Raw genomic sequence first — 461,373 nt, forward strand, 5'->3', positions numbered from 1 at the left:
AGGCGCCGAAGTCGCGGCCCTGCCAGGTGAAGGTGCCGATGCGGCGCAGGGCGCGCAGGAACGTCTCGCTGGTGAGGTCCTCGGCCGTGGCCCGGCCGCCCACGCGGTAGTAGATGTAGCGGTAGACGGTGTCGGCGTACTGGTCGTAGAGCCTGCCGAACGCCTCGGCCTCCCCGGACTGGGCGCGCTCGACGAGATCCATCATGCGGCGGCTGTCGCTGTCGGCGCCGGGGCGCCGGGTGGTGGGGGTGGAGCCGCGGGAGCGTCTGCCGACCGCGGCGCCACCGTCCGCCAGGGCGTAGCACGGGCCGGCCTGGCCGGTCTGAGTGGCCGTGCCGACGGCTGGGCTGACGGGCAGGGGGGTGGCGAGGGCGGGGACGGCATACGCGGTGGGGACGAAGCCGCGCAGACAGTCGAGGACCGTTGCGCGCAGCGTAGCCAGGCCCGAGGCGTCAACCCCGACGTGTGGGTACACGGGACTCCCAGAGGCAGAGCTTCCATCACGTGCAGTACGGGACCGTCACCCGCCGTAGGGACGCGTGGGTACCGGTTTGCGTCTAAGGAGAATAACGCTTCGTACAGGCGGCACTACACCCAGTTGCTCAAATCATCGCTTCCGTTCGCTCCGTTATGGATTGATGACCCATCAAGTATCGAACGCGAGCAGCAGGTTGATCGGAATTATTCGTGAGTTGTGCGATTGTGTGGCGTGTTGTGACAAAGCGGCGGTAAGGGGACTGGCGGGGGCGCTGTGGGGTAGGAAGTGCGGAATGACTGAAACAGGGCGGGCGCGTTCGGTTGGTGACGCTGTGTATCGGCGCGTGCGCCGTCACGGAGCGCGATCAATGGTCAGCCTTGACCGTCCTCGGTCACGGTCGTGCGCAGATGGTCAGCGGGGCCGCCCGCGGCGGGCCCGAGGGAAGGGCTCGGCGCGAGGCCGGGCGGGTAGGGCGGCCGCCGGCGGTCAGGGGTGCGCGGGCGTTGGCGGTCAGGGGTGGGTGGCCGTTGGCGGTCAGGGGTGCGCGGGCGTTGGCGGTCAGGGGTGCGCGGGCGTCGGCGGTCAGGGGTGCGCGGGCGTTGGCGGCCAGGGGTGGGTGGCCGTCGGTGGTCAGGGGTGCGCGGGCGCCGGTGGCCAGTGGTGGGTGGCCGTTGGTGGTCAGCGGCGGCGGCGGTGCAGGGCCACGGCGGCCGCCGTGCCGCCCGCCACCGCGCCCACCCCGGCCGCCGCCGGGATGCCGATCTTGGCCGCCTTGCGGCCGGTGCGGTAGTCGCGCAGCCGCCAGCCGTGTTCCCGGGCGTGCTTGCGCAGCCGGGTGTCCGGGTTCACCGCGTACGGATGGCCCACGATCGAGAGCATCGGGATGTCGTTCGAGGAGTCGCTGTAGGCCGCGCAGCGGGAGAGGTCCAGGCCCTCGGCCGCCGCCAGCGCCCGTACGGCCTCGGCCTTGGCCGGGCCGTGCAGCGGCTCGCCGACCAGCCGGCCGGTGTAGACGCCGCCCACGGACTCGGCCACCGTCCCCAGGGCCCCGGTCAGGCCGAGCCGCCGGGCGATGATCGTCGCCGTCTCGACCGGGGCGGCGGTCACCAGCCAGACCCGCTGACCGGCGTCCAGATGGGCCTGGGCGAGAGCGCGGGTGCCGGGCCAGATGCGGTCGGCCATGTACTCGTCGTAGATCTCCTCGCCGATGGACATCAGCTCGGCGACCCGGTGGCCCTTGACGATGGACAGGGCGCTGCTGCGCACGTCCTCCATGTGCGCCGGGTCCTCGACACCGGCCATCCGGAACCAGGCCTGCTGCCAGGCGAAGCGGGCGAGTTCGCGCTTGCGGAAGAAGTGCCGCTTGTAGAGGCCGCGGCCGAAGTGGAAGAGCGCGGCGCCCTGCATGACCGTGTTGTCCAGGTCGAAGAAGGCGGCGGCCCGCTCGTCCCCGACGACGGGGAACTCCGGTTCGGCGGGGGCCTGCGGTGCGGGGGCCTCGGCCGACGACTTGCGCGCGGCCTCGGCCGATGCCTCTCCGGCGAGGACGCTCCGCTCGGTGGCGGGTCGTCGACGTCGGGTGAACCATCCCAGTGCGGCCATGGAGGGAGCATAGCCAGCGCTCCGGCGCATCCCATTACGCCCGGGTGTCGGGCCGATTCAGGTTACGCGAAAGGGAGGCGGCGAAGGAGGCGGCGAAGGGAGCGGCGCGGGGGGACGGCGAAGGGCCGGCGTCGGCCGCCGCGTCAGCCGCCGAGCGCGGTGCGCAGCCGCTTGGGGTCCACCCGCCAGAAGTCGTGCTGCTCGCCGTCGATGAGCACCACCGGGATCTGCTCCCAGTACGCGCGGTACAGCTCCGCGTCCTGGGTGATGTCCTTCTTCTCCCAGGGGGTGCCCAGCTCGCCGCAGACCTGCTCGATCACGGCCTCGGCGTTCTCGCAGAGGTGGCAGTCGGGCTTGCCGATCAGCGTGACCGTGCGTTCGGTGGGCTTCTTGCGCGGGGTGCGGCGCAGCAACGGACTCATGTCCTCAATTGTGCCCGCCGGTGTGGTCCGGCCGGCGCCCATGGAGGTGGGGCCGGGGCGTCCGGGTGCGGAATCCGACGGGTTCGGAAGTGGGTCCCCGGTCGATTACGATCGTGGGCGTTTTGTTGCTGTCCGGGGGTAAAAAGGTGAGGAGTGAGGGCCTGTGCTCCCGTCGGCGGCCCAGCGGTGCGAGCGTGCCTGCCGGGAACGGCGTGAGGCCGGTCGTGGTTCCGCGACCAGCCCGAAAAGAGGCGTGAGACCGGTCACTTTGCTCGGACAAAGCGGACACCATCTTTGTGCACGCGTTCACAAAGACATAGCCTGCTGTCGATGGGGCGGTCATGAAGCACCCGGCCGCCCGCAGCCTCGCTCTACCCGCAGGAGCACCGTGGCAACTGGCCGAACTCACCGACCGGCGACCCGAAGCCGAGGGATCCCCGAGGCCACCGTCGCCCGGCTACCGCTGTATCTGCGTGCCTTGACCGCGCTCTCGGAGCGCTCGGTGCCGACGGTGTCGTCCGAGGAACTGGCGACCGCGGCCGGCGTCAATTCGGCCAAGCTGCGCAAGGACTTCTCCTACCTCGGTTCGTACGGCACCCGTGGTGTCGGCTACGACGTGGAGTACCTCGTCTACCAGATCTCGCGGGAGCTCGGGCTCACCCAGGACTGGCCCGTCGTGATCGTCGGTATCGGTAATCTCGGCGCCGCGCTCGCCAACTACGGCGGCTTCGCCTCCCGTGGTTTCCGGGTCGCCGCGCTGATCGACGCCGACCCCACCATGGCCGGGAAGCCGGTCGCGGGCATCCCGGTGCAGCACACCGACGAGCTCGAGAAGATCATCACGGACAACGGCGTATCGATCGGCGTGATCGCCACCCCGGCGGGCGCGGCCCAGCAGGTCTGTGACCGGCTCGTCGCCGCCGGTATCACCTCGATCCTCAACTTCGCGCCCACCGTGCTGTCCGTTCCGGACGGGGTGGACGTGCGCAAGGTCGACCTCTCGATCGAGCTGCAGATCCTCGCCTTCCACGAGCAGCGCAAGGCGGGCGAGGACGTCGCCGTCCCGGAGGAGGGGGCCGCGGCGGCCGTTCCACCGCCTCCCGTGGCGCCCCATCGCGCGCCCCCCGGCGCCACCGCTGCCGACAGCGGCCGGCAAGGACCTGACGGGGATGTGCCCGCCGTGATGCCGGCATGAGTCTCCTCGTCGTCGGACTGAGCCACCGCAGCGCGCCCGTGAGCGTGCTGGAGCGCGCCGCCCTGGTGGGGGACGAGCAGGTGAAGCTGGTGCAGGACACCCTCGCCGCCGAGCCCGTCACCGAGGCCGCGGTGCTGGCCACCTGCAACCGCATCGAGCTCTACGCCGATGTGGACAAGTTCCACGCCGGGGTCGCCGAGCTGTCCACGCTGCTCGCCCAGCACACCGGCGTCGGACTGGACGAGCTCACCCCGTATCTCTACGTCCACTACGAGGACCGGGCCGTCCACCACCTCTTCTCGGTGGCCTGCGGGCTGGACTCGATGGTCGTCGGCGAGGGCCAGATCCTCGGCCAGATCAAGGACGCGCTGGCGCTGGGGCAGGAGCTGCACACCGCCGGGCGGCTGCTGAACGATCTCTTCCAGCAGGCGCTGCGGGTCGGCAAGCGGGCCCACAGCGAGACCGGTATCGACCGGGCGGGCCAGTCGCTGGTCACCTTCGGCCTGGAGCAGCTGGCCCAGGGCGCGCCGGTGGCGGAGTGGGCGCGGGGCAAGCGCGCCCTGGTGATCGGTGCCGGTTCGATGTCCTCGCTGGCCGCGGCGACGCTCGCGCGCGCCGGTGTGGCAGAACTGGTGATCGCCAACAGGACGTTGGAGCGGGCGCTGCGCCTGGCGGAGTCCCTGGCCCAGCAGCACGCGGCCACCCCGGCCGAGGCCACTTCCGCCGGTGCGGAAACGTTGCGCGCGGGTCTGGTGGCCCGCGCCGTACCGCGCGACCGGGTGGCCGCCGAGCTGCCGCACGCCGACATCGTGGTGTCCTGTACGGGCGCGACCGGCCTGGTCCTGACCGCCGAGCAGCTGCGCACCGCCCTCGCCCAGCGCGCCACCTGTCCGCCCGGGGCCCACTCCGGCCCGGGGACGGAGGTCTCGCTGCTGGACCTGGCGATGCCGCGGGACATCGACGCGGCGGCGCACCGGATCGAGGGGCTGCGCCTGGTGGACATCGAGTCCCTCGCCGAGGCCGCCGCCGATCCGTCCGGCGCGGCGGGCACCTCGGCCGGGGCGATGGCCGCCGACGTGGACAAGGTGCGGGCCATCGTCTCCGCCGAGGTGGCCGCCTTCGGGGCGGCCCAGCGCGCCGCGCACATCACGCCGACGGTGGTCGCGCTGCGTACCATGGCTGCGGACGTCGTCGCCAGCGAGATCGCCCGGCTCGACGGGCGCCTTCCCGATCTGGACGACAAGCAGCGGTCCGAGATCACGCAGACCGTGCGCAGGGTCGTCGACAAGCTGCTGCACGCGCCCACCGTGCGGGTCAAGGAGCTCGCGAGCACACCGGGAGGCGCCGGTTACGCGGACGCCCTCCGTGAGCTCTTCGACCTGGACCCGCAGGCGGTCGCCGCCGTCAGCCGCGCCGACGGCTCGGCCCGCACCGCCGAACCGCACGACCCGAAGGGAGGCCGGGCATGACCGCCACCCCCGCACCCGCCGACCCCACGCCGCTGCGGCTGGGCACCCGCCGCAGCGCGCTGGCCATGGCCCAGTCCGGCCTGGTGGCGGACCAGGTGCGCGAGGTCACCGGGCGCCCCGTGGAACTGGTCGAGATCACCACGTACGGCGACACCTCGCGGGAGCACCTGGCGCAGATCGGCGGCACCGGCGTCTTCGTCTCGGCGCTGCGCGAGGCGCTGCTGAGCGGTGAGATAGACCTGGCCGTGCATTCGCTGAAGGACCTTCCCACCGAGGAGCCGGAGGGGCTGACGCTCGCCGCGATCCCGCGCCGTGCGGACCCGCGCGACGCGCTGATCGCCCGGGACGGGCTCACCTTCGCCGGGCTTCCGCCCCGGGCCCGGATAGGCACCGGGTCCCCGCGCCGCGCGGCCCAGCTCAGCGCATGGGCCCGGTCCTTCGGCCTCGACATCGAGACCGTGCCGATCCGCGGCAACGTCGACACCCGCATCGGCTACGTCCGGTCGGGACGGCTGGACGCCGTGGTGCTCGCCGCCGCCGGTCTGATCCGTCTGGGACGGATCGGCGAGGCGACCGAGCTGCTCGATGTCGACCATGTTTTGCCCGCCCCCGGCCAGGGGGCCCTGGCGGTGGAGTGTGCCGCGTCCAGCGGGGCGCTCATCGCCCGGCTCGCCGAGATCGACGACCCGCACACCCGGGCCGCCGTGACCGCCGAGCGTTCCCTGCTCGCCGCCCTGGAGGCCGGCTGTAGCGCACCCGTGGGTGCTCTGGCCGACCTGTTGGCCGACGGTCAGGTTGTCACCGAAATGCGCCTGCGCGGCGTCGTCGGCACCACCGACGGCACGACGTTGGTGCAGCTGTCCACCACCGGTCCCGTACCGGCATCGCCCAGTGAGGCCGCGGACCTCGGTCGCGAACTCGCTGCCGAGATGCTTGCCAAGGGTGCGGCCGGTCTTATGGGGGAGCGAGCACTTTGAACCCCAACGCCCCTAACCACCCCGGCTGCGGACACGTCACCTTCCTCGGTGCGGGCCCCGGAGACCCGGGCCTGCTGACCTTGCGCGCCGTGGAGGCACTGGCCGCCGCGGACGTACTGATCGCCGACCCGCACGTGCTCGACGTGGTGCGTAAGCACGTCAGGCCGGGCGTGGCCGCGGACGCTCAGGGCACACCGCAGCAGGCGGACGCTGATGTGTCGTCAGGCACCGCCGCCGTCCCGGTACTCCGGGACAGCGCCAATCTTGTCATGACGGCCGCGCGCGGCGGCAAGCGGGTCGTCCGCGCGGTCGCGGGCGACCCCGGCCTCGACGGTTACGCCGCCGACGAGATGCTCGCCTGCGCCGCCGAGGGCATCGTCTTCGAGGTGGTGCCCGGTGTGGCCGCCGCGGTGGGCGTGCCCGCCTACGCGGGGGTGCCGCTGCGCGACGCCCACAGCGCGGACGTGCGTTTCGTGGACGCACTGACCGCCGATGAGCGCTGCTGGAGCGAGATCGGCTCGTCCGACGCGACCGCCGTGGTCTCCGCGACCCTGGAGACGGTGGCCGCCGCCGCCGGTGAGCTGGTGGCCGCGGGCCGCAAACCGGACACCCCGCTCACCGTCACCGTCGGCGGCACCACCACCCGCCAGCGGACCTGGACCGCGACGCTGGGGACCATCGCCCAGGTGCTGAAGTCGGCGAAGGTGCTGCCGTCGCCGCAGGGCGCCCAGCCGGTGATAGCCGTGGTCGGCGAGCAGAGCGAGGCCGGCCGGCGCGATCAGCTGTCCTGGTTCGAGTCCAAGCCGCTGTTCGGCTGGAAGGTCCTGGTGCCGCGCACCAAGGAGCAGGCCGCCTCGCTCTCCGACCAGCTGCGCAGCTACGGCGCGGTGCCCAGCGAGGTGCCGACCATCGCCGTGGAGCCGCCGCGCACCCCGCAGCAGATGGAGCGCGCGGTCAAGGGCCTGGTCACCGGGCGCTATGAGTGGATCGCCTTCACCTCGGTCAACGCGGTCAAGGCGGTACGGGAGAAGTTCGAGGAGTACGGGCTGGACGCCCGCGCGTTCGCCGGGATCAAGGTCGCGGCGGTGGGCGAGCAGACCGCCAAGTCGCTGATCGACTTCGGGGTGAAGCCGGATCTGGTGCCCAGCGGTGAGCAGTCCGCGGCCGGGCTGCTGGAGGACTGGCCGCCGTACGACCCGGTCTTCGACCCGATCGACCGCGTCTTCCTGCCGCGGGCCGACATCGCCACCGAGACCCTGGTCGCCGGGCTGATAGAGCTGGGCTGGGAGGTCGACGACGTGACGGCGTACCGCACGGTGCGCGCCTCGCCGCCGCCGGCCGAGACCCGTGAGGCCATCAAGGGCGGCGGGTTCGACGCGGTGCTGTTCACCTCGTCGTCCACGGTGCGGAACCTCGTCGGCATCGCGGGCAAGCCGCACAATGTCACTGTCATCGCCTGTATCGGCCCGGCCACCGCGAAGACCGCGGAGGAGCACGGACTGCGGGTGGATGTGCTGTCGCCCGAGCCCTCGGTGCTCAAGCTCGCCGAGGCGCTCGCGGACTTCGGGGCGGCGCGGCGGCAGGCCGCGATCGAGGCCGGGGAGCCGGTCACCCGTCCCAGCGAGCGACGGCCGGGATCACGTAGAAGGGCACGCTCTTGACCACCACGTACGGCAGCTTCCCCGGCGCACGGCCGCGCCGGCTGCGCACCACGCCCGCGATGCGGCGCATGGTCGCGGAGACCCGGCTGCATCCGGCGGACCTGATCCTGCCGGCCTTCCTGCGGGAGGACATCACCAAGCCGGTGCCGCTGGAGGCGATGCCGGGCGTCGTGCAGCACACCCGGCACAGCCTGCGGAAGGCGGCGGCCGAGGCGGTCGAGGCGGGCGTCGGCGGGATCATGCTCTACGGCGTCCCGGAGGAGTCCAAGAAGGACGCCACCGGCACGGCGGGCACCGACCCGGACGGCATTCTCCAGGTGGCCATCCGGGACGTGCGGTACGAGGTCGGCGACGATCTGGTGATCATGTCCGACCTGTGCCTGGACGAGTACACCGACCACGGCCACTGCGGGGTGCTGGACGCCGAGGGCCGGGTGGACAACGACGCCACGCTGGAGCGGTACGCCGAGATGGCCCGCGTCCAGGCCGACGCGGGCGTCCACACGGTGGGCCCCAGCGGGATGATGGACGGCCAGGTCCGGGTGATCCGCGAGGCGCTGGACGCCGCCGGGCACCAGGACGTGTCGATGCTCGCCTACACCGCGAAGTACGCCTCCGCCTTCTACGGCCCGTTCCGCGAGGCGGTGGGCTCGTCCCTCAAGGGCGACCGCAAGACGTACCAGCAGGACCCGGCCAACGTCCGGGAGTCCCTGCGCGAGCTGGAGCTGGACCTGGCCGAGGGCGCGGACATGGTCATGGTGAAGCCGGGCCTGCCGTACCTGGACATCCTGCGCCAGATCGCCGACGCCGTGGACGTGCCGGTGGCGGCGTACCAGGTCTCCGGCGAGTACGCGATGGTCGAGGCGGCCGCGGCCAGGGGCTGGATCGACCGCGACCGCGCGATCATGGAGTCGCTGACCTCCCTGCGGCGCGCGGGCGCGGGGATGATCCTCACGTACTGGGCGACGGAGGTCGCGCAGCGGCTGAACCGGGGGGAGTAGGTACGTCCCCGGTACGGGACCGGGCCGGACGCGCACCCCGCGCGTCCGGCCCGGTCCCGTTTCACTCGCGTCCCTGCGGCGCCAGCTTGGCCCAGGCCGCGAAGGCGACGGCGACGGCCAGCAGGCCCAGGCCGATCCACAGGTTGATGCGGATGCCGTCGGCCTTGGCCACCTCGGCGGGGCTGTCGGTGAGGCCGAGGACGGTCAGCACCGCGCCGTAGAGGCCGAGCAGCCCGGCGATGAGCCATCGCACGTCGAAGGTCTTTCCCGGGGTCATGGGGTTCTCTCCATTCATACGGCCACCACCAGCCAGACGCTCAAGCCCGCCGTCAGTGCCAGGATGATGCAGCCCAGCACCACCGGGGACTTCCACCACGGCTGGCGCACGGTCGCCTCATGGGCGTCCGGCGAGTCGGGGTCGGGCAGGCCCCAGACCAGGCCGGCCAGTTCGGACACCGGCTTGGGCTTGGTGACGAAGGTGACCGCGACGGTGACGACCACGTCCACGACGAAGGCGAAGAGCGCGCCGTAGAAGTTGGCCATCTGGGCGTTGATGGTGTCGTGGGAGCCGACCTGGCCGCCGGGGTAGAACCAGCCGATGTGGTAGGCGGAGAGGTGGGCCGCGGCCGCCGCGGCGGTGCCGGACAGCATGCCCCAGAAGCCCGCCCACGGGGTGACCCGCTTCCAGAACATCGCCAGCAGGAAGGTCGCGAACAGCGGCGAGTTGAAGAACGAGAACAGCAGCTGGATGTAGTTCTGGATGTTGTTGTACTCGGAGGCGACGAACGCGGCGGCGACGCTCACCGCGATGCCCGCGACCGTGGCGTAGCGCCCGGCCTTGAGGTAGTAGCGGTCGTCGCGGCCGCGCACCACGTACGGCTTCCAGATGTCGTAGGTGAAGACCGTGTTGAAGCCGGAGATGTTGGCCGCCATGCCCGCCATGAAGGCGGCGAGCAGTCCGGTGAGCGCGATGCCGAGCACGCCGTTGGGCAGGAAGCGCTGCATCATCTCGGGGATGACGTCGTTGTACGTGGGCCCGCCGGGCTTGCCCAGCTTGGGGATGATGGCCACCGCGATCATGCCGGGGACCACAGTGAACAGCGGGAGCGCCATCTTGGGGAAGGCCGCGATCAGCGGGGTGCGGCGGGCCGCGTTGAGGTCCTTGGCGGCCAGGGACCGCTGCACCTCGGCGAAGTTGGTGGTCCAGTAGCCGAAGGCGAGGACGAAGCCCTCGCCCATCGCGAGGCCGATCCAGTCGCCCAGCGGATTGGTCCAGTGGCCCGGGGTGGTGCCCTGCCAGGTGTGCAGCAGGCTGGGGTCCTGCACGGCCTCCTTGAGGCCGCTGAAGCCGCCCACGTAGTGCAGTCCGATGACAACGATCGGGATCAGCCCGGCGAGGATCACGAAGAACTGGAGCACCTCGCCGTAGATGGCGCCCGCGAGCCCGCCCAGGGTGATGTAGCCGAGCACGAAGACCGCCGACAGCAGGATGGACAGCCACAGCGGCCAGCCGATCAGCAGTTTGACGATCAGGGCCAGCGCGAAGAGGTTGACGCCCGCGAGGAGCATCTGGGCGACGGCGAAGACGACGCTGTTGAGCAGGTGCGTCTGGTTGTTGAAGCGGCGGCGCAGATACTCCGAGACGCTGTGCACCCGCGTCGAGTAGTAGAACGGCATCATCACGACGCCGAGGAAGACCATCGCGGGGATGGCGCCCAGCCAGTAGAAGTGCACCGCGGCGGCCCCGTACTGGGCGCCGTTGGCCGCGCCGCCGATGATCTCCAGGGCGCCGAGGTTGGCGGATATGAAGGCCAGGCCGGTGATCCAGGCGGGCATCGAGCGCCCGGCGAGGAAGAAGTCACCGGTGGTGTGGATGGCCCGCTTGGTGTAGACGCCGATGGCGATGATCGCGCCGAAGTAGACGGCGAGCAGGAACCAGTCGACGGCTCCGAGGTTCAGGGTGCCGGTCATCAGGCGCCCCTGACCACGAAGTCGGCCGCCGCCCGCCCGGGGGCGACCAGCCGGGCGTTGGCCTCGTCGGAGGTGAGGACGAAGCGCTCGGCCTCGTCGCGGGCCTTGCCGAACCGCTCATGGCGGTCGATGAGCCGGCGCACCCGCTCCTCGGTGTCCAGGTCGACCCACCAGCTCTCGTCCAGCAGCTCGCGGACCGGGCGCCAGGGGGCCTCGTCGAGCAGCAGGTAGTTCCCCTCGGTGATCACCAGGGGGACCTGCGGCGGTACCGGGATGGTGCCCGCGACCGGCTGCTCGAGTGCGCGGTCGAACCCCGGCGCGTACACCGTCTCCTCGGGGCGCGGCGCCCGCAGCCGCCGCAGCAGCGCGGTGTAGCCGTACGGGTCGAAGGTCTCCGGTGCGCCCTTGCGGCCGATCAGGCCGAGCCGGCGCAGTTCGACATCGGCGAGGTGGAAGCCGTCCATCGGCACCAGGACGGCCCGGTCGGAGCCGAGGGCGTCGACCAGGTACTCGGCCAGGGTGGTCTTGCCGGCCCCGGGCGGTCCGGCGATGCCGAGCAGGCGGCGGCCGCCTGCGTCGGCCAGGCGCTGAGCGCGCTCAAGGAGTTGCTGGGGAGTCATAGCGGGCGCTTTCGGCGGTTTCGGGGAGTTTACGGGACGGGGTGTGCGGACCGTCGTGCGGGAGGGGGCGCTCAGACCGTCGCGCGGGCGGCCTTGAGCTGGTCGGCGATGTACGAGCGGGCGTGGGCGGCGAGGTCGGCGCCGTCGGTCCACAGGTCGCGCCAGACGGCGAGGTCGTGGGAGAGGCCGGGGGCGACGACGGCGGAGGAGAAGGACTCGAAGGTGATCGGGCCCTGGTAGTCGATGTCCGCGAGAGCGTGGAAGAAGGCGGGGAAGTCCACGGTGCCGGAGCCGAGGTAGCCGCGGTTGGACTCGCCGATGTGGACGTAGCCCAGGCGGTCGCCGCAGGCCCGGACCGGGCGGGAGAAGTCCTGCTCCTCGATGTTCATGTGGTACGTGTCCAGGTGGACCAGCACATTGGCGGCGCCGATCTCGTCGATCAGCTCCAGGCCCTGCTGGGCGGTGTTGACCAGGTTGGACTCGTAGCGGTTGACGACCTCCAGGCCGAGGGTCACCCCGAGCCCGTCGGCCTCGGCGGCCAGCCTGCGCACGGCCTGGACGGCGTGCTCGCGGCCCTTGGCGGTCGGCGGGTGGCCGTACTTGCCGAGCGCGCTGTAGAGCACCCCGCCGAAGTAGTGGCCGCCGAGGTCATGGGTGAGGTGCAGGGCCTGGCGCAGCAGCGCCTCGCCGCGGGCGGCGGTCTCCGGGTCGTCGGAGGAGACGTCGGAGTCGAAGGCGAGGCCGCGGGAGCAGGCGACGCCGAGTCCGTGTGCGGCGAACGCCTCGCGGGTGGCCCGGACATCGACGATCTCGGGGTCGTGGAGGGAGATCTCGACCAGGTCGTACCCGGCCTCGCGGCTGCGGGCGGCCGCGGTCCGGGCGCCCTCGGGGGTCCAGTCGCCGGTCCACACGAGTGCGTGCACTCCGAGGTCGTTCATGGCGATCCCTTCTCCTGCCTGCCCTTCGGGCGTGTGCTGCGTCATTGCGTGCTCGATGTTACGCATCTTTTGCGTGAAGGCAATACATAAGTTTCTTGGGTCTCGGTCGTAAAGGGAGGTACCGTGTACGCGGCACCGAACAGAGCGTGAGCAGTGGAGGACAGGGCCCAGTGACGGAGGCGGTCTCGGCAGGTCAGCCACCCCAGGCGCATCCCACGGGCCCGGGGGCGGTGCTGGCGCTCATCCGCGGCGGCCGGGCCACCACCCGCGCCCAGCTGATGGCGGCCACCGGACTCTCCCGGTCCACCATGGCCACCCGGCTGGAGGCGCTCACCGAGGCGGGCTATCTGGAGATCTCCGGCGCGGCCGACTCCACCGGCGGCCGCCCCGCCGGCTCCTTCCGGCTGCGCCCCGACTCGGGGGTGCTGCTGGTCGCCGACATCGGCGGCAGCCATGTGCACACCGCGCTCGCCGACATGGCCTGTGACGTCCTCGCCGCGCACCGCCGCGACCTCGATGTGGCCGAGGGCCCGGAGGTGGTGCTCGGTCAGGTGGCCGCCGACTTCCAGCGGCTGCTGAAGGAGGCGGGCGAGTCCGCCGACCGGGTGCGCGGGATCGGCGTCGGGGTGCCGGGCCCGGTCGAGTCGGGCACCGGCCGGGTGGTCAGCCCGCCCATCATGACCGGCTGGGACGGCTATACGGTGCCGGACTTCTTCCGCGAGACCTACGACTGCCTGGTGCTGGCCGACAAGGACACCAATCTGATGGCGCTGGGCGAGCACCGGGTCAACTGGCCCGATGTCGAGCACCTGCTCTTCGTCAAGGCGGGCACCGGTATCGGCTCCGGCCTGGTCCTCGGCGGACGGCTCCACCACGGCTCCCAGGGCGCGGCCGGTGACATCGGCCACATCCCCGCCCCCGGCCTCGACGAGACCTCCCCGGACGCGCCCCTGTGCCGCTGCGGCAACTCCGGCTGCCTGGAGGCGCTGACCGGCGGCTGGGCGCTGGTGCGCGACCTCACCGCCGCCGGGCACGAGGTGGCCACCACCGACGACGTGGTGAATCTGGTCCGCTCCGGCAACGGCGACGCCGTACGGCTGCTGCGCCACGCCGGGCGCCTGCTCGGCCAGGGCGTCGCCGACGCGGTCAGCCTGCTCAACCCCTCGATCCTGGTGGTCGGCGGAGGGCTCGCGCACGCCCAGGAGCATCTGATCGCCGGTATCCGGGAGGTCACGTACCGCCGTTCGCTGCCCCTGGCCACCCGGGATCTGCGGGTCGTCCTCTCCCCGCTGGCCACCCGCGCGGGTGTCACGGGCGCGGCCCATATGGTCGCCGACGCCCTCTTCGACCCGGCGGCGGTGGACTCCCAGCTGCGGTGAGCTTCGGGGGCGCGGCCAGGCGCGCACCCGGGCGAATTTCCCGGAAATCTCGGCAGAAGGCACATCCATTGGGCGGCCTCGCGCGTCACATGAGGGAGCGGCCCTGTTATGTGGCCGCAGGCCAGGGGCATATGGAGATATTCACCTTGAAAACCGGCATGAAGGGTCTACGTCGCGTATCCGCGGTCGCGATCACCGCTGGAGCCGTGCTGACGGCGGGGGCGTTCACCGCCTCCGCGCAGGCCGCGACGACCGCTACTCCCACGATCACCGCCAAGGGCGGGTTCGTGATGAACAACGGCACCGGAAAGAGCCTGTTCACCAAGGCCGCGGACACCCGCCGTTCCACCGGCTCCACCACCAAGATCATGACCGCTCGGGTGGTGCTCGCGCAGCCGAACCTCAACCTGGACGCCAAGGTCACGGTCCAGAAGGCATACAGCGACTACATCGTCGACAACAACTGGGCCTCCTCGGCCAAGCTGATCGTCGGCGACAAGGTCACCGTCCGCCAGCTGCTCTACGGGCTGATGCTGCCGTCCGGCTGTGACGCGGCGTACGCCCTGGCGGACAAGTTCGGCACCGGCTCCACCCGGGCCGCGCGGGTGAAGTCGTTCATCGGCAAGATGAACACCACCGCCAAGTCGCTCGGGCTGACGAACACCCACTTCGACTCGTTCGACGGCATCGGGCACGGCGCGAACTACTCGACGCCGCGCGATCTGACCAAGCTCGCGAGCAGCGCGATGAAGTACTCCACGTTCCGCACGGTCGTGAAGACGAAGTCGACGAAGCAGAAGGTGACCACGAAGAACGGCGGCTACCGCTACATGTCGTGGACCAACACCAACCCCCTGCTGAGCGGCTACTCGGGCACCATCGGCGTCAAGACCGGCTCGGGCCCGGAGGCCAAGTACTGCCTGGTCTTCGCCGCCACCCGGAACGGCAAGACGGTCATCGGCACGGTCCTCGCCTCCTCCTCGGTGGACAACCGCACGGCGGACGCGAAGAAGCTGCTGAACTACGGCTTCAGCAAGTAGGCCCACGGGCTCGTCGCATGCCACGGGGCCTGTCCCCGCGACCGTCACCCAAGGTCGCGGGGACAGGCCCCGATCGTGCTTCCGGGGCGGCTCGGCTCACCGCGTTCCACTCACCGCGTTCCAGGAGTGCGCCACGTCCACCACGACATGCCCGTCCGTCTGGAAGACCCGGAACGGCAGCCGTGCGCGCACCCCGAGGCCGATCTGGGTCTCGCCCTCGAAGCTGGCACCGAAGCGGGTGTCCCGGAAGGTCTGGTAGCCGGTGACGTCCACCCCCGGCAGCGGCTCGCGGGCCCGCCCCGGGTACGACTCCGCACCGCTTCCCGGGTCATAGCTCGGCGCGGCCACGCGGATCTCCAGGATCGCCGCGCCGTCGACCGGGATCTCCTCGCCCGAGCCGTCCTGGTGCAGGGTGTCCACGTATCCCACGCGGTATCCGACGCGATCGGCGGCCGTGGCGCCCGGCACGTCGAACACGATGCGGTCGAAGCACGCGTGCCGGCCGGTCCTGATGTCCGCCAGCGGTGCGTGGCCGGCCGGCTCGACCGTCTTCTCGCCGCTGCCCCAGCCGGTCGCACAGGCCGCCGCCGTGGCCGTGGCGGTGGACGTGGCCGGTGTGACGGCCCCCGCCGTCCCCGCCGTCGCCGCCAGCGCGCCGCCCGCGAGCACCGTCGCCGCGAGTGCGGTTCCCCACCGTCGCATGGTCAAGCCCCCAATGTGTTCGTTGATGACGTTCCTTGATGACGTTCCTTGATGACAAGGGATGCACGGGGTTGGACGGGCTGGGACGGTGAGCGGTTGTCCCGGTCCGGGAAATGTGTCGTGAATGCTACGTGCGCGGCGGTACGCCTGGCGCGTGTCCGTGGGGTTATCCCCCGGACGGGGCGGCCGGTTGCCCGGATGGGAACGGCAGACCGGTGCGACAAGGCTTGTGCCCATGAGACTGACGACCGGCAGAACCGCCGCTCTGGCCATCGCCACCGCCGCCACCGCCTCCCTCCTCGGCACCGCCTCCGCCGCGGGCGCGACCCCGGGACCGCCGACCGACCCGACCGCCGCCACGCTCAGCTGGGGGGCCTGTGAGGGGACCGGACTCGACCCCCGGCAGGAGTGCGCCACGCTGAAGGTGCCGCTGGACTACCGCGACCCCGGCGGCAAGCGGATCTCCCTCGCCGTCTCCCGCATCCCCAGCGAGCGGCCGGGGGCCCGCCGGGGCACGCTGCTGCTGATCCCGGGCGGCCCGGGGTCGCCCGGCCTGGACCGGCCCACCACGTACGGCAAGCGGCTGCCGCGGTCGGTGCGGGATGCGTACGACATCGTCAGCTTCGACCCGCGCGGCCTGGGGCAGTCCACGCACGCCGGATGCGATCTGGACCCCGCCGATCTGTCGTTGCTCGCCTCCCGCCCCTGGCCCGCCCCCGGCGGGGACATCACCCAGAACGTCACCACCGGCCGCCGCATCGCCGACACCTGCGCCCGCAACGGCGGTGAGCTGCTGCGCAGCCTCAGCACCATCAACGAGGCGCGGGACATCGACAGCATCCGCCGGGCGCTCGGCGAGCGGAAGCTGTCCGCGTGGGGGGTCTCCTACGGGACGTACGTGGGCTCCGTCTACGCGCAGCTGTTCCCCGAGCACACCGACCGCTGGGTGCTGGACAGCAACGACGATCCGGACCCGGAGCGGGTGGAGCGCGGCTGGCTCGCGAACTACGCCGTCGGCGTCGAGGACACCTTCCCCGACTTCGCCGCCTGGGCCTCCGCCCCCGACAGCCCCGTCCGGCTCGCCGACACCCCCGACGGGGTGCGCCGCCGGGTCCTGGACCTCGCCGCCCGGCTGGACGCGAAGCCGCTGCCGTGGCCCGGCGCCAACCCGCCCGAGCTGAACGGCAATATGCTCCGCCAGAGCATGCTGAGCGCCCTGTACTCCCCGGAGAACTTCGAGGGCCTGGCCAAGCTGATCGTCGACGCGGACGCCGGCAAGGCGCCCGCCGCGGCACCGGCCGACCCCACCCAGGACGTGGCGGCCGTGTCCCTGGCGACCATCTGCAACGACGTGGAATGGCCCACGTCCCTGTCCCGGTACACGCGGGATGTCGCCGCCAGCCGCAAGAGCCACCCGCTGACCGCCGGCATGCCGGTGAACGTCACCCCCTGCGCGTTCTGGCACGACGCTCCGCGGGACAAGCCGGTGCGGATCACCGATCGGGGCCCGTCGAACGTTCTGCTGGTGCAGAACACCCGCGATGTGGCCACCCCGTACAGCGGGGCGCTCAACCTGCGGCGCGCCTTCGGCGACCGGGCCCGGATGGTCAGCGTGGACGCGATGGGGCACGGCGCGGCCTATGCGGTGAACAACGGCAGCGCCTGCGCGGACCGGCGGGTGACGGACTTCCTGCTGACCGGTGCGCGGCCCAAGCACGATGTGCTGTGCCGCTGACGCCGAGGTACGCCAAGCGCCCCGCCCCCTCTCGCGGGGGCGGGGCGCTTCGCATATGGAGGGCTCAGAGGCGCTCGGGGGTGCGGATGCCCAGCAGGGTCATGCCCTGCCGCAGCGTCCGCGCCGTGATGTCGCACAGGAAGAGGCGGTTCTCCACCTGGGCCGGGCCGCCCTCCGCCTTCAGGACCGGGCACTGGTCGTAGAAGGTCGTGTAGAGCGAGGCCAGCTGGTACAGATACCCGGCCAGCTTGTGCGGCTCGAACCCCGCGGCCACTTCCCGCAGCGTCTCCCCGAACTGGTCGAGGTGCAGGCCCAGCGCCCGCTCGGCCGGGGCCAGCGGCAGCTCGGGGTGGGCCAGCGGCCGCTGGTCCTCCCCGGCGCGGCGCAGGATCGACTGGATCCGGGCGTACGCGTACTGGAGGTAGACCGAGGTGTCGCCGTTGAGCGAGACCATCTGGTCGAGGTCGAACTTGTAGTCACGCGACGCGGAGGTGGACAGGTCCGCGTACTTCACCGCGCCGATGCCCACCTGGGCGCCGCGCTCGAGGATCTCCTCCTCGGTGAGGCCGAGCTTCTCGCTCTTCTCCCGGACCACGGCCGCCGCCCGCTCGGTCGCCTCGTCCAGCAGGTCCTCCAGCCGCACCGTCTCGCCCGCGCGGGTCTTGAACGGCTTGCCGTCCTTGCCCAGGACCGTGCCGAAGGCGAGCTGTACGGCGTGCACCCGGTCATTGAGCCAGCCGATCCGGCGGGCGGTCTCGAAGACCATCTTGAAGTGCAGCGACTGCCGGGCGTCCACGACATACAGCAGGGTGTCGGCCTCCAGGTTTCCCACCCGGTCGCGGATCGCGGACAGGTCGGTGGCGGCATAGCCGAAGCCGCCGTCGGACTTCTGGACGATCAGCGGCACCGGGTTGCCCTCGGGGCCCTTGATGTCGTCGAAGAAGACGCACAGGGCGCCCTCGGAGCGGACGGCGACGCCGGACTCCTCCAGCAGCCGGCAGGTCTCGGCCAGCATGTCGTTGTAACCCGACTCGCCGACCACGTCGGGGTCGTGGATCTCGATGTCGAGCTTGTCGAAGACCGAGTAGAAGTAGATCTTCGACTCGTCCACGAACTTCCGCCACAGGGCGATGGTCTCCTCGTCGCCCGCCTGGAGGTCCACCACCCGCCGCCGGGACCGCTCCTTGAAATCCGGGTCGGAGTCGAAGAGCGCCCGCGCCGCCTTGTAGAGCCGGTTCAGATTGGACATGGCCTCCTCACCGGAGGCGGCGTCCTTGTGGTCCAGCTCATGCGGGTGCTCGATCAGATACTGGATGAGCATCCCGAACTGGGTGCCCCAGTCGCCGATGTGGTGGCGGCGGATCACCTTCTCGCCCGCGAACTCCAGGATCCGCACCACCGCGTCGCCGATCACCGCCGAGCGCAGATGGCCGACGTGCATCTCCTTGGCCACGTTCGGCTGGGCGTAGTCGATCACCGTGGTGCCGGGCGCCTGCGCGTACGGCACGCCGAGGCGGTCGTCGGCGGCGCGAGCGGCGAGGGTCGCGGTGATCGCGGAGTCGGCGATCGTGATGTTGAGGAAGCCGGGGCCGGAGACCTCGATGTCCGCGATCACCGGATCGGGGTCGGCCGAGGTGGCGGCGACCGGCAGGTGCGCCACCACCTTCGAGGCCAGCTCGCGGGGGTTTCCCTTGAGCTTCTTGGCCAGCGCCAGCATCCCGTTGGCCTGGAAATCGGCCCGGTCGCTTCGTCGCAGCAGCGGGTCCGCGGAGCCGGCCTCCGGCAGGGCGGCCGAGAGGGCGTCCGCGAGGCGCTGGTGGACCGAAGCGGCGAGAGAGGGGACCGAAGCCATGGGTGAGGTGCCATTCCGATAGTGGTGGTATGGGCAAACCCAGTATTTCACGGCGGGTCCAACGCTTTTCCTGGCCTGTGGACAACCTGGGGGACCTGTGGGTAACTCCGGAGGAGCCCCTTCCGTCTGGGACAATGGGCGTGCCATGACCGCAAGGAAGGAAGTGCCGACCGTGGCTCAGAGCACCGAGACCGACTGGGTCTCCCGATTCGCCGACGAGGTCATTGCCGAGGCGGAGCGCCGCGCCCCCGGCAAACCGATCGTCTGCGCCTCGGGCCTCAGCCCGTCCGGCCCGATCCACCTCGGCAATCTGCGCGAGGTCATGACCCCGCACCTGGTCGCCGACGAGATCCGGCGCCGCGGCTATGAATGCGTCCACATCCTGTCCTGGGACGACTACGACCGGTATCGCAAGGTCCCGGCCGGTATCGACCCGTCCTGGTCCGAGCACATCGGCAAGCCGCTGACCTCGGTCCCCGCCCCGCCCGGATCCACGTACCCGAACTGGGCGGAGCACTTCAAGGCGCCGATGGTCGAGGCGCTGCGCCAGCTGGGCATCGAGTTCCACGGCATCAGCCAGACGGAGAAGTACACCTCGGGCGCGTACCGCGAGCAGATCCTGCACGCGATGCGCCACCGCCGGGAGATCGACGCCGTCCTGGACCGGTACCGCACCAAGGACAAGCCGGGCGCGAAGAAGCCGGCCAAGCAGCAGCAGAAGCCGGTCGACGAGGCCGAGCTGGCCGCCGCCGAGGGCTCGGGCGCGGCCGCCGAGGACGACGGCAGCGCGGGCGCCGCGGGCTACTACCCGTACAAGCCGTACTGCTCGGTCTGCGAGCGCGATCTGACCACGGTGACCTCGTACGACGACGAGACCACCGAGCTGGCCTACACGTGCGTGTGCGGCCACGGCGAGACGGTCCTGCTCAGCGAGCACGACCGGGGCAAGCTGGTCTGGAAGGTCGACTGGCCGATGCGCTGGGCGTACGAGGGCGTGGTCTTCGAGCCCTCGGGCGTCGACCACTCCTCGCCGGGCTCGTCCTATGTGGTCGGCGGCCAGATCGTCCGCGAGGTCTTCGGCGGGCAGCAGCCCATCGGCCCGATGTACGCCTTCGTGGGCATCAGCGGCATGGCCAAGATGTCCTCCTCCAAGGGCGGTGTGCCCACCCCGGCCGACGCCCTGGAGATCATGGAGGCGCCGCTGCTGCGCTGGCTGTACGCCCGCCGCCGGCCCAACCAGTCCTTCAAGATCGCCTTCGACCAGGAGATCCAGCGGACCTACGACGAGTGGGACGCGCTGGAGCGGAAGATCACCGAGTCCACGGCCCAGCCCGCGGACGCGGCCGCGTACAGCCGTGCCACCCGCACCGCCGCGGGCGAGCTGCCGAGCACCCCGCGCCCGCTGCCGTACCGCACGCTGGCCTCGGTGGTCGACATCACCACCGGCCATGACGAGCAGACGCTGCGCATCCTCAGCGAGCTCGACCCCGACAACCCGGTGAAGTCCCTGGAGGAGACCCGGCCCCGGCTCGACAAGGCCGAGCGCTGGATCACCACCCAGGTCCCGGCCGACCAGCGCACCCGGGTCCGGGACGAGCCGGACGCGGAGCGGCTGGCCGCGCTGGGCGAGACCGAGCGGGAGTCGCTGCGGCTGCTGCTCGACGGCCTGGACGACCACTGGTCGCTGGACGGGCTCACCACGCTGGTCTACGGGGTGCCCAAGATCCAGGCCGGGCTGTCGCCGGACGCCAAGCCGACGCCGGAGCTGAAGGTCGCCCAGCGGTCGTTCTTCGCGCTGCTCTACACCCTGCTGGTCGGGCGGGACACCGGCCCCCGGCTGCCCACGCTGCTGCTGGCGGTGGGGGCGGACCGGGTGCGCAAGCTGCTCGCGGCCTGACCCTGCCGCTCCCGGGCGCCGGGCGGGTGGCCTCACGGCCTCCGCCCGGCGTCCCGTTCCCGGTTCCTTACGTTCCTTACGGGATGGCTTCGGCTTCCCTCTCCAGGCGGACGCGCTCCTTGAAGTCATCGACGTATGCGGCCAGCTCGCTGTTGCTGAGGTCGTTCACGCCGTACGTCTCCCGCAGCCGCTGCCCGAACTGGTACGCCGAGGGGTACCGGCTGTGGTCGGCGAGGAACTGGCGGAAGGTGGCGTAGTAGACCTCCTCGCGCGGGACGTCGTCCGGCAGCTGGTTCAGCGGCTGCCCCGGCTGCTCCTCGTACGCGTACCGCTCGGGCTCGCGCTGTTCCGGTACGTACACGCCCTGCTGGCCTCCCACGCCCTCACCGCCGAGCGGTCGCACCCGGCCGCCGGGCCCGACCGGCACGGTCAGCTGATGCTGCTGGGCCTGCTGGGCCTGCTGAGACAGCTGGAGCTCGGACTGCGGCTCGGGCCGTTCCACCTGCTCCACGGCCTGCTGGTCCTGCTGCGGGTCCTGTGGCTCCTGCGGGGTCTGCTGCGGAGTCGGCTGCGGGGTCTGCTCGGGGTGGGCGGCGGCCGGCGCCGGGGTGAAGGGCACGGCGCTCCGGCCGTCATGGCCCTGTCCGGCGGGCTGCTGGTACACCGGCAGCGGCAGTGAGAGCGGCAGTTCCTGCGACTGGGGCTGCTGGGGCTGCTGCGGCGCGGCGGCGGGGCCGGTGCCGTTGACCCCGGCCGGGCCCCCGGGCGTGCCGTACGGGCCCGGCTGCGCCCCCGGATAGGCGCCCTGTGCCCCCGGCCCCGGATGGGCGCCCTGCGGCCCCGCCGCGTCCGCCGAGCCTTTCCGGCCCGAGGGAAGCGCGGCCGGCGACACCGCGGACGGCTCCAGACCGGCCGCCGCCAGCCCGGCCGGGGCGGTGTCCGCCAGCGGCACCCCGTAGCGCGCCAGCCGAAGCGGCATCAGGGACTCCACGGGCGCCTTACGGCGCCAGGACCGCCCGTAGCGGGCCCGCAGCCGGGCCTGGTAGACCAGCCGGTCCTGCTCCAGCCGGATGACCTCCTCGTAACTGCGCAGCTCCCACAGCTTCATCCGGCGCCACAGCCGGAAGGTGGGCACCGGCGCGAGCAGCCAGCGGGCGATGCGGACCGACTCCATGTGCCGGTCGGCGGTGATGTCGGCGATCCGGCCGACCGCGTGCCGGGCGGCCTCCACGGAGACGACGAAGAGGATCGGGATCACGGCGTGCATCCCGACACCGACCGGGTCCGGCCAGGCGGCCGCGCCGTTGAAGGCGATGGTGGCCGCGGTCAGCAGCCAGGCGGTCTGGCGCAGCAGCGGGAAGGGGATGCGGATCCAGGTGAGCAGCAGATCCAGCGCGAGCAGGACCACGATCCCCGCGTCGATGCCGATCGGGAAGACATTGGCGAATGCGCCGAATCCCTTGTCGAGGGCGAGATCGCGCACCGCGGCGTAGGAACCGGCGAAGCCGATCCCGGCGATCACCACCGCCCCGGTGACGACCACCCCGGCCAGTATTCGGTGCATCCGTGTCAGTTGCATCGCGGCCACCCGCGACCCCTCCCCGTCCTCGGCAACAGCCGCCACAGCGTCGCATACACGTCAAGGCCCGTGGGCGGGAAGGGGGTGCGTATCGGACGGTCAGGCGCCGCTCCCGGCGCCCTTCGCGACGGAGCCGACAACCTCCTTGGTGGCGGACTTGGCGTCCTTGAGCAGGTCGGCGGCGTCCGGCGTCTTGGCGGTCTCATAGCCGGCGCCGTCGTATTCGAGGGTGATGACGACATTGGCGGTGCGGGCCACGACCGTCTGGTCGCGGAAGTCGTCGCCGTCCTTCTTTTCCTTGGTGCTGACTGTGGTCGCCTCGTCGCCGATGCCCGCGACCTTCTCGGTCTTGGGGTCGGTCACCTTGCCGGCCGTGGCGGCCTTGCTCGCCTGCTGGGCGGCGTACTCCCCGGCGCGCCGGTCGCCGGAGCCGAGCTGCGCGTCGGAGTGGAACAGCTTGAGGGAGACGGTCAGCGAGCGGTAGTCGAACCCGTCCAGGCCGCTCCACAGGCAGCTGGCGGACGTGTTGGTGTCGGCCGAGGGAAGGGCCTTGCCCTTCTTGGCCTTCGCCTTGGGAACGATCTTGTCGATCGTCTTCCCGGAGAGCGTGGAGCACACATCGGGCAGCTTGCTGAACTTCGCGGCCGCGATGGTGGGTGAAGCGCTGGGCGAACTGGATCTCGCCGACCCCTCGGTGTTCTTCTTGTCCTCGCTGTCCGAGCCGGAGGAGCAGCCGGCGACGAGCACCACCGGTACGGTCGCGCAGGCGAGTATTCGGGCGAGTCGCGGGGCTGAACGGTGCATGGGTCCTTCGCTCATTCTCTGTCGTTGGGCGGACGTACCGCCCGCGTCATTAGTCGGCACGGTACGCGGCCCATGCGCGGGCGTCCCAATTTCCGAGGTCTTCGCGGGTTATGGACGGGGTGTTCGCGAGGGTGGCGAGGGACCGCTATTCGTTGAGGCGACCGGTCAGTTCATCGGCCAAGTCCTGTGCGTTTTCCTGGAGTTCCTGGCTGCTGGGAATGTGCTTCTTGTCGGTCGCCCACTGGTCGTACTCAATGGTGGCAATCACATTCGAGGACCGGAACACCAGCGTGATGTCGCGGTGGATCCCCGAGTCCTTGGTGATCAGCTGGTCGTTGAGAAAGGCGTCGTCACCGAGGTCGTCCAGCCGGCGCGGCGCGGTGTTCGCCGAGGCGGTGTCGCTTTGGTCACTTCCGCCGCTCGCATCGGACCCCGCCGACGGACTTCCGGGGCTCTTGTCGCCCTTGCCCCCGTTGTCTGCCTCATCTTCCTTGCCACCCTTGGGGCTTTTGCCGGGTTCGTCAGAGTTCGAACCGGGGGAGGAGGAGCCGTTGTCGCCTTCGCTCTGCGAGCTGGAGGAGGAGGACGAGGGGGTGTTCGTGGCGTCCGGGATGTGGGCGGCGGCGGCCTTCTTCTCGTAGGTCTCCGTGGCCTCGTCGTCATCGCTGACCGAGGGGTCGTACGAGACCACGCGCTGGAAGTCGATCGTCAGATAGCGCGTCCCGCTCGCCGTCTCCATCTTCCAGCGGCAGCCGTCCCGCCGGTCTATGTCATAGGTCACGGCGGCCTGGCCGTCATACGCCTTGTCGTCCTGGTCGGCGCCGGGCAGCAGGGTCTGGAGGGTTTTGCGGCTGACCGCGCCGCATGCCTCGGGCAGGGTGCGATAACGGCCGGGCTCGGCCGAGACGGCCGTCCCGGAGTCGCCGGAGGCGCCGTTGTCCGTGCCGGGTGATGCATCGGAGCCGGTGCATCCGCCGATTCCCGCGGCGGCGAGCACGGTGATGAGCACGGCGACGGCCGGGGTGGCCCGCCGTCCGTACGCCCTTCGCTGCGCTGGCTGCACTGTCCGTGTCCCTTCGAGCGACGGAAAACTGCTTGCCGCCCGCAGGCGGTGGCTGGACACAATGTCTACCGCACGTACTGCCGTGCCTGCCGGTCGCCCGCCATCTATGAGGCTTTGGCCCGGCTTTTGCGTTTTCTGTCTTTTACGGGGGAATGAGTACGTCATGTCGTATGTCGAGGTGCCTGGTGCCCAGGTGCCGATCCGGATGTGGACCGACCCTTCGACGGTCGAGGGCGTGGCCATGCAGCAGCTGCGGAATGTCGCCACGCTGCCGTGGATCAAGGGCCTCGCCGTGATGCCGGACGTGCACTACGGGAAGGGCGCCACGGTCGGCTCGGTGATCGCGATGGAGGGCGCGGTGTGCCCGGCGGCGGTCGGTGTGGACATCGGCTGCGGGATGTCGGCCGTCAAGACGTCGCTGACCGCCGACGACCTTCCGGGGGATCTCTCGCGGCTGCGGTCCCGGATCGAGCGGGCGATCCCGGTGGGGCGCGGGATGCACGACGACCCGGTGGACCCGGCGCGGCTGCACGCGTTTCCGACGGCCGGGTGGGACGACTTCTGGAGCCGGTTCGGGGGAGTGGCCGAAGCGGTCAGGTTCCGTCAGGAGCGGGCCGTCAAGCAGATGGGTTCGCTCGGATCCGGTAACCACTTCATCGAGTTCTGTCTCGATGACGAGGGTTCGGTCTGGCTGATGCTGCACTCCGGCTCCCGCAACATCGGTAAGGAGCTGGCCGAATACCACATCGGCGAGGCCCGGAGGCTGCCGCACAACCAGGACCTGATCGACCGCGACCTGGCCGTCTTCATCGCCGACACCCCGCAGATGGCGGCGTACCGGCACGATCTCTACTGGGCGCAGGAGTACGCGAAGTACAACCGCGCGATCATGATGGCGCTCTTCCAGGACGTGGTGCGCAAGGAGTTCGCCAAGGCCCGGCCGGTCTTCGAGCCTGTCATCAGCTGCCACCACAACTATGTCGCCGAGGAGCGCTACGAGGGCATGGACCTCCTCGTGACCCGTAAGGGCGCCATCCGCGCGGGGAGCGGGGACTACGGGATCATCCCCGGCTCGATGGGCACCGGCTCGTACATCGTGCGGGGTCTGGGGAACGAGGCGTCGTTCAACTCGGCTTCGCACGGCGCGGGCCGGAAGATGAGCCGTAACGCGGCGAAGAAGCGCTTCTCCACCCGGGATCTGGAGGAGCAGACGCGGGGTGTGGAGTGCCGTAAGGACTCCGGCGTCGTGGACGAGATCCCGGGGGCGTACAAGCCGATCGAGAAGGTCATCGACCAGCAGCGGGACCTCGTCGAGGTGGTGGCGAGGCTCAAGCAGGTCGTCTGCGTGAAGGGCTAGAAGACATGAAGGGCTGACCGACCGGCCCCGCTCTTGTGGCGGGGCCGGCCGGTCGGCCCTTGCCGTACCCGGACTCAGCGCTCGCGGTGGACCTTGTGCTGCGCGGCCTGGGCCCGCGGGCGGATGACCATCATGTCGATGTTCACATGCGAGGGGCGGGTGACCGCCCACTCGACCGTGTCGGCCACGTCGTCGGCCGTCAGCGGCTCGGCCACGCCCTCGTAGACGGCCGCGGCCTGGGACTCGTCGCCGCGGTAGCGGTTCACCGCGAACTCGTCGGTCTTGACCATGCCCGGGGCGATCTCGATCACCCGCACCGGTTCCCCGCACAGCTCCAGACGCAGGGTGGCCGCGATCGCGTGGGCGCCGTGCTTGGCCGCCACGTAACCGCCGCCGCCCTCGTACGCCACATGGCCCGCCGTGGAGGACAGCACGACGATCGTGCCGTCACCGGAGGCGGTGAGGGCGGGCAGCAGCGCCTGGGTCACTTGCAGCACGCCCACCACGTTGACCTCGTACATCGCCCGCCAGTCGGCCGGGTCGGCGGTGGCGACGCTCTCTGTGCCGATCGCGCCGCCCGCGTTGTTCACCAGGACGTCGCAGCGGTCCAGGCCGGCGGCGAAGCTCTCCACGGCGGCACGGTCGGTGACGTCCAGGACGTACGCCTCGGCTTCGTGCCCCGCCTCGGTCAGCTCCGCGGCAAGCGCTTCCACGCGATCCTTACGGCGGGCGGCGAGGACGACGCGGAATCCGGCGGCCGCCAGACGGCGCGCGGTCGCGGCTCCGATCCCGCTGCTCGCGCCGGTGATGACTGCGGTACGGGTGGTCATCGACCCTCCTAAGACGACGTGGCGCAGACGGTCCCGTGTGCGCGTGATCCATACGCAGGATATGACGGCCTGATTTACGTCCAACCGGGGGACTGAAGATAGGAATCCGCTAAGCGGACTTGGGCTCGGGGAAGGGTGCACTGCGTCCGGCGCGGCGCCGGTAGTTGGAGCACCCATGCCCAAGGAGTGAATTCAGGTAATGACCCAGCAGAACAGATTCCTTCAGCGGTCTCGTCGTTCTTTCCGGCGTTGGGGCGTGGCCTCAGCGGGCGCCATCGCGGCGGCGGCTCTGGTCACCGGTGCTCCGGGAACCGCATGGGCCGCGAGCAGCACCCCCGGTCCGCACACGGCCCCGAGCAACCCGTGCCACCAGGACCGGGCGCACGGTGACAACAAGGCGCACCAGGAGGACGGCCGCCACGACGAGAACAACGGCAAGGACGCTCACGGCCGCCAGGACGAGAAGGGTGGCAAGGACGCCCACGGTCGCCACGAGGAGAATGGCGGCAAGGACACGCACGGCCGCCAGGACGAGAATGGCGGCAAGGACACGCACGGCCGCCAGGACGAGAATGGCGGCAAGGACACGCACGGCCGCCAGGACGAGAATGGCGGCAAGGACACGCACGGCCGCCAGGACGAGAATGGCGGCAAGGACACGCACGGCCGCCACGAGGAAAACAGCGGCAAGGACACCCACGGCCGTTACGACGAGAACTCGCGCCAGGACGAGAACTCGCGCCAGGACGAGAACTCCCGTCAGGACGAGAACTCCCGTCAGGACGAGAACTCGCGCCAGGACGAGCACGGCAGCGACGACGAGAACAGCCGTCGTGACGACAACGGGAGCCAGGAGGACAACGCGCGCCAGGAGAACAACGACCGGCGCGATGACCACGGGCGCAAGGACAGCGCCAACAGCTACTCCAAGAACCAGCAGTACGGGCACGGCTACCAGCAGCGGGGCGTGGCACTCGCCGAGCAGGCCGTCCAGCCGTACGAGGCGGCCGTTTCCGCCGCGATCTCCGAGGGCGGCCGTGCCGTCCGGCCCGTCAGCGCTCCCGTCCACCAGGACGACCAGGCGCGCCACGACCAGGAGCACCAGGAGCGCCGCGACCAGGAGCGCCAGGAGCGCCACGACCAGGAGCGCCAGGAGCACAAGGAGCACAAGGAGTCCCAGCAGTCCAAGGCTCACCAGGACCAGAAGAAGAGGGGCCTGGTGACGATCGCCGAGGCGATCGAGATCGCCGAGTGCGAGGTCAGCGGCCAGGTCATCAGCGCTGAGCTGGAGGACTGCCCCGAGGACGACTCACAGCACGAGGGCAAGGGCAAGCACCAGGACGAGCGCAAGCAGGACCGCAAGGACGACCACCGCAAGGACGACCACCGCAAGGACGACGACCGCAAGAACCGGCACCAGCAGGAGGTCAAGCAGGTCTGGGTCGTGGAGGTCGAGTGTGACGGCACCGTCACGACGGTCTATATCGACCCGGAGACCGGCTGCGTCCTTGGCACGGAGCAGGAGCAGGACGACGACCACGGCAAGGGCGACCACGGCAAGGGCGACCACGGCAAGGGCGACCACGATAAGCACGGCAAGCAGAGCGGCTACGGCGACCGTGAGGGCAAGGGCGGCTACGGCCGGTCGGCGGTCACCGCCTAGGCATGTACATGATCACGGCGACGCCGGCCAGACAGATCAGCGCTCCGATGACATCGAAGCGGTCTGGCCGGTAGCCGTCGGCGACCATGCCCCAGGCGAGCGATCCGGCGACGAAAACGCCGCCGTACGCCGCGAGGATGCGGCCGAACTCCGCGTCCGGCTGGAGCGTGGCCACGAAGCCGTAGGCGCCCAGGGCGATGAGCCCGGCGCCGATCCAGACCCATCCCCTGTGCTCACGCACGCCCTGCCAGACGAGCCAGGCACCTCCGATCTCCAGGAGCGCGGCCACGGCGAACAGAGCGACGGAACGTGCGGTGAGCATGGGGGAAGGGTACGGCCCTGCCGCGCGCGAACGAGGGGCCTGCCCCCGGCGTTCAGCGCGGTGCTACGGCTCCGGCCGGCCAGGGCGTCCGCACCCGCGTGAGACGATCCGGCCTCACGGCCACACCAGGCAGTACGGCTGGTGCCCCGCCTCATGCAGCCGGTGGCTGAAGTCCTGCCATTCGTGCAGCAGTTGATACACCCTGAAGGCGTCCCGGGGGCCGCCGCGGTCGGGCACCGTGGACCAGATGAAGGCCGCGGCGCCCACGGCCTCCTCGCCCACGCCGCGCAGCGGATCGACGGCGGTCATCGGGAGTTTGACGACGGCGTAGTCCGGGTGGAGGACGACCAGTTCGAGCGGGGGCACCTTGTGGAGCGGGACGCCCTCGATGCCGGTGAGGACCATCGCCGCGACCGTCTCGGGCTTGATCTTGGTGAACATGCCGTGGCCGAGCTCATCGCCGCCGAGCTCCTCGGGGCGCATGGAGATGGGGACCCTGGCCGCGGTGGCGCCATCGGGCGCACCGAAGTACTTGTAGGTCACCCCCATGCGGCCCCCGCTCCTGCCTGCTCTGCCCGCCTCGTCCCGCCGATGGCGTCCGGGCCGGGCACGCTCGGGGCCTCGGTCGTCAGTCCCTTCACCCAGTTCGCCACCGCGATGCATATCTCCACCCGACCACTCGCGGCCATCACCGCGCAACCCGATCTCTGTGAGAGAGACCCTCCCCCGCGCTCGGGCTGTGAAACGCCCGGCCGCAGGACTCCGTCGGCCTCTGACAACATGGCTTGCGTGAGCTATCCGTACGCAGCCCCAGTTTCGCAGACGCTTTTCGATCGCGCGGCCGCCGTGACGCCCGGGGGCGTGAACTCTCCGGTGCGGGCGTTCCGCGCCGTGGGAGGTACGCCCCGGTTCATGGTGTCCGGTGACGGTCCGTACCTCACCGACGCCGACGGTCGCGAGTACGTGGACCTCGTGTGCTCATGGGGGCCGATGATCCTCGGCCACTCCCATCCCGAGGTCACCGCGGCCGTGCAGGCCGCCGTCGCTCGCGGTACCTCGTTCGGTACGCCGGGCGAGGGCGAGGTCGAGCTCGCCGAGGAGATCGTGGCGCGGGTCGCCCCCGTCGAGCAGGTGCGCCTGGTGTCGTCCGGCACCGAGGCGACGATGTCGGCGATCCGGCTGGCCCGCGGGTTCACCGGACGCTCGAAGGTGATCAAGTTCGCCGGTTGCTACCACGGGCATGTGGACGCCCTGCTGGCCGCGGCCGGGTCCGGGGTGGCGACCTTCGCGCTGCCGGACACTCCGGGGGTCACGGGGGCACAGGCGGGGGAGACCCTGGTGCTGCCGTACAACGACCTGGAGGCGGTCCGGGCGGCCTTCGCCGCACACCCAGGGGAGATCGCCTGTGTGATCACCGAGGCGTCACCGGGCAACATGGGCGTGGTGCCGCCGCTGCCCGGGTACAACGCGGGCCTCAAGCAGCTGTGCGCCGACCACGGCGCGCTCTACATCTCCGACGAGGTCATGACCGGCTTCCGGGTCTCCAAGGCCGGGTGGTACGGGCTGGACGGTGTCGAGCCGGACCTGATGACCTTCGGCAAGGTGATGGGCGGCGGCTTCCCGGCCGCGGCCTTCGGCGGGCGCGCGGACGTCATGGAGCGCCTGGCCCCGGCCGGGCCGGTCTACCAGGCGGGCACGCTCTCCGGGAACCCGGTCGCCACGGCCGCGGGCGTCGCGCAGCTGCGGCTGCTGGACGAGGCGGCGTACGCACAGGTCGACGCGGTCTCCGAGCGGCTGCGGGCGATGGTGACGGAGGCGCTGTCCAAGGAGGGCGTGGCGCACCGGGTGCAGAACGCGGGCAGCATGTTCTCGGTCTTCTTCACCGACGCCGAGGTCACCGACTACGAGCGGGCCAAGGCGCAGGAGGTGTTCCGGTTCACCGCCTTCTTCCACTCGATGCTGGCGCAGGGCGTCTACCTCCCGCCGTCCGCCTTCGAGACGTGGTTCGTCTCCACGGCGCATGACGAGCGGGCGCTGGAGCGGGTGGCGGCGGCTCTGCCGGGGGCGGCGCGGGCCGCCGCCGAGGCCACTGAATGATGGATGACATGACACAGAGCGAGAACGACATCACCGTCGTCCATGTGATGCGCCACGGCGAGGTGCACAACCCGGAGGGCGTGCTGTACGGCAGGCTGCCCGGCTATCACCTCTCCGACCTGGGGCGCCGGATGGCCGACCGGGTCGCCGAGCACCTCGCCGACCGTGACATCACCCATGTGGTCGCCTCCCCGCTGGAGCGGGCGCAGGAGACGGCGGCGCCGATCGCCAAGGCGCACGGCCTGGACGTGGCCTCGGACGAGCGGCTGATCGAGGCGGGGAACGTCTTCCAGGGCAAGACCTTCGGCGTTGGCGACGGCGCACTGCGCAAACCGGCCAACTGGCGCCATCTCACCAACCCCTTTCGCCCGTCCTGGGGGGAGCCCTACGTCGACCAGGTGGTGCGGATGATGGCGGCGCTGGGCCGGGCGCGGGACGCCGCGCGCGGGCACGAGGCGGTGTGTGTCAGCCATCAGCTGCCCATCTGGATCGTGCGCAGCTTCGTGGAGCGCCGGCGGCTGTGGCACGACCCGCGCAAGCGGCAGTGCACGCTGGCCAGCCTCACCAGCTTCACCTACCGCGGGGACAGGATCGTGTCGGTGGGCTACAGCGAACCGGCCTTTGATCTGGTCCCGGCCCATCTGCGCGCGGGCGCCCGGCCGGTGAAGGGGGCCGCCAAGGGCTACGGGGCATGACCGGCCCACGGCCGTGGCGCGTCTGAACGGACACGGTGCGTCTGAACGGCGCGCGGTGCCTCTGAACGGCGCGCGGTGCGTCTGAACGGCGCGTGACGGGGCGGCGAATGAGGGGGCGGAGGAAATGTCTCCACCGTGTAATTGACCTCGTTCCCGCGGAACCCCGCTATTCGCCTCGCCATCTCCAGGGTTGTCCGGACACCCCGGGCAATCGATACGGCGAGTGCGAATTGAGGACGTTATGCGTGAGGTCAGCCGGAGGGGGATCCTCGGTCTTGGTGCGGGAGCGGCGGCGTCACTGGCCGTGGCCGGCTGCTCCTCCGGCTCGGGCACGCCGAAGCCGGCGAAGACGACCCAGGCGAAGCCGATCGGTGACGGCTCCACTTCGCATGGCGTGCGGCGGCCGGAGGCCCCGAAGCCGGAGCGGCTGGAGCGGGGGCAGAAGCCGCCGCAGTTCGTGGTCTTTTCCTGGGACGGCGCGGGAGAGGTCGGCAACGGTCTCTTCCCGCGGTTCCGCAAGCTCGCCGCAGACCACGGCGCGGCCATGACCTTCTTCCTCTCCGGTATCTACTGCCTTCCGGAGTCGAAGAAGTCGCTGTACCGGCCGCCGAACAATCCGGTGGGCGCCTCCGACATCGGTTATCTCACCGATGAGCACATCAAGGAGACGCTGCGCAACGTACGCGAGGCGTGGCTCGAGGGCCATGAGATCGGAACCCACTTCAACGGCCACTTCTGCTCCGGGAGCGGTTCGGTGGAGCACTGGACGCCCGCCCAGTGGAAGTCCGAGATCGAGCAGGCTGTGTCCTTTGTCACAGAGTGGCGGACGAATACCCGTTTCACCGATGTGGAACCGCTGCCGTTCGACTACCGCAAGGAGCTCATCGGCGGCCGCACCCCATGCCTGAAGGGCCAGAGCAATCTGCTGCCGACCGCCCGGGAACTCGGCTGGCGCTATGACGCCAGTTCGCCGGGCGGGCGCCAGGTGTGGCCGTCGAAGCAGCAGGGGATATGGGACTTCCCGCTGCAACAGATTCCCTTCCCGGGCCACTCCTTCGAGGTGCTCTCGATGGACTACAACATCCTGGCGAACCAGTCGCGGAATTCCACGAACGCCCCGCCCGCGAACTACCCGGGCTGGCGCAAGCAGGCCACCGACTCCTATCTGGCCGGTTTCCAGCGGGCGTATGAGACCAACCGCGCCCCGTTCTTCATCGGAAACCACTTCGAGCAGTGGAACGGCGGAATCTACATGGACGCCGTCGAAGAAGCGCTCAAGCATATGGCCGACGAGAAGCGGAAGGACGTCCGGCTGGTCTCCTTCAAGCAGCTCACCGATTGGCTGGACGCACAGGACCCCGCGGTCCTGGCCGACCTGCGCGGGCTCGACGTGGGCCAGGCGTGGAGCGCGAACGGCCGCTGAGCCGCGCCGGGGACGGCGGGGCGGCGGGGGCCGTACGGCCCGCGGGCCCGGCGGGGTGCTCGGAGAGGGCGGTGAGGCCCCGGTGGGGTACCCGGAGGGGGGTGGCGAAGATCCGCAAAAGGGCCATGCGAAACTTTTCACATGAGTGCCTGCCGTGCCCCTCGGGGCCTCGCGACCCGTCGTCGCGCAACCGTGCTGGCCACCGGGGCCGCGGTTGCCGCGCTGTCCCTGACTGCCTGCAGCGGGGGCGGCACTTCGGGCGGCTCCGCCGACACCAAGTTCGTCCAGGGCAAGAGCGGTGTGGACACCGTCCCCGAGGGGGACCGCAAGGAGGCCCTCGAGCTCTCGGGGAAGACCCTGGAGGGCAAGCCGCTGGAGGTGGCGGACTACAAGGGCAAGGTCGTGGTCCTGAACGTCTGGGGTTCGTGGTGCGCCCCCTGTCGGGCCGAGGCGCCGAACCTGGCCAAGGTCGCCAAGGACACCAAGGCCAAGGGTGTGCAGTTCGTCGGGATCAACACCCGTGACTCCAACCGCGCCCCCGCGCTCAGCTTCGAGAAGGCATACGGCGTCGACTACCCGAGCCTGTACGACCCGATCGGGAAGCTCATGCTGCGCTTCCCCAAGGGCAGCCTCAACCCGCAGGCCATTCCGTCGACGATCGTCCTGGACCGGCAGGGCAGGATCGCGGCCCGCGCTCTGACGCCGCTCAGCGAGGAGCGCCTGCGCGAGATGCTGAACCCGCTGATCGCGGAGAAGTGACCTCTCGTGAGCACGCTGGCCGCCGCCACCGATCCCAACCAGACCGTCCTGACCGGGGCGCTGCTGCTGGCGCTTCCGGTCGCCCTGCTCGGCGGACTGGTCTCCTTCTTCTCCCCCTGTGTGCTGCCGCTGGTGCCCGGCTATATGTCGTATGTCACCGGCGTCACGGGGACGGATCTCGCCGAGGCCAAGCGCGGCCGGATGGTCGCGGGCGCCTCGCTCTTCGTGCTCGGCTTCACCGCGGTCTTCGTCTCCGGGGGCGCGCTCTTCGGCAACTTCGGCTGGACGCTCCAGGAGCACAAGGAGACCATCTCCAAGATCCTCGGGGTCATCACGATCGTGATGGGTCTCGCCTTCATGGGGCTGCTCAAGGGGTTCGGACAGCGGGAGTTCCGCTTCCACGTCAAGCCCACGCTGGGGCTTGCGGGGGCGCCGGTGCTGGGCGCCCTGTTCGGCGTCGGCTGGACTCCGTGCCTGGGGCCGACGCTCACCGCCGTCAACGCCCTGGCGTTCAATGAGGGGAGTGCGGCGCGCGGGGCGCTGCTCACCGCCGCGTACTGCGTGGGGCTGGGGCTGCCGTTCGTGGTGGTCGCCGTGGCCTACCGCCGGGCGCTCGGTGCCTTCGGCTGGGTCAAGCGGCACTACCTGTGGGTGATGCGTGCCGGGGGCGGCATGCTCGTCGCCCTGGGGGTGCTGCTGCTCACAGGTGTCTGGGACACCATGATGGCCTCCATGCAGACCTGGGCTCAGGGCTTCAACGTTGGGATCTGATCGATGTCCACCACCGATACCGACACCGCGGCCGGCGAGGAGGCCGGTACGGCGCCCGAGGGCGGCACCGCGCCCGAGGGCGGCGTGACCGCCGATGAGCGCGAGCTCGGCGCCGCGGGGTCGCAGCTGTCCACCGCCCCGGCCGAGGAGATCAACGTCCCCTCGCTGGGGCCGCTCGGCTGGGCCCGGTGGTTCTGGCGGCAGCTGACCTCGATGCGGGTCGCGCTGCTGCTGCTCCTGCTGCTCTCCCTCGCCACGATCCCCGGCTCCCTGATCCCGCAGACCAGCATCGACCAGCTCAAGGTGCAGGACTTCCAGGACCGGCACCCCACGCTCACGCCGATCTACGAGAAGCTCCAGCTGTTCCACGTCTACAGCTCGGTGTGGTTCTCGGCGATCTATCTGCTGCTGTTCATCTCCCTCATCGGCTGCATCGTGCCGCGCACCTGGCAGTTCATCGGCCAGCTGCGCGGCCGCCCGCCGGCCGCGCCGCGCCGGCTCACCCGGCTTCCCGCGTACACCACCTGGCGCAGCGAGGCCGAGCCGGAGCAGGTGCTCGATGCCGCCCGGAAGATCATGAAGGGGCGCCGCTTCCGCGTCCACGCCTCGGGCGACGCGGTGGCCGCGGAGAAGGGCTATCTGCGCGAGGTGGGCAATCTGCTCTTCCACATCGCGCTGATCGTGCTGCTGGTGTCCTTCGCCGCCGGCCAGCTGTGGAAGACCGAGGGCACCAGCCTGATCACCGAGGGCGGGGGCTTCTCCAACAGCCTCACCCAGTACGACGACATCAAGACCGGGCAGCTGTTCAACAGCGACGATCTTCCCCCCTTCGGCTTCCAGCTGGACCGCTTCACCGCGACCTATGAACGCAGCGGTCCGCAGATGCGCACCCCGCGCACCTTCCGTGCCGACATCACCTACTGGGACGGTGCGGACGGTGCCGCCCGCAAGACCTCCGTCAAGGTGAACGAGCCGCTGGAGATCTCGGGCTACAAGGTCTACCTCCTGAACCACGGCTACTCGCCGGTCGTCACCATCCGGGACGGCAAGGGCACCGTGGTGCACAAGGGCCCGGTGGTGGGGCTGCCGATCGACGGGGCCAACCTCACCGAGAGCATGGTCATCAAGGTCCCGGACTACCGGGACAAGAACGGCAAGAAGGATCAGATCGGCTTCCAGGGGCAGTTCCTGCCGACCTGGGTGCGCAGCCAGGGCATGTTCTCCGTCTTCCCGGCGCTGGACAACCCGACGCTGGTTCTGACCGCCTACCACGGCAGCCTCGGCGTCGACGGCGGTACGCCGCAGAGCGTGTACCAGCTGGACAAGTCGCGGATGAAGCAGTTCATGGAGTCCGACGGCAAGACCAAGTTCGCTCGGGCGCTCGCGGTCGGCGACACCATGAAGCTGCCGAACGGCGCCGGCACGCTGACGTTCGACGGCGTCAAGGAGTGGGCCAGCTTCCAGATCTCGCACAAGCCGGGTGACCAGGGGGCCCTCATCGGCGCCGTGGCCGCCCTGGTGGGTCTGGCCGGCTCCCTGTTCATCCAGCGCCGCCGGGTGTGGGTGCGCGCGGTGACGGGTGCCGACGGCACCACCGTCGTCGAGATGGCGGGGCTCGGCCGCAGCGAGTACGCCAAGCTCCCCGAAGAACTCGCCGACCTGGCCGTCCGTCTGCAGACGGACGCACCCCCGGCCCCGGAAGCGGACCCTGACCCGGAATCCGCATCCGCTACCGCAGATCCCGCAGATCCTGCCGAAGGAGCGCGCGCGTGAAACTCGCCGCCGAAGTCAACGAGAACCTGGCTCATTACAGCAACGTGCTGATCTACTCGGCGATGGCGGTCTACACCCTCGCCTTCCTCGCGCATATCGCCGAGTGGGTGTTCGGCAGCCGCAGCGCCGTCGGCCGCACCGCGGCCGCGATCACCGCCGACGCCGAGGCCGCCCAGCGCGCCAAGGTGGCCGTGCGGGTCGGCGGGCAGGGCGGCGCCACCGCCGTACTGGAGCGCCCGAAGATCGTCACCCGCTCGGCGGCCGGCAGCCGTGACATCCCGGACGGGCCGGGTGCCGCGGGCGGCACCGAACAGGGCGATGTGTACGGCCGGATCGCGGTGGGCCTGACCGTACTGGCCTTCCTCTTTCATGCCGTGGGCGTCCTCTTCCGCGCGCTGTCGGTGCGGCGGGCCCCGTGGGGCAACATGTACGAGTTCTCCACGACCTTCGCCATGGTCGCGGTGGCCGCGTACCTCGTCCTGCTGGTGCTGAAGAAGAATGTGCGCTGGATCGGGCTGCCCCTCGTCACCACGGTCCTCCTCGACCTCGGTCTCGCCGTCTCTGTCTTGTACACCGCGAGCGACCAGTTGGTTCCGGCCCTGCACTCGTACTGGCTGTGGATCCACGTCAGCTGCGCGATCATCTCCGGTGCGGCGCTCTACATCGGGGCCGTCTCCACGCTGCTCTACCTCTTCCGGGACCGCTACGAGGCGCAGCTGGAGAACCCGGAGGGCAAGCAGTACGGCCGGTTCGCCAAGTCCGTGCTGGCGCGGGTGCCGTCGGCGGCGTCGCTGGACAAGTTCGCGTACCGCATCAACGCCACGATCTTCCCGCTGTGGACCTTCACGATCATCGCGGGCGCGATCTGGGCCGAGGCGGCCTGGGGCCGCTACTGGGGCTGGGACCCCAAGGAGGTCTGGTCCTTCATCACCTGGGTCGCCTACGCCTGCTACCTGCACGCCCGCGCCACCGCAGGCTGGAAGGGCCGCAAGGCCGCCTACCTGGCGCTGTTCGCCTTCGGCTGCTACCTGTTCAACTACTACGGCGTCAACATCTTCATCACCGGCAAGCACTCCTACGCCGGGGTGTGACGACGCCGAAGTCCCATACCGCACGCCGAGCGGCCGGTTCCTGTGCCATGGTCACAGGAACCGGCCGCTCGGCGTTACGGATGACGCGGACAGGTGCCGCTCGTCCGACCCGTCCTCAGGACGCGGCCGGCGGCGGGGTGTCCTCGGGGCCGGAGCCGGGCCCCGAACCGGAACCCGAGCCGGGCTCCTCGTCGGCCGTCCCGCTCCCGTCGCCCTTACGGCCCTTGTCATTCAGGGACTTCAGGAACTCGGGGTTGTCGTCCGGTGCGACCCAGCCGCCCCCGCCCCCGGCCCCGCGCAGGCCACCGCCTCCGGGGAGGGCACGGTCACGGCCCACGATCAGCCAGGAGATGGAGCCCACGACGGGGAACAGCAGGACGAGGATCGCCCAGAGAGGCTTGGGGATATAGCGGATGTCCTGCTCGTCGGTGGTGATGCAGTCGATGAACGCGTAGATGCTCAGTGCCAGCGGCACCAGGATCATCAGCACCCGGAGCATGAGGCGATCCCCCTGCGTGTGGTGTTCGGGCCGGTGGCTCGGGCCCCAGTTACGGGACCAGGGTAGTGCGTACCGGATACTGGGGCGTATGGCTTATGACGATCTTCGTTCCTTTCTGCGGGCGCTCGACAGGGAAGGCGACCTCAAGCGGGTCAAGGCCGAAGTCGATCCCTATCTGGAGGTCGGGGAGATCGTCGACAGGGTCAACAAGGCGGGCGGCCCCGCGCTGCTCTTCGAGAACGTCAAGGGCTCGGCGATGCCGCTGGCCATGAACGTCTTCGGCACCGACCGACGCCTCCTCAAGGCCCTTGGGCTCAGCTCCTACGACGAGATCGCCGAGAAGATCGGCGGACTGGTCAAACCCGAGCTGCCGCAGGGGTTCGGCGGAATGCGTGAGGCGTTCGGGAAGCTCGGCTCGGTGGCCCACGTACCGCCGAAGAAGGTGAAGGAGGCGCCTGTCCAGGAGGTGGTGCGCACCGGCGAGGACGTCGATCTGGACGAGCTTCCGGCGCTGTTCACCTGGCCCGAGGACGGCGGGTCGTTCTTCAACCTCGGCCTCACCCACACCAAGCACCCCGAGACCGGGGTGCGCAACCTCGGCCTCTACCGCCTCCAGCGCCACGACCGCCGCACCATCGGCATGCACTGGCAGATCCACAAGGACAGCCGCAACCACTACCAAGTGGCCGCCCGGCGCGGGGAGAAGCTGCCGGTGGCGATCGCCTTCGGCGCGCCGCCCGCCGTGACCTACGCCGCGACCGCGCCGCTGCCCGGCGACATCGACGAGTACCTCTTCGCGGGGTTCGTGCAGGGCCGGCGGGTGGAGATGGTCGACTGCAAGACGGTGCCGCTCCAGGTCCCGGCGGCCGCCGAGGTCGTCATCGAGGGCTGGCTGGAGCCGGGCGAGATGCTGCCGGAGGGGCCGTTCGGCGACCACACGGGCTTCTACACGCCCCAGGAGCCGTTCCCGGCGCTCACCATCGACTGTGTGACCATGCGGCGGCGGCCCCTGCTCCAGTCGATCGTGGTGGGCCGTCCGCCGACCGAGGACGGACCGCTGGCGAGGGCGACCGAGCGGTTCTTCCTCCCGCTGCTCAAGATCATCATCCCGGACATCGTGGACTACCACCTCCCCGAGTCCGGCGGATTCCACAACTGTGCGATCGTCTCGATCGACAAGAAGTACCCGAAGCACGCGCAGAAGGTGATGCACGCCATCTGGGGCGCCCACATGATGTCGCTCACCAAGCTGATCGTCGTGGTCGACGCCGACTGCGATGTGCACGATCTGCACGAGGTCTCCTGGCGCGCCCTCGGGAACACCGACTACGCCCGCGACCTGACCGTGGTCGAAGGCCCCGTCGACCACCTCGACCACGCCTCGTACCAGCAGTTCTGGGGCGGCAAGGCGGGTATCGACGCCACCGCGAAATGGCCCGAGGAGGGCTATACGCGCGACGGCGGATGGCCACGCATGGTGATGTCCGACCCGGATACCGCCGATCGGGTGACAAAGCGATGGAAGGAGTACGGGCTGTGAGCGCCGATTCCGCGACCTCCGATCTCTTCGGCCCCGAACCGGCGCGGCCCGGACGGGTCCGCGCCTTTCTGCGGCTGGTGATGATCGAGCACTCGGTCTTCGCGCTGCCCTTCGCCTACACCGCGGCGCTGACCGCGATGCAGCTGTGGGACGGCACCGTGCACTGGACGCGGCTGTTGCTGATCACGATCGCCATGGTGGGCCTGCGCACCTTCGCGATGGCCTGCAACCGGATCATCGACCGCGAGATCGACGCCCGCAATCCGCGCACCGCCGGCCGTGAGCTGGTCACCGGCGCGATGTCGGTGCGCACCGCGTGGACCGGCGCGCTCATCGCGCTCGCCGTCTTCCTGGGCGCGGCGGGGCTGCTGGGGCCGCTGTGTCTGGTGCTGGCGCCGGTCGCGGTGGTGCCCATGGTGGTCTATCCGTACGGCAAGCGGTTCACCGACTTTCCGCACGCCATCCTGGGCCTGGCCCAGGCCATCGGCCCGGTCGGCGCCTGGATCGGGGTCACCGGCGAGTGGTCGTGGGACGCGGTGATCCTCGGGCTCGCGATCGGCATCTGGATCGGCGGCTTCGACCTGATCTACGCCTGCCAGGACGTGGCGGCCGACCGGGCGCACGGGGTGCGGTCGGTGCCGGCCCGCTTCGGCATCGCGGGCGCGCTGTACGGGGCGCGGGTCTGCCATGTGGTCACCACGGCCCTGCTGGTCTGGTACGCGCTGGCCACCGACGCCGGGGCGTTCTTCTGGGTGGGGCTGGTGATCGTCGCGGCGGCGTTCGCGTACGAGCACACGATCGTGCGGCCGGGCGATCTGTCCCGGCTGAACCGTGCCTTCTTCACGGTCAACGGCTTCATCGGGATCGCCCTCTTCTGCTGTGCGCTGCTCGACCTCGTGGTGCGGGGCCTCGGCCTGTGAGACCCGCCGGATAGGCTCGGTGGTGTGGAGCCGCCGCACGAGCCTTACGGACCGCATGAGCCGTATGGGCCGCACGAAGAAGTGAGCCGGCGCCGTCCCTGGGTGGTCGGTGTGTCCGGTGCGTCCGGGACGCCGTATGCCGCCTCGGTGCTGCGCGCGCTGCTGGCGGCGGGGGAGGCCGTCGACCTGGTGGTCAGCCGGGCGTCACGGCTGACGCTGCTGGACGAGACGGGGATCGCGTTCCGGGACGCCCACTGGCGCGAGGATCTGCGTCGCTGGCTGGCGCGCGGTGCGGACGGCACGCCGGACGCCTTCGAGGTGCCCTCGGCGGTCGCCGATGTGCGCCACTGGGCGGCCGGGGACCTGGCGGCCGGGCCGTCCTCCGGTTCGTACCCGACCAAGGGGATGCTGATCGTCCCGGCGAGCACCGCGTGTGTGGCCGGGGTGGCGCTCGGGCTGTCGAAGGATCTGCTCCAGCGGGCCGCGAGCGTCACGCTCAAGGAGCGGCGCACGCTCGTGGTGGCGGTGCGTGAGACGCCGCTGAACGGACAGACGCTGAAGGCTCTGGTGACGCTGGACGAGGCGGGCGCGGTGGTGCTGCCCGCCTCGCCGGCGTTCTACGCGGGGGCGACGCACATCCAGGATCTGGTGGACTTCGTCGCGGGGCGGGCGCTGGACGCGGCAGGGGTGCCGCACAAGCTGTACCGCCGGTGGGAGGGGGAACTCGGTGGGGACCGGGGTCGGGGAACGGCCTAGGGTCTGTCGCCCTAGCGGGTCCAGCGCCGCCTGGTGCGTGCGGCGCGGGCCGCGACGACGGCCGCGCGGCGGGCCGCACGGGAGGCGGGCCGGTCGGTGGTACGGGCTGCACGCGAGCGGTTGGCCAGGTCCCGCAGCTCGAGCATGCGGGCCTCAAGACCCTCGATCGTGTACACGGTGAGTCTCATCTCCTGAGGGATACAGGTCGATCGCCTAAAAGATTTACAGGGCTTGTGGCCCTGATGCCTTAGATTCTACATGTAATATCGCTCAAACTCTGAATAATGGAAGGCGTACGTGCTTATGGACGCGGTGGACAGGCAGCTCATCCAGGCCCTGCGGGAGAACGGCCGGGCCTCGTACGCGGAACTCGGCAGGCTGGTCGGCCTCTCCGGGCCCAGCGTCACGGACCGGATCAACCGCCTGGAGGCCGCCGGAGTGATCACCGGCTATCGCGCGACCGTCGACGCCGCCTCGCTCGGACTCGGGGTCACCGCCCTGATCGGCATTCAGCTCTCGGACGCCACCGACCACGAGGACGTGGCCCAGCGGCTGCGTGCGCTCGCCGAGATCGAGGACTGCTGGTTCATCGCGGGCGACGACTCCTACATGCTCAAGGTGCGCGCCTCCGACGTGGACGGTCTGGAGCGGACCATCCGCCGGCTCTCCGGCACCAAGGGCGTCTCCCGCACCCGCAGCACGATCGTGCTCTCCACCAAGTGGGAGAACCGGGTCGGCGAACTTCCCGAGGACATCGAGGCGTAGTCTCGGCGAAGGCTGACATCAGCAGACGTATGGGAGGTGACCGCGTGACGGCGACCACACACGACGCGGGTTTCAAACGGGAGTTGGAAGAGAAGGTCCGCGCGGGTGAGCGGCTCTCCCGGGAGGACGGCATCGCCCTCTACGAGTCCGACGACCTGGCCTGGCTCGGCGGTCTCGCCCACGAGGTGCGCACCCGTAAGAACGGCGACGTCGTGCACTTCAACGTCAACCGTCACCTCAACATGACGAACGTGTGCACCGCGTCCTGCGCGTACTGCTCCTTCCAGCGCAAGCCCGGCGAGAAGGACGCGTACACGATGCGCATCGAGGAGGCCGTCCGCCTCGCCAAGGCGATGGAGAACGAGAACCTCACCGAGCTCCACATCGTCAACGGCCTGCACCCCACCCTCCCCTGGCGCTACTACCCGCGGTCGCTCAGGGCGCTCAAGGAGGCCCTTCCGCAGGTCTCGCTGAAGGCCTTCACCGCCACCGAGATCCACCACTTCGAGAAGATCTCCGGACTGTCCGCCTCCGAGATCCTCGACGAGCTGATCGACGCCGGGCTGGAGTCGCTCACCGGCGGCGGCGCCGAGATCTTCGACTGGGAGGTCCGGCAGCACATCGTCGACCACGAGACCCACTGGGAGGACTGGTCGCGCATCCACCGGCTCGCGCACGAGAAGGGCCTCAAGACCCCGTGCACGATGCTCTACGGACATATCGAGGAGCCCCGCCACCGGGTGGACCACGTGCTGCGGCTGCGTGAGCTCCAGGACGAGACCGGCGGCTTCCAGGTCTTCATCCCGCTGCGCTACCAGCACGACTTCGTGGACATGAAGGACGGCAAGATCCGCAACCGGCTCCAGGCCCGCACCACCATGGCCACCGGCGCGGAGGCGCTGAAGACCTTCGCGGTCTCGCGGCTGCTGTTCGACAACGTGCCGCATGTGAAGGTCTTCTGGGTGATGCACGGCGTGCGGACCGCACAGCTCGCGCTCAACCACGGCGCGGACGACATGGACGGCTCGGTCGTCGAGTACAAGATCACCCACGACGCCGACAACTACGGGACGCCCAACAAGCTCACCCGTGACGATCTGCTCGAGCTGATCCAGGACGCCGGCTTCCGGCCGGTGGAGCGGAACACCCGCTACGAGATCATCCGCGAGTACCAGGGTCCGGACCCGGCCCGGCGCGAGGCCCCGCAGCCGATGCGGGTCTGACCCGTCCCGCCCGCCGCGGGTGTGGTCCGTCCCGCCCGCTGCGGGTCTGACCCGTCTCGCCCGCCGCGGGTGTGGCCCGCCCGCTGTGGGTATGGCCCGTCCCGCCCGCCGCCCGGCGGCCCGATGTCTGACGGCCGCCGAGCGGGGCACCCGGGGCCCATGGCCGGTACGAAGAGCCCCGAGGACGCGTACACCGCCGCCCCCTTCGTCCCGGAGGGCGCCGACCTGGGCGCGCTCCGGGAGGCGGCGGCCGGATGCCACGGCTGCCCGCTGCACCGCGCCGCCACCCGCACGGTCTTCGGCGCCGGAGACCCGGCCGCCCGGGTCCTGCTCGTCGGCGAGCAGCCGGGCGACCAGGAGGACCGGCAGGGCAAGCCCTTCGTGGGCCCGGCGGGCAAGGTCCTCGACCGGGCCCTGGACGAGGCCGGGATCGACCCGGACGAGACATACATCACCAACGCCGTCAAACACTTCAAGTTCACCCACGTCCCCGAACGCGGCAAGCGGCGCATCCACAAGCCGCCGAGCCTGCGCGAGATCTCCGCCTGCGGGCCGTGGCTCGAGGCCGAGGTGGAATTGATCGAGCCCGAGGTGATCGTGGCGCTCGGCGCCACGGCGGGGAAGGCGCTGCTGGGCCCGTCGTTCCGGGTGACCAAGCAGCGCGGGACGCGGCTGGAGAGCGACGCGTCGGGACCGGCGCGCGGTGGGCTGGTCGTCCCCACGATCCACCCGTCGGCGGTGCTGCGGGCCGATGACCGGGAGGCGGTCTACGGGGGCCTGGTGGCGGACCTGAGGGTCGCGGCGGAGGTGCTCGGCTAGCCGGCCACCGCCCCGTAAGGGGTTCGCGCGGCGAGGGCGCCGACCGCCCGTAGGTATCGTCGGCCGCATGTCCCTGCGCTTCGAACTCGACCCCGAGACCACCCCTGAGCTGCTCGACTCCATCTGCGCCCTGTGGGCCGACGTCTCGAACGCGGGGGGCGCCGTCGGCTTCCTGCCGCCCGTGGTCAAGGACGACGTACGGCCCGATCTGCTCAAGCACCTCGCCGCGATGGCGGAGGGCCGCAGCCGCCTGCTCATCGGCCGCGACCAGGGCGGCGCGGTGGCCGCCACCGCCTTCTTCACCTTCAACACCCACCGGCTGATGCGCCACTGGTGCTGGCTCTACACCGTGATGGTGCACCCCTCCCACCAGGGCAAGGGGCAGGGCCGCGCCCTTATGGCCGCCGCCGAGGGCGCCGCCCGCGGTATGGACGGCATCCAGGGCATCCGGCTCACCTGCCGCGGCGGCACCGGGGCAAACCGCTTCTACGAGGCGTGCGGCTACAAGGAGGTCGGGCGGGTGCCCGAGGCGATCAGGGTCGCGGACGACGACTTCCGGGACGACGTCACCATGTGGCTGCCGCTGAATTGATCGAAAACCGGGCGTGGTTCACTGGGAGGACAGGTTTTCCCAGCGGAAGCCCCAGCAGAAGCCCCAGCAGAGAGAGGACGACTCGTGTCCTTCACGCCGAGCGCCGCGTTCCGCTACACCCTCATGCGCCTGGGCATCTTCGTCGGCTCCTTCCTGGCCATCTGGGCCCTGGTCTACTTCCGGGTGCTGCCCTCCGGCCTCGGCGACTCCAACCTCTTCTGGGTGGCGCTGCTCGCGCTGGTCGTCTCCGCGCCGCTCAGCTGGGTCATGCTGCGCAAGCCACGGGAGGCCATGGCCGTCCAGGTCGCCGAGAAGGTGGACCGCGCCAAGGAGCGGCTGGCCGCGAACCAGAGCCAGGAGGACGGCGTCTGACCGGCGCGGGGCTGTAACGCTCCTCACACCCCCGGCACACCGCGCGGCGCCCCTTGTGTCAGCTTCCGCTGGCAGAAGGGGCGTTGATGCGTTTCCGTCCCTCAGAAGTCAAAGAAACCCTTTGGGTTCCCCAAAGCGGCAGTGTTAACGTACTTGTCATGAAGACAGCAGCCGCGCCCCTCATCTCCGCGAGCGTTCCGCTCGTGGCGCGCCTGCACATCGATCTTTGCCGCTGCCGGTCCGCGGCCTGTCGCCGCCGCTGACCCACCTCAATGTGCAGCGGCCGGAGATCCCGTACGGACTCCTGGCTCTCTCCCCGCTCTCCTACCTCCCCCGGAGTGTGTCCGTTGTCGTCCGCCCTCAAGGCGGCCCCCCAGGGGCCGTCGTCCTTCCGCCTGCCCAAGGTGCCGTTCTGGGCCCAGATCCTGCTGGGGCTCGTCCTCGGCGTGGTGCTCGGCTGGATCGCCCGCAGCGGTGATGTCGGCTGGCTGGTCACCACGCTCGACAAGATCGGATCGATCTTCGTCCAGCTGCTGAAGCTCGCCGTCGCCCCGCTGGTGTTCTTCGCGATCCTGATCTCGATCACCAATCTGCGGAACGTCAACAACGCCGCCCGGCTGGCGACCCGCACCCTGCTGTGGTTCATGGCCACCTCGCTCATAGCCGTGGCCATCGGCCTCGCGATCGGCCTGGTCACCAACCCCGGCGCCGGCACCGACCTGACCCCCAAGGACGGTGCCAAGCCCGACCACGCGGGCTCCTGGCTGGACTTCCTCACCGGCATCGTGCCGACCGACGTCATCACGCCGTTCACCGAGCTGAACGTCCTCCAGATCGTCTTCATCGCCGCCGTCGCGGGCGTGGCCGCCCTCCAGCTCGGCGAGAAGGCCCAGCCCATCCTCACCCTGAGCCAGTCGGTGCTCGAACTGCTCCAGAAGGCCCTGTGGTGGGTCATCCGCCTCGCCCCGCTGGGCACCCTCGGCCTGATCGGCACCGCCATCGCCGACTACGGCTGGAACCTGATCGGCAAGTACGCGACCTTCACCGCCGACATCTACATCGGCTGCGCGCTGGTGATGTTCGGCGTCTACCCGCTGCTCCTCGCGACGGTCGCCAAGGTCAACCCCCTGAGCTTCTTCAAGGGCGCCTGGCCCGCCATCCAGCTCGCCTTCGTCTCCCGCTCCTCGGTCGGCACCATGCCGCTGACCCAGAAGGTCACCGAGCGCCTCGGCGTCCCCAAGGAGTACGCCTCCTTCGCGGTGCCCTTCGGCTCGACGACGAAGATGGACGGCTGCGCCTCGATCTACCCGGCGATCGCCGCGATCTTCATCGCCCAGATCTTCGACGTCCACCTCGGTGTCGGCGACTACCTCCTGATCGCCTTCGTCTCCGTGATCGGCTCCGCCGCCACCGCCGGCCTTACGGGTGCCACAGTCATGCTGACCCTGACCCTCTCCACCCTGGGCCTCCCCCTGGAGGGCGTCGGCCTGCTGATGGCCATCGACCCGGTCCTGGACATGATGCGGACCGCCACCAACGTGGCCGGGCAGTCGCTGATCCCGGTGATCGTCTCGGCCCGCGAGAAGATCCTCGACCGCGACGCCTACGCCCACGCCAGCGCGTCCCCGCTGGACGACAGCGACGAGCCGGAGCCCCGACTGGCCGCCGCGTAACGCGCCTACCGGCCGACGGTGCCCCCGGACCCCTCGAGGTCCGGGGGCACCGCCGTTCACTCGCCTGCCGTGGCCTCCAGGCCCACGATGGCCACCACCAGCAGGAGCAGGAAGAAGACCCGGGCCGGGGTGACCGGTTCGTGGAAGAGGACCATGCCCAGCAGCGCGGTGCCGACCGCGCCGATGCCGACCCAGACGCCGTAGGCCGTGCCGATGGGCAGGCTCCGCACGGCCACGCTCAGCAGCCCCATGCTCACGATCAGACCGGCGACGGTGATCACGCTGGGCCACAGCCGGGTGAAGCCGTCGCTCAGCTTCATGCCGATCGACCAGCAGATCTCGAACAGCCCGGCCGTGAGCAGCAGGACCCATGCCATGACGGCACCTCCGTGAAGTCTCTCGTTACGGGGTGCGTCGTCTTTGCGGGTCCCGGTACGGCGCGTCTCGTCGGGTGTTCCCGACCGTAGCAAACCCCGGCGCGTCAGGTGAGCGGGGCGGTGAGGAGGGGGAGGGCGCGGGTGAGTTCGCGTTCCCAGTAGGGCCAGGTGTGGGTGCCGGGGCCGTAGAGGTGGGCGGTGACGGCCAGGCCGTGGCCGCGGGCGCGGCGCAGGTAAGCGCGGGCCATCTCGCCGAGGCCGCGCTCCAGGCCGTCCTCGGGACGGTCCGGCGGGTCGAGGGGGCCCGGGGCGCCGTTGCCGCAGGCGAGGTAGAGCGGGTAGCCGCGGGGGAGCCGGGGGATGAGGGCGTACGGGTTGTGGGCGTCCCAGAGCGCGGACTGGGCGGCGGGGTCTCCCCACAGGCCCGCCGGGTCGGCGCCGTAGCCGGTAAGGATGTCCTGAACGCCGCTGGGGTCCGAGGTGGTGTGGATGACGCCGCTGAAGGAGGCCGCCGCGCGGAAGAGGCGGGGATGGCGGGCGGCGTAGCAGAGGGCGCCGAAGCCGCCCATGGACAGACCGGCGATCGCGCGGCGGCCGTTGGACCGTAAGGCGCGCTCCAGGAGGGGGCGCAGCTCGGCCAGGTGGAAGGTCTCCCAGGCGGGCGGGCCGTAGTGGCCGCCGTTCCACCAGTTCGAGTAGAAGCCGACCGGGCCGCCCTCGGGGGAGACGATCAGGGCCGGGACGTCGGCGGTGATGCCCTCGACATCGGTGTTGAGGGTCCATGCCTCCCAGCCGGGGCCCGGGTCGCAGCAGCCGTGCAGGAGATAGAGGACGGGCCAGCGGCGGTGGGGGCTGCGGTCGTAGCCGGTGGGGAGGAGGACGCGGGCATGGCCCTCGCGGCCCAGGGCGGGGGAGTCGATGGTCAGGTCCAGGACGCGTTCGCTGACGCGGTCCGCGGCGAGCAGGCGCGCGCGGTCGGCCGTCCGGCGTCCGGCGAGGGCTTCCGGGGAACGGGCTTCCGCGGGGGCGGGGAGGAGCGGTACGGCGGCCAGCGCGGTCAGCGCGGTGACGGCTCGGCGGCGGTTCGGCATCGTTCGTTCTCCTTCGCGGCGCTGCGTTGCGGAGCTGAACGGGGCACGGTGCGTGGTCAGTTGAAACTTTGATGTCGACGGGCGGCGGTGGCAAGGGCGCTGACGGCGGACCCACGTAGGCTTACCCGCGATATGTGTGCGGGGGCACGATCGAAGGGGGCGGCCTGCGTGGGCGGGGCGACGAGGAGCAAGCGCGTACCACGGGCGGTGCGGGAGCAGCAGATGCTGGACGCGGGGGTGCGGGCCTTCGCGCGCAGCGGCTACCAGAACGCCTCGATGGACGAGATCGCCGAGCTGGCCGGGGTCTCCAAACCGCTGGTCTACCTCTATCTCAACTCCAAGGAAGAGCTGTTCACGGCCTGCATACGGCGCGAGGCCGCGGCACTGGTGACCGCAGTGCGGGCCGCCGTGGAGCGGGACGCGTCCGCCGACCGGCAGTTGTGGAGCGGGCTGAGCGGCTTCTTCGCGCATACGGCCGAACATCCCGACGGATGGACGCTGTTGCACCTCCAGGCGCGTACCCAGGGGCAGCCTTACGCGCGGGAAGTGGCCGCGATGCGGGCGGAGATCGTGGCGTTCGTGACGCAGCTGATCGGGGCGGCGGCGCGGGAGCACGCACGCGGGGCGGCGCGCCCTGGGACACTCGCGGGCACCGAGGTGGCCGGGCTCGCACACGCCCTGGTGGGCGCGGCCGAGTCGCTCGCGGACTGGGCGGGGGACAGGAGAGCGGGCGGTCCCTCGGCCAAGGAGGCCGCGGCCACCTTGATGAACTTCGCGTGGGCCGGGCTGGGCAACCTCCTGCGCGGGCAGGAGTGGACGCCCGAAAGGATCGGCTGACGCGCGGTCCGGCGGGGTGGGCGCGGCGTCAGGCGCAGGTGCCCCGCGTCGGCTCGTCCGCCAGCCGGGCGGCCAGCCAGTCCAGGGCGATCGGTATCCCGGCCAGCGCCGTGTCGACATGGTCGAGCGGATAGTGCCGCCACTCCACCGGTGCGCCCAGGGCGCACCATCGGTCCCGCAGCGCCGCGCCGACCTGGTACGGGATCAGTTCGTCCGCCACGCCCTGGTAGAGGTGGACGGGGCGGTCGGGGGAACGGGTGCCCAGAGAGGACTCGCGCAGCGCGAGTTGCCAGGCCGGGCCGGCCAGCGGGTCCCTTACGGTCACCTCGGACCTGTGCCGGAAGAGCCGGGCGACGGTGCTGAGGGGGACGCAGTTCCGCTTCATGAAGTCCACATGGCCGCGGCCCCGGTCGTTGAGGTACGAGTCGAGCCGCAGCTCGGGGAAGGCCGCGTCCTGTCCGGCGAGCGCCATAAGGGCGAGCCCGGCGCCGGCCCCGCCGTCGTTGTGGGCGAGCGTGGTGGGCAGATCGGCGGGCACGCCTCCGGCGACCGTGCCCTTCAGCCGCAGCTCGGGGGCGTACGAGGCGTGCAGCTCGGCGGCCCAGCCGGCCGCCTGGCCGCCCTGTGAGTAGCCCACGACGCCCACGGGCGCGTCGGGCGAGAGCCCGGCCCCGGGGAGGCGCTGGGCGGCGCGGGCCGCGTCCAGGACGGCATGGCCCGCGGACCGGCCGACCGTATACGTGTGGTCGCCCGGGGTGCCCAGGCCCTCGTAGTCGGTGACGGCGACGGCCCAGCCGCGGCGCAGTGCGAGGTGGATCAGCTGGGCCTCGCGCACGGTGCCCTGCGGGAACCGGCCGGACACCGCGCAGCCGTCGGCGAGGCCGACGGCGCCGATGCCCCAGGTGACGAGCGGCCGGGGGCCCTGTCGGCGGTCGTCGGGGACGATGACCGTGCCGGAGACGACGTCGGGGCGGCCGGTGGCGGTGGTCGAGCGGTAGGCGATGCGCCAGGCCTTGGTCGCGGTCGCCACACCGGGCTGGGTGCGGAAGGCGGTGGGGGCCGAGCTGACGACGTCGCCCGGTCTGCCGCCGGCGTCGGCTCCGGTGGCCCGGGCGGCGGGCGGGGCAGGGGTCAGGGCCAGGACGGCGAGGGCGGCGAGGGCGGCGAGCACGGTGGTGTGGATGCGCATACGGCTCTTCCCGGTGGTTCCGCTGGAAGGGGGAGCGGATTGACGGGCCGTTACCGCTCGCCCCTCGGACGACGGTAGCCCGATCGGGTGCATATGTCAGCGGTGCGTCGCCGAACGCGTACGGTGCGTGAGCGCCTTGTCGTCCTCCACGCCGCGGGCGCGAAAAGGCAGGAGCCCCGCTTCCCGGCGAGCGGGGAGCAGGGCTCCTTGGGTGGTGCTGCTGGATCAGACGGCGCTGACGTTCTCCGCCTGCGGGCCCTTCGGGCCCTGGGTGACGTCGAAGGTCACGGCCTGGTTCTCCTCAAGAGAACGGAAGCCGCTCGCGTTGATCGCGGAGTAGTGAACGAAGACATCGGGGCCGCCGCCGTCCTGGGCGATGAAGCCGAAGCCCTTCTCGGCGTTGAACCACTTGACGGTTCCGGTAGCCATAAGCCCTCCTTGGGCCAAAGGGTTGCCCTGCTCCAGAACCTGCAAGAAGTCTGAAAACTACAAAAGCCTGCGGTTACATGCTCCGCAGGCTCTGTACTGCAAGGAAACCAAACTGCAACTTGCGGCGAGCCTAGCACGCTGCGTGTGCGCGGGGAAAGAGCCGAAGATCACGAAAACGAGGGGTTTCCCTGGCTCTTGAGGTGGATAAGGCCGCAGGTCGTGCGCCTGGTGACCAGTGAAGACAAGGCTAACGGACCACCCCGCCGCCATTCCCCGGCGTCGGCGGGGCTAGCCTCCGAGACGTGGACAATTCACCGAGTTCCCCCTCACGGAGTACACAGGACGCCCCCGAAAGCATCAGCCCTCCTGTGGGTCATCGGCTCAGCCGACCGAAGGTGGGCCACATCCAGTACCTCAATTGCATGCCCTTGTACTGGGGCCTCGCCAGGACCGGATCGCTCCTGGATTTCGAGCTCACCAAGGCATCTCCCGACGAGCTCAGCGACCTGCTGGTCCGTGGTGATCTCGACATCGGCCCGATCAGCCTCGTGGAGTATCTGCGCAGTGCCGACGATCTCGTCGCGCTGCCCGACATCGCGGTGGGCTGCGACGGACCCGTGATGTCCTGTGTGATCGTCTCGCAGCAGCCGCTGGAACGGCTGGACGGGGCGCGCGTCGCACTCGGCTCCTCCTCGCGCACCTCCGTACGCCTGGCCGAGCTGCTGCTCGCCGAGCGGTACGGGATCACTCCCGACTACTACACCTGCCCGCCCGACCTCAGCCTGATGATGCAGGAGGCCGAGGCGGCGGTGCTGATCGGCGACGCCGCGCTGCGGGCCAATCTGCACGATGCGCCCGAGCTGGGCCTCCAGGTCCACGACCTGGGGCAGATGTGGAAGGAGTGGACGGGACTCCCCTTCGTCTTCGCGGTGTGGGCGGCCCGCCGCGACTATCTGGAGCGGGAGCCGGAGATCGTCCACGCGGTGCACCAGGCGTTCCTGTCCTCGCGGAACCTCTCCCTCGAGGAGGTCGGCAAGGTCGCCGAGCAGGCGGCGCGCTGGGAGCGGCTCGAGGCGTCGGTGCTGGAGCGCTACTTCACCACCCTCGACTTCAGCCTCGGCGAGGCGCAGCTGAAGGGCATCACCGAGTTCGCCCGCCTTACGGGGCCGACGACCGGCTACCCGGCGGACGTCCGGGTCGAGCTGCTGACCTGACCTCCCGGAGACCATGGGCCTGCACCCTCCCGGAGACCATGGACCTTCACATGGGCCTTCAGTGGACGGCGGGTACACCGCCTAAGCTGGACCGGCTCACGGAGGGGGAGGCAAACGCGATGGATCCGCTGGGAGCGGACGACCCGCAGGTCATCGGCGCGTACCGGCTGCTGGGACGGCTCGGTTCGGGCGGTATGGGCCGGGTCTTCGTGGGACGCAGCGCGGGCGGGCGCACGGTCGCGGTCAAGGTCGTGCACGCCCATTTCGCGCTGGACGAGGAGTTCCGCGCCCGCTTCCGGCGCGAGGTCGACGCCGCGCGCCGGGTCGGCGGCGCCTTCACCGCACCAGTGCTCGACGCCGACCCGGAGGCACGCGTTCCGTGGGTGGCCACCGGCTATGTGGCGGGCCCCCCGCTCAGCCAGGCCGTGGCCGACGAGGGCCCGCTGCCCGAGTCGTCGGTGCGGGCCCTGGGCGCGGGGCTCGCGGAGGCGCTGGCCGCGGTGCACGCCCTCGGCCTGGTCCACCGCGACGTCAAACCCTCCAATGTGCTGCTCGCGCTCGACGGTCCGCGTCTGATCGACTTCGGTATCGCGCGCGCCACCGAGGGCACCGTGTCGCTGACCTCGACCGGTGCCTCCATCGGCTCGCCCGGCTATATGGCGCCCGAGCAGATCCTGGGCGAGAACGTTGGCGGCCCCGCCGATGTCTTCTCCCTCGGCGCGGTGCTGGCGTACGCGGCGACCGGTGAGCCGCCGTTCCCGGGGGACAGCTCGGCCGCGCTGCTCTACAAGGTGGTGCACGACGAGCCCCGGTTCGGCCCTGAGCTGACCGGGGAGCTGCGCGATCTGGTGGCCGCGTGCCTCGCCAAGAGCCCGGCCGACCGCCCCACCCCCGAGCAGATCGTGCGGCGCCTCTCCCCGGCGGACGGCGCCTCGGCGCTCGCCCGGCCGGGCTGGCTGCCGGGGGCGCTGGTCGAGCGGGTGGGCCGGCAGGTGGTGGAGCTGCTCGACCTGGAGGCGGAGACCGTGGCTCCGGCGGACGACGCCGAGCCGTCCGCCGAGGTCGCCCCGACCCCGCCGCCCACCCCCGCCCCGCCCCTGCTGGGCGCCTTCGGCCCGCCCGATCCGTCGTACGCGAACGGGCGCCCGCCCGAGCCGTCGTACGGGAACGGACCGCGGTCCGACCCGTCGTACGGGAACGGGCTGCCGTCCGAGCCGTCGTACGGGAACGGACTGCCCGCGAACGACCAGCCGGGCAGACCTCCGCTCCCCGCACCGCCGTCGTCGAAACCGGGCGGCCGCAGGGTCGCGCTCTCCGCCGCCGTCGGCGGTAAGAACCGACCCAAGGCGCTGAGCTGCACACTCGTGCTGTCCGTCGCGGGCGCGCTGGCCGTCGCGACGACCGCCGCCGTGCTCTTCAGCGTGCTGCCCGGCGACGACGGCGGCCATGACGACCAGAGCGCCGGCCGGACCCGCCCGTCCGCCACGGGAAAGGCGCCGGGGGACGGCGACACCGACACCGGTTCCGGGAGCGGCGCCGTGCCCAAGGCGTTCCTCGGCACCTGGCAGGGCGATCTGACCTCCGACTCGGGTATCCCCGTGGGCACCCTGACGATCACCTTCCGGCAGGGCCGCACGGGGCAGGACGTCGCCAGCGGCCGGGTCAAGCTGTCGGTGCTGCGCTGCGACAGCACCTGGAAGCTGGTCTCGGCGACACCGAAACAACTCCACCTGGACGCGCGCCTCAAGGGCTCCGAGCCCCAGCAGGGGTGCAGCGACGCCTCGACCGACGAGCAGTTCACCCTCACCTCCGACGACACGCTCAGCTACAAGGCGAAGGACAAGCAGGCGGGTGACCCCACGGGCACCCTTCGCAAGCTCAAATGAGCGCGGAGGCGGGGGCTCGGACGCGCGGGACACGTACTCGTACAGGCGTACAGGAGCTGGCGTACGCTGGGTCGGTCCACCCATAAACCTCCGAAAGGTACGCCCCGGTGTCCGCAAACGCAGAGGTGCAGGCAGTCCTCGACCGCGCCGCCGAGGGGGGCCGCATCACCCCGCAAGAGGCGCTCGACCTTTACCGCTCGGCTCCGCTGCACGCCCTGGGGGCCGCGGCCGACGCGGTCCGGCGCCGTCGCTACGCGGGCACCGAGCACATCGCGACGTACATCATCGAGCGGAACATCAACTACACCAACGTCTGCGTGACGGCCTGCAAGTTCTGCGCCTTCTACGCCGCGCCCAAGGACACCGACAAGGGCTGGACCCGCGATCTCGACGACATCCTGCGGCGCTGCGCGGAGACCGTCGAGCTGGGCGGCACCCAGATCATGTTCCAGGGCGGCCACCACCCGGACTACGGCGTGGAGTACTACGAGAAGCACTTCTCGGCCATCAAGGCGGCGTTCCCGCAGCTGGTGATCCACTCGCTGGGGGCGTCCGAGGTCGAGCACATGTCGCGGATCTCGGGCGTCTCGGTCGAGGAGGCCATCCGCCGGATCCACGCGGCCGGGCTGGACTCCTTCGCGGGCGCCGGCGCCGAACTGCTGCCGGAGCGGCCGCGCAAGGCCATCGCACCGCTGAAGGAGTCCGGTGAGCGCTGGCTGGAGATCATGGAGACCGCCCACAACCTGGGCGTGGAGTCCACCACCACCATGCTGATGGGCACCGGCGAGACCAACGCCGAGCGGATCGAGCACCTCCGCATGATCCGGGACGTGCAGGATCGCACCGGCGGCTTCCGCGCCTTCATCCCGTACACCTACCAGCCCGAGAACAACCATCTGAAGGGCCGCACGCAGGCGACCGTCTTCGAGTACCTGCGGATGATCGCCATCGCCCGGCTCTTCCTCGACAACGTCGCCCATATCCAGGGTTCCTGGCTGACCGTCGGCAAGGAGGCCGGCCAGCTGGCGCTGCACTACGGGGCGGACGACCTCGGCTCGGTGATGCTGGAGGAGAACGTGGTCTCCTCGGCGGGCGCCCGCCACCGCTCCAACCGGATGGAGCTGCTCCATCTCATCCGCGCGGCCGGCCGGGTCCCCGCCCAGCGCGCGACGACGTACGAACACCTGGTGGTGCACGACGACCCGGCGAACGACCCGGTCGACGACCATGTCGTCTCGCATCTGTCCTCGACCGCGATCGACGGTGGCACCGCCCACCCCGAGCTGACGGTGATCCAGGCGTCCTGATGCTCACGCTCCACTCGGCGCCCGTCGTCCGGACCACCACCGATGACGCGGCGCCGCTGCACGACGCGGCCGTCGCGGTCGACGGAGACCGCGTCGCGGCCATCGGCCCCCTGGACGAGCTGCGACGCGCCTATCCGCGGGCCCGGGTGCGGGAGTGGCCCGGGGAGCTCGGCCCGGCCCTGGTCCACGAGGGCCCGGTGCCGGATGCGCCCAGCCCGCGGGAGCGGATCCACGCCCTGCTGCGGCAGGGGGCGACCGCCGTCCTCGCGCGGCACCTCGGCGACCCCGAGCTGCGCGCGGCCGCCCACCGGGGCGGTATCGCCGTCCTGGACCGGCCGCGGCCGCCCGTCCTCGCCCCGGCGGGCCGCGCGGATCTGGCCGTCTTCGACGCGGACGGCGCCTGCCTGGCCACGGTGGTGGCGGGGCGGCTGGTGCACCGGCGCCGCTGAACCCGGGCGGGCCCCAGGCGGGGGCGCGGGGCGCACGAGGTGAACAATGGGGGCGTGAGCCGAGCATCCCTGGACAAGCAGCCGCGTGAAGTCGCCGCCATGTTCGACGGCGTGGCGGCCAAATACGACCTCACCAATGATGTGCTGTCGCTCGGGCAGGCCCGGCTGTGGCGCAAGGCGGTCGCCCGCGCCGTGGACGCGCGCGCCGGTGAGCGGGTGCTCGACCTCGCCGCCGGTACGGGAACGTCCTCGCTGCCCTTCCGGACGGCGGGCGCCTACGTGGTGCCGTGCGACTTCTCGCTCGGGATGCTCCGGGAGGGCAAGAAGCGCCACCCGCGGCTGCCGCTGACGGCGGGCGACGCGACCCGGCTGCCCTTCGCGGACGGGGTCTTCGACGCCGTCACGATCTCCTTCGGGCTGCGCAACGTCCAGGACACCGAAGGGGCGCTGCGCGAGATGCTGCGGGTGACCCGGCCCGGCGGACGGCTCGTCATCTGCGAGTTCAGCCACCCGACATGGGAGCCGTTCCGCACGGTCTACACCGAGTACCTGATGCGCGCGCTGCCGCCGATCGCGAGGTCGGTCAGCAGCAACCCGGACGCGTACGTCTACCTCGCCGAGTCCATCCGCACCTGGCCCGACCAGCCCCGCCTCGCCGCCCGGCTGCGATCGGCCGGCTGGGAGCGGCCGGCCTGGCGCGACCTCACGAGCGGAGTGGTGGCCCTGCACCGGGCGTACAAGCCGTAAGGCGGCCGTGGCTGCCGTAAGGCGGCCATGCGCGCCGTAAGGCGGCGGGGGCGGCCCTTCGCGAGTGCCGGAACGCGCCCCCCATAGACTGCAACTGTCCAGTGCCCGGCGCGACCGGCACGCCGTTACCGAGGCATGGGGAGACCCCGCGTGAGCGAGACCGCACCCACCGAGAGCGCGTCCTCCGGGATCTCGGAGCGCAGCGCCGATGTCATCGTCGTCGGCGCCGGGCCGGCCGGCTCCACCACCGCGTACCACCTCGCCAAGGCGGGGCTGGACGTGCTGCTGCTGGAGAAGACGGCCTTCCCGCGCGAGAAGGTGTGCGGTGACGGTCTGACCCCGCGCGCCACCAAGCAGCTCGTGGCCATGGGCATCGACATCTCCGAGGAGGCGGGCTGGCTGCGCAACCGGGGCCTGCGGATCCTCGGCGGCGGGGTGCGGCTGCAGCTCGACTGGCCGGAGCTGGCCGCGTACCCGAACTACGGCCTGGTCCGTAAGCGCGACGACTTCGACGAGCAGCTGGCGCGGCAGGCACAGAAGGCCGGGGCGCGGCTGTACGAGCGCTGCAATGTGGGCGCCCCGATCGTCGACGAGCGGACCGGCCGGATCACCGGGGTCGAGGCGAAGCTGGGCGAGGAGAAGGCGCCCGTCAACTTCCACGCGCCGTTGGTCGTCGCCGCCGACGGCAACTCCACCCGGCTCTCGCTCGCCATGGGGCTGCACCGGCGCGAGGACCGGCCGATGGGCGTGGCCGTGCGGACGTACTTCACCTCGCCCCGCCATGACGACGACTATCTGGAGTCCTGGCTGGAGCTGTGGGACCGCCGGGGTCCCCAGGACCGGCTGCTGCCCGGCTACGGCTGGATCTTCGGCATGGGCGACGGCACGAGCAATGTGGGCCTCGGCGTCCTCAACACCTCCTCCTCCTTCAAGGAGCTCGACTGGCGCGAGATCCTCAAGGCGTGGTGCGCCTCGATGCCGGAGGACTGGGGCTACACCCCGGAGAACATGACCGGCCCGATCCGCGGCGCCGCGCTCCCGATGGCCTTCAACCGGCAGCCGCACTACACCCGCGGCCTGCTGCTCGTCGGTGACGCGGGCGGCATGGTCAACCCGTTCAACGGCGAGGGCATCGCCTATGCGATGGAATCCGGGCAGATCGCCGCGGACGTGATCGTCCAGGCCCATGCCCGCGCCACCGCCCCCCAGCGCGAACTGGCCCTCCAGCGCTACCCGAAGGTCCTCAAGGACACCTACGGCGGCTACTACACGCTGGGCCGGGCGTTCGTGAAGCTGATCGGCAACCCGAAGGTCATGAAGCTGGCGACGCAGCGCGGGCTGACGCATCCGATGCTGATGCGGTTCACCCTGAAACTGCTCGCGAACCTGACCGATCCGACCGGCGGCGACGCCATGGACCGCATCATCAACGCCCTCACCAAGGTGGCCCCGCGGGCCTGAGGGGGCCTGGGGGCCCGGCTGGGCCTTAAGAGGCCGGCTGACGGTCTGAGGGTCCCGCCCGCGCCCGACAGGCACGTCCGGCGGTCCGGGGGCTATGCGCCCGGCCCGCCGCTGGTGATGACGCCGAACGGTGCCCCGCCCACATCCGTCAGCCAGGCCATCCGGCCGACCCCCTCGGCCGACATGGCCGGCATCAGCACCGAACCGCCCAGATCCTGCCCCTTGGCGACCACCGCGTCGCAGTCCGCCACCTCGAAGTACGGCAGCCATTGCGGCGGTGTCGAACGCCCCTCCTGGAGCTGGGCGGCGCCGCCGAAGGCGCCCTCCCGGCCGGCGCCGGACGTCATCAGCACCGTGTACGCCCCGCCGGGGAAGGACATCTCCTCGGTGTCCCAGCCGAAGACCTTGCGGTAGAAGGCCAGGTCCCTGGTGGGCTCGGGGGAGTGCAGCTCGGTCCAGCACAGGGTGCCCGGGTCGGTGACCGCGTCCAGCCCCACCGTCCTGCCGGGCTGCCAGACGGCGAAGCGGGCGCCGCCCGGGTCGGTGAACTGGGCCATCCGCCCCTCCTCGAAGACGTCGAACGGGGCCAGCCGCACCTTGCCGCCCGCCTGCTCGACGGTCTTCGCGGTCGCCTCGGCGTCAGGGGTGTGGAAGTACGGCGTCCAGGCGGGCCGTGATCCCTCCTCGGTGAGCGGCCCGACGGCCGCGACGGTCTTGCGGTCCAGGGTGAAGAAGCCGTACCCGCCCGCCTCGGGGCCGGCCGACTCGAAGTGCCAGGCCATCAGTGAGCCGTAGAAGGCCGCGGCCGCTTCGATGTCGGAGGCGCCCAGATCGAGCCAGTTGGGGGCGCCGGGCACGTAGTCGGTGGTGAGCATGGGGCGCTCCTTCGACGGTCGGGCGCGAAGGCGCACAAACTTCTCGAAGTCCTCGGATTACCTCATTACTCAGTCTGGCACCGGCCACCGACGGCCGCCGCCGGGCTCGACATGACGGCGCCACGGGCCGGTGGTGACAATGAAGGCAGGGGCGCCGTGCGCGCCAGCCGCGGCGACGCCGGATCGATCGGGCCCACAGGGCCGGCTCCGCCACCGGTGGGCCTGTCAGGAGGTACACCATGACCAAGGCAGCGGACATCATGCACCCGGGCGCGCAGTGGATACCGGAGAACGAGACGGTGCTGCGGGCCGCCCAGCTGATGCGGGACCTGGAGGTGGGGGCCCTGCCGGTCAGCGACAGCAACGAGCGGCTGTGCGGCATCGTGACCGACCGCGACATCGTCATCGACTGCATCGCGGACAACTGCGACCCGTCCCAGACGCCGGTGAGCCGGCTCACCAAGGGCACCCCGCGCTGGATCCCCGCGGACGCCGATGTCAGGGACGTCCTGCGGGAGATGGAACAGCACAAGATCCGCAGGCTGCCGGTGATCGACAAGAACAAGCGGCTGGTCGGAATGATCTCCGAGGCGGATCTGGCCCATCACCTCAGCGACGACCTCCTCGGCGAGTTCGTGGAGAAGGTCTACGCGCAATAAGTCGTGAGGCCGCCGTCCGCGCTGGGGACGGCGGCCCCATGACGGGCGAAAGCCGTGCGGAACACGCTCGGCGAACGCCTTGTGGAACGCTCGGCGAGCGCCTTACAGGACGCGCACGGCCCCGGTGGGCATGTCGTAGTCCAGCGGGCGCTCGACGATGCCGGTGCTCGGGTTCTGGGCGCCGATGAACTTGCCGTCGCCGATGTAGACGCCGACGTGGTACGCGCTGCCCGCGCTGCCCCAGTAGAGCAGGTCGCCCGGCTGGAGGGAGTCCAGCGAGACCTGGGTGCCGGCGGTGGACTGGTCCTGGGAGACCCGCGGCAGGCTCACGCCGATCTGCTTGAAGGCGGCCTGGGTCAGCCCGGAGCAGTCGTAGGACGACGGACCGGTGGAGCCCATCACATACGCCTTGCCCAGCTGCGCCTTCAGGAAGCCGATCAGCGCGGCGACATTGCCCGAGGCGTTGCTGACACTGGCCGTGGACAGCGTGGTGCGCTCGGCGGACCGCGACGCCTTCGCCGCCTGGGCCTTCGCCTCGGCCGCGCGCTTGGCGGCCGCCTTACGGGCCGCCTCCCGGGCTTCCTTCGCCTTGCGGTCGGCCTCCGCCTTGGCCTTCTTGGCGGCGGTCTTGGCGTGCGCGGCTGCCTCGTCCTGCTGCGCCTGGAGCTCGTAGTCGGACGCGGCCTGCTGGGTGGCGTCGGCGGTCTGGGCGGCCGTGCTCGCCAGCGTGGCGCTGACGGTCGGCATCTCCACGGTCGAGTCGGCGGCAGCGGCGTTCGACTCCGTGGCGGAGGCGGGCACGGCGGCACCGGCCACCGCGAGGGTGAGGAAGCCACCGGTCACCCCTGCGCGGAGTGCGCGTGTGGACGCGGCACGGCGGGGCTTCCGGTGGCTGGGTATGTGTGCGACTGGGGACATAGGTCACTGGCTACCAGGGCCATTGGGCCCAGATCAACAAAAGTGGGGTCCGCCACATTTGGCGTGGACACGCTCAAAATCTGGGCTAAATGATCTTCATCGCACGGTCGGCCGGCATGCCCGAATTTCTCGATCATGTGTCTACGCACGGCATTTGACGGCCATGCGGTGCCCGCGTGCGGCTTACCACTGATGCGGCCCGCGTACAAAGGATTCCCGTGAATCCGAGATCCACAACCAGTTCGGGCGTGGGATACCTCACTCCCCCCGAACCCCTCCCGGCTCGCTCGTGAACGCGTGCGCGAACCGGTGATCAATCGGTGCCGGGACCAAGGTCACTCATGAGGATGGCGGCCAGATATCAGCTGACGCTGTCCATCGCAAATTTGCATGTATGTACCATGTCTTGGTAAGGGCGCGACGCGCTCACCTGTGATGACGTCTCCGAATGTCACGTCTCGTGGTCGTTCGGATGCTTCACGTACAAGATCGCCGCTCATCCGACTTCATGATCCTTCGTCAGGTGGTGGAGATCACAAAGACGTTGTCGTACCCCGTGTCGCAGATCACAGACCGACGGGCATAGGATGCAGGCGAAACGGGCTTGTGAACTGCCTCACATGTGCGCGATCTTCGTGGGGCGACGGCATGTCCGTGCGGTCCGCCAACCAGTCATCGTCGACTGAAGGGAGCGAGGACGGTGAACGCATACGCGCCCATCCTCGTACTGGGAGCCCTCGGGGCAGGATTTGCGATCTTCTCGGTGCTCATGGCCGCGATCATCGGCCCCAAGCGCTACAACCGGGCCAAGCTCGAAGCCTATGAGTGCGGCATCGAGCCGACTCCGCATCCGGCCGGCGGTGGGCGCTTCCCCATCAAGTACTACCTGACGGCGATGCTCTTCATCGTCTTCGACATCGAGATCGTCTTTCTCTACCCCTGGGCCGTCACCTTCGACGCCCTCGGCCTGTTCGGGCTCGTGGAGATGCTCCTCTTCGTGCTCACCGTCTTCGTCGCCTACGCCTACGTATGGCGACGCGGCGGCCTGGAGTGGGACTAAAGGGGCTCAAGAGGAGATAGGGGAAACATCGCATGGGTATCGAAGAGAAACTGCCGAGCGGGTTCCTGCTCACCACCGTGGAACAGGCCGCCGGTCTGGCTCGCAAGTCCTCCGTCTTCCCGGCCACCTTCGGCCTGGCCTGCTGCGCCATCGAAATGATGACCACCGGCGCCGGGCGCTATGACCTCGCGCGCTTCGGCATGGAGGTCTTCCGCGGCTCGCCCCGCCAGGCCGATCTGATGATCGTCGCCGGGCGCGTCAGCCAGAAGATGGCCCCGGTGCTGCGCCAGGTCTACGACCAGATGCCGAACCCGAAGTGGGTCATCTCCATGGGCGTCTGCGCCTCCTCCGGAGGCATGTTCAACAACTACGCGATCGTCCAGGGCGTCGACCACATCGTCCCGGTCGACATCTATCTGCCCGGCTGTCCGCCGCGTCCCGAGATGCTCATGGACTCGATCCTCAAGCTGCACCAGAAGATCCGCGAGGAGAAGCTCGGCGTCAACCGCGAGCGTGCGGCCCGTGAGGCGGAGGAAGCGGCGCTGAAAGCGGTGCCGACGATCGAGATGAAGGGGCTGCTTCGGTGAGCGACGCGCACGAGGCCGCCGGGCCGCAGACGACGACGAAGGCCGCACCTCTGCGCCTCGTGGGCGGAGAAGCGAACGGAGGGACACGGTGAGCGACGCGCACGAGGCCGCCGGGCCGCAGACGACGACGAAGGCCGCACCTCTGCGCCTCGTGGGCGGAGAAGCGAACGGAGGGACACGGTGAGCGACGCGCACGAGGCCGCCGGGCCGCAGACGACGACGAAGGCCGCACCTCTGCGCCTCGTGGGCGGAGAAGCGAACGGAGGGACACGTTGACTGAGGCCAATGGGGTCAACGGACCCAACGGGGTCAACCCGGACCAGGACCTCAATGCCGAGAACCTCCCCGGTCGCCGCGGCGACCAGGGCGAGCCCATCCGCGTCCAGCGCGGCATGTTCGGCGCCAACAACGGCGGCGACACCACCGGCTACGGCGGGCTGGTGCGCCCCGTACGGCTGCCCGGCCAGGCCACCCGGCCGTACGGGGGCTGGTTCGACGAGGTCGCCGACGAACTCGAGGGCGCGCTCGAGGAGCAGTCGCTGCTCCCGGAGAACGCCATCGAGAAGACCGTCGTGGACCGCGGTGAGCTGACCTTCCACATCGCCCGCGAGCACCTGCCGCGGGTCGCCCGGACCCTGCGCGACGACCCGGCGCTCCGCTTCGAACTGTGCACCGGCGTCAGCGGAGTGCACTTCCCCGGCGACAAGGGCCGTGAGCTGCACGCCGTCTACCACCTGCGGTCGATCACCCATAACCGGGTGATCCGGCTGGAGGTGAGCGCCCCCGACAGCGATCCGCACATCCCGTCGATCGTCGATGTCTATCCGACCAACGACTGGCACGAGCGCGAGACCTACGACTTCTTCGGCCTGATCTTCGACGGTCATCCCGCGCTGACGCGGATCATGATGCCCGACGACTGGCAGGGCTTCCCGCAACGCAAGGACTACCCGCTCGGCGGCATCCCCGTCGAGTACAAGGGCGCCCAGATCCCGGCTCCGGACCAGCGGAGGTCGTACAGCTGATGACTGCCCCCCACGCAACCCCCTCGGCGTCCGCGCGCGAGACGACCGAAGGCACCGTCTACACCGTCACCGGCGGTGACTGGGACGAGGTCGTGGCCGCCACGGCGAAGGCCGACGACGAGCGGATCATCGTCAACATGGGTCCGCAGCACCCCTCCACCCACGGGGTGCTCCGGCTGATCCTGGAGATCGACGGCGAGACGGTCACCGAGACCCGCTGCGGAATCGGTTATCTGCACACCGGAATCGAGAAGAACCTCGAATTCCGGAACTGGACGCAGGGCACCACCTTCGTGACGCGCATGGACTATCTGACGCCCTTCTACAACGAGGCGGTGTACTGCCTGGGCGTCGAGAAGCTGCTCGGCATCGAGGACCAGATCCCGGACCGGGCCTCGGTGATCCGGGTGCTGCTGATGGAGCTCAACCGGCTCTCCTCGCACCTGGTGGCCATCGCCACCGGCGGTATGGAGCTCGGCGCGACCACGATCATGATCTACGGCTTCCGTGACCGCGAGATGATCCTGGACATCTACGAGCTGATCACCGGTCTGCGGATGAACCACGCGTACATCCGGCCCGGCGGTCTCGCGCAGGATCTGCCGCCGGGCACGGTCGACCAGATCCGGGCCTTCCTGAAGACGATGCGCAAGAACATGGCCGAGTACGACAAGCTGGCCACCGGGAACCCGATCTTCAAGGCACGGCTCCAGGACGTCGGCTATCTCGACCTCGCCGGCTGCATGGCGCTCGGCGTGACCGGTCCGATACTGCGGGCCACCGGACTCCCGCACGATCTGCGCAAGTCCGATCCGTACTGCGGCTATGAGACCTATGACTTCGAGGTGCCGACCGCCGACACCTGCGATGCCTACGGCCGCTTCCTGATCCGGCTGGAGGAGATGCGCCAGTCGCTGCGGATCGTCGAGCAGTGCCTGGACCGGCTGGAACCGGGGCCGGTGATGGTCGCGGACAAGAAGATCGCCTGGCCCGCGCAGCTGGCGCTCGGTCCGGACGGCCTCGGCAACTCCCTGGACCACATCAAGAACATCATGGGCACCTCGATGGAGGCCCTGATCCACCACTTCAAGCTGGTGACCGAGGGATTCCGGGTCCCGCCCGGACAGGTGTACGCGACGGTCGAGTCGCCCAAGGGCGAGCTGGGCGCACACATGGTCAGCGACGGCGGCACCCGCCCGTACCGCGTCCACTTCCGCGACCCGTCCTTCACCAATCTGCAGGCCGTGGCGGCGATGTGCGAGGGCGGCCAGGTCGCCGATGTGATCGTCGCCGTCGCATCCATCGACCCCGTGATGGGAGGAGTGGACCGGTGAGTGCCGAAGTGCAGCTGGGAATGCCGGAGCTGCCTGCCCCCGACTACCCGGCCGAGGTGCGCGCCCGGCTCGAGGCGGACGCCCGGGAGGTGATCGCCCGCTACCCGGACAGCCGCAGCGCACTGCTGCCGCTGCTGCACCTGGTGCAGTCCGAGGAGGGCCATGTCACCCGGACCGGGATGCGGTTCTGCGCCGAGCTGCTGGACCTCACCACCGCCGAGGTCACCGCCGTGGCCACCTTCTACACGATGTACCGGCGCAAGCCCTCCGGCGACTACCAGGTGGGGGTGTGCACCAACACCCTGTGCGCGGTGATGGGCGGCGACGCGATCTTCGAGGAGCTGCAGAGCCACCTGGGGGTGGGCAACGGGGAGACCACCGAGGACGGCAAGGTCACCCTGGAGCACATCGAGTGCAACGCGGCCTGCGACTACGCACCCGTGGTGATGGTCAACTGGGAGTTCTTCGACAACCAGACCGTCGAATCCGCCAAGCGGCTCGTCGACGATCTGCGGGCGGGCCGGACCGTCGAGCCGACCCGGGGCGCACCGCTGTGCACCTACAAGGAGACCGCCCGCATCCTGGCCGGCTTCCCCGACGCGCGGCCGGGCGCCGTCGAGGCCGGCGGCTCCGCGGGGCCCGCCTCGCTGGTCGGGCTGCGGCTGGCCAAGGGCGAGGCGGCACCCGGCCGGGTCGTCTCGCCGAGGTCCGCGGACGCCCCGCAGGACGAGGCACCGCCGACGCATCCCAGCTCGCACGACGCGCCGCAGCGGACCTCCGCCTCCGATCCGCATCACCCGGCCGGTCCGGTCGCCGAGGAGGGGGAGTGATGACCGTGACAACCGAGATCAATGGGCACAGCCCCGAGAAGCTGCTGGCACCCGTGCTCTCCGCGTTCTGGGACCAGCCGAACTCCTGGGCCCTGCGCACCTATCTGCGGCACGAGGGCTACGAGGGCATGCGCAAAGCCCTCGCCATGGACCCCGACGCGGTGATCGCGCTGGTGAAGGAGGCGGGTCTGCGCGGCCGCGGCGGCGCGGGCTTCCCCACCGGAATGAAGTGGCAGTTCATTCCGCAGGGCGATGGCAAGCCGCACTATCTCGTCGTCAACGCGGACGAGTCGGAACCGGGCACCTGCAAGGACATCCCTCTTCTCTACGCCAATCCGCACGCCCTCATCGAGGGCATGGTCATCGCCTGTCACGCCATCCGCTCCGAGCACGCCTTCATCTATCTGCGCGGCGAGGTCGTCCCCGTGCTGCGGCGGCTGCACGAGGCCGTTCGCGAGGCGTACGAGGCGGGCTACCTCGGCACCGCGGAGCGGCGACGGCAGAAGCTCGGGGTGGACGGACTTCCCGGTCTCGACATCACGGTGCACGCCGGCGCCGGCGCGTACATCTGTGGTGAGGAGACCGCACTGCTGGACTCGCTGGAGGGACGCCGCGGCCAGCCCCGGCTGCGGCCTCCCTTCCCCGCGGTCGCCGGTCTGTACGCGTGCCCCACTGTCGTCAACAACGTCGAATCCATCGCCTCGGTTCCCTCGATCCTCAACAAGGGCAAGGAATGGTTCCGTTCGATGGGCAGCGAGAAGTCCCCGGGCTTCACGCTCTACTCCCTCTCCGGCCATGTGGCCAACCCCGGACAGTACGAGGGCCCGCTCGGGATCACCCTGCGCCAGCTGCTCGAGATGAGCGGCGGGATGCGCCCCGGCCACCGGCTGAAGTTCTGGACCCCGGGCGGCTCGTCCACCCCGCTGCTCACCGATGAGCACCTCGACGTCCCGCTGGACTACGAGGGCGTGGGCGCGGCCGGATCGATGCTGGGCACCAAGGCGCTCCAGTGCTTCGACGAGACCACCTGCGTGGTGCGGGCCGTGACCCGCTGGACCGAGTTCTACGCGCATGAGTCCTGCGGCAAGTGCACACCCTGCCGCGAGGGCACGTACTGGCTGGTGCAGCTGTTGCGCGACATCGAGGCCGGCAAGGGACGCATGGACGACCTCGACAAGCTGGCGGACATCGCCGACAACATCAACGGCAAGTCCTTCTGCGCCCTCGGCGACGGCGCGGCCAGCCCCATCTTCTCCTCGCTGAAGTACTTCCGCGCGGAGTACGAGCAGCACATCACCGGCGGAGGCTGTCCGTTCGACCCGGCCAAGTCCACCGCCTGGGCCGACCAGCCGCGCTCCACTCACCTGGGGGTGAACGCATGACCGTGACCACCAACGCACCCTCGTCGGGCGGGGAGGCGGCGGTGCCGCGCGAAGATCTGGTCTCCGTCACCATCGACGGGATCGAGATCTCCGTTCCCAAGGGGACGCTGGTCATCCGGGCCGCCGAACTGCTCGGCATCGAGATCCCGCGGTTCTGCGACCATCCGCTCCTCGACCCGGCCGGCGCCTGCCGCCAGTGCATCGTCGAGGTGGAGGGCCAGCGCAAGCCGATGGCCTCCTGCACCATCACCTGCACCGACGGGATGGTGGTCAAGACACAGCTCACCTCGCCGGTGGCCGAGAAGGCGCAGCGCGGGGTGATGGAGCTGCTGCTGATCAACCATCCGCTGGACTGCCCGGTCTGTGACAAGGGCGGTGAATGCCCGCTACAGAACCAGGCGATGAGCACCGGTTCGGCGGAGAGCCGCTTCGAGGGGCGGAAGCGCACCTTCGCCAAGCCGGTCCCGATCTCGGCCCAGGTGCTGCTGGACCGCGAGCGCTGTGTGCTGTGCGCGCGCTGCACCCGCTTCTCCAACCAGATCGCGGGCGACCCGATGATCGAGCTGCTGGAGCGGGGCGCGCTCCAGCAGGTGGGCACCGGCGAGGGCGATCCGTTCGAGTCGTACTTCTCGGGCAACACCATCCAGATCTGCCCGGTGGGCGCCCTGACCTCGGCGGCGTACCGCTTCCGCTCCCGCCCCTTCGACCTGGTCTCCTCGCCGAGCGTGTGCGAGCACTGCGCGGGCGGCTGCGCGACCCGCACCGACCACCGGCGCGGCAAGGTGATGCGGCGGCTGGCGGCGGACGACCCCGAGGTCAACGAGGAGTGGATCTGCGACAAGGGCCGCTTCGGCTTCCGCTACGCGCAGCTTCCGGACCGGCTCACCACCCCGCTGGTGCGCGACCGCGCGACGGGGAAGCTGGAGCCGGCGAGCTGGCCCGAGGCGCTGGACGCGGCGGCCGCGGGGCTCGCGATGGCGCGCGGCCGCACCGGCGTGCTCACCGGCGGCCGGCTGACCGTCGAGGACGCCTACGCCTACGCGAAGTTCGCCCGGCTCGCCCTGGACACCAACGACATCGACTTCCGCGCCCGTACCCACACCGACGAGGAAGCCGACTTCCTGGCCACCCATGTCGCGGGCCGGGGCCGTGATCTGGACGGCAGCGGACTCAGCTACACCACGCTGGAGCAGGCCCCGGCCGTCCTGCTGGTCGGTTTCGAGTCCGAGGAGGAGTCGCCCGGCGTCTTCCTGCGGCTGCGCAAGGCGTACCGCAAGCGCGGTCAGCGCACCTTCTCGCTGGCCACCCACGCCACCCGGGGCCTGGAGAAGGCGGGCGGCACCCTGCTGCCGGCCGCCCCCGGCACCGAGACCGAGTGGCTGGACGCCATCGCGGGCCGCACCGGGCTGGACGAGAGCGGGGAGCGGGCCGCCGAGGCGCTGCGCCAGGAGGGCGCGGTGATCATCGTGGGCGAGCGGCTGGCGTCCGTGGCCGGCGGGCTGACCGCCGCTGTACGGGCCGCCGCCGCCACCGGGGCCACGCTCGCCTGGATTCCGCGCCGGGCCGGGGAGCGCGGCGCGATCGAGGCGGGCGCGCTCCCCGGGCTGCTGCCCGGCGGCCGCCCGGCCCACGATCCGCGGGCCCGCGAGGAGGTCTCCTCGGTCTGGGGGACCACCGATCTTCCGCACCAGGTGGGCCGGGACACCGGCCAGATCATCGAGGCCGCGGCGGTCGGCGGGCTGGGCGCGCTGCTGGTCGCGGGCGTCGAGGTCGGCGATCTGCCCGATCCGGCGCGGGCGCTGGAGGCGCTGGACGCGGTGGACTTCGTGGTCAGCCTGGAGCAGCGGCCCTCGGAGGTCACCGAGCGGGCCGATGTGGTGCTGCCGGTCGCGGCGGTCGTCGAGAAGTCCGGCACCTTCCTCAACTGGGAGGGACGGGCCCGGCCGTTCGAGGCGGCGCTCAAGCCCGACCAGATGACCCGCCGGCACACCCTCCCGGACGCCCGCGTGCTGCACATGCTGGCCGACGTGCTGGACACGCCCCTGAACCTGCCGGACGTCGAGGCGGTACGCGCCGAGATGACCCGGCTCGGCACCTGGCAGGGCCCGCGCGCCACCGGCTCGCGGGAGACTGGCGTGCCGCTGCCCCGGCCGGCCGAGGGCGAGGCGGTGCTCGCCGGCCACCGGCTGCTGCTCGACCAGGGCCGGCTCCAGGACGGCGATCCGGCGCTGGCCGGGACCCGCCACGCGGCGGTGGCCCGGCTCTCGGCGGCCACGGCGGTCGAGGCGGGCGTCGAGGACGGTCAGACCGTCCGGGTCACCGGCCCGGCCGGCTCCGTCCAGCTGCCGCTGAGCGTCACCCCGATGCCCGACCGGGTGGTCTGGCTGCCGCTGGCCTCCGTCGGCGGCGGCGTCCAGCGCGATCTCGGGGCCCGCCCCGGCGATGTTGTCACGATCACTGCCCCCGCGACGGAGGTGACCCAGTGAGCTATCTCGCCGCAGAGGACCTGTCGATGTTCGGCCGCGACCCGTGGTGGCTGATCCTGATCAAGGCCGTCTTCTGCTTCGCGTTCCTGATGCTGACGGTGCTCATTTCCATCGTCATGGAGCGCAAGGTGGTCGGCTGGATGCAGCTGCGCATCGGGCCCAACCGGCACGGCCCTTGGGGCATGCTCCAGTCCCTCGCGGACGGCGTGAAGCTGATGTTCAAGGAGGACGTGGTCGTCAAGGGCGCGGACAAGGTGGTCTACGTCCTGGCGCCGGTCGTCGCGGCCATCCCCGCCTTCATGGCGGTCGCGGTGATGCCGTTCGGCCCGTCCGGTGGCGAGATCTCGATCTTCGGCCACCGCACCGCGATGCAGCTGACCGACCTGCCGATCGCCGTCCTCTACATCCTGGCCACCGCCTCGGTGGGCATCTACGGCATCGTGCTGGCGGGCTGGTCCTCCGGATCGACGTATCCGCTCCTGGGCGGCCTGCGCTCCTGCGCCCAGATGATCAGCTACGAGATCGCGATGGGCCTCTCCTTCGCGGCCGTCTTCCTCTACTCCGGGTCGATGTCGACCTCGCAGATCGTCGAATCGCAGCACGACCGCTGGTACGCGGTGCTGTTGCCGGTCTCGTTCCTCATCTACATCGTCTCGATGATCGGTGAGACGAACCGGGCGCCCTTCGACATGCCGGAGTCCGAGGGCGACCTGGTGGGCGGCTTCAACACCGAGTACTCGTCGATCAAATTCGCGATGTTCATGCTCGCCGAGTACGTCAACATGGTCACCGTCTCGATGGTCGCCGTCACCCTCTTCCTCGGCGGCTGGCGGGCACCCTGGCCGATCAGCACCTTCTGGGAGGGCGCCAACCACGGCTGGTGGCCGATGCTGTGGTTCCTCGGCAAGGTCGTCGTATCGCTGTTCGTCTTCATCTGGGTGCGCGGCACGCTGCCGCGCGTCCGCTACGACCAGTTCATGAAGCTGGGCTGGAAGGTGCTCATCCCGATCTCGATGGTCTGGCTGATGCTGGTCGCCACCGTCCGGGCGCTGCGCAACGAGAACTACGACTACCAGGACATCGTGCTGTACGTGGGCGGCGCGGTGATCGCGCTGCTGCTGCTGTCCTTCGTGGTCGACTTCTTCCGCGACCGTTCGTCGGCGCAGGCCGAGGCCGGAGCGGAACCGGGACCGGAGCCCGCCTTCGATCCGATGGCGGGAGGTTTCCCGGTGCCGCCGCTGCCCGGCCAGACCTTGCCGCCCGTCCCCCGCCGACGTCCCCGCCGCGAGCGCGAGTTGATTGTCAGTGGTGGCACCGACACTGTCAGTGACGGAAAGGAGGCCGACGGTGTCTGACTTCCAGAACCCGGTGGCCGGCTTCGGCGTGACCTTCAAGGCCATGTTCAAGAAGCGGCTCACCGAGCAGTACCCAGAGCAGAAGAAGCCCACCGCGCCCCGCTTCCACGGACGCCACCAGCTCAACCGGCACCCGGACGGGCTGGAGAAGTGCGTCGGCTGTGAGCTGTGCGCCTGGGCCTGTCCGGCCGACGCGATCTATGTGGAGGGCGCGGACAACACCGACGAGGAGCGCTACTCCCCGGGCGAGCGCTACGGCCGCGTCTACCAGATCAACTACCTGCGCTGCATCCTGTGCGGCCTGTGCGTCGAGGCGTGCCCCACCCGGGCGCTGACCATGACCAATGAGTACGAGCTGGCCGACCGCAGCCGCGAATCGCTCATCTACACCAAGGAGGAACTGCTCGCCGGGCTCGAGGACGGGATGGTCGACTCCCCGCACGCCATGTACCCCGGCACGGACGAGCAGGACTACTACCGGGGTCTGGTCACCGAGGCCGCGCCCGGGACCACCCGGCAGACCGCGGCCGGCGAGGGCGAGACCCTGTCCGACCAGGCCGCGGGGAACGAGGAGGTGCAGGGATGAGCGGCGCCCTGGCCGCGGCCTCCACCACCTCCACCGGTGAGGCCTTCCAGTTCTGGGTGCTCGGCACCGTCGCCGTGATCGGCGCGCTGTGCACGATCCTGATGCGCAAGGCCGTGCACAGCGCCCTGTGCCTGGCGGGCACGATGATCGTCCTGGCGGTCTTCTACCTCGCCAACGGCGCGTACTTCCTGGGCGTCGTGCAGATCGTCGTCTACACCGGCGCGATCATGATGCTCTTCCTCTTCGTGGTGATGCTGGTCGGCGTCACCGCCGCCGACTCCCTCAAGGAGACCCTGAAGGGGCAGCGCTGGCTCGCCGCCCTCTGCGGGCTCGGCTTCGGCATCCTGCTGTGCGCCGGGATCGGCAATGCCTCGCTGAAGACGTGGAACGGCCTGGGCCAGGCCAACTCCGGCGGCAATGTGGAGGGCCTGGCGGCCCTGGTCTTCACCAAATACGTCTTCGCCTTCGAGATCACCGGCGCGCTGCTGATCACCGCGGCGGTCGGCGCGATGGTGCTGACCCACCGCGAGCGCACCGAGCGGGCCCGCACCCAGCGCGAGCAGTCCGAGGCGCGGGTGCGCACCGGCCGGAACGTCCCGCCGCTGCCCGCCCCCGGTGTCTACGCCCGGCACAACGCGGTGGACATCCCCGGTCTGCTGCCCGACGGCACCCCGTCCGAGCTGACCGTCAACGCGACGCTGCGCGGCCGCGGCCAGATCCGGGACGTCTCCCAGGAGTCGCTGGCCGAGCTGGCGGCGCTGGAGCAGCGCTCCCAGCGCTGGCTGGGCCGGACGGCCACGGGCGGCGGCAAGAGGGACGAGGACCGGGCGCGGGGGCGAAACGGCGAGAACACCGGGAACGGCGGGAACGCCGAGAACGCCGAGGACACAGAGACCACCGAGAACGCCGAGAACGCCGGGCATTCGAGGGGAGCCGCCAAGTGAATCCGGTCAACTACCTCTACCTGGCCGCCCTGTTGTTCACCATCGGTGCGGCCGGTGTCGTGATCAGGCGGAACGCGATCGTCCTCTTCATGTGCGTCGAGCTGATGCTGAACGCGTGCAACCTGGCGTTCGTCACCTTCTCCCGGCTGCACGGCAATCTCGACGGCCAGATCATCGCCTTCTTCACGATGGTCGTCGCGGCGGCGGAGGTCGTGGTCGGCCTCGCGATCATCGTCACCGTCTTCCGCGCCCGCCACTCGGCCTCGGTCGACGACGCCAGCCTGATGAAGCTCTAGAAGGGGTCGCGTTCAAGTGGAGAACCTCATCGGATTGCTCGTCGCGGCGCCGCTGCTCGGCGCGGCCCTGCTGCTGTGCGGGGGGCGGCGGCTGGACGGCAAGGGCCATTACCTCGGCACGGTGCTCGCCGCGGCCTCCTTCGTGATCGGCGCGGTGCTCTTCGCCGAGATGCTCGGCCGCGGCGAGCACGACCGGGCCCTGCACAGCAAGGTCTTCAGCTGGATCCCGGTGGGCGGCTTCCGGGCGGACGTCGCCTTCCAGCTCGACCAGCTGTCGATGACCTTCGTGCTGCTGATCACCGGTGTGGGCACACTGATCCACATCTACTCGATCGGCTATATGGAGCACGACGAGCGCCGCCGCCGCTTCTTCGGCTATCTCAATCTCTTCCTCGCGGCGATGCTGCTGCTCGTCCTCGCCGACAACTACCTGTTGCTGTACGTCGGCTGGGAGGGCGTCGGCCTCGCCTCCTACCTGCTCATCGGCTTCTGGCAGCACAAGCCCAGTGCGGCGACGGCGGCCAAGAAGGCGTTCATCGTCAACCGCGTCGGCGATATGGGCCTGTCGATCGCGATCATGCTGATGTTCACGACGTTCGGGACCTTCACCTTCGCCCCGGTGCTGACGGACGCGGACCACGCGGGCGAGGGCAAGCTCACCGCGATCGGGCTGATGCTGCTGCTCGCCGCCTGCGGCAAGTCGGCCCAGGTGCCGCTGCAGTCCTGGCTCGGGGACGCGATGGAGGGCCCGACCCCGGTCTCGGCCCTGATCCACGCGGCGACCATGGTGACCGCCGGGGTGTATCTGATCACCCGCTCCGGCGCGATCTTCGAGGGCGCACCGGACGCCCAGGTCGCGGTGGTCACGGTCGGCGCGGTCACGCTCCTCTTCGGTGCGATCGTCGGTTGCGCCAAGGACGACATCAAGAAGGCCCTGGCCGGGTCCACCATGTCGCAGATCGGCTACATGGTCCTGGCCGCCGGGCTCGGCCCGATCGGCTATGTCTTCGCGATCATGCACCTGGTGACCCACGGCTTCTTCAAGGCGGGGCTCTTCCTCGGCGCCGGATCGGTCATGCACGCCATGAACGACGAGGTCGACATGCGCAAGTACGGCGGCCTGCGGAGGTACATGCCGGTCACCTTCGTCACCTTCGGGCTCGGCTACCTCGCGATCATCGGCTTCCCGGGTCTGTCCGGCTTCTGGTCCAAGGACAAGATCATCGAGGCGGCGTTCGCCAAGGGCGGCACCGAGGGCTGGATCCTCGGCGGCGCGGCCCTGCTGGGTGCGGCCATCACCGCGTACTACATGACGCGGGTGATGCTGCTGACCTTCTTCGGCGAGAAGCGCTGGGGCACCACCCCGTCGCCCGACGAGCCCAGCGCCGAGCCCGCCGCCGAGTCGGCCGGGGCACATGCGGAACCGCATCCGCACGAGTCGCCGAAGTCCATGACCATCCCCATGATCGTGCTGGCCGTGGGATCGGTCTTCGCGGGCGGGCTGTTCAGCCTCAACGACTCGTTCCTGAAGTGGCTGGAGCCGGTCACCGGCCACAGCCACGGCGACTCCCCGCTCAGTGCCGCGGCGGTCACCGCCGGGACGATGGTCGTGCTGGCGATCGGTGTCGCGCTCGCCTGGGCGCAGTACGGACGCCGGCCGGTGCCGCGGACCGCCCCGCGCGGATCCCTGCTCACCCGGGCCGCCCGGCGCGATCTGCTCCAGGACGACTTCAACCATGTCGCGCTCGTCAAACCCGGCCAGTATCTGACCCGCGGTCTGGTCTATGTCGATCACAAGCTGGTCGACGGGGTGGTCAACGGCACCGCGGCCTCGGTCGGCGGACTCTCCGGCCGGCTGCGGAGGTTCCAGAACGGCTACGCCCGTACGTACGCGGTCTCGATGTTCGGCGGTGCGGCGGTGCTCATCGCCGCGACCCTGCTGATGAGGGCGGTCTGAGTCATGTCATTTCCCCTGCTGACGGCCACGGCCGTGGTGCCCGCGCTCGGTGCGGTCGCCACCGCCGCCGTGCCCGCCGCCAAGCGCGCCGCCGCCAAATGGGTGGCGCTGGGCTTCTCGCTGGCCACGCTCGTCCTCGCGGCGATCGTGCTGGTCCGCTTCGATCCCGACGGCGGCCGCTTCCAGCTCACCGAGTCCCATGCCTGGATCAAGGACTTCGGGGTCCGCTACGTACTGGGCGTGGACGGGATCGCGGTCGCGCTGATCGCGCTCACCGCGGTGCTCATCCCCTTCATCATCCTGGCGGGCTGGCATGACGCCGATCCGCTCGAAGGCGCCCGCCCCAACCGCCGCTGGCGGCCCACCCAGGGCTTCTTCGCGCTGATCCTGCTGGTCGAGGCTATGGTGGTGATCTCCTTCGAGGCCACCGACGTCTTCCTCTTCTACATCTTCTTCGAAGCCATGCTGATCCCGATGTACTTCCTCATCGGGGGCTTCGGGGACCGGGCCGGGGGCCGCTCCGAGGAGGAGACGGCCACTCAGCGCTCCTACGCCGCGGTGAAGTTCCTGCTCTACAACCTCGCGGGCGGGCTGATCATGCTGGCCGCGGTGGTCGGGCTGTACGCGGTCACCGCCGATCACCTCGGCAGCGGCACCTTCTCGCTCCAGGAGATCGTCCAGGCACGAGCCGGCGGCCGGCTGGACATGTCGTCCAGTACCGAGCGGCTGCTGTTCCTCGGCTTCTTCTTCGCCTTCGCGGTGAAGGCGCCGCTGTGGCCGCTGCACACCTGGCTGCCCAACGCGATGGGGGAGTCCACCGCCCCGGTCGCCGTGCTGATCACCGCGGTCGTCGACAAGGTCGGCACCTTCGCGATGCTCCGCTTCTGCCTCCAGCTCTTCCCGGAGGCCAGCAAGTGGGCCACCCCGACGATCCTGGTCCTCGCGCTCATCAGCATCATCTACGGGGCGCTGCTGGCGATCGGCCAGCGGGACATCAAGCGGCTGATCGCCTACGCCTCGATCTCCCACTTCGGCTTCATCATCCTGGGCATCTTCGCGATGACCAGCCAGGGCCAGGGCGGCGCCACCCTCTACATGGTCAACCACGGCGTCTCCACGGCCGCGCTGATGCTGGTGGCCGGGTTCCTGATCACCCGGCGCGGCTCGCGGCTCATCGAGGACTACGGCGGGGTGCAGAAGGTCGCCCCGGTGCTCGCCGGCACCTTCCTGATCGGCGGGCTCGCCACCCTCTCGCTGCCCGGACTGGCGCCGTTCATCAGCGAATTCCTGGTCCTGGTCGGCACGTTCAGCCGCTATCCGGCGTTCGGCGTCATCGCGACCGTCGGCATCGTGTTGGCGGCGCTGTACGTCCTGATCCTCTACCAGCGCACCATGACCGGTCCGGTGAAGGCCGAGGTGCGGTCGATGCCCGATCTGCGGGCGCGTGAGCTGGTCGTGGTGGCCCCGCTCATCGCGCTGCTGATCTTCCTCGGGGTCTATCCGAAGCCGCTGGCCGACATCGTCAACCCGGCGGTCGACCACACGCTGTCCGTGGTGGACAAGAAGGATCCCAAGCCCGATCACCCGGTCACCGACGCGGGCTGGTTCCATTACAGCCCGGCGTCCGAGGGTGCTTCCCACGACGGTGCTTCCGGAGGTGCCAAGTGACTCACGCGGCCACTGTCCACAGCCTGTGGACAACAGCGGCGGCGGCCCCCGACAAGATCCCGTCGCCGGATATCGAATACGGCCAGCTGTCGCCCACGCTGATCGTGCTCGGCGCCGCGATCGTCGGCGTCCTGATCGAGGCGTTCCTTCCGCGCCGGCAGCGTTATGTCGCGCAGCTGTTCGTCTCCGTGGTCGCCCTGGCCGCGGCGTTCGCCGCGGTGATCGGCCTCGCCGCCGGCGACTACGGCACCAGCAAGTCCCGGGTCGCGGCCATGGGCGCGATCGCCGTCGACGGACCGGCGCTCTTCCTCCAGGGCACCATTCTCCTGGTCGCGCTGGTGGCGGTGTTCACCTTCGCCGAGCGGCGGCTGGACCCGGTGGCGCACGGCAACCGCGTCGACTCCTTCGCGGCGCAGGCCGCCGCCGTGCCCGGCGGCGACGCCGAAAAGGCCGCCGTCAAGGCCGGTTTCACCACCACCGAGGTCTTTCCGCTGGTCCTCTTCGCGGTCGGCGGCATGCTGGTCTTCCCGTCCGCCAATGACCTGCTGACGCTCTTCGTGGCGCTGGAGGTCTTCTCCCTGCCGCTGTACGTCCTGTGCGCGCTCGCCCGGCGCCAGCGCCTCCTGTCGCAGGAGGCCGCCGTCAAGTACTTCCTGCTGGGCGCCTTCTCCTCGGCGTTCCTGCTCTTCGGCATCGCCCTGCTGTACGGCTACGCGGGCACGGTCACCTACTCCGGGATCGCGGACGTCGTCGACGGCCAGGTCAGGAACGTCACCCCGGCGCTGGCCGGGACCATGGGCAATGACGCGCTGCTGCTGATCGGCGGGGCGATGCTGCTGATGGGGCTGCTGTTCAAGATCGGCGCGGTGCCGTTCCACATGTGGACCCCGGACGTCTACCAGGGCGCCCCCACCCCGGTGACCGGCTTCATGGCCGCCGCTACCAAGGTCGCGGCCTTCGGCGCGCTGCTGCGGTTGCTGTACGTGGTGCTGCCGGGGCTGCGCTGGGACTGGCGGCCGGTGATGTGGGGCGTCGCCATCGTCACCATGCTGGGCGGTGCGATCGTGGCCGTCACCCAGACCGATGTGAAGCGGCTGCTGGCGTACTCCTCGATCGCCCATGCCGGGTTCATCCTGGCCGGTGTCATCGCCACCACGCCCGAAGGCATCTCCTCCGTCCTCTTCTACCTGGCCGCGTACTCCTTCGTGACCCTCGGCGCCTTCTCCGTGGTCACCCTGGTGCGGGACGCGGGCGGTGAGGCCACCCATCTGTCCAAGTGGGCCGGGCTCGGCCGCCGTTCGCCCCTGGTGGCCGCCGTCTTCGCGGTCTTCCTGCTGGCCTTCGCCGGTATCCCGCTGACCAGCGGCTTCGCCGGGAAGTTCGCGGTCTTCAAGGCGGCGGCCGACGGTGGGGCGGGCGCGCTGGTCGTGATCGGTGTGATCTCCTCGGCGATCGCCGCGTTCTTCTACATCCGGGTGATCGTGCTGATGTTCTTCAGCGAACCGCGCACGGACGGCCCGTCCGTGGCGGTGCCGAGCCCGCTGACCTCGTCGGCCATCGCGATCGGTGTGGCGGTCACGGTGGTCCTGGGCGTCGCCCCGCAGTACTTCCTGGACCTCGCGAGCCAGGCGGGGGTCTTCGTCCGGTAGCGGATGGTCGACGGCGGATCCGGGACGCCCGGCGATACGGACGCCGCCGGCCGGCAGCCATGGGGGCTGCCGGCCGGCGGCGTCCGTGCGTCCGGGGTGCTTCGGATCAGCCGGTCGGGAGGTCGGTCGGCAGATCGGTCGGGAGGTCGGTCGGGAGGCCGGAGGGGAGCGACGTCGGCATACCCGAGGGAAGATCGCTGGGCGAGGCCGCCTTGGTGAAGGTGTCGTTCTTGGCCAGCGCGTCCCAGTCGACGGTGAGGGTCTTGCCGTCCGCGCTGGTGGTGACCTTGCCCGCGCTGCGCTCGGTGTTGCCGTCGGCGCATTTGAGCATCAGCATCTTCCCGCCCATGTCGGTGTAGTCACCGGTGCAGGTGTGCTCGCCGGCGATCAGGACGGCCTTCTCTCCGCTGATGGACAGGATGACGGCCTCGTCGTCGGACTTCGCCACATAGGTGCCCGCGACCTTCCCGTCCGCGCCCCCCTCCGCCGGGGCGCTCGACGCGGAGGCGGACGCGGTGTCCTTGGACGTGTCCTTCTCGTCGTCGCCACCGTCACTGCCACATGCGGTCAGCAGCAGGGCGGCCGCCGCCACCGCACCGGCCATGCTCACTGCCTTCTTCACGTTCTCCTCCTGGGTTGATAGGGCAGGAGCACGACAAATTAGCAGCCGGGTCAGGGCGTGGCCGGAACGACCTGACCGGTCACCTCGCCCAGGCCGATACGGGCCCCCTGCGGGCCCGGCGCCCAGGCCGTGATGGTCACTTCGTCGCCGTCCTCCAGGAAGGTCCGGGTGCCGTCGGGGAGGCGCAGGGGGTCGCGGCCTCCCCAGGTGAGTTCGAGGAGACAGCCGAGTTCGTCCGGGCGCGGACCGCTGACCGTGCCGGAGGCGAAGACGTCACCGGTGCGCAGCGAGGCGCCGTTCACCGTCAGGTGCGCGAGCTGCTGGGCCGCGGTCCAGTACATGGCGGAGAAGGGCGGGCGGGAGACGGTATGGCCGTTGAGGGCGACCTCGATGCGCAGATCGAGCCCGCCGGGCTCGGCGGCGCTGTCGTCGAGATAAGGGAGCAGCGGGACGTCGCGGGCGGGAGGGCTGGTACGGGCCGCGGCGAGGGCTTCCAGCGGGGTGACCCACGCGGCCAGCGAGGTGGCGAAGGACTTGCCGAGGAAGGGGCCGAGCGGGCGGTACTCCCACGCCTGGATGTCGCGTGCGGACCAGTCGTTGAGCAGACAGACGCCGAAGACATGGTCGTGGAACCCGGAGAGCGGCACCGGTGTATGAACAGTGGAAGGGGCGCCGACGACGAAGGCCACCTCCGCTTCGAAATCCAGGCGGAGGGAGGGCCCGAAGACCGGAGTGGGGGAGGAAGCGTGTGGTGCGGAGGTATCGGCCGGGGGCAGGTGCTGGCCCTGCGGGCGGACGATGGGCGTGCCCGAGACGAGGAGGGTGCCGGCCCGGCCGTGGTAGCCGATCGGCATGTGCTTCCAGTTGGGGCTGAGCACATCGCCGTCCGGGCGGAAGATCCTGCCCGCGTTGGTGGCGTGGTGCTCGCTCGCATAGAAGTCGGCGTAGTCGGCCACCTCGAAGGGGAGATGGAGCGCCACGGTGGCGAGGGGGTGCATCAGGGGCTCGACGGCCGGCCGGTGCACCGGGTCGGTGAGCCACTCGAGCACCTCGGCGCGGACGGCCCGCCAGACCGGGCGGCCCGCGGCCATCAGCGGGTTGAGGGTGTCGGCGGCCAGCAGTTCGGCGTGCGGAGAGGCGGTGGCGGCCGCGGCGGCCCCGGCGTCCAGCACATGGTCTCCGTAGCGCACCCCGATCTTCCGCAGATGGGGGGTGTCTGGCGGGGTGAAGACCCCATAGGGGAGGTTGTGCGGCCCGAAGGGGTCACCTTCGGGCAGGTCCAGCGGGGATCGCTGCGGCATCGGGGCTGCCTCGCCTTCTCCTCGGCACGGTGGGGGCGCGGGGGCGCAGGGCACACCCTAAGGTCCGGTCCGGGGCGAGCGGGGCGAGTGGGCGCCGGCTGCCCGCATCGGCCCGGGGGTATCCGGTCCGCGGGGTGCTGGGGCCCCAAGGGCGCCTGGAGGCTGAGGGACCGGTGCGCCGGGCGGGTGCGGGTCACCCAGGGGCGGCGGATCGGCCGGGTCACCGTGGGGGAGGACGGCCGGTGCTCACCCCGCGCGGGGACGGTCGGGCGGGTGAGCCGGCCGCCGACCATGTGCCGGCCGCCGCGGGCGACCGGAGGAGCGTCGCAGCGCTGGACTTCCCCAGCTCCGGACTCCGCTCGGAGCCGGTCGTCGGCGCCGGGGGCCCTGGCTCGACGCCGGGACGGCTCCTCGGTCCTCGGGCTCCGCGTCACCGGCCTGCCCGCGGCGGCGAGTTTCGGCCCGGTGGTGCGGTTCGTCCCCGGCACGGAGTACGCGTCGCCACGGCCGGCGGCGGCGGTGGTGGTCGGGCGCGGGTGATCGGTCGGCGGCCGTGGCATGAATGAACTGCTGCGATCGCGGTACTGCGATGTGAAGCGGCCGGTTTCGGGAGAGAGCGGTGAGAGGCGCACAAGGCGGGAAGGCGCCCACAGTGATCGATACCCGACCGGATACGCTGCCTGTTGGTGGAGGCAGCGACACATCGACATTCGCGTCATTCGTAGGCAGACAGGAGTACCCCGTGAGCTTCGTCGGGCCCTTGGGGCTGAGCGTGCGGGACCGGACTCTGGAAGCCGACACCCAGGCCGGGCTGACGGCGGTCGAGGAGGGCCTGCTGGAGGCCACCAAGAGCGATGTCCCCTTCATCACCGAGGCCGCCCAGCATCTGGTGCGGGCCGGGGGGAAGCGTTTCCGGCCACTGCTGGTGCTGCTGGCCGCGCAGTTCGGTGACCCCCACGCACCCGGTGTGGTGCCCTCCGCCGTCGTCGTCGAACTCACCCATCTGGCGACCCTGTACCACGACGATGTGATGGACGAGGCCGAGGTGCGGCGCGGCGTCTCCAGCGCCAACGCCCGCTGGGGCAACTCGGTGGCGGTCCTCACCGGAGACTTCCTCTTCGCCCGTGCCTCGCACATCCTGGCCGATCTCGGCCCGGAGGCGGTGCGGATCCAGGCCGAGGCGTTCGAGCGGCTGGTGACCGGTCAGATCCTGGAGACGGCGGGTCCCCGCGACGGCCGGGACCCGGTCGAGCACTACCTGGATGTGCTGGCCGGCAAGACGGGCTCGCTGATCGCCGTCTCCGGCCGGTTCGGCGCGATGATGTCGGGCGCCGACGAGACCATCGTCAGCGTCCTCACCCAGTACGGTGAGCGGCTCGGCATGGCCTTCCAGCTCGCCGACGATGTGCTGGACATCGCCAGCGACAGCCATGAGTCCGGTAAGACCCCCGGCACCGATCTGCGCGAGGGCGTCGCCACCCTGCCCGTGCTCTATCTGCGGGCCCAGGCCGAGGCGACCGGCTCCGCCGAGGACCGCGAGCTGTGCGAGCTGCTCGCGGGCGACCTCACCGATGACGCGCGCCATGCCGAGGTGCTGCGGCGGCTGCGCGTCCATCCAGCGCTGGAGCAGGCCCGTCGGGTCACCGTCCGCTACGCGGCGGAGGCGCGGTCGATGCTGGCACCGCTGCCCGACGGCCCGGCGAAGGCGGCCCTGGAGGGGCTGTGCGACGCGGTGGTCCACCGGGCGGGCTGACGCCCAGGTGCCCACTCGGCGCTTCACGGCGCCTTCGCGGTGCCGATGCCTGGGCGGTTGTGCGCCCGGTCCCGGACTTCCGGTGGGGTGGCGTCATACCCGAGCACTACGCGCGGGTGATCCTGCGGGCTGACGCGCCACGGCGGTCGATTTGATGGGATGAAAAGACCACCACATGGCGGGATCGGGTGACAATGGCCCGAGAGGTGGACGAGTGCAAGCTGACAAACCGCCGCCGACGACGGAGGTAGAGCACATATGGCACGGATCCGACCGACACAGGTCGCCGACGACGGCTTCTGGGACGATGAGCGGCCATCCCGGGGGAAGAAGGCCGCCCGGTACGCCGCTCCGGTCGCGGTCGCGGGCATCGCGGCGGCGACCATAGGACTGGTCCCGGCGCTCGCCAGCACCGGCGACCCCGACCTGCCGAAGATCTCGGCGCAAGAGCTCATCAGCAAGATGGCGGCATCGGACACCCAGCAGCTGTCCGGTTCGGTGAAGATCACCACCGATCTGGGCGTCCCCTCGCTCCCGGGCGGCGGTTCCCTCGCCGACCTCGGCGGCGCGCGGGGCGGCGACGCGTCCGCCTCGCCCGACTCCCGGCTGCTGGAGCTGGTGTCCGGCTCGCACACCCTGCGGGTGGCCGCCGACGGCCCCGACAAGCAGCGGGTGTCGATCGTCGAGAACGCCGCCGAGTACAGCATGATCCACAACGGCGACGAGATCTGGGCGTACGACAGCGGGAGCAACTCCGCCTACCACGCCACCGCCCCCAAGGACGCCGAGGCCAAGGGCGACCACCGGCAGGACGTGCCGAAGGACCTGCGGGACGCCACGCCCCAGGAGATCGCCAAGAAGGTGCTCGCCGCCGTGGACGGCACCACCGATGTGAGGGTCGACGGCACCGCCCGGGTCGCCGGACGGGACGCGTACCAGCTGCTGATCGAGCCCGAGCAGAACAGCCACTCCACGATCGGGTCGGTCCGTATCGCGGTGGACGCGGACACCGGCGTCCCGCTGAAGTTCACGCTCTCCCCGAAGAGCGGCGGCAAGGCGGCCATCGACGTCGGCTTCACCAAGGTGGACTTCGGCAAGCCCAAGGCGAGCACCTTCGACTTCACCCCGCCCAAGGGCACCAAGGTCACCGAGGCGCCCGACGCGGGCCGGAACGGCGCCAAGGACTTCGGTGCCAAGGACCTCAAGGGCGCCCAGGACGCCCTGTCCGGGCTGAACGTCGTCGGTGAGAGCTGGGATGCGGTCGCCCGGATCGACGTCCCCGGCGCCGCGGCGTTCACGGCCCCCGGCGTCGACAGCGGCGCGGGCGCGGCGTCCGGCCTCCTCGACGGCTTCGGCAAGAAGGTCAAGGGCGACTTCGGCTCCGGCACCGTGATCAGCACCCGGCTGGTGAACGCGCTGCTGACCGACGACGGCAAGGTGTTCGTCGGCGCGGTCGACAAGGACGCCCTGGTCAAGGCGGCCGACGCGGCCAAGTGAGGCGCTGGGCGCACAACGTGTAGATCACGACGCACGATGAAGGGGAGCCCGTGGAGCAGCGGTCCGCCGAGGACGACGCCGCGGTGGAGACCCGCGGGCTCACCAAGCGCTACCGGGGCGGACAGCTCGCGGTCGACGCACTCGACCTGTCCGTGCCGCGGGGCAGCGTCTTCGGCTTCCTCGGGCCCAACGGCTCGGGGAAGACGACGACCATCCGCATGCTCATGGGGCTGATCGAGCCCACCTCCGGCAGAGCCGGACTGCTCGGCGAGCCGATGCCGCGCGCCGCCCGGAGCGTGCTGCCGAGGGTGGGCGCCCTCATCGAGGGCCCCGCCCTCTACCCCTTTCTGACCGGCCGCGACAATCTGCTGCGCTTCGACGCCGCCGACCCCACCGCGGACCCCCGCACCCGGACCACCCGTGTCGCGGCCGCCCTGGACCGGGTCGGGCTGGCCGCCGTGGCCGGGAAGAAGGCCCGCGCCTACTCACTCGGCATGAAACAGCGCCTGGGTCTGGCCGCCGCGCTGCTCCAGCCGCGTGAGCTGCTGGTCCTGGACGAGCCGACCAACGGCCTCGATCCGCAGGGCATGCGCGAGATCCGTACCCTGGTGCGCGAACTGGCCGAGGACGGCACCACCGTCTTCCTCTCCTCGCACCTCCTCGATGAGATCGAACAGGTGTGCACGCACGCCGCCGTCATGGCCCAGGGCCGTCTGATCGCCCAGGGCACGGTGGCCGAACTGGCGGCGGGCAGCCGCGGCAGGCTGGCCGTCACCACCCCGGACCCGGTGGACGCGGTCCGGGTCCTCAAGGAGCACGGGGTGACCGATCTGGTGGTGCTGGACGAGCGCGTCTCCGGCGAGCTGCCGGTGCCCGGCCCCGGCGCCGACGAGGCACCGCTGGAGCTGGCCGACCTCAACGCCGCCCTGGTACGCGCCGGGGTGCGGGTCCGGGCCTTCGGGGCCGAACGCGCCTCGCTCGAGGACGCCTTCGTGGCGCTGACCGGGGAGGGCTTCGATGTCGCGGGCTGACAGGGCTGATGAACGGGACGACAGGGCGGAGGCCGCGGGCACCGGCGTACCGGACAGGGCCGACACGCCGGACCCGCGCCGCCCGAGCCTCCTGTGGTCCCTGGAGCTCTTCCGCTCCGAGCTGATCACCACCCTCCGCCGCTGGCGGACGCTGGCCCTGCTCGGAGTGCTCGCGCTGATCCCGATCCTCATCGGTATCGCGGTGAAGATCGAGACGAGCGACGGCGGAAGTCTCGGCGGCGGCCGTGGCGGAGACGGGCAGGGCCCGGCCTTCTTCTCCCAGATCACCAACAACGGCATCTTCCTGGTCTTCGCCTCGCTGGCGGCGACGCTGCCGGTCTTCCTGCCGATGGTGATCGGCGTGATCGCCGGTGACGCCGTCGCCGGTGAGGCGGGCTCCGGGACGCTGCGCTATCTGCTGGTCGCCCCCGCCGGGCGGACCCGGCTGCTGCTGGCCAAATTCGCCACCACCATGGCCTTCTGCCTGATCTCGACCCTGGTCGTGTCCCTCTCAGGCCTGGTGACGGGGGCGCTGCTCTTCCCGCTCGGCGATGTCACGCTGATCTCGGGCATCACCGTCCCGTTCGAGGACGCGCTGCTCCGGGCCCTCGCTGTGGCGGCCGTGGTGGCCCTGTCGCTGGTGGGGATCGCGACGGCGGGGCTGTTCATCTCGACCCTGACCAACAGCGGGATCGCGGCCATGGCCACGACCGTGGGGCTGGTGGTCACCGTGCAGATCCTCGACACCATCCCGCAGCTGCACGCGATCCACCCGTATCTCTTCCCGCACTACTGGCTCAGCTTCGCCGATCTCCTCCGTGAGCCGGTCTACTGGGACCAGATGGTCAAGAACATGGGACTGCAAGGGCTGTACGTCGCCGTGTTCGGCTCGGCGGCCTGGGCCCGGTTCACCGCGAAGGACATCACGGCCTGAGCCCTGGGTCCTGAGCGCTGAGTCCTGAGCCCTGAACCCAGAGCCGGTGTGCCGGCGGAGCCGAACACGGCGCGTCGTCCGGGACCGGGATCAGGCGCCGCCGAGCGTCCAGACCGCGTAGGCGATGGCGTCGCTGTTGCGGTCCAGCGCGGTGTCGTCGATGTTGCCCGAGGTGTCGCAGGAGCGGTGGTAGCAGCGGTCGAACGCCTGACCGGAGGTGCCGCCCCACTTCTGGGCCTGGGCGGCGGTCTTGATGTAGTCGGCGCCGCTGAAGAGACCGCCCACCGGGATGCCCACGTTCTTGAACGGCGCGTGGTCGGAGCGGCCGTCACCCTCGGTCTCGATCTCGGTGGGGACGCCCTTGGCGGAGAAGAACGCCTTGAACACCGACTCGATCCCGGGATCGTCGTCATAGACGAAGTAGCCGGGGTTGGGCGAGCCGATCATGTCGAAGTTGAGGTAGGCGTCGATCTTCGCCCGTTCGGCGGACGGCAGGTTGTTGACGTAGGAGCGGGAGCCGACCATGCCCAGCTCCTCGGCGCCCCACCAGGCGAACCGCAGATGCTTGGTGGGCTTCGCCCCCTGGCGGGCGACGGCGAGCGCGGTCTCCAGGATTCCGGCGGAGCCCGAGCCGTTGTCGTTGATCCCGGGACCCGCGGTGACGGAGTCGAGATGGGCGCCGGAGAACACCACATGGCCGGTGTCGCCGCCGGGCCAGTCGGCGATGAGGTTGTAGCCGGTGGCGCCGCCGGAGGTGAACTGCTGGACGGTGGTGGTGTACCCGGCGGCGTCCAGCTTGCCCTTGATGTAGTCGAGCGACGCCTTGTAGCCGGGGCGGCCGTGGGCGCGGTTGCCGCTGTTGGCGGTGGCGATGGCCTGGAGCTGGGCCAGATGGGCCTTCACATTGGCCACGGAGAGGTCCGGCGCGGCGAGGGCGGTACGGGTGTCCGCCGAGTGCCGGGCCGGTGCGGCGGCGGAGGTGGCGGGGGCGGCCGACACCAGGGCGGCGATCGCCGTACCGGCGGCGGCCATGGTGACCGCCCGGCGCAGCAGGGCTCTTCGGGGGCGGCGCGCAACGCATGACGACATGGGGGGCTCCGATTCCGAACGAGGACAGGACGGAATGACGTGACGCTGTGTGGTGCACGTGCCCATGGGGGCGGTGGAGCGGCGAACCGGCGGGGTGCGGTGAACCGATGAAGCGCGGTGAACCGGACCGGCGGCGCGGTGAAGCGGTGGTGTGGCGCGACGCTGATGCTCGGGTGCGGCTGACTCCGCGTCAAGAGCGGAAACCGGACATCGGACATCACCCGCCGGATATCGACCCCGGCCGCGCATCCGGCACGGCGGCGTCCGCCACGCCCGTTCCGGGTACGGCATCGCTCTCCGGCGCCGCCACGGCCACCCCCTCCGGTGCCGCCACGGTCGCCGACTCCGGTGCCGCCACGGCCGCCGTCTCCGGTGCCGCCACGGCCGCCGTCTCCGGTGCCGCCACGGCCGCCGTCTCCGGTGCCGCCACGGCCGCCGTCTCCGGTGCCGTCACGGGCGCCGACAGCGCGGCCGCCCGCGCGGCGGCCTCGGCCAGCTCCCGCCGCGCCCGCCGGGCGGTGCGCAGCGCGTCCCAGGTGAGCAGCGCGAGGGCGAGCCAGACGAGCGCGAAGCCCGCCCACCGCTCGGGTGGCATCGACTCGTGGAAGACGACGAGCCCGAGGACGAACTGGAAGGTCGGCGCCACGTACTGGAGCATCCCGATCGTCGACAGCGGCAGCCGCACCGCCGAGGCGCCAAAGCAGATCAGCGGCAGCGCCGTGACGAACCCACAGCTCGCCAGCAGCGCCGCGTGCCCGGCGCCCTCGGTGGTGAACGTACTGTCGCCGCGCGCCCCCAGCCAGAGCAGGAAGCCGAGCGCGGGCAGGAACTGTACGGCGGTCTCGGCGGCCAGCGACTCCAGCCCGTCCAGTCCGACCCGCTTCTTGGCCAGGCCGTACGTCGCGAAGCTGAAGGCGAGGGTGAGCGCGATCCACGGCAGCTTGCCGTAGCCCACCGACAGCACGCCCACGGCCACCACGCCGACGCCCACCGCCGCCCACTGCGCGGGCCGCAGCCGCTCACGCAGCAGCAGCACCCCGAAGGCGATGCTGACCAGCGGGTTGATGAAGTATCCGAGCGCGGTCTCCACCACATGACCGCTGTTGACGCCCCAGATGTAGAGGCCCCAGTTGACCGAGATCACGGTCGCGGCGAGCGCGATCATGCCCAGCCGCTTGGGCTCCCGCAGCAGCGGCCGTATCCAGCTCCAGCGGCGCAGCACCACCAGCAGCAGCCCGACGGCCGCCAGTGACCACACCATCCGGTGGGCGAGGATCTCCACCGCGCCGGCGGGTTCCAGCAGCGGCCAGAAGAGCGGCACCAGCCCCCAGATGCCGTACGCGGCGAAGCCGTAGAGGAGGCCGGTGCGATCGGTGCGATCGGTGCGGTCCTGCTGGTTCTGCTGCGTCACGGCACCCTCCCCGACGGCATGGCGGACCCTGGGTGGGCCCGTTCCGAAGGTCCGAAGGTAGCGCCGCCGAGGCCCGCCTGTCATTCCCGTCTCAGGAAACGGTGATGACAGGCGGGCCGTGGTGCGTACGGGGCGGATCAGCCCTTCAGCGCGGCCGCGACCGAGTCCGCGATGGGCGTGGTCGGGCGGCCGATGAGACGGGACAGATCGCCCGGGGTGGCGGCCAGCCGGCCGCGCTCGATGGCCGCCTCGACGTCGGAGAGGATCGCGGCGAGCGGCTCGGGCACGCCCGAGCCGGTGAGGATGGACCGGTACTCCTCCGGGGAGACGGGGCGGTAGACGATCTTCTTACCGGTCTGGCCGGCGACCACCTCGGCGTACTCGGCGAAGCTCCAGGCGGTGTCGCCGGAGAGCTCGTACGCCTTGCCCGCATGGCCCTCGCCGGTCAGGACGGCGACGGCGGCCGCCGCGTAGTCGGCGCGCGAGGCGGAGGCGACCCGGCCCTCGCCCGCGGCGCCCACGACGGCGCCGTGCTCGAGGACGGGGGCGAGCTTCTCGGTGTAGTTCTCGTTGTACCAGCCGTTGCGCAGCAGGACGTGCGGCAGACCGGAGTCGGCGATCGCCTGTTCGGTGACCTTGTGCTCATCGGCCAGGGTGAAGTCGGCGGCGGGGCCGCCCAGCACGCTGGTGTAGGCGAGCAGGGCGACACCGGCGTCCTTGGCGGCGTCGATGACGGCCTGGTGCTGCGGAGCGCGCTGCCCGACCTCGCTGCCGGAGATCAGCAGCACCTTGTCGCCCGCGGCGAAGGCGCCGGTGAGCGTTTCGGGCCGGTTGTAGTCGGCCGCGTGCAGCCGCACGCCACGGTCGGCGAGACCGGCGGCCTTTGCGGTGTCGCGCACGACCGCGGTGATCTGGTCGGCGGGAACCTTCTCCAGCAGCCCTTCGACGACGAGGCGGCCGAGGTGACCGGTGGCGCCGGTGACGACGATGCTCATATCCGTGACTCTCCTGTTCGGGTCGGTACGCCCACCTTAGAGGAAGCGCTAACCATTGGAAAGCTACTGCCGCTTAAGTAAGTGTGTTCATTCGAGGCGGGGCCGCTCCCGGGCCTCCCGCTCCCGCCCCGCCAGGCCGACGTCGAACGGCAGGATCGTCACCGCGACCCCCGGCAGCTGCTCCAGCGTCTTCGCCAGCGACTCCGCCGTGCCCCGGTGCAGCAGCTTGCCCAGCGGGGAGGCGTAGGTGCGGCGCGGCACCAGCAGGGTCAGCGCGGTCTGCCCGTCCGCGGTCGTGCGGGCCGCCAGCTCCAGCACCGCATGGCGCAGCCGCCGGTCCGGGCACTCCACGACCTCCAGCGGCACCGTCACCCCCGCCGTGGCCTCCCATCGCGCCATCAGCCGGCGGGCGTGGGCCTCGTCCACCATGAAGTGCACCGCGCGCACCTCGTCGGGGCGCAGCTCATGCGCGTACCGCAGGGCCTTGACGGTCGCGAGGTCGATGCTGTCCGCCAGCACCTGGACCACATGGCGCCGCCAGCGCGGAAGGTCGTCCCCGGGGTGCGGAACGGCCTCCAGGGCCGCCGCCTCCGCGCGGTACTCGCGGTTGATCCGGATCAGCGCCCATACGCCCACCGGGAAGACCACCACGACCAGCCAGGCGCCCTCGGTGAACTTGGTGATCGCGAAGATCAGCACCACGGCGGCGGAGACGGTCGCGGCGATGAGGTTGACCGCGATCTTCCAGGACCGGCCCGGCTCCCGGCGCCGCAGGTGGTAGGCGGTCAGCCCGGCCCCGGCCATGGTGAAGGCGGTGAACACCCCGATCGCGTACAGCGCCACCAGCCGGTCCACGCTGGCGTCCGTGACCAGCAGCAGCGCCAGCGCGATCACGGCCAGCGAGACGATCCCGTTGGAGAACGCCAGCCGGTGGCCGCGCCGGGTCAGCTGCCGGGGCAGAAAGCGGTCCTCGGCCACGAAGCTGGCCAGGAAGGGGAAGCCGGTGAAGGGCGTGTTGGCGCCCGTGAAGAGGATGAGCGCGGTCGCCAGCTGGACGAACGCCAGCCCCAGGGCGCCCAGCGGCCCGCCGCCGAAGACCAGACGGGCCTCCTGCGCGAGCACGGTCGGGGTGCCGTCCCGGTACGGGATGGCATGGGTGAAGTGGGCGAGGGCGGAGACCCCGAGGACGAGGGTACCCAGGACGCAGCTCATCGTGATCAGCGTGCGGCGGGCGTTGCGGCCCTGGGGCTCCCGGAAGACCGACACGCCGTTGGAGATCGCCTCCAGACCGGTCAGCGAGGAGCCGCCGTTGGCGAACGAGCGCAGCACGATGAAGAGCGAGGCGCCGTAGAGCCAGCCGCTGCCCGGGGTGCCGAGCGGCACGGCGCCCGCGGCGTGCACATCGGCGTGCGGAAGCCGCCCGGTGAGCCCGCGGACCACACCGACCACCAGCATCAGGCCGACGGCGAGGACGAACAGGTAGGCGGGCACCATGAAGATCCGCCCGGCCTCGCGCAGTCCGCGCAGATTGCCGTAGGCCAGGACCAGGATCGCCAGCGCGCTGAGGGGCAGCTGGAGGTGGTCGATACCGGTCCATCCGCCGCCGATGAGATGGGCGAACGAGATGATCGCGTTGGTGCCCGCCGAGGCCTGCACCGCGACGGTGACGATGTAGTCCACCAGCAGCGCCACGGACGCGATCTGGGCGATGTCGGGGCCGAAGTTCTCCCGGGCGACCACATATGAGCCGCCCGCCCGGGTGTAGATCGTCACCACATCGCTGTAGCAGAGCGTGATCAGCAGCAGCACCAGCAGAATCGCCCCGGTCACCGGGAGGATCAGGGTGAACGCCGCGACCCCGATGACCGGCACCAGCACCCGCAGGATCTCCTCGCTGCCGTACGCCGTCGAGGAGATGCAGTCGGAGGCCAGCACGCCCAGGGCGGCCCGGTTGCTCAGCTTCTCGCGCTGGATCCGCTCGGTGACCAGGGGCGGGCCGAGCAGCAGCCGCTTGAGACGGTAGCTGGGGCGGTCCGGTGGCTGGGACGGGGCGGCGGTGTCGGCCATGCGCCCATGAGAGCGGGTGCCCGGCCGGAGCGTGGTCAGACGCTCCGGCCGGACACCCGCCTGTGCCCGTACGTACGAATGGGCCCGTCGGTGGCCGGGGCCGTTCGGGGATCAGCCCACGACGGTCCAGGTGTCGCCCCCGGCGAGCAGCGCGCCGAGGTCGCCCTTGCCCTTCAGCTCCACGGCGTTGTCGAGCTGGTGGGACATCAGGGTGTCGTAGACCGGGCGCTGGACATCGCGCAGCACCCCGATGGGGGTGTGGTGCAGGGTGTCGGCGTCGGCGAGCCGGGTCAGCGCGAACGCCGTGGTGGGCGAGGCGGAGTGGGCGTCGTGGACCAGCACCTGGTGCTCGTTGTCCGCGGTGACGGTGACGACTTCGAGATCGCCGGTGTTCTGGTTGCGGATGACGCCCTTGCTCTGGTCCACGCCGAAGCGGATCGGCTGCCCGTGCTCCAGCCGGATCACGGCCTCCTGGGCCTGCTGCTTGTCCTTCAGGGCCTCGAAGGCGCCGTCGTTGAAGATGTTGCAGTTCTGGTAGATCTCCACCAGCGCGGTGCCCGGGTGGGCCGCCGCCTGCCGCAGCACCTCGGTGAGGTGCTTGCGGTCGGAGTCGATGGTGCGGGCCACGAAGCCCGCCTCGGCGCCGAGCGCGAGCGACAGCGGGTTGAACGGCGCGTCCAGGGAGCCCATCGGGGTCGACTTGGTGATCTTGCCGACCTCGGAGGTGGGGCTGTACTGACCCTTGGTCAGGCCGTAGATGCGGTTGTTGAAGAGCAGGATCTTCAGGTTCACATTGCGGCGCAGCGCGTGGATCAGGTGGTTGCCGCCGATCGAGAGCGCGTCGCCGTCACCGGTGACGACCCACACCGACAGATCGGGGCGCGAGGCGGCCAGACCGGTGGCGATGGCGGGGGCGCGGCCGTGGATGGAGTGCATCCCGTAGGTGTTCATGTAGTACGGGAAGCGCGAGGAGCAGCCGATGCCGGAGACGAAGACGATGTTCTCCTTCGCCAGGCCCAGTTCGGGCATGAAGCCCTGGACGGCGGCGAGAATCGCGTAGTCACCGCAGCCGGGGCACCAGCGGACCTCCTGGTCGGACTTGAAGTCCTTCATCGTCTGCTTGGTGTCGCTCTTGGGCACCAGGGAGAGCGCGCTCGGAGCCGATGCCGCGCCCTCGGCGAGGGTCTCAGTCATCGATGGCCTCCTTAAGGGCGGTGGCGAGCTGTTCGGCCTTGAAGGGCAGTCCGCGGACCTGGGTGAAGGAGCGGGTGTCGACCAGGTAGCGGGCGCGCAGCAGGGTGGCCAGCTGACCCAGGTTCATCTCCGGCACCACCACCTTCTCGTAACCCTCCAGAACCTTGCCGAGGTTGGCGGGGAACGGGTTGAGGTGGCGCAGATGGGCCTGGGCGATCCGGTCGCCCGCGGCGCGGACGCGGCGCACGGCGGCGGTGATCGGGCCGTACGTGGAACCCCACCCCAGGACCAGGGTGCGGGCGTCGCCGGTCGGGTCGTCCACCTCGACGTCCGGCACGGCGATGCCGTCCACCTTGGCCTGGCGGACGCGGACCATGTGGTCGTGGTTGGCCGGGTCGTAGGAGATGTTCCCCGTGCCGTCCTGCTTCTCGATCCCGCCGATCCGGTGCTCCAGACCGGGCGTTCCGGGCACGGCCCAGGGGCGGGCCAGGGTCTCCGGGTCGCGCTTGTACGGCCAGAAGACCTCGGTGCCGTCGGCCAGCACATGGTTGGGGCCGGTCGCGAATTGAACCCGCAGATCGGGCAGTTCGTCCACCTCCGGCACCCGCCAGGGCTCCGAGCCGTTGGCCAGGTAGCCGTCCGACAGCAGGAACACCGGGGTGCGGTAGGTCAGGGCGATCCGGGCGGCGTCGAGCGCGGCGTCGAAGCAGTCGGCCGGGGTCTTCGGGGCCACGATCGGCACCGGGGCCTCGCCGTTGCGCCCGTACATGGCCTGGAGCAGATCGGCCTGCTCGGTCTTGGTGGGCAGTCCGGTGGAGGGGCCGCCGCGCTGGATGTCGATCACCAGCAGCGGCAGCTCCAGCGAGACCGCGAGCCCGATGGTCTCCGACTTCAGCGCCACCCCCGGGCCGGAGGTGGTGGTCACGGCGAGGGAGCCGCCGAAGGCCGCGCCGAGGGCGGCACCGATACCGGCGATCTCGTCCTCGGCCTGGAAGCTGCGCACGCCGAAGTTCTTGTGCTTGGACAGCTCGTGCAGGATGTCCGAGGCGGGGGTGATCGGGTACGACCCCAGGAACAGCGGCAGATCCGCCTGGCGGGAGGCCGCGATCAGCCCGTACGACAGCGCCAGGTTTCCGGAGATGTTCCGGTAGGTGCCGGTGGGGAACGCGGTGGTGGCCGGCGCGACCTCGTAGGAGACGGCGAAGTCCTCGGTGGTCTCGCCGAAGTTCCAGCCCGCCCGGAAGGCGGCCACGTTCGCCTCGGCGATCTGCGGCTTCTTCGCGAACTTCTGCCGCAGGAACTTCTCGGTGCTCTCGGTCGGCCGGTGGTACATCCACGACAACAGACCGAGCGCGAACATGTTCTTGCTGCGCTCGGCCTCCTTGCGGGACAGGCCGAACTCCTTCAGCGCCTCGACGGTCAGCGTGGTCAGCGGCACCGGGTGGACCTGGTAGCCGTCCAGCGAACCGTCCTCCAGAGGGCTTTGGTCGTAGCCGACCTTGGCCATGGGGCGCTTGGTGAACTCGTCGGTGTTGACGATGATTTCCGCCCCGCGCGGCACATCGGGGAGGTTGGCCTTCAGCGCGGCCGGGTTCATCGCGACCAGGACGTTCGGCGCGTCACCGGGCGTGAGGATGTCATGATCGGCGAAGTGCAGCTGGAAGCTCGACACTCCGGGCAGCGTGCCGGCGGGGGCGCGGATCTCCGCCGGGAAGTTGGGCAGGGTCGACAGGTCGTTTCCGAACGACGCCGTCTCCGAGGTGAATCGGTCGCCCGTGAGCTGCATACCGTCACCCGAGTCGCCCGCGAACCGGATGATCACCCGGTCCAGGCGGCGGACCTCCTTGCCGCCGTCCGCTGTTCGCGGCCCCCCGGCGGGCGTCTGCCCGCCCTGCTGATCGGCTGATTCGGCCTGCTCGGCCGGGCTGCTGACCTGGCTGGTCACTGCTTCGGACCTCCCTTGAGGCGGCGCTCCTGGACAGTCGGTGCCGACCGGTTGTTGTCCCATGACCATCGTACGTCGGTAAGGCTGGCCTTCCTTGGTCTGATCACATGATGGACCCGTGAAGGAGAACCATATATGTCACGGTTTGGCACGTTCTGTCCTTTCCCCCCGTACTGGCATTTCCGCTGATCCCCCGTTCAGCCTTTGGTCCCGCTTTGGCCGGGGCGGTCCCTTTCAGGAGTTGAGATAGGTGAGGACGGCGAGCACCCGACGGTGATCCCCGTCACTCGGCGACAGGCCGAGCTTCAGGAAGATGTTGCTCACATGCTTCTCGACCGCGCCGTCGCTCACCACCAGTTGCCGGGCGATCGCCGAGTTGGTCCGGCCCTCGGCCATCAGCCCGAGCACCTCCCGCTCCCTCGGGGTGAGCCCGGCCAGCACATCCTGCTTGCGGCTGCGGCCCAGCAGCTGGGCGACGACCTCCGGGTCGAGCGCGGTGCCGCCCTGGGCGACCCGCACCACCGCGTCCACGAACTCGCGCACCTCGGCCACCCGGTCCTTGAGCAGATAGCCCACGCCCCGGCTGTTCCCGGCCAGCAGCTCGGTGGCGTACTGCTCCTCCACATACTGCGACAGGACCAGCACGCCCAGTCCCGGATGGTCGCGGCGGAGCCGGACGGCCGCCCGCACCCCCTCGTCGGTGTGCGTGGGCGGCATCCGTACGTCGGCCACCACCACATCCGGCGGAGCCCCCTCGTCGGCCAGTTCCCGCACCGACTTGATCAGCGCTTCCGCGTCCCCGACGCCCGCGACCACCTCATGGCCCCGGTCGGTCAGCAGCCGGGTCAGGCCCTCCCGCAGCAGCACCGAATCCTCGGCGATGACCACCCGTACCCTGTCCGCCACGATGTTCGGCCCCCCGTTTCACTCGGTTCGTGGGGACCAGCATCCCAGGGTTCGGCCGTTCGCGTCGGACATAACGGACAGGGGGTCGGGGTTCGTCGGGCCGGCCGCCGCGCGCCGGGGGCGGGCGCCGTCAGCGCCGGGGCGTGCCCTCGCCCGGAGCCGGGGCGGGCGCCGTCAGCGCCAGGGCGCCCTCAGCGCCAGGGCGTGCTCAGCGCCAGGGCGCCCTCAGCGCCAGGGGAGCTCGGCGGTCACGGTGGTCGGGCCGCCCGCCGGGGAGTGGACGACGAGAACCCCGTCCACCGCGTCGATCCGCTCGGCCAGCCCGGCCAGACCCGAACCGGCCGAGGTGTCGGCCCCGCCCCGCCCGTCGTCCGTGATCTGGATCAGCAGCCGGTGCTTCGCACGCCACACATCGACCTTGGCGGTGTGGGCGCGGCTGTGCTTGCTGATGTTCTGGAGTAGTTCGGAGACGGTGAAGTAGGCGATGCCCTCGATGGCGGGTGCGGGGCGTTCGGGCAGTTCGACCGTGACGGTGACGGGGACGGTGCAGCGGGCGGCGAGGGCGGAGAGGGCGGGGCCGAGGCCGCGGTCGGTGAGGATGGCGGGGTGGATGCCGCGGGCGAGGTCGCGGAGTTCCTGGAGGGCGAGTTTCACTTCGCCGTGGGCTTCGTCGACCATCTTGGCGGCGGCTTCCGGGTCGTCCTCCAGTTTCTCCTTCGCCAGGCCCAGATCCATGGCGAGGGCGACCAGCCGGGCCTGTGCGCCGTCGTGCAGATCGCGCTCGATCCGGCGCAGGTCCGCGGCGGCGGTGTCGACCACCGTGCCCCGGTCCGACTCCAGCTCCAGCACCCGGCTCGCCAGCCGGGACGGGCCGAGCAGCCCGGTGACCATGATCCGGTCGACCGAGGTCAGCGCCCGCATCACCCACGGGGTCAGCAGGAGGACCAGCAGGCCCGCGACGCAGGTCACGGCGGTCTCGAACGGGGTGTCCAGATAGAAGTCGTGCCCGTGGTCGTCCCCGAAGACCTGGATGCCCGGCTGATCCAGGTACCGGGGGAAGACCCAGCGCCACAGCGGATAGGTCGCGGAGGTCCAGCCGTACACGGTGAAGCTCAGCGCGAAGGTGAAGGCGAAGACCGCCCAGGGCAGATGGATCAGCGCGTAGATCACATGCCGCCAGGAGGTGCCGCTGCGGAGCAGCGCCCCCAGCCAGGCCACCGGCCCGCGCTTGCCCCTCCCACGGAGAACGGGCTCGGGCTCGGCCACCCTCAGCCCCAGCAGCGCGCGGGCGCGGGCCCGCTCGACGACCCCGAGCCCCCGGCAGCCCGCGAGGGCGGCACCGAGCACCGGGACGCCGAGGAAGGTGATCAGCAGCCCGGCACCGAGCGCGATCATCGTGACCGCGTAGACGAAGGTGAGGACGGCCATCGGCAGGCTGATCATCAGATAGAGGAACTCGCACCAGACGCGGGCCCGGAACGGCGCACTCAGTGCCGCGGGCACCAGATGACCACGGGGCTCGGTCCCCGGTTCGTACGGTCGGTATGCGGTGGCCATCGTCTCGTCCGTCCTCCGGGAGCCTGGTCGGGGCGCGATCCGGGTCAGCGGGGCGGGTCGCGTCGTCTGCGTACCCCCAAGAGTTCCGGAGCGCGGCCGGCCGGACCATCGGGCGGGTCGGCCTCTTCACCGGGGGGTTAGCCCTACCGTCCGCGCCGGGGGGGGGGTACGTCCTGCCGTCCGCGCCCGGGGGTACGTCCTGCCGTCGCCGTCAGACCTTGCGCCGGCGGCGGGCCGCCGCGGCCCCCGCCGCCGCCCCGGTCCGGTGGTGCCAGGGCAGCTCGGCGGTCACCGTGGTCGGCCCACCGGCCGGTGAGTCCACGACGAACAGCCCGTCGACCGAGCCCAGCCGCTCCGCCAGGCCCGCGAGCCCCGTGCCCCCGTCGGTGGTCGCCCCGCCGCGCCCGTCGTCCCGTACCTGGATCAGCAGCCGGTGCTTCGCACGCCACACATCGACCTTGGCGGTGTGGGCGCGGCTGTGCTTGCTGATGTTCTGGAGTAGTTCGGAGACGGTGAAGTAGGCGATGCCCTCGATGGCGGGTGCGGGGCGTTCGGGGAGCTCGGCCGTGACGGTGACGGGGACGGTGCAGCGGGCGGCGAGGGCGGAGAGGGCGGGGCCGAGGCCGCGGTCGGTGAGGATGGCGGGGTGGATGCCGCGGGCGAGGTCGCGGAGTTCCTGGAGGGCGAGTTTCACTTCGCCGTGGGCCTCGTCGACCATCTTGGCGGCGGCTTCCGGGTCCTCCTCCAGTTTCTCCTTCGCCAGACCGAGCCCCATGGCGAGGGCGACCAGCCGGGCCTGTGCGCCGTCGTGCAGATCGCGCTCGATCCGGCGCAGGTCCGCGGCGGCGGTGTCGACCACCGTGCCCCGGTCCGACTCCAGCTCCGCGATCCGCCGCTCCAGCTCATCGGAGGGGAACAGCAGCCCGCGCACCATCGCCCGGTCCACGTGCGTCAGCCCCCGGGCGATCCACGGCAGCACCGGCCAGGCGACGAACAGGGAGGTCAGGACGGTGGCGAAGGTGACCACCGACCACGGCAGCCGGATCAGGGCGTACAGCGTGGAGCGCCAGCCGACCGGGTCCCGCAGCCTCGTCCACAACCGGCCGAGGAGGCCACTGCCCGGCTGGTGCGGCAGGGGGCTGGGCTCCTCGATCCGCATCGAGAGCAGCGCCCTGGCGCGCGCCCGCTCCAGTCGGCCGAGGAACCGGCTACAACCCAGCCCCACGCCCAGCAGCGGCAGCCCGATCACCGTGACGGACAGCCCCAGGCCCACGGCCAGCCAGACCAGGGTGAAGACGAAGCAGGCGATGCCCACCGGCAGATTGGCCAGGAGATGGACGATCTCCTTCCAGGTCTGCGCGGGGAAGGCGAACGCGGGCGGGCGCGGCAGCCGCTCGTCACCGCGGTCCCGGCCGCCGCCGTCAGGGCCGCTGTGGGGGCCACCGTGGAGGCCGCGGGAGGGACCGCCGGGGGAGCCGTCGTGGGCGCCGTCGACGGGGGAACTGGAGGTCATGGCAGACAAGACTGCCCGGCCCGGTGGGGCCCCGCCATGGGGCTAGCCCCACCGCATGGCGGACGGGCCGCCCGGCCGGGTTGCGGCAGGGCCTACACTTCCCGTCCGTACGGATCGTCGAACACATGAGATCGACGAGGAGCAGGCAAGGGCCACGAGGACCAGGGAGCGAGGGGCGGACGTGCCGGAGGCGACGACCGTACGCACCGTGCCCACCACCGGCGGCACCGGTGTCCAGCTCGCGGCCGACTATTTCCACGGCTATGCGGTGGTCGGACTGGTCGCGGCGATCGGGGTGATCTTCGTCGCCGTGGCCTTCGGGGCCGGGCGGCTGCTGCGGCCTGTCGTGCCGACCCCCGAGAAGCTGCTGACCTACGAGTGCGGTGTGGACCCCGTGGGTGAGGGATGGGCCCACACCCAGGTCCGCTACTACGTCTACGCTTTTCTTTATGTGATTTTCGCCGTGGACTCGATTTTCCTGTTCCCGTGGGCGACGGTCTTCGCCGCGCCCGGCTTCGGGGCCGCCACGCTGGTGGAGATGTTCATCTTCCTCGGGTTCCTCGCCGTAGGTCTGCTGTACGCATGGAAGAAGGGCGTCCTGGAGTGGACGTGACACCGAACCCGACGCCGACACCGACTCCGACTCCGACTCCGACTCCGACGTCAGCCGCCGCGCCGGTCCCCGCCCCCGCTCCGGTGGACCTGCCGGAGCCGCGCCGTCTCGGCCCGCTGGCCCGGCTGGCACCCGAGCCGATGAAGGTGGTCCTGAACTGGGGCCGCCGCTACAGCCTGTGGGTCTTCAACTTCGGGCTCGCCTGCTGCGCGATCGAGTTCATCGCGGCGTCGATGGCCCGCCATGACTTCATCCGGCTCGGCGTGATCCCCTTCGCGCCGGGCCCGCGCCAGGCCGACCTGATGGTCGTCTCCGGCACGGTCACGGACAAGATGGCGCCCGCGGTGAAGCGGCTGTACGAACAGATGCCGGAGCCGAAGTACGTGATCTCCTTCGGAGCCTGCTCGAACTGCGGCGGTCCCTACTGGGACTCCTACGCCGTGACCAAGGGCGTCGACCAGATCATCCCCGTCGACGTCTACGTCCCCGGCTGCCCGCCCCGGCCCGAGGCGCTGCTCCAGGGCATCCTCAAGCTCCAGGAGAAGATCGCGCGCGAGTCGCTGGGCGAGCGCTACGGAAGCGCGGGCGCGGCGGGCTCGGCGGGCGCGGCCTCGGGCCGTCCGTCCGCGGCCGCGCTGCGCAGCGGGCTGGTCACACCCCCGGGGCGGGAAGAGTCGCCATGACCGAGCCGAACCAGCCGAACCAGCCGAACGAGCGGCACGAGCCGAACGAGCCGGTGGAGCCGAACGGGGCCGTGCGGCCCGGCGAGGCTGCGGAGACCGGCGAGGCGGCGGTGGCCGCGCCGCCCGTGGGCTGGCTGCCACGTTCCGCCCCCGAGCTGTTCGGCGAGGGCGCCACGGCGGAGGAGGCGTACGGCCTGCTGACCGTCGACGTCCCCGCCGACTCCTGGATCGCGTCCCTGGAGACGGCCCGCGACACCCTCGGCTGCACCTACTTCGACTGGCTGAGCGCGGTCGACGAGCCCGGCACCGGCTTCCGGGTAGCCGCGTACGTCGTCGCCCTCGGCACCCCCGGCTCCGGGCCCGGGGTGCGCGGTCTGCTGGTGCGCACCACAGTGCCGTACGACGCGGCCACGCTGCCGACCGCGACCGGCGTCTACGCCGGGGCGGCCTGGCATGAGCGCGAGACCCACGAAATGTTCGGCATCGGCTTCACCGGTCACCCCGGTCTCGCGCCGCTGCTGCTCCCCGACGGCTTCGAGGGACATCCGCTGCGCAAGGACTTCGTCCTGGCGGCCCGGGTCGTCAAGGCGTGGCCGGGCGCGAAGGAGCCGGGGGAGTCGGGCGCCGGGCACGGCCCCAAGCGCCGCCAGATGCTGCCGCCGGGCGTCCCCGACCCCAACGAGTGGGGCCCCCTCAAGGGCCAGCTGCCCCCTGCCCCGGCCCGCCCGGCCCGCGGCGCCCGCGCCGCAGGTGCCGCAGGCGCCGCCGCGGGCGAGCGCCCCGCCCGCCGCACCCGCAGCGCGACCGCCGGCTCGGCCAGCCAGCGCGCGACGGGGGAGCCTTCGGCTCCGGCGGCTGAGAGTCCGGCGCGGCGTGCGCGTAGCGCGAGTGAGGGGTCGGCGAGCCAGCGTGCGGCGGGTCCGGAGGATTCGGCTCCGGCTCCGGCGGCTGAGCGTCCGGCGCGGCGTGCGCGTAGCGCGAGTGAGGGGTCGGCGAGTCAGCGTGCGGCGGCCGACGAGCCGACGGCGCCCGAAGCCGCGACGGCGCCCGAAGCCCCGGCGCGCCCGTCGGCCGCCCCGGCGGCCGACGGCGCCGCCGGGTCCGCGCCGCCCTCCTCGTCGCGTCCGCAGCGCCCCGCACCGCGGACCCGCTCGTCCGACGCGCCCTGGCATCACGCACGCCCCGCGCGGGACGAGGACGCCGACTCCGAGCGCGAGCCGGAGGCCCGCGACGACTCCGAGAGCCCCGACCACTCCGACCACTCCGACGACCAGCCGGGAGGCACCGCGTGAACGACGTCCTCGACGTCGCGCTGCGACTGCTCGCCCTCCTGATCGCCTTTCTCGTGCTGCCCCTGGTCGTGGGGCAGACCGAGCACAAGGTCATGGCCCATATGCAGGGCCGCCTCGGGCCGATGTACGCGGGTGGTTTCCACGGATGGGCCCAGCTGGTCGCGGACGGGGTGAAGTTCGCGCAGAAGGAAGACGTCGTACCGGCCGGTGCCGACCGGCGGATCTTCCAGCTCGCGCCCGCCGTCGCGCTGTTGCCGTACCTCCTCGCTCTCGTCGCGATCCCGATCGGCCCCGCCGAGGGCGCCGTCGGCCAGGTCGTGGACGCGGGGATCTTCTTCGTGCTGGCCGTGATGGGCGTCGGGGTGCTGGGTTCCCTGATGGCGGGCTGGGCCTCGGCGAACAAGTTCTCCCTCCTCGGGGGTCTGCGGACGGCCGCTCAGCTCATGGCGTACGAACTGCCGATGCTGCTGACCGCCGCGTCCGTGGCGATGGCGGCGGGCACGGCCTCGCTGCCCGGCATCCTCGACGCGTTCGAGTGGTGGTGGGTGCCGTGGCAGATCGTCGGCGGGGTGGTGTTCTTCACCGCCGGGCTGGCCGAGCTTCAGCGCCCGCCGTTCGACGCGCCGATCGCCGACTCCGAGATCATCTTCGGTGCGTACACCGAGTACACCGGGCTGCGGTTCGCGCTCTTCCTGCTCGCCGAGTACGCGGGCATCGTCCTCCTGTGCGGGCTGACCACCGTCCTCTTCCTCGGCGGCTGGCACGGTCCGTTCGCCGACGGCCTCGGCTGGCTGTGGACCCTGCTGAAGACCGCCGTCCTCGCCTTCGTCGTGATCTGGCTGCGGGTCAGCTATCCGCGGCTGCGCGAGGACCAGCTCCAGCGGTTCGCCTGGACCTGCCTCATTCCGCTCTCCCTGGCCCAGATCGCCCTCACCGGCGTCGTCAAGGTGGTGATCTCCTGATGGGCATCCCCGGATCCGGTCTGGCCAAGGGCCTGGCCGTCACCCTTCGCACGATGACCCGGAAGTCGCACACCGCGCAGTATCCGGACGCGCAGCCCGAGCTGCCGCCCCGCACCCGCGGGGTGATCGGGCTGTTCGAGGAGAACTGCACGGTCTGCATGCTGTGCGCCCGGGAATGCCCGGACTGGTGCATCTACATCGACTCGCACAAGGAGACCGTTCCCCCGGCCGCCCCGGGCGGACGCGAGCGCAGCCGCAATGTGCTGGACCGGTTCGCGATCGACTTCGCCCTGTGCATGTACTGCGGTATCTGCATCGAGGTGTGTCCTTTCGACGCGCTCTTCTGGTCGCCGGAGTTCGAGTACGCGGAGGAGGACATCCGCGACCTGACCCATGAGCGGGACAAGCTCCGCGAGTGGATGTGGACGGTGCCCGCGCCGCCCGCGCTCGACCCGCGTGCGGAGGAGCCGAAGGAGATCGCCGCCGCCCGTAAGGCCGCCGACAAGCTCGCCGCCGCCGAAGCGGCACAGGCCGAAGCGGCGCAAGCCGAGACAGAGCGAGCCGAGACAAGGCGAGCCGAGGCAGCGCAGGCCGAGACGCCGCGGCCCGAGGCGGAGAGCGGCCCCGACGGGAACGGAGCCGCCTCGTGAGCCCCGCGGTCCAGTTGGCCGCCACCGGCCACGGGTTCCTGTCGCCCACCGGTGTCGAGATCGCCTTCGTCCTCGTCGCCGTCGCGACCTTCGGCGCGGCCATCGTCACCGTCACCACCAAGCAGCTGGTGCACGCCGCCCTGTGGCTGGTGGTGACGCTCGGCGGTCTCGCCGTGGAGTACCTCCTGCTCACCGCGGAGTTCATCGCCTGGGTGCAGGTGCTGATCTATGTCGGCTCCGTCGTCGTCCTCCTCCTCTTCGGGCTGATGCTCACCAAGGCGCCCATCGGCCGCTCCCCGGACGCCGATTCGGGCAACCGGCCGGCCGCGCTCGCGGTGGCCGTGGCCGCCGCGGGCGTCCTGGTGTGGGTGGTCGTGGACGCCTTCCGGACCACCTGGATCGAGCTCGACAAGGGCGTCCAGGGCTCCACCGCCGTCTCCGGTGAGAGCCTCTTCCGCCACTGGGTGCTGCCGTTCGAGGCGCTGTCCGTCCTCCTTCTCGCCGCGCTCGTCGGCGCGATCGTCCTGTCCCGCAAGAGTGACCACGACAGTGGCAAGAGTGACCACGGCAGTGGCAAGAGCGGCCACGACGGCGGCCGGAACCGCGCCCAAGGCGTCGGCCCAGGCAAGGAGAAGCGCTGATGCACCTCGCCTACCCCGCCGTGCTCGCCGTCCTCCTCTTCTGCACCGGTCTGTACGGCGTCCTCGCCCGCCGCAACGCGATCCTGGTGCTGATGTCGGTCGAGCTGATGCTCAACGCCGTCAACCTCAACCTCGTCGCCTTCGACGTCTGGCTCCGCGACACCCTGCACGCGGGCCAGGCCCTGACCCTCTTCACCATCGCCATCGCCGCCGCCGAGATCGGCATCGGCCTCGCCATCGTCCTCCTCGTCCACCGCAATCGCGGCACCGCCGACGTCGACAAGCTCCGGGATCTCGCCGACCCCCCTCCGGCCGGCACCCCCACCCTGGACGACAGCATGGCAGCCCCCACTGACAACGACGCCGACCAGGCACGACGCGCCCGGAGGCAGACCGCGTGACGACCACGACCGCCGCCGTTCTCGTCCCCCTCCTGCCCTTCCTCGGCGCCGCCGCCGGACTCCTGCTCGGCCGCCGCGCCCCCGGCTTCGTCCGCCCCCTCGCGGTGCTGCCCACCCTCGCCGCGGCCGGGCTCGCCGTGCTCGTCGCCGTACGGCAGGGCGGGGGCGCGGGCGGCGGCACGGCCCCGCTCACCGCCGCGACCCGGCTCGCCGACACCGGCGCGGTCCCCATCGATCTCGCCCTGCACATCGACGGCTTCGCCGCCCTGGTCGCGGTCCTCGTCGCCGTCGTCGCCTGCTGTGTGCAGATCTACTCGACCGGCTATCTGCGGGACGACCCCCGCTACCCCTCCTACGCCGCGCTCGTCTCCCTCTTCACCGCCGCGATGCTCCTCGTCGTCTACTCCGACGACCTGATCGTGCTGCTCGTCGGCTGGGAGGTCATGGGCATCTGCTCGTACTTCCTGGTGGGCCACTACTGGGAGACCGCGGCCGCGCGCTCCGCGTCCCTGAAGGCGTTCCTGGTCACCAAGCTCGGCGACGTTCCGTTCCTGATCGGCATCCTCGCGCTCGCGGACGACACCGGCACCTTCCGGATCAGCGAGATCCACAGCCGGCTGACCTCCGAGACCTCCGGGGTGCCGCTGGACCACCCCACCGTGATCGCGCTGCTGCTGCTGGCCGGGGTGGCGGGCAAGTCCGCGCAGTTCCCGCTGCACACCTGGCTGCCGGACGCGATGGCCGGCCCCACCCCGGTCTCCGCGCTGATCCACGCGGCCACCATGGTCGCCGCGGGCGTCTACTTCATCGCCCGGCTGCTGCCCGTCTTCGCCTCCTCCGCCGCCGCGCTGGCCGTGCTCGCGGCCATGGCGGCCGTCACGATGGTCGGCTCGGCGCTCGCCGCGCTCGCCCAGGACGACATCAAACGTGTCCTCGCCTACTCGACCGTCGGCCAGCTCGGCTATATGACGGGCGCGCTGGCCGTCGACGACCGCGGCGCCGCCGTCTTCCACCTGATCGCCCACGGCGCGTTCAAGGCGCTGCTCTTCCTCTGCGCGGGCGTGGTGATCCACGCCGCCGGCACCAACTCCCTCGCCGCCATGTCCCGGATGAGCGGCCTGGCCCAGCGCATCCCCGACGCCTTCTGGACGATGACGGTCGCGCTGCTCGCGCTCGCCGCCATCCCGCCCTTCGCCGGCTTCTTCTCCAAGGAGGCCGTCCTCGGCGCGGCCGAGCACGCCGCGACCGGCCACACCTCCGGCGTGCCGACGGGCGTCGGCTGGACCGTGTTCCTCGCCGGACTCCTCACCGCGCTCCTCACCGCCGCATACGCGGCCCGGCTGTGGCTGCTCGCCTTCCGCGGCCGGGGCGAGCCCGCCCCCGACCACGGCAGGCAGCCGGTGGTCATGAACGTCGTCCTGTGGGTGCTGTTCCTCCCCACGGCCGCCTTCGGCCTCGCCTACGGCGCGCTGCCCGACTGGTTCGACGGCGAGTCGCTCGCCCCGACCCTCACCACCTCCGTCCTCGGCACCGGTCTGGCCCTCGTCGGCGTCCTCGTCATGTACGGCGCCTGGCGGCACACCTCGGCGCGGGCCGCCCGCGTCCCGCTCGGCGCGGTGGCCGCCCACCCCGACGCCGCCGACGCCGTCTCCGAGGCCGAGGCCATCGCCACCCACGAGGCGGCCTACGGCTCCATCGCGGGCGCCCGCGACCCCGCCGACCCCGGGCGGCTGCTTCTCGGTCCGCTGCACCGCCACGCGGCCGTCGGCTTCCACCTCGACGCCGTCTACAGCGCCCTGTTCGTGCGGCCCGTACGGGCCGCCGCCCGGCTCGTCCGCTTCCTCGACCGCGAGGTCGTCGAGACGTACGTACGCGGCGCGGGCGGCACGCCACGGCTGCTCGGCGCGGCCGTCCGCCGCGCCCAGACCGGCAATGTGCAGACCTACCTCGGCGCGCTGCTCGCGGGCTCCCTCGTCCTGGCCGTGGCCGCCGTCCTCGTCGCAGCGGGAGCCTGACCCGTGAACCACACCGCCCTGCAAGCCCTCCTCGCCGCCGTGGTCGTGCTCCCCCTGCTCGGCAGCGTCGCCGCCCTGCTGCCGGCCCCGCCCGGACTGCGCGGCCGCGGGCCCGACCAGGCCGTCCTGCGCCACGGCGTGACCGTCACCGGGGCGGTGCTCGCCGCCGCCATCGCCCTGGCCGCCGGTTTCGACCACGACCACCCGGCCCGGATGCAGGCCCAGACGGACATCGGCTGGATCCCGGCGCTGGACATCCGCATCCACCTCGGCGTGGACGGCGTCTCGCTGCCGCTGCTGGTGCTGACCGCGCTGCTGACCTTCCTCAGCGCGCTCTACGCGTACTTCAACCGGCCCTCCGGACCGTCCCCCAAGGCGTTCGTCGCGCTGCTGCTGCTCCTGGAAGCCGGCACCCTGGCCAGCTTCGCGGTGCTGGACCTGATGCTGTTCTTCCTGGCGTTCGAGATGGTCCTCATCCCGATGTACTTCCTCATCAACCGGTGGGGAGGCGCCGAGCGGGAGCGCGCCGCCTGGCGGTTCATCCTCTACACGCTGCTCGGCTCCGTCGTCATGCTGCTTGGCCTCCTCCTCGTCGGGCTCAAGGGCGGCACCTTCGACATGGTGGCACTCGCCACCGACAAAGGCGCCGGGCTCAGCCACACCACCCAGCTGATCGCGGCCCTCGCCATCCTCGTCGGACTCGCCGTCAAGGCCCCCATGTGGCCGCTGCACAGCTGGCTGCCCGACGCCCACACCGCCGCCCCCACCGTCGGCTCGGTGCTGCTGGCGGGCGTGCTGCTGAAGATGGGCACCTACGGGCTGGTCCGCATCGTGCTGCCGATGACCCCCGAGGCGGCCCACACCTACGCGCCCTACCTCGCCGCGTTCGCCGTGGTCGGCATCATCTACGGCTCCCTCGCCTGCCTCGCCCTGGCCCGAACCGGCGCCAAGGGCGACCTCAAGCGCCTGATCGCCTACTCCTCCGTCGGCCATATGGGCTTCGTGCTGCTGGGCATCGCGACCCTCACCCCCACCGGCGTGAACGGCGCGCTCTTCGCCAACATCGCCCACGGCCTGATCACCGGCCTGCTCTTCTTCCTCGTCGGCGCCCTCAAGGACCGCTCCGGCACCACCGACCTCGACCAGCTCTCGGGCACCAGCGGCGCCGCCCTGTACGGCAGGGCGCCACGCCTCGGCGGGCTGCTCGCCTTCGGCGCCGTGGCCTCCCTGGGGCTGCCCGGACTCGCCGGGTTCTGGGGCGAGATGCTCGCCATGTTCGGCGCCTTCGACCCCGCCGACGGGCTCAGCCGCCCCGCGTTCCTCACCTATACGGCGCTCGCCGGCTTCGGCACCCTGCTGACCGCCGCGTACATGCTCGTCGTCGTACGGCGCGTCTGCATGGGCGACCACCCCATCGAGCCCGGTACCGGGACCGAGGCCGAGCGGCCCGCCCTGGCCGACGTCCACGGCTACGAATTCGCCGCCTGGAGCCCCCTGGTGGCCCTCACCGTCCTCGCCGGACTGTGGCCCGCGGTCCTCCTCGGCCTCACGGACCCGGCCGTGCAGCAGCTCCTCGCGGGAGGCAACCGATGACTCCGCACGCCTCGGGCCTCGCCACGAGCCTCGTCCAGTCCGTCGACTGGCTCGCCGTCGCGCCGCCCACCATCGCGGCCCTGGCCGCCCTCGCCGTCCTCGTCGCCGACCTCTTCCTGCCCGAGCGCCGGAAGCCCCTGCTGGGCTGGGTGGCGATAGCGGGACTCGCGCTGGCCGCGCTCAGCCTGCTGCCGCTGCTGGACGGCGAACGCTCCACCTTCTGCCTGACCACCGGCGCCCACGCGTGCAGCTACACGGCCGACACCTTCGCCCTCGTCATCCAGTTCCTGGTGCTCGGCGGGGCCCTGCTCACCGCGCTGCTGTCCTTCAGCGCCTGCGACGATCTCAAACTTCCCGCCGGCGAATTCTGGTTCCTGCTACTGTCCTCCGCCGCGGGAGCGGCCCTGCTGCCCGCCTCCCGCGATCTGGCCACCCTGGTCATCGCCCTCGAAGTGGCCTCGCTCCCGGCCTTCGCCCTCGTGGGCCTGCGCCGCGGCGACCGCCTCTCCTCCGAGGCCGCGCTGAAGTTCTTCCTCTCCTCGGTCACCGCGACCGCCGTGATGCTGCTCGGCGTCAGCTTCGTCTACGCCGCGACCGGCAGCCTCCACCTGTCCCGGATCGCCGCCGCCCTCACCCACGTCGACCCGCGCCTCGACACGCTCGCCCAGACCGGGGTCGTGCTCACCCTGGTGGGCTTCGCGTTCAAGACCGCCGCCGTGCCGTTCCACTTCTGGGTGCCCGACACCTACGTCGGCGCGCCCGTGCCCGTCGCCGCGTACCTTTCCGTCGTCGGTAAGGCGGTCGGCTTCTCCGGCCTCATCCTGGTGACCGTCCTCGCCTTCCCCTCGTACGCCGATGTGTGGGGCCCGGCCGTGGCGGTCCTGGCCGCCCTCACCATGACCGCTGGGAACGCCGCGGCGCTGCGCCAGCGCCCGGAGCGCGCCTTCAGCGCCGTACGCCTGCTCGCCTGGTCCTCCGTCGCACAGGCGGGCTATCTGCTGGTCCCGATCGCCGCGGCCGGCTACGCCGACTCCGCCGGGGACGCCTCCCGCGCCATCGGCTCCACCGTGGCGTACGCCCTGATGTACGCGGCCGTGAACCTCGGCGCCTTCGCCGTGGCCGCCCTGGTGGCCCGCAGCAGCCCGGCCAACCGGCTCACCGACTACCGCGGGCTGTACGCGGCCCGCCCGGCCGCCGCCCTGGCACTGGGCTTCTTCCTGCTGTGCCTGGCCGGGCTGCCCCCGGGCGTCATCGGGCTCTTCGCCAAGGTGACCGTCTTCTCGGCGGCCGTGGACGCGGGGCTCGGCTGGCTCGCGGTGGTGATGGCCCTGAACGTGGTGGTGGCGCTGTACTACTACCTCCAGTGGACGGCGGTGCTCTTCCGCGCACCCGAGCCCGCCGCCCAGGCGGAGCCCGCGCCCGCCGCCATGGCCCCCGCCCCCCGCCCGGCCGCCGTCCCCCTTACGGCCGCCATCGGCCTCACCGCGATCATCGGCATCGCCCTCTCCGGCGCCCCGCAGCTCGTTCTGCGGTTCGCTTCGGACACCCTGCTGTAGCCGCCGGGCGGCCGGGCGCCCGAGGCCGAGCGCGTCCCCGCACGTCCGCACCCGTGTGCACGAGGGAACTGGTGCCCTTCGCCTGGCGTTGACCTTTTCAGAAGGGTCCACTGGAAGGTGGAAACACCTGGCGAAGGGTTCCCTGCGGCACATCGGGAGGGCGCACAGTGCACCGCCGGCACAACGGGCTGAAAACCGCCGTACTCCTCGGGGGACTGTCCGCGCTCATCATCCTCATCGGCAGCCTCTTCGGCCGTACCGGACTGGTCATCGCGGTCGTCGTCGCACTGGGGACCAACGCGTACGCCTACTGGAACAGCGACAAGCTGGCCCTGCGCGCGATGCGCGCCCGCCCCGTCAGCGAGTTCGAGGCGCCACAGCTGTACCGCATGGTGCGCGAGCTCTCCACGGCCGCCCGCCAGCCCATGCCCCGGCTCTACATCTCCCCGACCGACGCCCCCAACGCCTTCGCGACCGGCCGCAACCCCCGTAAGGCGGCCGTCTGCTGCACCGACGGCATTCTGCGGCTGCTCGACGAGCGGGAGCTGCGCGGGGTCATCGGCCATGAGCTCAGCCATGTCTACAACCGCGACATCCTGATCTCCTCGATCGCGGGCGCGCTCGCCAGCGTCGTCATGTTCCTGGTGAACTTCGCCTGGCTGATCCCGGTGGGCCGGTCCGACGACGACGAGGGCCCCGGCTTTCTCGGCATGCTGCTGATCATGATTCTCGGCCCGCTCGCGGCCTCCATCATCCAGCTCGCCGTGAGCCGCTCCCGCGAGTACGAGGCGGACGCCTCCGGCGCCCAGCTCACCGGCGACCCCCTGGCCCTCGCCAGCGCCCTGCGCAAGCTGGAGACCGGTACCCAGCAGCTTCCGCTGCCGCCCGAGCCCCGGCTGGAGACCGCGAGCCACATGATGATCGCCAACCCTTTCCGCGCCGGTGAGGGCATGGCCAAGCTCTTCTCCACCCACCCGCCCATGCGGGAGCGCATCGCCCGCCTCGAACAGATGGCAGGAGGCCGCCGACCGTGAAAACCCTGCTCAACCTGATCTGGCTGATCCTCTCCGGCTTCTGGCTGGCGATCCTCTACTTCCTCGCCGGGGTCCTCCTCTTCATCACGATCATCGGCATACCCTTCGGGATCGCCTCCTGGCGCATCGCCGGCTTCACCCTCTGGCCCTTCGGCCGCATGGCCGTCCCCCGCCGCGACGCCGGAGCGGCCTCGTGCGTCGGCAACGTCCTCTGGCTCGTCCTCGCGGGCTGGTGGCTGGCGCTGGGCCACCTGATCACCGGCGTCGCCCTCTGCCTCACGATCATCGGCATCCCCCTGGGCCTGGCCAACTTCAAGCTCATCCCGATCTCCCTGACCCCCCTCGGCCATGAGATCGTCCCCACCGACCAGCCCTTCGGCCACCGCTGACCGGGCCGCGCTTCCCGCCTGGGCGAGGCCGGGCGACAGACCCCCTCCACACGCGACCGCCGGGGCCGGGGCCCCGGCGTGCCGTACTCGGCGGACCGGGCTACCGGTAGTTGACGAACTGCACCGCGAAGTCGAGGTCCTTGCCCTTGATCAGCGCGATCACGGACTGCAGGTCGTCCCGGCTCTTGGACGTCACCCGCAGCTCATCGCCCTGCACCTGCGCCTTGACGCCCTTGGGGCCCTCATCGCGGATGATCTTGGCGACCTTCTTCGCGTTCTCCTGCGAGATCCCCTCCTGGAGCGAGGCGAAGATCTTGTACTCCTTGCCCGAGGCCTGCGGCTCCCCCGCGTCCAGGGCCTTCAGCGAGATCCCGCGCTTGACCAGCTTGGACTGGAAGACATCGAGGATCGCCTTGACCCGCTCCTCGGAGTTGGCCCGCATCTCGATCCGCTCGCCCGACCAGGCGATCGAGGCGCCGACGTTCTTGAAGTCGTAGCGCTGGGAGATCTCGCGGCTCGCCTGGTTGAGAGCGTTGTCGACCTCCTGCCGCTCGACCTTCGAGACGATGTCGAAACTGGAGTCGGCCATCTTGAGTTGGCTCCTCGTACGTAGATCCGGCAGTGGCACGGCCCAACGGACCGCTTCAGCCAGCCTAGCGATCTCGGTCATGATCCAGAGGCGATCAACCGGGTGGCGAAGCACCCCGGGACATCAGGTATTGTTTACGTCGTTGCCAGGGAGCAGCGCCGCGAGAGCGGGGCACCTGGCCACATCCCAGGCGGTGTGCCCGAGTGGCCAATGGGAGCGGACTGTAAATCCGTCGGCTTAGCCTACCCAGGTTCGAATCCTGGCGCCGCCACATCAGGGAAACGGCCCCCGAGCTGCGAAAACGCGGCCGGGGGCCGTTCTCGTCGGCGAGCGAGGATCGCGCCCGGAATAGGCGATCTATCCCACTGTGTCTCACCCGATCTCGCGTGCTGACCACTGCGTGTGGGGCATGCGTGGGGCACGCTCGGGGATCATCCCCAGTTCTTCAGAGCCTCATCGATCCGGGCGTTCGCCATGGCTGTGGCGCCGTCCAGACACTTCGCGTACACCTTCAGCAGCACGGCGACCGTGTGACCGGCACGGCGCGCGACCTCCATGGGGTCCACCCCAGAGTTCAGCCATAGGGACACGCACGCGTGACGCAGGTCGTAGGGACGGGCGGCCAGGGGAACCCCGGCGTCAGCCGTACAGGGTGACGCGTGGGGCGGGGCGCTCCGGAGCACACGTTCCGGGCCCGCGGGTGGTGCGGGCCCGCCCGCTCGTGCGCGCACCGGGCCTGCCGCCGTACGGGCGGCCGTCCGTCGTGGCGCACGGCGGGCACCGTAAGGCCGCTCCTAGGGTGGTGATTCCCCCGTATCAGGACAGAGAGGGCGGATCGTGCTCAGGGGCTTCAAGAACTTCCTCATGCGCGGTGATGTCATCGTTGTCGCCGTCGGCCTGGTCACCGCGCTGGCGTTCTCGACGCTGATCAAGGCGTTCACCGACTCCGTGATCAACCCGATCATCGCCCGGCTCCAGGGCGGCAAGTCGGTCGGGCTCGGCTGGCAGCTGGGACAACAGGGGAACAACACGACCTACATCAACATCGGGTCGTTCATCGGCGCCCTGATCTATTTCGTCATCTTCATGGCCGTCATCTACTTCCTGATCGTCGTGCCGTACAAGTACACCCAGGCCCGCCGGGGCGTCACGGCCTTCGGGGCGCCGGGCCCGGTGAAGACCTGCCCGGAATGCCTCGCCGAGGACGTCCCCGAGGCGGCGCGCAGGTGCCGTTACTGCGGTTCGGAGCAGCCGCGCACGGCCTAGCCGGGCATGGACCGGCCGGGCGTGGACTGGCCGGGTATGGACCGGCCGGGCCGGTCGAGGTCCAGCTCCAGCATCCGGATCGCGTTGCCCCGCAGGATCTTGTACGTGGTCTCGGGGGAGAGCCCGGCCACGTGCTCGGCGGCGATGCGGCGGGTGTGCGGCCAGGTCGAGTCGACGTGGGGGTAGTCGGTTTCGAACGTGGCGTTGTCCACGCCGACCGTGTCCAGTGAGGCCACTCCGTGCTTGTCGCGGAAGAAGCAGCAGAAGATCTGGCGGTAGTAGTACGTGGACGGCGGCTCGGGGATGAGGTCGCGGACGCCGCCCCAGGCCCGGTGCTCCTCCCAGACGTCGTCGGCGCGCTCCAGGGCGTAGGGAATCCAGCCCATCTGGCCCTCGGCGTAGGCGAGCTTGAGGCGCGGGAAGGAGACCAGGACGCCGCTGAAGAGGAAGTCCATCATCGAGGCCATGGCGTTGTTGAAGCTCAAGGAGGCCTGGACGGCCGGCGGGGCGTCGGGGGAGGCGGCGGGCATCTGGGAGGAGGAGCCGATGTGCATGCACACGACCGTCCCCGTGGCCTCGCACTCGGCGAAGAAGGGGTCCCAGTAGCCGCTGTGGATGCTGGGCAGCCCGAGGTAGGTGGGGATCTCGCTGAAGGTCACCGCGCGGACGCCGCGGGCGGCGTTGCGGCGGATCTCCTGGACGGCGAGGTCGACGTCCCACAGGGGGATCAGGCACAGCGGGACGAGGCGGCCGCCGCTGTCGCCGCACCACTCCTCCACCATCCAGTCGTTGTACGCGCGGACGCACGCCAGGCCGACCTCCTTGTCCTTCGCCTCCGCGAAGGTCTGGCCGCAGAAGCGGGGGAAGGTCGGGAAGCACAGCGATGCCTCGACGTGGTTCAGGTCCATGTCGGCGAGCCGGGCCTTGGGGTCCCAGCAGCCGCGGCGCATCTGCTCGCGGGTGATGCCGTCGAGGGTCATCTCGTCGCGGGAGAAGCCGACGGCGGCGATGATCCGCTTGTACGGGAAGAGGTCGCCCTCGTACTGCCACCAGTCGGTCAGCTGGCCGTCCGGGTCGGTGGTGAACCTGTACTTGCCGCCGATGTAGGCCAGTTCGCCGATCCCGGCCGTGAGGGGCTTGGGTCCGCGGTCCCGGTACTTGGCCGGGAGCCAGGTCCGGAAGAGGTGCGCGGGCTCGATCACATGGTCATCGACGCTGATGACCAGGGGCAGCTCGGTCGCGCCGTTCGTCTCGCCGGTCATCTCGCCATCTCCCCGGTCCCCTCGCGTCGGTCAGTTCACCTGACGGGTCATCAGATTCAGGCGGCAGAGTAGGGCGGATCGCCGCAACCAACAAGGGAAAGTCCCGTTTCCATACGCCCCGTTTCCGTATGTACGTCCAGGGCAAACGATGTGCGACAACCGGGGAGGAAACGGTGAACGCATCGTCGATCGCACGCGGACTGGGCTCGGCAACGCGACGCACACGCACCTCGCGTCAAGCGGGCGGCCGGGCCATCGAGGCGGCGGCCCGCTGGGGGCTGGCCACCCGGGGAGCGCTCTACCTGCTCATCGGCCTCCTGGCGCTGCGCATCGCCTTCGGCGACCGCGGTGAGCAGGCCGACCGGGGCGGGGCGCTCCAGGTCCTCGCCCAGCAGCCGTTCGGCGCGGCGCTGGTCTGGGCGGTCGGTGTCGGGCTCGTCTGCATGGCGCTGTGGCGGCTGTCCGAGGCGGCCTTCGGGGCCACGGGGCCGGGCGGGACCACGGCACGCAAGCGGCTGGCGGGAGCGGCCCTCGCGGTCTTCTACGGCGTCGTCGCCTACTCCGTGCTCTCCTTCGCCGTCGGCGAGGAGGGCAGCGGCTCCAGCGACCGGCAGTCACAGGACGTGACGGCACGGGCGCTCGACCTGCCGTACGGGCGGTGGCTGGTCGCCGCCGGCGGGACAGTGGTGGCCGTGGCCGGGGTGTGGATCGCGGTACGGGCGATCCGGCGCGGCTTCCGCAAGCACCTCAAGACGGGCGCGATGTCCCCGCGGACGCGGCGGACCGTGGAGGCGCTGGGGGTCTGCGGCGGGGTGGCCCGCGGGGCCGTGTTCGCGGTGGCGGGTGGCTTCGCGCTCTCGGCCGCCCGGCGCTACGACCCGGACAAGGCCAAGGGCATCGACGACACCCTGCGCACCTTCGCCGCGATGGCGGCGGGCCCCTGGCTGCTGGTCGCGGTGGCGCTCGGACTCGCGCTCTTCGGAGTCTTCTCCTTCGCCATGGCCCGCTGGCGCAGGGTCTGACCCGATCCGCCGGAACCGATCCGCCGGAACCGGCCGCCAGACGCGACGATCGCCGAGAACGGCGGCCCGACCACCGGGCCCGACCCGCCCGAATGGCGGAGTGGGCTTCCGGTGGCGCCGGGGCGGCGGCCGAACCAGGGACCGATGCGGACGGGGAGGCACCGGCGGCCGGACCCGGGACCGATGCGGAACCGGAGGCACCGACGGCCGAACCAGGGACCGATGCGGATCGGGAGGCACCGACGGCCGAACCCGAAACCGATGCGGGCCGGGAGGCACGGGCGGCCGAACCCGAAGCCGATGCGGATCGGGAGGCACCGGCGGCCGAACCCGGGGCCGAGGCGGAACCGGAGGCATCGGCGGCCGACGGGGGTGACGTGAGGCTCAGCTCTGCTCGGCGATCGTCCGCGCCGCCTCCGTCACCGGCGTGTCGCCGTTGATCAGTTCCAGCGTGCGGCGCGCCGTGCGGGGCTCGTCCAGGAGGGCGACCAGGGTCGCTGCCACGTCGTCGCGGGTGACCTCGGCCCGGCCCGTGTGTTCGGCCAGCTTCACCCGGCCCGTGCCCGGGTCGTTCGTCAGCACGCCCGGACGCAGCACGGTCCAGTCGAGGCCGTCCCGGGCGCGGATGTCGTCATCCGCCGCGGCCTTGGCGCGCAGGTAGGCGGCGAAGACCGGGTCGGTGCCGGGGGGCGGCTCCTGGGACGTGCCCATCGAGGAGACGATCAGGAACCGCCGGGCCCCGGCCCGCTCGGCCGCGTCCGCGAAGAGCACAGCGGACCGGTGGTCGACGGTGTCCTTACGGGCGGCACCGCTGCCGGGGCCCGCGCCGGCCGCGAAGACCGCCGCGTCCGCGCCCTCCAGGTGCTTGACCACGTCCTCCACCGAGGCGGTCTCGAGGTCGCAGACCACTGGTTCGGTGCCCGACGCCAGCAGGTCGCCCGCCTGTTCCGGCTTGCGGATGATGCCCGCGACCTCGTCTCCGCGCGCGGTGAGCAGCCGCTCCAGCCGCAGCGCGATCTGTCCATGTCCACCAGCGATGACAATACGCATGATCCCGACCGTACGCCGTGCGCCCTACGGTTGCTCGCCGCCGCTCTGCGGCCGCGCCTGCCGGGGCAGGTCCAGGGCCGCCGCGCCGGCCGAGTCGCAGTACTCGCGCACCGCGCTCGTACGGGCCACCACCCGGCCCCGGTGCACCACGACCCTGCTGTACGCGAGCGAGAGCACCCCCGCGAGGCCGTCCCCGCGCACCGCGAGCAGCTCCGCCGGGAACCCGGCCTCCACCCGCACCTCGGCCAGCCCCATCGCGGCCCGTGCCCGCCCGCACACCGCCTCGTACGCCTCCTCCGGCCGCAGCCCGTTCCGGGACGCCAGCAGAAAGGCGGCCTCCAGGGGATCGCCCCGGCCCACCGGGTTGACCGCGTCCCGCAGCGCCCCGCTGCCCGCGGCCACCCGGACGCCCGCCGCGCGCAGCAGCCGCACCGGCGCGCAGGGACAGCCGCGCGCTCCCCGCACGCCCTGGTGCTCCAGTCCGGCGCAGTCGCCCTGCGGGAGGCAGACAACGGTCACCCCGGCCGCCGCCAGCCGCTCCGCGATCCGCCCCGCCACATCCACGGGCAGCCGGGACAGCCCGCCGCAGGGGCCGATGGTGACGCCCGGCCGCAAGCCCCCGGCCATCGCCGCGAGCCGGGCGAGGCGGGCCGGGTCGTCACCGTCCGTGTGCAGGTCGACGGCGCAGCCGTGCCGGGCGGCGAAGTCGAGGACGGCCTCGGCGTGGCCGGTCGGGTCCGGGTCGAGGTCCGGGCAGCCGCCGATGACCGGCGCGCCCATTCCCACCGCGTCGCGCAGCACCGCCAGACCGTCCGCCCCGGCGGTGCCGGTCAGCACCCGGGGCACCGCCACCGCGCTCAGCTCCGTGAGCCCGCGCAGGGTCCGGCCGGCCTCCAGGACCGCCTCCAGGGAGCGCAGCCCGTGCACCCCGCCGACGCGGACGTGGGTACGCAGCGCCGTCGCCCCGTGGCCGAGCTGGAGCAGGGCGGCCTCGACGGCGCGGCGCTGGATGTCCTCGGGGGCGTTGGGGACCGGGCCGGACATGTCGGCCGTAAGGGCGGTGTCGCAGTGGGCGTGGGGCTCGGCGGGGGCGGGGAGCAGCAGATAGCCGCCGAGGTCCAGCCGGGTGCCGGGGACGAGGCTGCCCGCCGTGCCCACGGCCTCGATCCGCCCGCCGCTGAGCCGGACGTCCACGGTGCGTCCGTCGGCGAGCCGGGCGCCACCGAGCACCAGGGCGGTGGGTTCGGGGTCCGCGCCGTCGTTCCTGGGCGGCTGTTGCGGTTGCTGCGGTTGCTGCTGGCTCTCGGGCATCGCACTCCTGGGATTCGCAGGGCGTACGCGGGGCGCACGGGCGCGCGCGACGGGTGCGTGACGAGGGCGGTGGCGGTGACGCCAGAGCGCCACGGGACACGCCAGGACGCCACGGGTCACGCCATGGCGCCACGGGTCACGCCATGGCGCCACGGGACACGCCGGGTGCCCGAACGGGCAACGCGCCGGACACGCCCGGACACGTGCGCAGCCAAGATCACGCGGTGCGAACCGAAGCCTAGGGCGCGGTCTGGGCGGCTTCGCGGAGGAGCCGAATAGTCGTACCGGTGTGGTGCATGAGTCCAGGGTGACGGCGGCCCGATACGGATTTCACCTTCGGCGGCCGAGCGTGTAATGTCTTCATCGCTCGCCCCAATAGCTCAGTCGGCAGAGCGTCTCCATGGTAAGGAGAAGGTCTACGGTTCGATTCCGTATTGGGGCTCTGATGTGTGAGGTTTCCCGTTCGGCTACGCTGGTCGAGCGGGGAGTCACTCGCATCACAGCGGTGTAGCTCAGTCGGTAGAGCAAGCGGCTCATAATCGCTGTGTCACCGGTTCAAGTCCGGTCACCGCTACTGACAGTAGCCGATTGTGGGGTCGGTCCTTCGATCGGCTACTCTTTCTGCGTTAATCCCCTAGTCCGTTCGTCAAGGAGCACTCACGTGGCTGCCACCGACGTCCGCCCGAAGATCACGCTGGCCTGCGTGGAGTGCAAGGAGCGGAACTACATCACCAAGAAGAACCGGCGCAACGACCCGGATCGTCTTGAGATCAAGAAGCACTGCCCGCGTTGCAACGCGCACACCGCGCACCGTGAGACGCGATAGCAATAAGCTCTGATTCGAGGCCGCCCCCAATCGCGGGGGGCGGCCTCGTTTCGTTGGTCATCCAATCGCAGGAGGTGCGCGCCGATGGCGCTCGACCAGTCCTTCGTGGGACGGAGCTACCCGCCCACCGCCCCGTACGAGGTCGGCCGGGAGAAGATCCGGGAATTCGCCGAATCCCTCGGCGACACCAATCCCGTCCACACCGACCCCGAGGCGGCTCGGGCCCTGGGCTACCCCGACGTGATCGCCCCGCCGACCTTCGTTTTCACGATCACCTTCAAGGCGGCCGGGAAGCAGGTCATCGAGGACCCGCAGCTCGGGCTGGACTACAGCCGGGTGGTCCACGGCGATCAGCGGTTCGAGTACACCCGCCCGGTCCGCGCGGGGGACCGGCTGACGGTCACCTCGACCATCGACTCGATCAAGTCGCTGGCCGGCAATGACATCTTGTCCGTGCGCGGCGAGGTCCACGACGAGTCGGGTGATCATGTGGCGACGTCGTTCACGACGCTGGTGGCCCGCGCCGCCGACGCAGAGGTGGAGGAGAGCAGATGACGGCCAAGATCTCGTATGACTCCGTGGAGGTCGGCACCGAGGTGCCGGTGCGCGAGTTCCGGGTGAACCGCGCCGACCTCGTGCGGTACGCGGGTGCCTCGGGCGACTTCAACCCGATCCACTGGAACGAGAAATTCGCCAAGGAGGTCGGCCTCCCCGACGTCATCGCGCACGGCGCCTACACCATGGCCGAGGCGGCCCGGGTGGTCAGCGACTGGGCCGGCGACCCCGGCGCCCTCGTCGAGTACGGCGTCCGTTTCACCAGGCCGGTCGTCGTCCCCAACGACGACAAGGGCGCGGTCGTCGAGATCGGCGCCAAGGTCGCCGCCAAGCTGGACGACGAGGCCCGTACGGTGCGCCTCGACATCACGGCCACCAGCGCCGGCCAGAAGGTGCTGGGCCGGGCCCGCGCCGTGGTACGGCTCGCCTGAGCCCTGGAAGGCGCCCCGGCGGCCCCAGGGCGGGCGAGAGCACGCCACCGCGGGTGAAGCCGTGTGAAGGCGTGTGAAGCCCGTCCGAGCCCCTTACGGGCCCACGCCCGCCCGCCGGCCCCGGCCCCCACACCGGGGGCGGCCACCCCCAGGACCCCAGGGGGCGCCCCCGTACTCTTGAGCGCGTGCAGGAACTCCACGACGCCCCCCTCGCGCCCCTCACCACCTTCCGCCTCGGCGGCCCGGCCAACCGGCTGATCACGGCCACCACCGACGACGAGGTCATCGCCGCGGTCCGGGAGGCCGACGCGGCCGGCACCCCGCTGCTGGTGATCGGCGGCGGCAGCAATCTGGTCATCGCCGACAAGGGCTTCGACGGCACCGCCCTGCACATCGCGACCAGCGGCTTCACCCTCGACGGCACCCGCCTGGAGCTCGCCGCGGGCGAGAGCTGGTCGGATGCCGTGGCCCGTACGGTCCGGGCGGGGCTCGCGGGGATCGAATGCCTCGCCGGAATCCCCGGTTCCGCCGGGGCGACGCCGATACAGAACGTCGGTGCCTACGGCCAGGAGGTCGCCGCCACGATCACCGAGGTGATCGCCTACGACCGCCGCGCCGACCAGGTCGTCACGATCCCCAACGCCGACTGCGCCTTCTCCTACCGCCACAGCCGCTTCAAGGCCGACCCCGACCGCCATGTGGTGCTCCGGGTCCGCTTCGAACTGGAGGACGCCGGCGGGCTCTCCGCACCCGTCCGGTACGCCGAGACCGCGCGGGTCCTCGGCGTCGAGGTGGGGGACCGGGTGCCGGCCGCCGTCGCCCGCGAGACGGTCCTGGGCCTGCGCGCGGGCAAGGGCATGGTGCTCGACCCCGAGGACCACGACACCTGGTCCGCGGGGTCGTTCTTCACCAACCCGGTGCTCACCGAGGACGCCTACGCCGCCTTCCTCGCCCGCGCCGCCGAACGCCTGGGCCCGGACACCGCGCCGCCCGCCTTCCCGGCGGGCGACGGTCTGATCAAGACCTCCGCGGCCTGGCTGATCGACAAGGCGGGCTTCACCAAGGGCTACGGCACCGGCCCGGCCCGCATCTCCACCAAGCACACGCTCGCCCTCACCAACCGGGGCGAGGCCACGACCGAGGACCTGCTGGCCCTGGCCCGCGAGGTGGTGGCCGGGGTCGAGGACGCCTTTGGGGTGACCCTCGTCAACGAGCCGGTGACGGTCGGCGTCAGCCTCTGAGACACAGGGGCGAACCATCACGCGACGGTTTGCCCTCCGTCCGCCAGCCAGTCGTCGATCCCCGTCAGCAGCCGCTGCCTGACCTCCTCCGGCGCGGCCGAACCACGCACCGACTGCCGCGCCAGCTCGGCCAGCTCGGCGTCGGTGAAGCCGTGGTGCTTGCGCGCCAGCTCGTACTGCGCCGCCAGCCGTGAGCCGAACAGCAGCGGGTCGTCCGCCCCGAGCGCCATCGGCACCCCCGCGTCGTACAGCGTGCGCAGCGGGACGTCCTCCGGCTTCTCGTAGACCCCGAGCGCCACGTTGGACGCCGGGCAGACCTCGCAGGTCACCTGGCGCTCGGCGAGCCGGGCGAGCAGCCGCGGGTCCTCCGCCGCGCGCACCCCGTGGCCGACCCGGACCGCGCCGAGGTCGTCCAGGCAGTCCCGCACGCTGCTGGGGCCCGACAGCTCACCGCCGTGCGGCGCCGCCAGCAGCCCGCCGTCCCGGGCGATGGCGAAGGCCCGGTCGAAGTCGCGGGCGAAGCCGCGCCGCTCGTCGTTGGACAGGCCGAAGCCGACGACCCCGCGGTCCGCGTAGCGCACCGCGAGCCGGGCGAGGGTGCGCGCCTCCAGGGGGTGCTTCATACGGTTCGCGGCGACCAGCACCCTGATCCCCAGACCGGTGTCCGCCGAGGCGCTCTCGACCGCGTCCAGGATGATCTCCATGGCCGGAATCAGCCCGCCCAGGCGCGGGGCGTACGAGGTGGGGTCGACCTGGATCTCCAGCCACTGGGCCCCGTCCCGCACGTCCTCCTGGGCCGCCTCGCGCACCAGCCGCCGGATGTCGTCGGCGTCCCGCAGACAGGACCGCGCGATGTCGTACAGCCGCTGGAAGCGGAACCAGCCGCGCTCATCGGTGGCGCGCAGCTTCGGCGGCTCGCCGCCGCTCAGTGCCTCGGGCAGGTGGACGCCGTACTTGTCGGCGAGTTCGAGGAGGGTGCCGGGGCGCATGGAGCCGGTGAAGTGAAGATGCAGATGCGCTTTGGGGAGCAGATGTACATCGCGTGCCATCTGCAGATACTGCCGTACGACCGGACCCGCTGGTACCGCTTTCCCCGAACGGGGGGGGTGCCCATGAGGAACGGGCCGGACCCGCCCCGCGGATTCCGGCCCGTTCCTCCGTGCGCTCTCAACCGCACGCGGCGGGGTGCGCGGCTTACGCGCGCGCCTCGCCCAGCAGCTTCTGCAGCCGGGAGACGCCCTCGGTGAGGTCCTCGTCGCCCAGCGCGTAGGACAGCCGCAGATAGCCCGGGGTGCCGAACGCCTCACCCGGCACCACCGCGACCTCGGCCTCCTCCAGGATCAGCTCCGCCAGCTCGACGCTGGTCCGCGGCCGCTTGCCGCGGATCTCCTTGCCGAGCAGCCCCTTGACCGACGGGTAGGCGTAGAACGCGCCCTCCGGCTCCGGGCACTCGACGCCGTCGATCTCGTTCAGCATCCGCACGATGGTGCGGCGGCGGCGGTCGAACGCCTCACGCATCGCGGCCACGGCGTCCAGGTCGCCCGACACGGCGGCCAGCGCGGCGACCTGAGCGACATTGCTCACATTCGAGGTGGCGTGCGACTGGAGGTTGGTCGCGGCCTTGATGACGTCCTTGGGGCCGATGACCCAGCCCACCCGCCAGCCGGTCATCGCGTACGTCTTGGCGACGCCGTTGACCACGATGCACTTGTCGCGCAGCTCGGGCACCACGACCGGCAGCGAGTGGAACTGGGCGTCGCCGTAGACCAGGTGCTCGTAGATCTCGTCGGTGAGCACCCACAGCCCGTGCTCGGCGGCCCAGCGGCCGATCTCCTCGATCTGGGCACGGCTGTAGACCGCGCCGGTGGGGTTCGAGGGGGAGACGAAGAGCAGCACCTTGGTGTTCTTGGTGCGGGCCGCCTCCAGCTGCTCGACGGAGACGCGGTAGCCGGTCGTCTCGTCGGCGACGACCTCCACCGGGACACCGCCGGCCAGCCGGATCGACTCCGGGTAGGTGGTCCAGTAGGGCGCCGGGACGATGACCTCGTCGCCCGGGTCGAGGATCGCGGCGAACGCCTCGTAGATCGCCTGCTTGCCGCCGTTGGTCACCAGGACCTGGGCCGCCTCGACCTCGTACCCGCTGTCGCGCAGCGTCTTCGCGGCGATCGCCGCCTTGAGCTCGGGCAGCCCGCCGGCCGGGGTGTAGCGGTGGTACTTCGGGTCGCGGCAGGCCGCCACCGCGGCCTCGACGACGTAGTCGGGCGTGGGGAAGTCGGGCTCACCGGCGCCGAAGCCGATCACCGGACGGCCCGCGGCCTTGAGGGCCTTGGCCTTGGCGTCGACGGCGAGGGTCGCGGACTCGGAGATCGAGCCGATCCGGGCCGACACCCGCCGGTCGGTCGGGGACTGTACTGGGGGAGTAGCAGCGGTCATAAATGCATCGTCGCAGACGGGCGAAATGGGTGGCACACGGGTTTGCGGAGACTTCGCGCGCTTCTCGTTCGACGCCTGGCCGTCAAGCACGTACACTCATCCGTCGTTGGCCGATCAACAGCCGCATCCGACCGCACACTCCGTGCAGCCGGGTGTATGCGGTAGGTTGGGAGTGCCGCAAAGGGTCGTAGCTCAATTGGTAGAGCACTGGTCTCCAAAACCAGCGGTTGGGGGTTCAAGTCCCTCCGGCCCTGCTACACGCACGTTGATCAGGGTGCGTGCATGCGTACGCAAGGACAAGCACCGCAGTGCGGCCGGGCCGGACGCGGCACGGCCACGACCCGGATTCAGGTGAGGACGAGTGACGGAAGCCCTTGGCTCCACCGCAACGCCTGAGAGCGGTCGTCCCGAGGACGAAGTGGCGACCAAGCGGGGTCGCCGTGGTGGTAAGCGCGCCAAGAAGGGGCCCTTCGGCCGGCTCGCGCTTTTCTACCGCCAGATCATCGCTGAGCTGCGGAAGGTCGTCTGGCCCACGCGTGGCCAGCTGTCGACGTACACCAGTGTGGTGATCGTCTTCGTCGTGATCATGATCGGCATCGTGACCGTGATTGACTATGGGTTCAACAACGCCATCAAGTACGTCTTTGGCTGAGACCCCCGCGAAAGGCGGCCGCTGTCCCGGCGTCGCCTCTTTCGCACGTTCCACCCCTTTGAAGCCAGGAAGAAGCAGCCACAGTGTCTGACCCGAACCTGAACGACGCCGCCGAGCCCGTCGAGTCCCGTGAGGACGAGCTCGACATCGTCGAGGCGGCGGACTCCGACCAGGCTGAAGCGGCCGACGCCGAGGCGGGCGCGCCGGCCGAGGAGGCGGCGGTCCACGTCGAGGACGAGGACACCGCCGAGGCCGATGAGGCCCCCGCGGCGGAAGCGGACGACGCGGTCGAGGCCGAGGTCGACCCGGTCGAGGCGCTCCGCGAGGAGCTGCGCGGGCTGCCCGGCGAGTGGTACGTGATCCACACCTACGCGGGCTATGAGAAGCGCGTGAAGGCCAACCTGGAGCAGCGTGCCGTCTCGCTGAACGTCGAGGACTTCATCTACCAGGCCGAGGTCCCCGAGGAAGAGATCGTCCAGATCAAGAACGGCGAGCGCAAGAACGTCCGGCAGAACAAGCTGCCGGGCTATGTGCTCGTCCGCATGGACCTGACGAACGAGTCGTGGGGTGTGGTCCGGAACACCCCGGGCGTCACCGGCTTCGTGGGCAACGCGTACGACCCGTACCCGCTGACCCTGGACGAGATCGTCAAGATGCTCGCCCCCGAGGCCGAGGAGAAGGCGGCCAAGGCCGCCGCCGAGGAGAGCGGCGTGCCGGCGCCGAGCCGCAAGGTCGAGGTCCAGGTGCTGGACTTCGAGGTCGGCGACTCGGTCACGGTCACCGACGGCCCGTTCGCGACCCTTCAGGCGACGATCAACGAGATCAACGCCGACTCGAAGAAGGTCAAGGGCCTTGTGGAGATCTTCGGTCGCGAGACCCCGGTCGAGCTGAGCTTCGACCAGATCCAGAAGAACTGAGACCTTCCACGAGACTTCCGAACAGGTCAGACGGGCTTTCGCGGCCGGTCTGACCTGCTCGGTTTTAAGGCGCACAGCTATACCCGTTATCGTTGTGCGGTATGCCTCCATCCGGATGATCCGGTTCGGGGGCGAACAACCTCTCACTAGGACCCGGAGAGAGCATGCCTCCCAAGAAGAAGAAGGTCACGGGGCTGATCAAGCTCCAGATCCAGGCCGGCGCCGCGAACCCGGCCCCGCCGGTCGGCCCCGCGCTGGGTCAGCACGGCGTCAACATCATGGAGTTCTGCAAGGCCTACAACGCCGCGACCGAGTCGCAGCGTGGCATGGTCGTGCCGGTGGAGATCACGGTCTACGAGGACCGCTCCTTCACCTTCGTGACCAAGACCCCGCCGGCCGCCAAGCTGATCCTCAAGGCCGCGGGCGTGGAGAAGGGCTCCGGCGAGCCGCACAAGACCAAGGTCGCCAAGATCAGCCGCGACCAGGTGCGTGAGATCGCCACCACCAAGATGCCCGACCTGAACGCCAACGACCTGGACGCCGCCGAGAAGATCATCGCCGGCACCGCCCGTTCCATGGGCATCACGGTCGAGGGCTGACACCTCCACCGCGAGGGCCGTAAGCCCCCGCAGTCACGTGTGGCAGGGCCAAGCGCTGGCCCGGACCACGAACTCCACAGACATCAGGAGCCACAGTGAGCAAGCGCAGCAAGACCCTCCGCGCTGCGGACGCCAAGATCGACCGGGAGCGCGCCTACGCCCCGCTCGAGGCCGTCCGTCTCGCGAAGGACACCTCCACGAGCAAGTTCGACGCGACCGTCGAGGTCGCCATGCGCCTGGGCGTCGACCCGCGCAAGGCCGACCAGATGGTCCGCGGCACCGTGAACCTGCCGCACGGCACCGGTAAGACCGCCCGGGTCCTGGTCTTCGCGACCGGTGACCGTGCTGCGGCCGCGGAGGCCGCCGGCGCCGACATCGTCGGCTCCGACGAGCTCATCGACGAGGTGTCCAAGGGCCGTCTGGACTTCGACGCCGTCGTCGCCACCCCGGACCTCATGGGCAAGGTCGGCCGTCTGGGCCGGGTGCTCGGTCCGCGTGGTCTGATGCCGAACCCGAAGACCGGCACCGTCACCCCGGACGTGGCCAAGGCCGTCACGGACATCAAGGGCGGCAAGATCGAGTTCCGCGTCGACAAGCACGCCAACCTGCACTTCATCATCGGCAAGGTCTCGTTCGACGAGGCGCAGCTGGTGGAGAACTACGCCGCGGCGCTGGAGGAGATCAACCGTCTCAAGCCGTCCGCCGCGAAGGGCCGCTACATCAAGAAGGCGACCCTGACCACCACGATGGGCCCCGGCATCCCGCTGGACGCCAACCGCACCCGCAACCTGCTGGTCGAGGAAGAGGCCGTCTGAGGCCGCCCCTGACCCAGCGCACCACGGTGTGCAACCGCCGGGCCCCCGGATCTCGTCGAAGATCCGGGGGCCCGGCGCGTTCCGTTGTCCGCCCCCTCCGCTAAAGTTCGATCTACACGTAAAAGAGAAATAAAAACTAGGGGGAACCGTGCGCGGTACTCATGTCGGTGTGCGCTGGGCCATAGCTGCCGGAAGTGTCGTTCTGATGGTCGGCCTCACCGCGTGCGGGAGCGAGAAGTCCGGTGACGACAAGGCGAGCGACAAGGCGAGCGACAAGAGCGGCCAGTCCGGTATGAGCCCGCTGGCGGCGCTCAAGCTGGCCTCGCAGCAGACGGACAAGAAGAACTCGGCCAAGGTCGAGGGCACCACCAAGATGGGCGAGCAGAACTCGCAGATGTCCGGCTCGATGGACTGGGCCAACGGCATCCGGGCCAACATGTCCATCACCCAGAGCGGTGGTGCGGTCGCCTCCTCCCCGATCGAGGGCAAGCCGATGGACGCCCGCTACACGCCGGACGCGATGTACCTGAACATGGGCGACGAGTTCGCCGCGCAGGCGGGCGGCGGCAAGCACTGGGTGAAGTACGACTACGACGTGCTGGCCGAGAAGGCGGGCCCCTCGGGCGCCTTCCTGAAGGACCAGATGCAGAACAACAACCCGTCGCGCTCGGTGGAGCTGCTGCTGGCCACCGGCAAGGTCAAGAGCGTGGGCACCGAGGACGTGAAGGGCGTCAAGGCCACGCACTACACGGGCACGGTCAACGTCTCCGAGATCGCCAAGATGCAGTCCAAGGAGCTGAGCCAGTCGGACCTGGACGCCCTGCAGAAGCAGCTGGAGTCCTCCGGTATGGACACCGAGACCATCGACCTGTGGGTCGACGACCAGAACCTGCTGGTCAAGAAGCGTGAGCAGGCGGAGAGCAACAACGGCGCCTATGACTCCACGGTCTACTACACGGACTACGGCACCTCCGTGACGGTCGAGGAGCCGTCCTCCTCGGACACCGTGGACTTCCAGGACATGCTCCAGCAGTAGCGCCGATTTGCCTGGCCGCGGCTCGTTCGCGTACGCTTCTACAGAAGCCAAAGACCGCTGGTTGTCGCCGCATTCCCGAACGGGGATCCGGTGGCTGAAGGATCCGCTAGCTGCGGGCGACCTGCGTAGGTGACTGTGGTTGCACTCCCGAACGGGCCGTGGGTCCGTGCCGGTCGAGTTACGCCCCGAGCGCCTGCGCCGGGGCGTTTTCGCGTTGTCTCAGTCTCCTTCCTTCAGGCCGAAGCGGTCCTCATCACCCGGAAGGAGGCCGAGGCTCATGGCGAGTCCTGACAAGGTCGCAGCCGTCGACGAGATGCGGGAGAAGTTCCGCAGCTCCAACGCGGCTGTCGTGACCGCGTACACCGGTCTCACCGTGGCGCAGCTCAAGGAGCTGCGCCGTTCGCTCGGTGAGAACGCTCAGTACCGTGTGGTGAAGAACACGCTGACCAAGATCGCGGCCAACGAGGCCGGGATCAACCAGCTCGACGACCTGTTCTCGGGTTCGTCGGCCGTCGCCTTCGTGACCGGTGACCCGGTCGAGGCGGCGAAGGGTCTCCGTGACTTCGCCAAGGAGAACCCCGCTCTCGTCATCAAGGGCGGTGTCCTTGAGGGCAAGGCGCTGTCCGCCGACGAGATCAAGAAGCTCGCGGACCTCGAGTCCCGTGAGGTGCTGCTCGCCAAGCTGGCGGGTGCGATGAAGGCCAAGCAGTCCCAGGCTGCCGCGCTCTTCCAGGCCCCGCTGTCCAAGCTCGTCCGGACCGCCGAGGCGCTCCGGCAGAAGCAGGCCGAGCAGGGCGGTGCCGAATCCCCGGCTCCCGCCGAGGCCGAGGCCGCCGAGTAATCAGGCCCCGGTCGCAGCGGGCCCGGAAGCCCGCCGACATGTACATCCGGCACCACCTGCCGAATTAGTGGAAGGACCGCCATCATGGCGAAGCTCAGCCAGGAAGACCTGCTCGCGCAGTTCGAGGAGATGACCCTCATCGAGCTCTCCGAGTTCGTGAAGGCGTTCGAGGAGAAGTTCGACGTCACCGCCGCCGCCCCGGCCGCCGTCGTCGCCGCCGCTCCGGGTGCCCCGGGCGCCGCTGCCCCGGCCGAGGAGGAGAAGGACGAGTTCGACGTCATCCTCACCGGCGCCGGCGACAAGAAGATCCAGGTCATTAAGGTCGTGCGTGAGCTGACCTCCCTGGGTCTGAAGGAGGCCAAGGACCTCGTCGACGGCACCCCGAAGCCGGTCCTCGAGAAGGTCAACAAGGAGCAGGCCGACAAGGCCGCCGAGTCCCTCAAGGGCGCCGGCGCCTCCGTCGAGGTCAAGTGATCTCTCGGCCCGCCGTCACACGCCGATAGGGCGCGGCGGCGCGGCCGGTTCACGCCAAGGGCGATCACCCGTTCGGGTGGTCGCCCTTCGGTGCTTCCGGGAGGGCTACATTGCCTTACGGGCTTGTGGAGGTATGGTGATCTTCGTTGCCCGTCGCCACGCCCTGTGACGATCTCGCCGGAGTGGGGGGCCTTGACGAACGGCACGCAGCGCGCAATTCTCAGGACGCGACGTCACATCGATCCGGAAGTCCGAGGCATGGATCGTCGGCGAAGTGGGCAGTATCGATATGCGCATCGAGCGCGTGGACTGCCGTCAGGGCGGGTGAAGACAACGAGGGGCGCGCCCCCTCACCGGAGGGAGAGATTGGCGCTGCCGGTCTCAGAAACTCGGCGCTGGACATCAGTGTGCCAAGTGGCTACACTGACCCTTTGCGCTGCCTGTTAGCTGCTCCCTGCCCGTCACCAGGGGCATGCCCACCTCCGAGCACTACCGATGGAAACACCCTGACCAGGGATTTCATCCATGAGCTCGCGGTGGGACCGGTACGCGCGTAGTGAGTCCGAGCCCTCGGAAGGACCCCCTCTTGGCCGCCTCGCGCAACGCCTCGACTGCCAATACGAACAATGGCGCCAGCACCGCCCCGCTGCGCATCTCCTTTGCGAAGATCAAGGAGCCTCTCGAGGTTCCGAACCTCCTCGCGCTGCAGACCGAGAGCTTCGATTGGCTGCTCGGCAATGCCGCGTGGAAGGCTCGCGTCGAGGCTGCGCTGGACAGCGGTCAGGACGTCCCCACCAAGTCCGGTCTGGAAGAGATCTTCGAGGAGATCTCCCCGATCGAGGACTTCTCCGGGTCGATGTCCCTGACTTTCCGTGATCACCGTTTCGAGCCGCCGAAGAACTCGATCGACGAGTGCAAGGAGCGCGACTTCACGTACGCGGCTCCGCTCTTCGTCACGGCCGAGTTCACCAACAACGAGACCGGTGAGATCAAGTCCCAGACGGTCTTCATGGGCGACTTCCCGCTCATGACCCCGAAGGGCACCTTCTGCATCAACGGCACCGAGCGTGTCGTCGTCTCGCAGCTGGTCCGGTCTCCCGGTGTCTACTTCGACTCCACCATCGACAAGACGTCCGACAAGGACATCTTCTCGGCCAAGATCATCCCGTCCCGGGGTGCCTGGCTGGAGATGGAGATCGACAAGCGCGACATGGTCGGTGTCCGCATCGACCGCAAGCGCAAGCAGTCCGTGACCGTCCTGCTCAAGGCGCTCGGCTGGACCACCGAGCAGATCCTCGAGGAGTTCGGCGAGTACGAGTCCATGCGCGCCACCCTGGAGAAGGACCACACCCAGGGCCAGGACGACGCGCTGCTCGACATCTACCGCAAGCTGCGTCCGGGCGAGCCGCCGACCCGCGAGGCCGCGCAGACGCTGCTGGAGAACCTCTACTTCAACCCCAAGCGCTACGACCTGGCCAAGGTCGGCCGCTACAAGGTCAACAAGAAGCTCGGTGCCGACCAGCCGCTGGACGCCGGCGTGCTGACCACCGAGGACGTCATCGCGACCATCAAGTACCTGGTCAAGCTGCACGCCGGCGAGACCGAGACGGTCAGCGAGAACGGCCAGACGATCGTGGTCGAGACCGATGACATCGACCACTTCGGCAACCGTCGCCTGCGCAACGTCGGCGAGCTCATCCAGAACCAGGTCCGTACCGGTCTGGCCCGTATGGAGCGCGTCGTCCGCGAGCGCATGACCACGCAGGACGTCGAGGCGATCACGCCGCAGACCCTGATCAACATCCGGCCGGTCGTCGCCTCCATCAAGGAGTTCTTCGGCACCAGCCAGCTGTCCCAGTTCATGGACCAGACCAACCCGCTGTCGGGTCTGACCCACAAGCGCCGCCTGTCGGCGCTGGGCCCGGGTGGTCTGAGCCGTGAGCGGGCGGGCTTCGAGGTCCGTGACGTGCACCCGTCCCACTACGGCCGGATGTGCCCGATCGAGACCCCGGAAGGCCCGAACATCGGTCTGATCGGTTCGCTCGCCTCCTACGGCCGGGTCAACGCGTTCGGCTTCGTGGAGACCCCGTACCGCAAGGTCGTCGACGGTGTGGTCACCGACCAGGTGGACTTCCTCACCGCCGACGAGGAGGACCGCTTCGTCATCGCCCAGGCGAACGCGCCGCTGGCCGAGGACAACACCTACGCCGAGAACCGCGTCCTGGTCCGCCGCCGTGGCGGTGAGGTCGACTACGTGCCCGGCTCCGAGGTCGACTACATGGACGTCTCGCCGCGCCAGATGGTGTCGGTCGCGACCGCCATGATCCCGTTCCTCGAGCACGACGACGCCAACCGCGCGCTCATGGGCTCGAACATGATGCGTCAGGCCGTGCCGCTGATCAAGGCGGAGTCGCCGCTGGTCGGTACCGGTATGGAGTACCGCTGCGCGGTCGACGCCGGCGATGTCATCAAGGCCGAGAAGGACGGTGTCGTCCAGGAGGTCTCCGCCGACTACGTGACGGTGGCCAACGACGACGGCACCTACACCACCTACCGGGTGGCCAAGTTCTCCCGCTCCAACCAGGGCACCTCCTTCAACCAGAAGGTCGTCGTGGACGAGGGCGCCCGGGTGATCGCCGGCCAGGTGCTGGCCGACGGCCCGTCCACCGAGGACGGCGAGATGGCGCTCGGCAAGAACCTGCTGGTGGCGTTCATGCCGTGGGAGGGCCACAACTACGAGGACGCGATCATCCTCAGCCAGCGTCTGGTGCAGGACGACGTCCTCTCCTCGATCCACATCGAGGAGCACGAGGTCGACGCCCGCGACACCAAGCTCGGCCCCGAGGAGATCACCCGGGACATCCCGAACGTCTCCGAGGAGGTCCTGGCCGACCTCGACGAGCGCGGCATCATCCGCATCGGCGCCGAGGTCCGTGACGGCGACATCCTGTGCGGCAAGGTCACCCCGAAGGGTGAGACCGAGCTGACGCCGGAGGAGCGCCTGCTGCGGGCGATCTTCGGTGAGAAGGCCCGTGAGGTCCGTGACACCTCGCTGAAGGTGCCGCACGGCGAGACCGGCAAGGTCATCGGCGTGCGCGTCTTCGACCGCGAGGAGGGCGACGAGCTGCCGCCGGGCGTGAACCAGCTGGTCCGCGTCTACGTGGCGCAGAAGCGCAAGATCACCGACGGTGACAAGCTCGCCGGCCGCCACGGCAACAAGGGCGTCATCTCCAAGATCCTGCCGGTCGAGGACATGCCGTTCCTGGAGGACGGCACCCCGGTCGACATCATCCTCAACCCCCTGGGCGTCCCGTCCCGAATGAACCCGGGACAGGTCCTGGAGATCCACCTCGGCTGGCTGGCCTCCCAGGGCTGGAAGGTCGAGGGCGACGAGGACTGGATGAAGCGGCTGAAGTCGATCGGCGCGGACGAGGTCCAGCCCGGCACCAACGTCGCCACCCCGGTCTTCGACGGCGCCCGTGAGGACGAGCTGGCCGGCCTGTTCGAGCACACCGTGCCGAACCGCGACGGTGAGCGCATGGTGCTGCCCTCGGGCAAGGCCCGGCTCTTCGACGGCCGCTCCGGCGAGCCGTTCCCGGACCCGATCTCCGTCGGCTACATGTACATCCTCAAGCTGCACCACCTGGTGGACGACAAGCTGCACGCCCGGTCCACCGGTCCGTACTCGATGATCACCCAGCAGCCGCTGGGTGGTAAGGCTCAGTTCGGTGGCCAGCGCTTCGGTGAGATGGAGGTGTGGGCGCTGGAGGCCTATGGCGCCGCGTACGCCCTCCAGGAGCTGCTGACCATCAAGTCCGACGATGTCACCGGCCGCGTGAAGGTCTACGAGGCCATCGTCAAGGGCGAGAACATCCCCGAGCCCGGCATCCCCGAGTCCTTCAAGGTGCTCATCAAGGAGATGCAGTCCCTGTGCCTCAACGTGGAGGTGCTGTCGTCCGACGGCATGTCCATCGAGATGCGCGACACCGACGAGGACGTCTTCCGCGCTGCGGAAGAGCTCGGTATCGACCTGTCCCGGCGCGAGCCGACCAGCGTCGAAGAGGTCTGACGGGTCTGGCCGGGGCGGTTCGTACCGCGACTGCCCCGGCCTCTCCCCGGACCCCCAGTCAGACCCGAAGACACGACCCTGAAAGAGGGATTGACGACAAGTGCTCGACGTCAACTTCTTCGACGAGCTGCGGATCGGCCTCGCCACTGCTGACGACATCCGTCAGTGGTCCCACGGTGAGGTCAAGAAGCCGGAGACCATCAACTACCGCACCCTGAAGCCCGAAAAGGACGGACTCTTCTGCGAGAAGATCTTCGGTCCGACCCGGGACTGGGAGTGCTACTGCGGGAAGTACAAGCGCGTCCGCTTCAAGGGCATCATCTGTGAGCGCTGCGGTGTCGAGGTCACCCGCGCCAAGGTGCGCCGTGAGCGGATGGGCCACATCGAGCTGGCCGCTCCCGTCACCCACATCTGGTACTTCAAGGGCGTGCCCAGCCGCCTGGGCTACCTGCTCGACCTCGCCCCGAAGGACCTCGAGAAGGTCATCTACTTCGCCGCCTACATGATCACGTGGGTGGACGAGGAGCGCCGCACCCGCGACCTGCCCTCGCTGGAGGCCCACGTCTCCGTCGAGCGCCAGCAGATCGAGCAGCGCCGCGACGCCGACCTGGAGGCCCGCGCCAAGAAGCTCGAGGCGGACCTCGCCGAGCTCGAGGCCGAGGGCGCCAAGGCCGATGTCCGCCGCAAGGTGCGCGAGGGCGCCGAGCGGGAGATGAAGCAGCTGCGCGACCGCGCCCAGCGCGAGATCGACCGTCTCGACGAGGTGTGGAACCGCTTCAAGAACCTCAAGGTCCAGGACCTGGAGGGCGACGAGCTGCTCTACCGTGAGCTGCGTGACCGCTTCGGCACGTACTTCATGGGCGGCATGGGCGCCGCTGCCCTGCAGAAGCGCCTGGAGTCCTTCGACCTCGACGAGGAGGCCGAGAAGCTCCGCGAGATCATCCGGACCGGCAAGGGCCAGAAGAAGACCCGTGCGCTCAAGCGCCTCAAGGTCGTCTCCGCCTTCCTCCAGACCCGCAACAGCCCCAACGGCATGGTGCTGGACTGCATCCCGGTGATCCCGCCGGACCTGCGTCCGATGGTGCAGCTGGACGGTGGCCGCTTCGCGACCTCCGACCTGAACGACCTGTACCGCCGTGTGATCAACCGGAACAACCGCCTCAAGCGTCTGCTCGACCTCGGTGCCCCCGAGATCATCGTGAACAACGAGAAGCGGATGCTCCAGGAGGCCGTCGACGCGCTGTTCGACAACGGCCGCCGCGGCCGTCCGGTCACCGGTCCCGGTAACCGTCCGCTGAAGTCCCTCAGCGACATGCTGAAGGGTAAGCAGGGCCGGTTCCGTCAGAACCTGCTCGGTAAGCGTGTCGACTACTCGGCCCGTTCGGTGATCGTCGTCGGCCCGCAGCTCAAGCTGCACCAGTGCGGTCTGCCCAAGGCCATGGCGCTGGAGCTGTTCAAGCCGTTCGTGATGAAGCGCCTGGTGGACCTGAACCACGCGCAGAACATCAAGTCGGCCAAGCGCATGGTCGAGCGCGGCCGCACGGTCGTGTACGACGTGCTCGAAGAGGTCATCGCCGAGCACCCGGTGCTGCTGAACCGTGCGCCGACCCTGCACCGCCTCGGCATCCAGGCCTTCGAGCCGCAGCTGGTCGAGGGCAAGGCCATTCAGATTCACCCGCTCGTGTGCACCGCGTTCAACGCGGACTTCGACGGTGACCAGATGGCCGTGCACCTGCCGCTGTCCGCGGAGGCGCAGGCCGAGGCCCGCATCCTGATGCTGTCCTCGAACAACATCCTCAAGCCGGCCGACGGCCGTCCGGTGACCATGCCGACCCAGGACATGGTGCTGGGCCTGTTCTTCCTCACCACCGACGAGGAGGAGCGCGAGGTCCGCGGCGAGGGCCGGTCCTTCGGCTCGGTCGCCGAGGCGATCATGGCGTTCGACGCCCGGGAGCTGTCGCTCCAGGCGAAGATCGACATCCGCTTCCCGATCGGCACGGTGCCGCCCCGCGGCTGGACCCCGCCGGTGTCCGAGGAAGGGGAGGACGGCCTCGGGGGAGGCGTCTGGCAGCCCGGTGACAGCTTCCGGCTGCGCACCACGCTGGGCCGGGCGCTCTTCAACGAGCTGCTGCCCGAGGACTACCCGTTCGTCGACTACTCGGTGGGCAAGAAGCAGCTCTCCGAGATCGTCAACGACCTCGCCGAGCGCTACCCCAAGGTCATCGTCGCGGCGACGCTGGACAACCTGAAGGCGGCCGGTTTCCACTGGGCCACCCGCTCCGGTGTCACCGTCGCCATCTCCGACGTGGTCGTGCCCGAGGCCAAGAAGGCCATCATCGAGGGCTACGAGGCGCAGGACGAGAAGGTCCAGAAGCAGTACGAGCGCGGTCTGATCACCAAGGACGAGCGCACCCAGGAGCTGATCGCGATCTGGACCAAGGCGACCAACGAGGTCGCCGAGGCGATGAACGCGAACTTCCCGAAGACCAACCCGATCTTCATGATGGTCGACTCGGGCGCGCGCGGAAACATGATGCAGATGCGTCAGATCGCCGGTATGCGTGGTCTGGTGTCCAACGCGAAGAACGAGACCATCCCGCGGCCCATCAAGGCGTCGTTCCGTGAGGGTCTGTCCGTGCTGGAGTACTTCATCTCCACCCACGGTGCCCGTAAGGGTCTCGCGGACACCGCCCTGCGGACCGCCGACTCGGGTTACCTGACCCGTCGTCTGGTGGACGTCTCCCAGGACGTGATCATCCGCGAGGAGGACTGCGGCACCGACCGCGGCCTGAAGCTGGCGATCGCGGCCAAGGGCGCGGACGGCGTACTGCGCAAGGCGGACGACGTCGAGACCAGCGTGTACGCGCGCTGCCTCGCCGAGGACATCGTCGTCGACGGGAAGGTCCTGGCCCCGGCCGGCACCGACCTGGGCGATGTGCTCATCGACGAGCTGGTCCGCCACGGCGTGGAGACGGTCAAGACCCGTTCGGTGCTCACCTGCGAGTCCGCCGTCGGCACCTGCGCCATGTGCTACGGCCGTTCGCTGGCGACCGGCAAGCTGGTGGACATCGGCGAGGCGGTCGGCATCATCGCCGCCCAGTCCATCGGTGAGCCCGGCACCCAGCTGACGATGCGTACCTTCCACACCGGTGGTGTGGCCGGTGAGGACATCACCCAGGGTCTGCCGCGTGTCGTCGAGCTCTTCGAGGCCCGTACGCCCAAGGGTGTCGCGCCGATCTCGGAGGCGGCCGGCCGGGTCCGCATCGAGGAGACCGAGAAGACCAAGAAGATCGTCGTCACCCCGGACGACGGCTCCGACGAGACGTCGTACGGCGTCTCCAAGCGAGCCCGTCTGCTGGTGGGCGAGGGCGACCACGTCGAGGTCGGCCAGCCGCTGACCGTGGGTGCCGTCAACCCGCACGACGTGCTGCGCATCCTCGGCCAGCGCGCCGTCCAGGTGCACCTGGTGGGCGAGGTCCAGAAGGTCTACAACTCGCAGGGTGTGTCGATCCACGACAAGCACATCGAGATCATCATCCGGCAGATGCTGCGCCGCGTGACGATCATCGAGTCCGGCGACGCCGAGCTGCTGCCGGGCGAGCTCGTGGAGCGCTCGCGCTTCGAGGGTGAGAACCGTCGTGTGGTCCAGGAAGGCGGCCACCCGGCCTCCGGCCGTCCGCAGCTGATGGGTATCACCAAGGCCTCGCTGGCGACCGAGTCCTGGCTGTCGGCGGCGTCCTTCCAGGAGACGACCCGGGTGCTCACCGACGCGGCGATCAACGCCAAGTCGGACTCCCTGATCGGCCTCAAGGAGAACGTGATCATCGGTAAGCTCATCCCGGCCGGTACGGGCCTGTCCCGCTACCGCAACATCCGGGTCGAGCCGACCGAGGAGGCGAAGGCCGCGATGTACTCGGCCGTCGGCTACGACGACATCGACTACTCGCCCTTCGGCACGGGCTCCGGCCAGGCGGTTCCGCTGGAGGACTACGACTACGGTCCGTACAACCAGTAAGCCCGGTAATCCGGTAGGGCCGGTAATCCGGTAGGACCGGTAACGCTCACAGGGCGGTCATCCCTCGCGGGGTGGCCGCCCTGCGGCGTTCTCCGGTGGTCCGCCGTGCCGAATGTGCTTCCGGGCCGGGGGACTCAGTGGGAGACGGCGGCCTCCGGGGCCGCCTCGGGCCGCGGCGGGGTCGGACCCGGTGCGCCGAACCAGGTCTCCAGGGCGGCCCCCAGCCGCTCCGGCGCGGTGTCGTCGGAGGCGGTGGCCGCCCAGCACACATAGCCGTCGGGACGTACCAGGACCGCGTCGGCCGGTACGTCCGGCAGCGCGTCGGCGGTCACCACGTCGACGCGGTCCGGATAGGCGGTGGCGAGCGTGCCCCACCGCCGGGTGGTGCCGGTGGTGAGCAGCAGGCCCCGGCCGTGCCGGAGCAGCGCGCTCACCGGCCGCTCCGCCCCGTCCACCGTGAGGTCGGGGTCCGGCATGCGGGCACCGGTCAGCCCGTCGTCCGTACCGGCTCCGGGCATCGGGTAACGGATGTCCAGTCCGGAGACCATGCCGGCGAGGAAGTGGCTGACCGGGCCCATCCCCAGCAGCCGGACGAAGATCGAGCGCAGTCCGTCGTACTCCTCCGACGGGTTGGTCAGCACCGCCTGGGCGCGGGTGTTCTCCACGACGCTCGCCCCGATGGGGTGCCGTTCGCCGTGGTAGCTGTCCAGCAGGCCGGCCGGGGCCCAGCCGGCCACCTCGGCAGCGAGTTTCCAGCCCAGGTTCATGGCGTCCTGCACCCCGAGGTTGAGGCCCTGCCCGGCGGCGGGCAGATGCACATGGGCGGCGTCGCCGGCCAGCAGCACCCGGTCCCGCCGGTAGTGCTCGGCCTGGTACGCGGAGTCGGTGAACCGGGAGAGCCAGCGGATCTCGTCGACCTCCACCGCGTCGCCGTAGCGCAGCCGCACCGAGTCGTGGACCTCGGCCTCGGTCACCGGCTGGTCCGGATCGGTCTCACCGCGCCCGTAGATCCCCCACACCACCCGGTAGAGGCCGTTCTGCAGGGGGACCAGGGGCCAGGTCATCCGGTCCTGGTGGGCCTTGTCCACGCCCAGGAGGTCGCGGATGGACTTGGGGCGTTCGCCCAGCGCGTCGGCGCCCTTCTTCAGGGTCACATCGGCGACCACACCGGAGAACGCGGTCTTGGTGCCGGGGAAGGCCACGCCCAGCCGTTTCCGTACGGCGCTGCGGCCGCCGTCGCAGCCGACCAGATAGCGGGAGCGCAGCCGGACGGCACCGTCCGGGGTGGCCACCGTGGCGGTGACCCCGTCGGCGTCCTGTGCGAGGTCGACCAGCTCGTGGGAGCGGCGCACCTCGATGCCGTAACGGGCGGCCAGCGCCTCCTCCAGCACGCCTTCCACCCGGTCCTGCGGGATGATCACGCCGTAGGGGTGGCGGCTGCCCCAGCCGCGGTAGTTCATCACCACCGGCAGTCCGGCGAAGTGGGCGTCGGGCACCTGGGCCAGCGAGCGCTCCAGCACGGCGTCGAGCAGGCCGCGCATGGCGAGCACCTCGACCGTGCGCGGCTGCAGGCCCAGGGCCTTGGAGTGCTCGTTGGGGTCGGCCAGTTTGTCGATCACGATGACGCGCACACCGGCGAGGGCGAGTTCATGGGCCAGTGTGAGCCCGGTGGGGCCGCTGCCGACCACCACGACGTCCGTGGACTGTGCTGTGCTCATCATCGGCTCCTCGACGCGTTCGCTGCGAATATCGCCAATACTGCCGAGCACTATATTTCTCCACCGGTGCGAAACGGCAAGCCAATGTCCTGCAACTCGCCCTGGTGATCGGATAGTTAGGGGTGATAAGGGCAACGGTAGGGGGTTGAACGCGGCACCGCGGGTCCATAGCGTAAGGGCCGCTCGAAGCGTCTCTCATTCCCCCGTGAATTGCCTGACCTGGGCAGTGGAATTCACGTTGCGCGATTGATTCACCGGGGCGCCGATTCGCGGACATGCCGACTCACGAGCAGCAAGGAAGCGTATGGACACCGATGTGATCGTGGTGGGGGCGGGTGCCACCGGGCTGATGCTGGCGGCGGAACTCGCGCTGGCCGGCGTCCGCCCCGTGATCCTGGAGACCCTCGGCGCTCGCAGCACCCAGTCCCGGGCCCTCAACCTCCACCCCCGCACCTCGGAGATCCTTCAGGCCCGCGGACTCCTGGACGACCTGCTGGCACACCAGATCGTGCTCGGCACCCCGGCCCACAGCTTCTTCGGGGCGCTGCCCGTACCGCTGGACTGCCATCCGTGGCGCACCCGGCACCCGTACCAGATCGGGGTCCTCCAGACCCGGGTCGAGGAGCGGCTGGAGCGGCGCCTGGCCGAACTGGGCGTCACGGTCTCCCGCGGCCACGAGGTGACCGCCGTGGCGCAGGACCCCGACGGCGTCACCGCCACCGTGCGGACGGCCACGGGCGAGCACCGCCTGCGCGCCCGCTACCTGGTGGGCTGCGACGGCGGCCGGAGCCGGGTGCGGAAGGCGCTGGGCGCGGCGTTCCCCGGTACGGACGGCAGCCAGCTGTTCGTCGCCGCCGATGTGGTGCTGGCCCGTCCGCCCGAGCGGTGGCACGCCGAGCTGGACCCCGAACGGCAGCGGTATCTGAGGCTGCTGCCGGGCAACAGCATGGCCGGGGTGGTGCCGGTGCCCGGCGGCCGGCTGATGTTCTCCCTGCGGGCGCTGGAGGACGGCGTCCACCGGCTGAGCTTCTCCGGGCCTGCCGTGCAGCGGGTGCCCCGTACGGAGCCGGTCGCCGAGGCGGAGATCCGGGAGGCGATCCGTACCGCCTGCGGACTGGACAGCGAGCTGAAGGAGGTCCGCTGGGCGTCCCGGTTCAGCGACGCCTGCCGTCAGGTGGAGCAGTACCGGCACGGCCGGGTGCTGCTGGCCGGCGACGCCGCGCACATCATCGTGCCGCTGGGCGGCCAGGGGCTGAACCTCGGCCTCCAGGACGCGTTCAACCTGGGCTGGAAGCTGGCCGCCGAGGTGGCCGGGTGGGCCCCGCCCGGACTGCTGGACACCTACCACACCGAACGGCACCCCGCCGCGGCCGTCCTGCTCAGGGAGGCGCGGGCCCAGTTCTCGCTGCTGGACGGCGGGCCGGAGCTGACGCCGCTGCGGGAGGTGCTGATCGAACTGCTGGGCCTGCCCGAGACCAACCGGCACCTGGCCGGTGTCGTCTCCGGCCTCGGGCTGCGCCATCCCGCGCCCGCCGGCGCGCACCCCCTCGTCGGCCGCCGGCTGCCGGACCTGGACCTGCGCACCGCGGACGGGCCGCTCCCCGTCCACCGGCTGCTGCGCGGCGGCCGCGGGGTCTTCCTCGACCTCTCGGGCGGCGCGGCGGACGAGGAGGTCGTCGGCGCGTGGGCGCACCGGGTGGACATCCGGGCGGCGACGACGGACGACGACCTCGGCGCCCGGCAGGTGCTGGTGCGGCCGGACGGCCATGTGTGCTGGGCCGACGACCGCGACCGGCTGGCCGACGCGCTGGGCGAGTGGTTCGGCGCACCGCGGTGAGCCGGCGGTTCGGCGCACCGCGGTGAGTCATGGCCAGTGGTCGGCTGGTGGCGGAATTCCCGACCGCGATTCCCGTTCCCTGTTCCCGTTCTTCGACCCCCGTCCCCGTTCCACGATTCCACCGTATTCGAACAGCAATTCCCGACTTCCGAAGGGGCATGGAAAATGACGTCCACGGTTTCCACCGAAGGGCCGGTCTACCGCGAGTACAAGGGTTTCCGGGTCAACGACAACATCGTCGCGGATTTCATCGGCGTACCGGCGGTGATCACGCCGGGTGAGACGATCGAATTCTCGGTCTTCTACACGAACCGGGGCCGTTACCACTACCCGGACACCGGGCTCAACCTGGTCATCTGGTTCTCGGACCGGGATGATCTGCGCCGGGAGGACTTCAAGCTCTTCTACAAGGTCAGCCGGGCCGAGTGGCAGGAGCAGGACCCCGAGAAGTGCTGGGACCCGCAGTTCCCCGCCGAGGGCGGCGTCCACATCGCCTGCCAGCTGAGCGGGCCCGACGGCGGCATCCTCAGCAAGCCCGACGGCACGGTCCCGCTGCCCGAGGTCGAGTCGGTCACCGCGCATGTGCGGCTGGCCTTCCGCGAAGGGATCACCTCCGAGCACGCGGGCATCTTCGCGCTGCCGGGCATGCTGGACGCCCCCGGCGACAAGTCGATCATCCCGGGTCTGTTCGGCAATGTCTTCGGCCGGCTCCAGCAGGCCAGCTTCCGGCTGGGCGAGGGCCCGACCTCCCTCTACTGATCCGGTCCGCTGGTCCGGCTCTGCTGATCCGGTCCGCTGATCCGGTCCGCGCCTTCCACTGACCTTCGGCTCGGGAGTGCCTCATGGCGGCAATCAACACCTGGCGAACGCTCAAGGAGGGGGCCGACGGCCTCGTCCTGGCCATCGACTACCCCTTCACCGGCCGTCCGGAGGCCGGTTTCCCGGAGCTGGCCCCGCAGCTCGACATCGACTACGCCCTCTGGGAGTCCGTGCCCCCGAGCATGGGGAGCGAGACGGGGATGACCGCGGACGGCTATCTGGACCGGTGGCACGCGGACGTCCGCACGGGCGGCCTGCCCGTGCGGGCCGTGCTCGGCTTCTGCGCGGGCAGCGTCTACGCGGCCGCCCTCGCCGACCGGATCGCCGCCGAACAGCCACAGGCCCCGCGGGTCGTCCTGTTCGACCCCGAGGCGCCGAACGCGGTCACCGTCTACTGGCAGTTCCACAAGGTCATCGAGGGGCTGGGGGTGGTGCTGCGGCCCGAGGAGGTGACCGAGGCGCAGCAGGCCGGCCAGCGCGTCAGCGATGGCGCCACCGACCTGGACCGGCTGCGGGACCAGCTGTTGGGCGTGTTCGGCGAGTGGGCCCAGGTCGCCTTCGACCGGGCGGGGCTCGACGAGGTCCGCCGGGCGGAGTTCACCGCGACGGTCACCGCGTTCATGACCTATCTGGTGGCCGCCGCCGGGATCGACACCCGGGACGGCTGGCCCGGTGCCACGGCCATCAGCTCGGTCACCACCACCAACGGGCTGAACCTGCTGCCCGAGGCCGAGCGGCCGGCGAAGGTGGCCCGCGAGATCCGCTTCGACCTGGCCCACGCCGATCTGCTGCGGTCCGCCGACGTGGCGAAGACCGTGGCGGATCTGCTCCGTTGAGAGGACACACCTGATGCGCACACGGACGGACCCCGGCCCCAGCGGCACCGGAAGGGTGCCGCGGCCGGAACCGGTCGGCCGGAAGGAGGAGGCGCTGTGGCTGCTGGAACGGCTGGTCCCCGGCGCCGCCGTGAACAACCTGTCCTTCACCTTCCGGGTGCGCGGCAGCGTGGACCGGTCCCTCCTGCGGGAGTCCGTGACGCTGCTCGTACGACGCCACGAGACGCTGCGCACCGTGTTCCACGCCGACGACGCCGGGCTGGCCAAGGCCGTCCTGGACGCCGACGAGGCCGGTGTGGAGGTGCTGACCGTACCGGCCGCGCACCACACCGGGCAGGCGCTGACCTCGTTCGTGGCCACGCCGTTCACCTTCGACGGCCGGCCGCTGCTGCGCGTCGGGCACCTGCCGGGTGAGGGCGAGGACATCGTCTGCCTGGTCCTGCACCACCTCGTCTTCGACACCATCTCCGCGGGCATCCTCCTGGGCGAGCTGGTCGAGGTGTACACCGCGCTCGCCGCGAACCGGCCGCCGGCCCCCCATCTGCTGGAACCCGTGCCGGCGTTGCGGGAGGAGGAGCCGAGCGCCGACAGCCTCGCCTACTGGCACCAGCAGCTCCAGGGCTTCGACCCCGGAGGGCTCGAGCTGGCCTACGGCAGGCAGGAGGCCGCCGGCGCGACCCTGGGCGGTGACCAGCTGACCGTCACCGTGCCCCGGGAGGTCCGGGCCGCGGTGGACCGGCTGCGCACCGAACTGAACACCTCCGAGGCCGTCGTCCTGCTCGCCGCCTACGGCCTGCTGCTCGCCCAGCACGGGGCAGGCCCGGACCTGGCCGTGGGCACCATGGTGAACGTACGGGGCCGCTCCGCACCCAGCGCGATCGGCTACCACGTCAACGTGGTGCCCCTGCGGTTCACGGTGGACCCCGGCGACAGCTTCCGGGAGCTGGCCCTGCGGGCCGGGAGGGTCTTCCTCGACGGCATCGCGCACGCCGATGTGCCGGTGGACAGCCTCTACAACGAGGTGACCCGGGAGGGCGGCGCCTGGCGCAACAGCCTCTTCCGGCACGTCTTCAACTACGTACCGGGCCTGGGCCTGCCCGACTTCTCCATCGGCGGCCTCGCCGCGAGCCCCCTGGTCGTCGAGGTCCCGTACAGCAAGTTCGACCTGGAGTTCTTCGTCATGTCGACGGACGAGGAACTGCGGCTGCGCATCGTCTACAGCGACGACGTGTTCACCCGCGACGAGGTCGCCGCGCTGCTGCGCCGCTACGAGGTGCTGCTGTCGTCCCTGGCCGAGGACCCCGGACTGCCCCTCGGCGGCGCCGTGGCCTGGAGCGAGCACGACCACGCCGTGATTGACGCCGCCGGCCGGCCCGCGCCGGACAAGCCCCCGCTCTCCGTGCTCGCCGACGTGCGGCGGACGGTGGCGAGGACACCGGACGCGGTGGCCGTCGAGGACGCGGACGGCCCGCGGACCTACCGGCAGCTGTGGGACTCGGCCCGCGCCATCGCGGGCGCGCTGCGCGACCACGGCATCGGCGACGGCGATGTGGTCGCGCTGCTCGCACCGCGCTCGGCCGCACTGGCCGCGGCCGTGCTCGGCGTATGGCTCACCGGTGCGGTGTACCTCCCCCTGGACCCCGACCACCCCGCGCACCGCCTCGCGTACCAGCTCGCGGACTCCGGGGCCAAGGCGGTGCTGGCCGGGGACGGGGCCGTGCCCGCGCGGGAGGGGGTGCCGGTGCTGCGCCTGGCCGACGTGGCGGGCCTGGCCGATGTGGCCGGCCTGGCCGACGTGGCCGCACGATCGGTTGCGGACGCACGATCGAGTGCGGACGCCCGGTCGGTTGCGGTGGTTCCCGACGCCGGTACTGGTGACGCTTCCGATCCCGGTGCCGACCCCGGTGCCGGTCCCGACCCCGATCCGGCCGGGGCCGCCTACCTGATCTACACCTCCGGGTCGACCGGGCGGCCGAAGGGGACCCTGGTCTCCCACGGCAACCTCGGCAATGTGGTGGGGCACTTCGCCGATGAACTCCGGGCCCGGCCGGGGGAGACCACGCTGTGGCTGACCACCTTCAGCTTCGACATCTCCGCCCTGGAACTGTTCCTGCCGCTGGTCACCGGCGGACGTCTGGTGGCCGCGCCGGACACCGCGCGGTCCGACGGCCGTGTCCTGGCCGCTCTGCTGAGGGACCAGCGGGTCGACATCGTCCAGGCCACCCCGACCACCTGGCGGCTGGTGACCGACGACTGCCGGGAGCAGCTGAACGGGCGGCGCGTGCTGTGCGGCGGCGAACCGCTCCCGTCGGCCCTGGCCGGGGAACTGGCCGCGGCCGGCTGTGAGCTGCGCAATGTCTACGGGCCGACGGAGACCACCATCTGGTCGACGTCCGGCCTGGTCGAGCCGGGTTCCGGGGGTCCGGTGCACGTCGGCCGGCCGATCCGCGACACCCGGGTGTTCATCGCCGCCCCCGACGGTGCGGAACTGCCGGTGGGGGTGCGGGGCGAGTTGTGCATCGCCGGTGGCGGAGTGGCCATCGGCTACCACGGCCGCCCGGAGCTGACCGCCGACCGGTTCCGGGACCACCCCCGCCACGGGCGCCACTACCGCACCGGCGACCTCGCCCGGTGGCGGGGAGACGGCACGCTGGAGGTGCTCGGCCGCGTCGACCGGCAGGTGAAGCTGCGGGGCAACCGGATCGAGCTGGGCGAGGTGGAGAGCGTCCTCCTGGGCCACCCCGCCGTCCGGGCGGCGGCCGCACTGGTCGTCACGGGCGAGGCGGACGACGCCCGGCTGGTGGCGTTCCTCGTCGCCGAGGACGCCCCCGGCCTGGTCAACCAGGTCTGGGAGCATGCCCGCGGCAACCTCCCGGCCCCCGCGGTCCCCGGGGAGTTCCTCGTCGTCGACGCCCTGCCCACCACCGGAAACCACAAGGTCGACTATCTGGCGCTGGCCCGTCGGATACGGGACCGCGACCACGAACGGGCCGAGCCGTCCACGGCCGGGCCCGAGGACGAACTCGTAGGAAAACTCATCACGCTGTGGCAGGACGTGCTCGGCCGCACCGATCTGCACGCCCATTCCAATTTCTTCACCAGTGGCGGCCATTCCCTGCTGGCGGCGAAGCTCGCCCAGTCCGTTGAGGAACGGCTCGGCGTACGCCTTCAGCTCGCCGAAATCTTCACCAGGCCCAGCCCGGCCCAATTGGCGGAATTCCTCCGATCCGGCGGCGAATGATCCGGCCGGACGTCTCAGCCGGACGTCTCAGCCGCGGTTCGGAATTCGCCCGCACGACGCGCCGATTCTTCTCCCCGACGTCAGGACACCATGATGAGCGAGACCGCAACGGCAGCCACCGAAGAGGAAACCTTCTCCTTTCCCCAGCCCCGCACCTGTCCCCACCGGCCGCCCGCCGGCTACGCGGCGCTGCACGCCCACGGGCCCCTGGCCGAGGTGACCCTGTACGACGGCAGCACCGCCTTGCTGGTCACCCGGCACGCGGACGCCCGCCGCCTGCTCACCGACCCCCGGGTGTCCTCGGAACGGGCCAGCGACGGATTCCCGATCATCACGCCCCGGCTGCTGGGCGCCCGGTGGTTCCGCACCCTGGTCACCATGGACGGCGAGGAACACAGCATGTACCGCCGCATGCTGATCCCCGACTTCACGGCCAAACGGACCAAGGCCATGCAACCCGACGTCGAACGGATCGTCGACGACTGCGTCGACCGGCTGCTGGCGGCCACCCCGCCCGTCGACCTCATCAAGGACTTCGCCTCCGAGCTGTCCTCCCGGGTGATCTTCCATCTGCTCGGCGTCCCCACCGAGGACCAGGCCACCTTCCAGGAGCGCAGCGTCCGGCTGCTGACCGCCGCCGACTCCGACGAGGCCGAGGGCCCGCTGGCCGAACTCGTCGCCTACATGGACCGGCTGGTCTCCTCCAGGGACTCCGGAACCGGCACCTGGCTGCTGGACCGGCTCTCCGGCGAGGAGGTCGCCAAGGGCGAACTGGACCGCGGCGACCTCATCCGGATGGCCGTACAGCTTCTGGTCACCGGGCAGGGCACCACCGCGCAGATGATCGCCCTCGGCATGGCGACCCTGCTGGAACACCCCGACCAGCTCGCCTCGGTGCGCGCCGACCCGGACCGGATTCCCGCCGCGGTCGACGAACTGCTGCGCTATCTGACCATCGCGGACATGGCGGGCCTGCGCGTCGTCACCGAGGACATCGAGTTCCACGGGCAGGTCATCCCGGCCGGCAGCGGACTGATCATGCCCTACGCCCTGCTCAACCACGACCCCGAGACCTATCCCGAACCCGACCGCTTCGATGTGCACCGCGCGCCCCGCCAGCACTTCGCCTTCGGCTTCGGACCGCACAACTGCCTGGCGCAGGGCCTGGCCCGCATGGAGCTGGAAGTGACCTTCCGGGCCCTGCTGCGCCGGATTCCGTCCCTGCGTCTGGAGAAGCCGCTGAAGGAGCTGCGGCCGCGCGAGGCGGCCGATATGCAGGGGGTCTACGAGCTGCCGGTCATCTGGTGACGCTGTCGGTCATCTGGTGACCTCGACGCTTTGACGGGGGCTCCCGCCGGGGCTTTGGCGAGGGCTCCCACAGGGGCTTCCTACGGGGGCTCCCACGAGGTGGCCCCTGCCGGTCGTCGCCGGCAGGGGCCATCCGCGTACCGAGGCGCTCATTCCCCGCTGAGCGCCTCGATCACCGGGGCGAAGGTCTCCAGCCACGGCTCGTGCACGGTGAGGTAGCGGAAACCGAACCGGTCACGCCAGGAGCACACCTGGGCGGCGATCTCGTCCACCCTGCCCAGCAGCACGGCCGGCGCGGCGAGGAACTCCTCCAGGGACAGATCCGGCGTCCGCTCATGCCAGCGGCGGGCCTCGCCGTCCCGGTCGTCGGTGATCACGACATCCCGGACCAGGATGTTCAGCTCCACCTCGGCCGCCCGCGCACCGGCCGCCGAACGGAAGAAGGCGACCCGCTCGGCCATGACCTCGGCGCTGAGAATCCGGAACCCCTGCGGCGCGGGGCCCTTCGTCAGCGCGGAGAACCCCACGATGTCCGCGTGCCGCGCGGCCAGCGCGAGCAGCCGGTCGCTGTTGCCGCCGAGGAACAGCGGCGGACCGGGGCGCTGGATCAGCGTGTCGGCCCGTATCGCCTCCTCGTACGCGCCGGACAGGTGGTCGATCGTCCGCTCGAGGTGGTCGATCCGCTCGGCCAGCGGCCGCCAGGGGAAGCCCGTCGCCTCGAACTCCTCCTTCCGGTGGCCCGCGCCGAGCCCGACCTCCAGCCGCCCGTCGGTGAGCTGATCAGCGGTCACGACGTCCCGCGCCAGCAGCGTCGGATTCCAGAACGAGGTGTTGAGGACGAACGAGCCGATCCGCGGCCACTCCGTCACCCCGGCCGCCGCGACCATCGCGGAGAACGGCGCGGGCAATCCGAGGTGATCCGGCACCAGAATCACGTCGTACCCGAAGCGCTCCGCCTGGCGGCATTTCTTGTTCCATTCCTCCCGTCCGCCCACCGAGTGCATCGCGACACCGAAACGAAAAGATCCCATGCATTCCTCCCAGGGCGGCCAACGGGCAATCGTTTAACGGTCAGCGTGGAGGAAATCGGCCCGCCCAGGAAGCGCGCGAAAAAGATCTAGGGGTGAATAGGGGGCGACCTTGGGGTTGGAGCGTTTCCCGCGGCTCACTAATTTCCGATGAGGTGGCGAAGAAGGCAAGTGGCCCGGCAGGAGTGGCCCGGCAGTGATGAGTGGGGCCACGCGCGTCGGCATTCGGCATCAGCCACGAAGGCAGCCGTGGACGAAAGGGGCCGTGAGGCGTGAACAGCGAGCACGCGTCGGTTGAGGACGCCGTACCCGACGCCATAGCCGTGGTCGGCCTCTCCTGCCGCCTGCCGCAGGCCCCGAACCCCTCGGCCTTCTGGCGGCTGTTGTGCGAGGGAACCGACGCGATCACCGAGACGCCCCCGGAACGCCGCTCCCCGACGGCGCCGGCCGGCCCCGTACCGCGCGGAGGCTTCCTCGACCACCCCGACCGGTTCGACGCGGGCTTCTTCCGGATCTCCCCCCGCGAGGCCACCGCGATGGACCCCCAGCAGCGGCTGATGCTGGAGCTGGGCTGGGAGGCGCTGGAGGACGCCGGAATCGTGCCGGACCTGGCCGCCGCGGGCCGGACCGGCGTCTACCTCGGCGCCTTCGCGGACGACTACGCGACCCTGTTCCACCGGAGCCCCGTCGAGGCCGGGGAACACACCCTCACCGGACTGAGCCGGGGGATCGTCGCCAACCGGATCTCCTACGCCCTGGGCCTCAGCGGCCCCAGTCTGGTGGTCGACACCGGGCAGTCCTCGTCGCTGGTCGCCGTCCATCTGGCCTGCCAGAGCCTGCGCCGAGGCGAATCGGACCTGGCCCTGGCGGGCGGGGTCAACCTCATCCTCGCCCCGGACAGCACGGACGCCACCGAGAAGTTCGGGGCCCTGTCCCCGGACGGCCGGTGCTTCACCTTCGACCACCGGGCCAATGGCTATGTGCGCGGCGAGGGCGGCGGCCTGGTGGTGCTCAAGCCGTTCGCGGCCGCCCGAGCCGACGGCGACCACATCTACTGCCTCATCCGCGGCAGCGCGGTGAACAACGACGGCCCCGGCGCCGGACTGACCACCCCCACCACGCGCGGTCAGCAGGACGCCCTGCGCCGGGCCTGCGCCGAGGCCGGTGTGCACCCCTCGGACCTGAGTTACGTCGAACTGCACGGCACCGGCACCAAGGTCGGCGATCCGATCGAGGCCCGCTCCCTGGGCGCGGTCCTCGGCGCCGCCCGCCCGGCCACCTCCCCGCTGGCCGTCGGCTCGGCGAAGACGAACGTCGGACACCTGGAGGCCGCGGCGGGGATCGTCGGCCTGATCAAGACCACCCTGGCCATCGAACACGGTGTGCTGCCCCCCACCCTCAACTTCGAACGCCCCCACCCCGATATCCCCCTGGACGACCTGAACCTCCGCGTCCAGACCACCCTGGGCCCCTGGCCGGACCGGGGCCGGCCGCGGGTCGCGGGGGTCAACTCCTTCGGCATGGGCGGCACCAACTGCCATGTCGTCCTGGCCGAGCCCCCCGGCGGACCGGCCGCCGAGCAGCCGGCCCAGTTGGCGGAGGAGTCGAGGGACATATCGGTCCCCGCCCTGCCCTGGCTCCTGTCCGGCCGCACCGCACCCGCCCTGCGCGCCCAGGCCGGGCGGCTGCGCACCCACCTGGCCGAGAACCCGGCACTGCGCCCGGTGGACGTGGCCTATTCGCTGGCCACATCGCGGGCCGCGCTGGAACAACGCGCGGTGGTGGTCACCCCGGGGGCAGCCGAGGCTGGGGAAGCCGCTGCCCATGGGCTGGGGGCGCTCGCGGCGGACGAGCCCGCCGCGGAGGTCGTCCGGGGTGTGGTGGCGGAGGGCACGTGTGCGTTGTTGTTCGCGGGTCAGGGGTCGCAGCGGGTGGGGATGGGGCGGGAGCTGTATGAGTCGTATCCGGTGTTCGCGGAGGCGTTTGACGCGGTGTGTGAGGGGTTCGCGCCGTTGCCGGTGAGGGATGTGGTGTTTGGAGCTGACCAGGAGCTGTTGGATCGTACGGAGTTTGCTCAGCCTGCGTTGTTCGCGGTTGAGGTGGCGTTGTTCCGGTTGGTGGAGTCCTGGGGTGTGGTCCCGGATTTCGTGCTGGGGCATTCGGTGGGTGAGTTGGCTGCCGCGCATGTGGCGGGGGTGTTCTCGTTGGGGGATGCGTGCCGGTTGGTGGGGGCGCGGGGTCGGTTGATGCAGGCGTTGCCTTCGGGCGGGGCGATGGTGGCGGTGGAGGCGTCCGAGGCTGAGGTGTTGGAGGCCCTGGCGGAGCGCGACGGCGTTGATGTCGCGGCGGTCAATGGTCCGTCGTCGACGGTGGTGTCGGGTGTGGCGTCGGTAGTGGAGGCGGTTGCGGCGGAGTGGGAGGCGCGGGGTCGTCGGGTGCGTCGACTGCGCGTGTCGCACGCGTTCCATTCGTCCCTGATGGACGGGATGCTGGACGATTTCCGGCGGGTGGCGGAGTCGGTGGAGTACGCCGAGCCGAGGATTCCGCTGGTGCTGAATGTGTCCGGTCGGGTGGGTGTGCCGGATGGTGCGGAGTACTGGGTGCGCCATGTACGTGAGGCGGTCCGTTTCCACGATGGTGTCCGTGCCCTGGAGGCCGAGGGCGTCACCACATTCGTGGAGCTGGGGCCGGACGGGACGTTGTCGGGGATGGCTCAGGACAGTGTGGCCGGGGTGAGCGTCCCGGTCCTGCGGCGTGATCGTCCGGAGGCCGAGTCGTTGTGGCGGGCGGTGGCGACCGCCCATGTGCGGGGTGTGGCCGTGGACTGGCACGCGGTCTTCGCCGGTAGCGGTGCCCGTCGCGTTCCCCTGCCCACCTACGCCTTCCAGCGGAAGCGCTACTGGCTGGGCGATCCCACCGAGGGCCCCACCGAGGGCGAGGCCCCCGCCGAGGCAGCCGTGGAGCCCGCCTCACTCGCCCGGCGGCTCCACGGCCGGCCCGAGGACGAGCAGGAACGGATCGTCCTGGACGTGGTGCGCGCCCATGCCGCCGCGGTGCTCGGGCACAGCACACCCCAGGACATCGACCCGGGACTGTCCTTCAAGGACCACGGCTTCACCTCGGGGACCTCCGTCGAGCTGCGCAACGCCCTCAACGAGGCCACCGCTCTCACCCTGCCGAGCAGCCTGCTCTTCGACCAGCCCACCCCGCTCGTCCTGGCCCGGCACATCCGTGACCAGCTCCTCGGTTCGCGGGAGAGTGCGCCGTCCCTCCGGCCGACCGTGGCCCCGGCGGACCGGGACCCCGTGGTGATCACCGCGATGGGCTGCCGGTTCCCGGGCGGGGTGACCTCTCCCGAACTGCTGTGGCGACTGGTCGCCGACGAGGTCGACGCCATCACCGGCCTTCCGGCCGATCGCGGGTGGAGCCCCGATGAGCTGTACGACCCCGAGGGCGCCGGGCTGGGCACGTCGTATGCGCGGGAAGGCGGTTTTCTGACCGGCCTCGGCGACTTCGACGCGGAGTTCTTCGGCATCAGCCCGCGTGAGGCGCTGGCGATGGATCCACAGCAGCGGTTGCTGCTGGAGGTGACCTGGGAGACGTTCGAACGGGCCGGGATCGACCCGGCCACGCTCCGGGGCAGCCGCACGGGCGTGTTCATGGGCGCCACCGCCCAGGAGTACGGCCCGCGTCTGTACGAGTCCGACGAGGACGCCGCCGGGTATCTGCTGACCGGGACCACCGCCAGCGTGGTGTCCGGGCGGGTGGCGTACACCTTCGGCCTGGAGGGTCCGGCGCTGACGGTGGACACGGCGTGCTCGTCGTCGCTGGTGGCCCTGCATCTGGCCACCCGGGCGCTGGCGAGCGGCGAATGCGATCTGGCGCTGGCCGGCGGAGTCACCGCCATGGCGGCGCCGGGCATGTTCGTGGAGTTCAGCAGGCAGCGGGGGCTGGCACCGGACGGCCGGTGCAAGGCGTTCGCGGCGTCCGCTGACGGTACGGGGTGGGCGGAAGGCGTGGGCGTGCTGCTGGTGGCCCGGTTGTCGGAGGCGCGTCGGCGTGGGCTTCCGGTGCTGGCGGTGGTGCGGGGCAGCGCGGTCAACCAGGACGGTGCGAGCAATGGGCTGACGGCGCCGAACGGTCCGTCGCAGCAGCGGGTGATCCGCGACGCTCTCGTGGGGGCCCGGTTGGGGCCGGGCGATGTCGATGCGGTGGAGGCGCACGGCACGGGGACGAAGCTGGGCGATCCGATCGAGGCGCAGGCGCTGCTGGCGACGTACGGGCGGGGGCGTGCGGTGGACCGGCCCTTGTGGCTGGGGTCGTTGAAGTCGAACATCGGGCATGCGCAGGCGGCGGCCGGTGTGGGTGGCGTCATCAAGATGGTGATGGCGATGCGGCATGGTGTGTTGCCGAGGACGTTGCATGTGGATGAGCCGTCGCCGCATGTGGACTGGTCGTCGGGTGGGGTGTCGCTGCTGACGGAGGCGCGGGAGTGGCCGGAGACGGACGGCCGGCCGAGGCGCGCGGGTGTCTCGTCGTTCGGGGTCAGCGGCACCAATGCGCATGTGGTTCTCGAACACGTGCACGTTCCGGCCGACCACATCGCGGCCGTGGAGGCCGTGGAGGGGGCGGTTGAGGGCGGCCCGGTGGTCTGGGCCCTCTCGGCGAGGAGCGCTGAGGCGCTGCGTGCCCAGGCCGCGCGGCTGGCCGCCTTCGTGGACGGTGCGCCGGAGCTTCGTCCCCTCGACGTGGGATGGTCGCTGGCCACCACGCGAGCGGCACTGGACCGCCGCGCCGTGGTGGTCGGACGGAGCCGGGCGGATTTCCTCGATCAGCTGCGTGACCTTTCGCCGTCCGCGGCTCCGGGCGGGGTACTGCGGACCGCCGGGCGAACGGTGTTGGTGTTTCCGGGGCAGGGGTCGCAGTGGGTGGGGATGGCGGTGGATCTGCTGGGGGCTTCGCCGGTGTTCGCGGGGCGGATGGCGGAGTGTGAGCGGGCGTTGTCGGCTCATGTGGATTGGTCGTTGACCGGGGTGTTGGGGGACGAGGTCGCGTTGGGGCGGGTGGATGTGGTGCAGCCGGTGTTGTGGGCGGTGATGGTGTCGTTGGCGGCGTTGTGGGAGTCGTTGGGTGTGGTGCCGGGTGCGGTGGTGGGGCATTCGCAGGGTGAGATCGCGGCGGCGTGTGTGGCGGGTGGGTTGTCGTTGGAGGACGGGGCGCGGGTGGTGGCGCTGCGCAGCCGGGCGCTGACCGCACTCGCTGGTGGCGGCGGGATGGTGTCGGTGGCGGTGTCGGCCGACGACGCGATTGCGCTGCTGGAGCCGTGGGACGGCCGGGTGGGCGTGGCGGCGGTGAACGGCCCGTCGTCGGTGGTGGTGTCCGGGGACGCGGCGGCGCTGGACGAGTTTGTCGCGGCCTGTGAGGTGGATGGTGTGCGGGCGCGCCGTATCGAGGTGGACTACGCCTCGCATTCGGCGCATGTGGAGGTGCTGCGGGAGCGGTTGCTGGAGGAGCTGAGCGGGATCGCTCCGATGCGTTCCCGGGTGCCGTTCTTCTCCACGGTGACGGGTGACTGGCTCGACACCGAGCAGTTGGATGCCGGGTATTGGTATCGGAATCTGCGGGAGACGGTGCGGTTCGCCACGGCGACCCAGGCGCTGCTCGACGACGGTTTCGGGGTGTTCATCGAGGCCAGCGCCCACCCGGTGCTGACCTACGGAGTGCAGGAGAGCATCGAGGCGGCGGGTGCGGAGGCGGTGGCGCTGGGCTCGCTGCGCCGGGACGAGGGCGGTCTGGATCGGTTCCTGCGGTCCGTGGGCGAGGCGTATGTCCATGGTGTGGACGTGGACTGGTCGTCGTTGTTCGAGGGCGCGCGGCGGGTCGATCTGCCGACGTACGCCTTCCAGCGGCAGCGCTACTGGCTCGACGCGCAGGGCGGCCGCCAGGACGCCGGCAGCCTGGGGCTCGCGCGGGCGGACCATCCGCTCCTGGGGGCCGCCGTCGAGCTGCCCGGTGACGGTGGTCTCGTCCTGACCGGGCGGCTGTCGCTGTCGTCCCATCCGTGGCTGGCCGACCATACGGTGCTCGGCAGCGCGCTGTTCCCGGGCACCGCCTTCCTGGAGCTCGCCGCGCACGCCGGGCGGGAAGCCGGATGCGCCCTGCTGGAGGAGCTGACCCTCCAGGCGCCCCTCGTGCTCTCCGCGACCGGCGGCGTGTCGCTGCACGTACGGGTGTCGGCGCCGGACGACGAGGGCCGCCGGTCGCTGGAGATCCACAGCAGGCCGCAGGACGCCCCGGCCGAGGCGCCCTGGACCCGGCACGCGGCCGGTGTGCTGGCGGTCTCCGCTGACCCGGTGGTCACCACGGCCCGGTCGGCGGCCGCCTGGCCGTCGCCCGCCGACCGCGCGTCGGTGGACGTGGCGGGCCTGTACGACACCCTGAGCGAGACCGGCTACCACTACGGGCCCGCTTTCCAGGGGCTGAGCGCGGTGTGGCGGGCCGACGGCGAGGTGTTCGCCGAGACACGGCTCCCCCAGGGCCTGGAACCCGCCTCCTTCGGCCTCCACCCCGCGCTGCTGGACGCCGCGCTGCACGCGGTCCTCCTCGACCCCGCGGACCGGACACCGGACGTCCGGCTGCCCTTCGCCTGGACCGGTGTGCTGCTGCGGCCCACGGCCGCGACCGCCCTGCGGGTACGGATGTCACCGGCCGGCCCGGAAGCGGTCAAACTGGTCGTCACCGACGAGGCGGGCGAGCACATCGCCACCGTCGACTCGCTGGCGCTGCGCCCGGTCTCGTCCGAGGAGCTGCGCGCCGGCCGGAGGAATCCGGCCGAGTCGCTGTACGGGGTGGAGTGGTCGGCGGCGACCCTGCCCACCGGGCCGTTCGACGACGCCCCGTACCGGGTGCCCGACGGCGGCGAGCTGCCCGCCGCGGCCCGGACGCCGTCCGTGGTGACCGTCGCGCTGGGCCCGGCCGGCGCCGGCCAGGGCGGCCCGCACGCCGCGCACGACGTGGCCGAGCGGGCGTTGACGCTGATACGGCAGTGGCTCGAGGACGAGGAACGGCCCGCCGCCGCGCGGCTGGTGATCGTCACCCGCCGGGCGGTGGGCGTCCGCGCGGACGAGGAGATCGCGGACCTGGCCGGGGCCGTCGTATGGGGGCTGGTCCGCTCGGCGCAGTCCGAGCACCCCGGCCGCTTCGTCCTGATCGACGTGGACGGCACCGAGGAGTCCGAGCCCGTCCTGGCCGCCGCTGTCGCCTCCGGCGAGCCGCAGCTGGCCCTGCGCTCGGGCGTGGCGTACGTACCCCGGCTGACCAGGGTCGCATCGGCGGGCGCGGGCGTTGGTGTTGGTTCCGGGGTGGGTGTGGATGCCGGTGCTACCGGTGCCGGTGCCGGTGGTGCTGCCCCTGTCGGTGCGGCCGAACCGTTGGACCCGGACGGCACGGTCCTGGTCACCGGCGGCACCGGCGCCCTCGGCGCGCTGATCGCCCGCCATCTGGTCACCCACCACGGGGTCCGCCGACTGCTGCTGACCGGCCGCCGCGGCGCCCAGGCCCCCGGCGCGGCGGAGCTGGTGGCCGAGCTCGCCGAACTGGGCGCCGACGCACGGGCCGTGGCCTGCGATGTGGCCGACCGGGACGCCTTGGCCGCCGTGCTGGCCGATGTTCCGCGGTCCCATCCGCTGACCGCCGTCGTGCACGCCGCGGGCGTACTCGACGACGGCCTCGTCACCGCGCTCACCCCCGAACGGCTGCACGCCGTGCTGCGCCCCAAGGTGGACGCGGCCTGGCATCTGCACGAGCTGACGGCCGGACAGAGCCTCGCCGCCTTCGTCCTGTTCTCCTCCGTCGTCGGCACGCTCGGCGGCGCCGGGCAGGGCAACTACGCGGCGGCCAACACCTTCCTGGACGCGCTCGCGCACCATCGGCGCGCGACCGGGCTGGCCGGGCAGTCCCTGGCCTGGGGGCTGTGGGAGGAGGTCGGCGGGATGACCGGACACCTGGACGAGGCCGACCGGCGGCGGATCGAACGCCACGGCATGACCCCGTTGTCCCGCCGCGACGGCCTGGAGCTGTTCGACCTGGCGCGGGCGTCCGGCCGTGCCCTGGCCGTACCGGCGCACCTGGTGGTCGGGGCGCTGCGCACCCATCCGTCGCCGCTGGTGGCGGGGCTGGTGCCGGGCGCCGCGAGGGCCGCCCGGCCCGGACCGGCCGAGTCGCCGGCCGAGTCGCTCGCCGGACGGGTGGCCGGTCTGGCGCCGGAGGAGCGGGAGCGCGCGGTGCTGGAGTTCGTACGCGCCCAGACCGCCGCCGTGCTGGGGCATGACACGCCGGAGGCGGTCGACGAGGAGCAGGCGTTCAAGAAGCTGGGGTTCGACTCGCTGACCGCGGTCGACCTGCGGAACCGCGTCACCGCGGCGAGCGGTCTCGCGCTGCCGGTCACCGTGGTCTTCAACCATCCCACGCCCGCGGCGCTCGCCCGCCACCTGCTCGAGGAGCTGGGCGCGGGGGAGCGGACGGGGACCGACCTGGTGCTGGCCGAACTCGACCGGGCGGAGGAGGCGTTCGCCGGAGTGCCGTCCGACGACGGCCGGCGCGGAGCGGTCACCGCGCGGCTGCGGGCGATGCTGCGGAAGTGGGACGAAGCCGTCGGCCGTCGCCTCGACGGGCCGGTCCCGTCCCCGGACCCGTCCTCGGCCGGGGCCGGGGACGGGGACCTCGACGAGGACGTGGACCTCGGCACGGCCACCGACGAGGCCATGTTCGAGCTGATCGACAAGGAGCTGGGACACCCGTGATCAGCGAGCTGGGACTTCCATGATCCGCGAGCTGGGGTTTCCCGTGATCCGCGAGCTGGGACTCCCGTGATCCGCCACGCGCCCGCCGCCCGGCCACTTCAGGGGTGAGGTCAGATGTCCAACGAAGAGAAACTGCGCGACTATCTCCGGCGGGTGACCGCCGATCTGAAGAAGGCCAACCGCCGCCTGCGCCAGTACGAGGCGCGGGAGCACGAGCCCATCGCGGTCATCGGGATCGGCTGCCGCTTCCCCGGCGGGGTGCGGTCCCCGGAGGCCCTGTGGGCGCTGGTGCGCGACGGTGTGGACGCCGTATCGGACTTCCCGTCGGACCGGGGCTGGGACGTGGCGGCGCTGTACGACCCGGACCCGGACCACCCGGGGACGTCGTACGTCCGCCACGGCGGTTTCCTGTACGACGCCGCCGACTTCGACCCGGCCTTCTTCGGGATCTCGCCCCGGGAGGCCCTGGCGATCGATCCGCAGCAGCGGCTGCTGCTGGAAACCTCCTGGGAGGCGTTCGAACGCGCGGGGATCGACCCGGCGCGGCTGCGGGGCAGCGACACCGGAGTGTTCACCGGGGTCATGTACAACGACTACGCGTCCCGCCTGCGGGTGATTCCGGAGGGGTTCGAGGCGTATCTGGGCAACGGCAGCGCGGCGAGTGTCGCCTCCGGCCGGCTGGCCTACACCTTCGGACTCGTGGGCCCGGCCATCACGGTGGACACCGCGTGCTCGTCGTCGCTGGTGGCCCTGCACCTCGCCTGCCAGGCGCTGCGGCGCGGGGAGTGCTCGATGGCGCTGGCCGGCGGGGTGACGGTGATGTCCACACCGGCCGGTTTCGTGGAGTTCAGCCGCCAGCGGGCGCTGTCCCCGGACGGCCGGTGCCGGGCGTTCGCGGCCGGTGCCAACGGCACCGGCTGGTCCGAGGGGGCCGGGGTACTCCTCGTCGAGCGGCTGTCCGACGCCCGTCGGCTCGGGCACCCCGTGCTGGCGGTGGTGCGGGGCAGCGCGGTCAACCAGGACGGTGCCAGCAACGGACTCACGGCGCCCAACGCCCCCTCCCAGGAGCGGGTGATCCTACGGGCCCTGGAAGGCGCCGGGCTGTCGCCGGATGAGGTGGACGCGGTGGAGGCGCATGGCACGGGGACGGTGCTGGGCGATCCGATCGAGGCGCAGGCGCTGCTGGCGACGTACGGGCGGGGGCGTGCGGTGGACCGGCCCCTGTGGCTGGGGTCGTTGAAGTCGAACATCGGGCATGCGCAGGCGGCGGCCGGTGTGGGTGGTGTCATCAAGATGGTGATGGCGATGCGGCATGGTGTGCTGCCGAGGACGTTGCATGTGGACGAGCCGTCGCCGCATGTGGACTGGTCGTCGGGTGGGGTGTCGCTGCTGACGGAGGCGCGGGAGTGGCCGGAGGCGGACGGCCGGCCGCGCCGGGCCGCCGTGTCGTCCTTCGGCATCAGCGGCACGAACGCCCACGTCATCGTGGAGGCGCCCGACCGCTTGCCCGACCTCCCGGCCGCCCCCTCGTCCGGCCTCCCGGCCGACCCGGCCGACCTGTCGATCGCCGTGGCCGGAGAACCGTCGGTCGCTCTCGCGGTGGTGCCCTGGGTGCTCTCCGGTGACACCCCCGACGCCCTGCGGGCACAGGCCCGGAGCCTGCTGACCGCGACCGCCGGGGATGCCGTGCCGACTGCCGGGGACCGCGCGCCGGTGCCGATCGCCGGGGACCGGGTGCCGACTGCCCGGGATGCCGTGCCGATCGCCGGGGGCCGGGTGCCGACTGCCGGGGATCGTGTACCGATCGCCGGGGACCACGCGCCCCATGGCGGGGACCGCGCGCCCACTGCCGGGGATGCCGTGCCGACCGTCGAGGACCGCGTGTCCACCGCCGGGGGTGCCGCGCCCACTGCCGGGGAAGCCGCGCCCACCATCGAGGACCGCGCGTCGAGCGCCGGGGATGCCGCGCCCACCATCGAGGACCGCGTGTCCACAGCCGGGGGTGCCGCGTCCACCGCCGGGGGCCCCGTGCTCCGTCCGCTTGACGTGGCGTTCTCGTTGGCCACCACGCGCGCCGTCCGGGAACACCGGGCCGTCGTCACGGGCACGACCGCCGGCGAGCTGCGCGAGGGGCTCGCCGCCCTGGCCGACGGCCGGCCCGCGCCTCAGCTCGTCCAGGGCACGAAGGCCCCCGGCGACCTCGCCTTCCTCCTGCCCGGCCAGGGGTCCCAGCGGCTGGGGATGGGCCGGGGGCTGTACCGGGACGACCCGGCCTTCGCCGCCGCCTTCGACGAGGTGAGCGGGCACTTCGTCGGGCACCTCGAACGCCCCCTCGCGGAGGTGGTGTTCGGGGACGACCCGGAGCCGCTGAACCACACCGCGTACACCCAGGCGGCGCTGTTCGCGCTGGAAGTGGCGTTGTTCCGGGGCCTGGAACGGCGCGGGGTGCGCCCCACCCGGCTGCTCGGGCACTCGGTGGGCGAGCTGGCGGCGGCGCATCTGGCCGGGGTGTTCTCGCTGGCGGACGCGTGCCGGCTGGTGGCCGCCCGTGGCCGGTTGATGGGGGAGTTGCCCCCCGGCGGGGCCATGGTCGCGTTGCGGGCCGGGGAAGCCGAAGTGCGTGCTTCGCTGAACGGACTGGCCGGGCGGGTGGACATCGCCGCCGTCAACAGCCCGTCGTCCACGGTGGTCTCCGGGGACGAGGACGCGGTCGAGGAACTCGCCCGGTCCTGGACCGCCGAAGGCCGGAAGGCGACGCGGCTGCGGGTGGACCGGGCCTTCCACTCGCCGCACATGGACGCCGTGCTGGACCGGTTCCGGGCGGTGGCGGAGGAGGTGGCCTTCCACCCGCCGCGCATCCCCGTCGTCTCCAACCTCACCGGCACGGCCGCCGACGCCGAGGAGATCGCCTCCCCCGACTACTGGGTGCGGCACGTCCGGGGGACCGTACGGTTCGCCGACGGCGTCCGGTGGCTGGTGGACCAGGGTGTCCGGACCTTCCTGGAGCTGGGCCCGGACGGCACCCTGGGTGCCCTGGGCGACCAGTGCCTGACCGGTGGCGCGGACATCGCGTTCATACCGGCGCTCCGTACGAACCGGCCGGACGCGGAGGCGCTGACGACGGCGCTCGGCCGGCTGCACATCAGGGGCGCCGGCCCCGACTGGGAAGCGGTGTTCCACGGCACCGGGGCCCGGCGGGTGGACCTGCCGACCTACGCCTTCCAGCGCACCCGCTACTGGCTGGACGCCGAGACGACCATGCCCGAGGTGGTGCCCGCCGCCCTGCCCGCCGCCCTCGCGCCGGGCGCCGCCACGGGGGAGTCACCGCTGCGGGAGCGGCTCGCGGGGCGGCCGGCGGCCGACCAGGAGCGTGAGCTGCTGGACCTGGTGCGGCTCCAGGTGGCCACCGTGCTGGGGCACGGGTCCCCAACCGCCGTCGGCGCCGAACGCGCCTTCATGGACCTGGGCTTCGACTCCGTCACGGCCGTCGAGCTGCGGAACCGGCTGAACGCGGCGACCGGCCTGGAGCTGTCGTCCACCCTCGCGTTCGACCACCCCACCCCGTCCGCGCTCGTCCGGCACCTGAGGGCCGAGGCCCTGGGCGGGGCGGACGGCGCTTTCGACGACACGGGGGGCGGGGTGCGGTCGGACGAGCCCCTCGCCATCGTCGGCATGGCGTGCCGGCTGCCCGGCGGGGTGCGGTCGCCGGAGGACCTGTGGGAGCTGGTGGAGCGCGGCGGCGACGCCGTCGCCCCGTTCCCCGCCGACCGGGGGTGGGACCTGGAGAGGCTGTACGACCCCGATCCGGACCAGCCGGGGACGTCGTATGTCCGGCACGGCGGATTCCTGGACGACGCCACCCGGTTCGACGCGGACTTCTTCGGGATCTCGCCCCGCGAGGCGCTGGCCATGGACCCGCAGCAGCGGCAGTTGCTGGAGGTCTCCTGGGAAGCCGTCGAACGGGCCGGTGTGGCCCCCACCTCCCTGCGGGACCGGGCGACGGGCGTGTTCATCGGCACCAGCGGACAGGACTACCTCTCCCTGGGCGGGCCCGCTGTGCGGCAGCTGGAAGGGCATCTGCTCACCGGCAACGCGGCGGGCGTGCTCGCCGGACGCATCGCCTACACCCTGGGCCTGGAGGGCCCGGCGTTGACGGTGGACACCGCCTGCTCGTCGTCGCTGGTGGCCCTGCACCTGGCGGCGAAGGCCCTCGCCACGGGCGAATGCGCCCAGGCGCTGGTGGGCGGCGTCGCCGTGATGTCCACGCCCGGCGGCTTCGTGGAGTTCAGCAGGCAGCGGGGGCTGGCGCCGGACGGCCGGTGCAAGGCGTTCGCGGCGTCCGCGGACGGTACGGGGTGGGCGGAGGGGGTGGGCGTGCTGCTGGTGACCCGGCTGTCGGAGGCGCGGCGGCGTGGGCTTCCGGTGCTGGCGGTGGTGCGGGGCAGTGCGGTCAACCAGGACGGTGCGAGCAATGGGCTGACGGCGCCGAACGGTCCGTCGCAGCAGCGGGTGATCCGGCAGGCGCTGGCGGGCGCCGGGTTGTCGCCGGATGAGGTGGACGCGGTGGAGGGGCACGGTACGGGGACGGTGCTGGGCGATCCGATCGAGGCGCAGGCGCTGCTGGCGACGTACGGGCGGGGGCGTGCGGTTGGGCGTCCGTTGTGGCTGGGGTCGTTGAAGTCGAACATCGGGCATGCGCAGGCGGCGGCCGGTGTGGCGGGTGTGATCAAGATGGTGATGGCGATGCGGCACGGTGTGTTGCCGAGGACGTTGCATGTGGATGAGCCGTCGCCGCATGTGGACTGGTCGTCGGGTGGGGTGTCGCTGCTGACGGAGGCGCGGGAGTGGCCGGAGACGGACGGCCGGCCAAGGCGCGCGGGTGTCTCGTCGTTCGGCATGAGCGGCACCAATGCGCATGTGATCCTCGAACACACCCCGGATCCCGCCCCGGCCGCCCCGGCCGCCGCCGTCCCTGAGGTCCCCGAGGCCGCCGAGGCCGCCGAGGTTCCCGCCACCCCCGAGGTCCCCGCCGTCCCCGAGGCCCCTGACGTCTCCGAGGCCCCTGACGTCTCCGGGACTTCCGACGGCCCTGGGACCCCCGGGACCCCCGGGGCCGCCGGGACCCCCGGGGCCCCCGCCATCCCTGAGGCCGCCGGGGCCCCCGCCACCCCCGAGGCCCCTGGGGCCTCCGGGACCCGCTCCCCGGGGGTGGTGCCCTGGCTTCTCTCCGCTCCTGGGCGGGATGCGCTGCGCGCTCAGGTCCGTACGCTCCGGGCTCACCTCCAGGGGGCGGGGCGGCACGACCATCCCCGCGATGTGGCGTTCTCGCTGGCCACCTCGCGTGCCGCGCTCGCCCACCGGGCTGTCGTGGTCGGGGCCGACCGTACGGAACTGCTGCGTGGCCTGGAGACGTTGCTGGACGGGACCCCCTCGCCGGGCGTTGTCGAGGGCGCGGCGAAGGACGGCAAGGTGGCCTTCCTGTTCACCGGACAAGGTGCGCAGCGCACCGGGATGGGACGGGAACTCTACGAGGCGCACCCGGTGTTCGCGGAGGCGTTCGACGCGGTGTGCGCACGTATCGACCTGCCCTTGCGGGCCGCGGTGTTCGGCGACGACGCGGCTGCGCTGGCCCGGACCGAGGTCGCCCAGCCCGCGCTGTTCGCGGTGGAAGTGGCGCTGTTCCGGCTGCTGGAGCGGTGGGGCGTACGGCCCGACGCGCTGCTGGGGCATTCGCTGGGCGAGCTGGCCGCCGCGCATGTGGCGGGTGTGTTCTCCCTGGAGGACGCGTGCCGGCTGGTGGCGGCGCGCGGCCGGCTGATGCAGGCGCTCCCCGCCGGTGGGTCGATGGTGGCGGTGCGGGCCTCGGAGGCCGAGGTCCTGGAGTCGGCGTATCTGCCGGATGGCGTCGACGTGGCGAGCGGTGTCGGCCTGCCGGACGGTGTCGGCATCGCGGCCGTGAACGGGCCGTCGGCCGTGGTGCTCTCCGGCGCGGACGAGGACATCGCACGGCTCGCCGCCCACTGGGAGGACCGGGGCCGGAAGGTGAAGCGGCTGCGGACCGGGCACGCCTTCCACTCACCGCTCATGGACCCCGTGCTCGACGACTTCCGGCGGGTGGCGGAGACCGTGAGGTACGAAACCCCCGCGATACCCGTGGTGTCCGACCTCACCGGCCGCCCCGCCGACCCGGAGGAGATCGGCACCCCGGAGTACTGGGTGCGGCATGTCCGCCATACCGTGCGCTTCCTGGACGGTATGCGGTACCTGGCCGACCAGGGCGTCCGTACCTTCCTCGAACTCGGCCCGGACGGCGTGCTCAGCGCCATGGGCCAGGACTGCCTGCCCGAGGGTTCCGACGCGGCGCTGGTGCCCGCCCTGCGCGCCGGCCGCCCCGAGGCCGAGAGCCTGTGCGCGGCGCTCGGCACCGCCCACGTCAGAGGGGCCCAGGTCGCCTGGCCGGCGGTGTTCGAGGACACCGGCGCCCGGCGGGTGGACCTCCCGGCGTACGCCTTCCAGGGCCGCCGCTACTGGCTGGACCCGGAACCGGACGCGGACGCGGACCCGGCCGCGAACACGGGCCCGTACGCGGGCTCGGAACGGGCGCCCGACGACACCCTGGACGCGCCCTTCTGGGACGCCGTGGAGCGCGCCGACCACCAGGCGCTGAGCACCATGCTGGAGGTGGGCGACGAACAGCCGTGGAGCGCCGTGCTGCCCGCCCTCTCGGCCTGGCGGCGCGGCCGGCGGGAACGGTCCGCGGCGGACCGCCGCCGCTACCGCGTCACCTGGAAGCCCCTCGACCTCCCGCCCGCCGCCGCGCCCGCCGGCACCTGGCTGGTCCTCGTGCCCGCCGCGCTCGCGTCCCACCCGTCGGCCGAAGGAGCCGAGCGGGCGCTGAGCGACCACGGCGCCCGCACCCGGACCGTCCTGGTGACCGATGAGGCGAGCCTCGCCGAGGGGCTGGCCGCCGCGCCGCCCGGAGTGACCGGTGTGCTGTCGCTGCTCGCCCTGGACGACACCCCGGGCGAGGAGGAACCGGCGGTACCCAGAGGTCTCCGGCACACCCTCGCCCTGCTGGGGACGGCGGACGGCCGGAACATCACCGCACCCCTGTGGTGTGCGACCCGCGGCGCGGTGTCGACCGGCCCCGGCGATCCGCTCACCAGCGCCGCGCAGGGCCAACTGTGGGGCCTGGGCCGGGTGATGGCCCTGGAACACCCCGACACCTGGGGCGGGCTCGTCGACCTGCCCGAAACCTGGGACCCCCGCGCCCGGGAGCGGTTCGCCACGGCGCTGACGGGCGGACGACAGGGCGAGGACCAGCTGGCGGTGCGGGCCGCCGGAGTGTTCGGCCGCAGGCTGGTCCGGGACGGAAAGGTCCATGGCGGCGGGGAGATCCGTGGCGGCGGGAAGGTCGATGGTGGCGGGGAGATCCGTGGCGGCGGGAAGGACCGTGGCGGAAAGGACCGTGCCGGGAAAGCCCCCCGGACCCCTCGGTGGCGGCCGCGAGGCACCGTACTGATCACCGGTGGCACGGGCGTCCTGGGCGCACACGTCGCCCGCGCCCTGGCCCGTGAGGGCGCCGAACACTTGGTGCTCCTCAGCCGCCGGGGCCCGTCGGCGCCGGGCGCCGCCGCCCTGGAGGCGGAACTGACCGGCCTGGGCGCCGCCGTCACCGTGGCCGCCTGCGACGTCGCCGACCGGGACGCCCTGGCCGCCCTCGTCGACCGGGTGCGCGCGGCCGGCCCACCGGTCACCGCCGTCGTCCACGCCGCCGGAGCGGCCGAGATGCCGGACGTCCGCACCGACCTCGGCGACTACGCCGCGGTGGTGTCCGCCAAGGTCACCGGTGCGCTGCACCTGGACGAGCTGTTCGCCGACGACCCCCTCGACGCGTTCGTCCTGTTCTCCTCCATCGCCGCCGTGTGGGGCAGCGGCGGCCAGGGCGCCTACGCGGCCGCCAACGCCTTCCTCGACGCCCTGGCCGAACAGCGCCGGGCCCGCGGCCGGTCCGCCACCTCGGTGGCCTGGGGGCCCTGGGCCGAGGGCGGAATGGCCACCGACGCCGAGGACCACCTGCGCCGGCGCGGCCTGCGGCCCCTTGAGCCCCGGCAGGCGGTCGAGGCCCTGTGGGAGCTGCCGGGCGGCCCGGCCTGCGCGGTGGTGGCCGACGTGGACTGGGAGCGGTTCGCACCGGGCTTCACCGCACTGCGCCCGAGCCCGCTGCTCGGCGACCTGGCGGAGGTGCGGCGGGCCACGGCGGACACCACGGCCACCGACTCCACCGCCCCTGACTCCTCCGGGCGCACGCTGGCCGAGCGGCTGGCCGGCGCGCCGGAGCCGGAGCGGGACCAGCTGGTGCTGGAACTCGTGCGCGAGCACGCCGCGGCGGCTCTGGGCCACCCCTCGGCCCGGACCATCGAGCCGGACCGGGCCTTCCGCGACCTGGGTTTCGACTCGCTGACCGCCGTCGACTTCCGCAACCGCCTGGCCACGGCCACCGGGCTGCCGCTGCCCGCCGCGCTCGCCTTCGACCACCCCACACCGGAGAGCGTCGCCCACCACCTGCGGACCGAAGCCCTCGACTCCGGTCCTGGTCCCGGTCCTCATCCTGGTCCTGGCTCCGGGGCCGGTTCGGGTGAGCGGGCGCTGCGCACGCTGGAGGAGCTGGAATCCGTACTGGCGGCGCTCCCGGCCGACGACCCCGCGTACGCCACCGTCCGGGCACGCCTGCCCCGGCTGCTCGCGTCCCGCGGCGCCGACCCCTCGGCCGTACGGAGCCAACCGGCGCGGAACACGGCCGAGGGCCAAACCGGGGACAAGAGCCACGCCCAGAACCAGGACCAAACCCAGACCCAGGACCTGGACGAGGCCACCGCGGACGACCTGTTCGACCTCATCCACCAGGAGTTCGGCAAAGCCTGACCCGGCCGGGGAAACCACGGCCGACGGCTCGATCCGAGGAGTTGCGTACCGAATGACGAACGAAGAGAAGCTCCTGGACCACCTCAAGTGGATGACCGCCGAGCTGCGGAAGACCCGGCAGCGGTTGCAGGAGGTCGAATCCGCCGAGGCCGAGCCGGTCGCCATCGTGGCCATGGCGTGCCGATACCCCGGCGGGGTCAGCTCCCCGGAGGACCTGTGGCGGCTCGTCAGCGATCAGGTTGACGCGATCTCGGACTTCCCGGCCGATCGCGGCTGGGACCTCGACGCCCTCCGCTCCACCGACCCGGACGAACCGGGCACGTCCTACGCCACCCAGGGCGGGTTCGTCCACGACGCGGCAGAGTTCGACGCCGGGTTCTTCGGGATCAGTCCGCACGAGGCGCTCGCGATGGACCCGCAGCAGCGGCTGCTGCTGGAGGCGACCTGGGAGGTCTTCGAACGCGCCGGGATCGCCCCCACCTCGGTACGCGGTGCCGCGATCGGCGTGTACACCGGTACGAACGGCCAGGACTACAGCCCCCGCGCCGGCTCCGCGCCCGGAGAGCTGGAAGGCCATCTGCTGACCGGCACCGCCGCGAGCGTCGCCTCCGGGCGGGTGGCCTACGCCCTCGGCCTGGAGGGCCCGGCGGTGACCGTGGACACGGCGTGCTCCTCGTCCCTGGTCGCCCTGCACCTCGCCTGCCACAGCCTGCGCAAGGGCGAGTGCTCGATGGCGCTCGCGGGCGGTGCGACGATCCTGTCCGGCCCCGGACCGTTCATCGAATTCAGCAGGCAGCGGGGGCTGTCCGCCGATGGGCGATGCAAGGCGTACGCGGCGGGCGCGGACGGTACGGGATGGGCCGAGGGGGTCGGCGTGCTGCTGCTGACCCGGCTGTCGGAGGCGCGTCGGCGCGGGCTTCCGGTGCTGGCGGTGGTGCGGGGCAGTGCGGTCAACCAGGACGGTGCGAGCAATGGGCTGACGGCACCCAATGGCCCCTCTCAGCAGCGGGTGATCCGGCAGGCGCTGGCGGGCGCCGGGTTGTCGCCGGACGAGGTGGACGCGGTGGAGGGGCACGGCACCGGGACGGTGCTGGGCGACCCCATCGAGGTGGAGGCGCTACAGGCGGTCTACGGCCGGGACCGGGCGGCGGACCGGCCCTTGTGGCTGGGGTCGTTGAAGTCGAACATCGGGCACAGTGCGGCCGCCGCGGGTGTGGGTGGCGTCATCAAGATGGTGATGGCGATGCGGCACGGTGTGTTGCCGCGGACGCTGCATGTGGATGAGCCGTCGCCGCATGTGGACTGGTCGTCGGGTGGGGTGTCGCTGCTGACGGAGGCGCGGGAGTGGCCGGAGACGGACGGCCGGCCGAGGCGCGCGGGTGTCTCGTCGTTCGGCATGAGCGGCACCAACGCCCATGTGATCCTCGAACAGCCGCCGGCGCCGGCCGAGGAGCCCACGACCGAACCCGCGGAAGGGCCGGTCGTCTGGGTGCTGTCGGCCCGAGGCGAACGGGCCCTGGCGGAGCAGGCACGGCGGCTGCTGTCGTTCACGGAGGGCCGCTCGGATGGCCGTACGCCTCCGCACCCGGCCGATGTGGGGCTGTCCTTGGCGGCCTCGCGGGCGGCGTTGCCGCATCGGGCGGCGGTGGTGGCGGACGGTATGGCGGAACTCCGCGCCGGTCTGGCGGCACTGGCGGAGGGCGGTTCGGCTCCGGGCCTGATCACGGGTGGGATGCCCGGTGGCGGCAAGTCGGTGTTGGTGTTTCCGGGGCAGGGGTCGCAGTGGGTGGGGATGGCGGTGGATCTGCTGGAGGCTTCGCCGGTGTTCGCGGGGCGGATGGCGGAGTGTGAGCGGGCGTTGTCGGCTCATGTGGATTGGTCGCTGACGGGGGTGTTGGGCGATGAGGTCGCGTTGGGGCGGGTGGATGTGGTGCAGCCGGTGTTGTGGGCGGTGATGGTGTCGTTGGCGGCGTTGTGGGAGTCGTTGGGTGTGGTGCCGGGTGCGGTGGTGGGGCATTCGCAGGGTGAGATCGCGGCGGCGTGTGTGGCGGGTGGGTTGTCGTTGGAGGACGGGGCGCGGGTGGTGGCCCTGCGCAGCCGGGCGCTGACCGCACTCGCTGGTGGCGGCGGGATGGTGTCGGTGGCGGTCTCGGCCGACGACGCGGTCGCGCTGCTGGAGCCGTGGGGTGGCCGGGTGGGCGTGGCGGCGGTGAACGGGCCGTCGTCGGTGGTGGTGTCCGGGGACGCGGCGGCGCTGGATGAGGTGGTGGCCGAGTGCCGTCGGCGGGGTGTGCGGGCGCGTCGGGTCGAGGTGGACTACGCCTCGCATTCGGCGCATGTGGAGGTGTTGCGGGAGCGGTTGCTGGAGGAGCTGAGCGGGATCGCTCCGGTGCGTTCCCGGGTGCCGTTCTTCTCCACGGTGACGGGTGACTGGCTCGACACCGAGCAGCTGGATGCCGGGTACTGGTATCGGAATCTGCGGGAGACGGTGCGGTTCGGCACGGCGACCGAGGCGTTGCTGGGGCGGGGTTTCGGGGTGTTCATCGAGGCCAGCGCGCATCCGGTGCTCGCGGTCGGCGTGCAGGAGAGCATTGACGCGGTGGGTGCGGAGGCGGTGGCGTTGGGCTCGCTGCGCCGGGACGACGGCGGCTTGGACCGCTTCCTGGCCTCGGTGGCGGAGGCGTACGTCCATGGTGTGGACGTGGACTGGTCGTCGTTGTTCGAGGGCGCGCGGCGGGTCGATCTGCCGACGTATGCCTTCCAGCGGCAGCGCTACTGGCTCGACAGCCACACGTCCACCGGCGTGACCGAGCCCGTACGGGCCGATGAGGCCGAGACGCGCTTCTGGGACGCGGTCGAACGAGCCGACGCGACCGAGCTGGCGATGACCCTCGATGCGGACGGTGAACTGGTCGGGGAGCTGCTGCCCGCCCTGGCCACCTGGCGCCGTACCGCACGAGACCGGTCGCTCATCGACTCCTGGCGGTACCGGATCACCTGGCAGCCGCTCTCGGTCCCGCCCACCGGCCGGCTCTCCGGCAGCTGGCTGCTCGCCGTCCCGGACTCGCACCTCGACGACCCGCTGGTGGGCTCCGTGTCCTCCGCCCTGGCCGAGTCCGGCGCCCTCGTCGTGCCCCTCCCCGTGTGCTGCGCGGACGCCGACCGCGCCACGCTGGCGGGCGCCGTGGCGGACGCCGTGGACCAGCGGTCGGCGCCCCTGTCGGGCGTACTGTCGCTGCTGGCCCTGGACGAGGCACCGCACCCCGAACACCCGGCGGTGCCGCGCGGTCTCGCCGCTTCCCTCGCGCTGGTCCAGGCGCTCGACGGGCACCCCATGCCACTATGGCTCGCCACCCGGGGCGCGGTCGCGGCACAGCGCTCCGACCGGCTGCTCAGCCCCGTACAGGCGCAGGTCTGGGGGCTCGGCAGGGTGGCCGGTCTGGAGCACCCCGAGCGCTGGGGCGGGCTGGTGGACCTGCCCGCCGAGCCACTGGACGCCGGGGCTCGACAGCGGCTCTCCGACGTCCTCGCCGCGGCGGGTGACGAGGACCAGATCGCCGTACGCCCCTCGGGCACGTACGTCCGCAGGATGGTGCGCGCGGCGTCGGCCTCCGCCCCCGCCCCCTCGCCCTGGCGCCCGCGCGGCACCGTCCTGGTGACCGGCGGCACCGGTGCGCTCGGCGGCCACGTGGCGCGGTGGCTGGCCCGGAAGGGCGCGGACCACCTGGTCCTGACGGGGCGGCGCGGCCCCGACGCGCCCGGCGCCGACCAGCTGAGGGACGAACTGACGGCGCTCGGCGCCGAGGTGACGATCGTCGCGTGCGACGTCACCGACCGGGACGCGCTGACCGCGCTCCTGGCCGAGCATCCGCCGAACGCCGTCTTCCACACCGCCGGCGTGGGCCAGCTCACACCGCTCCTCGACACCACACCGGGGGAGTACGCCGAGGTGCTCGGCGCCAAGGCGGTCGGCGCCGCCCTCCTCGACGAGCTGCTCGCCCCGGGCGCCCCTGACGCCCCGGAGTCCGCGGAGTCCCCGGAGTCCGCGGAGTCCCCGGAGTCCGCGGAGTCCCCGGAGTCCGCGGGGGCCCCGGAGCAGCTCGACGCCTTCGTCCTCTTCTCGTCCAACGCGGGGGTGTGGGGCAGCGGTAACCAGGGCGCCTACGGCGCGGCGAACGCCTTCCTCGACGCCCTCGCCCAGCGGCGGCGCGACAGGGGTGCCACCGCCACCTCGGTCGCCTGGGGTTCCTGGGGCGGCTCCGGCATGGCGGCCGACGAGGATGCCGACGCCTATTTGCGGCTGCGCGGTCTGCGTCCGATGGACCCCGACCTGGCGATCACCGCCCTGGGACAGGCGCTGGACCACGACGAGACGACCGTGACCGTGGCGGACGTGGACTGGGCCCGGTTCGTGCCCCTCTTCACCTCGGCCCGCCCCCGCCCCCTCATCGGAGAACTCCCCGAGGTGCGGCGGCTGCTCGAAGAGTCCACGGCCACGGCCACTTTCACGGCCGCCGACGGCGACACGCAACCGGAGCTGCGCCGACGGCTGGCCGCGCTCTCGGCGTCCGGCCGGACCGAGCTGCTGGTCACGCTCGTACGCGAACAGGCCGCAGCCGTCCTGGGCTACGCCGAACCCGGTGCGATACCGGTCGGACGCGCCTTCCGGGAGCTGGGCTTCGACTCGCTGACCGCCGTGCGGCTGCGCAACCGGCTGAGCGACGCCAGCGGTCTGCGGCTGCCCGCGACCCTGGTCTACGACCATCCCACGGTGGCCGCGCTGGCGGACTTCCTCCGCCACGAGATCCTGGGCGACGACGCCGATGTCGACGCCGACGCCGAGCCGGGACGGGCCGGGCCGGCCGGGCCGACGGGTCCGGTGGCGGCGGACGACCCCATCGCGATCGTGGCGATGAGCTGCCGCTACCCCGGCGGCGCCGAATCACCGGAGGAACTGTGGCGGGTGGTGGCCGACGGGGTCGACGCCGTCTCGCCCTTCCCCACGGACCGGGGCTGGGACCTCGACGCGCTGTACGACCCCGACCCGGACCGGCCCGGCACGTCCTACGTCCGCGAGGGCGCCTTCATCCCGGACATCGGGGACTTCGACCCCGCCCTGTTCGGGATCTCCCCGCGTGAGGCGCTCGCGATGGACCCGCAGCAGCGGCTGATGCTGGAGGCGTCCTGGGAGGTGTTCGAGCGGGCGGGCATCGATCCCACCTCGCTGCGGACCACCCCGACCGGTGTGTTCGTCGGAGCGTCCGCGCAGGGGTACGGGGCCGGTGCGCGGCAGGCCGCCGAGGGCGCCGAGGGCTACTACCTGACCGGGGGCGCCACCGCTGTCGTCTCCGGGCGCGTGGCCTACGCGCTGGGCCTCGAAGGGCCGGCGGTCACGGTGGACACGGCCTGCTCGTCGTCCCTGGTGGCGCTCCACCTGGCCTGCCAGTCGCTGCGGCAGGGCGAGAGCTCGCTGGCCGTCGTCGGCGGGGTCGCGGTGGTGGTCAACCCCGTCGCCTTCGTGGAGTTCAGCAGGCAGCGCGGGCTGGCGCCCGACGGCCGCTGCAAGTCGTTCGCCGCCGCGGCCGACGGCACGGCCTGGGGCGAAGGCGTCGGCGTCCTGCTCCTGGAGCGGCTGTCCGACGCGCGCCGCAACGGCCACCGGGTGCTGGCGGTGGTGCGCGGCACGGCGGTCAACCAGGACGGCGCCAGCAACGGGCTGAGCGCGCCCAACGGCCCCTCTCAGCAGCGGGTGATCCGGCAGGCGCTGGCCGCCGCGGGCGTGTCGCCGGACGAGGTGGACGCGGTCGAGGCGCATGGCACGGGCACGGTGCTGGGCGATCCGATCGAGGCACAGGCGCTGCTGGCGACGTACGGGCAGGGCCGCGCGGGCGACCGGCCCCTGTGGATCGGGTCGCTGAAGTCCAACATCGGGCACACCGCGGCGGCCGCGGGTGTGGCCGGTGTGATCAAGATGGTGATGGCCATGCGGCACGGCGTACTGCCGCGAACGCTGCACGTGGACGAGCCGACGCCGCACGTCGACTGGTCCTCCGGCGCGGTGTCCCTGCTCACCGACCCCGTGGACTGGCCCCACTCGGCCGGACGCCCGCGCCGGGCGGGGGTGTCCTCGTTCGGCGTCAGCGGCACCAACGCCCACGTCATCCTGGAGGACGCGGCTCCGGAGGAGGCCCCCGACCCCGACCCGGATTCCGCACCGCTGCTGCCGCCGCCGGTCGTTCCGTGGGTTCTGTCGGCGGTCGGCGAGCAGGCGCTGCGCGCACAAGCCGAACGGCTGGGGTCGTTCGCCGCGGAACATCCCGAGACACACCCGGTGGAGACGGCCGCGTCCCTGGTGACCTCGCGGGCTGCGTTGGAGCGGCGGGCGGTGGTGCTGGGCCGGGACCGGGAGTCGTTGCTGGACGGGCTTGGGGTGTTGGCTCGTGGGGAGTCGTCGTCCGGGGTGGTCGAGGGTGTGGTGGCGGAGGGCAAGTGCGCGTTGTTGTTCGCGGGTCAGGGGTCGCAGCGGGTGGGGATGGGGCGTGAGCTGTATGAGTCGTATCCGGTGTTCGCGGAGGCGTTCGACGCGGTGTGTGAGGGGTTCGCGCCGCTGCCGGTGAAGGACGTGGTGTTCGGCGGGGATCAGGAGCTGCTGGACCGTACGGAATATGCCCAGCCTGCGTTGTTCGCGGTTGAGGTGGCGTTGTTCCGGTTGGTTGAGTCGTGGGGTGTGGTCCCGGATTTCGTGCTGGGGCATTCGGTGGGTGAGTTGGCTGCCGCGCATGTGGCGGGGGTGTTTTCGCTGGGGGATGCGTGCCGGTTGGTGGGGGCGCGGGGTCGGTTGATGCAGGCGTTGCCGTCGGGTGGGGCGATGGTGGCGGTGGAGGCGTCCGAGGCTGAGGTGTTGGCGGGCCTGGCGGGGCGCGACGGGGTTGATGTCGCGGCGGTCAATGGTCCGTCGTCGACGGTGGTGTCGGGTGTGGCGTCGGTGGTGGAGGTGGTTGCGGCGGAGTGGGAGGCGCGGGGTCGTCGGGTGCGTCGGCTGCGCGTGTCGCACGCGTTCCACTCCTCTCTGATGGAGGGGATGCTGGACGATTTCCGGCGGGTGGCGGAGTCGGTGGAGTATGCCGAGCCGAGGATTCCGCTGGTGCTGAACGTCTCCGGCCAGGTGGGCGCGCCGGATGGTGCGGAGTACTGGGTACGTCACGTGCGGGAGGCGGTCCGTTTCCACGATGGTGTCCGTGCCCTGGAGGCCGAGGGCGTCACCACATTCGTGGAGCTGGGCCCGGACGGGACGTTGTCGGGGATGGCTCAGGACAGTGTGGCCGGGGTGAGCGTCCCGGTGCTCCGTCGCGACCGTCCCGAACCGGAGACGCTGATGGCCGCCGTGGCCCACGCCTACGTACGTGGCGTCCCCGTCGATTGGCCTGCGGTGCTGGGAGGGCCCCGGGTGCGTCCGGTGGACCTGCCGACGTACCCGTTCCAGCGGAGCCGGTTCTGGCTGGAGCCATCCTCCGGAGCCGATGCGGCGTCGGCCGGGCTCACCCCGGCCGGCCACCCCCTGCTGGCCGCCGCGGTCCCGTTGGCCGACAGCTCCTCGGTGGTGCTGACCGGCCGGGTGTCCCGGCACGCACAGCCGTGGGTCGCCGATCACGTGGTGCTGGGCCGGGTCCTGTTGCCGGGGGCGGCGTGTGTGGAGTTGGCGTTGCGTGCGGGGGATGAGGTGGGGTGTGACCGGGTGGAGGAGTTGACGTTGGAGGCGCCGTTGGTGGTGCCTGATGGTGGTGCGGTGCGGTTGCAGGTGGTGGTGGGTGGTGCGGATGAGGTGGGGGCGCGGTCGGTGGAGGTGTTCTCGTGTGGGGAGGGTGGTGCGTCGGGGGCGCCGTGGGTGCGTCATGCGTCGGGTGTGCTGACGGCCGCGGAGGCGGTGGCGGCCGGGGAGGCGGCGGGGTTGGAGTGTGGGGGGCAGTGGCCGCCGCGGGGTGCGGAGCCGGTGCCGGTTGATGGGTTGTATGAGCGGTTGGCGGATCTGGGGTATGGCTATGGGCCGGCGTTCCGGGGGCTTCGGGCGGCCTGGCGGCTGGGGGCGGACGTCTTCGCCGAGGTCGAGCTGCCCCCGGGCACCGACAGCGCGTCGTTCGGTCTGCACCCCGCTCTGCTCGACGCCGCCCTGCATTCGATGGGCCTGACCGCGCTTGCGGATGACGACACCACCCGTCTGCCCTTCTCATGGCGCGGAGTGTCGCTGCATGCGACCGGCGCGACCTCGGTACGGGTGCGCCTGGCGCAGACCGGGCCGGACACGGTGTCGGTGGAGATCGCGGACGCGGGCGGTCAACTCGTCGCGCGTATCGCATCGTTGGTGCTGCGCGCGGTCTCGGCGGAGAGCCTCCGGGCGCCGGGCAACGTCGGCTCGGATTCCCTGCTGCGGCTCGATTGGGCCCCGTGGCCCGAGCCGAGCACCGCGTCGGCGATGTCCTTGGCCACCGTCGGCGACCTCTTCTTCGAGGTGCCAGGAACCGACGCCTATCCGGACATCCCCGCCTTCGGCGCCGCGATCGCCTCGGGCGCGACGGCGCCGGACGCCGTACTGACGACGCCGCCGGCGGAGGCGGAGGGCGAGCCCACGGAACAGGTGCGGGCCGCCACCGCCTGGGCGCTGGCGACGCTGCGGGCGTGGCTCGCCGACGAGCGGTGCGCGACGTCCACATTGGCGATCGTGACCCGGGAAGGCATGGTCGGGGCCGCCGTTCAGGGCCTGGTCCGGTCCGCCCAGTCCGAGCACCCCGGCCGGTTCGTGCTCGTGGAGGTCGACGGGAGCGAGGAGTCCTGGCACGCGATCCCGAAGGCCATCGGGTCGGGAGAGCCGCAGCTTGCCGTTCGCCTCGGTGAGGTGGCCGTTCCCCGGCTGGTCCCGGCTCAGGCCGACGACACGCTCACCGTCCCCGCGGAGGAGCCGTCCTGGCGGCTGGAGGTGGCCGCCGCGGGCACCTTGGACGGTGTGGCGCTGGTCGGCTCTCCGGCCGCCGAGGAGCCGTTGGGGCCCGGTCAGGTGCGGGTCGGGGTGCGTGCTGCCGGGCTGAACTTCCGGGACGTACTGCTCACGCTCGGTGTGGTGGACCAGGAGGGGTTGGGCAGCGAGGGCGCCGGGGTCGTGCTGGAGACGGGGCCGGGGGTTGTGGGGATGGCCCCGGGCGATCGGGTGTTCGGGATGTTCCCGGCGTCGATCGGGTCGGTGGCGGTGGCGGACCAGCGGATGCTGGCGCGGGTGCCGGAGGAGTGGTCGTTCGCGCGGGCGGCGTCGGTGCCGGTGGTGTTCTTGACGGCGTATTACGGGCTGGTGGATCTGGCGGGGTTGGGGTCCGGTGAGTCGGTGTTGGTGCATGCGGCCGCTGGTGGGGTGGGGATGGCGGCGGTGCAGTTGGCGCGGCATATGGGTGCGGAGGTGTGGGCGACGGCGAGTCCGGCCAAGTGGGGTGTGCTGCGGGAGCTGGGGCTGGACGCGGAGCACATTGCATCGTCCCGGGATCTGGAATTCGAGGGGCGGTTCCTTGCGGCCACGGGCGGCCGGGGTGTGGATGTGGTGCTGAACTCGCTCGCGGGTGAGTTCGTGGACGCGTCGCTGCGGGTGCTGGCGGAGGGCGGCCGGTTCCTGGAACTGGGGAAGACGGATGTGCGGGAGGCGGTCGACGGGTACCGGGCGTATGACCTGGTCGAGGCCGGTCCGGAGCGGATCGGGGAGATGCTGGCCGAGCTGATGTCCCTGTTCCGGGAGGGTGTGCTGCGGCCGCTTCCGGTGACGACGTGGGACGTACGCCAGGCCGTGGACGCGCTGCGTTTCATGAGTCAGGCGCGGCATGTGGGCAAGGTGGTGCTGACGGTTCCGGCGCCGCTCGACGGCCGGGGTGCGGTGCTGGTCACGGGCGGTACGGGTGCGCTGGGTGCGTTGGTGGCGCGGCATCTGGTGGCGGTGCGGGGTGTGCGCCGGTTGGTGCTGACCAGTCGGCGGGGCATGGCGGCGCCGGGTGCGGAGGAGCTGTGCGCCGAGCTGTCGGACCTGGGCGCCGAGGTGTCCGTGGTGGCGTGTGATGTGGCGGACCGTGCGGCGCTGGCGGACGTCATCGCGAACGTAAGCAACTTGACCGGAGTCGTGCATGCGGCGGGTGTGCTGGATGACGCGGTGGTGGAGTCGCTGACGCCCGAGCGGCTGGAGGCGGTCCTGCGTCCCAAGGTGGACGCCGCGTGGCATCTGCATGAGCTGACCCGCGGCATGGATCTGTCGGCGTTCGTGTTGTTCTCCTCGGCGGCCGGGACCTTGGGCGGTCCGGGTCAGGCGAATTACGCGGCGGCGAACAGTTATCTGGACGCGCTCGCCCAGTACCGCAGGGCCCTGGGTCTGCCTGCCCAGTCCTTGGCCTGGGGGCCGTGGGAGCAGGTGGGTGGTGGGATGGTGGGCGGTCTGGGGGATGCCGATGTGCGGCGGATGGCTCGGTCGGGGCTGGTGGCGTTGTCGGCTGAGGAGGGTCTGGCGCTGTTCGACGCGGCGGAGCGGTGTGCGTCGGCGGTGGTGATGCCGGTACGGCTGGACCGTGCGGCACTGCGCGAACGGACGGACTCCGTGCCCGCCCTGCTCAAGGGACTCGCCGGCACTCCGAACCGGCGCGTGGCCGCATCGCGTCAGGACACCGACGACCTCCCCCGGCGGCTTTCCGCCCTGTCCGCTGCCGAGCGTCACCGGGCTTTGGCGGATTTCCTTCGCGCGGAAGTGGCGGCCGTGCTCAATATCCCGGACAGTGCGCTCATCGATGCCGGGCGGGCGCTCAAGGATCTCGGCTTCGACTCGCTCACCGCCGTGGAACTCCGCAACCGGCTGAACGCCGCCACGGGACTTCGGCTGCCCTCCACCCTGGTATTCGACCACCCCACCGTCGAGGCGCTCACCCAGCGGCTCGCCGGGGAAATGTTCCCGGATAGGGAATCCGCTGAACGGTCACTCTTCGATGAGCTGGACAGTGTGGACAACGCTCTTTCCCGAGCCGCCCTGGACAATATGACCCGCGCGAAGGTGGTGGTCCGCCTCCAGGCGCTGCTCGCCAAGTGGTCCGATCCGGGCCGCGCTACCGCCGAGAGGGCCGCCGATAACGGTGTGGACGTCCTCGAGTCGGGGACGGACGAGGAAATCTTCGCCCTGATCAATGACGAACTCGGCCGGTCGTAGGGCCTGTCCCCGGCCTGTCCCCGGGCCCTGGCCGCCAGGCCCCTCGCCGCAGGTGAAGGCCGCTTCGGCTTGGGGCCCTAGGGGCCCGGCTAGGGGTTGTTCCCCCTCTGGCCATCCCATAGTTTTCACTCGGATCTGGTGACGTGCCCAACGATTTGCCCCGGCATTCCTTCACCCGGGGATGCGTTGGCCTGCCCTGAATAGGTGGCGTCGAATGGCTAATGAAGATACTCTTCGCGACTACCTCAAGCTGGTAACGGCCGATCTGCGCCAGACGCGGCAGCGCATCCGGGAAATGGAAGAGGCCGACAAGGAACCCATCGCCATTGTCGCGATGAGCTGCCGGCTTCCCGGTGGGGTCCATTCCCCCGAGGCCCTTTGGCAGCTGGTATCGACGGGCACCGACGCCATATCCGACGTCCCCACCGACCGTGGCTGGGACCTTTCCTCGCTTCAGGGCCCTGACGGCGGCGCCGACGGCGACGGCACCCCCGTCGTCCCGCCCGGCGGCTTCCTGCACGACGCCGCCGCCTTCGATCCGGCCTTCTTCGGGATCTCCCCGCGCGAGGCGCTGGCCATGGACCCGCAGCAACGGCTGCTGCTGGAGATCTCGTGGGAGGCGTTCGAACGGGCCGGCATCGACCCCGCCGTCCTGCGCGGCAGCCGGACCGGCGTGTTCGTGGGCATGACCGGACAGGATTACGGCCCACGCCCCCATGAGGCGGCGGAGAACCTCGTGGGCCATTTGATGACGGGCAACACCGCCAGCGTCGCCTCTGGGCGGCTGGCCTACACCTTCGGTCTCGAGGGCCCGGCGGTCACCGTGGACACGGCCTGCTCGTCGTCCCTCGTGGCCCTGCATCTGGCCATCCGGGCGCTGCGCCAGGAGGAGTGCTCGTACGCGCTGGCCGGGGGCGTCACCGTCATGTGCAGCCCCGGCGCGTTCATCGAGTTCAGCCGCCAGGGCGGGCTGTCCCCGGACGGCCGGTGCAAATCCTTCGCCTCGGCCGCCGACGGCACGGGCTGGGCGGAGGGCGCCGGTCTGCTGCTGCTGGAGCGGCTGTCCGACGCCCGGCGCAACGGCCACCAGGTGCTGGCCGTGGTGCGGGGCTCCGCCGTCAACCAGGACGGGGCCAGCAACGGGCTGACCGCCCCCAGCGGCCCGGCGCAGCAGCGCGTCATCCTGGAGGCCCTCGCCAACGCGCGGGTCGCACCGGACGAGGTGGACGCCGTCGAGGCGCACGGCACGGGGACGAAGCTCGGCGATCCGATCGAGGCGCACGCGCTGCTGGCGACGTACGGACAGGGGCGCGCGGTCGAGCATCCGCTGTGGCTGGGGTCGTTGAAGTCGAACATCGGCCATGCGCAGGGTGCCGCGGGCGTGGCCGGTGTCATCAAGATGGTGATGGCGCTGCGGCAGGGCGTCCTGCCGCGGACCTTGCACGCGGAGCAGCCGTCGCTGCATGTGGACTGGTCAGCGGGTGCGGTGTCGCTGCTCACGGAACCGGTGGATTGGCCGCGGACCCCCGACCGCCCCCGGCGTGCGGGGGTGTCCTCGTTCGGCATCAGCGGCACCAACGCCCACGTCATCGTGGAAGAGGCGGCGGCGGACGACGAACCGGCGGACGAGCGGCCGGAGCGGCCGGCCGACGGTGGGATCCTCCCCTGGCCGCTCCCCTGGCTGGTGTCCGGCCGAAGCGAGCAGGCGCTGCGCGCCCAGGCGCGCGAACTGGCGACCCATGTGGCCCAGCGGCCTGATCTCGACGCGCTGGACATCGGCTATTCGCTGGCCACCGCCCGAGCGCACCACGACCACCGCGCGGTCGTACTCCCCGCGCACCCCACGCTTCCCTCTGACGAGCCGGGGCCGCACGCCGCCCTGACGGCCCTCGCGGACGGCAGGACCAGCCCCGATGTCGTCGAGGGCGTGGCGACGACGGGTCCGGTGGCCTTTCTCTTCGCGGGTCAGGGGTCGCAGCGGGTGGGGATGGGGCGTGAGCTGTATGAGTCGTATCCGGTGTTCGCGGAGGCGTTCGACGCGGTGTGTGAGGGGTTCGCGCCGCTGCCGGTGAAGGACGTGGTGTTCGGCGGGGATCAGGAGCTGCTGGACCGTACGGAATATGCCCAGCCTGCGTTGTTCGCGGTTGAGGTGGCGTTGTTCCGGTTGGTGGAGTCGTGGGGTGTGGTCCCGGATTTCGTGCTGGGGCATTCGGTGGGTGAGTTGGCTGCCGCGCATGTGGCGGGGGTGTTCTCGCTGGGGGATGCGTGCCGGTTGGTGGGGGCGCGGGGTCGGTTGATGCAGGGGTTGCCGTCGGGTGGGGCGATGGTGGCGGTGGAGGCGTCCGAGGCTGAGGTGTTGGCGGGCCTGGACGTGGAGGGTGTGGATGTCGCGGCGGTCAATGGTCCGTCGTCGACGGTGGTGTCGGGTGTGGCGTCGGTGGTGGAGGTGATTGCGGCGGAGTGGAAGGCGCGGGGGCGTCGGGTGCGTCGGCTGCGCGTGTCGCACGCGTTCCACTCCTCCCTGATGGACGGGATGCTGGACGATTTCCGGCGGGTGGCGGAGTCGGTGGAGTACGAGACGCCGAGGATTCCGCTGGTGCTGAACGTCTCCGGCCAGGTGGGCGCGCCGGATGGTGCGGAGTACTGGGTACGTCACGTACGTGAGGCGGTCCGTTTCCACGATGGTGTCCGTGCCCTGGAGGCCGAGGGCGTCACCACATTCGTGGAGCTGGGCCCGGACGGGACGTTGTCGGGGATGGCTCAGGACAGTGTGGCCGGGGTGAGCGTCCCGGTGCTCCGTCGCGACCGTCCGGAGGCCGAGTCGTTGTGGCGGGCACTGGCCACCGCCCATGTGCGCGGTGTGGCCGTGGACTGGCACGCGGTCTTCGCAGGTAGCGGTGCCCGTCGCGTTCCCCTGCCCACCTACGCCTTCCAGCGAGAGCGCTACTGGCTCGACACCCCCGTCTCTTCCGGCGATGCCGCATCGCTGGGACAGCGTTCGGCCGGTCACCCGCTGCTCGGGGCGGCGGTGGGCCTGGCGGACAACAACGCGCTCCTGTTCACCGGCAGGCTCTCGGTGCGGTCCCAGCCCTGGCTCGGGGACCACGCCGTGCTCGGCAGTGTGATCGTCCCTGGCACCGCCTTCGTCGAGCTCGCCCTGCACGCCGCCGACCAGGTCGGCTGCGACCGGGTGGACGAGCTGACGCTCGAAGCCCCCTTGCTGCTGCCCGAGCAGGGCGGTGTCCAGGTCCAGCTCGTGGTGGGCGACGCGGACGAGTCCGGGGTCCGGCCGTTCACCGTGTACGCACGGCCGGAGCACACGGCCGTGCCGTACGAGCCCTCCGCCGAGCCGTCCTGGACCCGGCACGCGACCGGCGTTCTGCTCGCCGCCGACACCGTGGAACCGGCCTCCGAGCTGTCCGTATGGCCGCCGGCCGGGGCCGAGCCGATGGACGTCGGTGACCTCTACGACGACCTGCGCGTGCTCGGCCTCGGCTACGGTCCGGCGTTCCAGGGGCTGCGGGCGGCATGGCGGCTGGGCGACGCCCTGTATGCCGAGGTGGGGCTGCCCGACAGCGTGCCGACGGACCGGTTCGGCCTGCACCCGGCGCTGCTGGACGCGGCACTGCACACCATGGCGGTGGACGGCCCGGACCAGGGCGCCGAGGTGCGGCTGCCCTTCTCGTGGTCCGGTGTGACCCTGTACGCGGCGGGCGCGTCGGCCCTGCGCGTCCGGGTGACTCCTGCGGACACGGACGCCGTCTCACTCCTGGTCGCTGACGACGACGGCCGGGCCGTGGCCTCGGTCGAGTCCTTGTCGCTGCGTCCGGTCTCGGCGGGCCGGCTCCAGGCCGCCGACCGGTCGGCGGACCGGGACCACCTCTACGCCGTGGAGTGGAGCGCGGCGACGCCCCTGACCGCTTCCGATTCCGGTTCCGAGGGCGAGGGCGTACGGCCGTATGCGGCGATCGGCCGGGTGCCGGTCGTACCGGAGAACTGTGTCCGGTACCCCGACGCCCAGGCGCTGGCGGACGCGCTCGACGCGGGCGCGCAGGTCCCGGCCGTGGTACTCGTGGCGTGCGGCGACGGAGATCCGGACAGCTCGGGCGGTCCGGGAGCCTACGGGGCCGGGACCGGGGCCGGGGCCGGGGCCGAGGTGCGGGACGCCGTATCCGCCGCGCTGTCGGTGGTGCACCGGTGGCTGGGGGACGGCCGACTGGGCTCGTCCCGGCTGGTGTTCCTGTCGCGCGGCGCGGTGGCCACCAGCCCGGGTGAGCAGGTGGAAGACCTTGCCGCCGCGGCGGTGTGGGGGCTGATCCGGTCCGCCCAGTCGGAGCACCCCGACCGCTTTGTGCTGCTCGACACCGACGGGCACCCCGACTCGTGCGCTGTGCTGCGCGCGGCCGTCGACGCGGGACTTCCGCACCTCGCCCTCCGCCATGGCGAGGCGCTCACCCCCGCCCTCCGGCATGCCGATGCCGACGAGTCGCTGGCCTCGCCCGTCGAGTCCGGGTCGGCCTGGCGCCTGGACACGACGAGCGGAGGCACCCTGGAGGACCTGTCCCTCCACCCCTCCACCACCGCCGACCGGCCGTTGGAGCCGGGGCAGGTGCGGGTGGCCGTCCGCGCCGCCGGCCTCAACTTCCGTGACGTGCTCAGCAGCCTGGGGATGTACCCGGGTGAGGCGGCGATCGGCGTCGAGGGCGCGGGGGTCGTCGTCGAGGTCGGCTCCGACGTCACCGGACTGGTGCCCGGCGACCGCGTATTCGGCCTGCTGCCGGACGCGTTCGGTACGCACTCGGTCGCGGATCAGCGCATGGTGGCGCGGATTCCCGCCGACTGGTCCTTCACCGAGGCGGCGTCGATCCCCCTGGTGTTCCTCACCGCGTATTACGGGCTGGTGGATCTGGCGGGGTTGGGGTCCGGTGAGTCGGTGCTGGTGCATGCGGCCGCTGGTGGGGTGGGGATGGCGGCGGTGCAGCTGGCACGGCATATGGGTGCGGAGGTGTGGGCCACGGCGAGTCCGGCCAAGTGGGGTGTGCTGCGGGAGCTGGGGCTGGAGGACGATCACATCGCCTCGTCGCGGGATCTGGAGTTCGAGGGGCGGTTCCTTGCGGCCACGGGTGGCCGGGGTGTGGATGTGGTGCTGAACTCGCTCGCGGGTGAGTTCGTGGACGCCTCGCTGCGGGTGCTGGCGGACGGCGGCCGGTTCCTGGAGATGGGGAAGACGGATATCCGGGCCGCCGAGGAAGTGGCGCACCAGTACCGGGGAGTGGTGTATCAGGCATTCGACCTGATCGAGGCCGGTCCGGAGCGGATCGGGGAGATGCTGGCCGCGTTGATGTCCCTGTTCCGGGAGGGTGTGCTGCGGCCGCTTCCGGTGACGGTGTGGGATGTGCGGCGGGCGCGTGAGGCGTTCCGTTTCATGAGTCAGGCGCGGCATGTGGGCAAGGTGGTGCTGACGGTTCCGGCGCCGCTTGATGGCCGGGGTGCGGTGCTGGTCACGGGTGGTACGGGTGTGCTGGGTGCGTTGGTGGCGCGGCATCTGGTGGCGGTGCGGGGTGTGCGTCGGTTGGTGCTGACCAGTCGGCGGGGTATGGCGGCGCCGGGTGTGGAGGAGCTGTGTGCCGAGCTGTCGGACCTGGGTGCCGACGTATCGGTGGTGGCGTGTGATGTGGCGGACCGTGCGGCGCTGGCGGAGGCCATCGCGACGGTAGGAGACCTGTCCGGGGTGGTGCATGCGGCGGGTGTGCTGGATGACGCGGTGGTGGAGTCGCTGATGCCCGAGCGGCTGGAGGCGGTGTTGCGTCCCAAGGTGGACGCCGCGTGGCATCTGCATGAGCTGACGCGTGACATGGATCTGTCGGCGTTCGTGTTGTTCTCCTCGGCGGCCGGGACCTTGGGCGGTCCGGGTCAGGCGAATTACGCGGCGGCGAACAGTTATCTGGACGCGCTTGCCCAGTACCGCAGGGCCCTGGGTCTGCCTGCCCAGTCCTTGGCCTGGGGGCCGTGGGAGCAGGTGGGTGGTGGGATGGTGGGTGGTCTGGGGGATGCCGATGTGCGGCGGATGGCTCGGTCGGGGCTGGTGGCGTTGTCGGCTGAGGAGGGTCTGGCGCTGTTCGACGCGGCGGGGCGGTGTGCGTCGGCGGTGGTGATGCCGGTGCGGCTGGACCGTGCGGCACTGCGGGAGCGGGCGGATTCCGTGCCCGCCCTGCTCAAGGGGCTCGTGACCAGCACGCCCACCCGACGCGGCGCCACCCGACGTGCCGTATCGTCCGCCGCGACGGCCCCCGGGGCGCGGTCCCTGGCGGAGCGTCTGGCCGGGATGTCCGTCGAGGAGCAGCGGAGGATCCTGCTGGATCTCGTCCGGACCGATGTGGCGACCGTGCTCGGCCACACCTCGGCGGAGCACCTCGACGACACCCAGACCTTCAAGGAGCTGGGCTTCGACTCGCTCACGGCCGTGGAGTTGCGCAACCGGCTCAACGCGGCCACGGCGCTGCGGCTCACCTCCACCCTTGTCTTCGACTACCCGACGCCGATCGCCCTGGTGGAGCATCTGCGGACCGCGCTCGTGGGGGACGACGCCGCACCGGCCGCTACGGTGACCGTGGCCGCCGCCGTCGATGACGAACCGATCGCGATCATCGCCATGAGCTGCCGCTACCCGGGTGAGGTACGGACTCCCGAGGACCTGTGGCAGCTGGTGGCCCAAGGCCGGGACGCGATCTCGGACTTCCCGGACGACCGTGGCTGGGACCTGGAGGCTCTCTACTCCGCCGATCCGGACGAGCCGGGCACCTCCTACGTCAGGCAGGGCGGCTTCCTCCATGACGCCGGAGACTTCGATGCGGAGTTCTTCGGGATCAGCCCGCGTGAGGCGGCCGCGATGGACCCGCAGCAGCGGCTGCTGCTGGAAACCTCCTGGGAGGCGTTCGAACGGGCCGGGATCGACCCCGCCACGCTGCGGGGCAGCCGGACCGGAGTGTTCGCCGGTACGGACAGCCACGACTACTCGATTCTGGTGCACCGGGCCGCGGAACAGGCCGAGGGCTACTTGGTGACCGGTACTTCGGCGAGTGTGGTGTCCGGGCGGGTGGCGTACACCTTCGGTCTTGAGGGGCCGGCGCTGACGGTGGACACGGCGTGCTCGTCGTCTCTGGTGGCCCTGCATCTGGCCGCCCAGGCGCTCCGGAAGGGCGAGTGCTCGATGGCGCTGGCCGGCGGGGTCGCGGTGATGGCCACCCCGTCCGGGTTCATCGAGTTCAGCCGTCAGCGGGGGCTGGCGATCGACGGCCGGTGCAAGGCGTTCGCGGCGGGCGCGGACGGTACGGCCTGGGGCGAAGGCGCGGGCGTACTGCTGCTGGAACGGCTGTCGGACGCCCAGCGCCACGGACATCCGGTGCTGGCGGTGGTGCGGGGCAGTGCGGTCAACCAGGACGGTGCGAGCAATGGGCTGACGGCGCCCAACGGTCCGTCCCAGCAGCGGGTGATCCGCGACGCCCTGGCGGGTGCGCGGTTGGAGCCGGGCGATGTCGACGTGGTGGAGGCGCACGGGACGGGGACGACGCTGGGCGATCCGATCGAGGCGCAGGCGCTGCTGGCGACGTACGGGCAGGGGCGTGCGGCCGAGCGTCCGTTGTGGCTGGGGTCGTTGAAGTCGAACATCGGGCACAGTGCGGCCGCCGCGGGTGTGGGCGGCGTCATCAAGATGGTGATGGCGATGCGGCACGGTGTGTTGCCGAGGACGTTGCATGTGGATGAGCCGACGCCGCATGTGGATTGGTCGTCGGGTGCGGTGTCGCTGCTGACGGAGGCGCGGGAGTGGGCCGTGGAGGATGGCCGGCCGCGCCGGGCCGGGGTCTCGTCCTTCGGCGTCGGTGGGACCAATGCGCATGTGATTCTCGAGCAGGTTGCCGAGGCCGATGACTCCCAGGTGGTGGAGGGTTCGGCCGAGGGCGGTGGTCCGGTGGTCTGGGCGGTGTCGGCGGTGAGTGCCGAGGCGTTGCGTGGGCAGGCGGAGCGTTTGGTGTCGTGGGTGGATGAGCGGCCTGGGCTGAGGGCGAGGGATGTGGGGTGGTCGCTGGTTTCCTCGCGGGCGGCGCTGGCTGAGCGGGCGGCGGTGGTGGGCCGTGATCGGGATGAACTGCTGGAGGGGCTGCGGGCGTTGGCGTCCGGTGGTGGTGGGGCTGGTGTGGTGTCTGGTGTGGCGGGTGCTGGGAAGCCGGTGTTGGTGTTTCCGGGGCAGGGGTCGCAGTGGGTGGGGATGGCGGTGGATCTGCTGGGGGCTTCGCCGGTGTTTGCGGGGCGGATGGCGGAGTGTGAGCGGGCGTTGTCGGCTCATGTGGATTGGTCGTTGACCGGGGTGTTGGGTGATGGGTCCGCGTTGGGGCGGGTGGATGTGGTGCAGCCGGTGTTGTGGGCGGTGATGGTGTCGTTGGCGGCGTTGTGGGAGTCGTTGGGTGTGGTGCCGGGTGCGGTGGTGGGGCATTCGCAGGGTGAGATCGCGGCGGCGTGTGTGGCGGGTGGGTTGTCGTTGGAGGACGGGGCGCGGGTGGTGGCGCTGCGCAGCCGGGCGTTGACGGCACTCGCCGGTGGTGGGGGGATGGTGTCGGTGGCGGTGTCGGCCGACGACGCGGTCGCGCTGCTGGAGCCCTGGGAGGGCCGGGTCGGAGTGGCGGCGGTGAACGGCCCGTCGTCGGTGGTGGTGTCCGGGGACGCGGCGGCGCTGGATGAGTTCGTCGCGGCCTGTGAGGCGGAGGGTGTGCGGGCGCGTCGGGTCGAGGTGGACTACGCCTCGCATTCGGCGCATGTGGAGGTGTTGCGGGAGCGGTTGCTGGAGGAGCTGAGCGGGATCGCTCCGATGCGTTCCCGGGTGCCGTTCTTCTCCACGGTGACGGGTGACTGGCTCGATACCGAGCAGTTGGATGCCGGGTATTGGTATCGGAATCTGCGGGAGACGGTGCGGTTCGCCACGGCGACCCAGGCGCTGCTGGGGCGGGGTTTCGGGGTGTTCATCGAGGCCAGCGCGCATCCGGTGCTGACCTACGGCGTGCAGGAGAGCATTGACGCGGCGGGTGCGGAGGCGGTGGCGCTGGGTTCGCTGCGCCGGGACGACGGCGGCTTGGATCGTTTCCTGGCGTCGGTGGCGGAGGCGTATGTCCATGGTGTGGACGTGGACTGGTCGTCGTTGTTCGAGGGCGCGCGGCGGGTCGATCTGCCGACGTATGCCTTCCAGCGGCGGCGGTACTGGCTTGATGTGCCTGTGGTGTCGGGTGATGTGTCGGCTGTGGGGTTGGGTGTGGTGGAGCATCCGTTGTTGGGGGCCGTGGTGCGGTCGCCCGATGGTGGGGGTGTCGTGTTGACCGGGCGGTTGTCGTTGCGGTCGCATCCGTGGTTGGCGGATCACGTGGTCATGGGCCGGGTGCTGTTGCCGGGTACGGCCTTCGTGGAGCTGGCGATGCGGGCCGGGGACGAGGTCGGCTGCGGCTGCCTCGAGGAGCTGACCTTGGAGACCCCGCTGCTCGTTCCCCAGGACGGTGCCACCCATCTCCAGGTCACCGTGGCCGAGCCGGACGACAACGGCGTCCGGAGGATCGGCGTCTACTCCCGCGGCCAGGATGCTCCGCCGGACGCGCCGTGGACCCGGCACGCCGAGGGGCTGCTGTCGCCCGGTGCCGACACCGGCAGCGAAGACGACCTGGCGGCCTGGCCTCCGCACGGCGCGGTACCCATCGACACCACGGGCCTGTACGACGAGCTGGCCGAGGCCGGCCTGGAGTACGGTCCGCTGTTCCAGGGTCTGCAAGGGGCCTGGCAGTCGGGCGACGAGATCTTCGCCGAGGTACGGCTGCCCGAGGGCGCCGACGCCACCGGTTTCGCACTGCACCCCGCGCTGCTCGACGCCGCCTTGCACGGTGCGGGTCTCGGCCGGTCCGTGGGCCGCCACGGGCTGCCGTTCTCCTGGACACGTGTCGTACTGCACGCCGTCGGTGCCTCGGAGCTGCGCGTCAGGCTGTCCCCGACCGGCTCGGACGCGGTGTCCGTACGGGCCGTCGATGTGACCGGACGCGCGGTGGCCTCGGTCGAGTCGCTGGCACTGCGGCCGGCGTCAACGGAACAGCCGGCCGATGCGGTCCCCGCCGTGTCCCCCGGTTCGCTGTTCGACGTGGAGTGGGCCGAGGCCCCGCTGACCAGCGGTAACGAGCCGAACGATGCGGCGACGTGGGCTTGCGTGGGGGATATCGCGCTGGCCGCGGCCCTCGGGGTGCGCTTCCACGACGATCTCGAAACGCTGGCCCAGGCAGACGCCGAGACTGAGGACCAAGCAGACGCCGAGGCCCAGGCAGACGCCGAGGCCGTGGACACCGGTACAGCGGCCACCGTGGTGGTGGCGGCCCCGGCGCCGGGGCCGGACGACGACCCGGTGTCGGCGGTCCGTACGATCGCCCACCAGGCGTTGGCCCTGGTCCAGGCGTGGCTCGCCGACGAGCGGTATGCCGATGCGCGCCTGGTCTTCCTCACCCGGGGAGCGGTGTTCGTACCCGGCGATGCCGAGGTGAAGGACCTCGCCGCGGCATCCCTCTGGGGACTGATCCGGTCGGCGCAGTCGGAGCACCCCGACCGCTTCACCTTGGTGGATGTCGACGAGGGCGTCGGCGAGGACGACGCCTCCTGGGCGGTGGTGCGGGCGGCCATCGCCTCCGGTGCGTCCCAGTCGGCCGTACGCGCGGGCAAGGTGCTGGTGCCCCGGCTCACCCGCGTGCGTCACGAGAGCACGACGGTGGCCCCTTGGGAGCCTGCGGGTGCGGTGCTGGTCACGGGTGGTACGGGTGTGCTGGGCGCTTTGGTGGCGCGGCATCTGGTGGCGGTGCGGGGTGTGCGTCGGTTGGTGCTGACCAGTCGGCGGGGTATGGCGGCGCCGGGTGCGGAGGAGCTGTGTGCGGAGCTGTCGGACCTGGGCGCCGACGTATCGGTGGTGGCCTGCGACGCGGCGGACCGTGCGGCGTTGGCGGACGTCATCACGGACATAGGAGACCTGACCGGGGTCGTGCATGCGGCGGGTGTGCTGGATGACGCGGTGGTGGAGTCGCTGACCCCCGAGCGGCTGGAGGCGGTGTTGCGTCCCAAGGTGGACGCCGCCTGGCATCTGCATGAGCTGACGCGCGACATGGATCTGTCGGCGTTCGTGCTCTTCTCCTCGGCGGCCGGAACCCTCGGCGGCCCCGGACAGGCGAATTACGCGGCGGCGAACAGCTATCTGGACGCGCTCGCCCAGCACCGCAGGGCCCACGGCCTGCCCGCCCAGTCCCTCGCCTGGGGCCTGTGGGAGCAGCCCAGCGGCATGACCGGACAGCTCGACGACGCCGACCTCAGGCGCATCGCCCAGCTGGGCGTCCTTCCGCTGTCCGTGGCCGAAGGCATGGCCGGGTTCGACACCGCGCTGGACTCCGGCCGGACGTTCCTGATCCCCATGCGCCTGGACACCGCCGCGGTACGCGCACAGGCCGACGCGGTACCGGACATCCTGCGCGGCCTGGTCCGCGCCCGGCGGCGTACCGCCGAGTCGGCGCCCGCGCGGTCGCAGCTGCGGCGGCGCCTGCTGCCGCTCACCGAGGCCGAGCAGGAGCGGTTGCTGCTGGACATCGTGCGGGAGGAGGTCGCCTCGTTGCTGGGGCACGCCGGCCCCGAGACGGTCGTCCCGGGCCGCGCGTTCAAGGATCTGGGGTTCGACTCGCTCACCGCCGTACGCCTGCGGAACCGGCTGGGCGCGGTCACCGGACTGCGGCTCCCCGCGACCATGGTGTTCGACTACCCGAGCCCGCTCGCGCTGGTGGCCTACCTCCGGACGGAAATCCTCGGCGCGACCGGGGCGGGGAGCGGAGGCCCGGAGAGCGGCGGCGCGGGAAGCGGAGGCCCGGCGGCCGCCGCCGTGTCCGACGAGCCGCTGGCCATCATCGGCATGAGCTGCCGCTTCCCCGGTGATGTCCGGTCCCCGGAAGCGCTGTGGCGGCTGCTGGCCGACGGTGGCGACGCGGTGTCCGCCTTCCCCACCGACCGCGCCTGGGACCTGGACCAGCTCTACCACCCGGACCCGGACCACTCCGGTACGTTCTACGCCACCGGCGGCGGTTTCCTGCACGGCGCCGCGGAGTTCGACGCCGCCCACTTCGGCATCAGCCCACGTGAGGCGCTCGCGATGGACCCGCAGCAGCGGCTGCTGCTGGAGGTGTCCTGGGAGGCGTTCGAGCGCGCGGGCATCGACCCGGCCTCGGTACGGGGCAGCGAAACCGGTGTCTTCATCGGCGCCATGTCGCAGGACTACGGCCCCGCGCTGCACGAGGCGCCGCGCGACGTCGAGGGCTACCAGCTGACCGGGGTGGCGGCCAGCGTCGCGTCCGGGCGGCTGGCGTACACCTTCGGTCTTGAGGGCCCGGCGGTCACGGTGGACACGGCGTGCTCGTCGTCCCTGGTGGCGCTCCACCTGGCCGGGCAGGCGGTACGGCAGGGCGAGTGCTCGATGGCGCTGGTCGGCGGCGTGACGGTGATGTCCAGCCCGGCGGCCTTCATCGAGTTCAGCCGCCAGCGCGGATTGTCCCCCGACGGCCGCTGCAAGGCGTTCGCCGCCTCGGCGGACGGCACCGGATGGGCGGAGGGCGCGGGCGTCCTCGTGGTGGAGCGGCTGTCCGACGCGCGCCGCAACGGCCACCGGGTGCTGGCGGTGGTGCGCGGCACGGCGGTCAACCAGGACGGCGCCAGCAACGGCCTGAGCGCGCCCAACGGCCCCTCTCAGCAGCGGGTGATCCGCCAGGCGCTGGCGAAGGCCGGCGTCACCTCCGACCAGGTCGACGCGGTGGAGGCGCATGGCACGGGCACCGCGCTGGGCGATCCGATCGAGGCGCAGGCGCTGCTGGCCACGTACGGCCAGGACCGGCCGGCCGACCGGCCGCTGTGGCTCGGCACGGTCAAGTCGAACATCGGCCATGCGCAGGCGGCCGCGGGTGTGGCCGGTGTGATCAAGATGGTGATGGCCATGCGGCACGGTGTGCTGCCGAAGACCCTGCACGTGGACGAGGCCACACCGCATGTCGACTGGTCCGCGGGCAGCGTGTCCCTCCTGACCGAGCACACTCCCTGGCCGGAGAACGGGCATCCGCGCCGGGCGGGGGTGTCCTCCTTCGGCATCAGCGGCACCAACGCCCACGTCATCCTCGAACAGGGCCCCTCGGCCGAGTCGCCCACGTCGACTGGCGGTGACGAGGGGACCGGCATCGTGCCGTGCGTCCTGTCCGGAAGCACCGACAGGGCGTTGACCGCCCAGGCCGCACAGCTCGCCGACCACCTGCGCGACGACCCCGGACTACGCCCGCAGGACATCGGCCGGTCCCTGGTGACCTCGCGGGCCGCGTTGGAGCGGCGGGCGGTGGTGCTGGGCCGGGACCGGGAGTCGTTGCTGGACGGGCTTGGGGTGTTGGCTCGTGGGGAGTCGTCGTCTGGGGTGGTCGAGGGTGCGGCGACGGAGGGCAAGTGCGCTTTCTTGTTCGCGGGTCAGGGGTCGCAGCGGGTGGGGATGGGGCGTGAGCTGTATGAGTCCTATCCGGTGTTCGCGGAGGCGTTCGACGCGGTGTGTGAGGGGTTCGCGCCGTTGCCGGTGAGGGAGGTGGTGTTCGGCGGGGATCAGGAGGTTTTGGATCGTACGGAGTTTGCTCAGCCTGCGTTGTTCGCGGTTGAGGTGGCGTTGTTCCGGTTGGTGGAGTCGTGGGGTGTGGTCCCGGATTTTGTGCTGGGGCATTCGGTGGGTGAGTTGGCTGCCGCGTATGTGGCGGGGGTGTTTTCGCTGGGGGATGCGTGTCGGTTGGTGGGGGCGCGGGGTCGGTTGATGCAGGGGTTGCCGTCGGGTGGGGCGATGGTGGCGGTGGAGGCGTCTGAGGCTGAGGTGTTGGAGGGCCTGGCGGGGCGCGACGGGGTTGATGTCGCGGCGGTCAATGGTCCGTCGTCGACGGTGGTGTCGGGTGTGGCGTCGGTGGTGGAGGTGGTTGCGGCGGAGTGGGAGGCGCGGGGTCGTCGGGTGCGTCGGCTGCGCGTCTCGCACGCGTTCCACTCCTCCCTGATGGAGGGGATGCTGGAGGACTTCCGGCGGGTGGCGGAGTCGGTGGAGTACGCCGAGCCGAGGATTCCGCTGGTGCTGAACGTCTCCGGCCAGGTGGGTGCCCCGGGCGGGGCGGAGTACTGGGTGCGCCATGTACGTGAGGCGGTCCGTTTCCACGATGGTGTCCGTGCCCTGGAGGCCGAGGGCGTGGCCACGTTCGTGGAGCTGGGTCCGGACGGGACGTTGTCGGGGATGGCTCAGGACAGTGTGGCCGGGGTGAGCGTCCCGGTGCTCCGTCGCGACCGTCCCGAGCCCGAGACGCTGATGGCCGCCGTGGCCCACGCCTACGTACGTGGCGTCCCCGTGGACTGGACGGCGTCGCTCCCCGCCGGGGCCAGGCAGGTCGACCTGCCGACCTATCCCTTCCAACGGCAGCGGTACTGGCTGCGCTCCTCCTCCACCACCGGGATGGCCGCCGTCGGCCAGGCGTCGGTGGACCATCCGCTGCTCGGCGCCGTGGTGCGGCTCGCCGACGGGGAGGGGCTGCTGTTGACCGGGCGGCTCTCGGCCGCCACCCATCCGTGGCTGGCCGACCACACGGTGCTGGGCAGGCTGCTGCTGCCCGGAACGGCGTTCGTGGACATCGCGCTGCGCGCCGGGGAAGAGGCGGGCTGCGAGCAGGTGAGCGAACTGACCCTGGAGGCACCCCTGGTGCTCCCCGACCGCGGTGCGGTGGAGCTCCAGGTCACCGTCGGAGCCGCCGACGAAGCCGGGAACCGCCCGATCAGTGTGTACGCACGCCCGGAAGCGGCGGCCGAGGAGTACCCGTGGACCCGGCACGCCACCGGAACACTGTCCGTCCGCGCGAGCGATGACGACGCGTTCGGCCTGGCCGCCGACCCGGCAGCCGGCCTGACCGCGTGGCCGCCCGCCGGTGGTGTCGCGGTGGACACCGATGACCTCTACGCACGCCTCGCGGACGCCGGAGTCACCTACGGTCCCGGGTTCCAGGGGCTGGTCGCCGCATGGCGGCTGGGGGACGAGCTGTTCGCCGAGGTACGGCTCCCCGACCACCTCGACGGCGATCGGTTCGGCATCCACCCGGCCCTGCTGGACTCCGTCCTGCACAGCCTGGCCGGTGCGGCACCCACCGGGCTGCGCCTTCCGTTCTCCTGGTCGGGTACGACGCTGTACGCGACCGGCGCGTCCGCGCTGCGGGCGAGGCTGACCCCCGACGGCGACGGATCGGTGGCACTACGGCTCGCCGACCCCGCCGGGCGGCCGGTCGCCTCCGTACGCTCTCTGGCCACCCGCCCGGTGGCGCCCGAACAGCTCGACGTCGCCGGTGCGGTCCCGGCGAACAGCCTCTTCCGGGTCGCGTGGGTCCCGGCGCCGCCGGCCGTGCCCGACGAGCGGACGCGGACGTCGTGGTCCGTCCTGACCGGGGACGATCCCGCACGGGCGCTCGCGGACCTCGCGGAGACCGTGGCGGGTGCCACGGTGCCCGATGTGGTGGTGTACGAGGTCCCGGCGGGGGCGGGCGACCTCCCGGACCTCCCGGGCCTCTCGGCGGTCCGTACGGCCACCGAGGGTGCCCTGGCACTGGTGCAGTCCTGGCTCGCGGACAGCCGGTTCGCCGATGCGCGGCTGGTGTTCGTGACCTCCGGTGCGATCGGCACCGACGAGGGCGCGGAGGAGATCGGTGATCTCGCCGCCGCCGCCGTGCACGGCCTGATCAGGTCGGCGCAGTCGGAGCACCCCGGACGGTTCGTGCTGGTGGACCGCGACAGCCGGGACACGGACCCGGACGTGCTGCGGCAGGCCGTCGGCACCGGGGAGCCGCAGGTGGCGCTCCGGGCGGGCGGGACGCTGGTCCCGAGGCTGACACCTGTGGTGTCCCTGACCCCGGCTGATGGTGGCGACGTCGACGGCGACCGGGGTACGGCGTTGATCACGGGTGGTACGGGTGCGTTGGGTGCGGTGGTGGCGCGGTATCTGGTGGTGGGGCGTGGGGTGCGGCGGTTGGTGTTGGTGAGTCGGCGGGGGTTGGATGCGCCGGGTGCGGTGGGGTTGCGGGATGAGTTGGTGGGGTTGGGTGCTGAGGTGTCGGTGGTGGCGTGTGATGTGGCGGATCGTGGGGCGTTGGCGGAGGTCGTCGCGGGTGTGGGGGATTTGGCGTGGGTGGTGCATGCGGCGGGTGTGTTGGATGACGGTGTGGTCGGTGCGCTGACGGCGGAGCGGCTGGGTGCGGTGTTGCGTCCGAAGGTGGATGCGGCGTGGCATTTGCATGAGCTGACCGAGGGTCTGGATCTGTCGGGGTTCGTGTTGTTCTCGTCGGCGTCCGGCACGTTGGGTGGTCCTGGTCAGGCGAACTACGCTGCCGCCAATGCGTTTCTGGATGCTTTGGCGGGGTGGCGTCGGGCGCGGGGCCTGCCCGCGCTCTCCCTCGCCTGGGGCTTGTGGGCGCAGGACAGCGGTATGGCCGGCGGCCTCGCCGATCCGGACCAGCAGCGGATGGCCCGTACGGGCATGACCGCGCTGTCGACGGACGACGCCCTGAAGGTGTTCGGTGCCGCCGTCGGCTCCGCACACGCGGTTCTGCTGCCCATGCGGCTGGACAGGGCCGTCCTGCGCGACCAGGCGGCGAACCTCCCCCCGCTGTTCTCCGGCCTCGTACGGACCCGCGGCCGCCGCACCGCCGCGGCAGGCGCCGGCGACCCGGCCTCGCTCCGCGAGCGCCTGGCCGGACTCGGGCAGGGGGAGCGGGCCGCACACCTCGTGGAGCTGGTGCGGCACGAGGCCGCGATCGCGCTCGGCCACGGCTCCGAGGCGGCCGTGGACGCCGACAAGGCGTTCCGGGAGATCGGCTTCGACTCGCTGACCGCCGTCGAACTGCGGAACCGGCTGGATACGGCAACGGGCCTGAGGCTTCCGGCGACGCTGGTGTTCGACTACCCGACGCCTGCCGCGCTGGCGGGCCGGCTGGGTGCGGAGCTCTTCGGCGGGAAGGCGGATGCCGCCGTGGCATCGCCGCCGGGTCCGGTGGCGGCCAGTGATGAGCCGTTGGCGATCGTGGGGATGGCGTGCCGTTTCCCGGGCGGGGTGGAGTCCCCCGAGGGTCTGTGGGACCTGGTGGCCAGCGGCGGCGACGGGGTGTCGGAATTCCCCGCGAACCGGGGCTGGGACCTGGACAAACTGTACGACCCGGACCCGGACCGGCCCGGAACGTCGTACGTACGCCACGGCGGCTTCTTGCACGGTGCCGCGGAGTTCGATGCGGAGTTCTTCGGTATTTCGCCGCGTGAGGCGGTGGCGATGGATCCGCAGCAGCGGTTGTTGCTGGAGGTGGTGTGGGAGGCGTTGGAGTCGGGTGGGTTGGTCCCGGGCGAGCTGCGCGGGCGTGATGTGGGCGTGTACGCGGGGGTGATGTATTACGACTACGCCTCCCGGCTGGGGGCCTTGCCCGAAGGCGTCGAGGGCTATGTGGGGACGGGAAATACGGCCAGTGTGCTGTCGGGGCGGGTCGCCTACGCGCTGGGATTCGAGGGCCCGGCGGTGACGGTGGACACGGCGTGCTCGTCGTCCCTGGTGGCGCTGCATATGGCCGGTCAGGCGCTGCGCGCGGGGGAGTGCTCGATGGCGGTTGTCGGTGGGGTGACGGTGATGTCGTCACCGGCGACCTTTGTGGAGTTCAGCAGGCAGCGGGGGCTGGCTGCCGATGGGCGGTGCAAGTCGTTCGCGGCGGGGGCGGACGGGACGGGGTGGTCGGAGGGTGTGGGCGTGTTGGTGGTGGAGCGGTTGTCCCAGGCCCGGCGCCATGGTCATCGGGTGCTGGCGGTGGTGCGGGGCAGCGCGGTCAATCAGGACGGTGCGTCCAATGGGTTGACGGCGCCGAATGGCCCGTCACAGCAGCGGGTGATCCGGCAGGCGTTGGGGCGTGCGGGGGTGGCGCCGGGTGAGGTGGATGTGGTGGAGGCGCATGGCACGGGGACGGTGTTGGGCGACCCGATCGAGGCGCAGGCGTTGCAGGCGGTGTACGGGCCGGAGCGGCCGGGTGGTGAGCCGTTGTGGGTGGGCTCGGTGAAGTCGAACATCGGACACGCGCAGGCGGCGGCCGGTGTCGCGGGTGTGATCAAGATGGTGATGGCGATGCGGCACGGGGTCCTGCCGCGGACGCTGCACGTGGATCAGCCGTCCCCGCATGTGGACTGGTCGGCCGGTGCGGTGTCGCTGCTGACCGAGGCCCGGGAATGGCCGCGGGTGGGCGAGCGTCCGCGCCGGGCCGGGGTGTCCTCGTTCGGCATCAGCGGCACCAACGCCCACGTCATCCTCGAACAAGCCCCCGAGATCACCGAACCGCGGCGGGAAGCCGCTGCCTCCGGAGCACTGCCGTGGCTGGTCTCCGGCCGTACGGAGCAGGCCCTGCGCGCACAGTCCGCCCGTTTGCGGTCGTTCCTTCACCAGCACCCTGGGATCGATCTGGCCGATATCGGCTTTTCCCTGGCGACGACGAGGGACTCCTTCCCCCACCGCGCCGTGGTGACCGCACATGACCAGGCCGGGTTCCTGGACGGCTTGGACGCGTTGACGCGCGGGGAGCCGTCGCCTCTGGTTGTCGAGGGCGTGGCGACGACGGGTCCGGTGGCCTTTCTCTTCGCGGGTCAGGGGTCGCAGCGGGTGGGGATGGGGCGGGAGCTGTATGAGTCGTATCCGGTGTTCGCGGAGGCGTTCGATGCGGTGTGTGCGGGGTTCGCGCCGTTGCCGGTGAGGGATGTGGTGTTCGGCGGGGATCAGGAGCTGCTGGACCGCACGGAATATGCCCAGCCTGCGCTGTTCGCGGTTGAGGTGGCGTTGTTCCGGTTGGTGGAGTCGTGGGGTGTGGTCCCGGATTTCGTGCTGGGGCATTCGGTGGGTGAGTTGGCTGCCGCGCATGTGGCGGGGGTGTTCTCGCTGGGGGATGCGTGCCGGTTGGTGGGCGCGCGGGGTCGGTTGATGCAGGCGTTGCCGTCGGGTGGGGCGATGGTGGCGGTGGAGGCGTCCGAGGCTGAGGTGCTGGAGGGCCTGGCGGGGCGCGACGGCGTTGATGTCGCGGCGGTCAATGGTCCGTCGTCGACGGTGGTGTCGGGTGTGGCGTCGGCAGTGGAAGCGGTTGCGGCGGAGTGGGAGGCGCGGGGGCGTCGGGTGCGTCGGCTGCGGGTCTCGCACGCGTTCCATTCGTCCTTGATGGAGGGGATGCTGGAGGATTTCCGGCGGGTGGCGGAGTCGGTGGAGTACGAGACGCCGAGGATTCCGCTGGTGCTGAACGTCTCCGGCCAGGTGGGCGCGCCGGATGGTGCGGAGTACTGGGTACGTCACGTACGTGAGGCGGTCCGTTTCCACGATGGTGTCCGTGCCCTGGAGGCCGAGGGCGTCACCACATTCGTGGAGCTGGGCCCGGACGGGACGTTGTCGGGGATGGCTCAGGACAGTGTGGCCGGGGTGAGCGTCCCGGTGCTCCGCCGGGACCGTTCCGAACCCGAGACGCTGTGGCGGGCACTGGCGACCGCCCATGTGCGCGGTGCCGCCGTCGACTGGCGCGCCGTCTTCGCCGGATCGCGCGTCGTCCCCCTGCCCACCTACGCCTTCCAGCGGCAGCGCTACTGGCTGGAGGAGGCCGCGGCGCCCACGGACATGTCCTCCGCCGGGCTCGACTCGACGGGGCATCCGCTGCTCGGGGCGGCTGTCGCGCTCTCCAGCGGTGACGAGTACGTCTTCACCGGGCGGCTCTCCGTGGCGGACCTTCCCTGGCTGGCCGACCACCAGGTCATGGAGACGGTCTTGTTGCCGGGGGCGGCGTGTGTGGAGTTGGCGTTGCGTGCGGGGGATGAGGTGGGGTGTGACCGGGTGGAGGAGTTGACGTTGGAGGCGCCGTTGGTGGTGCCTGATGGTGGTGCGGTGCGGTTGCAGGTGGTGGTGGGTGGTGCGGATGAGGTGGGGGCGCGGTCGGTGGAGGTGTTCTCGTGTGGGGAGGGTGTTGCCTCGGGGACGCCGTGGGTGCGTCATGCGTCGGGTGTGCTGACGGTCGCGGAGGCGGTGGCTGCCGAGGCGGCGGTCGGCGAGGCGGCGGGGTTGGAGTGTGGGGGGCAGTGGCCGCCGCGGGGTGCGGAGCCGGTGCCGGTTGATGGGTTGTATGAGCGGTTGGCGGATCTGGGGTATGGCTATGGGCCGGCGTTCCGGGGGCTGCGGGCGGCCTGGCGGCTGGGGGCGGACGTCTTCGCCGAGGTCGAGCTGCCCCCGGGCACCGATGTCGCGTCGTTCGCCCTGCATCCCGCCCTGCTCGACGCCGCCCTCCACGCCGCTGCCCTCGACGCCGCCGACCGTACGCCGGACGACGCCGGCGTCCGGCTGCCGTTCCAGTGGAACGGCGTCACCCTGCATGCCAAGGGTGCGTCCGCCCTCCGCGTCCACGTGTCTCCCGCGGGCGACGAGGCCGCCGCCCTGTCCATCGCCGACAGCACCGGCGCGCCGGTGATCACCGTGGGTTCCCTGGCCGTGCGGCCGGTGAAACCGGAGCAGCTGGCCGCCGTCGGCGGAGCGTCGCATCCCCGCGACGCGCTGTTCGGTGTGGACTGGGTCGAGCCGCGGCTCGAGCCCGCCCCGCCCGTGGCCGGATGGTGGGGGGTGCTCGGCGCGGACGATCTCCGGCTGGCCGAGGCGCTGGCGGACGCTTCCGTGTCCGTACGTTCCTTCCCGGACCTGGGCCCGTTGGCCGAGGCGTCGGCCCCGGCCCCTGAGTCACCGGCCCCTGAGTCACCGGCCTCGGAGACATCAGCCCTGGAGCCACCGGCCCCGACCCCGGCCCCCGGCGTGGTGGTGGTGTCCTGCGTCTCGCGTCCCGATCCGTCCGGCCCCACACCCGCCACCGTCGACGCGGACACCGTGCGTGACACGGTCCACCGCACGCTGCGGCTGTTGCGGGACTGGCTGGCCGAGGAGCGCTTCACGGACACCCGACTGGTCCTGGTGACGCGCGGGGCCGTGGCCGCCCGGTCCGGGGACGGTGTCGCGGATCTGGCCGCGTCGGCCCTGTGGGGGCTGGTACGGACGGCGCAGACGGAGCACCCCGACCGCTTCACCCTGCTGGACCTCGATGACGCGCACGCCTCGCGCCGCACCCTCCCGCAGCTCCTCATGTCGCTGGTCGCGGCGGGGGAACCGCAGGCGGCGGTGCGGGGCGGGGTGGCGTTCGTGCCCCGGCTGGCCCGGCTGGCCCGGCCGACCCCGTCGGCCAGGCCGCGGCCGCAGTCGCCGTCCCCGTGGGACACGCGGGGGACCGTACTGATCACCGGCGCCACCGGCACCCTGGGCGCGCTGACCGCCCGCCACCTCGTCACCGAACACGGCGTACGCCATCTGCTGCTGGTCAGCCGCCGGGGCCCGGCGGCCGAGGGGGCCGCCGAACTCGCGGCCGAACTCACCTCGCTGGGGGCTCAGGTCACCGTCGAAGCGTGCGATGTGGCGGACCGGGCGGCGCTCGCGGGGCTGCTGGCGCGGATTCCCGAGGAGACCCCGCTGACCGGTGTGGTGCACGCCGCCGGTGTGGTCGACGACGGGGTCATCCAGACCCTGGAGCCCGCACAGCTCGACCGGGTGCTGCGCCCGAAGGTGGACGCCGCGCTGAATCTGCACACGCTCACCGAAGACCTGCCCCTGCCCCTGTCCCAGTTCGTTCTCTTCTCCTCCGCCGTCGCCACGATGGGCGCGGCGGGACAGGCCAACTACGCCGCCGCCAACGCCTTCCTGGACGCCCTGGCTCAGCGGCGCCGGGCGGCCGGACAGGCCGCGACCTCGCTGGCCTGGGGGCTGTGGGAGTCGGAAAGCGGCATCACCGGCACGCTGGACGCGGCGGACCGGCGGCGGATGAGCAGGACCGGAGTGGTCCCGCTGTCGGATGCCGAAGGGCTGCGGCTGCTCGACGCCGCGTCGGCCACGTCCACCGACCGGGCGCTCGCGGTGCCGATCCGGCTGGACGTCGCCGCGCTGCGGGCCCGGCCCGCCGAGCTGCTCCCCCCGCTGTTCCACGGGCTCGTACCACCGGTTCCGGCGGGCGCGGCGGCGAACGGCTCGGCGCTCTCGCTCGCGCAGCGGCTGGCGGGTCTGTCCGAGGCCGAGCGGGAGCTCCAGCTGTCCGACTTCGTCCGTGAGCAGGTGGCCGCCGTCCTCGGCCATGCCTCGTCGGCCGCCGTCGATCCGCACCGCACCTTCGGCGAGCTGGGCTTCGATTCGCTGGCCGCGGTCGAGTTCCGCAACCGGCTGACCGCCGCCACCGGCCTCCAGCTGCCCGCCACGCTGATCTTCGACCAGCCCACCACGTCCGCGCTGGTGACCCATCTGGCCGAACGGATCGTGCCGGACGGCACCGCTTCCGTCCTGCCGCTGCTGGCGGAGCTGGACCGGATCGAGGACGACCTCGCGGCCCTGTCCCGGAACGACGTGGCCCGCGCGCGGCTCACGGTGCGGCTACAGGAACTGCTGTCCACGGTGGCCGGGGCGGACGGCGCCACCAGTGACATCACGGTGGCGGAGCGGATCGACTCGGCTACCGACGACGAGATCTTCGAGTTCATCGACACCGAACTCGGTCACTAGAAGCAGCGCGTAACAGCGCATACGTACCGAACAACAGGTACCGCACAACAGGTACCGAACAACACGTACGAACACCGACAGACGTTTCCCACCGCACAACCGACGGGTTTCCGTTCCCAGGCGAGGAGCTGAACGGCCGATGTCGAACGAGCAGAAGCTTCGGGACTATCTGAAGCGGGTGACCACCGATCTGCACCAGGCCAGGCAGCGCCTGCACGAGGTGGAGTCCAGGGAGCGGGAGCCGATCGCCATCGTCGCCATGGCCTGTCGGTTCCCCGGCGGGGTCCGGACACCGGAGGACCTGTGGCGGCTGGTGGCCGAGGAGCGGGACGGGATCGGCCCCTTCCCGGAGGGCCGTGGCTGGGACGCCGACGCGCTCTTCGACCCCGACCCGGAGCGGCACGGGACGACGTACATCAGCGAGGGCGGCTTCCTCTACGACGCCGACCTGTTCGACGCGGACCTGTTCAACATCAGTCCGCGTGAGGCGCTGGCCATGGATCCGCAACAGCGCCTGCTGCTGGAGACCGCCTGGGAGACCTTCGAACGGGCGGGCATCGCCGCCGAGTCGCTGAAGGGCAGCCCGACCGGGGTGTTCGCGGGGGTGATGTACCACGACTACGCGGCCCGGCTGCACGCCATCCCCGAGGGGCTCGAAGGGTTCCTCGGCAACGGCAGCTCCGGCAGCGTCGCCTCCGGCCGGCTCGCCTACACCTTCGGCCTCGAAGGCCCGGCGGTCACCCTCGACACGGCGTGCTCGTCCTCACTGGTGGCACTGCACCTGGCCTGCGAGGCGCTGCGCCGGGGGGACTGCGAGCTGGCGCTCGCGGGCGGGGTCACGGTGATGTCCACGCCCGGGGCGTTCGTCGAGTTCAGCAGGCTGCGCGGGCTGGCACGTGACGGCCGCTGCAAGTCCTTCGCCGCCACGGCCGACGGCACCGGCTGGTCGGAAGGGGTCGGGCTGCTGCTCGTGGAGCGGCTGTCCGACGCCCGGCGCAACGGTCACCCCGTGGTGGCCGTCGTGCGGGGATCGGCACTGAACCAGGACGGCGCCAGCAACGGCCTCACCGCCCCCAACGGTCCCTCGCAGCAGCGCCTGATCCTGCGGGCGCTGGCCGACGCGGGACTCTCCACCGAACACGTCGACGCCGTGGACGCCCATGGAACGGGGACCCCGCTCGGTGACCCCATCGAGGCCCAGGCGCTGCTGGCCACCTACGGCCGGGACCGGGCGGCGGACCGGCCCCTGTGGCTGGGCTCGCTGAAGTCGAACATCGGGCATACGCAGGCGGCGGCCGGTGTCGGCGGTGTCATCAAGATGGTGATGGCGATGCGGCACGGTGTGCTGCCGAAGACGTTGCATGTGGAGGAGCCGACGCCGCATGTGGACTGGTCGTCGGGTGCGGTCTCGCTGCTGACGGAGGCGCGGGAGTGGCCGGAGACGGACGGCCGGCCGCGCCGGGCGGCCGTGTCGTCCTTCGGTATCAGCGGCACCAACGCCCACGTCATCCTCGAACAGCCGCCGGCTCCGGCCGAGGAACAGCCGGTGGTGAGCCGGGTCCCGGCCCCAGCCACCGCGCTGCCCTGGGTGATCTCCGGCGGGAGTGCCGACGCCCTGCGCGAACAGGCCGCCCGGCTGGCGTCGTTCCTCGACGAGGTGGAGTGCGGAGAGACGGACGGCATCGGTATCGGTGCCGCCGTTGCCCCCGTTGACCTCGCGTATTCGCTCGCCACCTCCCGCAGCGCCCTCAGCCACCGCGCCGTGCTGTTCGGACGTGAGGCGGCCGACATCCGCGAAGCCCTGGAGGCGTTGGCGTCCGGTGGTGGTGCGGCTGGTGTGGTGTCTGGTGTGGCGGGTGCTGGGAAGCCGGTGTTGGTGTTTCCGGGGCAGGGGTCGCAGTGGGTGGGGATGGCGGTGGATCTGCTGGGGGCTTCGCCGGTGTTTGCGGGGCGGATGGCGGAGTGTGAGCGGGCGTTGTCGGCTCATGTGGATTGGTCGTTGACGGGGGTGTTGGGTGATGGGTCTGCGTTGGGGCGGGTGGATGTGGTGCAGCCGGTGTTGTGGGCGGTGATGGTGTCGTTGGCGGCGTTGTGGGAGTCCTTCGGTGTGGTGCCGGGTGCGGTGGTGGGGCATTCGCAGGGTGAGATTGCGGCGGCGTGTGTGGCGGGTGGGTTGTCGTTGGAGGACGGGGCGCGGGTGGTGGCGCTGCGCAGCCGGGCGTTGACGGCACTGGCTGGTGGTGGGGGGATGGTGTCGGTGGCGGTGTCGGCCGACGACGCGGTTGAGCTGTTGGAGCCGTGGGGTGGCCGGGTGGGCGTGGCGGCGGTTAATGGGCCGTCGTCGGTGGTGGTGTCCGGGGATGCGGCGGCGCTGGATGAGGTGGTGGCCGAGTGCCGCCGGCAGGGTGTGCGGGCGCGTCGGGTCGAGGTGGACTACGCCTCGCATTCGGCGCATGTGGAGGTGTTGCGGGAGCGGTTGCTGGAGGAGCTGAGCGGGATCGCTCCGGTGCGTTCCCGGGTGCCGTTCTTCTCCACGGTGACGGGCGAGTGGCTCGACACCGAGCAGTTGGATGCCGGGTATTGGTATCGGAATCTGCGGGAGACGGTGCGGTTCGGCACGGCGACCGAGGCGTTGCTGGGGCGGGGTTTCGGGGTGTTCATCGAGGCCAGCGCGCATCCGGTGCTCGCGGTCGGCGTGCAGGAGAGCATTGACGCGGCGGGTGCGGAGGCGGTGGCGCTGGGCTCGCTGCGCCGGGACGAGGGTGGCCTGGATCGTTTCCTGGCCTCGGTGGCGGAGGCGTACGTCCACGGTGTCGCCGTCGACTGGTCGTCGTTGTTCGAGGGTGCGCGGCGGGTCGATCTGCCGACGTATGCCTTCCAGCGGCAGCGCTACTGGCTCGACGCACCCGAGCTGTCGGGTGACGCGGGGAGCTTCGGCCTCGGCGGGGCCGGGCATCCGATGCTGGGCGCGGTGATGAGCATGCCCGGCGAGGACTCCGTGGTGTTCACGGGACGCCTGTCGCCACGGTCGCATCCGTGGCTGGCGGACCACGTGGTCATGGGCCGCGTGCTGCTGCCGGGTACAGCCTTCGTCGAGTTGGCCATGCGCGCCGGTGACGAGGTGGGCTGCCCCCGCATCGACGAGCTGACCCTCGAATCCCCCCTGGTCCTCCCGGACCACGGCGGCGTTCTCCTCAGCCTGACCGTGGCCGAGCCGGACGAGAACGGACGCCGTCACCTGGCCGTCTACTCGCGCGCGGAAGACGCGGGGCACAGCGGAACCGATCAGCCCTGGACCCGTCACGCGAGCGGAGTGCTGACCCCCGACACCGCCGACGACGCGTTCGAGCTCACCTCCTGGCCGCCCGAAGGCGCCACGCCGGTGGATCTCGACGGCCTCTACGACGGTCTGTCCGAGCACGGCCTGGCCTACGGACCTGTGTTCCAGGGCCTCCACACGGCGTGGCGGCGCGGTGAGGAGGTCTTCGCCGAGGTCCGGCTGACTGGCGGCGGTGGCGCTGACGGTGACGCTGGCGCTGGCGGTGACCGTAGTGGCGGTGACGGCAGCGGCGGCGACGCGACCGGGTTCGGCCTGCACCCCGCCCTGCTCGACGCGGCCCTGCACACGGCGGCCCTCGCGGACACCATGGCGGGCTCCGCGCAGGTGCGCCTTCCGTTCTCCTGGAGCGGTGTCGAACTGCATGCCGTGGGCGCGTCCGCACTTCGTGTCCGGCTCACGCCGACCGGCCCCGACACGGTGTCCCTACGTGCGGCCGACAGCACCGGCAGGCCGGTGGCCTCGGTGGATGCCCTCACGCTGCGGGCGGTCCGAGCGGACGCCCTCGGCGGCGGCCACCGGGCCGTCGAGGACTCCCTCTTCCGCGTCGACTGGACCCCGCTGCCGACCGCCGCAACATCCACTGCGGACACACCGGCCGTCGACGTACCGGCTTCTGACGTACCGGCTTCCGACGGACCCGCGGCCGGCGGTTACCTCACGGTGGGCTTCCCGGAGCGAGCCGACGAGGACTTCCCCTCCCTGCGCGCCCTCTCCGACGCGATCGCCGCCGGAACGACCGCCGCCCCCGATGTGGTGCTGGCCCGGTGCGACGGCGGAAGCCCGTACGACGCCACCTCCCGCGCCCTCGCCCTGCTCCAGACCTGGCTCGCGGATCCGAACTTCGCCGCCTCCCGGCTGGCCCTGGTGACACGGGGTGGCGTGACCGTCGACGAGCGGCGTTCCGTGGCCGACCTGGGCGCGGCCGCCGTCTGGGGCCTGGTCCGGTCCGCCCAGTCGGAGAGCCCGGACCGCTTCCTCCTCGTGGACGTGGACGTGGACGAGGCTGACGCCCCCGACGCCTTCTGGCCCGCCCTGCCGGCCGCGCTCGCCACCGGCGAACCGCAGCTGGCCCTGCGGGCGGGGAAGGCGTGGGCGCCCCGGCTGGTCCGGGCGTCCTCGGACGGCACGCTGACGCTGCCCGTGCGTACGGAGGCCGAGGGCGCCTGGCGGCTGGACACCATCAGCAAGGGCACCTTGGACAACGTGGCCTTCGTCGACTCCACCGCCGCCGAGCGGCCGCTGGAGCCTGGTCAGGTCCGGCTCGAGATCCGTGCCGCGGGTCTCAACTTCCGGGATGTGCTGCTCACCCTCGGCATGGTCGACCAGGACGGCCTGGGCGGTGAGGCCGCCGGGTACGTCCTGGAGGTCGGCCCCGGGGTGACCGGTTTTGCCCCCGGCGACCGGGTGTTCGGGATGTTCCCGGCGTCGATCGGGTCGGTGGCGGTGGCGGACCAGCGGATGCTGGCGCGGATTCCGGCCGGCTGGTCCTTCGCGGAGGCGGCGTCGGTGCCGGTGGTGTTCTTGACCGCGTATTACGGGCTGGTGGATCTGGCGGGGTTGGGGTCCGGTGAGTCGGTGTTGGTGCATGCGGCCGCTGGTGGGGTGGGGATGGCGGCGGTGCAGCTGGCACGGCACGTGGGCGCGGAGGTGTGGGCCACGGCGAGTCCGGCCAAGTGGGACGCGCTGCGGGAGCTGGGACTGGACGACGATCACATCGCGTCCTCCCGAAGCCTGGAGTTCGAGCGGCGGTTCCTCGGGGCCACGGGCGGCCGGGGCATGGATGTGGTGCTGAACTCCCTCGCGGGCGAGTACGTGGACGCCTCGCTCCGACTGCAACCACGCGGCGGCCGGTTCCTCGAGATGGGCAAGACCGACAAGCGGGATCCGGACGACGTGGCCGACCGGCATCCAGGCGTCACCTACCGCGTCTACGACATCCAGGAAGCCGGTCCTGAGCGGATCGGGGAGATGCTGGCCGCGTTGATGTCCCTGTTCCGGGAGGGTGTGCTGCGGCCGCTTCCGGTGACGACGTGGGACGTACGCCAGGCCGTGGACGCGCTGCGTTTCATGAGTCAGGCGCGGCATGTGGGCAAGGTGGTGCTGACGGTTCCGGCGCTGCTTGATGGCCGGGGTGCGGTGCTGGTCACGGGCGGTACGGGTGTGCTGGGCGCCTTGGTGGCGCGGCATTTGGTGGCGGTGCGGGGTGTGCGTCGGTTGGTGCTGACCAGTCGGCGGGGTATGGCGGCGCCGGGTGCGGAGGAGCTGTGCGCCGAGCTGTCGGCCCTGGGCGCCGAGGTGTCCGTGGTGGCGTGTGATGTGGCGGACCGTGCGGCGCTGGCGGAGGCCATCGCCACCGTAGGCAACTTGACCGGAGTCGTGCACGCGGCGGGTGTCCTGGATGACGCGGTGGTGGAGTCGCTGACCCCCGAGCGGCTGGAGGCGGTCCTGCGTCCCAAGGTGGACGCCGCCTGGCATCTGCATGAGCTGACCCGTGACATGGATCTGTCGGCGTTCGTGCTCTTCTCTTCGGCGGCCGGAACCCTCGGGGGCCCCGGGCAGGCGAATTACGCGGCGGCGAACAGCTACCTGGACGCGCTCGCCCAGCACCGCAGGGCCCACGGCCTGCCCGCCCAGTCCCTCGCCTGGGGCCTGTGGCAGGAGGCCAGCGGCATGACCGCGCACCTCGACGACGCCGACATCAGCCGGATGACGCGCGCCGGGATGGCCCCCCTGGCCACGCAGGACGCTCTGGACCTGTTCGAGGCCGCGCTGGCCCGTGGACACGCGGTCCTGCTCCCCCTCCACCTCGACGTGGCCGCGCTCCGCAGGACGGGTGCGCTCCCCGCGCTGTTCCAGGGGCTGGTACGCAAACCGTCCCGGCGCGTCGCCGCGTCCGGTGACGCCACCGGCGCCGGGGGCTCGGCGCTGCACCGCCGGCTGGCCGCCGCGTCCGAAGCCGAACGCCGGCGCATCCTGCTGGACCTGGTACGCGCCGACGTGGCCGCCGTGCTCGGGCACACCTCGCAGGAAGCCGTGGACGCGACGAAGGCGTTCAAGGAGCTGGGCTTCGACTCGCTCACGGCCGTGGAACTCCGCAACCGGCTGAACGCCGCCACCGGGCTGCGGCTGCCCGCCACCCTCGTCTTCGACCACCCCTCACCGAACGCGCTGGCCCAGCACCTGCGCGCCGAGTTGCTCGGTGCGGAGGACGTCACCGAGGCCACGGCGGTGGCCGTCGCCGATGACGACCCCATCGCGATCGTGGCGATGGCCTGCCGCCTCCCGGGCGATGTGGAGTCGCCCGAAGACCTGTGGCGGCTGGTGGCCGAGGGCCGTGACGGGATGACCGCGTTCCCCACCGACCGGGGCTGGGACATGGACGCCCTGTACCACCCGGACCCCGACCACCCCGGTACCTCGTACGTCCGCGAGGGCGGCTTCGTGAACGGCGCCGGAGACTTCGACGCGGAGTTCTTCGGGATCAGCCCGCGTGAAGCGCTCGCCATGGACCCGCAGCAGCGGCTGCTGCTGGAGGCGTCGTGGGAGGCGCTGGAGCGGGCCGGGATCGACCCCGCCTCGCTGCGCGGCAGCCACACCGGAGTGTTCGTGGGGGTCAGCGGTCAGGAGTACGCGGCACTGGTCCAGCAGGCGGCGGAGAGCACCGAGGGCTATCTGCTGACCGGTACCTCGGCGAGTGTGGTGTCCGGGCGGGTGGCGTACACCTTCGGCCTGGAGGGTCCGGCGCTGACGGTGGACACGGCGTGCTCGTCGTCGCTGGTGGCCCTGCATCTGGCCGCCCAGGCGCTCCGGAAGGGCGAGTGCTCGATGGCGCTGGCCGGCGGGGTCGCGGTGATGGCCACACCGGGCGCCTTCGTGGAGTTCAGCAGGCAGCGCGGGCTCGCGGCGGACGGCCGGTGCAAGGCGTTCGCGGCCGCCACGGACGGCACCGGCTGGGGCGAGGGCGTCGGTGTCCTGCTGGTGACCCGGCTGTCGGAGGCGCGGCGGCGTGGGCTTCCGGTGCTGGCGGTGGTGCGGGGCAGTGCGGTCAACCAGGACGGTGCGAGCAATGGGCTGACGGCGCCCAACGGTCCGTCGCAGCAGCGGGTGATCCGGCAGGCGCTGGCCGGCGCCGGGCTGTCGCCGGACGAGGTGGACGCGGTCGAAGCACATGGCACCGGGACGACGCTGGGCGATCCGATCGAGGCGCAGGCGCTGCTGGCCACCTACGGCCGGGACCGGGCGGCGGACCGGCCCCTGTGGCTGGGCTCGCTGAAGTCGAACATCGGACATGCGCAGGCGGCAGCCGGTGTGGCCGGTGTGATCAAGATGGTGATGGCGATGCGGCACGGTGTGTTGCCGAGGACGTTGCATGTGGATGCGCCGACGCCGCATGTGGATTGGTCGTCGGGTGCGGTGTCGCTGCTGACGGAGGCGCGGGAGTGGGCGGTGGAGGATGGCCGGCCGCGCCGGGCCGGGGTCTCGTCCTTCGGGGTCAGTGGGACCAATGCGCATGTGATTCTTGAGCAGGTTGCCGAGGCCGATGACTCCCAGGTGGTGGTGGGTTCGGCCGAGGGCGGTGGTCCGGTGGTCTGGGCGGTGTCGGCGGTGAACGCTGAGGCGTTGCGTGGGCAGGCGGAGCGTTTGGTGTCGTGGGTGGATGAGCGGCCTGGGCTGAGGGCGAGGGATGTGGGGTGGTCGCTGGTTTCCTCGCGGGCGGCGCTGGCTGAGCGGGCGGCGGTGGTGGGCCGTGATCGGGATGAACTGCTGCACGGTCTGCGGGCGTTGGCGTCCGGCGGTGCTGGGGCTGGTGTGGTGTCTGGTGTGGCGGGTGCTGGGAAGCCGGTGTTGGTGTTTCCGGGGCAGGGGGCGCAGTGGGTGGGGATGGCGGTGGATCTGCTGGGGGCTTCGCCGGTGTTTGCGGGGCGGATGGCGGAGTGTGAGCGGGCGTTGTCGGCTCATGTGGATTGGTCGTTGACGGGGGTGTTGGGTGATGGGTCCGCGTTGGGGCGGGTGGATGTGGTGCAGCCGGTGTTGTGGGCGGTGATGGTGTCGTTGGCGGCGTTGTGGGAGTCGTTGGGTGTGGTGCCGGGTGCGGTGGTGGGGCATTCGCAGGGTGAGATCGCGGCGGCGTGTGTGGCGGGTGGGTTGTCGTTGGAGGACGGGGCGCGGGTGGTGGCGCTGCGCAGCCGGGCGTTGACCGCACTGGCTGGTGGCGGCGGGATGGTGTCGGTGGCGGTGTCGGCCGACGACGCGGTCGCGCTGCTGGAGCCGTGGGAGGGCCGGGTCGGAGTGGCGGCGGTGAACGGGCCGTCGTCGGTGGTGGTGTCCGGGGACGCGGCGGCGCTGGATGAGTTTGTCGCGGCCTGTGAGGCGGACGGTGTGCGGGCGCGTCGGGTCGAGGTGGACTACGCCTCCCACTCGGCACATGTGGACCAGCTTCACGAGGAATTGCTGGACCGGCTGCGCGGGCTGGAGCCTCGGCCGTCCCGGGTGCCGTTCTTCTCCACGGTGACGGGCGACTGGCTCGACACCGAGCAGCTGGACGCCGCGTACTGGTATCGCAACCTGCGGGAGACAGTGCGGTTCGCCACGGCGACCCAGGCGCTGCTCGACGACGGTTTCGACGTGTTCATCGAGGCCAGCGCGCACCCGGTGCTCGCGGTCGGCGTGCAGGAGAGCATTGACGCGGCGGGTGCGGAGGCGGTGGCGCTGGGCTCGCTGCGCCGCGATGACGGCGGCCTGGACCGCTTCCTGGCCTCGGTGGCGGAGGCGTACGTCCACGGTGTGGACGTGGACTGGTCGTCGTTGTTCGAGGGTGCGCGGCGGGTCGATCTGCCGACGTATGCCTTCCAGCGGCGGCGGTACTGGCTTGATGTGCGTGCGGTGTCGGGTGATGTGTCGGCCGTGGGGCTCGGTGTGGTGGAGCATCCGTTGCTGGGGGCCGTGGTGCGGTCGCCTGACGGTGGGGGTGTCGTGTTGACCGGGCGGTTGTCGTTGCGGTCGCATCCGTGGTTGGCGGATCACGTGGTCATGGGCCGGGTGCTGTTGCCGGGTACGGCCTTCGTGGAGCTGGCGATGCGGGCCGGGGACGAGGTCGGCTGCGGCCGCCTCGAGGAGCTGACCTTGGAGACCCCGCTGCTCGTCCCCCAGGACGGTGCCACCCATCTCCAGGTCACCGTGGCCGAGCCGGACGACAACGGCGTCCGGACGCTCACCGTGTACTCCCGTGCCGAGGACGCCCCGGACGATCAGCCGTGGCTGCGGCATGCCACCGGCCTCGTCGGCCCCGGCGCGGCCACGCCCGAGAGCCCGGACACCCCCTGGCCCCCCGCCGGGGCGGCCCCGGCGGATCTCGACGGCCTGTACGAGCGGTTCGCCGAAGCCGGGCTCGGCTACGGGCCCTCCTTCCGAGGGCTGTCGGCCGCCTGGCGGCAGGGCGCCGAGGTGCTGGCCGAGGTGCGGCTCCCGAGCGGCGCGGACGTCGACGGGTTCGTGCTGCACCCCGCGCTGCTCGACGCCGCGTTGCACGCGATGAGTCTGACCGATCTCCCCCACACTCCCGGGCACGTCCTGCTGCCATTCTCGTGGGAGGGGGTGACCGTCCACGCCGCCGGCGCTTCCGCCCTGCGCGTCCGGGTCACCCGCACCACGTCCGACGGCGTGACGCTGACGGCCACCGACGACACCGGACAGCCGGTGGTCTCGATCGACTCGCTGGTCCTCCGCTCCGTCTCCGCCGATCAGCTGCGCATGACGCGGCCCACGACGGGCAACTCGATGTTCCAGCTGGACTGGGTGGCCGCCCCGTCCGCGACATCGGCCGGCTCCACCGACGGATGGGTGATGCTGGGCGACGCGGACCGAACCGGCGGCGCCCTCGCGCTCCCCACCCATGCGGACCTCGCGTCCCTCGCCGAGGCCATCGGCTCGGGCGCCGAGGCCCCGGACGTGGTCGTCGCCCCCTTCCCCACGGACTCCGATGGCACATCGGGCACCCCGGGCATCCCGGCCGCCCCGGCCGCGACTCATGAGGCGGTCGGCCGGGCGCTGTCGATGGTGCAGACGTGGCTGGGGGAGCGGCGCTTCGACTCGTCCCGACTCCTGATCGTGACCCGCCGTGCGGTCGCCACCGGAGCACACGAGGACGTCGAGGATCCCGCGGCCGCCGCCGTGTGGGGCCTGGTGCGTTCGGCACAGTCGGAGAACCCGGGCCGGTTCGTCCTGGCCGACGTCGATGGCGGTGCCCCCTCATGGGCCGCGCTGGCCACCGCCGTACGGACCGAAGAACCGCAAGTGGCCGTACGAGCCGGTGAGGTGTCCCTGCCCCGGCTGGCCCGGTGGGGCGGCGACGGCACACTGACCGCGCCCGTGGGGGAGCCGTCCTGGCGGCTGGAGGTGACCGAGAAGGGCACCTTGGACGGTCTGGCGCTGGTCCCCCGGCCAGAGGCCGCCGAGGAGCCGCTGGGTCCTGGTCAGGTGCGGCTCGGGATCCGTGCCGCCGGTCTCAACTTCCGGGACGTACTGCTCACCCTCGGCATGGTCGACCAGGAAGGACTGGGCAGCGAGGGCGCGGGCGTGGTCCTCGAAACGGGCCCCGAGGTCGTGGGGATCGCCCCCGGCGACCGGGTGTTCGGCCTGTTCCCGGCGTCGATCGGGTCGGTGGCGGTGGCGGACCAGCGGATGCTGGCGCGGATTCCGGCCGGCTGGTCCTTCGCGGAGGCGGTGTCGGTGCCGGTGGTGTTCCTCACCGCGTATTACGGGCTGGTGGACCTGGCGGGGTTGGGGTCCGGTGAGTCGGTGCTGGTGCATGCGGCCGCTGGTGGGGTGGGGATGGCGGCGGTGCAGCTGGCGCGGCATGTGGGCGCGGAGGTGTGGGCCACGGCGAGTCCGGCCAAGTGGGACGCGCTGCGGGAGCTGGGGCTGGACGACGATCACATCGCGTCCTCCCGGGACCTGGAGTTCGAGCAGCGGTTCCTCGGGGCCACGGGTGGCCGGGGCGTGGATGTGGTGCTGAACTCGCTCGCGGGCGAGTACGTGGACGCCTCGCTGCGGACGCTGGCCGACGGCGGCCGGTTCCTGGAACTGGGGAAGACGGATGTGCGCGAGGCGGCCGAGGGCTACCGGGCGTACGACCTGATCGAGGCCGGTCCCGAGCGGATCGGGGAGATGCTGGCCGCGCTGATGTCCCTGTTCCGGGAGGGTGCGCTGCGGCCGCTCCCGATCACCACGTGGGATGTGCGGCGCTCGCGCGAGGCATTCCGTTTCATGAGCCAGGCCCGGCATGTGGGCAAGGTGGTGCTGACGGTTCCGGCGCCGCTCGACGGCCGGGGCACGGTGCTGGTCACGGGCGGTACGGGGGTGCTGGGCGCCTTGGTGGCCCGACACCTGGTGGCGGCGCGGGGTGTGCGCCGCTTGGTGCTGACCAGTCGGCGGGGCATGGCGGCGCCGGGTGCGGAGGAGCTGTGTGCCGAGCTGTCGGCCCTGGGCGCCGAGGTGTCCGTGGTGGCCTGCGACGCGGCGGACCGCGCGGCGCTGGCGGAGACCATCGCGAACGTAGGAGACTTGTCCGGGGTCGTGCACGCGGCGGGTGTCCTGGACGACGCGGTGGTGGAATCACTGACGCCCGAGCGGCTGACCACAGTCCTGCGTCCCAAGGTGGACGCGGCCTGGCATCTGCACGAGCTGACCCGTGACATGGATCTGTCGGCGTTCGTCCTCTTCTCCTCGGCGGCCGGGACCCTCGGTGGCCCCGGACAGGCGAATTACGCGGCGGCGAACAGCTATCTGGACGCGCTCGCCCAGCACCGCAGGGCCCACGGCCTGCCCGCCCAGTCCCTCGCCTGGGGCCTGTGGCAGGAGGCCAGCGGCATGACCGGCCACCTGGACCGCACCGACCTCCGGCGGATGGGCGGCTCGGGTGTGACCGGACTGTCCAACGACGAGGGCCTGGCCCTCTTCGACACCGCCCTCGCCGCCGAACGGGCGCAGCTGTTCCCGATCCGGCTGAACACCTCCGAGTTGCGTGCGGGGGCCGAACTGCTGCCCCCGTTGCTGCGCGGCCTGACCCGGGGGCCCGGGTCCGCGCGCAAGGTGCTCACGGGTGCCGAGGCGTCCGCCGACCGGTCCGCCCTGCCCCGCCGGCTGGCCGCGCTGTCGGCGGGGGAGCGGCACAGCCTGCTGATGGACCTGGTGCGGGACCAGGTGGCCGCCGTTCTCGGCCATGCCTCACCGGACACCGTCCAGGCCAACAAGGCGTTCAAGGACATCGGGTTCGACTCGCTCACCGCCGTCGAACTCCGTAACCGGCTGAACGCCGCCACCGGGCTGCGGCTGCCCGCCGCCCTCGTCTTCGACCACCCGACCCCCGCCGCGCTGGCCCGCCACCTGTTGGCGGAGCTGGTGACGGACACCGAGCCGCAGGATGACCCCGACGGGACGGAGGCCCGGGTCCGGCAGGCGCTGGCCGCCATTCCGCTGACCCGCCTCCGGGACGCCGGGCTGATGGACACCCTGCTGGAACTCGCCGGACTGTACGGGGAGTCCCCACTGTCCGGGAACGGCAACGGGAACGGGACCGGTGCCGGTGCCGGTGCCGGAAACGGCAGCGAGGCCGGAAACGGCGACGAGGCCGGGAACGGCAACGGGACCGGGGCCGGAGCGGCCGAGGACCAGGACGGCCGTATCGACACCATGGACACCCAGAGCCTCATCGCATTCGCCCTGCAACAGTCCGAGTCCTGAACGCGCTCGACCAGCGGAGACCGTGATGACCACACCGAACAACGAACTCGTCGAGGCGCTTCGGGCATCCGTCAAGGAAGTCGAGCGGCTTCGGCAGCGGAACCGCCACCTCACCGAGACCGCTCGTGAACCCCTGGCGATCGTGGGCATGAGCTGCCGTTTCCCCGGTGACGTCCGGTCCCCGGAGGACCTGTGGCGGCTCGTGGAAGCCGGCGGTGACGCGATGGGCCCGCTGCCGGACGACCGGGGCTGGGACCTGGACGCGCTCTACAGCCCGGACCCGGACCGGCCCGGGACGAGCTATGCCCGCGAGGGAGGATTCGTCCGCGACGTCAGCGACTTCGACGCCGCGTTCTTCGGGATCAACCCCCGCGAGGCGCTCGCCATGGACCCGCAGCAGCGGCTGCTGCTGGAGACGTCCTGGGAGGTGTTCGAACGGGCCGGGATCGACGCCACCGCCTTGCGCGGCAGCCGTACGGGGGTGTTCGTCGGCGCCGCCCAGCTCGGGTACGGGTCCGGGGCAAACACGGTGGACGACGAGGTGGAGGGCTATCTGCTGACCGGGGGAGCGGCCAGCGTGGTCTCCGGCCGGGTGGCCTACACCCTGGGGCTGGAGGGCCCCGCGGTGAGCGTGGACACCGCGTGCTCGTCCTCCTTGGTGGCGCTCCATCTGGCCTGTCAGTCGCTGCGGCAGAACGAGTGCTCGATGGCGCTGGTCGCCGGGGTGTCGGTGATGTCGGTGCCGACGATGTTCGTGGAGTTCAGCAGGCAGCGGGGGCTGGCCGCCGACGGGCGGTGCAAGGCGTTCTCGGCCGCCGCGGACGGTACGGCCTGGGGCGAGGGAGTGGGCGTGCTGCTGCTGGAGCGGCTGTCCGACGCGCGCCGGAACGGCCACCGGGTGCTGGCGGTGGTGCGGGGTACGGCCGTCAACCAGGACGGCGCCAGCAACGGGCTCACGGCCCCCAACGGGCTGGCGCAGCAGCGGGTGATCCGGCAGGCGCTGGCCGCCGCCCAGGTGTCCGCCGACTCCGTCGACCTGCTGGAGGCGCATGGCACGGGCACCGCGCTGGGCGATCCCATTGAGGCGCAGGCGCTGCTGGCCACGTACGGCCAGGACCGGCCGGCCGACCAGCCGCTGTGGCTCGGCACGGTCAAGTCGAACATCGGCCACACGCAGACCGCCGCCGGTGTGGCCGGGGTCATCAAGGCGGTGATGGCCATCCGCCACCGTACGCTGCCGAGGACGTTGCACGCCCAGGAGCCGACCCCGCATGTGGACTGGTCGGCCGGCGCGGTGTCGCTGCTGACCGAGCCGCTGCCGTGGCCGGACACGGGACGCCCCCGGCGGGCCGGTGTCTCGTCCTTCGGCATCAGCGGCACCAACGCCCACGTGATCGTCGAACAGGCGCCGGACGCACCGTCTCGGGAGGAAGCGGGCCCGGCCGTCGGCCACGACCGCGCCGAGGGCACTGATGGCGCCGACCGCGCCGACGGTACGGTGCCGACGCCGCTGCCCTGGATTCTGTCGGCCAGGAGCGACCAGGCCCTCCGGGCCCAGGCGGAGCGGCTGCGCGCCGTACTCGACGACCACCCCGAGGCCCGCCCGGCCGACATCGGCGTGGCGCTGGCCACGCTCCGGGCCGGGCTGGAGCGGCGGGCCGTGCTCTTCGCGACGGACGAGGAGGGGTTCCGGCGGGCGCTGGACACCTTCGCGGCGGGCGAGCCGGACCCGGACACCGTGACGGGCACGGTCGTGGAGGGCGAGTGCGCCTTCCTCTTCCCTGGTCAGGGGGCCCAACGCGGCGGCATGGGGCGTGAGCTGTACGCGACGTACCCGGTGTTCGCCGAGGCGTTCGACGCGGTCTGCGAGCGGCTGGAGCTGGAGCGGCCGCTGAAGGACGTGGTGTTCGGCGCCGACCAGGAACTGCTGGACCGTACCGAGTACGCGCAGCCCGCCCTGTTCGCCGTCGAGGTGGCGCTGTTCCGGCTGCTGGAGTCCTGGGGGGTGCGCCCCGACTATCTGCTGGGGCATTCGGTCGGCGAACTCGCGGCCGCCCATGTCTCCGGCGTCCTCTCCCTCCCCGACGCCTGCCGGCTCGTCGCGGCGCGCGGGCGGCTGATGCAGGCGCTGCCGCCGGGCGGGGCGATGGTGTCGGTACGGGCCGGCGAGGCCGAGGTACGCGCGTCGCTGACCGGCTCTGACCAGGTCGCCATGGACCGGGTCGCCATGGACCGGGTCGCCATCGCGGCCGTCAACGGCCCGCACGCCACGGTGATATCGGGCGCCGAGGCGGAGGTCGCCGCTGTCGCCGCGCACTGGGAGGCGGCCGGCCGCCGGGTGAAGCGCCTGCGGGTCAGCCACGCCTTCCACTCGCCGCTCATGGACGCGATGCTCGAGCCGTTCCGCCGGGTCGCCGAAAGCGTGTCGTACCAGCCCCCGCGGATCGCGATCGTCTCCGACCTGACCGGCCGCGTCGTCGGCGCGGCCGAGATCGGCACGGCCGACTACTGGGTGCGGCACGTCCGCGAGTGCGTACGGTTCCACGACGGTCTGAGCCGACTGGACGGCCAGGGCGTCGCCACCTTCCTGGAGCTGGGGCCGGCCGGAGTCCTGTCCGCCATGGGCCAGGAGTCCGTCTCCGCGTCCTGTGCGCTGATTCCGCTGCTGCGCGAGGGCCGGCCGGAGGCCGACTCCGTGTGCTCGGCCGTCGCCGCCGGCCATGTGCGGGGTGTCGCGGTGGACTGGACGGCGCTGCTGCCCGCCGCGGCCCGGCGGGTGGACCTGCCGACCTATCCCTTCCAGCGGCAGCGCTACTGGCTGGACGGCGGAGCCCCGGCAGGCGACGCCACCGCGCTCGGGCTGAGTTCGGCCGGACATCCGCTGCTGGGCGCGGCCGTGACACCCGCCGACCACGACGGGCTCGTGCTCACCAGCCGGTTGTCCTTGGCGGGACAGCCGTGGCTCGGCGGCCATGTGGTCGGCGACACCGTCCTGTTGCCGGGGACCGCCTTCGCCGAGCTCGCGCTCCGGGCGGCCCAGCTGACCGGTTGCGACCGCCTGGACGAACTCGCCCTGGAGACCCCGCTCGTCCTGCCCCGCGAGGGATCGGTCCAGCTCCAGCTGACGGTCGGTGCGCCCGACGACCGGGGGCGGCGGCCGCTGGAGGTCTACTCCCGCCCCGGCGCCGCGACGGTCGGCCACGAGGCGGACGGCCAGGACGCGGGCGGCTGGACGCGGCACGCGCGCGGAGCCGTGGCGGCCACACGCGAGGCGGCCACGGACACCCCGGACACGTACGCCTGGGCCTCGGCCTGGCCACCGCCGCACGCGGAACCGCTCGACGTGACCGCCCTCTACCCGAGGCTCGCCGAGGCGGGCTTCCACTACGGCCCCGCGTTCCGAGGGGTACGGGCCGCCTGGGCGGCCGGTGACGACATCTACGCCGAGGTGGCCGTTCCGGAGGAGCACCGGACCGAGGCCGGGCGGTACGGCCTCCACCCCGCCCTGCTCGACGCCGCGCTGCACCCGGTCTCGCTGCTCGCCGAACCCGGCCGGGCGGCGCGCCTGCCGTTCCTGTGGACCAAGGTACGGCTGCACGCGGCCGGCGCCGACACCGTCCGTGTCCGGCTGTCCCCCTCGGCCGAGGACGCTCTGTCGCTGGAGGTGGCGGACGAGACGGGAGCGCCGCTGCTCTCGGTGGGGGCACTGCTGTTCCGGGAGGTGTCCGAGGAGCAGCTGGCCGGTGCGGCGCGGGCCGGACTCCGCGGTGCGCTGTTCCGGAATTCGCTTTTCCGGACGGTGTGGTCCCCGGTCGAGGTGGCCACCGGGGACGTGGCCACCGGGGACGTGGCCACCGTTCCGGACATGCGCATGTGGGACGACGAGGTGGCCTCGGCAGGACCGCCGCCGGACGTGGTGGTGGTCCCCGGCCTCGTCTCCGGCCCCGGCGATCCGGCCACCGCCGCGCACACCGTCACCGGACAGGTGCTGGCGGCGCTCAGGTCCTGGCTGTCCGACGAACGGTTCGTCGGCACCCGGCTCGCCGTGGTGACCAGCGGTGCGGTCGCGGTGTCGGAGGAGGAGACCGCCGACCCGGCCGGGGCGGCGGTCTGGGGGCTGGTGCGGTCGGCGCAGTCCGAGCACCCGGGCCGGATCGTCCTCGTGGACCTGGCCGGACGCGGCGACGTGCACGGCACGCGACTTCCGGACACCCTGGCGGCCGTACTGGCCTCCGGCGAGCCGCAGATGGCCGTACGCGGCGACACGCACCTGGTCCCACGCCTGCACCGGGTGCCGGCGCCGGAAGGCGAGGACACGTTCGATCCCCGGGGTACGGCGTTGATCACGGGTGGTACGGGTGCGTTGGGTGCGGTGGTGGCGCGGCATTTGGTGGTGGGGCGTGGGGTGCGGCGGTTGGTGTTGGTGAGTCGGCGGGGGTTGGCTGCGCCGGGTGCGGTGGGGTTGCGGGATGAGTTGGTGGGGTTGGGTGCTGAGGTGTCGGTGGTGGCGTGTGATGTGGCGGATGGTGGGGCGTTGGCGGAGGTCGTCGCGGGTGTGGGGGATTTGGCGTGGGTGGTGCATGCGGCGGGTGTGCTGGATGACGGTGTGGTCGGTGCGCTGACGGCGGAGCGGCTGGGTGCGGTGTTGCGTCCGAAGGTGGATGCGGCGTGGCATTTGCATGAGCTGACGCGGGAGATGGATCTGTCGGGGTTCGTGTTGTTCTCGTCGGCGTCCGGCACGTTGGGTGGTCCTGGGCAGGCGAACTATGCGGCTGCCAATGCGTTTCTGGATGCTTTGGCGGGGTGGCGCCGGGCGCGGGGCCTGCCCGCGCTCTCCCTCGCCTGGGGCACCTGGGAACAGGGCGGGGGCATGGCCGGGGAGCTCTCGCGGGCGGACACCGAGAGGATGCGGCGCGCCGGGCTCGGCGCGCTGTCCGCCGACGAGGGCCTCGCCCTCTTCGACGCCGCCCTCCCCGCGCAGAACTCCGTACCGGGCTCCCTACCGGGATCAGCGCAGGATTCCGTACTGCTGCCGATGCGGCTGGACACCGCCGCGCTGCGCCGGCACGCGGACGCCGTCCCGCCGCTGCTGGCCGACCTCGCCCCCGCGCCGATGCGGCGTGCGGGCCGGGCCGCCTCCGGCAGCGCGCTACGGGACCGGCTGCTCGCCCTCCCCGCCGACCAGCGGGAACCGGCCCTGCTCGACGTCGTCCGCCAAGAGGCCGCCGGGGCGCTGGGACACCGCTCCGCCGACGGCATCGACCCCCTGCGTCCGTTCGGCGAGCTGGGTTTCGACTCGCTGACCGGCGTGGACCTGCGCAACCGGCTCAACGAGGCCACCGGACTCCTCCTGCCGGCGACGCTGGTGTTCGACTACCCGACGCCCGCGGCGCTGGCGGCCCAGCTGGGTGCGGAGCTCTTCGGTGAGGATGTGGATGCCGTGGCGGCGTTGCCGCCGGGTGCGGTGGCGGCGAGTGATGAGCCGTTGGCGATCGTGGGGATGGCGTGCCGTTTCCCGGGCGGGGTGGAGTCTCCCGAGGGTCTGTGGGACCTGGTGGCCACCGGCGGCGACGGGATCTCCGTGTTCCCGGTGGACCGGGGCTGGGACACCGAGGCTCTCTACGACCCGGACCCGGGGCACTGGGGCAAGAGCTATGTGCGCGAGGGCGGCTTTCTCTACGGTGCCGCGGAGTTCGATGCGGAGTTCTTCGGTATTTCGCCGCGTGAGGCGGTGGCGATGGATCCGCAGCAGCGGTTGTTGTTGGAGGTGGTGTGGGAGGCGTTGGAGTCGGGTGGGTTGGTCCCGGGCGAGCTGCGCGGGCGTGATGTGGGCGTGTACGCGGGGGTGATGTATTACGACTACGCCTCCCGGCTGGGGGCCTTGCCCGAAGGCGTCGAGGGCTATGTGGGCACGGGGAATACGGCCAGTGTGCTGTCGGGGCGGGTCGCCTACGCGCTGGGATTCGAGGGCCCGGCGGTGACGGTGGATACGGCGTGCTCGTCGTCGTTGGTGGCGCTGCATATGGCCGGTCAGGCGTTGCGGGCGGGGGAGTGCTCGATGGCAGTGGTGGGTGGGGTGACGGTGATGTCGTCGCCTGCGACCTTTGTGGAGTTCAGCAGGCAGCGGGGGCTGGCTGCCGATGGGCGGTGCAAGTCGTTTGGGGCGGGTGCGGACGGGACGGGGTGGTCGGAAGGTGTGGGCGTGTTGGTGGTGGAGCGGTTGTCCGATGCGCGTCGGAAGGGGCATCGGGTGTTGGGGGTGGTGCGGGGTAGTGCGGTGAATCAGGACGGTGCGAGTAATGGGTTGACGGCGCCGAATGGTCCGTCGCAGCAGCGGGTGATTGGGCAGGCGTTGGTGAGGGCGGGTGTGGGTCCGGATGGGGTGGATGTGGTGGAGGGGCATGGGACGGGGACGGTGTTGGGTGATCCGATTGAGGCGCAGGCGTTGTTGGCGACGTATGGGCGGGGGCGGTCGGTTGATCGGCCGTTGTGGTTGGGGTCGGTGAAGTCGAACATCGGTCATGCGCAGGCGGCTGCGGGTGTGGCGGGTGTGATCAAGATGGTGATGGCGATGCGGCACGGTGTGTTGCCGAGGACGTTGCATGTGGAGGAGCCGTCGCCGCATGTGGATTGGTCGTCGGGTGGGGTGTCGTTGCTGTCGAAGGCGCGGGAGTGGCCGGAGGTGGAGGGCCGGCCGCGTCGGGCGGGTGTTTCGTCCTTCGGGATCAGTGGCACCAACGCCCACGTCATCCTCGAACAAGCCCCCGAAACGGAACCCGCACCCGCGCCCGAAACCAAAACTGAACCCGGAACCGAACCCGGAACCGAACCCGAAACCATTGAGCCACCGGACCGGAACGGCACCCGGCCGGTCGTCCCCCTTCTGCTCTCCGCACGCTCCCCCCAAGCCCTCCGCCGACAGGCGCTCCGGCTGCGCGACCACCTCATCGCCCGCCCGGAGCTGCGGCCGGTCGACGTCGGGTGGTCGCTGGTGTCCACGCGGAGCCGCTTCCCCTTCCGGGCGGCGGTGGTGGCCGCCGAGCGCGCCGAAGTCCTCCAGGGCCTGTTGGCGCTGCACGACGACCTGCCCGCCGCGAACACCTTCCACGCGACCGCGGCGGCGGCCGGCGCCGGCGGCGGGACGGCCTTCGTCTTCACCGGCCAGGGCGCACAACGCCCCGGCATGGGGCGGGAGTTGTACGAGACGTACCCCGCGTTCGCCGAGGCGTTCGACGCCGTGTGCGACCGGATTCCGCTTCCCCTCAAGGACGTGGTGTTCGGAGCCGACCAGGAGCTGCTGGACCGCACGGAGTACGCCCAGCCCGCCCTGTTCGCCGTCGAGACCGCCCTGCTCCGGCTGCTGGAGTCCTGGGGCGTCCACCCCGACTGCGTCATGGGCCACTCCCTGGGCGAGCTGACCGCCGCCCACGCCGCCGGGGTCCTCGACCTGGACGACGCCTGCGCCCTGGTGGCCGCCCGTGCCCGGCTGATGCAGGCCGCGCCGGACGGCGGCGCCATGGTGGCGATCCGGGCGAGCGAGGAGGAGGTGACGGAGACGCTGGTGGGGCTGGAGAGCTTCGTGAGCATCGCGGCCGTCAACGGCCCGGCCGCCACGGTCGTCTCCGGCGACCTCGACGCCGTACTGGACATCGCCGACCAATGGATTGCCGAGGGGCGGCGCACCCGGCGGCTGAGGGTCAGCCACGCGTTCCACTCGCCGCACATGGACGGCATGCTGGACGACTTCCGCGCCGTCGCCGCCGGGCTGACCTACCGGCCGCCGCGCATCCCCCTGGTGTCCAACCTCACCGGGGCGCCGGTGTCCGCCGAGGAGGTGTGCTCGGCCGGCTACTGGACCCGGCACGTCCGGGAGACCGTACGGTTCCACGAGGGCGTGCGGTCGCTGTACGACGGCCTGGGCGTACGGACCTGTCTCGAACTGGGCCCGGACGGCGTGCTGTCGGCGATGGCCCAGGACTGCCTCGCCGACGCGGCGGACGACACCCTGCTGGTGCCCGTCCTGCGAAGCGGCCGCCCCGAGGCCGAGGCCTTGGTCGCCGCGGTGTCCCAGGCGTCCGCGCACGGCGTCGGCGTGGACTGGTCCGGGCTGTTCCCGGGGGCACGCACGGTGGAGCTGCCGACCTACGCGTTCGCCCGTGACCGCTACTGGATGCGAGAGGGCCGGGCGGCCCGGCCGACACCCCCGGAACGGGAGAACCGCTTCTGGGCGGCCGTGGAGGGCGGCGACCTCGAGGCGCTGGCCGAGGCGCTGGGCGTCACGGACCCGGACGGACGCGCCGCACTCGACACGGCGCTCCCCGCACTGTCGGCCTGGCGCACCCGGGACCGTGCCCAGGCCCTCCGCGGCGGCCTGCGGTACCGAACCGGCTGGCAGCCCCTCCCCGCCCTCGACACCTACGGCCCGCCCGCCCTCGACGGAACCTGGCTCCTCGTGGTGCCTGAAGACCGGCGCGTGGATGCCGTTCCGGGCGTGGGTATCGCCTCGGGCGTGGGTATCGCCCCGGGTGCGGGTGCCGCGCTGAGCACGGATGCCACCCCTGGCGCGGGCGCTGCTCCGGCCGAGAGCACCGCCCTCGGAGCAGGTGCTGTCCCGGGCGTGGGCGTCGCCCCGGGTGCGGGTGCCGCGCCGCGTACCGATGCCACCCCTGGCGCGGGCGCTGCTCCGGCCGAGAGCACCGCCCCGAGTGCGGGCGCTGTCCCCGGCGCGGATGCCGCTCCGGCCGGGGACGGTGCTCCGGTCAGGAACGGCGCCCCGGCCGGGGGCGATGTCCTGGACGTGGACGACATGGTCCGGCGTCTGGTCCGGGGCCTGGAGCGGCACGGGGCGCAGGTGCGGCTGGTGACGGCGGACGGCGGCTCGCTCACCGAGTCCCTGAAGGCCGCCTCGGCCGACGCGGTCAGGGGGCTGGTGGCCCTGCCCGAGACCAAGACCGAGACCGGGGCCTGGGCCGTGGACCTGGTCCGGGCGGCGGACGAGCTGGGACTGGAAGCCCCCTTGTGGTGGCTGACCCGCGGCGCCGTCCGGGTCGCCCCGTCCGAGCCCGCGCCCTCGGCCCCGGCGGCGCTGCTGTGGGGGCTCGGCCGGGTGGCCGCGCTGGAGCACCCCGAGCGGTGGGGCGGTCTCGTGGACCTCCCCGAGCGGCTCGACGGACGTGCGCTCACCCGGCTGTGCCGCGTCCTGACCGGCTCGACCGACGAGGATCAGGTGGCCATCCGCTCCGCCGGAGCCCTCGGCCGCCGTCTGGTACGTGCGGACGCCGAGCCCACGGAGAGCACAGAGAACAGCACCGGGAACAGCACAGAGAACAACGCCGGGAACAACGCCGAGCGGCTGCCGTGGAATCCGGCCGGGACGACCGTGCTGGTGACCGGCGGGGCCGAGGGCGTGGGCGTGCACATCGCCCGCTGGCTGGCGGCCGAGGGCGCGCGCCATCTCGTCCTGACCGGGGACGGCTCGGATCCGCACGGTCTCGCCGCGGAGCTCGGCGCCTCCGGTGTACGCGTCACCGTCGCCTCCTGCCCGCTGGACGACCGCGACGCGCTGGCGCGTCTGCTGGCGGAGTACCCGCCGGACGCCATCGTCCACACCGAGGGGGTGGTCGAGGACCGCCCGGTCGCCGGGCTCCCCGGCGGACGGTACGACGACTGGGTGTCCGGCCCGCTGGCCGGTCTGACCCATCTGTACGAGCTGGCCGAGACCCTCGAACTGTCCGCCTTCGTCGTCTTCTCGTCCCTCACCGGCATGGTGGGCGGTGTCGGACAGGCGGTACGGGCGATGACGGACGCGTACGGGGACGCCCTGGCCGGGCGGCGCGCGGCTCGCGGGCTGCCGGTCACGTCGGTGGCCTGGGGGCCGTGGAGCACCGACGCGCTCGCCGACCGGCTACGGGAACTGGGGCTCGGCTCCCTGGAACCGGCGGAGGGGATCGCGGTGCTGCGCCGGACGATCGGCGGCGGTGCGGAAGGGACCGTGCTCGCGGCCGCCATCGACTGGAAGCGGTTCGGCGAGGTGTTCACCACCGCCCGCCCCAGCCGGCTGTTCGACCTGCTGCCGGAGTTCGCGGACGCGCGGGAGCCCGGGGCCCTCGGTGCGCCGGCCGGTCCGCGGACGGTGGCACCGGAGCTGCGGGAGGCGTCCGGGCCGGAGCGCGAGCGGATGCTGCTCGATGTGGTGCGCGCACACGCGGCCGCCGTCCTGGGCCATGCCTCGGCGGAGGAGGTGGACGGCGAGCGGGGGTTCCTGGAGATGGGGTTCGCCTCGCTCGGGGCGATCGAGCTGCGGGACCGGCTGACGGCCGCCACCGGGCTGACCCTGCCCGCGACGGTGGTCTACGACTGCCCGACCCCGGTCGCCCTGGCCGGGTATCTGAGCGCGGAGCTGACCGCCACCGCCGGACCGGGCGCCGGGGAGTGAACGACGGAGAGGGGCCCGTGGACACCATTGTCCACGGGCCCCTCTCCGTCGTTCCGCCGCCCGCCTCCAACGGCCGGACGGTCAGTCCCTGCCGACGGTCAGCCCCTGCCGATCCGCCGCAGGAAGTGGCCCAGCCGCTCGGGGTCGGGCTGCTGGGCCTCCCACTGGTCGGCGCCCTTGCCGGTGCCGAAGTCGACGGTCGGCAGAACGCGCGGGAAGAGCGGTCCGCCCATCGGCTCGCCGGGCTCCAGACCCGGGTCCCACAGGATGGGCATGACGCCCTTCTTGGGCTGGAAGGTGACGCCGTCGCCGAGCCAGCGGGAGACGAAGGCCCGGCGGCCGTGGGCCGGCGCGGTGCCGGTGGACCCGTGCAGCGCGGCGGGGTGGAAGATGACCGCGTCGCCGGGGGCCAGATCCCAGGCGAGCAGGTCCTCCTCGTCCCAGGTGAGCACGTCCCGCCGGGTTTCGGACCGCGCTCCGCCCCCCGACTCCGCTCCGGCCCCCGACTCCGGTGTGGTCCCCGCCTCCGGTGTGGTCTGCCCCGCCTGCATGGCCCGGTGCATCAGGCTGGAGGTGACCGGGGCCCGGTCCCGCTCCCAGCGGTGCGAGCCACGGACGACGGTCAGGGCGGCCGTTTCGGGACCGCAGTGGTCCAGGGCGATCCACATCGCGCAGACCTGGTCCCCGTCGATGGGGAAGGACGTGGCGTCCTCGTGGAACGGAGTGGGCTTCGCGGTGCCCCGCGGCTTGGTGAACACCTGGTCGTAGAAGGCGGTGACGGTCTGTGAGCCGAAGAGCCGCTGGGCGACCCGGGAGGCCGGTGAGCGGAAGACGAAATCACGGAATGCCTCATGTGTCTTCCACATGAAAGCGTCGCCGTTCGCCTTTCCCTCGGAGAAGTCGGCGGTCGCCTGCGCCAGTACGGAGGGATTGGCCAGGACGTAGTCGACGGCCTCCGTTATCCGGGCCACCCACTCCTCGGAGAACAGTCCCGACGCTCGTATGGCGCCGTCCTCCCGGTAGGCGGCCACCTCCTCATTCGTGAGTTCGCGCAACGGTGCTTCGGGGGCTTGCACGGTCATGGCCACCTCGTCCCGTGGGAATTCGCCGATCGCAGTGTCGCGGTAACGCTACTGACGCGCGTTCACGACACCAACCCCTAATGCTGAAAATAGGGGCGGCAAAGGATGGAGTGATTGCTTCCGTGGGGCGTAGGGTCCGCCGACGTAAGGGTGGTGAAGTGTGGCCGCCGTCCAACTGGTCTGCGGAGGTACGAAGTTGAGTCCTCAAGGACACGTCCGGGAGGCGGACGTCATCGTGGCCGGAGCCGGGCCCACCGGGCTCATGCTGGCCCATGAGCTGGCCCTGGCGGGGGTACGGCCGACGGTGCTGGAAACCCTGGCGGAGCCCACCGGGCAGTCCAGAGCGCTGAATCTGCATCCACGTACGGCGGAAATCCTGGAGATGCGCGGCCTGTTGGCACGCCTCCAGGCACACCCCATTCAGCTGGGATTCCTGACGCGCAGCTTCTTCGCCGGAATTCCGGTGGCCCTCGACAATGAGCCGTTCGGCTCCCGGTTCCCGCAGCAGATCGGCGTCCTCCAGTCGCGGGTGGAAGCGATGCTCGAAGAACGGCTGGAAACCGTGCACGGAATCACCGTGGAGCGCGGCCGGGAACTCATCGGTTTCGAGCAGGACGAGCACGGCGTCACGGCCACCGTCCGGGGCCCGGAGGGCCGGGAGACGCTGCTGCGCGGCCGCTATCTCGTGGGGTGTGACGGTTCGCGGAGCAGGGTGCGCAGGGTGCTGGGCCTGCCGTTCGACGGCACGGACGGCGGCCCGCAGACCCGGGTGGCGGCCGATGTGGTGCTGGTGCGGCCGCCCGAGAAGTGGTTCGACGGCCAGGCCCCGCAAGGGGTCGGCGAGGTGGACGGACGCGATGTCCGGATGCTGCCGGACGTGGGACTGACCGGGATGATCACCCTGAGCGAGGGCGGCCGTCAGACCCACTTCTCGCTGGTGGGGCTCGAGAACGGGGTCTACCGGCTGATGTTCTCCGACCCCGAGCAGGTGGGCGGGCGGGCGATCCGCAGGGACGCCCCGATCACCGAGCGGGAGATCCAGGAGGTCCTCCACGCCGTCGGCGGTCCGGCCGCCGAGCTGAAGGAGCTGCTCTGGGCCTCCCGGTTCGGCGACGCCTGCCGTCAGGTGGACCGGTACCGGGTGGGGCGCGTCCTGCTCGCCGGGGACGCCGCCCACATCGTCTTCCCGATCGGCGGCCAGGGCATGAACCTCGGTCTCCAGGACGCCTTCAACCTCGGCTGGAAGCTGGCCGCCGCGGTGAACGGCTGGGCGCCGGACGGGCTCCTGGACACCTATCACCGCGAACGCCACCCGGTGGCCGCCGCGATCCTGGGCTCGGCCCGCGCGCAGTCCACTCTGCTGAGCCGGGAGCAGGACATGTCGGCGCTGCGCGACCTGCTGACCGCGCTGGTGGAGCTGCCGGAGACCAACCGGTACCTGGCGGGCCTCACCTCGGGCCTCACCATCCGCTACGGCGCACCCGAGGAAGCAGGCGGGACCGATGGAGCAGACGGAGCCGAGGGGGCCGACGGGGCCGAGGGCGCCGACGGAAACGGCCATCCCCTGGTGGGCCAGCTGATGCCGGACCTGGATCTGACCGTCGGCGGCGAACCGGTGCGCTTCGGCGAGCTGATGCACACGGGCCGGGGCGTGCTGCTGGAGCTACGGGAGGCGGACGGCCCCAGCCGGCTGGCGCCCGCCGTCCACGGCCGGGCCGACCGGCTCGGCCATGTGGTGGCCGGTCCGGCCGCGGGGCAGGATGTCCACGTCCGGGCCGCGCTCATCAGGCCGGACGGCCATGTGTGCTGGGCGTCCCGGCATGACACCGGCCCCGACGACGCGGCCCTGCGAGCGGCCCTGACCCGCTGGTTCGGCTGACGACTCCGCCCACCCGCCCGGCGGTCCTCGGAACGGACCGCCGGGCGTCGCCGTGCCGGTCACCTCACCGATCGGCCGTAGCGGGCTCAGGTGTGCGCCCGGCCGGTTCCCGCTTCTTCACCTGGGGGAGGAGCAGGGCCGGCAGGAGGGTGAGGGCGGTGAAGCCGAGGACCCACCAGAAGGTGGTGTCGAACGCCTTGGTCAGCGCGTCGGGGTCGGACGGCGACTGCCCGCCCTCGGTGTGCCGGGTGATCTGGCGTTGCAGGATGACCGAGAGCACCGCGGTGCCGAACGAGCCGCCCAGCCGCTGGATCACCGAGATGGCGCTGGTGGCCCGGGGGATCGCGGCCGGCTCCAGCCCCTGGTAGGCCGCGCTCATGATGGGCACCATCGAGGCCGCGATGCCGATCCCCCAGATCAGCAGGGACCCGCTGAGCAGCCACACACTGGTGTCCGGCTGGACCTGGGTGTAGGCGAGGGTGCCGGCCACGCCGATGGCCACACCGGTGAGCACGATGGGCCGGGAGCCGATCCGGTCGGTCAGTTTGCCGACGTAGGTCAGCGCGATGATGGTGCCGATGGACTGCGGGGCGAGCAGCAGTCCCGCGTCCAGCGCGCTCTTGTCGCGCACCTGCTGGTAGTAGAGCGGCATCAGCAGCATCGCGCCGAAGACGGACATGCCCCCCAGGAACATCAGCAACGTGGCCGCGGTGAACGAGCGGTGCCGGAACAGCCGCAGGTCCAGGACCGGGGTGATCCGGGTGCGCAGCGCGTGGGCCGCGAAGGCGGCCAGCAGGACGGCGCCCAGCGACAGGGAGACCACGACCGGGGTCGCCCCGAACCCCTCGGGCCTGCTGGTCTGCGACAGCCCGTAGATGATCGCCGCGAGGCCGGGGGACAGCAGCGACAGTCCGAGCACGTCCAGCCGGGCGGCGGTGTCGCTCCTGGTGTCGCGGGGGACGCCCCGCCAGGCCAGCAGCAGGGCGATCACACAGATGGGCACGTTGACGTAGAAGATCCAGCGCCAGCTGACGGAGTCGATGATGGCGCCGCCGACCAACGGACCGACGATCGGGGAGAGATGGCCGGGCACCGCCACGATGCTCATGATGCGGCCGATCCGCTGCGGACCGGCCGCGCGGACCAGGATGGTCTGCATCACCGGGGTGATCAGGCCGCCGCCGATGCCCTGGAGGACCCGGAAGGCGATCAGGCTGCCGACCGACCACGCGGCGCCGCAGAGCGCGGACCCGGCCAGGAAGGCGGTCAGCGAGAACAGCCACATCGTCCGGGCGCCGAAGCGTTCCACGGCCCAGCCGGTGAGCGGGATGACCGCCGACAGGGCCAGCAGATAGCCGGTGCTGGCCCATTGGATGGTGGAGATATCGGTGTCGAACTCGTGCGACAGGCCGTCGATCGCGACGCTGACGATCGTGGTGTCCAGCATCGACGCGATCGCGCCGATCACCAGGATCACGCCCAGTCGGATGAGTGCGGGGTCCAGCCGGTCGGATGCGGATTGCTCGGGGGCGGAAGAAGGGGCCCCCGTGGACGGGCTAGTCATGCGAGGGACTCTACACCGTGTGGTGTAGTTGCTGTATCCTCCTGTTCTGTGGTTACCAATGCACGGACTTCCGCCGTTGCCGACGCGCGCACTCCCACCGACTCGCGCACTCCCGCCGGCGCCGGCAAGCGGCTGCGCCAGGGGTCCCCGAAGAAGCGCGCGGCGATCGCACGGGCGGCGTTCGAGCTGTTCGTGGCCCAAGGCGTCGCCGGCACCAGCGTCGATGCCATCGCCGCCGAAGCGGGCGTCTCCAAGCGCACCGTCTACGACTACTACGGCAGCAAGGAGCGGCTCTTCCTCTCCGTCATAGAGGACGCCGAGGCGGCGTACGCGGAACAGTTCGCGGACATCCTGGACCGCACCCTTGGCGAGGTCGACGGCACCGACGGCACCGACGGCACCGACGACCTCGAGGCGGCCCTGGTCCGCTTCGGCCGCGAACTGGGCACCACCGTGGCGCGCTCGGTGGGCCGCGCCGCGGCGATCCGGCTGGTGATCACCGAGGCGGCCCACTTCCCCGTCCTGCTCGACCGCTGGCGGGGGCCGGGCATCGAGCAGCGGGCCCTGGCCGAGCGGCTGGGGGCGCTGGCCGAGCGCGGCGTCCTCGCCGTGCCCGACCCGGTGGAGGCCGCCGCCCACTTCGGGGCACTGGTGACCAGCAGCGTGAACCACCGGTCCCTCTTCGGAGTCGTGCCCGTGGGCGACGCCGAGATCGAGCGGATCGTCGTCAGCGGTGTCCGCGCGTTCCTCCTCGCCTACGGCCCCCACCGGCCCGCCCCCTGATGGCGGGCGCGATGCCCTTACAACGCCGCTCACCACGTCGCCTGCAACGTCGCTTACGTCGTCGCCCCGCTCGGTTGCAGCCAGACCGGCAGATCTACCCGGCTGCGCACGTCGAGCTTGCGATACGCCCTGGTCAGATGCTGCTCCACCGTGCTGACCGTGATGTAGAGCTTGCGCGCGATCTCCCGATTGGTGTGCCCCTTGGCCGCGAGGGCGGCCACCCGCCGTTCGGCGTCGCTCAGCGCGGTCACCCCCGCCGTGTCGATCAGCGGCTCGGTGTCCTCCTCCGCCAGGCACACCGACAGCCGCTGCCGCAGCGCGTCCGTACGGCACTCGGTGGCCACGTGCCATGCCCTGCGCGCCATCATCCGGGCCCGGTCGGACTCCCCCAGCGCGTAGTGGGCCTCGCTGAGATCGGTGAGGGTCTCCGCCAGCTCCAGTCGGTCGCCCTGCTCCTGGAGCTCCTCGGCGGCCTTGCGCAGCAGGTGGGGCCGCTGTTTGAGCTCACTACAGGCCGCCAGCGTGCGCAGGGCGATGCCATGGGTGCGGGAGCCCGTGGTGAGGGGCCGGGCCAGCTGCTCCTCGGCCAGCCGCCGGGCCTGCCGTACGTTCCCCAGCCGCAGATGGATCCGCGCGGCGTCGGCGCGCCAGGGGATGAAGCCCGGCAGGTCCATGTCCCAGGCGGTCATGAGCTCACCGCAGGTGGTGAGGTCGCTCAGCCCGGCCTGGAGCCGGTTGGCCGCCAGGTGGTACCGGCCCCGGGCGTACAGGTACAGCAGCCCCCAGCGGGTCTGGAACAGCTCCGGCGGCGCCGCCCGGGTCAGTTCCTCGGCCTCGGCGTGGCGTCCCAGGGAGGTCATGGCCTGGAGCAGGATGCCCAGCGGCGCGCCGAGGGCCACGCCCCAGCTGCGGTCGGATATCGCGCCGAGGGCGGAGCGCGCGTGCCGCTCGGCGGCCTCCGGATCGCCCTGGCGCAACGCGATGTCGGCGCGGACCGCGGCCAGCATCGCCTGCCAGGCGGGGGCGTGCCGGGAGCGGGCCTCGGCCAGCAGGGCGTCGCACCAGGGCGCCGCCTTGTCCAGCCGGTCCGCGTAGGTCAGGGCCAGCAGTGCGGGGATCACCGGGTCCATCACGGCATGGCCGAGGTGGCAGCTCTGGAGCACCTGTTCGGCGGCGGTGACGGCCTCGGCGTGGCTGTCCTGCCGCAGCACGGTGGTGAACGCGGTCAGGGCGCGCAGCCGCATGTCCGTCGTGGCGGCCTCGCTCAGCGAGTCGTCGGGGTGGGGGAAGCCGGGCGGCTCGGGAGCGCGGTGCGGCAGTACCGGGTAGGAGCAGTCCGCCCACAGCCGCAGGATGTGCAGTTCGGTCACGGCTCGGGCGTCCGAGGGGTCGATCGTCCGGTAGAGCTGGTTGAGCGCGTCGGTGGCGTGCCCGAGTTCGCCGTTCCACAGCAGCAGGGCGATGGGGGACGTGACGTCGTTCTCCAGCAGCCCGTCGCGGGCGGCCGTGATCAGTTCGGGCATCAGCCGGGCGGCGGCGGAGGGGTTGAGCCGCCATTCGACCTCGGCGAGCAGGGTGGTGACGGCGGCCTGTTGGCGGTCGTCTGCGCAGTTCCGCTGGGCCAGTTTGAGCAGCTTGATCGCCTGTTCGACCCGGTCCTCGGCCAGCGCCTGATCGGCCGCCTCGCGCAGCACCGGCACCGTCCAGGGTGCGTCGGTCTGGTTGGAGGTGATCAGGTGGGCGGCGACGGTCGTCGCCTGGGCGCCCTCCTGGTACAGCAGTTCGGCGGCCCGCCGGTGCAGACGTGTGCGGTCCTTCCCGGCGATGTTGTCCAGAACGGCGGTGCGGGCGGCCGGGTGCCGGAAGTGGCCGTGCGCCAGCAGCCCGGCCATGGTCAGCACTTCCACGATGTGGTCGGCCTGGTGGGGTTCGATGTCGAGCAGCCGGGCCAGCAGCGCGGGGGTGCCGGCGTCGTCGAGCACCGCGAGCCCCTGGGCGCCCGCCAGCACATCGGGCCCACAGCGGTGGACACAGACCAGCACGGCCTCCCGGAACGCGTCGGCGACGACGGGCCCGGCGATGACCTCCGCCGAGACCCGCCCGGCGACGGTCGCATGGTCCTCCATCAGCGCGCGGATCAGCAGCGGGTTGCCGCCGCTGATCGCCGCGCAGGCGGCGGGCAGTGGGCTGGACGGCCAGGTCTTGGTGTGTTCCGTGACCAGTCCGGCGACACCGGCGGGGGAGAGGGGGCCCAGCCGGATGCGGCGGCAGTGGGAGTGGCTGAGCAGTTCGGCGCGGAAGGAATCGAGGGCGGGCTCCAGCACCGCCCATTCGTTCAGCACGAGGAGAATCGGCTCCGAGGAGAGGCGCCTGGTCAGATAGGACAGGAACTGCAAGGACAGCCGGTCGGCATACTGGACGTCATCGATACCCACCACGACGGGGCCCTGGGCGGTCAGCTCCAGAAGCAGCGTGCAGAACTCGTGGATGACGCGGGCATGCTGCTGTTCAAGGGTTTCCGAGTCCTGGTCGGGGCGATCCGCCATGCATTCGGCGCTCAGCCGGGCCCCACGCCGCGACTGGTCCGGCGACAGCGGGGCGGTTCGCAGTAATTGGGTCACGACTCCGAGCGGCAGGAGCTGTTCGGCGCGGGATGCGCTCGCGTGCAGGAACAGTGCTCCCGAGTCCCGTACATCCCGGGCGAAGGTGTTCAGCAGACTGGTTTTTCCACAGGCGACCGCCCCCGTCACCAGAGCGACGCCTCCCTCGCCGGCCATGCAGGTCGACAGCATGGATCGTAGCCGAGTGAGTTCGCTCATCCGTTCGGCCAGCTCCACAAATCCCCCTTTGTGAGTCTCGGTCGGTGCGGCGAATGGCATGCGCGATTGCACTGTCTGCGCCGCTCTCGATGGTGTGGCCTGGTCACAGAACGGTCAAGCGAAAAAAGAGCGCCTTACTGATCCATTACTAATTGGGGTGGCAGTATGTGCCGCCATCTCACCATTTATTTCCGGACGGCGCGGACATGTCGTACGGAAAACGTGACGTTCATCGCACCGCGGGCCTGAAGTGGGCATTCATCCGGTCGGCCCGCCGCACCGGAGCGGTCGCCGACCGCCGCGGACCTGGCTCGGGTTTCCTGGGGGAATCCGTGCTGACCTGCGATGACGTCATCAGGTTGGAGCCCGGAGCGGCCGCTGTCAACACGTGGTGTCTCATCATCTGGAGCCCTAGGGGTTGGTCTAGGGGTTTACCGGATGAATAGCGTCCGTAGGATGGCTAAATGCTGGCGGCGCGCTCCTCGGTAATTCCTTTGCGGGGGCGCTTATCGAACCCTGGAGCGGGGAGAGTCAATGCTGACCTATACCGGTCATTCCGGTTCGTTCGACGGCGACGGCAAGCAGGATATTCTCGTCCGGCATGGCAGTGAATTATTTGTCTATCCGGGTTCCGGTGCGCTCAATGGATTGAAGACGTATGGTGAACCCGTGAAGATCGGCGCCGATATCCGGCCCGACCACTATCTCTGGGTGGGCGCCGGTGACTTCACGGGCGACGGCAGGGCCGATGTGTTCGCGCTCACCGTGGAGGAGCAGGGCTACATCTTCGTCAATCGCGGCGGTCTGGCCGGGCTGGACACCCTGGCGGAACCGGTCCACATCGGCGGAAAACTGCCGGAGGTCGCCTACGACACGATCGCCCTCGCCGATATGAACGCCGACGGCAAGACCGACATCATCGGCCGGCAGGGCGGCACCAGCAAGATCGACATCATTCCCTTCGCGGGCGAGGTCGACGGCACCAACAGCTTCAACGCGCCCGAGCGGCTGGCCACCCTCGGCGCGACGGACATCCCCCTGGGCGCCGCCGACATCACCGGCTCCGGCCGGCCCGAGCTGCTCGTCCTGCACGACAACGGCGACCTCGCCGTCTACCTCACGCCGGACCAGGGCCGGGACGCCGACGGGGAGCCGGTGGGCGAGGGCGACTGGCACACGATCGGCCACGGCTGGGACGCGATGGACATCATCGACGTCACGGACATCAACGGCGACGGCCGGCCGGACCTGCTCGGCCTGCGCCAGGACGGCACCCTGGTGGCCTACGCCCACAGCGGCACCTTCGACCCGGAGAACCCCACCGCCGTCTTCCGGGAGCCGGTGGTGGTGGCGAAGGGCTGGCACGACGTCAACGCCATCAGCTGACGCCCGGCTCAGGGCCGGTATCGCCCGCAGGGCGGTCAGGCGGGAGTCGGAGGCCCGGCGTGGGGTTGCAGGCGTCGCAGCCGGGCGGGGTAGTCGGGGTGGGAGTGGAGCAGCCGGGCCAGCGCCCCCTCCCGTTTCACCGGCCGCCCCCGCGCTGCCGCGAGCGCCTCCGCCTGCTGCTCGGCCGCGTGCAGCAGCCCCAGGACCTCGGCGAGCATCGGCGCGAAACCGAGCGCCGCCGCCTGCTGATCGGCGTGGAACTCCGCCCGGCGGCCGACGGCGGCGAGCAGATACGGGGTGATCAGCACCAGGAGCGGCAGCCCGTACAGAAAACTGATGGTCACGACGGCGACCATGCCGAAGACCAGCATCACGAGGGCAGGCCCGGCCCAGGAGAAGAGCCCGGACACCCGGATGGCCACATACGTCGTGAGCAGCATCAACCGCCAGGCGATCCGTCCGGGCAGGGCGTACCAGTAGCCCAGCAGGCTGGACCAGGTGTGGCCGCCGACATGGTGGCCGAGCTCATGGGCGAGCACGGCGGCGAGCTGGCCGGAGGGCAGCCGCTCGATCGAGAAACGGGTCACGCCGACGATATGGCCGGCGGCGGCGACCGCGTTGAGCCGGTCGCTGTCCTCGACCCACAGCTCGTAGGTGTGCGCCTCGATCCCGGCCCGTGCGAGGACCTCCTGCCACACCGGGGTGATCCTGGCCAGCTCCTGGGGGGTGGGGTGGCGGAGCTTGAGCAGACGCCGGGCGATGAACCGCTCGGTGGGGCGGTGGAAGACGAGGGCGCCGCTCGCCAGCCAGGCCACCACGATGACGATGCCGAGGAGACCGAAGAACACCGATAGCAGGCTGACGACCAGCAGGCTGCACAGGAAATTCGGTACGTGGAGCAGAAGCCCGCTGACGGCGGTGCCATCGGCGCCCCGCTGGTGCTCGGCGATGTGCACGCGGCGCTGTGCGAACCGCAGCTCATGAGGGTGAGGCGCGGGCGGCGGGGGCGGCGGTGCGGGCGGGAGCGCGGGCGGCTGTGGCGCGGCTGCCTGCGGGTACGGGGGCGCCTGCGGAGGTGGCGGGGCCTGCGCAGATGGCGGCGTCTGCGGGTAGGCCGGTGGTGGGGCCTGCGGGTAGGTCGGTGGCGGCGCCTGTGGATAGGTCGGTGGCGGCGCCTGTGGGTAGGCCGGTGGCGGGGCCTGCGGGTACTGGGGTTCTGCTGGCTCGGTCATCGCTTTCCTCTGCAACGAAGTAACGGTCAGCCCGCCAGGAGCGCCCCGGGAAGCAGCACGGCGCCGCAGCAGAAGGCGATCAGCCCGGTGCGGATCCACTGGTGCTTGACTGAGGCGATACGGCTGGTCTCGGTGAGCGCGGCGAGCAGCCCGGAGACCGGGGCGCCGGCGGTGTCGGTGAGTGCGGTCGCCAGTCGGCCCAGCCGGGCGGCGCGCCGGATGTCGCTGAAGTAGGCGAGCGGCTGTCCCGGCGTCCAGGCTTTGCCGCCGTAGCGCGGCAGTACGGTCATGAGCAGGGCGAACAGGGCCAGCGCGAGGGCGAGCGTCCCGGTCCACCAGGCGAGGGAGCCGACGGTGGAGAGCTGGTCAGGGGTCCAGCTGCTGTTGGCGAGCAGAGCGGTCACGATCCCCGCCGTCATACCGAGCGCCGCGACCAGGACCGCCGCCTTGCCGTCGGCGCGGGCGATCTCGGCGTGCAGATCGGCCAGCAGCCGCTCGGCGGCCTCGATGTCCGCCGCGGCGGAGGCGCCGCCGCCGGAGGTCATGAGGGCCGCTCCTCCCCGTCGTACGGTTCGGCCGGGGCCGCGGGCGCCGACTCCACCGGTTGTCCGGCGGGAGCCGGGGGCACGGGCGGCATCGGCGGTACGGCGGGGGGCGCCGGCGGGGCCGGAGGCGGCAGCGCGGAGCCCTCGTCCCCCGGCGGCGGACCGTACGCCGACGGCTCGGACACCCCCGGGAGCCGCTGGTTGAGGATGTCGTTGACCACCTGGAGGGCGAGCCGCCGGGGCTCCTCCTTCTGGTAGTCCTCGACGCCCTCTCCCTTGAGGAGTTCGGTGGCCACCCCCAGCTGGCTTTTGATCAGCGCGAGCTGGTCCGCCCGCATGCTCTCCATCACCAGCCGTGAGTCCTCCGGATGCTGCGCCAGATGGAGCGCCCAGGCGGCGACGCCTCCCTGCTGGAGGTGGTACTGGTAGAAATTGATCTTCGCTGCGTTCAGCTCCTGCTGCTGCTGGACCCGCAACACCTCGAGCTGGTGCTGCTGGTACTGCCGCCGCATCTCCAGCTCATGCTGCGGGTCCAGGAGCTCGCCCGCGTACCGGATCTCGCGCAGCTGCTTGCGGTGGGCGATCGCCGCGTCGTCCAGCCGCAGTCGCACCACACAGGTGATGTCCAGGCCGATGCCCGTCGCGAAGGCGCCGCTGTCGACGGCTCGCTGTACCGCCTGTTCGGCCATGGAGCTGTTCTCGATGGCGAAGCCGCGGCTGACCGGACGGGTGAGGTGCTGGAACTCCCGGCTCAGCCGGGTCGGCACATCGCGCTCGCCGCTGGCCACGAAGCGTGCCGGATCGGCGACCCGCCAGGTGAGTTCCGCGGTGACGCCGAAGGCGAACGCGTCGTCGTCACTGGGTAGTTCGAGGTCGAGCGTCACCGGGTGGGTGCCCATGTCCACCTCGTACACCGCGGTGTACCGCCGGCCCGCGGCGTCGGACCGGCTCGGCCGGTGCGGCGGGAGGTAGGTGTCGTACGCCCCCTTGGCCGTGACGAAGACAAGTGCGTGATCGATCGCGACCGCCGGCCGTCGGGCCGCGTATTCGAAGCGCGCCATCGGCCGGACGGTCAGTACCGGGTCGATCAGCTGAGTGTGGCGGTCGGCTTGTTGCTGCCACTCGGGCTGACGGCGGAAGTCCGCCATGAGGTCATCTCCTCGGATGGATCAAAGGACGGATCAGAGGGGGCAGAAGGAGGGGAGCAGAGGGGGGGATCAGCGGGACGGGAGCGCGGACAGCAGCCGGGCCGCGACCCGCGGCGGTGGCCCGCCGTGTTCGCCGGGGATGGTGCGCAGCAGATGGCTCAGGCGGGCGATGTCCTCCGCGCTGACGGCCAGGGCCGGGAGCAGAGCGGTGACGGCCTCTTCGGCGGACGGGTGCCGATCGGCTTCGTACACCCATGCGCGCAGCGCCGTCAGCGCGGCCTTGGTGTGCATGGGGTCGGCGAGTGCGGCGCGCCACGGGTCGGCCAGCGCGCGGATGCCGGCCGGGGTCCGTTCGTCGTCCTCGACGAACCACGCGAGCAGTCCGTCCTCCTCGGTGTGGCACGCGGTCAGGAAGGCGGAGAGGAGGAGGGCGCGCACCGGCGCGGTGTCCTGCTCCAGGAAGTGGACCAACGCGGTGAGGGTCGCCCTCCGGTCGCCCGCGGACAACAGCAGCGCCGTGGATTCGGTGAGGTGGTTCCGTTCCTGTTCGTCGCTCTCGTCCAGCCGGGCGCGGGCGGCGATCGTCTCCAGGGCCTCCCCGGTCTGCTCCGGTCGCAGCGGCACGAGCAGCGCATAGGCCCGCACCGCCGTCCAGCGGCGGGCCGGATGCGGATCGAGGCACCACTGGCTGAGGACGCGGGGGACCGCCGGCGCGCCCAGCAGGTGGCTGAGGGTGAGGGTGTTGGCCGCGATCAGCCGAGGGGCGTAACCACGGGCGGTGGCCCAGCCGTCGATGAGCAGCGCCATGGCCGACGGCAGATCGGCGGCGGTGAGCATCGCGGCGGTGGCGGCGGCCCGGGTGCGCACCACGGGGCGGCCGTCACGGGCGAGCCGCTGGATCCAGCGGATCAGCGCCGGGCGCGCGGACGGATGGCCGGTCCACACCTCCTCCAGCAGGGTGGGGGCGATCCGGTCGTCCTGGTACCGGGCGACGAACTGGGGGACCTGACCCCATTCGGTGCTCTCGTACTCCTCGTAGCCGCGCGCTCGGGCGAGCTGGAGCCGGTCGGCGATGGCGGGGCCGAAGACCGGGATCTCCGGTGTCCGCTCGGGGTTCTCGGTTTCCTGAAGAAGGACGTACAGCTGGTCGGCGAGTTCCGCGGCCAGCGGATACGGGGCCTGGTCGAAGACGGCGAGCGAGATCAGGAAGGATTTGTCGCGCAGCGAGAGTTCCTCGTCCGCGAACCACTGCCGGACCTGTTCCGCCACGGTGGCGTGGCTGAAGGAGGCCAGCTCGGCCAGGCTGACGGACCCGCTCTCGTACGCGGCGACCTGCTCGGCGAAGTCGCGGACCTCCCTCAGCTGATGGGCATGGGCGAGGAAGTCGTGCACCGGGCCGAGGCTCAGCAGCCTGTCGACCACGGGGCCGTCTCCAAGGTGATGGTGGAGATGGGCGCGCAGGACGGCCGTGGCGGAGGGCGGCTCCCAGGGAACGGGGCTGATGTCGGTCAGGGCGGCGGTGGATTCGAGGGTGATCACCATATGGCCGTTCCGTTTGCGCAGTTCGTCCTGGACGGCCAGCAGGTGGTTGTACTTCAGCGGTTTGCCCCGGCTCAGTCCCAGGTCGCACAGCACATGACCGGGCGCGTTCCCCAGTTGGTCGCGGAGGGCGGCGGGGGGTGTCTCGGCGTCGAGCGCGCGGACGGTGGTGATGCCCAGGCGGTGCAGCAGCATCAGCGCGGCGGCGCGGCGGCCGGTGGAGTGGGCACCGGTGAGGACCACGACCCGGTCGCCGCGAAGGCGTTCCAGGGCTGTGGCGAAGGAGTCGCTCTCCTGGAACACCGCGGCGAGGCTCTCGATCTCGGAGGCGGGGATCTCACCGGAGGCGTGCACGGGCCCGGCCGAGCCGTAGTAGTGGTGGCTCTCGGTCTTGCCGCCCATGAACACATCGCCGTGGACCCGGCCGCCGGACACCCCGTGCTGGCTGCCGCCGACCAGTGAACCGCCGAAGGAGGCGGCGGCTTTGAACATGAACTCCGGGGCGTGCTCGTACAGTTCGCGGCGGGCGGCACGGGCTTCCTGCGGCCGCTCCTCGGGCTCGGCCTCCTCCGCGCCGGGGTCCCGCGTCGCGGAGGTGTCGGGCGGGGCCGGTTCCCCGGAGTGCTCGGGCGCCGGGACCTCACCCGCGCTCATCGCGTACCGCCCTGGTCCGCGCCGCCGAGGTGCACATCGCCGTGGACGGTGCCGCCGGACACGCCGTGCTGGTCGCCCGCGACAAGGCTGCCGCCGAAGGACGGGGCGCCTCCGGAGAAGTGGAACGTGGCCCCGGGCCCCTGGGACGCCGGACCCGCGGCCGGCGCCGAGCCCGCGGCCGGTGCCGGGGCGGACTCCGGTGCCGCGTCCGGCGATGCCGTGCCGCCCGGCAGCGGGCCGTGCAGCCACGCGCCCAGCGGGCCGTTCTTGCTCTCCAGGGTGACCGGGTGGAATTCCTCGGGGGCGATCCCGGGATGCCCGTGCCGGACGATGCCCTGATGGATGGATTCGGAGACGCAGAGCGCGAAGTCGTTCGTCCGCTCGCGCAGCGCGGCGCGCAGCAGCTTCGCGTCCAGCAGCCGGCACGCGTGGTTGAGGTCGGAGCCGACCCAGCCACCTTGGTCGTCGACGGCCACGAAGCCCGTGGCGAGGACCGACCTCAGCCGGATCTGCGCACTGCTGGAGGCCATCCGGTTGATGGTGCGCAGCTGCGCCGGGGCCTCGGTGAGCAGGGATCGCAGCAGCGCGATGGGGGAGGCGTCGGCGTCGATGAGCTCCATGACGGAGTCCCCGCGGTCGGCCCGGAGGCGCCTGGTCTCCTCGACCCCGGCCGCCGCCAGGGTGCGGTCCGCGATGTCGTAGAGCATGCGGCGCAGATAAGCCTGCTCGACGTCATCGCGGTCGCTGTACCGCTCGATGTCGAAGAGCAGGATCGCGCGGTTGACGGGATGAGTCATGATCGCCTCTCGCTCGGTCGCCTGGTCCGACGGCAGCGTCGCGCGGTCGGCGGGGCGGGAGTGAGGGCGGATGACGCAGTCGAACTGTGACCGCGTACACACACGGGCGCCGCGTACACACAAGGGCTCCGCGGGCCACAAGGCTCCGCGGGTCAGTCCGAGCGGGCGACCCTCCGCAGGATGTCGGGCCGGAGGATCACCAGGGCCTTGCGTCCCGTCACCACGACCTGGCGCTCACGAAGCTCCTTGAGGAGACGCTGCACCATTTCGCGGGAGGCGCCGATGGACCCCGCCAGCTCCTGCTTGCTGAGCGGGACGGCCAGTTCGATGCCCTGGGCGGTGCGACGTCCATGAGACCTGGCGAGCTCGAGCAGCAGGACCGCGAAGCGCTCGCGCACGGTCAGCGAGGCGAAGTCGAGGCGGCGGCGGTCGGCGGCGCGCATCCGGTCGCTGGTCAGGGTGAGCAGCGTCAGTGAGGCATCGGGGGAGTGTTCGAGGAAGAGCCGGAAGCGGTCGTGTTCGACGGCCACGGCCTCGACCGGTTCCAGGGCGGTGACCGTCGCGGCGCGTGGACGGCCGGTGAGGGCGGACGACTCGCCGATGATGTCGCCGGGGCCGCGTAACGCGAGAAGCGCCTCGTAGCCGTTGGGGGCGGAGGCGGTGACTTTCGTCCAGCCGTGCAGTATCAGCAGGATGTGTGAGGAGGGCTCGTTCTGGTGAATGATGGGTGCACGCGGGGAGAAGTCGAGCACCCTGCCGAGGGCGAGCAGAGCGGACCGCTCCTCGCGCTCCAGCCGGGCCAGGAAGGGCACGCGGTCGTCGAGTCCACTGTCTTCGGGAATACTCGTCCGGGTCATGGCTCCCCCCAAGTGTCATGAATAGATCAACGTACCGAATGCAGCGCCTGTCCAGGGAGTGAGCCGGCTTGGTTCACTCGTACTGAGGATGGGGTGAGGACGTACTGAGGACGGGGTGGGGGCAGGCATCCAGCGGGGCACCCAGCGGGACAATTCCGGCGTGTCGGGGTCCGCTGCATTTGTTTTGACCGAAGTCGGTGAGGTAGGTACGCTCAGACCTTGTGCCTGGGGTGTGCCCGGGTCCTCGCGCGTGCATTCGTCCGCGTGAGGGGCCGGAGTGTCGACACCAACAATCTGCACTCTCTGAGCTTTCGCGGAGAGCTGCGGCGCGCGACACACCCGACCGCGTGGGTCGGACAAACCCCAGGTTAGCTTTACCGAGACTGGCACACAGAAACCGGAGAAACGGTGCCTACGATCCAGCAGCTGGTCCGCAAGGGCCGCCAGGACAAGGTCGAGAAGAACAAGACCCCCGCCCTCGCGGGGTCGCCGCAGCGCCGTGGCACGTGCACCCGCGTGTTCACCACGACGCCGAAGAAGCCGAACTCGGCGCTCCGCAAGGTCGCGCGTGTCCGGCTGAGCAGTGGGATCGAGGTCACCGCCTACGTCCCGGGTGAGGGGCACAACCTCCAGGAGCACTCCATCGTGCTCGTGCGTGGCGGTCGTGTGAAGGACCTGCCGGGTGTTCGTTACAAGATCATCCGCGGCTCCCTCGACACGCAGGGCGTCAAGAACCGCAAGCAGGCTCGCAGCCGCTACGGCGCCAAGAAGGAGAAGTAAGAATGCCTCGTAAGGGCCCTGCCCCGAAGCGCCCGGTCATCATCGACCCGGTCTACAACTCTCCTCTGGTGACCTCCCTCATCAACAAGGTGCTGCTGAACGGCAAGCGCTCCACCGCCGAGCGCATCGTCTACGGCGCCATGGAGGGCCTGCGGGAGAAGACCGGCAACGACCCGGTCATCACCCTCAAGCGCGCGCTGGAGAATGTGAAGCCGACCCTCGAGGTCCGCTCCCGCCGTGTCGGTGGCGCCACCTACCAGGTGCCGGTCGAGGTCCGTCCCGGCCGCTCCTCCACCCTCGCCCTGCGCTGGCTCGTGGGCTACTCGCGCGCCCGTCGTGAGAAGACCATGACCGAGCGGCTCATGAACGAGCTGCTGGACGCCAGCAACGGTCTGGGTGCCTCCGTCAAGCGGCGTGAGGACACCCACAAGATGGCCGAGTCCAACAAGGCCTTCGCGCACTACCGCTGGTAGTCGCTACCCCATCGAGAACCGAGAGAAGACTGAGCCATATGGCCACCACTTCACTTGACCTGGCCAAGGTCCGCAACATTGGGATCATGGCCCACATCGACGCGGGCAAGACGACCACCACCGAGCGGATCCTGTTCTACACCGGTGTGAGCTACAAGATCGGTGAAGTCCACGACGGCGCTGCCACCATGGACTGGATGGAGCAGGAGCAGGAGCGCGGCATCACGATCACGTCGGCCGCGACGACCTGTCACTGGCCGCTTGAGAACGTCGATCACACCATCAACATCATCGACACCCCGGGCCACGTCGACTTCACGGTCGAGGTGGAGCGTTCGCTGCGCGTCCTCGACGGTGCCGTGACGGTGTTCGATGGCGTCGCCGGTGTGGAGCCGCAGTCCGAGACGGTGTGGCGTCAGGCGGACCGCTACGGCGTTCCGCGTATCTGCTTCGTCAACAAGCTGGACCGCACCGGTGCGGAGTTCCACCGCTGCGTCGACATGATCGTGGACCGCCTGGGCGCGACTCCGCTGGTCATGCAGCTGCCGATCGGCACCGAGGCCGACTTCAAGGGCGTGGTCGACCTCGTCCGGATGAAGGCGCTGGTCTGGTCCGCCGAGGCGACCAAGGGCGAGATGTACGACACCGTCGACATCCCGGACACCCACAAGGAAGCGGCCGACGAGTGGCGCGGCAAGCTGCTCGAGGCCGTCGCCGAGAACGACGAAGAGATGATGGAGCTGTACCTCGAGGGCGAGGAGCCCAGCGAGGAGCAGCTGTACGCGGCGATCCGCCGTATCACCATCGCCTCCGGCAAGGGCGGCGGCACCACCGTCACCCCCGTGTTCTGCGGTACCGCGTTCAAGAACAAGGGCGTCCAGCCCCTGCTCGACGCGGTCGTCCGGTACCTCCCCTCGCCGATCGACATCGAGGCGATCGAGGGCCACGCGGTCAGCGACCCCGACGAGGTCGTCAAGCGCAAGCCGTCCGAGGACGAGCCGCTGTCCGTCCTGGCGTTCAAGATCGCGAGCGACCCGCACCTCGGCAAGCTCACCTTCATCCGGGTGTACTCCGGCCGCCTGGAGTCCGGCGCCCAGGTGCTGAACTCGGTGAAGGGCAAGAAGGAGCGCATCGGCAAGATCTACCGGATGCACGCGAACAAGCGTGAGGAGATCGACTCGGTGGGTGCCGGCGACATCGTCGCCGTCATGGGTCTGAAGCAGACCACCACCGGTGAGACCCTCTGCGACGCGTCGAACCCGGTGATCCTGGAGTCGATGGACTTCCCGGCCCCGGTCATCGAGGTGGCCATCGAGCCCAAGTCCAAGGGCGACCAGGAGAAGCTGGCCGTCGCGATCCAGCGGCTTGCCGAGGAGGACCCGTCCTTCCGCGTCAAGACCGACGAGGAGACCGGCCAGACCATCATCTCCGGCATGGGTGAGCTCCACCTCGACGTGCTGGTCGACCGCATGAAGCGCGAGTTCAAGGTCGAGGCCAACGTCGGTAAGCCGCAGGTGGCCTACCGCGAGACGCTGCGCAAGCCGGTCGAGCGGTACGACTACACGCACAAGAAGCAGACTGGTGGTTCCGGCCAGTTCGCCAAGGTGCAGATCGCGCTGGAGCCGCTCGAGGGCGATGGCTACGAGTTCGAGAACAAGGTCACCGGTGGCCGCATCCCGCGGGAGTACATCCCGTCCGTGGACGCGGGCTGCCAGGAGGCCATGGAGTTCGGCGTGCTCGCGGGCTACCCGCTGACCGGTGTGAAGGTCACCCTGATCGACGGTGGCTACCACGAGGTCGACTCGTCCGAGATGGCGTTCAAGATCGCCGGTTCGATGGCCTTCAAGGAGGCCGCCCGCAAGGCCAGCCCGGCCCTGCTCGAGCCGATGATGAAGGTCGAGGTCACCACGCCCGAGGACTACATGGGCGATGTGATCGGCGACATCAACTCCCGTCGCGGGCAGATCCAGTCCATGGAGGACCGGAGCGGCGCCAAGCTGGTCACCGGCCTGGTTCCGCTGTCGGAGATGTTCGGCTACGTGGGCGACCTGCGCAGCAAGACGTCCGGCCGCGCCAGCTACTCCATGCAGTTCGACTCCTACGCCGAGGTTCCGCGGAACGTCGCCGAGGAGATCATCGCGAAGGCCAAGGGCGAGTAGGGCGGGTTCATCCGCATTCCTCACCCTTTAGGCTGGAAGCACAAGGCATCGGGGCCTTCCGTCGTGGAGCGCGGTCAGCGCGTTCCATGACGGGCCCCGGGCGCCGGCCCCCCATACGAATACGGCGAAGGGCATCCCCCTCGGGGTCCTGGCCGGTTCGGTAAGACCACCTGAACCCATCCGCAAAGCGTGGATGCGTACAGAACCACTCCACAGGAGGACCCCAGTGGCGAAGGCGAAGTTCGAGCGGACTAAGCCGCACGTCAACATCGGCACCATCGGTCACATCGACCACGGTAAGACCACGCTTACCGCTGCGATCACCAAGGTGCTGCACGACGCGTACCCGGACCTGAACGAGGCCTCGGCCTTCGACCAGATCGACAAGGCTCCTGAGGAGCGCCAGCGCGGTATCACCATCTCCATCGCGCACGTCGAGTACCAGACCGAGTCGCGTCACTACGCGCACGTCGACTGCCCCGGTCACGCGGACTACATCAAGAACATGATCACCGGTGCGGCGCAGATGGACGGCGCCATCCTGGTGGTCGCCGCCACCGACGGCCCGATGCCGCAGACCAAGGAGCACGTGCTTCTCGCTCGCCAGGTCGGCGTGCCGTACATCGTTGTCGCCCTGAACAAGGCCGACATGGTGGACGACGAGGAGATCCTGGAGCTCGTCGAGCTCGAGGTCCGTGAGCTGCTCTCCGAGTACGAGTTCCCGGGCGACGAGGTTCCGGTCGTCAAGGTCTCGGCGCTCAAGGCGCTCGAGGGCGACGCCGAGTGGGGCAAGTCCGTCCTCGACCTGATGAAGGCCGTCGACGAGTCGATCCCGCAGCCGGAGCGCGACGTCGACAAGCCGTTCCTGATGCCGATCGAGGACGTCTTCACCATCACCGGTCGCGGTACGGTCGTCACCGGCCGTATCGAGCGCGGTGTGCTGAAGGTCAACGAGAACGTCGACATCATCGGCATCAAGCAGGAGAAGACCTCGACCACCGTCACCGGTATCGAGATGTTCCGCAAGCTGCTCGACGAGGGCCAGGCTGGTGAGAACGTCGGTCTGCTGCTCCGCGGCATCAAGCGTGAGGACGTCGAGCGCGGCCAGGTCATCATCAAGCCGGGCTCGGTCACCCCGCACACCGAGTTCGAGGCCCAGGCGTACATCCTGTCCAAGGACGAGGGTGGCCGCCACACGCCGTTCTTCAACAACTACCGTCCGCAGTTCTACTTCCGTACCACGGACGTGACGGGCGTTGTGACCCTCCCCGAGGGCACCGAGATGGTCATGCCGGGCGACAACACCGAGATGTCCGTCCAGCTGATCCAGCCGGTCGCCATGGAGGAGGGCCTGAAGTTCGCCATCCGTGAGGGTGGCCGGACCGTCGGCGCCGGCCAGGTCACCAAGATCGTCAAGTGACCTGACGCTCCCCGGAGCACAAAAGCCCCACTCATCTTTTTGGCGAGTGGGGCTTTTCCGTATGTGGGTACCCGGCCGTCCACATCGAAGCCGCGTTCGACTTCGGGAGCGAATTGATGATGACAAACGGCAAGATCGCGGTCGCGATCACGGGAGGCTATCTCCTTGGGCGCACGAAGAAGGCGAAACTCGCCCTCGGGCTGGGCATGTTGCTGGCCGGGAAGAAGATCACGCTGGATCCGCAGCAGCTGAAGAAGTCCCTCGCCGAGACCCCGCTGCTGAGCGGGCTCAACGGACAGGTGCGCCAGGAACTCCTCGACGCGACGCGGAAGGCCGCGACCACGGCCGTGTCCGAGCGGGTGAACGGCCTGGCCGACTCGTTGCACGAGCGCACGGCGGCGCTGCGCGGCGGAGGCGAGGAGGAGGGGGCGGAGGCCGACGCGGAATCCGAACCCGAGCCGAAACCGAAGCCGCCGAAGCCTCCCCGCAAGGCGGCGGCCAAGGCCCCGGCCCGCCCGGCGAAGAAGACGGCCGCGTCCGGGGCCGGCAAGGCGAAGAAGACCGCGAAGACCGCCAAGACCGCCGGGGGCCGCAATGGCTGACACCCTGGGCAAGCTCAAGGACGACCTCGTCAAGAACCCGGCCACCGACCGTCTCAAGGACGAGCTGCGCGCGTACGCCCAGGCGCGGGCGACGCAGGCGATCTCCGGTCTCGGCACCGGCCTCGCCAAGGCCGGTTCGTCGCACCTGAAGGAGTCCCTGAAGGAGTCCGTGAAGGATTCGCTGAAGGAGAAGGTCAAAGGGGCGTTCGGCAAGGGCCGGAACAAGAGCGGAGGCGGCAAGTCGAAGAGTGTGACGGTCGTCGAGGACATTGACGTCGGGGTGCCGGTCCGCGAGGCGTACGACCAGTGGACGCAGTTCCAGGAGTTCAGCACCTTCGCGAAGGGTGTCGTCAGCGTCGAGAAGGCCGACGACACCAGCAGCAACTGGAAGGTGAAGGTCGCCAAGTCCACCCGCAGTTGGCGGGCGAACGTCACCGAGCAGGTGCCCGACGAGCGGATCAGCTGGACCACGGAAGGCGCGAAGGGCACCGTCAAGGGCGTCGTCACCTTCCATCCGCTCGGTGACAACCTCACCCGGGTGCTGCTGGTCCTGGAGTACCTCCCCAAGGGCCTCTTCGAGAAGACCGGCAACATCTGGCGCGCCCAGGGCCGCCGCGCCCGGCTCGATCTGAAGCTCTACCGGAAGTTCCTCATGATGCGCGGCGAGGCCACGGACGGCTGGCGCGGCGAGATCAGGGACGGCGAGGTCGTGGTGGACCACGAGACGGCCGTGGAGGAGGAAGAGCGCGAGGGGGCCGGGGGAGACGCCGAGGGTGACGGTGCGCCGGAGGACGAGTTCGAGGAGGAGCCCGACTTCGAGGAGGAGCCGGAGGCCGACCGGGAGCCGGACGAGGCTGAGGAGCCGGAGCCGTACGAGGACGAGGAGCTCGAGGAGTCCGACGAGGCCGGCGGAGCCCGCCCCCGGCGGCGCGCCGCCACGGCCCAGCGCTGATCGCACCCCGGACCGCCCCCCGGTTCCCCCGGCCGACGCAGATGCGCCCTGGACGAGCGCGTTGGCGCGCGCCGGTGACGCGGCGCCGGGCAGCGGGCCGGACCCGTACCGGGACGGCACCCATGGGAACCGCTGGCCCGGTGCCTATTGGCGATGCGGCGCCGAGGGGCGCGCCGGACCCTGCCGGGGACGGCGCCCCCTGGGGCCGCGGCGGCCCCGGGCCGGATGTGTATCGGGGACGCGGCGCCGCCACTGGCCCCAGGGGCGGGGGTCAGGCGCGTGACGTGGGGCGCGGTCGCCAGATCCAGGGGGTGGCGTCCGGGGCGACGCCGACCACGTGAACGCCCTGGCGGTCCTCCGCCAGCAGCGCCGGGGCGCCGACCGGGATCAGGTGGCCGGGGGAGCGCAGCGGTCTGGCGTCCGGGCCGGTGCCGTACTGGACCTGGACCTCCCCGCCCAGGTCCCGGCCGAGCAGCAGCAGTGTCCGCGCCTCGCGGCGGCCGGTCGGCTGGGCCACGGTGTGCGCGGCGATCGCTCCGTAACCCTCGAAGTGCCGCACCGTGCGGGCGGTGCGGGCGGTGCGGGTGGTGTCGCCGTGGACGGCGGGCACCGTGGCGGCCGGGGCGCGGTAGACCAGTGCGAGGGTGCCGTCGGGGGCCACCGCGGCGCCGAGTGGGTCGCCGCCGGGGCGCGGCAGACCGGTCGGCGGGCGCAGGGCGACCGGGCCGCCGGTCCGTTCCTGGGCCCAGTGGTGGACGGTGTCGCGGCCGGGGGCGAGGACATGGACCCGCCCCTCGGCGTCGAGCAGCGTGGTCAGCCCGTCCTGGATCTCGGCGCCGCCGAGCCGCTGCCAGGGGCCCCAGTGGCCGTCGGCGTCCCGTATCCGGGTGGCGAGTCCCTTGTCCGCGGTCCGTACGAACAGATGGACCCGGCCGTCGGGGGTGGCCACGGCCGCCGGGCAGCCGACCCGGCGGCCGTGCTCGGTGCTGGTCTCGGGGGTGCCGAGTCCGGTCCAGGCGCGGAACGGGCCGTCCGGGCTGCGCTGTTCCAGCGCCACGATCTCGCGGAGGTCGGCCGCCCCCTGCCCGGCCAGCGCCGCGAACCGCAGGGCGATCAGTACCTGCCGCCCCGCACTGTCCCGTACCGCGGTGAGTGCCGGGGCGAGCGGTCCGCCGCCGAGCCCCAGCGGCGTCCCGAACCGTCCGCTGCCGGGCGCCGTCTCGCGCCACCGCACGGCCTGGGTGCCGAGCACGCCGTATGCCACGAGCCGGCCCTGGGCGTCGGTGGTGGGGGCGGGCAGGGCGGTGGGGTAGCGGTAGTAGGTGGAGCGGATCCAGCCCTTGCGGTTCTTCAGCGCGTGCGATCCGCCCTGGCTGTAGTCGCCGCAGCCGGCCGGGTCGCCGCAGTCCCAGTCCGGCGCACCGCCGTAGGACTCGACCGCCTGTGCCTTCCGGGCGAGTACCGCGGGCGGCAGATTGTGCGGCCAGCGCTGGTTGTAGTAGCCGCGGAACGCGGTGGTGGTGAAGCGCGGGGCGTGCTTGTCCCGCCGGGTGGACACGGCCACCCACCGCGCGATCGCCTTCCAGGTGAACAGCGCGACCGGGGTGTGGTCGCGGTGGTCCGAGCAGCCCGGCTGATCGTTGTCCTGGGGGTGCTGGGCGTCGTGCACCTGGAAGTCGGGGTCCGGGTCCAGGGTGTGGATCAGCGTGGGCCGGCAGCGGTCCATGATCTCGGCGAGCACGTCGACCAGCGTCTGGTGGCCGTACGTACTCGGGTGGGTCACGGGGGAGCCGGTGGCCGGAAGGGTGCGCATCACGGTGCCCGGGGTGTTCCACAGCGCGGGGATGCGTACGCCGCCCTCCGACAGCATCGCGATGTTGAGGAAGATCAGCTGGGCGCTGCGGGCGCCGTTCGTCAGGGTGTTGGTCTCCGCGGTGACCCCGCCGGGCAGCCGCAGCACCGACCGCTGCCAGGACGCGAACTGGTCCAGCCCCATCATCCGCGCGTACGCCTGGCGCAGCCCCTGATGGCGGGAGGCGGAGTACGCGGCCTTGTCGGCGCGCGGGACCGGCGTCCCCGGTGCGCGGTTGATGCCCAGCGCCTCGCCCGCCGTGACGTATACGCACACCACCGGGACGCCGGCGCGCAGTACGTGCTCGGCGTCCGGGTTCATGAAGTACAGATCGTCGTCGGGGTGCGCCATGACCTGGAGCAGCAGTGCCTGCTTGTTGCCCACCGGTGAGGTGAAGGGAGCCGCCGCCCCGGGCGCGGTGGCCCGCGCGGGCCCGGCGGGCGCGGATGCCGTGGCGCGGGAGCGGCCGGCGCTGCATCCGGCGGCCCCGGCGGCGCCGGCGGCGGTGAGTGCCGCCAGCGCGGCCAGTGTCTGCCTGCGGGTGGTGCCCGGCAGCGTCCATCGACTGTTCAATTCGGTGACCCTGTCACTTCGGCAGCGCGTAGTTTCCGGCTGCTCCGAGTGAGAGGACGGTTGGCGATCATGGCGGGTTGTCCGATGGCAGGGAGGTATCGGTCACAGACCTCACAGGCCGGACACAGCGGGGGAGCGGATTCCGAACGTCACATTCCGCCCGGCGTCTCACCAGGACACAAGTCCCGACGGGTCACATGTCCCATCGGGACACAACTGCGATAGGATGAAGAACATGACGGCGATGAAGCCCCACCCCGGCACCGCGGACGGCGTGGCCCCGCCCGAGGACCGCAGGCAGCGCAAGGCCCGGCAGACCCGGGAGGCGATGGCCGCCGCGGCCGTCACCCTGATCCTCGAGCGCGGTCTGGCCGCCGTGACCGTCGAGGAGATCGCCGACCGCGCCGATGTCACGCGCCGCACCTTCAGCCGCCACTTCAGCGGAAAGGAAGACGCGGCGCTGGACTTCACCCGGGCCGACGGGGCGCGCATCAACGCCGCGCTGCGGGCCCGCCCGATCGACGAGCCGCCGCTTCTCGCCTACCGCGAGGCCGTCGGGGAGTGGCTCGCCGCCCGGCAGGCGCTGGGCGAGGCCGCCTACGCGCGGTGGCGGAGCCTGCTGCGGCTCGTGGACACCGAACCGACGCTGTTCGCCGCGTACGAGCGGATCCGGGTCGACGCCCAGGACGAGTCCGTGGCGATCATCGCCGACCGGCTCGGCACCGACCCCGCCCGGGACCCGCGCCCGGCCGTCGTCATCGGCGCCGCCGCCGGCGTACTCACCGCGGCCCTGCGCACCTGGGCGCGCGAGGAGCGCGACGACGCCGAAGCCCTTCCGGGCCATGTGAACCGGGCCTACGACGTGCTCATCGAGGAGGCACGCCGAACAGATCAACGGCGGACCGGCTGACGGCCGGCCCCGCCCCCGCACCACCCGAGAGCGAGCAGAACCATGAGCACCACAGAGAAGGCCCCCGAGAACACTTCTGAGAGCGCTTCCGAGAACCCCGCCGAATTCGCCGGGAAGACCGCCCTCGTCACCGGCTCCGCCTCGGGGATCGGTCTGGCCGTGGCCCGCCGCCTGGGCCAGGGCGGCGCCGCCGTCGTCGTGGCCGACTACAACCTGGAAGGCGCGGAAGCCGCCGCCGAGCAGCTGAGGTCGGAGAAGCTCACGGCGGCCGCCGTGCGGGTCGACGTCACCGACGCCGCCTCGGTCGAGGCCGCCGTGAACTTCGCCGTCGACACCTTCGGCGCCCTGCACCTGGCGGTGAACAACGCGGGCGTGGGCGCCGACGGCACGCCGGTCGGCGAGTACGACATCGACGTCTGGAACCGCGTCGTCCGCACCGACCTGGACGGCGTCTTCCACTCGATGCGCTACGAGATCCCCGCCATGCAGGCCGCGGGCTCGGGGGCCATCGTCAACGTCGGCTCCATCCTCGGCACCGTCGGCTGGGCGGGCTCCTCCGCCTACGTCGCCGCCAAGCACGGCGTCATCGGCCTGACCAAGACCGCCGCCCTGGAGTACGCGGACCAGGGCATCCGCATCAACGCGGTCGGCCCCGGCTTCATCGAGACCCCGGCGCTGAAGGGCATGGACCAGGACGCCTACCGCGGCCTGGCCGCCCTGCACGCCACCGGCCGCCTCGGTCTGCCCGAGGAGGTCGCCGAACTGGTCGCCTTCCTCCTCTCCGACCGCGCATCCTTCATCCACGGCAGCTACCACCTGGTCGACGGCGCCTACACCGCTCGCTGACCCCACCCGCTGACCCCCGTCCGGCGGCCGTCACGCGACCGCCGGACCTACCGGTAGCGCGGCAGGTTCTCCGTCGAGATGGTCCACTCGCCGATCGTGATGCCCTCGGCCCGACAGCCGGCGGCGGCGCCTCGCCCCCATCCCCCGGACCCATGCTCACCTACGCCGAAGGCGCGAGAGGCGCCGCACCCGACCGGGCCGAGCTGGGGGTGGGGGCGCGGGCCGCGTCGCCGGCCGCCGGGCCGGGGGGAGCGGGCGCCGGTGGCGGCAGCCGTGCTCGGGGTCCGGGACTGTCGCCGGACTGCCGGACCCGTTCCAGGGGGTGGGGGTACCCCCCCGGAAACTGCTTGACAAATTAGTTGCGTCAGATCAAGCGTTCTGGCGAGGGGTACCCGGAGGGGCCGCCCGGGACCCACCGGCCCGTACTCCGGACCGGACCGCGACCCTCGCGTCGCCGAGCCGCCACGGCCGTAACACCCCACCGGTCCGGCGCCCGGCGGCGGCGCCTCGCCTCCACCTCCCTGCTCCGCTGCTCAATTGCGCCGAAGGCGCGAGACGGCGCCGCACTCGACCGGGCCGAGCAGTCCCGCGGAGCCGTAACGCCGCGTCGGCCTGACCTTCCGTCAGGCGGCGGTCGGCGGGACGGCCTGCTCGGACTCTCGGCAGTCCCGGCAGCGGCCGGGCTGCGGGGCGCGGAAGGCGCGGTCGCAGCCGTCACAGTTCTGGAGGGGGACGACCGCTGGGCGCGAGGTGGGCTGGGCGGTTGGGAGAGGCGGCGGCAGCAGTGCCGTGAGGCGGTGGGCGAGCAGGGCGGCCGGGTGGCGCAGATCGGGCGGGAGGTTCGCGCTCAGGGTGCGGCGTACGGCCTCGGGGGCGGCGCCGCGCTCCAGCCAGGTGGTGACGGCGGGGGCGAGGCGGCGCACATCCCGCTCGGGCAGGAGTAAGCGGTCGTCGTCGCGGCGCAGCTCCGCGAGGAGCGATGCCGCGGCGCGGGCGGGGGTCCCGTGGGGCGCGGGGTCGGCCTGCGGGGTGCGCGGGCGCGGCGGCGCGGAAGTCGGAGGCGGCGGGGGCTGGACGGGGTCGACCCGGGGCAGTGGTGCCGGGCCGGGATCGGTCCGGGGCGGCGGCGCGGGCGGCCTGACCGCCTCGCGCAACTGTGTCTCCCCGGCGCGGCGGCGGGCGCGGGTGGCCCCGGGGTCGTTGTACGAGAACGTCCGGGTGACGATCCGCCCCTCGGGCGTACGCTCCCGCACCCGCTCGAGGTATCCGTACCGCTCCAGCTCCCGCAGCGCGGCGGCGATCCGGTCCCGCCCCTCCGGGAACCTTCCGGCCAGCGTCCTGATGTCCACCTGGGCGCCGTCGGGCAGCGACTGGATGTGCGCGCTGAGCCCGATCGCGGTCAGGGAGAGCTCGCGGTGCTGGGTGAGGTGGTTGCCGATGATCGTGTACCGGGAGGGTTGGTGCTCACTCACATGAGTGAGTCCGCCGGCGGATCGGCGAACCAGGGAAAGCGCGCGCGGGGGCGCGCTAGGCTGCTGCTCAGCCATCGGGAAGCGCCTACTTCCTCGTTGGTCAGGCCCTCGAACGGGATGCCAGTCCCGGCCGGGGGCCGTCGCATGTCTGGGGTTGTCGAGCCCGAGCCTGCCCTGCCGCATGGCCTGTGCGCCAGCCGGAGCGGACGGGATCACCCGTGCGGGTGACCAGGGTGAGGTTTGGATGGGTTGGGTGGGTTCTTTCCGGCGGTTCTTGGTCTTTGATCTCCCGCAGCCCCGGGATTTCGGCTACCGGAGCCAGGGATGCCGGACGCCGGTGCGGGCGGAGGAGGTCAGCGGCGGAGGGCGAGTTCGGCCCAGACCGTCTTGCGGATCAGCTCGCGTACGACGCCCCAGCGGTCCGCCAACTTGCGGGCGACGGGTCGCAACCCCGCTTCGTGACGTACGCGTCCGCGCGCTGATCCGCTGATGCGGCGCGCCCGGTGCCGTTCGGGCCCGGGAGCTCTCGCGTGCCTGCCGCGCGGCAGCCACGGCGCGGAGCCCCCGGAGCGAGGAACCCCTGCGGGCGACGGGTCGCAAGGTGCCCGTCCGGTGGATGTGCTGGGCAACATCTATCGCATCGCCGCTGAGAAGGTTCGCGCTGCGCGAGGGGGCGCTGTGTGATCATTCTCGACACCGGCGCGGTATCCGCCTTTTCCGGTGGACACAAAGGGGTCACCGTCTGCGTGTTCCCGCTCTGTGCCTCATGCAGGCCGAGGGACGGGATGAGCAGGTGTCCCGCATCGTCCTCGCCCTCTCCGGGGTGGTCGTGGATGACCTCGACACGATCGCGGCAGTAAGCGTCGGCGCGATGATCCGCGATGGCTGTGGCGGTGCTGACACCTGCCACGCTCTCTACTGTGCGCTTCCTCGCGCCGAGTGCACGGGTATGTCGATTCTGTTGACGGACAACGAGGACGCATATCCGCCCGGGGTTCTCACCGTCGATATCGACTCGCCCGGCATGCTGGGCTTTCACTGAGCCTGCCTGCGCGGCGGCCAGTGGGCCGGTCGGCCGTCAACCTCGCGCCGTTCGGTTCCTCCCTATGTGCGGCATTGCCGCACATAGGGACGCTACCGTGGATGCACGGTCGAAGATCTCGTTCATGGAAGGACCATGGCACGGTTACACCGTGGACGATCTCTTCGATCTGCCCGACCTCCCGCCGCACACCGAGTTGATCGACGGGAGCCTCGTCTTCCCGAAACCGCAGAACGTCTTCCACTCGGTGGCGCTGTTTCAGTTGACAGACGGACTGCTCCGAACTGTGTCCGACGAGGTCCGGGTGCGTTCGCGGATGACAGTTGTACTGGGACCTTTCAACGCCCCGGAGCCAGACGTCATCGTGGTGCGCGCGGAAGCGGAACGGAGCGATGATCAGTCCCGGTACCACGCCGCCGACGTGGTGCTCGCCGTGGAGATCGTCTCGCCGGACTCCGAGGACCGGGACCGCGAGACCAAGCCCCTCAAGTACGCCGCCGCGGGTATTCCGCACTTCTGGCTGGTCGAGAAGACGGGCGAGGGGCGACCGCCGGCGGTCCACACCTATGAGCTGGACCCGGTCACCAAGTCCTACACGAACACCGGCATCTACCACGAGCGGCTGAAGCTGACCGTCCCCTTCACGATCGACATCGACCTCACCGCGATCGCTCGCAGGTAGAACGGGCATCGGCCGAGTTTGAACCGCCCCCCGCAGGGGGTACGCTTCCGGGCCCCCTGATTGGCATCCGGCAAGTCCCGTATGGCACACTAGCCAGGTTGCTCGGTTGAGTGCCGATGCTGCGCGCCTCCCGCCGGGAGGACCGGAAGCGAGTCCCACAGTACTCGTCGTCCCTGATCAGGGGCGGAAGTACGGGAATCTTCCGGGAAGTGTCAGCGGGGCCCCAGCCAGGCGCCCGGTGGGTGACTTTCTCCCCCAGCAACCCCTTCGGCAGGGAACTCCCTCGCGGAGATCTGTAAGAAGGACTGCGACACGCCCGACCGCGTGGGTCGGAAGTGAGGTGGAGAGGGCCGCGTACGCCACCGGGTCCCAGAGCGTTACGAGAGACAGGACTACGAAGTAGCCATGGCGGGACAGAAGATCCGCATCCGGCTCAAGGCCTACGACCACGAGGTCATCGACTCCTCGGCGAAGAAGATCGTCGAGACGGTGACCCGCACTGGTGCGTCGGTCGCGGGCCCGGTGCCGCTGCCCACAGAGAAGAACGTGTACTGCGTCATCAAGTCGCCGCACAAGTACAAGGACTCGCGCGAGCACTTCGAGATGCGTACGCACAAGCGCCTCATCGACATCCTCGACCCCACGCCGAAGACCGTCGACTCGCTCATGCGGCTCGACCTGCCGGCGGGCGTCGACATCGAGATCAAGCTCTGAGGTGACGCGCGAGATGGCTAAGCAGATCAAGGGCGTCCTGGGCGAGAAGCTCGGCATGACGCAGGTCTGGGACGAGAACAACCGTGTCGTCCCGGTCACCGTCGTCAAGGCCGGTCCCTGCGTCGTGACCCAGGTCCGTACCGATGACGCGGACGGCTACAGCGCCGTCCAGATCGCCTTCGGCGAGATCGACCCGCGCAAGGTGAACAAGCCCCTCAAGGGCCACTTCGCCAAGGCCGATGTGACCCCGCGCCGCCACCTGGTGGAGCTCCGTACCGCCGACGCCGGTGAGTACACGCTCGGCCAGGAGGTCACCGCCGAGGTGTTCGAGTCCGGTGTCAAGGTCGACGTGACCGGCACCAGCAAGGGCAAGGGCACCGCCGGTGTCATGAAGCGCCACGGCTTCGGCGGCCTCGGCGCCGGCCACGGCACCCAGCGCAAGCACCGCTCGCCGGGCTCCATCGGTGGCTGCGCCACCCCGGGCCGCGTGTTCAAGGGCCTGCGCATGGCCGGCCGCATGGGCAATGAGCGGGTCACCACCCAGAACCTGACCGTCCACGCCGTTGACGCGGAGAAGGGTCTGCTCCTGATCAAGGGAGCGGTTCCTGGTCCGAACGGCGGCCTCGTCCTGGTCCGTACCGCGGCCAAGGGGGCCTGAGGTAACCGATGAGCACCATTGACATCCTTTCGCCGGCAGGCGACAAGGCCGGGACCGTCGAGCTCCCCGCGGAGATCTTCGACGCGCAGGTCAGCGTTCCGCTGATCCACCAGGTCGTCGTCGCCCAGCTGGCCGCTGCCCGCCAGGGCACGCACAAGACGAAGACCCGCGGCGAGGTCCGTGGCGGTGGCAAGAAGCCGTACCGCCAGAAGGGCACCGGCCGCGCGCGCCAGGGTTCGACCCGCGCGCCGCAGTTCGCCGGCGGTGGCACCGTGCACGGCCCCGTGCCGCGCGACTACAGCCAGCGCACCCCGAAGAAGATGAAGGCCGCCGCGCTGCGTGGCGCCCTCTCCGACCGGGCGCGCCACGACCGGATTCACGTCGTGACCGGCGTGGTCGACGGCGACATCTCCACCAAGGCCGCGAAGGCCCTGCTGGGCAAGATCAGCGAGCGCAAGAACGTGCTGCTGGTCGCCGAGCGGAGCGACGAGGCCGCGTGGCTGTCCGCCCGCAACCTGCCCCAGGTGCACATCCTGGAGCCGGGCCAGCTGAACACGTACGACGTGCTCGTCTCCGACGACGTGGTCTTCACCAAGGCCGCCTTCGAGTCCTTCGTGGCTGGTCCCAAGGCCGCTGAGAAGACCGAAGGGAGCGCCGCCTGATGAGTGAGGCGACCGCTGTCACCAGCAAGACCTTCACCGACCCCCGCGACGTTCTCGTCAAGCCGGTGGTCTCGGAGAAGAGCTACGCGCTGCTGGACGAGAACAAGTACACGTTCATCGTCGACCCGCGCGCCAACAAGACCCAGATCAAGCAGGCCGTCGAGGCGGTCTTCTCGGTCAAGGTCACCGGGGTCAACACGATCAACCGGCAGGGCAAGCGCAAGCGCACCCGCACCGGTTTCGGCAAGCGCAAGGACACCAAGCGCGCCATCGTGACCCTCGCCGAGGGCGACCGTATCGACATCTTCGGCGGCCCGGTCTCCTAACGGAGATCGGAACGTCCAGAAGTCCGGAATCTTCCGAGGACTGAGAAATGGGTATCCGCAAGTACAAGCCGACGACCCCGGGCCGTCGTGGCTCCAGCGTCGCCGACTTCGTCGAGATCACGCGGTCCACGCCGGAGAAGTCGCTGGTCCGCCCGCTGCACAGCAAGGGTGGTCGTAACAACGCCGGCCGCATCACGGTCCGCCACCAGGGTGGCGGTCACAAGCGTGCGTACCGCGTGATCGACTTCCGCCGTCACGACAAGGACGGCGTCCCGGCGAAGGTCGCACACATCGAGTACGACCCCAACCGCACCGCGCGCATCGCGCTGCTGCACTACGCCGACGGCGAGAAGCGCTACATCCTCGCGCCGCGCGGCCTGTCGCAGGGCGACCGGATCGAGAACGGCCCCGGCGCCGACATCAAGCCCGGTAACAACCTGTCGCTGCGCAACATCCCGGTTGGTACCACTCTCCACGCCATCGAGCTGCGGCCCGGCGGCGGCGCGAAGTTCGCCCGCTCCGCGGGTGCCTCCGTGCAGCTGCTGGCGAAGGAGGGCTCCATGGCCCACCTGCGCATGCCGTCCGGTGAGATCCGCCTGGTCGACGTCCGCTGCCGCGCCACCGTCGGCGAGGTCGGCAACGCCGAGCAGTCGAACATCAACTGGGGCAAGGCCGGCCGCATGCGCTGGAAGGGCGTCCGCCCGACCGTTCGTGGTGTGGTCATGAACCCCGTCGACCACCCGCACGGTGGTGGTGAGGGCAAGACCTCCGGTGGTCGCCACCCGGTCTCGCCGTGGGGTCAGAAGGAGGGCCGTACGCGCTCGCCGAAGAAGGCCAGCAACAAGTACATCGTCCGCCGCCGCAAGACGAACAAGAAGCGCTAGGAGCGGGTTTAGATGCCGCGCAGTCTCAAGAAGGGGCCCTTCGTCGACGACCACCTGATCAAGAAGGTGGACACGCAGAACGAAGCCGGCACCAAGAACGTCATCAAGACCTGGTCCCGCCGCTCGATGATCGTCCCGGCCATGCTCGGCCACACGATCGCGGTGCACGACGGCCGCAAGCACGTCCCGGTGTTCGTCACCGAGTCGATGGTCGGCCACAAGCTCGGCGAGTTCGCGCCGACCCGCACCTTCCGCGGCCATGAGAAGGACGACCGCAAGTCGCGTCGTCGCTGATCAGCGGAAAAGACTCATGACAGACACCGAAGGGACAACCATGGAAGCCAGGGCCCAGGCGCGGTACATCCGCGTCACGCCCATGAAGGCCCGCCGCGTGGTGGACCTCATCCGTGGCATGAGCGCCACGGAGGCTCAGGCGGTCCTGCGTTTCGCCCCGCAGGCCGCGAGCGTGCCGGTCGGCAAGGTGCTGGACAGCGCCATCGCCAACGCCGCGCACAACTACGACCACACCGACGCCGACAGCCTCTACATCTCCGAGGCGTACGTCGACGAGGGCCCGACCCTGAAGCGGTTCCGTCCGCGCGCCCAGGGCCGCGCCTACCGGATCCGCAAGCGGACCAGCCACATCACCGTGGTCGTCAGCAGCAAGGAAGGAACCCGGTAATGGGCCAGAAGGTAAACCCGCACGGGTTCCGGCTCGGCATCACCACCGACTTCAAGTCCCGGTGGTACGCCGACAAGCTGTACAAGGACTACGTCAAGGAAGACGTCGCCATCCGCCGGATGATGACGAAGGGCATGGAGCGCGCCGGTATCTCCAAGGTGGAGATCGAGCGCACCCGTGACCGCGTCCGCGTCGACATCCACACCGCCCGGCCGGGCATCGTCATCGGCCGTCGCGGCGCGGAGGCCGACCGTATCCGCGGCGAGCTGGAGAAGCTCACCGGCAAGCAGGTGCAGCTGAACATCCTCGAGGTGAAGAACCCCGAGACCGACGCTCAGCTGGTCGCCCAGGCCGTCGCCGAGCAGCTCTCCTCCCGCGTCTCCTTCCGTCGTGCGATGCGCAAGTCGATGCAGAGCTCGATGAAGGCCGGCGCCCGCGGCATCAAGATCCAGTGCGGTGGCCGTCTCGGCGGCGCCGAGATGTCCCGCTCGGAGTTCTACCGCGAGGGCCGGGTGCCCCTGCACACCCTCCGGGCCAACGTCGACTACGGCTTCTTCGAGGCCAGGACCACCTTCGGCCGCATCGGCGTCAAGGTGTGGATCTACAAGGGCGACGTCAAGAACATCGCCGAGGTCCGCGCCGAGAACGCCGCCGCCCGCGCCGGCAACCGTCCGTCGCGTGGCAGCGACCGCCCGCAGCGCCGTGGTGGCGAGCGCGGTGGCCGCGGCCGTAAGCCGCAGCAGTCGGCCGCCGCCACCGAGGCCAAGGCCGAGGCGCCCGCCGCCGCGGCCGCTGAGCCCAGCGCCGCCGGAAAGGAGAGCTGACCCCATGCTGATCCCTCGCAGGGTCAAGCACCGCAAGCAGCACCACCCCAAGCGGTCCGGCATGGCCAAGGGCGGTACGGAGCTGGCGTTCGGCGAGTACGGCATCCAGGCCGTCACCCCGGCGTACGTCACCAACCGTCAGATCGAGGCCGCTCGTATCGCGATGACCCGCCACATCAAGCGTGGCGGCAAGGTCTGGATCAACATCTACCCGGACCGTCCGCTGACGAAGAAGCCCGCTGAGACCCGTATGGGTTCCGGTAAGGGTTCGCCGGAGTGGTGGGTCGCGAACGTCAAGCCCGGCCGGGTGATGTTCGAGCTGTCCTACCCGAACGAGAAGACTGCGCGTGAGGCGCTCACCCGCGCTGCTCACAAGCTCCCGATGAAGTGCCGGATCGTGCGGCGCGAGGCAGGTGAGTCGTGATGGCGGCCGGTACCAAGGCGTCCGAGCTGCGTGAGCTGAACAACGAGGACCTCGTTGGCAAGCTCCGTGAGGCCAAGGAAGAGCTGTTCAACCTCCGCTTCCAGGCGGCGACCGGACAGCTTGAGAACCACGGCCGGCTGAAGGCCGTCCGCAAGGACATCGCCCGGATCTACACCCTGATGCGGGAGCGCGAGCTCGGCATCGAGACGGTGGAGAGCGCCTGATGAGCGAGACGAATGTGACTGAGAACGCAACGCAGAACCGCGGCTTCCGCAAGACCCGTGAGGGTCTGGTCGTCAGCGACAAGATGGACAAGACCGTCGTCGTCGCCGTCGAGGACCGCGTCAAGCACGCGCTGTACGGCAAGGTCATCCGCCGTACCAACAAGCTCAAGGCGCACGACGAGCAGAACGCCGCGGGTGTCGGCGACCGCGTCCTCCTGATGGAGACCCGGCCGCTGTCCGCGACCAAGCGCTGGCGCGTCGTCGAGATCCTCGAGAAGGCCAAGTAGGTAATTCCCGTAAGGGGATTCCAAGTACCGCAGCCTGCGGGCAATAGCCCGCAGGACAGTTCCGCCAGGCTCGGCAGGGGCTGATCCAGCCCCTGCCGGGAACCGGCAGACGATCAGGAGATAGACGTGATCCAGCAGGAGTCGCGACTGCGCGTCGCCGACAACACGGGAGCGAAGGAGATCCTTTGCATCCGTGTTCTCGGTGGCTCCGGTCGCCGCTACGCGGGCATTGGTGACGTCATCGTCGCCACCGTCAAGGACGCGATCCCCGGTGGCAACGTGAAGAAGGGTGACGTCGTCAAGGCGGTCATCGTGCGCACCGTCAAGGAGCGCCGCCGCCAGGACGGTTCGTACATCCGCTTCGACGAGAACGCGGCCGTCATCCTCAAGAACGATGGCGACCCCCGTGGCACCCGTATCTTCGGCCCGGTGGGCCGTGAGCTGCGCGAGAAGAAGTTCATGAAGATCATCTCCCTCGCGCCGGAGGTGCTGTAACCGATGAAGATCAAGAAGGGCGACCTGGTCCAGGTCATCACCGGTAAGGACAAGGGCAAGCAGGGCAAGGTCATCGCGGCCTTCCCGCGCGAGGACCGTGTCCTGGTCGAGGGTGTCAACCGGGTCAAGAAGCACACCAAGGCCGGCCAGACCGCTCGTGGTTCGAAGACCGGCGGCATCGTGACGACCGAGGCCCCGATCCACGTGAGCAACGTTCAGCTCGTGGTGGAGAAGGACGGCAAGAAGGTCGTCACCCGCGTCGGATACCGCTTCGACGACGAGGGCAACAAGATCCGCGTTGCCAAGCGGACCGGTGAGGACATCTGATGACTGCCACCACCACTGCACCGCGTCTCAAGACGCGCTACCGCGAAGAGATCCAGGGCAAGCTGCAGGAGCAGTTCTCGTACGAGAACGTCATGCAGATCCCCGGTCTGACCAAGGTCGTGGTCAACATGGGTGTGGGCGACGCCGCCCGCGACTCCAAGCTGATCGAGGGCGCCATCCGCGACCTCGCCACGATCACCGGCCAGAAGCCCGCCGTCACCAAGGCCCGCAAGTCCATCGCGCAGTTCAAGCTGCGTGAGGGTCAGCCGATCGGTGCCCACGTCACCCTCCGCGGTGACCGCATGTGGGAGTTCCTGGACCGTCTGGTGTCGCTCGCGCTGCCGCGCATCCGCGACTTCCGCGGTCTGTCGCCGAAGCAGTTCGACGGCCGGGGCAACTACACCTTCGGTCTCACGGAGCAGGTCATGTTCCACGAGATCGACCAGGACAAGATCGACCGCGTCCGGGGTATGGACATCACCGTGGTGACCACGGCGACCAACGACGAAGAGGGCCGGGCCCTGCTGCGTCACCTCGGCTTCCCGTTCAAGGAGGCGTGAGCCGTGGCGAAGAAGGCTCTTATTGCCAAGGCCGCCCGCAAGCCCAAGTTCGGCGTGCGTGCGTACACGCGCTGCCAGCGCTGCGGTCGTCCGCACTCCGTGTACCGCAAGTTCGGCCTGTGCCGCGTGTGCCTTCGTGAGATGGCTCACCGTGGCGAGCTGCCGGGCGTGACCAAGAGCTCCTGGTAACCGGCCCATAAGGGCTGGTACCGGGCTCTCGGTAAGCAAATGGATGGCGAGGCCCGACCGTCCGCTCCCGTAGAGTGGAAGGGTTGGGCGCTCGCCGCCCAGAATCCTTACTACGCCGTAGGTCCCCGCGCCGCACCCGTGCCCACCCTGAGTGGGTGAGAGGGATGGCGCATACAGGAAACCCCGGCGAGAGAGGCCGAAGGCCATCATGACCATGACCGATCCGATCGCAGACATGCTGACGCGTCTGCGAAACGCGAACTCGGCGTACCACGACTCCGTCGTGATGCCCCACAGCAAGATCAAGTCGCACATCGCGGAGATCCTCCAGCAGGAGGGCTACATCACCGGCTGGAAGGTCGAGGACGCCGAGGTCGGCAAGAACCTCATCCTCGAGCTGAAGTTCGGTCCGAACCGCGAGCGCTCGATCGCCGGCATCAAGCGGATCTCGAAGCCGGGCCTGCGGGTCTACGCAAAGTCCACCAACCTGCCGAAGGTGCTCGGCGGCCTGGGCGTGGCGATCATCTCCACGTCGCACGGGCTCCTCACCGACAAGCAGGCCGGCAAGAAGGGCGTGGGTGGGGAAGTCCTCGCCTACGTCTGGTAACCAGGGAACGGAGGAAAGCACATGTCGCGCATTGGCAAGCTGCCCATCCAGGTTCCCGCTGGTGTGGACGTCACCATCGATGGCCGCACGGTCGCCGTGAAGGGTCCCAAGGGCTCTCTCTCGCACACCGTCGCCGCGCCGATCGAGGTCGCCAAGGGTGAGGACAACGTGCTCGTTGTCAGCCGCCCGAACGACGAGCGTCAGAACAAGGCCCTGCACGGCCTGTCCCGCACGCTGGTGGCGAACATGATCACCGGCGTGACCCAGGGCTACAGCAAGGCGCTCGAGATCAGCGGTGTCGGTTACCGCGTCCAGGCGAAGGGCTCCAACCTGGAGTTCTCCCTGGGCTACAGCCACCCGATCCTGGTCGAGGCCCCCGAGGGCATCACCTTCAAGGTGGAGTCCCCGACCAAGCTGAGCGTCGAGGGCATCGACAAGCAGAAGGTCGGCGAGGTCGCCGCGAACATCCGCAAGCTGCGCAAGCCCGACCCGTACAAGGCCAAGGGCGTGAAGTACGCGGGCGAGGTCATCCGCCGCAAGGTCGGAAAGGCTGGTAAGTAAGCCATGGCATACGGTGTGAAGATCGCCAAGGGCGACGCCCGTAAGGCTGCCGCCGTCAAGCGCCGTCACATCCGCGTCCGCAAGCGGGTCTCCGGTACGCCGGCCCGTCCCCGCCTGGTCGTGACGCGGTCCAACCGTCACATGGTGGCGCAGGTCATCGACGACATCGCGGGCCACACCCTGGCCTCGGCGTCGACCCTGGACAGCTCCATCCGGGCGGCCGAGGGCGACAAGAGCGCCCAGGCGCAGCAGGTCGGCGCCCTGGTGGCCGAGCGGGCGAAGGCCGCGGGTGTCGAGGCCGTCGTGTTCGACCGCGGTGGCAACAGGTACGCCGGGCGGATCGCCGCTCTGGCGGACGCCGCCCGTGAGGCCGGGCTGAAGTTCTGAGCCCCGGTTCCAACGCAAAGCGGAAACGAGAGAGGTAAATCCAATGGCTGGACCCCAGCGCCGCGGTGGCGGCGCCGGTGGCGGCGAGCGGCGGGACCGGAAGGACCGGCGGGACGGTGGCGCTGCCGCCGAGAAGACCGCTTACGTCGAGCGCGTTGTCGCGATCAACCGCGTCGCCAAGGTTGTGAAGGGTGGTCGTCGCTTCAGCTTCACCGCGCTGGTCGTGGTGGGCGACGGTGACGGCACCGTGGGTGTCGGTTACGGCAAGGCCAAGGAGGTGCCGGCCGCGATCGCCAAGGGCGTGGAGGAGGCCAAGAAGCACTTCTTCAAGGTCCCCCGGATCGCCGGCACCATCCCGCACCCGATCCAGGGTGAGGAGGCCGCGGGTGTCGTGCTGCTGAAGCCGGCGTCCCCCGGTACCGGTGTGATCGCCGGTGGCCCGGTGCGCGCCGTGCTGGAGTGCGCGGGCATCCACGACGTGCTCAGCAAGTCGCTCGGCTCGTCGAACCCGATCAACATCGTGCACGCCACGGTGGCCGCTCTGCAGGGCCTTCAGCGCCCCGAGGAGATCGCCGCCCGTCGTGGTCTGCCGCTGGAGGACGTCGCCCCCGCCGCTCTGCTGCGGGCGCGTGCCGGGGTGGGTGTGTGAGCATGGCCCGCCTGAAGATCACGCAGACGAAGTCCTACATCGGCAGCAAGCAGAACCACCGCGACACGCTGCGTTCGCTCGGGCTGAAGAAGCTCGGCGACGTGGTTGTCAAGGAGGACCGCCCCGAGTTCCGCGGCATGGCGCAGACCGTGCGGCACCTCGTGACGGTCGAGGAGGTCGACTGAGATGGCGGAGAACAACCCGCTGAAGGTCCACAACCTCCGGCCCGCCCCGGGCGCCAAGACCGCCAAGACCCGTGTCGGTCGTGGTGAGGCGTCCAAGGGTAAGACCGCTGGTCGTGGCACCAAGGGCACCAAGGCCCGCTACCAGGTTCCGGAGCGCTTCGAGGGTGGGCAGATGCCCCTCCACATGCGGCTCCCGAAGCTCAAGGGCTTCAAGAACCCCTTCCGTACCGAGTACCAGGTCGTGAACCTGGACAAGCTCGCCGCGCTCTACCCCGAGGGTGGCGAGGTCACCAAGGCGGGTCTGGTCGCCAAGGGTGCGGTGCGGAAGAACCAGCTCGTCAAGGTGCTGGGCACCGGTGAGGTCTCCGTGGCGCTCCAGGTGACGGTCGACGCCGTCTCCGGCTCCGCCAAGGAGAAGATCACCGCTGCCGGCGGCACCGTCACCGAGCTCGGCTGAGCACGGTGCACACCCAACCGGGGATGCCCCAGATATGGGGCATCCCCGGTTGGTCGTTCCAAGGGGGGCCAGGTCGCCGGTAAGGTGGCGTGCGTTGTTACCTTCCGTGCGGTACGTCTCCGTGCGGGACCTGGCTGATAAGTATTCGTCGATCCTCAAGACCGTCACCTCTCGCGCAAGCACGCGGGGGGCGCAGGAGGCAATGTGCTCACCGCGTTCGCCCGGGCGTTCAAGACGCCCGACCTGCGCAAGAAGCTGCTGTTCACGCTGGGCATCATCGTGCTCTTCCGGCTCGGGCAACACGTCCCGATCCCGGGCATCGACTACAAGAACGTCCAGACGTGCATGGACCTCGCCAAGGGCCAGCAGGGGCTGTTCGGCTTGGTCAACATGTTCAGTGGTGGCGCACTGCTCCAGATCACCATCTTCGCGCTCGGGATCATGCCGTACATCACGGCGAGCATCATCCTTCAGCTGCTGACCGTGGTGATCCCGCGTCTCGAGGCCCTCAAGAAGGAGGGCCAGACCGGGCAGGCGAAGATCACGCAGTACACCCGTTATCTGACCATCGCGCTCGCGATCCTCCAGGGCACCGGGCTGGTGGCCACCGCCCGCAGCGGCTCGCTCTTCCAGAGCTGCCCGGTCGGCGGCCAGATCGTCCGGGACGACTCGATCTTCACCACCGCCGTGATGGTCATCACGATGACCGCCGGCACCGCGTTGATCATGTGGCTCGGTGAGCTGGTGACCGACCGGGGCATCGGCAACGGCATGTCGATCCTGATGTTCGTCTCGATCGCCGCCGGGTTCCCCAGCGCGATGTGGAGCATCAAGCAGCAGGGCAAGATCATGGGGGGCTGGCTGGAGTTCAGCCTGGTCATCCTCTGCGGTCTGGCCATGGTCGCCCTGGTGGTCTTCGTCGAGCAGGCGCAGCGTCGCATCCCCGTGCAATACGCCAAACGCATGATCGGCCGTCGCAGTTACGGCGGTACGTCCACCTACATCCCGATGAAGGTGAACCAGGCGGGTGTGATCCCCGTGATCTTCGCCTCGTCGCTGCTGTACATCCCGGCGCTGATCGTCCAGTTCTCCAATTCCAAGGCCGGCTGGGCGACGTGGATCTCGCAGAACTTCGTCAAGGGCGACCATCCGATCTACATCGCCACGTACTTCCTGCTGATCGTCTTCTTCGCGTTCTTCTATGTCGCCATCAGCTTCAACCCCGAAGAAGTTGCCGACAACATGAAGAAGTATGGTGGGTTCATCCCGGGTATCCGGGCTGGTCGTCCCACCGCGGAGTATCTGAGCTACGTGCTGAACCGCATCACGTGGCCCGGTGCGCTCTATCTGGGCTTGATCGCCCTGGTGCCCACGGTGGCACTGGTGACGCTCAACGCCAACCAGAACTTCCCGTTCGGCGGCACGAGCATCCTGATCATCGTGGGTGTCGGCCTGGAGACTGTGAAGCAGATCGAGAGCCAGCTTCAGCAGCGACACTACGAAGGGTTCCTCCGCTGATGCGAATCGTCCTCGTCGGGCCTCCGGGAGCCGGCAAGGGTACGCAGGCCGCGTACCTTGCCGAGAAGCTGTCGATCCCGCATATCTCCACCGGCGACCTGTTCCGCGCGAACATCAGCCAGGGCACTCCCCTCGGCAAGCAGGCGCAGGAGTACATGAGGGCCGGGCAGCTGGTACCGGACGAGGTCACCATCGCCATGGCGGAGGACCGGCTGAACCAGCCCGACGCGGAGCAGGGCTTCCTGCTGGACGGGTTCCCGCGGAACCAGTTCCAGGCCGAGGCCCTGGACACCTATCTGGCGGACCACGGCGTCTCGCTGGACGCGGTGCTGGACCTGGAGGTCCCCGAGTCCGAGGTGATCAAGCGCATCGCGGGCCGTCGTACCTGCCGTAACGACAGCTCGCACACGTTCCACGTGGAGTACAAGCCCCCGAAGACCGAGGGCGTGTGCGACACCTGCGGCGGCGAGCTGTACCAGCGCGAGGACGACAGCGAGGAGACGGTCCGCAAGCGCTTGGAGGTCTACCACCGGGAGACCGAGCCGATCATCGACTACTACAAGGCCAAGGGCCTGGTCGTGACGATCTCGGCGCTCGGCAAGGTGGCGGAGGTCACCCAGCGGGCGATGGACGCCCTGGCGGCGAAGGCGGCCTGAAGGCCGCGAGGACCCCTACGGAACGGCCGCAGGCGCCCGGTACGGGCCCTGCGGCCGTACTGTTGAGCAAATACGTCACTGCACAGACCACGAGAGAACGACCCGGGAAGGCCCCCATGGTGGAGATCAAGACTGCCGAGCAGATCGCCAAGATGCGCGAGGCGGGGCTGGTCGTCGCCGCCATCCATGAGGCGACGCGCGCGGCGGCCGTGCCGGGCGCGACCACCAAGGACCTGGACGACGTCGCCCGCAAGGTGATCGCCGACCACGGCGCCAAGTCGAACTTCCTCGGCTACGGCGGCTTCCCCGCCACGATCTGCACCTCGGTGAACGATGTCGTGGTGCACGGCATCCCGGACCGGGAGACCGTCCTCAGGGACGGCGACATCATCTCCATCGACGCGGGCGCGATCGTGGACGGCTGGCACGGCGACGCCGCCTTCACCGCCTTCGTGGGCACCGGCCACGCCCCGGAGCTGTACGAGCTCAGCCGGGTCACCGAGGAGTCGATGTGGGCCGGGATCGCCGCGGTCCGCAGGGGCAACCGGCTGGTCGACATCTCCAAGGCGATCGAGGGCTACATCCGCCGCCAGCCCCGTCCGGCCTCCGGCAAGTACGGGATCATCGAGGACTACGGCGGCCATGGCATCGGCACCGAGATGCACATGGACCCGCATCTGCTGAACTACGTCTCCAAGAAGCGCGGCAAGGGCCCCCGGCTGGTCCCCGGCTTCTGCATCGCGATCGAGCCCATGGTGAGCCTGGGCACCGCGAAGACCCACGTCCTGGCCGACGACTGGACGGTCAAGACGGACGACGGGACCTGGTCCAGCCACTGGGAGCACTCGGTCGCGCTGACCGAGGAGGGCCCGCTGGTGCTGACCGCCGTGGACGGCGGCAAGGCCAAGCTGGCCGAGCTGGGCGTGGAGGCCGCGCCCGACCCGCTGGCCTGAGACTCCTCGGCCGGTGAATCCCCGGCCGGTGAATCCTGGGTCGATGACTCCTCGGCCGGTGACTCCTTGGCCTGAAGACTCCGGATCTCCGGGGTAAAGATCTCAAAATCGGGGCATGATGCCCCGGATTCGTGTTTCGGGAAGCGCTGACGTAGACTGACACGTCGGCTCACGCATGCCCTCCCGCATGTCGCGAGCCGATCAAGGTAGCCGATCCCGAAAGCAGGACATGGCCAAGAAGCAAGGCGCCATCGAAATCGAGGGCACCGTGATCGAGTCTCTGCCGAACGCGATGTTCAAGGTGGAGCTCCAGAACGGTCACAAGGTCCTCGCGCACATCAGCGGCAAGATGCGTATGCACTACATCCGCATCCTGCCCGATGACCGGGTTGTCGTGGAGCTGTCTCCGTACGACCTCACGCGCGGACGGATCGTCTACCGCTACAAGTAGATCTCACGACCCGGAGAACCTCACACCCATGAAGGTCAAGCCGAGCGTCAAGAAGATCTGCGACAAGTGCAAGGTGATCCGCCGCCACGGCCGGGTCATGGTCATTTGCGACAACCTGCGCCACAAGCAGCGCCAGGGCTGACCCGCACCGACCGGTAGACCTGCACCACTCGCAGCATCTTCGCGCGACGACATAACTCTGTGTACATACGCAGTCACCCGTTCCCGCCCCGCGGGGACGACACCCCCGGTCGGAGGCCGGGGACCCGGTAGCCGTGTTCGGCGGCGGCCGGGAGTGGTGCTGCGGAAGACCTCCGACAACCATCTGGAGCCAGATTCATGGCACGCCTCGCAGGCGTTGATCTCCCGCGCGACAAGCGCGTCGAGGTCGCCCTCACCTACGTCTTCGGCATCGGTCGCACCCTTGCCCAGCAGACGCTCGCCAACACCGGTGTGAACCCGGACACCCGCGTTCGCGACCTGGCCGAAGAGGACCTGGTCAAGATCCGCGAGTACGTGGACAACAACATCAAGACCGAGGGTGACCTCCGTCGCGAGATCCAGGCCGACATCCGCCGCAAGGTCGAGATCGGCTGCTACCAGGGTCTGCGTCACCGCCGCGGCCTTCCGGTCCACGGCCAGCGCACCAGCACCAACGCCCGCACCCGCAAGGGCCCGCGTCGCGCCATCGCCGGTAAGAAGAAGCCGGGCAAGAAGTAGTCCGCACCGGACGCTGACAAGCGGTCCGAGCTGTAGGACCGACCACCTCCACGGGAGAATTCCAGAATGCCTCCGAAGAGCAGGACGGCCGGCGCCAAGAAGGTGCGCCGCAAGGAGAAGAAGAACGTCGCCCACGGGCACGCTCACATCAAGAGCACGTTCAACAACACCATCGTCTCGATCACCGACCCGACCGGGAACGTGATCTCTTGGGCCTCGGCCGGCCACGTCGGCTTCAAGGGCTCGCGCAAGTCCACTCCGTTCGCCGCGCAGATGGCCGCCGAGTCGGCCGCCCGCCGCGCGCAGGAGCACGGCATGCGCAAGGTCGACGTGTTCGTCAAGGGTCCGGGCTCCGGCCGTGAGACCGCGATCCGCTCGCTCCAGGCCACCGGCCTGGAGGTGGGCTCGATCCAGGACGTCACTCCGACTCCGCACAACGGATGCCGCCCGCCCAAGCGTCGGCGCGTCTGACCAGCTGAAGTAGGAGACAACAAAAACAATGGCGCGTTACACCGGGGCCGACTGCAAGCGTTGCCGTCGGGAGAAGCAGAAGCTCTTCCTCAAGGGGAGCAAGTGCGAGAGCGCGAAGTGCCCGATCGAGATCCGTCCTTACCCCCCGGGTGAGCACGGTCGCGGGCGCACCAAGGACAGCGAGTACCTGCTGCAGCTTCGTGAGAAGCAGAAGGCGACCCGCATCTACGGTGTCCTTGAGAAGCAGTTCCGTGGCTACTACGCGGAGGCGAACAGGAAGTCCGGCAAGACCGGTGAGAACCTGCTGCGCATCCTCGAGACCCGTCTCGACAACGTGGTCTACCGGGCCGGCTTCGCCAAGTCCCGCGACCACGCCCGTCAGCTGGTCCGCCACGGCCACATCAACGTGAACGGCCGCAAGACCGACATCCCGTCGGCCCGCGTCACCGTGAACGACATCATCGAGGTCCGTCCGAAGTCCCGGACCCTGACCCCCTTCCAGGTGGCTCAGGCCGAGGCGGGCGACCGCACCGTGCCGGCGTGGCTGGAGGCCATTCCGTCGCAGCTGCGGATCCTCGTGCACTCGCTGCCCGAGCGCCAGGTGATCGACACCCAGGTGCAGGAGCAGCTGATCGTCGAGCTCTACTCGAAGTAGTAGAGGGCTGGACGATACGGGCGGTACGGAGCCGTTTGGCACGTACCGCCCGTACCATTGAAGGGTTCGGCGTCAAATAGCGGGCGCCGAAGACTGGAGGCAAACCCCATGCTGATCGCTCAGCGTCCCTCGTTGACCGAAGAGGTCGTCGACGAGTTCCGCTCCCGGTTCGTGATCGAGCCGCTGGAGCCGGGCTTCGGCTACACCCTCGGAAACTCCCTGCGTCGTACGCTCCTGTCCTCGATCCCCGGTGCGGCCGTCACCAGCATCCGGATCGACGGGGTCCTGCACGAGTTCACCACCGTGCCGGGCGTCAAGGAGGACGTCACCGACCTGATCCTCAACATCAAGCAGCTGGTCGTCTCGAGCGAGCACGACGAGCCGGTCGTGATGTACCTGCGCAAGCAGGGCCCGGGTCTGGTCACCGCCGCCGACATCGCGCCGCCCGCCGGTGTCGAGGTGCACAACCCCGACCTGGTCCTGGCCACGCTGAACGGCAAGGGCAAGCTGGAGATGGAGCTGACCGTCGAGCGCGGTCGCGGCTACGTCTCCGCCGTCCAGAACAAGCAGGTCGGCCAGGAGATCGGCCGCATCCCGGTCGACTCCATCTACTCGCCGGTGCTCAAGGTCACCTACAAGGTCGAGGCGACCCGTGTCGAGCAGCGCACCGACTTCGACAAGCTGATCGTCGACGTCGAGACCAAGCAGGCCATGCGGCCGCGCGATGCCATGGCGTCGGCCGGTAAGACCCTGGTCGAGCTGTTCGGCCTGGCCCGCGAGCTCAATGTGGACGCCGAGGGCATCGACATGGGTCCGTCCCCGACGGACGCCGCGCTCGCCGCGGACCTGGCGCTGCCGATCGAGGAGCTCGAGCTCACCGTCCGTTCGTACAACTGCCTCAAGCGCGAGGGCATCCACTCCGTGGGTGAGCTCGTGGCGCGGTCCGAGGCGGACCTGCTCGACATCCGGAACTTCGGCGCCAAGTCGATCGACGAGGTCAAGGCGAAGCTGGCCGGTATGGGCCTGGCGCTCAAGGACAGCCCGCCCGGATTCGACCCGACCGCCGCGGCGGACGCCTTCGGCGCGGACGACGACGCGGACGCCGGTTTCGTCGAGACCGAGCAGTACTGAGACCTCCGGCGGGCACTCGCCCGTCGGTAACTGACACCGGTACCTGATACGGCCGGTGCAGACATCTAGGAGATACACATGCCGAAGCCCACCAAGGGCGCCCGTCTGGGCGGCAGCGCTGCGCACGAGCGGCTCCTGCTGGCGAACCTCGCCACCGCGCTGTTCGAGCACGGCCGGATCACCACCACCGAGGCGAAGGCCCGCCGCCTGCGCCCGGTCGCGGAGAAGCTGGTCACCAAGGCGAAGAAGGGCGACCTTCACAACCGCCGTCTGGTGCTCCAGACCATCCGCGACAAGAGCGTCGTGCACACTCTCTTCACCGAGATCGGGCCGCGCTACGAGAACCGGCCGGGTGGCTACACCCGCATCACCAAGATCGGTAACCGCCGTGGCGACAACGCCCCGATGGCGGTCATCGAGCTGGTCGAGGCGCTGACCGTGCAGCAGGAGGCCGTCGGCGAGGCCGAGGCCGCCACCAAGCGCTCCGCCAAGGACGCCGCCGGCGACCAGGCCGCCGCGAACCTCAAGAAGGACGAGGCCCCGGCCGCCGAGGCCACCGAGGCCGAGGCCACCGAGGCTCCGGCCGAGGAGAGCAAGGACGCCTGAGCGCCCTTCCGGCCACATGGACGGGCCCGCCCCCGCGACACGGGGGCGGGCCCGTCCCGCATGGAGAGGAACCATTGGTGACTGACGAGGCGGCGCCCGGTTTCGTACGGGTCCGGCTGGATCTCGCCTACGACGGCAAGGACTTCTCGGGCTGGGCCAAGCAGCGCGAGCGGCGCACCGTACAGGGCGAGCTGGAGAGCGCGCTGCGGACGGTGACGCGCTCCTGTGAGACGTACGAGCTGACCGTCGCGGGCCGCACCGACGCCGGGGTGCACGCCCGTGGCCAGGTGGCGCACGTGGACCTGCCCGAGGAGCTGTGGGCCGAGCACCGGGACAAGCTGCTCCGCCGGCTGGCCGGCCGGCTGCCCCACGACATACGGGTCTGGCGGGTCACCGAGGCCCCGGCCGGGTTCAACGCCCGTTTCTCCGCGATCTGGCGGCGCTACGCCTACCGGGTCACCGACCACCCCGGCGGGGTCGACCCGCTGCTGCGCGGCCATGTGCTGTGGCACGACTGGCCGCTGGACGTGGACGCCATGAACGCGGCCTCGAAGCGGCTCCTGGGCGAGCACGACTTCGCCGCGTACTGCAAGCGGCGCGACGGCGCCACCACCATCCGCACCCTCCAGCGGCTCGACTGGGTGCGCGGCGCGGACGGCATCGTCACGGCCACGGTGCGGGCGGATGCCTTCTGCCACAACATGGTGCGCTCGCTGGTGGGCGCCCTGCTCTTCGTCGGCGACGGCCACCGCGCCCCCGACTGGCCGGCCACGGTGCTCGCCGCGGGCGTGCGCGACTCCGCCGTCCACGTGGTCCGCCCCCATGGCCTGACGCTGGAGGAGGTCGGCTATCCGGCCGACGACCAACTCGCGGCCCGTAACCGGGAGTCCCGCAACAAGCGCTCCCTGGCGGGCGCGACGGCGATCGGCTCCGGCTGCTGCTGAACCGTGAAGGGGTGTTGGCAGGCGATCACCGGGTATTCGCCACGCGCGGTGTCGCATCCGCCGGGCGGCGGAGGCCGAGGCGGCACGGGGATGGACATGATGCGCTTCCGGGGCCTTCGGAAGATCGATAAAATCTGCCCACCGACAACGGTCGACGACCGCGAAAGGGACCCGCGTGACTACCAGCGAGGCCGCTGTACGGGAGCGCCTGACCAGGGCGCTCCAGGAGCGTGACGAGGAGATCGCCGATCGCTGGGTCGAGCTGCAGATGGAGCAGGCCCTGCTGGACACCGACATCGGGGAGGCCGAACTCCGCGAGGAGGCCTACGCCTTGATCGAGGCGCTGGTCCCGGGTCTGCAGAGCGGTGTGCCGGTGGACCGGGTGGTGACCTCCACTCCGGGGCTGCACGAGGCCGTGGTCGGGCTGTCGCTGCGCCGGGCGCGGGCCGGGGCCACACCGACGGCCACCTCGCTCGCGGTGCTCGCGCTCAAGGAGGCCCTGCTCAAGGCGGTGCAGCGGGACACCCGTGACGCCGAGGAGCTGTTCGCCTCGGCGGTCTTCATGAACCGGCTGCTCGATGTGGCAGGGGCGCTGTCCTTCGAGACGTATGTGGAGGGCCGGGAGGAGATCATCCGCCGGCAGAGCCAGCAGTTGATGGAGCAGTCGACACCGGTGGTGCGGCTGTGGCGGCAAGTGCTGGCCGTCCCGCTGATCGGCACGCTGGACACCGCGCGGACCCAGGTGGTCATGGAGAACCTCCTCCAGGCCATCCAGGACCACGAGGCGTTGGTCGCGATCGTCGACATCACGGGCGTGCCGACGGTGGACACCGCCGTCGCCCAGCATCTGATGCAGACCGTCAACGCGGTGCGGCTGATGGGCGCGGACTGCGTCATCAGCGGGGTCCGGCCCTCGATCGCCCAGACCATCGCCCAGCTCGGTATCGATCTGTCCACCATCCTCACCCGGGCGACGCTGGCCGACGCGCTGGCCGCCGCGATCAAGCTGATCGACGGCCCCGGGCCCGACGGTGATGAAGGAGACGGCCGGTGACCGGTCAGCCCCAGCCCGGAGTTCCGATTCTGCGACTGGGCGATGTCCTGGTCACCGGCCTGCTCAATGAGCTCGACGACCGGACCGCCATCGCCTTCACCGAGGAGCTGACCGAGCGGATCTCGGCCGAGGGCGCCCGCGGGGTGCTCATCGACATCTCCCGGCTGGAGATCATCGACTCGTTCGTGGCCCGGACGCTGATGGAGCTGACCACGGTGGCCCGGCTGCTGGGCGCCCGGGTGATCGTGGCCGGGATGCGACCGCCGGTGGCGATCACCCTGGTCGAGCTGGGGATCGAACTCGTCGGTGTGGAGACCGCACTCAATCCGGAGCAGGGCATGGCCGCGCTGGGGTGGCGGCAGGCCCCACAGCCTCCGGAAGGGGCCCGACGTGGCACTGCCGGGTGAATCCCTTTTCGCCTCCCGCGGTACCAAGGTGTCCTCGCGGGCGCAGGGCCGGCGCCCGACCGGGCCGGCCACGTATCCGGTACGCACCGAGGAGGACCTGCTGACGGTCCGCCACGCGGTGCGCGCGGCCACCGTCGAGGTGGGCTTCGGCCTGGTGGACCAGACCCGGGTGGTCACGGCCGCCAGCGAGCTCGCCCGTAACGCGTATGTCCACGGGGGCGGCGGCACGGTCACCCTCGAGTATCCGCGCGAGTCCTCCGGGCGGCGGGGGCTGCGGCTGACCGTCATGGACGAGGGACCGGGGATCGCGGACCTCGACGCGGCGCTGACCGACGGCTTCACCACCGGCACCGGCCTGGGCCACGGCCTGGGCGGCGCCCGGCGGCTGATGGACGAGTTCACGGTGCGCACCGGACCGGGTGAGGGCACCGTGGTGGTCGCCACCCGCTGGACGGTCCGGTGACCCACCCGCTCACGGCGCCCACCACCGAGGTGCGCGTCGACCACCGCAGCGCCGTGCACCTGGCCGCCGAGACGGCGCGCGCGGTGGCCCGGGAGTGCGGGCTGCCGGGCGCGCTGCCCGATCAGGCGGCGCTGATCGCCTCGGAGCTGGCGACCAACCTGAACAAGCACGCCGGCGACGGCACGCTCTACGTCCAGCCCCTGCCGCTGGGCCACGGTGTGGAGATCGTCGCCGCCGACCGGGGCCCCGGTATGCGGGACCCCGAGCGCTGTCCGGCGGACGGCTGCACCACCGCCGGAACGCTGGGGGGCGGGCTCGGCGCCGTGAACCGGATGGCCACCCACTTCACCATCCGCAGCGCCGACGGCCCAGGTGCGGGCACCTGGGCCTGCGCCCGGCTCACCCCGCCGGGCGAGCGGCGGCAGGAGTGGCAGGGGGTGGGCACGGTCTGTCTGCCCGCCGAAGGCGAGGAGGACTGCGGCGACGCCCGCGCGATCGTCGACACCGGCTCCGCCCGCACCGCGGTCGTCCTCGACGGTCTCGGCCACGGCCGGGCCGCCGCCGAGGCGGCCCAGGCGGCCCTGGGGGCGTTCCACACCGACCCCGACCGGCCGCTGCCGGAGGTGGTCACCCGGATGCACCGGGTTCTGCGGCACACCCGCGGGGCCGCGGTGGGGCTGCTGCGGCTGTACCCCGACCGCGCCGACTACTGCGGCATCGGCAACATCCGCGCCCTCGCCCTGAGCCACGAGGGCGTGTCGTACCGGCTGACCGGGCAGCCCGGGGTGGTCGGCTGGGAGATGCCCGCACCGCGCGTGCACGGCTTCCCGCTGCCCCAGGGGTCCACGGCGGTGCTGCACAGCGACGGCATCGACGCCCGCTGGGGGCTCGACCCGCCCCCGCGGCTGCTCCGTCTGCCGCCGCCCCTGCTGTCCGCCGCACTCGCCCATGGCCATCGCCGCGTCCGCGACGACGCCACGGTTCTCGCGGCCAGGTCTCCCTTAAGGCTTCCATGACGACGAGGACCCTCACCTGCGCCACGACAGCGGCGCTCAGCCGGGCCGTCCGGGCGCTGGCCCGGGACCACGCCCTGGACCCGGCGGTCCGGGCACGCCTGGTGCTGTCCGCCGCCGAGGCCGCCGGGGCGGCGCTGCGCGCAGGCCGCGAGACCGGGCTGACGTGGGCGTACGACCCGGAGGAGGGGGTGCTCACGGTGGTGCTGCGGATGCCGCCGGGCGGGACGGGCCCGATGGCGGGGGATCTTCCGCTGGCCGCCGACGCGGTGACCGAGGACGAGGTGGTGTGGCGCCTCCCGGCGTCCGCTGCGTCCTCGGCGGCCCCGGTGTCCCCGACGTCCCCTGCGTCCCCGGCGTCCCCGGGGCAGGCGGCGCCCGACGGCGCCGGGGAGGGTGCCCCCGACGACGCCGCCCTCGCCGCCGAGGAGCTGCGGGCCGTCGTGGCCGCCGCCGACGCGCTCACCGCCGAGCACCGCCGCCTCAACGACGAACTCGCGGAGACCAACAGCGGGGTGCTCGCGCTCTACGTCCAGCTCGACGAGCGGGACGAGCAGTTGCGCACCGCGCACGGCCAGACCCTGCGGGAGCTGGAGGACGCGCTGCGTCCGCCGCCCATCAAGGCCGACGGTCTCGAACTCGCCGTGCACTACGAGCCGGCCGGCACCGACGCGCCCACCGGCGGCGATCTGTACGACTGGTTCGTGCTGCCCGACGGCACCGTCCACATCACCATCGTGGACGCGCTGGGCCATGGGGTGACCAGTACGCGCAGCGCGCTCAACGTCACCCACGCGGTGCGCACCCTGGCCCTGGAGGGCCACCGGCTCCAGTCGATCGTGGGCCGCACGGACGAGATCCTGCGCCCCTTCGACCGGTCGGTGATGGCTACCGTGCTGCTCGCCCGTATCGATCCGGCCACCGGTGAGCTGTGGCTGGCCAACGGGAGCCATCCGCCCGCGCTGCTGCTGCGCCGCGACGGGTCGGCCCGGTATCTGGAGGCCCGGGGGCGCGGGATCGGCTTCCCGTTGCCCGGCAGCGAGACGCCGCTGACCGAGCGGCTGGCCCCCGGGGACCTCCTCGTGCTCTACACCGACGGTCTCACCGAGAGCCGCCGGGACCCGATCGAGGGCGAGAAGCGCCTGATCGAGGCCGCGCACAAGCATCTGCAGAGCCCGATCGAGGAGGTCCCCGGCGCCATCGCGGAGGATATGCACACGGTGATCCTGCATCCGGACGACACCCTGGCGATGGCGGTGCGGGTCGCCGGTCGGTGAGCCCACCGGCACGGGCCCGCGTCAATGGGCCCGTGCCGACGGGGCCGGATCAGTGATCGGCGGCCGGGCCGAGGCGCTGCCGCGGGATACGGCCCTGATGGTCCCGCTGCCGGGGGACCGGACGCGGGAGCGGGCGCTCGTCATGCGGCTGCGCGCGGACCAGTTGCTCGAACAGGGGCCGCGCCGCGACCAGCGCCTCCCGCATCCGCTCGGTGTCGGCCTCGCCCTCATGCACCCGCGCGGCCATGGTGTGCAGCCGGCGGTAGCCGTCGATCTCGTCGGGATGACGGACGGACAGCGCGTCCATCCGCTTCGCGTCGGACTCGGCCGGATAGCCACGGTCGACGGCCAACGCGCCCAGCAGCCGGTCGGCTTCGCGCAGCGCCCATCCGGGGGAGTCCACGAACCGCTCCTGAAGGCCCGCCCACCGTGCCGCGTACTGCTCCCTCGCTTCGGGGGGCAGGCTCCGGACCGGCAGATCGCCGCTGCGGCCCTGCCGCACCGAGGGGGCGATCACAAGGCCCGCCATGGCGGCCAGGGCCGCCAGCAGGATGATGAGCGTGACTGTTGACATCGCAGTGCCTTCCGCAGAGATTTCCTCGCTCGAGGCTGTTATCACCGAGTGTTACCGATGATCTCCGCGGCAAACACGGCAGGTATGCGCCAAGGGTCTCAATTCCCCGTGGTGGAGGAGGTGATGGCGAGGTCACCGGTGCGGGTGAGGTGAGGGCGGACACCGTGGGTGACCGGGAAGAGGTCCGTTTTGTCGCGGTCCACGATGTCGCCGACGATACGGCCGATCCGGATCGGGGTGCCGGTCCCGGCGGACTTATGGAGCGTCAGGATCCAGCCCGCGGTGCCCCGATCGTCCGTACGGGCCTCCTGTATCCGGTCGTAGGGGATGGTGAAGCGGAACCGGCCGCCGTCCACCGCCGTGACCCCGGTGCGGAACGGGCGGGCCGGGCCCCGGGACGGGGTGGCCACCGCGATCGGGGCGGCGCCGGGCCCGAAGCGCGCCCCGTGCAGGGTGCCTTCGACGGCGATCCCCTCGGCGTCCGGGCGGATCACCCGGGCCTCGGCGTGGGCCGGGCGCCGCCAGGCGCGCAGCGCGAGATAGCCGTCGACGGTGGGGTAGGGGATCCACCAGGCGAACGGAGAGCCGGGCAGCGGCTCCAGGCCCAGCAACCCGCGCCCCTCGGCGAACCGGCAGACGACCCGGCGGCGGGCGCCGTCGGCGGGGCGGACCACATGCAGATCCCAGCGGCCCTCGGCGAGATCGAGCGTCGCGCGGTCGAGCGTGGCCGTCCAGGGCGCGGCCGGCGCGGGGCCGGCCGGGGGCAGAAGCGGAATCCGGAAGGGGGCCTCGTCGCTCCTGCGGCGGGTGACGGTCAGCTCCAGCTCCTCGCCGCGCACCTCGGCGGGCTCCAGCAGCACCGACAGATTGCCCTCGGCGGTGACCCGGCAGGACGCCACGGGCCGCAGCGGCTTGCGGATCAGCTGCTTGACCGCGCTCTTGAGGGTGGCGGACAGCGGCGCCCCGGCCGCCCGGCCCCGGACCGGCGCGACCGTACGGCGCCGGGCGGCCGGGGCGCCGGTGCCGCGGGCGGTATGGAGTTCCTCGATGAGCCGCTCGTAGGCGGCCGCCACCCGCTCCGGTGCGTACCGACGCGCCGCGACGCGGGCCGCCGCGCCCATCGACCGGCGCAGCTCGTCGTCCTCGATCAGGGTCAGCAGCCCCTTGGCGATGCCGTCGGCGTCGCCGACCGGCACCAGCAGACCGTCCCGCCCATCGGTGATGATCTCGCCGGGCCCGTGCGGGCAGTCGGTGGCGACCACGGGCACCCCGCAGTGCATCGCCTCGACGATCGTCATGCCGAAGGACTCCTCGCGGGAGGTGACGGCGGCGATCGCGCCCTTGGCCCACTCGGTCTCGATGGGGGAGTGGGCGCCCATGAGGGTGATGTGGCCGGCCAGCCCGAGCTCGTCGATCTGACGGCGCAGCACCGGGAGTTGCGGGCCGCGGCCGTAGATGCGCAGGTGCCAGTCGGGATGTTTGGCGGCGACCGACGCCCAGGCCGCCACCAGCAGGTCGTACCGCTTGACGGGGATCAGCCGGCCCGCGGCCACGACCAGTTTGGCGCGGCCGTCGGAGGGCTCGATCCCGGTGGCGGGCACCCCGTTGGGCAGGGCGGTCAGCCGGGTGGTGACGCCGGGGAGGTGGGCCCGGTGGGTGGCCGCGTCGGCCTCGGAGACGGAGGTGTACGCGTCGAGGTGGGGTATGGCGGCGTCGCAGGCGGCGCGGATCTCGGCACGGTGGGTTCCGTAGAGCCGGTGCTCCTGGCCGATCCGCAGATAGCGGCCGGTCCGGCCGAGCGCGGCGAGGTAGATGACCAGACCGGGGCGGGTGGCGATGACGACATCGGCGTCGGTGCGGCCGAGGTGGTCGGCGACGCGTTCGTCGGTGAGGGCGTTGAAGTTGGTGGTGCCCCTGGCCTCGGCGGCGGGGATGTGGGCACTGGGCCGCGTCAGCAGCGGATGGCCGAGATCGGCGGACCGGGCGGCGTTCTCGTGGGGGCGCAGGTCGATCAGGGGCCTGAGCCGCACGGCGGGGTGGAGGGGGAGGTTCGGGGTGTCGATGGTGCGGATCAGGGAGACGATCTCCACGGTGTGGTGCGCGGCGAGCGCCCCGGCCACATTGAAGGTCGACCGGATGGTGCCGCCGATGCCATAGGCGTTGTGGAGCAGGAAAGAAATCTTCATGGTGATGTACGCGCGGCGAGCCTGAGCTGCCGCGGCGTGCCCTCCCCTCCTGGGCCGCGCTGGGTTCTGGTTCCGGACCGGGCCGCAATGGGGCGGTGGTGAGCCGATTGGTGCCGCCGCTGCGGAGCCAGTAAGGACCGACTCGGTCGGTAAGACAGGCGGGAGCCGAGAAGGTTGCGTATGCGTGTGGTGATATGGGATCCACCACATTGGTGAAGGGGAGTACAACCCTCGCGGTGTTCCGGGAGTCTGCGGGGTGTCCGGGCGGTGGCCGTACGGTGACCGTGCGGTGTCCGTGCGGGTCCGAAATCGACGGGCGACGCCGAGCGGACGACGAAGGGACCCGGGGCCGTCATCACGTACGCGGCGGTGCGGACGGGGCCGCACCTGACGGTGTCCTTCGGGGCGAACCTCTCCGGTCCCTCGAAGTCCGAGGTCCCGGAGCAACTGGTGAACGGGCAGGCGGCGAAGGCGGCGCAGGCCGCCGCACCGGCCTCTCAGTCGGTGGCGGCCGCCTCCGCCGACGCCTGGGCGCTACCGCGGGCCAGGATGCGGCGGAAGGTGTAGTCGGCCACGTCGCGGCCGGCCTGGAGGGTCGCGGCGTCCGACTCCGTGACCGCCTTCCCCGACGTATAGCCGGAGATCGTGAAGTAGGCGTACCGCCCGATCGCGTTCGCCGAGCTCTGGCAGGCGGTGCGGCGGCAGAAGACCGGCACGCCCCCGCCGGAGAGCGAGGCGATGTTGGGCTTGTACTGGTCCTTGGCCTTCTCGGCCGCCGCCTTGCCGTCGAAGACGGCGACGCCGACCGTCACCGCGACGCCGTCCCGCGAGAAGGTGGCCCGCAGCAGCTTGCGGCAGCCGTTGTTCACCAGGACCGTGCCGAGCCCTCCCTGGGCGGCGGTGGCGCAGCTGGTCGTGGAGGCGGTGGACGCCTTCGCGTACGAGCGGTCGTCCTTCATGGCGCTCTTGTCCGGGAAGAGGGTGGCCGGGCTCAGCGGCGCCTTGTCCCGCTCGGCGCTGGAGATGATGTCCAGCGGCTTCGGCGGCGCGGGCGGGGCCACATCGGAGAAGGTGGGCTCGGGCGCGGCCGACTCGCTGGGGAGCTCCTGGGGGGTGGGCAGCCCGTCGGCCGAGTCGCCGCCGTTCTTGCCCTTGTGGCCGCTGCTGACCACGGCGATGGCGACGATCGCGGCGACCGCGGCGGTCGCCAGCGCCCCGCCGCCGATGAAGAGCAGCTTGCGGCGGCGGTCGCGGGCGGCGGACTGGTCGGCGAGCGCCGCCCAGTCCGGGGTCGACTGCTGAGGCGGCTGAGATCCTTCGGGCCCGTAAGGCCCCCCTTGCGGCCCGTAAGGCCCCCCTTGCCCAAAGCTCATGGCGCGCATCTTAGACCGGCCGGATGACCGGGGGGACCCGCCGTGCGGGCACGCCACGCGGCACGCCCCGCCCGGTACGCCGTCCCGCCCCGCGCGGAGGGGCGGGCGCGTCTCGTGGCCTCCTGTGCGGTGGGGCGGGCGCGTCCCCTGGTCTCCCGTCGGGTGTGTGGTGGGGCGGGGGGCGTTTTGACCCATGGCGGGGCGGGCCGGTATTCTGCCAGTTCGTTATGCGTATTGGCTTGCTCGTTCTCACGTGAGAGGCCGTTACGCCGGTTCACCGGGCCGATGACCAGCGGCAGGCACTCGGATGCGTCACCGATGTGCGGCCAGGGCTGTCGTGATCGTCCGGGTGGCCTTGTCCGGACCCGTCCCTCCGGTCCTCGCGGATCCGGGGAGACCCACTCACTGAAGAAGCGAAGGCTACGACCGTGCGTACGTACAGCCCCAAGCCCGGCGACGTTCAGCGTCAGTGGCACGTCATCGACGCCACCGACGTGGTTCTGGGCCGTCTGGCCTCCCAGGCCGCCACCCTTCTGCGGGGCAAGCACAAGCCGGTGTACGCACCGCATGTCGACGCTGGTGACTTCGTCATCATCATCAACGCCGACAAGGTGCACCTCTCCGGCAACAAGCGGACCCAGAAGATGGCGTACCGCCACTCCGGCTACCCGGGTGGTCTGCGCTCCATCCGCTACGACGAGCTGCTGGAGAAGAGCCCGGAGAAGGCCGTCGAGAAGGCCATCAAGGGCATGCTCCCCAAGAACACCCTGGGCCGTCAGATGCTCTCGAAGCTGAAGGTGTACTCGGGCGACCAGCACCCGCACGCCGCTCAGCAGCCGGTCCCGTTCGAGATCACCCAGGTCGCGCAGTAGTCCGGCCACCCCTTACGACGAAGAGAATCTGAGGAGCATCGTGGCCGAGACCACCGCCGAGACCCCCCTCGATGTCGAGGAGTACACCACCGAGAGCGTCGAGACGATCGAGTCGGAGTACACCTCCGAGTCGCTCGCTTCCCGCTTCGGTGACCCGCAGCCGGCCGCCGGCACCGGGCGCCGCAAGAACGCCGTGGCGCGTGTTCGCATTGTGCCGGGCAGCGGGCAGTGGAAGATCAACGGACGTACCCTTGAGGAGTACTTCCCCAACAAGGTTCACCAGCAGGAAGTCAACGAGCCCTTCAAGGTGCTCGAGCTGGACGACCGCTACGACGTCATCGCCCGCATCGCGGGTGGCGGCGTCTCCGGCCAGGCCGGAGCGCTGCGTCTGGGCATCGCCCGCGCGCTGAACGAGGCGGACGTGGACAACAACCGCGGCCCGCTCAAGAAGGCCGGCTTCCTGACCCGTGACGACCGCGCCACCGAGCGTAAGAAGTCCGGTCTGAAGAAGGCCCGCAAGGCGCCGCAGTACAGCAAGCGCTGACGCCCATCGCGGCACCGCAGCTTCACCCGAACGCCCCGGCGGCACCACCTGTGCCTCCGGGGCGTTCGGCTATCGCCACCTGGGGGCGTATACCTACAAGCAAGGTCCAGCCCCCCAGCTCGTAACTTCGGAGGACACCAGTGGGACGACTCTTCGGTACGGATGGTGTGCGCGGCGTCGCCAACGCCGATCTGACGGCTGAGATGGCGCTCGGCCTGTCGGTGGCCGCGGCGCATGTGCTCGCCGAAGCGGGAACCTTCGAGGGCCATCGACCGGTGGCGGTGGTCGGACGGGACCCGCGGGCGTCCGGGGAGTTCCTGGAGGCGGCCGTGGTGGCCGGACTGGCCAGTGCCGGGGTGGACGTGCTGCGGGTCGGCGTGCTGCCCACCCCGGCCGTCGCGCATCTGACCGCGGCGCTCGACGCGGACCTCGGGGTGATGCTCTCCGCGAGCCACAACCCGATGCCCGACAACGGGATCAAGTTCTTCGCCCGCGGCGGCCACAAGCTCGCCGATGAGCTGGAGGACCGCATCGAGACCACCTACCGCGCCCACGCCTCCGGTGAGCCGTGGGACCGGCCGACCGGCGCCGGGGTGGGCCGGGTCCGGACCTACGACGAGGGCTTCGACGCCTATGTGGCCCATCTGGTCGGCGTCCTCCCCAACCGGCTTGACGGCCTCAAGGTCGTCATCGACGGAGCGCACGGCGCCGCCGCCCGGGTCTCCCCGGAGGCGTTCGCGCGGGCCGGGGCCGAGGTCGTGACGATCGGCACCGACCCGGACGGCCTCAACATCAACGACGGCTACGGCTCCACCCACCTCGCCCGGCTCCAGGCCGCCGTCGTGGAGCACCGGGCGGACCTCGGCGTCGCCCACGACGGGGACGCCGACCGCTGTCTCGCGGTGGACGCGACGGGCCGGGAGGTCGACGGCGACCAGATCCTCGCCGTCCTGGCGCTGGCCATGCGCGAGGCGGGCGAACTGCGCAAGGACACGGTGGTCGGCACCGTGATGTCCAACCTCGGCTTCAAGCTCGCCATGCAGCGGGAGGGCGTCGAGCTGGTCCAGACGGCGGTCGGGGACCGCTATGTGCTGGAGGAGATGAAGACCCAAGGCTACGCGCTGGGCGGTGAGCAGTCCGGACACGTGATCGTCCTCGACCACGCCACCACCGGGGACGGCACGCTCACCGGTCTGCTGCTGGCGGCCCGCGTCGCCGCCACCGGCCGCACCCTGGCCGACCTCGCGGGCGTCATGGAGCGCCTGCCGCAGGTGCTGGTCAACGTCCCCGACGTGGACAAGTCCCGCGTCTCCTCCAGCGCCGACCTGGCCGCGGCCGTCGCCGAGGCGGAGCGCGAGCTGGGCGAGACCGGCCGGGTGCTGCTGCGCCCCTCGGGCACCGAGCCGCTGGTGCGGGTCATGGTCGAGGCGGCCGACATCGACCAGGCCCGCTCGGTCGCCGGGCGGCTGGCGGACGCGGTGAAGTCGGCCCTGGGCTAGGTCCCGGGCGGTGGTCCAGGGGGCAGCGGGCTCGGTAGGGGCCAGGGGTCCAGGGGCCCGGCCCCCTGGTCCGCTGGTCTTCCGGGTGTTCCGGGCCCTGGTTTTCCGGATTCCGGTCTTACGGGCCCCGGTCTTCCGGGGCCCGGTCGGTCTCCCGGGGCCCGGCTGTCCGGGACCCGGCCGGTCTTCCGGGGCCCGGCTGTCCGGGACCCGGCCGGTCTTCCGGGCTGCCGCTCGCCCCTCCGGACCCGTTCCGCCCGGCTGCTGGACCCCGACCCTGTGGACCTCGCCCCGTGCCCTGTGGACCTCCACCCGGCCCCGCGGCCACGGCCGTCCGGGTCACGCGTCCGGGCCGTGCGTCCGGCCATCCGCCCGGTCTCCGGCCCTCGGGCCCGGACCGTGCGCCCGGCCCGTCGGGCCGGTTCGCGGGTCAGCCCCGCGGCAGCGTCCGTCGCCGCTGCCGTTTCCACAGCACCTTCTGGAGCACCAGCGTCAGCGTCCCGGCCAGCACGATCCCCACCAGGTTCAGCAGCAGCTGCTCGGTCGAGCCCCACATCTGGTGGATCTCGCCGTAGCCGAGCGCCACCGCCGCGTTGGCCGCCGCCGGGACCGTGGTCACCGAGATGGCCACGCCCACCAGCGCACCGGACTTCGCCGAGGTCAGCGAGAGCGTTCCGGCGATCCCCGCGAGCACGGCCACCACGAACGAGAACATGTCCGGCTTCCAGATGAAGTCCGTGTTCGGCCGGGCGCCCTCCAGCATGTCCGCGCTGAACAGCCCCACGGCGTCCATCAGCATGCCGAAACCGGTCGTCAGCGCCATCGCCGCGGCGAATCCCACCAGCAGCGCGATCGCCGAGCGGGCGGCCAGCCGCGGTGCGCGCCGCACCAGCGCGGTGCACAGCCCCGCCAGCGGTCCGAACTCCGGGCCGACGGCCATCGCGCCGACGATCAGGATCGCGTTGTCCAGCACCACACCGCATGCCGCGATCATCGTCGCGAGGGTGAGGAAGGCGAGATAGGTGACCGAGAGCGTGGACTCCTCGTGGGTGGCGTCCGTCAGCTGCTCCCACAGGACGGCGTCCGCTCCCTCACCGGGCGCGTCCTCCTCCGCCTCGTCGGCACGCCGGGACAGCGACAGGTCGATGTTCTCCACGGCGATCGAGCCGGTCTCGTCCAGCCCCAGCTCACGCAGCTCGCCCAGCAGGGAGTCGCCCGCCTCGCGTGCCACGTCGCACATCACGACGTCCCCCATGGGGTTGCGCGCGGCGCCCGGCAGCACCACCAGATGGGTGGTGCCGACCGTCTTCTCGACGGTGCGCACCACCTCCTCGGTGCGGTCGGCGGGGACGATCAACCGCAGATGCAGCACGGCACGCTCTCCTCAGAGTTTGCGCAGGGACAGCCGCTGGACCTTGTGGTCCGGTCCCTTGCGCAGCACCAGCGTCGCCCGGCCCCGGGTGGGCTGGACGTTCTGCTGGAGGTTGGGCATGTTGATGGTCCGCCAGATCATCCGGCCGTAGTCCAGTGCCTCCTCCTCGGAGACCTGGGTGTACTTGCGGAAGTACGAGGACGGGTCCTGGAAGGCCGTCTGCCGCAGCTTCCGGAAGCGGCCCAGGTACCAGCTCTCGATGTCCTCGGTCCGGGCGTCCACGTACACGCTGAAGTCGAAGAAGTCCGCCAGACCCACCCGGGTCAGCCCGTCCTTCCCCGGCAGCGCGGGCTGGAGCACGTTGAGCCCCTCGACGATCAGGATGTCGGGGCGGTGCACGGTGAGCCGCTCACCGGGCACGATGTCGTAGATCAGATGCGAGTAGACGGGCGCCGACACCTCCGCCCGGCCCGCCTTCACATCCGCGACGAAGCGGGTCAGCGCCCTGCGGTCGTAACTCTCCGGGAACCCCTTGCGGGCCATCAGCCCGCGCCGCTGGAGCTCGGCGTTGGGGTACAGGAAGCCGTCGGTGGTGACCAGCTCCACCCGGGGGTGCTCCGGCCAGCGGGCCAGCAGCGCCTGGAGCAGCCGGGCGGTGGTCGACTTGCCCACCGCGACGCTGCCCGCCACGCCGATGACGAACGGGGTACCGGGCTGGGCGCCGTTGCCCCGCTTGGTGTCGCCGAGGAAGGTGTTGAGCGCGCCACGCAGATTGCCGGTGGCGGCCACGTAGAGGTTGAGCAGCCGGGACAGCGGCAGATAGACGTCGCGCACCTCCTCGAGGTCGATGACGTCGCCGAGCCCGCGCAGCCGCTCGACCTCCTCGGCGGTCAGCGGCAGCGGGGTCTTGTCCCGCAGCGCGCTCCACTCGGCGCGGGACAGGTCCACATACGGGGTCGCCTCGCCGCCCCGCCGCTGCGCCTCGCGCACGGTGCGCGCCTCGCGCGCGGTTGACGTGATCACCCAGTCATTGTCATGGCTGGGACCGGCCGGGGGACGGGCTCCGGGACGTGGGGTCGGTCACCCCGGGCCGGGGGCGGGGGAGTCTCAGCCGGGGAGCACGCCGGAGACCGAGCCGGTCGGGGTGGTCCTGGACGCGTCGGGGACCGTCACCTTCACGGGCTTGCCGAAGTCGGTCAGGTTCATGGTGACCATGACGCTCCCCGTGGTCAGCGTGGCGGACAGCTCCAGCCGGGCCGGCCGCCCGCCCTCGTCCACCCAGACCAGCGCCAGGTTGGGCAGCCCGCCGCCCATCGCCTTCCGGGCCGTCTCGAGTTGCTTCCGCCGCTCGTCCGCCAGGCCGAGGGTGAGCGTCCGGTAGTCGAGCGTGCCGCCGTAGAGGTGCACCGGGCGGCCGTCGATCGTGGTCGTGCCCCGGTCCGACACGTCGCGGATGGCCGACACCTGCCGCAGGACGTGCTCGGGGTCGTTGAGCGGGGCGCGCAGCAGGGAGTGGGCCCTGGCCTTGTCCCGGTCGATGACCGCCCAGCGGCCCTTGGGAACGGTCCGGCTGCAATAGACCTCACCCCCGCTGAAGACCTCGTCCATGTGGTCGACCGCGCCGTCCGGTAAGTCGACCGACAGCCTGCCCTTGTCGGCGGCCAGGTCGAACGGGCCCGCTATGGAGACGGTGGATTCCTCGTCCCCGCCGCGGATCACGACGGTCTCGTCGATCCGGGCGCTGGTGGCGCGGGCCTTCGCCACGGCGGCGCGGACGATGTCGACGGGTCTGCCGCCCGTGCTCTTCGCGGCGGATGGTTGCGCTCCGGTCTTCCCGCCCGGCGTCTCGGTGACGCGGACCTTCTCGTCCGAACCCGATGAACAGCCGGTGCCGAGCGCGAGCAGTAACACGGCGACGGACGACGACATGGTGATACGGCGCACGATCCCCCCTGGGAAAGTGAAAGGGCGGCCCCCCCCGGCCGCTCGTGCGCATTATCCACGGCAGCAGAGGGGCCTGGGCGTGGCCGGTGGTCGGCCTGCCGACCCCGGGGCCGTACGCTGCGTCCATGTGCGGAATCGTTGGTTATGTGGGAGGGCAGTCCGCCCTCGATGTCGTCCTCGCCGGGCTCAAGCGGCTCGAGTACCGCGGCTATGACTCGGCGGGCGTCGCCGTGCTGGCCGACGGTGGGCTGGCGGCCGCCAAGAAGGCGGGCAAGCTGGCCAACCTGGAGAAGGAGCTGGCCGACCGGCCGCTGCCCAGCGGCGGCACCGGCATCGGCCACACCCGGTGGGCCACCCACGGCGGCCCGACCGACGCCAACGCCCATCCGCACCTGGACAACGCGGGCCGGGTCTCCGTCGTCCACAACGGCATCATCGAGAACTTCGCCGCGCTCCGCGCCGAGTTGGCCGAGCGCGGCCACGACCTGGCCTCCGAGACCGACACCGAGGTCGTGGCGCATCTGCTCGCCGAGCAGTTCTCGTCCTGCGGCGACCTCGCCGAGGCGATGCGCCAGGTCTGCCGCCGGCTGGAGGGCGCCTTCACCCTGGTCGCGGTGCACGCGGACGCGCCCGATGTGGTGGTCGGGGCGCGCCGCAACTCGCCGCTGGTCGTCGGCGTCGGCGAGGACGAGGCGTTCCTCGCCTCCGATGTGGCCGCCTTCATCGCCCACACCCGCGAGGCCATCGAGCTGGGCCAGGACCAGGTCGTGGAGGCCCGCCGGGACGGTGTGGTGGTCACCGACTTCGACGGGGCGCCGGCCGAGGTCCGCCCGTACCACGTGGACTGGGACGCCTCCGCCGCCGAGAAGGGCGGCTACGACTACTTCATGCTCAAGGAGATCGCCGAGCAGCCGAAGGCCGTCGCGGACACCCTGCTCGGCCGCATCGACCTGGCCGGGAACCTCTGCCTGGACGAGGTGCGCATCCCGGCCTCGGTGCTGCGCGAGGTCAGCAAGGTCGTGATCGTGGCGTGCGGCACCGCCTACCACGCCGGCATGATCGCCAAGTACGCCATCGAGCACTGGACCCGTATCCCCTGTGAGACGGAGCTGGCCAGCGAGTTCCGCTACCGCGACCCGATCCTGGACCAGCGGACGCTGGTGATCGCCATCTCCCAGTCCGGCGAGACCATGGACACCCTCATGGCGCTGCGGCACGCGCGCGAGCAGGGCGCGAAGGTGCTGGCCATCTGCAACACCAACGGCTCCACCATCCCGCGTGAATCGGACGCGGTGCTCTACACCCACGCCGGGCCCGAGGTCGCCGTCGCCTCCACCAAGGCGTTTCTCACCCAGCTGGTGGCCTGCTACCTGGTGGCGCTCTACCTGGGTCAGGTGCGCGGCACCAAGTGGGGCGACGAGATCCTGTCCGTGATCCGCGAGCTGTCGGAGATCGCCACCCAGGTGGACCAGGTCCTGGAGACCATGGAGCCGGTGCGGGAACTGGCCCGGACGCTGGCCGACAAGAACACCGTGCTCTTCCTGGGCCGGCACGTGGGCTACCCCGTCGCCTTGGAGGGCGCGCTCAAGCTCAAGGAACTGGCCTACATGCACGCCGAGGGCTTCGCGGCGGGCGAGCTCAAGCACGGGCCGATCGCGCTCATCGAGCAGGACGTGCCGGTCGTGGTGGTCGTGCCGTCGCCGCGCGGGCGGTCGGTGCTGCACGACAAGATCGTCTCCAATATCCAGGAGATCCGGGCCCGCGGCGCCCGCACGATCGTGATCGCCGAACGCGGCGACGAGGCGGTGGGCCCGTACGCCGACCACCTGATCGAGATCCCGGCCACCCCGACCCTGCTCCAGCCGCTGGTGGCCACGGTGCCGCTCCAGGTCTTCGCGTGCGAGCTGGCGACGGCGCGGGGCAACGAGGTCGACCAGCCGAGGAACCTGGCCAAGTCGGTGACCGTGGAGTGACCGGGTGATCGTCGGCGTGGGCATCGATGTGGCCGGTATCGACCGTTTCGCGGAAGCGCTGGAGCGCACCCCCGGGATGGCGGACCGGCTGTTCGTCGAGCACGAACTGTGGCTGCCCAGCGGGGAGCGCCGTGGCATGGCCTCGCTGGCGGCCCGGTTCGCCGCCAAGGAGGCGCTCGCCAAGTCCCTGGGCGCCCCCGGCGGGCTGCGCTGGACGGACGCGGAGATCCTGACCGAACCCAGCGGCCGGCCCCGCCTCTCGGTACGCGGCACGGTCGCGGTGTGCGCGGAGCGGCTGGGGGTGCGGGGACTGCATGTCTCGCTGAGCCATGACGCGGGGGTCGCGTCGGCGGTGGTGATCGCGGAGGGGTGAGGGTTCCGCCGGGTTCCGCTGAGTGCGGGTTCCGCTGGGTGCGTGGTCGGGTGCGGGTGCGGGTGCGGGTAGTTGGTGGTTGCTGCGTGGTGCTTGTGCGGGTGCGTGGTGGTTGCTGGGGTGCGCCCGCTGTTCGTGGTGGGTGCCGGGGGCGGGGCCTCCGGTGCGGCGCCCTGGACCGCATATTTACGGCGCCGGTGCCCGGGGGCGTGGGGTGGGCCGGGAATTGGCGCCACAAATATGCGACAGCGTCCAGGACACCACCCCTCCGACCCCGCCCCCTCCCGTCTCGTCGGCGCCTGCCCGCCGGTGGCACAGGCCCCGGCCAGATTCCCGGTCGCCCGGGGACGGGCGCTCGGCGGGGTGGGTACGACCCCGCCCCCTCCCGTCTCGTCGGCGCCTGCCCGCCCGGTGGTCGTCGTCAGGCGCTCGGCCAGAGCGCTTCAGCGTGTGGTGTCGATCGCGACGTACTTCTCCTCGAGGTACTCGTCGATGCCGCTGCTGCCGCCCTCGCGCCCGATACCGGATTGCTTGACCCCGCCGAAGGGGGCACTGGGGTCGGAGACGTAGCCGCGGTTGAGCCCGACCATGCCGGTCTCGATCTGCTCGACCATGCGCAGCGCGCGCCCGAGATCCTGGGTGTAGACGTAGCTGACCAGGCCGAACTCGGTGTCGTTGGCGGCGTGCAGGGCCTCGGCCTCGGTGGTGAAGGTCTGGATCGCCGCCACCGGGCCGAAGATCTCCTCCCGGATGATCCGGGCGTCGGCGGGGACGTCGGTGATCACGGTCGGCGGGTAGAAGTAGCCGGGCCCCTCGGGCACGGCGCCACCCGCGCGCAGCCGAGCCCCGCCGGCCACGGTTTCCTCGACCAGGTCAGCCACCCGCCGGCGCTGCCGGTCGTCGATGAGTGGGCCGAGGTCGGTACTCGGGTCGGTGCCGACGCCGAGGCTCAGGGTGCTCATGCGCTCGACGAGCCGCTCGGCGAACTCCTCGGCGACCTCGGCGTGGACGTAGAAGCGGTTGGCCGCGATGCATGCCTCGCCGATGTTGCGCAGCTTGGCGGTCATCGCGCCCGCGACCGCGGCGTCCAGGTCGGCGTCGGCGCACACCACGAAGGGGGCGTTACCGCCGAGCTCCATCGAGGTCCGCAGCACGTTCTGCGCGGCCTGGGCGAGCAGCAGGCGTCCGACCGGGGTCGAGCCGGTGAAGGAGACCTTGCGCAACCGGCGGTCGGCCATGAGCGGTTCGGACAAGGCCGAGGCATGGCTGGTGGGCACGACGTTGACTGCCCCGTCGGGCAACCCCGCCTCGACGAGCAGCGACACCAGCGCATTGGTGGTCAGCGGGGTCTGCGGGGCCGGCTTGACCACGCTCGTGCAGCCTGCGGCCAACGCCGGGGCGATCTTGCGCGCCGGCATCGCGAGCGGGGCGTTCCAGGGGGTGATCAGCAGGCAGGGCCCGACGGGCTGGCGCATCACCAGTACCCGCGCCGAACCGTCCTCGCTGACCTTCCAGCCGCCGTCGATGCGCACGGCCTCCTCGGCGAACCAGCGCAGATAGCCTGCCGCGTAGGCGACCTCGGAGCGCGACTCGGCCAGCGACTTGCCCATCTCCAGGGTGATCAGCAGCGCGAACTGCTCGGTGCGCTCCAGAAGCAGGTCATGGGCGCGGCGCAGGATCTCCGCCCGGCGCCGGGGCGGGACCGCGGCCCACTGCGGCTGGGCGAGGGTGGCCGCCTCCAGGGCGTCCAGCCCGAGCTGCGCGGTGGCGTCGGCGACGTGGGCCAACGTCTCGCCCGTGGCGGGGTTCTCCACGGCGAAAGTCGCCCCGTTCGGGGCCGGAATCCAGCGGCCCCCGATGAACAGATCGGTTCGGACCCAGTCGAGCACGGACGACGGCGACTCCGAGGATGACTCGGGAAGCACGGCATTCACGACGGTCTTCTTTCGATTCTCGTGATGGTGTGGGTGGCCAGGACGGGCGCGCGTGCCGAGCCCGTCCTGGCCCGTGGCGAGGAGCCGGTCAGGCGCTCGCGGCCAGGGCGGCGACGATCGCGTCGGCCATCGGGGCGCTGGAGGCCGGGTTCTGCCCGGTGAACAGGGTGCCGTCCTGCACGGTGTAGGGCTGGTAGGCCGGGCCGCTCTCGTGGCGGGCACCGAGCTCGCGCAGCCGGCCGGCCAGCAGCCAGGGCGCGCCCTGCGCGGTGCCGAAGATCTCCTCTTCCTCGTCGGTGAAGGCGGCCATGCGCCGGCCGGTGAAGCGCCAGCTGCCATCGGCCTCGGTCGCGCTGAGCAGGCCCGCGGGCCCGTGGCAGACCGCGCCGATGATCTTGTTCTGGTCGTCGGCCTCCATCAGGAGCCGCCCGAGGTCGGCGTCCTGGTAGAGGTCGACCACCGGGCCATGGCCGCCGGGCAGGACGATCGCCGCGTAGTCGGCGAGGTCGACCTTCGCGAGGTCGAACGGCGGCCCGAACGCCGCGAGCGCCGCCTGGGCGTGGGCCACGTGCTCGGCGCATCCCTCACCGGCGACCGCCGGGTCGGCGCTGTGTGCGTCGAGGGGCTGGAGAACCCCGCCGGGCGAGGCGAAATCGACGGTGTGCCCGGCCGCGACGAACGCCGCATGCGGGGCAGCGAGCTCCTCGGCCCAGTACCCGGTCGGATAGGTCGACCCGTCTGCCCGTACCCAGGTGTCGGCGGCCGACATGACGATCAGGATCTTGCTCATCAACTGTTCCTCCAGAGGAATCGGATGGTGGGAAACCGTTCAGGCCTGGGCGAAGTCGGTCAGCGGGGCCCGGTCCTTCGAGGCGTCGAGCGTGGCGCTCAGGGCGTTCACTTTCGCCGTGGCGTAGGCGTGGGAGTCCGAACCGAGCACCTGACGCAGCTCGGTGCCCCCGGCGACGACGTTGGCGATCATCTGCTCGGCGCCCTTGACCGGGTCGCCGGGCTGGCTGCCCGGCATCCGCAGGTGGGTGGCGACCATGTCGCGGATGGCCGGGTAGGCGTCGGTGGTCTCGGCGGGCAGCACCAGCGAGTCGGTGCTCAGGAAGTCGGTGCGGAAGTAGCCCGGCTCGACGATCGTGACCGTGATCCCGTGGTCGGCGACCTCGGCGGCCAGCGACTCGGACAGGCCCTCCAGGGCGTACTTGCCCGCGCAGTAGAGCGCCCAGCCCGGCACCGAGACCAGGCCGAGCACCGAGGAGACGTTGACGATGTGACCGCCGCCCTGCGCACGCAGCGTCGGCAGGGTCGAGCGCAGCACGTTCCACACACCGACGACCTGCACATCGAGCATGTCCCGCACCGCCTCGGCGCTGGTCTCCTCGACCGCGGCGAGGTAGCCGTAGCCGGCGTTGTTGACCACGACGTCGAGCGAGGAGAAGCGCTCGGTCGTCCGTGCCACCGCTGTGTCGACCGCGCTCGGGTCGCGCAGGTCGACCTCCAGGACGAGCAGTCGGCCGGTGTCGGCGGAGCGGGCCCGCAGCGCGTCGGTCAGCCGCTGGGCCGACCGGGTCGTGGCGGCGACGTTGTCGCCACGCTCGAGCAACTGGGCGACCAGCTCGAGGCCGAAACCGCGGGAGGCCCCGGTGACGAACCAGGTGGCCGGGCGGCCGGTGGGGTAGCTCATGAAAGGGAAAGCTCCTCTCCGGGATGCGGCCGGTGTGTCCCGACCGCCGTGAACACCACAATGGCCGCGGACCGGGACCCCCGGGCCGTCATCCGGCGCCCTCCGCGTCCTAGGACGCGGAGACCTAGGACGCGGAGGTCCAGGCGGGATCCCCGGAATGCGCGGCACACTGAGGTGATGACCGAGAAGAACCAGGAGCTCGCGGATTTCCTGCGCCGCGCACGCAGTCAGTGCGACCCCGCACGCGCCGGACTGCCCGCCGACGCGCGGGTCCGGCGGTTTCCGGGACTGCGCCGCGAGGAGGTGGCGCTGCTGGCCGGTGTCTCGACCGACTACTACGCCCGGCTCGAACAGGGACGGCGGATCGTCCCGTCCCCGTCCGTCCTCGAGGCCCTCGGTCGCGCCCTGGAGCTCGACGCCGCCGGTCAGACCCACCTCGAGGACCTCATCGGGGCAGCCAGCAGACCCCAACGTCCCCGCCCACGCGCCGTTCAGCGGGTCCGCCCCGGGCTGCGCCAACTCCTCGACGCCCTCGACGGCGAACCGGCAATGATCCTCGGACGCCGCACCGATGTCCTGGCCACCAACCGGATGGCCCGAGCACTGTTCGCCGACTTCGATGCCCGCCCACCGGCCGAGCGCAACTACGCACGCTGGATGTTGCTCGACGAGGACGCCCGCGCCCTGTTCGTCGATTGGGAGCTCCAGGCCCGAGCCGCCGTGGAGAGCCTGCGCCTGGAACTCGGCGCCGACCCACACGACCGGGCGACAAGAGACCTCGTGGCCGAACTGCGCACCAAGAGCGCCGAGTTCCGCGGCTGGTGGGACGAACACCGCGTTTACCAGCGCACCCACGGCTCCAAACGGCTATGCCACCCCGTCGTCGGGGACCTCACCGTCGACTACGAGACCCTCACCCTGCCCGGCGACACCGACAGCACCCTCTACGTCTACACCACCGAACCTGGTTCGCCCTCCCACCAGGCCCTCGACCTCCTCGCCAGCTGGACACTGTCCCCACGGCCGAGCTCAAACACGAACACGCAATAGCCGACCATGCTTGAGCGCGGACCCGGCCAGCGTTTCACCGAGAGGCCGGAGGAGGGGCGGGGCACCCTTCCGCCCAGCGCCCTAGCCGCAGACGAGGCCGGAGAGGGCGGGGTCGTACCCACCCCGCCGAGCGCTCGTCCCCGGGCGACCGGGAATCTGGGCGGGGTCTGTGCCACCGGCGGGTGGCCGCGAGACGGCGGGAGGGGGCGGGGGTGTACCCACCCCGCCGAGCGTCCGTCCCCGGGCGACCGGGAATCTGGGCGGGGTCTGTGCCACCGGCGGGTGGCCGCGAGACGGCGGAGGGGGGGCGGGGTTGTACCCACCCCGCCGAGCGCCCGTCCCCGGGCGACCGGGAATCTGGGCGGAGCCTGTGCCACCGGCGGGCAGGCGCCGAGGAGACGGGAGGGGGCGGGGTTGGTACCCACCCCGCCGAGCGCCCGTCCCCGGGCGACCGGGAATCTGGCCGGGGCCTGTGCCACCGGCGGGCAGGCGCCGACGAGACGGGAGGGGGCGGGGTCGGAGGGGTGGTGTCCTGGACGCTGTCGCATATTTGTGGCGCCAATTCCCGGCCCACCCCACGCCTCCGGGCACCGGCGCCGTAAATATGCGGTCCAGGGCGCCGCACCGGAGGCCCCGCCCCCGGCACCCACCACGAACAGCGGGCGCACCCCAGCAACCACTACGCACCCGCACAAGCACCACGCACCCGCACCCAGCGGAACCCTCAGCCCAGCACGTCCCGCCACGTGTCCGTCAGCGCCGTCGACACGTCGTACGCCGCGATGGGCGCCCCCTGCGGGGCCGTGACGCGGCGGGCGGCGAGGCCGTGGAGGTAGGCGCCGACCGAGGCCGCGTCGCGGGCGGTGAGGCCCGCGGCGAGCAGGGAGCCGATCAGCCCGGACAGCACGTCGCCGCTGCCCGCCGTGGCCAGCCAGCCGGTGCCGGTGGGGTTGACGCGTACCGGCCGACCCTCGGTGGCGATCAGCGTGGTAGACCCCTTCAGCAGTACGGTCGCGCCGTAGCGCTCGGCCAGCGCGCGAACGGCGGCCAGGCGGCCCGCCTCGACCTCCTCGCGGCTCACGCCGAGCAGCGCCGCCGCCTCGCCCGCATGCGGCGTGAGGACCGTCGCAGCCTCGCGTTTGCGCAGATCACCCCCTGTGGGCAGCAGGTGCAGCCCATCGGCGTCGACCATGACCGGGACATCGGAGGCGAGGACGTCGTCCAGGGAGTGCTTGGCCGCCGCGCCGTCGCCGAGGCCGGGGCCGACGACCCACGACTGGACCCGGCCCGCCTTGGCCGGGGGCCCGGAGTGGACGAGGGTCTCGGGGAAGCGCGAGATGACCGTGTCGGCCGCGGGGCCGACGTAGCGCACCGCCCCCGCACCGCCCCGCAGCGCGCCCGAGACCGCCAGCACGGCCGCGCCCGGGTAGCGGGCGGAGCCCGCGACGACGCCCACCACGCCCCGCCGGTACTTGTCGCTCTCCGGCGTGGGCCGGGGCAGCAGCGCGGCCACCTCCTCGTGCTGCAACGCCTCCACGTCGGGGTCGGCGGGCAGGTGCGCCGCCAGCCCGATGTCGATCAGGCGCAGGGCGCCCGCCCGCTCATGGCCCGGGTCGATGAGCAGGCCCGGCTTGTACGCGCCGAAGGTGACCGTGGCGTTCGCGTGCACCGCGGAGCCCCGCACCTCGCCGGTGTCGGCGTCGATCCCGCTGGGCAGGTCCACGGCGACGACGATGCCGCGCACCGCCCGGACCAGCCGCTCCGCCTCCGGCCGCAGACCGCCCTTGCCGCCGATGCCGACGATCCCGTCGACGACGAGATCGGCGCGGGCCACGACAGCCTCGGCCCCGCCGGCCTCGGTCCCGCCGGCCTCGGCCCCGCCGGCGTCCGTCCTCCCGGCGTCCGCCCTCCCGGCGTCCGTCCCGTCGGCCTCGGCCGCCACCACGCGTCCGCCGGCTGCCCGCAGGGCGGCGAGCCCGCCCCGGTGGGCCCGGTCGGGTTTGAGCAGCACCGCCGTGACCCCGGCGCCGCGCCGGGCCAGCCGGGCGCCCGCGTAGAGCGCGTCACCTCCGTTGTCGCCGCTGCCGACGAGCAGGGCCACCCGGGAGCCGTACACCCGGCCCAGCAGATCGGCGCAGGTGGCCGCGAGTCCCGCCGCCGCGCGCTGCATGAGCGCTCCTTCGGGCAGCCGCGCCATCAGTTCGCGCTCGGCGGCCCGTACGGTTTCGACGCTGTAGGCAATCCTCATGTCCACAGTCTCCCGAACGGCGGGCACTCCTCGCGGGGAAGCGGGGCACTCTTCGCGGGGATGCGCAGACTCCGGGGGAGCGGGGCCCCTCGCGGAGGAGGGCAGACTCCGGGGGCGTGGGCACTCCGCGGGGAAGCGCGGCGCTTCCGTGGGGGAGCGGGGCACTCTCCGCCGGGGAGCGGGGCACTCCGCGGGGAAGCGCGGCGCTTCCGTGGGGGAGCGGGGCACTCTCCGCCGGGAAGCGGGGCACTCGCTACGGGGAAGCGCAGTACTGCGGGCAAGCACGTCACTCCTCGCGTGGAAGCACATACTCCGGCCGAACGACCGGCCTGAGAGACTGACGGAGATGGACGAGACACCGATGCGTGCCCGTGCCGTGGTCGATCTGGCCGCACTACGGGCCAATGTGAGGGCGCTGCGCGACGCGGCGCCCACCGCCGAGCTGATGACCGTGGTCAAGTCGGACGCCTATGGCCACGGCATGATCCGCTGCGCCCGCGCCGCCCGTGAGGCGGGCGCGAGCTGGCTGGGCACGGCCACGCCGGAGGAGGCGTTCGCGCTGCGCGCGGCGGGGGACATGGGCCGGCTGATGTGCTGGCTGTGGACGCCCGGCGGCCCCTGGCGGCAGGCCATCGAGGCGGACATCGACGTTTCGGCCAGCGGAGTGTGGGCGCTGCGCGAGGCCGTCGCCGCGGCCCGCGCGTGCGGCCGTACCGCGCGGCTCCAGCTGAAGGCGGATACCGGGCTCGGCCGCAATGGCTGCCAGCCCGCCGACTGGCCCGAGTTGGTCGCCGAGGCCCGCGCGGCCGAGGCGGAAGGGGCCATTCGGGTGACGGGGCTGTGGTCCCACTTCGCCTGCGCGGACGAGCCGGGCCATCCGTCCATCGCCGTCCAGCTGTCGGTCTTCCGCGAGATGGTGGCGCAGGCCGAACGCGCGGGACTGCGGCCCGAGGTGCGCCACCTGGCCAACTCCCCGGCCACCCTGACCCTGCCCGAGTCCCACTTCGACCTCGTCCGGACCGGCATCGCCACCTACGGCATCTCCCCGAGCCCCGAGGTCGGCACGCCCGCCGACCTCGGGCTGCGGCCGGTGATGACGCTCTCCGCCTCGCTCGCCTCCGTCAAGCAGGTGCCGGGCGGGCACGGCGTCTCCTACGGGCACCGCTATGTGACCCCCGGTGAGACGAGCCTCGCCCTGGTGCCGGTCGGCTACGGGGACGGCATCCCGCGCCATGCCTCGGGCACCGGACCGGTGCTGGTCGCGGGCAAGTGGCGGACCGTCGCGGGCACGGTCGCCATGGACCAGTTCGTGGTGGACCTGGGCGGCGACGCCGCCCGGCCGGGGGACGAGGCGGTGCTGTTCGGCCCGGGTGACCGGGGCGAGCCGACCGTCGAGGACTGGGCGCGGGCCGTGGGCACGATCGGCTACGAGATCGTCACCCGGATCTCGGCCCGCGTCCCCCGCGTTTATGTAGGTGAGCACGGGGGCACAGGGAACTGACCATGGGCGACGAGAGCACGGCCGGCAGCACGGCGGAGATGGCGACACGAGTCGCGGCGGGGGCCACAGCCGTGAGCTGGCGCCGGGGTGCCGGATTCGCGGGAGCCGCGATCGGCGTGCTCGCGGCGGGCGCGGCGGCGGGCGTCGCACTCGAGCGGCTGACGGTCGGCCGTGGCGTACGGCGCAAGGCGCGGCTCGCCCTGGACGCCGAGGGCCCGTACGGCACGCTGCGCGGCACTCCGGGGACGGCGATCGCCGACGACGGCACCGAGCTCTACTACGAGGTCGAAGAGGTGCGGGAGAACGCCGCCACGCCCGCGCCGCTGCGCAAGCGGCGGTTCGGGCGCCGCACCCCCGCCCCCGTCACCATGATCTTCAGCCATGGCTACTGCCTCGGCCAGGACTCCTGGCACTTCCAGCGGTCCGCGCTGCGCGAGGTGGCCCGCACCGTCTACTGGGACCAGCGCTGCCACGGCCGCTCCCAGCGCGGCTGCGCCCAGGCGGACGGCGAAGCGATCAGCATCGACCAGCTCGGCCGCGATCTGAAGGCGGTGATCGACGCGGCCGCGCCCGAGGGGCCGCTGGTGCTGGTCGGCCACTCCATGGGCGGCATGACGATGATGGCGCTGGCCGCGCAGTACCCCGAGCTGGTGCGCGAGCGGGTGATCGGCGCGGCCTTCATCGGCACATCGGCGGGGCGGCTGGGCGAGGTCAGCTTCGGCCTCCCGGTGGTCGGGGTGAACGCGGTGCGGCGGGTGCTGCCGGGGCTGCTCAAAGCGCTGGGCTGGCAGGCCGAGCTGGTCGAACGGGGGCGGCGGGCGACCGCCGATCTCTTCGCGGGGCTGATCAAGCGCTATTCGTTCGGCTCGAAGGACGTGGACCCGGGGGTCGCGCGGTTCGCCGAGCGGCTGATCGAGGCGACACCGATCGATGTGGTCGCGGAGTTCTACCCGGCGTTCATCGCCCATGACAAGGCGGCGGCGCTGCCGCGCTTCGACGGGCTGCCGGTGCTGGTGCTCGCGGGCGACAAGGACCTGATCACCCCGATGGAGCACAGCGAGGCGATCGCGGAGCTGCTGCCGGGGGCGGAGCTGGTGATCCTGGAGGAGGCCGGGCATCTGGTGATCCTGGAGCATCCCGAGGTGGTCAACGGCCATCTGACCGAGCTGCTCACACGGGCCGTGGACGGGGCGGGCGACCGGACGAAGCGGGGCGTGTCGGGCTGAGGTGCGGCGCCGCGCGACGCCGGCCGGGTCGCGCCGAGCGGGGCCAGGCGGTGCGTGCCCGGCCGGGCGCTCGGGGGCGGTCCGCGCCGGTCCGCGCCCGTTCGCAACCCGTTCACACCCCTTGCGTGCCCTTCCGTACCCGTCCGCACCGGTGCTTTCCGCCCCGTACCATCGGCGACTATGGACGTAGGCACGCGCATCACCGTCACCTCTCCCGACCAGATGCGGGACGTGGGCCGCAGACTCGCCAAGCTGCTGCGCCCCGGCGACCTGGTGCTGCTCACCGGTGAACTCGGCGCGGGCAAGACGACCCTGACGCGGGGCCTGGGCGAGGGCCTCGGGGTCCGTGGCGCCGTCACCTCACCCACCTTCGTGATCGCCCGGGTGCACCCCTCGCTGGGCGACGGCCCGCCGCTGGTCCACGTCGACGCCTACCGGCTGAACGGCGGCCTCGATGAGATGGAGGACCTGGACCTCGATGTCTCCTTGCCGGATTCGGTGGTGGCCGTGGAGTGGGGCGAGGGGAAGGTCGAGGGGCTGTCGGAGGACCGGCTGCATGTGGTGATCCAGCGGACGGTGGGCAGCGACCCGGCGGTCACGGACACGATGGCCGCCGACGTGGACGACGTACGGGATGTGGTGGTGACGGGGGTGGGCCCGCGCTGGGCCGGGGAGGACCTGGCGTCGCTCGCCGGGTAGCGCGGTACCGGGGAGCGCGGTAGCGCGGCAGGGCTGGAGCCGCGGGGTGGCGCCGCGCGGGGCGGCGCCGTCGGTAGAGCTCCCGTGCAGATGCCGAGTAGTTTCCGACAGTTTCCGACAAGCCGTCGGCATGATGTTGCACTCCGGGCATCGCCCGTGGTCACATGGTGGGAGAAAGCGTGGTTAGGTCTGCCTAACTCCGCTCGACTGCCCCAGGACCCTCAGGAGGCATCCATGTCGGCCCATGACCCCGTGGCCGGGACCGCCGGCGCGCGCGAGGACCGGTCACCGTCGATGTCGGAGCTCCTGGCGGCGTGTGCGGCGGCGAGCGCGGTCTCGACGCCCCCGCGGCCGGCCGACGAGGAGACGCAGGAGACGGAGGAGACGTCCGTGTCCGAGGAGACTTCCGCGTCCGCCGACCCCGAGACGGACGACGAGAAGCGGCGCGACGCGGCGTAACCAAGCCACGGCGGCCTACTCAGGCACGTCGACCCACAAGGGCGCGGCGGCTCGCTGGAGCGTGTCCGTCAATCCACCGGGGCGCGTCAGCCCACTAGGCGATGACGACGACCTTCGTGCTCACCTGGGCGAACTCCCACATCGCCGCACCGTCCGCCCGGCTCTCCCGGACGGCCCCGGTCCGCTTGCGCGCGTTCGGGTCCGGCATCGACCCGTCCACCGCCGCGCTGAAACCGAACACGACTCCCCCTTCCGTGTGGAAGACGACGACGTGCTCGACCTGCACTCCGTCCGAGCCGATCCCGCCCTTGTTGCGCGACGTCACCGCATAGGTCCCCGGGTCGGGGCTGGCCGGGCTGGGGCCCACCTCGAAGGTGCGGGTGGCCTTGCCGTCGGCGCCGACCAGCCAGACCCGCTTGTCGTGCAGCGCGTAGACGACCCGCTCGCCCGTGCCGGAGCCGGCCGGGAGGGCGGTGGACTTCTGCTTCGACCCCGCCTTGTCCTTGCCCTTCTCCTTGGACTGGGAGAAGTGCGACCCGGGCCGGGCCAGGGTCGGATGGTCGGGCGCGGTCGCGGCGGCCTGGTAGCCGAGGAAGCCGACGACGCCCAGCGCGGCGGCGGTGAGTACGGCCACGGCTGGTCCGGTACTGCTCCTTGGCACGGCGGCAACCCTCTCCTGCGGTCAGTACGCCCTGACGGTCCGTACACACTTACGGCGACGGTAGCACCGGCGCCCACCGCCTCGCCGCGCTCCGGCCACCCGGCGGCCGAGCTGTTCCACCGTCGGTACGAAAGAACGATCTCCCGGCACGAAAGAACGACCTCCCGGCGCGCCGTAGGCTGTCCTCGTGCTGTTGCTCGCTCTTGATACCGCCACCCCCGCCGTGACCGTCGCCCTGCACGACGGCTCCGCAGTGCTCGCCGAGTCCTCCGACGTGGACGCCCGGCGCCACGGCGAGCTGTTGCTGCCCGCCGTCCACCGGACGCTGAAAGAGGCGGGCACCGAGCTGGGCGAGGTGACGGAGATCGTCGTCGGGGCGGGTCCCGGCCCGTACACCGGGCTGCGCGTGGGCCTGGTGACCGCGGCCACCTTCGGGGCGGCCCTCGGCGTCCCGGTCCACGGGCTGTGCACCCTGGACGGGATCGCCTACGCCGCCGGGCAGGCCGGTCTGGCGGGCCCCTTCGTGGTGGCCACGGACGCGCGGCGCAAGGAGGTCTACTGGGCGCGCTACGACGACGCCCGCACCCGTGCCACCGAGCCCGCCGTCGACCACCCCGCCGATCTCGCCGAGCGGATCGCCGGGCTGCCCGCGGTCGGCGCGGGCGCGCTGCTCTACCCGGCCGCGTTCGCCGCCGTACCGCCCGGGATGCCGGAGTACCAGTCGGCCGGGGCGCTCGCCTCGCTCGCCGCCGAGAAGCTGGCCCGGGGTGAGGAACTGCCGCCGCCCCGGCCCCTGTATCTGCGCCGCCCCGACGCGAAGGTGCCCGCGAACTACAAGGTGGTCACCCGGAAGTGACCGGCATGACCGTGACGCTGCGCGAGATGCGCTGGTGGGATCTGGACCGGGTGATGGCGCTCGAGGAGGAGCTGTTCCCCGAGGACGCCTGGTCGCGGGGGATGTTCTGGTCCGAGCTCGCCCACGCCCGGGGCCGGGACGCCACCCGTCACTATGTGGTGGCGGAGAGCGGGTCGCGGCTGGTCGGGTATGCCGGGCTCGCCGTCTTCGACCGCACCGGCGACGTCCAGACCATCGCCGCCGCCCGCGACCACTGGGGCACCGGCCTCGGCGCCCGCCTCCTCACCGACCTCCTGACGGCCGCCACCGCCTTCGAATGCCGTGAGGTGCTGCTCGAGGTGCGGGTCGACAACGCCCGCGCCCAGCGGCTGTACGAGCGCTTCGGCTTCGAGCCCATCGGCATACGCAGGGGGTACTACCAGCCGGGCAATGTGGACGCCCTGGTCATGCGGCTGTCCGACCCGGCGAGCAGCACCGCTACTGCGGCCACTGCCGCGAACCCCGTGACCACCGAGGCCGGCGCGTCCACCGCGAACCCCGCGTCCACCGCGAACCCAGTACAAGGAACCGAGACCCATGGCTGACGAACCCCTCGTCCTCGGCATCGAGACCTCCTGCGACGAGACCGGCGTCGGCATCGTCCGCGGCCACACCCTGCTCGCCGACGCCGTCGCCTCCAGCGTCGACGAGCACGCGCGCTTCGGCGGCGTCGTCCCCGAGGTCGCCAGCCGCGCCCATCTGGAGGCGATGGTCCCCACCATCCAGCGCGCCCTGAAGGAGGCCGGGGTGGCCGCCTCCGACCTCGACGGCATCGCCGTCACCGCGGGCCCCGGGCTCGCGGGAGCGCTGCTGGTCGGCGTCTCGGCCGCCAAGGCGTACGCCTACGCCCTCGGCAAGCCGCTCTACGGCGTCAACCACCTCGCCTCCCACATCTGCGTCGACCAGCTGGAACACGGTCCGCTGCCGGAGCCGACGATGGCGCTGCTGGTGAGCGGCGGCCACTCCTCGCTGCTCCTCGCGCCCGACATCACGGCCGACGTCCGCCCGCTCGGCTCGACGATCGACGACGCGGCGGGCGAGGCGTTCGACAAGATCGCCCGGGTGCTGAACCTGGGGTTCCCCGGCGGCCCCGTCATCGACCGCATCGCCCGTGAGGGCGACCCGGACGCGATCGCCTTCCCGCGCGGGCTGACCGGTCCGCGCGACGCCGCCTACGACTTCTCCTTCTCGGGGCTGAAGACCGCCGTCGCCCGCTGGATCGAGGCGAAGCGGGCGGCGGGCGAGGAGGTCCCGGTCGCCGATGTCTCGGCCTCCTTCCAGGAGGCGGTCGTGGACGTGCTGACCCGCAAGGCCGTCCGCGCCTGCAAGGACGAGGGCGTGGAGCATCTGATGATCGGCGGTGGCGTCGCCGCCAACTCCCGGCTGCGGGCCATGGCCGAGCGCCGCTGCGAGGACGCGGGCATCACGCTGCGGGTGCCGCGGCCGAAGCTGTGCACGGACAACGGGGCGATGGTCGCGGCGCTCGGCGCGGAGATGGTGGCGCGGGGGCGGTCCGCCTCGGCCTGGGACCTGTCGGCCGACTCCTCGCTTCCGGTGACCGATCCGCACGTCCCGGCGCCCGCCGGGCACACCCACGACCATGTGCACGAGCTGAGCCGGAAGAACCTGTACGCATGACCGTCGCGATGATGTGGGAAGCCCGAGCGGTGGCGGGGAAGGGCGAGGAACTGCTGGCCTGGGCCACCCGCCAGCCCCTCGACCCGGCCCCGCTGCGCCGTGAGACCTTCCGCGCGCCCGAGGACCGCGTGCTCGTCATCACCTGGTGGGAGGGGACGTACGACACGCAGGGGCTGCCGGAACTCCCCGAGCCGGGGGATGACCTGGTGCGGCGTGCGGTGCACCGATGGCGCTTCGAGGCGGTCGCGGACGAGCAGGTCTGAGCCACCAGACCCTGCCGGTTCGCCAGGCCGACGCCAGCCGGAAGCCGAACGTCGGCGCCCGCCCGTCTGCCGTCCGCCCGTCCGCGGTCCAGCGTCTGGCGCCTGCCTGTCCGCCGTCCGCCTGTCCGCCGCCCGCCGTCTGGCGCCCGTCCGTCTGGCGTTCGCCCGTCCGCCGTCCGCCGGTCGGCGCCGTCGGGTCGGTGTCCGCCCGGTCGGCGTCCGCTGTCTGGCGTTCGCCCGCCCGGCGTCCGTCCGTCCGCCGCCCGTCCGGTTGGCGTCCGCCTGGTCGGCGCCTGTCCGTTTGGTGCCCGTCGGGTCGGTGTCCGTCCGTCCGACGTCGCCCGGTCGGCGTTCGCCCGCCTGGCGTTCGCCTGTCTGGTGCCCGTCGGGTCGGTGTCCGCCTGTCCGCCGTCCGCCGTCTGGCGCTCGTCCGTCTGGCGTTCGCTCGTCCGCCGTCCGGCGCCCGTCCGATTGGCGTCCGCCTGGTCGGCGCCTGCCCGTCTGGTGCCCGTCCGTCCGACGTCGCCCGGTCGGCGTTTGCCCGCCTGGCGTTCGCCTGTCTGGCGCCCGTCGGGTCGGTGTCCGCCTGGTCGGCGCCTGCCCGTCTGGTGCCACTGGTCGGCGCCTGTCCGTCTGGTGCCCGTCGGGTCGGTGTCCGTCCGTCCGACGTCGCCCGGTCGGCGTTCGCCCGTCCGCCGTCCGCCGGTCGGCGCCCGTCCGGTCGGTGCCCGCCTGTCCGGCGCCCGTCCGTCTGGCGCCCGTCGGGTCGGCGCCCGTGTCCGACGTTCGCCCGCTTGGCGTTCGCTTGCCCGGTGCCCGGTGCCCGGTGCCCGGTGCCCGGTGCCCGGTGTCCGGTGCACGGCGTTCTGTCGTCAGTGGAGGGCGTTGGTGAGGTCGGTGAGGTGTCGGGAGACCGGGCCCAGGGTGAGTAGTCCGCTGCCTGCCCCGGCCAGTTCCGCTGCCGCCGGGGCCAGCGCGGTGCGGGCGCGCGCCATCGTCTCCCGGTCGCCGACGGCGATGGCCGCCCGGCCGGTGAGGCACCACAGGGCCTCCAGCAGCAGGTCGCGGGGCGGGTCGGGGACCGCGCGCAGCGCCGTCGCGGCCTCGGCGTGACGGCCTTGGGCCAGCAGCACCAGCGGGCGGGCCCAGGGCGCGTACGGCCCCCAGTCGAGGTCCGCGTCGGTCGGCGCGGGCCGCCCCTGCTCCACGCGCAGACAGAGCAGCGCGAGCGGTAGCAGACCGCGCTCCAGGCCGGGCATCCCGGCGCCGTCCAGCCGCGCGGCCGCGTCCCGGTAGGCGGCCTCGACCTCGGCCGCCCGCCCCCCTGTCGCGGCCAGCCGCAGCGCCCGGTACCACTGGGTGAAGACCCCCACCAACGGCCGCTCATGGCGCTCGCCCAGACGGTCGGCGGCGGCCGCGTGCCGGTCGGCCGACGCGAAGTCCGCGAGCGCGCTACGGGCCTGGAGCCGGATGAGATGGCCGAGCACCTCGAAGGCGACCAGACCGTGCCGCGCCGACAGGGCGATCAGCTCGGCCCCGATCGCGTCCCGGCGCGGCGCCAGTCCCGCGCGGTCGAAGGACTGCATGAAGACGCCGTTGAGGGCGAACGCCAGCAGCGCGGGATCGTCCAGCCGACGGGCGATCTCCTCGGCCTCCCGAGCCGCCTGAGCCCCCCGCCGCCCCCGGCTGCCCCGCGACTCCACGGCGACCGTGGCCAACAACCGAGCCCGGACCGCGTCGTGCCGCGTGCCCTCGCGGGCGACGGCGTCGTGTGCGGGTGTCCCGTGCTTGGGCGCTTCGCGGCCGGGCGTCTCGTGATCGCTCAGCTCCCGGCCGGGCCCCCAGTGGCCGGTTCCCTCGGGGGCGGGGGTTTCGCGGCCGGCGGCCTCGTGGCCGGGGGGCCGGTGGCTGGGCGGCTCGTGCCCGGTTGTCTCGCGCCGGGTTGCCGCGTGCCCGGTTGCTTCGTGGCTGGGCGTCTCGTGGCTGGGCAGCTCATGGTGGGACCGGCCGTGGCCGGACCCATGATGGCCGGTTGCTTCGTGGCTGGGGGTCCGGTGGCTGGGCGGCTCGTGCCCGGTTGCTTCGTGGCTGGGCGTCTCGTGGCTGGGCAGCTCATGGTGGGACCGGCCGTGGCCGGACCCATGATGGCCGGTTGCTTCGTGGCTGGGGGTCCGGTGGCTGGGCGGCTCGTGCCCGGTTGCTTCGTGGCTGGGCGTCTCGTGGCTGGGCAGCTCATGGTAGGACCGGCCGTGGCCGGACCCATGATGGCCGGTTGCTTCGTGGGCGGGGTGCTCGGCGTGCGGGGTTTCGCGGCCGAAGGCTTCGTGGCCGGGCCGTCCGGGCCGTCCGGGGGTGGGCGCGAGCGTGGCCAGGGTGCGTTCGGCCGCTGCCACGATGTGGGCTGCCTGCTCCGGGTCGTCCAGGCGGGTCCAGATCGCCGGGACGTCGTAGGTGCCGATCACGCGGGCGGTCAGTTCGGGGTCGCCCAGTTCCTCCGCCGCCGCGACGGCCGCCACGCGCTGCTGCCGGGCTGTTCGCAGTCCGTCGCCCCCGGTCATCGAGAGGTCGCGGAGCAGGCCGGCCGTGGACTCCAGCCGGGCCCGCGCGCCCGTGGCCACGGTGCGGTCGTAGGCGGCGGCCGCTTCGGCCCACACCCGGGCCGCCGCCGCGCCCCCCGCCCCGCCCGGCGCCGTGGCGGGGGCGAGGTGAGGGGCCTGGCCGAGGATGTCCGTCTCCAGTCGGCGCAGTTCCGGGCCGGGATCCACGCCCAGCTGTTCGACCAGCAGCGTGCGCGCCCGGCGCAGCACCGCCAGCGCGTCGCCCTGGCGGCCGGTGCGGTACAGCGCGAGCGCCAGCGTCCGCCAGGCGCCCTCGCGCCAGGGGTGCTCGGCCAGATGGGCCTCCAGGTCCGGCACCGCCTCGGCGGCCCGGTCCAGCGCCAGCCGGGCCTCGGCCTGCCGTTCGACGGCGTGCAGCCGTAGCTCCGCCAGCCGGGAGCGCTCGCCCCGGGCCCAGCCCTCGTCGGTGAAGTCCGCGTACGCGGGCCCGCGCCACCGGCCCAGCGCCTGCTCCAGCCGCGCCGCCGCGTCGTCCGGCGGCAGGGTCGCGGCGGCGGCCACGTCCTGTTCGAAGCGCCAGGCGTCCACCGCGTCCGGGTCGGCCCGCAGCGCGTACCCGGGCCCGTCGGTGACCAGCAGCCGGGCCGGGGTCCGGGGCGGACGCCGGGGCTCCAGGGCGCGGCGCAGCGCGGCCACGAACGTACGCACCGCGCCCACCGCCCCCGGCGGCGGTTCCGTCCACAGGTCCTCGACCAGCCGTGAGACGGGTACGACGCGGCGGCGGGCGACGATCAGCCGGGCCAGCACCGCGCGGTGCCGTGGCCCCTTGAGCGCGATGGCGCGCCCGTCGGCGTCCCAGGCCACCACCGGCCCCAGCACCCCGAACCAGACCCGCATGGGGCCACGGTAGCGCGCTGATCGGATGCTCATTCGCGCCCGGCAGGCTGACCGGTACCTACCTCATCACTCCATCCACCTTCTCGAAAGGCGCGATCATGGCCCCTGTCATCCCCGGCTTCGACTACCGGCGCGTCCCCGTCGCCGACGGCGTGTCCCTGAACGCGGCCGTCGCGGGCTCGGGCAGCCCCGTCGTGCTGTTGCACGGGTTCCCGCAGACCCACCTGATGTGGCGGCACGTCGCCGCCGACCTCGCGGCCGACCACACCGTGATCTGCCCCGATCTGCGCGGCTACGGCGCCAGCGACAAACCGGCCGCCGGCGACGAACCGGCCGCCGACGACACCACCTACGCCAAGCGCACCATGGCCGCCGACGTCGTTGCCCTGGCCCGTGCCCTCGGCCATGACCGCTTCGCCCTGGCCGGCCATGACCGCGGCGCCCTGGTCGCCTTCCGGGCCGGCCTCGACCACCCCGCGGCGATCACCCATCTGGCCTGCCTGGATGTGCTGCCGACCCTCGACATGTGGGACGTGATGCGCGGTACCACCGCCGCCGTCGGCTTCCACCTCTTCCTGATGGCCCAGCCCCCGGGGCTGCCCGAGCGGATGATCGCCGCCTGCCCGGACGACTTCTTCGGCCACTTCCTCGACCTGTGGGCGGGCGACCCGGAGGCCATCCCCGCCGAGATCCGCACCGCCTACCTGGACGCCTGCCGGGCCGCGGTGTCGTCGATCGTGGCCGACTACCGCGCCTCGGCCGGTGTCGACGTCGACCACGACCGGGCCGACCTGGCCGCGGGCCGTCGGCTGACGATGCCGGTCACCGTGCTCCAGCAGGACTGGGGCGCCGCCCTCGGCTATGACGCGGCGGAGCTGTGGCGCGCCTGGGCCGCCGACCTGGAGCACTCCACCGTCGGCTACGGCCACTTCATGGCCGAGGAGGCGCCCGCCGAGGTCGCCAAGGCGCTGCGGGAGCTCCTCGCCCGTTAGTAGCGGAGGCGGAGGGCCGGTCCGCGCTCGATGACGGGGCTGTGGCCGAAGCATCGGCCACAGCCCCGTCATCGCACGCCTCGCCTGCGGTGGCCGGGTCCGCTCGGTGGGCAGCGATCAGCTGTCGGCGGCCGTGTCCGGGAGCTGAGAGACTGCGTCGGTCGCATATCGCCGCGCCATGAGCGCCATGAGCGCCATGAGCGCCATGAGTGCCGCATGAGGAAGGACGTCATGACGTCGCCCAACGAGCTTCCGTCACCGCCGCCCGCCCCGGACGAGCGGCCGTGGAACGACCGCGCCGGGCTGCTCGACGAGCGGGCGCGGGCGATGGGGGCGCTGGCGCGGTGGTACCTGGCGCCGCACCGGGCGCTGCTGTTGTGGCTGTCCACGCTCGTCTTCGCGCTGGGCTGGACCCTCGCGGTGTCGGGGTTCCAGTTCCTGGTCCAGGGCGAGATCATCGAGCACATCCTGGGCGTCATCTTCCTGGGCCTCGCCCTGGGCGCCACGGTCCCCTCCAGCCTCGGGGTGATATCGGGCATCCGGCGCGACGTCTTCGTGGGCGCGTGCCTGCGTGACTGGGCGGAGCTGGAGCGCGATCCCCGGACCCTGCCGCACTGGCGCGTCTCCGGCGGTGCGCTCCTCTGGCTGGGCCCGTCCATCGTGCTGGCCTGTCTGGGGCTGGTGCTGGGCGGGTCCGCCGTCTTCTCGGACATCGATACGGAGAGCTTCGGCACCGTCGCCGGAATCGGCATCGTCTTCGCGGCGGCCGGAGCGCTCGGCATGGCCAAGGCGATCGACTACTACCGCCTCGTCAGCCGCGAACTCGCCCCCGAGACCGGCGCCCCCGGGACCGGCGGCCCCGGGACCGGCGGTCCGGACACCGACGGCCCGGACACACAGGACCCGGGTGCAGGTCGCCCGGATCCCGGCGGCCCGGACCCCGGCTACGACGACGACTTCTGTAGTGACTGAAAGCGGCTCCGCAGCTCCTCGTACCGCTCACTCGGGCTCTCCCCGCGCTGCTTGGCCGCCTCCTCGATGCGGGTCAGCAGCTGCCTGACCCGTACGGCGTCCGTGTAGGCGTCGCGCTCCAGCTTCTTGTACGCGGCGGCGGCGGGCCCCTTGTGGTCGTCGGGGTCGACCGACTGCCTCAGGTGGCCGAGACGCTCGATCTGCTCCTCGAGATAACTGAGCATCCCCTCAAGGTCTTTGATGAGATCCGACAGCTCCTGATCCGATACGGACAGTTTGTCTTTACTCATGTCCCATCCGTCCCTGCCACCCTCCGATCGGCCCATTAGCGGGATGATCGTGCCATGACCGGGGCCGGTGTGGAGAGCCACCCGGAGTTTCCGCTCGGCCGAACGGCCCGGCGTGGTGGGCCGTCGCGCTGAGCGTCCGCGGGACCGGCGGGGGCTTACCGCTCCGGTACCGCCGCGAGGTGGTCGAATTCGCCCGCCTTGATGGAACGGAGCAGGGCTCTCAGCTTCGTGGGGGTCGTGGTCACGACGGTGCGGGGGTCGTCGCTCTCGCGGAGGGCCACGGCCGCGCCCAAGGAGGCGAGTTCTATGCAGGAGTTGCCGTCCCCCGCGCTGGAATACGAAGATTTCTGCCAGTTGAGCTCGGTCATCTCCACGCCCTCTATGTCTGCTGTGCGGCGTCACGAATGAAATCACGTGACTCCTCCACCGAGAGGGCCGCCTCGGTCGTGCGGTCCAGCACGCCACGATGGTTGGCGAGCTGGGACTGCGCGTCCAGGAAGACCGGGCCGTGCGCGGCGTCGAGTTGCGCGGTGTCCAGCTGGGGCACCGCGCCCAGGGCGTAGGTGACCGAGAGTCCGGGCACGTGGAACCCTCCGGCCTCGAAGGTCAGCACCCGCACGGTGACGTTCTTCCGCTCGGAGGACTCCAGCAGGCTGTCCAGCTGGGCGCGCAGGACGCGCCGCGTTCCGAACCGCATGCGCAGCGCCGCCTCGTGGATGACGAAGGTGCACGGCGGCGGATCGTCCCGGTCCAGGATGTCGCGGCGCTTCATGCGGTGGGAGAGTCTGCGCCGCAGATCGGTGGCGGACCACTGCGGAACGGTGGAGCCGAGCACCGCCCGCGCGTACTCCTCCGTCTGCAACAGGCCGGGCATATGCATGATTTCCAGCACGCGCAGGCTCGTGGCGTAGTACTCCAACTCGGCGAGGTCGAGCCCGCCGGTGGCGATATGGCCCCGGTACTCCTCCCACCAGCCGCCCTTGCGCTCCCGGGCCATGGCGGCGAGCGCGTCGACGTACGCGGTGTCCGGGCAGGCGTAGATGGCGGCGAGCGCGCGGACCCGCTCCTCGCTCACCCCGAAGCGGGCGAGCTCCAGGTTGGTGATGTGGGTGCGGTTGATGCCCAGCCGGTCGGCGGCCTCCTGGATGCTGAGGCCCGCGTCCTCGCGCATCCTCCTCAATTCTGTTCCGAGCCGGACTTGACGCGCGGTCGGGACGCTTCTGGGTGGCATGGCCCTCCGTAACCCTCAAGGAGTAATCGTCGAGGAAATTCAACGGGACCGTAGCAGTTGTTTGCACCGCTGCCCTACCGTGGGTGCCGTTGCCGCTACAGCGCGTTGATCGCCGTAACGGTACGCGCGCTGTCGGCCCCTTTGCAGGGAGTTGCCCCATGGATTCCGATCACGAGTCCGACGACCGTCCCCCACCGCGCCCGCCCGTTCCCCCCAAGGACCCGTACGTCTACACCCTCCAGAGCAGCCGGCAGGCGACCTCCGCCAAGGTCTGCCGGGACTTCGTCGCCTGCGTCCTGAACTCCGTGGGCCAGGAGGAACTGGTCGAGGTGGCGACGCTGTGCACCTCGGAGCTGGCCACCAACGCCTTTCTGCACGCCGAGGGCGACTCCGTGATGCTCCGGGTGGTGATCGAGTCCCCCCGCTTCCGCGTCCTGGTCTACGACGCCTCCGCCGAGCTCCCCACCGTCGCCCGCCTCCCCGTGGGCGACCGCCTCTACGGCCGCGGCCTCGGACTGGTGGCGGCCCTGGTCGACGGGTGGGGTACGGCGGAGGGGGACGCGGGCGGGACGTATGCCAAGGGGGTCTGGTTCGAGCTCGTGGGCACGGAGGAGGACGAGGGCCGGCCTTGAAGGCAAGCGGGTGGACACCGTCCGCACGCCGCCCCCGGCTACCGCCGGGAGGTGCCCCCCGCTCGCGGCCGCGCGCCCCCTTTGACGACAGACCCTAAGGCTGGGCCGGATGCCCCAGGAGCATCGTGGGGGCGCCCGCCGACCGCGTCAGCACGATGGTGCAGGCGTTCTCCCCTTCCAGGCGGAGCTTCTTGCGGAGGTGCTCCGGCTCGATCGCCGAACCGCGCTTCTTGATGGTCGCCACGCCGACCTCGCGCTCCCGCAGCAGCGCCTTGAGCTTCTTCAGGTTGAAGGGCAGCACATCCGTGATCTCGTACGCGGTGGCGTACGGCGTCGGGCGCAGCTCGTCCGTCGTGATGTAGGCGATCGTCGGATCGATCAGCCGGCCGCCGACGCGGGCCGCGACATCGGCGACCAGATGGGCGCGGATGACCGCGCCGTCCGGTTCATAGAGCCAGCGGCCGACCGGGCCGGGCCCGGGGTCCGGGAGGTGCGGGGTGCCGATGAGGGAGTGGACGCTGGGCAGCAGGGTGGCGCGGCGCAGCCCGGGGCGGGCGGTGCCGAACCACAGGACGGCCTCCTTCACATGGCCGTGGTCCGAGATCCACTCGGCCTCCGCGTCCTCGGGGATCGCCTCGTGGGGCACACCAGGGGCGATCTTGAGGGCCGCGCGCGGGGTGGTGCGGGCGGCCTCGACGGCCCAGGAGAGGGGCGGGGAGTACGCCTCGGGGTCGAAGACGCGGCCCCGGCCGCCGCGCCGGGCCGGGTCGACGAAGACCGCGTCGAAGGGCCGGGTGTCGATGCCGGTGACATCGGCGCAGCGGACCTCGATGAGATCGGCAAGGCCGAGCGCCTCGGCGTTGGCGCGGGCGACGGCGCAGGTCAGCGGGTCACGGTCGACGGCGAGTACGGAGATCCCGGCGCGTGCGAGCGCGATCGCGTCGCCGCCGATCCCGCAGCACAGATCGGCCGTGCGGCGGACGCCGAACTCCGCGAAGCGGGCGGCCCGGTACTCGGCGACGGAGGTGCGGGTGGCCTGCTCGACGCCGTTCGGCGTGAAGTACATGCGGTGGGCGTCCTCGGAGCCGAATTTGGCCACCGCCCGCTGCCGCAGCTCGGCCTGGGTCAGGGCCGCCGAGACCAGCGCCGGGGGATGGTCCCGGCGCAGCCGCGTCGCGGTGGCGAGCTCCTTCGCCGGGTCGTAGTCGCGCAGCGCGGAGAGCAGCGCCTGCCCCTCGTCGCCGAGCAGTGAGTCGAAGGCGTCAACGTCCACATGGCCCATTCTCCCCGCTCCCACGAGCGCATTCGCCCGCGCAGGGCGCGCGGGTCCGCGCGGGGGAGCAGATGATCGCTTTTGTGATGATGATCAAAGCTGGTCTTTCGAGGTGTCTGGTTCTCGCTGCCGCGGCGGTCGTGCTCACCGGCTGCGGGGGGCTCGGCTCTCCCGGGCCGCACACCAGGACGGGGGAGGCGACCGAGCCCGCGCGGCCGGCCTCCGCCACCCCGCACGCGGTGTCCGGGAACTCCGGGGAGCCGCCGTCCCCGGGTCCGTCGGGGACGGACTCGGTGCCGGGAGCGTTCCCGGACGCGTACCGCCGCTGGGGGCTCGACCGGCCGCTGGCCCCGCCGCCCCGGCCCGCGGTCAAGCCGCCGCTCGCGGCGGTGTGGCCGCCGGCGCCCGGACTCGCGACGGTCATCCGGCGGGTCGACACCACCGATCGGGTGGTTTTCCTGACCCTGGACGACGGGATCGAGAAGGACCCGGCCTTCGTCGACCAGGCCCGGGACCTGGGTCTGCCGTTCACACAGTTCCTGGAGAACGAGGTGATCGGCGACCACTACGACTACTTCCGCCGGCTGCGCGAGCTCGGCAACCGGATCGGCAACCACACGCTCACCCACCCCAACCTCGCCGGTAAGGACTACGCGACCCAGCTCCACGAGATCTGCGGCCAGCAGCAGGTCCTCCACGACCGCCTCGGCCTGGAGCCCCGTCTCTTCCGTCCGCCCTACGGGGAGTACGACAGGGTCACGCTGGAGGCGGCGGCGGAGTGCGGACTGGGAAAGCTGGTGCTGTGGCGCGCCGAGATGGAGCCCGGGGGTCTGGTGTACCGCTCGGGCGACGGGCTCCGGCCCGGGGACATCATCCTCGCCCACTTCCGCGGCCCGGACCTGCTGGAAGGCAGGACGATGACCGACATGATCACTTCGATGCTGCGGGAGATCCAGGCGCAGGGGTTCACGGTGGCCCGGCTGGAGGACTACATCTGAGGGCCCCGCGCCCCCGGGAGGAGGGGCGGCGGTGCGGCGGGTGAGAGGCGCCGATCGGGGGGCGCCACCACGTTGCTTGGCACTCTAGTTGACTGAGTGCTAACCGCGTCATAATGTCGACGCTGGCACTCGGGACCAACGAGTGCCAGGGATACAGCGACGGGCAGGTCCGGCACCCGCGACGACGGATCCACCTGGTCGCCACCTCAGACAGTTGACCCCGTGAGATCTCCGAAGGGGGAGGTCGGATCGTGACGACCACCAGCTCCAAGGTTGCCATCAAGCCGCTCGAGGACCGCATCGTGGTCCAGCCGCTCGACGCCGAGCAGACCACGGCCTCTGGCCTGGTCATTCCGGACACCGCCAAGGAGAAGCCCCAGGAGGGCGTCGTCCTGGCCGTGGGTCCGGGCCGCTTCGAGGACGGCAAGCGTCTTCCGCTCGACGTCTCCGTCGGTGACGTCGTGCTCTACAGCAAGTACGGCGGCACCGAGGTGAAGTACAGCGGCGAGGAGTACCTCGTCCTCTCGGCTCGCGACGTCCTCGCGATCGTCGAGAAGTAATCACCGAAGTTTTGCCTATGAGCCGTGCCCCGGTGCCCGTGTCATCTGAAACCGGGGTCGGGGCGCGGTTCGTTTGAGAGGACATACGCAACTCATGGCGAAGATCCTGAAGTTCGACGAGGACGCCCGTCGCGCCCTCGAGCGCGGCGTCAACAAGCTTGCGGACACCGTCAAGGTGACGATCGGCCCCCGCGGCCGCAATGTCGTCATCGACAAGAAGTTCGGTGCTCCGACCATCACCAACGACGGTGTCACGATCGCCCGCGAGGTCGAGGTCGAGGACCCGTACGAGAACCTGGGCGCCCAGCTCGTCAAGGAGGTGGCGACCAAGACCAACGACATCGCGGGTGACGGCACCACCACCGCGACCGTGCTGGCCCAGGCGCTGGTCCGCGAGGGGCTGAAGAACGTGGCCGCGGGCGCCTCCCCGGCCGCCCTCAAGAAGGGCATCGACGCGGCCGTCAAGGCCGTCTCGGACGACCTCCTGGCCACCGCCCGCCCGATCGACTCCAAGTCCGACATCGCCGCCGTGGCCGCGCTGTCCGCCCAGGACAAGCAGGTCGGCGAGCTGATCGCCGAGGCGATGGACAAGGTCGGCAAGGACGGCGTCATCACCGTCGAGGAGTCCAACACCTTCGGCCTGGAGCTCGACTTCACCGAGGGCATGGCCTTCGACAAGGGCTACCTCTCGCCGTACATGGTCACCGACCAGGAGCGGATGGAGGCCGTCCTCGAGGACCCGTACATCCTGATCACCCAGGGCAAGATCTCCTCCATCCAGGACCTGCTGCCGCTGCTGGAGAAGGTCATCCAGGCCAACGCCAGCAAGCCGCTGCTGATCATCGCCGAGGACGTGGAGGGCGAGGCCCTGTCCACCCTCGTCGTCAACAAGATCCGCGGCACCTTCAACGCGGTCGCGGTGAAGGCCCCGGGCTTCGGTGACCGCCGTAAGGCCATGCTCGGCGACATCGCCACCCTTACGGGCGGCACCGTCGTCGCCGAGGAGGTCGGCCTCAAGCTCGACCAGGTCGGCCTGGACGTGCTGGGCACCGCCCGCCGCGTGACCGTCACCAAGGACGACACCACGATCGTCGACGGTGGCGGCAAGGCGGACGAGGTCAGCGGCCGCGTCGCCCAGATCAAGGCCGAGATCGAGACCACGGACTCCGACTGGGACCGCGAGAAGCTCCAGGAGCGGCTCGCGAAGCTGGCCGGCGGCGTGTGCGTGATCCGCGTGGGCGCGGCCACCGAGGTCGAGCTCAAGGAGAAGAAGCACCGCCTGGAGGACGCCATCTCGGCGACCCGCGCCGCGGTCGAGGAGGGCATCGTCTCCGGTGGTGGCTCCGCGCTGGTCCACGCCGCGAAGGTGCTGGAGAACAGCCTGGACCTGGCCGGCGACGAGGCCACCGGTGTCGCGGTGGTCCGCCGCGCCGCGGTCGAGCCGCTGCGCTGGATCGCCGAGAACGCCGGTCTCGAGGGCTACGTCATCACCTCGAAGGTCGCCGAGCTCGAGAAGGGCCACGGCTACAACGCGGCCACCGAGGAGTACGGCGACCTGGTGAAGGCCGGCGTCATCGACCCGGTCAAGGTCACCCGCTCCGCGCTGGAGAACGCGGCGTCGATCGCCTCGCTGCTGCTCACCACCGAGACCCTGGTGGTCGAGAAGCCGGCCGAGGAAGAGCCGGAGGCCGCCGGCCACGGCCACGGTCACGCGCACTGACGCTCGGCTGCCTGCCGCACGCGGCACAAAGGCGCGGCTGCCCCTGGGGCGGCCGCGCCTTCGCGTTCGGGTCCCGGGGCCGCGCCCCGGCCCGGCCGGCTGACACTTCGAGGGGACACCGGAGACCCGGACCGGCTGGTCCCCGGAGGACTACGCCTTCGCCGGGGGGCGGCCGACCTTGGAGGAGAGGGAGGAGAGCGCCGAACGCGGGGTCAGCTTCGCCAGGCCCGTCATCGCCTTGTAGCGCGGGTCGGGAATGGACAGCGACTTGCCCCGGGCGAAGTCCTTCAGGGCCGCCGTGACCAGCCGGTCCGGGTCCAGCCACATCCAGCTCGGCACGTTGTCCGGCTTGATCCCCGCCCGCGCGTGGAACTCGGTGCGGACGAACCCCGGGCACAGCGCCATCAGCCGTACCCCCGAACGCGCCAGGTCCTTCGCCGCGCCCTGCGTGAACTGCACGACCCACGCCTTGCTCGCCCCGTACGTCCCGCGCGGGAAGAAGGCCGCGACCGACGCCACATTGATCACCCCGCCGCGCCCCCGGCCGCGCATCGTCTCGGCCGCCGCGCTGGTCAGCCGCAGCACCGCCTCGCAGTGCAGCTTCAGCATCCGCAGCTCATCGGCGATCGGCACCTCCAGATAGCGGGCGCGGTTGCCGAAACCGGCGTTGTTGACGAGCAGATCGACCGGGTGGGTGCGGTCCCCCAGCCGGGCCTCGACCGCCGCGATCCCGTCCTCCTCGGACAGGTCCGCCACCAGCACGTCCGCCTCCACGCCGTGCCGGTCGTGCAGATCCGTCGCCTGCTCCCGCAGCCGCTTCTCGTCGCGTGCGACGAGCACCAGGTTGTGCCCGTCGGCGGCGAGCCGGCCCGCGAAGGCGGCGCCGATGCCCGCCGTGGTTCCGGTAATCAATGCAGTCGTCATACGCGCACGTTATCGGCCATGACAGGTCCCGGCGGACCGCTGAACGGACCCGCGGAGCGATCTGAGCCGGAATGAACACTTCCGTCTGTCGGACGGAAGGCCGCTCCGTCAGCCCGCCTCCCCGGCCCGGTACTTCTGGGCGGCCTCCCGCGCCGCCGGATGCAGCGCGTCACCCGCCGCCAGCACCCTTGGCAGCAGCTCCCGCTCCAGGGTCTCGGCGCGGAAGAGGAAGGCGACCGTCACCTCGTGGTCGGGCCGGTGCACGATCTCGACGGGGTCGCCGGAGCGGATCTCGCCGGGTTCGAGCACCCGCAGATACGCCCCCGGGACGCCGGCTGCGGTGAACCGCTTGACCCATCCCCGCTCGCCCAGCCAGCCCGCGAACGTACGGCACGGGATGCGCGGTGAGGTCACCTCCAGCAGCGGTCCGCTCCCCACCCGCCAGCGCTCGCCGATGAGGGCGCCGCTGACGTCGATGCCGCTGGTGGTGAGGTTCTCTCCGAAGACGCCGTTGGCCAGCTCGCGGCCCAGCTCCCGCTCCCAGGCGTCGAGGTCCTCCCGGGCGTAGGCGTAGACCGCCTGGTCGTCGCCGCCGTGGTGGCGGCGATCGCAGACCGTGTCACCGGCCAGCCCGCTCCCGGCCTGACCCTTCGGCCCCGGGGCCGCGACCCGCACCGGGCCGTCGACCGGCCGCTTGTCGATACCGGTACCGGTGGGACAGTCGGAGTGTTCGGTCATCATCGCCCGGCCCAGGTTCACGGTGAGCACGGACGGCGAGGCGGCGGGACGCGCGGAGGAACCCGGAGAATGCGGCATGAGGGCACCGTAGAACAGCGCGGTCAAAGCGTCGACGTAATATCCCGGCGGGTATCCAAGGGCCCCTTATGCTCAAGGCATGATCGAGGCCCGCCATCTCAGGGTGCTGCGCGCGGTGGCCGCCACCGGCTCGTTCTCCGCCGCCGCCCGTGAGCTGGGCTGCACCCAGCCCGCCGTCAGCCAGCAGATGAAGGCCCTGGAGGGCGCCGCGGGCACCCCTCTGCTGATCCGCAGCGGCCGGGAGACGCGGCTGACCGAGGCGGGCCGGGCGCTGGTCAGGCACGCCACCGGGATTCTGGCCGGGCTGACCGCCGCCGAGGAGGAGGTCGCGGCGATCGCCGGACTGCGGGCGGGCCGGGTGCGGCTGGTGTCCTTCCCCAGCGGCAGCTCGACCCTGGTGCCCATGGCGCTCGCCGAGATGCGCGCGGCGCACCCCGGAACCCGGGTCTCGCTGGTGGAGGCCGAGCCGCCGGGCTCGGTGGAGATGCTGCGCGCGGGCGACTGCGAGATCGCGCTGGCCTTCCGGTACCCGCGGGTGGACGCGGACGCGGGGGCCGCTGCAGGGGATGGCGCCGAGTGGGACGACCTGGTCCTGCGGCCGCTGCTGAGCGACCGGCTGGTGGGCGTGGTGCCGGAGGGGCACAAGCTGGCGGGCGCCGGGGCGGTGGGGATCGCCGAGCTGGCCGGGGAGCCGTGGATCGCGGGCTGCCCGCGCTGCCGGGGCCATCTTGTCCAGGTCTGCGAGTCCGCGGGCTTCACCCCGCGGATCGACTTCGCGACGGACGACTATCCGACGGTCGTCGGCCTGGTCGGGGCCGGGCTGGGAGTGGCGGTGCTGCCCGAGCTGGCGCTGGAGTCCGTACGCGCCAAGGGCGCCACGACGCTGGCGGTGGAACCGGCAGTGCGCCGGGAAGTGGTCGCGCTGACCCTGCCCGACCTGGCCCGCGTCCCGGCGGTGGCGGCGACGCTGGACCGGCTGGAGCGGGCCGCCCGCAGGTGACCGGCGCGCGGCCGGGTCCGCCCGTCGGCCGGTCGCGCCCGGCGGAGGGGAGAGGAACGTTTCTTCAGTTGGCCGGGACCAGGCTTCAGGATCCCGGGGCCCCGGTGCCGGCGACGGTGCGGTGGCGCGCCCGCCCCATGAGCTCCTCGCGCTCGTCCTCGGTCAGTCCGCCCCACACCCCGTAGGGCTCGCGTACGGCCAGGGCGTGAGCCGCGCACTCTGCCCGTACCGGACAGCGCATGCACACCTCTTTCGCCGACATCTCGCGGGCGCTGCGGGCGGCGCCGCGCTCTCCCTCGGGGTGGAAGAAGAGCGAGCTGTCGACCCCGCGACACGCGGCCAGGAGCTGCCAGTCCCACAGGTCGGCATTCGGACCGGGAAGACGGGAGAAATCTGCCATTGCCTTATCTCCTCGAAACGATCGGCTGCGGACTGTGTCCTGGGTCGTACACCTACGGTCTAAGTAGATGTAAATATGACTCATTGCGAATCTAGCCACATAGACCCGCAAATTGGAAGCAAGGTCGCCAAATGCCACCGAAGGGACTGCCTCGGGGGCTGCCCTATGGGGGAGGCGCACAGAACGCGGCCTGGGCGACGAAGCTGCTCCGTGTCCGGTCCCTCACGTAGAGTGTCGAAGGTGGCCGCCGAACCCCGTAACTCTTTCGGGTGACCGTCGTTGAGAGTGCGGAGGCGGTTGATGGGTAAAGCTCTCGGACGGATGTCCGGGGCTGTCAATCGCACAGGTGACGATATGTACCAGCCTGGAGGCTCAAGGTGACGCGCATCAGCTGCGGAGGGCGGCCATGACATCCGTCCTCGTCTGCGACGACTCCCCGCTTGCGCGAGAGGCGCTGCGCCGCGCGGTGGCGACCGTGCCCGGCGTCGAGCGTGTGACGACGGCGGCCAACGGCGAGGAAGTCCTCCGCCGCTGGGGCGCCGACCGCTCGGACCTGATTCTGATGGACGTACGGATGCCCGGTCTCGGCGGGGTCGAGACCGTGCGGCGGCTGCTCTCCGCCGACCCCGGCGCCCGGATCATCATGCTCACGGTCGCCGAGGACCTCGACGGGGTCGCGCTGGCCGTGGCCGCCGGCGCCCGTGGCTATCTGCACAAGGACGCCTCGCGCGCCGAGCTGCGCGCCACGGTGACGCAGGCGCTCGCCGACCCCACCTGGCGGCTGGCCCCGCGCCGGCTGCGCTCGGCCGAGATGGGCGCCGCGCCCACGCTCACCGCGCGGGAGATCCAGGTGCTGGAGGGCATGAGCCACGGCCGGTCCAACGCGGAGATCGGCCGTGAGCTGTTCCTCTCCGAGGACACGGTCAAGACGCACGCCCGTCGGCTGTTCAAGAAGCTCGGCGCCTCCGACCGGGCTCATGCGGTGGCCCTCGGGTTCCGCTGGGGTCTGGTGCGCTGACTCGGCCGCGACCGTTCTGACGTGCTGCGCAGCGGGGGCGCGACGGTCCCCGCCCGTCGGGTGGCGGGCGGGGCGAGAGCGTACGCGGCGGGCACGGTGGCGGTGGCCTGTATCAGTTCCCCGCGCTATGCCGCATCCTTGAAGGTGTGGAGTTCCTCGGGGACGAGTCGGTCGGGCGTGAGGGGAGAGCGCAGGACGTGACGACAACCGGCGCACCTGCTCATAACGCTTCAACGCACAACTACGGACGCGGTGCCACGGAGCCACCGAGCCCAAGGCACCATGGATGGATGTCGCGCGACGAGGAGAGTCCAGGAGTCCCCAAGGGAGCTCCCGGGGGCACCGGGGCGATCGGCGCCCTCGTCGGGCGCGCCGTCGAAGGGGACGAGCGGGCCACCCACGACCTGCTGGCCCTGGTCCATCCGCTGGCCCTGCGCTATTGCCGGACGCGGCTGGCCCGGCTGCCGGGTGATGCCCGTCACTTCGTGGACGACCTGGCGCAGGAGGTCTGTCTCGCGGTGCTGTGCGCGCTGCCGCGCTACCGCGACACCGGAAAGCCCTTCGAGGCGTTCGTCGTGGCCATCGCCGCCCACAAAGTCGCCGATCTCCAGCGGGCCGCCATGCGCCACCCGGGCTCCACGGCCGTCCCCTCGGACGAGATGCCGGAGCAGCCGGACGATTCGCTGGGGCCCGAGGAGCGGGCGCTGCTCAGCAGCGACGCGGAATGGGCCAAGAAGCTGCTGGCCAACCTTCCGGAGAACCAGCGCGAGCTGGTGCTGCTGAGGGTCGCGGTCGGGCTGACGGCGGAGGAGACCGGGCAGATGCTCGGGATGTCCCCCGGCGCGGTGCGGGTCGCCCAGCACCGGGCCCTGAGCAGGCTGCGCGCGCTCGCCGAGCAGTAGGCACCCGCTGGGACCACGCGCACCCGCCGGGACCACGCGCTGAGACGTTGTCCACAGGCGGAACGAGGCACTCGGGGAGCCCGTTAGCATGGGAGTCCGCGCTGGGGCAAGACCATTTGGAAGGGTGTCATGACTGACAACGTCGACGGAGTGCCTGAGAAGTTCGCCATGCTCGGGTTGACGTACGACGATGTGCTGCTGCTGCCGGGCGCCTCCGAGGTGCTGCCGAACGCGGCCGACACCTCGTCCAGGGTCTCCCGGAACGTCCGGGTGAATGTGCCCCTGCTGTCCGCCGCCATGGACAAGGTCACCGAGTCCCGGATGGCCATCGCCATGGCCCGGCAGGGCGGTGCGGGCGTGCTGCACCGCAATCTGTCCATCGAGGACCAGGTCAACCAGGTCGACCTGGTCAAGCGCTCCGAGTCCGGCATGGTCACCGACCCGATCACGGTCCGGCCGGACGCCACGCTGCACGAGGCGGACGCGCTGTGCGCCAAATTCCGCATCAGCGGTGTGCCGGTCACGGACGCGGCGGGCAAGCTGCTCGGCATCGTCACCAACCGTGACATGGCCTTCGAGGTGGACCGGGGCCGTCAGGTCCGCGAGGTCATGACCCCGATGCCGCTGGTCACCGGCAAGGTGGGGATCTCCGGCGACGACGCGATGCAGCTGCTGCGCCGCCACAAGATCGAGAAGCTTCCGCTGGTCGACGACGCGGGCGTGCTCAAGGGCCTGATCACGGTCAAGGACTTCGTGAAGGCCGAGAAGTATCCCAACGCGGCGAAGGACGCCAATGGCCGGCTGGTCGTCGGCGCCGCCGTGGGCGTCGGCGACGAGGCGTACGAGCGGGCCCAGGCGCTGGTCGAGGCCGGGGCCGACTTCCTGGTGGTCGACAGTGCGCACGGCCACAGCCGGGGCATCCTCGACATGATCGCCAAGGTCAAGTCCAATATCGCGGTCGATGTGGTGGGCGGCAACATCGCCACCAGGGACGGCGCCCAGGCGCTGATCGACGCGGGTGTGGACGGCGTGAAGGTCGGCGTCGGTCCGGGCTCCATCTGCACCACGCGCGTGGTCGCGGGCATCGGCGTGCCGCAGGTGACGGCGATCTACGAGGCCGCGCGGGCCTGCCACGCGGCCGGGGTGCCGCTGATCGGCGACGGCGGTCTCCAGTACTCGGGCGATATCGCCAAGGCGATCGCCGCCGGTGCGGACACGGTCATGCTGGGCAGTCTGCTGGCCGGCTGCGAGGAGTCGCCGGGCGAGATGGTCTTCATCAACGGCAAGCAGTTCAAGTCCTACCGGGGCATGGGTTCGCTGGGCGCCATGCAGACGCGCGGCCAGGCCCGCTCGTACTCCAAGGACCGCTACTTCCAGGACAATGTGCTCTCCGAGGACAAGCTGGTCCCCGAGGGCATCGAGGGCCAGGTGCCCTACCGCGGTCCGCTGGCCTCGGTCGCGCACCAGCTGGTGGGCGGTCTGCGGGCGTCGATGGGCTATGTCGGCTCGGCGAACGTGGCGGAGCTGAAGGAGAAGGGCCGCTTCGTGCGGATCACCGCGGCGGGCCTCAAGGAGAGCCACCCGCACGACATCCAGATGACCACCGAGGCGCCGAACTACTCCGGCCGTTGACCCGAGCCGTTCCCCCGGACGACCCTGCGCGGGTGTGGGCAGGGATACTGGGACGGCTGTTTGTGAACAGGGAAAGGCACCCACGTGACTGAGATCGAGATCGGGCGCGGCAAGCGCGGCCGCAGGGCGTACGCGTTCGACGACATCGCCGTTGTGCCGAGTCGTCGTACCCGGGACCCGAAGGAGGTCTCGATCGCCTGGCAGATCGACGCCTACCGCTTCGAGCTGCCCTTCCTGGCCGCCCCGATGGACTCGGTGGTCTCGCCGCGGACCGCGATCCGCATCGGCGAGCTCGGCGGTCTCGGGGTGCTCAACCTCGAGGGGCTGTGGACCCGTTACGAGGACCCGGAGCCGCTGCTGGCGGAGATCGCCGAGCTGGACGAGCACACCGCGACCACCCGGATGCAGGAGATCTACGCCGAGCCGATCAAGGAGGAGCTGATCGGCCAGCGCCTGAAGGAGGTGCGGGACGCGGGCGTGGTGACCGCCGCGGCCCTGTCCCCGCAGCGCACGGCGCAGTTCTCCAAGGCCGTGGTGGACGCGGGGGCCGACATCTTCGTGATCCGCGGGACCACGGTCTCCGCCGAGCACGTCTCCAGCGCCGCCGAGCCGCTCAACCTCAAGCAGTTCATCTACGAGCTGGACGTTCCGGTGATCGTGGGCGGCTGCGCCACCTACACCGCCGCGCTGCATCTGATGCGCACCGGCGCGGCCGGTGTGCTGGTGGGCTTCGGCGGCGGTGCCGCGCACACCACCCGCAATGTGCTGGGCATCCAGGTGCCGATGGCGACGGCGGTCGCCGATGTCGCCGCCGCCCGGCGGGACTACATGGACGAGTCCGGCGGCCGCTATGTGCATGTGATCGCCGATGGCGGCGTCGGCTGGAGCGGCGATCTGCCGAAGGCCATCGCCTGCGGCGCGGACGCGGTGATGATGGGCTCGCCGCTGGCGCGGGCCACGGACGCACCGGGCCGCGGTCACCACTGGGGCATGGAGGCCGTGCACGACGAGGTGCCGCGCGGCAAGCGGATGAACCTGGGCACGGTGGGCAGCACCGAGGAGATCCTCCTCGGCCCCTCGCACACCCCCGACGGTTCGATGAACTTCTTCGGCGCGCTGCGCCGCGCCATGGCCACGACCGGCTACTCGGAGCTGAAGGAGTTCCAGCGGGTCGAGGTCACGGTCGCCCCGTCGGCCCGCGACAAGAGCTGAGGGCTCGTCGCGCTGAGGATTCTTCACATGGGGAAGGCCCCGACCGCATGGCGGTCGGGGCCTTCCCCATGTGTGGCTGGGTGTCTGCCGTCCTGGCTCAGCGGTTGCTGATGCGGTAGGCGGTGCTGACCGCGGCGACCGGCGCGAGCACCATGAAGATGTAGGTCAGCGCGTCGGAGTCTTCCTTCCACGCATCCCACAGGTCGCTGAAGTGGTCGAAGAAGATCTCGTTCGAGGAGAGCACCTGGCTGCTGGCACCGCCGCCGATCTTGTCGGCGTAGTTGCTCAGCACATCGTGCGTGATCATGGCGTAGCCGTAGAGCTCACCGAGGAACACCGCGGCCAGGGCCAGCACCGCGCCGAGCACCCACAGCCCCGTGTTCCGGCCGCCGAGCTTGGCGACCGCCAGACCGATGAGCGCGCCGACCACCACACCGGCGTAGGCGAACTGCGTGATCTCCGGCGGGGACTTGTCCGTGTCCGCCAGCGCGCTCAGCAGGAACGCGTAGAGGAACGCGCCCACGACCGTGGCCACGAGGGCGGCGACCACCGCGAGCAGCGGGTTGCCCGGACGGCCGACCTGCGGAGCGGGCGGCGGGAAACCGCCGCCGTACTGCGGCTGGGGCGGCTGCGGCTGGCCCTGCGGGTAGCCGTAGCCGGGCTGCGCCGAACCGTACCCTCCGGCCTGCTGAGGCGGGGTGGGCTGCTGTGGGTAACCGCCTGGCTGCTGTGGCTGCTGCCAGTTCTGGCTCATGGAATTCCCCCGGGGATGAAGGTGTGGAGATCGCGTTCCGGGGACAGCTGAGCTGACGAGCGGCTGCGGCTGGGAACGCGGAAGGACTTTCGAGCCATCAAACTAACAGGCGGGCATGACAACCAGACAAGTCGTGTCTGGCGTCCGTGACATGGCTGGGACCGGACGGAGACACACTGGCGCTGGCATATGGGGATATTGCCTGCCTTGTTCGGTGACCCCGCTTCACCACCAGGCAACTCTCCGCTCCCGCCGCGGCGTGGAAGGCGGTGTCGTCGCGCCCCGGGCTGTGGTCGGCACCGTAGTCCACCACCAGGCCGGAAGGCCCGGTCGGGGGTCCGTGGTGGGCCGAGGCGCCATGGCGGCGCGGTGGCGCGGTGGCGTGAAGGGATCGGTGCCAGGACAGAATCCGGCATAAGCAATAATGTCAACTTATGGCGCAGAACAAGTCGTTCAATGGGCGTGACATGGGGATCGACCTCGGCACCGCCAACACACTGGTGTACGTCCGGGGCAGGGGCATCGTGCTCAATGAGCCGTCGGTTGTGGCGGTCAACACAGTCGACGGCAGTGTGCTGTCGGTGGGTTCGGCGGCCAAGGAGACCATGGGGAGGACGCCGACGAACATCGTCGCCGTGCGACCGCTGCGCGATGGTGTGATCGCCGATTTCGAGATCGCCGAGCGCATGCTGCGGTATTTCATCAAGAAGGTCATGGGCAGCCGCCGGCTCGGCCGCCCCCGTGTCGTCGTCTGTGTGCCCTCGGGGATCACGGGCGTTGAGCGGCGCGCGGTGATGGAAGCCGCCACCCGGGCCGGGGCCCGTCAGGTGCATCTGGTCGAGGAGCCCATCGCGGCCGCGATCGGCGCGGGGCTGCCGGTGAGCGAGCCGACCGGCTGCATGGTCGTCGACATCGGCGGCGGTACGACGGAGGTCGCCGTGGTCTCGCTGGGCGGCATCGTCACCGCGCGGTCGGTGCGGACGGCGGGCGATGCCATGGACGCGGCGATCAACTCGTATGTGAAGAAGCAGTACGCGCTGGCGATCGGTGAGCGGACCGCCGAGCAGATCAAGATGTCCATCGGCTCGGCCGCGCCCTCCGGACCGCTGTCCGTACCGCGGGTGTCGGAGACCGTACGGCGGCCCGAGCGGAATGTGGAGGTGTTCATCCCGGGGCAGAGCGAACCCGGGCAGAGTGGCGACAACGAGGACACCCAGGCGCTGCTGCCGCCGGACCGCTGCGCCATCCGGGGCCGGGACCAGGCGACCGGGCTGCCCAAGGTGCTCGAACTGACCGCGGATGAGGTGCGGCACGCCCTCACCGAGCCGGTGGACGCCATCGTCGCGGCGGTGCGCTCCACGCTCGACGAGACCCCGCCGGAGCTGGCGGGCGACATCATGGACCGCGGCATCGTGCTGACCGGCGGCGGGGCCCTGCTGCGCGGCCTGGACGTACGGCTGGCGCGCGAGCTGAACATCCCGGTGCTGGTGGCCGACGACCCGCTGGACTGCGTGGCCATCGGCACCGGCCGCTGCGTCGAGGACTTCGCCTCGCTGCGCACGGCGATGGACGCGCGGCCCCGCAGACCGGACGCCGTGCGGGTGTGACGCCTCGGAGGCCCGCGAGAACGTCAGCAGATCGTCGCGCCTGTGACTGCCTGTGACATCGGAGATTGAGGCGGCATCAGCGTCATCGGCGTGAGCAGCGGCATCGGCGTCGTGAGCGTCATCGGTGTCGTGAGCGTCAGCAGCGGCATCAGCGGCTGACGCCGCGGGGCCCGTGCCGTCCGGTGCCGGAGCGGGGCCTCCCAGCGGTGGCCGGGAGCGCCGTGCCAGGCGTCGCGGGCCCGCGAAGAGCCACCGGACGGGGCTCAGGGGGGCCGGCTCGCCTCCCCGGGGTGGGGGCCTTGAGCGTGCGGCATCGCCTCCGCCGTGGTGGGCTGGTGACACCGTGTCGGCCGCGTGCGGCGCGGGCGGACGGCAGGCGCGGGCGTCGAGGTGGTGGTCGTGGGGCGCGGCGGGACGTACCGGTGGGCGGTCGCCGTGACCGTCAGCACGGTCCTGGCCGCGCTCACCTCCGTGCCGCCGGCGCCCCCCGGACCCGGCCCGGCCATGAGCCCGGCGCACCGCCATGGGCCCGGTGGTGGTGCTGTGGCGCGGGGGCCGGGGCACGGCCATGGGTCCGTCGGTGGTGTCACGGGACCGGGCCCGGTGCACGGTCGCGGGCCCGGTGGTGGAGTCGTGGCGCGGGGGCTGGAGCACGGCCACGGGCCGCACGGCGGCACCGCGGCGCGGGGCCCGGCGCGGCCGTACCCGGTATCCGTCGAACTGACCTCCCTCGCCCCCGCGGTGATCCGCGAGGGAGGTGAGCTGAGGATCAGCGGGCGGGTCACCAACACCTCCGGGCGGCGCGTCGGCCCCGCGCGCATCGGGGTGCGGATCGGCGCCCCCGGCGCGATCGACACCCGCGGCGGGCTCTCCGCCGTGGCCCGTCGTACGCCCCTGTCCCGGGCCGACGGCTCCGAGGTGCCCGGCCGCACCGCCCGCCTCGCCCCGCTGTCGACCGGCGCCGTGCGCGGCTTCCGGCTCACCGTGCCGGTCCCCGACCTCGAACTGGACGGCGCCGGGGCGTACGCCCTCACCGTCGGCGTCATCCGCTCGGACGACGCCGACGCCGACGCCGACGCCGACGCCGACGCCGGCACTGGTACCGGTACCGGCACCGTGCTCGGGCTGACCCGTACGCATCTGTCCGCCTATCCCGACGCCGCCCGGCTGGAGCCGCTGCGCACCACCGTGCTGTGGCCGGTCATCGACACCCCGCGGATGGAGGCGCTGACCCTGCGCACCCCGGACAGCGACAGCGTGCTGCCGGTCTTCCGCGACGACGGGCTGACCGCCGCCTTCGGACCCGGCGGCCGGCTGCGGCGGCTGGTCGAGATGGGCCGGGGCCGGCCGGTCACCTGGGTCCTCGATCCGGACCTGATCGTCCAGGCGCGGGCCATGGCCGCCGGCTACCGGGTGGCCCGTACGCCCGGCGGCAGCGATCCGCAGGAGTCCACCGAGGGGACGGGCGGCGAGGCGGCGGCGGACTGGCTCGCCGCGCTCCGCACGGCGGTCCGGGGCCGGGAGGTGATCGCGCTGCCGTACGCGGACCCGGACCTGGCCTCGCTCGCCCGCGGCGGCGGCGCCTCGCTCACCGGTCTGCTGCGCCGCGCCTCCGGTACGGGCCGGGCGGTGGTGGACCGGGCGCTGGGCGTCCGCGCACGCGCCGGTGTGGGCTGGCCCGCGGGCGGTGAGCTGGACGAGGGGATCGCCCGGTACGCCAAGGGGCTGGGCCTGGACACGGTGCTCGCCTCCGGCGCCGGGGTGGTCTCCGCCGGGGAACTGGTCAGCGAAGGGGCCACCGACGACGGCGCCGTCGCGCTGGAGGGCGGCACGACCGCGCTGCGCTACGACGCGGCGATCGCCTCCCTGCTCTTCGCCGCCCAGCCGGCCGCGGGCGCCTCCGGTGCCCCCGCCCGGCTGCGGCTGCGGCAGCGGCTGCTCGCCGAGACCCTGACGGCCACGCGGGAGCTGCCGTACGCCCGGCGCGACCTGGTGGTGGTGCCCCCGCGCCGGATGCCGCTCGGGGTGGCCCGGGTGCTGCTCACGGTCGTGGACGAGGGCCGGAAGGCGGGCTGGCTGGCGCCGGCCGGGTTCGCGGCGGCGCTGCGCAAGCCCACGGCGGGGCGGCTGCGGGGCTTCGACGGCTATCCGCTCGCGCGGCGCGACGGCGAGCTGCCGCCCGAGCGGCTCGCGGCGGTGGTCCGGGACCGGCGGCGGATGCGTGCCCTGGCCAAGGTGCTGTCGGACGCGCGGGCCACCACCGCGTCCGTACGGGCCGCGCTGGCCCGCTCCGTCGCGACCGGGTGGCGCGGCGATCCGGCGGGCGCCGCCTCGTACCAGCGGGGGGTGTCCCGCTATCTGACCGCCTCGATCACCTCGGTGCGGCTGGTGCCGAAGTCCACGGTGGTGGTGGCGGGGGGCTCGGCGACCATCCCGGTCACCGTGGACAACGGTCTCCAGCAGGACCTCACCGGGGTGGAGCTGCGGGTCCTCTCCAGCCGCCCCGAACGGCTGAAAGCCCGGGACCGCACGGTGCCGGTCCGGGCGTCGCGCGCGGTGAGCCGCACGGTGCGGGTGCGGGTGAAGGCGTACGCCAACGGCCCGGTGTGGCTGACCGCCCAGCTCTACACCACCGCCGACGGCAGGCCCTGGGGCGCGCCGATGACGTTCAGGGCGGATGTGCGGTCGGTGCCGTCGGGGGCGGTGATCTTCGTACTGGGCGGGACGGCGCTGATCGTGCTGGCGGTCACCTTCCGGCTGCGGCGCACGCGGGGGCGGTGACGGCGGGGGCGGTGTACGGCGCCGGCGGTGACGCAGGAGGGAACGGGCGGGCTCAGAGCCGGTGCGCGGTCCCCGCCGGCCCGGCGCCCCGGGTGTCCAGCAGCAGCTGGGCCTTCACCGCGAGTCCTTGCAGGTCGTAGGTGCGATGGTGTTGCAGCAGGACGGTCAGGTCGGCGTCGGCCGCCGCCTCGTACACCGACTCCGCGCGCTCCACCTCGCGCCCCAGCACCCGCCATCGCGTGAGGTACGGATCGTGGTAGCCGATCCGGGCGCCCAGCTCCATCAGCCGGGAGGCGATCTCCCGCGCGGGCGAGCCCTCCGCGTCGGCGACGTCGGGTTTGTAGCCGACGCCCAGCAGCAGGACCCGCGCGCCGCGCGCCGACTTCCCGTACTCGTTGAGCAGGGCCGTGCAGCGGCGGGTGACATAGCCCGGCATCCGGCCGTTGACCTGCTGGGCGAGCCCGACCATGCGCAGCGGGAGGCCGAGGCCGTGCTGCTGGTCCGCCATGTGGTCGTGGTCGACCGGTACGCCGTGGCCGCCGACGCCGGGCCCTGGCCGGAAGGACTGGAAGCCGAACGGCTTGGTCTCGGCGCAGCGGACCACGTCCCACACATCGACGCCCAGGTCATGGCAGTACACCGCCAGCTCATTGACCAGGGCGATGTTGACGTGCCGGTAATTGGTCTCCAGGACCTTGACGGTCTCGGCCTCACGGGTGCCGCGGGCCCGGACCACCTTTTCGGTGAAGCGGCCGTAGAAGGCGGCGGCCGCCTCGGTGCAGGCGGGGGTGAGGCCGCCGATGACCTTGGGGGTGTTGGCGGGGCCGTGGGCGCGGTTCCCGGGGTCGTGGCGGCAGGGGGAGTAGGCGAGGTGGAAGTCGCGCCCGGCCCGCAGTCCGGACCCGTCCTCCAGAAGGGGACGGAGGAATTCCTCGGTGGTCCCGGGGTACACGGTGGACTCCAGCAGAACGGTGGTGTGCGGACGCAGCCGCGCCGCGAGCGTGCGGGCCGCCTCGCCGACCGCCGACAGATCCAGTCTGCGGTCGTTCCCGAGCGGGGTCGGGGCGCAGATGACGGCGGTGCGGACGCGGCCGAGCTCGGCCGCGTCGGCGGTGATCCGGAAGCCCCGGGCGGCCATCCGGCGCAGCTCGGCGGCGGACAGCCGGCCCTCACCCGAGCAGGAGGGCAGCCGCCCGGCCCGGAGGTCGTCGGCGGCGCGCGGATCGGGGTCGTAGCCGATGGTGCGGACACCGGCGGCGGTGGCGGCCTGGGCGAGAGGAATACCGAGATGACCGAGTCCGATGACGGCGAGATCTGCGGGCATGACGTTGTGTCGTCCTTCCCGGGACGATGTCGGATGGCGCAAACCCCCCAAAGGAAGACTAAGCGGAAATATGACTCGTATTCAGTATTGACGGGGGGTGTTGGCGCGGTGTCGCGGCGGCGGGCGCGGCAGCGGCATGGCGTGGTGGGGAGAAAGCCAGGAAAATCAACAAGGCAGATAAGGCAGATAAGGCAGACAAGGCGGACAGGGTGGCGTGACGTCGATCACAGCGGGAGGCAGCGGTGAAAACACCGGCACTGGGACCGGCCGAGCGCGCCGAGGCGCTGGCCCGGATGGCGGACCGTGAGCTGGATGTGCTGGTCGTGGGCGGTGGAGTGGTCGGCGCGGGCACCGCGCTGGACGCCGCGACACGGGGCCTGGAGACCGGTCTGGTCGAGGCGCGGGACTGGGCCTCCGGGACCTCCAGCCGGTCCAGCAAGCTGATCCACGGCGGACTGCGCTATCTGGAGATGCTCGACTTCGCACTGGTGCGCGAAGCGCTGAAGGAGCGCGGGCTGCTGCTGGAGCGGATCGCGCCGCACCTGGTCAAACCGGTGCCATTCCTGTATCCGCTGAAGCACCGGGTCTGGGAGCGGTGCTACGCGGGATCGGGCGTGGCGCTCTACGACGCCATGTCCTTCTCCTCCGGGCACGGCCGGGGACTGCCCGCCCACCGCCATCTGACCCGCGGGCGGGCACTGCGGGTCGCGCCCTGCCTGAGGAAGGACGCGCTGGTGGGGGCGTTGCAGTACTACGACGCCCAGATGGACGACGCGCGCTACGTCACGATGCTGGTGCGCACGGCGGCCGCGTACGGCGCGCAGGTCGCCAACCGCGCCCGGGTGGTCGGTTTCCTGCGGGAGGGGGAGCGCGTGGTCGGCGCGCGGGTGCACGACCTGGAGCAGGGGGGTGAGTTCGAGGTCCGCGCCCGGCAGGTGGTGAACGCCACCGGGGTGTGGACGGACGAGACCCAGGCGCTGATCGGGGAGCGCGGCCAGTTCCACGTCCGGGCCTCCAAGGGCATCCACCTGGTCGTCCCCAAGGACCGCATCCACTCCACGACCGGGCTGATCCTGCGCACCGAGAAGAGCGTGCTCTTCGTGATCCCCTGGGGCAGGCACTGGGTCATCGGCACCACGGACACCGACTGGGACCTGGACAAGGCCCACCCGGCCGCCTCCAGTGCCGATATCGACTATCTGCTGGAGCATGTCAACGAGGTCCTCGCGGTGCCGCTGACCCGCGACGACGTGGAAGGCGTCTACGCCGGGCTGCGCCCGCTGCTGGCCGGGGAGTCGGAGGCCACCAGCAAGCTCTCGCGCGAGCACACGGTCGCCCATCCGGTGCCGGGCCTGGTGGTGGTCGCGGGCGGCAAGTACACCACGTACCGGGTGATGGCCAAGGACGCCGTGGACGAGGCGGTGCACGGTCTGGACCACCGGGTCGGGCCCTGTGTCACCGAGGAGGTTCCGCTGGTCGGCGCCGTCGGCTACAAGGCGCTGTGGAACGCGCGGGCGCGGATCGGCCGCCAGACCGGGCTGCACGTGGCGCGGATCGAGCATCTGCTGAACCGTTACGGCTCGGCCGCTCAGGAGGTGCTGGAGCTGATCACGGACGACTCGTCGCTGGGCGAGCCGCTCGCCGGGGCGGACGACTATCTGCGGGCCGAGGTCGTCTACGCCGCCTCGCACGAGGGGGCCCGCCATCTGGACGACGTCCTCACCCGGCGCACCCGCATCTCGATCGAGACCTTCGACCGCGGCACGCGCTGCGCCCGCGAGGCGGCCGGGCTGATGGGGCCCGTGCTGGGCTGGGACGAGGACCAGATCGACCGGGAGGTCCAGCACTACGAGAAGCGGGTGGAGGCGGAGCGCGAGTCCCAGCGCCAGCTGGACGATCTGACGGCGGACGCGGCCCGGCTGGGCGCGCCGGACATCGTCCCGCTGTAAGGAGACCGGCTGTAGGGAGGCCGGCTGTAGGGAGACCCGCTGGAGGAGACCCTCTGGAGGAGACCCTCTGTAAGGAGACCCGCTGGAGGGAACCCGCTGTAAGGAGACCCGCTGTAAGGAGGCCCGCTGGAGGGCACCGGTGTCCGGGAGGGGCCCATGACGTCCTTACGGTCGAGGGCAGAACTCGGCTTCGAGCAGAGACGTTTCGGCGGGCAGACCGGAACGGGCCGTGCCGTTGAGCCGGTAGGCGAGGGTGTGGCGGCCGTCGGAGGTGGCCACGGCCATCACGGAGGAGCCGGTGATCTCGCCGTTGTGGCCCCACAGGGTCACTCCGCACGACAGTCGCACCGGGAACAGCCCCATGCCGTACTGGCCGTCGGAGGCGGACGTGTTCCGCATCCGCCGCAGCTCGGCCCGGGGCAGGACCTCGCCGCGCAGCAGCCCGGAGACGAGGCGGCTCAGATCGTCGAGGGTGGAGATCAGCTCCCCCGCCGCCCCCGCCGAGGAGGGGTTGAGCTCGGTGACATCGCGTCGGGCGCCGTCGGCCGAGGCGCCGCCGTCCCGCGTGTACGCGCGGCCGTGCGGGGCCGGGAGGATGGTGCGGGCACCGGGGAAGGAGGTGCCGTCCAAACGCAGCGGGACGAGCACGTCGCGCCGGGCCTCGGCCGCGTAGGAGCGGCCGGTGACCTGCTGGACGACCATGCCCAGCAGGACGTAGTTGGTGTTGGAGTAGCGCCACTCGGCCCCGGGCGCGAAGGAGGGGCGGTGCGCCAGGGCGGTGCGCACCAGGGAGGCGGGGGTGTGGGTGCGGTCGGCCGCGGCGGACAGCTCACGCGCGAGCACCGGGTCGTCGGTGTAGTCGAACAGCCCGCTGGTCTGGTTCAGCAGCTGACGGAGTGTGATCTTCCGACCGTCGTTGCCATGTCCGCGTACCAGCCCCGGAAGGTGCTCCTCCACCGTGTCCCCGAGGCCGAGCCGCCCTTGGGCGGCCAGGCGCAGCGTCACCGCCGCGATGACGGTCTTGGTGAGGCTGCCCGCGCGGAAGCGGTCGTCGCGGTGGATGCGGCGCCCGGTGCGGACGTCGGCGACGCCCGACGCGACGAACCGCGTGCCCTCGCCCGTCCGGCGGATGAGCGCCGCGGCCCCCGGCGTGTCGCCCTGCGCCGCCAGCCGGCGTACGGCGGCGCGTACGGCGCCGTCCCGGCGGTCCTCCGCGCCCGTGTTCGCCTCCGGACCCCCGCTCGCCCGCACGTGCGCGTCCCGGCCCGCTTCCGCGGTCGCACCGCAGCCGGGGAGGGCGAGACAGAGGGCGGCGGCGAGCGCCGCAGCGGTCGGCATCCGGCCCCGCCTGTGCCATCGTAGGGCGGAGATGGCCATGACACGGACCTCCGTTCCCTGCGTACTCCCAGATGGTCGCGGGTACCGCGGTGGCCGCCACGCCGCGCCCCGGACCCCCGGCGGTTCGGGGTCCGCGGATGAGAGACAATAGAGGCTCTCCCAGGGTGGGTTCAGGGTGGGTAGATTTACAGAGGGGTCGCATGTCGGAGGCTGAGAAGACGCAGGGCTCGACTGGGCGCCTCCTCGCCGGGCGATACCGGCTCGGGGAGATTCTCGGTCAGGGCGGCATGGGCACGGTCTGGCGTGCGAACGACCAGACCCTCGGCCGTACGGTCGCGGTCAAGGAGCTGCGCTTCCCGTCCAGCGTCGAGGAGGACGAGAAGCGACGGCTCATCACCCGCACGCTGCGCGAGGCGAAGGCGATCGCCCGTATCCGCAGCAACGGCGCCGTCACCGTCTACGACGTGGTAGACGAGGACGACCGCCCGTGGATCGTCATGGAGCTCATCGAGGGGCGTTCGCTCGCCGACGTCGTCCGCGACGACGGACCGCTGACCCCCAAGCGCGCCGCCGAGGTCGGGCTCGCCGTCCTCGATGTGCTGCGCGCCGCCCACCAGGCGGGCATCCTGCACCGCGATGTGAAGCCCTCCAATGTGCTGATCTCGGACGACGGACGGGTCGTCCTCACCGACTTCGGCATCGCGCAGGTCGAGGGCGACCCGTCGGTGACCTCCACCGGCATGCTCGTCGGCGCGCCCTCGTACATCTCCCCGGAGCGGGCGCGCGGCCAGAAGCCCGGCCCGCCGTCCGACCTGTGGTCGCTGGGCGGGCTGCTGTACGCGGCGGTGGAGGGCGTGCCGCCGTACGACAAGAGCACGGCCATAGCGACGTTGACCGCCGTGATGACCGAGCCGGTGGAGCCGCCGAAGAACGCGGGCCCGCTGGAGGAGGTCATCTACGGTCTGCTCGTCAAGGACCCGGAGCGGCGGCTGGACGACGCCGGGGCGCGGGCGCTGCTCCAACACGCGCTGAACGCCCCCGAGGAGGCCAAGGCCCCCGCCGACGCCACCCGTACGATGAGCCTGCCGCCCGCCCCGTCGAAGGAGGACGAGGCGGCCGCCAAGGCCAAGGAGGCGGCCGTCGCGGAGCGCAGGCGCGGTGCGCTGAGGTCCGTGCGCAACGCGGCGGCGGCCGCGGCCGTGAAGAAGACGGGCACCGGGAGCGGGGCGGAGGCGGCGGAGCGGTCCGGTGCCGAGAAGTCCAGGGATGCGGCGTCCGGCGTGGCGGCGTCCGGCGCGGCGCGGAAGGCCGGTGCGGCCGCCGCGACGCCCGAGTCGGCGCCCGCCCCCCAGCCCGCCGTGCCGCCGCGCGCCTCGATCACTGATGTGGTCCCCAGGCGCACGCTGATCATCATCGCGGTGGTCGTGGTGCTCGCCATCGTGGGCACCGTGCTCGCCGTCGTCCTGAGCAGCGGCGACGACGGCGGCAATGCCAAGGGCGCCTCCGGAGGCGACAAGTCCACCTCCGCCGCCGGGGTCTCCGGCGGCACCGAGGAGGGCCAGGGCACCGACAAGTCCGGCCAGTCTGCCGGTGAGTCGCCGAACGCGGAGAGCTCCGGCGAGCAGACGAGCGCGAGCGCCTCCGAGGGCTCGGACGACAAGTCGGACGACGGCGGGAGCGGGGACGACAGCGGTAAGGGTGAGGGCGGCGGCGGTAAGGGCGGGCTGCCCGATGGCTACAAGACCGTCAAGAGCTCCGACTTCCCCTTCAGCATGGCCATGCCGGAGGACTGGTCGGTCCACTCCGGGAGCTATTCCGGCAGCCGTAAGTACTACGGCGGGTCCAGCATTCCGCGTATTCAGGTCGACTTCACCGACTCGCCGAGGTCGGACGCCGTGGCGGACTGGAAGAAGGGCGAGGAGAACGCCCGGCGCACCATGTCCGGCTACAAGGGCCTCGGCATCAAGTCGATCGACTGGAACGGCTACCCGACCGTCGCGGACTGGCAGTTCGAGCGCAACCAGGACGGCAAGCGGGTGCGGGCGATCAACCGCGGCTTCAAGGCGGACGGCAGCCATGGCTTCGCCATACTGATCACGTGCGAGGCGAGCAAGTGGGACGACGAGGAGTGCGCCACCCTCCGTCAGACCGCCTTCGACACCTTCAAGATTACGGACTGAACACTCCTGTCGGCGAAGCGTCGTTCGGGCACGTATCGTGAGAAGCCCTAGACTGTGCGCAGCCGCAGGAACCCGCCAAAACGACCACATTTGACGGTTTCGCGCTGCGCCGACCGCTGGTAAGGGCGGCGTCGATCGCGCGCTTTGGGGAGGCGTCGTGGAGGAGTACGCGGGCCGGGTGCTGGCCGACCGCTATCGCCTGCCCCTGCCGCCCGCCGACGAGTACGAACTCGTCGAGACCCGCGCCTTCGACACCTACAGCGGGCAGGAAGTCCATCTGCGGCAGATACCGCTGCCGGAGGTCGTGGACGCCGAGGTCGTCGACGAGGACGCGCGGTGGGGCGGCGGTGGCGGACCGCGGGGACGCGGCGGCACGTTCGCCGGTTCCGGGCGTGCGGCCCGGGGCGACGGCGATCCGGCCGTCCGGCGCGCCATCGCGGCGGCGACGGCCGCCGCGCAGATCCCCGACCATCCGCGGCTCGGCCAGGTCTTCCATGTCTTCGCGGAGGCCGGAAGCCTGTGGATCGTCAGCGAACTGGTCTCCGGCCGCCCGCTCGCGGCGCTGCTCGCGGAGGGCACGCTGTCCCCGCACCGGGCCGCCGAGGTCGCCAACGACATCCTTACGGCGCTGGGCGCCCTGCACGCCAACGGGTGGATCCACCGCAACATCACCACTCGTACCGTGCTGTTGTGCGACGACGGCCGCGCGATGCTCACGGGGCTGGCCGCCGGTGCGGCGGAGGAGGCGCTGTGCGGCTACGACCCCGTTCCGGCGCCCGCCGGCGCCGCCCCGGCCTTCGAAGAGCCCACTCCGGCTTCCGAGGCGCCCATCCAGGCTTCCGATGCGCCCGTCCCGGGTTCCGAGGCGCCCGTCCGCGGCGTCGAGGAGTCCCGGTCCGCTGACGCCCCGGCCGCCTCGCCGCGAGGCTCGGCGGGCCCCGGCGACCACTCAGGCCATGGCCCGGTCCGGCGCGGCGGCGAAGGGCACGCCCCCATCCCGGGGGCCCGTGCGGCCGAGGGCGGCGAGGCGCTGCCGCACACCGGGCCGCGGTACCGGGACCAGGGCGCCGCGGGTGGGTTCCTGCCGCCGGGCGCTCCTTACGGTGGCCATGAGCAGGCGGGGACGGGGGCGCGGCCCGGGGACGAGGGCGCGGGCACGCGATCCGGCGACGGGGGCCGGGCGTACCGCGACCAGGGCGCGGCGGCGGTCGTGCCCGAGCCGCGGGCGCCTTACGGCGACCACGGTGCGCCGACGGCGAGTTCGGGTCCCGGCGCGGGCGGTCCGGGCCACGGGAGCCGGCCGGAGTCCGGCCCGGGGCTCCACGGGCACGAGGCCCCGTACGGGGACCCAGGGGCCGCGGGCGGGCTGCCCGGACCGCGGCGGGCGGAACCGCGGCAGGCGGGACAGCCGGGGGGCCGGGAAGACGAGCGGGGCACCGCCGCCGATGTGCCGGGCGCGGCCGCGCGGGCGGCGCGGGCCAGCGCCATCGCCGCCTACGCGGCGGGCGCGCGGGCCGCCGCACGGGCCAACGCCGAAGCGGCCCCCCGCACCCCGCACGCTCCCGAGCCCGCGGCCCAGCCCACACCCACATCCGCACCCGCCCCCGCACCCGTCCCCGAGGCCGATCCGGACCCGGTGCCCGGCGGTGCCTCATGGCCCGGTCGGCCGGACGGTGCGGAGCAGCCTCGGCCGGCCGCCTCCGAAGGTGGCGGCTCCTGGGACACCGGCGGCACCACCGGCGGCGGCCCGGCCACCGCGCTCGCCGCCGAGCGCGCCCGCCAGGCCCGTATCGTCGTGGTCGGCGCCGTCACCGAGCGGTGGGCGCCCGAGCAGGCGGGTCCGGTCCACGAGAACTGGCGGCTGGCGCCCCCCGTCGGCCCCGCCGCCGATCTGTGGGCGCTCGGCGCGCTGCTGTTCCGCGTGGTGCAGGGCCATGCCCCGTACCCGGAGGAGAACGCCGCCGAGCTGGTGCAGATGGTCTGCGCGGAGGCGCCCGCGTACGCGGAGGAGTGCGGTCCGCTGCGCCCCGTCGTCGAGTCGCTGATGCGGCAGGACCCCACCGAGCGCCCGGACTTCGAGGAGCTGCGCGGCTGGCTGCGGTCGCTGATCCGCTCGGCGCCCGAGCCGGACGTCGGCAGCAGTACGGTCACGGTGCCCTCGCTCGGCTCGGGCGGGGCGTCCGACCCCCGGCGGCTGCCGATCATCCGCAGACGCGGCTGGCTGGTGCGCAGGAGCCGGGGCCGTCGCCCGGCCGCGCCGACTGCCCCGGCCGCGTCGGCCGCGTCGGCCGAGCCGGTCGTCGGGCATGCGCGGCACCGGCGGGACAAGCGGGACAGGCGCGAGAACCGGCAGGCGCCGGCGCCTGCCCAGCGCTCGCCGCGCAGGCTGGGGCGGACGCTGTTGCTGCTGATCCTGCTGGTGCTGGCCGCGGCGGTGCTCTACGCGACGATGTTCATGCCGAGCGACAAGGACAACGGCGGCCAGGGCCGTACGGATCCGGCCGGTGGGACGAGCGCGGCGCCGAGCGACTCCGCGGGCGGCGACGACAACGGCGGGGAGGCCGGGGAGCCGGCGGACCCCGGCGACCGGGAACCGCAGTCCACCGCCCCCGCCGGACTGGCGAAGGGGTTCGCGGTCCGCAACGACCCCAAGGGCTTCAAGGTCGCCGTCCACCAGGACTGGACCCGCCGGGGCGAGAACAACCGGGGACAGATCCGCTACATCGGCGGCGACTTCGAGCTGGTGGTCGTGGCCGGACGGGACAAGGCGTCCGAGTTCGGCGGCGACCCGATGGCGTACCAGCAGGACCGCGAGGCCGAACTGGCCGCCTTCCGCGGCTCCTCCTGGGCCTCGTCCTCGGGGCTGCGGCGGATCGACGTCGGTGGGACGGCGATGGCGGAGGGCACGTTCAGCTGGCGCGACAGCAGCGGGCGGGATGTGTACGCGCGCAACCTCGCGATGCTGATCGACGGCCGCTACCACGTGGTCCTGGTGATCGGCCCGTCCGATGAGCGCGACGCGGTCAGCCGCTACTTCGAGCAGGCCACGGCCACGTACAGCACGACCACCGGCTAGGACCTGGCGGGTCCGAGCGGCTGGGCGCCCGCTTCCGCGAACCGCTCCCGCAGCCGGTACTTCAGCACCTTCCGCAGCGTCTCGTTGCGGGGCAGGGCGTCCACGACCTCCAGCCGCTCCGGCAGCTTGTGCACCGACAGGCCCGCCTCGCGCAGATACGACACCACCCCGCCGAGCGTCAGTGCCCCCGCCCCCGCCGGCTGTTCCACGACGGCGCAGACCAGCTCGCCCCGGTCCGGGTCGGGCAGCCCGATCACCGCCACGTCCCCCACGTCCGGGTGCTGGTACAGCAGCTGCTCGATCTCCTGGGCCGATATGTTCTCGCCCTTGCGGATGATGATGTCCTTGGCGCGGCCGGTCAGCACCAGATGGCCGCTTTTCGTGAGATGGCCGAGGTCACCGGTGAGGAAGAAGCCGTCCGCGTCGAACGCCGCCCGCGTCTGGGACGCGTCCAGATAGCCGGCGCAGACCGCCTCCCCGCGCAGCCGCACCTCCCCGTCCACCACCCGGATCTCCATCTCCCGCGGCGGCCGGCCCTCGGTGGTGGCGAGGTTCTCGTCCGTGTCGTCCGGCGCACCCATGGTGATCGTGGGGGCTTCGGTCATGCCGTAGCCGTGGGCGAGCGCGCAGCCCAGCTCCCGTACGACCTCGTAGTAGAGCTCGGGCGGTTTGGGCGCGCCGCCGCCCGCGAGGAGCCGCAGAGTGGGGATGAGCCTGCGCGAGGGGTCCTTGCGCTGTTCGGCCAGGAACATCGAGTAGAAGGCGGTGCTGCCGCCCGCGACCGTCACCCCGTGCCGCCGGTACGCGGCCAGCGACTCCGGCAGGGAGAAGTGTTCCAGCAGCACGGCGGGGAAGCCGTGGAGCAGCAGCATCACGGTGTAGTCGGGCCCGGCGACATGGGCGTATGGGAAGGCCATCGACCCGACGTCGTCCGGGCCGAGCCGCAGCGCGCGGGCGAGGCAGGCGCCGGCGGCGATGAGGCTGCGGTCGGTGTGCAGCACGCCCTTGGGGTCGGAGGTGGTGCCCGAGGTCCAGTAGATCCAGCGGACGGCCCGGCCGTCGGTGGGCGGTGGCGGCAGCCGCAGGGCCTGGGGGTCGGCGACCGGCAGCGTGTCGTACGCCTCGAAGACCAGCGGCGGTTCGGGCAGTTCGGCGGCGAGCCGGCGCGCCATCGCGGTGTGGTCGAAGCCGCGCCACCGGCCGGGCACGGCGAAGAACCGCGCCCCGGACTCGCGCAGCGCGTACCCCACCTCGCGGTCGCGGTAGTACGGGATGAGCGGGGTCTGTACGGCGCCGAGGCGGGCGAGCGCCATGGTCAGCACGACCGTCTCGATCCGGGTGGGCAGCTGCCAGGCGACCCGGCTGCCGGGGCGTATCCCCAGCCGGTACAGCCCGGCGGCGGTCCGCTCGGCGCGGGTGCGCAGGGCCCGGAAGGTCAGCCGCCGGTCGTGCCGGGCGGAGGCGGCGGCCTGTAGCAGGACGGGGGCGTCGGGGGTGAGCGCGGCGCGCCGTTCGAGCAGTTCCCACAGCGTCGCCGATCCGCCGAGCTCATGCGCGACGTCGGTCATCCCGGCCTCCCAGGGGGCGCCAGCTGACGGGGCATCAGGTATCGGTGGGAAGCGTAAGGCTGCGCGCCTTGTCGGTCCAGGGGGTGCGGACTAACCTGCCCATGCCACCTTTCCTGACGACCCATCAGAAAGGGAGGTCGGCCGCTGATGGATCTCGCGTTCACACAGGACGAGGAGGACTTCCGGCGTCGGCTGCGCGCCTGGCTCGCCGACACCCTGCCCAAGCTGCCGGACCGCCCGCACCCGGCCGACTGGCCCGGCCGGCGCGCCTATGACTGCGGCTGGCAGCGCATGCTGCACGACGCGGGCTACGCCGGACTGCACTGGCCCGAGGACGCGGGCGGCCAGGGCGCCACCCCCACCCAGCATCTGATCTTCCTGGAGGAGACCGAGCGGGCCGGCGCGCCCTATGTGGGCGCCGGTTTCGTCGGACTGCTGCACGCGGGCCCCACCATCGCCGCAGAGGGCACCCCCGAGCAGCGGGCGCGCTGGCTGCCGCCGATCCTGCGCGGGGACGAGGTCTGGTGCCAGGGGTTCTCCGAACCGGACGCCGGCTCCGACCTGGCCTCGCTGCGCACCCGGGCGGTACGGGACGGTGACGCCTATGTCGTCAGCGGAAGCAAGATCTGGACCTCGCACGCCGAGATCGCCGACTGGTGCGAGCTATTGGTGCGCACCGCGCCGGTAAACGCCGACACGCCGAAGCACCGGGGCATCAGCTGGCTCGCGATGCCGATGGACGCGCCCGGGGTGACGGTGCGGCCGCTGCGGACCCTCGCCGGGACGGCGGAGTTCGCCGAGGTGTTCCTGGACGAGGTGCGGGTGCCGGTCACCCACCGAGTCGGGGAGGAGAACGACGGCTGGCGGGTGACCATGGTGACCCTCTCCTTCGAACGCGGTACGGCCTTCGTGGGCGAGGTGGTCGCCTGCCGACGGGTGCTGGAGGCGCTGGCCCGGACGGCGAAGGCCAACGGGCGCTGGGACGACGCGGTGCTGCGGCGCCGGTTGGGGCGGCTTGCGGCGGAGTGCGCGGCGCTGTGGCGGCTCACCCAGTGGAACGTGAGCGAGGCGCAGCGCACCGGCGGAGTGCCGGGCGTCGGTGGCTCGGTCTTCAAACTGCGCTTCTCCCAGGTGCGGCAGGAGCTGTACGACGCGGCCGCCGAGGTGCTGGGGGCGGACGCGCTGGACGCCGGTCAGGAGTGGGTCGCGGACCGGCTCTCCTCGCTCTCGTACACGATCGCGGCGGGCACCTCGCAGATCCAGCGGAACATCGTGGCCGAGCGGATCCTCGGCCTGCCGAAGGGGCGGTGAGCGGGGCCGTGGACTTCCAGCTCACGGACGACCAACGGGCGCTGCGGACCGGGGTGCGCGAACTGCTGGAACGGTGCTTTCCGCGGACCCGGCTGCGGGCGATGGTGGACATGGCGGACGGTGACGGCGCGGAGCGGGGAGCGGGGCTGGACCGGGCGCTGTGGCGGGGACTGGGCGCGGCGGGGCTCTTCGCGCTGCGGGTACCGGAGTCGGCGGGTGGGGTGGGGCTGGGGCTGCCGGAGGCGGTGCTGGCCTTCGAGGAGGCGGGCCGTGCGCTGCTGCCGGGGCCGCTGGTGGCGACGGAGCTGACGGCGGGACTGTCGGTGCCGGGGGCGTTGGCGGCGGGGGAATGGGCGGCGGATGCGGTCCGGGGCGAGGCCGTGGTGACGGCGCTGGACGAGGGGGACGCGCTGGACGAGCGGGACGCGCCGGTCAAGGAGGACGCGCTGGTCGAGCATCTGGCCTCGGCCGATGCGGTGCTGGTGCTGGGTCCGACCGCCGTGGAGGTGATCGCGGCGGAGGCGGTGGCGCGTTCGGCGGAGCCGATACGGTCAGTGGACCCGGCCACCCCGCTGCACCGGACGGCGCCGTATCGAACGGCCCGGTGCCGCACGGCACAGCGGCGCACGGCCCCGGAGCGGGCCCGGCCGCCGGTGGTGCCCCCGGGGGCTTCGGAGGCTTTGGGGCTCGCCGCCCGGTTGCGCCGCGAGGCGGCGCTGCTGACCGCGGCGCAACAGCTGGGCAGCGCTTGCCGTACGGTCGAGCTCGCCGTAGACCATGCCAAGCGGCGCACCCAGTTCGGCCGTCCGATCGGTGCCTTCCAGGCCGTACAGCATCTGTGCGCCCAGATGCTGGTGCGCGCCGAATCAGCCAGAAGTGTGGTGTATGCGGCGGCGGTCACAGAAGACCCGGGTGACATAGCCGCCGCCAAGCTGCTGGCGGATGAGGCAGCTGTCCGCAATGCCCGCGATTGTCTGCAAGTGCACGGTGGGATGGGCTTCACCTGGGAGGCGGATGTCCATCTGCATCTCAAGCGGGCCTGGGTACGGGCAGGTCAGTGGCAGTCCGCTGCCGCTGCGGAGGAGGAACTCGCGGCCGGGCTCTTGTCGACCGTTGAAACATGTTTGTAGCCGAGCTCTATGGATACGCCTGAATTGTTGGGATGTCGCATTCTCTGGGGAGATCCCCAGAGCCTCCGAGGTGACCGAGCGTTGATACCGGGTTGTTTCCTAGGCGTGACTCGTCACAGGGGGGAGTCGGGCTCGTGCTCGGGTACTCTCCGTGGGGTGCGAGCGCTTAAGGGGTGCGATAAGCCCGGCGTTGCCCATGGGGCGACTCCGGGCATGCCGACGTACCCCGATCGCCCGGGGTGTGCGGCGCCCGGGTCTCGGTGTTCGAGTCCCCAGAGCGTGTGTCGCACAGTATGCCCCACGCATACTCCTTGGCGCTGGAATATGACTGAAGCGCTTGTTGGCGTGACTGTACGTCAACCATGCTGTTTCGCAAGGGGGTGCCTCCCGGCGGCGGCTGGGGGAGAGTCGCGGTCTGTGACCTCTTGGAGGTACAAGGCGATGTGTCTGCCGGTTCGGATGGTGTGAGCGGTGCAGGTACTTCAGGCGCAGATGGAGGTCAGGCCCGACCCTGCGGAGGTGAGCCGTGCCCGTCGGTGGGCCCGTTCGCGGCTCGCCGGCTCCGGGATCGGGGCCGACGAGCCGCTCGCCGAGACGTTGATCCTGCTCATCTCCGAACTCGTCACCAACGCCGTGGTGCATACGGGCTGTCCCGCCGTGCTGCGGATGCTCTTCCCCGCCCAGTCGGTGGGTGGCGGTGGGGGAAACGGCGGCAGCGGGACCTCGGGTGGCCCGTTCGGGGGCCGGGGCTCGGGTCTGGGAACGGTCCGGGTCGAGGTGGCCGACGCCAGTGACCGTGCGCCGCGCCAGCGCTCTGCCGGTGAGGGGGACACCCATGGGCGCGGGCTGGAGCTGGTCGACGGCCTCGCCGACCGGTGGGGCTGGCAGCCGGAGGGCGCCGGAAAGCGGATCTGGTGTGAAATCGACCGGGCGAAGGGTGAGGAGCCCCTCGCCCAGAGGCGGGCCGCCTCCCCTGCGACGTCACACTTGGGGCGAACCAGACAAAGTCCAGACCAGGTGTTGACGTGACGTGTTCGGTTGATCACTCTAGGATCAGCGATTCGTCGCGAGGGGACGCCGAGGGCTGTGGTGTCTGCGTGGGCTCTGTGTTCACGGGGACGTTCCTTGGCGAGTGCGGGTCGCGCCCCCGCTGCTGATACAGGGCTCAGCGCCGGGAGCCGGGTGGCGGTGCGCGGTGCCGTGCTCGGGGCGCGCATGAGCGCACCGCCACCCGAGAGGAAGCGACCCGCCGTCCCCTCCCAGACGGCCGACGCCGCCCGACGCGGCGGGAGTCACAGGTTCGCTGGGGCGTCAGAGGATCGCCACGGGCGCGACCGGTGCGCCCGCGCCGCCGACGAACGGCTCGGGCGGAGCCGACAGCAGAAAGGCGTAGCGCCCCTCCTCGGCGCAGTTCTCGGACAGCTCCTCAAGATTCCAGTTCTGGCCCTGGAGCATGCCCATCTCGACCAGATCGAGGGCGTGGACCGGCAGCCAGAGGTTCTCGATCTCCGGTGGGAAGACCTCGAAGGTCAGCGTGTCATTGGCGACCGCCGCCACATCGCGGGCGTGGAACCACTCCGGTGTGCGCAGGGAGAGGCCCGGTGAGGGGAAGGCATATGCCTCCTTCTCGCCCGCCAGATACCGCTGGATCTGCCCGGTCCGGACGAGTGCGATATCGCCGGGGCGGACCTTGGTCCGGGCCAGTTCCTCGGCGGCATCGAGGTCTTCGGGGGTGACGGTGTGCCCGTCGGGCAGCCGCTGGACGCCCAGGGCCCGCGCCACATCGAGGAGCACCCCGCGCGAGACGAGGGGACCCGCCTTCTCGATGCCGCTGAAGGCGGCGCGGTCATGGGCGGTTATGGAGTCGGCGGGGCGGCCGTTGTAGATCCTGCCGGAGTGCGAGACATGGGTCAGCCCGTCCCAGTGGGTTCCGGCCTGTAGTCCCATCGTCACGGCGTCGTCGCTGGTCGCCACGGTGTCCGGGCCGAACATCTCGAAGTTGACCGCGATCATCGTGTGCAGCGGGTTGACCCGCCCGGGGATCATTCCGGTCTGGATGCCGTCCTGTCGCAGCGGCACCGCGAGGGGAACGCGGCGACCGGTCCGTATGGTCGCCGCGGCCTCCCGGATCACGGCATCGGTGATCAGATTGAGCGTGCCGATCTCGTCCGCCGCTCCCCAGCGGCCCCAGTTGTTGACGCGTTTGGCGATCTCGTGGAACTCGGCTGGCAGCGGCATGGCGTCTCCTTCGTCGTTCCCGGTCGACGTTTGTGTGCGAGGGCTTGTACTCGAGCCGCGTCTGCTCAAAAATCTAACGGGCCGTCAGAAACTCCGGGAGGGGATGCGGCGTGGGCAACTTCTTGGACGGCAAGGTGGTCGCCGTCACCGGGGCCGGACGCGGTATCGGACGGGCGGTGGCCCTCGCCTGCGCGGCCGAAGGGGCTCAGGTCGTCGTCAACGACTACGGGGTTTCGATCGAGGGCGGTGAACCGAGCAGCGAGGTCGCCGAGGCCGTGGTCAAGGAGATCACGGCGGCGGGCGGTGCGGCGGTCGCGGTCGCCGACGACGTCTCGACCATGGCCGGTGGCCAGCGGATCGTGGACACCGCGCTCGAACAGTACGGACGGCTGGACGGGGCCGTCTGCGTCGCCGGGATCCTGCGCGAGCGGATGCTCTTCAACATGTCCGAGGAGGAGTGGGACCCGGTCGTCGCCACCCATCTCAAGGGCACCTTCACGGTCTTCCGGGCGGCGTCGGCGGTGATGCGCCGCCAGCGCTCCGGAACCCTGATCGGCTTCACCAGCGGCAACCACCAGGGCAGCGTCGCCCAGGCCAACTACGCCTCCGCCAAGGGCGGGATCATCTCCCTGGTGCGCAGCGCCGCGCTGGGGCTGCACAAGTACGGCGTCACGGCGAACTGTGTCGCACCGGTCGCCCGCACCCGGATGTCCGCCAACGTGCCGATGGAGCTCAAGGAGATCGGCGAGCCGGAGGACGTGGCGGCCCTGGTCGTCTATCTGCTGAGCGAACGCGCCCGTGCGGAGCGGATCACCGGCCAGGTCTACACGATCGCGGGCCCCAAGATCGCGGTCTGGGCCCAGCCCCGTGAGCTGCGCGCCGGATACGCCGAGGGCGCCTGGACCCCGGAGAGGATCGCCGACTTCCTCCCGGGCACGGTCGGCACCGACCCCATGCCGATGCTGGCCCAGCTGGACGCCATGGCCCAGGCAGCCGCCACCGGCCAACGCCCCAACGCCTGACGTCCGGAACGGCGGGCCGGCCGGGGAAGACCGGCCGGGACCGACGAGGGGAGAGGTTGTGGACTTCGCTTTCGGGCCGGAGGACGAGCGGTTCCGCGCCGAGGCACGCGGCTGGCTGGCCGAGCACTTCACCGGACCGTTCGCCGCTCTCGCGCAACAATCCGGCGGCCGTCCCGGCGAGGGGCACGGCGACATGGCGGCCCGCCGCGCCTGGGAGCGTGAGCTGGGCACCGGCGGCTGGATCGGCATCGGCTGGGACCGCACGGACGGGGCGTACGGCAACCGCGCCGCGACCCTGACCCAACAGGTCGTCTGGGCCGAGGAGTACGCCCGCGCCGGGGCGCCCGGCCGACTGGGGCATATCGGCGAGAACCTCCTCGCGCCCACCCTGCTCGCCCACGGCGACTCCGCACAGCGCGCCCGCTTCCTGCCGGCCATCGCCCGCGGCGAGGAGCTGTGGTGCCAGGGCTACAGCGAGCCCGACGCCGGCTCGGACCTCGCCGGGCTGCGGACCCGCGCTGTCCACGACCCGGGCGAGGGCACCTATCGCATCACCGGACAGAAGATCTGGACCTCCCTCGCCCATGAGGCCGACTGGTGTTTTGTCCTGGCGCGCACCGAGGAGGGCTCACAGCGCCATCATGGGCTCTCCTTTCTGCTGGTGCCGATGGACCAGCCGGGACGGATCGAGGTGCGGCCGATCCGGCAGTTGACCGGGACCGCCGAGTTCAACGAGGTGTTCTTCGACGGGGCCGTGGCCCGCGCCGAACACCTCGTCGGCGGCGCGGGCCACGGCTGGCGCGTGGCCATGAGCCTGCTCGCGGTGGAGCGCGGGGTCTCCACCCTGGTCCAGCAGATCGGCTTCGCCCAGGAGTTGAGCCGGGTGGTGCGGCTGGCCCTGGAGACCGGCGCCGCAGCGGAGCCCGTCCTGCGGGACCGGCTCATACGGCAGTGGGCCGAGCTCAAGGTCATGCGCTGGAACGCCCTGCGCACCCTGGGCACCGCGCAGAACCCCGCCCGGGAGCCCGCCCGGAACCCCGCACAGCACCCCGCCCGGGACGCCGCCCCGCGGAAGGCCGTCCCCCACAACCTTCCCCCGCGGAGCGCCGACGCCCAGGCCCGCGGCTTCCGCGACGCCGGCCCGCAGGACCCCGGCGCGCCCAGCGTCGCCAAGCTGCTGTGGGGCGGCTGGCACCAGCGGCTCGGCGAGCTGGCCATGCAGGTGAGGGGCGCCGCGGCCGCACTCGGTCCGGCGCGCTGGACAGCCGGCCGGCCGTACGAACTCGACGCCTTCCAGCGTCTCTTCCTCTTCTCACGCGCCGACACCATCTACGGCGGCTCGGACGAGATCCAGCGCACCATCATCGCCGAACGCGTACTTCACCTCCCCAAGGATTCACGCCGATGACGAAGACCTACGCGCACTGGATCGGCGGCTCGTGGCGGGCTCCCGGGAACGGGCACTACCCCGTCGTCAATCCCGCCACCGAGCAAACCGTCGGCCATGCCCCCGAGGCCGACCGGGCCGACGTGGACGCCGCTGTCCGGGCCGCCCGCGCCGCGTACGACGGCTGGTCGCGCACCGCCCCCCGGGAGCGCGCCGCCGTACTCGAGCGGGCTGCCGACCTGCTCGCCGAGCACGCCCCGGACCTGGTGCCCCTCGTCCAGGCGGAGACCGGTGCGACCCTGCGTGTCGCCTCGTCCCTCCAGGTGCCCCCGGCGATCGACCGCTTCCGCCGCTACGCGCGCGGCGCCGTCGAGCCGGACACCGTGCCGCTCGCCCCGCTGCCCGTGGCCGCCACCCCGCTGGCGCCCGGCGGGCTGGTCGGGGCTGCCGCGGTCCGCCGCCCCTTGGGTGTCGTCTGCTGCATCACCTCCTACAACTTCCCTCTCACGAATCTCGCGGGCAAGGTCGCCCCGGCCCTGGCCATGGGCAATACGGTCGTGGCCAAACCCGCGCCGCAGGACCCGCTGTGCTGTCTCGAGCTCGGCCCCCTGCTCAAGGAGGCCGGGCTCCCGGACGGTGCCTTCAATGTCGTCACCGGCTCGCGCGCGGCCGTCGGCGAGGCGCTGGTAGCGCACCCCGGTGTCGACATGGTCAGCTTCACCGGATCCACCGCTGTGGGTAAGAAGATCGCCGAATCCGCGGGGAGGTCGATGAAGCGCACCCTGATGGAGCTGGGGGGCAAGGGCGCGGCCATCGTCCTGGGGGACGCCGACGAGCGAGTGATCGCGTCGGCGGTCGGGGCGGTCGGTTCGACCTTCTCCTTTCACAGCGGTCAGATCTGCACGGCTCCGACCCGGGCGCTCGTCCATCGATCGCTGTACGAGAAGGTCATCGCCGCACTCACACACTACGCAGAGTCACTGAAGATCGGGGACCCTGTGGATAACTCCACGATCGTCGGTCCGCTGATCTCCGCCGCGCAGCGCGATCGCGTCGAGGCGTATGTACTGGACGCCCGTGACCAGGGCGCCCGGATCGTCGTGGGCGGTGAACGCCCCGCGCGTAAACCCGGCTTCTACGTCGCCCCCACCCTCATCGCCGACGCCGACCCCGCCATGACCGTCGCGCGGGAGGAACTGTTCGGCCCGGTCGTCGTGGCCCTGCCCTTCGACGACGAGGACGAGGCGGTGCGGATCGCCAACTCCACCTCCTACGGCCTCTACGACTACGTCTTCAGCGCCGACGCGGGCCGGGCCTGGGCCCTCGCCGCCCGGCTGCGCAGCGGAAACATCGGCATCAACACCGCCCAGCGCCACCCCGAGACGCCGTTCGGCGGTTTCAAGGAAAGCGGTGTCGGCCGCGACGGCGGCTCGTTCGGCCTGCACGCGTACAGCGAACTGCAGTCGCTGGTCTGGGTCTCCTGAGGAACGGAACCGGGAGGGTGATGGGGATGAGAGGCGTCATCTTCGATGGCACGGCGCCGCGCGTGGTCGAGGACCTGGAGGTGCGTGACCCCGGCCCCGGCGAGGTGCTGGTGCGCATCGCCGCCGCGGGGCTGTGCCACAGCGATCTGTCGGTCGTCGACGGCACCATCCCCTTCCCCCTCCCCGTCGTGCTCGGCCACGAGGGCGCGGGTGTGGTGGAGGCGGCCGGGCCGGGCGTCACCCATGTCGCACCTGGCGATCATGTGGCGCTCTCCACCCTCGCCAACTGCGGGACCTGCGCCGACTGCGCGCGAGGCCGCCCCACGATGTGTCGCTCGGCGTTTCGCCGGCCGACCCGGCCCTTCCGACGCGGCGACCAGCGGCTGTACAGCTTCGCCGCGAACTCAGCCTTCGCCGAGCGCACCCTCGTCACCGCCGTCCAGGTGGTGCGGATTCCCGAGGAGATTCCGCTCGTCTCCGCAGCCCTCATCGGCTGCGCCGTCCTCACCGGTGTCGGCGCCGTGCTCAACCGCGCCAAGGTGGACCGCGGTGAGTCGGTCGTCGTCATCGGCAGCGGTGGCATCGGGCTCAATGTGCTCCAAGGGGCCCGGATCGCCGGGGCGTCGCCGATCGTGGCCGTCGACTCCAACCCCGCCAAGGAGCCGATGGCCCGGCGCTTCGGCGCGACCCACTTCGTCCCGTCCGCCGACGACGTACGGGAGATCCTGCCGACCGGCGCGGACCACGTCTTCGAATGTGTCGGCTCCACCCGGCTCATCCGCCAGGCCGTCGATCTGCTCGACCGGCACGGTCAGGCGGTGCTGCTCGGCGTGCCGCCCGCCGACGCCGAGGCGGCCTTCCGCGTCTCCTCCATGTATCTGGACAAGTCCATCCTGGGCTGCCGTTACGGCTCCGCACGGCCGCAGGCCGATATCGCCCTGTACGCCGGCCTCTACCGGCAGGGGCGGCTGCTGCTGGACGAACTGGTCAGCAGGACGTATCCGCTGGAGGACTTCGCCGAGGCCGCCGACGACGCCCACCACGGCCGGGTGGCGCGCGCCGTGCTCACCTTCTGACCGGCCCCGGCCCGCCCGCGGTCACCGTGCGGAGGCTCGGTCATGGCCCGGGGCGCTCGCGCGGAAGGTGCGGCGGTAGGCGGTGGGGGAGACGCCCACGGCCGCCTGGAAGTGCTGGCGCAGGGACGCGGGTGAGCCGAAACCCGCCTCGCGGACCACCTGGTCCACCGACAGGTCGGTGTCCTCCAGGAGGTGCCGGGCCCGCTCCACCCGCTGCTGGGTCAGCCACTGCCCCGGGCTGATCCCGACCTCCTCGCGGAAGCGGCGGGTGAACGTCCGTACGCTCATCGACTCCTGGGCGGCCAGTTCGCTCAGCGAGATGGGCCGGTCCAGCCGGCCGAGCGCCCAGGCGCGGGCCGTCGTGGTGGTGGCCTGCTGGGGCTCGGGCAGCGGGCGCTGGATGTACTGGGCCTGACCGCCGTCGCGATGCGGCGGCACCACACTGCGCCGGGCGACATCGTTGGCGATCGCCGTGCCATGGTCGCGCCGCACCAGATGCAGACACAGGTCGATCCCCGAGGCGACACCGGCCGAGGTGAGCACATCGCCGTCGTCCACGAACAGCACATCCGGATCGACCCTGACCGTCGGGAAGAGCCGCTGGAAGTGGTTGACGCTGGCCCAATGGGTGGTGGCCGGGCGGCCGTCGAGAAGACCGGCGGCGGCGAGCACATACGAACCGGTGCAGATGGACACCCAGCGCACGCCCGGCCGGGCGTGGGCGAGCGCGGCGGCGAGCGGCTCGGTCAGCCGGCCCTCCTCGGTGACCGGGCCGAGCGCGTACGAGGCGGGCACCACGATGGTGTCCGCCTCGGCGAGGGCCTCCGGGCCGCGTTCCACGGTGATCGGGAAGTCGGCGTCCGTGGGCACCAGACCGGGCTCGACGGTGCAGGTGACCACCTCGTACAGGTCTTGGCGGCCGGCGGAGCGGGCCTTGCCGAAGATCCGGTACGGAATGCCCAGCTCGAAGGGGATCACGCCGGGGAGGGCGAGGACGGCGATCCGATGGCGCCGGCCGGTCTTCGCGGGCGGGGAGTCGGTCTTCTCGGGCGGGGATTGGGGCACTTCCGGCCTCCGGTCGCTCGGTCAAGGGCCCGAAAGGGGCATGGCCCGATCCTAGCGGACGCTGTCCCGTGGGCCACTCGTCCGTGCCGACCCGCTGCCCGATGCTGGTCCGGTGACACAGACGACCGAGCTCTTTGGAGCCCCCGAACAGGACGAACAGCCCGACCGGCCCCCAAGACGGGCCCTGCCGCGCCTTCCGCACCGCGCCTGGTCGGTCGCCGCCATCACCTTTGTGGCGATCATCGGCGCGGCCGGATTCGCCTCCCTGCCCGGTCTGCTCATCGACCCGCTCCACGAGGAGTTCGGCTGGGGGCGCGGCACGATCGGGTTCGCGGTCTCCGTCAACCTCGCCCTCTATGGGCTCACCGCGCCCTTCGCCGCCGCCCTGATGGACCGCTTCGGCATCCGCAAGGTCGTCGCGGCCGCGCTCCTCGTCATCGCGACCGGTGGCGGCCTTACGGTCTTCATGACCGAGCCCTGGCAGCTCATCCTGTGCTGGGGCGTGCTCGTCGGCCTCGGCAGCGGCTCCATGGCGCTGGCCTTCGCCGCCACCGTCACCAACCGGTGGTTCGTCGCCCGGCGCGGACTGGTCACCGGCATCCTCACCGCGGGCGGGGCCTCCGGGCAGCTGATCTTCCTGCCGCTGCTCTCCTGGATCGTCGAGGGGCACGACTGGCGGCCCGCCGCGCTGACCGTCGCGATCGCCGCGCTGGCGATCGTCCCCTTCGTCTGGCTGCTGCTGCGCGACCACCCCTCGGACGTGGGCCTCGCCCCGTACGGTGCCGACGGGCCGCCCGTCCCGAGGCCCGCACCCCGGCGCGGCGCGGCCCGGAGGGCCGTGGGGGCCCTCGTCTCCGCCTCCCGCACCGGCTCCTTCTGGCTGCTCGCGGGCACCTTCGCGATCTGCGGTGCCTCGACGAACGGCCTCGTCAAGACCCATTTCGTGCCCGCCGCACATGACCACGGCATGCCGGTGACGGCCGCCGCGAGCCTGCTTGCCGTCATCGGTGTCTTCGACATCGTGGGGACGGTGGCCTCCGGCTGGTTCACCGACCGCTTCGACGCGCGGCGGCTGCTGGCCGTGTACTACGCGCTGCGGGGACTCTCCCTGATGTTCCTGCCGATCCTGCTGGCCGACGCGGTGCATCCGCCGATGGTCTTCTTCATCGTCTTCTACGGCCTCGACTGGGTCGCCACCGTGCCGCCGACGATGGCGCTGTGCCGGGAGCAGTACGGGGAGGACAGCGCGATCGTCTTCGGCTGGGTGCTGGCCTCCCACCAGGTGGGAGCCGGGGCCGTGGCCTTCGTGGGCGGTATGGCGCGGGACACCTTCGGCTCGTACGACCTGGTCTGGTACGGCGCGGGGGCGCTGTGCGCGATCGCCGCGCTGATGGCGCTGGTGATCCGGCGGGGCGAGGGCGCGAAGGCCGCGGCGGCGGTCTGAGGACGTGCGGGCCGAGGGTCAGGTCGGCGTGCGGGCCGGGGGTGAGGCCGGCAATGGCGTGAACTCCCCGAAGGAGCCGCGGTGGAAGAGCAGCGGCCCCGACCGCGCCGCCGACTCGTCCGCCGCCAGGGCCCGGACGCGGCCCACCACGACCAGATGGTCGCCGCCCGTGTGCACGGTGTGGACCGCGCAGTCGATCCACGCCGGGACGTCGGCGAGTCGCGGTGAGCCGGTGACCGGGGACGGCTCGTAGCGGACGCCCGCGAATTTGTCGGGGCGCCGGGAGCCGCTGACCGCGAAGGCACGGCACAGCTCGCCCTGGTGCGCGCCCAGGACGTTGACGCAGAAGACGCCCGCGCGGGCGATGCGCGGCCAGGTCGTGGAGGTGCGGGCGACCATGAAGGCGATCAGCGGCGGGTCCAGGGACAGCGAGACGAAGGACTGGCAGACGAAGCCGGCCGGGCCGGTCGCGTCGACGGTGGTGATCACGGTGACACCGCTTGCGAAGTGGCCCAGCACGCGGCGGAAGGCCGCGGGGTCGACCGGGGGCCGCTCATCGTCGCGCACACAGCGCAACTCGGGTGGGGGCAGCGGGTCGACCGGTCGTACGGAAGCGGTCGGCGAGCCGACCGCCCGGAGATAGCGGACGGCGGTGGCGGCCATACCGGCGTGTCCCATCATGGCCCGTCCCCCTTTCTGAACTTTCCTGCTGTCCGGGCTTTCTGACGGCGAGTGTCCCTCAGCGTCCTCGGTACACGGGGGGTCGGCGTTCGAGGAACGCGCGGACGCCCTCCTGAGCGTCGGCCGTGGTCATGTTGATCTCCTGCGCCGCCGCCTCGGCGGCGAACGCGGCCGGGCGGTCGGTCTCCAGGGAGGCGTTCACCAGCGCCTTGGTGAGGGCGAGGGCGCGGGTGGGGCCGGCCGCGAGGCGCTCGGCCCAGGCGCGGGCGGTCTTGGTCAGTTCGTCGTCCGGAACGACCCGGTTGACCAGGCCCAGCCGCTCGGCCTCGGCGGCGGGCAGCGCGTCGCCGAAGAACATCAGCTCCTTCGCACGCTGCGGGCCGGTCAGCCGGGGGAGGAGGTACGCACCGCCCCCGTCCGGGACCAGACCACGGCGGATGAACACCTCGATGAAGACGGCCGATTCGGCGGCCAGCACCAGATCGCAGGCGAGGGCGAGATGGGCGCCGAGCCCGGCCGCGGTGCCGTTGACGGCGGCGATCACCGGTTTCTCGCAGTCGAGGACGGCGGTGATGAGCCGCTGCGCTCCGCCGCGGATCAGCCGGGCCACATCGCCCGCGACGCGCTCCTGCCCGGCCGGGGCGCCGCGCAGATCCGCTCCCGCGCAGAAACCCTTGCCGGTGGCGGTCAGCACGACGGCCCGGACGGCCGGGTCGGCGGAGGCGGTTTCCAGTAGCGAAACAAGGCGTTCCCGCTGGTCGGGGGTGATGGCGTTCATCGCCGCGGGGCGGTTGAGCGTGATCCACGAGACGCCGTTGTCAGTGGTGTGCCGTACAACGGAGTCATGTTCTTCTTCGGGGGAGGGAGAGATCATGGGAACGCTCCACGGGTCAGCGGCAGATCGCCAGCGCGTCCAGCGCCACGGCGCCCTGGCCGCGTTCCAGCACCATCAGCGGATTGACGTCGAGTTCGGCGAGGTGGTCGCCGAGCTCCAGGGCCATGCGCTGGACGCGCAGCACGACCTCCACGAGCGCGTCCACATCGGCCGGGGGCGCACCGCGCACCCCGTCGAGGAGGGCGCGGCCGCGCAGTTCGGCGAGCATCGCGCGGGCCTGGTCCTCGCCGAACGGGGGGACGCGTACGGCCGTGTCCCGCAGCACCTCGACGAGCACGCCCCCTACACCCACGGTCACGGTCGGTCCGAAGAGGTCGTCGTGGCTCATGCCGACGACCATCTCCACCCCGCCCTCGACCATCTGGCAGACCAGCACCCCGTCCAGCTCGACGCCTTCGTAGCGGGCGATGTCGGTGAGCTCCCGATAGGTGTCGCGGACCTGGCTGGCCGAGGTCAGCCCCAGCCGGACCAGTCCGAGTTCGGTCTTGTGGGCGAGCTGCGGCGCGGATGCCTTCATGACCACCGGGTAGCCCACCAGTCCGGCGGCGCGGACGGCCGCGGCCGCGCTGGTCACCAGCTGCTCGCGCGGCACCCGGATGCCGTACGCCCGCAGCAGCTGTTTCGCCGCGTGCTCGCTCAGCCGGCCGCCTGGGCGCAGCAGGTCGCGCGCCTTGCGCAGGGATGGGGACGGGGTGCGCGGGGCGTCGTCGAAGGGGGAGCGGTAGGAGGCGGTGAAGCGGTGGTGCCCCAGATAGGCGCGGACGGCGGTGACGCAGTTGGCGAACGTACGGAAGGTGGCCACGCGGGAGGAGCCCAGCAGGGTGGTGCGGTAGGCGTCCTCGGTGCCGACCGGCGATCCCCACACCACGCACACCAGCTTGTCCGTCTGTTCCGCCGCGTCCACCAGATCCTGCGCCAGCTTGTCGCTCATGGGCGGAAACGGGCCGGTGATCGGGCAGATCAGCACGCCCACGGCCGGATCGGCGAGGATCGCGTCGATGATCTTGCGGCCGCGCCAGTCGCCGACCGGGTGGCCGCCGTTGTCGACCGGGTTGGCGACGCTGAGATCGCCGGGTATCCACTGGTGGAGCTCGGCCTGTTTCTCGGCGGAGAGGGTGGGCAGGGGGAGACCCGCCGCCGTGGCGAGATCGGAGAAGTGGGCCCCGGTGCCCCCGGAGATCGAATACACCACGACGCCCTCGGCGAGCGGCGGGCGGGCGCGGGCGAGCAGCGCCGCCGTGTCCTGAAGCTCGTCCAGGCCGTCCACCCGGATCACGCCGAACTGCCGCATGGCCGCGTCCACCACCGCATCGGAGCCGGTCAGCTTGCCGGTGTGGGAGGCGGCCGTGCGGGCGCCGGTCTCGGTGCGGCCGACCTTCACCGCCACGACGGGCACCTTGGCGCGGGCGGCCCGGTCGGCGGCGAGCAGGAAGCCGCGGCCGTCCTTCAGCCCCTCCGCGTACAGGGCGATGGCGCCGACCTCGGGCCGGGTGGCGAAGTAGGAGATGAAGTCGGCGGTCTCCAGGTCGGCCTCGTTGCCGGTCGGGGCCCAGTGGCTGAGCCGGATGCCGAGTTCCTGGAGGGTGAAGACCGGGCGGCCCTGGTGGCCTGACTGGGTGATGAGGGCGATGGCGGGTCCTTCGAGGTCGTCGCGGAACCTCTCGAAGGCGTTGAGGTTGGTGTTGGGGCCCAGCAGCCGCAGCCCGGCGCCGCGGGCCGCGGCGGCCAGCCGGGCCTGCGCGGCGGCGCCCTCGGGGCCGGTCTCGGCGAAGCCGGAGGCGAAGGCGACGGCGAACTTCACCTTGCTCCCGTCGAGCTCCTCGATGACCGGGAGCGGATCGCGGACGAGGAGGACGGCGAGGTCGACGGGCTCGGGCAGCGCGGCCACGGACGGTACGCACGGAATGCCGAAGACGGCGGGACGGGAGGGATGCACGGGGTGCAGCCGGGCGCCGACGCGTTCGGCCCAGGCCAGGAGTTGGCGGGTGATGCCGGTGTTGGGGCGGCCGTCCGCGTCGGAGGCGCCGATGAGAGCCACCGACTCGGGATGGAAGAAGCGGTCCAGATCGGGGACGGCGGAGTGCAGCGGGCGCCCGCTGACGTCCATGTCGTCCACGTCGTCCACGCCTTCGGCGGTCCCGCCCGGCGCGTGCCCGCTGTGGACGTGCACGGCGGGGCCGGGGGCCCGCCCACAGGCGACGGCGCGGGCATGACGGGAGTTGGTGGTCAGGGTGCCGTAGGTCGATCCAAGCATCGGTATCCGCCACTCCTGCTCGTTGGCCAATAACCGGGTAGGTGACCGGGCTGTTCGACGCCAAACTGACGACACGTCACATTACCCAGTGGTCAGGTTACTGAACTGACGGCCTGTCAGGAATGCTCGGTGCGGGAGGAACACGCAGGGTGACGGCGGGGGTCATACCGTGGTGCGGGCGATCGTCTTGGCGATCTTCCGGGCGTCGATGGCCAGCTCGCGCAGCATGCCGCTGATCGGGTTCGTATAGCCCGTGAAGTGCAGCCCCGGCGCGGACGCCAGGGTGCGCCGGCCATGGGCGAGGGGGCGGCCGCGGTCGTCGAGCACGCCCAGATGGCCGACCAGTTCCTCCAGGCCGCGCCGGTAGCCGGTCGCGGCGATCACCGCCTCGGGGGAGATCCGCGAGCCGTCGGTCAGGACCACCTTGTCCAGGTCGAAGGAGTCGACCGCCGAGACCACCTCCACCCGCCCCGTCCGCACCGCGTCCACCAGCCCCGCGTCCTGGACCGGGATCGCGCCCTCGCGTACGCGGGTGTAGAGCCCGGTGTCGGGCCAGGGCAGGCCGTGCTCGGTCAGATCCGGCATGCTCAGCCGGCACACCACCCGCGCCGCCCGGTCCACCGCGCGCCGAGGCAGCCGTCGCACCAGGATGCCGGTGGCCTGCGCGGGCCAGCCCGCGGTCGAGCGGCGCAGGATGTGCGGCACGGTGCGGACCGCGAGCCGGACCCGGGCCGCGCCGCCCTCGACCAGGTCGACCGCGATCTCCGCGCCCGTGTTGCCGACGCCGACCACCAGCACGTCCTTGCCCTCGAAGGGGCGGGCGTTGCGGTAGTGGGCGGCGTGCAGCAGCTCACCCGTGTAGGCGGTGCGGCCCGGCCAGTCCGGCAGCCGTGGAGTGTGGTTGAAGCCCGTCGCGACGACGACCACGGGCGAGGACAGTTCGCGGCCGCCCGTGGCCCTCAGCACCCATTCCGTGTCGTCGGCCGCCCGGTCGACGCGGGACACCTCGACCCCCGTGACGATCTCCAGTCCGTGGTGCTCGGCGTAGTGCTCCAGGTAGCGCACCACGTCGTCGCGTGCGACCCACCGCCCGTAGGACCGGGGGATCGGCAGCCCGGGGAGTGCGGACAGCCGGCGCGTGGTGTGCAGACGCAGCCGGTCGTAGTGGTTCCGCCACGACGTGGCGATCGCGTCGGACCTCTCCACGACGACGGCGCGGATCCCGCGCTGGGTGAGCGCCGCGGCGGTGGCGAGTCCGCCCGGTCCGCCGCCGATCACATAGACGGGTGAGGACTTCTCGGGAGAGCTGTCGGCCATGCGGGTGAGCGTAACCGGGTGCTTGACGGGTTTCGGTCAATGCGATCCGGCCAAAGTGATGCCGGATGGGTTGCGGACAGGTCACGGTCGGTCAGCGCTCGCAACCCCTTGTGTGTGCCGGTTCCGCCGGTGAAACTGACGTACCGTCAGGTCTGTTCCGGGTGGGAAGAGGTGGGACGGTGCGGACGATCGGACTCAGCGGGGCCGAATGGCTCGCCGTGCTGCGCGACTCGATGATGGTGCTGATCTCCGCGGCCGGGCTCTTCGGCATGAGCCGGCAGACCTGGTTGCCCGACGGGAGATGGGGGCTGTTCCGGTGAGCCCGACGCCCCCCGCGGGCGCCCCGCGGTTCGACCTGCCCGAGATCGACGCCTTCACCCGCCCCTACTGGGACGCCGCCGCCGAGGGCCGACTGCTGATCCGGCGCTGCGCCGACTGCGGCCGGGCCCACCACTACCCGCGCGAATTCTGCCCGTACTGCTGGAGCGAGGAGGTCGTCTGGGAGGAGGCGAGCGGCGCCGCGACGCTCTATACCTGGTCCGTGGTGCACCGTAACGATCTGCCGCCGTTCGGCGCCCGCGTCCCGTACACCGCCGCCGTCGTCGACCTCGCCGAGGGGCCGCGGATGATGACCGAGCTCATCGAGGTCCCGGTGGGCGGTCCATGCGTCGGGATGCGGCTCCGGGTCGCGTTCCGGGCCGCCGAGGGGGAGATCCCGGTCGTTCCCGTCTTCCGGCCGCTGCCCGCCTGACTCACCGCGTCATCGCCTTACGGCGGCCCCCTTATGGCCTCGCCCGCCTTACGGTCACCGTCTTCCGGTCGCGGCCTCAGGGGCGCCGCCTTACGGCCACAGCAGCTCTCGTCGCCAGCCGCCGCGCTCGTCCGGGGCGCGGCGGTAGCGGAGCCGTACGTGCCGGCGCCGCGCCTCCTCCTGGTAGAACTCGACCTCGTCCGCCTCCAGGACGTACAGGGTCCAGGTGGGGGCGGTGGCGTCCGGGTCGCGTTCCGCCCGTTCGTGCGCCGCGTCGAAGGCCCGTAGCAGCTCGTCGTACGAGCCGAGCACCTCGCTCTGCCGCCCGCTCCCGGCCAGCGCCGCCGCGAGCGCCGCGGGGGACCGGCCGCGCAGATCGGCCGCGCTCTCCTCCGGTCCGGCCTCGACGGCCCGCCCGCTGACGCGCACCTGGCGGCCCGCCCGCATCCAGTGGAACGCGAGGGAGGCGTACGGGTTCTCGGCCAGCTCGCGGCCCTTACGGCTGGTGCGGTGGGTTCCGAAGTGCCAGCCGCGCTCATCGGCGTCGTGCAGCATCACCGTGCGCTGGGACGGCCGGCGGTCGGCGCCCACGGTGGCCAGGGTCATGGTGTGCGGGCCGGGCTCCGCCGTCTCGGCGGCCTCGCGCAGCCACCGCCGGAAGAGCGGAAGCGGTGCGTCCGGGGCCGTGGCCGGGTCGAAGACGGGCAGCTCGCCCGCATGGGGTACGCGCAGGCCGCGCAGCAGGGCGTGGAACGCCTCATCCTCGTTGTCGCTCATCGGCTCCCCATCCGACCATCCGCGACGGGCCGGGGCAAGCGGGGGGCGTACGCCGAGCGGAGACCGGTCAGCCGCGGCCCAGGACGACCGTGCCCGCCGAGCAGAACCAGCCACCCGTCCCCGACGCCACCGCCAGCTCCGGCAGCCGTCCGCCCGCCTTGCGCACCTGCCGCTCCCCGGCCTCGCCGCGCAGCTGCCGTACCGCCTCGACCAGCAGGAACAGGCCGCGCATCCCCGGGTGGCAGGCGGAGAGACCGCCGCCGTCGGTGTTGGTCGGCAGCTCGCCGTCCCGTGTCAGCCGCCCCTTCGCCGCGAACGTCCCGCCCTCGCCCTTGGCGCAGAAACCGAGGTCCTCGAGGGTTACCAGGGTCATATAGGTGAAGGCGTCATAGAGCTCGGCCACATCGATCTCCGACGGCCGCACCCCCGCCCGCGCGAAGGCGGTCCGCCCCGAGACGGCCGCCGGGGAGACCGTGAAGTCCTCCCATGCGGACATGGTGGTGTGCGAGACGGCCGTGCCCGAACCCAGCACCCACACCGGGGGTTTCGCGGTGTCCGGTACGTACTCCTCGGCCGCGAGCAGCACCGCGCAGCCGCCGTCCGAGCGGATGCAGCAGTGCAGCTTGGTGAAGGGGTCGGCGATCATCGGGCCGCTCAGGACATCATCGACCGTGATCGGTTCGCGAAACATCGCGTCCGGATTGTGCCCGGCGTTGGTGCGCGCCTGAACGGCGATGTCCGCCAGCTGTTCGAGCGTGGTGCCGTACTCATGCATATGGCGGCGCGCGGCCATCGCGTACTTGGCCACCAGCGTATGGCCGTACGGGACCTCGAACTGGAGCGGTCCGCGCGCGCCGAACGAGAGGTTCGCGGTGCGGCGGCCCGCGCGGATGTCGGCGCGGGCGGTGGAGCCGTAGACGAGCAGTACGGCGCGGGCGTGCCCCGCGGCGATCGCGTCCGCCGCGTGCGCCGCCATGACCTCCCAGGTGGAGCCCCCGACGGCCGTCGAGTCGGCCCAGGTGGGCCGCAGCCCCAGATATTCGGCCACCTCGACCGGTGCGAGGGTGCCGAGCCCCGCCGAGGCGAAGCCGTCGATGACCGAGCGGTCGAGCCCGGAGTCGGCGAGGGCCCGGCGGGCGGCCTGTGCGTGGAGGGCGTAGGGGGTGGCCGTGTCGACGCGGCCGCAGTCGGAGAGGGAGACGCCGACGACGGCGACCTTACGGGCGCGATGCGCTGCGGGCGACATAAAACTGACGGTACATCAGCTCGGGTGGGAGCGGGATGGTGGTGGAGGGGTGGGAAAGCTCGGTCGTCGTCCTTAGTATGACGACCCGTCAGAAACGGAGGTGCTCGCCGATGGACGCCGCGTTCACCGAGGAACAGGACGAGATCCGCCGTACGCTGCGCGAACTGCTGCGGGAGCGGTGCGGGCCGGAGGAGGTCAAGGCGGCGGTCCATACCGCCCCCGGCTACGACGAGGCCCTGTGGCGGCGGCTGGCCCGGACGCTCGGGCTGCCCGGCCTGGCCCTTCCGACGGCGTACGGGGGCGTCGGCTGCGGGGTCACCGAGCTGGCGCTGGCCTGTGAGGAGACGGGGCGGGTGCTGCTCCCTTCGCCGTTCCTGGCCACCGCCGTGTTCGCCGCACCCCTGATCGCCGCGCTCGGGACGGAGGCGCAGCGCGCCGAGCTGCTGCCGCGGATCGCGGAGGGCACCCTTACGGCGGCGCTCGCGGTGCCGGGGCGCGCACTGCCCGAAGCGCTCGGGCTCACCGGAGCGCGGGACGGCGCATGGGCCGGTGGAGGGCGCGCGGGGGGCGTCCAGGCGCGCCCGGACACCGGCGGCGGCGCGGGGTGGCGGCTGTACGGACAGGTGGAGCAGGTACTGGGTGGCCACAGCGCCGAACTGCTGCTGGTCGCCGCCCGTGCCGGGGGCTATACGCGCGGGCGGACGCTGTTGTTCCGCGTCCCGGCGGGGGCGGACGGGCTGGTCCGCACCCGGCTGACCGCGCTCGACGCGACGCGGCCGCAGGCCCGTATCCAGCTGCGTGACGTACCGGCCGAACTGCTGGGGGTGGACGACGGCGGGAGCGGGGACGAGGTGGCGGAAGCGCTGTCGGAGGTGGGTACGGCGGCCGCGGCCGTGCTCGCCGCCGAGGCCGTGGGGGCGGCGGACGCGGTCCTGGCGCGGACGGTCGGGTATGTGCGGACGCGTGAGCAGTTCGGCCGTCCGATCGGCTCCTTCCAGGCGGTCAAGCACCGGCTGGCGGATGTGTACGTCGCCGTCCAGGCGGCCCGTTCGGCGGCGTACTACGCGGCCTGGGCCGCGGCCCAGAGCGGTGTGGACGCCACGGACGCCACGGCCGCCGCGGCCGCCGTGGAAGCCGGGGTCGCGGGTGGGCTCGCGCTCGCCCAGGCGCTGGATGCGCAGCGTAGGGCGGCGGCCGATGCGGTGCAGTTGCACGGCGGTATCGGCTTCACCTGGGAGCACGAGGCGCATCTCTACGTCAAGCGGGCCGCCTCCGACGAGCTGCTCTTCGGGCCCGTCCACCGGCTGCGGGCGCGGGCGGCGGAGCGGGACGGGCTCTTCGCCGGGCCCGATCGCGTCCCTTACGGCGGCCATGGCGGCCATGGCGGCCACGACGAGTGCGACGGTATCGGTGGGCGCGGTAAGGACGGCAAGAACGGCGGGTACAGCGGGAACGATGACCGCGACGGGCGCGACGGGCTGCGGAAGGCGGTGACGGTCTGATGGCCGGTTATGGCGTGAAGCTGGTCCGGAAGGTGTCCTCGACCCGTGCGTTCGCCAAGGTCGCGCCCCACGTCATCCCCGCCTTCGACCGCGCCGTCCACCGGCTGACCCGAGGCAGGGTGCTGCCGAGCGCGCGGATGCTGCCGGGCGTGATCCTTACGGTGCGTGGTGCGCGGTCGGGGCTCCCCCGCCGTACGCCGCTGGCCTGTATGCCGGAGGACGGCGACACCTGGGTCCTGGTCGGCAGCAACTGGGGCCGCCCCGGCCACCCTGCCTGGACCGCGAATCTGCTGAAGCACCCGGAAGCGGAGATCAGCTGGCGGGGCCGGGACATCGCCGTCCGAGCGCGACTGCTGGAGGGCTCCGAGCGGGAGGCGGCCTGGAGGGCGGTCCTCGCCTTCTGGCCGCCGTACGCGAGCTACCAGTCGCGGGTGGAGCGCGAAATCCGCCTCTTCCGCCTCCACCGCCTTCCGGAAGCCTGAACCGGTCTGTCGGTCGGCCTCCAGGCCGCCGGGGCGGTCCGGTGGCGGGCCGGCGGCGGCAGAGTGGCGGCAGATGGGAGACGCAAAGCCGCGGCGGATCACTCGGGAGTGATCCGCCGCGGCGTGACAGGACGTGCGGGCCCACCGGCCGGGCCGGTCGGTATGGAGAGGTCTGCGGATTCGTTACTTCGGCGGTTTGCGCCCGGTGATGCCGAGGTGGAGGAGCCAGGTCAGGCTCGGCCTGAGGTCGGCCTGCTTGACGCCCCAGCTCTGGAAACCCTTCTGGTGCGCCGAGACCGAGGCCAGCATCGCGACCAGTGAGCCCGCGATGGCAGCCGGGTTGAGGTCCTCGTCGATCCGGCCCTTGGCCTGCTGCTCCTTGACGGCGTCGGTCAGGGAGTTGGTGACGGAATTGAGGATCTTCATGCGGATCTTGTAGAACCGCTTGTCACCCTCGGCGGCGCCCAGATCGACCACTCGCAGGATGGCGTCATGTTTGCGCCAGAAGGAGAGGAACCCCTCCACCAGGTCCTCCGCCGCCGCGCCGCCGGACTTGCCCGCCCATGAGCGTCCGGCGACCAGATCGGTCAGGCTCGCGCCGTCCTTGGCCATCTCCTCGGCGAGCTCGAGGACGGCGCCCTCCACGTCGGGGAAGTACTGGTAGAACGTCGCCGGCGAGGTCCCGGCCTTACGGGCGACATCGATGACCTTGACGTCTCGGTACGGGGATGTGCTGAGCATCTCGCCGAGGCAGTCGAGCAGCTTCTGCCGCGTCGCCTGCCCGCGACGACCGGCCACCCGCCCGTCGACTGTGCGTACTTGTCCTGTCATGCCGTCAGCTTACCGAGGGGTGATCGGAGCGCGATTCGGCTGCGTGCAAATGGGGTTAGGGCGGGATGAGGTGGTTTGTGCACCTCGCCGAGCAGGCTGGAATGGCTGATTCCGGCCCCTGTCCACCGTCGTCAAGCCCTCAATCACCGCTCGCCCAGGCGAGTGAATCCTGTTATCAACAGCCTGTGGATAAAAACGGTGGATGACCCGGTGCGGGCCGGTCTCGAACCGAAAAAGATTGTCTAAATATTTCGAGTTCCAGGGCGAGCAGATCGGACGATACCCCGTTAGCGTGGCAAGTGAGGTAAGTGAAGCAAGCTGCCACAAATGCGCATCAAGCTTCTCCAAGCGGGCGCCGGTCAAGCTCCGGGCACCGTTGCGTACGGGCGCCGGGCACGCCCCGAGCGGACTCCCGGTACACGCCCCGGAGCGGACCCCAGTGCGAGAGGCCGCCACGGCCATCAGGGGCCGCAGGAGGGGTGCCGGGAGGGCCGGAGGCGGATGGGCCGCGGGAGAGCGCCAGCGGGGCGCCGGGAGGGGCGGAGAGGGCGTCGGAGAGGCGAGAGAGGCCAGAGACCGAGAGGATCCGGACCATGGCGGCATTCGCGGAAGGCGTGCCCTGCTGGGCGGATGTGCTGCTGTCCGACCTCGCCGCGGGCCGGCGCTTCTACGGCGAGCTGTTCGGCTGGACCTTTCAGGAGATCGTCACCGACTACGGCTCGTTCACCCGGGCCCTCCTCGACGGTAAGGACGTCGCGGGGCTGGTCCCCAAGCCGGACGGCCGGATGCCCACCGTCTGGAACCTCTACTTCGCGGCCGAGGACGCCGCCGCGACCGCCGTCCGGATCCGCGAGGCCGGCGGCCGGGTGATCACCCCGCCGGTCTGGATCGACGGGTTCTGCGTCATGGCGACGGCCGCCGATCCGGGCGGTGCCGTCTTCGGAATCTGGCAGGCGGGCAGCCACACCGGCTTCGGGCGGCGCGGCGCGCCCGGCACGTACGGCTGGGCCGAGGTCCACACCCGTCAGCCGCGCGCCGTGGATGCCTTCTACCGGGCGGTCTTCGGGTACGAGACGGTGCCCGCCGGCGAGGGCACCCCGACCGACGTGGTGCTGTGGACACCGCGCGGCGAGGCCCCGGACCCCCGTCACGCGATCGGTGGACGGGTCGTGATCGGTGAGCAGTACCCGGTCGAGCTGCCCGCCCACTTCCTGACGTACTTTGTGGTGACGGATTGCGATCGGGTGCTGCGCACGGTCCACGGGCTGGGTGGGCGGGTCCTCAAGACGCCCGAAGATACGCCGTACGGGCGTTTCGCGGTCGTTGTGGACAATCAGGGCGCGTCCTTCGCCGTCATCGACCTCTCGGCGGCGGGCTGAACCCGGGGCGCGGAACTGGGCGATGGGGGCCCGAGGACGCTCGGCCGAACCCCGGTCGACGCGGGCCGGCCCCGGCTCGGTATCGCCCGATGACACGACGATTCGCCCCCGGGTTCGCAACCGCCGCCTTCGCCAGAGAGAATGCAGGATGCGTGCCGCCGGTTGGTTTGTCGGTGAGACGCTGCACGGGGCTGTATTTTTTCAAGCCCCCACGGGGAGGTGGCAGGCAAGTGGTGGAGCAGCTGACGCAGCACGATCCGAGGCGGATCGGCCCTTTCGAGGTGCTCGGCCGTCTCGGCGCGGGCGGCATGGGGCTGGTCTATCTGGCCCGCTCGGCATCGGGCCGACGGGTCGCGATCAAGACGGTCCGGACCGAGCTCGCCGAGGACCAGCTGTTCCGTGTCCGGTTCACCCGTGAGGTGGAGGCGGCCCGCGCGGTCAGCGGGTTCTACACGGCCGCGGTCGTGGACGCCGATCCGCGCGCCGCGGTGCCGTGGTTGGCCACGGCCTATGTGCCGGCTCCCTCCCTCGAGGAAATCGTCAACGAGTGCGGGCCGATGCCCGCCCAGGCGGTGCGGTGGCTGGCGGCCGGGGTCGCCGAGGCGCTCCAGTCCATCCACGGCGCGGGTCTGGTCCACCGGGATCTGAAGCCGTCCAATGTGCTGGTCGTCGAGGACGGTCCGCGCGTGATCGACTTCGGTATCGCCTCCGGTGTCTCGAACACCCGGCTGACGATGACCAACGTCGCGGTCGGCACCCCCGCCTACATGTCGCCCGAGCAGGCGCGCGACTCGCGCAGTGTGACGGGCGCGAGCGACATCTTCTCGCTCGGCTCGACGCTGACCTTCGCGGCCACCGGACACGCGCCCTTCCACGGCGCCAACCCGGTGGAGACCGTGTTCATGCTGCTGCGCGAGGGCCCCGACCTGGCCGGGCTGCCGGACGAGCTGCGGCCGCTCATCGAGTCGTGCATGCAGATGGAGCCCGAGCGGCGGCCGTCCCCGGCCGATCTGCAGTCCCAGCTGGCCCCGCATCTGTTCGCCTCCAACGCCGACGACAGTGGTACGGCCTCGGCCTGGCTGCCGGGCGGCGCCGTCGCGCTCATCGAGCGCAAGCGCAGCGGTCGCAACCAGGTGCGCTCCTCCCGGCCCGCGGCCGACGGCGGCCGTCCGGCCGGGCACGCCGGAAGCGCTGGGCACGGCGGGAGCGGTGGCGGCCGGTCGGCCGCGCCGCTGCCCCCGGAGCGTCCGCCCGCACCGCCCTCGTACGCCCCCGCCGCGGGCGCCTCCGCAGGCGGGCGTGGCGGTCGGCACGGCGCGGGTGGGCCCGCCGGAGCGGGCGGCTGGGAGCCCGTGGGCACGGGCGACCCGCGCGGGGGCCTGCGCACGCCGGAGGCCGCGAGCCCGCCGGGCGCGCTGGGCGCCATCGGACCCGGGCGGCACGCCGCCCCCGCCGGACGTCCCTCCGCCGCACCCGCCCCGGCCGCACCCGCCGCGCCCTCGTCCGCCGGGCCCCCGTCCGCCGCGCCCGCCCCGGTACCCGCCGGGGCCGACGGGGCGGTGCGGCTGCCCGGATCGCCGGTGCCGATCGGCCCCGGGCTCCGGGCCGCCGACGCGCGGGAGCCGCAGCCGCAGCACGGCACCGGGCCCGCGACCGGCTGGGTGCGTCCGCCGGCCGGGGTCACGAGCGGAGGGCTGAGCGGAGGCGACGGCACGGCCGCCGTCCCGCCGCCGCACTCCCCGCCGGCCGAGCCGTCCGAACCGCCGGCCCAGGGAGCCGGGCAGGGCCGCTGGCGCCCGTGGCGGTTCCGCATGTCGAACGACGTCTGGGGCACCCCGGCCGTCGCCGGCGACCTGCTGTACGTGACCTCGTTCGAGGTGCACGCCCTGGATGTGGCCACCGGCCGGCGCCAGTTCAAGACGCGTGACGTGGCGTGGGCGATGGCCGTGGCGAACGGCCGCATCCACGCCTCCGACGGCCCCACGCTGTACGCGCTGGACGCGGAGGACGGCGCGGAGCGCTGGCGTCTGTCGACCGACGGCTGGGTCTACTCCCTCAAGGTCGATCGCGGCACGGTCGTCACCGGCACGCGCGGCGGTGGCGTCCAGGCGTGGGAGGCGGCCAACGGCGAGCTGCTGTGGGAGAGGCAGGGCCTCCAGACCGACTTCGAGACGCCCGAGTCCGGCCCGGTGATCCACGACGGGACGGTCTATGTGTGGGCGGACGCGCGGCTGCGCGCCCTGGAGGCGCGCACCGGCGCGGAGCGCTGGTCGTACCCGGTGGGCGACGCGGCGTCCTGCGGCGGTGTGCCGCTGCGTCTGCTGCCGGCGCCCGACGGGGTGGTCTACGTCTCGGCGGGGACGCGGGTGCTCGCGCTCGACATCGCCCGCGGGGATGTGCGGTGGCGTTTCGAGGCGCCCGCGGTCTTCCTGTGCGCCCCCGCGTACGCGCCGGGACCCGCGGTGACCGGCGGCGGTATCTACATCGCTGACTATCTGGGCACGGTCTACGCGCTGGACGCGGCGAACGGCCGCGACCGCTGGCGGATCGCGACCGAGGCCCGGCAGTCGATCGAACCGGTGCTGGTGGCCGAGGGCTCGGTCCATCTGGGCAGCGGTGGCGCGCTCTACACGCTCGACGCGGTCACCGGCACGCCCAAGTGGCGGTTCGCGGCGGGTGGCGAGGTCATCGGTTCGCCGGTGGTCGCCGACGGCCGGGTCCACTTCGGCTCGGCCGACCACTGCCTCTACACGGTGGACGCGGCGGGCGGACAGCTGCGCTGGAAGCTGGCGACCGGCGGTGAGATCACCGGCTCGCCGGTGGCCGCCAAGGGCGTGGTGTACGCGTGCAGCAAGGACCGCTGCGTCTACGCGCTGGACGCGGTCAAGGGCACGGGCCAGTCCCGTCCGTCGGGCGGCCGGGCCTGACCGAGCCCGCCCGACGGGCGTCCGGAGGCGGCCGGGCCGTGAGCCGTGTCCCTGTCAATTCCTGCTACGGTGGCGGGCGTTCATCGACCTCCTGGGAGCCGGGAGGTCGATGGGTATCTCCGCGCGGTTTCCGCGCGGTCTTCGTGCGGTCTTCGGGGGACGGGGTCTGTCATGCGGCGTGGTCTACGGCTGGCTGCCGTGCTCACCGTGGTGCTCGTGGCGCTGACCGGGTTCAAGGGGCGCGGTCATGGCCACGGGGGTGGTGGAGGCGGCTGTTCCAGCTCCTCCTCGCACCACTCGGGGTCCAGCTCCGGTTCCGGCTCAGGTGGCTACTCGGACTCCGACGACGAGAGCTCCACCACCGGTGTAGGCACGGGTGGGTCCCGCTACCGCGACTACGACGATGACGACTACGGCGACAGCGCGTCCAGCGGCTCCTCGGGCGGCTCGGCGTCGTCCTCCGAGCCCGAGGCGACCGTCGTCAGCTGTGCGGGCAAGGACGCGAAGGACGAGAGCGGCCGCCCGGCGGCGACCGTGAAGGTGCGCAACCGCTCGGGCGTGGCCGAGACCTACTCCGTCGACATGAACTTCAAGGACCGGGACGGTGTGACCCTGACGTCCGGCCGGGCCGATGTACGGGTCCCCGCGGGGCGGTCGAGGACCGTACGGGTGCCGCTCGACGATCCGTCGCCCTCGGGAACCGTGGTGACGTGTGAGGTCGTCTCCGTCCTCTGAAGCCGGAAGCCGGTGAGCCGGGTCAGGCGCGTCTGAAGGTGACTTTGGGGTAGCGGAACCTGCCGCTATGGTGGCGCGCACATGTCAACTGACCGCGGTTGGCTCGAATGTGTCTTTCTAACGGGGGTAATACCATGCAACGCCGCTCTGTCCGTATCGTCGCCGTCGCCCTGATCGGGCTCATGGCGCTGACCGGCTGCGGAAAGAAGAAGGGCGGAAGCCACGGCAGCGGCCTCGGGGGGTTCACCTCCGGGGGGAGCGGCGGCGACAGCCCGCTGTCCGACCCCAGCGGCCTGCCCACCGGCCTGCCGTCGTACGACTCCAGCACCCCCACCCCGTCGTACTCCCCGTCCGTGCCGCCCACCTACAACTCGGACGGCACGATCGACATCTCCGCCAGCGGCTGCGACTACGACGAGTCGACCAGCTCGTTCGAGTACACCCTCACCATCAGGAACCCCGAGACGCAGTCCATGCACTACTCGATCACCATCGAGTGGGAGAACCAGGCCGGCGGCGCCCTGCTGGGCTCCGATTACAAGTCCGTCACCGTGGCGCCCGGCAGCAGCCAGACCCTCAGCGCCACCTCCTACCGCTACCTCACCGAGCAGACGTCCTTCACCTGTGATGTCACCTCGGCGCTCAAGTACCCGAGCTCCACCTGAGGCCCGAGCCGATCCGGGACCGGCGGCCTCACCGGGTACGGAAGCCGGGCGTGCGGGCCGCGAAGAGCGCGGCCTGGCGTCCCGGCGGCAGATTGCCCAGCGCGATCAACTGCGGGGCGCGCGCGAGCGCCTGAGTCAGCGTCGCCTCCTTCGCCGCCCACAGCGCCCTTACGGTGCCCTGCACCGCCTCCGTCGGATACGACGCGATGACCGAGGCGGCGCGGATGGCCGCCGTAAGGGCTTCACCGACCGGGGTCACCTCGCTGACCAGGCCCGTCTCATACGCCCGCCGGGCCGTGAGCCGCTCCGCCGTCCCCATCAGCGCCATCCGCGCGACTTCGCCCATCGGCATGCGCTGCGCCATGTAGACGGCCTCATAGGCGCTGACCATCCCGTAGCTGGTGTGCGGGTCGAAGAAGGTCGCCGTCTCGTCCGCGACGATGAACTCGGTCTCGCCCAGCAGATAGAACGCCCCGCCGCACGCCATCCCGGCCACCGCCGCGATCACCGGCTTCCACAGGTCGTTCGCCTTCGGTCCGACGGTGCGCAGCGGATCGTCCATCGCGTACGGCGACGGCGGCTGCGGGATCTCCACCGAGCGGTCGACACCGGTGCTGAAGGCCCGGCCGCCCGCGCCGGTGAGGACCACGGCCCGGACCGACGCGTCCTGGCGCAGCCGCCGCCATACGGCCGTCAGTTCGCCGGCCGTCTCCAGGTCGATGGCGTTGTGCCGCTCGGGCCGGTCGAGGGTGACGACCGTGACGCCGCCCTCGTCGGCCCGCACACGGACCGTCATGGCCGCTCCAGCAGCCAGCGGACCACCGTGAGACCGTCGTCCGTCTCGTGGAAGGCGGCCTTCACGGGCGCGCCGATGCGGAGGCGCTCCGGCGGGACCGAGTTCAGCGCGGCGTCGGCGGAGGCGACCAGATTGCCCACCAGCCGGATGCGCGGGGCGTCCGCGAGCTCCACGAGGATCACGTTGTAGGGCGCCTGGGCCGCGTAGCCGGGCAACAGCGGCGGATGGGGCAGAACGTACGACCAGATCCGGCCGCGGCCGCTCATCTTTGTCCACAGGCTGTCGAAGGACTGGCAGTGGGGGCAGCAGGGCCGGGGCGGAAAGCGCGGTTCGCCGCAGTCGGCGCAGCTTTGGACGCGCAGTTCGCCGCGCGCCGCGTAGCGGAAGAAGGGCGCCCCGTCTTCGTCGGGCACGGGGGCCAGCAGCCCGTCAGCCCGGCCGCTGCCGCCGGTTGCGCCACTTCCGCCGCTTCCGGCCGTCGTCGTATCCGTCTGTGTCATGGCGTCGGTCAACTCCTCAACTCCTCAATCCCGCAGCTCGAACAGCTCCTCAGCTCCGCAGCAGCAGGGCCGATGTGGGAACCCCCTCACCCGCTGTGACCAGGCAGGTCGTGGCGCCGGGGACTTGGGCGGTGCTGGTGCCGCGCAGCTGTCTGACCCCCTCGGTGATGAGGTTGAAGCCATGGACGTACGCCTCGCTGAGGCCGCCCCCGCCGGTGTTGAGCGGCAGCCGTCCGCCGATCTCCAGCGCGCCCCCTTCGGTGAAGGCGGCGCCCTCGCCGCGGGCGCAGAAGCCGTAGCCCTCCAGGGAGAGCAGGATCAGGGGGGTGAACGCGTCGTAGATCTGCGCGACATCGATGTCCTGGGGTCCGAAGTCGGCGGTTTTCCACAGCCGGCGGGCGGCGGTCCAGGAGGGGCCGGTGAGCGGGTCGTCGTTCCAGTAGTTGACCATCCCGTGGACTTGCGCGGGCAGCCCCTGGGCGGCGGAGTGGACGTACACGGGCCGGTGCCGGCAGTCGCGCGCCCGCTCGGCCGACACCACCACGCAGGCCAGCGCGCCGTCGGTCTCCAGGCAGTTGTCGAAGAGGCAGAGCGGTTCGCTGATCCAGCGCGCGGTCATGTACATCTCGCGGGTCAGCGGACGCTCGTACATGATCGCGGCGGGGTTCTGATTGGCCCGGTTGCGGCAGGCCAGCGCCACATTGAAGAAGTGATCGCGGGTCGCGCCGTACTCATGCATATAGCGCCGGGCCAGCAGCCCGATCTCATCGGCCGGGCGCAGCAGCCCGTAGGGCCGGGTCCACTGGGCCGGGGTGGGCAGCTGGACCCGGGTGTTGGTCCAGGGGCGCGGACCGCTGCCGCGTTTGCGTGACCGCCAGGCCACCCCGACGCTCGCCTGCCCGGTGGCGATCGCGGCCGCCAGATGCGCGACGGTCGCACAGGAGCCGCCGCCCCCGTAGCCGACCTTGCTGAAGAAGGTCACATCGCCCGCGCCGATGGCCTTGGCCACCTCGACCTCGTCGGTGTCCTCCATGGTGTACGAGGCGAAGGCGTCCACCTCGGACGGGGCGATACCGGCGTCGTCGAGTGCGGCGAGGATCGCCCGGCAGGCCAGGGTCTTCTCGGACTCGGGGAGGCGTTTGGCGAAGGGGGTCTGCCCGATGCCGGCTATCGCGGTCGCGTCCTTCAAGGGCGCCGCCGTCGCCGTCGCGTCCTCATATCTCGCCGTCGCCCTCGTCGCCCCCATGGCCGCCTCCGTGGTCGCGTTCACCGGTGCTGACAGCGGGGAAGGCTACCGCTAATCTGACGGTCAGTCAGCTACTGGGGTCGTCCGTCCCGGATTCCGGGGAGGGGAGCGGTCCGATGCGCACCACCATTCCGGCCCTGATCCGGGCGGCGGTCGAGCGGTACGGCCCGGCCGAGGCCGTCGTCGAGGGCCGCGCCCGGATCTCCTACGCGGAGCTCGGCGCCCGGATCGAACGCGCGGCGGCCGCGTGCGTCGCCTCGGGTCTCGAACCGGGCGACCGCGCCGCGGTCTGGGCGCCCAACACCACCGACTGGATCGTGGCGGCGCTCGGCGCGGTCACCGCGGGCGGGGTGCTGGTCCCGGTCAACACCCGTTTCAAGGGCGCGGAGGCCGCGTATGTGCTGCGCCGCACCCGGGCCACGCATCTGTTCATCACCGGCACCTTCCTGGGCACCTCGTACGTGGCCTCGCTGCGCCGGGCGGTGGGGGAGGGGCCGGGCCGCGGCCCCCTGCCGGGGCTGCCCTATCTGCGGGAGGTGGTCGTCCTCGCCGACGACGGCCCGGAGGACTTCCGTACCTGGCGCGACTTCCTGGCGTCGGGCGAGGCCGTGCCGCCGGAGGAGGTCCGGTGCCGGGCGGAGGCGGTGCGGCCCCTGGACCCCTCCGACATCACCTTCACCTCCGGCACCACCGGTCGGCCCAAGGGCGTGGTGACCACGCACTCCCAGACCGTGCGCGTCTTCGACACCTGGAGCGAGATCACGGGCCTGGCGGCGGACGACCGCTACCTCATCGTGAACCCGTTCTTCCACACCTTCGGCTACAAGGCGGGCATCATCGCCTGTCTGAGCCGGGGGGCGACGATGGTGCCGCAGCCGGTCTTCGGCGTGGAGACCGCCCTGGCCCATATCGCCGCCGAGCGCATCACCGTCCTCCCCGGCCCGCCCACCCTCCACCAGTCCCTCCTCGACCACCCGTCCCGCGCCGCCCATGACCTGTCCACCCTGCGGCTGGTCGTCACCGGCGCCGCCGTCGTCCCGCTGGAGCTGGTGGAGCGCCTGCGCTCGGAGCTCGGGGTCGCCACCGTCCTGACGGCGTACGGACTGACGGAGGCGTCCGGCATCGTCACCATGTGCCGTCGCGGCGACCCGCCCGAGGTCATCGCGGGTACGGCGGGCCGCGCGATCCCGCACACCGAGATCAAGATCGTCCACTCAACCGGAGGGGAGCTCCCCCCGGGCCGGCCGGGCGAGGTCTGGGTGCGCGGCTACCACATCACCCCCGGCTACTTCGAGGACCCGATCGCCACCTCCGGCACCATCACCCCCGACGGCTGGCTGCGGACGGGCGATGTCGGGGTGCTGGACGAGCACGGCAATCTGCGCATCACCGACCGCATCAAGGACATGTTCATCGTCGGGGGCTTCAACGCCTACCCGGCCGAGATCGAGCAGCTCATCGCCCGCCACCCCGATGTGGCCGACGTGGCCGTCATCGGCATTCCGGATCCGCGGCTGGGCGAGGTCGCCAAGGCGTACGCGGTCCGCCGCCCGGACTCGACGCTGACGGCGGACGACCTGATCGCCTGGTCGCGGCGGGAGATGGCCAACTACAAGGTGCCGCGGCAGGTGGAGTTCCTCCCCGCGCTGCCGCGCAACGCCAGCGGCAAGATCCTCAAGGCCGCGCTCCGGGCCGACCGCCCAGTGCCGTAGCTCCGGGCCGGCTGCCCGTCCCCGCAGGGCTTTCGCCTACCCCCGCAGGGCCCTCGCTCATCCCCGCAGGGCCCTCATCCGCCGTCCGAAGCCCTCGGCGTCGCCGAACCACACCGCGAGGTGGTCCGCCCCGGCGGCGGCCCACGCGTCGATCTCGGCCCGTACGTCCCGCACGTCCCGGCCGTCGTCGTCCCAGCCGATCCGGGCCCCGGCGTGGACACGCCGGCCGCCGCTCAGCTCGCGCAGCCGGGCGAGGTGCCCGGCGAACTCCCCGGGGTCGAGGCCGAACCCCTGCCACCAGTCGCCGATCTCCGCGGTCCGGCGCAGCGCGGCGGGGGAGTTGCCGCCGATGAGGAAGGGCACGGGCCGCTCGGGTACGGGCTGGAAGACCGCGCGGTCGTCGAAGGAGTGGAACGCGTCCTGGTACGGGCCGCCGCCGCTCTCGTGCAGATGCCGGATGAGCCGCAGGGCGCTGGTCGTCCGGGCCCCCCGTTCCGCGAAGTCGGCCCCCGCGGCGTCGAATTCGTACCGTTCCCACCCCGTGCCCGCCCCCAGGACGAAGCGGCCTCCGCTCATCCTGGCCAGCGTCGCCGTCTGCCGGGCGAGGATCAGCGGGTCGCGCAGGGGCAGCACCAGGACGGAGGTGCCCAGGGTGATCCGCCGGGTGACCGCGGCGATGGAGGCGAGCGCGATGAGCGGCTCGTAGACCCCGCCGTAGCGGTCCGGGCCGTACGGGCCCGGGGGCAGCACATGGTCGGGGAGCCACACTCCCTCGTATCCGAGCGCCTCGGCCTCCTGGGCCAGCGCGGTCAGTTCCCGTGGTCCCATCCGCGGGGACTCGTCGGGGAGGACGACATGCAGCTCCATCGGGGCTCCTCTCACGGCCGGGGCGGGCCCGGCGGCTTCGATGAGCCCTTTCTAGACCCTGACATCAGTGCGAAGGTCAACGCCGGCGCCGGGGAAGCCAACGCCGACGCCCGAGGAGGTCAACGCCAGACGCCAGGGAAGCCAACGCCGACGCCCGGGGAGGTCAATTCCGGGAAAGTCAATGCCCGGGGTGACGAACCGGGTCTGCCGGCCCGTCCCCCCGGGCGATGAACGATCACGTCCTAAAAAGGACTGGGTGCGGGAAGGTGTTCGTCCATGGGGATGGCGACGACGGCCGTGTCCGTGTCCTGGCCGGCGGCAGCGGAGGGCCCCGTCTGATGGTGGGTGGCCGCCAAGGCCGGAGTCACGGCACCGAACGCGGCGGCCGCTGCGATCGCCAACGTGGCGAACGCCTTCTGCGTGCGAGTCATTGCAGCTCCTCAAGCAGGGGGAATTTATCCATTTTGTATTGCAAATATGTGAGTAGAGGGATAAGCGTTCGGCCGTCTGGCTCGAAGTGGTCGAATCTTGGCGCGAAGCAGTCAGAAACTGGCGCAACACCTGGGGCCGATGCCGACGGCTTCCCCTCCCCGCCGCCGACATCGGCCCCTTGCGGTGTTACCTGGTTGGATTCTGGTTCGCTGCCCGCTACTCGGAGTCCGCCGAGGTCGACCCCGCATCGGTGTCGTCGGCGGAGGTGAGCCTGGGCGGGGTGGGCATCTGCTCGTCCATGGTGCGGACCGTGCTGGAGTCGGTGCTCGGCTTCTTCTTCTTCTTCTTCGCGGCGTCAGCCGTGAGCGCCGCGGGTGGCGCCGGCATCTGCTCGTCCAGCGTGGTGAGGTTCGGGGACGGTGCGGGCATCTGCTCGTCGAGCGTGGTGATGCTCGGGGACGGTGCGGGCATCTGCTCGTCCATGGTGATGGCGGCCCTGGACGGGGACGGCATCTGCTCGTCCATGGGCCTATAGGCGTCGGACTCCGGCTTCTTGTCGTCACTCATCACGATCAACTTCCTCAAGCTGTGGTTGGCAGAGTGCGACGCCCGCCCGGCGACTCCCCCGTGGATCGCCGGACGGACGTCTCAGGGCCGTTCACCCTAGTGATGGGACCTGACAACCGACCCGCCTGCCCCCCGCGGGGACGGATCGACCGAGTAACAGCATGCCGGGGGGCGATAAACGATTGATGAACGGACCGACGGGGCCTGTGTTATGCGGTGGCCGCGGGCATCAGCAGGCCCTGGACCTCGGTTGCCTCGGTCGCTCCCAGCCGTTCGTGAATGGCCAGCGCCTCGCGCCAGCATGCCTCGGCCCGTTCGCTCTGCCCGAGCTCCGTCAGCGCCTTTCCGAGGACCGTGAGGACGATGGCGCGCCGCCACTCTCCCCCATGGCCCCGGAGGGCGAGCGCCTGCTCCGCGTGCGCGGCGGCCTGAGCCGGGCTGTGCATCGTGAGATGAGCCTCCGCCAGGCGCTGGTGTGCCATCCCCTCCCACAGGGGCTGGCGGCTCTGGCGGAAGAGGGCCAACGCCTCCGTCAGCTGTTCGAGCGCCTCAACCGCTTTGCCGGTACCGGTCAGGGCGATGCCGAGGGTGTACTTTCCGTTGGCCAGCCGCAGGATGTGGCCGAGGCTCTGGAAGATGCCGAGTGCCTGCTGGGCCAGCTCGACCGCGCTCTGCATGCGGTGCATCTCGAGATGGACGCGCGAGAGGCTGCACAGCGCACTCGCCTCCCCCGGACGGTTGCCGTCCTCGCGGAAGGCGTCGATCGCCTGGAGGAAGCACGCCTCCGCTTCCTCGGGAAGCTTCCGGTGCAGCGTGAAGATGATGCCGCGTTGGTTCGGGACGCGGCTGGTGGGCACCGGGTCCTTGGTGGCCAGGCCCAGCGCCATGGCGCTCTGGGCCTGCGCCTCGGCGTCGTCGTACCTCCCCGCCAGGCTGTAGGCATGGGCCAGGAAGGTTCTGGCGCGCCCCTCGGCAAGGAGGTCGCCGGCCTCGTGCGCGGCCTGGCTGATGGCCGCGGCGACCGCCTCGTACCGGCGCGCGTTGGCGCCGGACTCGGCGAGGTCGGTCGCGGCCCCGATCAGGTCCGCGGCCTTGCCCATCGTGGCGCCGCGGGCGGATTGCCGGGCGCAGGCCAGCAGGCAGTCGGCCTCGCTGAACAGCCAGTCCAGGGCGGCGTTCTGGTTCGGGAAGGTGAGCCCGGGGTGATCGGTGGGCGCCAAGTGGTCGACCAGCCGATCACCCGGCCGCTCCACCGCGTACACCTGCGCGGTGGTGGCGAGGTAGAAGTCCAGCAGCCGGGCCAGGGCGGCGTCCCGCTCCGCGCTTCGCTGGTCGCGCTCCGCGCAGTCACGTGCGTAGAGCCGCACGAGGTCGTGGTAGCGGTAACGGCCGGGGGCGGCGGACTCCAGCAGAGAGGTGTCCACGAGGGACTCCAGCAACTCCTCGGCCGCGAAGGTTTCCATGTCGAGCAGGACGGCCGCGGCCGCCAGGGAGATGTCCGGGCCGTCGGCGAGGCCCAGCAGCCGGAAGGCCCGAGCCTGCTGGGGCTCGAGTTGTCCGTACCCCAGCTCGAAGGTGGCCTTGACCGCCAGGTCGCCGGCGCGCAGCTCGTCCAGCCGGCGGCGCTCGTTGCCGAGCCTGTGCGCCAAGGCGGCCACGGTCCAGGTGCGGCGGGCGGCGAGGCGCGAGGCGGCGATGCGGATGGCCAGCGGCAGGAAGCCGCAGGCGGCCACCACGTCCATGGCCGCCTCCCGTTCGGCGTCGACCCTTTCCGCGCCGACTATGCGGGTGAAGAGAACGAGTGCCTCGTCGGGGCTCATCACATCGAGGTCGACCAACTGGGCGCTCTCCAGGTCGACCATGCGGGTACGGCTGGTGACCAGCGCGGCGCAGCCCTCCGTACCAGGGAGCAGCGGCCGTACCTGGGCCGCGTCGCGGGCGTTGTCGAGAAGCGCCAGTACGCGACGGCCGTCCAGGGTCGAGCGGTAGAGGGCGGCGCGCTCGTCGACGCCGTCGGGGATCGACGAGTCCGGGATGCCCAAGGCGCGCAGGAAGGCGCCCAGGACCGCCTCCGGTTCGGCCGGGACCGGGCCCGCTCCCTGGAGGTCCACGTACAGTTGCCCGTCCGGGAAGTGATGGCGGGCGGCGTGTGCCACGTGGACCGCGAGCGTCGTCTTCCCCACGCCGCCGATCCCGGCCACGGCTGACACGGCCATGACACGCCCCTCGGCCGTGGCGAGCTGGTCGCTCAGCTCATGGACAAAAGCCGTGCGCCCGGTGAAGTCCGAGACGGTGGCGGGGAGTTGGGCGGGGCGTACGAAGGTGGGGCCGGCGTCGGCGCGGAACTCCACCGGAAGAGCCAGGCCGGCGTCGGCCCGCAGTATGCGCTGGTGCAGTTCGGACAGTGCCGCGCAGGGGTCCACGCCCAGCTCATCGGCCAGGAGCCGACGGGTGTCGTTGTACACCGCCAGGGCCTCGGCCTGCCGGCCACTGCGGTACAGCGCCAGCATCAGCAGCTCCCGCAGCCGTTCCCGCAGCGGGTGCAGGGCGGTCAGCGCGGTCAGCTCGGAGACCGCTTCGGTGTGGAGGCCGACGCTCAGGTCCAGGTCGAGCCGGTTCTCGATGAGCACGAGGTGGCGCTCCGCGAGCCGGGCGCGCTGGGTTTCCGCGTACTGCCCCGGTACGCCGGCGAGGGGCTCGCCTTGCCACAGGTCCAGCGCCTGGTTGATCAACTCACGTGCCCGTGCGCGGTCGCCCGAGTGCTGGGCCTTCTCCGCCTCGGCGGCCAGCTGTTCGGCCACGTCGATGTCCAGTGACCCGGCCCCGGAGCGGATCGCGTAGCCCCCGGACTCGCTGACGAGCACATCGGAGTCGGCTCCGAAGGCCTTTCGGAGCCGTGAGGCGTAGGTGCGCAGCGCGGCGATGGCGGCGTCGGGCGGGTCGTCGCCCCACAGGCCGTCGACCAGCTCCGGGGCGGTCGCGGTGCGTCCGCCGCGCAGCAGCAGTGCCGCGAGCAGGGCCTTCTGCTGCGGTGAGCCGGTATTGAGCTGCTCCTCGCCTCGCCAGGCGCGGACCGGTCCGAGCACGGTGAAGCGCAAATGCTGGCCTTGCACCTGCTCCTTCTCGCCGGCCATGGTCTCCCCCTGCCTGTGCATCTCAGTCGCACGGGCCAGTTTGCCCTGTCAGGGGCCCCTACGTCAGTAGGGGACGAGTCTCTCCACAAGCCCTTCAGAGTTGTCCGACATCACGTAGGCGACGCACCGTCAGATCGGGGCAGGGAATTCGGCCATGGATCCATTTCCGCGAAGGGCGTCTGATGGCCGATAGTCCGCTCCGGGGTGGGGCATGAGTCCGCAGCGCACGCCGACAGCAGTTCCTGTACTTCCCGGCATTCCGGTGCCTGCGCATGGCGGCAAATCGCGAGCGCCTCGCGCAGGCATTCCCGGGCCCGATCCGTCTGACCTAGTGCGATCAGTGCTTTGCCCAGAATGGTGAGGAAGGAGCCGCGCCGCCGCTCGCCACCGAGCCCGCCCAGGGCGATGGCTCGCTCGGCGTGTTCGGCCGCCTGATCCGGACGGTGCGCGGCGAGTAGAGTTTCGGCCAGCCGGAAATGGGTCATGCCCTCCCAGAGGGATTGACGATTCTCGCGGAAAATGCCGAGCGCCTGGGTGAGGAGATCCAGCGCCTCGTCCAGACTTCCGGTGCGCGTCAGCGCGATGCCCAGGACGTACATGCCATTGGCGAGCCGGAGCGAGGTGCCGAGTCTGCGGTAGATGGACACCGCCTGTTCGGCGAGTTCCACACCGCTTCGTACGCGGCCCGTGTCGAGGTGGAGGCGCGCGAGGTTGGACAGCGCGCTCGCCTCCCCGGCCTCGTTGTCATCGGCGCGGAAGGCTTGGAGCGCCTGGCCGAGGTGGATCTCCGCCTCGTCGTTCCGGCCCTGCTGGAGGGCGATGAGGCTGCGCTGGTTGGGGACGCGGCAGGCAAGCATGGGATCGCGGATGTGTGTCCCCAGCTCCAGGGACCGCCGCAGTTCGGCATCGGCCTGGTCGAGTCGTCCCGTGAGCTGATAAAGGTGGCCCAGTGTCAGCCTCGCATGGCCTTCCGCGCGCACATCGCCGGATTGCCGGGCCGCCTCGCTTATCGCCCTGGCCGCCGCCTCGTACTGGCGCGACTTGGCGCCGGACTCGGCAAGATCCACTGTGGCCATCAGAAGGTCCGCGGCACGGCGGCGGGTGGTTTCGCCGACGCACTGACGGGCGCATGCGATCAGGCAGTCGGCCTCCGCGAAAAGCCAGTCCAGCGCGGCTGCCGAGGAGGTGAAGGACAGCCCCGGGTGGTCGGTGGGCGCCAGGTGTTCCACCGTCCGGTCACCCGGTCGCTCCATGGCGTACACCCGGGCCCCGGTGGCCAGGTAGAAGTCCAACAGCCTGGACAGCGCCGCGCCCCGCTCCGCCTCCGGCTGCTCGTCGCTGTGCGCGCACTCCCAGGCGTAGAGGCGCACCAGGTCATGGAAGCGGTACCGGCCCGGTGTGGCGGATTCCATGAGGGAGATGTCCACGAGCGATCCGAGAAGTCTCTCGGTCTGCCCGATGTCCAGGTCGAGCACCGCGGCGGCGGCCTCCGCGGAGATGTCCGGCCCGGCGGCCAGTCCGAGCAGCCGGAAGCCGCGTGCCTGCTGTGGCTCCAGTTGTCCGTAGCCGAGCTCGAAGGTGGCCTTGACGGCCAGGTCTCCGGCCCGTAGCTCGTCCAGTCTCCGCCGCTCGTCGGCGAGCTTTTCGGCGAGTGCGGACACGGTCCAGGTGCGGCGGGCGGCGAGGCGTGAGCCGGCGATGCGAATGGCCAGCGGCAGGAAACCGCAGGAGGTGACCACGTCCATCACCGCGTCGTGCTCGACGCCGGCCCGCTCCTCGCCGACGATGTGGGCGAAGAGGGCGAACGCTTCGGACGGGGTCATCACGGCGAGGTCGACGAGATGGGACTCCGGCAGGTCCGCCATCCGGGTGCGGCTGGTGACCAGGGCGGCACACGAGGGGGAACCGGGCAGGAGCTGCCGCACCTGGGCGGCGTCGCGGGCGTTGTCGAGCAGGACCAGCACCCGGCGCCGGGCCAGGAGCGAGCGGTAGAGCGTGGCGCGCTCCACGGTGCCGTCGGGAATGACCGAGTCCGGAGTCCCCAGGGCGCGCAGGAACGCGCCCAGCACGGCTTCCGGATCGGCGGGGGAGGCGCCCGCGCCCTGGAGGTCGACATAGAGCTGGCCATCGGGGAAGCGGCTGCGGGCCGTGTGCGAGACGTGGATGGCGAGAGCGGTCTTCCCGATGCCTCCGGTGCCCGATATCGCGAGGACGGGGGCGCGGTCACGATCGAGAACGGCGGCGAGCCGATCGCTCAGCTCATTGACGAAGACGGACCGGCCGGTGAAGTCGGCCACGGCCGCGGGCAGCTGCGCGGGGCGTACGACGGTGGTCCGGCCATGCGCGGAACGCGACGCCGCGGCCGCGGACAGCTCCGAGACGACATCGGAGGGGCGCCCGCGCTCCAACTCCAGTTCGATCCGCGTCCGGCCGAGACCGAGGCCGGGACCCTTGCCAAGGGATACGTCCGCCTCCTCGCCATGCCGGGACCGGTTCGGTACGGACCCGGTGGAACCTTCCTGCCGCCCCAGCCGCTTGTCGCCGACCATGGTGCCCCCCGCACGTGCTCACTCGCTGTACGGCCAGTTTGCCGTGCCAGTGGCCCGTACGTCAGTAAAGAGTGCGATGTGTCTGGCGACGCGTCCCTCGCCGCCGTGAGCTGACGCATCGTCAGATCGGCGCTACGGTGCAGTCATGGAGAGCTTCCCGAAGATAATTTCGGTGGACGACCACACGGTTGAGCCCCCTCACGTCTGGCGGGACCGTCTCCCGTCGAAGTACCGCGACACCGGACCGCGCATCGTCCGGGCCCCGCTGAAGGAGATGACGTTCGTCGGCGGCCGGTTCGCCCCGAAGATGGGCGCTCCCGGGGACGACGGGCCCCTCGCGGACTGGTGGGTGTACGAGGAGCTGCACCGGCCGCTGACCCGGCTGGACACCGCCGTCGGATACGACCGGGACGAGGTGCGGCTGGAGGCCATCACCTACGAGCAGATGCGGCCCGGCTCCTTCTCGGTGCCGGACCGGCTCGCGGACATGGACGTCAACCACGTCCAGTCGGCGCTCTGCTTCCCCACCTTCCCCCGCTTCTGCGGACAGACCTTCACCGAGGCCGCCGACCGCGAGCTGGGACTGCTCGGGGTCCGGGCGTACAACGACTGGATGGTGGAGGAGTGGTGCGGCCCCGAGGCCCGGGGCAGGCTGATCCCGCTGATCATCGTCCCGCTGTGGGACGCCGAACTGGCCGCCGCCGAGGTACGGCGGAACGCGGCGCGCGGGGTGCGTGCCGTCTGCTTCTCGGAGATCCCGCCGAACCTGGGGCTGCCGTCGATCCACACCGACGACTGGGACCCCTTCCTCGCCGCGTGCGACGAGACCGGCACGGTCATCGCGATGCACATCGGCTCCTCCTCCCGGATGCCCTCGACCTCCGCCGACGCGCCCCCGGCGGTCGGCTCCACGATCACCTTCGCCAACTGCTGCTTCTCGATGGTCGACTGGCTGATGAGCGGCAAGTTCGAGCGCTTCCCCCACCTGAAGGTGATGTACGCGGAGGGCCAGATCGGCTGGATTCCCTACATCCTCGAGCGCGCCGACGTGGTGTGGGAGGAGAACCGGGGCTGGGGCGGAGTGGCGGACAAGGTGCTGCGACCGCCGTCCGAGCTGTTCGCGGAGCATGTCTACGGATGCTTCTTCGACGACGCGTTCGGGCTGCGCAATCTCGACGCGATCGGGGTCGGCAACGTGCTGTACGAGACGGACTATCCGCACTCCGACTCCACCTGGCCCGCGTCCCGGGAGGTCGGCGAGGGGCAGATGGGGCATCTGGCGCCGGACGTCGTGGAGCGGATCGTCCGCGGCAACGCGATCGAGCTGCTGGGGCTCACGGCGGAGGGGCTCTGGGCGGGGGCGCCGGGGGTTGGCTGACGGGGGTTGGCTGGCGGGGGCGCGGCGGTACGGAGGTCGGGTGCCCGTGTGTCCGGGTGTCCGGGCGTGCCGGGCGTTACGGGGGAGCGCCCGGCACGCGGGACGCGAGCGCCCCGGACGCGGTCACGTCGACGGGGTGATTCGCGGCCGGGACGAGTCCCCGGCGCACACCCCTTGTCTGATGGCCCGTCAGATACGACGATGTGGCCGACATCTGTTCACGACGATGGCGGTCCACCGACGAGGAGGCCCGGCATGCGTGTCCTGCCCCGGGGCCGGTTGAGCTACGGCATGCAGCTGCCCGTCCAGTCGCAGTCCACCCTCTACGCCGAGGCGTGGGAGGCCGAGGCCGGTCCGGCCGAGCTCCTCGCGGTCGCCCGCGCCGCCGACCGGCTCGGCTTCGCGTACCTCGCCGTCTGCGACCACGTCGCGATCCCGCGGCGGCTGGCCGCCGCGATGGGCACCGTCTGGTACGACCCGGTGGCCACCCTGAGCTGGCTCGCCGCGGCCACCGAGCGGGTGCGGCTGCTCAGCCATGTGGCGGTCGCCGCGCTACGGCATCCGCTGCTGACCGCCAAGCAGTACGCGACGCTGGACCACCTCTCCGGCGGCCGGCTGATCCTCGGGGTCGGGGCCGGGCATGTGCGGGAGGAGTTCGAGGCGCTCGGGGTGGACTTCGCCCGGCGCGGGGCGCTGCTGGACGAGACGGTCGACGCGCTGAAGGCGGCGCTGGGGCCGGAGGAGTTCCCCGGCTTCCGCGGGGAGCGGTTCGCGTTCAGCGGTCTGGGGCAGGCCCCGCGTCCCGTCCAGACGCCGCGGCCCCCGCTGTGGATCGGCGGCTCCTCGCCCGCGGCGGTGCGCCGGGCGGCCGTCCGGGGTGACGGCTGGCTGCCGCAGGGCGACCCCCGGGACCGGCTGCCCGGCCAGATCGCCCGGCTGCGCGCGCTGCGGGAAGCGGCCGGGATCGACGAGCCCGCCGAGATCGGCGCGATCACCGAACCGCTGTACGTGGGGGAGCCCGGCTGGGACGTGGGGCGCCGGACCCTGACCGGCGCGCCGGAGCGGCTGGCCGACAGCCTGCGCGCGTACGCCGCGATGGGGGTGGACCAGATCCAGGTGCGGTTCCGCTGCCGGGACCACGCCGAGCTCACCGACCAGATAGCGGCCTTCGCCACCGATGTCGCCCCGCACCTCGACGACTAGCTCGATGACCTGGCTCGACGACGGGCTCGGACGACTGGCTCGACGACGGGCTCGATGATTAGGGAGAACGGGATGGGCAAGCTGGACGGGCGGGTCGTCCTCATCACCGGGGCGGCGCGCGGGCAGGGGGAACAGGAGGCGCGGCTGTTCGCGGCGGAGGGCGCCCGGGTGGTCCTCGGCGACGTACTGGACGGGCCGGGCGAGGCGCTGGCCGAGGAGCTGGGGGAGCGCGCCCGCTTCGTGCACCTGGACGTGGGCCGGGAGGACGACTGGGCCGCCGCCGTCGCGGCCGCCAAGGACGCCTTCGGCGCGGTGGACGGCCTGGTCAACAACGCCGGCATCCTCCGCTTCAACGAGCTGACCAGCACCCCGCTGGCGGAGTACCTGGAGGTGGTCCAGGTCAACCAGGTCGGGACGTTCCTCGGGATGCGGACGGTGGCGCCGGAGCTGGCGGCGGCGGGCGGCGGGACGATCGTGAACACCGCCTCGTACGTCGCCCTGTCCGGCATGGCCTTCCTCACCTCCTACGCCGCGACGAAGGCGGCGGTGGTGGGGATGACGCGGGTGGCCGCGATGGAGCTCGCGGACAAGGGCATCCGGGTCAACGCGATGTGCCCGGGGGCGATCGACACCCCCATGACCAACCCGGCCCAGCTCGACCCCACCGCCGACAGCGCGGAGGCGTCGGCGGCGGTCGACGAGCTCTACCGCAAGCTGGTGCCGCTGGGCCGGATCGGCCGCCCGGAGGAGGTGGCGCGGCTGGCGCTCTTCCTGTCGTCGGAGGACTCGTCGTACGTGACGGGCCAGCCGTTCGTCGCCGACGGCGGCTGGCTGACCGGCGTCTCGGTCTTCTAGCCGACCACGAGCCGGTCACCCAGTCGACCACGAGTCGGTCTTCCAGTCGACCACGAGAACTGCGACGGTCCCCCCGGCTCCCCCGGCGGCCCTTGACGGTCCATGTCCGCGGTGCCAGAGTCAATCAAAATCTGACGAAGCGTCAGATAGACGTCGTCTGAGGCGGTGAACCTCCATGGAATTCGGACTCTTCGTGCAGGGCTACGTCCCCGAAAGCCGACGCCGAACCGATCCCGAGGCCGAGCACCACGCGCTTGTCGAGGAGACCGAGTACGTCATCCAGGCCGACCGGTCCGGCTTCAAGTACGCATGGGCCTCCGAGCACCACTTCCTGGACGAGTACTCCCACCTCTCCGCGAACGATGTCTTCCTCGGCTACCTAGCCCACGCCACCGAGCGCATCCACCTCGGCTCCGGCATCTTCAACCCGCTGCCGCAGGTCAACCACCCCGTCAAGGTCGCCGAGAAGGTCGCGATGCTGGACCACCTCTCGGGCGGCCGGATCGAGTTCGGCTCGGGCCGGGGCGCGGGCAGCCACGAGATCCTCGGCTTCCTCCCGGGCGTGACCGACATGAACGCCACCAAGGAGATCTGGGAGGAGACGATCGCCGAGTTCCCCAAGATGTGGCTCCAGGACGAGTACCAGGGCTTCACGGGCAAGCACTGGTCGCTGCCGCCGCGCAAGGTGCTGCCCAAGCCGTACGGGGCCGCCCACCCGGCGATGTGGTATGCGGCCGGGTCGCCGCCCTCGTACGCCATGGCCGGCCGGAAGGGCCTCGGTGTGCTCGGCTTCTCCATCCAGAAGGTCTCCGACATGGAGTGGGTCCTGGACTCCTACAAGAGCGCCATCGAGGAGGCCGAGCCGGTCGGCGGCTTCGTCAACGACAACGTGATGGTCACCTCCACCGCGATCTGCGCGGAGACCCACGCCAAGGCCGTCGAGATCGCGGTCGGCGGCGGGCTGAACTACCTCCAGTCGCTGCTCTTCCGCTACCACGACACCTTCCCCCGCCCGGAGGGCATCCCGGAGTGGCCCGAGCTGCTGCCGGAGTACACCGAGGAGATCATCGAACTGCTCATCGCCGAGGAGCTGATGATCTGCGGCGACCCGGACGAGGTCTTCCGCCAGTGCAAGCGGTGGGAACAGGCCGGGGCCGACCAGCTGTCGTTCGGGCTGCCGATCGGGATCGGCTACGAGGACACGATGAACACGATCAAGCTCATCGGCGAGCACGTCATCCCGAAGATCGACACCGACCCGGTGCACCGTACGAGCCGCTTCCGCGACGCCACGGCGGGCTGACACGACAGACGTCACGGCGGGCTGACACCAGAAGGGACCTGAACCCGTGCTCGACCACCTGATCAAGGGCGCCACCGTGGCGGACGGCACCGGCGCGCCCTCGTACGCCGCCGACGTCGGCATCCGGGACGGCCGGATCGTGGCCATCGCCGAGCCCGGGACCGTCACCGAACCGGCGCGGTCCGCCGAGGACGCCACCGGGCTCGTCCTCGCGCCCGGGTTCGTCGACCCGCACACCCACTACGACGCCCAGCTGTTCTGGGACCCGTACGCCACCCCCTCCATGAACCACGGCGTGACCACCATCGCCGGCGGCAACTGCGGTTTCACCCTCGCCCCGCTCAACCCCGACCGCCCCGCCGACGCCGACTACACCCGGCGGATGATGAGCCGCGTCGAGGGCATGTCGCTGGTGGCGCTGGAGCGGGGCGCGCCCTGGAACTGGCACGGCTTCGGCGAGTACCTGGACGCGCTGGAGGGCCGGATCGCCGTCAACGCGGGCTTCATGGTGGGGCACTGCGCGCTGCGCCGCCACGCCATGGGCGAGGACGCGATCGGCGGGCAGCCCACCCCCGCGCAGCTGGCGGAGATGGAGCGGCTGCTGCACGAGGCGATGGACGCGGGGGCGTGGGGGCTGTCCACCACCCAGTCCTCGACCCACTCCGACGGGGACGGACAGCCGGTCGCCTCCCGGCACGCGCGGCCCGAGGAACTGCTGGCGCTCTCCCGGGCCGTCGGCGAGCACGAGGGGACGCAGATCGAGGCGATCGTGGCCGGCTGCCTCGACCAGTTCTCCGACGAGGAGATCGACCTGCTGGTGGAGATGAGCGCGGCCGCCGGCCGCCCGCTCAACTGGAACGTGCTGACCATCGACGCGGCCGTCCCCGAGCGGATACCGCGCCAGCTCCAGGCCAGTGAACGGGCCCGTAAGGCGGGCGGCAGGATCGTCGCGCTCACCATGCCGATCCTCACCCCCATGAACATGTCGCTCGGCACCTTCTGCGCGCTGAACCTCATCCCGGGCTGGGGCGACATCCTGGGACTGCCGATACCGGAACGGATCGCCAAGCTCCGTGACCCGGCCGTACGGGCGGAGCTGCTGCGCCGCGCGAACAGCCCCGAGGCCGGGGTTTTCCGGCGGCTCACCACCTTCGAGCGCTACGTCATCGGCGACACCTACAGCGCGGCCAACGCCGGGCTGACCGGCCGGGTCGTCCGCGACATCGCCGCCGAGCGCGGCCAGGAGGCCTTCCACTGCCTGGTGGAGATCTGCGCCGCCGACGGGATGCGTACGGTGCTGTGGCCCATGCCGACCGACAACGACCCGGCCAGCTGGGAGCTGCGCCGGCAGACCTGGGAGCACGAGGACGTCCTGCTCGGCGGCTCGGACGCGGGCGCCCACCTGGACCGCATGTGCGGCGCCCCGTACACCACCCGCTTCATCGGCGACTGTCTGCGCGGCCGGAAACTGGTCGGCCTGGAACGGGCGGTGCGGATGCTGACGGACGACCCGGCCCGGCTGCTGGGGCTCCGCGAACGCGGCCGGATCACCGAGGGCTACCACGCCGACCTGGTCCTCTTCGACCCCGACCGGATCGACGCGGGCCAGGCCCGACTGGTCCACGACCTCCCCGGCGACAGCCCCCGCCTGGACTCGCGGGCGACCGGGATCGTGAGCGTCCGGGTGGGCGGCACCGAGACCATCCGCGACGACGAGATCACCGGCGCGGTACCGGGACGGGTCCTGCGGTCGGGGCGCGACACGGAGACGGTGAGCACGAGGTGCTGACCGACCGGGCGCGGGGCCCCGGCCGATGCCGGGGCCCCTGTCATGCGTCTGCGCTGCCCTGGCTAGTCGTCGAACGCCCCGCGCTCGACGCCCCGGAGGAATGCGTGCCATTCCGTACCGGTGAAGCGGAGGGAGGGGCCGTCGGGGTTCTTGCTGTCCCGCACGGCGCGGCCGCCGTCGGATGTGGCCGCGATTTCCAGGCAGTTGTTGTTCTGGCCCGAGTACGACGACTTGATGTAGGGACCTATAACCTCAGGGGTCACGATGTGGCTTCCTTTTTGCTCCGCAGTACGCGCCGGATCAGCCGTGCGCTTGCATCCGGTGCCAGTGCGGCAGATCGTAGCTGTTCGAAAGCGCGGGTGTAAGCCGCGAGATCCTCGGCGCCTTCGAGGATGGACGCGCCTCTGAGGTTATCGATGGCGACGGCCTCAACGGTCGGCTGATCCTCGAAGCAGAACGAAGAAAAGGGGTACGTCATTCCGGCCTTCACCCCTGCTGACAGGGGCAGGACCTGAAGGGAAACGTTCTGCCGCTTCCCCACCTCGAGAAGGTGTTCCAGCTGTCCGAGGTAGATGTCGTCGGGGACCAGCGAGTTGATGACCACCGGCTCCCAGATAACGGCCGCATACCTGGTCCCGCCTTCGCCGATCTTCGCTTGTCTCCCTTCGCGCACCTTCACCAACTGAGCCACGACATCGGGCGCCACATAGTCGGGTCCGGCCATGGTTACGCACTCTGCGTACCTCGCTGTTTGCAGGAGGCCCGGCACCAGTACCGTCTGCCATTCGCAAATGGCCGTGGCGTCGTCTTCAAGCGAAATGTGGTTTCGGTAACCCTCTGAAAGCTCCGGGAAGTTCAGCCACCATCCGCGATGGTTGCTGTTCTTGGCGAGCCACACGAGGTGGTCGCGCTCTTTCTCCTCGCTGACGCCGTACCGGTCGAGGAGCAGCAGAACCTCAGCAGGTTTGGCCGTGGTGATTCCGTCCTCCATGCGGCTGATCTTGGAGCGCGATCCGTAGATGAACTCCGCAGCCTGTGCCTGGTCGAAGCCAGCCTTGACCCTGTGGCGCTGCATCTTGCGGCCGAACCGCCTGCTACGCACAGTCGGCTTCCCACCTGCGGGCATGTCGTTGTCTCCCTCTCTCAAGCCCAAGTCTGCCCCCAAGAACGAACGTCGGGTGACGTTTCGCATCGAGCGAGGTTCGTGCACATGTGCACTCTAGGGGAGTTGCGGAAGTGAGAGTCGCCAGCCTAGCCTCTGTGCATGCGCCGCTACGGAGCGCAATCTTGACGCACAGTCAGAGGGTAGGTCTGCCATGCCCGATGCCGTTACGGACGACTCGCGACGGGACACCTTCCGGATCGCCAAGCACATAAGGAACGTGCCGGGAGCGCGGGCCCGGGTGGGCAAGAGCCTCGCGGACTGGGGCGTGAGCGGCGGCCTCGCCGACGACGTGATCCTGTCGGCGAGCGAGCTGGTGTCCAACGCGATCAAGCACTGCCGCGTGACCTTCGCCCAGATCGAGATCAGCGTCTCGGTGCAGGGCCAGGACATCGTGCTCGAGGTGACGGACCCGGACGGTGACAGACTCCCCCGACTCCGCGTCGTCGACATCGACGCGGAAGGCGGCCGCGGCCTCTACGTCATCGAGCAACTGGCGAACGCGTGGGGCCACACCCCCCGCCGGTGCGGCAAGTGCGTCTGGGCGCGCTTCGGCGTTGGCGTGGGGTATGCGGCCTTCGGTGCCGGTGACCGCCCGTCGGGCGACGAGTGAGGCCGCAGAATGACTGGAACCGCCCACGGCCCGGTTCCGTGTCGAGGGGCGAGTGGGCGGTTTCCTGTGGTCGGCGGTGGGTTACGCGAGCCAGTCGGCGTAGCGGGTGGGGGCGAGGTGGGCGTCCGTGTCGGTGAGGACGTCGCCCTTGACGGGGGCGAACATGCCGGCGGTGGGGTCGGTGACGACGGTGCGGTTGTCGCCCTTGTGGGACAGGGTGATCCGGCCCAGCTCGTCCAGGGAGAAGACCTCGGGACCCGCGATGTTGCGGATGCCTCTCAGCGGGGCGCCCGCGGCGACGTCGGCCACCGCGGCGGCCACGTCCTTGGCGGCGATCGGCTGGATCGGCGTGGCGGGCAGCCGGACGGTGGCGCCGTCGGAGGTCCAGGACAGGACGGCGTCCATGAACTCCATGAACTGCGTCGCCCGGACGATCGAGTAGGGGATCGGACCGGCCGCGAGGATCTCCTCCTGGAGCGCCTTGGCCCGGTAGTAGTCCAGCTCCGGCACCTGGTCCACGCCGACGATGGAGAGGATGACGAAGTGGCCGACGCCGCCCTTCTGGGCCGCGGCCAGAAGGTTGTCCATCGAGGTCCGGAAGAAGGCCAGGGAGGCTTCGTCGAAGGTCGGGGAGTTCGTCAGGTTGACGACGACGTCGGCGCCCGCCACCGCCTCGGCCACGCCCTGGCCGCTGATGACGTCGACTCCGGTGGACTGCGAGTGCGGGACCGCCTCGTGCCCGGCGGCGTTCAGATTCTTGACGACCTGCGACCCGATCAGCCCGGTGCCGCCGATGACCGCGAACTTCATGACATCCCTTTCGTCGGGGTTGGACTCATGAAGTATGTCCGTAATGCGGTATATGGTCCGCCAGGTGAGTGGGCCGTGCGCGGCGGACGCGGCCTGGCGCGAGGGGGTCGGCTGCGGGTGATCGGTGGGTGGTCAGTGGCCGCCGACGAACGTGACCGTCTCGTCGAGCGGCGCCCGGTCGGTGCGGGCGTCATTCACCGTGGCGTCCTCGAATCCGATCGACATGCCGCAGAAGAGGATCAGGTCGTCCGGTGGTGACAGGACCTCCGCGACGGTCGTGCGATACACCGACCATGCCATCTGTGCGCAGCTGTGCAGTCCTTCGGCGCGGAGCAGCAGCATGACGGTCTGTAGATACATGCCGACGTCGGCCCATTGGGGCGAGCCCATGTCGCGGTGGATGTAGCAGAACAGGGCGGCGGGCGCGCCGAAGCAGTCCCAGTTCGCGGCGGTGATCCGCCGGCGTGCCTCCCAGTCCTCGCGTGCGATGCCGAGGGCTCCGTAGCGCTGATCGCCGAAGGCGGAGCGGCGCTCGCGGTACGGGGACTTCAGCACGGGCGGGTACATCTCGTACTCCCGCTCGTCCCAGGGGTCGCCCGCGGCCACGCGCTCACCGGCGCGCTTCTTGAGTTCGGCCAGTGGCTCACCGGTCAGCACGTAGGTGTGCCACGGCTGGAGGTTCGATCCGGACGGCGACCACGCCGCGGCGGACAGGACGCGCTCCAGTACCTGCCTCGGGACGGGATGGTCCGTGAATCCGCGCACCGCTCGTCGGCTCGTGACCGCCTCGTAGACGTCCATGTCCGCCTGCCTCTCCATCCGCTTTCGCGTTATCCGTCCAATCCGTCCGTGCGCCTTTCTTTGTTGCGGTCGATACGGTATCACTCGATACTATTTTGTGCGACACCTGGGCCGTGCGCAGGATGGGGCGGGGGAGATGCGCGGCCGTGCGGATGCCGCGGGCGTGCTTACGCCTCGCTGTCCGAGGGGTGCGCCACTCGGGTCAGCAGATCCGTCAGCTGCTCGGGCTCGCCGGGTCCCAGGTCGGCGACCAGGTGCTCGGCCAGCGGCTCCGCCGCCGCGTGGGCCGCGTCGAACAGCTCGAGCCCCTGTGGCGTGATCTCCACCGCCCGCGCCCGGCGGTCCCCCGGAACGGCCTTGCGTACGGCCAGCCCCTTGCGCTCCAGGTCGTCCACGACGCGCATGATGCCCGCCTTGTCCGACCCGGTCGCCGTCGCCAAGTCCCGCTGCACCGTGGGCCCGTGGTTGACCAGCTCGATCAGCACGGCGAAATGCCGCAGCTCGACGCCGAGTGGCCGGAGCGCCTCCGCCAGTACCGCGGTCGCGCGCCAGTGCGCCCGGCGCAGCAGCAGGCCGAGGGCGAAGGGTGACGCGTCCCCGGGGCGGTCGGTCGCGCGCGGGGCGGTGGTTCGGTGCGGAGGGTCGGCGGCCATGGGGTCACATTACAGCCACCCGTTCACTCGATATGGTCGCGTTTGATACTAAAACTGGTATCAGCGCTCGCCCAGCCAGATCGGGTTCGTCATCGCCGCCATCGGGCCCGGTATGCCCGAGGCGCCGCCGTCCGCCGGGGCGTGGCGCACCTCGGCGCGGACATACGCCGCGTAGGACGCCGTCGTGCGCCATTCGGCCGTGACCGTCCCGGAGTCGGGGACCGCCGTGCCGTACAGCTGGCCCTGGTCGGTGAGGAACCGCACCGAGCAGGACGGGCCCACCCCGGAGACCTTCAGCCGGACCGTCACCTCCTCCGTGCGGCCGACCTGGAGGCGCTCACCGATGCCCGCGTGCTTGCCGCGGCCGCCGACCGCCTCGAAGGTGAGGTCGATCTTCGAGGACTCCGCGATCCAGCACCGGCCGGCCCGGATGCCCTCCTGGAGCGCGGTGCGGGAGAGGTCGTCGGCGAGCACCACCGTCTGCGGCAGGCCCACGACCTGGGGTTCGCGGTGGGCGTCGCTGTGGCCCACGGCGGGGAGCCAGCGGCCATCGCCGCGGGAGGCGGCGACCAGGGTGTTGTCCCACTCGGAGACCGTGATCTCGTCGTCCGGGGTGAAGTCCGCGTTCCACACCTCCACCGCGTCGGCCTCGTTGAAACCGAACTTCCAGTTGCAGCCGACACAGGTGCCGTGCGGATGCGCCGGGATCACCAGACCGCCGGCCTGCCGGATCTTGCGGGCGAACTGGCCGAAGCGGTTGTCCCGGGCGCGGTAGCGCCAGTCGATGAAGACGCCGGGGTCGGTGCCGAGGGCGACCACGTGGCCATTGCGCGTGGTGATCTCCTCGCCGGTGAGGATCAGCAGGTCATCGCCCCACAGGCCGTCGAACGCGCCATGCGAAGAGATGGTGTTGTGCTCGGTGGTGGTGATGAAGTCCAGCCCCGCGGCGCGGGCGGCGGCGACCAGCTCGGCCGGGGTGCGCTTGCCGTCGGAGTGCACGGTGTGCAGATGTGAGTCGCCCCGGTACCAGGCGCGGCCCCGGCCCTTGGCCCGCTGCGGCGGGTGGACCGGCTTCGGGGTGGTGCCGGGCTCCCCGTACCGCAGCGTGACGGTGACCTCGTAGTCCAGGCCCTGCGGGGCGACCGTGTACGGCCCCAGCACCACATGCCAGGTGCCCGCGTGCACCGGCCCCGCCAGATAGCCGGGCGTCGCCTCCTCGGCGCTGATGGCGAACTCCGTACGGGCGCCGCCGGACCAGCCGCGGAAGCCGCGTCCGCCCAGCTCCGTGCCGCGCTCGTCGAAGATGCCGATATCGCATGCGTTTCCCTGCGTGCCGGCCGGGACGCTCGGCTTGTCGTAGGTGTACGACACGGCGATCTCGCGGACCCCGCCCGGCACCTCGACCGGCACGTAGACGAAGTCCGGCGCGCCGGTCGGCAGATGACCGCTGAGGGTCTTCGTCTGCTCACGGGCGTCTCCCGCGCCGGCCGCGTCGGCCTGGGTGAAGGTCATGGGATCGAGTGTCAGCACACCGGCCGCGCCCGCAAGCGCGGAGAGCCTGAGTACATCGCGTCGCTGCATGAGGTGCCCCCCAGAGTCGAGAGTGCCGTCCGACACCCGCGTGACACCGTTGTACGCGTGAGTGACACGCGCGGAAAGCCCTGTGGATAACTCCATGGCGGCGAGGGAACGTACGGGTCCGCACCGCCCCCGTCACCCTCGTGCCCCCGTGGCGTGCACCCGTCCGTGTCCCCGCCAAGTCCCGTCCACGTGCCGCCCGGAGAGCGGCCGACGACGCCCGGTGCGCGCGCCCCGCGCACGTCACCGTTCCGTATTCCCGGACCCGGCCCCGACCTGCCGTGATCAGACCCACAAAACCGCAGGCCCAGGCCGTCTGGCGGTGTCCCGCACCGCTCGTATGCTCGGAGGATGACCACGAGCGCGCAGGGAAACGAACCGGACGCCCCGACTGGCTCCGCCGCCCCCACAGCCAACGCGATGCGCCGTGCGCTCAAGCGCGCCCGCGACGGCGTGGCGCTGGACACCGCCGAGGCGGCGGTGCTGCTCCAGGCACGCGGTGACGATCTGAAGGATCTGATGGCCTCCGCCGCCCGGGTCCGCGACGCGGGCCTGGAGGCCGCCGGCCGCCCCGGGGTCATCACCTACTCGCGCAGTGTCTTCATCCCGCTCACCCGGCTGTGCCGGGACAAGTGCCACTACTGCACCTTCGCGACCGTCCCCGGCAAGCTGCGCCGCGCGGGCCACGGGATGTTCATGTCGCCCGACGAGGTCCTCGCCATCGCCCGCCGGGGCGCCGAAATGGGCTGCAAGGAAGCGCTGATCACGCTCGGCGACCGCCCCGAGGACCGCTGGCCCGAGGCGCGCGCCTGGCTGGAGGCCGAGGGGTACGACGACACCATCGCGTACGTACGGGCCATGGCGATCCGCGTCCTGGAGGAGACCGGCCTGCTGCCCCACCTCAACCCCGGCGCCCTGACCTGGACCGACTTCCAGCGGCTGAAGCCGGTCGCGCCGTCCATGGGCATGATGCTGGAGACCACAGCCGAGCGGCTGTGGAGCGAGCCCGGCGGCCCCCACTACGGCTCGCCCGACAAGGAGCCGGCGGTGCGGCTGCGCGTGCTGGAGGACGCCGGGCGCAGCTCGGTCCCCTTCACCAGCGGGCTGCTGATCGGGATCGGCGAGACGCACGAGGAGCGGGCGGATTCGCTGTTCGCGCTGCGCCGTGTCTCCCGCTCGTACCACGGCATCCAGGAAGTGATCATCCAGAACTTCCGCGCCAAGCCGGACACCGCCATGCGGGGGATGCCGGACGCGGAGCTGGACGACCTGGTCGCCACCGTCGCCGTCGCCCGCCACATCCTGGGCCCGTCCGCCTGCATCCAGGCGCCGCCCAACCTGGTCGACGCGGAGTACGAGCAGCTGATCGGCGCCGGGATCGACGACTGGGGCGGCGTCTCGCCGCTGACCCCGGACCACGTCAACCCCGAGCGCCCCTGGCCCCAGGTGGACGAGCTGGCCGAGCGCTCCGCCGCCGCCGGCTTCCGGCTGCGCGAACGGCTCGCGGTCTACCCCGAGTACATCCAGCGCGGCGAGCCCTGGCTGGACCCCCGGCTGCTGCCGCATGTGACCGCCCTGGCCGACCCGGAGACCGGTCTGGCCCGCGAGGACGCGATCCCCGCAGGGTTGCCCTGGCAGGAGCCGGATGAGGCGTTCGGCGCCTTTGGCCGCACCGATCTGCACCGCACCATCGACACCGAGGGCCGCACCGGCGACCGCCGTAAGGACTTCGACGAGGTCTACGGGGACTGGGAGGCGCTGCGCGAGGCCGCGGCCCCGGGGATGGTGCCGTCCCGGATCGACGCGGACGTCAAGGCCGCCCTCTCACGGGCCGCGGACGACCCCACCCGGCTGACCGACCCCGAGGCGCTGGCCCTGCTGCACGCCGACGGCCCGGCGCTGGACGCCCTGTGCCGCGTCGCCGACGACCTGCGCCGGGCGACGGTCGGCGACGACGTCACCTACATCGTCACCCGGAACATCAACTTCACCAACGTCTGCTACACCGGCTGCCGCTTCTGCGCCTTCGCCCAGCGCCGTACGGACGCCGACGCCTACACCCTCTCCCTGGAGCAGGTCGCCGACCGCGCCCAGCAGGCATGGGACGTGGGCGCGGTGGAGGTCTGCATGCAGGGCGGCATCCACCCCGATCTGCCGGGCACCGCGTACTTCGACATCGCCCGCGCGGTCAAGGAGCGCGTGCCCGGGATGCACGTCCACGCCTTCTCCCCGATGGAGGTCGTCAACGGCGCGAGCCGCACCGGGATGTCCATCCGCGAATGGCTGGCGGCGGCGCGCGAGGCGGGCCTCGACACCATCCCCGGCACGGCGGCCGAGATCCTGGACGACGAGGTGCGCTGGGTCCTCACCAAGGGCAAGCTGCCGACGGCCACCTGGGTGGAGGTCATCAAAACGGCGCACGAGCTGGGCATCCGGTCCTCGTCCACGATGATGTACGGCCATGTGGACCAGCCCCGCCACTGGCTGGCCCATCTGCGGCTGCTGGCCGAGATCCAGCAGGAGACGGGCGGTTTCACCGAATTCGTCACCCTTCCCTTCATCCACACCAACGCCCCCGTCTACCTCGCCGGAATCGCCCGCCCCGGCCCCACCGTCCGCGACAACCGCGCCGTCACGGCCATGGCGAGGATCCTGCTCCACCCCCATATCCCCAATATCCAGACGAGCTGGGTGAAGCTGGGCACGGAGGGCGCGGCCGAGATGCTCCGCTCCGGCGCCAACGACCTGGGCGGCACCCTGATGGAGGAGACCATCTCCCGCATGGCGGGCTCCTCCTACGGCTCCTACCGCTCCATCCAGGACCTCGTGGGCATCGCCGAGCTGGCCGGCCGTCCCGCCCGCCCCCGCACCACCACCTACGGCCCCGTCGCCGAGGACCGCCAGGCCGCCGCCCTCGCCTCGGACGGCCATCTGCCGGAGCTGCTCCCGGTGCTGGAGGACTGACCGCGGCGGACCGTGCCCCGGCCCGGACAACGCCCAGGACGCCGTCGGCATCCGGTGCGGGGATTCCGCGCGCCGGAATGCGACACTCCGCCGTCTTCCCCGTGATGACGCCTTCACAATCGGCGGCGATCCCAGAGGCGATCTTTGTGTGTCCATTACAGTCTCCAGGGCAGTCCAGGCCAATCACAGCAGCGGAGAAAAGGGGCATAGGTCGTGACCGCAACCGCCAGCGCAGCGACCGGCGTATGGGGCCGCGCCGAACAGCAGGACTTCCGCAGCCGGGTGCGCGGCTGTCTGCTCGGCGGGGCCATCGGGGACGCGCTGGGGGCGGCCGTGGAGTTCGCCTCGCTGGAGGAGATCAGGGCGGCGCACGGACCCGAGGGCGTGACGGACTTCCTGCCCGCCTATGGCGGACGCGGACGGGTCACCGACGACACCCAGATGACGCTGTTCACCGTGGACGGACTGATCCGGGCGCAGGTGCGCCGCGACACCGGGGCCTGGCATCCGCCCACCGACATCCACTCCGCGCACCGCCGCTGGTACTCCACCCAGCGCGACTGGGGCCCCGATGAGCGCCGTAAGGACGCCGGCTGGCTGGCCCGCGAGGAGTGGCTGTACGCCCAGCGCTCCCCGGGCCGGGCCTGTATCACCGGGCTCGCCGACGAGACCATGGGCACCCTGGAGGCGCCCAAGAACCCCGACTCCAAGGGATGCGGCGCCGTGATGCGCTCCGCGCCCTTCGGCCTGCTGGTGGGCTGGGAGCCGCAGCTGGTCTTCCAACTGGCCATCGAGTGCGCCGCCCAGACCCACGGCCACCCCACCGGCTACCTCTCGGCCGGCGCCTTCGCCCTCATCGTGCACGGCCTGGCCCGCGGCGAGGCGCTGGACGGGGCCGTCCAGCGCGCCCTCGCCCATCTGGCCACCCGCCCCGGCCACGAGGAGACCACGAACGCGCTCCGGCACGCCCTCGGCGCCGTACGGCAGGGTCTGCCGACCCCCGAGCGCATCGCGTCCCTGGGCGAGGGCTGGACCGGCGAGGAGGCCCTGGCGGTGGGCCTGTACTGCGCCCTGGTCGCCGAGGACGTCCGCCATGGGCTGCTGCTCGCGGTCAACCACGGCGGGGACAGCGACTCCACGGCGGCCATCTGCGGCAATCTGCTGGGCGCGCTGCACGGCGAGACGGCGCTGCCGCCCGCCTGGCTGGCGGAGGTGGAGGGGCGCGGCACCATCCTGGAGCTGGCCGACGACTTCGCCATGGAGATGACCCAGGGCCCCGCCCTCCACGGCCCCGGCGGCTCCTCCCCGGCCTGGCTCACCCGCTACCCGCGCGCGTAGCTCCGCCTATCCGCGTACGTAGCTCCGCTCCGGCGTGCCCGCACCGGCGGTGACCACCTGTCGTACGGGCCCGGCCCCCTCCCGTGACCGCCTTACGGCGCGCAGGGTCAGATACCCGGCCACGCTCAGGAAGGCGATGGCGATCAGCGGATAGACGGCGGTGAGGAGCATCTGGCCGGGGTTCTGGTGGAGCTCCACCCGGGCCGGCCGGCTGTGGGGCGCGTACCAGACCATGAAGGAGCAGAACAGCAGCCCGGTCACCACCGTCCACGCCGTCCACCCCGCCGTCCGCCGCCGCACCGCCTCAACCGCGAGCAGCGACACCATCGGGACGGCCCAGACCCAGTGGTGCGACCAGGAGATCGGGCTCACCATAAGGGCGGTCACGGCGCAGGTCAGGGCGGCCCAGGCGCGGGCGTGCGGAAGGCGGCTGTCGTCGGTCAGCTGGGCGGCGACCGCCGTGGCGAGCCCCACACAGCCGACCAGCGCGGCCGCCACGAGCCACCACATGCCCGGGTCGGGAGTGTGCAGCAGGCGGGCGAGGGCGCCTTTGAGGTTCTGGTTGCCCGCGCCCTCGACATCGCCGGGGCGGTCGGTCGCGAAGACGATCTCGGTCCAGAAGCGCCGGGAGTCATGCGGCAGCGCCAGCGCCGAGAACGCGACCGTAAGGACGAAGGCGGTGGTCGCGACGGTCGCCCGCCGCAGGTGGTCGTTCCCCACACCGCGCCCCGGCGGGCCGGCCCCCTGGGGCCCGCCTCGGCTCCGGGACGCCCTGGCCGCCCGCAGCCGCCCAAGGCCGAGGATCACCCCGGCGAGCCCCAGGAAGACCACGAACAGCCCCGGGGTCAGCTTGATCCCGGTGGCGACACCCGTGCCGACGCCCGCCCAGCGGTGCCCCGACCGGCGGGTCAGATCCCACAGCACCAGCGCCGCGACCAGCAGGTTGATCTGCCCGTAGCGCAGGGTCGTCCACACCGGCTCGCACCACACCCCGACGCCGGCCAGGACCAGCACGGCGGCCGGTCGAGGCACCCGGGCCGGCAGACCGGTCAGCCGCAGCGACAGATGGGCCACGGCGACCATCAGGACGAGGTTGACGGCCGTCCCGAAGGTCAGCAGGACGCCCGTGCCCATCAGGGTCAGCGGGGTGAAGACCAGGGCCGCGAACGGCGGATAGGTATTGGGGAGATGGTGCTGCGTCGCCCGCATGTCGTACAGATCCGCCGCATGGCGTACGGTCCATCCCTCGGCGCGGTAGACCAGCAGATCGACCATCGACACCTGGGCGGCGCGCTGGGCGATCCAGAATCCGGTGAAGGAGAGCAGACAGAACACCGCCGCCATGAGGGTCGGTCGGCGCAGCACGAAGGCGCGGGCCCGGTGGATCGGGGAGTCGGTGATCGTCGGGGTGGCGGTCACGGGAGCTCCAGAGGGTCCCTGGGGACGGGCCCGCAGGGACGGTGGTTTTTGTCGGTCGGGGCGGACGGCCGACGATAGTACGTTCCGGATGATGGCTTTGAGCGGGGGAGGCATGCGCTGTGACGAGCCGGAAGTCTCCGACCGCCATCCCGTTGCCCGATTCCGCTTCGCTATCGCCCGAGAAGGCCGACCGTAAGGTGGGTCCGTGAACGCCTCCGCAGCCGTCATACGTGACGCCACTCACGCCGACCTGGGCGCCGTCGCCGCGATCTACGCCCACTACGTCACCGAGACCGTCGCCACCTTCGAGGAGATCCCGCCCACCGACGACGACTGGGCGCGGCGGCTGACGGAGCTGACCGGCCGGGGGCTGCCGTTCCTGGTCGCCGAGGTCCCCGAGGACACCGGCCTTACGGTCGCCGGATACGCCTACGCCGGCCCCTGGCGCCCCAAACCCGCGTACCGCCACACCGTCGAGGACAGCATCTACCTCGCCCCCGGGCGGACCGGCGCGGGACTCGGCGCCGCACTGCTCGACGCCCTGCTCGCGCGGTGCGCCACGGCGGGCGTACGGCAGGTCGTCGCGGTCATCGCCGACACCGGCAGCGACGCCTCGGCCGCCCTGCACCGGCGCTTCGGCTTCACCCCGGCGGGCCGGCTGGCCGGTGTCGGACGCAAGCACGGACGCTGGATCGACACCCACCTCATGCAGCGTGACCTGACGACGGGCGCGTCGGGCGCGTTCTGACGACGGGCGCGCCCTGCCCCAAGGCGCGCCCTGCCCCAAGGCGCCACCTGACGTCGTACGGCCGGGCCGCCGGTCCCCGCCCTGGGCGGTGACCGGCGGCCCGGGTCATGACCGTGGCGCGGAAGCCGTCACTCCGTGGCGCCCGCGACCGGCTTGCGGTCGGCCGGGCCCTGCCCCGGCACCGACAGCGCGGCACCCGCCGTACCCGGCCCGTCGTCGTCCGAGTTGAGCGAGGCCAGGATGGCATCGCGCTCCGGGGTGTCCTCCGGCTTGAGGTAGCCGACCACGATGAACAGCACGAGCGAGACCGCGAGCGGGATGGACACCTGGTACTCCAGGTTCACGCCACCGTCGATCGCGTCGTTGATCGGGTAGTTGACCAGGTAGAAGGCGATCAGCCCGAGCCCCCAGCTGACCAGCGCCGCCGTCGGCCCCGACTTGCGGAAGGCGCGCAGCATGCCCAGGATCATCGGGATCGCGATCGGCCCCATCAGCCCGGCGACCCACTTGATCACCACGGTGATGATGTCGCCGAAGAAGGGCGAGTTGACCTGGGTGGCGATGGCCATGGACAGGGCCAGGAACAGCAGGGTGGTGTAGCGGGCGGCGAGCAGCCCGGTGCGGGTGGACCAGTCCCGGACGGACCTGAAGAGCGCGGGCATGATGTCCCGGGTCACCACGGCCGCGATCGCGTTGGCGTCCGAGGAGCACATCGCCATGGTGTGCGAGAAGAAGCCCACGATGACCAGGCCCAGCAGACCGTGCGGCAGCAGATGCTCGGCCATGGCGGCGTAGGAGTCGTCGGGCTTGTCCGTCTTGATGATCAGCGGCGCGACCCACATGGGGAAGAACAGGACCAGCGGCCAGACGAACCACAGGACGGCCGAGAGCCGGGCCGAGCGCTTGGCGGAGTGGGCGCTGTCGGTCGCCATGTAGCGCTGCGCCTGGTTCCACATGCCGCCGTTGTACTCGAAGGTCTTGATGAACAGGTAGGCGAGCAGGAAGGTCATGGTGTATGGGCCGACGGTCGGCTCGTGGTGGCTGCTGGGGAGGTCGTCCCAGACGCTCCAGAAGGTGCTGAAGCCGTCCAGTTCATGGAGCACGGCGATCAGCATCGAGATGCCCGCCACGAACTGGATGATGAACTGGCCGAGTTCGGTGAGCGCGTCGGCCCACAGACCGCCGACCGTGCAGTAGACGGCGGTGACCGCACCGGTGATCAGGATGCCCTGGTTGAGCGAGACGCCGGTGAAGACGGACAGCAGGGTGGAGATGGCGGCCCATTTGGCACCCACGTCGACGATCTTCAACAGCACCCCGGACCAGGCCAGCGCCTGCTGGGTGGGGACGTTGTAGCGGCTCTTCAGGTATTCGAGCGGTGAGGCCACCTTGAGTTTGCTGCGCACCCGGTTGAGCCGGGGTGCGAAGAGGCTCGCGCCGATCGCGATGCCGATGGCGATCGGGAAGGACCAGGTGACATAGGAGGTGATGCCGTATTGGTAGGAGATGGCCGCGTAGCCCGTGAACATCACCGCGCTGTATCCGGACATGTGGTGCGAGATCCCGGACAGCCACCAGGGCATCTTGCCGCCGGCGGTGAAGAAGTCGCTGACGTTGTCCACGCGCTTGTGGGACCAGAGGCCGATGATGACCATGACACCGAAGTAGCTGATCAGTACGACCCAGTCGAGACTGTTCATGTCCCCTCCAGGGGTCCGCCATATGAACGGGAGCGCACTTCGTCGGTGACGTGTCCCAGGGGCGGTTCCCCCGAGCGGGAGCGGGGTACTTCCGGGATTGAACCGCTCCCACGGGTGATCGGTCAAGGGTTCGATGGTCATGAATGTGAACGCAAGTCAGAGCGCAGAACCATTTTACGATTTCTTGACCTGATGCATCGTTGTCGTGAACGAGTCCAACAACCCACGATGAGCGGGCACTTCGTCAGACGCACACCCACCGATCGATGGGTCGTCGGGAGCGGGATCCCGAAAGGCCGGACAGGAGTCGCGCTAACGCATCAGTTCACCGGCGTTCACCAGCAGCGACTGCCCGGTGATCGCCCGAGCCCGGTCGGAGGCCAGGAACACCGCGGCCTCCGCCACATCGCCGTCCGTCGCCAACTCGGGCAGGGCCATCCGGTCCGTGAGCCGGCTCAGCACCTCGGCCTCGGTCACGCCCTCCGTCCGCGCGGTGAAGGCCACATACGCCCGCACCGGCGGCCCCCACATCCAGCCGGGCTGCACGGTGTTGACCCGTATCCGGTGCGGACCCAGCTCCCGCGCGAGCGCGTACATGGTGGAGGTCAGCGCGCCCTTGGAGGCGGCGTACGCGGTCTGGCGCACCTCGGTGGGGGCGGCGGACGACGACTGGGTGCCGATCAGCACGACCGAGCCGCCGTTCCGCTTGAGCGCGGGCAGACAGGCGCGGGTCATCCGGAGCGTCCCGAACAGGTTGATGTCCACGACCTGGGCCCAGGAGATGAAGTCCGCGTCCTCCAGTCCGCCGAAGTGGCTGTCCAGCGCGGCCACATGGACAACGGCGTCGATCCCGCCGAAGCGGTCGAGGGCCAGGGCGGCGAGCGCCTCGCACTGCGCCTCGTCCGCGATGTCGGTGGCCCGCCAGGCGGTGTGCGCACCGCCCGGATCGGCCTCCTCCGCCACCTTCGGCAGCCGCTCCTCGGTCCGCGCCCCCATCACCACGCGGGCCCCGTCCCGGACGCACGCGGCCACGACCCGGGCCCCCAGTCCGGGCCCGACCCCGGAGACGACGACGGTCTTGCCCCGCAACGGCATGGCGGCACCTCCCGTCCCTGGCGTCGCGTCAGGTTAGGCGGACCGCCACCAGAAGGCCAGAGCCTCCGGGCCGTTACCGCAAGACGTCCTTACGGAAGGACCGTCACGGGAGGACCGACACGGGAGGCTCCTACAGGAAGGTCTTCGCCAGACGGCGCAGCCCCTCGGCTATCTCCTCCGGTGTGTGGGTGACGAACGACAGCCGCAGCGTCGCCGGCTCCGGCCGGTCCGCGTAGAAGGGCGCGCCGGGCACGTAGGCCACATCGTGCCGCACCGCCTCCCGCAGCCGCTCCGTGGCGTCGTACCCCTGCGGCAGCGAGGCCCAGACGAACATGCCGCCCTCCGGCTCGTTCCACCGCGAGCCGACCGGAAGGGCCTCGGGCAGCCCCGCCAGCAGCGCGTCGCGGCGCTCCCGGTAGGCGTGGCGCACCCGGGACAGATGGGCGTCGAGGTCCGCCTCGGTCAGATAGCGGGCGATCACCGCCTGGGTGATCGTCGGGCTGTGCAGATCCGCGGCCTGCTTGGCGACCGCGCAGGCGCGGCGCAGCGCCGCCGGGGCGCGCAACCACCCCAGCCGCAGCCCCGGAGACATGATCTTGGAGAAACTGCCGATCAGCACCGTACGGTCGGCGGCCCGCTCATCGGCCGCGATCCACGGCTGTGCCTCACCCGCGAACCGCAGCTCCCCGTACGGGTCGTCCTCCAGGATCCACAGCCCGTGCCGCTCGGCGATCTCGGCCACGGCCCCGCGGCGCGCGGCTGGCAGGGTGCGGCCGGTGGGGTTCTGGAAGGTGGGGATGGTGTAGAGCAGCTTGGGCCGCTCCCGCGCGACGATCGTCTCGAGCGCCGCCGGGTCGAGCCCTTGGTCGTCGCAGGGCACCGGCACGACCCGCGCCCCCGCGAAGGCGAAGCACTGGAGGGCGGCGAGGTAGGTGGGGTCCTCGACCAGCACGGTGTCGCCCGGCTCCAGCAGCGCCGTGGCCAGCAGACTCAGGCCCTGCTGCGAGCCGCTGGTGATGAGCATGTCGTCGGCGTCGGTCGGCAGTCCGCGGGCGGTCAGCCGGGCGGCGGTGGCGGCGCGCAGCACGGGGAGGCCCTCGGTGGTCGAGTACTGGAGGACCTCTTGCGGTGCCTCGGCCAGCGCGCGTTCGAAGGCGGCGGTGATGGGCGCGATGTCGAAGAGGGCGGGGGCGGGCAGCCCGCCCGCGAAGGAGATCACTTCCGGGCGCGCGGTGACCGCGAGGATGTCACGTACCGGAGAGCCCCCGATGGAGGTGGCTCGGGCGGCAAGGGGCGGCACATCGGCGCGCATGGGACGACTCCTCGGCTCGACGGATCTGACCAGCACCCTACGGGGAAGCGTGTGGTGTGCAATTAATTTGTCCACGATCCGGTCCACGATCCGGTCTGCGGTCCGCTTCGCGGCCCGGTCCGCGATCCGGTACCTGGTCCGGCCGGCGCCCGATTCCGCTCGTTCTCTCCGTCCGCCCCTTCCCGAACTGACGTGGCGTCAGCTAAACCTGAGGGACATGACGAGCGACGCGTACGCGGAACTGGCCTCCGTCGGTCCGTACGGGGTGCGCCCGGGGCACGCCCTGATCACGATGGTCGAGCCGCATCCGGGCCATGAGTACGCCTACAACCGCTGGTACGAGGACGACCACTTCATCGCGGGCGCGATGGCCATGCCGTGGATCTACGCGGGCCGCCGCTGGGTCGCCACCCGTGAGCTGCAACTGCTGCGCTATCCGGAGAAGTCGGCGATCGCCCGGCCGGTGACCGCCGGCTGCTATCTGTCCGTCTACTGGCTCACCGAAGGGCGCTACGCGGACCATATGCGGTGGACGGTCGCGATCAACCGGCGGCTGGGCCGGGACGGGCGGGTCTATCAGGAGCGCACGCACGTCTTCACGGCCTTCCAGGACCACGAGGCCACCGTCTACCGGGACGGGGCGGCCGGTCCGCGCGACCACCACGCGCTGGACCACCCCTACGCCGGACTGGTGCTGGAGGTGATCGAGAGCGAGCGCCCGGAGCGGCGGGGAGAGCTGCTCGAATGGCTCGGATCCAGACATCTGCCGCGCCGGCTCGCGGGCTCGCCCGCCGCGCTGGTCACGGTCTTCCGGCCGACCCCGCTTCCCTCGGACCGGATGTCGTATGTGAAGCAGGTCGAGGGGGTCGACACCCGGCTGACCCTGCTCTGGTTCCTCCAGTCCGATCCCCGGGAATGCTGGGACCGCTGTTTCACCGGTCTCGATGACGAGGTGGCCGAGGCCGGTCTCGGCCGGGTGGAATTCATGGCGCCGTTCATTCCGACGATTCCCGGTACGGACCAATACGTGGATGAACTCCGCTGAAGCGGAAGCGCCGGGAAATCCCGAACGCGCAGGAAAGCACCGGAAACGCCATGAGCCCTCTCGGCGGGGACGGCGACCGGTCGAGAGGGCTCGTATGCGGGCTGGTCAGTCGAGGTCGAAGGCGCCACGGCTGACGTCGGCGACAAAGGCCGACCACGATGCGGGGGCGAAGCTGAGCGTCGGTCCCTGCGGGTCCTTGGAGTCGCGCACGGCGATCTCGCTGGTGACCGGGGAAGAGATCTCCACGCAAGCGCCGTTTCCGGCCGAGTACGAGGATTTCACCCACATGCTCGTCTTTCCCTGCTGAATGGACACGATTGCTCCGATGCTTTTTGTTGATGAGACGCACCCCCGATTGGAGGCGTCATCGACGTTACTCGGCAACATCGTCTGGAAAGCGGGCCATTCACTCGACCGGATGGCATATTCCTACGGCCCCTTCCTCAGCGCGGTGCGGAGGTGTAGCCTCCGCCCCTCGTCGTTCGCGCCGTTCGCGTCGTTCGCATCCTTCGTGTCGTTCGCGTCCTTCGTGCCGTTCGCGCCGGAGCGTTTCCGTATCCCCTCAGTCCGTCTGGTTCGCCTCGCTCTCCGCGTGCCGGCGGGCGTGCTCCTGGGCCACCTCGGTGATGAACTGGCGGCTCTGGTCCGCGTTCAGCGCCTGGGCCCGCAGATGCTCGTACATCATGCTGTAGCTCTGCACATCGCTGAGCTTCTCCAGATACAGATCACTGGTGACGCCCTCGAGATAGACCACGCTGGTGTCCGACTCATCCGAGAACTCCAGGATGGTGAACTGGCCGCTCATTCCCGGATGCGACCCCATGTCGAACGGCAGCGCCTGCACCGTCACATGGGGCTCATGGCTCATCCGGACCAGATAGTCCAGCTGATCGCTCATGATCTTCGAATTGCCGACCACCCGCCGCATCGCCGCCTCGTCCACGACCGCCCACAGCCGCAGCGGGGACAGCGGGTCGGTGATCCGCTCCTGGCGCCTGAGCCGGACCTGGACCCGCTGGGCGATCTGGTCCTGCGGGGCCTCCGGCAGGGCGCCGCTGATCACCGCCTCCGCGTACTCGGGGGTCTGCAAGAGGCCGGGGAGCACCTGGGGTTCATAGACCCGCAGGGACGCCGCGTCCGTCTCGAAGCCGATGTAGACGCTGTACGGCACGTCGCCGAACGCGTTCCACCACCCTTGCTGGCGCGACTCCTTCGCCATTTGCATCAGGGAATCGACCAGCGCCTTGTCCTCCACCTTGTAGGTGCGGCACAGGTCGCGCACATCGCGCTGGCTGATGCTGCGGCGCCCGTTCTCCAGTCGGCTGATCTTCGACTGGGAGACCATCAGCTCCTCCGCCACCTCCTCCGCCGTCATGCCCTTCTCCTGGCGGAGCCTGCGCAGTTCCTGGCCCAACCGGCGTCGCCGGACAGTGGGACCGACGTTCGATGTCACAGGACGTGCACCTCCGGCTTCGTACTGCTGATTTCTGCTGTTCAGCAGCCTGCCACTACCGGACGGGGCCGCGCTGGGAAATGGCCGCACAAGGCGGCCGCACCACGGTGGACGAACGCGCGCGCGGGGCGGTGGAACGGCCGGTCGTCCAAATCGGCCGATCCACCACCCCGCGCGCTTCAGCGGCTCCCGAACCGGGTCGATGGGGACTGCGGTGCGGTCGGTGGAGCGTCAGTGGTGCTGGGTGCTGCTCGGAGCCGAACGGTGGCGCTCCGCCCCGGGCGGTGCCGGGAACAGGGTCCGCCGCCCCGCTGACGGGCTGCTGGTGCGTTCGACGGGCTGGTGGTGCGTGGTGGTGCGGTGGTGCCCCGAAGGGGCCTCAGCGCGCTCCGACGCGGGCCATGCCCCCGCGGCGGGACGGCTGGGCCGGAACGCCGGCCGCGGGCTCCGCCGCGGCGCGTGTCCCCGCCTGTCGGCCTCCGGCCGGCGTGCGCCGTGGCTGCGCCGCGACACCGTTCTGCACGTCCATCACGGCGTGCGCCACGAGACCGCCCATCGGGTCGTGCCGGATCAGATCCCGGAGCCTGGAGCGCGAGGAACGCCCCTCGTTCCCGGGATACAGGTGCTTGCCGAGCCCGACCGCGTGGGCCAGGGCGGCGAGCGCGGCGGTCCGCGGGTCCGGCGGTACGCCGGTGCGGATCGCGCTGTCCAGCCGGGCCCTGATCTCCCGGCTGATCGCCGTGTCCGTCGCCTGGTAGCGCGTCGTCGGCAGTACGCCACACATCTGGCCCTCCACGGCATGCACCATGCCGCAGCGCTCCAGGTGCGTGAGGTACGTCTGGCGCAGCCCCAGCCGGGGCCCGCCGATCCAGTGGACCGCGCGCACCGGGCTGCCGCGACGGCGCAGCAGTTCGAGCGCGGAGTCCAGAGTCGGATCTCCGGTCGGCCGTGGCAGCACCACGGCGATACGATCCCCGTCAGGGGCTATCCGTCCGGCCAGAGCCAGCTCTACTAGCTGCGCTCCGGCGAGACCGAGGTCGAGCGACTGCGGCTGCGCCGTGGTACCCGTGGTCGGGTCCAAAGCGAGCAGCAGAAGCTCCTCCGGAATTGTTCTGCGGCTCCTGCCCATCCATGCCTCCCCGCGTGGATGAATGACAGGGTGACCCCTGCCACATTGGTCTGTCGAGAGTGCCTGGGGGGTTTGGATGGGAACCAGTAGGTATGTCGTTCTCGTCTAGCGGGTTGACGGGCACCTGAGGACGCCCTCCGGCTGTGGCGATGCGCGAGCGCATGCCGGACACACAGGACACTGGTAGAGGTTGGGCTGCGGGACGTGACGCCATGGGGCGTAAGGCGTCCCGCGACACATATCGAGGAGGCATCGGTGGCGGGCGAGTCCCCCGGCAGGTCGGATCAGCAGAAGTCGTCGGGGGAGACGGCTAGGGGAGAGCGCGATCCGCGGCTCGCGGTCTCGCGTGACGCGGAGGCGGCCCAGGGCTCGACGGCGGTCGCCGTCGTGTCCGGCGACCTCCGCTCGGGGTCCGGCGGGTCCGGGGCGAAGGCCGAAACGGAGGCCGAAGCGGAACCGGAGGCACCGGCGGCCGACGAGGGTGACGCGAATGTTTCAGGTGTTCGCGATGGTGAACCGGGCGAAGATTCCGGGACGTCGGAGGCGGCGCCTGAGTCTGAGGGCGAGGTGAAGAAGGACTCCGGCGTATCCGGCGGATCGCCCAAGGAGGGCGTGTCCGAGCCCGACGCGGAGGCGGAAGCGGACGCCGACGAGGCGAAGGCCGACGACGCGAAGACCGACAAGGCTGACGGCGCGTCCGAGGCCGGGAAGAACGACCGGAAGAACGCCGGGAAGAACGCCGGGAAGAACGGGGACGGTGACGAGCCGTCCGAGCCGTCGGTCGATCAGCGGACGGCCGTCTTCCGTACGGTGCAGCCGAGGGCGTCCGAAGAGGACGCGGCCGGGAAGGCCGAGGCGTCCGATGCGGGCGGTGGCGTTTCCGGTGAGCCGGTCGACCGTCCGACGGCCGCCTTCGGTGCGCTTCCCGAGAAGGGCGGCGAGGGGGAGGCGGAGAAGAAGGAGGACGCGGCCGGTAAGGGCGAGGCGTCCGATGCGGGCGGTGGCGTTTCCGGTGAGCCGGTCGACCGTCCGACGGCCGCCTTCGGTGCGCTTCCCGAGAAGAGCGGCAAGAGCGGTAAGGAGGGCGTCGACCAGCCGACCACCGCCTTCAAGGCGATCAGCACCCCGGCCGGCAAGACCGACAAGGCCACGCCCGACGCGAAGACGTCCGACGCGAAGGCGTCGGGCAAGAAGTCCGTCGGCGAGTCGGACAACGAGCGGACCAGCAAGTTCGTACCGCTGCGGTCGCCCGAGGACCCGGCCCCGCCGCGGCGTCCCGCCGCGCCCGCCGCGCCCTCGGGGACCGCCGCCTCGGCGGCGGTTCCCGAGGCCGAGCGGACCAAGCAGCAGCCGCTGCCGCCGCTGTCGCCGGACGGCAAGCAGCCCGCACCGCTCGATCTGCTGGCGCAGCTGACCAACACGCCGCCCAAGCCCGAGACGCCGGTGCGGACGGCGATCCGCCGGATCAAGATCTGGACGCCGCTGGTCGTGCTGTTGGTGATCATCCTGGGCGTCGTCCAGGCGCTGCGGCCGCTGCCGGATCCGGAGCTGAAGCTCACCGCCGACGCCACCTACCGCTTCGGCGGTGACGGGTTCGCCATGCCCTGGCCCGACCAGGGGCAGTCCGCCGCCGAGGTCGAGGGCGTGGGCACCCTGGGCACCTCCGGGGAGCAGAAGCCGGTGCCGATCGCCAGTGTCACCAAGGTCATGACGGCCTATGTGGTGCTCAAGGACCATCCGCTGAAGGCCGGCGAAGAGGGCCCGAAGATCAAGATCGACGCGCAGGCGGCCAAGGAGGCGAAGTCCGCCGACGAGTCGCGGGCGGCGGTCAAGGAGGGGCAGACCTTCACCCAGCACCAGCTGCTCCAGCTGCTGCTGATCAACTCCAGCAACAACATCGCCCGGCTGCTGGCCCGCTGGGACGCGGGGTCGCTGGACGCGTTCGTCGAGAAGATGAACGGCGCGGCCAAGAGCCTGGGGATGAAGCAGACCACCTACACCGACCCCAGCGGTCTGAAGGAGTCCACCAAGTCCACCGCGGCCGACCAGCTGAAGCTGGCGAAGGCGGCGATGCAGTCCGAGGCGTTCCGGGCGGTCGTGGCCACGCCCAACACCGAGGTCCCGGGTCTCGACGACCGGATCTACAACAACAACAACCTGCTGGTGAAGCCGGGCGTGATCGGTATCAAGACGGGTTCGTCCACCCCGGCCGGCGGTGCGCTGATGTGGGCCGCCGTGCGGACGATCGACGGCAAGAAGCAGCGCATCCTCGGTGTCGTCCTCGAACAGCGCGCGACCACCACGCTGGACGCCAGCCTCCAGCTCGCGCAGACCAACAGCTACAAGCTCATCACCGCCGTGCAGGACGCCCTCACCTCGGCCACCGTCATCAAGAAGGGCGATGTCGTGGGCCAGGTCGACGACGGGCTCGGCGGTACCACGCCGGTCGTCGCCACCAAGGATCTGAAGGCGGTCGGCTGGTCCGGGCTGACGGTCGACATCAAGATCGGCGACGGGGGCGAGAAGGTGCCGCACTCCGCCAAGGCGGGCACGGTCATCGGCGAGGTGACCGTGGGCACGGGTCCCGGACAGCTCACGGCGCCGGTGGCCCTTCAGGAGGATCTGTCCGAGCCGTCGTTCGGCGCGAAACTGACCCGTATCAGCTGACCCGCGGGGGAATCCGGGTATAGGGGACGGGCGAAGCGGGCCCCGGTGCGAAACGCCGCCGGGGCCCGACACGGCTGGGGGCCGCCCGCGCGTGCTAGCGTCGCGTGCGTCCCCGGCCTGGACCCGCCGCATGAACCGGAGCGACCCGGTGCGGGGTTGAGGACGATGGGGCAGACCTCGGGGGAAGACGGGGAGAGCCGCAGTGACCACCGTGGATCCGACACGGTCCGAAGAAAGCGGGGGCTCGGAGGAGAGCACCGCCGCACGAATACGCGTACCCGCGCAGCGCTGGCCGGCCGAGCCGCCGGGCTCGGCGGAGGCGGAGCGGGAGGGGGAGCGGGCCACTTCCGGTGGGCTGCTCCGGCGCGCCTGGCAGACGCTGCGCCATCCGGTTCCGGCCGCCCTGGCCGCCGCCGCGGTGCTGCACCTGCTGTGGGTGGCGCTGCTCGCGAACAGCGGCGGGGACCTCGCCGCGCAGGACGCCTGGGCGGAGTTCGCCCTCCAGCACCCGGACTCGGCGTACAACCTGGCCTGGTACGGCGGGATGCACCCGGTCTCGTACAGCGTCATCTCGCCCTATCTGATGGCGGTCCTCGGGGTCCGCTCGACGATGGTGATCGCGGGGACGCTGTCCGCCGGGCTGCTCGCGCTGCTGCTGGTGCGCAGCCGTGCCGTGCGGCGGCCGATGTGGCCCGCCCTCTACGGCGCGTTCGCGCTGACCTGCAACGCCATCTCGGGGCGGGTGACCTTCGGGCTCGGCGCGATGTTCGGGCTCGCGGCGGTGGCCGTGATCTTCGCCTGGCCCCGGCGGTGGCGGTCCCGGCACTGGCACCACAAGACCGGACGGTTCCTGCTGGCCGCCTTGCTGGCGGCGCTGTCGACCATGTCCAGCCCGGTGGCCGGTCTGTTCGTGGGCATAGTGGCCGCCGGTCTGTGGCTGACCAAGCGGCGCCCCGCCGCGTACGCGCTCGGGGTCACGCCCGCGCTGGTGGTCGGCCTGTCGGCGTGGCTGTTCCCGTTCTCCGGTGAGCAGCCGATGTCCATCGGGTCGGTGATCCTGCCGTTCATCACCGGCGCCGCCACGCTGCTGTGCGTGCCGCGCGAGTGGACGACGGTGCGCGTCGGGGCGGGGCTCTACTGCCTCGGGGTGGTGCTCACCTGGCTGATCCCCTCGCAGATCGGCACCAACATCTCCCGGCTCGGCATGATCTTCGGCGGGGTAGTGCTGCTCGCCGTGCTGCCCGGGGTGCGCAAGCCCCCGCGCGACCAGCTGCGCTCGACGACGGCCGGCCGCCGCTGGACCGTCCTGGTGCTGGCGCTGGCGACGGTCACGGTGTGGCAGGGCGTCAAGACCGGCGACGACGTCATCCACACCACGCCCTCGGCGTCCTGGGCCCGTGAGCTGGCGCCGCTGGTCGACCGGCTCAAGCGGGAGAAGGCCGACCGGGGCCGGGTCGAGGTGGTCCCGGTGCGCAGCCACCGCGAGTCCTCCGCGCTTGCCCCGTACGTCAATCTGGCGCGCGGCTGGAACCGCCAGCGCGACCTGGACCGGAACCCGATCTTCTACGGCGAGGACACCCTCACCCCGGCCACCTACCACGAATGGCTCAGGCGCTGGGCGGTGCACTTCGTGGTGCTGCCCGCGGACACCCCGGACACCGCGGCCGAGCAGGAGGCCAAGCTGCTCGGCACCGGCCTGCCGTATCTGCGCCAGGTGTGGGCGGACGCCAACTGGAAGCTGTACGAGGTCAAGAACCCGACGCAGATCGCCGACCCGCCGGCCACCGTGCAGCGCGCGGGCGCCGATCAGCTGGTGCTGAAGGTCCGCTCCAAGGGCCCGGTGCTCATCCGCATCCCGTACTCGCCGTGGCTGGGCCTGATGGACGCGGACGGGCACAGCGTCCGGGCCCCGAAGGCGGAGCACGACGACGGACTGCCGGTCAACCGCCACGGCTGCCTCACCAAGCAGACCGAGGGCGGCGAGGAGGGCCAGCCGGAGGACGAGTGGACGGTGCTGCACGCCCCCCGCGCCGGCGTCTACCGGATAACGGGCAAGTACCAGCTGCCGCGCGGTACGCCCTGCCCGGACGAGATGGCTCCCTGAGCCGCTCTCGGCCGGGACGGCCGACGGGCCCGGCCGAGACCGGGACCGTCGGCGGGCCCGTATCGGGCGGGACCGTCGACGGGCCCGTACCGGCCGCGGAGCGTCTGCGGGCCCGTACCGGCCGGGAACCGTCGGCGGGCCCGTACCGGCGGGCCGGGACCGCCGGCCGGCCCCGGTCAGCCGCAGACCGTCGACAGCCAGGGCTGGTCGGGGTCGCCGCGCAGGCTCTGACGGACCTTCTCCAGACTGCGCAGCAGCCCGTCCGGCCGCTGGGTGGTGTCGCTGAGGTAGATCAGCGCGGCCCGCTGGAAGGCGAGCCGCATCCGTGTGGGCATGGCGTCGGAGGCGTCCAGGCACAGCGACGCCGAGTCCCGGAGGGTCGTCGCGATCCTCCGGTCCACGGCGTCGTCGCCCTGGGCGTCGAGCGGCACGTCGCGGTTGGCGAAGAACGGGTGGGTGCTGTTGCGGGCGGTCTTGCTGCCCCAGGCCCGCTGGGCGTCGGCCGAGGCCAGGTAGCGCATCAGCTCCCGCGCCTGCGGGGTGCCGCGGAACATCGCGGCGAAGTCCGCCGACACCTCCCGGGCGGTGGACCGCCGGTCGGCCCGCGGCAGCAGTCCGGCGGAGAAGACGAAGTCCGCGTCGGCGGGGCGGGCGTAGCCACCGCGGATGAACGACCCCTGGTGCTCCAGCGCACACGGTGGGTCCGGGGCGAACAGCCGGGCGCCCGCCGCGCGGAAGTCGGTGATCAGCGCGGTCCGCGCGGTGTCCGTGCCGAAGAGCGACCCCCAGCTCCGCCACGCCCGCTCGACCCGGGGGTCGGTCCACGGCAGCCCGCCGGTCGCCCAGTCCTGGTAGACGGACCGGCCCTGCTGCTGGAGCAGCAGATCCTCGATCCAGTCGGTGCCCGGCCAGCCGGAGGTCGCGTCACCGCCCATGCCGACGCACCACTGGCGCCCGTCGGCGGCGAGGGCGGGCAGCGTGCTGCGGCGGCGGTCCCGGTCGAACCACACGATGCTCTTCAGATCGGCCTTGACCGCGATGCCGTAGACCGGCCCGCCGGCGGTCAGCCGGGGCGTCCACAGCGCGCCGTAGGCCGTGCCGCGCCCGGCCGGGAGCACCTCGTCCAGCGGGGCCAGCAGGTTCTGCTGGGCGTAGGACGCCAGCTCGCCCGAGCTGGGCAGCACGGCGATATCGGGCGGGGTGCCGGCGTCCACCTCCGAGGACAGCACCTCGCGCAGCGCGGTGGTGCCCTGGTAGTCGACGTGGATGCCGTGATCGCGGGTGAAGGTGTCCAGCAGCTCGCGGAACGCACTCCCCTCGGCGCCGGTCCAGGTGGCCAGCACGGTGACGCCGCCGCGCGACTGCCGTCCGCCCGTGTCGCCCGCGGTGAGCGCGCACAGCACCACCAGCCACAGCCCGAGGACGGCGGCGGTCACCTGCCGGGGGCGGTTCGCGGCGCTCATCGGGGCTGGAACCTGTACTCGTCGATACGCGGCTGGAGACCGGCCACGATCAGCGCCGCGAGCACCGCGCCGCCCAGCGGTATCCAGCCGACCGCACCGGCCCGCCAGTGGGTGTCCCGCATGGTGTCCGTCACCCTCTTCGCCGTTCCGCCGCTGGCGGAGCCGATGTCGTCCTGGCTCAGGCTGATCCGGGCCGATTCCAGCCGGTCCTGGGTCTGGTACGTGAAGACGGCCAGCGGGACCACGGCGATCAGCAGCCCGGTCGCCGCCGCCAGCCAGGGGTTGACCAGCCGGCGGAAGCGGTGCCGCAGGAAGCGCTGGGTGTGCACGAGCAGCGCCGCCAGCGTGAGGAACAGCACCGGCACCAGCACCCACCAGGCACATGACAACAGCCACCCGAAGGAGGTCTGCTGGTCCAGGACCCGGAGCTGCCGCCTCTGCACCGTCCTCAGCCGCTCCAGGATGTCGCCGTCGCCGCGCTCCAGCATGGTGCGGGCGTAGGAGAGATAGGCGGCGCGCAGATTCGCGTTGCCCCGGTGCACATACGCCTGTTCGATGATGTCGCTGTAGGAGGAGACCAGGCCCGCGATGGTGAGCAGCGACTGGCGGGCCGGCTCGCCCCCGGTGGTGCTCTTCACCGCCTGGGCGAGGCTCTGGCCGGCCGTGGACAGCCTGGTGCGGTAGTTCTCGCCGAGGCCCTCCACATCGCTGGTGGCGCCGGTAAGGGCGCCCTCGGCCTCGCGGTAGGAGCCCCTGAGGGCCTCCGTCGCGGCGGCGACCTGGAGTATCGCCGGAGTGGACCGGTCGGTCACCGCCGCCGAGTTGCGGCTGACGCCGTAGTACGCGGCCAGCAGCGTGGCCACGGCCACCGCCGTGACCACCAGCAGGGCGATCAGCCGGCGCACCAGGAAGGCACGGGTGCCGCTCATCCCGCGCCGCCCGGCCCGGCGCGCAGGGGAGCGTCGCACTGCTGGCAGAACCCGGCGGTGGCGGGCGACCGGCGCCGGCAGACCGGGCAGCTGACATCGGCGGCGGGCGGCGCGGCGGGCTCCGGGCGCGCCAGGCCCGCGAAGCGGACGCTCTCCTCCGACACGATGATCGCCGAGTTGAGGTCCAGCGGCCGGAGGGGTTCGCGGATCCGCACCTCGCCGGCGGCGGCGTCGTCGATGTGGACCAGCCCGCCCAACCGGGTCAGCATCTTCTCACCGCCCAGCTGATGGGCGAGCTGGACGGCGCGCCCCCACTGGCGGCGGGCCGTCTCCCGGTCACCCGCCTCGTACGCGTCGCAGCCCGCCGTGATGGCGTGGCCCAGCTCGGAGTCGGCGTCGTAATGGGCCAGCCGGGGATCGATGCGGGACGACAGCACCGGATCGTCCGTCCACTGGACCAGCACCGACTCCGGCTCGGGCGGCGGCAGCGCGGTGTCGCCCTCCACGGCCAGGTCCACGGCGGCCAGCTCCACGTCCTCACCCGTCGGATCGCCCCGCGGATCGGCGACCACGCACACCTGGTACTCCCGGACCTCGTCGCCCCACGCTGTGGCCCGCCACTCCCAGGTGCGCTCATCGGGGCGGACGCCCTCGTCGGTGACGTCCACCCGGGACGGATGCACCTGCTTGACGAAGCCGACCCGGCCACCGGACCGGGTGCGGATCCGGATGCGCACCCCGGCCAGCGCCTTCGCCATCGACGCGGAGACCATCTGCTCGAACTCGGCGGTCAGCGCGGACTCCTCGAGGACCGCGTCGGCCCTGCCGTGCAGCCGCCGCGCGATCCGCTTCAGCTCGGCGGCGTCCCAGCCCTCGCCGATACCGCGCGCGTCACACGTGAAATGCGGTGCGCAGGCGTCCAGCACCTGATCCAGATAGCCGGGCGGATCGTGTTCGTTACGGCCGTCGGTGAGCAGCAGCGTGTGCCGGAGCGCGGCCGGCTGCCGCAGATGGAGCCGCCGGGCGAGATCCAGCCAGGAGCCCATCGCGGTGCCGCCCACCGCGGGCAGCCGGGCCGCGACCCGCGCGGCGGCGGCCTTGGTGTCGGGCCCCGCCACCGCCATACCACCGGTGAACGGATAGACCACCTGGGCCTGTTCGGTGCCCTCGACGATGGCGAAGCGGGTGCCGTCGCGGAGCACGCCGACCGCCGTGGCGGTGGCCCGCCGCGCCGCCGCGATCTTCGTCGGCGGCCAGCTCATCGACGTCGAGCAGTCGATGACGATGACCTCGGACGCGGCGGTACGGGCCGCCGCCGGGCCCAGCCCCTGGGCCCGCACGCTGACGATGGCGTGCATCTCGGTGCGGCCCGCGGAGGCGGGGAGGTACTTGTTCTGGTGCACCCGCAGGGTGAGGGCCGGGGCCTGCGCCGCGCCCGCCGGGCCGTGGTGTCCGTGCCTTCCGTGGTCCTCGCTCATCCGATCCCCCTGTCAGAAGCGAGTCATGGGCCTGACGGCGTTCGCCCGGTCGACCAGCACTCCGAGTGCCTCGGGACTGTCCGCCTGCCGGGCCAGCCGCCGAAGGGTCCCCTCCAACTCCTCGCGCAGCGCGTGCTCGCTCGCCCACTCGCCGAAGACCAGCTCCTGTGGTGAGGGCTCGCCGCTCTCCCTTTCGGCAGCGGCGTGCCGCCTTTCGACAGCGGCGCGCCCCTTCGGCTCGCCCCCGGCTCCCGCTGGGAGGCGTCCCCCGGGCCCGGCGGGCCGGCCGGGCGGTCCGAACGGCCCACCGTCCCCCGGCTGCCGCTCCGCCCAGTCCAGCGTCACCTCCAGCGTCTCCGCGGTCAGCCGGTCGCGGGCCGGGCCGGACGGCCGGCCCTCGTCCAGGTACAGCCGGGGCAGCCGGGTGCGCACCTCCGCCAGGTCCTCGGCGGCCGGCAGGGCGTCGGGGTGTCCCAGCCGGCCCGACAGCACCCGCACGATGGCGATCCGCGCGGCGTCGTAGTGGCGGGAGACCTTCGGCACCCCGCCCAGCACGTCCACGGCCCCGCCCCGGTCGCCCGCGGCGAGCCGGAGCCGGGCCAGCCCGAAGGCGGCGCTGCCCTGGGAGCGGTTGCGCTGCCACACCGCCTCGTAGAACCGCTCGGCGGACTCGTGGTCGCCCAGGTACTCGGCGCAGTAGCCCAGCGCCAGCTTGGGCGCGTACTCGCCGGGCAGGGCGCTGTAGACCTCGTCGAACTCCCGCCGGGCGGCGGCCACCGCGCCGTCCGCGAGCCGCAGCAGGGCGCGGTGCCAGGACAGCCGCCAGTCGTACCGGGCGGCGGCGCCGATCAGCCGCACCGCGATGGCCAGTTCATCGGCGGCCGCGTCCCGTTCGCCCAGCTCCAGATGGGCGCGGCAGGTGCGCAGCCGGATCTCGGCGGAGGGGCGGGGGAAGGCGTGCAGTTGCTCGATCAGCCGCCGCGGACCGCTGTCGGTCGGGATGCCCAGCAGTGCCGTTCCCGGATCGGCCGGGTCCGGGAAGGGCACCGGCAGCCCCAGCGGCACCTGCTCGGGGCGGGGCAGCCCGGACGCCAGCAGCGGGCGCGGGTCCCCGGCCAGCCAGCGCTCCAGGCCCGGGATGCGGCCCAGGGAGGCGTCCAGCAGCGCCGAGGTCGGGGCGAAGAGCGTGGACGGCTCGGGCTGCTCCCGGCGCAGCCGCAGCGCGTGCATCTCCCGCAGTACGCCCCACAGCTGCTCGGACATCTCCGCCGCCGACCCGAACCGCCGCTCGGGGTCGGCCGCGGTGGCGCGGGCCAGCACCCGGCGGTAGGACTCGGCACCCAGGCCCGGCGGCCGCTGGGCCTGCCGGGTGGCCTGGTCCGACAGCTCTTCGAGGGTCCTGCCGACGCCGAAGAGGTCATGGCGCTCGGTGAGGGCCGAGGCGCCCCGGGCCAGCACCTCGGGCGCGGCGAACGCCTCGGTGATCACGGGCGGCTCGCCGTCCCGCTGGTCCAGCCGCCGCACCGCGCCGAGGTCGATCACCTTGACCCGGTCCTCGTGGTGCATCACGTTGCTCGGCTTGAGATCGCAGTAGAGCAGCTTCTCGCCGTGCAGATAGCCCACCGCGCGCAGCACCAGACAGCCGTAGGCCAGGATGTGCTCGTACAGCCGCGGCCCGTCGTACGGCCTCACCGCGTCCGCGATGTGGTCCTTGATCTGGTCGAGCGTCATCCCGTCGACGAACTCCATCACGATGTAGCCCGTCAGCGCGCCGGTGTCCCGGGGGTCGGGCTGGGTGACGTAGTTGATGATCCGGACGATGCCGGGGTGGTCGAGCACGGTCAGATAGCGGCGCTCCTCGACCGCCGCCCGCAGCGCCGCCTCGTCCTCGTTGTTGATCAGGCCCTTGATGGCGACGGGCTGGTCGTCCAGCTGGGTGTCCTCGGCGAGATAGACCCAGCCGAGCCCGCCGTATCCCACACAGCCGATCACCCGGTACTGATCGCCCAGCAGATCCCCGGGGCGCAGCTGGGGGGTGAAGTCGAACGGATGGCGGCAGCGCGGGCAGTAGCCCCGGGAGAGCGCGGGCTGTCCGGCGTAGGGCGCGCCCACGATCTCGTCGCACCCCTCCCGGCCACAGGTCTGGCCGCGCGAGGGGGGCCGCGGATCGTCCATCACCAGGTCGCGCAGCGCGGGCAGTTCGACACGGGGCAGGTCCAGCGGGTCCTCGCCGGCCGGCCGCACGGTGAACTTCCGGGCCACGGCGCGGCGACGGGCGCGGGCCGTGGCCGCGGTGGACTCGGAGACCAGACCGCCGGGAGCCGGTGCCACCGGGGGCGCGGACGCGGGCGTGGCCGCGGGCACGGGGGCCGGGGCGGTGGGCCGGGGTCTGCGGCCGCACTCCGAGCAGAACCCCCGGGCGTTGATCCGGCCCAAACCCTCGCCGCGGCAGTCCGGGCGGGCGCAGACCGTCGGGCCCGTCATGGCCGTCATGGCGCCTCCCCCTCCGGCGGTGTGTGCACGGCGGCCACGAACCGGTCCACGGCGCGGCGCGCCTCCGGCAGATCGCACGGCACCTCGGCCAGCAGCCGCACCGCGGCGCGGTGCAGCGGGATCAGCTCCGCCCGCTCGGATTCGGCCTTGGCCCCGAGCATCGCGGTGTACGACGCCAGCTGCCACTTCAGCTCCTGGACCCGCGGCTGCTGGGCGTCGATCACCCGCAGCGTCTCCTCGGCCCGCTCGGTGACCCTCCGGACCGAGTGCTCGAACGCGGCGAGCTTGGCGACGACGCGGTGGGAGCCCAGATCCGGGTCGGAGCGCAGCCGGGTCAGGTTGATCCGTAAGGCCGTGGCGTCCTCGGCGTGCGATGTCGACAAGGACGAGCGGCGTGCCCCGCGCTCGGCCGCCTCGTGTTCGCGGTCGGCGGCCAGCGCCACCCGCCCGGCGAGCTCGTCCAGCCAGGTGCCGATCCGGTCGGCCTCGGGGCGGAACAGCCGCTCGGCCAGCCGCAGCCCCCGGGAGTGGGGGTCGCGGAAGACCAGCATCAGCCGGCTGCCCCGGTCGGCGAGCAGCTTCATGAAGCGGACCAGCGCCTCCGGGTCGTGGGCGCGGTCCACTCCGACGGCCACGATGGTGAGCGGCACGGCGTTGGCCCGGACCCGGCTGAGCGGGGAGGTGTCGCCGGGCGAGCGCAGATCCATCCGGTCCGCGACCCGCAGCGCGACCTCGGTGTCGGTGCGCCGGGTGACGTCGATGGCCAGGTCCACACTGCCCAGCGGCGGTACGGTGCCGTGCGGCGCGGCGGAGACCGCCTCGTCCGGGCCGCCGCCCGACAGCTCGCGGTCGGCGAGTGTGACGGCGCGGCTGAGCGCCTCGTACCGCACGCGGTCGTCGTCCTCGATGACCACCGTCTCCACGTCCGCGATGCCCGCCCGCCCGGTCAGCGGCTCCCGGCGCAGCCATACGGCGAGCCGCTGGGCGAAGCCGACGTCCTGGACGCCGGCGGTCAGCCGGGAGACCAGCGGCCGGTCCACCCCGCGGGCGCCCCGCACCCAGCGGTGGACCACCGGCAGATGGCGCAGGATCGTCTCGACCGGGATCATGTACGACACGCTGAGCCGCTCGGCGGAGGGGACGTCCACCGGGTCGTCGTACCGGCTGACGACCATGCCGATGACATGCCGGGTCGCCTCGTCCTCCACCCCGGCGCCGCTGAAGCCCTTACGGACCACGTCCCTGGGCGACTTGGGGTCCAGCCCCACCCACTCCGCCCGGGGGCCGACCCGCCCGGCGGTCTTCGCGCGCAGGTAGTGGCCGTTGTCGAGGCCCTCGGGGAAGCCGCCCATCCACACCGGGCGGCCGAGCACCGGCGGCAGCCGGTAGAGCGGTGCGGCGTGCTCGGCGGGCTGCGGCCGGCTCAGCCGCAGCAGCGCCACATCGCCGCAGCCGTCGGAGCGCTGGGGCACCCAGCAGCCGTCGGCGACGCGCGCGGGCACCGGCTCGGCGTCGGCCACCTCGACCAGGTCGACCAGGACCTCGGTGGCGGGCACCGGGAGCCCGTCGTCGGGGATCACATGGGCGCAGGTGAGCACCGTCTCGCTGCCCAGCAGGACCCCGGCGCCCAGGACGTCGCCGGCCGCACTGCGGATCCTCACCCGCCAAGTCCCCCCGCTGGAGGTCTCATCGGCGGTCATGCCCATTTCCGCCCCCATGTGGCAAGAGCATACGCCCGGGAGGTACGGAAGTGACCCGTCCGTCCGATGGGTCACAGGAACGGGTGAGAGGTGTGGCCCGGGATGGAATGGGGCGTTCCGGTGGACCCTTCCGGTGGGCCGTTCGGGGGGCGTTCCGGGGCCGTTCCGGGGTCGGAGAGGGGCGTGCCGGGGCGGGTACGGGGCGGTCGGCGGACCCAGCGCGTACCGTGCCCGACCCCGTATGTCCCGCACGCCCGGCCATTCGGGTGACGTGGCGTCACCCCTTCTTGTGGCGGGCTACGTCGGATGGATTACTGAAAGTGTGCGGTGGAACCCCCGCCGGTTTCTTTCCGGCGCTGGGGGCGCCGCGTCCTCGTCGGTGCCAGGCGCCAGGCGTACCGCGAGGAGGACCGGGCGGGTGCCCCATGGCCCGCGGTCGCGCACCGGACCGCCGTGAGCGCGAGCGGGTCCAGCCCGTCCGGTCCCGTCCACGCACCGTCCTTACCGCCCTTGCCGAGGAGGCAATGCGCCATGCCCATCTCACCCAGCCAAGGCTCCACCGCCGGCGGCACCACCGTCACCATCACCGGTACCAATCTCGCCGGTGCCACCGCCGTGCACTTCGGCAGCAAGTCGGCCACCATCACTGGCAACACCGCCACCTCCGTCACGGTCGTCTCACCGTCCGGCAGCGGGGTGGTGCCGGTGACCGTGACCACCCCCGGCGGCACCAGCAACCCGCTGAACTTCTTCTACGTCGGCGCGCCCTTCAAGTCCGCGCTGAGCACCACCTCAGGACCGCTCGCGGGCGGCAACACCATCACCGTCAGCGGCACCGGGCTGTCCACCGCCACCGCCGTGACCTTCGGCGCCAACGCCGCGACGCCCACCGTGATCTCCGACAGCCAGATCACCGCGGTGGTACCGGCCGGCGCCGCGGCCGGACCGGTCGGGGTGAGCGTCACCACCGCGGGCGGCACCAACAACGGCTTCTCCTACACCTATGTGGACTCGCCGACGGTCACCGGCTTCACGCCCGCCTCGGGCCCGCCCTCCGGCGGTACCGCGGTGACCGTCACCGGCACCAGCCTGGCCAGCACCCAGTCGGTGACCTTCGGCGGCATCACGGCGCCGTTCACCGTCATCAGCGACACCACCGTGTCCGCGGTCTCGCCGCCCACGGCGGACGGGCAGCCCGGCCCCGCCGACATCGCGGTCACCACCCTGGCCGGCAGCGCCACCGCCGCGACCCCGTTCCAATACGTCGCCGGTCCGGGCATCTGATCACGCACGTGGGACGACCCGCCGTAAAGGAGATCCGACCTTGAGCACCCCTCAAGCCACAGGTACGGGCACCGGTCCCGCGACGGCCGTGGCGTCCCCTCCTGCGATCAGCTCGGTGAGTCCCGCCGCCGGTTCCCCCGGCGGCGGGACCCTGGTCACCCTGACCGGGAGCAACTTCACCCAGGCGACGGCGGTCCGCTTCGGCCCGGCGCTCGCCTCGTCGTTCACGGTGGTCTCGGCCACGCAGATCACGGCGGTGGCGCCGCCGGGCAGTGGCACGGTGCTGATCACGGTGACGACGCCGGGTGGGACCAGCAACGGGGTGGCGTACAGCTATACCGCCACCCCCGTTCCCTCCCTCACCGGTGCCTCGCCTGTCCAGGGGCCGACCTCCGGTGGGACGACGGTGACGTTGACCGGTACCAATTTGCTGGGGGCGGTGGCGGTCCGGTTCGGCCCGGCGCTCGCCTCGTCGTTCACGGTGGTCTCGGCCACGCAGATCACGGCGGTGGCGCCGCCGGGCAGTGGCACGGTGCAGATCACGGTGGTGACGCCGGGTGGGACCAGCAACGGGGTGGCGTTCACCTATGTGACGGGACCGGTGCTGTCGGCCGTGTCACCCGGTCAGGGGCCGGTCGGCGGCGCGAACTCGGTGACGCTCACCGGTAGCGGCCTTACCGGCGTCACCGCCGTCACCTTCGGTTCCGTGCCCGCTTCGTCGTTCACCGTCGTCTCGGCCACCCAGATCAACGCCGTCGCCCCGCCGGGGACCGCCGGGCCGGTGCAGATCACGGTGACCGGGCCGGGCGGCACGAGCAATGGGGTGACGTACTTCTACGTCGGTGTCCCCTCCCTCACCGGTGCCTCGCCTGTCCAGGGGCCGACGTCCGGTGGTACGACGGTGACGTTGACCGGTACCAATTTCCTGGGGGCGGCGGCGGTCCGGTTCGGGGCGGTCAGCGCCTCGTCGTTCACGGTGGTCTCGGCCACGCAGATCACGGCGGTGGCGCCGCCGGGCAGTGGCACCGTGCAGATCACGGTGGTGACGCCGGGCGGCACCAGCAACGGCGTTCCGTACGCGTACGTGGCCGTTCCCGTCCTCACCGGTCTGTCCCCCACCGGGGGTCCGCTCACCGCGGGGACCACGGTCACGCTCTTCGGCAGCGGTCTGACCACGACCAGCTCGGTGCTCTTCGGCGCCACACCCGCCCCCTTCACCGTCGTCTCCGACAGCTGGGTCACCGCCACCGCGCCCTCCGGCCCCGCCGGGCCGGTGAACGTGCGGGTCACCACGCCCGGCGGCACCAGCAACAGCGTCGTCTACACCCGTGTCGCCGCGCCCGGGATCTGAGCCCAAGCACCGCCCGCTCGCCGTAGAAAGCGCTGTCATACCTCTCGACAACGCCCGCCTGTGCCCCGACGCTTCGTAAGCGACGGGGACCGGGGCGGCGGAGGGGACTGATGATGCGACGAAGGACACTTCTGACGGCGGCGGGCACCACCCTGCTCGGCACCGCGCTCACCACCGGCACCGCATGGGCCGACGAGACCATCGCGGTCGACCCCGGCACCGAGCACGGGGCGTGGGAGGGCTGGGGCACCTCGCTCGCCTGGTGGGCCAATGTCTTCGGTGGGCGGGACGACTTCGCCGACCTGTTCTTCACCACCAAGGCGGTGGGCTACGGCGGCCGGTCGCTGCCCGGCCTCGGGCTCTCCATCGCCCGCTACAACCTCGGCGGCTGCTCCTGGACCAGCGTGGCCGGCGAGTCCATGGTGGCCTCGCCCAACATCCCCCGGTTCAAACAGATCGAGGGCTACTGGCACGACTGGAACAGCGAGGACCCGGCCTCCTCGGCCTGGCACTGGAACGCCGACGCGGTCCAGCGGGCGGCGCTGGTCAAGGCCGTTCAGCGGGGCGCCGTCAGCGAGCTGTTCTCCAACGCGCCCATGTGGTGGATGTGTCTCAACCACAACCCGTCCGGCGCGGCGGACGGCGGCAACAACCTCCAGTCCTGGAACTACCGGCAGTTCGCGCTCTACCTCGCCACCACCGCCCGCTACGCCCAGGACCACTGGGGCGTCCGCTTCGCCACCGTCGAGGCGTTCAACGAGCCGTCCTCCGCCTGGTGGAAGGCGGACGGGACCCAGGAGGGCTGCCATGTCGACGCGGCGGTCCAGCGCACCGTCCTCGGCCATCTCCGTACCGAGCTCAACACGCGCGGGCTGACCGGCACCCGGATCTCGGCGTCGGACGAGACCAGCTACGACCTGGCCCGCACCACCTGGGGCTCCTTCGACGCGGCCACCCGCGCCCTGGTCGACCAGGTCAATGTGCACGGCTACCAGGGCTCGGGCGGCCGCCGCGACCTGCTGTACGCGGATGTGCGCGCGGCCGGCAAGAAGCTGTGGAACTCCGAGACCGGCGACAGCGACGGCACCGGTCTGACCCTGGCCACCAACCTCTGCCTGGACTTCCGCTGGCTGCACCCCACCGCGTGGTGTTACTGGCAGGTCATGGACCCCAGCGCCGGCTGGGCGCTGATCCACTACGACCCGGACACCGCCCAGCCCGGCGCCGTGCAGACCAAGTACTACGCACTCGCCCAGTTCACCCGCCACATCCGCCCCGGCATGCGCATCCTGGAGACCGGCTCGGACCACGCGGTCGCCGCGTACGACCCGGCCGCGCGCCGGCTCGTCCTCGTCGCCGTCAACCCCGGGGCCGCCCAGACGCTCACCTTCGACCTGTCCCGCTTCGGCCAGGTCACCGGGGGCGCGGGCGGGCTGGTGCCGCGCTGGTCCACCCAGACCTCGGGCACCGGCGATCTCTACACCGCGCGTCAGGACACGGCGCTCGACGGCAAGCGGCTGAGCGTGCCGTTCGCCGCGAAGTCGGTGCAGACGTTCCAGATCGACGGGGTGACGGAGTAGCGCGGCGGGGCCAGGGCGCGAGGCGGCGGACGGGCGGGGCCGGCTACGGCGCGAGGCGGCGGACGATCCGGCGCAGCTGGTCCGCGTAGCGCTCGCGGAACTCCGGCGAGTCCGGGTCGGCGCCGAAGAGCCGGCGCACGGTGTGCGGCAGCGTCATCGGTGCCGCGACCAGGCTGACGCACAGCAACATCGCCATGGCCGGGTCGATGTCCTCGGCGATCTCTCCGTCGGCCTGGCGGCGCCGCAGGTCGGAGAGGTCTTCGGGCTCCTCGTCCGGCGCGGCGCTGGCCAGGCCGCACCAGGCGTCGAGGCGGCATCCCCGGGGGTCGGCGAAGGCTTCCGCCAGGTAGCGGAGGACGAGCTGATCGAGGGGGAGGGCCGGGTCGTTGAAGGTCGCTTCGTGCCGCAGCCACTGGCGGCCCAGCTCCTTGTAGAGCCCCTCCTTGCCGCCGAAGTGGTAGGCGATGAGCTGCTTGTTGAGGCCCGCCCGGTCCGCGATGCTCTGGACGCGGGCGCCCGCGTACCCCTTCTCGGCGAACTCGTCCATGGCCGCCTCCAGCAGCAGCCGCCGGGAGCGCTCCGGGTCCAGCTTGCGCTCCTCGGGGGCGGGGGCGCGGCGGGGCCTCTTCGGCGTCCCCTCCATCGTCGTCATCTCCTCTTCCTCCTGGTCCGGACAGGCTAGCCGCAGGCTTCCGCCATTCTTTCATCTATACGTTTGACAACTTCATCTGGATGGATGAACCTTGCCACGGATATTACCGATACCCACTGAGCGCAGGACACCCAAGGAGATCGATCATGTTCGTGGTGACCGGAGCCACCGGAAACGTCGGCGGCCATGTGGTGCGGGAGCTGGCCGACGCGGGCGCCGAGGTGGTCGCGCTCACCCGCGACCCCGGGGCGGCCCGGCTGCCGGAGGGCGTCCGGGCGGCCCGGACCGACGAGCTGCCCCTGGCGGGCGCCACCGGGCTGTTCCTCAACCCGGCGGTGGTGTGGCAGCTGGGCGCGGACCGGCTGCTGGCGCGGGCCAAGGAGAGCGGGGTGCGGCGGATCGTGCTGCTGTCCTCGTCCTCCGTCCTGGACGCGGGCCCGGACAACCCCATCGGCACGCGCCACCTCGAGCTGGAGCGCGCGATCAAGGGCTCGGGGCTGGAGTGGACGTTCGTCCGGCCGGGCGCCTTCGCCGCCAACGCGCTCCAGTGGGCGGCCCAGATCAAGGCCGGGGACGTGGTGTACGGACCGTACGCCAATGCCCACACCGCCCCGATCCACGAGGCCGACATGGGCGCGGTCGCCGCCCGTGCGCTGCTGGACGACGCGCTGGCCGGCCAGGCGCCGGTGCTGTCGGGGCCGGAGTCGCTGACCTTCTCCGACCAGGTGCGCATCATCGGCGAGGCCCTCGGACGGCCGCTGCGGTACGAGGAGCTTCCGCGGGAGGTGGCGCGGGAGCGGATGCTCGGCGGTGGGCACATGACCCCGGACGTCGCGGACTCGCTGCTCACCATGTTCGCGCGGTACGTCGGCCACCCCGCCGAGATCTCCCCGGAGACCGAGCGCGTCACGGGCCGCCCCGGGCGTACGTTCGCGCGGTGGGCGCGGGACCACGTGGCCGCCTTCCGCTGAGGCGCACGGCGCCGGGGGCGCGCTCGGGTCAGGAGGCGGTGCGGGTGCCTCGCTTGCCCGTCTGCTTCTTGGCGGCGGTCTTCTTGGCTGTGGTCTTCCCGGCTGTGGTCTTCCCGGCCGTGGTCTTCCCGGCCGTGGTCTTCGCGGCTGTGGTCTTCCTGGGTGCCGTCTGCTTCGTGCCGGTCTTCTTCCCGGTGGTCCCCGCCGCCTTCCCGGCGGGCTTCTCCTCCGCGGGCTTCTCCTCGGCGGTCTTCGTCCCGCTCTTCCTCGTCCCCGCCGCCTTCTTCCTGGCGGCGGGGGCCTTCTTCGCGGGAGCCTTTTTCGCCGGGGCCTTCTTGCGGCCGCGCAGATGGGTGACCGTCGCCTTCTCGCGCTCCGCGCCCTCCTCCCCGGTCTCCTCACCGGCCTCCTCACCCCGGGTCCGCCGGGCGCTGCGGACGCTCTCCTGGAGCGCCGCCATCAGGTCGACCACCTGCGCGCCCGTGGGCCGCTCGCCGGGCTCGGCGGTGGGGGCGGCGCCGGACATCTTCGCCGCCACCAGGGATTCCAGCGCCTCGTGGTACTCGTCGTGCAGGTCGTCCAGGTCCACCTCGCCGAGCGTCGCCATCAGGGTGTCGGCGAGGTCCAGTTCGGCAGGCTTCACGGTCACCTTCTCCTTGGGGGCCACCCCCGTGGACTCGCGCACCTCGTCCGGCCAGAGCAGCCGGTGCAGCGCGAGGGTGTCGCCCACGACGCGGAGCATGCCCAGCCGCTCGCGGCCGCGGTGGGCGTATTTGGCGATGGCGACCTTCTCGCTGCGCTTGAGCGCCTCGCGCAGCAGGGTGTACGGCTTGGCCGCGGCGGCGCCGCCGGTGCCCAGGTAGTAGGCGTCGCCCATCTGGAGCGGATCGATCTCCGACGCGGAGATGAACGCCTCGATCTCCAGGGTGTGGGTGGTGGGCAGCGGCAGGGCCGCGAGGTCCTCGTCGGTGACCGGGATCAGCGCGCCGTCGGCGTCCTCGTACGCCCGCCCGATCTCGCTCGCGTCGACCGACTCGTCCTCGAGCTCACAGACCTTGCGATAGCGGATGCGGCCGCCGTCGCGGGTGTGGATCTGCCGGAACGAGATGGAGTGGTCCTCGGTCGCCGAATACATCTTGACCGGAATGCTCACTAGACCGAACGAAATGTTCCCATTCCAGATAGATCGCATACTTGATCCCTTTCGTGAGATTCTTATCGTATGTCTCCGATCGCGGAGGTGGAGGGGCGGCGGATCGCGCTCAAGAACCTCGACAAGGTCATCCATCCGGCCACCGGCACCACCAAGGGCGAGCTGCTGCACTACCTGGCGTCCACCGCGGAGCCGCTCCTCGGCCATCTGCGCGGACGGCCGCTGGCGTTCCTGCGGTACCCGGACGGCCCCGACGGCCAGCGGTTCTTCACCAAGAACCCGCCCCCGGGCACGCCCTCCTGGGTGACGACCGCCGAGGTCACCCGCCATGAAGGGGAGACCGCGCGGCAGGTGCTGGTCCAGGACCTGCCCTCGCTGATGTGGGCGGCCAACCTGGTGGTGGAGTTCCACGCCCCGATGTGGCGCGTCGACGCGGGGGTGGGCGTCGCCGACCGGCTCGTCTTCGACCTCGACCCCGGGCCGCCCGCCACGATCGTGGACTGCCGCGCCGTCGCCGTATGGCTGCGCGAGCGGCTGCGCGCCGACGGCCTCACCGCCTACGCCAAGACCAGCGGCTCCAAGGGGCTGCATCTGCTGGTGCCGGTGGCGCCGACCGCCTCCCGGCAGACCACCGCCTATGCCAGACGGCTGGCCCAGGAGGCCGCCCGCGCCATGCCGGACCTGGTCGTTCGCAAGATGACCCGCTCGCTGCGGCCGGGAAAGGTGTACGTGGACTTCAGCCAGAACGCCGCCGCGAAGACCACCGCCGCGCCGTACACCCCCCGCGCCCGCCCCGAACCGGCCGTCTCCACGCCCGTCACCTGGGAGGAGGTCGAGGAGTGCCGCGACCCCGCGGAGCTGTCCTTCCTGATCGACGACATCCCCGGGCGGCTCGACCGCCACGGGGATCTGCTCGCCCCGCTGCTGGACCTGGCGGGGGCACGCCCGCTGCCGACGGCCGCCGGCCCCGGTGACGACTTCGAGGACGAGGACGAGAGTGAAGGCGAGGGCGAGGGCGAAGGTGACGACGAGGGTGCCGGCCGATGACCCCCCGTGAGCTGCCCCTTCGGCCACCCGTGGACGTGGCGCTGGCCCGCGTCGTCCCCACCCTGCCGACCGCCCCGCCCGGCCGGCGGCTGGCCTACGAGCCGAAGTTCGACGGCCACCGGCTGCTGATCTTCCGGCTGGAGGACGCCGTCAGGATGCAGGCCCGCTCCGGCCGCATCGTCACCCGCGCCTTCCCCGACCTGGCGGCCGCCGCGCGGCCCCTTCCGCCCGGCACCGTCCTCGACGGCGAGGTGGTGGTGTGGACCGGCGGCCGTACCGACTTCGCCGCCGTCCAGAAGCGCGCCTTCGCCGCGTCCGAGTCCCGGGCGGGCCGGCTCGCCCGTGAGCTGCCCGCCTCCTACGCCGCCTTCGACCTGCTGGCGATCGACGCGGAGGACCTGCGGCCGCTTCCTTACGCGCTGCGCCGCGCCCGGCTGATGGCGCTCCTCGAACCGCTCGGCCCACCGCTTCAGGCCGTTCCGATGACCACCGACCCGGAAACCGCCACCGCCTGGTACGAGGCGCTTCCGGAGATCGGCGTCGAGGGCCTGGTCATCAAGGACCTCGACCAGCCCTACCGGCCGGGCCGCCACTGGCGGAAGCTGCGCCATTCGGAGACCCGTGACGCCGTCGTCGTCGGCGTCGTCGGCCCCCGGCTCCGACCGCGCGCCCTGGCGCTGGTGCTCCCCGGCGACGACGCCCCCGTGATCTCCGCACCGCTCGCCCCGGACATCCGCGCCCAGCTCGCCACGGCCCTGCGCGACCTGCCCGAATCCCAGCCGCCACCCGCGCAACTCCCCACCGCGCCGGACCGGGTGGGCGTCGAGATCGCCTACCGCCCCATCGATCCGGACCTGACGGTCGAGGTCCGCCAGGAGAGCACGGTCCGCCACGCCGCGACAACGGTCATACGCCTCCGTACCCCCGACTAACCACCCCCGCCGCCCCAGGCTGCGCCCGCCCCGCCCGGCTTAGCCCGGCCCCGCGCCCCCTCGTCCCGACCGTCCGCCCGGTCTTGTTGTCGCCCGGCCCCGCACCCCGCGCGCCCACCCGCGCGGCAATGCGCGGCGCGGGCGACGGGCGGTGCCCCCGGGGGTGGGGGACTGGCGCGGGCGATGACCGCGGGTCCGGGCATGGGTGGCGGGCGCGGGCGATGACCGGCGCGTGCCACGGACGTGGGTGACGGGTGCGGGCCCCGAGCGTGCGTGACTGGTGCGGACGACGGGTGCAGGTGACGGGTGCGGGCGATGGCGGCGGGTGCCACGGGCGTGGGTGACGGGTGCGGACGACGGGCGCGGGTGGCGCGTGCGGGCCCCGGGCGTGGGCGACCGGTGCGGGCCACGGACGTGAGGGACCGGCGCGGGTGACGGGCGGGGGCCACGGACGACGGCCGCAGGTCCCGGGTGCGGGCCACGCGCGTGGGTGACGGGTGCGGGCCCCGGACGTGGGTGACTGGTGTGGGTGAGCGGTGCGGGCCACGGGCGCGCGCCAAGAGCGCGGGCCCCGGGTGTGGGTGACGGGTGCGCGCCACCAGCGCGGGCCCCGGGCGCGGGTGGCCGGTGCGCCCACGGGCGCGTGGGGTGCGGGTGCGTGTGACGGTCGTGGCGGTGGTGTCGCGGTCGTGGGTCAGGTGCCGGGGCGCGCTGGGGCGTTCTCCGGGTCTGGTGGGCCGGTGATCACCGCCGTGACCCGGCTGCCCCGGGGCAGGGCGCCCCGTTCCGCCAGGTCGTAGACGGCCCACAGCATCTTCGCCACGTACCGTCGCTCCACCCGCACCCCGTGCCGCTCCTCGAACCGGGCCGCGAACGCCTCCAGTTCCGCCGGGACCCGTCCGTACCCGCCGCCGTGGTAGTCGTGTTCGATCCGCCAGTTGTCGAACGTCCGGCCCCACCCCCGCTGGTGCAGCCGCGTGACCTCGGTGTCCAGGTATCCGGCGCCCCCCTTCAGCACCGCGATCCCCAGCGCACCGGCCCCGGCCGGGAGGCCGGCCGCGATACCGGCCAGGGTGCCGCCGGTGCCGACGGCGCAGCAGACGATGTCGCGCGCCCCCAGATCGGGCAGCTCCGCCGCGACCTCGGCGGCCCCGCGCGCCGCGGGCACGTTCGTACCGCCCTCCGGCAGCACCCAGCACCGCCCCCAGCGCTCCTGGAGTTCCCGCAGGGGGCGAGGGTCGTCCTGGCTCAGGGCGCGGAGCGTCTCGCGATAGGCCGACCGGGTCACGAAGGCCAGCTCCATGCCGGACTCCTCGGCCCGCGCCAGCGACCAGTTGCGGGGCGCGTCCGCCAGTTCGTCGCCCCGGATGATCCCGACCGTCGACAGCCCGTACGCGGCGCCCGCTGCCGCCACCGCGCGGATGTGGTTGGAGTACGCCCCGCCGAAGGTGAGCAGCCGGGTATGTCCCCGTTCGACGGCCGCGCGCACATTGGGAATGAGCTTGCGCCATTTGTTGCCGGGTACCAGCGGGTGAATGAGGTCATCCCGCTTCAGCCGCAGCTCCACGCCCCGCTCGGCCAGCCATGCGTCGGGCACGTCGCGCACCGGCGACGGCAGCCGGGGCTCGTGCCGGGCGGCCAGGTCCGTGGGAACGCTCACCCGTCCATTCTGCCCGCTGCCCTCGATTACCGAGCCACGGCTGCCGTCCATGCCATCCATGGCGTCCATGCCGTTCATTGCCGAGTCGATGTGGCGAAACGGAAAGGGCAACGCGGGACGGGAAAAGCCTTTACGGTGGGTGTTCTGGATATGGCCGCTCAACACTGTACTAACAGGTTTAGGTGCATATCAAAGGTCCGGTGAGCCATCTGCGAAAGGTGGACGGTTCCGGCCATGGCCTAAACCTGCGACCTTTGCCCCCTAGTACCCCGTCTGTCTGGCTTGGACGCTTGTTCGATGTATCTGGTACACGTGCGCATGGGCACGCCCGCGGGTTTCGTCCTGCCTGAGCAGCCACATCGCTGCTTCATCGACCGTGCCTTATCCAGTGAGAAAGTCGAGCACGCGAGCGTGCATTCCGATGAGCCGGGCCTGGTGGTGGTCGGGCTGTTCCTGGTCGCGGAGAGCGTCGTGGCAGCCGAGACCACCGCCCTCGACGTCACCATTCGCACCCTTGCCGGGGAATCGGCGTGGGACGGTGCGCGCATCCTGAGCTGTTCCGTCGCCCTGGTCGCGGACTTCTTCAACCATCTGATCAACGAGAGCTCGGGGGACGGTGGACGGTCTATGCAACTGCCCGATCAGGCCAGCGATGACAGCTGACAACTGATCGCTGGAGAGGCGAAGCTGAATGCGTCAGCACGGAAACGTGCCAGTGCGAATTCGCCTTCCACTCTGTTCTAACACTGCGCCAAGGGAGTGACGGGACATGACCTCTACCCGCATCAAGATCGCGAAGACCCTGGTGGCGATGGTCGTCTCCACCGCCTCGATCGGCTCGGCCGCCGCGCTGGCCACCGCTCAGGACAGCCACCAGCTCCGTGCCCAGGTCGCGACGTCCGAGGCCGTGTACAGCGGCACGGACACCACCGGCTGGGACTGAGCCACCCGGAGGCTCCGGAGGAGACCGTCGAGCAGAGAGCAATCCGCACCTTTCCGCAGACGAATCGCAGTCGAATCTCAGATGATCCGCTGGCCGCGCATGGCGGCCGGCCTGCCCAGGCGGGCCCGCGCCCGGCCCGTACCCCGGCACCCGCCCACACCTCCCGGCACCGCCCAGCTGCGTGAGACGCGCCGCGGTGGACCACCTGGCCCCGGCCGATGCGGATGGCGGCCGACGCGTGCGGCACCCATGGTGGACCTCCGCGGACAAGCCGCTGGGCGGTGGCCAGGCGGCCCCCCGGGACATCAGCAACAACAGACAGCCATGGAAACAAGGATGGTGCACATCAGTGAGTGACCTACGGTTCTCGCTGCTCGGGCCGGTTCGCGCCTGGTTCGGTGGAGAGGAGATCGACATCGGGCCACCTCAGCAACGTGCGATGCTCGCGGTGCTCCTGTTGCGCCTGGGCGAGCCGATCACCGGCGAAAACGCCGTGCGGGCTCTATGGGACGACAAGGCACCGTCGGCCGCCGAGGGCACGGTCCGCACCTACATCTACCGGCTCCGGCACCGGATGACGGACGTCGTCGGGGCCGACCGGCTCGCGATCCGCACCCGCAACGGCGGTTACCAGCTGACGTTGCACGGGGCGACGATCGACACCCATCTGTTCCAGCAGCTCCTGGCCGACGCCCGGCGGGCTCGGGCGGAGGACCGGCTGGACGAAGCGCTGGACCACTACTACGCATGCCTCCAGCTCTGGCGTGGTGTGCCCATCGCCGGCACCTACACCAGCTACTTCTCCGATGAACGGGAACGCCTGCAACAGCTCCGCTTCGACGCGGTCGAGGAGTTCGCGACCGTGGCGATCAGCCTCGGTGAGCACGCCAAGGCCGTACCGATCCTGAAGATGGCGGTGGCCACCCAGCCGTTGCGCGAGAAGCTGTGGGAAGTGCTGATCCTGGCACTGTCCGGACTGGGCAGACGCGCCGACGCGCTGGCCGCCTACCAGGACGCCAGGCGCGTGCTGAAAACCGAACTGGGCCTCGAACCCACCCCCGCCTTACGGGAACTGCACCGCCGGATCCTCGCATCGGAATCGTTCCGCCCGGCGATGCCGGTCGCCGCGGAGCTGTTCCGGCCGGCCGCGTCCGTACCCCGGTCACACATCGCCGACCTCAGCCTGTGGCATGGCTGGGCCGAAGGAGCCTGATGAGCGAGCACATTGCCGAACCCGTGACGAACCCGAGGCCGCGGCGCCCCAAGAAGCCGGCGTGGCTGTCCCGAATGCCCGATCCGGAGGCGGAGGCGCGGCTGTTCTGTTTCCCGTACTCGGGCTGTAGTGCGTCGATGTACAGCCGGTGGCCGCGCCGGATCGGGCCGATCGAGGTGTGTCTGGTGCAGCCGCCGGCCCGGCAGAACCGGATACGCGAACCGCACTACCGGACCTACGAGGCGCTGGCCGCGTCCTTCATCGAGGAGCTGCTGCCCTACTTCGACCGGCCGTTCGGCTTTTTCGGGCACTGCGGCGGTGCGCTGCCCGGTGTCGAGGTGGCCCGGCAGCTGGCCGCGGCCGGTCTGCCGACGCCGCGGCGGGTGTTCGTGTCCTCGCAGGTCGCCCCGCATGACGGACCGTACGGCCGACTGCTGGGGCTGGACTCCGAGGGCCTCGGCGAGGAACTGCGCAAGATGATCGTCAGCCTCGGTGGGGTGCCGACCCCCGAACTGGTCGAGATGGGCCTGGACCTGCTGATCCAGGACATCGACGCGAACAAGCGCTATGTGGTCGAGGAGCGGTTCACCCTGCCCGTCGGCATCACCGCGATCGGCTGGGACGACGACCCCGAGATCCCGATGGACCTGATGGGCGGCTGGAAGGAGACGTCCGAGGACTGCCGCTACACCCTCCTGGAGGGCGGTCACTTCGAGTTCCTCGGCGCTCCGGCGGCGCTGCTCGCGGAGTTCGAGCGCGATCTGACGGCGTCGGCGTCGGCGACGGCGTCGGAGTCGGAGTCGGCGTCGGAGTCGGCGTCGCACTGAACCGACCCTGTGTGATGTGACCCTCTGCGTCCCCACGTGAACCGCCCCGGGCTCCCTGATGCCCACCCGGCCCGGGGCGGTTCATCGTGGGGCACCACGCTTTTCAGGCGATGTGGTGCATCCAGCCGTACGGGTCGTCGGCCACTCCTTCCTGGAGGTCGGTCAGGTGTTGACGCAGCCGCAGCGTGAGCGGGCCGGGCTCGTTGCCGTTGATGGCGAACCCGCCGGTGGCGTGGCGCACCGTGCCCACTGGGGTGATCGCGGCCGCGGTGCCGCAGGCGAAGACCTCGGTCAGCTCTCCCGAGACCGCCGCCGCCTCCCACTCGTCCACCGATATGCGCCGTTCCTCGATGCCGTAGCCGAGGTCGGCGGCCAGCCGCAGCAGCGAGTCCCGGGTGACGCCGGGCAGCAGCGAGCCGCTCAGCTCCGGGGTCACCAGCCGGGCGTCACGCCCGGAGCCGAAGACGAAGAAGATGTTCATGCCGCCCATCTCCTCGACCCAGCGGCGTTCCGCGGCGTCCAGCCAGACGACCTGGTCGCAGCCCTTCTCCGCGGCCTGCGCCTGGGCGACCAGCGTTCCGGCGTAGTTCCCGGCGCACTTGGCCGCGCCGGTGCCGCCGGGCGCCGCCCGGATGTACTCCTGCGACAGCCATACGCTGACCGGCTTCAGGCCCCCGCTGAAGTAGGACCCGGCCGGCAACGCGACCAGCACGTACTGGTACGCGGTCCCCGCTCCGACGGTCAGGTTGGTCGATGTGGCGATCAGCAGCGGCCGCAGGTACAGCGACTGCCCGCGTCCGGAGGGGACCCACCGCTCGTCGAGCGTGACCAGTTCGGTCAGCGAGTGCAGGAACAGCTCCTCGGGCAGCTCCGGCATCGCCAGCCGCCGCGCCGAGGCGCGGAACCGCCGCGCGTTGGCCTCGGGGCGGAAGCAGGCGATCGATCCGTCGGGCTGCCGGAACGCCTTCAGCCCCTCGAAGATGGCCTGCCCGTAGTGGAGTACGGAGGCGCACGGGGACAGCACGAGCGGTTCGTGCGGCCGGACCGCCGCGTTGTGCCAGCCTCGTTCGTGGTCGAAGTCGATCGTCACCATGTGGTCGGTGACGTATCTGCCGAACCCGGGGTCGCCCAGGATCGAGGCGACCTGGCTCTCCGGAGTGATGCGCTCGCTCCGGAACCGGGTGAACGCTGGGGTCATCGTCGTCATGATGCCTCGCACATCCCTGGTCGTGTCGTCGTCACCGACGACGCCTGGTCGCGACAAGCGGCAGGTGCTTGACGCCGGCGATGAAGTTGGAGTGCAGGTGCTCCGCCTCGCCGACCTGCTCGAACTTCTCGAACTGGGCGAACAGCTCGGTGAAGAACTCCCAGAGCGTCAGCCGGGCCACGGCGTGCCCGACGCAGAAGTGCGGCCCGATGCCGAAGGCGAGGTGACGCTTGGCGTTGCGCCGGATGTCGAACCTGTAGGGGTCGGGGAAGACATCGACGTCCCGGTTGGCCGACCCCAGCCAGGCGACGATCGGCTCGCCCGCGCGGATCGTCACGCCGCTGAGCGTGACGTCCTGCTTCGCGTAGCGCATGAAGTGGGTGGCCGGCGACGTCCAGCGCAGCGCCTCCTCGATGCCGCTCTCCAGCAGCTCCGGGTGGGTGGCCCAGTCGTCGTACCCGCCGTTCTCGAGCAGCTCGATCATGGCGCCGTTCGGCACATGGGGCGTGGTCACGTTGGCGCCCAGCAGCAGGCTGTAGCAGTTCGAGACGATCTCGCCGGGCTGGAGCTTCCGCCCGTCCTCGAAGTCCATGGTGCGCAGGACGTCGATCAGGTCACCGTTGCCGTCGCCCTTGCGCTGCGCCATCGCCTCCTCGAAGGTGGCGAACAGCTGCCGGTGCGCGAGTTGCAGGGTTCCCCGGGAGCCGGCCGGGGTGATGAACTCCGGGTCGTCCGGGGCGATGGCCTGGCTGGTCAGATAGGTCAGCCGCGGCCAGTGCTCGCGGTCCAGGCCCATCAGCGTGCCGGTGACCGCCATCGGCAGCTTGCCGGTGAGCTCGGCGAAGTCGAACGGCTCCCCGTCGACGATGTCGCCGAAGAGGTACTTGATCTCGTTGCGGATCAGCGGGCGGTGCCGGTCCAGCACCTTCGCGTTGAGCGCCCGCTGGATCGGGGAGCGCATCCGGGTGTGCCGGGGCGGGTCCGTCGCCGGCAGCTGGCGCCGGCTGGCCGGGTCCTTCTTGCCGAGCAGGTTCAGCAGGGTGCCGTGCTCGGAGGTGAAGACGTGGTGGTCGCGCAGCACCCGCGCGACATCGTCGAACTTCGTCGCGGACCAGAAGCCCAGCTTCGGCGTGACCTGCTGCCAGGGCACCGGCTCGCGCTCGCGCATGGCGTGCCAGATCGCGTGCGGATCACCCTCCCCGTGCAGCGCGGGGTCCACCAGGTCGAAGTGGGCCAGGTCGATGGGCTCGGTTCCGGTCGGCCGGGTCAGCCTCATCGGTTGTCTCCTTCACTGCTCTGGCGCACCAGGTCTCCCCGGTGGACCGTGTCGGGAGCGTCCAAGGTCACGGTCGGCCACTTCTCGTCCCCGGCCTGCGGGGCCTGGGGGGCGGCCTTGCGGTCGACCATCTCGGCCAGCCCGGCCACCGTCGCGTTCTCGAAGAACAGCTGGGCGGCGGGGACGTCGACCGACAGCGCGCGCCGGATCTGGCCGAGCAGGTCGGCGGCGATCAGGGAGTTCCCCCCGATGTCGAAGAAGTCGTCGTGGATGCCGACCTTCTGGACCGCCAGCACGGTCGACCACAGGTCGGCCAGCAGCTCCTCGACCTCGGTACGCGGCTTCTCGTACTCGGTGTCCACATCGCGTGGCGACAGCGCCGGCGCCGGCAGCGACCGCCGGTCGATCTTCCCGTTCCGGGTCAGCGGGAAGGAGTCCAGCAGCACGATCGCGGCCGGAACGGCGTGCCGGGGCAGCTTCTGGTGCAGCGCGAGGCGCAGCTCGCCCAGCAGGCTGTCGTCGTCATCGTGCGGCACCACATAGGCGACCAGGGACTTCTCGCCCGGCACGACGTCCTCGCGGACCACCACGACGGCTTCCTTGACGCCCGGCTGGCCGGTCAGCACGGACACGATCTCGCCCAGCTCGATCCGGTAGCCGCCGACCTTCACCTGGTCGTCGAGGCGGCCGCGGAATTCGATCACCCCGTCGGCGCGGCGGCGGGCCACGTCACCGATGCCGTACATCCGCTCGCCGGGCCGGAACGGGTCCGGTACGAAGCGCTCCGAGGTGAGTCCCGGCTGCCCCAGGTAGCCCCGGGCGAGCCCGGTGCCCGAGGTGTAGAGCAGACCCCATTCGCCGTCCGGGACCGGCCGCAGCTTCTCGTCCAGGACGTACACGTTGGTGTCGGTGATGGCCCGGCCGATCGGCACCGTGTCGCCGACCGGCTCGGTGACCGTGTGGCAGGTGGTGAAGCAGGTGTTCTCGGTCGGTCCGTACCCGTTGACCAGCCGCAGGTCCGGATAGGTGCGGTGGACGGTGTTGATATGCGCGGGGGAGAGCACATCGCCGCCGGCGAGCAGCTGGCGCAGTCCGCGCAGAGACCTCAGATGGCTGTCGACCATGCGGTGGAAGAGCCCGGTGGTCAGCCAGAGCGTGGTGATCTCCTCCCGGTCCAGGCAGTCGGCCAGCTCCGACAGCGACAGCGTGCCGGGCGGGTAGATGACCAGCCGGCCACCGTGCAGCAGCGCTCCCCAGATCTCGAAGACGGAGGGGTCGAACGTCAGCTGGCACAGTTGCAGCCACGTCTCGTCCGGGCCGAACTCCGCGTAGTCGCCGTTGCTGACCAGCCTGGTCACACCGCGGTGCGGCACCGCCACGGCCTTGGGCAGCCCGGTCGAGCCGGAGGTGTAGCACACATACGCCAGGCTCTCGGCGGTGATACCGGCAGACACCGGGTCGGTGCCGGCCGCCGGTCCGTCCGCCGCCTGATCGAGGTTGATCACGGTCGCGTCGACCTCGGGCAGCTGGTCGATCACCGGCTGGTGGGTGAGCAGTACCCGGGCGCCCGACTTCTCCAGCATGTGCCGGAACCGCTCGGCCGGCTCCCCCGGGTGCACCGGCAGATACGCCCCGCCCGCCTTCACGATGCCGACCAGGGCGATCACCATCTCGAAGGAGCGCTCGACACACACCCCGACCACGCTCTCCGGGCCGACGCCGAGCGCCCGCAACCGGTGTGCGAGCCGGGTCGCGCGCTCATCGAGCTGCTGGTACGTCAGGTCTTCGTCCCGAAAGCGCAGGGCCGTGGCACCGGGGCGGCGCCGGACCTGTTCCTCGAACAATTCGGTGATCGTCGCGTCTCGCCAGTCCTGCCTGGTACTCATCCGTTTCTCATCTCCTCTTCGGCCGGCACCGATCCGGCTCGACGGCTTTTTCGGCAGAGTTTCGGTCACGCACCGGCCAGGTGGGCGACCAGGGACGCCGGCCGCATATCCACCCAGTGGCTCTCCACGTAGTCCAGGCATTCCTGGCGGGCGCCGGGGCCGAACACCACGGTCCACCCGGCGGGGGTCTCGGCGAACTCCGGCCACAGCGAATGCTGGTTCTCGGCGTTCACGAGCACCCGGTAGCCGGCGTTGTCGTCCTCGAACGGATTCACCTGTTCACTTCCTTCCGCCGATCGCTCGGCAATCCCGAAATCCGGAAAATTTCAACGTTGCGGCCGCGGCACCAAGTCGTAGAAACTCACCCGAGGTCCGGCCTCGGGGCGCCGGTAGACCCGCCGGCATTCCAGTTCGCTTTTTTCGAAGACCCCCAGCCACGCCGACCGGTCCCGGGGCAGTCCCTGGTCGGTGAGGACGTGGATGAGGAAGAAGTCGTCGTCGTTGTCGCGTGCGTCGTACCTGATCTCCGGTTCACCGACCAGCAGGATCTTCTGCTCCGGAAGGGCCGCCCGATAGGCGTTGAGCAGGTCCACGACGGCCTGCTCACCGTCCCGGAAGTGCTCGTGCAGCGCGCTCACCGTGCACATGCCGTCGGCCTCGAAGCACACGGCCGGCCAGGTGTCCGGGGCGGAGGCGTCGCCGACGACGAACTCGACCCGGTGGGCCACGCCCTGGCGGAGCGCGAGGTCCCGCGCCTCCTCGACCGCGTCCGCGTCGATGTCCAGGCCGACCCCGGTCAGTTCCGGGTCGCGCAGGCAGGCGTCCACCAGCAGGCTGCCGCCGCCGCATCCGACGTCGAGCATCTTCCGCACCCCGCGGCCGCGCATGGCCTCGACGACCACCGGGGTGTGGAAGACGGACGACAGGGTGGCGCAGTGCTTGCCCAGCGGACCGCCCCGGCGCTGCACATCGGTGCCGTACTCGGCCCGGCCGGTGAGCAGCTCGTTGGTCCGGCTGAGGACCGGACCGTAGGCCTCCAGGTAGATCCCCAGCCGGGCGAGGGAGACATCAGAGGTCAAAAGCTCGCCCTGCCGGGTGAGGAAGTACCCCGCGTCCCGCGTCTCCAGCACGCCGCGCATCTCCAGATACCTGAGCAGGTTCTGGCCGATGTCCTCCTTGGTGCCGGCCAGCAGGCCCTCCTCCGGCAGCCGCTTCCCGTTCCGCAGGTTGTTCAGCACACCGCTGTCCACGAACGCGAACAGGGCGTGGCACAAGTTCATCGAGCTGATGAGATCGGGCATGGTGGAAAGCCGGAAGTCCTGCCATGCGGCCAGTTGCTCGCCGTCGCGGAACTCCACTACCTCGGGCGCCATCGGGCCACCTCCACAATTCGAGTACTACCGTCGTGAGTCGTGTTGCGGCCGGGCCTCGGGCTCGATCCGCTTTCCGTAGTCCTGGTTGCCCTTCCACAGGGCGCTGACCAGGCCGGCGTGGAATCCGACATAGGATTTCCCGGTGATGGGATGCGGCTCGGCCAGGGCCTTGCGCAGCCGGTGCAGATTGAGCGATGCCACCGCCGGATAACGGTGGTGCTCGGCGTGATAGTTCGCATTCCACACGAAGAACCTGACGAAAGAATTCGACTCGATCGTCCGGGTGTTGCGTGTGACCTCCGGAACGCCCCACAGTCCGTAGTGCTCCGGCAGGCTCAGAAAGAAGATGGCCGGGACAACGAAGGCCAGCGGCAGCCAATACGCTATCAGCAGCGCATAGGGAAAGGCAATGGTCAGAATTACCATGAGGACAAGCCAGCCGGTGAGCACCCAATTGTCCAGCCGGGCGTCCCGCCGGCGCTCGTCGGTGCTCACACTGGCCGGGAATTCCTTACGCCAGGTCCTGATGATGCGTTTGGCCAGGCCGGGCCATACCGGTATGCCGGAGAACGTGTGCAGATAGCCGCGCAGCGTTTCGAAGGTCTCCTCGGGTTCGGTATCCCCTTCGACTCCCGTGAAGCGGTGGTGCACCAGGTGCTGGTGCCGGTAAATGGTGAAGTTGAGCATGATCGGTGTGCCCCAGAACATGCCCGCGATCCGGTTCCCCCGCTTCGACCGCAGATGGGCCCGGTGCACGCAGTCGTGGGCCGCGTTGATGAAACCGGAGAGCACGAAACCCAGGAACAGCGAGAAAAGGACCGCCCACCAGCCGACGGCGGGCCGCAGGGCGAGATACACCGTCCCCGCGTAGATCACCAGGATCGAGCCGGCCCGTAGCGCGACCCGGCGCCGGTCCGCGGTGGCCAGCTTGGCCAGCAACTCTTTGTCCAATTGCCGAGGCGCTGACGTCTCATTCATAGGGGGGTTGCCTTTCGGGGGTTGCCTTCTTCGCGATGAGGAGGAGGGCGGCCGGCCACCTGGACCGGTCAGCCGACCCGGACCGGTCCGGCGGGCGGCTCGGCGAGTTCGCCGACCACCTGGCGGAGCCGTGCCTCGATGGCCCGCGCCCGTGCCTTGGACGCCGCGATGACCACGCATTCCGAGGTGCTCGCCAGCTGCTCGTCATAGCTCACGACGACCACGCCCTCCCGCGCTTCCGGCTGGAAGTGCAGATCGTGCAGGTGCAGCGCCTTCTCGAAATCCGGGAACCGCATCGGTGTCACGTCCCGCAGGCTGGAGACGACGGACCGGTCCGCGTATCCGGTGCCCAGCAGCCGTTCCCCGATGGTGTGCAGGGCCAGGCCGCCGCCCCACCGCGCGTTCACCTCGTTGAACAGCAGCTCGCCGGCCTCGGTCACCAGGGCGTCCACGTTGATGTGCCCCCGGTAGCCGACCTGGGCGGCGAGCCCGGCGATGCGGGCGGCCTCGGTGGAGGCGTGGTACGCGAGGTCGGGCGGGAGTTCCGCGGGCAGTTCCAGGCCCACCCAGACCAGGTCCGGCCGGGTCGGTTCGGTGTCCGGCCGGCGCCGGATGGTGCCGCTGGCGAGATACCGGGGGAAGCCGTCCGCGTCGATCAGGTACTCGAAGTAGAAGCAGAGCGCGGCCTGGTGGTAGCTCTCCACCACCAGCACCTTCTCCTCGTCGGCCAGTTCGGACCAGACCTGGGCGGCGAGCGCGGGGAGGTCGTCGGTGACCGGCCGCACCTCCCGGACCCCGGGCAGCGGCGGGCTGTCCCCGGCGATCAGGGCCAGGTTGCCCTGCCCGTTCAGGTCGTCGTCCCGTTTGACGATGACGGTGCCGGTCGGCGGCAGATGACGCTCGATCGCGGTCGCCAGTGCCCGTACGGAGGTGACGACCGCACCGGACGGCACGGGCAGCCCGGCCCCGACGGCCAGCTGTCGGAAGTGCGACTTGCGGTTCAGCAGCTCCGGTCCGCGCTGCCCGGCGAACCGCAGACCGTGGTCCGCCTCGATCCCGAGCAGCTCCGCGAGCGCGGCGACCCCCTCGGTGAGCGCGGCGGGCATCAGCTCCCAGGCGGGCGAGGCGGCCATGCGCGACCGCAGCTCGGCCACCAGACCGGGCGAGCACATCGCCTCGTCCGTCAGCACGCCGTCCGCGACCACCACCGTGACCGCGTTCCGCGCCAGCCCCAGCACGTCGTGCACATAGGCGAGGAAGCCCGCGTCGATCGCGACCGGACTGACCACGATGTCTCCGGCCTCCGCCATCCACAGCTGGCGGTAGACCTGCCTGCTGGACATCCCTCCGATGTTCAGCACGATGATTCTCGGCATCAACAGACTCCTGATGTTGTGCGTAAACGGGGCGGGGCGGTCACCGCACGACCCCGTACGCCTGCTGGCCGCGCTGGCTGGCGGCGGCGAACACGCCGCCGTCGGCGTCCGGCCCGGTGGCGCAGACCTGACCCAGCGAGGCGGGGTCCGCGAGGTCGACCTGGTGGCCCCGGCGGCGCAGTTCCGCCACGGTCCCGGGGGCGACGCCGTCCTCCACCACCACCGAGCGCGGCCGGTACTGGCGGGGCGTGAACGACGTGGGGACGGCATCGGTGTGGAAGGTGAGCGCTTCCACGGCTTCCTGGGCGGACATGCCGAAGTCGATGTGGTTCAGGAAGAAGTTCAGCGTCCACTGGTCCTGCCGGTCGCCGCCCGGGGTGCCGAAGGCCAGCTTCGGGCGCCCGTCGTCGGCGCGGACGATGGTCGGGCTCAGCGTGGTCCGGGGGCGTTTGCCCGGCGCCAGGGAGTTGGGGTGGCCCTCGGTCAGCCAGGCGATCTGGCCGCGGGTGCCGAGCGGGAAGCCCAGCTCCGGGATGACGGGGGAGCTGGCCAGCCATCCGCCGCTGGGCGTGGCCACCACCATGTTGCCGTCCCGGTCGGTGGCGGTGACCGTGGTGGTGTCGCCCTTGACCACCGTGCGCTTGAGCACGGTGGGCAGCCCGTTGCGGAGCTGGGCGCGCCAGCCCTCCTCGACGGGCCCCGACGGCTGGTCGGGCAGCGGCGGGAACCACGGCGCGCGCCCGTCCGGGTGGCCGGGGCGCAGTTCGGCGGAGGCCTCGGCGCCGATCAGCGCCCGCCGCCCGGCCGTGTACGCCGGGTCCAGCAGCCCGGCCAGCGGGACGTCGGTGTGGTCCGGGTCGCCGTACCACGCCTCCCGGTCCGCGAACGCCAGCTTCGCCGACTCCACCACGGTGTGGAGGTGGTCGGCGCTCCCGAAGCCCATCGAGCCCAGGTCGAACCCGGACAGCAGCGCCAGCTGCTGGAGGAACACCGGTCCCTGCGACCACGGCCCCGGCTTGTACACCTGGTGGCCGCGGTAGTCCAGGGACACCGGACGCTCCACCGTCGGCCGCCACGAGGCCAGGTCGGTGCCGGTCAGCAGCCCCCGGTTGGGCCGCCCGGTGGCGTCGAGGACGTCGGTGTCGGCCACGAACTTGTCGATGGCCTCGGCGACGAATCCGGTGTAGAACGCCGCGATGGCGGCGTCCACCTGGGCCTCCCGGCCGGACACCGAGGTGGCCTCGGCGACGATCCGGCGGAACGTGCGCGCCAGGACCGGGTTGCGCTGCCGGTCGCCCGCCGCCGGTGCCCGCCCGCCGCGCAGATACGTCTGGCCCGATCCGGTCCAGTGGTCCCGGAACAGCGGGACGAGCACCTCGATCATCGCCGCCGCCTTCGGCAGCAGCGGGAAGCCGTGCTCGGCGTAGCCGATGGCCGGCTCCAGCACGTCGGCGACCCCGAGCCGGCCGTACTCCTTCACCAGGCGCATCCACGCCCCGAAGACACCGGGCACACAGGCCGGGAGCAGCCCGGAACCGGGCACCGTGTCCAGGCCCAGGCTCCGGAACCGGTCGATGGTCGCGGCGGCCGGCATGGGTCCCTGCCCGCAGATGACCTCCACATCGTCCCGCGCGGCGTCGAAGACCATGATCGGGACGTCCCCGCCGGGCCCGTTCAGATGCGGTTCCACGACCTGGAGCACGAAGGCGGCCGCGGCCGCGGCGTCGAAGGCGTTGCCGCCCCGGTCGAACATCGACGTTCCCGCGGCGGACGCGAGCCAGTGCGTCGATGAGACAGCGCCGTACGTTCCATGGAGTTCGGGTCGAGCTAGCACAGCCACGTCCTTTCCTGCTGGGGCGAGCGGTCGGCGCGCGGGTGCGGCCGGTTCACCGGGCACCGACGGTGGGGGACAGCACCGAGGCGGCGATGTCGTCGAGCACGTCCTCGCGTCCGGCGTAGGGGAACTCCGGCCGCGGCCAGTGGATGACCAGGTCGGTGACGCCGGCCTCGCCGAACAGCCCGCACGCGTCGCGGTAGGTCTCCACCGATTCCAGGACCCCGTCGACCCGCGCACCGGTCACCACCAGGCGGCGGATCGACGCGGGGTCGCGGCCGATCAGGGCGCACTCCTCGTCCAGCCGCGCGGACTGCTCGCGGAAGGTCGGGACCGCGGCGTCGTACCGGTACGGCTCACCGTGGCCCGGGAAGACGATCGTGACCCAGATGTCGGCGTAGCGGGCGGCGAGGCGGATGCCCCGGGGCCCCATCGCCGCCACCGCGATCGGCACCCGCGGCCGCTGGACGCAGCCCGGGTGGAGATGGGCGCTGGTGGTCGTGAAGTGGGTGCCCTGGTAGCTGGTCACCGGCTCGCGCAGCAGCCGGTCGGTGAGTTCGACGAATTCGGCGAACCGGTCGGCCCGCTCGCGCGGGCCCAGCGGCCGCTGTCCGAGCACCTCGTCGTCGAACCCGCCCGCCCCGGCGCCGATGCCGCAGATGAAGCGGCCCTCGGAGATGTCGTCCAGGGTCATGACCTCCTTGGCGAAGGGGACCGGATGACGGTTGCCGGGGCTGGCCACCAGGGTGCCCAGCTGGATGCGGCTGGTCGCCGTGGCGGCGGCGGTCAGCGTCGGGACGGTCGCGAACCACGGCTTCTCGCGCAGCCACCGCCAGTTCAGGTGGTCATAGGTCCAGGCGTGGTCGAAGCCGAGTTCCTCGGCCCGCACCCACCGCTGCCGGGCGGACGCCCACCGCTGTTCCGGCAGGAAGATCACTCCGTGTCGCATCAGCCTCACCACGTTTCCTTGACTCGTCGTTCGCCGGACCGGCAGGAACCGACCGCCAGGTCCGGTACGCGGAGCACGATGTCCACGAGTTCGGACTCCCGCTCCAGCACGGCCGGGGTGCGCAGCTCCGCGGGTGTGTGATCGCCGTAGTCCGCCACGGCCGGGTAGAGCCCGTTGGTGACCAGGTCCATCACCACCGCCTTGCACCTGCGCAGCAGCTGGGACAGCACCTCCTGCCCGGTCACCGGGGCGCGCAGGGTCAGGAAGTAGCAGTCGAAGATCGAGGCCCACATGCGCGGCTGGTGGCCGGCCGGGTTGTCCACCAGGTGCTGGAGCAGCGACCGGCCGTCGACGACCAGCTTCGACGCCACACCGAGGTGGATCTGGTGGCTCAGGCCGACCTCGCGGGTCAGGGCCTCGGCCTCGGCGTCGACCACGGGCGGCAGCCTGCGCCCGCGGAACAGGCTGCGCACCGCGGGGTAGTCCGCCGCCCAGGTACCGCTGAAGGTGCTGTGCAGCCGGTACATGCTGGGCCGGATCGTCTGGTTGTAGATGGGGCGCGTGCTGGAGCCGGTGTAGAGCAGCATGGCGCCGTACGCGCGGACGTACTCGGTGATCGCGGCGCTGGTCTCCCACGCGTCGCCCTCGCCGGCCTCCAGCCGGGCCAGGCAGCCCGCGAGCAGCCGCCACAGGACGAAGGAGATGTGGTGGCCGGTGATCCACCGGAACCAGAACAGCCGCTCCAGGTCCTCGGCGGTGGCCGGGGTGGTGACGAGGTCCCCCGAGCGGGCGGCGGCCAGCAGCCCCGAGGTGCGCTCCGCCAGGGTGGCGTTCGCGGTGCCGTCCGCCATCCAGGCGTTGCCGGGGTGCGGCAGGGTCAACGGCTCCAGCCCGTAGGGGTAGTCGCCGAAGTCCCAGCCCCGCGTGTCGGGTACGGTCAGGGCCACCGCTGCCGTGTTGCTCATCGTGCGCTCTCCGGGACGTGGGTGAACTCGAATTCGAGGCCGTTGACGTCGAAGCAGTAGAAGCTGCGGACCCCTTCGGCGTCGGTGACGATCTCGGTGGGCGGGTCGGACCGGGTGAACGCGTATCTGCCGGACCGGTGCAGCTCGAGCCAGCGGTCCCGCCAGCGCCCCAGGTCCGCCACGGTCTGCGCGGACAGGCACACGTGCTGGAACTCGGACGGTCCCCCGGCCTGCCGCGGCCCGCCCCGGTCGCCGCGTTCGAGCAGATGGAACCGGAGGTCACCGACGGCGACCTCGGCGATCCTGGTCACGTGGGGCAGCCTGCTGCGGGTCAGCTCGGACAGCTCCTCGGCGATCCAGGTCCGGCGGCAGTCGAAGTAGTCCTCGTACCAGGAGAGGGAGTTGGCCAGGTCGAACGTCTCCACGCCGATGTGGTGCACCTGGGCGGCGGGCGGTGGGGTCATCGGGTGGCTCCTGCCGTCGTGGCCGTGACGCGGCGCAGCCGCGTCTCCAGCACCGGCCCGATCGACGCCAGGGCGGCCGGCCGGGTCATGTCGCCGTGCGCGCAGTCCACCTCGTGGACGTCGAGCGAACCGGTCACGTGGTCGCGCCACAGCTGTGGTGTGTAGGGGGAGTCGGCGGGCTTGCCGCGGGTGGCGGTGAAGAGGACGGCATCGCCCCGGAACCGGCCGAGGGGCGCCGTGGCGAACAGCTTCCGCAGGTCCGTGAAGACCCGCAGCAGCGTCGGCACCGGGATGTCGGACAGCCCCTCGAGGGTGCCGTCCGGGGTGAGTGGCTGCCCCAGCGAGTCCGCCAGCGCCTTCAGCGTCGCCGGCCCGCCGGTGTCCTCCTCCGGCTCCTCGCCGGGCGCCGGCGGATAGCTGTCCAGCAGCGCCAGCAGGTCGACCCGCTCGCCCTCGTCCTGGAGCCGGACGGCGAGCATATGCGCGATCTGGCCGCCGACGGACCAGCCCAGCAGGGTGTAGGGCCCGGTCGGCTGGACCGCGCGGATACGGGCCAGATAGTCGCTCACCAGCTCCTCGGCCGTGCCCGGCGCCTGCTCGGGCGCGCTGAGCCCGGTCGCCTGGAGGGCGTACAGGGGCCGGTCGCGGTCCAGGTGGCGGAGCAGGCCCGAGTAGCCCCATCCGATACCGGCGGCCGGGTGCACGCAGAACACCGGCAGACCCTGGCCGTCGCGCAGCCGCAGGACGGGCGCCAGCGCGCCCGCGCCGCCGGCCTCCCCGTCCCCGGTCAGCTTCCGGGCGGCCAGCGCGGCCGGGGTCGGCGCGTCGAACAGGTCACGGATGGTCAACTGGACGCCGAAGGTGGCGCGGATACGACTGGCCAGCCGTATCACCAGCAGCGAATGGCCGCCCCGGTCGAAGAAGGACTCGTCGGCCCCGACCTGTGGCACGCCGAGCACCTCGGCGAACAGATCGCACAGCGTCCGCTCCCGCGGTGTCCTCGGCTCCTGCCCCCGGGGGTGCGCGGCGAACTCGGGCGCCGGCAGCGCGGCGCGGTCGATCTTGCCGTTGGGCGTCAGGGGGAGGGAGTCCGCCAGGAGGACGACGGCCGGCACCATCGTGTCGGGCAGCAGCTCGGCGACGTGCGCCCGGACCCGCGCCGGGTCCACCGTCGCGCCCGGCTCGGGCACCACATGGCCCACCAGCCGCTCGTCGCCCGCACCGAACCGGTGCACGGTGGCGGCGGCCTGCGCCACCCCGGGGTGCTCGCACAGGACCGCCTCGATCTCGCCCGGTTCGATGCGCACGCCCCGCAGCTTCACCTGCTCGTCGGCGCGCCGGAGGAAGACCAGCCGGCCGTCGGTGTCCCACCGGACCAGGTCCCCGGTGCGGTACATCCGCTCGCCGGGTGCCCCGAACGGGCAGGCCACGAAGCGGCCGGCGGTCAGCCCCGGCCGGCCCAGATAGCCCTGGGCGACGCCGTCCCCCGCCACGTACAGCTCGCCGGCCACGCCCCGCGGCACCAGCCGCAGCGCACGGTCCAGGACGTAGAGGCGGGTGTTGGCCAGCGGGGTGCCGATGGGCGGTGCGCCGTCGCCGGCGCCGACCCGGGTGGCGGTCGAGTAGATCGTGGTCTCGGTCGGGCCGTAGGCGTTGGTCACGGCCCCGGCCCGCCGGACGAGCTCCTCCGACAGGTCGGCGGGCAGCCGCTCGCCGCCGCTGAGCACGTGCACCCCGGCCAGTTCGTCCGTCGCCTCGCGCACCACCTCCCGCCACAGGCTCGGGGTGGCCTGCATCAGGCTCACGCGGTGCCGGGTGACCAGCGCCAGCAGGTCCCGGGGCCGGCGCGCGGTCTCCTCGTCCGCCAGGATCACCGTTCCGCCGGTGGTCAGCGGCAGGAACAGCTCCAGCCCCGCGATGTCGAAGCCGATCGTCGTCGCGGCCAGCACCCGCTGCGGCGCGGCGCCGCCGAGGGCGGACTCCATGGACCGCAGCAGGCTCACGGTGTTGCCGTGCGTCACCTCGACGCCCTTGGGCCGCCCGGTCGATCCGGAGGTGTAGATGACGTACGCCACCTGAGCGCCGTCCGGGCGGTGCGGCCGGACGTCGGTGTCCGCGAGACCGTCGGTGGCCACCGGCTCGCGCAGCACGAGACGGGGCGCGGCGTCGTCGAGGATGTACGCGATGCGCTGGTCGGGGTAGCCGGGGGCGATCGGCACGTAGCAGGCGCCGGCCTTCCACACCGCCAGCGGCGCGACCACGAGGTCCACCGTGCGCGGCAGCGCGACCGCCACCCGGTCTCCCGGTGCGACGCCCTGGCCGATCAGCCACCGCGCGAGGCGGTTGGCGCGCTGGTTCAGCTCCCGGTAGCCGACGGTCTCCGCGCCGCACACCACGGCCGCGGCCTCCGGGGTGTCGGCGGCCCGCTTCTCGAACAGCTCGTGGATCAGCGCCGACGTACCGGGGTCGGCGAGGCCGGCCGGTGTGCCGGACCCGTCCCGCAGCAGCCGCTCGCGCTCGTCCGCGCCGAGCACCTCGATCCCGGAGACCCGGCCGTGCGGGTCGGCGGTCACGGCGGCCAGCACCCGGTGCAGCCGCTCGCCGATCGTGGTCACCGTCTCACGGTCGAACAGATCGGAGCTGTACTCGATCTCGCCGTCGACCCCGAGGGGGTTCCCGGCGGTGTCGAACTCCTCCCGCAGATTGAAGGACAGGTCCACCTTGGCGATGTCCAGCGGCGCCGACTCCGGCTCCACCGTCAGTCCCGGCAGGCCGATGGCGGTGGAGTCCAGATTGCTGTTGAACGGCATCAGCACCTGGAACAGCGGGTTGCGGGCCGGTGAGCGGGCCGGGTTGACGGCCTCGACGACCTGCTCGAAGGGGATGTCCTGGTGGGCGAAGGCGGCCAGGGCACCGCGCTTCACCCGGGTCAGCAACTCCGCGAAGGTGGGGTCGCCGGACAGGTCGGTGCGCAGCACCACGGTGTTCACGAAGAACCCGACCAGGTCGTCCAGCGCCTCGTCGGCACGGCCGGCCACCGGGGTGCCGATGGGGATGTCGGTGCCCCCGGTCAGCTTGCCCAGCAGCACCGCCACCGCGGCCTGGCAGACCATGAACGTCGTCGTGCCGGTGTCCCGGGCCACCTCCGCCAGCAGCTCATGGGTGCGCGCGTCGACCCGCAGCGGCACGGTGGCGCCCCGGTACGAGGCGGCCTGCGGACGCGGCCGGTCGAAGGGCAGGCCCAGTTCGTCGGGCAGTCCGCGCAGCGTCTCGGTCCAGAAGCCGAGCTGGGCCGCGCTCGGGCTGCCGGGGCGCGCGGTGTCGCCGAGGAGTTCGCGCTGCCACAGCGCGTAGTCGGCGTACTGCACCGGCAGCGGCCGCCAGGTGGGCGCCGCGCCACGGCACCGGGCCTCGTACGCCTCCCCGAGGTCGCGGGTGAGCGGGGTCATCGACCAGCCGTCGCTGGCGATGTGGTGGATCAGCACCAGCAGGACGTGTTCCTCCGGGCCGGTCTCGAACAGCCAGGCCCGTACCGGGATCTCCCGTGCCAGCTCGAAGGTGGTGGCCGCGGCGGCCCGCAGCCGGTCCGGCAGCGCCGAGGGGGCCACGCGCTCCACGCTCAGCACATCGCCGACCTCCGACAGCGGCAGCACCCGCTGCTCCGGCTGCCCGCCCGTCTCGGGGTAGACGGTGCGCAGGCTCTCGTGCCGGCCGATGACGTCCCGCACCGCCGCGGCCAGCGCCGCCACGTCCAGCGGCCCGCGCAGCCGGGACACCAGCGGGTTGTTGTACGTGGGGCTGGGCCCCTCCAGGCGGTCCAGGAACCACAGCCGCTGCTGCGCGAAGGACAGCGGGACGCGCTCCGGGCGCGGTACCGGCCGCAGCGCGCGGCCGGCCCGGTCGGCCGTCTCGACCAGCGCGGCCAGACCGGCCGGGGTGGGGGCGTCGAACAGGGCCCGGATCGGCAGTTCGACGCCGAGCCTGCCGCGGATCCGGCTCATCAGCTTGGTCGCGCTCAGGGAGTGCCCGCCCAGCGCGAAGAAGTCGTCGTCGATGCCGACGCCCGGCACCTCGAGGATGTCGGCGTAGATCTCGCACAGCACCGTCTCCACCCGGGTGCGCGGACCGCGGCCGGCCGTCTCCGGGGCGGGCGAGGGGAGGGCGGCGCGGTCGAGTTTGCCGTTCGGGTTGAGCGGCAGGCGGTCGAGGATGACGAAGGCGGAGGGGATCATGTACTCGGGCAGCGCGTCCCCGACGTACCGGCGCAGGTCCGCCGGTACCGGCGGGGTGCCGGCCGGGACCACGTAGGCGACGACGCGCTTGCCGCTGGGCGGCTGCGGCAGGGCCACGACGGCCACCTGGGCGATGTCCGGGTGCCCCAGCAGCAGCGACTCGATCTCGCCCAGTTCGATCCGGAAGCCCCGGACCTTCACCTGGTGGTCGCTGCGCCCGACGAACAGCAGCTCGCCGTCCGCCCGCCACCGCACCAGGTCGCCGGTGCGGTAGATCCGGCTGCCCGGCGCGCCGAAGGGGTTGGCCACGAACCGCTCGGCCGTGACGCCCGGCCGGTTCAGGTAGCCGCGGGCCAGTTGCGCCCCGCCGATGTAGAGCTCGCCCACCACCCCGGGCGGGACCGGCTGGAGATAGCGGTCCAGCACATAGAGGTGGGTGTTGGCGATCGGGTGGCCGATGGGCGGTTCGTCCGGCCACTGCGCCACCGACTCCGGCAGCGGGAACTCGGTCGCCATATGGGTCTCGGTGGGCCCGTAGCCGTTGATCAGCCGGCGGTTGCCGGGGTTGTCCCGGAAGAACGCCTTCACCTCGTCGGACAGCACCAGGGCCTCGCCGCCCTGCCCGATGCGCCGCAGCGCGGGCAGGGTCGCCCCGGCGGCGTTCGCCGCCTCGCACACCGCGTTCAGCACCAGGTTCGGTACGAAGGTCAGGTCGTTGACCTCGTTGGCGCCGAGCCATGCCACGAGCTTCTCGGCGTCCTTACGGACCCCGTCCTCCGGTATGACCACGCATCCGCCGCTGACCGTGGCGATGAGGATCTCCATGGCGGAGACGTCGAAGCTGATCGCGGAGAACTGGGCGATCGTGGCGGGCGGTTCCACCTCGGTCCACCAGACCAGCAGGTTCACCAGCGCCTTGGCGGGCATCGACACCGCCTTGGGCACCCCGGTGGAGCCCGATGTGTAGATCACGTAGCAGGGGTGGTCGGGCCGCAGCGGGGAGCGCCGGTCGGCGTCGGTGACATCGGCGGACGACAGATGCCCGACCTCGACCGGGCCGGTCAGCTCCAGGGCCGGCCGGGCGTCCCGCAGCATGAACTCGATCCGCTCGGCCGGGTAGGCGGTGTCGATCGGTACGTACGCGCCACCGGCCTTCAGCACCGCCCACAGCGCGACGACCAGGTCCACCGACCGCTCCATGCGCAGGGCCACCAGGGACTCCGGGCCGACGCCCTGGGCCACCAGATGACGGGCGAGCTGGTTGGCCCGGCCGTTGAGCTCCGCGTAGGTCAGGGTGGTCTCGCCCATGCGCACGGCGGGCAGGCCGGGCGTGCGGGCCGCCTGGGCCGCCAGCATGTCGGGCAGGGACTGCTCGGGGACGTCCCAGGCGGAGTCGTTCCACTCCACCAGGATCCGCTCGCGCTCGCGCGGCGACAGGATGTCGATGTCGGCCACCGCGCGCCGCGCGTCGTCCGCCACCGTGGTGAGCACCCGGACCAGCCGCTCCGCCACCGTCTCGACCGTGGCGGCGTCGAACAGGTCCGCGCTGTATTCGATCTGGCCCTTCACCCCGGCCGGCCGCCGGTCCTCGGTGTGGCTCTCCTCGAAGTTGACGTGCAGGTCGAACCGGGAGACGCCGAACACCCGGGTCTGCCCGGTCGCGGTGACCCCGGGCAGCGCCAGCGCGGTGTCGGTGGGCTGCGCCGTCATGGACACCTGGAACAGCGGGTTGCGGCCCGCGGACCGCACCGGGTTGAGCTCCCGGACCAGCTGCTCGAAGGGGATGTCCTGGTGGGCGAAGGCGGCCAGGTCGCCGTCGAGGACCCGCTCCAGGAGTTCCTCGAACGTGGGGTTGCCGGACAGGTCGGTGCGCAGCACGAGGGTGTTGACGAAGAATCCGACCAGCTCGTCCAGCGCCTCGTCGGACCGCCCGGCCACCGGTGTGCCGACCGGGATGTCCACGCCGCCGGACAGCTTGCCCAGCAGCACCGCGAACGCGGCGTGGAACAGCATGAACATCGTGGTGCCGGTCCGGCGGGCCAGCGCGGTGAGCCGTTCGTGCACCTCCGGCGCCACCTCGAACTCCACGATGCCGCCGCGGTAGGACGGGGCGGCGGGGCGCGGGCGGTCGAACGGCAGCCCCAGCTCGTCCGGCAGCCCGGCCAGGGTTTCGGTCCAGAAGCGCAGCTGCGCGGCGTGGGCGCTGTCCGGGTCGGACGTCTCGCCGAGGAGTTCGCGCTGCCACAGCGTGTAGTCCACGTAGTGCACCGGCAGCTCCGGCCACGCCGGGGCGGTGCCGGCCAGCCGCGCCTGGTAGGCGTGGGCGAGGTCGCGCGCGAACGGCGCCTTGGACCACTCGTCGCTCGCGATGTGGTGGATCAGCGCCAGCAGGATGTGCTCGTCGGGGCCGAGGACGAACAGCCAGGCCCGGATGGGGATCTCGGCGGCCAGGTCGAAGGCGTGGCCCGCGGCGGCGCGCAGCCGCTCCTCGGCCGCCTCCGGGTCGACGTCGGTGACGGTCAGCACGGGGTGGGCGTCCTCGGCCGCGATCACCCGCTGGACCGGCTGGCCGTTCACCTCCGGGAAGACGGTGCGCAGGCTTTCGTGCCGGCCGACGACGTCGTCCAGGGCGGCCGCCAGCGCGGTGTGGTCCAGCCGCCCGTGCAGCCGGTACACCAGCGGCACGTTGTAGGTCGGGCTCGGCCCCGCCAGCCGGCCCAGGAACCACAGCCGCTGCTGTGCGAAGGACGGCGGCACCTGCGGTGGCCGCTCCCTGCGCGTCAGCGGGAGGCGGGCCCGTCCGGCGGTCTCCACCAGCCCCGCGACGGCGGCGGGGGTGCGCTCCTCGAACAGTGCGCGCAGCGAGACGTCGACCCCGAGCACGGCGCGGATGCGGCTCACGATCCTGGTGCCGGTCAGGGACTCACCGCCCAGGTCGAAGAAGTCCTCGTCGGCTTCGACCCCGGGCATCCCCAGCACCTCGGAGAAGATCTCGCACAGGAACTGCTCCGCCGACTTGCGCGGCGGTACGGCGGGGGCGATATCCGGGAGGGGCCGCGCGATGGCGTCCGGTTTCGGCTCCGGTATCTGCTCCGGATTCAACGGCATCGTCATGACTCCATACGCTCGTTGTCGGTCATCGACGTTCGAGTTCGAAAATGACCTCGCTGGCCACCATGTCGATGGAATGCTTGCGGCGCAGCCGCCAGCCGCCCTCCTCGAAAACCGATTCCCAGTCCTGCGCGGTCGGCAGGAAATCCCCCATCAAGTCGTGCGCCACCTCGAATCCGAGGGTGAACACCCGCAATTCCTGATCCGGCACACCGACCGTGCGCGTGGCGTCGCCGAGCAGGAATCGCCGCGCGTTCGGGAAGAGGTCGCGCAGCCGGGAGAGCGTGGCGACGCACTGTTCCCGCGGCCAGAAGTCATGGCCGGCCATGAAGCAGGTCAACAGCTCCACCTCGGCGAATTCCGGGCGCGGGGCCATGCTCAGCATGTCGGCCTCGACGAACGACAGCCGGTCGGTCAGTCCGGCCTCCGCGGCGCTCTGCTCGGCCACCCGCACGGCGGCGGGCGCGATGTCGATACCGAGCCCCTTGGCCGCCGGGTACCGGCGCAGGATCTGCTGGAGCCGCTCGCCGCTGCCGCAGCCCAGGTCGGTCACTTGCCGCAGGTCGAAGTCGAGGTCGTCCAGGGCCGCGTAGAACCAGGGGTCGTAGCAGAAGGTGCTGATCTCGCGGCAGGCGACCGCGATCGCCGCGGCGTCGCGCTGGTAGAACTGGCCGACCCGGTTCTTCCGCTGGAGCACGGACGGCATCTGGCGGAAGAGTTCCGCGCTGCCCCGGACCAGCCAGTGGAACAGCGACCGGGTCTGGTAGATCTCGGGGAAGGTGTCGGTGGGCGTCACCTTGTTCTCCTCGCGACGCACCACGCCCGCGGCGGACAGTGCGCGGAACATGGCGAGCGTGGCGGGCGCGTCCAGTTCCTGACGGGCGGCGAATTCCTCCGCGTCGAGAACGCCGTTCTCGTGGAGTTCGTCCAGCGCGCCCAGTTCCCATGCGGCGCCGATGGCCCAGGCGGCCACGGCGGAGTTGTAGATTCGGGCCGCTTCCGTCCAGGCCCCGGCATCAATCGAAGTGTTCACGGTCATCTCCATCACGAAAGCCGGTTCAAAACCTTGTCGAGTGATTGAGGGTTCATGAGTGATTGAGGCCGGCTTCGGGCACCGGCCCGGTGCGTGCCGGAGCGGCCCGCAGCACAACGGCGGCGGCCAGTGCGAACAGCAGGCCGCCCAGACCCGACGCGGCCAGGCCCCAGCCGGGAGTGTGGTGGTCGATGACGAAGCCGATCACCGGCGAGGCCAGCGCGATCCCCAGCCGGGTCGCCGCGTCCTGGAGGCCCATCGCCATACCGAGGGCGTGGGCCGGCGCCCGGTGGCTGACGTTCTCCGTGGTGGCGGCCAGCGTCGGCGCGCAGACCAGCTGCATCGGCATCAGCGCCAGACCCAGCAGCCACCACGGCTGCCCGACGACCAGCGCCGCCGGGACGATGAGCCCGGCGAGCAGGGTCACCAACGCCAGCTGCGGCAACGACCGCCGCACCGCGCCGTGCACCAGGCCGCCGGCGATCGACGCCACGGCGAGCATCGCCAGCACCACACCGGACCACTGGGCCTGGTCGATGGAGGACAGCGAGGCCACCAGGGCCAGTTCGGTGCCGCCGAGCGCGAACAGCGCCCCGACAGTGATCAGCAGCGTGCCCGCCAGACCGCGGCTGAGGACGCCGCCGAAGCCGCCCACCCGGAGCCCGGGGCGACCGGGCTTCCCGTCACCGGCCCGCAGCGGCGGGTTCTGCACCAGCAGGGCCGCCACCACCGCGGCGATGACCGCGCCGATCGCCGTCATCGCGGCCGTGCTGGAGTACCGCGCGGCGCAGTAGACCACGATCGCGGGCCCGATGATGAAGGACGCCTCGACCATGATGCTGTCCAGGGAAAACGCGGTGCGCTGCCGCTCCGCCGGCACGGCCGCGCTGAGCACCTGGCGCGCGATCGAGTTCGCGGGCACCACCAGCGCGCCGGCCGGGAACGCGGCGGCCACCAGCGCCGGATACGGCAGCCAGGGGGCGCCGATCCAGTACGCGGTCGCCACCGTGCCGCACACCGCGACGACGGGACGCAGGCCGTACCGGTCCAGCGCCGCCCCGACCAGGGGCGCGCCCAGCATGGTGCCGATGGTGCTCATGGTGGCGACGAACCCGGCGTCGATGTAGCCGCGGTCGAGCCGGGTGACCACATGGAGGGTCAGGGTCAGGCTCATGGCGGCCGTCGGGAGGCGCGCCACGAACATCAACAGGATCGACCGCGCCACCCCCGGAATCGCGAGCACCTCGCGATAGGGCCGGCTGCCACGGGCGATCCGCGTACCCACGCTCACCGGGCCACGCCTCCTTCCACCCGGCGGGACCCGTGGAGGTCCGGGCCGGGTCCGGTGCCGATCGGCGCGCTCCGGTCGAGGGAGACCGTGATGTCGTCGGCCTTGAGCCGGTAGTGCTCGTGATCGAGCAGGCTGTTGATGATCACGGCGCTGCGCCAGCCCGCGAGTCCGAGCGTCGAGTCCGCCACTCCATGGCTGTGCTGTGCCGCGTTCTGCACGTAGATCCGGTTCGCGTCGGGCCCGTCCCAGTGCACCCGGTAGTCGCTGCCCGTCTCGTACGCGTCCCCGGCCACCGGCATCCGGTCCCGCAGCGGCGCCATGAACTCGGGCAGCCGGGACCGGTAGCCGGTGGCCAGCACCACGAGGTCGCACATCGACTCGCGGGTGGTCCCGGTGACCGTGTCCAGCAGGGCGGCACGGAAGTGGTCCGGTGTCTCGGACAGGCCGGTCAGGCGTGCGCCGGCGAGCACTTCGTGGCTGAGCCCGCTGCGGGTCAGATAGTCCAGTTCGTACAGCCGGCGGTAGATCTGGGCGAGGAGTTCGCCGGTGATCCCGGTGGTGGCCGAACGCTGCCGGTCCAGCAGCCCGGCACGGTGCTCGGCGGGCAGTTCGCGGAAGTACTCCACGAACCTCGGGTTGAACCATTCGTTGCTGAACGGCGAATCGTCCAGCGGCACCAGGCCGGAGCCGCCGGTCACCCAGGTGAACCTGCGCGGCCGGCCGGTCCGGCCGGACAGCAGGTCCAGCGCCACCTCGCCCGCGCTCTGCCCGCCGCCCACCAGCAGGACGTCCTTGCCGTCGACCGGCAGTCCGCGGTCCAGGTGCTGGGAGGCGTGCCACAGGCGCGGGCTGTTGATGTCGCGCGCGCACTCCGGCACGTACGGGGCCTGCCCGACGCCGAGGACGATGCTCTCGGCCATCCGCGCACCCCGGGTGGTGCGCACCACGAACCGGCGGCCGTCGTGGTCCACCGACAGGACCGCCTCGTCGAGACAGACCCGCAGCAGCTGCGCGGCCCAGGCGAAGTACTGGTCGAACTCCTGCCTGCTCACATAGTCGCTGCTGGCGATGAGGTGCCGGTAGAGCCGGCCGTGCTCGTGCAGGAAGTTCATGAAGCTGAAGCGGGATCGCGGATCGACCTGGCTGACCAGGTCCTTGGCCGCGCTGGCCTGCAACCTCGAACCGCACCACAGCAATCCGGGGTGCCATGCGACGGACTTGCGGGATTCCACGACGCTGACCTGGACATCGCCGATCGGGTCGGCCAGCGCCGCGAGACTCAGGTTGGCGGGTCCGCCGCCAATGGCCAGGACCTTGGTGCAGTCACTTCGGTTCATCGCCAAACCAATCCTTGAAATCGACTTTCCGGCGCGCCCGCCCGGCCCGCACCTCGCCCGTCCGGCGCGGCTACCGGCCGCCGGTCACCAGCGAAATGTCCGCGATGTGCGGCCGTGAGATCAGGTCCCGGACCGCCGAAGCGGCGAAGGCGTTCATCACGACCTCGCCGACGCCGTGCTCGGACGCCAGCTTGGCGGGCGGGAACACCGTGCAGATGACGTCCTGGAGCGGAACGACGGCGTCCGCGTCCGACTGGAGCAGTCCCCGCACGTCCTCCCGCGCCTGTGCGGAGACCTCCCACACATGCCGCTCACCGGTCAGTCCGGCCGACAGCCGCCCCAGGTGCGCCGCGACGTCCGCGGCCAGCCCCATCAGCAGGTACTCCTGCGGGTTCGGCCCCCAGTCGACGCCGGTCAGCTGCTTCGGCGCGTCGACCCGCAGCGCCGGGCCGTCGGAGCCCACGGCCTTCGCCTCCAGCTGGGTGCTGCTCACCCAGCGCACCCGGCAGCTCGCCGCCGGACCGGCGGCCACGGCCTCCGGGGCGTCCGGTACGGCTGGGGCCTCCGGGGTGTCCGGGGCGTCCGTCGGCTGGCCGGCCGGGCCGGAGGCGCGGACCAGCTCCACCGCCACCGGATGCGTCAGCGTGGTGCAGTTGGGGCTGAAGTTGCGCATCTGCTCGACCAGTTCCGCGAGGACCTGATCGTCCGCACTGCCGTCCATGTCGATGCGACACCGCACCGGCTCCGCCGGGTGGTCGTAGTCGATCAGCATCTCCACGCCGTCGAACTCCACGCCGCGCGCACTGCCACCGCCGACCAGCGTGGTCAGCGCGCAGGACCCGATGCCGGTGAGGGCGAAGTCCATCGGCGACGCCCCGCCGCACGGGTCGTCGCCCGCGCTGTCGTCGACCTCGAAGCGGAAACTCCGCGCCGACTTGACCGTGCCCAGCAGGGCCGGTGCGATCCAGGCGGACAGTCCGCGCCGCGGTGACCACTTCGCCCTCGCCGTGTAGACGTAGGCCGCCTCCGCCGGGTCGTGCCGTATCTCGTGCACGACCTCGCTGAATCCGGCGGTGTTGAAGCTGTTCCTCATCGCTGCTGCTCCTCGTCGGTCGCGTCGAGGCCGGTCGCGTCGAGCGCGCTGCCCAGGTCACGGATCAGGTCAGCCGCGTTCTCGATCCCCGCCGAGAACCGCACGAGCCCGGGGTGGATGCCGATCAGCGACCGCTGCCGGGACGTGAGCGAGCTGTGCGAGGTGTTGCTCGGCATGCTCACCAGCGACTCGACCCCGCCGAGGCTGGTGGCGACGTGGGGGATCGTCAGCCGGGACATGAAGTCCAGGGCCGCCTTGTCACCGCCGCGCACCTCGAAGCTGACCATGCCGCCGTAGCCGCGGTAGTCCTCGCGTGCCAGGCCGGCGTAGCGGTCACCACCGAGATCCGGGTGGTGGACGGCGGCCACCCGCTCATGGCCGGCCAGGAACCGGGCGATCTCCCGCGCGTTGTCGTTCTGCGCCCTGATCCGCAGCGGCAGGGTCTTGAGGCCGCGCTCCAGCAGGAAGCAGGCCAGCGGTTCCAGCGTGCCGCCGAACCGGAGCACCTGCGTCCAGATGCGGTCCAGGAACTTGCGCCGTCCCACGACCGCGCCCGCCGTCAGATCGCTGTGGCCGCCCAGGTACTTGGTCGCGCTGTGCACGACGATGTGCGCGCCCAGATCCAGCGGACGCATGTTCACCGGGGTGAGGAAGGTGTTGTCCACCACCAGCAGGGCGTTCGCCTCGTCGGCGATACGGGCGATCTCACGGATCGGCGGGGCCTTGAGCAGCGGATTGGTCAGCGTCTCGAAGAACAGCAGCTGGGTCTCCGGCCGCACCGCGGCCCGGATCGCGTCGAGATCGGTGGGGTCGACGAAGGACACCTCCCGCCCGGCGGAGGGCATGTCCTCGTGCAGCAGGTTGTACGTTCCGCCGTACACGTCGTACGCCGAGATGATGTGGCTTCCGGCGTTCGTCAGGGCGTAGATCGTGCTCGCTATCGCGCTCATCCCGGAGGAGGTCACGACGCTGCTCCGGGTGCCCTCCAGCGCGGCGATCTTCTCCTGCACCGACCACTGCGTCGGATTGCCGTAACGGGTGTAGATCGGGACGTCCCGGATCGCTCCGTCGGAGAAGGCCGCGTAACTGCTCTCGTCCAGCAGGAAGGTGCTGGTCTGGAAGATCGGCGTGCCGACGCTGCCCGTGATCGGGTCCTGGTAGGTGCCCGCGTGCACCGCGAGCGTTTCCGGCGAGACATCCCGGGACAGGAACCGGTGCTGGGCCGAGACCGGCCCCGCGAAACGCGACCGGGTCAGGTCGTTGAACCAGTGGGCGTCGCTGTTCCTGCCCTCTTCGAAGCCGATCGCGGCACGGTTGTAATTATCCACGTCATCCTTCGGTTCGGTTCGCGGGAACGAATTCTGCTGATGTCGCCGTGGCAACGTATCAGGGCGTCCATCGACGGCTTATGAATAAGTTGTCGACGCGTTGTCAACGACGGATGACACGCCTCGCGCGAAACCCGGACCGAAAAGAAGCGGAGGGCCGACCTTGACATTTTCGACCGCGGCGGACCACGGTAGAAGGCGTTGACGAGTCGGCGTAAATTCACCCACCGTCATCCGGTCGACCCCGCGCGCGCCCGGTTGTGGACCCGGTATGAGCCGCGGCGGTCACAGGTATGGGGGAACAGAAAACGTAAGCAGCACCGCATGTGCGCAACGCGGTCAAGGAGGCTCGGTGAAATCAGCGCAGCAAGATTCCGCGATCTCCGTACTGGCGGACATCAAGAAGCGATACGTTCACGACCGGTCAGTCTTCATACCCGGCCGTCAGATGAAGGAACTCCTGACATTTCTCGGAGCGAGTCCGGAGGACGTCGAGAAGCTCCGGACGGCGAGTGAATCGCTGAAGGACGACCCCACCCTGCCGTTCCGGAAGACCCAGAACGGCCGTTTTTGTCTGGACAGCGGCAGCCGGCGGGTGTCCCGTCTCGAATCCCAGCCCTTCGTCCTCTCCAGTGAGGAGGACTTCGTCCGTCACGACTCCGGTGAGTTGCGGCGCTTCCATGAAATCCAGAACGACCTGGCGCTGAACCCGGCGCTGCACGCCCTCTTCGCGCTGAAGTTCCTCCTCATCCACGGCATGGACACGGTGCACCGGCCGCTGCTGGCGTACGACTCCGCCCAGTGGATATGCACCCTGTTCAACATCCGCACCACCACGGATGTCAGTCTGCTGGGCGAACCCGCCCTCGAAGGCGTGCACAGCGACGGTGTGGACCACACCATGACCACCTTCCTGGGGTGCAGCAACATGACCGACGACAGCGCGACGACCTTCATTCACGACATGCGTGAGAAGAACGCCGTGCGCTGGAACGAAACGTCGCCGGAACTGGTCGTGGGCACCGCACGGCACGGCGATTTCCTGGACACCCTGCTCCTGGTGGACCACGAGCGCAAGCACAGCGTCTCTCCCGTGTACACCATCGACCCCGACCAGCCCGCGGACCGGGACATGCTGATTTTCTTCACCAGGCGGCCGGCCCTGAAGGGACATGTCTCCTATCCGTACGACTCCATGACGGCACACCGGTCCCTGCCCATGTCGGCCGATCTCCCGTTGCTGGATCTGGACAGCGAACGCGAGCACGTCCCGGTCGGCTCCTGAACCCAAGCCGGGCATCGTCCAGGAAGGAGTCGTCACGATGTCTGATGAACCACGCTCTGAACAACCAGGCTCTGCTGAACCACGTGCGGAAACCGAGGCCGTCGAACGCGTCTGGTACGACGGGAGCTGCCACTGCGGCGGGGTGAAATTCTCCGCGGCGGCCAGCCGCAACCTGACCATCACCCTGTGCAACTGCGGTATCTGCTTCAAATCGGGACACCAGGAGCTGATGGTGCCCGAGGAGCGGTTCACCCTGCACGAGGGGCAGCAGTATCTGAAGCCCTACCGTTTCGGCAACTGCATCGCCGACCACACATTCTGCGCGGTCTGCGGAATCATGCCGTTCTACCGTCCGCGTTCGCACCCGACCGGCTATTTCAGCGTCAACGCGCGCTGCCTCGACCTCGACCAGGCCGTCAACATCGAATACGTCGAGTTCGACGGACAGAACTGGGAAGAGGCCATGGCGGCCGGCCAGCACGTACTGACCGAATGACGAGTGCGGTGAACACACTGACAAGTGGTGCCCCGGTGACGGCACGGCCCTCGCTCGACGTCGACCGCGTCACCGTCGAGTCGCTCCGCGAACTCGGCCAGCTCAAATGGGCGCTGGCCGGACCGGACCGGCTCGCGGCATGCGTCGCGGAAACCGACTTCGGGACCGCGCCGGCCGTCACCGGGGCGTTGCGGGACGCGATCGAGCGGAACATGACCGGCTACCCGACGCCGGTCCTGTCGGCCGAACTGGCCGCGGCGTGCGCCGCCTGGCAGCGGGAGAGATACGGGTGGGCGGTGGCACCGGAGGACGTCCGGCCGCTGCCCGACGTCATCCGGGCCCTGCACGTGGCCATCGCCCGCTTCTCCCGGCCCGGCTCACCGGTGATCGTCCCGGTACCGGCCTATGCGCCGTTCCTGCTGGTCCCGCGGCTGCTGGGGCGGCAGGTGTACCAGGTCGAGCTGGTCCGCTCCGGCGGCCGGTACGGCTATGACCTCGACGCCCTGGAGCGCGCGTACGCGGCCGGCGGCCACATGCTCGTGCTCTGCAACCCGCACAACCCGGTCGGCCGCGTCATGGAGGCCGCCGAACTGGTCGCGATCAGCGAGGTCGTCGAACGGCACGGCGGCCGGGTGTTCGCCGACGAGGTGCACGCGCCGCTGGTCTACGCGGGCGCCCGCCATGTGCCGTACGCCTCCACCTCGGACGCGGCCGCGGCCCACGCCATCACGGCCACCTCGGCCTCGAAGGCGTGGAACCTGGCCGGGCTGAAATGCGCCCAGGTGCTGCTCAGCAATGACGCGGACCGGCGGCGCTGGGACGCGCTGGGGCGGCTGGACACCGACGGCACCGCCACCCTGGGCATGATCGCCGCGACGACGGCCTACCGGGAGGGCGGCCCCTGGCTGGACGAGCTGCTCGCCCGGCTCGACCGGAACCGGCGTCTGCTGGGCGAGCTGCTGGACGAGCGGCTGCCGACCGTGCGCTACCAGCCGCCCGAGGGCACCTTCCTCGGCTGGCTCGACTTCCGCGGCCACCGGCCGCCGGCGGCCGACCTCGCGGAGTTCTTCGCCGAGCGGGCCGCGGTCACCCTCACCGACGGGGGCAGCTGCGGTCCGCCGGGGGAGGGGTTCGTACGTCTCAACTTCGCCACCACACCGGAGGTGCTCACCGAGATAGTGGCCCGGCTGGCGGGCGCGCTGCGCTCCCTGACGTGAGGTGACGCGACGGGACGTGAGGTGGCGCGAGGTGAGGTGGCTCAGCCGGTGGCCTTGGCGACGATGCGGTCGATCTCCTCCCGGCCGAAAGCCGGCAGGGTCGTGGACCGGACGTTGCCCGCCCCGGCGAGCTGGAGGAGCGACGCGGTGACGGTTTCGGCGTCGGGGGCCTCGATGACGGCCACGAGGTCGTACGGGCCCACGGTCCAGTAGATGTCCCGGAGCTTCGCCCCGAGCTTCTGGAGCCCGGCGGCGAATGCCTCGGACCGCCGCACGGTGTCCTTGTAGTCGCGGACTCCCTGCTCGGTCCAGTTCAGCAGCGTGACAAACGTGGGCATGGCCTTCCACCTCCGGGACGGGGGGCACCTTGCGAGGACCATCCTGGGCGTACGGCCGTGCACCCGCCCGCCAGCGCGGCGGAACGGGTGACGGGGCGGGACGGCTCGCGGGCCCGGTTTGCCGAACCGGCAACAGACGTCGTTCCCGCCGTGGACCAGGCGGCATGATCGACGCTGTTGCCCCTGGTCGACGCCCCCGGAGAGAGCCATGTCGCACCCGCCCACGACCGACCCCACCCACCGCCTGGTGCCCTCACCCGCCGGCCGCATCCACCTGGTGGAGCAGGGTGCGGGACCACTGGTGCTGCTCGTCCACGGATTCCCGGAGTCCTGGTACTCGTGGCGCCACCAGATGCCGGCCCTGGCCTCGGCCGGGTACCGGGTGGCCGCCATCGACGTCCGCGGCTACGGGCGTTCGTCCCGCCCCGAGGCGGTGGACGCCTACCGGATGCGCGAGCTGGTGGCGGACAACGTCGCCGTGGTGGAGGCGCTGGGCGAGGAAACCGCCGTACTGGTCGGGCACGACTGGGGCGCGAACATCGCCGCCACCTCGGCGCTCGTACGGCCGGATGTGTTCCGTGCGGTCGGCCTGCTGAGCGTGCCGTACGCCCCGCGCGGTGGCCCGAGGCCCAGTGAGGTCTTCACCGGAATGGGCGGGGAGGAGGAGTTCTACGTCTCCTACTTCCAGGAGCCGGGCCGGGCCGAGGCGGAGATCGAGCCCGATGTCCGTGGCTGGCTCGCGGGCATCTACGCCGCGCTGTCCGCCGACACCATGCCCGCGCCCGACCTGCCCGACCCGCATTTCATCGCCCGCGGCGGCACGATGCGCGACCGGTTCCCGGCCGGGCGGCCGGCCTGGCTGAGCGAGCGGGACCTCGATGTCTACGCGGGCGAGTTCGAGCGGACCGGACTGCGCGGGGCGCTGAGCCGCTACCGGAACATGGACCGGGACTGGGAAGAGCTGGCCGAGTTCGACGGCGCGCCGATCACCCAGCCGTCGCTGTTCATCGGCGGCGGCCGGGACGCCTCCACCACCTGGATGGGCGACGCGATCAAGGCGTACCCCAGCACGCTGCCCGGTCTCGTCGGCTCGCACATCCTCGAGGACTGCGGCCACTGGATCCAGCAGGAGCGCCCCGAGGAGATCAACCGGCTGCTGATCGACTGGCTGGGTCGGGTCGGGGACAGGTGAAGCCGTCCACGGTGAGGCCGTGTCCACGATAAAGCCGACAGGATCGTTGACGATTTCGCGGCCAGGGCTCTACGTTCACATGCGCCACAACTCAACAGGAGCGCGCGCCATGTGAGGAGACTTCCGTGAAGCGCAGGACCATGGTCATGGGACTCGCCGCGGCCGCCGCGACACCCGCCATCGGCGGGGGATACAGCGCGGCGGCGGCGGGTTCGGCCGGCTCGGACCCGTTGGCGTTCGACAAGGACGCCTACACCGCCGAGACGAAGACCGTGTCCACCGACGACGGCGACAAGCAGGTGACCTACCGCCTCTACAAAGGCGTCGTCTATGTCGCCAAGCCCGTGGACACGAAGTACCAGAGCCTGAACGTCAGCGTGCCCGTCGAGATCGACGGCAAGGCCGTCGACGCCACCCACGCCCCGATCCTGCTGGCCAACCGGATCGGCGGCTATATGTCGTCGTCGGTGACGGACGAGGGCGGCGGCGGACCGGGCGGCCCCGGCGGCCCCGGCGGTCCTGGGACGCCGGGCGGGATGGCCGGCAACGCGGACTACGGACTGGCGTCGGGGTACGTCGTGGTGGAGCCGGGGGCGCGGGGCCGTGACCTCGTGGCGTCGGACGGTACGTACTACGGCGTGGCGCCCGCCGCCATCGTGGACCTGAAGGCCGCCGTGCGGTACCTGCGCCACAACGAGGGCCGCGTCCCCGGGAACACCGACCGGATCGTCTCCTCCGGCACCAGCGCCGGGGGCGCGCTGTCCGCGCTGCTCGGCGCGTCCGGGGACAGCCCCCGGTACGACGCGTACCTGAGGGAGATCGGCGCGGCCGACGCCGGCGACGCCATCTTCGCCGCCGGCGGCTGGTGTCCCATCGCCGACCTCGAACACGCCGACATGGCGTACGAGTGGATGTTCGGCGGCAGCGAACTGAGCTCCGGCGAGGTCGTCGACCAGACCGTCTCCAAGCAGGTGAGCGCCGCGTTCGCCGACTACCAGGCGTCCTTGCGGCTGCGGGGGGAGAAGGGCTTCGGCCCCCTCACGGCGCGCACCTACGACGACTACCTGCTGAAGACCTACCTCCAGCCGGCGGCCACCCGGTATCTCACGGCGCTGCCGGACGCGGACCGTGCCGCCTACCTCGCCGACCACACCTGGATCACCTGGTCCGGCGGCCGGGCGACGTTCGCGTGGGCGGACTTCCTCGGCCATGTGGGGCGCAAGAAGAACGTACCGGCGTTCGACTCCTTCGACCTCTCCGCGCCCGAGAACAACCTCTTCGGCCAGGGGACCACCAAGGCCCGCCACTTCACGCCGTACAGCCTGCGGCACACCAGCGGCGACACCGGCGCGCGGCTCGACCGCGATCTGCCCGTCAAACTCGACCTGATGAACCCGATGCACTTCATCGGGCAGGCCAACCCCGGCCGGGCGCGGCACTGGTGGCTCCGCGTCGGCACCAGCGACACCGACACCTCGCTCACGGTCGTGGGCAACCTGGCGGCCGGTCTGGAGAACCTCGGCGACGACGTCAACGCCCTGATGTACTGGGACGCCGGGCACGGGGCCAACCAGGACCCGGGTGACTTCATGAGGTGGATCGGCGAGGTGACGGGCTACCGCGCCTGACGCCGGATCCGTCCGTCCGCGGCCCCTCGGGAGAACGCTCCCGAGGGGCCGCGGCCGTTCGCGCATGGCGCGCATCATCCTCGCTAGACAAGACGCAACGTTGCGTCTACTCTACTGGTCATGGCAATCACTCACACCCTTGCCGACCCCCGGGTCGAGGCGGCTCTCAGCCGGATGTTCGAACAGGCGGAGCAGGACGGGGCCATCGCCTCGCGACTGGGGGATCCGACGCCCGGGACGAGGACCCATCAGGAGCTCGCCGACGCCGCGGCCGAGATCTACATGCCGATCTCCGCCGAGGGCGG

Annotated in this window: 348 protein-coding genes, 4 tRNA genes, 6 pseudogenes and 1 riboswitch (2 of these 359 only partly in view); of the genes and pseudogenes, 224 read left to right on the top strand and 134 right to left on the bottom strand. The window is 71.5% G+C overall.

Features of this window, described 5'->3' with window-relative positions:
- The 3 genes from PS467_RS23195 to PS467_RS23205 all read right to left on the bottom strand — a co-directional run.
- Window positions 1-475: the 5' portion of an ECF subfamily RNA polymerase sigma factor, BldN family gene (locus PS467_RS23195; protein ID WP_311036863.1), read on the bottom strand. The gene continues 332 nt to the left of window position 1, outside the view; 475 of the gene's 807 nt are visible here — the first part of the coding sequence; it begins with the start codon at window positions 473-475; its stop codon lies off the left edge, out of view.
- 681 nt (window positions 476-1,156) lie between these two features.
- Window positions 1,157-2,080 carry an HAD family hydrolase gene (locus PS467_RS23200; RefSeq protein WP_311036864.1) on the bottom strand — a complete coding sequence of 308 codons (924 nt, stop codon included), beginning with the start codon at window positions 2,078-2,080 and terminating at the stop codon, window positions 1,157-1,159.
- A 143-nt stretch (window positions 2,081-2,223) separates the two neighbouring features.
- Entirely contained in the window at window positions 2,224-2,502 is a 279-nt protein-coding gene (locus PS467_RS23205; protein ID WP_268973584.1) for a glutaredoxin family protein, read from the bottom strand.
- A 388-nt stretch (window positions 2,503-2,890) separates the two neighbouring features.
- Here PS467_RS23205 and PS467_RS23210 point away from each other — a divergent pair, with 388 nt between their 5' ends.
- From PS467_RS23210 to hemB, 5 genes are read left to right on the top strand one after another with little or no spacing between them, the layout of a single operon-like run.
- A complete protein-coding gene (locus tag PS467_RS23210; protein ID WP_311036865.1) occupies window positions 2,891-3,697 on the top strand; it encodes a redox-sensing transcriptional repressor Rex in 807 nt (268 codons plus the stop codon).
- Window positions 3,694-5,166, top strand: coding sequence for a glutamyl-tRNA reductase (locus tag PS467_RS23215; protein ID WP_311036866.1), 1,473 nt, complete (start codon window positions 3,694-3,696; stop codon window positions 5,164-5,166). Before PS467_RS23210 ends, PS467_RS23215 begins: the two co-directional genes overlap by 4 nt.
- Window positions 5,163-6,143 (top strand): hydroxymethylbilane synthase, encoded by a 981-nt coding sequence (gene hemC, locus PS467_RS23220; protein ID WP_311036867.1) that lies wholly within the window; start codon window positions 5,163-5,165, stop codon window positions 6,141-6,143. Before PS467_RS23215 ends, hemC begins: the two co-directional genes overlap by 4 nt.
- Entirely contained in the window at window positions 6,140-7,804 is a 1,665-nt protein-coding gene (locus PS467_RS23225; protein ID WP_268973590.1) for a bifunctional uroporphyrinogen-III C-methyltransferase/uroporphyrinogen-III synthase, read from the top strand. The genes hemC and PS467_RS23225 overlap by 4 nt, the downstream gene beginning before the upstream one ends.
- Window positions 7,801-8,805 (top strand): porphobilinogen synthase, encoded by a 1,005-nt coding sequence (gene hemB / locus PS467_RS23230; protein WP_311036868.1) that lies wholly within the window; start codon window positions 7,801-7,803, stop codon window positions 8,803-8,805. Before PS467_RS23225 ends, hemB begins: the two co-directional genes overlap by 4 nt.
- 61 nt (window positions 8,806-8,866) lie before the next feature.
- On the opposite strand, the gene PS467_RS23235 is transcribed toward hemB, so the two are convergent.
- The 4 genes from PS467_RS23235 to PS467_RS23250 all read right to left on the bottom strand — a co-directional run bounded on the left by PS467_RS23235 (window position 8,867) and on the right by PS467_RS23250 (window position 12,334).
- Complete coding sequence (locus tag PS467_RS23235) at window positions 8,867-9,082, bottom strand: hypothetical protein (RefSeq protein WP_311036869.1); 216 nt, start codon at window positions 9,080-9,082, stop codon at window positions 8,867-8,869.
- Between the two features lie 14 nt (window positions 9,083-9,096).
- Window positions 9,097-10,776 carry a sodium:solute symporter family protein gene (locus PS467_RS23240; protein ID WP_311036870.1) on the bottom strand — a complete coding sequence of 560 codons (1,680 nt, stop codon included), beginning with the start codon at window positions 10,774-10,776 and terminating at the stop codon, window positions 9,097-9,099.
- Entirely contained in the window at window positions 10,776-11,396 is a 621-nt protein-coding gene (locus tag PS467_RS23245; protein WP_311036871.1) for a nucleoside/nucleotide kinase family protein, read from the bottom strand. The genes PS467_RS23240 and PS467_RS23245 overlap by 1 nt, the downstream gene beginning before the upstream one ends.
- A gap of 71 nt (window positions 11,397-11,467) precedes the next feature.
- Window positions 11,468-12,334: a sugar phosphate isomerase/epimerase family protein gene (locus PS467_RS23250; protein ID WP_311036872.1), complete on the bottom strand. Its 867-nt coding sequence runs from the start codon at window positions 12,332-12,334 to the stop codon at window positions 11,468-11,470.
- A 170-nt stretch (window positions 12,335-12,504) separates the two neighbouring features.
- Between PS467_RS23250 and PS467_RS23255 the strand changes: the two genes are divergently transcribed.
- Together PS467_RS23255 and PS467_RS23260 are read left to right on the top strand one after the other, a co-directional pair.
- Window positions 12,505-13,713: an ROK family transcriptional regulator gene (locus tag PS467_RS23255; RefSeq protein ID WP_311036873.1), complete on the top strand. Its 1,209-nt coding sequence runs from the start codon at window positions 12,505-12,507 to the stop codon at window positions 13,711-13,713.
- 158 nt (window positions 13,714-13,871) lie between these two features.
- A complete protein-coding gene (locus PS467_RS23260; RefSeq protein ID WP_311036874.1) occupies window positions 13,872-14,753 on the top strand; it encodes a D-alanyl-D-alanine carboxypeptidase family protein in 882 nt (293 codons plus the stop codon).
- Window positions 14,754-14,849: 96 nt separating this feature from the next.
- Here PS467_RS23260 and PS467_RS23265 read toward each other — a convergent pair whose 3' ends face one another.
- On the bottom strand, window positions 14,850-15,455 hold the full coding sequence (locus PS467_RS23265) for an AMIN-like domain-containing (lipo)protein (RefSeq protein ID WP_311039938.1): 606 nt from the start codon (window positions 15,453-15,455) through the stop codon (window positions 14,850-14,852).
- A gap of 235 nt (window positions 15,456-15,690) precedes the next feature.
- Here PS467_RS23265 and PS467_RS23270 point away from each other — a divergent pair, with 235 nt between their 5' ends.
- Window positions 15,691-17,190, top strand: a complete 1,500-nt coding sequence (locus PS467_RS23270; protein ID WP_311036875.1) for an alpha/beta hydrolase — start codon at window positions 15,691-15,693, stop codon at window positions 17,188-17,190.
- Between the two features lie 64 nt (window positions 17,191-17,254).
- Here the strand turns inward: PS467_RS23270 and argS are convergent, their stop codons facing one another.
- The gene (gene argS / locus PS467_RS23275; RefSeq protein WP_311036876.1) at window positions 17,255-19,042 is read right to left on the bottom strand and encodes an arginine--tRNA ligase; all 1,788 of its coding nucleotides are present in this window, start codon (window positions 19,040-19,042) and stop codon (window positions 17,255-17,257) included.
- 145 nt (window positions 19,043-19,187) lie between these two features.
- Between argS and lysS the strand changes: the two genes are divergently transcribed.
- A complete protein-coding gene (lysS, locus tag PS467_RS23280) occupies window positions 19,188-20,939 on the top strand; it encodes a lysine--tRNA ligase (RefSeq protein WP_311036877.1) in 1,752 nt (583 codons plus the stop codon).
- 76 nt (window positions 20,940-21,015) lie between these two features.
- Here the strand turns inward: lysS and PS467_RS23285 are convergent, their stop codons facing one another.
- The 3 genes from PS467_RS23285 to PS467_RS23295 form a co-directional block, all read right to left on the bottom strand.
- Window positions 21,016-22,518, bottom strand: coding sequence for a DUF2637 domain-containing protein (locus tag PS467_RS23285; protein ID WP_311036878.1), 1,503 nt, complete (start codon window positions 22,516-22,518; stop codon window positions 21,016-21,018).
- Window positions 22,519-22,617: 99 nt separating this feature from the next.
- Entirely contained in the window at window positions 22,618-23,322 is a 705-nt protein-coding gene (locus PS467_RS23290; protein WP_311036879.1) for a hypothetical protein, read from the bottom strand.
- 145 nt (window positions 23,323-23,467) lie between these two features.
- A complete protein-coding gene (locus PS467_RS23295) occupies window positions 23,468-24,385 on the bottom strand; it encodes a DUF3558 domain-containing protein (RefSeq protein ID WP_311036880.1) in 918 nt (305 codons plus the stop codon).
- A gap of 163 nt (window positions 24,386-24,548) precedes the next feature.
- Here PS467_RS23295 and PS467_RS23300 point away from each other — a divergent pair, with 163 nt between their 5' ends.
- On the top strand, window positions 24,549-25,742 hold the full coding sequence (locus PS467_RS23300) for an RtcB family protein (protein ID WP_311036881.1): 1,194 nt from the start codon (window positions 24,549-24,551) through the stop codon (window positions 25,740-25,742).
- A gap of 74 nt (window positions 25,743-25,816) precedes the next feature.
- Here the strand turns inward: PS467_RS23300 and PS467_RS23305 are convergent, their stop codons facing one another.
- A complete protein-coding gene (locus tag PS467_RS23305; RefSeq protein WP_268973606.1) occupies window positions 25,817-26,572 on the bottom strand; it encodes an SDR family NAD(P)-dependent oxidoreductase in 756 nt (251 codons plus the stop codon).
- A 256-nt stretch (window positions 26,573-26,828) separates the two neighbouring features.
- Between PS467_RS23305 and PS467_RS23310 the strand changes: the two genes are divergently transcribed.
- Entirely contained in the window at window positions 26,829-28,235 is a 1,407-nt protein-coding gene (locus PS467_RS23310; RefSeq protein WP_311036882.1) for a PepSY domain-containing protein, read from the top strand.
- On the opposite strand, the gene PS467_RS23315 is transcribed toward PS467_RS23310, so the two are convergent.
- Window positions 28,225-28,557: a YnfA family protein gene (locus PS467_RS23315; protein ID WP_268973608.1), complete on the bottom strand. Its 333-nt coding sequence runs from the start codon at window positions 28,555-28,557 to the stop codon at window positions 28,225-28,227. The two genes, PS467_RS23310 and PS467_RS23315, sit on opposite strands and share 11 nt — an antisense overlap.
- Window positions 28,558-28,671: 114 nt before the next feature.
- Window positions 28,672-29,220 carry a hypothetical protein gene (locus PS467_RS23320; RefSeq protein ID WP_268973609.1) on the bottom strand — a complete coding sequence of 183 codons (549 nt, stop codon included), beginning with the start codon at window positions 29,218-29,220 and terminating at the stop codon, window positions 28,672-28,674.
- Between the two features lie 117 nt (window positions 29,221-29,337).
- Here PS467_RS23320 and hemL point away from each other — a divergent pair, with 117 nt between their 5' ends.
- The 7 genes from hemL to ccsB all read left to right on the top strand — a co-directional run bounded on the left by hemL (window position 29,338) and on the right by ccsB (window position 37,166).
- Window positions 29,338-30,654: a glutamate-1-semialdehyde 2,1-aminomutase gene (gene hemL, locus PS467_RS23325; protein ID WP_311036883.1), complete on the top strand. Its 1,317-nt coding sequence runs from the start codon at window positions 29,338-29,340 to the stop codon at window positions 30,652-30,654.
- 8 nt (window positions 30,655-30,662) lie between these two features.
- The gene (locus PS467_RS23330; protein ID WP_311036884.1) at window positions 30,663-31,349 is read left to right on the top strand and encodes a histidine phosphatase family protein; all 687 of its coding nucleotides are present in this window, start codon (window positions 30,663-30,665) and stop codon (window positions 31,347-31,349) included.
- Between the two features lie 241 nt (window positions 31,350-31,590).
- Window positions 31,591-32,772, top strand: a complete 1,182-nt coding sequence (locus PS467_RS23335) for a polysaccharide deacetylase family protein (protein ID WP_311036885.1) — start codon at window positions 31,591-31,593, stop codon at window positions 32,770-32,772.
- A 141-nt stretch (window positions 32,773-32,913) separates the two neighbouring features.
- The gene (locus PS467_RS23340; RefSeq protein WP_268973613.1) at window positions 32,914-33,531 is read left to right on the top strand and encodes a TlpA family protein disulfide reductase; all 618 of its coding nucleotides are present in this window, start codon (window positions 32,914-32,916) and stop codon (window positions 33,529-33,531) included.
- Between the two features lie 6 nt (window positions 33,532-33,537).
- Window positions 33,538-34,302, top strand: a complete 765-nt coding sequence (locus PS467_RS23345) for a cytochrome c biogenesis CcdA family protein (protein ID WP_311036886.1) — start codon at window positions 33,538-33,540, stop codon at window positions 34,300-34,302.
- Window positions 34,303-34,305: 3 nt separating this feature from the next.
- Window positions 34,306-36,075: a cytochrome c biogenesis protein ResB gene (resB, locus tag PS467_RS23350; RefSeq protein ID WP_311036887.1), complete on the top strand. Its 1,770-nt coding sequence runs from the start codon at window positions 34,306-34,308 to the stop codon at window positions 36,073-36,075.
- Window positions 36,072-37,166, top strand: coding sequence for a c-type cytochrome biogenesis protein CcsB (gene ccsB / locus PS467_RS23355; protein WP_311036888.1), 1,095 nt, complete (start codon window positions 36,072-36,074; stop codon window positions 37,164-37,166). The genes resB and ccsB overlap by 4 nt, the downstream gene beginning before the upstream one ends.
- A 115-nt stretch (window positions 37,167-37,281) precedes the next feature.
- Here the strand turns inward: ccsB and PS467_RS23360 are convergent, their stop codons facing one another.
- The gene (locus PS467_RS23360) at window positions 37,282-37,665 is read right to left on the bottom strand and encodes a PLD nuclease N-terminal domain-containing protein (RefSeq protein WP_311036889.1); all 384 of its coding nucleotides are present in this window, start codon (window positions 37,663-37,665) and stop codon (window positions 37,282-37,284) included.
- An 88-nt stretch (window positions 37,666-37,753) separates the two neighbouring features.
- On the opposite strand from PS467_RS23360, the gene PS467_RS23365 reads away from it, so the two are divergent.
- The 3 genes from PS467_RS23365 (at window position 37,754) to PS467_RS23375 (ending at window position 40,881) form a co-directional block, all read left to right on the top strand.
- Complete coding sequence (locus tag PS467_RS23365; protein WP_268973618.1) at window positions 37,754-39,205, top strand: menaquinone biosynthesis decarboxylase; 1,452 nt, start codon at window positions 37,754-37,756, stop codon at window positions 39,203-39,205.
- Complete coding sequence (gene mqnP / locus PS467_RS23370) at window positions 39,202-40,125, top strand: menaquinone biosynthesis prenyltransferase MqnP (protein ID WP_311036890.1); 924 nt, start codon at window positions 39,202-39,204, stop codon at window positions 40,123-40,125. Before PS467_RS23365 ends, mqnP begins: the two co-directional genes overlap by 4 nt.
- Window positions 40,126-40,206: 81 nt before the next feature.
- Window positions 40,207-40,881, top strand: coding sequence for a UbiX family flavin prenyltransferase (locus PS467_RS23375; RefSeq protein ID WP_268977073.1), 675 nt, complete (start codon window positions 40,207-40,209; stop codon window positions 40,879-40,881).
- Window positions 40,882-40,892: 11 nt separating this feature from the next.
- Here the strand turns inward: PS467_RS23375 and PS467_RS23380 are convergent, their stop codons facing one another.
- Window positions 40,893-41,069, bottom strand: a complete 177-nt coding sequence (locus PS467_RS23380; RefSeq protein ID WP_311036891.1) for a hypothetical protein — start codon at window positions 41,067-41,069, stop codon at window positions 40,893-40,895.
- Window positions 41,070-41,184: 115 nt separating this feature from the next.
- Between PS467_RS23380 and PS467_RS23385 the strand changes: the two genes are divergently transcribed.
- From PS467_RS23385 to PS467_RS23410, 6 genes are all read left to right on the top strand, one after another.
- Window positions 41,185-41,646 (top strand): Lrp/AsnC family transcriptional regulator, encoded by a 462-nt coding sequence (locus tag PS467_RS23385; RefSeq protein WP_311039939.1) that lies wholly within the window; start codon window positions 41,185-41,187, stop codon window positions 41,644-41,646.
- 29 nt (window positions 41,647-41,675) lie between these two features.
- A complete protein-coding gene (mqnE, locus tag PS467_RS23390; protein WP_268973622.1) occupies window positions 41,676-42,869 on the top strand; it encodes an aminofutalosine synthase MqnE in 1,194 nt (397 codons plus the stop codon).
- Window positions 42,870-43,028: 159 nt separating this feature from the next.
- Window positions 43,029-43,688, top strand: coding sequence for a UdgX family uracil-DNA binding protein (locus PS467_RS23395; protein WP_268973623.1), 660 nt, complete (start codon window positions 43,029-43,031; stop codon window positions 43,686-43,688).
- A 67-nt stretch (window positions 43,689-43,755) separates the two neighbouring features.
- Window positions 43,756-44,280, top strand: coding sequence for a GNAT family N-acetyltransferase (locus tag PS467_RS23400; protein WP_311036892.1), 525 nt, complete (start codon window positions 43,756-43,758; stop codon window positions 44,278-44,280).
- Between the two features lie 84 nt (window positions 44,281-44,364).
- Window positions 44,365-44,652, top strand: a complete 288-nt coding sequence (locus tag PS467_RS23405; protein WP_268973625.1) for a DUF4229 domain-containing protein — start codon at window positions 44,365-44,367, stop codon at window positions 44,650-44,652.
- 347 nt (window positions 44,653-44,999) lie between these two features.
- Window positions 45,000-46,325 (top strand): dicarboxylate/amino acid:cation symporter, encoded by a 1,326-nt coding sequence (locus PS467_RS23410; RefSeq protein WP_311036893.1) that lies wholly within the window; start codon window positions 45,000-45,002, stop codon window positions 46,323-46,325.
- Window positions 46,326-46,381: 56 nt separating this feature from the next.
- Here the strand turns inward: PS467_RS23410 and PS467_RS23415 are convergent, their stop codons facing one another.
- Entirely contained in the window at window positions 46,382-46,702 is a 321-nt protein-coding gene (locus tag PS467_RS23415; RefSeq protein ID WP_311036894.1) for a DMT family transporter, read from the bottom strand.
- 31 nt (window positions 46,703-46,733) lie between these two features.
- Window positions 46,734-46,798, bottom strand: a riboswitch (guanidine-III (ykkC-III) riboswitch).
- Between the two features lie 8 nt (window positions 46,799-46,806).
- Window positions 46,807-47,793 carry an alpha/beta hydrolase gene (locus PS467_RS23420; RefSeq protein ID WP_311036895.1) on the bottom strand — a complete coding sequence of 329 codons (987 nt, stop codon included), beginning with the start codon at window positions 47,791-47,793 and terminating at the stop codon, window positions 46,807-46,809.
- Window positions 47,794-47,925: 132 nt separating this feature from the next.
- On the opposite strand from PS467_RS23420, the gene PS467_RS23425 reads away from it, so the two are divergent.
- Complete coding sequence (locus PS467_RS23425; RefSeq protein ID WP_311036896.1) at window positions 47,926-48,630, top strand: TetR/AcrR family transcriptional regulator; 705 nt, start codon at window positions 47,926-47,928, stop codon at window positions 48,628-48,630.
- Between the two features lie 28 nt (window positions 48,631-48,658).
- Here PS467_RS23425 and PS467_RS23430 read toward each other — a convergent pair whose 3' ends face one another.
- Window positions 48,659-49,819, bottom strand: coding sequence for a lipase family protein (locus PS467_RS23430; RefSeq protein WP_311036897.1), 1,161 nt, complete (start codon window positions 49,817-49,819; stop codon window positions 48,659-48,661).
- 225 nt (window positions 49,820-50,044) lie between these two features.
- Window positions 50,045-50,248: a cold-shock protein gene (locus PS467_RS23435; RefSeq protein WP_009715975.1), complete on the bottom strand. Its 204-nt coding sequence runs from the start codon at window positions 50,246-50,248 to the stop codon at window positions 50,045-50,047.
- A gap of 356 nt (window positions 50,249-50,604) precedes the next feature.
- On the opposite strand from PS467_RS23435, the gene PS467_RS23440 reads away from it, so the two are divergent.
- The 6 genes from PS467_RS23440 to PS467_RS23465 all read left to right on the top strand — a co-directional run bounded on the left by PS467_RS23440 (window position 50,605) and on the right by PS467_RS23465 (window position 57,312).
- Complete coding sequence (locus PS467_RS23440) at window positions 50,605-51,462, top strand: menaquinone biosynthetic enzyme MqnA/MqnD family protein (RefSeq protein ID WP_432280754.1); 858 nt, start codon at window positions 50,605-50,607, stop codon at window positions 51,460-51,462.
- Window positions 51,463-51,581: 119 nt separating this feature from the next.
- Entirely contained in the window at window positions 51,582-53,348 is a 1,767-nt protein-coding gene (locus PS467_RS23445; RefSeq protein WP_311036898.1) for a serine/threonine-protein kinase, read from the top strand.
- A 107-nt stretch (window positions 53,349-53,455) separates the two neighbouring features.
- Window positions 53,456-54,655 (top strand): cyclic dehypoxanthinyl futalosine synthase, encoded by a 1,200-nt coding sequence (gene mqnC, locus PS467_RS23450; protein WP_311036899.1) that lies wholly within the window; start codon window positions 53,456-53,458, stop codon window positions 54,653-54,655.
- The gene (locus tag PS467_RS23455) at window positions 54,655-55,104 is read left to right on the top strand and encodes an imidazolonepropionase-like domain-containing protein (protein ID WP_311036900.1); all 450 of its coding nucleotides are present in this window, start codon (window positions 54,655-54,657) and stop codon (window positions 55,102-55,104) included. The genes mqnC and PS467_RS23455 overlap by 1 nt, the downstream gene beginning before the upstream one ends.
- Window positions 55,105-55,158: 54 nt before the next feature.
- Window positions 55,159-55,851 carry a demethylmenaquinone methyltransferase gene (locus PS467_RS23460; RefSeq protein ID WP_311036901.1) on the top strand — a complete coding sequence of 231 codons (693 nt, stop codon included), beginning with the start codon at window positions 55,159-55,161 and terminating at the stop codon, window positions 55,849-55,851.
- Window positions 55,852-55,986: 135 nt separating this feature from the next.
- The gene (locus PS467_RS23465) at window positions 55,987-57,312 is read left to right on the top strand and encodes a geranylgeranyl reductase family protein (protein ID WP_311036902.1); all 1,326 of its coding nucleotides are present in this window, start codon (window positions 55,987-55,989) and stop codon (window positions 57,310-57,312) included.
- 92 nt (window positions 57,313-57,404) lie between these two features.
- Here the strand turns inward: PS467_RS23465 and PS467_RS23470 are convergent, their stop codons facing one another.
- Complete coding sequence (locus PS467_RS23470) at window positions 57,405-58,187, bottom strand: VOC family protein (protein ID WP_268973637.1); 783 nt, start codon at window positions 58,185-58,187, stop codon at window positions 57,405-57,407.
- Between the two features lie 239 nt (window positions 58,188-58,426).
- Between PS467_RS23470 and PS467_RS23475 the strand changes: the two genes are divergently transcribed.
- The gene (locus PS467_RS23475; RefSeq protein WP_268973638.1) at window positions 58,427-58,846 is read left to right on the top strand and encodes a CBS domain-containing protein; all 420 of its coding nucleotides are present in this window, start codon (window positions 58,427-58,429) and stop codon (window positions 58,844-58,846) included.
- A 102-nt stretch (window positions 58,847-58,948) separates the two neighbouring features.
- Here PS467_RS23475 and PS467_RS23480 read toward each other — a convergent pair whose 3' ends face one another.
- Window positions 58,949-59,764, bottom strand: coding sequence for a C40 family peptidase (locus PS467_RS23480; RefSeq protein ID WP_268973639.1), 816 nt, complete (start codon window positions 59,762-59,764; stop codon window positions 58,949-58,951).
- A 700-nt stretch (window positions 59,765-60,464) separates the two neighbouring features.
- On the opposite strand from PS467_RS23480, the gene PS467_RS23485 reads away from it, so the two are divergent.
- The 14 genes from PS467_RS23485 to nuoN all read left to right on the top strand — a co-directional run bounded on the left by PS467_RS23485 (window position 60,465) and on the right by nuoN (window position 76,923).
- On the top strand, window positions 60,465-60,824 hold the full coding sequence (locus PS467_RS23485) for an NADH-quinone oxidoreductase subunit A (protein ID WP_030834888.1): 360 nt from the start codon (window positions 60,465-60,467) through the stop codon (window positions 60,822-60,824).
- Window positions 60,825-60,856: 32 nt separating this feature from the next.
- Window positions 60,857-61,411 carry a NuoB/complex I 20 kDa subunit family protein gene (locus PS467_RS23490; RefSeq protein ID WP_311036903.1) on the top strand — a complete coding sequence of 185 codons (555 nt, stop codon included), beginning with the start codon at window positions 60,857-60,859 and terminating at the stop codon, window positions 61,409-61,411.
- A gap of 272 nt (window positions 61,412-61,683) precedes the next feature.
- A complete protein-coding gene (locus PS467_RS23495) occupies window positions 61,684-62,436 on the top strand; it encodes an NADH-quinone oxidoreductase subunit C (protein WP_268973641.1) in 753 nt (250 codons plus the stop codon).
- Window positions 62,436-63,770, top strand: coding sequence for an NADH-quinone oxidoreductase subunit D (locus PS467_RS23500; protein WP_311036904.1), 1,335 nt, complete (start codon window positions 62,436-62,438; stop codon window positions 63,768-63,770). The genes PS467_RS23495 and PS467_RS23500 overlap by 1 nt, the downstream gene beginning before the upstream one ends.
- A gap of 20 nt (window positions 63,771-63,790) precedes the next feature.
- Window positions 63,791-64,600, top strand: coding sequence for an NADH-quinone oxidoreductase subunit NuoE (gene nuoE / locus PS467_RS23505; protein WP_268977075.1), 810 nt, complete (start codon window positions 63,791-63,793; stop codon window positions 64,598-64,600).
- Entirely contained in the window at window positions 64,600-65,982 is a 1,383-nt protein-coding gene (nuoF, locus tag PS467_RS23510) for an NADH-quinone oxidoreductase subunit NuoF (protein WP_268973643.1), read from the top strand. The genes nuoE and nuoF overlap by 1 nt, the downstream gene beginning before the upstream one ends.
- Window positions 65,979-68,468: an NADH-quinone oxidoreductase subunit G gene (locus PS467_RS23515; RefSeq protein ID WP_311036905.1), complete on the top strand. Its 2,490-nt coding sequence runs from the start codon at window positions 65,979-65,981 to the stop codon at window positions 68,466-68,468. Before nuoF ends, PS467_RS23515 begins: the two co-directional genes overlap by 4 nt.
- Window positions 68,469-68,494: 26 nt before the next feature.
- On the top strand, window positions 68,495-69,823 hold the full coding sequence (nuoH, locus tag PS467_RS23520) for an NADH-quinone oxidoreductase subunit NuoH (RefSeq protein WP_268977077.1): 1,329 nt from the start codon (window positions 68,495-68,497) through the stop codon (window positions 69,821-69,823).
- On the top strand, window positions 69,816-70,409 hold the full coding sequence (gene nuoI / locus PS467_RS23525) for an NADH-quinone oxidoreductase subunit NuoI (RefSeq protein WP_311036906.1): 594 nt from the start codon (window positions 69,816-69,818) through the stop codon (window positions 70,407-70,409). Before nuoH ends, nuoI begins: the two co-directional genes overlap by 8 nt.
- Window positions 70,406-71,353: an NADH-quinone oxidoreductase subunit J gene (locus PS467_RS23530; protein ID WP_311036907.1), complete on the top strand. Its 948-nt coding sequence runs from the start codon at window positions 70,406-70,408 to the stop codon at window positions 71,351-71,353. The genes nuoI and PS467_RS23530 overlap by 4 nt, the downstream gene beginning before the upstream one ends.
- Window positions 71,350-71,649 (top strand): NADH-quinone oxidoreductase subunit NuoK, encoded by a 300-nt coding sequence (gene nuoK / locus PS467_RS23535; protein ID WP_311036908.1) that lies wholly within the window; start codon window positions 71,350-71,352, stop codon window positions 71,647-71,649. Before PS467_RS23530 ends, nuoK (PS467_RS23535) begins: the two co-directional genes overlap by 4 nt.
- 16 nt (window positions 71,650-71,665) lie before the next feature.
- Window positions 71,666-73,606 (top strand): NADH-quinone oxidoreductase subunit L, encoded by a 1,941-nt coding sequence (gene nuoL / locus PS467_RS23540; protein WP_311036909.1) that lies wholly within the window; start codon window positions 71,666-71,668, stop codon window positions 73,604-73,606.
- 3 nt (window positions 73,607-73,609) lie between these two features.
- The gene (locus tag PS467_RS23545) at window positions 73,610-75,274 is read left to right on the top strand and encodes an NADH-quinone oxidoreductase subunit M (protein ID WP_311036910.1); all 1,665 of its coding nucleotides are present in this window, start codon (window positions 73,610-73,612) and stop codon (window positions 75,272-75,274) included.
- A complete protein-coding gene (nuoN, locus tag PS467_RS23550; protein ID WP_311036911.1) occupies window positions 75,271-76,923 on the top strand; it encodes an NADH-quinone oxidoreductase subunit NuoN in 1,653 nt (550 codons plus the stop codon). Before PS467_RS23545 ends, nuoN begins: the two co-directional genes overlap by 4 nt.
- Window positions 76,924-77,029: 106 nt before the next feature.
- On the opposite strand, the gene PS467_RS23555 is transcribed toward nuoN, so the two are convergent.
- Together PS467_RS23555 and fahA are read right to left on the bottom strand one after the other, a co-directional pair.
- The gene (locus PS467_RS23555; protein WP_268973650.1) at window positions 77,030-77,545 is read right to left on the bottom strand and encodes a hypothetical protein; all 516 of its coding nucleotides are present in this window, start codon (window positions 77,543-77,545) and stop codon (window positions 77,030-77,032) included.
- Window positions 77,546-77,595: 50 nt separating this feature from the next.
- A complete protein-coding gene (fahA, locus tag PS467_RS23560) occupies window positions 77,596-78,846 on the bottom strand; it encodes a fumarylacetoacetase (protein ID WP_311036912.1) in 1,251 nt (416 codons plus the stop codon).
- A 742-nt stretch (window positions 78,847-79,588) separates the two neighbouring features.
- Between fahA and PS467_RS23565 the strand changes: the two genes are divergently transcribed.
- From PS467_RS23565 to PS467_RS23580, 4 genes are all read left to right on the top strand, one after another.
- Window positions 79,589-80,599, top strand: a complete 1,011-nt coding sequence (locus tag PS467_RS23565) for a polyprenyl synthetase family protein (protein WP_268973652.1) — start codon at window positions 79,589-79,591, stop codon at window positions 80,597-80,599.
- Window positions 80,600-80,857: 258 nt separating this feature from the next.
- Complete coding sequence (locus PS467_RS23570) at window positions 80,858-82,096, top strand: LolA family protein (protein WP_311036913.1); 1,239 nt, start codon at window positions 80,858-80,860, stop codon at window positions 82,094-82,096.
- A gap of 50 nt (window positions 82,097-82,146) precedes the next feature.
- Window positions 82,147-83,127, top strand: coding sequence for an ABC transporter ATP-binding protein (locus tag PS467_RS23575; RefSeq protein WP_311036914.1), 981 nt, complete (start codon window positions 82,147-82,149; stop codon window positions 83,125-83,127).
- Window positions 83,114-84,061, top strand: coding sequence for an ABC transporter permease (locus PS467_RS23580; protein WP_311036915.1), 948 nt, complete (start codon window positions 83,114-83,116; stop codon window positions 84,059-84,061). The genes PS467_RS23575 and PS467_RS23580 overlap by 14 nt, the downstream gene beginning before the upstream one ends.
- Window positions 84,062-84,151: 90 nt before the next feature.
- On the opposite strand, the gene PS467_RS23585 is transcribed toward PS467_RS23580, so the two are convergent.
- From PS467_RS23585 to PS467_RS23625, 9 genes are all read right to left on the bottom strand, one after another.
- Entirely contained in the window at window positions 84,152-85,150 is a 999-nt protein-coding gene (locus tag PS467_RS23585; protein WP_311036916.1) for a M28 family metallopeptidase, read from the bottom strand.
- A 217-nt stretch (window positions 85,151-85,367) separates the two neighbouring features.
- Window positions 85,368-86,645 (bottom strand): EamA family transporter RarD, encoded by a 1,278-nt coding sequence (gene rarD / locus PS467_RS23590; protein ID WP_311036917.1) that lies wholly within the window; start codon window positions 86,643-86,645, stop codon window positions 85,368-85,370.
- Window positions 86,646-86,698: 53 nt separating this feature from the next.
- Complete coding sequence (locus PS467_RS23595) at window positions 86,699-87,556, bottom strand: SDR family oxidoreductase (RefSeq protein ID WP_311036918.1); 858 nt, start codon at window positions 87,554-87,556, stop codon at window positions 86,699-86,701.
- Between the two features lie 87 nt (window positions 87,557-87,643).
- The gene (locus PS467_RS23600; RefSeq protein WP_311036919.1) at window positions 87,644-89,623 is read right to left on the bottom strand and encodes an APC family permease; all 1,980 of its coding nucleotides are present in this window, start codon (window positions 89,621-89,623) and stop codon (window positions 87,644-87,646) included.
- Between the two features lie 111 nt (window positions 89,624-89,734).
- Entirely contained in the window at window positions 89,735-90,817 is a 1,083-nt protein-coding gene (locus PS467_RS23605) for a 2-oxoacid:ferredoxin oxidoreductase subunit beta (RefSeq protein WP_311036920.1), read from the bottom strand.
- Window positions 90,810-92,762, bottom strand: coding sequence for a 2-oxoacid:acceptor oxidoreductase subunit alpha (locus PS467_RS23610; RefSeq protein ID WP_311036921.1), 1,953 nt, complete (start codon window positions 92,760-92,762; stop codon window positions 90,810-90,812). Before PS467_RS23610 ends, PS467_RS23605 begins: the two co-directional genes overlap by 8 nt.
- Before the next feature lie 234 nt (window positions 92,763-92,996).
- Entirely contained in the window at window positions 92,997-93,668 is a 672-nt protein-coding gene (locus PS467_RS23615) for a LuxR C-terminal-related transcriptional regulator (protein WP_311036922.1), read from the bottom strand.
- A gap of 225 nt (window positions 93,669-93,893) precedes the next feature.
- Entirely contained in the window at window positions 93,894-95,225 is a 1,332-nt protein-coding gene (locus PS467_RS23620) for a sensor histidine kinase (protein WP_311036923.1), read from the bottom strand.
- A gap of 211 nt (window positions 95,226-95,436) precedes the next feature.
- Window positions 95,437-96,738, bottom strand: coding sequence for a sensor histidine kinase (locus tag PS467_RS23625; RefSeq protein WP_311036924.1), 1,302 nt, complete (start codon window positions 96,736-96,738; stop codon window positions 95,437-95,439).
- A 181-nt stretch (window positions 96,739-96,919) separates the two neighbouring features.
- Between PS467_RS23625 and PS467_RS23630 the strand changes: the two genes are divergently transcribed.
- The 12 genes from PS467_RS23630 (at window position 96,920) to PS467_RS23685 (ending at window position 108,567) form a co-directional block, all read left to right on the top strand.
- Entirely contained in the window at window positions 96,920-97,351 is a 432-nt protein-coding gene (locus PS467_RS23630) for an NADH-quinone oxidoreductase subunit A (RefSeq protein WP_268973664.1), read from the top strand.
- Entirely contained in the window at window positions 97,342-98,034 is a 693-nt protein-coding gene (locus PS467_RS23635; RefSeq protein ID WP_311036925.1) for an NADH-quinone oxidoreductase subunit B, read from the top strand. The genes PS467_RS23630 and PS467_RS23635 overlap by 10 nt, the downstream gene beginning before the upstream one ends.
- Window positions 98,031-99,326, top strand: coding sequence for an NADH-quinone oxidoreductase subunit C (locus PS467_RS23640; protein ID WP_311036926.1), 1,296 nt, complete (start codon window positions 98,031-98,033; stop codon window positions 99,324-99,326). The genes PS467_RS23635 and PS467_RS23640 overlap by 4 nt, the downstream gene beginning before the upstream one ends.
- Window positions 99,323-100,288, top strand: a complete 966-nt coding sequence (locus PS467_RS23645) for a complex I subunit 1/NuoH family protein (protein WP_268973668.1) — start codon at window positions 99,323-99,325, stop codon at window positions 100,286-100,288. Before PS467_RS23640 ends, PS467_RS23645 begins: the two co-directional genes overlap by 4 nt.
- Window positions 100,288-100,938 (top strand): NuoI/complex I 23 kDa subunit family protein, encoded by a 651-nt coding sequence (locus PS467_RS23650; RefSeq protein ID WP_311036927.1) that lies wholly within the window; start codon window positions 100,288-100,290, stop codon window positions 100,936-100,938. Before PS467_RS23645 ends, PS467_RS23650 begins: the two co-directional genes overlap by 1 nt.
- Window positions 100,935-101,579, top strand: coding sequence for an NADH-quinone oxidoreductase subunit J family protein (locus tag PS467_RS23655; protein WP_311036928.1), 645 nt, complete (start codon window positions 100,935-100,937; stop codon window positions 101,577-101,579). Before PS467_RS23650 ends, PS467_RS23655 begins: the two co-directional genes overlap by 4 nt.
- Window positions 101,579-101,980, top strand: coding sequence for an NADH-quinone oxidoreductase subunit NuoK (gene nuoK / locus PS467_RS23660; protein WP_311036929.1), 402 nt, complete (start codon window positions 101,579-101,581; stop codon window positions 101,978-101,980). The genes PS467_RS23655 and nuoK (PS467_RS23660) overlap by 1 nt, the downstream gene beginning before the upstream one ends.
- Window positions 101,977-103,995 (top strand): NADH-quinone oxidoreductase subunit 5 family protein, encoded by a 2,019-nt coding sequence (locus PS467_RS23665; RefSeq protein ID WP_311036930.1) that lies wholly within the window; start codon window positions 101,977-101,979, stop codon window positions 103,993-103,995. Before nuoK (PS467_RS23660) ends, PS467_RS23665 begins: the two co-directional genes overlap by 4 nt.
- Window positions 103,996-103,998: 3 nt before the next feature.
- A complete protein-coding gene (locus tag PS467_RS23670) occupies window positions 103,999-105,588 on the top strand; it encodes a complex I subunit 4 family protein (RefSeq protein WP_311036931.1) in 1,590 nt (529 codons plus the stop codon).
- A complete protein-coding gene (locus tag PS467_RS23675) occupies window positions 105,585-107,144 on the top strand; it encodes an NADH-quinone oxidoreductase subunit N (RefSeq protein WP_311036932.1) in 1,560 nt (519 codons plus the stop codon). The genes PS467_RS23670 and PS467_RS23675 overlap by 4 nt, the downstream gene beginning before the upstream one ends.
- Window positions 107,145-107,311: 167 nt before the next feature.
- Window positions 107,312-108,178, top strand: coding sequence for a zinc metalloprotease HtpX (gene htpX / locus PS467_RS23680; protein ID WP_268973675.1), 867 nt, complete (start codon window positions 107,312-107,314; stop codon window positions 108,176-108,178).
- Window positions 108,175-108,567: a YccF domain-containing protein gene (locus PS467_RS23685; protein WP_311036933.1), complete on the top strand. Its 393-nt coding sequence runs from the start codon at window positions 108,175-108,177 to the stop codon at window positions 108,565-108,567. The genes htpX and PS467_RS23685 overlap by 4 nt, the downstream gene beginning before the upstream one ends.
- Window positions 108,568-108,667: 100 nt before the next feature.
- Here the strand turns inward: PS467_RS23685 and PS467_RS23690 are convergent, their stop codons facing one another.
- Window positions 108,668-109,156 (bottom strand): YajQ family cyclic di-GMP-binding protein, encoded by a 489-nt coding sequence (locus PS467_RS23690; protein ID WP_064458488.1) that lies wholly within the window; start codon window positions 109,154-109,156, stop codon window positions 108,668-108,670.
- 189 nt (window positions 109,157-109,345) lie between these two features.
- Here PS467_RS23690 and PS467_RS23695 point away from each other — a divergent pair.
- Window positions 109,346-109,427: transfer RNA gene (locus PS467_RS23695), tRNA-Tyr, on the top strand.
- Between the two features lie 160 nt (window positions 109,428-109,587).
- Here PS467_RS23695 and PS467_RS23700 read toward each other — a convergent pair.
- Window positions 109,588-109,782, bottom strand: a pseudogene (locus tag PS467_RS23700) (site-specific integrase); the annotation flags it as partial.
- Window positions 109,783-109,993: 211 nt separating this feature from the next.
- Between PS467_RS23700 and PS467_RS23705 the strand changes: the two are divergent.
- Complete coding sequence (locus tag PS467_RS23705) at window positions 109,994-110,422, top strand: MscL family protein (protein ID WP_311036934.1); 429 nt, start codon at window positions 109,994-109,996, stop codon at window positions 110,420-110,422.
- Here PS467_RS23705 and PS467_RS23710 read toward each other — a convergent pair.
- Window positions 110,419-111,684 carry an amidohydrolase family protein gene (locus tag PS467_RS23710; RefSeq protein ID WP_311036935.1) on the bottom strand — a complete coding sequence of 422 codons (1,266 nt, stop codon included), beginning with the start codon at window positions 111,682-111,684 and terminating at the stop codon, window positions 110,419-110,421. The two genes, PS467_RS23705 and PS467_RS23710, sit on opposite strands and share 4 nt — an antisense overlap.
- Before the next feature lie 173 nt (window positions 111,685-111,857).
- Between PS467_RS23710 and PS467_RS23715 the strand changes: the two genes are divergently transcribed.
- The gene (locus PS467_RS23715) at window positions 111,858-112,706 is read left to right on the top strand and encodes a DUF1206 domain-containing protein (RefSeq protein WP_311036936.1); all 849 of its coding nucleotides are present in this window, start codon (window positions 111,858-111,860) and stop codon (window positions 112,704-112,706) included.
- Window positions 112,707-113,090: 384 nt separating this feature from the next.
- On the opposite strand, the gene PS467_RS23720 is transcribed toward PS467_RS23715, so the two are convergent.
- Both PS467_RS23720 and PS467_RS23725 read right to left on the bottom strand, forming a co-directional pair.
- Complete coding sequence (locus PS467_RS23720; protein ID WP_311036937.1) at window positions 113,091-113,756, bottom strand: NAD(P)H-binding protein; 666 nt, start codon at window positions 113,754-113,756, stop codon at window positions 113,091-113,093.
- A gap of 24 nt (window positions 113,757-113,780) precedes the next feature.
- On the bottom strand, window positions 113,781-115,067 hold the full coding sequence (locus PS467_RS23725; protein ID WP_311036938.1) for an amidohydrolase family protein: 1,287 nt from the start codon (window positions 115,065-115,067) through the stop codon (window positions 113,781-113,783).
- Window positions 115,068-115,436: 369 nt separating this feature from the next.
- On the opposite strand from PS467_RS23725, the gene PS467_RS23730 reads away from it, so the two are divergent.
- The 6 genes from PS467_RS23730 (at window position 115,437) to PS467_RS23755 (ending at window position 118,120) form a co-directional block, all read left to right on the top strand.
- A tRNA-Thr gene (locus PS467_RS23730) sits at window positions 115,437-115,509 on the top strand.
- Window positions 115,510-115,568: 59 nt separating this feature from the next.
- A tRNA-Met gene (locus PS467_RS23735) sits at window positions 115,569-115,641 on the top strand.
- Window positions 115,642-115,728: 87 nt separating this feature from the next.
- A complete protein-coding gene (gene rpmG, locus PS467_RS23740) occupies window positions 115,729-115,893 on the top strand; it encodes a 50S ribosomal protein L33 (RefSeq protein ID WP_009715907.1) in 165 nt (54 codons plus the stop codon).
- Between the two features lie 84 nt (window positions 115,894-115,977).
- A complete protein-coding gene (locus PS467_RS23745; protein WP_268973685.1) occupies window positions 115,978-116,448 on the top strand; it encodes a MaoC family dehydratase N-terminal domain-containing protein in 471 nt (156 codons plus the stop codon).
- Window positions 116,445-116,879 (top strand): MaoC/PaaZ C-terminal domain-containing protein, encoded by a 435-nt coding sequence (locus PS467_RS23750; protein ID WP_311036939.1) that lies wholly within the window; start codon window positions 116,445-116,447, stop codon window positions 116,877-116,879. The genes PS467_RS23745 and PS467_RS23750 overlap by 4 nt, the downstream gene beginning before the upstream one ends.
- Window positions 116,880-117,064: 185 nt before the next feature.
- Entirely contained in the window at window positions 117,065-118,120 is a 1,056-nt protein-coding gene (locus tag PS467_RS23755; RefSeq protein WP_311036940.1) for a UDP-N-acetylmuramate dehydrogenase, read from the top strand.
- 17 nt (window positions 118,121-118,137) lie between these two features.
- On the opposite strand, the gene PS467_RS23760 is transcribed toward PS467_RS23755, so the two are convergent.
- Together PS467_RS23760 and PS467_RS23765 are read right to left on the bottom strand one after the other, a co-directional pair.
- Window positions 118,138-119,169 (bottom strand): adenosine deaminase, encoded by a 1,032-nt coding sequence (locus PS467_RS23760; RefSeq protein WP_311036941.1) that lies wholly within the window; start codon window positions 119,167-119,169, stop codon window positions 118,138-118,140.
- A 145-nt stretch (window positions 119,170-119,314) separates the two neighbouring features.
- Window positions 119,315-120,553: a pyridoxal phosphate-dependent aminotransferase gene (locus tag PS467_RS23765; protein ID WP_311036942.1), complete on the bottom strand. Its 1,239-nt coding sequence runs from the start codon at window positions 120,551-120,553 to the stop codon at window positions 119,315-119,317.
- A gap of 181 nt (window positions 120,554-120,734) precedes the next feature.
- Here PS467_RS23765 and PS467_RS23770 point away from each other — a divergent pair.
- The 10 genes from PS467_RS23770 (at window position 120,735) to PS467_RS23815 (ending at window position 133,971) form a co-directional block, all read left to right on the top strand.
- Window positions 120,735-120,807, top strand: a tRNA-Trp gene (locus tag PS467_RS23770).
- 107 nt (window positions 120,808-120,914) lie between these two features.
- Window positions 120,915-121,205 carry a preprotein translocase subunit SecE gene (secE, locus tag PS467_RS23775; RefSeq protein ID WP_268973690.1) on the top strand — a complete coding sequence of 97 codons (291 nt, stop codon included), beginning with the start codon at window positions 120,915-120,917 and terminating at the stop codon, window positions 121,203-121,205.
- Window positions 121,206-121,288: 83 nt separating this feature from the next.
- Complete coding sequence (gene nusG / locus PS467_RS23780; protein ID WP_268973691.1) at window positions 121,289-122,122, top strand: transcription termination/antitermination protein NusG; 834 nt, start codon at window positions 121,289-121,291, stop codon at window positions 122,120-122,122.
- 164 nt (window positions 122,123-122,286) lie between these two features.
- Window positions 122,287-122,721, top strand: a complete 435-nt coding sequence (gene rplK / locus PS467_RS23785) for a 50S ribosomal protein L11 (RefSeq protein WP_044571693.1) — start codon at window positions 122,287-122,289, stop codon at window positions 122,719-122,721.
- A gap of 95 nt (window positions 122,722-122,816) precedes the next feature.
- Window positions 122,817-123,536: a 50S ribosomal protein L1 gene (gene rplA, locus PS467_RS23790; RefSeq protein ID WP_060951289.1), complete on the top strand. Its 720-nt coding sequence runs from the start codon at window positions 122,817-122,819 to the stop codon at window positions 123,534-123,536.
- A 148-nt stretch (window positions 123,537-123,684) separates the two neighbouring features.
- Entirely contained in the window at window positions 123,685-124,572 is an 888-nt protein-coding gene (locus tag PS467_RS23795) for an SCO4651 family lipoprotein (protein WP_498076484.1), read from the top strand.
- 277 nt (window positions 124,573-124,849) lie between these two features.
- Window positions 124,850-125,413, top strand: coding sequence for a 50S ribosomal protein L10 (gene rplJ / locus PS467_RS23800; protein ID WP_311036944.1), 564 nt, complete (start codon window positions 124,850-124,852; stop codon window positions 125,411-125,413).
- Between the two features lie 84 nt (window positions 125,414-125,497).
- Entirely contained in the window at window positions 125,498-125,887 is a 390-nt protein-coding gene (rplL, locus tag PS467_RS23805; protein ID WP_030835056.1) for a 50S ribosomal protein L7/L12, read from the top strand.
- A gap of 586 nt (window positions 125,888-126,473) precedes the next feature.
- Window positions 126,474-129,956, top strand: a complete 3,483-nt coding sequence (gene rpoB / locus PS467_RS23810; RefSeq protein WP_268973697.1) for a DNA-directed RNA polymerase subunit beta — start codon at window positions 126,474-126,476, stop codon at window positions 129,954-129,956.
- Between the two features lie 100 nt (window positions 129,957-130,056).
- A complete protein-coding gene (locus PS467_RS23815) occupies window positions 130,057-133,971 on the top strand; it encodes a DNA-directed RNA polymerase subunit beta' (protein WP_311036945.1) in 3,915 nt (1,304 codons plus the stop codon).
- Window positions 133,972-134,105: 134 nt separating this feature from the next.
- Here the strand turns inward: PS467_RS23815 and PS467_RS23820 are convergent, their stop codons facing one another.
- On the bottom strand, window positions 134,106-135,689 hold the full coding sequence (locus PS467_RS23820) for an FAD-dependent oxidoreductase (protein ID WP_311036946.1): 1,584 nt from the start codon (window positions 135,687-135,689) through the stop codon (window positions 134,106-134,108).
- A gap of 304 nt (window positions 135,690-135,993) precedes the next feature.
- Between PS467_RS23820 and PS467_RS23825 the strand changes: the two genes are divergently transcribed.
- From PS467_RS23825 to PS467_RS23845, 5 genes are all read left to right on the top strand, one after another.
- Window positions 135,994-137,526 carry an FAD-dependent monooxygenase gene (locus tag PS467_RS23825; protein WP_311036947.1) on the top strand — a complete coding sequence of 511 codons (1,533 nt, stop codon included), beginning with the start codon at window positions 135,994-135,996 and terminating at the stop codon, window positions 137,524-137,526.
- A 165-nt stretch (window positions 137,527-137,691) separates the two neighbouring features.
- Window positions 137,692-138,285, top strand: coding sequence for a hypothetical protein (locus PS467_RS23830; protein ID WP_311036948.1), 594 nt, complete (start codon window positions 137,692-137,694; stop codon window positions 138,283-138,285).
- Between the two features lie 83 nt (window positions 138,286-138,368).
- Window positions 138,369-139,181, top strand: a complete 813-nt coding sequence (locus PS467_RS23835) for a hypothetical protein (RefSeq protein ID WP_268973702.1) — start codon at window positions 138,369-138,371, stop codon at window positions 139,179-139,181.
- Window positions 139,182-139,194: 13 nt separating this feature from the next.
- Window positions 139,195-142,422 (top strand): non-ribosomal peptide synthetase, encoded by a 3,228-nt coding sequence (locus PS467_RS23840; RefSeq protein ID WP_311036949.1) that lies wholly within the window; start codon window positions 139,195-139,197, stop codon window positions 142,420-142,422.
- A gap of 93 nt (window positions 142,423-142,515) precedes the next feature.
- Complete coding sequence (locus PS467_RS23845) at window positions 142,516-143,730, top strand: cytochrome P450 (RefSeq protein WP_311036950.1); 1,215 nt, start codon at window positions 142,516-142,518, stop codon at window positions 143,728-143,730.
- Between the two features lie 149 nt (window positions 143,731-143,879).
- Here the strand turns inward: PS467_RS23845 and PS467_RS23850 are convergent, their stop codons facing one another.
- Window positions 143,880-144,761 carry a TIGR03621 family F420-dependent LLM class oxidoreductase gene (locus PS467_RS23850; RefSeq protein ID WP_311036951.1) on the bottom strand — a complete coding sequence of 294 codons (882 nt, stop codon included), beginning with the start codon at window positions 144,759-144,761 and terminating at the stop codon, window positions 143,880-143,882.
- Between the two features lie 269 nt (window positions 144,762-145,030).
- Here PS467_RS23850 and PS467_RS23855 point away from each other — a divergent pair, with 269 nt between their 5' ends.
- The 9 genes and pseudogenes from PS467_RS23855 (at window position 145,031) to PS467_RS23880 (ending at window position 219,932) form a co-directional block, all read left to right on the top strand.
- Window positions 145,031-153,559 carry a type I polyketide synthase gene (locus tag PS467_RS23855; protein WP_311036952.1) on the top strand — a complete coding sequence of 2,843 codons (8,529 nt, stop codon included), beginning with the start codon at window positions 145,031-145,033 and terminating at the stop codon, window positions 153,557-153,559.
- A 114-nt stretch (window positions 153,560-153,673) separates the two neighbouring features.
- A pseudogene (locus PS467_RS42160) lies at window positions 153,674-153,724 on the top strand (polyketide synthase docking domain-containing protein); the annotation flags it as partial.
- A pseudogene (locus PS467_RS23860) lies at window positions 153,725-159,979 on the top strand (type I polyketide synthase); the annotation flags it as partial. It abuts the pseudogene before it with no gap.
- A gap of 258 nt (window positions 159,980-160,237) precedes the next feature.
- Window positions 160,238-162,484 (top strand): annotated as a pseudogene (locus PS467_RS42165) (SDR family NAD(P)-dependent oxidoreductase); the annotation flags it as partial.
- A 73-nt stretch (window positions 162,485-162,557) separates the two neighbouring features.
- Window positions 162,558-173,447 (top strand): annotated as a pseudogene (locus PS467_RS23865) (type I polyketide synthase); the annotation flags it as partial.
- Window positions 173,448-173,522: 75 nt separating this feature from the next.
- Window positions 173,523-173,699, top strand: a pseudogene (locus tag PS467_RS42330) (type I polyketide synthase); the annotation flags it as partial.
- Between the two features lie 214 nt (window positions 173,700-173,913).
- A complete protein-coding gene (locus tag PS467_RS23870; protein WP_311036955.1) occupies window positions 173,914-196,416 on the top strand; it encodes an SDR family NAD(P)-dependent oxidoreductase in 22,503 nt (7,500 codons plus the stop codon).
- 178 nt (window positions 196,417-196,594) lie between these two features.
- Window positions 196,595-209,497: a type I polyketide synthase gene (locus tag PS467_RS23875; protein ID WP_432280756.1), complete on the top strand. Its 12,903-nt coding sequence runs from the start codon at window positions 196,595-196,597 to the stop codon at window positions 209,495-209,497.
- Window positions 209,498-209,522: 25 nt separating this feature from the next.
- Window positions 209,523-219,932 (top strand): SDR family NAD(P)-dependent oxidoreductase, encoded by a 10,410-nt coding sequence (locus PS467_RS23880; RefSeq protein WP_311036957.1) that lies wholly within the window; start codon window positions 209,523-209,525, stop codon window positions 219,930-219,932.
- A 98-nt stretch (window positions 219,933-220,030) separates the two neighbouring features.
- Here PS467_RS23880 and PS467_RS23885 read toward each other — a convergent pair whose 3' ends face one another.
- A complete protein-coding gene (locus tag PS467_RS23885) occupies window positions 220,031-221,014 on the bottom strand; it encodes a phytanoyl-CoA dioxygenase family protein (protein WP_311036958.1) in 984 nt (327 codons plus the stop codon).
- 196 nt (window positions 221,015-221,210) lie between these two features.
- On the opposite strand from PS467_RS23885, the gene PS467_RS23890 reads away from it, so the two are divergent.
- Entirely contained in the window at window positions 221,211-222,893 is a 1,683-nt protein-coding gene (locus tag PS467_RS23890; protein ID WP_311036959.1) for an FAD-dependent monooxygenase, read from the top strand.
- A gap of 64 nt (window positions 222,894-222,957) precedes the next feature.
- On the opposite strand, the gene PS467_RS23895 is transcribed toward PS467_RS23890, so the two are convergent.
- The gene (locus PS467_RS23895) at window positions 222,958-224,457 is read right to left on the bottom strand and encodes an MDR family MFS transporter (protein ID WP_311036960.1); all 1,500 of its coding nucleotides are present in this window, start codon (window positions 224,455-224,457) and stop codon (window positions 222,958-222,960) included.
- 48 nt (window positions 224,458-224,505) lie between these two features.
- On the opposite strand from PS467_RS23895, the gene PS467_RS23900 reads away from it, so the two are divergent.
- Window positions 224,506-225,240, top strand: a complete 735-nt coding sequence (locus tag PS467_RS23900; RefSeq protein WP_311036961.1) for a TetR/AcrR family transcriptional regulator — start codon at window positions 224,506-224,508, stop codon at window positions 225,238-225,240.
- A 53-nt stretch (window positions 225,241-225,293) separates the two neighbouring features.
- Here the strand turns inward: PS467_RS23900 and PS467_RS23905 are convergent, their stop codons facing one another.
- On the bottom strand, window positions 225,294-228,059 hold the full coding sequence (locus PS467_RS23905; RefSeq protein WP_311036962.1) for a helix-turn-helix transcriptional regulator: 2,766 nt from the start codon (window positions 228,057-228,059) through the stop codon (window positions 225,294-225,296).
- Between the two features lie 534 nt (window positions 228,060-228,593).
- On the opposite strand from PS467_RS23905, the gene PS467_RS23910 reads away from it, so the two are divergent.
- Window positions 228,594-229,445: an FG-GAP repeat domain-containing protein gene (locus tag PS467_RS23910; protein WP_311036963.1), complete on the top strand. Its 852-nt coding sequence runs from the start codon at window positions 228,594-228,596 to the stop codon at window positions 229,443-229,445.
- 35 nt (window positions 229,446-229,480) lie between these two features.
- Here PS467_RS23910 and PS467_RS23915 read toward each other — a convergent pair whose 3' ends face one another.
- The 6 genes from PS467_RS23915 to PS467_RS23940 all read right to left on the bottom strand — a co-directional run bounded on the left by PS467_RS23915 (window position 229,481) and on the right by PS467_RS23940 (window position 236,217).
- Complete coding sequence (locus PS467_RS23915) at window positions 229,481-230,677, bottom strand: M48 family metalloprotease (RefSeq protein ID WP_311036964.1); 1,197 nt, start codon at window positions 230,675-230,677, stop codon at window positions 229,481-229,483.
- Between the two features lie 26 nt (window positions 230,678-230,703).
- Window positions 230,704-231,222 carry a Pycsar system effector family protein gene (locus tag PS467_RS23920; protein ID WP_311036965.1) on the bottom strand — a complete coding sequence of 173 codons (519 nt, stop codon included), beginning with the start codon at window positions 231,220-231,222 and terminating at the stop codon, window positions 230,704-230,706.
- Complete coding sequence (locus PS467_RS23925; RefSeq protein WP_311036966.1) at window positions 231,219-232,370, bottom strand: PE-PGRS family protein; 1,152 nt, start codon at window positions 232,368-232,370, stop codon at window positions 231,219-231,221. Before PS467_RS23925 ends, PS467_RS23920 begins: the two co-directional genes overlap by 4 nt.
- A 69-nt stretch (window positions 232,371-232,439) precedes the next feature.
- Window positions 232,440-234,563, bottom strand: a complete 2,124-nt coding sequence (locus PS467_RS23930; RefSeq protein ID WP_311036967.1) for a serine/threonine-protein kinase — start codon at window positions 234,561-234,563, stop codon at window positions 232,440-232,442.
- Window positions 234,560-235,360 (bottom strand): hypothetical protein, encoded by an 801-nt coding sequence (locus PS467_RS23935; protein ID WP_311036968.1) that lies wholly within the window; start codon window positions 235,358-235,360, stop codon window positions 234,560-234,562. Before PS467_RS23935 ends, PS467_RS23930 begins: the two co-directional genes overlap by 4 nt.
- A gap of 152 nt (window positions 235,361-235,512) precedes the next feature.
- Window positions 235,513-236,217, bottom strand: a complete 705-nt coding sequence (locus tag PS467_RS23940) for a Crp/Fnr family transcriptional regulator (RefSeq protein WP_311036969.1) — start codon at window positions 236,215-236,217, stop codon at window positions 235,513-235,515.
- Between the two features lie 408 nt (window positions 236,218-236,625).
- On the opposite strand from PS467_RS23940, the gene rpsL reads away from it, so the two are divergent.
- From rpsL to PS467_RS23970, 6 genes are all read left to right on the top strand, one after another.
- Window positions 236,626-236,997 (top strand): 30S ribosomal protein S12, encoded by a 372-nt coding sequence (gene rpsL / locus PS467_RS23945; RefSeq protein ID WP_014054153.1) that lies wholly within the window; start codon window positions 236,626-236,628, stop codon window positions 236,995-236,997.
- Window positions 236,998-236,999: 2 nt separating this feature from the next.
- Window positions 237,000-237,470, top strand: a complete 471-nt coding sequence (gene rpsG / locus PS467_RS23950; RefSeq protein WP_030835073.1) for a 30S ribosomal protein S7 — start codon at window positions 237,000-237,002, stop codon at window positions 237,468-237,470.
- 38 nt (window positions 237,471-237,508) lie between these two features.
- Complete coding sequence (gene fusA, locus PS467_RS23955) at window positions 237,509-239,629, top strand: elongation factor G (protein WP_311036970.1); 2,121 nt, start codon at window positions 237,509-237,511, stop codon at window positions 239,627-239,629.
- Window positions 239,630-239,855: 226 nt separating this feature from the next.
- Complete coding sequence (gene tuf, locus PS467_RS23960) at window positions 239,856-241,049, top strand: elongation factor Tu (protein ID WP_030835078.1); 1,194 nt, start codon at window positions 239,856-239,858, stop codon at window positions 241,047-241,049.
- A gap of 116 nt (window positions 241,050-241,165) precedes the next feature.
- Window positions 241,166-241,651, top strand: a complete 486-nt coding sequence (locus PS467_RS23965; protein WP_311036971.1) for a hypothetical protein — start codon at window positions 241,166-241,168, stop codon at window positions 241,649-241,651.
- The gene (locus PS467_RS23970) at window positions 241,644-242,603 is read left to right on the top strand and encodes an SRPBCC family protein (protein WP_311036972.1); all 960 of its coding nucleotides are present in this window, start codon (window positions 241,644-241,646) and stop codon (window positions 242,601-242,603) included. The genes PS467_RS23965 and PS467_RS23970 overlap by 8 nt, the downstream gene beginning before the upstream one ends.
- Window positions 242,604-242,874: 271 nt before the next feature.
- On the opposite strand, the gene PS467_RS23975 is transcribed toward PS467_RS23970, so the two are convergent.
- Window positions 242,875-245,028 carry a PIG-L family deacetylase gene (locus tag PS467_RS23975; protein ID WP_311036973.1) on the bottom strand — a complete coding sequence of 718 codons (2,154 nt, stop codon included), beginning with the start codon at window positions 245,026-245,028 and terminating at the stop codon, window positions 242,875-242,877.
- A 235-nt stretch (window positions 245,029-245,263) separates the two neighbouring features.
- Between PS467_RS23975 and PS467_RS23980 the strand changes: the two genes are divergently transcribed.
- Window positions 245,264-245,938, top strand: coding sequence for a TetR/AcrR family transcriptional regulator (locus tag PS467_RS23980; protein WP_311036974.1), 675 nt, complete (start codon window positions 245,264-245,266; stop codon window positions 245,936-245,938).
- A gap of 42 nt (window positions 245,939-245,980) precedes the next feature.
- Window positions 245,981-246,784: an SDR family NAD(P)-dependent oxidoreductase gene (locus tag PS467_RS23985; protein WP_311036975.1), complete on the top strand. Its 804-nt coding sequence runs from the start codon at window positions 245,981-245,983 to the stop codon at window positions 246,782-246,784.
- A gap of 623 nt (window positions 246,785-247,407) precedes the next feature.
- Here PS467_RS23985 and PS467_RS23990 read toward each other — a convergent pair.
- A complete protein-coding gene (locus PS467_RS23990; RefSeq protein ID WP_432280622.1) occupies window positions 247,408-248,256 on the bottom strand; it encodes a helix-turn-helix domain-containing protein in 849 nt (282 codons plus the stop codon).
- Window positions 248,257-249,022: 766 nt separating this feature from the next.
- Here PS467_RS23990 and PS467_RS23995 point away from each other — a divergent pair.
- The 39 genes from PS467_RS23995 (at window position 249,023) to PS467_RS24185 (ending at window position 272,401) form a co-directional block, all read left to right on the top strand.
- Window positions 249,023-249,298: a hypothetical protein gene (locus PS467_RS23995; RefSeq protein ID WP_311036977.1), complete on the top strand. Its 276-nt coding sequence runs from the start codon at window positions 249,023-249,025 to the stop codon at window positions 249,296-249,298.
- A 124-nt stretch (window positions 249,299-249,422) separates the two neighbouring features.
- Complete coding sequence (locus tag PS467_RS24000) at window positions 249,423-249,980, top strand: Uma2 family endonuclease (RefSeq protein WP_311036978.1); 558 nt, start codon at window positions 249,423-249,425, stop codon at window positions 249,978-249,980.
- Between the two features lie 405 nt (window positions 249,981-250,385).
- A complete protein-coding gene (gene rpsJ, locus PS467_RS24005; RefSeq protein WP_003948644.1) occupies window positions 250,386-250,694 on the top strand; it encodes a 30S ribosomal protein S10 in 309 nt (102 codons plus the stop codon).
- A 13-nt stretch (window positions 250,695-250,707) separates the two neighbouring features.
- The gene (gene rplC / locus PS467_RS24010) at window positions 250,708-251,352 is read left to right on the top strand and encodes a 50S ribosomal protein L3 (protein ID WP_020869262.1); all 645 of its coding nucleotides are present in this window, start codon (window positions 250,708-250,710) and stop codon (window positions 251,350-251,352) included.
- 8 nt (window positions 251,353-251,360) lie between these two features.
- Window positions 251,361-252,014: a 50S ribosomal protein L4 gene (rplD, locus tag PS467_RS24015; RefSeq protein ID WP_311036979.1), complete on the top strand. Its 654-nt coding sequence runs from the start codon at window positions 251,361-251,363 to the stop codon at window positions 252,012-252,014.
- Window positions 252,014-252,340, top strand: coding sequence for a 50S ribosomal protein L23 (rplW, locus tag PS467_RS24020; RefSeq protein WP_030835099.1), 327 nt, complete (start codon window positions 252,014-252,016; stop codon window positions 252,338-252,340). Before rplD ends, rplW begins: the two co-directional genes overlap by 1 nt.
- A 47-nt stretch (window positions 252,341-252,387) precedes the next feature.
- Entirely contained in the window at window positions 252,388-253,224 is an 837-nt protein-coding gene (gene rplB / locus PS467_RS24025) for a 50S ribosomal protein L2 (protein ID WP_268973740.1), read from the top strand.
- Between the two features lie 12 nt (window positions 253,225-253,236).
- A complete protein-coding gene (gene rpsS / locus PS467_RS24030; protein WP_020869258.1) occupies window positions 253,237-253,518 on the top strand; it encodes a 30S ribosomal protein S19 in 282 nt (93 codons plus the stop codon).
- 40 nt (window positions 253,519-253,558) lie between these two features.
- Window positions 253,559-253,906, top strand: a complete 348-nt coding sequence (rplV, locus tag PS467_RS24035; RefSeq protein WP_030835105.1) for a 50S ribosomal protein L22 — start codon at window positions 253,559-253,561, stop codon at window positions 253,904-253,906.
- Complete coding sequence (gene rpsC / locus PS467_RS24040) at window positions 253,906-254,730, top strand: 30S ribosomal protein S3 (RefSeq protein WP_268973741.1); 825 nt, start codon at window positions 253,906-253,908, stop codon at window positions 254,728-254,730. The genes rplV and rpsC overlap by 1 nt, the downstream gene beginning before the upstream one ends.
- 4 nt (window positions 254,731-254,734) lie before the next feature.
- Window positions 254,735-255,154, top strand: coding sequence for a 50S ribosomal protein L16 (gene rplP / locus PS467_RS24045; RefSeq protein ID WP_009715875.1), 420 nt, complete (start codon window positions 254,735-254,737; stop codon window positions 255,152-255,154).
- Entirely contained in the window at window positions 255,154-255,378 is a 225-nt protein-coding gene (rpmC, locus tag PS467_RS24050) for a 50S ribosomal protein L29 (RefSeq protein WP_009715874.1), read from the top strand. Before rplP ends, rpmC begins: the two co-directional genes overlap by 1 nt.
- Window positions 255,378-255,665 carry a 30S ribosomal protein S17 gene (gene rpsQ / locus PS467_RS24055; protein ID WP_014054172.1) on the top strand — a complete coding sequence of 96 codons (288 nt, stop codon included), beginning with the start codon at window positions 255,378-255,380 and terminating at the stop codon, window positions 255,663-255,665. Before rpmC ends, rpsQ begins: the two co-directional genes overlap by 1 nt.
- Window positions 255,666-255,791: 126 nt before the next feature.
- Window positions 255,792-256,160 (top strand): 50S ribosomal protein L14, encoded by a 369-nt coding sequence (rplN, locus tag PS467_RS24060; protein WP_003956455.1) that lies wholly within the window; start codon window positions 255,792-255,794, stop codon window positions 256,158-256,160.
- Between the two features lie 3 nt (window positions 256,161-256,163).
- Complete coding sequence (gene rplX / locus PS467_RS24065; protein ID WP_030835110.1) at window positions 256,164-256,487, top strand: 50S ribosomal protein L24; 324 nt, start codon at window positions 256,164-256,166, stop codon at window positions 256,485-256,487.
- Window positions 256,487-257,047 carry a 50S ribosomal protein L5 gene (rplE, locus tag PS467_RS24070; protein ID WP_256652946.1) on the top strand — a complete coding sequence of 187 codons (561 nt, stop codon included), beginning with the start codon at window positions 256,487-256,489 and terminating at the stop codon, window positions 257,045-257,047. The genes rplX and rplE overlap by 1 nt, the downstream gene beginning before the upstream one ends.
- Window positions 257,048-257,050: 3 nt before the next feature.
- Entirely contained in the window at window positions 257,051-257,236 is a 186-nt protein-coding gene (locus tag PS467_RS24075) for a type Z 30S ribosomal protein S14 (protein ID WP_003956452.1), read from the top strand.
- Window positions 257,237-257,444: 208 nt separating this feature from the next.
- Window positions 257,445-257,843, top strand: coding sequence for a 30S ribosomal protein S8 (gene rpsH / locus PS467_RS24080; protein ID WP_210947165.1), 399 nt, complete (start codon window positions 257,445-257,447; stop codon window positions 257,841-257,843).
- Between the two features lie 21 nt (window positions 257,844-257,864).
- Entirely contained in the window at window positions 257,865-258,404 is a 540-nt protein-coding gene (rplF, locus tag PS467_RS24085) for a 50S ribosomal protein L6 (protein WP_268973743.1), read from the top strand.
- A gap of 3 nt (window positions 258,405-258,407) precedes the next feature.
- A complete protein-coding gene (gene rplR / locus PS467_RS24090) occupies window positions 258,408-258,791 on the top strand; it encodes a 50S ribosomal protein L18 (protein WP_268973744.1) in 384 nt (127 codons plus the stop codon).
- A gap of 43 nt (window positions 258,792-258,834) precedes the next feature.
- On the top strand, window positions 258,835-259,440 hold the full coding sequence (gene rpsE / locus PS467_RS24095; RefSeq protein ID WP_030835127.1) for a 30S ribosomal protein S5: 606 nt from the start codon (window positions 258,835-258,837) through the stop codon (window positions 259,438-259,440).
- A 2-nt stretch (window positions 259,441-259,442) separates the two neighbouring features.
- On the top strand, window positions 259,443-259,625 hold the full coding sequence (gene rpmD / locus PS467_RS24100) for a 50S ribosomal protein L30 (protein ID WP_037952898.1): 183 nt from the start codon (window positions 259,443-259,445) through the stop codon (window positions 259,623-259,625).
- A gap of 1 nt (window position 259,626) precedes the next feature.
- Window positions 259,627-260,082, top strand: a complete 456-nt coding sequence (rplO, locus tag PS467_RS24105; RefSeq protein ID WP_268973745.1) for a 50S ribosomal protein L15 — start codon at window positions 259,627-259,629, stop codon at window positions 260,080-260,082.
- 204 nt (window positions 260,083-260,286) lie between these two features.
- On the top strand, window positions 260,287-261,600 hold the full coding sequence (gene secY / locus PS467_RS24110; protein WP_030835136.1) for a preprotein translocase subunit SecY: 1,314 nt from the start codon (window positions 260,287-260,289) through the stop codon (window positions 261,598-261,600).
- A complete protein-coding gene (locus tag PS467_RS24115; protein WP_311036980.1) occupies window positions 261,600-262,256 on the top strand; it encodes an adenylate kinase in 657 nt (218 codons plus the stop codon). The genes secY and PS467_RS24115 overlap by 1 nt, the downstream gene beginning before the upstream one ends.
- A 116-nt stretch (window positions 262,257-262,372) precedes the next feature.
- On the top strand, window positions 262,373-263,209 hold the full coding sequence (gene map, locus PS467_RS24120) for a type I methionyl aminopeptidase (protein ID WP_311036981.1): 837 nt from the start codon (window positions 262,373-262,375) through the stop codon (window positions 263,207-263,209).
- Window positions 263,210-263,438: 229 nt separating this feature from the next.
- On the top strand, window positions 263,439-263,660 hold the full coding sequence (infA, locus tag PS467_RS24125; protein ID WP_003956442.1) for a translation initiation factor IF-1: 222 nt from the start codon (window positions 263,439-263,441) through the stop codon (window positions 263,658-263,660).
- Between the two features lie 28 nt (window positions 263,661-263,688).
- Window positions 263,689-263,802 carry a 50S ribosomal protein L36 gene (gene rpmJ / locus PS467_RS24130; protein ID WP_003956441.1) on the top strand — a complete coding sequence of 38 codons (114 nt, stop codon included), beginning with the start codon at window positions 263,689-263,691 and terminating at the stop codon, window positions 263,800-263,802.
- Window positions 263,803-263,999: 197 nt separating this feature from the next.
- Entirely contained in the window at window positions 264,000-264,380 is a 381-nt protein-coding gene (gene rpsM, locus PS467_RS24135) for a 30S ribosomal protein S13 (protein ID WP_060945198.1), read from the top strand.
- Between the two features lie 66 nt (window positions 264,381-264,446).
- Window positions 264,447-264,851 (top strand): 30S ribosomal protein S11, encoded by a 405-nt coding sequence (gene rpsK, locus PS467_RS24140; RefSeq protein WP_009715860.1) that lies wholly within the window; start codon window positions 264,447-264,449, stop codon window positions 264,849-264,851.
- A 28-nt stretch (window positions 264,852-264,879) separates the two neighbouring features.
- On the top strand, window positions 264,880-265,506 hold the full coding sequence (rpsD, locus tag PS467_RS24145) for a 30S ribosomal protein S4 (protein ID WP_311036982.1): 627 nt from the start codon (window positions 264,880-264,882) through the stop codon (window positions 265,504-265,506).
- 108 nt (window positions 265,507-265,614) lie between these two features.
- The gene (locus PS467_RS24150; RefSeq protein WP_009715858.1) at window positions 265,615-266,637 is read left to right on the top strand and encodes a DNA-directed RNA polymerase subunit alpha; all 1,023 of its coding nucleotides are present in this window, start codon (window positions 265,615-265,617) and stop codon (window positions 266,635-266,637) included.
- Window positions 266,638-266,715: 78 nt separating this feature from the next.
- On the top strand, window positions 266,716-267,243 hold the full coding sequence (gene rplQ / locus PS467_RS24155; protein ID WP_268973750.1) for a 50S ribosomal protein L17: 528 nt from the start codon (window positions 266,716-266,718) through the stop codon (window positions 267,241-267,243).
- Window positions 267,244-267,320: 77 nt separating this feature from the next.
- A complete protein-coding gene (gene truA, locus PS467_RS24160) occupies window positions 267,321-268,187 on the top strand; it encodes a tRNA pseudouridine(38-40) synthase TruA (RefSeq protein WP_311036983.1) in 867 nt (288 codons plus the stop codon).
- Between the two features lie 175 nt (window positions 268,188-268,362).
- The gene (locus PS467_RS24165) at window positions 268,363-269,241 is read left to right on the top strand and encodes an STAS domain-containing protein (RefSeq protein ID WP_268973752.1); all 879 of its coding nucleotides are present in this window, start codon (window positions 268,363-268,365) and stop codon (window positions 269,239-269,241) included.
- Window positions 269,238-269,648 carry an STAS domain-containing protein gene (locus tag PS467_RS24170; RefSeq protein ID WP_311036984.1) on the top strand — a complete coding sequence of 137 codons (411 nt, stop codon included), beginning with the start codon at window positions 269,238-269,240 and terminating at the stop codon, window positions 269,646-269,648. The genes PS467_RS24165 and PS467_RS24170 overlap by 4 nt, the downstream gene beginning before the upstream one ends.
- A gap of 28 nt (window positions 269,649-269,676) precedes the next feature.
- Complete coding sequence (locus tag PS467_RS24175; RefSeq protein WP_311039940.1) at window positions 269,677-270,111, top strand: ATP-binding protein; 435 nt, start codon at window positions 269,677-269,679, stop codon at window positions 270,109-270,111.
- Window positions 270,108-271,127, top strand: coding sequence for a SpoIIE family protein phosphatase (locus PS467_RS24180; RefSeq protein WP_311036985.1), 1,020 nt, complete (start codon window positions 270,108-270,110; stop codon window positions 271,125-271,127). Before PS467_RS24175 ends, PS467_RS24180 begins: the two co-directional genes overlap by 4 nt.
- Window positions 271,124-272,401 carry a PP2C family protein-serine/threonine phosphatase gene (locus PS467_RS24185; protein ID WP_311036986.1) on the top strand — a complete coding sequence of 426 codons (1,278 nt, stop codon included), beginning with the start codon at window positions 271,124-271,126 and terminating at the stop codon, window positions 272,399-272,401. The genes PS467_RS24180 and PS467_RS24185 overlap by 4 nt, the downstream gene beginning before the upstream one ends.
- Before the next feature lie 49 nt (window positions 272,402-272,450).
- Here the strand turns inward: PS467_RS24185 and PS467_RS24190 are convergent, their stop codons facing one another.
- The 3 genes from PS467_RS24190 to PS467_RS24200 all read right to left on the bottom strand — a co-directional run bounded on the left by PS467_RS24190 (window position 272,451) and on the right by PS467_RS24200 (window position 276,534).
- On the bottom strand, window positions 272,451-272,975 hold the full coding sequence (locus PS467_RS24190) for a hypothetical protein (protein WP_311036987.1): 525 nt from the start codon (window positions 272,973-272,975) through the stop codon (window positions 272,451-272,453).
- Window positions 272,976-273,073: 98 nt separating this feature from the next.
- A complete protein-coding gene (locus PS467_RS24195) occupies window positions 273,074-275,161 on the bottom strand; it encodes a glycosyltransferase (RefSeq protein ID WP_311036988.1) in 2,088 nt (695 codons plus the stop codon).
- Between the two features lie 497 nt (window positions 275,162-275,658).
- Window positions 275,659-276,534, bottom strand: coding sequence for a hypothetical protein (locus PS467_RS24200; RefSeq protein WP_311036989.1), 876 nt, complete (start codon window positions 276,532-276,534; stop codon window positions 275,659-275,661).
- Between the two features lie 428 nt (window positions 276,535-276,962).
- Here PS467_RS24200 and rplM point away from each other — a divergent pair, with 428 nt between their 5' ends.
- The 3 genes from rplM (at window position 276,963) to glmM (ending at window position 279,449) form a co-directional block, all read left to right on the top strand.
- On the top strand, window positions 276,963-277,406 hold the full coding sequence (gene rplM, locus PS467_RS24205) for a 50S ribosomal protein L13 (RefSeq protein WP_268973760.1): 444 nt from the start codon (window positions 276,963-276,965) through the stop codon (window positions 277,404-277,406).
- 40 nt (window positions 277,407-277,446) lie between these two features.
- Complete coding sequence (rpsI, locus tag PS467_RS24210) at window positions 277,447-277,950, top strand: 30S ribosomal protein S9 (RefSeq protein ID WP_268973761.1); 504 nt, start codon at window positions 277,447-277,449, stop codon at window positions 277,948-277,950.
- 140 nt (window positions 277,951-278,090) lie between these two features.
- Window positions 278,091-279,449 (top strand): phosphoglucosamine mutase, encoded by a 1,359-nt coding sequence (glmM, locus tag PS467_RS24215; protein ID WP_311036990.1) that lies wholly within the window; start codon window positions 278,091-278,093, stop codon window positions 279,447-279,449.
- A gap of 430 nt (window positions 279,450-279,879) precedes the next feature.
- On the opposite strand, the gene PS467_RS24220 is transcribed toward glmM, so the two are convergent.
- The 3 genes from PS467_RS24220 to PS467_RS24230 form a co-directional block, all read right to left on the bottom strand.
- Window positions 279,880-280,821: a DUF389 domain-containing protein gene (locus PS467_RS24220; protein ID WP_311036991.1), complete on the bottom strand. Its 942-nt coding sequence runs from the start codon at window positions 280,819-280,821 to the stop codon at window positions 279,880-279,882.
- Between the two features lie 12 nt (window positions 280,822-280,833).
- Window positions 280,834-281,844, bottom strand: a complete 1,011-nt coding sequence (gene coaA, locus PS467_RS24225; protein WP_432280623.1) for a type I pantothenate kinase — start codon at window positions 281,842-281,844, stop codon at window positions 280,834-280,836.
- A gap of 84 nt (window positions 281,845-281,928) precedes the next feature.
- Window positions 281,929-282,765 carry an SCO4651 family lipoprotein gene (locus PS467_RS24230; protein WP_311036992.1) on the bottom strand — a complete coding sequence of 279 codons (837 nt, stop codon included), beginning with the start codon at window positions 282,763-282,765 and terminating at the stop codon, window positions 281,929-281,931.
- Window positions 282,766-282,890: 125 nt separating this feature from the next.
- On the opposite strand from PS467_RS24230, the gene glmS reads away from it, so the two are divergent.
- On the top strand, window positions 282,891-284,738 hold the full coding sequence (gene glmS / locus PS467_RS24235) for a glutamine--fructose-6-phosphate transaminase (isomerizing) (protein ID WP_311036993.1): 1,848 nt from the start codon (window positions 282,891-282,893) through the stop codon (window positions 284,736-284,738).
- A gap of 4 nt (window positions 284,739-284,742) precedes the next feature.
- A complete protein-coding gene (locus PS467_RS24240) occupies window positions 284,743-285,111 on the top strand; it encodes a holo-ACP synthase (RefSeq protein ID WP_311036994.1) in 369 nt (122 codons plus the stop codon).
- Between the two features lie 443 nt (window positions 285,112-285,554).
- Here the strand turns inward: PS467_RS24240 and PS467_RS24245 are convergent, their stop codons facing one another.
- From PS467_RS24245 to PS467_RS24255, 3 genes are all read right to left on the bottom strand, one after another.
- On the bottom strand, window positions 285,555-287,036 hold the full coding sequence (locus PS467_RS24245) for an NAD-dependent succinate-semialdehyde dehydrogenase (protein ID WP_311039942.1): 1,482 nt from the start codon (window positions 287,034-287,036) through the stop codon (window positions 285,555-285,557).
- A gap of 97 nt (window positions 287,037-287,133) precedes the next feature.
- Entirely contained in the window at window positions 287,134-287,835 is a 702-nt protein-coding gene (locus tag PS467_RS24250; protein WP_311036995.1) for a type 1 glutamine amidotransferase domain-containing protein, read from the bottom strand.
- Between the two features lie 39 nt (window positions 287,836-287,874).
- Window positions 287,875-288,738: an SDR family oxidoreductase gene (locus PS467_RS24255; RefSeq protein WP_311036996.1), complete on the bottom strand. Its 864-nt coding sequence runs from the start codon at window positions 288,736-288,738 to the stop codon at window positions 287,875-287,877.
- Window positions 288,739-288,915: 177 nt separating this feature from the next.
- Here PS467_RS24255 and PS467_RS24260 point away from each other — a divergent pair, with 177 nt between their 5' ends.
- Window positions 288,916-289,788 (top strand): helix-turn-helix domain-containing protein, encoded by an 873-nt coding sequence (locus tag PS467_RS24260; protein ID WP_311036997.1) that lies wholly within the window; start codon window positions 288,916-288,918, stop codon window positions 289,786-289,788.
- 724 nt (window positions 289,789-290,512) lie between these two features.
- On the opposite strand, the gene PS467_RS24265 is transcribed toward PS467_RS24260, so the two are convergent.
- Window positions 290,513-292,036 (bottom strand): NAD(P)H-hydrate dehydratase, encoded by a 1,524-nt coding sequence (locus PS467_RS24265; protein WP_311036998.1) that lies wholly within the window; start codon window positions 292,034-292,036, stop codon window positions 290,513-290,515.
- A 346-nt stretch (window positions 292,037-292,382) separates the two neighbouring features.
- On the opposite strand from PS467_RS24265, the gene alr reads away from it, so the two are divergent.
- The 4 genes from alr to PS467_RS24285 all read left to right on the top strand — a co-directional run bounded on the left by alr (window position 292,383) and on the right by PS467_RS24285 (window position 295,921).
- A complete protein-coding gene (gene alr, locus PS467_RS24270) occupies window positions 292,383-293,537 on the top strand; it encodes an alanine racemase (RefSeq protein ID WP_268973772.1) in 1,155 nt (384 codons plus the stop codon).
- A gap of 2 nt (window positions 293,538-293,539) precedes the next feature.
- Window positions 293,540-294,763 carry an alpha/beta fold hydrolase gene (locus tag PS467_RS24275; protein ID WP_268973773.1) on the top strand — a complete coding sequence of 408 codons (1,224 nt, stop codon included), beginning with the start codon at window positions 293,540-293,542 and terminating at the stop codon, window positions 294,761-294,763.
- 180 nt (window positions 294,764-294,943) lie between these two features.
- Window positions 294,944-295,462 carry a tRNA (adenosine(37)-N6)-threonylcarbamoyltransferase complex ATPase subunit type 1 TsaE gene (gene tsaE, locus PS467_RS24280; RefSeq protein ID WP_268973774.1) on the top strand — a complete coding sequence of 173 codons (519 nt, stop codon included), beginning with the start codon at window positions 294,944-294,946 and terminating at the stop codon, window positions 295,460-295,462.
- Between the two features lie 234 nt (window positions 295,463-295,696).
- Window positions 295,697-295,921 carry a hypothetical protein gene (locus PS467_RS24285; protein ID WP_311036999.1) on the top strand — a complete coding sequence of 75 codons (225 nt, stop codon included), beginning with the start codon at window positions 295,697-295,699 and terminating at the stop codon, window positions 295,919-295,921.
- 94 nt (window positions 295,922-296,015) lie between these two features.
- Here PS467_RS24285 and PS467_RS24290 read toward each other — a convergent pair whose 3' ends face one another.
- Window positions 296,016-296,555, bottom strand: coding sequence for a hypothetical protein (locus tag PS467_RS24290; RefSeq protein WP_311037000.1), 540 nt, complete (start codon window positions 296,553-296,555; stop codon window positions 296,016-296,018).
- Between the two features lie 214 nt (window positions 296,556-296,769).
- Between PS467_RS24290 and tsaB the strand changes: the two genes are divergently transcribed.
- Genes tsaB through PS467_RS24310 form a run of 4 tightly spaced genes read left to right on the top strand, consistent with a single transcriptional unit; the run spans window position 296,770 to window position 299,378 of the window.
- Window positions 296,770-297,438, top strand: a complete 669-nt coding sequence (gene tsaB / locus PS467_RS24295; RefSeq protein WP_311037001.1) for a tRNA (adenosine(37)-N6)-threonylcarbamoyltransferase complex dimerization subunit type 1 TsaB — start codon at window positions 296,770-296,772, stop codon at window positions 297,436-297,438.
- A gap of 5 nt (window positions 297,439-297,443) precedes the next feature.
- A complete protein-coding gene (gene rimI, locus PS467_RS24300) occupies window positions 297,444-298,022 on the top strand; it encodes a ribosomal protein S18-alanine N-acetyltransferase (RefSeq protein WP_311039943.1) in 579 nt (192 codons plus the stop codon).
- Window positions 298,015-299,115: a tRNA (adenosine(37)-N6)-threonylcarbamoyltransferase complex transferase subunit TsaD gene (gene tsaD, locus PS467_RS24305; protein WP_268973778.1), complete on the top strand. Its 1,101-nt coding sequence runs from the start codon at window positions 298,015-298,017 to the stop codon at window positions 299,113-299,115. The genes rimI and tsaD overlap by 8 nt, the downstream gene beginning before the upstream one ends.
- Window positions 299,112-299,378, top strand: coding sequence for a hypothetical protein (locus PS467_RS24310; protein ID WP_268973779.1), 267 nt, complete (start codon window positions 299,112-299,114; stop codon window positions 299,376-299,378). The genes tsaD and PS467_RS24310 overlap by 4 nt, the downstream gene beginning before the upstream one ends.
- An 872-nt stretch (window positions 299,379-300,250) precedes the next feature.
- Here the strand turns inward: PS467_RS24310 and PS467_RS24315 are convergent.
- Complete coding sequence (locus PS467_RS24315) at window positions 300,251-302,833, bottom strand: AfsR/SARP family transcriptional regulator (RefSeq protein ID WP_311037002.1); 2,583 nt, start codon at window positions 302,831-302,833, stop codon at window positions 300,251-300,253.
- Window positions 302,834-302,931: 98 nt separating this feature from the next.
- On the opposite strand from PS467_RS24315, the gene PS467_RS24320 reads away from it, so the two are divergent.
- Window positions 302,932-303,825, top strand: coding sequence for an alpha/beta fold hydrolase (locus PS467_RS24320; protein ID WP_311037003.1), 894 nt, complete (start codon window positions 302,932-302,934; stop codon window positions 303,823-303,825).
- Between the two features lie 231 nt (window positions 303,826-304,056).
- Window positions 304,057-304,797 (top strand): hypothetical protein, encoded by a 741-nt coding sequence (locus tag PS467_RS24325; RefSeq protein ID WP_311037004.1) that lies wholly within the window; start codon window positions 304,057-304,059, stop codon window positions 304,795-304,797.
- Here PS467_RS24325 and PS467_RS24330 read toward each other — a convergent pair.
- The 3 genes from PS467_RS24330 to PS467_RS24340 form a co-directional block, all read right to left on the bottom strand.
- Window positions 304,770-305,087, bottom strand: a complete 318-nt coding sequence (locus tag PS467_RS24330; protein ID WP_268973783.1) for a hypothetical protein — start codon at window positions 305,085-305,087, stop codon at window positions 304,770-304,772. The genes PS467_RS24325 and PS467_RS24330 overlap by 28 nt on opposite strands.
- A gap of 155 nt (window positions 305,088-305,242) precedes the next feature.
- Complete coding sequence (locus PS467_RS24335; protein ID WP_268973784.1) at window positions 305,243-305,455, bottom strand: DUF397 domain-containing protein; 213 nt, start codon at window positions 305,453-305,455, stop codon at window positions 305,243-305,245.
- A gap of 11 nt (window positions 305,456-305,466) precedes the next feature.
- Window positions 305,467-306,318, bottom strand: a complete 852-nt coding sequence (locus PS467_RS24340; protein WP_268973785.1) for a helix-turn-helix domain-containing protein — start codon at window positions 306,316-306,318, stop codon at window positions 305,467-305,469.
- Window positions 306,319-306,476: 158 nt separating this feature from the next.
- Between PS467_RS24340 and PS467_RS24345 the strand changes: the two genes are divergently transcribed.
- Entirely contained in the window at window positions 306,477-306,950 is a 474-nt protein-coding gene (locus PS467_RS24345) for an ATP-binding protein (protein ID WP_311037005.1), read from the top strand.
- Window positions 306,951-307,044: 94 nt separating this feature from the next.
- On the opposite strand, the gene PS467_RS24350 is transcribed toward PS467_RS24345, so the two are convergent.
- Complete coding sequence (locus tag PS467_RS24350; protein ID WP_311037006.1) at window positions 307,045-308,232, bottom strand: class I SAM-dependent methyltransferase; 1,188 nt, start codon at window positions 308,230-308,232, stop codon at window positions 307,045-307,047.
- Window positions 308,233-308,294: 62 nt separating this feature from the next.
- Between PS467_RS24350 and PS467_RS24355 the strand changes: the two genes are divergently transcribed.
- From PS467_RS24355 to groL, 3 genes are all read left to right on the top strand, one after another.
- Window positions 308,295-309,221 (top strand): polysaccharide deacetylase family protein, encoded by a 927-nt coding sequence (locus PS467_RS24355; RefSeq protein ID WP_311037007.1) that lies wholly within the window; start codon window positions 308,295-308,297, stop codon window positions 309,219-309,221.
- Window positions 309,222-309,472: 251 nt separating this feature from the next.
- A complete protein-coding gene (groES, locus tag PS467_RS24360; protein ID WP_014054228.1) occupies window positions 309,473-309,781 on the top strand; it encodes a co-chaperone GroES in 309 nt (102 codons plus the stop codon).
- A gap of 94 nt (window positions 309,782-309,875) precedes the next feature.
- Window positions 309,876-311,501, top strand: a complete 1,626-nt coding sequence (groL, locus tag PS467_RS24365; RefSeq protein WP_311037008.1) for a chaperonin GroEL — start codon at window positions 309,876-309,878, stop codon at window positions 311,499-311,501.
- Between the two features lie 150 nt (window positions 311,502-311,651).
- Here groL and PS467_RS24370 read toward each other — a convergent pair whose 3' ends face one another.
- Window positions 311,652-312,425 (bottom strand): SDR family NAD(P)-dependent oxidoreductase, encoded by a 774-nt coding sequence (locus PS467_RS24370; protein ID WP_268973790.1) that lies wholly within the window; start codon window positions 312,423-312,425, stop codon window positions 311,652-311,654.
- 108 nt (window positions 312,426-312,533) lie between these two features.
- Window positions 312,534-313,241, bottom strand: coding sequence for an MOSC domain-containing protein (locus PS467_RS24375; protein ID WP_311037009.1), 708 nt, complete (start codon window positions 313,239-313,241; stop codon window positions 312,534-312,536).
- 79 nt (window positions 313,242-313,320) lie between these two features.
- On the opposite strand from PS467_RS24375, the gene PS467_RS24380 reads away from it, so the two are divergent.
- Window positions 313,321-314,241 carry a LysR family transcriptional regulator gene (locus PS467_RS24380; protein WP_311037010.1) on the top strand — a complete coding sequence of 307 codons (921 nt, stop codon included), beginning with the start codon at window positions 313,321-313,323 and terminating at the stop codon, window positions 314,239-314,241.
- 85 nt (window positions 314,242-314,326) lie between these two features.
- On the opposite strand, the gene PS467_RS24385 is transcribed toward PS467_RS24380, so the two are convergent.
- Window positions 314,327-314,641, bottom strand: coding sequence for a WhiB family transcriptional regulator (locus tag PS467_RS24385; RefSeq protein WP_311037011.1), 315 nt, complete (start codon window positions 314,639-314,641; stop codon window positions 314,327-314,329).
- Window positions 314,642-315,047: 406 nt separating this feature from the next.
- Here PS467_RS24385 and PS467_RS24390 point away from each other — a divergent pair, with 406 nt between their 5' ends.
- The 4 genes from PS467_RS24390 (at window position 315,048) to PS467_RS24405 (ending at window position 319,405) form a co-directional block, all read left to right on the top strand.
- Window positions 315,048-315,659: a response regulator transcription factor gene (locus tag PS467_RS24390; RefSeq protein WP_003948568.1), complete on the top strand. Its 612-nt coding sequence runs from the start codon at window positions 315,048-315,050 to the stop codon at window positions 315,657-315,659.
- A gap of 290 nt (window positions 315,660-315,949) precedes the next feature.
- The gene (locus tag PS467_RS24395; protein WP_268973795.1) at window positions 315,950-316,561 is read left to right on the top strand and encodes a sigma-70 family RNA polymerase sigma factor; all 612 of its coding nucleotides are present in this window, start codon (window positions 315,950-315,952) and stop codon (window positions 316,559-316,561) included.
- Window positions 316,562-316,690: 129 nt separating this feature from the next.
- A complete protein-coding gene (guaB, locus tag PS467_RS24400; protein ID WP_311037012.1) occupies window positions 316,691-318,193 on the top strand; it encodes an IMP dehydrogenase in 1,503 nt (500 codons plus the stop codon).
- A gap of 84 nt (window positions 318,194-318,277) precedes the next feature.
- Entirely contained in the window at window positions 318,278-319,405 is a 1,128-nt protein-coding gene (locus PS467_RS24405) for a GuaB3 family IMP dehydrogenase-related protein (protein WP_268973798.1), read from the top strand.
- A gap of 97 nt (window positions 319,406-319,502) precedes the next feature.
- On the opposite strand, the gene PS467_RS24410 is transcribed toward PS467_RS24405, so the two are convergent.
- On the bottom strand, window positions 319,503-320,159 hold the full coding sequence (locus tag PS467_RS24410) for a hypothetical protein (RefSeq protein WP_268973799.1): 657 nt from the start codon (window positions 320,157-320,159) through the stop codon (window positions 319,503-319,505).
- Window positions 320,160-320,593: 434 nt separating this feature from the next.
- On the opposite strand from PS467_RS24410, the gene PS467_RS24415 reads away from it, so the two are divergent.
- Complete coding sequence (locus PS467_RS24415) at window positions 320,594-321,766, top strand: rod shape-determining protein (protein WP_311037013.1); 1,173 nt, start codon at window positions 320,594-320,596, stop codon at window positions 321,764-321,766.
- A 23-nt stretch (window positions 321,767-321,789) separates the two neighbouring features.
- On the opposite strand, the gene PS467_RS24420 is transcribed toward PS467_RS24415, so the two are convergent.
- Window positions 321,790-321,915 carry a hypothetical protein gene (locus PS467_RS24420; protein ID WP_311037014.1) on the bottom strand — a complete coding sequence of 42 codons (126 nt, stop codon included), beginning with the start codon at window positions 321,913-321,915 and terminating at the stop codon, window positions 321,790-321,792.
- Window positions 321,916-322,399: 484 nt separating this feature from the next.
- Between PS467_RS24420 and PS467_RS24425 the strand changes: the two genes are divergently transcribed.
- Complete coding sequence (locus tag PS467_RS24425) at window positions 322,400-324,547, top strand: DUF6049 family protein (RefSeq protein WP_498076485.1); 2,148 nt, start codon at window positions 322,400-322,402, stop codon at window positions 324,545-324,547.
- A 52-nt stretch (window positions 324,548-324,599) separates the two neighbouring features.
- Here PS467_RS24425 and PS467_RS24430 read toward each other — a convergent pair whose 3' ends face one another.
- Complete coding sequence (locus PS467_RS24430; RefSeq protein WP_268973802.1) at window positions 324,600-325,871, bottom strand: nucleotide sugar dehydrogenase; 1,272 nt, start codon at window positions 325,869-325,871, stop codon at window positions 324,600-324,602.
- A 242-nt stretch (window positions 325,872-326,113) separates the two neighbouring features.
- Between PS467_RS24430 and PS467_RS24435 the strand changes: the two genes are divergently transcribed.
- The gene (locus PS467_RS24435) at window positions 326,114-327,820 is read left to right on the top strand and encodes a glycerol-3-phosphate dehydrogenase/oxidase (protein WP_311037015.1); all 1,707 of its coding nucleotides are present in this window, start codon (window positions 326,114-326,116) and stop codon (window positions 327,818-327,820) included.
- 165 nt (window positions 327,821-327,985) lie between these two features.
- Here PS467_RS24435 and PS467_RS24440 read toward each other — a convergent pair whose 3' ends face one another.
- Window positions 327,986-329,158 carry a serine hydrolase domain-containing protein gene (locus PS467_RS24440; protein WP_311037016.1) on the bottom strand — a complete coding sequence of 391 codons (1,173 nt, stop codon included), beginning with the start codon at window positions 329,156-329,158 and terminating at the stop codon, window positions 327,986-327,988.
- A gap of 200 nt (window positions 329,159-329,358) precedes the next feature.
- Here PS467_RS24440 and PS467_RS24445 point away from each other — a divergent pair, with 200 nt between their 5' ends.
- Window positions 329,359-331,338: a serine/threonine-protein kinase gene (locus PS467_RS24445; RefSeq protein WP_311037017.1), complete on the top strand. Its 1,980-nt coding sequence runs from the start codon at window positions 329,359-329,361 to the stop codon at window positions 331,336-331,338.
- Between the two features lie 157 nt (window positions 331,339-331,495).
- Window positions 331,496-334,414 (top strand): serine/threonine kinase C-terminal domain-containing protein, encoded by a 2,919-nt coding sequence (locus PS467_RS24450; protein ID WP_311037018.1) that lies wholly within the window; start codon window positions 331,496-331,498, stop codon window positions 334,412-334,414.
- On the opposite strand, the gene PS467_RS24455 is transcribed toward PS467_RS24450, so the two are convergent.
- The gene (locus PS467_RS24455) at window positions 334,411-335,982 is read right to left on the bottom strand and encodes an AMP-binding protein (RefSeq protein ID WP_311037019.1); all 1,572 of its coding nucleotides are present in this window, start codon (window positions 335,980-335,982) and stop codon (window positions 334,411-334,413) included. The genes PS467_RS24450 and PS467_RS24455 overlap by 4 nt on opposite strands.
- A 147-nt stretch (window positions 335,983-336,129) precedes the next feature.
- On the opposite strand from PS467_RS24455, the gene PS467_RS24460 reads away from it, so the two are divergent.
- From PS467_RS24460 to PS467_RS24470, 3 genes are all read left to right on the top strand, one after another.
- Window positions 336,130-337,293 (top strand): acyl-CoA dehydrogenase family protein, encoded by a 1,164-nt coding sequence (locus PS467_RS24460; RefSeq protein ID WP_311037020.1) that lies wholly within the window; start codon window positions 336,130-336,132, stop codon window positions 337,291-337,293.
- Between the two features lie 8 nt (window positions 337,294-337,301).
- On the top strand, window positions 337,302-338,423 hold the full coding sequence (locus tag PS467_RS24465; protein ID WP_311039945.1) for an acyl-CoA dehydrogenase family protein: 1,122 nt from the start codon (window positions 337,302-337,304) through the stop codon (window positions 338,421-338,423).
- Window positions 338,424-338,894: 471 nt separating this feature from the next.
- Window positions 338,895-339,452, top strand: coding sequence for an ATP-binding protein (locus tag PS467_RS24470; protein ID WP_311037021.1), 558 nt, complete (start codon window positions 338,895-338,897; stop codon window positions 339,450-339,452).
- A 282-nt stretch (window positions 339,453-339,734) separates the two neighbouring features.
- Here PS467_RS24470 and PS467_RS24475 read toward each other — a convergent pair whose 3' ends face one another.
- Complete coding sequence (locus PS467_RS24475) at window positions 339,735-340,661, bottom strand: cyclase family protein (protein WP_311037022.1); 927 nt, start codon at window positions 340,659-340,661, stop codon at window positions 339,735-339,737.
- 110 nt (window positions 340,662-340,771) lie between these two features.
- Between PS467_RS24475 and PS467_RS24480 the strand changes: the two genes are divergently transcribed.
- Genes PS467_RS24480 through PS467_RS24495 form a run of 4 tightly spaced genes read left to right on the top strand, consistent with a single transcriptional unit; the run spans window position 340,772 to window position 345,630 of the window.
- Window positions 340,772-341,683: an SDR family oxidoreductase gene (locus PS467_RS24480; RefSeq protein ID WP_311037023.1), complete on the top strand. Its 912-nt coding sequence runs from the start codon at window positions 340,772-340,774 to the stop codon at window positions 341,681-341,683.
- Between the two features lie 58 nt (window positions 341,684-341,741).
- Window positions 341,742-343,091, top strand: a complete 1,350-nt coding sequence (locus PS467_RS24485; RefSeq protein ID WP_311037024.1) for an acyl-CoA dehydrogenase family protein — start codon at window positions 341,742-341,744, stop codon at window positions 343,089-343,091.
- The gene (locus PS467_RS24490; RefSeq protein ID WP_268973816.1) at window positions 343,088-344,554 is read left to right on the top strand and encodes an aldehyde dehydrogenase family protein; all 1,467 of its coding nucleotides are present in this window, start codon (window positions 343,088-343,090) and stop codon (window positions 344,552-344,554) included. Before PS467_RS24485 ends, PS467_RS24490 begins: the two co-directional genes overlap by 4 nt.
- A 26-nt stretch (window positions 344,555-344,580) precedes the next feature.
- A complete protein-coding gene (locus tag PS467_RS24495) occupies window positions 344,581-345,630 on the top strand; it encodes a Zn-dependent alcohol dehydrogenase (protein ID WP_311037025.1) in 1,050 nt (349 codons plus the stop codon).
- 21 nt (window positions 345,631-345,651) lie between these two features.
- On the opposite strand, the gene PS467_RS24500 is transcribed toward PS467_RS24495, so the two are convergent.
- The gene (locus PS467_RS24500; RefSeq protein WP_311037026.1) at window positions 345,652-346,695 is read right to left on the bottom strand and encodes a GlxA family transcriptional regulator; all 1,044 of its coding nucleotides are present in this window, start codon (window positions 346,693-346,695) and stop codon (window positions 345,652-345,654) included.
- A 112-nt stretch (window positions 346,696-346,807) separates the two neighbouring features.
- Here PS467_RS24500 and PS467_RS24505 point away from each other — a divergent pair, with 112 nt between their 5' ends.
- On the top strand, window positions 346,808-348,139 hold the full coding sequence (locus PS467_RS24505) for an MFS transporter (RefSeq protein WP_432280624.1): 1,332 nt from the start codon (window positions 346,808-346,810) through the stop codon (window positions 348,137-348,139).
- Window positions 348,140-348,157: 18 nt separating this feature from the next.
- Here PS467_RS24505 and PS467_RS24510 read toward each other — a convergent pair whose 3' ends face one another.
- The 4 genes from PS467_RS24510 to PS467_RS24525 all read right to left on the bottom strand — a co-directional run bounded on the left by PS467_RS24510 (window position 348,158) and on the right by PS467_RS24525 (window position 353,286).
- Complete coding sequence (locus tag PS467_RS24510; RefSeq protein ID WP_311037027.1) at window positions 348,158-348,820, bottom strand: flavin reductase family protein; 663 nt, start codon at window positions 348,818-348,820, stop codon at window positions 348,158-348,160.
- Window positions 348,821-348,878: 58 nt separating this feature from the next.
- Window positions 348,879-349,694 (bottom strand): enoyl-CoA hydratase/isomerase family protein, encoded by an 816-nt coding sequence (locus tag PS467_RS24515; protein WP_311037028.1) that lies wholly within the window; start codon window positions 349,692-349,694, stop codon window positions 348,879-348,881.
- Window positions 349,695-349,710: 16 nt separating this feature from the next.
- Window positions 349,711-351,969 carry an acetate--CoA ligase family protein gene (locus PS467_RS24520; RefSeq protein ID WP_311037029.1) on the bottom strand — a complete coding sequence of 753 codons (2,259 nt, stop codon included), beginning with the start codon at window positions 351,967-351,969 and terminating at the stop codon, window positions 349,711-349,713.
- Between the two features lie 162 nt (window positions 351,970-352,131).
- Complete coding sequence (locus PS467_RS24525) at window positions 352,132-353,286, bottom strand: flavin-containing monooxygenase (protein ID WP_311037030.1); 1,155 nt, start codon at window positions 353,284-353,286, stop codon at window positions 352,132-352,134.
- A gap of 179 nt (window positions 353,287-353,465) precedes the next feature.
- On the opposite strand from PS467_RS24525, the gene PS467_RS24530 reads away from it, so the two are divergent.
- Together PS467_RS24530 and PS467_RS24535 are read left to right on the top strand one after the other, a co-directional pair.
- Window positions 353,466-353,606, top strand: a complete 141-nt coding sequence (locus tag PS467_RS24530; RefSeq protein ID WP_311037031.1) for a hypothetical protein — start codon at window positions 353,466-353,468, stop codon at window positions 353,604-353,606.
- Window positions 353,588-354,037, top strand: coding sequence for a Zn-ribbon domain-containing OB-fold protein (locus PS467_RS24535; RefSeq protein ID WP_311037032.1), 450 nt, complete (start codon window positions 353,588-353,590; stop codon window positions 354,035-354,037). Before PS467_RS24530 ends, PS467_RS24535 begins: the two co-directional genes overlap by 19 nt.
- Window positions 354,038-354,127: 90 nt before the next feature.
- Here the strand turns inward: PS467_RS24535 and PS467_RS24540 are convergent, their stop codons facing one another.
- Together PS467_RS24540 and PS467_RS24545 are read right to left on the bottom strand one after the other, a co-directional pair.
- Window positions 354,128-354,814, bottom strand: a complete 687-nt coding sequence (locus PS467_RS24540) for a pyridoxine/pyridoxamine 5'-phosphate oxidase (RefSeq protein WP_311037033.1) — start codon at window positions 354,812-354,814, stop codon at window positions 354,128-354,130.
- Between the two features lie 67 nt (window positions 354,815-354,881).
- Complete coding sequence (locus PS467_RS24545) at window positions 354,882-356,060, bottom strand: thiolase C-terminal domain-containing protein (RefSeq protein WP_311037034.1); 1,179 nt, start codon at window positions 356,058-356,060, stop codon at window positions 354,882-354,884.
- Window positions 356,061-356,170: 110 nt separating this feature from the next.
- On the opposite strand from PS467_RS24545, the gene PS467_RS24550 reads away from it, so the two are divergent.
- Window positions 356,171-357,562 (top strand): acyl-CoA dehydrogenase family protein, encoded by a 1,392-nt coding sequence (locus PS467_RS24550; protein WP_311037035.1) that lies wholly within the window; start codon window positions 356,171-356,173, stop codon window positions 357,560-357,562.
- A complete protein-coding gene (locus tag PS467_RS24555; protein WP_311037036.1) occupies window positions 357,562-358,044 on the top strand; it encodes a nitroreductase family deazaflavin-dependent oxidoreductase in 483 nt (160 codons plus the stop codon). The genes PS467_RS24550 and PS467_RS24555 overlap by 1 nt, the downstream gene beginning before the upstream one ends.
- 183 nt (window positions 358,045-358,227) lie before the next feature.
- Here the strand turns inward: PS467_RS24555 and PS467_RS24560 are convergent, their stop codons facing one another.
- A complete protein-coding gene (locus tag PS467_RS24560) occupies window positions 358,228-358,875 on the bottom strand; it encodes a TetR family transcriptional regulator (RefSeq protein WP_268973830.1) in 648 nt (215 codons plus the stop codon).
- A 593-nt stretch (window positions 358,876-359,468) separates the two neighbouring features.
- Between PS467_RS24560 and kbpA the strand changes: the two genes are divergently transcribed.
- The 4 genes from kbpA to PS467_RS24580 all read left to right on the top strand — a co-directional run bounded on the left by kbpA (window position 359,469) and on the right by PS467_RS24580 (window position 364,581).
- Complete coding sequence (gene kbpA / locus PS467_RS24565) at window positions 359,469-360,254, top strand: AfsK-binding protein KbpA (protein WP_311037037.1); 786 nt, start codon at window positions 359,469-359,471, stop codon at window positions 360,252-360,254.
- Window positions 360,255-360,484: 230 nt separating this feature from the next.
- Window positions 360,485-363,181: a serine/threonine-protein kinase gene (locus PS467_RS24570; RefSeq protein ID WP_311037038.1), complete on the top strand. Its 2,697-nt coding sequence runs from the start codon at window positions 360,485-360,487 to the stop codon at window positions 363,179-363,181.
- A gap of 171 nt (window positions 363,182-363,352) precedes the next feature.
- Window positions 363,353-363,916, top strand: coding sequence for a hypothetical protein (locus PS467_RS24575; protein WP_268973834.1), 564 nt, complete (start codon window positions 363,353-363,355; stop codon window positions 363,914-363,916).
- 134 nt (window positions 363,917-364,050) lie between these two features.
- Window positions 364,051-364,581, top strand: coding sequence for a hypothetical protein (locus tag PS467_RS24580; RefSeq protein WP_311037039.1), 531 nt, complete (start codon window positions 364,051-364,053; stop codon window positions 364,579-364,581).
- A 28-nt stretch (window positions 364,582-364,609) separates the two neighbouring features.
- On the opposite strand, the gene PS467_RS24585 is transcribed toward PS467_RS24580, so the two are convergent.
- From PS467_RS24585 to PS467_RS24595, 3 genes are read right to left on the bottom strand one after another with little or no spacing between them, the layout of a single operon-like run.
- Window positions 364,610-365,377, bottom strand: coding sequence for an enoyl-CoA hydratase/isomerase family protein (locus PS467_RS24585; protein ID WP_311037040.1), 768 nt, complete (start codon window positions 365,375-365,377; stop codon window positions 364,610-364,612).
- On the bottom strand, window positions 365,374-365,877 hold the full coding sequence (locus tag PS467_RS24590; RefSeq protein ID WP_311037041.1) for a Zn-ribbon domain-containing OB-fold protein: 504 nt from the start codon (window positions 365,875-365,877) through the stop codon (window positions 365,374-365,376). Before PS467_RS24590 ends, PS467_RS24585 begins: the two co-directional genes overlap by 4 nt.
- Before the next feature lie 49 nt (window positions 365,878-365,926).
- On the bottom strand, window positions 365,927-367,066 hold the full coding sequence (locus tag PS467_RS24595) for a lipid-transfer protein (RefSeq protein WP_311037042.1): 1,140 nt from the start codon (window positions 367,064-367,066) through the stop codon (window positions 365,927-365,929).
- Between PS467_RS24595 and PS467_RS24600 the strand changes: the two genes are divergently transcribed.
- Both PS467_RS24600 and PS467_RS24605 read left to right on the top strand, forming a co-directional pair.
- Window positions 367,038-367,178 (top strand): hypothetical protein, encoded by a 141-nt coding sequence (locus tag PS467_RS24600; RefSeq protein ID WP_311037043.1) that lies wholly within the window; start codon window positions 367,038-367,040, stop codon window positions 367,176-367,178. The two genes, PS467_RS24595 and PS467_RS24600, sit on opposite strands and share 29 nt — an antisense overlap.
- A 61-nt stretch (window positions 367,179-367,239) precedes the next feature.
- Window positions 367,240-368,835 (top strand): FadD3 family acyl-CoA ligase, encoded by a 1,596-nt coding sequence (locus PS467_RS24605; RefSeq protein WP_311037044.1) that lies wholly within the window; start codon window positions 367,240-367,242, stop codon window positions 368,833-368,835.
- Between the two features lie 57 nt (window positions 368,836-368,892).
- Here PS467_RS24605 and PS467_RS24610 read toward each other — a convergent pair whose 3' ends face one another.
- The 5 genes from PS467_RS24610 to PS467_RS24630 form a co-directional block, all read right to left on the bottom strand.
- Window positions 368,893-369,702 (bottom strand): TIGR03619 family F420-dependent LLM class oxidoreductase, encoded by an 810-nt coding sequence (locus tag PS467_RS24610; RefSeq protein ID WP_311037045.1) that lies wholly within the window; start codon window positions 369,700-369,702, stop codon window positions 368,893-368,895.
- 242 nt (window positions 369,703-369,944) lie between these two features.
- Complete coding sequence (locus PS467_RS24615) at window positions 369,945-370,133, bottom strand: hypothetical protein (RefSeq protein ID WP_311037046.1); 189 nt, start codon at window positions 370,131-370,133, stop codon at window positions 369,945-369,947.
- A 217-nt stretch (window positions 370,134-370,350) separates the two neighbouring features.
- A complete protein-coding gene (locus PS467_RS24620; protein ID WP_311037047.1) occupies window positions 370,351-370,701 on the bottom strand; it encodes a hypothetical protein in 351 nt (116 codons plus the stop codon).
- Between the two features lie 209 nt (window positions 370,702-370,910).
- Window positions 370,911-373,835, bottom strand: coding sequence for an SARP-family global regulator AfsR (gene afsR / locus PS467_RS24625; protein ID WP_311037048.1), 2,925 nt, complete (start codon window positions 373,833-373,835; stop codon window positions 370,911-370,913).
- 110 nt (window positions 373,836-373,945) lie between these two features.
- Window positions 373,946-376,384, bottom strand: coding sequence for an ATP-binding protein (locus PS467_RS24630; RefSeq protein ID WP_311037049.1), 2,439 nt, complete (start codon window positions 376,382-376,384; stop codon window positions 373,946-373,948).
- A 145-nt stretch (window positions 376,385-376,529) separates the two neighbouring features.
- Here PS467_RS24630 and PS467_RS24635 point away from each other — a divergent pair, with 145 nt between their 5' ends.
- The 5 genes from PS467_RS24635 (at window position 376,530) to PS467_RS24655 (ending at window position 382,912) form a co-directional block, all read left to right on the top strand.
- Window positions 376,530-377,762, top strand: a complete 1,233-nt coding sequence (locus tag PS467_RS24635) for an amidohydrolase family protein (RefSeq protein WP_311037050.1) — start codon at window positions 376,530-376,532, stop codon at window positions 377,760-377,762.
- A gap of 255 nt (window positions 377,763-378,017) precedes the next feature.
- Window positions 378,018-378,965, top strand: coding sequence for an LLM class F420-dependent oxidoreductase (locus PS467_RS24640; protein WP_311037051.1), 948 nt, complete (start codon window positions 378,018-378,020; stop codon window positions 378,963-378,965).
- Window positions 378,966-379,037: 72 nt separating this feature from the next.
- The gene (locus PS467_RS24645; protein WP_311037052.1) at window positions 379,038-379,820 is read left to right on the top strand and encodes an SDR family NAD(P)-dependent oxidoreductase; all 783 of its coding nucleotides are present in this window, start codon (window positions 379,038-379,040) and stop codon (window positions 379,818-379,820) included.
- Between the two features lie 175 nt (window positions 379,821-379,995).
- The gene (locus tag PS467_RS24650) at window positions 379,996-381,123 is read left to right on the top strand and encodes an LLM class flavin-dependent oxidoreductase (RefSeq protein ID WP_268973848.1); all 1,128 of its coding nucleotides are present in this window, start codon (window positions 379,996-379,998) and stop codon (window positions 381,121-381,123) included.
- A 46-nt stretch (window positions 381,124-381,169) separates the two neighbouring features.
- Entirely contained in the window at window positions 381,170-382,912 is a 1,743-nt protein-coding gene (locus tag PS467_RS24655; RefSeq protein WP_311037053.1) for an N-acyl-D-amino-acid deacylase family protein, read from the top strand.
- Window positions 382,913-382,974: 62 nt separating this feature from the next.
- Here the strand turns inward: PS467_RS24655 and PS467_RS24660 are convergent, their stop codons facing one another.
- The gene (locus tag PS467_RS24660; RefSeq protein WP_311037054.1) at window positions 382,975-383,175 is read right to left on the bottom strand and encodes a DUF397 domain-containing protein; all 201 of its coding nucleotides are present in this window, start codon (window positions 383,173-383,175) and stop codon (window positions 382,975-382,977) included.
- Window positions 383,172-384,038, bottom strand: a complete 867-nt coding sequence (locus PS467_RS24665) for a helix-turn-helix domain-containing protein (protein ID WP_311037055.1) — start codon at window positions 384,036-384,038, stop codon at window positions 383,172-383,174. Before PS467_RS24665 ends, PS467_RS24660 begins: the two co-directional genes overlap by 4 nt.
- 190 nt (window positions 384,039-384,228) lie before the next feature.
- Here PS467_RS24665 and PS467_RS24670 point away from each other — a divergent pair, with 190 nt between their 5' ends.
- On the top strand, window positions 384,229-384,687 hold the full coding sequence (locus PS467_RS24670) for an ATP-binding protein (protein ID WP_311037056.1): 459 nt from the start codon (window positions 384,229-384,231) through the stop codon (window positions 384,685-384,687).
- Window positions 384,688-384,768: 81 nt separating this feature from the next.
- On the opposite strand, the gene PS467_RS24675 is transcribed toward PS467_RS24670, so the two are convergent.
- The 4 genes from PS467_RS24675 to PS467_RS24690 all read right to left on the bottom strand — a co-directional run bounded on the left by PS467_RS24675 (window position 384,769) and on the right by PS467_RS24690 (window position 388,532).
- Window positions 384,769-385,497 carry an SDR family oxidoreductase gene (locus tag PS467_RS24675; RefSeq protein WP_311037057.1) on the bottom strand — a complete coding sequence of 243 codons (729 nt, stop codon included), beginning with the start codon at window positions 385,495-385,497 and terminating at the stop codon, window positions 384,769-384,771.
- 132 nt (window positions 385,498-385,629) lie between these two features.
- On the bottom strand, window positions 385,630-386,298 hold the full coding sequence (locus PS467_RS24680; protein ID WP_311037058.1) for a nitroreductase: 669 nt from the start codon (window positions 386,296-386,298) through the stop codon (window positions 385,630-385,632).
- Window positions 386,299-386,465: 167 nt separating this feature from the next.
- The gene (locus PS467_RS24685) at window positions 386,466-386,951 is read right to left on the bottom strand and encodes a MarR family winged helix-turn-helix transcriptional regulator (RefSeq protein ID WP_311037059.1); all 486 of its coding nucleotides are present in this window, start codon (window positions 386,949-386,951) and stop codon (window positions 386,466-386,468) included.
- 60 nt (window positions 386,952-387,011) lie between these two features.
- Window positions 387,012-388,532, bottom strand: a complete 1,521-nt coding sequence (locus PS467_RS24690) for a CehA/McbA family metallohydrolase (RefSeq protein ID WP_311037060.1) — start codon at window positions 388,530-388,532, stop codon at window positions 387,012-387,014.
- A 348-nt stretch (window positions 388,533-388,880) separates the two neighbouring features.
- Here PS467_RS24690 and PS467_RS24695 point away from each other — a divergent pair, with 348 nt between their 5' ends.
- On the top strand, window positions 388,881-391,493 hold the full coding sequence (locus PS467_RS24695) for a bifunctional FO biosynthesis protein CofGH (RefSeq protein WP_311037061.1): 2,613 nt from the start codon (window positions 388,881-388,883) through the stop codon (window positions 391,491-391,493).
- 213 nt (window positions 391,494-391,706) lie between these two features.
- Complete coding sequence (locus PS467_RS24700) at window positions 391,707-392,831, top strand: ADP-ribosylglycohydrolase family protein (protein ID WP_311037062.1); 1,125 nt, start codon at window positions 391,707-391,709, stop codon at window positions 392,829-392,831.
- Window positions 392,832-392,837: 6 nt separating this feature from the next.
- Here PS467_RS24700 and PS467_RS24705 read toward each other — a convergent pair whose 3' ends face one another.
- Complete coding sequence (locus tag PS467_RS24705) at window positions 392,838-394,250, bottom strand: glycosyltransferase 87 family protein (protein WP_311037063.1); 1,413 nt, start codon at window positions 394,248-394,250, stop codon at window positions 392,838-392,840.
- A gap of 205 nt (window positions 394,251-394,455) precedes the next feature.
- On the opposite strand from PS467_RS24705, the gene PS467_RS24710 reads away from it, so the two are divergent.
- Window positions 394,456-394,998: a GNAT family N-acetyltransferase gene (locus PS467_RS24710; protein ID WP_311037064.1), complete on the top strand. Its 543-nt coding sequence runs from the start codon at window positions 394,456-394,458 to the stop codon at window positions 394,996-394,998.
- Between the two features lie 128 nt (window positions 394,999-395,126).
- Here the strand turns inward: PS467_RS24710 and PS467_RS24715 are convergent, their stop codons facing one another.
- The 3 genes from PS467_RS24715 to PS467_RS24725 all read right to left on the bottom strand — a co-directional run bounded on the left by PS467_RS24715 (window position 395,127) and on the right by PS467_RS24725 (window position 399,105).
- Window positions 395,127-396,698 carry a sodium:solute symporter family protein gene (locus PS467_RS24715; RefSeq protein ID WP_311037065.1) on the bottom strand — a complete coding sequence of 524 codons (1,572 nt, stop codon included), beginning with the start codon at window positions 396,696-396,698 and terminating at the stop codon, window positions 395,127-395,129.
- A gap of 312 nt (window positions 396,699-397,010) precedes the next feature.
- Window positions 397,011-397,793: an SDR family oxidoreductase gene (locus PS467_RS24720; protein WP_311037066.1), complete on the bottom strand. Its 783-nt coding sequence runs from the start codon at window positions 397,791-397,793 to the stop codon at window positions 397,011-397,013.
- A gap of 130 nt (window positions 397,794-397,923) precedes the next feature.
- On the bottom strand, window positions 397,924-399,105 hold the full coding sequence (locus PS467_RS24725) for an aminotransferase-like domain-containing protein (RefSeq protein WP_311037067.1): 1,182 nt from the start codon (window positions 399,103-399,105) through the stop codon (window positions 397,924-397,926).
- 217 nt (window positions 399,106-399,322) lie between these two features.
- Between PS467_RS24725 and PS467_RS24730 the strand changes: the two genes are divergently transcribed.
- Entirely contained in the window at window positions 399,323-400,150 is an 828-nt protein-coding gene (locus PS467_RS24730; protein WP_311037068.1) for a hypothetical protein, read from the top strand.
- 105 nt (window positions 400,151-400,255) lie between these two features.
- On the opposite strand, the gene PS467_RS24735 is transcribed toward PS467_RS24730, so the two are convergent.
- The 3 genes from PS467_RS24735 to PS467_RS24745 all read right to left on the bottom strand — a co-directional run bounded on the left by PS467_RS24735 (window position 400,256) and on the right by PS467_RS24745 (window position 402,732).
- Window positions 400,256-400,465, bottom strand: coding sequence for a DUF397 domain-containing protein (locus PS467_RS24735; RefSeq protein ID WP_268973868.1), 210 nt, complete (start codon window positions 400,463-400,465; stop codon window positions 400,256-400,258).
- A 247-nt stretch (window positions 400,466-400,712) separates the two neighbouring features.
- The gene (locus tag PS467_RS24740; protein WP_268973869.1) at window positions 400,713-401,603 is read right to left on the bottom strand and encodes a helix-turn-helix domain-containing protein; all 891 of its coding nucleotides are present in this window, start codon (window positions 401,601-401,603) and stop codon (window positions 400,713-400,715) included.
- A 379-nt stretch (window positions 401,604-401,982) separates the two neighbouring features.
- Window positions 401,983-402,732: a GOLPH3/VPS74 family protein gene (locus tag PS467_RS24745; protein WP_060949392.1), complete on the bottom strand. Its 750-nt coding sequence runs from the start codon at window positions 402,730-402,732 to the stop codon at window positions 401,983-401,985.
- 255 nt (window positions 402,733-402,987) lie between these two features.
- Between PS467_RS24745 and PS467_RS24750 the strand changes: the two genes are divergently transcribed.
- Both PS467_RS24750 and PS467_RS24755 read left to right on the top strand, forming a co-directional pair.
- Entirely contained in the window at window positions 402,988-405,399 is a 2,412-nt protein-coding gene (locus PS467_RS24750; RefSeq protein WP_432280625.1) for a D-alanyl-D-alanine carboxypeptidase, read from the top strand.
- Window positions 405,400-405,601: 202 nt separating this feature from the next.
- Window positions 405,602-407,503, top strand: coding sequence for a DUF8823 domain-containing protein (locus PS467_RS24755; protein WP_311037070.1), 1,902 nt, complete (start codon window positions 405,602-405,604; stop codon window positions 407,501-407,503).
- A 176-nt stretch (window positions 407,504-407,679) separates the two neighbouring features.
- On the opposite strand, the gene PS467_RS24760 is transcribed toward PS467_RS24755, so the two are convergent.
- Genes PS467_RS24760 through PS467_RS24780 form a run of 5 tightly spaced genes read right to left on the bottom strand, consistent with a single transcriptional unit; the run spans window position 407,680 to window position 415,527 of the window.
- The gene (locus PS467_RS24760) at window positions 407,680-408,966 is read right to left on the bottom strand and encodes an ABC transporter substrate-binding protein (RefSeq protein WP_311037071.1); all 1,287 of its coding nucleotides are present in this window, start codon (window positions 408,964-408,966) and stop codon (window positions 407,680-407,682) included.
- Window positions 408,963-409,895, bottom strand: a complete 933-nt coding sequence (locus tag PS467_RS24765; RefSeq protein ID WP_311037072.1) for a GlnX family signal transduction membrane protein — start codon at window positions 409,893-409,895, stop codon at window positions 408,963-408,965. Before PS467_RS24765 ends, PS467_RS24760 begins: the two co-directional genes overlap by 4 nt.
- Window positions 409,892-411,373, bottom strand: a complete 1,482-nt coding sequence (locus PS467_RS24770) for a vWA domain-containing protein (protein WP_311037073.1) — start codon at window positions 411,371-411,373, stop codon at window positions 409,892-409,894. Before PS467_RS24770 ends, PS467_RS24765 begins: the two co-directional genes overlap by 4 nt.
- A gap of 12 nt (window positions 411,374-411,385) precedes the next feature.
- Entirely contained in the window at window positions 411,386-413,866 is a 2,481-nt protein-coding gene (locus PS467_RS24775) for a serine/threonine-protein kinase (protein ID WP_311037074.1), read from the bottom strand.
- Complete coding sequence (locus tag PS467_RS24780; protein ID WP_349256472.1) at window positions 413,863-415,527, bottom strand: S1 family peptidase; 1,665 nt, start codon at window positions 415,525-415,527, stop codon at window positions 413,863-413,865. The genes PS467_RS24775 and PS467_RS24780 overlap by 4 nt, the downstream gene beginning before the upstream one ends.
- Window positions 415,528-416,097: 570 nt before the next feature.
- Between PS467_RS24780 and PS467_RS24785 the strand changes: the two genes are divergently transcribed.
- From PS467_RS24785 to PS467_RS24795, 3 genes are all read left to right on the top strand, one after another.
- A complete protein-coding gene (locus PS467_RS24785; RefSeq protein ID WP_311037076.1) occupies window positions 416,098-416,850 on the top strand; it encodes an IPT/TIG domain-containing protein in 753 nt (250 codons plus the stop codon).
- Window positions 416,851-416,890: 40 nt separating this feature from the next.
- Window positions 416,891-418,201 (top strand): IPT/TIG domain-containing protein, encoded by a 1,311-nt coding sequence (locus PS467_RS24790; RefSeq protein WP_311037077.1) that lies wholly within the window; start codon window positions 416,891-416,893, stop codon window positions 418,199-418,201.
- Between the two features lie 110 nt (window positions 418,202-418,311).
- Window positions 418,312-419,781, top strand: coding sequence for a glycoside hydrolase (locus PS467_RS24795; protein ID WP_311037078.1), 1,470 nt, complete (start codon window positions 418,312-418,314; stop codon window positions 419,779-419,781).
- Window positions 419,782-419,824: 43 nt separating this feature from the next.
- Here the strand turns inward: PS467_RS24795 and PS467_RS24800 are convergent, their stop codons facing one another.
- Window positions 419,825-420,433, bottom strand: a complete 609-nt coding sequence (locus PS467_RS24800) for a TetR/AcrR family transcriptional regulator (protein WP_311037079.1) — start codon at window positions 420,431-420,433, stop codon at window positions 419,825-419,827.
- A gap of 146 nt (window positions 420,434-420,579) precedes the next feature.
- On the opposite strand from PS467_RS24800, the gene PS467_RS24805 reads away from it, so the two are divergent.
- Window positions 420,580-421,404, top strand: a complete 825-nt coding sequence (locus tag PS467_RS24805) for an NmrA family NAD(P)-binding protein (RefSeq protein ID WP_311037080.1) — start codon at window positions 420,580-420,582, stop codon at window positions 421,402-421,404.
- 28 nt (window positions 421,405-421,432) lie between these two features.
- Here the strand turns inward: PS467_RS24805 and ku are convergent, their stop codons facing one another.
- Window positions 421,433-422,596 (bottom strand): non-homologous end joining protein Ku, encoded by a 1,164-nt coding sequence (gene ku, locus PS467_RS24810; RefSeq protein WP_311037081.1) that lies wholly within the window; start codon window positions 422,594-422,596, stop codon window positions 421,433-421,435.
- A gap of 30 nt (window positions 422,597-422,626) precedes the next feature.
- On the opposite strand from ku, the gene ligD reads away from it, so the two are divergent.
- Together ligD and PS467_RS24820 are read left to right on the top strand one after the other, a co-directional pair.
- Window positions 422,627-423,604 carry a non-homologous end-joining DNA ligase gene (gene ligD, locus PS467_RS24815; protein ID WP_311037082.1) on the top strand — a complete coding sequence of 326 codons (978 nt, stop codon included), beginning with the start codon at window positions 422,627-422,629 and terminating at the stop codon, window positions 423,602-423,604.
- Window positions 423,601-424,536: an ATP-dependent DNA ligase gene (locus PS467_RS24820; RefSeq protein WP_311037083.1), complete on the top strand. Its 936-nt coding sequence runs from the start codon at window positions 423,601-423,603 to the stop codon at window positions 424,534-424,536. Before ligD ends, PS467_RS24820 begins: the two co-directional genes overlap by 4 nt.
- A gap of 694 nt (window positions 424,537-425,230) precedes the next feature.
- Here PS467_RS24820 and PS467_RS24825 read toward each other — a convergent pair.
- On the bottom strand, window positions 425,231-426,196 hold the full coding sequence (locus PS467_RS24825; RefSeq protein ID WP_311037084.1) for a 1-aminocyclopropane-1-carboxylate deaminase/D-cysteine desulfhydrase: 966 nt from the start codon (window positions 426,194-426,196) through the stop codon (window positions 425,231-425,233).
- 297 nt (window positions 426,197-426,493) lie between these two features.
- Here PS467_RS24825 and PS467_RS24830 point away from each other — a divergent pair, with 297 nt between their 5' ends.
- From PS467_RS24830 to PS467_RS24845, 4 genes are all read left to right on the top strand, one after another.
- Complete coding sequence (locus PS467_RS24830) at window positions 426,494-426,859, top strand: hypothetical protein (protein ID WP_268973885.1); 366 nt, start codon at window positions 426,494-426,496, stop codon at window positions 426,857-426,859.
- Between the two features lie 106 nt (window positions 426,860-426,965).
- Window positions 426,966-427,139 (top strand): hypothetical protein, encoded by a 174-nt coding sequence (locus tag PS467_RS24835; RefSeq protein WP_311037085.1) that lies wholly within the window; start codon window positions 426,966-426,968, stop codon window positions 427,137-427,139.
- Between the two features lie 349 nt (window positions 427,140-427,488).
- Complete coding sequence (locus PS467_RS24840) at window positions 427,489-428,352, top strand: AfsR/SARP family transcriptional regulator (RefSeq protein ID WP_311037086.1); 864 nt, start codon at window positions 427,489-427,491, stop codon at window positions 428,350-428,352.
- A complete protein-coding gene (locus PS467_RS24845; RefSeq protein WP_311037087.1) occupies window positions 428,352-429,179 on the top strand; it encodes a thioesterase II family protein in 828 nt (275 codons plus the stop codon). Before PS467_RS24840 ends, PS467_RS24845 begins: the two co-directional genes overlap by 1 nt.
- 103 nt (window positions 429,180-429,282) lie before the next feature.
- On the opposite strand, the gene PS467_RS24850 is transcribed toward PS467_RS24845, so the two are convergent.
- The 17 genes from PS467_RS24850 to PS467_RS24930 form a co-directional block, all read right to left on the bottom strand.
- The gene (locus tag PS467_RS24850) at window positions 429,283-430,386 is read right to left on the bottom strand and encodes a branched-chain amino acid aminotransferase (RefSeq protein WP_432280626.1); all 1,104 of its coding nucleotides are present in this window, start codon (window positions 430,384-430,386) and stop codon (window positions 429,283-429,285) included.
- A 31-nt stretch (window positions 430,387-430,417) separates the two neighbouring features.
- Complete coding sequence (locus tag PS467_RS24855) at window positions 430,418-431,662, bottom strand: cytochrome P450 (RefSeq protein ID WP_311037089.1); 1,245 nt, start codon at window positions 431,660-431,662, stop codon at window positions 430,418-430,420.
- On the bottom strand, window positions 431,659-433,548 hold the full coding sequence (locus PS467_RS24860) for a non-ribosomal peptide synthetase (protein ID WP_311037090.1): 1,890 nt from the start codon (window positions 433,546-433,548) through the stop codon (window positions 431,659-431,661). Before PS467_RS24860 ends, PS467_RS24855 begins: the two co-directional genes overlap by 4 nt.
- Before the next feature lie 65 nt (window positions 433,549-433,613).
- Window positions 433,614-433,823, bottom strand: a complete 210-nt coding sequence (locus tag PS467_RS24865) for an MbtH family protein (RefSeq protein ID WP_311037091.1) — start codon at window positions 433,821-433,823, stop codon at window positions 433,614-433,616.
- A 51-nt stretch (window positions 433,824-433,874) separates the two neighbouring features.
- The gene (locus PS467_RS24870; RefSeq protein WP_311037092.1) at window positions 433,875-434,921 is read right to left on the bottom strand and encodes a class I SAM-dependent methyltransferase; all 1,047 of its coding nucleotides are present in this window, start codon (window positions 434,919-434,921) and stop codon (window positions 433,875-433,877) included.
- A gap of 24 nt (window positions 434,922-434,945) precedes the next feature.
- Window positions 434,946-435,899: a fatty acid desaturase family protein gene (locus PS467_RS24875; RefSeq protein WP_311037093.1), complete on the bottom strand. Its 954-nt coding sequence runs from the start codon at window positions 435,897-435,899 to the stop codon at window positions 434,946-434,948.
- Window positions 435,900-435,967: 68 nt separating this feature from the next.
- Window positions 435,968-437,275, bottom strand: coding sequence for a preATP grasp domain-containing protein (locus PS467_RS24880; protein ID WP_311037094.1), 1,308 nt, complete (start codon window positions 437,273-437,275; stop codon window positions 435,968-435,970).
- Window positions 437,276-437,315: 40 nt separating this feature from the next.
- Complete coding sequence (locus PS467_RS24885; RefSeq protein ID WP_311039947.1) at window positions 437,316-439,109, bottom strand: gamma-glutamyltransferase family protein; 1,794 nt, start codon at window positions 439,107-439,109, stop codon at window positions 437,316-437,318.
- A 52-nt stretch (window positions 439,110-439,161) separates the two neighbouring features.
- Window positions 439,162-440,058, bottom strand: coding sequence for an LLM class flavin-dependent oxidoreductase (locus PS467_RS24890; RefSeq protein WP_268977088.1), 897 nt, complete (start codon window positions 440,056-440,058; stop codon window positions 439,162-439,164).
- A 5-nt stretch (window positions 440,059-440,063) separates the two neighbouring features.
- Complete coding sequence (locus tag PS467_RS24895) at window positions 440,064-441,023, bottom strand: 3-methyl-L-tyrosine peroxygenase-related protein (RefSeq protein WP_268973896.1); 960 nt, start codon at window positions 441,021-441,023, stop codon at window positions 440,064-440,066.
- Window positions 441,020-441,487: a VOC family protein gene (locus PS467_RS24900; RefSeq protein WP_311037095.1), complete on the bottom strand. Its 468-nt coding sequence runs from the start codon at window positions 441,485-441,487 to the stop codon at window positions 441,020-441,022. The genes PS467_RS24895 and PS467_RS24900 overlap by 4 nt, the downstream gene beginning before the upstream one ends.
- Window positions 441,484-448,827, bottom strand: a complete 7,344-nt coding sequence (locus PS467_RS24905; RefSeq protein ID WP_311037096.1) for a non-ribosomal peptide synthetase — start codon at window positions 448,825-448,827, stop codon at window positions 441,484-441,486. The genes PS467_RS24900 and PS467_RS24905 overlap by 4 nt, the downstream gene beginning before the upstream one ends.
- 28 nt (window positions 448,828-448,855) lie before the next feature.
- Window positions 448,856-449,863 (bottom strand): class I SAM-dependent methyltransferase, encoded by a 1,008-nt coding sequence (locus PS467_RS24910; protein ID WP_311037097.1) that lies wholly within the window; start codon window positions 449,861-449,863, stop codon window positions 448,856-448,858.
- 52 nt (window positions 449,864-449,915) lie between these two features.
- A complete protein-coding gene (locus tag PS467_RS24915) occupies window positions 449,916-451,154 on the bottom strand; it encodes an MFS transporter (protein WP_311037098.1) in 1,239 nt (412 codons plus the stop codon).
- Window positions 451,151-452,491 carry a lysine N(6)-hydroxylase/L-ornithine N(5)-oxygenase family protein gene (locus PS467_RS24920; protein ID WP_311037099.1) on the bottom strand — a complete coding sequence of 447 codons (1,341 nt, stop codon included), beginning with the start codon at window positions 452,489-452,491 and terminating at the stop codon, window positions 451,151-451,153. Before PS467_RS24920 ends, PS467_RS24915 begins: the two co-directional genes overlap by 4 nt.
- 70 nt (window positions 452,492-452,561) lie before the next feature.
- Window positions 452,562-453,584 (bottom strand): OsmC family protein, encoded by a 1,023-nt coding sequence (locus tag PS467_RS24925; RefSeq protein ID WP_311037100.1) that lies wholly within the window; start codon window positions 453,582-453,584, stop codon window positions 452,562-452,564.
- Window positions 453,581-454,912 (bottom strand): trans-sulfuration enzyme family protein, encoded by a 1,332-nt coding sequence (locus PS467_RS24930; RefSeq protein WP_268973903.1) that lies wholly within the window; start codon window positions 454,910-454,912, stop codon window positions 453,581-453,583. Before PS467_RS24930 ends, PS467_RS24925 begins: the two co-directional genes overlap by 4 nt.
- Before the next feature lie 352 nt (window positions 454,913-455,264).
- Between PS467_RS24930 and PS467_RS24935 the strand changes: the two genes are divergently transcribed.
- From PS467_RS24935 to PS467_RS24945, 3 genes are read left to right on the top strand one after another with little or no spacing between them, the layout of a single operon-like run.
- Window positions 455,265-456,197, top strand: a complete 933-nt coding sequence (locus PS467_RS24935; RefSeq protein WP_311037101.1) for a 2OG-Fe dioxygenase family protein — start codon at window positions 455,265-455,267, stop codon at window positions 456,195-456,197.
- A 37-nt stretch (window positions 456,198-456,234) separates the two neighbouring features.
- Window positions 456,235-456,693: a GFA family protein gene (locus PS467_RS24940; protein ID WP_311037102.1), complete on the top strand. Its 459-nt coding sequence runs from the start codon at window positions 456,235-456,237 to the stop codon at window positions 456,691-456,693.
- Window positions 456,694-456,701: 8 nt separating this feature from the next.
- Entirely contained in the window at window positions 456,702-457,910 is a 1,209-nt protein-coding gene (locus PS467_RS24945; protein WP_311037103.1) for a MalY/PatB family protein, read from the top strand.
- A 41-nt stretch (window positions 457,911-457,951) separates the two neighbouring features.
- On the opposite strand, the gene PS467_RS24950 is transcribed toward PS467_RS24945, so the two are convergent.
- On the bottom strand, window positions 457,952-458,248 hold the full coding sequence (locus PS467_RS24950; RefSeq protein ID WP_311037104.1) for a GYD domain-containing protein: 297 nt from the start codon (window positions 458,246-458,248) through the stop codon (window positions 457,952-457,954).
- Window positions 458,249-458,456: 208 nt separating this feature from the next.
- On the opposite strand from PS467_RS24950, the gene PS467_RS24955 reads away from it, so the two are divergent.
- From PS467_RS24955 to PS467_RS24965, 3 genes are all read left to right on the top strand, one after another.
- Window positions 458,457-459,440, top strand: a complete 984-nt coding sequence (locus PS467_RS24955) for an alpha/beta fold hydrolase (RefSeq protein WP_311037105.1) — start codon at window positions 458,457-458,459, stop codon at window positions 459,438-459,440.
- Between the two features lie 146 nt (window positions 459,441-459,586).
- A complete protein-coding gene (locus PS467_RS24960) occupies window positions 459,587-461,068 on the top strand; it encodes a subtype B tannase (RefSeq protein ID WP_311039948.1) in 1,482 nt (493 codons plus the stop codon).
- Window positions 461,069-461,188: 120 nt separating this feature from the next.
- Window positions 461,189-461,373 carry the 5' end (the start) of an O-methyltransferase gene (locus tag PS467_RS24965; protein ID WP_311037106.1) on the top strand. It continues 475 nt past the right edge of the window, so 185 of the gene's 660 nt are visible here — the first part of the coding sequence; it begins with the start codon at window positions 461,189-461,191; its stop codon lies beyond the right edge, outside the window.

The sequence above is a fragment of the Streptomyces luomodiensis genome (assembly GCF_031679605.1).
In the GTDB taxonomy this organism is placed as follows: domain Bacteria; phylum Actinomycetota; class Actinomycetes; order Streptomycetales; family Streptomycetaceae; genus Streptomyces; species Streptomyces luomodiensis.

Coding starts and splice junctions, on each gene's coding strand:
- PS467_RS23470 (WP_268973637.1), bottom strand. CDS start 58,187: ATGCTCACCACCGACTACGTGCCCGGCGCCCCCAACTGGCTCGATCTG.
- PS467_RS24720 (WP_311037066.1), bottom strand. CDS start 397,793: ATGCCGTTGCGGGGCAAGACCGTCGTCGTCTCCGGGGTCGGGCCCGGA.
- rarD (WP_311036917.1), bottom strand. CDS start 86,645: ATGACAGGCGGGCCTCGGCGGCGCTACCTTCGGACCTTCGGAACGGGC.
- PS467_RS23265 (WP_311039938.1), bottom strand. CDS start 15,455: ATGCGACGGTGGGGAACCGCACTCGCGGCGACGGTGCTCGCGGGCGGC.
- PS467_RS24805 (WP_311037080.1), top strand. CDS start 420,580: ATGTTCGTGGTGACCGGAGCCACCGGAAACGTCGGCGGCCATGTGGTG.
- PS467_RS23970 (WP_311036972.1), top strand. CDS start 241,644: ATGGCTGACACCCTGGGCAAGCTCAAGGACGACCTCGTCAAGAACCCG.
- rplD (WP_311036979.1), top strand. CDS start 251,361: ATGAGCACCATTGACATCCTTTCGCCGGCAGGCGACAAGGCCGGGACC.
- PS467_RS24390 (WP_003948568.1), top strand. CDS start 315,048: ATGACATCCGTCCTCGTCTGCGACGACTCCCCGCTTGCGCGAGAGGCG.
- PS467_RS24675 (WP_311037057.1), bottom strand. CDS start 385,497: ATGAAGTTCGCGGTCATCGGCGGCACCGGGCTGATCGGGTCGCAGGTC.
- PS467_RS24715 (WP_311037065.1), bottom strand. CDS start 396,698: ATGAACAGTCTCGACTGGGTCGTACTGATCAGCTACTTCGGTGTCATG.
- rpsK (WP_009715860.1), top strand. CDS start 264,447: ATGCCTCCGAAGAGCAGGACGGCCGGCGCCAAGAAGGTGCGCCGCAAG.
- rpsE (WP_030835127.1), top strand. CDS start 258,835: ATGGCTGGACCCCAGCGCCGCGGTGGCGGCGCCGGTGGCGGCGAGCGG.
- PS467_RS24515 (WP_311037028.1), bottom strand. CDS start 349,694: ATGATCTCTCCCTCCCCCGAAGAAGAACATGACTCCGTTGTACGGCAC.
- fahA (WP_311036912.1), bottom strand. CDS start 78,846: ATGCCGCAGCGATCCCCGCTGGACCTGCCCGAAGGTGACCCCTTCGGG.
- PS467_RS23455 (WP_311036900.1), top strand. CDS start 54,655: ATGCTCACGCTCCACTCGGCGCCCGTCGTCCGGACCACCACCGATGAC.
- rpsM (WP_060945198.1), top strand. CDS start 264,000: ATGGCACGCCTCGCAGGCGTTGATCTCCCGCGCGACAAGCGCGTCGAG.
- guaB (WP_311037012.1), top strand. CDS start 316,691: ATGACTGACAACGTCGACGGAGTGCCTGAGAAGTTCGCCATGCTCGGG.
- PS467_RS24000 (WP_311036978.1), top strand. CDS start 249,423: ATGGAAGGACCATGGCACGGTTACACCGTGGACGATCTCTTCGATCTG.
- PS467_RS24550 (WP_311037035.1), top strand. CDS start 356,171: ATGGACGCCGCGTTCACCGAGGAACAGGACGAGATCCGCCGTACGCTG.
- PS467_RS23840 (WP_311036949.1), top strand. CDS start 139,195: ATGCGCACACGGACGGACCCCGGCCCCAGCGGCACCGGAAGGGTGCCG.
- PS467_RS24830 (WP_268973885.1), top strand. CDS start 426,494: ATGTATCTGGTACACGTGCGCATGGGCACGCCCGCGGGTTTCGTCCTG.
- PS467_RS24955 (WP_311037105.1), top strand. CDS start 458,457: ATGTCGCACCCGCCCACGACCGACCCCACCCACCGCCTGGTGCCCTCA.
- PS467_RS24650 (WP_268973848.1), top strand. CDS start 379,996: ATGGAATTCGGACTCTTCGTGCAGGGCTACGTCCCCGAAAGCCGACGC.
- PS467_RS23595 (WP_311036918.1), bottom strand. CDS start 87,556: ATGAGCATCGTCGTCACCGGCGCCACCGGTCACCTCGGCCGCCTCGTC.
- rplW (WP_030835099.1), top strand. CDS start 252,014: ATGAGTGAGGCGACCGCTGTCACCAGCAAGACCTTCACCGACCCCCGC.
- PS467_RS23880 (WP_311036957.1), top strand. CDS start 209,523: ATGACCACACCGAACAACGAACTCGTCGAGGCGCTTCGGGCATCCGTC.
- alr (WP_268973772.1), top strand. CDS start 292,383: ATGGACGAGACACCGATGCGTGCCCGTGCCGTGGTCGATCTGGCCGCA.
- PS467_RS24335 (WP_268973784.1), bottom strand. CDS start 305,455: ATGACCGAGCTCAACTGGCAGAAATCTTCGTATTCCAGCGCGGGGGAC.
- hemC (WP_311036867.1), top strand. CDS start 5,163: ATGACCGCCACCCCCGCACCCGCCGACCCCACGCCGCTGCGGCTGGGC.
- rplF (WP_268973743.1), top strand. CDS start 257,865: ATGTCGCGCATTGGCAAGCTGCCCATCCAGGTTCCCGCTGGTGTGGAC.
- rpsH (WP_210947165.1), top strand. CDS start 257,445: ATGACCATGACCGATCCGATCGCAGACATGCTGACGCGTCTGCGAAAC.
- PS467_RS24410 (WP_268973799.1), bottom strand. CDS start 320,159: ATGAGCCAGAACTGGCAGCAGCCACAGCAGCCAGGCGGTTACCCACAG.
- PS467_RS23330 (WP_311036884.1), top strand. CDS start 30,663: ATGACACAGAGCGAGAACGACATCACCGTCGTCCATGTGATGCGCCAC.
- PS467_RS23340 (WP_268973613.1), top strand. CDS start 32,914: ATGAGTGCCTGCCGTGCCCCTCGGGGCCTCGCGACCCGTCGTCGCGCA.
- PS467_RS24765 (WP_311037072.1), bottom strand. CDS start 409,895: ATGAGCGGCACCCGTGCCTTCCTGGTGCGCCGGCTGATCGCCCTGCTG.
- rplO (WP_268973745.1), top strand. CDS start 259,627: ATGGCGGAGAACAACCCGCTGAAGGTCCACAACCTCCGGCCCGCCCCG.
- PS467_RS23530 (WP_311036907.1), top strand. CDS start 70,406: ATGAGCGGCGCCCTGGCCGCGGCCTCCACCACCTCCACCGGTGAGGCC.
- PS467_RS24635 (WP_311037050.1), top strand. CDS start 376,530: ATGGAGAGCTTCCCGAAGATAATTTCGGTGGACGACCACACGGTTGAG.
- PS467_RS24800 (WP_311037079.1), bottom strand. CDS start 420,433: ATGACGACGATGGAGGGGACGCCGAAGAGGCCCCGCCGCGCCCCCGCC.
- PS467_RS24250 (WP_311036995.1), bottom strand. CDS start 287,835: ATGAGCAAGATCCTGATCGTCATGTCGGCCGCCGACACCTGGGTACGG.
- PS467_RS24690 (WP_311037060.1), bottom strand. CDS start 388,532: ATGCAGCGACGCGATGTACTCAGGCTCTCCGCGCTTGCGGGCGCGGCC.
- PS467_RS23200 (WP_311036864.1), bottom strand. CDS start 2,080: ATGGCCGCACTGGGATGGTTCACCCGACGTCGACGACCCGCCACCGAG.
- resB (WP_311036887.1), top strand. CDS start 34,306: ATGTCCACCACCGATACCGACACCGCGGCCGGCGAGGAGGCCGGTACG.
- PS467_RS23250 (WP_311036872.1), bottom strand. CDS start 12,334: ATGAACGACCTCGGAGTGCACGCACTCGTGTGGACCGGCGACTGGACC.
- PS467_RS24475 (WP_311037022.1), bottom strand. CDS start 340,661: ATGCCGCTGCCAGCCGAGTTCCACGAGATCGCCAAACGCGTCAACAAC.
- PS467_RS24615 (WP_311037046.1), bottom strand. CDS start 370,133: ATGACTCGCACGCAGAAGGCGTTCGCCACGTTGGCGATCGCAGCGGCC.
- PS467_RS23425 (WP_311036896.1), top strand. CDS start 47,926: ATGTGTGCGGGGGCACGATCGAAGGGGGCGGCCTGCGTGGGCGGGGCG.
- PS467_RS23480 (WP_268973639.1), bottom strand. CDS start 59,764: ATGTCCCCAGTCGCACACATACCCAGCCACCGGAAGCCCCGCCGTGCC.
- rplR (WP_268973744.1), top strand. CDS start 258,408: ATGGCATACGGTGTGAAGATCGCCAAGGGCGACGCCCGTAAGGCTGCC.
- PS467_RS24665 (WP_311037055.1), bottom strand. CDS start 384,038: ATGCCCGCAGGTGGGAAGCCGACTGTGCGTAGCAGGCGGTTCGGCCGC.
- PS467_RS23395 (WP_268973623.1), top strand. CDS start 43,029: ATGGCCGGTACGAAGAGCCCCGAGGACGCGTACACCGCCGCCCCCTTC.
- PS467_RS24575 (WP_268973834.1), top strand. CDS start 363,353: ATGCGGCGTGGTCTACGGCTGGCTGCCGTGCTCACCGTGGTGCTCGTG.
- PS467_RS24490 (WP_268973816.1), top strand. CDS start 343,088: ATGACGAAGACCTACGCGCACTGGATCGGCGGCTCGTGGCGGGCTCCC.
- PS467_RS24905 (WP_311037096.1), bottom strand. CDS start 448,827: ATGCCGTTGAATCCGGAGCAGATACCGGAGCCGAAACCGGACGCCATC.
- PS467_RS24325 (WP_311037004.1), top strand. CDS start 304,057: ATGACGTCGCCCAACGAGCTTCCGTCACCGCCGCCCGCCCCGGACGAG.
- rimI (WP_311039943.1), top strand. CDS start 297,444: ATGACCGTGACGCTGCGCGAGATGCGCTGGTGGGATCTGGACCGGGTG.
- PS467_RS24355 (WP_311037007.1), top strand. CDS start 308,295: ATGATCGCTTTTGTGATGATGATCAAAGCTGGTCTTTCGAGGTGTCTG.
- PS467_RS23885 (WP_311036958.1), bottom strand. CDS start 221,014: ATGACCGTGCAAGCCCCCGAAGCACCGTTGCGCGAACTCACGAATGAG.
- PS467_RS24580 (WP_311037039.1), top strand. CDS start 364,051: ATGCAACGCCGCTCTGTCCGTATCGTCGCCGTCGCCCTGATCGGGCTC.
- PS467_RS24255 (WP_311036996.1), bottom strand. CDS start 288,738: ATGAGCTACCCCACCGGCCGCCCGGCCACCTGGTTCGTCACCGGGGCC.
- PS467_RS24525 (WP_311037030.1), bottom strand. CDS start 353,286: ATGGCCGACAGCTCTCCCGAGAAGTCCTCACCCGTCTATGTGATCGGC.
- PS467_RS23710 (WP_311036935.1), bottom strand. CDS start 111,684: ATGACCGGCGAGACGAACGGCGCGACCGAGCTGCCCCTGGTCATCAGC.
- PS467_RS24415 (WP_311037013.1), top strand. CDS start 320,594: ATGGCGCAGAACAAGTCGTTCAATGGGCGTGACATGGGGATCGACCTC.
- PS467_RS23820 (WP_311036946.1), bottom strand. CDS start 135,689: ATGAGCACAGCACAGTCCACGGACGTCGTGGTGGTCGGCAGCGGCCCC.
- PS467_RS23515 (WP_311036905.1), top strand. CDS start 65,979: ATGACCGTGACCACCAACGCACCCTCGTCGGGCGGGGAGGCGGCGGTG.
- groL (WP_311037008.1), top strand. CDS start 309,876: ATGGCGAAGATCCTGAAGTTCGACGAGGACGCCCGTCGCGCCCTCGAG.
- rplX (WP_030835110.1), top strand. CDS start 256,164: ATGAAGATCAAGAAGGGCGACCTGGTCCAGGTCATCACCGGTAAGGAC.
- PS467_RS23930 (WP_311036967.1), bottom strand. CDS start 234,563: ATGAGCGCGGGTGAGGTCCCGGCGCCCGAGCACTCCGGGGAACCGGCC.
- PS467_RS24115 (WP_311036980.1), top strand. CDS start 261,600: ATGCGAATCGTCCTCGTCGGGCCTCCGGGAGCCGGCAAGGGTACGCAG.
- PS467_RS24880 (WP_311037094.1), bottom strand. CDS start 437,275: ATGCCGAGAATCATCGTGCTGAACATCGGAGGGATGTCCAGCAGGCAG.
- rplE (WP_256652946.1), top strand. CDS start 256,487: ATGACTGCCACCACCACTGCACCGCGTCTCAAGACGCGCTACCGCGAA.
- PS467_RS24560 (WP_268973830.1), bottom strand. CDS start 358,875: ATGACAGGACAAGTACGCACAGTCGACGGGCGGGTGGCCGGTCGTCGC.
- PS467_RS23940 (WP_311036969.1), bottom strand. CDS start 236,217: ATGACCCGGACGAGTATTCCCGAAGACAGTGGACTCGACGACCGCGTG.
- PS467_RS24260 (WP_311036997.1), top strand. CDS start 288,916: ATGACCGAGAAGAACCAGGAGCTCGCGGATTTCCTGCGCCGCGCACGC.
- PS467_RS24395 (WP_268973795.1), top strand. CDS start 315,950: ATGTCGCGCGACGAGGAGAGTCCAGGAGTCCCCAAGGGAGCTCCCGGG.
- rpsD (WP_311036982.1), top strand. CDS start 264,880: ATGGCGCGTTACACCGGGGCCGACTGCAAGCGTTGCCGTCGGGAGAAG.
- PS467_RS23825 (WP_311036947.1), top strand. CDS start 135,994: ATGGACACCGATGTGATCGTGGTGGGGGCGGGTGCCACCGGGCTGATG.
- PS467_RS24960 (WP_311039948.1), top strand. CDS start 459,587: ATGGGACTCGCCGCGGCCGCCGCGACACCCGCCATCGGCGGGGGATAC.
- PS467_RS23585 (WP_311036916.1), bottom strand. CDS start 85,150: ATGTCGTCATGCGTTGCGCGCCGCCCCCGAAGAGCCCTGCTGCGCCGG.
- PS467_RS24950 (WP_311037104.1), bottom strand. CDS start 458,248: ATGCCCACGTTTGTCACGCTGCTGAACTGGACCGAGCAGGGAGTCCGC.
- PS467_RS24820 (WP_311037083.1), top strand. CDS start 423,601: ATGACCCCCCGTGAGCTGCCCCTTCGGCCACCCGTGGACGTGGCGCTG.
- PS467_RS24585 (WP_311037040.1), bottom strand. CDS start 365,377: ATGACGGTCCGTGTGCGGGCCGACGAGGGCGGCGTCACGGTCGTCACC.
- PS467_RS24150 (WP_009715858.1), top strand. CDS start 265,615: ATGCTGATCGCTCAGCGTCCCTCGTTGACCGAAGAGGTCGTCGACGAG.
- PS467_RS23640 (WP_311036926.1), top strand. CDS start 98,031: ATGACCGAGCCGAACCAGCCGAACCAGCCGAACGAGCGGCACGAGCCG.
- PS467_RS24460 (WP_311037020.1), top strand. CDS start 336,130: ATGGATCTCGCGTTCACACAGGACGAGGAGGACTTCCGGCGTCGGCTG.
- PS467_RS23365 (WP_268973618.1), top strand. CDS start 37,754: ATGGCTTATGACGATCTTCGTTCCTTTCTGCGGGCGCTCGACAGGGAA.
- PS467_RS24645 (WP_311037052.1), top strand. CDS start 379,038: ATGGGCAAGCTGGACGGGCGGGTCGTCCTCATCACCGGGGCGGCGCGC.
- PS467_RS23830 (WP_311036948.1), top strand. CDS start 137,692: ATGACGTCCACGGTTTCCACCGAAGGGCCGGTCTACCGCGAGTACAAG.
- PS467_RS24495 (WP_311037025.1), top strand. CDS start 344,581: ATGAGAGGCGTCATCTTCGATGGCACGGCGCCGCGCGTGGTCGAGGAC.
- PS467_RS23915 (WP_311036964.1), bottom strand. CDS start 230,677: ATGACCGAGCCAGCAGAACCCCAGTACCCGCAGGCCCCGCCACCGGCC.
- PS467_RS23300 (WP_311036881.1), top strand. CDS start 24,549: ATGTCGTATGTCGAGGTGCCTGGTGCCCAGGTGCCGATCCGGATGTGG.
- PS467_RS23380 (WP_311036891.1), bottom strand. CDS start 41,069: ATGAGACTCACCGTGTACACGATCGAGGGTCTTGAGGCCCGCATGCTC.
- PS467_RS24745 (WP_060949392.1), bottom strand. CDS start 402,732: ATGGGCAGGAGCCGCAGAACAATTCCGGAGGAGCTTCTGCTGCTCGCT.
- rplP (WP_009715875.1), top strand. CDS start 254,735: ATGCTGATCCCTCGCAGGGTCAAGCACCGCAAGCAGCACCACCCCAAG.
- PS467_RS24510 (WP_311037027.1), bottom strand. CDS start 348,820: ATGATGGGACACGCCGGTATGGCCGCCACCGCCGTCCGCTATCTCCGG.
- PS467_RS23570 (WP_311036913.1), top strand. CDS start 80,858: ATGGCACGGATCCGACCGACACAGGTCGCCGACGACGGCTTCTGGGAC.
- PS467_RS24600 (WP_311037043.1), top strand. CDS start 367,038: ATGCCGGCTATCGCGGTCGCGTCCTTCAAGGGCGCCGCCGTCGCCGTC.
- mqnE (WP_268973622.1), top strand. CDS start 41,676: ATGGGAGGTGACCGCGTGACGGCGACCACACACGACGCGGGTTTCAAA.
- PS467_RS23920 (WP_311036965.1), bottom strand. CDS start 231,222: ATGACCTCCGGCGGCGGCGCCTCCGCCGCGGCGGACATCGAGGCCGCC.
- PS467_RS23750 (WP_311036939.1), top strand. CDS start 116,445: ATGACGGCCAAGATCTCGTATGACTCCGTGGAGGTCGGCACCGAGGTG.
- PS467_RS24760 (WP_311037071.1), bottom strand. CDS start 408,966: ATGAGCGCCGCGAACCGCCCCCGGCAGGTGACCGCCGCCGTCCTCGGG.
- PS467_RS23690 (WP_064458488.1), bottom strand. CDS start 109,156: ATGGCCGACTCCAGTTTCGACATCGTCTCGAAGGTCGAGCGGCAGGAG.
- rpsS (WP_020869258.1), top strand. CDS start 253,237: ATGCCGCGCAGTCTCAAGAAGGGGCCCTTCGTCGACGACCACCTGATC.
- rplB (WP_268973740.1), top strand. CDS start 252,388: ATGGGTATCCGCAAGTACAAGCCGACGACCCCGGGCCGTCGTGGCTCC.
- PS467_RS24620 (WP_311037047.1), bottom strand. CDS start 370,701: ATGAGTGACGACAAGAAGCCGGAGTCCGACGCCTATAGGCCCATGGAC.
- rpmJ (WP_003956441.1), top strand. CDS start 263,689: ATGAAGGTCAAGCCGAGCGTCAAGAAGATCTGCGACAAGTGCAAGGTG.
- fusA (WP_311036970.1), top strand. CDS start 237,509: ATGGCCACCACTTCACTTGACCTGGCCAAGGTCCGCAACATTGGGATC.
- afsR (WP_311037048.1), bottom strand. CDS start 373,835: ATGGCCGGCGAGAAGGAGCAGGTGCAAGGCCAGCATTTGCGCTTCACC.
- PS467_RS23445 (WP_311036898.1), top strand. CDS start 51,582: ATGGATCCGCTGGGAGCGGACGACCCGCAGGTCATCGGCGCGTACCGG.
- PS467_RS23935 (WP_311036968.1), bottom strand. CDS start 235,360: ATGACTCATCCCGTCAACCGCGCGATCCTGCTCTTCGACATCGAGCGG.
- PS467_RS24685 (WP_311037059.1), bottom strand. CDS start 386,951: ATGGCCGCCGACCCTCCGCACCGAACCACCGCCCCGCGCGCGACCGAC.
- nuoF (WP_268973643.1), top strand. CDS start 64,600: ATGACCGTGACAACCGAGATCAATGGGCACAGCCCCGAGAAGCTGCTG.
- PS467_RS24185 (WP_311036986.1), top strand. CDS start 271,124: ATGACGACGAGGACCCTCACCTGCGCCACGACAGCGGCGCTCAGCCGG.
- PS467_RS23245 (WP_311036871.1), bottom strand. CDS start 11,396: ATGACTCCCCAGCAACTCCTTGAGCGCGCTCAGCGCCTGGCCGACGCA.
- PS467_RS24590 (WP_311037041.1), bottom strand. CDS start 365,877: ATGACACAGACGGATACGACGACGGCCGGAAGCGGCGGAAGTGGCGCA.
- PS467_RS23360 (WP_311036889.1), bottom strand. CDS start 37,665: ATGCTCCGGGTGCTGATGATCCTGGTGCCGCTGGCACTGAGCATCTAC.
- PS467_RS24875 (WP_311037093.1), bottom strand. CDS start 435,899: ATGAATGAGACGTCAGCGCCTCGGCAATTGGACAAAGAGTTGCTGGCC.
- PS467_RS24855 (WP_311037089.1), bottom strand. CDS start 431,662: ATGAGGCTGACCCGGCCGACCGGAACCGAGCCCATCGACCTGGCCCAC.
- PS467_RS23995 (WP_311036977.1), top strand. CDS start 249,023: ATGCAGGCCGAGGGACGGGATGAGCAGGTGTCCCGCATCGTCCTCGCC.
- PS467_RS24385 (WP_311037011.1), bottom strand. CDS start 314,641: ATGGCAGATTTCTCCCGTCTTCCCGGTCCGAATGCCGACCTGTGGGAC.
- PS467_RS23385 (WP_311039939.1), top strand. CDS start 41,185: ATGGACGCGGTGGACAGGCAGCTCATCCAGGCCCTGCGGGAGAACGGC.
- PS467_RS23985 (WP_311036975.1), top strand. CDS start 245,981: ATGAGCACCACAGAGAAGGCCCCCGAGAACACTTCTGAGAGCGCTTCC.
- PS467_RS24925 (WP_311037100.1), bottom strand. CDS start 453,584: ATGAGGAACAGCTTCAACACCGCCGGATTCAGCGAGGTCGTGCACGAG.
- PS467_RS24315 (WP_311037002.1), bottom strand. CDS start 302,833: ATGCGGGTCTGGTTCGGGGTGCTGGGGCCGGTGGTGGCCTGGGACGCC.
- PS467_RS23235 (WP_311036869.1), bottom strand. CDS start 9,082: ATGACCCCGGGAAAGACCTTCGACGTGCGATGGCTCATCGCCGGGCTG.
- glmS (WP_311036993.1), top strand. CDS start 282,891: ATGTGCGGAATCGTTGGTTATGTGGGAGGGCAGTCCGCCCTCGATGTC.
- PS467_RS23475 (WP_268973638.1), top strand. CDS start 58,427: ATGACCAAGGCAGCGGACATCATGCACCCGGGCGCGCAGTGGATACCG.
- PS467_RS24265 (WP_311036998.1), bottom strand. CDS start 292,036: ATGAGGATTGCCTACAGCGTCGAAACCGTACGGGCCGCCGAGCGCGAA.
- PS467_RS24630 (WP_311037049.1), bottom strand. CDS start 376,384: ATGGTCGGCGACAAGCGGCTGGGGCGGCAGGAAGGTTCCACCGGGTCC.
- PS467_RS23240 (WP_311036870.1), bottom strand. CDS start 10,776: ATGACCGGCACCCTGAACCTCGGAGCCGTCGACTGGTTCCTGCTCGCC.
- PS467_RS23500 (WP_311036904.1), top strand. CDS start 62,436: ATGACTGCCCCCCACGCAACCCCCTCGGCGTCCGCGCGCGAGACGACC.
- PS467_RS23435 (WP_009715975.1), bottom strand. CDS start 50,248: ATGGCTACCGGAACCGTCAAGTGGTTCAACGCCGAGAAGGGCTTCGGC.
- PS467_RS23835 (WP_268973702.1), top strand. CDS start 138,369: ATGGCGGCAATCAACACCTGGCGAACGCTCAAGGAGGGGGCCGACGGC.
- PS467_RS23430 (WP_311036897.1), bottom strand. CDS start 49,819: ATGCGCATCCACACCACCGTGCTCGCCGCCCTCGCCGCCCTCGCCGTC.
- PS467_RS23850 (WP_311036951.1), bottom strand. CDS start 144,761: ATGGGATCTTTTCGTTTCGGTGTCGCGATGCACTCGGTGGGCGGACGG.
- ku (WP_311037081.1), bottom strand. CDS start 422,596: ATGCGATCTATCTGGAATGGGAACATTTCGTTCGGTCTAGTGAGCATT.
- PS467_RS23205 (WP_268973584.1), bottom strand. CDS start 2,502: ATGAGTCCGTTGCTGCGCCGCACCCCGCGCAAGAAGCCCACCGAACGC.
- nuoE (WP_268977075.1), top strand. CDS start 63,791: ATGCCGGAGCTGCCTGCCCCCGACTACCCGGCCGAGGTGCGCGCCCGG.
- PS467_RS23870 (WP_311036955.1), top strand. CDS start 173,914: ATGGCTAATGAAGATACTCTTCGCGACTACCTCAAGCTGGTAACGGCC.
- tsaE (WP_268973774.1), top strand. CDS start 294,944: ATGGACGTAGGCACGCGCATCACCGTCACCTCTCCCGACCAGATGCGG.
- PS467_RS23315 (WP_268973608.1), bottom strand. CDS start 28,557: ATGCTCACCGCACGTTCCGTCGCTCTGTTCGCCGTGGCCGCGCTCCTG.
- PS467_RS24785 (WP_311037076.1), top strand. CDS start 416,098: ATGCCCATCTCACCCAGCCAAGGCTCCACCGCCGGCGGCACCACCGTC.
- PS467_RS24850 (WP_432280626.1), bottom strand. CDS start 430,386: ATGACGACGATGACCCCAGCGTTCACCCGGTTCCGGAGCGAGCGCATC.
- PS467_RS24195 (WP_311036988.1), bottom strand. CDS start 275,161: ATGAAGATTTCTTTCCTGCTCCACAACGCCTATGGCATCGGCGGCACC.
- PS467_RS24890 (WP_268977088.1), bottom strand. CDS start 440,058: ATGCGACACGGAGTGATCTTCCTGCCGGAACAGCGGTGGGCGTCCGCC.
- PS467_RS24420 (WP_311037014.1), bottom strand. CDS start 321,915: ATGCCGCTGCTGACGCTCACGACACCGATGACGCTCACGACGCCGATG.
- rplK (WP_044571693.1), top strand. CDS start 122,287: ATGCCTCCCAAGAAGAAGAAGGTCACGGGGCTGATCAAGCTCCAGATC.
- PS467_RS23725 (WP_311036938.1), bottom strand. CDS start 115,067: ATGCCCGAGAGCCAGCAGCAACCGCAGCAACCGCAACAGCCGCCCAGG.
- nuoK (WP_311036929.1), top strand. CDS start 101,579: ATGCACCTCGCCTACCCCGCCGTGCTCGCCGTCCTCCTCTTCTGCACC.
- PS467_RS23650 (WP_311036927.1), top strand. CDS start 100,288: ATGGGCATCCCCGGATCCGGTCTGGCCAAGGGCCTGGCCGTCACCCTT.
- PS467_RS24775 (WP_311037074.1), bottom strand. CDS start 413,866: ATGACGGCCATGACGGGCCCGACGGTCTGCGCCCGCCCGGACTGCCGC.
- PS467_RS24440 (WP_311037016.1), bottom strand. CDS start 329,158: ATGCCGACCGCTGCGGCGCTCGCCGCCGCCCTCTGTCTCGCCCTCCCC.
- PS467_RS24350 (WP_311037006.1), bottom strand. CDS start 308,232: ATGGGCCATGTGGACGTTGACGCCTTCGACTCACTGCTCGGCGACGAG.
- PS467_RS24190 (WP_311036987.1), bottom strand. CDS start 272,975: ATGTCAACAGTCACGCTCATCATCCTGCTGGCGGCCCTGGCCGCCATG.
- PS467_RS23845 (WP_311036950.1), top strand. CDS start 142,516: ATGAGCGAGACCGCAACGGCAGCCACCGAAGAGGAAACCTTCTCCTTT.
- infA (WP_003956442.1), top strand. CDS start 263,439: ATGGCCAAGAAGCAAGGCGCCATCGAAATCGAGGGCACCGTGATCGAG.
- rplL (WP_030835056.1), top strand. CDS start 125,498: ATGGCGAAGCTCAGCCAGGAAGACCTGCTCGCGCAGTTCGAGGAGATG.
- PS467_RS24900 (WP_311037095.1), bottom strand. CDS start 441,487: ATGACCCCACCGCCCGCCGCCCAGGTGCACCACATCGGCGTGGAGACG.
- PS467_RS24345 (WP_311037005.1), top strand. CDS start 306,477: ATGGATTCCGATCACGAGTCCGACGACCGTCCCCCACCGCGCCCGCCC.
- lysS (WP_311036877.1), top strand. CDS start 19,188: ATGACCGCAAGGAAGGAAGTGCCGACCGTGGCTCAGAGCACCGAGACC.
- PS467_RS23305 (WP_268973606.1), bottom strand. CDS start 26,572: ATGACCACCCGTACCGCAGTCATCACCGGCGCGAGCAGCGGGATCGGA.
- rplC (WP_020869262.1), top strand. CDS start 250,708: ATGGCTAAGCAGATCAAGGGCGTCCTGGGCGAGAAGCTCGGCATGACG.
- PS467_RS24895 (WP_268973896.1), bottom strand. CDS start 441,023: ATGAGCAACACGGCAGCGGTGGCCCTGACCGTACCCGACACGCGGGGC.
- PS467_RS23605 (WP_311036920.1), bottom strand. CDS start 90,817: ATGACTGAGACCCTCGCCGAGGGCGCGGCATCGGCTCCGAGCGCGCTC.
- PS467_RS23765 (WP_311036942.1), bottom strand. CDS start 120,553: ATGACCGCTGCTACTCCCCCAGTACAGTCCCCGACCGACCGGCGGGTG.
- PS467_RS24340 (WP_268973785.1), bottom strand. CDS start 306,318: ATGCCACCCAGAAGCGTCCCGACCGCGCGTCAAGTCCGGCTCGGAACA.
- PS467_RS23675 (WP_311036932.1), top strand. CDS start 105,585: ATGACTCCGCACGCCTCGGGCCTCGCCACGAGCCTCGTCCAGTCCGTC.
- PS467_RS23905 (WP_311036962.1), bottom strand. CDS start 228,059: ATGAGCGAACTCACTCGGCTACGATCCATGCTGTCGACCTGCATGGCC.
- PS467_RS24870 (WP_311037092.1), bottom strand. CDS start 434,921: ATGGCGCCCGAGGTAGTGGAGTTCCGCGACGGCGAGCAACTGGCCGCA.
- PS467_RS24545 (WP_311037034.1), bottom strand. CDS start 356,060: ATGTCGCCCGCAGCGCATCGCGCCCGTAAGGTCGCCGTCGTCGGCGTC.
- hemL (WP_311036883.1), top strand. CDS start 29,338: ATGGCTTGCGTGAGCTATCCGTACGCAGCCCCAGTTTCGCAGACGCTT.
- rpmD (WP_037952898.1), top strand. CDS start 259,443: ATGGCCCGCCTGAAGATCACGCAGACGAAGTCCTACATCGGCAGCAAG.
- PS467_RS23925 (WP_311036966.1), bottom strand. CDS start 232,370: ATGGCGGACTTCCGCCGTCAGCCCGAGTGGCAGCAACAAGCCGACCGC.
- PS467_RS24520 (WP_311037029.1), bottom strand. CDS start 351,969: ATGCTTGGATCGACCTACGGCACCCTGACCACCAACTCCCGTCATGCC.
- tsaD (WP_268973778.1), top strand. CDS start 298,015: ATGGCTGACGAACCCCTCGTCCTCGGCATCGAGACCTCCTGCGACGAG.
- PS467_RS24275 (WP_268973773.1), top strand. CDS start 293,540: ATGGGCGACGAGAGCACGGCCGGCAGCACGGCGGAGATGGCGACACGA.
- PS467_RS23420 (WP_311036895.1), bottom strand. CDS start 47,793: ATGCCGAACCGCCGCCGAGCCGTCACCGCGCTGACCGCGCTGGCCGCC.
- PS467_RS24535 (WP_311037032.1), top strand. CDS start 353,588: ATGGGGGCTGTTCCGGTGAGCCCGACGCCCCCCGCGGGCGCCCCGCGG.
- PS467_RS24555 (WP_311037036.1), top strand. CDS start 357,562: ATGGCCGGTTATGGCGTGAAGCTGGTCCGGAAGGTGTCCTCGACCCGT.
- rpmC (WP_009715874.1), top strand. CDS start 255,154: ATGGCGGCCGGTACCAAGGCGTCCGAGCTGCGTGAGCTGAACAACGAG.
- kbpA (WP_311037037.1), top strand. CDS start 359,469: ATGGCGGCATTCGCGGAAGGCGTGCCCTGCTGGGCGGATGTGCTGCTG.
- argS (WP_311036876.1), bottom strand. CDS start 19,042: ATGGCTTCGGTCCCCTCTCTCGCCGCTTCGGTCCACCAGCGCCTCGCG.
- PS467_RS24770 (WP_311037073.1), bottom strand. CDS start 411,373: ATGAGCGAGGACCACGGAAGGCACGGACACCACGGCCCGGCGGGCGCG.
- PS467_RS23545 (WP_311036910.1), top strand. CDS start 73,610: ATGTCATTTCCCCTGCTGACGGCCACGGCCGTGGTGCCCGCGCTCGGT.
- PS467_RS24845 (WP_311037087.1), top strand. CDS start 428,352: ATGAGCGAGCACATTGCCGAACCCGTGACGAACCCGAGGCCGCGGCGC.
- PS467_RS24640 (WP_311037051.1), top strand. CDS start 378,018: ATGCGTGTCCTGCCCCGGGGCCGGTTGAGCTACGGCATGCAGCTGCCC.
- PS467_RS24940 (WP_311037102.1), top strand. CDS start 456,235: ATGTCTGATGAACCACGCTCTGAACAACCAGGCTCTGCTGAACCACGT.
- rplJ (WP_311036944.1), top strand. CDS start 124,850: ATGGCGAGTCCTGACAAGGTCGCAGCCGTCGACGAGATGCGGGAGAAG.
- PS467_RS23215 (WP_311036866.1), top strand. CDS start 3,694: ATGAGTCTCCTCGTCGTCGGACTGAGCCACCGCAGCGCGCCCGTGAGC.
- PS467_RS24430 (WP_268973802.1), bottom strand. CDS start 325,871: ATGCCCGCAGATCTCGCCGTCATCGGACTCGGTCATCTCGGTATTCCT.
- PS467_RS23400 (WP_311036892.1), top strand. CDS start 43,756: ATGTCCCTGCGCTTCGAACTCGACCCCGAGACCACCCCTGAGCTGCTC.
- PS467_RS23415 (WP_311036894.1), bottom strand. CDS start 46,702: ATGGCATGGGTCCTGCTGCTCACGGCCGGGCTGTTCGAGATCTGCTGG.
- PS467_RS23980 (WP_311036974.1), top strand. CDS start 245,264: ATGACGGCGATGAAGCCCCACCCCGGCACCGCGGACGGCGTGGCCCCG.
- PS467_RS23965 (WP_311036971.1), top strand. CDS start 241,166: ATGATGACAAACGGCAAGATCGCGGTCGCGATCACGGGAGGCTATCTC.
- PS467_RS24920 (WP_311037099.1), bottom strand. CDS start 452,491: ATGAACCGAAGTGACTGCACCAAGGTCCTGGCCATTGGCGGCGGACCC.
- nuoH (WP_268977077.1), top strand. CDS start 68,495: ATGTTCGGCCGCGACCCGTGGTGGCTGATCCTGATCAAGGCCGTCTTC.
- rplQ (WP_268973750.1), top strand. CDS start 266,716: ATGCCGAAGCCCACCAAGGGCGCCCGTCTGGGCGGCAGCGCTGCGCAC.
- PS467_RS24330 (WP_268973783.1), bottom strand. CDS start 305,087: ATGAGTAAAGACAAACTGTCCGTATCGGATCAGGAGCTGTCGGATCTC.
- PS467_RS23260 (WP_311036874.1), top strand. CDS start 13,872: ATGAAGGGTCTACGTCGCGTATCCGCGGTCGCGATCACCGCTGGAGCC.
- PS467_RS23290 (WP_311036879.1), bottom strand. CDS start 23,322: ATGCACCGTTCAGCCCCGCGACTCGCCCGAATACTCGCCTGCGCGACC.
- PS467_RS24860 (WP_311037090.1), bottom strand. CDS start 433,548: ATGAGTACCAGGCAGGACTGGCGAGACGCGACGATCACCGAATTGTTC.
- PS467_RS24370 (WP_268973790.1), bottom strand. CDS start 312,425: ATGACGACTGCATTGATTACCGGAACCACGGCGGGCATCGGCGCCGCC.
- PS467_RS23910 (WP_311036963.1), top strand. CDS start 228,594: ATGCTGACCTATACCGGTCATTCCGGTTCGTTCGACGGCGACGGCAAG.
- PS467_RS23335 (WP_311036885.1), top strand. CDS start 31,591: ATGCGTGAGGTCAGCCGGAGGGGGATCCTCGGTCTTGGTGCGGGAGCG.
- PS467_RS24670 (WP_311037056.1), top strand. CDS start 384,229: ATGCCCGATGCCGTTACGGACGACTCGCGACGGGACACCTTCCGGATC.
- PS467_RS23320 (WP_268973609.1), bottom strand. CDS start 29,220: ATGCATCGCGGTGGCGAACTGGGTGAAGGGACTGACGACCGAGGCCCC.
- PS467_RS24725 (WP_311037067.1), bottom strand. CDS start 399,105: ATGCGCGCCGATGTGCCGCCCCTTGCCGCCCGAGCCACCTCCATCGGG.
- ligD (WP_311037082.1), top strand. CDS start 422,627: ATGTCTCCGATCGCGGAGGTGGAGGGGCGGCGGATCGCGCTCAAGAAC.
- PS467_RS24605 (WP_311037044.1), top strand. CDS start 367,240: ATGCGCACCACCATTCCGGCCCTGATCCGGGCGGCGGTCGAGCGGTAC.
- map (WP_311036981.1), top strand. CDS start 262,373: ATGGTGGAGATCAAGACTGCCGAGCAGATCGCCAAGATGCGCGAGGCG.
- PS467_RS23720 (WP_311036937.1), bottom strand. CDS start 113,756: ATGCGTATTGTCATCGCTGGTGGACATGGACAGATCGCGCTGCGGCTG.
- PS467_RS24310 (WP_268973779.1), top strand. CDS start 299,112: ATGACCGTCGCGATGATGTGGGAAGCCCGAGCGGTGGCGGGGAAGGGC.
- PS467_RS24285 (WP_311036999.1), top strand. CDS start 295,697: ATGTCGGCCCATGACCCCGTGGCCGGGACCGCCGGCGCGCGCGAGGAC.
- PS467_RS23625 (WP_311036924.1), bottom strand. CDS start 96,738: ATGACCTCCAGTTCCCCCGTCGACGGCGCCCACGACGGCTCCCCCGGC.
- PS467_RS24445 (WP_311037017.1), top strand. CDS start 329,359: ATGTCGGAGGCTGAGAAGACGCAGGGCTCGACTGGGCGCCTCCTCGCC.
- PS467_RS24730 (WP_311037068.1), top strand. CDS start 399,323: ATGACGAGCGACGCGTACGCGGAACTGGCCTCCGTCGGTCCGTACGGG.
- PS467_RS24695 (WP_311037061.1), top strand. CDS start 388,881: ATGACCACGAGCGCGCAGGGAAACGAACCGGACGCCCCGACTGGCTCC.
- PS467_RS24320 (WP_311037003.1), top strand. CDS start 302,932: ATGGCCCCTGTCATCCCCGGCTTCGACTACCGGCGCGTCCCCGTCGCC.
- PS467_RS24610 (WP_311037045.1), bottom strand. CDS start 369,702: ATGGAGCTGCATGTCGTCCTCCCCGACGAGTCCCCGCGGATGGGACCA.
- PS467_RS24455 (WP_311037019.1), bottom strand. CDS start 335,982: ATGACCGACGTCGCGCATGAGCTCGGCGGATCGGCGACGCTGTGGGAA.
- PS467_RS23745 (WP_268973685.1), top strand. CDS start 115,978: ATGGCGCTCGACCAGTCCTTCGTGGGACGGAGCTACCCGCCCACCGCC.
- PS467_RS23490 (WP_311036903.1), top strand. CDS start 60,857: ATGGGTATCGAAGAGAAACTGCCGAGCGGGTTCCTGCTCACCACCGTG.
- PS467_RS23465 (WP_311036902.1), top strand. CDS start 55,987: ATGGGGAGACCCCGCGTGAGCGAGACCGCACCCACCGAGAGCGCGTCC.
- PS467_RS24795 (WP_311037078.1), top strand. CDS start 418,312: ATGATGCGACGAAGGACACTTCTGACGGCGGCGGGCACCACCCTGCTC.
- rpsQ (WP_014054172.1), top strand. CDS start 255,378: ATGAGCGAGACGAATGTGACTGAGAACGCAACGCAGAACCGCGGCTTC.
- PS467_RS23620 (WP_311036923.1), bottom strand. CDS start 95,225: ATGGCCACCGCATACCGACCGTACGAACCGGGGACCGAGCCCCGTGGT.
- PS467_RS24540 (WP_311037033.1), bottom strand. CDS start 354,814: ATGAGCGACAACGAGGATGAGGCGTTCCACGCCCTGCTGCGCGGCCTG.
- rplV (WP_030835105.1), top strand. CDS start 253,559: ATGGAAGCCAGGGCCCAGGCGCGGTACATCCGCGTCACGCCCATGAAG.
- PS467_RS24375 (WP_311037009.1), bottom strand. CDS start 313,241: ATGCCGCATTCTCCGGGTTCCTCCGCGCGTCCCGCCGCCTCGCCGTCC.
- rpsC (WP_268973741.1), top strand. CDS start 253,906: ATGGGCCAGAAGGTAAACCCGCACGGGTTCCGGCTCGGCATCACCACC.
- PS467_RS23285 (WP_311036878.1), bottom strand. CDS start 22,518: ATGCAACTGACACGGATGCACCGAATACTGGCCGGGGTGGTCGTCACC.
- PS467_RS24200 (WP_311036989.1), bottom strand. CDS start 276,534: ATGAGCTTTGGGCAAGGGGGGCCTTACGGGCCGCAAGGGGGGCCTTAC.
- PS467_RS23895 (WP_311036960.1), bottom strand. CDS start 224,457: ATGACTAGCCCGTCCACGGGGGCCCCTTCTTCCGCCCCCGAGCAATCC.
- PS467_RS23600 (WP_311036919.1), bottom strand. CDS start 89,623: ATGGCCGACACCGCCGCCCCGTCCCAGCCACCGGACCGCCCCAGCTAC.
- PS467_RS23580 (WP_311036915.1), top strand. CDS start 83,114: ATGTCGCGGGCTGACAGGGCTGATGAACGGGACGACAGGGCGGAGGCC.
- PS467_RS23270 (WP_311036875.1), top strand. CDS start 15,691: ATGAGACTGACGACCGGCAGAACCGCCGCTCTGGCCATCGCCACCGCC.
- rpsG (WP_030835073.1), top strand. CDS start 237,000: ATGCCTCGTAAGGGCCCTGCCCCGAAGCGCCCGGTCATCATCGACCCG.
- PS467_RS24835 (WP_311037085.1), top strand. CDS start 426,966: ATGACCTCTACCCGCATCAAGATCGCGAAGACCCTGGTGGCGATGGTC.
- PS467_RS24680 (WP_311037058.1), bottom strand. CDS start 386,298: ATGGACGTCTACGAGGCGGTCACGAGCCGACGAGCGGTGCGCGGATTC.
- rpsJ (WP_003948644.1), top strand. CDS start 250,386: ATGGCGGGACAGAAGATCCGCATCCGGCTCAAGGCCTACGACCACGAG.
- PS467_RS24380 (WP_311037010.1), top strand. CDS start 313,321: ATGATCGAGGCCCGCCATCTCAGGGTGCTGCGCGCGGTGGCCGCCACC.
- PS467_RS23760 (WP_311036941.1), bottom strand. CDS start 119,169: ATGGCACGCGATGTACATCTGCTCCCCAAAGCGCATCTGCATCTTCAC.